Genomic DNA, 452,141 nt, shown 5'->3' with positions numbered 1-452,141 from the left:
GCCCGCTCCTCGGGCGAGAGGAAGAAGTGCCACAGCTCCTCGCGGATGGGGGCCACGGGCTCCACGTCCACGCCCACCCGGCCGTGCGCGGTGACGGCCGCCACCGACAGGGCGCGGGCATGGCTGAGCGACACGTCCAGGGGCCCGAAGCCCTCGGGCAGATGCAGTTGGGGCACGCCCTGGGGGCCCGGCAGCACCTCCGCCCGGCGCGCCAGACACTCCGGGCCGAGCACCTCCCGGACCACCTGCTTGCACACGTGACGCCCGCGCAACCACTGGGGGTGGCGTTGCGGCAGCACCGTCTCGTCCAACAGCGTCCGCTCCCTGGGAGACAGGAAGTACTTCAAGGCGGGGCCGTCCAGCCGGTCCTCCAGCACGCCCACACCTACCCCACTCCACGACAGGAACGTGAACCCCTCCGGATGAGCGACTTCCGCGCGCTGCATCACCCCAGAGTCCATGCTGATGTGTGTAAAGTAGACTTGCGCGGTAATCAAGGGAGCGCCGACTTTTCAATCAAGACGGAGAGTGCAGAGTGGCTGAGAACAACATCTTCGCGCGCATCGTTCGCGGTGAAATCCCCTGTCACAAGGTCTGGGAGGACGAGCGGCATCTGGCCTTCCTGGACATCCGGCCGGTGAAGCCCGGACACACGCTGGTGATTCCGAAGGCGGATGGGGACTACCTGTTCGACCTGGAGCCGCAGCGGTACGTGGAGCTGATGCAGGCGGTGCGCACGGTGGCGCGGTTGCTCAAGGAGAAGACCGGGTGCAAGCGCGTGGTGGAGGTGGTGCTGGGCTATGAGGTGCCGCACGCGCACGTGCACCTGATTCCCACCGACTCCATGGCGGACCTGCCGGCCATCGTGGGGACGCCGGCGGAGCAGTCCGATTTGTCGGCCATGGCGGCGCGCCTGCGCCAGGGCGCGGGCCAGTGAGCCCGAGGACCGCGGAGGAAATCCAGCGCTGGCTGGTGGAGCGGGTGGCCGGCTTCCTGGAGGTGACGCCCGCGGACATCGACGTGCGGGCGCCCTTCCAGCACTACGGCCTGGACTCGATGGAGCAGCTCCGCATCATCGGCGAGCTGGAGACGTGGCTGAAGGGCGAGTACGAGGAGACCCTTCTGCGTCAGTACCCCACCATCGAGTCGTTGGCGGCCTTCCTGGCCAAGGCGGGCTGAGACCCGGGCGCCCGGCGGGCTCCGGCACGTGCTGTCGTGCCAGAGCCCCCGTGCGGCGCCCGGAGTGGGCTCAGGCCGCGCGCTCGTTCTTCTCGGCGTCGCGGTACAGCTCCTCCACGGCCTCGCCGAACTTCGCGAGCACGTTGCGCCGCTTGAGCTTGAGCGAGGGCGTCAGCATGTCGTTGGCGGTGGAGAAGTCCTCGCTGATGAGCAGGAAGCGCTGGGGCTTCTCGTAGCCCTTGGCCTGCTTGCAGAACTCGTTGATCTGCTCGCGGTAGAGCTGCTGCACCTCCTCGCGCTTGAGCAGCTCGGGGATGGAGGTGGTGTCGAAGCCCTTCTCCGTGGCCCACTTCTTCAGCGAGTCCATGTCGGGAACGATGATGGCCACGTTGAAGGGCTTGTTCTGCCCGTGCAGCATCACGTTGGTGATGAAGGGCGAGAGCTGCAGCCCCTGCTCGATGGGCACCGGCACCACGTACTTGCCGTTCTCCAGCTTGTACTGCTCCTTGATGCGGCCCGTAATCCACACGTAGCCGTCCTCGTCGAGCACGCCCATGTCACCGGTCTTGAAGCCGCCATTGGCGGTGAAGACCTTGTCGTTCTCCTCGGGCAGGTTGTAGTAGCCCATCATCACGTTGTGGCCGAAGACGACGATCTCCCCCTGCTTGGGGTCGCCCGTCTCCGAGCGGTCGATCTCCACGCGCGTGCCGGGGAGCGCCCTGCCCACCGAGCCGATCTTCCGGTGGCCGGGGTAGTTGGCGGTGGCGATGGGGGACGTCTCGGTGAGGCCGTAGCCCTCGTAGACGGTGATGCCGAGGTTGTCGATGAACTCCGCCACCTCGCGCGAGATGGCCGCCGCGCCGCTGAAGGCGTACTTGAGCCGGCCGCCGAAGCGGGCGCGCACCTTGGAGAAGACGACCTTGTCGAAGAAGGCATGCTGCACGTCCAGCAGCACGCTGCTCTGATTCTTCTCGGCCAGGGCCTTGCGCTGCCTGGCCACCTCGAGGCCGCGGGTGAAGAGCATGCGCTTGACGGGGGACTCGGCGGCCATGCGCTTCTGCAGCCCGTCGTAGATGCGGTTGAAGATGCGCGGCACCGAGAAGAGCAGCGTGGGCTGCACCTCGGCGAGGTTGTCGACGATCTTGTCCACGCCCTCGGCGATGCCCATGGAGGCGCCCATGGAGATGAGGGCGTTGAGCTCCACGTTCTGCCCGAAGGAGTGCGCCCACGGCAGGAAGGCCAGCGAACGGTCATCCTGGTTCATGGGGAAGACCTCGTGCATGGCGGCCACGTTGCGCGCGAGGTTGGCGTGGCTGAGCATCACGCCCTTGGGGTTGCCGGTGGTGCCCGAGGTGTAGATGAGGCCGGCCAGGTCCGAGGGCTTGGGCGTGGTGACGGGGCTCGGCGTGTCGGCGCCGCGGCGCAGCAGGCACGCGAAGGTGTCCGACTCGGTCGCCGTGCCGGTGAAGCGGATGACGTGCTCGAGCTTGGGCAGATCCTTCTGGAGCACCTTGAGCTTGGCGGCGATGGCGTCGGTGGCGGCGAACACCACCTTGGCGCCACAGTCATTGAGGATGTAGTGCCACTCCTTGTCGAGCTGCGCCTCGTACATGGGGACGTACGCGGCCCCCAGCGTGTAGCAGGCGTAGGCGCCCACGGCCCACTCGTGCCGGTTGTTGGCGATGACCGCCACCCGGTCTCCATGCGTCACGCCGAGCTGCGCCAGACCACCACGTAGGTCATCCACCATCTGGCCGAACTGGATGTACGTCATCCACGTCCACTGGCCGTTCTTCTTCTCGCCGAAGAGCGGGCGAGGGCCAAAGGAAGCAACGCTCTGCAGAAAGATGTCGACCAACGTCTCGAACTTGGGGCTCGTCATCGGGGTTCGGGCTCCTTGCGTTCTGGGAAGTGGGTGGTGGTCCTGGGACCCCCCCTGTGACTCAGAACCCGGGAAGCTACTCCATCTCCGGGCACTACTGGATGGGTCCAGAAGCGCTTTCTCCCACACCCGGGGTGGAAAACTCTGCCAGTCCTCCGAGGTAGACCCGCCGCCAGTGTTTGGCCTGCTGCGTCATCGTCCGGGGTGCTTCGTGTTCCCGGGGTTGTTCAACGTGCGGGCCGCTCCGGGATAGAGGTGGGAACCATGGTCGAGTCCGGCACACGCATCGGGGATTATGAAATCTGGGGCCGCATTGGCGGCGGCGGGATGAGTGATGTGTGGCTCGCGAGGCATGTGCTGCTCGCCTCGCCGCTGGTGGTCAAGACGCTCAAGCCGCACTTCCAGGCGGACCCCGAGGAGCGCTACCGGCGCATGCTCAACGAGGCGCGGCTGATGGCGCGCGTGCCCAGCCACCGCGTGGTGCGCGCCACCGACGTGCGCATCCACCAGGGAACGCCGCTGCTCGTGCAGGAGTACGTGGACGGCATCGACCTGGACGAGGTGGACGTGCGCCGGCGCCGGGCCCTGGGCCACGGGTTGCCGCTGTGGTTCGTCTGCGAGGTGCTCGCCCAGGTGGCCGAGGGGCTCGCCGCCGCGCACCTCACCGGCATCCTGCACCGGGACCTCAAGCCGTCGAACATCCTCGACTCACCGGAGCTGGGCACCAAGCTGGGCGACTTCGGCATCGCGGTGGCCAAGAGCGTGGGCGGAGCGCTCGGGGGGGACATCTCCGGCACCGGGCCGTACATGGCTCCCGAGGTGCTGCGCGGAGAAGCGTTCGACCGGCGCGCGGACGTGTTCGGCCTGGGCACCACCGCCTACCACCTGCGCTATGGCCGGCCCCCTTTCGAGGGGCTCGAGCCCCGGCTGCGTGGCGAGGCCCACCCCGTCTTTCCCACGCCCAGCGGACCCGAGGAGGCGTACTTCCAGCACGTGCTGGCGCGCATGCTCGCACCGCACCCCGAGGCCCGCTTCCCCGACGTGGCCCACGTGCGTCACCTGTTCGCCCGGCTGGCCAGCACCACGCGCCCGCCGGGTGCCGCCACGCGCCTGGACGATGGCAGCCTGGCGCTCGGCCCCACGCGCATCGTCTGTGAGACCGGGGACCTGGCCCTGGCGCAGGTGGACGGCATCGTGAGCCCGGCCGTGCCCCAGCTCCACATGACGGGAGGGGCCGCGGCGGCCCTGCGTGCCCACGGCGGGGAGAGCATCCAGCAGGAGGCGTGGCACTGGGGAGAGCAGCCGCTGGGAGCGTGCATCTCCACGGGGGCGGGGCGGCTCGCGTGCCAGCGGGTGCTGCACGCGGTGAGCGCGTGGGAGGAGGTCAGTTGCATCGGCCGGGCGATGCAGCGGGCACTGCTCACCGCGGAGGAAGAGGGCCTGAGCTCGCTCGCGGTGCCGGCGCTGGGCACGGGCGCGGGACGGGTCACCGTCGAGGCGAGCGCTCGCGCGGAGGCGTCGGCGCTGCGCTGGCACCTGCTGCTGGGCGGCAGCCGGCTGCGGGAGGTGCGCTTCGTGCTGTACGAGGAGTCGCTGCGCGAGCGCTTCCAGGACGTGCTCGAGAGCGTGCTGCTCGACGCGGAGGCGCCCACGCCCGAGGTGGGCAGGCCCGCGCAGCAGGTGGCGGCGGCACCCGATGACAGGACGTACGTGCCCGCCGTCGCGCGGCGCCTGGCCTGAGCTCCCTCTCCCGGAGGGCGAGGGGAAATGGCCACGTTGTCACTCGCGGACCCCTTTGGGTGAGGACTGGAACACCCGCAGCAGGAAGAGCAGCGAGGGGATGATGAGGACGGCGCCCACCACGAGCGCCACCAGCAGGGCCCGCTGAGCCGACGCGGATGCCGCCGCTCCCTGAAGCGTGAGATCCGGCACCACGAGGTAGGGGTACTGCGAGGCCGCCCACCCCGCGACGATGAGGCCCACCTGTGCCGCCGCCGCCACGCGCGCCGGCCAGAAGCGCCGCGCGAGCAGCAGCCCGAAAGCCAGCACCGCCGCCACCGCCGTCGCCGCGTGCAGCGCCAGCGCGAAGGGCGAGCCCGTCAACCCCGCCCACACCCGGGGCGCCCCCTCGCGCGCGAGCACCAGCACGCCGAAGGCCGCCAGGAACACCGCCACCCCCGCGCCCAGCGCCCGCTTCCGGAAGTCCTCCTGGAGTCCGGGCTCGCGCGTCTCGGCCGTGAGGTACACCGCCGCCAGGAAGGCGAAGAGGCACAGGGCCAGCGCGCCCACCGCCAGCGCGAAGGGCGACAGCCACGCGGAGAAGAAACCGCTCACCACCGTGAGCCCCCGCACGCGGATGTCCCCGCTCACCACCGCGCCCACGCACATGCCCAGCAGCGCCGGGGACAGCACGCTCGCCATGCTGAAGACGAGCCCCCAGCGTCGCTGCACCGCGTCCCCGCGCGCGTCATAGGTGCGGAAGGTGAAGGCCGTGCCGCGGAAGACGATGCCCAGCAGCAGCAGCGTCAGCGGCACGTGCAGCGCCACCGACAGCGCCGCGAAGGCCTTCGGGAAGGCCGAGAAGAGGATGACGACGCCGATGATGAGCCAGACGTGGTTCACCTCCCACACCGGCCCGAGTGCGTGGGCGATGAGGGCCCGCTGCTCCGCCTTGCGCGGCCCCGAGGCCAGCAAATCCCAGACGCCGCCGCCGAAGTCCGCGCCTCCGAAGAGCGCGTAGAGGACGAAGGCGGCCACCAGCGCGCCGCCCAACCACAGCTCAGTGCTCATGGGCCACCTCCCCCGCCGGCGGCTCCCGGCCCGGCAGCGTGCCCGCCACCTGCCTCACCAGGAGGAAGACGACCATCGCCCCCAGGAAGAGGTAGACGAGCGTGAACGTCCAGAAAGGCGCCGCCAGGTGCTGCACCGGCGTCACCGCCTCCCCCGTGCGCATCACCCCGCGGATGATCCACGGCTGGCGCCCCCACTCGGTGACGAGCCACCCCGCCTCCATCGCCACCACCCCGAGCGGCCCGCACAGGAGCCATCCCCACAGCACCCGCCGGTCCTCGGGCCACGCCTTGCGCCGCCAGCGCAGGAAGAGCGTCACCGCCGCCAGCAGCGCCATCGCACTCCCCGTGCCCACCATGAGCTGGAAGGCCAGGTGCACCTTGGCCACCGGCGGCCACTCGTCGCGCGGGAAGGCGTCGAGCCCCTTCACCTCCGCGTCCGGATCCGCGAACGCCAGGAGGGACAGCGCCTTGGGAATCTCCAGCGCGTAGGGCGTGGTGCCCGTCTCCACGTCCGGCAGTCCGCCGATGCTCAGCCCCGCGCCCCGCTGCGTCTGGAACAGGCCCTCCGCCGCGGCCAGCTTCACCGGCTGCGCGCGCGCGATGTGCTCCGCGGACTGGTGCCCCACCAGCGGCTGCAGCAGCGCGGAGAGACACGCCAGGGGCAACGCCACCGAGAGCGCCTTGCGGTGGAAGGCCGCCCCCGGGTGCCGCAGCAGCACGAAGGCGTGGATGCCCGCCATGGCGAAGGCACTCGCCTGGTAGCACGCGAGCAGCGTGTGCGCCGTCTGGTGCCGCCAGCCCGGGCTGAACATCGCCGCCACCGGGTCCACGTTCACTGGACCGCCCGCCGTGAGGGTGAAGCCCGAGGGGTCGTTCATGAAGACGTTCACCAGCGTGACGAAGAAGGCGCTCGCCGCGCCGCTCAACGCCACCATCACCCCCGAGAAGAGGTGCAGCCCCGCCGGTATCCGCTCCCGCCCGTACAGGTAGATGCCGAGGAACACCGCCTCGGTGAAGAAGGCCGTCCCCTCCAGCGCGAAGGGCAGTCCGATGACTTCCCCGTAGGTCCCCATGAAGGCGGGCCATAGCAGCCCCAGCTCGAAGGACAGCATCGTGCCGCTCACCGCGCCTACCGCGAAGAGGATGGCCGTCCCCTTCGCCAGCTTCCGGCTGAGCAGCGCGTAGTCCGCGTCTCCCGTCCGCCGGGCCTTCAGGTCGCTGATCACCATCAACAGCGGCAACGCGATTCCCGCCGCCGCGAAGACGATGTGGAAGGCGAGGGACATCCCCATCTGGGCACGCGCGTAGAGCAGATCCATGGCGTGGATGAATCTGCTTTATGCGATGATTATACGCAATCAACAATTCTTATGCGTGGGCCGGCGTCTGCATGAAGCGCAGCCCGAGGCGCTTCTTGCCTTCCGGGCCCTGCTGCTGCTCGGAGGGAGGCACCAGCGACTGCACCGCGCGCTTCGCCATGGCCGAGGCCAGCGTGCTGGCGAAGATGAAGACGAGCTTGCGGCCGAGCTCGATGCCCACCGGCCGCTCCTCGGCGCGGGAGGCCACCCGGTCCGGGTGCTCCCAGGCGCGCCGCACCGCCCGCGCGCGGTGCTTCCACAGCAGCTCCTCGCGGTGCCGCGCCCGCCACCACGACACGCCCATGCCCACGACGGCCAGCGCCAGCGCGACGCCGCCCGCCTGGATGAGCACGTCGCGGTTCTTCTCGACGGCCTGGCGCACCTGGTACTTCACGTCCAGGGCCCGCTCGCGGCGCCGGTCCAGCTCCTCGAGCGTGAGCAGCAGCTCGTCACGCAGCCGGTCCGCCGTCTTCTCCACCTGCTCGCGATCGCCCATGCCCGCGGTGATGTGCCCGCCGCCCTTGTTGTCCTGCTCGCTCATTGCAGTGTCTCCCGGGTGCGGGCGAGGTCCGTCTTCAGCCGCTCCTGCGTGTGCGGCAGGGGCTTCTTCGGCAGCCGCTTGACGCCCGCGAACGCCAGGCCGCCCGACACCAGCACCAGGAAGACGCCCACCAGCAGCACGCCGAGCCACTCGGCCAGGGGCAGCACCAGCCCCACCGCCACCAGGAGGGCCGCCAGGGCCATCAGCCCCAGCACGCCTCCGGCGCCCAGGAGGATGCCCGCGGTGCGCGCCGCCTTCAGCTCCTGCTGCAGCTCCTTCTTGGCGTGCAGCACCTCGGCCCGCGCCAGCAGCCGGGCCTCTTCAATGGCATGGCGGATGAGCTCCGCCGTGGACAGTGACTCCAGTTGCCTTCGCTCCAGACGCTCCGACTCGAGTTCCACGGTCTCCGCCTCCCGGGGCATCCGGCGGGCCCACCCAGGAGTCCCAGGTGTGTCCCGCTCTCCCGCGGAAGGTGGGAGCGGGAACATTCCGCGGGAAGTCTGACCGGCGGGACACGGGGGATGCCCGGCCGCCCCCTCTCCAGCGAGCGAGCGGCCAGGGGCCCGGCTTCATGCCCGCCCGGCTCCGGGCGCACGGATCAGCGGCGGCGCTTGGGGTGCTGCTGCTGGGCCAGGGCGGTGGCCACCGTCTCGCGCACCTGCCGGGCCTGGAAGAGGCGGTCCGCGGTGTCCAGCAGCGTGTCCGCGTACAGCACGTTCTTGCGCAGCCGCGCGGGGATCGCCGCCGTGCCCAGGTGCACCCCCAGCAGCGCGCCCGTGCAGGCCGCGGCCACGTCCGCCTCGCCGCCGCAGCGCAGCGACAGCTCCACCGCCTGGCGGAAGTCGTGCGGCACCTTCAGCGTGGCGTACAACGAGGTGAGCAGCACCGGCACCACGTGCGACGGCAGCCCGTCCACGCCCTTGAGCTGGCTGGGCGGCACGCCCACCTTGCGCAACTGCGCCAGCGCCCGCACGGGGTCCCACGTCAGCAGCCGGGGCAGGTGCCGCAGCTCCTCGGCCAGCTCCTTGTCGTGCGCCGCCGCCGAGAGCGCCAGCTCCTCGCAGAACTCCGCGGGCGTGAGCGGCTCGCTCGTCGTCAGCCCCAGCGCGATCGCCTGGGCGAAGGCCGCCGCCGCTCCCGCGCACGTGGGGTCCTTGTGCGTGAGCACCGTCATCACACCCGCGTCATGGCGGATGCGCACCCGGCTCCTGCTCTCGAAGAGGCCCACCACCACCGCGCGGCTGAGCACCGAGGGGCACTTCACGCCCAGCGGCGCCCCCGCGCTCATCCACGGCGTGCCCTGCGCCAGCTTCTGCAGCGCCTCGGCGAGCTGCTTGGGCGGCTGCAGGATGATGCCCTCCTGCCACAGCCACGCCAGGTGCGCCGCCGCGCTGCGCCCATCCACCTTGTTCTCGCGGATGACGCTCTCGGCCGCCGCCAGCATGAGCTGCGTGTCATCGGAGAACTGGCCCTTGGCGAACTTCCCCCGCGGCCGAGGCGCGAAGTCCTCCGCCAGTCCAGGCAGGCGTGTGAGGCTCGCGGGCGGAACGCCCCGCAGGGGAAACCCCAGGGCATCTCCGATGGCGAGTCCCAGGAACGCCGCTTGAAACCTGTCCTGGCGTTCGGCGGGGGTCAGCGACATGGGGAGCGGCAAGATAACCGAGCCGCGTTCGATGACTAGCCCCGACTTTCATCTCTTCGTGAGTTCCCCGCATGCCGGCGCACAGCTTGGGTGAAGGGTGCTCTCCCACCACAAGCTTCTCACCGACTCAGGCGTCGCGGCCGAGGTTGACAACGGCCTGCAGTCTCGCCAGGACGGCCTCGGCTCCCTGGTGCAGGTGCTCCCCATCCCAGAGTGCCGGAGTGCTGTGTCCACCCAGCTCCCGCCAGGCGGCCTCCGCCTCGGGAAAGGCGACATTGCGCAGGCGCACCCGGTCCTCCAGCGCATAGTCCACCACGTACCGGCGCGCCGCCGCCGAGGAGGACTCCGCGATGCGGTGGAAGAGCCTCCAGCACGCGCCCCACCATGCTCACCCCACCTCGACGCCGGCCGTGGGCTTGAGGAAGTAGTTGGACAGCTTGCGCGGGCTGCGCCGCAGCAGATCTTCCAGCGTGTACTTGTCCAGCGTGGCGAGGAAGGCGCGCGTCGCCTCGTTGAGCACGCCGATGAGTCCGCAGGCCGGGGTGATGGGGCACCGGTTCGTCTGCGGATCGAAACACTCCACGATGTGGAAGTCCGGCTCCATGTGGCGCACCACCTGCCCCACGGAGATCTCCGCGGGTGGCCGCGCCAGCACCACACCGCCGGAGCGCCCCGGCCGGACCTCCACGAAGCCATGGCGGCCCAGGCCCTGCACCACGCGGACCAGGTGGTGCTTGGAGATACCGTACGCACTGCTCACCTCGCCCGTGGAGACCACCCGATCCGGGTTGGCCGCGAGGTACAGCAGCACGCGCAGCGCGTAGTCAGCGTGAAGCGTCAGATGCACGGCTCGTCACTCCCGCTCCCTCCTGCGGCGGAGGAGTGCTCGGGAGGAACGCATCCGCATGGAGGTCCTTGAGCGACAGCCCGGCGAGGAAGAGCTTCTTCCTCAGGGATAGCACCAGCGCCGGGTCGCCGCACAGGAAGGCTCTCCAGCCAGCCGGCCGGGGGCATGCTTCCTTGATGACCGCGTCCAGCGCCCCCACCGTCACCCCCACTCTTTCTTGTCCCCTGAGAACACAGGGGCGGTACTGGAGCTGCGGGTAACGGGACTGCAACGCGCGCAGCTCGTCCACGAGGTAGAGCCCGGAGGCCTCGAGCGCGCCGTGGAAGAACCAGATGGGCCCGGTGTGCCCCCGCGCCAGCGCGTCCTGGAGGATGCCGTACAGCGGAGCCAGGCCCGTGCCCGTACCGGCCAGCAGCAGCGGCTGCTCCGGCCGCCCCGGCACGTAGAAGCACTCGCCCGCGGGGCCCTGCAGCTCCAACGTGTCTCCCGGCCGGGCCTCGTCGAAGAGCCACCCGCTCATGCGGCCTCCGGCGATGCGGCGCACGTGCAGCGCCAGGGTGTCCTCGTGCGGCTGGCTCGCGAGCGAATAGCTGCGCGCCAGGCCGTCCCGGAGCAGGGACACGTACTGGCCGGCCCGGTACTCGAGGGCCCCTTCCGGGCGCAGCCGTATACACAGCACGCTGTCACTCAGCCGCTCCAGGGCGGTGATGCTCGCGGGGACCCGCAGCTCCGCGCCCGCCTCCGCCACCTCGAGCTCACCCTCGGGGTGGCACGCACACGAGAGGAAGTAGCCCCGGGCCTTGAGCGTGTCCTTCAGCCCGCCCTGGGCCTTCGCCGGCACCTCGCCGCGCTCGGCCCGCATCAGGCAGGACTGGCACGCCCCCGCCCGGCACGAGTGCGGTACCCGAACACCCCCCCGCAGCAGTCCGTCGAGCACCGACTCGCCTTCGTCCAGCCCGTACCACTGGCCCTCGTGCTTCACCCTCACCATGTGCGTGCCTCCCCTCGGAATCAGCGGTTGAGCACGTCCGCCCGCGCGCTCTCGGCGATCGCGAGCACCTGATCCACCAGCGGCTTCGCCACGCCCAGCTCCTGCAGCGTCGCCGCGAGGTTCTCCGCCACCGCGTTGAAGTGCGTGTCGTTGAGCCCGTTCTTCACCAGGTGCGCGTGCCCCTTGCGCATGTCCTTGCCCGAGTACGCACTCGGGCCTCCGCACACCATCGTCAGGAACGCCTTCTGCTTCGCCGACTGGCGCTCCATGTCCACGTCCTCGAAGAAGTGGCTGATGCGCTCGTCCGACAGCACCTTCCGGTAGAAGAGATCCACCGCCGCCTCCATCGCCGGCTCCCCACCGATCTGCTCGTACAGGCTGTTCTTCTTGTCCGCGACGTTGGTGCTCATGTGCGCTCACTCTCCGGGCCGCGTGCGGCCCCCTGTTTCGATGCATTGAAACGCATCTTTAAATGTGCATTCTGAATGCTCCTTTTTGGACGTGACGTCAAGAGGCACGCTCGCACGGCCGGTGAACAGGGGGGAAGCGGGGCGTGGAAATGACGAAGCCCCCGCTGCCTGACGCCCGGTCCGGGGCATCGTGCATGGGGGCTCGATCAGCGCTTCATGGGGGGGAACCCGGGGTCCGGGCACCCTCACCCCGTCCCTCTCTCGGGGGGAGAGGGGTACTGCTCGCGGGTGTTTCTCTCGCGATTCTGCGTGGGACGGCTCAGCGCATCGTCGCGGCGCTCATGCGCGCCGTCTCGCGGCGCACCGTCGCCTGCTCGATGTCGAAGCGCACGTCGTCCGACGACATGCCGCGCAGCCGCTCCTGCGCCTCCTGCATCCGCCGCTTCGCCGCTTCCACGTCGATGCCCGTCACCGGCTCCGCCACGTCCGCCAGCACCAGCACCTTGTCGTTGCTCACCTCGACGAAGCCGCCCGCCACGAAGTAGTACTCGCGCCGCCCACCGTCGATCAGCGTCATCGGGCCCGGCTCCATCAGCGACAGGAACGGCGTGTGGCCCGGCCGCACGCCGAACAGACCCTTGCCACCCGGGACGATCGCCTCGTCCGCCTGCACCGACAGGATGCGCTTCTCGGGGGTCACAATCTCGACCGTCAGCTTGGCCATGGGCTTCCGTGCTCCCTGGGGTACCGCTTTTCAGAAGGTCAGCTGGTGGGACTTGCCGCCCACCGTCTCGAACTCGATGCGCCCTGCGTCCGTCAGGCGCGGGCCCTTGCCCGGAACCCCGAGCACGCCCTCCAACCACTTCAGGTGCTGTCCCAACTCCCGCACCTCGGAGACCTCGCGCAGCCCCACGAAGCTCAGCAGGCGCCGCTCCTGCACCCGCCCCTGGCGGTCATACTCCTCCGCCACCACCGTGTTGGCCCACGCGGGCACCTTCTTGTACTTCTTCCCGGGCAGCTTCTTCGTGCCCTTGGGCGCCAGCGGGAAGAGGATCCACACCCGCTCCCCGTCATTGGAGACGAAGTACAGGTCGTCCACTCCGCCCACGCACTGCTTGAGCGTCCACACCGGGCCGCTCTCCTTCGAGACCTCCAGCGTGCACTTCCCGGTCTGCTCCACCAGGCGCACGCTGTAGGTCCCGTTGGCGCTCACCCGCGCACGGCTGGAGCGCTCCTGCCCGAAGGCCGGGAGCGCCACCAGCAACAGCATCAGAACGAGGGTGGAACGCAGCACGTGGGCTCCCTGCCGGCGGGCAACGGCCGACTACGCCGCCGCCATCTTGCGGGCCTTCTCCAGCGCCTCGTCGATGCCGCCCACCATGTAGAAGGCGGACTCGGGGATGTCGTCGTGCTTGCCGTCGGCGATCTCCTTGAAGCCCTGGATGGTGTCCTGGAGCTTCACGTACTTGCCCGGCGAGCCGGTGAAGATCTGCGCCACGAAGAACGGCTGCGACAGGAAGCGCTGGATCTTCCGGGCGCGCGCCACCACCTGCTTGTCATCCTCGGAGAAGCTCGTCCATGCCGAGGATGGCGATGATGTCCTGCAGCTCCTTGTAGCGCTGGAGGATGCCCTGGACCTTGCGGGCCACCGCGTAGTGCTCCGCGCCCACGACGTCCGGCGAGAGGATGCGGCTGGTGGAGTCGAGCGGATCCACGGCCGGGTAGATGCCCAGCTCGGAGATGGCGCGGTTGAGCACCGTGGTCGCGTCCAGGTGGGCGAACGTGGTGGCCGGCGCCGGGTCCGTCAGGTCGTCGGCGGGCACGTAGATGGCCTGCACCGAGGTGACCGAGCCCTTCGTCGTGGAGGTGATGCGCTCCTGGAGGCTGCCCATCTCCGTGGCCAGCGTGGGCTGGTAACCCACGGCGCTCGGGATGCGGCCCAGGAGGGCGGACACCTCGGAACCGGCCTGGGTGAACCGGAAGATGTTGTCGATGAAGAGGAGCACGTCGCGCCCCTCGATGTCGCGGAAGTACTCGGCGATCGTCAGGGCCGTGAGGGCCACGCGGGCACGGGCGCCGGGCGGCTCGTTCATCTGCCCGTACACCAGCACCACCTGGCTCTCCTCCAGGTTGTCGATCTTGATGACCTTGGACTCCTGCATCTCGTGATACAGGTCGTTGCCTTCACGGGTGCGCTCGCCCACGCCGGCGAACACCGAGAAGCCACCGCGCTCCACGGCCACGTTGCGGATGAGCTCCTGCAGGAGCACCGTCTTGCCCACGCCGGCGCCGCCGAACAGGCCGATCTTGCCACCGCGGGTGTAGGGGGCCAGCAGGTCGATGACCTTGATGCCGGTCTCGAACATCTGCACGCGCACGTCCTGCTCCGTGAACGGAGGAGGCTGGCGGTGGATGGGCCAGGACTCCTTGGCCTTCACGGGGCCCTTCTCGTCCACCGGGTCGCCGGTGACGTTGAGGATGCGGCCCAGGGTGGCCTTGCCCACCGGCGCCTGGATCGGGGCGCCCGTGTTCTTCACCGCCACGCCGCGGGCCAGACCCTCGGTGGAGTCCATGGAGATGCAGCGCACGGTGTTCTCACCCAGGTGCTGCGCCACCTCGAGGGTGAGGTTGTCCGCCTCGTTGCTGATGTTGGCGTTGGTCACCTTGAGGGCGGTGTACACCTCCGGGAGACCGCCGGGCGGGAACTCCACGTCGACCACAGGTCCGAGAACCTGCGTCACCTTGCCTACCGTCGGAACTTGAGCGCTCATGGAATGTCTTCCGTCCCTCGTCGAAATTGTGGCCCGGGGGATGGGCGGGCCCCCTCTACAGGTGGCCTCCCCCAGGGGTCAAGCTTCGCGGCCGCGAGGCCAGAAGCGGAACTTCTACTTCAGAGACTCCGCGCCGGACACGATCTCCATCAGCTCCTTCGTGATGACCGCCTGGCGGGTGCGGTTGTACGTGAGCGACAGGCTGGCGATCATGTCCGAGGCGTTGCTCGTGGCGTTTTCCATGGCGCTCATGCGGGCGCCATGCTCGCTGGCGACGCTCTCCAGCAGGGAGCGGTACAGCTTGATGGCCACCGCCTGGGGCACCAGCCGATCGAGCACGTCCTGGCGGCCCGGCTCGTACTTGAAGTCCACCAGGGCCGGGGTGGGCGCGGCCACCGGAGCCACCGTGCCGGCCTCGGCCGCCGTGGGGGCGCCCACCGAGAGCGTCTGCAGCGGCAGGAGCTGCGCCACGGAGACCTTCTGGCTGATGGCGGAGAGGAACTCGTTGTAGACGACGTAGACGGCGTCCACCTCGCCCTTGAGGAAACGCGCGCTCATCTCCTCGGCGACCTGCGAGGCGTGGGGGTAGTCCAGCCGCTGGAAGAGGAAGCCGAAGTCCTTGCGCATCTTCTGGCCGCGATTGCGGAAGAAGTCGTTGCCCTTGCGGCCCACGGAGGAGACCTCGATCTCCACGCCGCTGTTCTCGTAGATGAAGCGGCTGGCGCGCCGGATGACGTTGGAGTTGAAGCCGCCGGCGAGGCCGCGGTCCGAGGTGAGCAGCAGCAGCTCCACCTTGCGCACCGGACGCGAGGTGAGCAACGGGTGCGCCAGCTCCTCGCCCCCGGAACGGGTGGCCAGGTCGGCGATGATCTGGTCCAGCATCTGCGCGAAGGGACGCGCGGCGATGATGGCATCCTGCGCCTTGCGCAGCTTGGCGGCGGAGACCATCTTCATGGCCTTGGTGATCTGCCGCGTGTTCTTCACCGAGCGGATGCGCTTGCGGATATCGCGAAGGGACGCCATGGGGCCACCGACTCCTCTGGAAACGCGGACCCGGCCACCCCTCCAGCAAGAGAGGGCAGGGTCTGGACGGGGCCCCCTATATAGGCGGTATGGCGGCCGGTCAACCGTGGCCTTGCAACCGGGTGGCCCCGGCGGCCCGGGCCGGGCATCCAGGCGATTCCACCGGGGGTGCCGCCCTGGGTCTCCGGACTTAGCCTTCGGGGGCAGGTTCCTCTCGTTGGCGGAGCGCTGAACCATGGCTTCCCTGCGTGGCCCGGTATTGATCGTGGAGGACGACCCGGACATCCGGGAGTCGCTCCAACACTTCCTGGAGGCCCATGGCTACCCCGTGGTCGCGGCCAGCCATGGCAAGGAGGCCCTGGAGTACCTGGGGCGAGCCCCCCGGCCCTCGATGATGGTGCTGGACATGAACCTGCCCGTCATGGACGGCAACCGGCTCCTCACCACCCGCAGGGGGGATGACACCCTGCGCTCCATCCCCGTGGTCATCCTCTCGGCCTCCCTGGTGGGGATGAGCCCGAGGGACCGGGCCCTGTACGCCTCCTCCTTCGGGGTAGCCGCCTTCCTGGGCAAGCCGGCGGACCCCCGGCAGGTCCTGGAAGCCGTGGAACGGCATGCTTTGAGGACCGAGGACACGAGCGCCGGTGTCCCCGTGTGAGCACCAGGCAAGAGAGCACCTTCCTTCCGGGAATGAAGGGAGGAGAATGAGCCTCCCGGCGGTTTGGCCGGGGACCATGGGGAGAGGCGGCAAAAAGGCGCGAGCCTTGCGCAAGTGGGTGCAAGGGCTGCTGGCCATGGGGCTGGCGGCGGTCCTGGGCGTGTGGGTCGTTTCCTTCTATGTGGAGAAGCGCTACGCGGACCGGATCATCCCGCGTGCGGAGGCCCCCCAGGCCCCGGTGGCGCTGGTGTACGGGGCGGGACTGGCCCCCGGAGGCGTGCCCTCGCCCGTGCTGGCCCAACGGCTGGACGCCGCCATCGCCCTGTACCGGGCGGGCACGGTGGACTCGCTGCTGCTCAGCGGGGACAACTCGGACCCCTTCCACGACGAGACGCGGGCCATGCTGCGGTATGTCCTGGACCGGGGCGTGCCGCCCCACGCCGTCGAGGAGGACGACGCGGGCCTGTCCACCTACGACAGCTCCGTCCGGGCCCACACCGTCTTCGGGGTGCGCGAGGCGGTGCTCGTCACCCAGCGCTTCCACCTGACGCGGGCGCTCTACATCGCCAACTCGGTGGGCATCGACGCCTGGGGCGTGGCCGCCGACGAGGGCCGCCCCCGCACCCGCCGCTACGCCCTGCGCGAGACGTTCTCCCGGGTGCTCGCCCTGGGCATGGTGCTGGCCGAGGCGGAGCCCCGCTACCCCTCCGGCCGGACGCTGGCCGCGCCGCGCTGAGCCACCTGACAGGCGGGCGGCCCCGCTCTGTTGCGTGGAATCCAATGGGTTCGCACCGTTGGCTCGGAGCAGCCAACCCGGCGTGCTCGGAGGAGACACCATGCGATTCAAGAAACTCGGGTCCGAGGACGTGGGTGAGTCCGAGTCCCTGCGCAACCGGGACCCCGTCACCGGCCAGGAGCACATCAACTTCACGGACCAGGAGCTGACGGCCACCCCGCCCCTGGAAGACGACCCGGACTACCGGGACATCCTCCCGGATCAGATTCACGAGTTCCGGCGGGGTGACGAGGAGGAGCAGGACAAGGAGATCACCGCCCGGCCCCGCGAGCCGCTGCGGCCCATGCCTCCCAATGATCTGCCGGAAGGCTAGGCGAGGCCCGGGCGCGTGGAGACGCCGGCACGGCCCCGCTCGCAGGTGACGCCCCGCACGGTGTGGACGGTGGCGTTGAACGTGCTGGCGCTGGTGGCCGTGCTGTGGCTGCTGGCCCGGGCGTGGACGGTGCTGTCGTGGGTGATGGTGGCCCTCTTCCTGGCGCTGGCGGCGCATCCGCTGGTGCGCTGGATGGAGGGACGAGGCGTGCGCCGCGGCGCCGCGGTGCTGGCCGTGGGCCTGCTGGGGATGGGCCTGCTCTCGGCGCTGTTGATGACCCTGGTGCCGATGCTGCTCGAGCAGGCTCGCGCGCTGGTGCAGGCGGTGCCCGACTACGTCTACCAGCTCCAGCACCGCCCGTGGGTGCAGAAGCTGGACGAGCGCTATGACGTCATCGACCGGATCGCCACGGAGCTGCGCCAGCGCATCCCCATGACGCCCGGACCGGTGTGGGGGGTGGTGACGGACCTGCTGCGCAAGCTGGCGGCCGTGGTGACCATCTCCGTGCTGACCATCTTCTTCCTGCTCTTCGGCCCGGACCTGTTCGACAAGGCCCTGCAGTGGGTGGAGCCGTCACGCCGCGAGCACTGGCGCGGCCTGGGACATGAGATGCACCGCACGGTGGGCGGCTACGTGGCGGGCGCCTTCCTCATCTCCCTCATCGGCGGCGGGGTGACGGCCGTGTCCACGCTGCTGCTGGGAGTGCCCTACTTCATGGCCCTGGGCCTGGCCATGGCGGTGCTGGGGCTCATCCCCTTCGTGGGCGCCTTCCTGGGCATGCTCCTGGTGACGGGCACGACGTTCGCCTCGGTGGGGACGAAGGAGGGCCTCATCGCGCTGGTCGTGTTCGTGGTCTATCAGCAGGTGGAGGGCAACCTGCTTCAGCCCCTCATCCAACGCCGAACCCTCAAGATGAACCCGCTGCTCATCGCCCTGGTGATGCTGGTGGGCACCAGCCTCGCGGGCCTCATCGGCGCGCTGCTGGCACTGCCCATCGCCGGCGCGGTGCAGGTGCTCCTCCAGGACCGGCTGGCCCGGCTGCACGAGCAGTGGCGCACCGGCAAGAATGGCGTGACGCGCGTCATCCTCGCCCCCGAGGACCAGGGACGCCGGCAACAGCCGCCCTCCGAGCCACCGTTGATTCAGCACTGAGCCCGATCCCCTCTCACCTCGAGAGGGGATGGGCGTGAGCGCGAACGGCGACCGTGGCTCAGCGACGGCCGCGCCCAGCCGCCTTCTTGGCTGGAGCCTTCTTCGCCGCGGCCTTCTTGGCTGGAGCCTTCTTCGCGGCTGCCTTCTTGGCCGGGGCCTTCTTCGCCGCGGCCTTCTTGGCTGGAGCCTTCTTCGCGGCCGCCTTCTTGGCCGGGGCCTTCTTCGCCGGAGCCTTCGCGGCTGCCTTCTTGGCCGGAGCCTTCTTCGCGGCTGCCTTCTTCGCAGGAGCCTTCGCCGCGGCCTTCTTGGCTGGAGCCTTCTTCGCCGCAGCCTTCTTGGCCGGAGCCTTCGCGGCCGCCTTCTTCGCCGCAGGAGCCTTCGCGGCGGGAGTCTTCTCGGCCGCCTTCTTCGCCGGGGTCTTCGCCGCAGGAGCCTTCTCGGCCGCCTTCTTCGCCGGGGCCTTCGCGCCCGGAGTGGACGCGGCGCCACCCGTCATCGCAATCGCGGCGACGTTCGCCACGGCGGTCGCCGTCTTCGCGGCGCCCTGCGCTACGTCGGCAGCCGTCTTCACGGCTTCCTGCGCCACGGCAGCGGCCTTCTTCACCGCACCCCGAGCACGCGCAATGGGCTCGGCCACGAGCGTGGACTGCACCTCCGAAGCCGTCTGCCTCAGTTGCACCACCCGGCGCTCGGCCGCCGCAACCACGGGCTTCCGCAACTCCTCATCGGACTCTTCTTCGGACTCGGCCTGATCCTCCTCGTCCTCGTCCTCGTCGGCCTCTTCCTCGGCCGCTTCTTCTTCGCCGGCCTCTTCCTCTTCGGCCTCATCCTCGGCCTCTTCCTCCTCGCCCTCTTCCTCCTCGCCCTCTTCGGCCGCTTCTTCTTCGTCGCCCTCTTCGGCCGCTTCTTCTTCGTCGGCCTCTTCCTCCTCGGCCTCCTCATCAGACTCGGCCGCGGCCTCCGCCTTCGGCCGCTCGTCCTCGTCGTATTCCACGGACAGGTCGCTCAGCGCTCCCTGCACCGCCGAGAGGGCACGGGCGTAGGTCCGGTCGCCGAACTCCTCCACCTCGGCCGGCGGCACGAGCACCTCGAGCATCGTCTGCAGCGTCCGGTACAGCCGCAGCTCGCGCTTCTCGGTCTCCCAGGTGCCGTAGATCCAATCATCCCCCGAGAGCGATTCCGCCCAGCCCGGCAGCGGGCTATCGGCCTGCTCCACCATCGCCGACTTGCGCGCCGCGAAGAGCTGCCGGTGCGGCCCCTTCACCCCGATGCGCCAGACTCCCGCGGCCGGCAGGCTCTCCAGCTTCAGCCGCGTCTTCTCCAGCACGCTGGGCGCGCCCTCGGAAGCATGCAGCGGGAACAGCGTCACCTCTCCCTGGAGCTCACCGCCGTTGAACGTCCGGTACAGCGCGCCGAGCTCCTCGGGGAAGGGCACCCCACTCTCGGTCTCCGCCCGCTGGACATCCTCGTGTCCCACTCCAGCCGCCGTCCGCTTCGCCGCCTTCTGAAGTCCCTCCAGCCACTCGTACATGTCCCCTCCGCGTCGAGGGCCCCAACTTATGGCGCCCGGGGCCTGCTGCGCAGTGCGCCTCGTCGGATATTGTGCACCGCCCCGGCCTGCCCGGGCAGCCTTTCCGCATCCCGGAGTATCTGATCCCGTATGGACTCAACCCACGGGAGCACCCCTCCACATCCCTTCTGGAGCCCCATGTCCCGCCTCCTCTTCCTGCTGCCCGTCGCCCTCTCCCTGATCGCCTGCGGCCCCAGCCACGAGGGCACCGTGACCTATCAAGTGCGTCTCAAGCCCGGCAGCGTGATCGGCGGCACCATCGCCGACAGCGTGCGCGTGGACGCCACCGACCCCCAATGGACCGCCTTCCTGTCCCAGGCCCGCGACACCCTGGACGAGGCCCCCTCCCGCTTCGACCTCACCCAGGCGCGCATGCAACTGGATGTCACCCAGTCGAAGAACGTGGGCACCCTCCAGGACGTGTTCTCCGGTGAGGTGACGGCCTTCCTGCGCGCCAGCGAGACCGGAACCCAGGTGGACATCGCCACCCTCGAGGCCCCCCGGGGCAGCGCCCAGCTCGGCATGGAGACGACCGGCAACTCGCTGGAGCCCCTGGAGGCGAACCTCGCCCGAGGCGACTTCCTCCTCGGGCTGCGCGGCGGCACTCCCCGCTCGTCCACCGGCGACTTCGAGGCCGTCATCACCCTCACCCTGGACGTCACGGCCCGCTGAGTCCCGCTCCGGACCCCGGCGCCCGCCCCGGCGCCCGCTTCCCTGGTTGAAGCGGGCCCCGGGTGCCGTTACTCACGGGGGCATGTCCCATCCCGTGAGCTACGACGCGACGACGGAGACCTTCGACGCGCTGGTGCTGCAACCCCAGGGCGAGCTGGTGGTCGTGGACTTCTGGGGGCCCGGCTGCCCCAACTGCGACATCTACGCCGCCGCCGAGCCCTCCCTCCTCTCGGAGCTCGAGGGCGCCCGCATGCGCGTGGTGAAGGTGAACGCCTACGAGCACGAGGAGCTGGCCCGGCGCTTCGGCCTCTACGGCATCCCCACCTTCCTGCTGTTCCGCGACGGCAAGCTGCTCGGGAAGATGAGCCAGTACTACGGGCGCGAGTACTGGCTCGGCGTCATCCGCGACCACCTGCCCACGGCCTGACTAGCGGCGCAGCTCGGGGAACGGCGAGGTCGGCGAGCTGTAGCGCCCCGTCACCATCGACCAGCGCACGTTGCCGTAAATCCACGCCTTCATCCCCTCCACGTACGAGAGGACCCGCGGGTCCACCGGCCCCTGCTCCAGCAGCGCCTCCTCGCACGCGAGGAACGCGTCCGTGTCCGCGTTGATGACGCCGATGGCCTCGTGGATGGCCTGCTCCAGCCCCAGCTCCTGGTTGACCCGCAGCACGTGCACGAAGTTGTTCGGGTTGCGGTGCCAGAGGACCTCCTTCTCGAAGGAGAACAAGTCGTTGGTCAGCGCCACCACCCGCGTGCACAGGTGCCGCATCCGCTGCACGAGCGGCTGCTGGAAGAGCGCCTCGGGCAACTCCTGCCCCTCCCGGGCGAACTCCACCAGGTCCAACGCCGTGTACATCGCCGAGTCCATGGCCCGCTGCTCGATGTAGGGCTCGAGCTCGGGCACCGTACCCGCCGCCCAGTGGCGCGCCGCCGGGAGCGTGCCCCGGTAGAGGTAGTCCTCCACGTTCCCCGTGAAGCGCTCCAGCCACGCCCCGCTCGCCAGCCGGCTCATCCGCTCGCGCAGGTGGTGGGTGAAGCGCTCCAGCGGCGTCGCCCGCGTGCGCAGCGCTCCCCCGCGCAGCACCTGGAGACAGGACTCCACGTACTCCTGGAGGTACTCCGGACGCTGGCCCACCTCCTCCTGCTCGTCGGCCTGGTCATCGAAGAGGAACAGCCACACGTGCCAGTCGTTGCAGACCTCCAGCCGCTCCCGCGTCCCCCGCGGATAGGCGTAGGCCGTGAGCAGGCCGAACTGGCTCGCGTCGAAGCGCCTCACCACCGGCTGCACCTTCGGCAACAGCTTCACCGCCAATACCCGCGCCCGCGTCGCCCGGTCGATGGCCCTCGCATGCAGGCTCGGCTCCAACTGCCAGGACGCGGGCATCCGCAGCGTCGAGAGGCTGGGTCCCCGGAGGAGTGGCACCTCTTCAGTGGCGAACGCGGCGGAACCAGACGGGAGGACGGCAAGCATCGGAACCTCGAGGCGGACGGTAACCCTGGGAGAGCCCCTCGCCCTCAGCCAGCAAGAACATAATAATGAATTTTGACTGTAAAACAATCTTCCTGGTTCGTCGTGGAAATCCCGTATTCGGGACCTGAAGAAGAACGCCAGGAAGCCCCTCTTCGCATGGAGCACCCGGGTGCCGCACTCTGAAGCCATTCGGGGCTCTCATCCACTCAATCACCAAGAAACCAGACACGTGGTGTCCGGAGAGTGGCGCGGCAACCCGAAGTGAGGGCGCGAGTCCCCCGCTGTCGGGCACCGGAAGGATGGGCCCGCGTTCAGTCCAGCAGGACGCGGCGGCCGCCGTCCTCGGACGCCATCGCCGCCGAGAGGATGCGCTGCACCGTGGCCGCCTCCTCCACCGTGGCCAGCTCCGCGTCCACCTCCGGCGGCTGCGCGAGCATCCCGAGGAACCGGCGCGCCGTCTCCACGTGGGCCTGCGCCCAGGGCTCACGCTCGCCGGGCCTGGGCTCGAGTCCCGGCGCGAGGTCCCTCCAGGCCCCGGCCTCGAAGCAGCGCACCGGCGAGACACACCACCCCTCTCGTGCGGGGATGAAGCCGCCGGAGAAGCCCGCCTCCCAGTCCTCGCCCAACAGCGACCAGCCGCCGTGCAACCCCGGCTCCGGACTGGCCGCGTGTGTCAGCACCAGCACCGCCCCGCTGGAGAGCCCCACCTGCAGCGCCGCCGTGTGCACCGGCCGGCCCGACAGCGACGCCTGCACCCACGTGGGCGCGGCCCCCGTCAGCCACAGCGCCGCGTCCAGCAGGTGCGAGACGCCCCCGAAGTCCGCCGAGCGCCCCACGTACGCCCCCGGCTCCAGCGGCTCCGTGGGGACGAAGCTGTTGCGCACCGTGACGACCAGGTGGCGGGCCCGGTGCTCCGTCAGCCACACCCTCAGCGCCCGCAGCGGCGGCAACATCCGGTAGGGGAAGTTCACCGCGAAGGGACGCTTCGCGCTCCGAGCCTTCCCGGCCAGCGCCACGGCGTCTTCGTGGGTGAGCGTCAGCGGCTTCTCGCAGAGCACCGCGCACCCCGCCGCCAGCGCCGCCTCCACGTGCGCACGGTGCAGCGCGTCCGGGCTCGCCACCACCACCGCGTCCACCGCCTCGCACAGCTCCCGGACATGCACCGTCGCCAACGGGATGCCTTCCCTCGCCGCCACCTCGCGCGTGGAGGCCTCGTGCTGGCCGCACAGCCCCACCACCTCGGCTCCCGCCGCGCGGAAGGCTCCGACGTGCATCAGCCCCCACTTCGTTCCGATGACGCCGATTCGCATGCCCTACCCGCCGCAGCCGATCCGCTGCGTCCCGATGATGATGTCGTCGTACCAGAGCTCGTCCTGCTCGCTGTGGTACGTCTCGAAGCCGAACCACGCCCGCCCGTACTGCGGCGACCAGGTGCTCAGGTTCTTGTTCCAGTTCGTCGTGTGCAGACCCGCCACCTCGCTCCCGTCAAACCACACGCGCAGCTCGTGCTGCGCTCCGTTGAAGAACGCCTCCACGCAGTGCCACTTCCCCGCCTGGAGCTGCACGCCCTGCGAAGGCTGGCCCCACGGGCCCGAGAGCACCTCGTACTCCGTCCCCGGATGGATGAGGTTCGCCTCCAGCACGTACTGGTGGAAGCCGATGCGCACCATGCGCTGGTTGTCCGCCGAGCCCCCTCCGAAATACGTGCTGTGCCCCTCGCCCATCCCGTTCTTCGAACGCATGAAGACCCGCGCGTAGAAGCTGTTGTGCTGCGGCGGGAACGGCGCCGTCGTCGTGAAGAGCACCGAGCGGTAGCTGCCCGTTCCGTTGCCGTTCACGTACACCGACTTCGTGCCGGAGTGCGCCTGCGTGCCGTCGATGGCGATGCTGCCCTTCTGATCGAAGATCTGCACCGACCACTTCGCCGGGTCGGGTGCTCCGCCCACCGTGGCCTGCTCGAAGTCGTCACAGAGCAGCACGCCGTTCGCTCCACAGGCGCTCACTCCCGGCCCCGTGCCGGGTGAGGAGGTGTCCGGCGCGTTCGGGTCGCAACTCCAGGACACTCCGAGCACACAGACGAGCCACAGCCACTGTCCACGTCGTTGATTCACGGTCACCATGCCTTGGGGTCAGGGGCCTCCAGCGTAGCGCCTCGTGGGTCCCAGAGGAGCGGAGACCTCCTCCGGTGGGAACCCGGGGTGTCCGATACCCTCACCCTGTCCCTCTCCCGGAGGGCGAGGGGACGTGCGCGCGGTGTGGCTACGTTTCCCCGGGGGCCTTCTTCCCACTGCGGCGTCCTCCTGCCAGGGGTAGATTCCGCCCTCTGTTTCTCCCCGTCGAAGGAGCCCTCTTGAGAATCGCCGCTCTCACCCTCGCCGCCGCCCTCACCGCGGCCGGTTGCACCCACTCCACCATGCCGAATCCCGAGCCCTCCTCCTCCCTCCAGGCCCAGGCCCGCGAGCCCCTCCCCGCCCCCGAGGGTTCCAAGCTCATGTCCGGCACGCTCGAGGCCTTCAATGCCGCCTGCGCCGCCGACCTCGATCGCGCCCGCGCTCAAATCGCCTCCCTGAAGGCGCTCAAGGCCTCTTCCGATGGCCGCGCCGTCCTCGAGGCCTATGACGAGGCCACCGCCGCCCTCAGCGCCTCCTTCAATCGCTCCAGCCTCGCCCGCGAGGTCCACCCCCAGGCCGCCTTCCGCGACGCCGCCCGCTCCTGCGAGCAGAAGGCCGATGCCCTCAACGTGGAGATCTCCCAGGACCGCGGCGTCTATGACGCCCTGTCCGCCGTGGACCTCTCCAAGTCCGACGCCGCCACCCGCTACTGGATGGAGCGAACCCTGCTCGAGTTCCGCCGCGCCGGCGTGGACCGCGATGACGCCACCCGCGCGAAGGTGAAGGCTCTCAACGAGGAGATCCTCAAGCTCGGCCAGACCTTCACCCAGAACATCTCCGAGGACGTGCGCAAGGTGGAGCTGGATCCCAAGGAGCTCGCCGGCCTCCCCGAGGACTTCATCAAGGCCCACGCGCCGGGCGCCCATGGCAAGGTGGTCATCACCTCCAACTACCCCGACTACTTCCCCTTCATGACGTACGCGAAGGATGGCAAGGCGCGCGAGAAGGTGTGGCGCGCCTACCACCAGCGTGCCCACCCGAAGAACCTGCCGGTGCTCGAGCAGCTCATCGCCAAGCGCCACGAGCTGGCCACGCTCCTGGGCTATCCCTCGTGGGCCGCGTTCGTCACCGAGACCAAGATGACGCGCACCCAGCAGGTGGCCGCGGAGTTCATCGACAAGGTCGCCGCCACCGCCGAGCAGCGCGCGAAGCGGGAGTACGCGGACCTGCTCGCCCGCAAGCAGAAGGACGACCCCAAGGCCACCACCGTCGAGCCCTGGGACCAGGACTACTACGAGGACCGGCTCAAGGCGGAGAAGCTCGGCTTCGACTCGCAGGCGCTGCGCTCCTATTTCGAGTACGGGCGCGTGAAGCAGGGCGTGATGGACATCACCTCGCGCATGTGGGGCATCACCTATGTGCCGGTGAAGGACGCCGCCGTGTGGCACCCCGAGGTCGAGGCCTACGACGTCACCGAGAACGGCACGCTGCTGGGCCGCATCTTCCTGGACATGCACCCGCGGGAGGACAAGTACAAGCACGCGGCCCAGTTCGATCTCGTCGCGGGCCAGGCCGGCAAGCGCTACCCGGAGGGCTCGCTGGTGTGCAACTTCCCGCGTCCCGGTGAGCTGATGACGCAGGACGAGGTGGAGACGTTCTTCCACGAGTTCGGCCACCTGCTGCACCACGTCTTCGCCGGCCGCCAGCAGTGGAAGGGGATTACGGGCATCTCCACCGAGTGGGACTTCGTGGAGACGCCGTCCATGCTCTTGCAGCAGTGGGCCTCCAACCCCGCCATCCTCCAGGAGTTCGCCCGCCACCAGCAGACGGGCGAGGTCATCCCCGCCGCCCTGGTGGAGAAGCTCCGCGCCTCGAAGGAGTTCGGCAAGGGCCTGTGGACGCGCCGGCAGATGTTCCTCGCCGGGGTGTCGCTCGACTACTACTCGCGCGCGCCGGGCTTCGACACCACCGCGGCCCTCGCGAAGCTGCAGGAGAAGTACAGCCCGTTCCGCCACGAGTACCGTGAGGGCACGGCCTTCCAGCTCTCCTTCGGCCACCTCGAGGGGTACTCGGCCGCGTACTACACGTATGTCTGGTCGCTCGTCATCGCCAAGGATCTGGAGACCGAGTTCCAGAAGAATGGCTATCTGGATACGGCCACCACCATGAAGTACCGCAAGACGGTGCTCGAGCCCGGTGGCTCCAAGCCCGCCGCCGAGCTGGTGCAGGACTTCCTCGGCCGGCCCTACGGCTTCGACGCCTACCGCGCCTACCTCGACGTGAAGTAGCCATTCGCTCCGGGCCCGCGCTCGCTCATGGCGGGCGTGGGCCCCCTTCGCGGCACTCGCGGTGCAATCCGCCTCCTCCGCCTTCTGCTTAGAGGCTCCCCATTCGTCCCGGACGCCCAGGTGGGGCATGCTCGCGGCCCATGAGGACTGTCCCCGCCTCGCTACACCTCCCCCTCGCATTGAGCGTTCTCCTGCTGGAAGCCGCCTGCGCCACCTCGCGAGGGCACGCGCCGCACGGTGACACCCGGGCGCCCCACCTTCCCGCCAGCGCCTCGCCGCACGCTGCCGACTCCGAGAGCGCGTCATGGCCAACGCTGGACTCCTCCACCCATTCAGGGGCACGGCTTGTCGATCAGGAGCCCTCGCCCCAAGCGGCCCCCGCCCTCCGTCCCCACGCCTTGCCGGACGGGCGCTGGAGGCTCTTCATTCCTCCCCTTTCGCCCAACCCCGAACTGGAGGTACTGAGCCTCGCGGAGGTGCGCCCCTTCCTCGCGGCCTTCCACTCCCTCGGGCCCAAGCCTCGCGCCCGGTTGCACCTGTTGGAATCACCCGAGGCGGACCGCGCCGGCCAGGGGCCCGCATCCTCCTGGGAGCAGCGCATGCGCGAGGAATTCATCTCCCAATTCGGCCCGCCTCTGCTGCCCCTGCCTGAGTCTCTGGCGACAAGCCGCCTCTTCCTCGCCCTCCAGCTCTCCACCCGCTACATGGCCGAGGGCATCCGCGAGGCCGCCCTCGAGCTCTTCACCTCCCCGGCCTTCGTCCTCAGCGTCTGCTTCTCCATCATCGTCTACTTCTCCACCTGGCTGGCGCCCGAGCCCTTGTTCTCCAAGGCCTTCGCCGCGGCACTCACCGTGCGACTCTCCCTCGCCGTAGGCGTGGTGGAGGTGGGCCAGTTGGCCCTGGCCTGCCTGCGGCTGTACGAGGAGAGCGAAGCCGCCTCCACGCCCCAGCAGTTGGAGGCTGCCGCCGCGCGCTTCGGCAAGTCCATGGGCGGCACCTGGCTGCGAGTGTTGGTGACGGTGGGCACCTTGGGCGTGGCCCGCTTCATTCCCCAGGTGCCCGAGGGTGGCATCTGGCGGCTGTTGCCCTCGCTGACGCCCGAGGGGCTCACCCTGGTGCGGTCCATCTCCACCGCCCAGGTGGTGGCGGATGGCTCCCTCCTCGTCTCCGGCGTGGCCACGGGCATCGCCGCCTGCTCCGGCCTCGCCCTGTGCGCGACGAATTCCTCGGGCAGTGCCTCCAGCGGGACCCAGCAGCTCTCCACACGCTACGGCAAGCCGCACACCCGGCAGAATCCGCCCCACAACGAGGCCATTGAGAAGGAGCTCGCCGCCCGAGAGGCGGCGGGACATGGCGGCTTGCGGAAGAACCAGCCCCAGGTGAATGAGCGAGACAGACGCGTCTTCGACACGAAGCCGGCCAAGGGCGTGCGCTTCCGGAAGCCAGACGTTTCCTCACTGCGGCCGGATGGCGTGCGGCACAATATCAACTATGTCTCCAACCCTCGAGACATGAAGCGAGAAGCTCGACGCCTTCGATTCGATGATACGGGCGGATTCGGCAGCCATCCACGAGCTGTACCTGCTCAACGGAAAGCTGCTCAAACGATATGTCCCGCCCCATGTGAAGTACCCATAGGTTCGAGGCCAGGAGAAACCATGGCGCGAGGGATGGATATAGAGCGGTGGCGGGACGAGCTGGTGACGGCCTGCAAGTTCGGGGAGGAGTCCCGAGCCCAGGCCCTGGTACGACAGCCCGGCCCTCGCAAGGCCCGAGCATTGTTGGAAGCCATGCTGGAGGAGCCGGCTCCCCTCGTCCGTCAGGCCGCGGTCTTCGGCCTGGGTGAGCTGGGCGGCAACGCCAGCGCCAGACGGCTGGAGCAGCAGCTCGCCCTCGAGGAGGCGCGGCGGGATCATGACGGTGAGTCCGTCGTGGAAGCCATCACCCAAGCGCTCGGACACATCGAGGCGACGCGCGCACGGGACGTCCTCGTCCGCCGGCTGGAGCGATTGACCGCCAGCGAAGCAGGGCGCTCGGACATGAATACCCTGGCCTGTGCGCTCTGGCGCCGACGTCACCCTCACCTGCTTCCGGCCGTCCGAGAGGCCATCGCGCGGCTCGACCCTCCCCATCCGACTCCCTTGCATGGATTGCTCGTGCTTCTGGAGAAGCCGCCAGGAGAACTCGGCGCGTGGGCCCGAGACCTATCGGTGCCCGTGGAGCAGAAGGCAGAAGTGCTCGCGGTCCTCACGGAAGAAGTACCCGAAACGCTGTGGGCCCCCCTTCCCGCCTTCATTGCCACGGCCCAAGCCCTGGCCGATACGGCCGCGCGCCAGAAAGGGGCCGCTACGTACTACTGTGAGGACCTCTTCGCTCTGTTGCTGTTGCATCCGGAGAAGCTCCTCCCCAACCTCCCGGAAGAGGCCCGCTCCCAGTTGCGCGAAGTGGCCCGCAGGTGCGTGGCGGCCAGTTCCTCACCCAACTGTTCCCTCCGAGCCGCCGTCCTGCTCGGGCACGTGGGGCGTCCCGAGGACGCGCCACTCATCGAGGCCCACCGGCCAGCGGAGCCCGTGCTTGCCAAGGTCTTCGATGACGCCGCACAGGCGCTGCACCGCCTCCAGGAGTCATAAGCACGCCGCCGTGTGGCCGCCCGAGGTCGAAGCCTACGACGTCACCGAGAACGGCACGGCGTGAGGACAAGCGCGCGCCGGACTCCGACACCACCGAGGCACTCCTCTCCGTCCAGTTCAAGCCAGTTGAAGGAAGGGGTGTTCCTTCTCCTGCTCCCCCTGGGGCACCATCCTCGACCAGGCGCTCGCGTGGGCGGGCTCGAACGCAGGGGGGACCTCGTGGCAACAGTGCAAATCATCGTCTTTCTTCTCTTCATCGGTGCGGAGAAGCTCGTGAATCGCATCGCAAAGCGGCCCGTGCTGAATGGCGCCGCCTGGTATCTGCCCGTGGCCGCCATCATGTTTGGGATTGAGCTGGTGCGCCTCAATTCGGCGATACCCGAGGGGCATGCGTCTCTGCAGGCGCAGATGTTGGGGCGCCTCGTTGGCACCTTCCTCATTCCCGTATGCGCCGCCATCTACTACGCACGGAGGTTCTCGAGTGCCAGGGCGGTCGCCGCCAGCGAGACCGCCTGAGACGGCTTCCACGCCTTGAAGTGCCCCCCCCGTGGCCGAGCAACGCCTGGACGCTTCCCGGGGGTCCATTGAGCTCAAAGGGCCCTCCTGGAATCCAGAATTTCATGCTAACCTGGGGAGCATGATCTTCTTCGCCATCAAGAGCGCGGCGCTCACGAGCGGGAACTTCGGGTCGATCACGACGCCCGTGCGCTCGTCGATGGACTGGGACGCGACGGGGGTGAGCCTCATCGCCTGGAACGAGGTCCCGGCCTACGACACGCCCGAGAAGTTCCGCGCGGCCATCCTCGCCGAGGCGGGGGCGGATCCCGTCTGCCAGGCGATGTGCGTGGTGGCGAAGTCCTCGTATGGGATGAATCCCCTGGAGGACACGGACACCGAGACCCGGGCCGTGCTCGACAAGGTGCTCAAGCAGTGGCTCAGCCCGCTCACCGGCAACCTCATCAACTGGCCCGAGGTCCGCCCGGTGACGCACCTCACCCAGAACCAGGCCAACTGGGCCCCCATCCAGCAGCTCGGCGCGGACACGGGCGGCAAGCTGGACGAGCTGGTCGACCACCCCTTCCTGGACCTGGAGGTGTCGGGGCGGAAGGACCAGGCCAAGGTGCTCTACAACATCACCGAGGCGGCCCGCTCCGTCATCGGCGAGGTGACCTCGGAGCCCTCGCGCAAGCTGGAGAAGCTCTTCTGTCTGCGCCTGGTGCTCAGCCCCAAGCTGGAGGCGGCCCAGAAGGCGCTGCTGAGCCGCTTCTGGGAGCGGCAGCACGTGCAGTTCTGCGAGAAGGCCGCGCAGAAGCCGGGTTACGAGTACCTCGCCTACTACATCAAGAGCTTCAACACGCTGTCCGGGGACAGGCTGGTGGAGACGTTGAAGGCCCTCTATGCCCACTCCACGGGCGTGGCGACGGGCTTCGATGACTCGCTGGTGGACAAGGCCTCGGTGGATGAGTGGACGAAGCTGCCGCCCATCATCGCCTGCGCCATCCTGCTCAGCGACATCCCCCGCATCATGCAGGATCGCGTCAACTCGGACCGGCCGCGCCTGTGCTTCGCGCTCGGCGAGTGGAAGCCGGGCTATGCCTACAACCCCGCGGCGGCGCCGGCGAGCCTCCCCACGGACCCCGCCAACAGCAAGAGCAACTGGCTGCTGACCTGGAAGTTCACCTACCACGTCCTGCGGGACCAGGACTTCAACAAGCACGCCACCGACTTCATCACGGCGCCCGGCGTGTCGAGGCAGATCAAACCGCGGCTCTTCGGTTGGAACCGGAACGAGTACGCGCCCGAAGTCATCACGTACCGGGTGCACCTGTGCCCCATCTGGGGTGGCTCGTCGGGCCATGCGACGGGACGCATCGCCTCGTGGCTGGGCTACAAGGCCAGCCTGGGCGGCCTGGATACCGTCCCGGTCCGCCTGACGATCGCCGCCAGCTACGCGGCGCTCTGGCGGCTGTACTACGACAAGCGCGTGTCACCCGTGCACACGCTCATCGAGACGCTCGAGTCCACCTTCACGTATTCGAGCAGGCTCCCCGGGGCGAAGGTGGAGACGCTGCCGTCCATCGGCGACAGCCGCTCCCGGTACACCTACCACGAGGATGCGTTCGAGCTGCTGCTCGACTGCGCCAGGTCCGGAGGGACGGCCACGGCGAATGCGGGAGGCAGCGACGTCGAGCGCGCGGTCAATCCGCTGTCCGTGTGGTCCTCCATCAAGGTCGAGCACACAAATGGCGTGCGCAAGCACAGCGCGCTGACCAGCTCGCTCAAGGCCCAGCTCAAGACGCTCCGGGAGCAGGTCATCCGGGGGCCCGCGCGCTGGCTGCCGCGCTGGGCCAAGGAGAAGAGCGCCAACAAGGCCACCTCGGTGGTCAGCTTCACGGCGGAGTGAGGGCCGGCTCACTCGAGGGCGTCCCGCCTCCGCCGCGAACCACGTCCCCTCGCGCCGGTAAGGCTCCATCGGAATGGGCTCCTCGAAGACGGGCCAGAGGCCCAGCAGCGGCGGAGAGGCCCCTTCGCGCAGGGCCGCGTGCAGCGAGTGCTGACGGTCCCCCGGAGCACCGCTGCTCACGCGCAACGACGCGCCCACGGGCGGAAAACCGACACCGGGGTCGATTTGGAAGCCGAGCGTGTCCAGGGCGTGGCTATGCTCGCCGGGCCGCACAACCCCTTCTCAAGAGGAAATCATGCAGCTCAAGGCACTCATCGGAGGCGTGCTGTTGGTGGCAGGGATTCTCGCCGGCTGTGGCGGTACCGGGACGGAGGAGGAGCCGCAGTCCCATCTCTCCACGCGGGAGGATGCGGTCTACGAGTGCTCTGCCCCTCATGGAGAGCCGTGCATGGGCGGGGTCTGCGTCGCCTACAATTACGCCGTCTATTGCCGGCCCGGCTGTGGTCCAGATCGTACTCCGTGTCACAGCACCCAGAAGTGCTGCCCGGGCTTCGTGAATTCATCCGGAGCCATGACCACCCCCTACTGCCTGCCGCGCACGCTGGGATGCGAACTCGTGCCCATCGAGGAACTGTAACACCCGGACGGGCCGGGCTCACCTCCGCGCCCTCGCACTCCGAGGGGCTCTACTCCGCCGCGAAGCAGTAGAACAGGCCCGCTCCGCCCGTCCCGCGGAGTGCGTCCTGGCTGCAGCCGCCGCGCGACAGATGCGACGAGTTCCAGGATCTCGCGGCCTCGGTGTCGCTCAGGCCGAGCCGATCCGAGTGGCCGAGCATGGCCGCTCCTTCGGTGCCGCTCCTCGTCCAGTTGCCACACGTCCAGTCCTCGGCGCCCGCGAACGCGGTTCCGTCCGGCTGCGAGCCGGTCAGGATGTCATGCCGGTTCGGCGTATCGCCCCGGCCCTCGACGATCTCGCCCTTCTCGGTCAGCGCCGTCTCCTTGGTCAGGTTGTTCTGGCCATGCAGCTCCTCGACATTCCTGGCAATGAGGACCCCTCGAGCGTTCTGCCACGGGCCGCTCCCGATGCGGTCCCGGGCATGGACGGTCTGCTCGCCGCCGGAGGCCTGCGTGCTGAGATAGGCGCGCCACGTGTGGTGACCGGTGCCCACGGCTTGCGCGAGGGATTGGCAGTGGCGGTCCGCTCCTTCCAGGCCCCCGAGATTGGCGCCTTGGCCAAGGCCCACGCTGGTCACGAAGAACGTCGTGGGGCCGCGCTCGTCCTGCTGCTCCCCTGACTCGCACCCCACCATGCCGAGCACCAGCAGCACCGCCGGCGCGAGCCTCGACCACCGCATCGTGTGATTCATCGTCGTCCTTTCGGTTCCGGTCCGAGGACGGCACCACAGCATTGGCTTTGCCGGTACGTCCTCCGTGACCCGGCAGCACTGTTGTTTTGTCGGCTCACGCGCCTTCGCGGCTTCGGCGCCGAAGAGGGGGTCGAAGAGGGGGTCAAAGAATTCGAGCGACGCGACCCGGCACAACTCGTGGAGGAAAGGAGAAAAGTGGAAAGGGCGCTGAGAAGTCCCCCCGCCCCCACCGAGCCGCCGCTTCTCGAAACGCCGCGACGAAGGCTCGGTACTGCTCACGCAATTCCCGCAGCGCCTGGCGCGTGGAGGCATGTCCCAATGGCCGCGGGCTGCGCTTGAGGTACTCGGGCCGGGTATGTGGGTGCAGTGCCCTCACGACACGTGCCCCCAGGACTGGCTTGTCCAGTGAGCGAGCCTCGGCTTCCACCTCCTCCACGAGTCTCCGCACCGCACGCTGCCGCTCCTCCTCCCCCAGTCCCTTCCAACACGGCAGGGGAGCCACCTCCAACTCCACTGGCTCGGCCCATTGCTGCGCGAAGCGTCCCCGCGCTTCCGCCATGTCTTCGCTCCCCCTCTTGCTCCAGCGCTTCGTCCAGTTGAACCACTGGAACAGTCGGCGTGCCGGTCCCAGCAATTGCGGCAGACACGTGAGGCCCGGCCACTCGGCGCACCTTCCCACCAGCCCCTCTTTGACCCCATGGGCGAGCACGTAGCGCAGTCGGCCCACCAGTGCCGTGTCGTCCAGCACCAGCTCCGCCGAGTAACGCCTCTCCCAGAAGCCACCGCTCCAGTCCACCAGCCGGCCCACCTTCTTGGACAGATTGGAGCGCAGGTACTGCATGAAGGAAGCGAGCGAGGCACCGCGCGCCCACACCAGCAAGTGGAAGTGGTTGGAAGCGAAGGTGAAGGCGTGCAGCCGTATGCTGCCGGCGCTCTGCTGGACGGCGCGCGCCAGCACGCCTCCCACCACCTCGTTCACCTCCGTGCTTGGACGCAGCAGCAGCCGTCCCTGGAAGCACCTGGACGTGACGAAATAGAACCCCTCCTCCTGGAACATCCTCAATGGCCAGCCCATCCCCATCCCCTGCGTGCGTTCCGCCAGGCCGGATGCACCCTGTGGGCCAACTCCAAGTCCTCAGAAAGACATGAAGAGTGGTCGGTGACCCGTCTACGCCGAGCCTCGTTCTCGCTCAAGCCACTCGTTTCGAGTCCTTTGACACTGTCTGCTGGAGTCCTTTGACACTGGAGTCCTTTGACACTGTCTGCGGCGGTCGGCGGTTTCGAGTCCTTTGACACTGTCTGCGGCGGCGGTTTCGAGTCCTTTGACACTGTCTGCGGGCGTGGGCCCCGCTTCACCCGTGGGATGGGCCTCGGAAGGGAAGTGCTACAGTCACGGGAGATGTCCCGCTCCAAGTCCCGCGACTCGCAGTCCCCCCCGCTGGTCGCCGAGGTCTCCACGGCCTTCAGCCATAAGCAGCGCACCGTGGCGTCCGATGACGAGGCGGTGCCGGTGCTGACCCTCATCTCCCACCCCACGGCCACCCGGGCCGGAGAGCGGCTCCTGCTGGAGGGAGTCGCGGCCGGCCGGGAGGTGTCCCTGTCTCGCAACGGCCCGAACTTCACCCGGCCTGGAGAGACCTTCGGACAACCCCTGTCCGACCCCTTCGTGAGCCGCAACCCCCTCGTGTTCTCACCGGGCGAAGGGGGGCGACTCCGGCTGCGCGTGGGCGAGGGTGGAACCCGGGTCGTGGTGGACGGGCAGCCCGTGACGAGCCGTGAGTTCACCCCGGAGGAGCTGGCGGCGGGCGTGCTGTTGGAGCTCTCGGGCCGGGTGGTGTTGCTCCTGGAGCAGACCCCCAACAGGGCGTCAGCGCCCGGGGACACGCTGGGCATGGTGGGCGAGAGCCCGGGCCTCCGGCGCGTGCGCGAGCACATCCAGCGCATCGCCGACCTGCATGTCCCGGTGCTCGTCCGGGGAGAGACCGGGACGGGCAAGGAGCTGGTGGCCCGGGCCATCCACCAGCACGGCCCGCGCAAGGGGCGCCCCTTCCTCAGCGTGAACCTGGGCGCCATCCCCAAGGAGCTGGCGGCCGCCGAGCTCTTCGGCGCGAAGAAGGGCGCCTATTCGGGCGCCACGCAGGACCGGGAAGGCTTCTTCCGGGCCGCCCAGGGGGGCACCCTCTTCCTCGACGAGGTGGGCGAGGCACCCCCGGAGGTGCAGGTGATGCTGCTCCGGGTGCTGGAGACCGGCGAGCTGTACCCGGTGGGCGCGCAGACCCCCCTCCAGACGGATGTCCGGCTGATCGCCGCCACCGATGCCAACCTGGAGGAGCACATCCGCGAGGGGCGCTTCAAGGCGCCGCTGCTGCATCGCCTGGCCGGTTATGAAATCCGGCTGCCGCCCCTGCGCGAGCGCCGCGAGGACATCGGGATGCTGTTCCTGCACTTCGCCCGGGAGGAGCTGGAAGCCATTGGCGAGGCCCACCGCCTCACCCCCCGGGACCCGTATGCCGAGCCGTGGCTGCCGGCGCCGCTCGCGGTGCGCCTGCTGCGCTACGCCTGGCCCGGCAACATCCGGCAGTTGCGCAACATCACCCGGCAGCTCGTGATTGGCTGCCGGGGACAGCCCACCCTGCAACTGGACTCGCGGCTCGCCGAGGAGCTGGACGCCGCGGGGCCCGCCCCCAGGCCCGCCCCCGCGCCCACGGCGGCGGCCCGCCGCAAGTCCACCGAGGTCACCGGCGAGGAGCTCCTCGCCGCGCTCCGGCAGCACGCCTGGGATCTCAAGACGGCGGCGGACGCGCTCGGGATTCCGCGCTCCTCCATCTACGATCTCATCGACAAGCACCCGAACATCCGCCGGGCGGGGACCCTGAGCGCGGAGGAGATCACCGCCTGCCATCAGGCGTGTGGCGGCGACCTGGATGCGATGGTCCAGCGCCTGGAGGTCTCCAAGAAGGCGCTCAACCGGCGTCTCAAGGAACTGGGCCTGAGCGCCAGGAACGCTTGAATCGCCGCAGGCCGGTCTCGAGGAATGGGCTCATGGAGCCGAAAGGAGCAGCACCGTGGCGAAGCATCAATTGATCATCTCCAGAGACATCAACAGGAAGCACCCGGTCCGTTCCGAGGCAGGGCAGTCCAAGGTCATCAGCAGGGTGGTGGTCAACTGGAAGGGAACGTGGGAGCCAGACGCTCAACCCGAGATGTACTTGCTGGTGGCGCCACAGGATGAAATCGAGATCGTGCTCCAGCCCGACGAGTACGGGAGCGCCAGCTTGTGGTTCATGAAGCCGATGGAGCAGGGGGCCCCCTTGTTCCAGCCACCGGGCAACCCCTTCAAACGGCTGGCCAGCTTGTTCCGGAAAGACGACGAGGAGCGCGTGGATCTCAAGCGCGGGAGCAAGGTCCTCCAGGTGAACGACGCGCTCGCGGGTGAGCCGGGAGAGTTGCGTTATGTCCTGCGCATCAGTGGACTGGGGGAGCGGCCCGTACCCATCGGCGGGCAGGGAAATCCCGGCACCCTGACGGCATCCAAGCCCTGAGGCATGTCGAAATGAAGCACCCGCGGACCGCACGAGGCGAGCCGCGGGTGCGAGGTACCGCACGGGGGGACTACTGGATGGTGAAGGCCACCGTGCCGCCGCAGCCGCCGCTGGAGTAGCAGCCGGCCTGGATCCGGTAGGTGCCGGTCTGGGTGGCCGTGTGGCCCACGAGCGAGAGGTAACCGCAGGCATCGTCATTCGCGGCCACGTGCGAGCCATCCGGGGCATACAGCCGCAGGAAGGTGTCACCCGAGCCGGACGCGCCGGCCACCGAGCACGTGCCGAAGGAGAGCGTCTGGCCGGCGGTGAGGCTCACGTCGTAGGGGGTGGTGTTCTGCGTGGCGTTGTTGGTGCCGGAAGCGCTGTAGTTGAAGCTGCCCGAGGTGGGCTGCGCGGGAGGAGGCGCGTACTGGAGCTGGAGCTGGGCGCCGCGGCCGTTGAAGGGATGGTCGGCGCCCTGCACCGACATCCAGCTGCAATCCCCCCGGCTCCACAGGTCCACCATCTGGTTGTTCGAGCTGTAGGTGGCCGCGCCGGAGGGGTAGGAGCCGACCAGCAGGAACTGGTGGGGAGCCGCCGCGAAGGGAGTGCCCCGCAGGTCCACGTTGCCCACTCCAGGGGTGCCGAAGTCGCAGTTCATCGCCGAGGCATAGGGCATCGAGGTGACGGGAGTATTGGCCGGGTGTGTGAGGTAGCCGGAGGAGGTGGAGAAGGTCTGGTCGCCGGTGCTCACGCGCAGCGTGGCCGGGTCGATGCGAACCTTGGTGAAGAGCGTCCGCACGTTGGTGCCGCCGCTGCTGTTCGCGCCCGCGGTGTACTGGGAGTAGTTGAGCGAGGGGCCCGTCGAGGGCAGCGACAGGTACTCCGCGGGAGTGCTCGCCATGTCCTTGCACCAGGCCACCCACGGGCTGGCTGCGTCGCCGTTGACGTACAGCACGTACTCACCATCCGTTGCGGCGGGAAGATCGGTCTTGAGCTCCTGGCAGCTCGCCGGGGTGCTCGGCCTGTACTGGAGCTGGAGCTGGGCGCTGCGGTCGTTGAAGGGATGGTCGGCGCCCTGCACCGACATCCAGCTGCAATCCCCCCGGCTCCACAGGTCCACCACCTGGTTGTTCGAGCTGTAGGTGGCCGCGCCGGAGGGGTAGGAGCCGACCAGCAGGAACTGGTGGGGAGCCGCCGCGAAGGGAGTGCCCCGCAGGTCCACGTTGCCCACTCCAGGGGTGCCGAAGTCGCAGTTCATCGCCGAGGCATAGGGCATCGAGGTGACGGGAGTATTGGCCGGGTGTGTGAGGTAGCCGGAGGAGGTGGAGAAGGTCTGGTCGCCGGTGCTCACGCGCAGGGTGGCGGGGTCGATGCGAACCTTGGTGAAGAGCGTCCGCACGTTGGTGCCGCCGCTGCTGTTCGCGCCCGCGGTGTACTGGGAGAAGTTGAGCGAGGGGCCTGTCGAGGACAGCGACAGGTACTCCGCGGGAGTGCTCGCCATGTTGCGGCACCACGCCGACCAGGGCTTGCTCCTATCGCCGCCGTGGAACAGCACATACGGGCCATCCGCCGCGGCGGGGTTGGCGGTTTTGATGTCCTGGCAGCTCGCCGGGCCGCTCGTGAGCGCGGCCCGCATCTGTCCTGACTCCGTGGGAGCTGACGGGTCGGACTCCTTGGCCTGGGGGCTGTTCGCCTCCTCCATCCCGCAGGCGGGGAGGACGGCGAGGCTGGCGGCGAACATCAGCTTCTTCCAACGGGGGGCATGCATCATGGGGGATTCTCCAGGGTTCGAGGAGGCTTCCGCGAACACGGGGAATCCTTGAGCACGCCTCGTGCCAACACGCCCATGAGGGGCTCCTCAGAGGAGAACCCCCGTGGGGAAGGGCCTGGGAGGGGGCGGGCGGCTGCCGGCGACATGTCGCCGACATTCGCCAGACGTCGCGGCCCCCGGGGGGCTCGCACACCGGGTCCAAACCCAATCCAGCGGTGGAACGAGAACACCCGCGGATCGCAGGAGGCGATCCGCGGGTGGGAGGTGCCGCACGAGGGACCGGTCACATCGGTCCACGAGTTGCCCGCAGTGGGGCTCTACGACCCGGTCAGGTTGGTGAGGAAGCCGGTCCTGTACTGGAGCTGGAGCTGGGCGCTGCGGCCGTTGAAGGGATGGTCGGCGCCCTGCACCGACATCCAGCCGCAATCACCCCGGCCCCACAGCTCCACCACCTGGTTGTCCGAGCTGTAGGTGGCCCCGCCGGAGACGTAGGAGCCGATCGCCACGAACTGGCCGGTCGCCACCGCGAAGGGAGTGCCCCGCAGGTCCACGTTGCCCACTCCGGGGGTGCCGAAGTCGCAGTTCATCGCCGCGGCATAGGACATCGAGGTGACGGCATCCCCGTGCCACAGCAGTCCGGAGGAGGTGGAGAAGCTCTGGTCGCCCGTGGTCACCTGCAGGGTGGCCGGGTCGATGCGAACCTTGGTGAAGAGCGTCCGCACGTTGGTGCCCCCGCCGTTGTGAACGCCCGCGGTGTACTGGGAGTAGTTGAGCGAGGGGCCCGTCGAAGGCAGCGACAGGTACTCCTTGGGAGCGCCCGCCATGTCCTTGCACCACGCCGTCCAGGGCCTGGCCGCGTCGCCATTGACGTACAGCACGTACTCACCATCCGCCGCGGCGGGATTGGCGGTCTTGATGTCCTGGCAGCTCGCCGGGGTGCTCGGCCTGTACTGGAGCTGGAGCTGGGCGCTGCGGCCGTTGAAGGGATGGTCGGCGCCCTGCACCGACATCCAGCCGCAATTGCCCCGGCCCCACAGCTCCACCACCTGGTTGTCCGAGCTGTAGGTGGCCCCGCCGGAGACGTAGGAGCCGATCGCCACGAACTGGCCGGTCGCCACCGCGAAGGGAGTGCCCCGCAGGTCGACGTTGCCCACTCCGGGGGTGCCGAAGTCGCAGTTCATCGCCGCGGCATAGGACATCGAGGTGACGGCATCCCCGTGCCACAGCAGCCCGGAGGAGGTGGAGAAGCTCTGGTCGCCCGTGGTCACGCGCAGGGTGGCCGGGTCGATGCGAACCTTGGTGAAGAGCGTCCGCACGTTGGTGCCGCCGCCGTTGTGAACGCCCGCCGTGTACTGGGAGTAGTTGAGCGAGGGGCCCGTCGAGGGCAGCGACAGGTACTCCGCGGGAGTGCCCGCCATGTCCTTGCACCACGCCGTCCAGGGCTTGCTCCTATCGCCGCCGTGGAACAGCACGTACGGGCCATCGGCCGTGGCGGGGTTGGCGGTCTTGATGTCCTGGCAGCTCGCCGGGCCGCTCGTGAGCGCGGCCCGCATCTGGCCTGGCTCCGTGGGAGCTGACGGGTCGGACCCACAGGCGGGGAGGACGGCGAGGCTGGCGGCGAACATCAGCTTCTTCCAACGAGGTGTGTGCATCATGGGGGTTCTCCGGGGTTCGGGAAGTCTTCCGCGAACACGGGGAAACCTTGAGCACGCCTCGTGCCAACACGCCCATGAGGGGCTCCTCAGAGGAGAACCCCCGTGGGGAAGGGCCTGGGATGCAGTGGGGCGTCCGCCGGCGACATGTCGCCGACAATCGCGAAACGTCGCGGCCCCGGGGCTAGGGTCCGCTGGCCTCGAGGCGCTGGAGGGCGCTGCCCCACTCCCGTTGAAAGGCCGGGTTGGCGGAGAGCGCGCTGGAGAGATCCTCCCGGGCCTGTCCGCGCGACTCCTGCTCGAGCGCCAACAGACTGCCACGCAAGAGCCGGGCGTCTGGCCATCCGGGACGGACCGCGAGGAGCTGCTGGGCCAGCTCCAGCCCGCGTTGCAGCGAGGGGCCCGGGTCCTGCTTGCCCTGCATCGAGCGGGTGGCCTGGCGGTGGAGGAAGTGCCCGAAGCCGATGCGGAACTCCTGCCGCTCCGGAGCCAGCTCCAGCCCCTTCTGGAACGCCTGGGCCGCCTCCTCGGAGTCCTGGGGGCGTCCCCCTGGGGAGAGCGCCCGGGCCCCCAGCGCCTCACCCAGGGAGTACCAGGCCTCGGCGTGGGTCGGCTTGCGCGCGAGGGCTTGCCGCAGTGAAGCCTCGGCCCGCGCGCTGCTGGGGCGGGGATCCCGCCCGTGATCCAGCTCGAACGTGGCCAGGATCGCATGGACCATGCCGCGGTTGGCCAGGGCGTCCGCTTCCTCCGGAAGCCATTGGAGTGCCTGCCGCAGGGCCTCGTCGGCCGCGCGCACGCTCGGACCGGGCTCCTCTCCCCGGGCGCGCTGGTACAGGGCACGCTGGGCGAGCACCTCGCCGAGGTTGATGTGCCCATAGCCACTCTTCGGCGCGATGGCCACGGACTGCTCACAGGCCTTCTGGGCCTGGTCCAGCGAGGGGAAGGGATCTCCGCCACGGTCCCAGCCCGCCCGGGCCCGCTGGATGAGCGTCAGGCACAGGCCGTTGTGGAGCTGGGGAATGCCGGGGCCCAGCTCGAGCCCCTTGCGGTACATCTCCGCGGAGCGCTCCAGCGAGGGGCCGGGCTCACCTCCCGAGACGCGCAGCCGCTGGGCCACGAGCGCATGCGCCAGCCCCGCGTAGAAATAGGGCACCACGTGACCGGGGTTGAGGCTCCGCGCCTTGTCCAGTGCCGCCAGCGCCTGGGTGAGGTCCGCGTCCGGCGCCGGGGCCCGGGGATGGGTGGCGCGGGTGTAGTACGCGGTGCCCAGGTTGATCCACCCCTCCGGCACCTGGCCGTCGCGCTGGATGGCGGAGAGATAGGACTCGATCGACTTGCCGTACCGGGGCAGCGGATCCGCGCCCACCTGCTCCTCGTGGTCGGCCCACGTCTTGTAGACCAGGCCCAGGTTGAGCAGGAAGTCGTAGTCCCGCTCCTCCGGGGCGATGCCCTCGAAGCTCTCGACCGCCTCGCGCAGTTGCTCGCGCGGCTCCAACGAGTGGCTCTGGCGGGTGTAGCCCCAGATCCACCAGGCCTGCCCCAACTCCAGCCGGGCCTTCGAGCTCGAGGGGTCGAGCTCCAGCGCCCTGCGCGCGGCCGTCACGGCCTTCCGCGGCAACGTTTCGGAGTAATCGCCCAGGTTGCGTTGGTGCTCGGCGAGCCGCCGGTGGAGGCGGGACTCCAGCACGAGCGCGCCGGAGTGCTCCGGCATGGCCGTGAGCGCGCGGGAGACGGCCTGGAGGGCCTGCGTGTAGCGGGGAGTGACCTCGCCCTTGCCGTAGAGCTCCAGGACGAGCGCACCGTACTCCAGCTCTCCCTGGGCCAGGTGGATGGAGGCCACGCTCTCGCCAATCCGGGCCGCCTCGGCGTAGGCGTTGCGGCCCGCCTCGAAGTCCGCGCGCGCGCCCGCGTGCCCGCCCTGGTTCCACTGCCGCATGGCGCGGGCCAGGAGGATGTCTCCACGCAGCTTGGGCGCCTCGTGGAACCAGGAGAGCCCGGTGCCGATGGCGTCCAGGTGGGAGAGGGCCTCGTCCCACCGGTTCTCGGAGAAGGCGAGCAGCGCCGCCACATACGCGGCGGAGGGGACCTCGGCGCCTTCACTCTGGCGGAGCCAGGCCAGCGCCGGCGCGCGGTAGCGGCGCTCCACCTCGCGCTTGCGAGCCTCCCGCCGCTCGGGGTCGCGCAGGCGCTCGGCTTCCAGCAACTGCTCCTGGTACTGGTGCCCCGTCACCAGGGCCAGCGCGTAGGCCACCCGGGGCTCGCGGAAACCATGCGTCCAGGCGGACTCGAGCAACTCGCGGGCCCGGGCCTCGTCTCCGAGCGCGAGGTGGCCGCGCCCCAGCGCGTAATGGCCGGGCCCCACGGCCTGCTCGCCCGCGTCTTGAATCTCCGCCTCGAGTGCCGCCATGCGCGCGCGGATGACGCTCCGGTCCGCGCGCGTGTCGTGCAGGTGAGCGAGGTCCGAGTAGCGCGCCAGCGCTTCCATCCGTTCCACGGACTCGGTGAAGCGCCGGGCCAGGCGCTCGCGCACGGCGGCCTCGCGGCGGGCCAGCGCCGCCTGTCCCAGGGCCAGGAGCACGAGCACGGCCGCCACCGCGGCCACGGACGCCACGAGCCGGTGCTTGCGGAGCTTCTTGCGCAGGCGGTACCAGGCTCCGTTGGAGCGGGCCTGTACCGGCTCGCCCGAGAGGAAGCGGTCGAGCTCCTCGGCCAGGGCGCGCGCCGAGTCGTACCGGGCCGGGCGCTCCTTCTCCAGACACTTGAGCACGATGGCCTCGAGGTCCGCGGGGATGTTCGCATCCACCGCGCGCGGCGGGCGAGGCTCCACCTCGAGGACGTTCTTGAGCACCTCCAGCCCGTTGCCGCCGGGAATGGGCGGCTGGCCCGTCAACACACTGTAGAGGGTGGCGCCAAGACTGTAGACGTCCGCCCGGCGATCCAGGCTGGAGACCTCGCCGCGGGCCTGCTCGGGGGACATGTACTGGGGCGTGCCCATCACCGCGCCGGTGACGGTGGCCCCGTCGTTCCAGTCTCGCGCCAGCCCGAAGTCCATCACGTAGGGGCGCAACGTCCCGTCCTCCGCGCGCTCCACCATGATGTTGGAGGGCTTGAGGTCCCGGTGGATGAGGCCCACGCGGTGTGCCTCGTGCACGCCCTCGGCGGCCTCCCGGAGCACCAGCACCTTCTGCTCGACGGAGAAGCTCGCGGGCGAGCGCGCTCAGCGTCCGCCCCTCGATGAACTGCATGGCGATGTAGACGCGCCCCTGGACCTCCCCCACCTCGTACACCTTGCACACCCGCTCGTGGTTCACCCGCGCCTGGGCCCTGGCTTCGGACAGGAAGCGCTGGGTGAGCCCGGGCTCGTCACCCCGGACGAACTTCAAGGCCACGTGGCGGTTGAGCCGCGGATCATGCGCGAGGAAGACGCGCCCCATTCCGCCCTCGCCCAGGAAGCGCACGCACTGGTAGCGCTCCCAGCCGCTGACGGGAAAGGCCGGGACCTCGGGGGCGTCCGCGTCCCGGGCCTCGGCCACCGGGGGCGTGGCGCCCCGGACCTGCGCCATCATCGAGATGAGCGTCCCCTCGGACAGGCGGCCCCGCTCCCGGAGCAGTGCCAGAGGACTGCGTTCCAGGCGCCGGGCCTCCTCGCGCAGCGCGTCCGCCTCCTGCTCGGAGACAAGGCCCTCGGCCAGCGCCGCGCGCAGCTCGACGTCGAAATCCGGATGCATGGGGAAACGCTCCTCGGAGCGCCCATCCTACTGACGGCGGTTGCAGCCAGATAGAGCGCCCCCTGAGCCTGGCTGCCATGGAGGGCCTGCGAGGGCGGGGATGAAGACGGTTGCACGCCCTCCGCGCGTTCCAGGTCTCGAGTTCCAGAACAGACATTCACGTCCGCCCCTGTCTTCCGGCCGTTTGACCCTGCTCGCCCGGCGGGTTCATCCTGGCTGGGCATTCCGAGGCACGGGGGGTTCCCATGAGACGCGGCAAGAAGGCGCTTCTGCGTTGGATGATGGCGGCTGGCACCGCGGGCGCCCTCATGGGTGGGATGGCTTCCGCCGCGGCACCGGAGTGCATCCGGGTGTATGCCTGCGGCTGCGCTTCGGATGGCGGCTACATCTACTGCTCCGTGTATTGCTGAACCGGACGGGGTGGAAGGGTGCCCATGCCGCGTGACAGGTTCCACCCGAGATGCGCCCTGGCCGCCGTCGCCGCGGGCCTCGGGCTCCTGCTCTGGGCCACCGTGTCCTCCTCGGATTCCGCCGGAGGGGCCGCTCCTCCACCGCTCACGAGCCCCCTCGCCATCTCCGGCACCTCCACCCGGGAGCCTCCCACGGATGAAGCCGGTGCCCGCCCGGCCCCACCGCCTCCACCCACGCCACGCGCGGACACACGCTTCGCCAGCTTCACCCCGGACTCCTCCACCCCCACGGCTCCCCTGCCACTCGCCTCCGAGGAGCTTTCTTCCGACGGGCTTCCCGCCGCCGCCACGCACTGCACCTGGGACGGCGGCATCCTGAAGTGCGGAAGCTGTCAGACGAGCGGTGATTGCCCACCGGGCCAGGGATGTCTGATCAACCGGGAGACACGCCGCCTCGAGTGCATGGCCTCCGAATGCGAGGAGGACGTGCACTGCTTCCCCGGCTTCACCTGCCGCACACTCAAGACGGGAACCTCCAACGGCCCCATCCGCCGCTGCGTCCCCGTGGGCGAGCGGCGCGAGGGTGAGAGCTGCGACGCGGATTACATCTCCCGCATCGGCGCCTGCCGCGACGGGCTGCGGTGCATCCAGCAGGTGTGTACGGTGCCCTGCCAGCTCGACGCTCCCGCGAGCTGCCCCTCCGGCCATACCTGCATGGACGACGCGGACGGTCCGGGCTGCGTGCCGGATTGCGAGAAGCTCGGATGTCCCCAGGGACAGCAGTGCAAGCGCCTTCCCCGAGGCGGCAACCAGTGCCTGTCACGCGTCTCGGGAACCTGCCCGGAAACACCCTGCGCCGAGGGCGAGCGCTGCATGATGGACACCCGCCGCGGCCGCGGAACCTTCTGGTGTGCCCGCGTCTGCAATCCGATCTACCCCGACAGCTGCCCCTCCGGCGACGTCTGCGGATGGGCCGGAGGCACCCGGAGCGTGTGCTTCCGCCGGTGTGACCACCGGGACCTCGACTCCTGTGGCCCGGGCTGGATGTGCGCCACGGTCGCGGAAGATCTCTCCCTGTGGGGATGCACGCCGTCCGCGCTCGCTCCGTGAAGCATCGTGGCCCTCGGGCCCGCGTGCCTCGTTGCCTGGGCTAAGGTGCGGGCGTGCGCGTCTTCCTCCTCGCCTCACTCCTCCTGCTGCTCGCGGCCTGCTCGCGGCCTGGCCCGTCCACGGCCAAGGCCCCCGAGCCCTCCCAGCCCGAGCCCGCCCAGCCCAAGCCCGCCCAGCCCGAGCCCTCCCGGCCCGAGCCGCTCCCCTCCGGTGAGCCCCTGGGGACGGCACACCCGTTGGGGTATCTCCACTCCCCACCCGGCGCGCACTGGTTGGCCGTGAGCCAGGTCCGGGAGGACCGCAACGGCGATGGGCGGGCGGACGGCTCGCCCTACCTGCTCTTCGGTCCCGGTCCGGGCGAGCGCATCGACGCGTTCTGCGCCTCGGACCCGATCGGGCGCTACCTTGTCGTCGTCCGCGGGGACTCCACCTGGCTCATCGACTCGTACACTCGCGCCGAGACCCGCCTGGGTCCACGCCCCAACCCCCTGGACCCCGTCTTCATCGGTGGTGGCAGCCTCTTCTTCCCGCCCCCCTGCGCGCAATTCTCCGCGGACGGCCGGCGGCTTCTCTTCGTGCGCCCCAGGCCGGGAGACGGACGCCTCATGCTCGTGGTGCGTGAGGTACAGGGGGGCTCCGAGTCCATCTTGAATCCAGGCCCGGGGCTGTTGGACACCGCCCAGCTCGATCCCACCGGCCAGTGGGTCTTCTATGAGGCCGTCGAGCGGGACACGAATGGTGACGGCACCCTGAGCCGCATCAATCGCCATGACTTCGGGGGCTCCGCCGTTCCGGAGGGAGACGCGCCAGAGAGCCGGGTGCAGCGGGTCGATGGGCGTGCCCTGCGCGAGCCAGACTCGCTGCTCGTGCCCCTGGGCCAGTCCATCCTGCGCCGGGGCTCGCGTGGCGAGCTCCTCGTGGAGGATGCGTCGGGCCAGCGCACCGAGTGGGTCCCCGCGGAGTGTGGTGCGTACCTCCTTCACGTGGACCCCGTGCGCGAGCTGCTGCTCGTGGCCTGCCGGAATCGCGGAAGCCCCTCCCCCGTCGAGCTCCATGGCCGGGCGGTGCACCAGGCGCTCGGGGTGACGACGTACGCGGGCCAGTTCCTCGAGGAGCGCTTCTCCTCGTCCACCCGCCTCGTCACCATTGCTCCCGTCTCCCCCCCTGTCGTCAATCGCCTCGAGCCCGAGTTCTCCGACACCCTTCTCGACCTCGAACGGCGCACGGTGCACCCGATGCACGGGCAGGTGCTCCACACCCACGGCACCCGGGCCCTGGTGCTCGATGCGCGGCAGCAGGTCTGGCTCGTGGACGTGGAGCGCGGCGAGCGGACCGCGCTCGGCAAGGGCGGCGGAGAGTCGCTCTGGTTTCAGTCCACTCCGGGTGTCGTCCTCGTCGAAGGGCTCCTGGTCGACCTCGAGGCGGGACGATTGCTCGGAAGGCCCGCGCCGGGAGTGCTCGCGGTGGACGCGCGGGGACGCGTGCTCCGCCATGACGTGACGCCTGTCTCCGGAAGCGGCCTGGGACCCATCCGCTGGCACCTGGCCCCACCGCACAAGTAGCAGGCTGCGCGGGACGCGGGGTAACCTGAGAGGACATGCCGCCAGCCAGCAGACCCCTCGTCCTCCAGAAAACGGATTCCCGGGCTCCCCACCTTGATGGTAGGCACCCGCCCTGTTTCCGCAGGGGGCTTCATGGACACCAGTGACGCGCTGCAACTCCGCATCCGTGCGGCCACCGAGAAGGATGTGCTGCTCGGCCTGTTCTTCGACAGCTCGATGGAGAACCTCCAGCGCCAGCTCGGTCCCACCGAAGCCGAGGCCCTGCGCAAGGAGGTCTTCGGCTCCCGCAGCGTCGTGAGCTTCTTCCGCTACCCCGTGGTCGACCTCCTCAAGCTCGTCGACCTCGGCATAAAGCGCAACAAGACCAACCCGCGCGTCTACCACGACTCCATCCAGGATTTCGGCCGCGCCGCGGTGAACTACTTCTTCGACTCCCAGGCCGGCAAGATGATGTCCTTCCTGTCCGGCGACGAGCCCCACCGCCTCATGGCCAGCTCCCCCGCCGCCTACAAGGCCGTCGCCGCCTTCGGCGAGCGCTCCTATGAGCGCGTCGGCCCCCGCTCCGGCCGGCTCATCTGCCACAACGAGTTTCTCGGCCCGGCGTGGACGCAGGGGGTCGTGGAGCAGGCCCTCCTCAAGGCCGCCAAGGTGAACGCGCGCGTCCGCGTGGAGGTGAAGAACCCCTCCGGCTCCGACTTCATCGTCCACGTGGAGTGGTGAGCGCCATGGAAGCCAGCAGCACCCCGCGCATCAAGATCTGCTGCATCTCCAGCGTCGAGGAGGCCCACGCCGCCATCCGCGCCGGTGCCTCCGCCCTGGGGCTCGTCTCGTCCATGCCCAGCGGGCCCGGCGTCATCTCCGAGTCCCTCATCGCGGAGATCGCCGCCACCGTCCCGCCCCCCATCGGCACCTTCCTGCTCACGTGCCACCAGGATGTGCGCGACGTCATCGCCCAGCAGCGCCGCTGCCGCACCAACACCGTGCAGCTCTGCGACCGCCTCACCACCGGCAGCTACGCGGACCTGCGCGGCGCCATGCCCGGCGTGTCGCTCGTCCAGGTCATCCACGTCACCGGCGAGGCCTCCCTCGAGGAGGCCCTGAGCGTCGCGCCCCATGTGGATGCGCTGCTGCTCGACTCGGGCAATCAGTCCCTCGCCGTGAAGGAGCTCGGCGGCACCGGGCGCGTCCATGACTGGGCCATCAGCCGCCGCATCCGCGAGCAGGTCCGCGTCCCCGTGTTCCTCGCCGGCGGCCTCCGCCCCGAGAATGTCGGCGAGGCCATCCGCCAGGTCGGGCCCTTCGGGCTCGACCTGTGCAGCGGCGTGCGGACCGGTGGCACGTTGGATACCGGGAAGCTCGCGCGGTTCTTCACGCAGATGCACGCTTGAGACAGCGGGGGTCTCGGGGTTCAACCCGGGGCCCTGGCACCCTCACCCCGCCCCTCTCCCGGTGGGCGAGGGAATGTTGGGGAGGTTGGGACCTCGTGGACCCGAGCGCGCCCTCTTCCTCCACACCGCCGCCGTGTAGTCCACCACCGCCGCCAGCGCCGTGACTCCCACCGCGATCACCAACGGCCTCACCAGCACCGGCGCCACCAGCACCGCCAGCAGCGCTCCCAACTGCAGCGTCGTCACCACCTTGCCCAGCATCCGCGCCTGGAACTTCACCCGCCGGAAGCTCGGCACGATGCGCGCCACCACGAACCCCAGCCCCGTTGCCACGTCGCGCACCACCAGCGTGCCGAACTCCCACGGCGTCAGCTTCCCCTCCACCAGGAAGGCCGCCAACGCCACCATCACGAAGGCCCGGTCCGCCAGGGGATCGATCAGCGCTCCCCAGTACGACTCCAGGTGCCGGTGACGGGCGATCCACCCATCCAGGAAGTCCGTCAGCGCCGCCGCCAGCACCAGCCCCACCCGGACCAGCGGGTCTTCCATGAACACGAAGACCACTGCCAGGGGCAGGCGGCACAGCGACAGCGCGTTGAGCAGCACCAGGCTCGTTCGGCGGCGCATACCTTTTGAAGGTAGGAATGGCTCCCGCCCCGTGCATTCCGCGCAGCGGAGGTCTGCTCGCTCCCCCGCCCCCTCACGGCTCCGAGGGCGGCACCTCATACAGGAAGGAACCAGCCAAGCGCTCCCTGGCAGGGCCGCACATGCCCCCGCTCCACTGCGCCGCATGGGCGGTGTCAGTCCGGTGGGGTCTCCGGCGGCCCCTCGCCGGGCGGCGGGCTGTACAGGGACCTCGCTCCGGCCAGGCGCAGCACCGCCATTGCCAGGGGCAGCAGGAAGAACAGCGCCAGAAAGGACCCGTTCATGCCGGCAATCCCCAGCACGAGCACCGTGGTCAACAACCACAGCAGGCCCGGCACCGCCACCGCCCCCAGCAGGAGGTAGTGCAACCAGCGCCTGCTCACCACCGGCTCGGTGTCCGCCAGCAAGGCCGGTACGAAGGAGGTGAGGGACACCAACAGAATCCAGAACAGGGCCACGGGCATGTCCCCGGACCTGCCGTCGAACCCGAAGAGGAGCGCGGGCAGCACTTCCAGCCCTCCCGCGAGGGTGCTCAACACCACGCCCAGCCGGGGGCTCGAGCCGTCACCCGAGGAGGACGTCCCGCCGCCTCCGGCCGCACGCGCCTCGGCGAACAGCTCCGGGGGCACCTCCAGCGCGTACGGAAAGCCGAGCTCCACCAACTGCAGCACCGCCGCGTGGCCCACCTTGCGCCCACCGCTGCCCGAGTACTCGCGGACCTCCTTGTCCTCCAGAATCTCGTGCAGCAGGTCCGCCCGCTCGCGAGCGCTCTCCCCGGGCCCCAGCGGCCTCGCGAGTCCGCTCAGCAACGCCTCCACCTCGGCGCGGGCCGCGCCCGGAGTGCGCACCTCCTCCAGCAGCGAGCGCGGGGATGGCAGCTCCGCCGGGCTCACCGGCTCGGGGATGTCAGCCAGGAGCTCGCCGGTGGCTTCAGGGGCACGAACGGTGGAGCGCGAACGTTGCACGGTGGCCCTCATCATACCGGGAACCCGCCGCCCGCGCCGTTGTCCAAGGGCTCCGAGAGACGAACCCACCCATTCTGGAGGCAGTCCATGACGCGGAGCCCCTTCGCCGTCACGGGAGTCGTGTGCGCGCTGGCCGTTGGAAGCTGGACGCTCGGAGGATGCCAGCGCGCCGAGGAGGAACGGACGTACACGCCGCAGCAGTTCGAGACGCGCAAGGAGAAGCTCGCGGCGCCCTCCGGGACGCAGGAGAAGGCCATGGACCGGAAGGAGGCACCGGCCGCGCCCGTCCCCACCTCAGCGCCCCCCGCCTCCCCGTCGGCACAGCTCTTCGGCGCGGGCAGCGGGGGCACCGCCCAGGGCCTCGGAGGACTCGGTCTCAAGGGCAGCGGGGGCGGGGGCGGGGGCGGCGACACCATCGGCATCGGCTCCATCGGCACCAAGGGCCGGGGCGGAGGCGTCTCGGCCTACGGCGGAGCGGTGGGCTACGGCAGGGGCGCCGGGCCCACCCTCAACGGCAAGGCCAGCGTGCGCGTCCCCACCGCCCACTTCTCCGAGCCGGCCACCGGCAACACCGAGCAGTACCGCGACCACGGTGTGAATCCCTTCGTCACCGCCGCCGAGGACCGGCTGTCCACCTTCTCCATCGACGTGGACACCGCCTCCTATACCCTCGCGCGCCGCAAGCTCCTCGAGGGCACGCCGCCGCCCCGCGAGGCCGTGCGCGTGGAGGAGTTCCTCAACTACTTCCGCTACACCTATCCCGAGCCCCAGGGCGCCCCGCTCGCCGTGCACCTGGATGCCGCGCCCTCGCCCTTCACCCCCGGCCGCCACCTGCTGCGCGTGGGCGTCCAGGGCAAGCGCCTCAGCGTCTCCGAGCGCAAGCCCGCCCACCTCACCTTCCTCGTGGACGTCTCCGGCTCCATGCAGTCCCCCGACAAGCTGCCGCTCGCCAAACGCTCCCTGCGCATGCTCGTGGACAACCTGCGCGATGGCGACACCGTGGCGCTCGTCACCTACGCGGGCGGCGTGAGGCTCGCGCTGCCTCCCACCGGCCTGGAGCACAAGGCCCTCATCCACGCCGCCATCGAGGACCTCACCGCCGGCGGCTCCACCGCCATGTCCTCCGGCATCCAGCTCGCCTACCAGCAGGCCATGAAGCAGCTCGATGGGCGCTCCCTCTCGCGCGTCCTCATCCTCTCCGATGGCGATGCCAACGTGGGCCCCTCCTCCCATGAGGAAATCCTGAAGCTCATCCGCGGCCACGTGAAGGAGGGCATCACCGTCACCACCGTGGGCTTCGGCATGGGCAACTACAAGGACACGCTCATGGAGCAGTTCGCCGACCAGGGCAATGGCAACCACTACTACGTGGACTCGCTCCTCCAGGCGCGCCGCATCTTCCAGGAGCAGCTCGGCGGCACCCTCGAGGTCATCGCCCAGGACGTGAAGCTCCAGGTGGAGTTCGACCCCGCCCAGGTGGCGCGCTACCGGCTCGTGGGCTACGAGAACCGCGACATCGCCGACCGCGACTTCCGCGACGACAAGGTGGACGCGGGAGAGCTTGGCTCCGGCCACACCGTCACCGCCCTCTACGAGCTGGAGCTCAAGCCCGGCGCGGGCGAGGGCCTCGCCACCGTGCGCCTGCGCGCCAAGCGGCCCCGGGGCGAGACGGCCTCGGAGCGCACGTACCGCTTCCCCGCCCGCGCGCTCGCGGCCTCCTTCCCCGAGGCCTCCGGGGACCTGCGCTTCGCCACCGCCGTCATGGGCGCCGCCGAGCTGCTGCGCCGCAGCCCCCACGCCGAGCGCTGGAGCTTCGACCGGGTGCTCGGCATCGCCCGCGGGGCCACGCCCGCCGGCAACGCCGAGCGCGAGGAATTCGTCTCGCTGCTGGAGCGCGCCCGCACGCTGATGGGCAGCGTGGCCGAGGGACGTCCCACTCCGGCCCGCGAGCGCTGAGCCCGTCGGGTGCCGCACACGGCCCTGCCCCGAGGGGCGGGGACGGGCGCCGCCAGGCCCCACGGTGCCCCCACGTCCCCACTCCGAGGGCAATGTGCCTTCCCGAAGTGAGCGCGGCACCGCCCCACGGGCGCGGGGTTTCACGGATGAGCCGGGTTTGTCCGGCACCTTCCTCCTGGCATCCCCGGTGCAGCACCCAGCACGCGGAAAAGCGGGGGGGGATGCATGAAGCAAGGTGTGCGTTGGGGTGTCAGGGGTGTCGCCGGGTGGGCGGCGCTGGTGCTGCTCGCCCGGTGTGGCGGAGACACGGCGAGCGAGGCGGGCAACACGCGCTGCCAGGAGTCCTCGGGCCTGGAGCGGCGGGAGGTGGCCGTCCCGCCCGCGGCCGACTCCTATGTGGAAGAGGGACAGGAGCAGGCCGTCTTCGGCGGCGATCGCAAGCTGGTGGCGGACAACCTCTCGCGGCGCTCGGCCTTCCTGCGCTTCGACGTGTCCGGACTGCCGGGCCCCGTGCGGCAGGCCACGCTGCGCCTCTACGCGATGGATGGCAGCACGGACGGCCCGAAGCTGTACCCGGCCACCACGGACTGGAGCGAGGACGGCCTCACGTGGACGCAGCGGCCCTCGGTGACGGGCGGCCCGCTCGGCGACGTGGGCGAGGTGCCCCATGGAAGCTGGGTGGAGTACGACGTCACGTCCGTGGTGACGGGCGAGGGGCCCTACGGCTTCGCGCTCATCAACGAGTCACGCAACGGCGTGGACTTCGCCTCGAAGGAGCACGTGCGCATCAAATGGGCGCCCCGGCTCGTGCTGTCCGTGGACGCGCCCGCGTCGGCGGGTTGTGGCGCCGCGCCATGAGAGGGTTTACAGCCCGGCCCGGGTTGAAGTAGGGGGCGCGCATATGCCCATCCTCGCTCTCGTCCGTCACGGACAGTCCCTGTGGAACCATGAGAACCGCTTCACCGGCTTCGTGGACGTGCCCCTGACGGAGAAGGGCCGCGCCGAGGCCCGCCAGGCCGCCGAGTCCCTCAAGAGCCTCACGTTCGACGTGGCCTATACCTCCGCTCTCACCCGCGCCCAGGAGACGCTCGCCCTCATCCTCGAGTCGCTCGGCCAGCGCATCCCCGTCATCCGCGACGCCTCCCTCAACGAGCGCCACTACGGCGACCTCCAGGGCCTCAACAAGGAGGACGCCGCCAGGCGCTGGGGCGATGACCAGGTGAAGAAGTGGCGCCGCTCCTATGACATCCCGCCCCCCAATGGCGAGTCGCTGGAGATGACCGCGAAGCGCGTGCTGCCCTTCTACGAGCGCGCCATCAGCGGCGACCTGCGCCAGGGCAAGAACGTCCTCGTCGTCGCCCACGGCAACTCCAACCGCTCCCTGGTGATGAAGCTCGACAAGCTCACCGGCGAGCAGGTGGTGGGCCTGGAGCTCGCCACCGGCGTGCCGCTCGTCTACGAGCTGTCCGCCGAGGGCGACGTCCTCGGCAAGCGCACCCACGGGTAGGAAGAACGGGGAGCCGCGAAACCTTCTCGTCACGGCCTGTGTCCAGTGGGAGACAGAAACCCGGCTGCTCCGGCTGGACCTCTCCTGGGCTATGTAGGGTGCGGAGCGCCACGGTTCGAGGGGTGCACTCAGGGGGGGCACGCGGCGTAGGTGTCATGAGTGGACTCGAGGGGATGGGCCCAGGAGGTGATGAACCGGGGCTTCGTCCACTCGGAGAATGGCCCATGACACTTCGCCGCCGGCATTCGCATCTTCCGCTGCTCCTTCTCGCCTGGCTCGCGCTCCCAGCCCGGGCGGCTCCACCGCTCCCCACTCCCGCGTTGCTCCGCGACATCCGCCCGGAGGCGACAGAGGCGCTCGGCCATGTCGGAAGCGAGATGGGCGCCGCGGGGGGCCTCCTGTACTTCCGGCATGCACCCGCCTTCGATACCTCCTACTTCGACCTGGTCGACGACGAGCCCTGGAGGAGCGACGGAACCCCCGAGGGCACCTTCCGGCTGGCGGACATCTTCCCGGGACGTATCGGCTCCGGCCCCCAACACTTCGTCGCCCTCGGCGCCCAGATGCTCTTCGTGGCCAGGGACGACTGGGGCGAGGGACTCTGGAAGTCGGACGGCACTCCGGCTGGCACGGTCCTCGTCCGGCACGGTCCTCCCCGGCAACACCTGGACGCCTCCGGGGACTTCCCCTCGGCGGAGCTGGGCGGTGTCCTCTACTTCAGCGCGCGCCTGGACGAGACGGGCGCGGAGGCTCTGGAGGAGCGACGGAACCCCCGAGGGCACCCGGCGCGTGAAGGACCTGACCCCGGGACCCGCCGACACCCGGTATTCCATGCTGACGCCCGTGGGCAACACGCTCTTCTTCATCACAGGGGAGTGGGCGGGCCCCCACACGCTGTGGAAGAGCGACGGGACGGAAGCGGGCACCCTCAAGGTGTGGGAGGGCGCGCCAGCGGGCCCGGAGGCCGAAATCCGGCAGTTGATCGCCGTGGGCTCCACCCTCTTCATGGTGACCCGGGCCGAGGGGAAGGAACAACTCTGGCGGAGTGATGGCACGGCCGCGGGGACCCTCCAGCTCCTGGAGTCGTCCTGGACGATGAGTGAGGGCATCGCCCTGGGGGACCGGCTGCTCATCTCCGCCGAGGGCGGCCTGTGGCGCAGTGATGGCACGGCCGGAGGCACGGTGCGGCTCTCGTCGACGGTGTACAGTGTCCGGAAGCTGCGGGCTGTCGGGGGGGCGGTGCTCATCCTGTCGGACTCCGACGTCTACAGGACCGATGGCACTCCGGAGGGGACCTCGCGGGTGGCGTCCGGCACCTGTTTTCCCGATCGCCTGGCGGAGGTGAACGGGCGGCTCTTCTTCACCGGCAGGGGGAGCGGCGGCGCGCGCGAGCAGGAGCTGTGGACGAGCGATGGCACGGCTTCGGGCACCCTCCGGCTCTCGGGGCTGGGGGTTCGCTCCTTTCGCCCTCCCGAGCGCTCGCCCCTGGTTGCCCTGGGCGGTCAGCTCTTCTTCCTCCACGAGCGCCAGGACGGGGGGCTCGAGTTGTGGGGGAGCAATGGAACGCTCGAGGGGACCCGGCGGGTGTACACGCTCAGCGAGCCCGGCATGTCCCTGCGTCACCTCGGCCTGTTCTCCGTCCGGGACAGGCTCGTCTTCGATGTCCGGGCCTCCGACGAGTCGGTCACCCGGTCCCAGCTCTGGGTGAGCGATGGCACCGCCGAGGGGACCGCGCCGCTGCGGCGCCGCGCCACGCCGCTCGGCTCCGGCGCCGCGCCGATGGAGCAGGTGGGCAACACCCTGCTGTTCTCCGTGGAGGATGCGCACGGCTTCGAGCTGTGGAGGAGCGAGGGCACCGAGGCCAGCACCACACGTGCCCGCGTCATCCGGCCCACGGCGCCGACGGAGAGCGCGAGAGGCTATGCCGCCGCGCCCCATGCCCGCCTGGGGGAGCAGGCCTTCTTCTTCGCGGATGACGGGGTGCACGGCCACGAGCTGTGGAAGAGCGACGGCACCGAGGCCGGCACCGTGCTCGTCAAGGACCTCCACGCGGGCCCGGATTCGGGCCTCCATGAGCATGTCTGGCTCGCGGCGACGAACGGAGCGGTCTTCTTCGTCGTGGATGACGGGGTGCACGGCTCCGAGCTGTGGAAGAGCGACGGCACCGGGGCCGGCACCGTGCTCGTCAAGGACATCCTCCCCGGCCCGGATTCGAGCTCCGGTTTCGAGTACCAGGCCGCGATCGTGGGCGAGGCCGTCTTCTTCTTCGCGGACGACGGCACTCATGGCCTGGAGTTGTGGAAGAGCGATGGAACCGAGGCCGGCACCGTGCTCGTCAAGGACATCCACGCCGGTCCGCAGCCGGGGATGGGAGTGCCCTCCGTCACGGCCGTGGGCGGGGCGGTCTTCTTCTTCGCGGACGATGGCGTTCACGGCGTGGAGCTGTGGAAGAGTGACGGCACCGAGGCGGGCACCGTCCTCGTCGCGGACCTCACGCCCGGAGCACCCGGCTCGATGGTCGAGTACCTGCCCGCCGCGGCGAATGGCGCCCTCTACTTCACGACGCGGGACGACACCGGCGGCTCCGTGGTGTGGAAGAGCGATGGGACCGGAGCCGGTACCCGCGCCCTGCGGACCCTCCAGGCCGGCGCCCCCGGGGATGGCCTCCCCAACGCCTTCTCCTTCACGGCCCTGGGCAACCAGGTGTTCTTCCTGGGCCATGAGGCCGGGCACGGCTACGAGCTGTGGAAGACGGACGGCACCCCCGAGGGCACGGTGCGCGTCGGAGAGCTACGCCCCGGGCCCGCCAGCGGGGTGCCCTCCACCGTGGGGCCCGGCCAGCTGCTCGCGCTGGAGGACGTGGGCCTGCTGCTCTTCTTCGGGACGGATGGGGTGCACGGACTCGAGCCGTGGGTGACCGATGGCACGGCCGAGGGCACCTCGCTCCTCGGCGACCTGGCTCCCGGCCCGGACTCCTCCGTGTTCGGCTTCCCGCGGCGCTTCGGGGATCGCGTCGTCTTCCTGGCCGATGACGGGGTGCACGGTCTCGAGCCCTGGAGCTTCGTGGTCCCGGATGTCCTCGCGCCCACGCTCACCTGCCCGCAGGCGCTCCAGGCGCAGGCCACGGGGGACTCGGGCATCGAGGTGACGTACCCGCCCGCCCAGGCCAGCGACAACCGGGGCGAGGTCTCGCTCACCTATAGCCAGGCCTCCGGCACCCGCTTCCCCGTGGGCACCACGGCCGTTTCCGTCACCGCCACGGATGCGGCCGGCAACAGCACGCAGTGCGCTTTCGAGGTGCAGGTACAGCCACCTGCCGTGCAGCCGCCCCCGGAGGCAGCGGAAGGTTGTGCCTGCCGGACGGCGGGCTCGCCCGGGACGCTGGCCTTCTGGGGCCTGGTGATGGTGCTGGCCCGGCTGGGAGGGCGCCGCCGCATCCTCCGCTGAGCGTCTACACCGAGGGGTCCACGGCCTGGCCCCCAGGACGCTGAGAGGGCTTTGCCACCGTAGAAAAAAAACGGGGAGGAGCCGCCCCCAAGCAGCTCCTCCCCGCGACTTCCCCAGTACAGCCCCAGGCACTACCCCCGAAGAGTCCCCACCCTTCAGCCTTCAGTACCGCTCCCCCCAACACCCCCCCAACCCCTACCCGCCGCCCTCGACCGACCCGCCCGTCCTGCCCCACCCGCCCGTCCTACCCGCCCCACCCGTCCTACCCACCCACCTTACGCAGAGGAGATAGAGCATCTCGCGTGCCAGCGGGGTTTCGGGGATTCGGGCCTGTGATTTCAGGGGGTTGGCGCGACCTGCCCTCGGGGGCGAGACCGGAATCGGTAGGAAGTACAGCGGTAGGAGTTACCGGGACGGGGGTGCAACCCGGGGAACCCGATACCCTCACCCCGTCCCTCTCCCGGAGGGCGAGGGGGTGGGGCGGAGTGGGGGCCGCTTCACCACAGCAGGGCGAGCAGTCCGGCCAGGCCCACGAAGAGGAAGTAGAGCGACTCGCCCGCGATGAGCCCGCCGCCCACCAGGGAGGTGGTGCTCATGTCCTCGGGCAACGCCTCGCCCTCGCCCGGTGAGCCCGCCGCGTGCGGCGCCGCCTTCTTCGTCAGCGTGTTCCACAGCGAGGACACGATGCCGCCCGCGCCGAACCAGAGCGCCGCCGGCAGGTTCACGAAGCCACCGAAGGACGAGGCATACGGGCTCGACAGCAGCACCGCGTCCATCGTCCAGCCCACCGCGTAGCCCGCCCGCGAGCCCTTCAGGAAGGCCTGGTAGCGCGCGTGGCGCTTGAGCAGCTTGCGCGCCACCTCGATGATGAAGCCCAGCACCAGGCCGAACAGCAGCGCCCTCACCGTGTGCTCCGACAGCGAGCCCAGGCTGCGGATGGCGCCCACGAGCTTGTACGTCATCGCCGAGCTCCACTGCCCCACCGGCATGTCCGGGTTGTCGAGCTGGTTGATGGCCAGCAGCGGGTAGGCGCTCATGAAGACGCGCGCCAGCCCCACGCACAGCACCGCGCCCATCACGATGCCAATCACCTGGTAGCGGAACTGGATGGTGCGGTCCGTGCCCAGGCGCCAGCCCGTGGAGCGGTCCTGCTGCATGTCGACGCCCACCGAGGTGGAGATGAGCAGGATGCTCGCGGCCATCACCCCCACCACCGGGTTCTTCAGCCCCAGCAGCGACATCAACAGCACCGAGATGACGAAGGCACTCGAGATGGGATTCTGGTCCGTGATGCCATAGGCGATGCCGTTGATGAGCACGAAGAGCAGCGACAGCCCGAGGCCGAAGAGGATGAAGCCCAGGGGCTGCTCCAGCATCCGCGTGGCCACCACCACCACCGCCACGCCCCAGAAGCCCACCCAGCCGAACAGCTTCGGCAGGCTCACCTGCTTCCACGCGGGCACCTCATCGGCCGCCACCTTCGAGCGGTTGCGCACCCGGTCCACCGCCTGCACCGCCAGCAACGACAGGTCCACCGCCGCCGCGCCGCAGATCATCGCCAGCCCGATGAGGAAGCCAATCTTGCGGAACGGCTCGTTCTCCCCCAGCCAGCCGATGCTCCGCAGGTACGGCGTGAACGCATAGCCGATGAGCCCGCCCATCACGGCCGGCACGGTGATGCGGCTGCCCACCACCATGCCCGCGCCAATGGTGGACGCGCTCAGGCCCGAGGCGCCCAGCCACGCCACACGCTCGGTGAGCGCCGCCACCCCCGCGCCCAGGCCCGTGCCACCGCCCAGCTTGGCGATGGAGACCTTCAACAGCCGCTTGTCGGTGAGCGCCCGGAGGATGTTGGCCACCGCGTAGCCCGAGGGGTAGTCGAGCTGCAGCCGATCCACCAGCAGCGGCGTGTACAGCATGCCCACGCCCACGCCGAACATGCCCACGCAGCCGACGAAGAGCATCAGTTGCCACGCCGGAGGCTGCGGCATGCCCAGCCACACCATCGCCTGGATGAGCACGGACATGGCGCACATCGAGGCCACCGAGGCGGCCATCGTCTGCATGTAGTTGGCGCCGTGCTTGCCCTCGGGGCCGTAGCCGTAGGTGACGGCGCTGCCGAGGATGCCCGCCAGCACCTGCCCGCCCACGAAGAAGCCCAGGCTGAAGTTCATGTACGAGGCGGCGATGCCTCCCAGCGGCCCGAGGATGAAGATGGCCACCGCGCTCAGCAGCAGGTGGAACTTCCACGAGCCCGGCGTGGGCAGCCAGTCGAAGCGCGGGGCACCGCTCTCGGGAGAACCCTCCGGGTGGGGCGAGCCCGAAGGCAGCGAAGACGACGAATGCGAGGAGAGGGGCTGAGCCATGGATGCCGTAGGGTACCGGCCCCCGAGGGCCCCTCCAACCCCGGCCCTTCCGAGGAGAGAGACACATGAAGACCGAGACCCGCCGCAACCTTCTGCTCGCACTCGTATTCCTGGCTGGCTGCGCCGTCTCGCGCGTGCAGTGGGTTCCTCCCGCGCTCGCGCAGACGGACACGGGCATCCCGCGCTGGGACTACTACTGCACATGGGTTGAAGGCGGGCCGGGCCAATCCACGCCGGAAGTCACCACCGCGCAGCTCAAGGCCGCGGGCCTGCAGGGCTGGGAGCTCGCCCATGCCGAGGGGATGCTCCACTGCTTCAAGCGCCCCCTGCGCTGAGCACCTGCATGGCCCAGCCCGCGGCCGACGAGGCCGCGCCTTCCACCTGAAGCGCCAGCCCGCCCGCCTGCCCTCCCCTCGCCCGGGCGCTCCTGCCCCCCGGTCCCTGGGGGTGTCGCGCTGCCTAACTTGGAGCGGGAAGGGAGCTCGACAGGAGGGGGCACGGAATGAAGTGGCAAGGGGGCCGTCGCAGCTCGAACATCGAGGATCGGCGTGGCATGGGCGTGGGGCGCCCGCTGGTAGCTGGAGGCGGCGCGGTGGGCCTCGTCGTCGCGCTCCTGGTGATGCTCTTCGGAGGTGACCCCTCCGTCGTCCTGTCCGGAGACCCCCAGGGCCCCTCGAGCGGCGTGGGCACCGGCGGCTCGGGCCAGCCCGTGGACCCCGCCCAGGCCCAGCTCACGGACTTCGTCTCCGTCATCCTCGCCGACACCGAGGACACCTGGCCCCGGCTGCTCGAGCCCCTCGGCGTGCGCTACGCCGAGCCCCGCCTCGTCCTCTTCTCCGATGCCGTGCAGTCCGCCTGCGGCGTCCAGGAGAGCGCCGTCGGGCCCTTCTACTGCCCCCTGGATCAGCGCGTGTACCTGGACCTCGGCTTCTTCCGCGAGCTCGACCGCCGCTTCGGCGCTCCCGGTGACTTCGCCCAGGCGTATGTCGTCGCCCATGAAGTGGGGCACCACGTGCAGAACCTGCTCGGCATCTCCGAGCGCGTTCATTCCATGCGCGGCCGCATGTCGCGCGCCCAGGGCAATGCCCTCTCCGTCCGCCAGGAGCTGCAGGCCGATTGCTTCGCCGGCATCTGGGCCCACCACGCCCAGCGTCAGCGCCAGGTCCTCGAGCAGGGCGATGTCGAGGAGGGACTGAGGGCCGCCACGGCCATCGGCGACGACACGCTCCAGCGGCGCGCCGGCGGCCATGTCGTCCCCGAGTCCTTTACCCACGGTTCGTCCGCTCAGCGCGTCGAGTGGTTCCGCAGGGGGCTCGAGCAGGGCACCATCGAGGCGTGTGACACCTTCCGCGGCACGGAGTGAGCACGGGCTCTGTCCGCGGCGCTCAGATGCGTGTGAAGGACCAGCTCACGGCCTTGCCCTCCGCGTAGGGCATGACGCCGTGGAAGGCCCTCGGGTCCGCGTCGAACACCAGCGGCAGGAAGTGCCGGTCCCCGTCCCACAGCGGCAGGCTCATGATGTCCTTCACCGGCACCCACGAGAGCGTCCCCTCCACGTTGCGCTCGTGCGGCGTTCCCTCGAACCGGTCGATGCGGAACACGAAGCCCAGCCAGTCCTCGCCCTTCGGACCGAAGCCCGGCCAGTTGATGGTGCCTCGCAGCGTCAGCTCCGTGCACTCGATGCCCGCTTCCTCGCGGATTTCGCGGCGCATGCACGAGACCACGTCCTCTCCCGGCTCCATCTTCCCGCCGAGCCCGTTGTACTTGCCGAGGTGCGCATCGTTCTGCCGCGCGTTGCGGTGGATGAGCAGCACCTTCGTCCCGTCCGGAGACATGACGTAGCCAAGCGTGCCGATGATGGGCGTATAGGGCATGGACGCGCTCTTACCGCTCACGCGCCGCGCCGCAAGAAGTCGGCCAGGACAGCACCCCGTGGCATCCTGTTTGCTGCTGCTCACCGCATGCGTCCCCTGGGCCACACCCGGTTCCTCCGCCTCGCGCGGTGGGCCCTCGCGCTCCTGCTCCTCCCGCCCCTGCTGCTGCTCGGGAGCCTCGAGGCCCTGTACCGCTGCGGCCTGTCCCGTGTGGGCGAGCTGCCACGGACTCCCCGGCCCCGGACGGACTTCGCCTCCCAGGTGCTCTGGGCCTCCGTGGCGCCATGGCCTCCCCAGGTCCAGCCACTCTGGCCCTGGTCGCTCGTGGGCCAACGGCCGGGCGCCGATGTCTCCTGGCTCGTGGCGCGCCCGTGGCTCGCCTCACGGCCACCGCATGAGCGCACGCCCATGCTGAACTGGCATTTTCATGGGCTCGCCCTCTCCGTCTGGGTTTCGCGCCACTGGACGGCCGAGGAGGTGATGGCCGGCTACGCGGAGAACGCCTCCTTTGGCGGAGGGCTCATCGGCATCGACGCCGCGGCACGGTGGTACTTCGGCGAGGAGCCCGCTCGGCTCGCGCTCCACGAGGCCGCGCTCCTCGCCGCACTGGCCCAGGCCCCGGCACGCAATGACCCGCTCTGCCGGCCCGAGGCCGCGCTCGCGCGCAGGGATGTCGTGCTCTCGCGTCTCCAGGCCCTGGGGTGGATCTCCGAGGCCCAGCGTGAAGAGGCCCGGCGCCAGCCGCTCCTTCCTCCCTCGAGCGCCGCCGTGCGGTCCTCCGGATGTGAGTGAGGGGCCTCCCGGTGGGGAACCCGGGAGGCGTGGCACCCTCACCCGTTCCCTCTCCCGGAGGGCGAGGGGACAGTGGGCACGGTGGGGCCCTGGGCCCGGTTCAGGGGGCTCCGGGGACTCCGGGGGCGGGCCCCTGATTCTTGCGCGCCAGGTAGTCGCGCGTCTCGGAGGCGATGACGCCGCTGAGCAACAGCAGCCCCACGAGGTTCGGCAGCGCCATCAGCCCGTTCATCACGTCCGAGAGCGTCCAGACGAAGTCCAGGCTGTAGATCGCTCCGAAGAACGAGGCCACCACGAAGAGCACGCGGTACGGCCCCACCGCGCGCACCCCGAGGATGTACTCGACGCTCTTCTCGCCGTAGTAGCTCCAGCCAAGGATGGTCGAGAAGGCGAACATCGCCAGGCTGATGGCGACGATCCACCCGCCCCAGTTGCCCGGCAGCCCGTCCCGGAAGGCCATCTGCGTCAGCGCCGCTCCATTGGCTCCCGACGTCCACACCCCCGTCGAGAGGATGGCCACGGCCGTGAAGGAACAGACGACCAGCGTATCGATGAACGTCTGCGTCATCGACACGAGCGCCTGGACTGCGGGCTCGCGCGTCTGGGCCGCCGCCGCCGCGATACCCGCCGAGCCGAGTCCCGACTCGTTGGAGAAGATGCCCCGGGCCACGCCATAGCGGATTCCCGCCGCGAGCGTCGCTCCCGTGAAACCGCCCACCGCGGCCGTTCCGCTGAAGGCCTCGGAGAAGATGAGGCCGATGGCCGCGGGCACCTGCTCCAGGTGCAGCGCGATGACCACGCCCGAGCCCAGCATGTACGCGCCAATCATCACCGGCACGAAGAGCGCGGTGAAACGGCCGATGGACTTGATGCCTCCCAGGATGACGGCGCCCGCCAGCACCGCGATGACCAGGCCACTCACCCACAGGGGAATGCCGAACGAGGTGTTCAGCGCGGACGCCACCGAGTTGGACTGCACCATGTTGCCGATGCCGAACGCGGCGATGGACGCGAAGAAGGCGAAGAGCCAGCCGAGCACCCGCCCCAGCCGGGACGGAATCCCCCGGCTGAGGTAGTACATGGGGCCGCCGGCCTGCTCGCCCCGCGCATCCGTGATGCGGTAGCGCACCGAGAGCAGCGCCTCGGCGTACTTCGTCGCCATGCCGACGAGGCCCGTCATCCACATCCAGAAGACCGCCCCCGGCCCGCCGAGCGCGATGGCGGTGGCCACCCCGACGATGTTGCCCGTGCCCACCGTCGCCGCCAGCGCCGTCATCAGCGCCTGGAAGTGCGAGATGTCTCCCTCGGCCCCCTGCTCGCGGCGCACCACGAAGGCCAGCCACAGCGAGTGGCCCAGCTCGCGGAACTGCACGCCGCGCAGCCGGATGGTGAGAAAGAGCCCCGTGGCGAGCAGCAACGGGATGAGGAGGTACGGCCCCCAGATGAAGTCCGAAGCCGCTTTGAAGAATGCGAGGACCTGCTCCGACACGATGCCTCCGGTGCGATGGCGGCCGAGGATGGCACGGGCCGCCGCCGGAGCAACCCTTCTTCAGTCCCGGTAGCCCCGGGCCTGCAGGTTGAACAGGTGCGCGTAGCGCCCGTTGCGCGCCATCAGCTCCGCGTGGCTCCCCAGCTCCTCCACCTCGCCGTTGTGCAGCACGGCGATCCGGTCCGCCATGCGCACCGTGGAGAACCGGTGCGAGATGACGAGGGCGATCCGGTCCGCCGCCAGCTCCTGGAAGCGCTCGAACAGCGCATGCTCCGACTCCGCGTCGATGCTCGCCGTCGGCTCGTCCAGGATGAGCACCTCCGCGTCCTCCCGCATGAACGCCCGGGCCACGCCCAGCTTCTGCCACTGTCCTCCGCTCAGCTCCTGCCCCTTCTCGAACCAGCCGCCCAGCATCGTGTCGTACTGGTTGGGCAGAGCTGAAATCACCGTGCTCGCCCCGCCCTGCTCCGCCGCCCGGACGATCCGGTTGCGGTCCTCCAGCGCCGGCACGTGCCCCAGCCCGATGTTCTCCGCCACGCTGAACTGGTAGCGCACGAAGTCCTGGAACACCGCGCCGAACCTCGAGCGCAGATCCTCCGGGTCCATGTCCTTCAGGTTCACCCCGCCGTACAGAATCTCCCCCTCCGTGGGCTCGTAGAGGCGCAGCAGCAGCTTCACCAGCGTGCTCTTCCCCGCCCCGTTCTCCCCCACCAGCGCCAGCTTCTCCCCCGGCTCCAGCTTCAACGACAGGTTGCGCAGCGCCCAGTCCTTCTTCCCCGGGTAGCGGAATGACACGTTGCGCAGCTCGATGGCGTTGCCCCGGCCCCTCGGCGCCGTGCGCGCCGGCAGCACCCGCGGCGTCTCCTGGCCCGTCGGTATCTCCAGGTACGCGAAGAGGTTGCTCATGAAGAGCGCGCCCTCGTACATGCTCCCCACGCTCGAGAGAATCCCCTGGAACGCCGCCTGCCCCTGCCGGAAGACGCCCAGGTACAACACCATGTCGCCCACGGAGATGGTGCCCTGCGCCGCCCGGTTCGCCACGAACGCGTAGCACCCGTAGAACGCCGCCAGCGACAGCAGCCCCAGCCCCAGCCCCCACCCCAACCGCTTCAGCGCCAACGCCCGGTCCTCCTGGAAGAACTTCTGGAACAGCGTCCGGTAGCGCCCCAGCACCAGCGGGCCCAGCGCGAACACCTTCACCTCCTTCACGTGGTTGTCCCGCGTGAGGATCCACTCCAGGTAGTTCAGCTTGCGGCCCTCGGGCGCCCGCCACGAGTACAGCCGGAAGCCCTCGGCCGCCAGCCGCGCCTCCGCGATGAACGCCGGGATGCTCGCCGCCACCAGCACCACCACGCTCCACGGCGACAGCGCCACCAGCAGCACCGCGTACGTCGACAGCGTCACCATGTTGCGCACGATGGAGAACGCATCCATCACCAGCGCCAGCGGCCGGCTGTTGGCCTCGCGCCGCGCGTTCTGCATCTTGTCGTACGTGTCCGAGTCCTCGAAGTGCCGCAGCTCCAACTGCAGCGCCTTCTGGAGAATCCGCTCGTTGAGCAGGTTGCCCAGGCTGGCGCGCAGCAACTCCCGCGTCAGCGCCAGCGCCCGGTCCAGCGTCACCGAGCCCACCATCAGCCCGAACTCCAGCACCACCAGCCGCAGCACCCGCTCGCGCGCAGCCTCGCCCCCGCCCGACGCCGCCGCCACCACCCCGTCCACGATGAGCTTGCCCACCCAGGCGATGGCCGCCGGGACCAGCGCCGCCACCAGCGTCAGCACCCCGAGCACCACCGCGCCCCGGGGACTCGCCGCCCAGAAGAGCCGGAAGGTGCCCGGGAGCTGCCGGAAGAGGGTGCCCATGCCCTTCAGCCGGGCCTTGAGGGATTGAGGGGGACGCGGGGTGGAAAGCGGTGGAGACACGCCCTCTCTCTAACCCGGTACTCCCACGTGTGCCGCATTCCCGCGCCCGAAGGTCCGCCAGCGCACCGCGGCACCCGCTCCGTGTTCCCTTCGAAGATTCCGCCCGCCAGGATGCTCTCCGGCCAGCCTCCCCGGGGTTATGATGGCCGCATCCTTCTCCTGGAGAGCCCCTTGAAGCGCTTCGTCATCGTCTTCGACAACGAGCCGGCCGAACCCTCGCCCTGGATGGCTCGCGCCTGCACCACGTCCCAGCTCACCTTCGTGGACAACGAGGCCATCACCGACGTGGTCTCCGACAACAAGGAGGCCCAGAAGCTGCTCCTCCAGGGCGGCCTCCCGCCGGGTGAGAACCCCCGGCTCGCGCCCTACTACAAGGAAGCGCTCGAGAAGCTCGCCGCCGGCAAGCAGCGCGTGGGCCTCTACAGCGTGAGCTGGCTGCTCTACCTCGGCCAGGCCGACGGGTGCGTGCTCGACTTCGCGGGCCTCGAGGAGCAGCGCAAGAAGGGGCTGGCCTCCGGCGTCGCCCAGAAGACCGCCGACGAGTACGTGGCCAAATACTCCGCCCACCTGCAGGAGCGGGCGCGCAAGGTACTGCCCCCCGAGCGCATCCTCATCGTGCCCGCGGGCGAGAGCGACGCGAAGAAGGCCGAGCTCGCCGCCGCGTTCATCAAGAAGCTCGGGTAGGTGGTTCCGAGGGGGAAGGGCAGGCCCTTCCCCCAACGCTCTCACGGGTTCGAAGCTCAGGCGCCACGTGTCTTGAGCCGCTTCAGCTCGGTTCGCAGCTTCGCCAGACGTTGCTCCGCCGCCTCCCGGCGCCGCACCTCTTCGTCCACGCGCCGCCGCAACTGCTTCGCTTCCTTCTTCAGCCAGGCAATGCGCTCGTCGGACTCCAGCAGGGGCGTACGCCCCGCCCAGAAGCGCAGCCGCCCCTCCTCGATCTGCAAGTCCAACCCCAACTGCTCCGAGCGGTAGCGCCCCCGTATCAGGGGAATGGCCACGTACTTCCTCGCCTCGGACTCCGGCAGCCGGTACGCCACCAGCCGCTCCTTCTTCCGATCGTAGATGAAGTACTCGGGAATGCCGAGCCGGGCGTAGCGCCGCACGTTGTACTCGGCGTCCTTCTTGCGGTCGCCGCCCACGTGCACCTCCATCACCCAGTCGAGTCCCTTGCCCTCGGCACTCACCACCCACTTCTCCCGCTCGTGCCGCTCCACGTCCCGTACCGCCAGCAGGTCCGGTGCGAAGCGCCGCTCGCCCGGGTGGTACACGGGCAGTTCCGCCCCCAGGTACAGCTTGTGCCGCCGGTGGCGGCCGAAGTGACCCCTCAGCACATCCAGCGCGCCCAGCTTCGCCAGGAAGTGCCGGTCGCCTTCTGGCAGCGCCATCTCTTCCCATGTCACCTCACCGGGCAGTGAGGCCACCACCTGCGCCCGCTCCTCCACGCTCATCGCCTCCCACTCCTGCTGGGAGGGTGCTTGGGGGATGGCATCCGCGTTGCCCCGCCGGTCGCGCTCCATATGCTGAAGCGTGAGGCGGGTGACTTCCAAGGTCAACCTGTTGCCACCATCCCCGTCACCCTCGCGACGAGGCACAGCAAGTCGCGGACCTGGTGCACATCGAGGAGGCTGGCCCGCAGCGGACGTCCGCTCCACGGGATGCCGCCTCTGGAGCGAGACCGGAGTGGGGGCGATGAGACAGGCGCTGAAAACGGAGAAGCCGCCAGGGCCCAGGCAACTCCTGGACCTGGCGGCTTCCTTGTGCGGCAACGCAGGGGTTACCGGCCCGCGATCTTCCAGCCCAGCTCGAGCCACGCCATCGGCGCCGCGTAGTCCAGCCGGTAGTGGCTGCGCCACTCGTAGGAGCCGCCCAGCGACACGCGCACCTTGGACAGGTCCAGTGCCACGCCGAGTCCCGCCCGGCCTCCGGCCGCCATGGGGTTGGGGCCGTACATCAGCGGGCCGCCCGACGCGAACACCTGCAGCCCGAAGCTCCCCGGCGACGCAATCACCGGATAGGCCAGCCGCACGTCCGCCAGCAACAGGCCAATGCCCGAGGAGAACCTCGGCGAGGCCAGCGCCGTGAGGCCCAGTCCCGCCCTCAGCCCGCCTGGCAACTGCACCGAGCCGTGCACGTTCACACCCGCCAGCGGCAGCGGTCCACTGCTTCCCACGTCCGCCTCACCATGCAGGCCGGCGTGCAGCTCGAACGAGTCCATCAGCGAGAGCGCCGGGGCCGCCTCGACGACGGGCGGCGGCGGCTCGGCGGGCGGCGGCGCGGCTTCCGCCACCACCGGCGTCTCCGCGACAGGAGCCTCGGCCTGCTCGGGCTGGGGCTTGACGCGATCCGGGCACTCCACCCGCATCTTCTCGAAGAGCCCGTCCAGCTCCGCCGAGGGCTTCTCCAGCGGCAGGCTCGCCAGCTCCTCCTGCTTGAATGCACGGCAGAAGGCGTCCTCCGCCTGCGTCGTCTGCGCGAGCGCCTGGTACAGCACGCCCTCCATCAGCGACACCCAGAGCTGCTCCTCCGTCTTCAGATCCTGTGTACACCCGGGCTCGGCGAGCTCGGCGAGCGCGGCCTCGTACTTCAGCGTGGAGGAGAGCCGCGCCACCTTGCGGATGCAGGTGTTCTTCGTCTTCTCCGGGAGGATGACCTTCACGCGAGGCGCGGCCTCAGCCTGCACCGCGAGGAGCGTCATCAGGGGCAGAACCGCCAGCTTCAGACTCTTCATGAGTGTTGTGCTCGTAGCAATGCGCTCCCCCCTTCACGCGAGGAGCCCACGCGCACCTTACACCCAGCCGCCTCTCCCTCCTCATGGAGGGCTGCTTCCTGGATGGTTTCAGCTCCAAGTATCCGGGGAGGAGCGCGTCACGCGGGCAGACCCTCACCCCTACCCCTCTCCCAGGGGGCAGGGCGAGCGCATCTAAAGCGCGAGTCAAATCAGCAGGTTGACGGTGGGCCCACCGCGGGAGTCAGACGACTTCCGTAGGGTGGGCCCACTTATGGAGTCACAGGGGCGGGGCGGGCGGGGTGGGCAGGTTGTCGTTCAACTCATTCTCGAGCACTTCGGAGAGCTGAAGGACCCGCGAGTGGCGCGCACCAGGCGCCACTCGCTGAGCAACATCCTTGTGATGGCGCTGTGCGCGGTGATTGCAGGGGCCGATGGGTGGGAGGGGCTGGCGGAATTCGCCAAGGCGAGAGCGCAGTGGTTGGCCAGCGTGCTGGACATGCCCAATGGGGTGCCGTGTGCGGACACGTTCCGCCGGGTGTTGAGCGCGCTGCGGCCCGAGGCCTTCGAGGCGTGCATGCGCCGCTGGGTGCAGGCGCTGGCCAGGGAGGTGAGTGGCGAGGTGGTGGCGGTGGATGGCAAGAGCGTGCGAGGGGCACTGAGCAAGGCGCTGGCGGGCTCTCCCCTGCATCTGGTGCACGTGTGGGCCACGGAGCAGCGGCTACTGTTGGCACAGAAGGCCGTGGCGGGAGCGCCCGGCGAGGTGGGCGCCATCCCCGAGTTGCTCGAGCAGCTGCAACTGCGAGGGGCGGTGGTGACGGTGGACGCCAACGGGTGCACGGCCAAGGTAGCCCAGGCCGTAGTGAAGGCGGGAGCCGAGTACGTGCTGCACCTCAAGGGCAACCGCGGGCCGTTGTACGCTCACGTCAAGGACGTGTTTGCCCAGGTGCAGGCCAACCCCGAGGAGACCCACCCGGGCGTGGACACCCACAGCCGCAGCGTGAGCAAGGGACATGGCCGGCGCGAGGTGCGTACGGCATGGGCCCTGGCGCTGCGGCCAGAGGACCTACCAGCCAGCGCACGCAAGTGGCCCCGGCTGCGCACGGCGGTGCTGCTGCGGCGCGAGCGCACACTCAAGGGCAAGACGACCCAGGAGTGGCACTACTACCTCAGCAGCCTGCCGCCCCAGGCTCGCAAGCTCACACGCCTCATCCGCAGCCACTGGGGCGTGGAAAATGGGCTGCACTGGTGCCTGGACGTGTGCATGGGGGAGGACTCGCGCACCATCCGCCACTTCAACGGCGCGCAGAACTTCGCCGTGCTCAGCCGCATTGCCCTCACCTTGCTGCGGCGTGAGCCCACGCACAAGGCGGGTGTCCCGACCCGGCGCAAACGGGCCGGGTGGGACGGCGACTACCTGCTGCGTGTCCTGCTGGCTGGTTTTCCCGAGAATTAGATGCGCTCGCCCTGCCCAGGGGGAGAGGGGAGTGACGCGGGTTCAACCCGGGGACCGTGGCACCCTCACCCCGTCCCTCTCCCGGAGGGAGAGGGGTTGTTGGGCGAGGGTTTGATTGAAGAAGCGGGGAGGCTCAGGCTCCGACGAGGCTCTGCTGGAACTGGCTCAGGTCGCCGATCAGGTCCGACGCTCCCTTGATGACCTTCGCCGTGCCCAGCACGATCTGCAGCGGGCCCGTGATGCTGTTCAGACCCGGAATCGCTCCGGCCACGTCCAGGCCGAGCTGACCGGCCGCCAGGGCGATGTCCAGCCCGTCCTTCGGGTCCTTCTGCAGCTCGTCCCACAGGTCCTTCGCGCTGCCGATCGCGCTGCCCGCGCTGATGACGTTGCCCAGGAACGGCACCGACTTGAGGCCCGCCTTCGCCGCGAACTTCGCCGACTCCTTGGCGATCTTCTCCTTGAGCTCGTCCGGCAGCGCGTCCACGAACCGCCCGAACAGCCGGGTCATGTTCTCGATGCCCTGCTCGCCGAACGGCAGCTCCTGGCCCGCCACCTCGAAGTGGTCGCCCTGCGTCAGCAGCGCCCCACCCGCCTCGGCGATCTCCTTCAGCGCCCCGCCGATGTCACCGGTGGACAGCTTCTCCGCGGCCTCGAACAGGTTCGTCACCGCGCCCGAGTCCACCATTGCCTCGTTCAGCTCGCGGTCCGCGAACAGCTCGCCGAGGCTGCCCGGGATGTGCGACAGCGAGTTGAGGAACGCCTTGGCCGCGTCGGGAGCCGTCTCGGCGATCTTCTTGCCCGTGGTGGCCAGGCCCCTCACGAAGCCGCTGATGTCCCCGTTCTTGAGCGCGTCGAACGCGGTCCCCAGCGCACCGCCCACCTCGTCGTTGCCCAGCAGGCTCGCCGCCGCGACGATGGTGTCCTTGGCCCAGTCCGGCGCGCCCAGCTTCTCGGCCAGCTTGCCCGCCATGCGCCCGCGCAGCTCCGGCGGCACCTGCTCCAGCGCCTCACCCAGCGACTTCAGCGCCTCGCCCGGCTTGCCCTCGGCGATCTGCTTGCCCGCCTCCATCACGTCGAACACCGCGCCGCCCAGCGCCGCGATGTCCTCGCCCGTCTCGATGCCGAAGGGCTTGAGCTTGTCCATCAACTGCGTGTTCTTCGCGAGCGCGTTGCCCGCCGCGGCCGCCAGGTCCGGGTTGGTGAGCAGGTCCTTGGTGCCCTGCACCAGGTCCCCGTTCATCATCTTCTCGAACGCCGCGTGCACGTCCGGGTTCGCCACGAGCTGGTGGACGAAGTCCTTGTCCGTCAGCATCGACTTCACCACCCCACCGAAGCCGTCGTCCGGGAGCTTCCCGGCCGTGGTGGTGATGGCCTTCTCGATGATGGCCGGCGGCATCTTGCCCGCCGCGGACTGCAGGCTCGAGAGCGCCTGCTGGAAGTCGCCCTGGCCCAGCGCCTGGCCCGCCTTGAGCAGGTCCGGCAGCGCACGGCCCGCCTGGATGAGCTCGGACGGCGTAATCCCCAGGTCGGTGATGTTCTTGCGCAGGCCCTCGGGCAGCTTGTTGATCAGCTTCTCGCCGATCTTGTTGAGCAGCTCCGGAGCGGCCTCGGCCGCCTCGCCCAGCGCGGTGATGCCCTCGTCGATCTTCCCCTCGGAGAAGGCCTTCACCGAGTCGAACAGGTGCGGCGCCGCCTTGCCGGCCTGCAGCAGATCCTGCTGCGTCAGGCCCGCCTTGGTCAGCATCTCCTGGACCTTGGGGTCGTTGCTGAGCGCCGTGAGCGCCGTGTCGCGCGCCGCGTCGTTGCCCAGCAGCCCGCGCAGGCCCTCCAGGCGCGTCGACTCGTTGAAGAGCTTGCCCACCTGGCTGTGCAGGTCGCGGTTGGTGACGAGCTCCTTGAGGAACTTCTCGTCCGTCAGCAGCGTCTTCACCGGGCCCATCTCGGCCGGGAGCTGCTGCGCCAGGCCCTTCATGGCCTGCGTGGTGAGGTCCGGGGCGGCGATGGCCGCTTCCTTCAGCGCGTTGAAGGCCTTGCCCCACTCCTGCTTGGAGGCCGCGTCCGCCGCCTCGAACAGGTGCGGCAGCGCCGGGCCCGCCGTGCGGATCTGCTCCGGCGTGATGCCCAGCTTGGCGAACTGGTCCTTCACCGTCTGCGGCAGCGCGCTGACCAGCTTGTTGCCAATCTTCGCGGCCAGACCGGGCGCGGCTTCCACGGCCTTCTGGAGATCCTCCAGACCGGCCTTCACGTCGCCCTTCTGGATCTTGTCGAAGGCGTCGAAGAGCTTCGGCGCGGCGGCGCCGGCCTCCACGAGGTCCTTCGGCTCCAGGCCGATCTTCGCCAGGTGCTCCTTGACCTTCGGGTCGTTGCCCAGCGCGGTGAGCGCCGTGTCACGAACCTTGTCGTTGTTGAGCAGCCCGCGCAGGCCCTCCATCCGGGTGGACTCGTCGAAGAGCTTGCCCACCTGGCTGTGCAGGTCGCGGTTGGAGACGACCTCCTTGAGGAACTTCTCGTCCGTCAGCAGCGTCTTCACCGCGCCGAGCTGGGGCGGAAGCTGCTTCGCCAGGCCCTTCATGGCCTGAGTGGTGAGGTCCGGGGCCGCGATGGCCGCTTCCTTCAGCGCGTTGAACGCCTTGCCCCACTCCTGCTTGGAGGCCGCATCCGCCGCCTCGTACAGGTGCGGGAGCGCCGGGCCCGCCGTGCGGATCTGCTCCGGCGTGATGCCCAGCTTCGCGAACTGATCCTTCACGTTCTGCGGAAGGATCTTCAGCAGCTTGTCGCCAATCTTGGCGGCCAGACCGGGCGCGGCCTCCACGGCCTTCTGGATGTCCTCCAGACCGGCCTTCACATCACCCTTCTGGATCTTCTCGGCGGCGTCCAGGAGCTTCGGCGCGGCGGCGCCGGCCTCGACGAGGTCCTTCGGCTCCAGGCCGATCTTGGAGAGCTGCTCCTTGATCTTCGGGTCGTTGCCCAGCGCGGTGAGCGCCGAGTCACGCACCTTGTCGTTGTTGAGCAGCCCGCGCAGGCCCTCCATGCGGGTGGACTCGTCGAAGAGCTTGCCCACCTGGCCGTGCAGGTCGCGGTTGGTGACGACTTCCTCGAGGAACTTGTCGTCCGTCAGCAGCGTCTTCACCGCGCCGAGCTCGGCCGGGAGCTGCTTCGCCAGGCCCTTCATCGCCTGGGTGGTGAGGTCCGGGGCGGCGATGGCCGCTTCCTTCAGCGCGTTGAACGCCTTGCCCCAGTCCTGCTTGGAGGCCGCGTCCGCCGCCTCATAGAGGTGCGGCAGCGCCGGGCCCGCCGTGCGGATCTGCTCCGGCGTGATGCCCAGCTTCGCGAACTGGTCCTTCACGCCCTGCGGCAGGAGCTTCTCGAGCTTCTCGCCAATCTTGGCGGCCAGCCCCGGCGCGGCTTCCACCGCCGCCTGGATGTCCTCCAGACCGGCCTTCACCTCGCCCGCCTTGATCTTCTCGGCGGCGTCCCAGAGCTTCGGCGCGGCGGCACCGGCATCGACGAGGTCCTGCGGCTCCAGGCCGACCTTCGCCAGCTCCGCCTTGATCTGCGGATCGTTGCCCAGCGCGCCCAGCACCGCGTCACGCGCGGGGGCATTGTTGAGCAGCTCGCGCACGGCGCCCGTGTCACCCGGGTTCTGGATGAGCTTGCCGATGGAGGCCTGAAGCTCGTTGTTGGTGACCAGCTCCTTGGCCACCTTCTCGTCCGTCAGCAGCGTCTTGGCCGGGCCCTCGGGCAGGTTCTGCGCCAGGCCGCGGATGGCCTTCTGCGCCACCTCGGGTGAGGCCAGCGCCGCGTTGCGCAGGTGCTCCAGCGCCTGCTCCGGGTGGCCACCACCCACCGACTGCGCCGCCTTCTCCAGGTGCGGACGCGCCGCCTCTCCCGCCTTCTTGAGGTCCTCCGGCGTCAGGCCAATCTTGGCCAGCGCGCCCTGGTCCGTCGCGCCGGGCTTCTGGGCCGTCGTGGGCGCCGTGGTGGAGCCCAGCTTCTGCGCCTGCTGGCCCCGCTGCGTCGAGGTGGGCGCCTTGCCACTGTCGAACCCGTCCCGCGTCTGCTGCGGACGCGCCGTGTTCGTGTTGCGCGCCGCCCGCGTCGTCTGGTTGCCCTGGCCCGTCTGCGTCGTCGTGTTCGGCTTCGCCTTGGTCTCGACCGGCTTCGGCTCGGGCGGCTTCGGCTTCGGCTTCGGGATGTAGGTGGAGCCGTCCGTCTTCTTGATCGACATGGAGCAACCTCGCGAAGGAACAACGCGCCCCTGGAGTGGGATCAGGGCGGGAGATGTACGTGGGCCTGCTTATTAACGATTATCGACCTTGTAGGTTTCCAGTTGCGTAAGTCGCATTTTCTCGATCAGAAAGAGCACCCGGGCGCACCCTCCGAGCCTGACGCGGGGCGTCAAACCCCGGGCCCCTCCTTTATAGGGAGGGAGGGACGTTCCAGCCCCTCCCCTCCCCCGGGAGTCCTTCCCCGCTACTGGATGCTGTAGGCCACCGTGCCGCTGCAGCTCCCGCTGGAGTAGCAGCCGGCGCGGATCTGATACGTGCCGCTCTGGCTCGCCGTGAAGCTCATGTAGGTGAGCAGCCCACAGCTATCGTCGGCGGCGGCCACCTGGGTGCCCCCGGGGCCGAACAGCCGCAGGTAGGTGTCACCCGAGCCGGAGGAGCCTCCCACGGTGCAGGTGCCGAGCTGAAGGGTCTGCCCGGCGTTGAGCAGCACGTTGTGGGTGGGCGTGTTCTGCTGCGCGCTGTTGGTGTTGGTGGCGCTGTAGCTGAACGAGCCGCTCGACGGGCAGAGGAAGCGCACCCGGTAGTCCTGGCAGTAGCCATCGGACTGGTTCGCGTTGTTGCAGATGCCACCCACGGTCGGGGCGCAGGTGTAGACCTCGCCCGTCTGGTTCCAGTTCACACCGGAGGTGTTCTGGCACTCGATGCCGACGGGGCTGGAGCACACCTGGCCGGCGCTGACGAAGTCGCTCAGCCCCTCCCAGTCACCCGAGCCGCTCGGGCCATCGCGGTTGAGCCAGCCGGTCCAGTTGCCCGTCTGCACCGTGGCCATGCTCGCGCTGCGCTCCCACATCTGCAGGAAGTTCTCCGCGGAGCGGTTCAGGTGGTCCAGGTAATGGGAGGGCGTTCCCACCGCCTGGAGGTCCGACATGAGCTGCGGCAGCAGGCCCACGTGGGCCAGGCCCTTCTTGTGCAAATCGTTGGGCCCGCCGGCGTTGTTGATCTGCGTGAAGTCCGAGGGGCAGCCGAAGAAGCTGTAGCGGGGCTTGAGCTGCGGCGTGAAGCCGTTCAGGTCCGCGCCGAACCCGACCTTCAAGCCGTTGTCGACGGCGTACATGAGCGACTGGGCGAAGGACCTCGCGGAGCCCTGGCAGCTATTGCTGACGGCGGAGCCATACGGGACCGTGGACTCCGGGCCCGTGCGCAGGCCCACCATGCCGCCCGTGCTGGTGATCATCTGGATCTCCTCCGACTTGATGTACTTCTCGTGCCGGTCCACGGAGGAGTCGATCGTGTTCCACATGTGCGCGTGCGAGTAGAGCAGCGGGTAGTTCCCGCGCTGCTGCGCGATTTGGTAGGCATTGACGAACGACTTGCGCGACAGGTGGGCCACGTCCACCAGCATTCCGCGGTCCATCATCGCGCGGAGGAGGGCGTTGCCCTCGGCGGAGAGGCCCCGCTCGTTGAGGTAGCCGTTGCCATCGCACTTGCCGGAGCTGCCCGAGCTGTTGCGGCAGACGATGTCGTTGATGCGCGTGAGCTCGCTGAAGGTGATGGTTTCGATCTTGTTGGCGGCACCGATCAACTCCGGAATCGGAGCCGCGCCGCCGAAGCGGTTGTCCGCATGGTGCACCACCTGCACCGAGCGCACGCCCATGCCCCTCAGCTCATCCAACTGCGGGAGGAAGTCCCCCGAGGGGAAGAGCTGGGTGACCTCGACGGACAGCACGAGCGCGAGCTTGCCCTGCTGGATGAGGGCCCGCGCCTGGGCCGGCGTGGTGGCGATGCCCACCCAGGAGCTGTTGCGGGAGACGAAGCCATGCGCCGCGTTGATCTGCCGCTTGATGGAGGCCATCTCGTCGCAGTCGTAGCGGCGCGTCGAGGAGGCCGTGTTGGTGCAGAGGAAGTTCGACTCCGCGACGGACACGACCATGATGCGCAGCCCGTTCTGATAGGACTGCTGCAGCCAGCCCTGCCACATCTGCTGGTGGGCGATGGCGTTCCACATCGGCCAGTGCTCGAAGTGCGTCTGCGGGCAGGTGCCGGGAATCTTGATGCCCAGGAAGTACTGGCACTGCCGCCGGTCGTACCCGCGCTTCTTCCCCTCGTGCCAGCCGGTATCCGCGCCGAGGAGGCTCCGACACCACCGGGAAGCGCGTCGCCGCGTGGGACTTGTTCGGGAAGTTGCCGTCGCAGCGCTGCACCGCCACGTCCATGGGCCCCTCGAGCCTCCCCGCGAACCAGCCGCCGCCGAAGCTGTGCTCGGCCATCAGGTGCGAGTGCAGGTCCACGTAGCCGTAGACGGCCTGCGCGCCGGCCGGGGTGCTACCGCCCACGATGGCGAGGAGCGCGAACAGGAAAAGAGGCTGACGGGCGCTCATCACTTCTTCTCCTTGGACGCGGGGGCGGGGGCGGGGGCGGGCTCCGCGGGCTTGGACGACATCACGCAGATCGAGCAGGGCTCGGCGTTGTCGTAGACGAGCGGCTGCACCTGGAGCGTCGTGAGGTTCAGCTTCCGCGTCATCCGGCCCTGCAGGTCTCCCAGGTAGAGGGAGTTGTTGTCCGGCGAGAGCGCCAGGCCGTGCACGTCGTTGGACGAGGGGAGCGTGTACAGCACGTCACGCCGCTCGGTGCCGGTGTCACGGTTCTCGGTGACCTTGATGATCTGCCCGTTCACCACCCCGTAGGCCACGTTGCTGACCGCGCCCTTGACGGAGACGGCGAAGAACTCCTCGAACGAGCTGTTGAGGGTGATGGTGCCGCTGGCGCCGCTGGCGGGAGCCATCTGCACCAGCTCGTCCTGCGAGCTCGTCCAGAGGATGTGCGCCGTCTCCGGATCATAGGAGGTGCCGTAGGGGGTGCTGGCATCCGCGGCCACGGTCTCGACGTTCGAGCCGTCGAGGTTGCTGCGCCGGATGGCATTGCCGGCGTAGTCCGCCCAGTAGCGTTTGGCGACCTTGGGCGAGCCCTTCACACCGGGCGAGGGTTTGACGATGACCGCGCGCGGATCCTGCTGGGCCAGCGCCGGCGAGCCGAGCAGCAGGCCACCGAGACTCCACAGTGAGACGTGCAGACGCAACCGCGACTTCATGGGGACCTCCAGGGAAGGGTTCTCCAGAATAGCAGAGATGACCTGTCTTCCCTGGATGGCCCTCCTGGCGGCGTGACGCGGAACGTCAGTGCTTCTTGTCGTAGGCGATGCCCTTGTTCACCTCTTCCAGGGCCTTCTCGGTGAGCTCGACGGCCTTGGCGCGGTGGCCGCCCTTGTCGTGGGAGGCCGTCTTGAGGGCGGCCAGGGCGTAGCGCAGGTGGACGAGCGCCTCCTCCATCTTGGGCTGCTTCTCGGCGAAGGCGCGCTGGGAGAAACCACCGAGGACGAAGGCCACGGTGACGGCGAGGACGGTGCGACGCATGGGGGGCTCCTACGTGGACAGGGGTTGGACGGCGCAGCCATCATCACATGCGCCCCCGTCAACCTTTCCACAGGCCCTCTGTAGGAACTTCAGGCTTGCGCCCAGGTCGTCACACCTGGGCACAGGTGGGCGTAAATCTCCCAACGGAAGACGGGGGGCTTGGCGCGTCCAACGGCCGACAAACCCTGTAAATGCGACAGGAAAGGCTCGGCAAAGCCTTTGCAGTGAGCCCCTCGCGAAGCTCATCAGGGGGTGCGGCATGCGGGGAGTCATCACGGGACGCGAGGTGCTCGAGAATCTCGGACTCATCTACCGGGAGTTCGGAGCCGCCTGTCTGTTCCGCTGCCTCTGGGTGCTCGTCTGCGGGCGCAGCACCACCTTCCTCGAGGTGGCCTGCCAGCCCGAGCCGCAGGACCGGTACCGCTAGGAGTCGTCTTCCGGCTTCGACGGCGAAGCGGAAGGGCCCGGGTTCTTCTGGACGTAGGAGACCGCCGGACCGCCGCCACCGCCTCGAGGCTGACGTGGGCCCCGATCGGGCCGCTCGTTCCTCCGCTCCGGAGGACGCCCCCGCGGGCCCTGCGGCCCCGGCTGCTGCTCCGAGGGCCTCGCGCCCTGCTCTCCCCACTGACGCTGGCCTTCACCGTTGCCCCGAGGGAAACGCTCCCCCCGTGCACGGTCTCCCTGCTGGAAACGCTCGCCCTGGGGGCGGTCGTTGCGCGGCGGCCGGTCTCCCTGCGGACGGTCGCTCCGAGGCGGCCGGTCTCCCTGCGGACGGTCGCTCCGAGGCGGCCGGTCTCCCTGCGGACGCATCTCCCGAGGGCCCTGAGGGAAGCGCTCCCCCTGAGGGCGGTCGCTCCGAGGCGGCCGGTCTCCCTGCGGACGGTCGTTGCGCGGCGGCCGGTCTCCCTGCGGACGGTCGTTCCGGGGAGGACGGTCTCCCTGGGGACGCATCTCCCGGGGGCCCTGCGGGAAGCGCTCGCCCTGGGGACGGTCGTTGCGCGGCGGCCGGTCTCCCTGCGGACGGTCTCCGCGCGGGGGGCGGTCGCCAAAGCGGTTGTCCCCGGTGCGAGGCCCACCGGAGAAGCGGCGTGGCCCCTCGGCCTGGAAGCGCCCCGAGGGCACGAAGTCCGGCGTCAGCTCGCGCCGGGTGTAGGCCCGCCAGATTTCGCTCGCGTCCCCCGCCCGCGCCCGCAGGCTGGGGTCCGCCAGCTCGAAGTAGCGGCGCAGGTTCTCCACGTCGCGCTTGAAGTAGGCCTCGGCCTGGCTGTTGGCCGCCGCGTCCACCACCTGCGGGAAGTCGATGATGGTGGCCCCGCGGTTGCCCAGCAGGATGTTGAAGGCCGACAGGTCCCCGTGGATGAGGTCGCAGCACAGCATCCGGATGGCCTGGTTGCGCAGGTCGGCGTACAGCGCCGAGGCCTCCTCGGCCGTCAGCGACGCCTCTTCCAGCCGCGGCGCCGGGTGGCCCTCGAGGTCCAGCACCAGCTCCATCAGCAGCACGCCCTCGTAGAACATCACCGGCTTGGGCACGCACACCCCGGCCCCATGCAGCTTGCCCAGGGCGTCCGCCTCCGCCGTCTTCCAGGCGTCCTCGGCGGCCTGCACTCCGAAGCGGCTCCCCTTGGCGATGGCGCGCGCCGTGCGGCTGTTGCGCACCTGCCGGCCCTCGCGGTAGCCCGAGTTGTTGCGGAAGTTGCGGTGCTCGCGCTCCTTGTAAATCTTGGCGGCAACCACCTCTCCGTGGTGGCGGACCAGATACACGTCCGCCTCCTTGCCACTCTTGAGGCGGCCCACCACCTCGTCAATGACACCATCGGCCAACAGGACTTGGAGCGCTTCGTTCATCGTTCGCGTGTCGAAAGGCTCCGAGTCCTACCACGTATTCCGGATGACCTCAGCCCACACGTGCAGGGGGCTCGGTCGAAAGCCCGTCGACCGGCGGCACATGCGGCCAGCCGGCCAGGGGCCCCTTCCCCGCCTCCCGGGAGAGGTAGTCGGCCGCGATGTTGGCGCTCTCCATGATGGTGAGCAGCCCGCTGCCGGGGTGCGTCCCGCCCCCCACCCAGTAGAGGCCCTCGACGCTGGGGCTCTTCACGTGGGGCCGCAGGGGGCCCAACTGTGTCCAGGTGTGGGATAGGTTGAAGACGGCGCCCCGGAAGACGTTGAAGTCGTCCCGCCACGTCTCGGCGGTGAAGTAGCGCTCGGCGCGGAGGTGCTGGCGCACCCCCTTGAGGCCCACCTTCTCCAGCATGGCCGGAATCCGCTCGCGCAGGGTGCGCTCCGTGGCCGCCCAGTCCACCTCCCGCGAGGTGTTGGGCGTGGGCACCAGCACGTAGAGCGTGGAGTGGCCCGCGGGGGCCCCGCTCTTGTCCGTCACGGTGGGGTTGCAGACGTAGAAGGGCGGGTCGTCCACGTCCACCCGCTGGTCCTCCAGGGCCTCCCTGTCCGTGCGCCGCGCGCTGTTGGACAGATAGATGAGGTGGTGGGGCAGCTCGTCGTAGACGCGGTCCAGCCCGTAGTAGGCCATGAAGGTGCTGCACGAGTACTTCGCCTTCTCCAGGGCGGCGTCCGTCAGCCGGGTGCCGGCGCGCGCCTCGGAGGGGACGAGCTTCCGGGCCGCGTAGGGCAGGTCCGCGTTCACCACCACCGCGTCCGCCTCCAGCCGCTCGCCATTGGCCAGCCGCACCCCCGCCGCCCGGCCGTACTCCACCAGCACCTGCTCCACCGGCGAGCCCATGCGGAAGGTGGCGCCCAGGTCCTCGGCGCACTTCATCATCCCCCGCGACAGGGAGCGGAAGCCGCCCTCCACGTGCCACACCCCGAAGGCCAGCTCCAGGTAGGGGATGACGCTGAACACCGAGGAGCACGTGGTGGGGTGCAGCCCCAGGTACTTGGAGGGGTAGGAGAGCGCGTAGGTGATGCGGTCGTCGTGGAAGAAGCCGTCCAGGTGCTTGTAGAGCGTCTGCCAGGGCTTGAAGCGCAGCGTGGAGAGCAGCCGCCAGGGGGCGTAGTAGCCCAGGCTGTCGGCGTGGGTGGCCATGAACTTCTCGTAGGCCAGCGGGTACTTCGCGTGGCTCTCCTCCAGCCAGCGGCGCAGGGCGGGCCCCTTGTCGGCGCCGAACTTGGACACCTCGCGCTCCATGCGCGCCACGTCCCGCGTGGTGTCCAGGTAGGTGCCGTCCCAGAAGTGCACCCGGGTGTTGGTGTCCAGCGGCACCAGCTTCACGTAGTCGGAGATGCGCTTGCCCGCGCGCTCGAAGATGCTCTCCAGCACCCCGGGGAGCTGCAGGATGGAGGGCCCGGTGTCCACGGCGTACTCTCCCTGCTCGCCCAGGGTGAGGCCCTTCATGCGCCCGCCGGGCACCGCGTCCTTCTCCACCACCGTGACCTTCAGGCCCAACCCCGCGAGGTTGATGGCCGCTGACAAGCCCCCGGGTCCCGCTCCCACGACGATGACGTGACGTACCATGGCGCCCCTACGATGCCTGGAAGCGTTCCGCGTTGCAGCTCTCCGGGCGAGCAGGCGCCCCCAGGCGCTCCTCGGACCCCCCACGGCACGATTCCCGCCGCCCGGACGTTCTTCCGGCCGATGCGAAAGGCCGTCGCCGGTTTCCTCTTCGTCGCCTTGCTGGCCGTCCTGTTGGGCGCCAGCTCGCTCGCCGTCCTGAACTCGGCCCTGCGCTACCAGGACCAGCTCCTCACCGGTTACATGGAGGACGTGGTCCTCACCCAGGAGCTGGTGACGGCCCACACCCACTTCATGCACCGCACGAGTGACTTCCTCCTGGAGGAGGACGCGCACCACGGGGACGGGCTGAGGGAGGCACGCGAGCACTTCGCCAGCGTCATCGGGCAGCTCACCCGCCAGGCCCCCCGGACGCCCGAGGAACGCCTGCTGGTGGAGCACTTCCTGGAGACCCGGGCCCGGGCCCGTCCCGTGATGGACCGCGTCCTCGCCACGCGGCTGGAGGAGGGCCCCGCGTCCGGCCCCCGGCTGCTGGCGGAGCTGCAACCCATCCGCATGGAGATGGAGAAGACGCTGAACGCGCTGGCCGACCACGAGCGCGAGCGCTACTGGAAGACGCGCCACCAGACGCGGGCGGACTCGGGCCGGGCGCTGGGGATGCTCGCGCTGGGGTTCCTCGGGACGGTGGTGGTGGCCGTGGCCCTGGGCGTCTTCCTGGTGCGCGCCCTGCGCCAGCGCGTGCGGGCCGAGTCGGAACGGGCCGCCATGCTGGAGCGCGAGCACGCCGCCCACCGCGCGGTGGAGGAGCGGCAGGCGCTGTTGGACCTCGTCATCGAGCAGAGCGGCGATGCCGTGGTGGTGACGGACGCGAAGGGTGTCATCCAGCTCTTCAACGCCGAGGCCGAGCGCCAGCACGGCGTCACCCGCCAGCAGGTGTCCGCGCCCGAGTGGGCCGCCACCTTCGGCCTGCTCAACCTGGAGGAGCGGCCCCTGCCGCTGGAGGAGACGCCCCTGTACCGCGCCCTCCAGGGCACGCCGGTGAGCAACGGCCGCTGGCTGGTGCGGCGCCCGGACGGCTCGGTGCGCACGCTGTGCGGCACGGCCTCGCCCCTGCGCCGCCCGGATGGCTCGCCCGTGGGCGCCGTGCTCACCGCCCGCGACGAGACGGAGCGCCTGGCCCTGGAACACCAGCGCGACGAGTCGCTGGAGCGGCTGCGCAGCACCGCGGAGTTCCGCGAGCGCTTCCTCGGCATTGTCGGGCATGACCTGCGCAACCCGCTCAACGCCATCACGCTGTCCGCCCGCGTGCTGCTGGTGTCCGAGGCCCTGCCCGAGCGCGAGCTGAAGGCGGTGCGGCGCATCGCCTCGAGCGCGGACCGCATGGCGCGGATGATCTCGGAGCTGCTGGACTTCACCCGCAGCCGGCTGGGCGGCGGCATGCCCGTGGACCCGTGTCTGGCGGACCTCTCCGTCATCTGCCGCGAGGCGCTGGAGGAGTTGGAGACGTCCCACCCCGGCGCGCGCGTGTCGCTGCGGGTGCTCGGGCAGGGGCTGGGCGAGTGGGACGCGGGACGGCTCTCGCAGGTCGTCTCCAACCTGGTGGGCAATGCCTTGCAGTACAGCCCCGAGGGCGCGCCCATCCGCGTCACGGTGGACGGACAGACCGACCACGAGGTGGTGCTCTCGGTGCACAACGAAGGCGCGCCCATCCCCGAGGAGGTGCTGCCGAAACTCTTCGAGCCCTTCCGCCGCGGCACCCGCGAGCACGCCCACCACGGCGGCGGGCTGGGCCTCGGGCTCTACATCGTGCAGCAGATCATCCTCGCCCACGGCGGAACGCTGGGCGCCGAGTCGCTCCCGGGCGAGGGCACCACCTTCACCGCGAGACTGCCGCGCGAGAACCCGGGTATGCCCGCTCCGCTCGCGAATTGACGCAATGGGGACATGGTGCCACGCGGTGGGAGGGGGTAGGGTCCCTCCCATGTCCGCGGCGAAGCACCTCACCACGTGTCTCCTGGGTTCACTCGTCCTCGGGCTGGGGTGCGCCCCTCCCAGGCCCGTCGAAGGTGTCTGGCGCCCGGGCCCTGGGGAAGCTCCGGACCACATCCCGGGCCCCATGAAGAACTTCGGGCCGTTCGACTCCTACGCGGACGCGCTGAAGGCCGCCTGCCCGCTCATCCTCTCCAAGCCCAACGCCACCGTGGGCCACCTCCAGGACTCGAACCCTGAGCTGGCCACACGCGTCGCCACCGAGTACTGCGCCTGGCTCTATTACACGCCGGAGCACACGTACGAGATGAGCATGCTGACGGATCTGTCGAAGCCAGACGATCTCGTGACCCACAGGAAGAGCTGTATCCTTCCTACGTTCGTGAGCGACTCACGCTACGAACGAGGGGAGCTCAAATACATCTTCGCTCTTCACAATCATCCGTTCGGGTCGGTGCTATCCCCGCTGGATCTTCATTTCATTGAAGAGAAAGCAAGCACCCACGACTGGGAGATAAAGCTCCAGAAGGGCAAGGTCCGGCTCGCCACCATCGCCTTCTTCTCGAAATCGAAAAACCCCACGCTCCCCACCTGCGACGGCTTTTATCAGTACGTTCCAGCCACTCGTGAGATCATGACGTGGACCCAGACACAGGGCCAATGGGACAGAACGGAGTATGGGGTCGTCAGGTGGTTGGATGACGGGACATACCGGATCGACAAGCGTTGAGCAGGCTCCCGCCGGAATCCACACCGAAGGTATTTCATGATGCCAAGAAAGCTGCTCTTCGTCATTGCCCTCGCGCTCTCGAGCTGCGTGCGGAAACCGGAACAATTCTGGACACCGGCGGGGCACGACCGGTCGATCATCTTTCCCGTGTCGGCCGGAAGTGGGCTCGTCAGGGTGGAGGCGCAGAAGGCGGCCTATGACCTGGATGGTGAAGTGCTGCGGGCCCTGATGATCGCCGGCAATGACTACATCCCTCCTGGTATCCCCAACCCTCCTTGTTGGGCCCGGCTCGAGTCACTCGAGTATCGGTTCACCCGGCGGGACGACATCATCTTCGTCTACGTCACCGAGGATTTCGAGCGTTGCGGCCGCGAGCTCGAACCAATGCATTACGGCGCGAAATACGCGATCAGCAAGGACGGGCGCATCCTCCGTCGCGTCATTGACGGCGTGGATGAGGATGATCACCTCTGGAGCCTGAAGACTCCCGACGGCGGAACGGTGATCGTCGTCACGGAGTCGCGAGACAGCCCCACCCTGGAGGAGCTGGACAGGCCCGACAGTGGAGTCCTGAAGATCATCACCGAACCAGTGACCATGCCCGGCGTGATTGTCATCGAGCCGGTTCCGGGTTTTGTACCAATCCCAGAGAGTCCCGACTTCCCGCTCGGCAACACGATGTCTCCCTTTGATGACGCGGGGACGTGGCAGTGGCGGGCCGGCAAGCGCGTTCCAGTGACCCAGCAGTCCCCATCCTCGCCTTCCCCCGAACTGGATGGAGGCACTCCCGACGCGGGCCTGGACGGGGGCTCGTTCGATGGGGGAACACCCGGAGACGCCGGGCCCGGGCCCCTCAGCGCCCCCCCGTTCCCACCGGATGCCGGGGCAGCCGCACCGTGAACGTGGTGCCCTCCTCCTGCGTGGAGCTCACGGACACGCTGCCCCCATGCGCCTGGACGATCTGCGCCACGATGTAGAGGCCCAGCCCCAGCCCCGAGGTCGACGTCGGTGACTGCGCCTCTCCCGTGAACCGCCGGAAGGGCTCGAAGATGGACCCGAGCCGCTCGGGTGGAATCGGCGGCCCCTCGTTGTGCACCTCCAGGCGGACGAAGCCGTCCTCCCCGTGCAGCGAGAAGCGCACCCGCGACTCCTCCGGGCTGTAGTCGAGCGCGTTCTTCCCCAGGTTGATGAGCAACTGCGACAGCCGGTCCGCGTCCCACTCGCCCCGCAGGTCCCCCTCCACCTCCAGCTCCACCTCCCGCCCGGGCCGGCCCGCCTCCAGCTCCTCCGCCACCTCCTGGCACAGCGCCGTCAGCTCCACCTCTCGCGGACTGAGGGGAATGCCTCCTCCCAGCCTCCCCCGCGCGAAGTCCAGCAGGTCGGAAATCATCCGCTTCATCCGCTCGGCGCTGGCGATGATGCGGCGCGCCCCCTTCACGTGCCGCTCCCCCAAATCCTCCGAGCGCAGCAGCGCGGTGGTCGACAGGAGGATGGCGTTGAGCGGGTTGCGCAGGTCATGCGAGACGATGCTCATGAAGCGCTCGCGGAACTCCGCCGTCCGGCGCAGGTGCTCCTCCGCGCGCTTCTGCTCCGAGATGTCCATCACCACCACGCCCAGCCCGGAGATGGAGCCGTCCACGTCCCGCACCGGGTAGTAGCTGGCCAGCCAGTGGCGCCTCACCCCGGGCCGGGCGGGCGTCTCCCCCGCTACCTCCACGTCCATCACCGGCTGGCCCGTCTCCATCACCTGGTGCAGCGCGGGCTCCACCTGGGAGGCGACGTCCGGCAACACCTCGCGCACACACTTCCCCAGGTGCTCCTGGCGCGAGAGCCCGTTCATCCGCGCCAGGTGCTCGTTGAGCCGCACGTAGCGCAGCTCCGTGTCCCAGAAGCCCAGGCCCACCGGCACCGTCTCCATGATGCCATCCAACCGGGAGAGGGCCTCCTGCGCCGCGGTGCGCGCCCGCCGCTCGGCATCGTAGAGGCGCCCGCGCTCCAGCGCCTGGGCACACTGGCCGGCCATCACGCTCATCCACGCCCGCTCGTCCGCGGGAAACGGGTGGCGCCGGCGGAAGGACAGCCCGATGGCGCCGATGACCCGGCCCTCCACCGTCAGCGGCAGGCACACGAAGGCCCCGTACTCCTCCACCTCGGGGTGGCCCCTGAAGTGCGGGTAGTCGGCCAGCACGGCCTCCAGCGACTCGTAGAAGACGGGCTCGCCCGTGCGCACCACGTCGCGGTACATGACGGGGGCGTTGGCCGGGAAGTGCTTCCAATCCCGCGTCTCCGCGACCGCGTAGCCCGCGGCTTCCAGCATGTCGAACCACTGGCCATCCTCCGACAGCAGGCCGAGCGAGCCCCCCGCCGCCCCCAGCGCCCGCACCGCCTTCTCCACCACCACGTGGGCCACCTGCGAGGTGGAGACCGCCTGCGACAGCGCCGCCGTCACCTCCTGGAGACGGGTGGTGCGCGACTCCTGCTCCCGCAGCCGCTCCAGCATGCGCTCGGCCTGCTCCCGCGCCTGACGCTCGCGGGCCGCCAGTTGCGCCTGGAGGATGAGCGCCGTGGCCCGGCTCACCATCGCCCCGAAGAGGAGCTTGTCCTCGTTGGAGAAGTCGAAGGCCGTGCGGCTGCCCATCAGCGCCACCCCCAGGGCCTCCTCCCCCTGTATCAAGGGAATCCCATAGAGGGCCCGCGTCCCCTGGCGCCGGAATACCCCCGACTTCACCTGCGGAGACGTGGCCGCCGAGCGCAGCGCCATCGGCCGCCGCCCGGCGGCGATGCGTCCAGCGAAACCCTCCCCCACCCGGACGAAGAAGCCGGAGGCCACCAGCTCCTCCAGCCCCACCGAGGCCCGCGCCCGGAACACGTCCCCCTCGCGCAGCAGCAGCGTGACGGAGTCCACCGACGTGGTGGCCTCCAGCATCACGCGCAGCAGCTTCGGTAGGAAGGTGTCCAGGTCCTCCGTCCCGCCCGCCGATTGGGAGATGCGCTCGAGGACCTGGAAGGTGCGCTCGCGCGCCCGGGCCTGGCGGGCCACGGCCATCGCCATCAGCTCGTCGAAGGCCCGGTTGAAGCGCTCCAGCTCCCACAGCACCGCGGCCAGCTCGTGCGCCTGGCGGTGCTCCAGCTGCCCGGTGTACAGCCGTAGGATGCTGGCGCGCAGCGCCGAATACTCGCCGGACACCTCCTCCAGGTCGTAGTCCAGGTCCAGCCTGTCCAACACGCCGATCTCCGGCGTCTCCGCCCACGCGCCCGGCGCCCCCTGGAGGAGCGCCTCCATCATCCCCGCCATGCGATCGAGCAGCACCGGCAGGTGGGTGCCGAGCCGGGGATAGGGCAGGCCCCGCGTACAGGGCAACTGACGCACCGCCCGCTCCCAGTCCTCCAGGATGGGAGCGCGGTGGCTCCGGATGAAGTCGTGGAGGTGGAAGGACCCGGAGGATTCCAGCGGTGTTGGATGCTCCGCCATGCCCTGAAGATGGAGCCGCCTCCATTCGTGAGGCGCCATCCCGCCCTCCGGGGCGGGAAGCTCCCTCCCAGGGCGGCCAGCATTCCCGGCCGTGCCTCTCCTCCGCGCCGTGCGAGCACCCGGCCGCGCATGTCACATTCCGCCGTGACCTCCCACGGCGGGCCGCGTCACAGCGCAGAGATGGGGCCGGACCCCCGGGACGTCCACCAGACGTCAAGTCTCCCCGCTGCCCCCCACGCGGGCGGCCATGGCGAGCGCTTCCGTCCTACACTGAGCACCATTGGGAGACGCATGGTGACGCCGCCGCTTCGCGAGGTCCTCCTCTTCCTGTTGGAAGGGCACCGCTACGCCCTGCCCATGGAGGATGTGCGCGAGCTGGTACGCGCCGTGCGCCTCACCCCGCTGCCCCGCGCCCCCGCCGTGGTGGAAGGGCTGCTCAACCTGCGAGGGGAGCTGCTCCCCGTGCTGGACATGCGCCGCCGCTTCCGCCTGCCCGCCCGCCCGCTCTCCTCCTCGGACCACCTCGTGGTGGCCCGGGCCGGCCACCGCTCCGTGGCCCTGCGGGTGGACCGGGCCGAGGGCCTGCTCTGCCTGGAGGAGGGCCAGCTCGATGCCTCGCCCAGGGAGCTGCCGGGCGTGGGGTACGTGGCGGGTGCGCTGAAGCTGACAGATGGGCTCGTCCTCCTGCACGACCTGCGCACCTTCCTCTCGGAGGCCGAGTCCCTCGAATTGGAGGAGGCGCTCGCCCAGGAGGGAGCCCCCCGGTGAGCAGTGACAGTTCCCAGCCCTGGCGCCACCCCGGCTACGTCGCCGTCGTCGATCTCGTCGCCGCGCGCGCCGGACTGCTGCCCCCCAGCTGTCCCGCGGCCGCCATGGAGGGCATCGACCGGGCCATGGCCCGCGCCGGCCTGTCCGACTTCCCCACCTACCTGGCCCGGCTCGAGGCGGACGCCGCCATGCTGGACGACCTGCTGGTGGAGCTCACCATCGGGGAGACGTACTTCTTCCGCAACCCGGAGCATTTCCACTTCGTGCGCCACGAGGTGCTGCCCGACGTGCGGCGCCGCGTGGGCCCGGCGCATACGGTGCGCGCGTGGAGCGCCGGCTGCGCCTCGGGTGAGGAGCCCTACTCGCTGGCGGTGCTCCTCATGGAGGAGGGCTACGGGGGGCGGATGGAGGTGCGGGCCACGGACGTGTCGCGCGCGGCGCTCGCCCGGGCCCAGGTGGCCAGCTACGGCGAGTGGTCCCTGCGCGGCCCCGAGGCCACCCACATGCGGCCCTTCCTGCACCCGGAGGGCAGGCGCTACACGCTCGATGCCCGGGTGCGCGACCGCGTCCACTTCGGCTACCTCAACCTCGCCGACGACACCTGGCCCTCCCACGCCCACGGCATCTGGGGCATGGACATCATCTTCTGCCGCAACGTCCTCATCTACTTCAACCGCGCCACCATCGAGGCCGTGGCCCGGCGGCTGTATGCCTCGCTCGCCGACGGCGGCTTCCTCATCGCCGGCCCGTCGGACCCGTCCCTCGGCGCCTACGCGCCCTTCGAGACGGTCCTCACCGACTGGGGCATCGTCTACCACCGGCCCGCGCCGGGCGAGGTCTCCCGGGCCCACGCCGTCCCCGCCGCCCCCCCGCCCGCGCCGCCTCCGCCCGTCCCGCCGCGGGTGCCGCCTCCCGCGCCTCCTCCGCCCGCCGCAGCGGCGCCGCTGCCCACCCCTCCCCTGGAGTTGGATGGAGCGAGGCGGGCCTTCGCGGCCGGGGACTGGCGCGAGGCGGCACGGCTGGCCGGAGCCCACCCGGAGGACGCGGAAGCCGAGGCGGTGGCCATCCGCGCCCTGGCCAACGTGGAGCCCCTGGCGGCCGTGCACGCCTGTGCCGAGGCCATCGCGCGCCACCCGCTCGCCGTGGAGCTGCGCTACCTGGAGGCGCTGTTGCTGCTGGGACTCGGCCGCCTTCCGGAGTCCGAGCGCGCCGCGCGCCAGGCGCTCTACCTCGAGCCCTCCCTGGCCGTCGTCCACCTCATGCTGGGCCACATCCTCCGGCGCCGGGGCGACAGCGCGGGGGCCCGGCGCGCCTTCCGCACCGCCGAGTCGCTGTGCGCCAGGCTCCCGCCGGACGCGCCGGTGCTCCTGGCCGATGGCGAGCGCGCCGGACACCTGGCGGAGGTGGCCCGCGCGGAGCGCACCCGGATGGACTCGGCCCTCGAGGAGACACGTGAATGAGTGGTCTGGATTGGGACGCGGCCTACAGGCGGTTGAAACGGCTCGCCTCCGCCACCGAGGCCACCGCCACGGCCGACCCCGCCCGGGAAGCGGCGCTGCTGGACGAGCGCGCGCGGGCCCTGGCCCGGCCCCTGGAGCGCCACACCCAGGCCGGCCCCCTGCTGGAGCTGGTGCACTTCCGCTCCGGCGAGCAGGACTACGCGCTGGAGACACGCTTCGTGCTGGAGGTGCTGCGCTCCCCGGAGCAGCTCGTCCCCCTGCCCGGCGCGCCGGAGCTGCTGCGCGGCCTCACCCTGCTGCACGGTGAGGTGCTCGCGGTGGTGGAGCTCGCGCCCCTCTTCGGCCGGACGGCTCCCGCCACCCATGGGCCCGTGCTCGTGGTGGGCCAGGGCCGGCCGGAGCTGGGCCTGCGCGCCGACGTGGTGGAGGAGGTGCGGCTGCTCGCCCGCGACACGCTGCTGCCTCCCCCGCCCGCGCTCGGCGCACAGGAGCGGACACTCATGTCCGGCATCAGCCGCGACGGCATCATCGTTCTGGAGGGAGAGGCCCTGCTGGGGGATGGTCGCCTCTTCTTCGATTTCTCCGAGGAAAGGACCGCATGAGCATCGGGAAGAAGATCGCCCTCGGCTTCGGCCTGTCCCTGCTGGTGCTGATCGCCGTGGCGCTGGTGGCCTTCCAGGGCGCCCAGCAGCTCGTGCAGACCACCGAGGGGCTGATGGAGAGCCGGGACCAGGCCCGCAGCATCCGCGAGGTCCGCATGATGCTGCTGGACGCCGAGACGGGCCAGCGCGGCTACCTCCTCACCGGCGAGGAGCGCTACCTGGAGCCCTACCACCGGGCCACCGGGGCGCTGGACACGCAGCTCGACAAGCTGCGCAAGGACCTCACCGACGAGCCCGACCAGCTCGCCCGGCTGAGCCAGCTCGAGCCCCTCATCCGCGACAAGCTCGCCGAGCTGGCGGAGACCATCCGCGTGCGCCAGCAGAAAGGCGCCAATGCCGCCCTGGAGATCGTCCAGACGGACCGGGGCAAGGTGCTCATGGAGAAGCTCCGCCCGGGGCTCAACGACATGGTGGGCGCCGAGGATGCGCGCTGGACGGCGTTCGAGAAGGAAGCGCGGGACAGCGCCCAGCGCAGCATGGTGGTGCTGGGGCTGGGCACGCTGCTGGGCCTGCTCGTCGTCAGCCTGGGCAGCTACCTCGTCACCCGCTCCATCACCGGCCCGCTGGACAAGCTGGTGGCGGGCAGCGAGCAGATTGGCCGGGGCAACTTCGCCCACCGCATCGACGTGCACAACGAGGACGAGACGGGGAAGCTCGCCCGCGCCTTCAACACCATGTCCGAGCGCCGCCAGCAGGCCGAGGCGCAGTTGGCGAAGCAGGCCGAGGAGCGGGAGCACACGCTGCGGACGGTGGCCGAGTTCGTCAACCAACTGACGGCCGCCACCGCTCAAATCCTCGCCAGCACCACCGAGCAGGTGGCCGGTGCCCAGGAGCAGGGCAGCGCGGTGGCGGAGACGGTGAGCACCGTGGAGGAGATCGCCCAGATGTCCGAGGAGGCCGCGGGCCGGGCGCGCGCGGTGAGCGAGTCGGCGCGCCACTCGGAGGAGGTGGGCCGCAACGGCCGGCGCGCGGTGGAGGAGGCCGTGGGCGCCATGAGCAGCGTGCGCGAGCAGGTGGAGTCCATCGCCTCGCGGATTCTCGCCCTGGCCGAGCAGGCGCAGGCCATCGGCGACATCATCACCACCGTCAACGACATCTCCGAGCAGACGCACATGCTGGCGCTCAACGCCTCCATCGAGGCCAGCCGCGCCGGAGAGCACGGCCGGGGCTTCGCCGTGGTGGCCGCCGAGGTGAAGGCGCTGGCGGACCAGTCCAAGAAGGCCACCTCCCAGGTGCGGCAGATTCTCGGTCAAATCCAGAAGGCCACCCAGGGCGCGGTGATGACGACGGAGGAGGGCACCAAGAGCGTGGCCACGGCCACCCGGGTGGTGACGCAGGCGGGCACCCACATCCAGACGCTCAGCGAGCTGCTCGGGCAGGCCTCGCTCACCGCGGCGCAGATTTCGGCCTCCGCCAGCCAGCAGGCCACGGGCACCGGGCAGATACGCCAGGCCATGCGGGACGTGAGCCAGGCCACCCAGCAGACGCTCACCAGCATCCGGCAGACGGAGCGCGCGGTGCAGGACCTCAACACCATGGGCCAGAAGCTCAAGGGCCTGTTGAGCGGGTACGGGCGCGCCGCATGACGATGGACCGGGACAGGCTCGCCCAGGCGCTGATGGCCACCTTCCTCGAGGAGCTCGAGGGGCACGTGGCGGCGCTCAACCGGGACCTGCTCGCGCTGGAGAAGGCGCCCTCGCGCGCGCGCTTCGGCGAGCTGATGACGTCGCTGTTGCGCACGGTGCACAGTGTGAAGGGCGCCTCGCGGGCGGTGAGCGAGGCCCTCATCGAGACGGCCTGCCACCGGCTGGAGGAGGTGCTGCTGGTGGTGGAGCGCCAGGGCCGCGCCAGCCCGGAGCTGATGGAGGTGTGCTTCACCGCCGCGGACGCGCTGGACGACGCGGGGCGGCGGCTGGCGCTCAAACAGGAGCTGAGGGGCTCGCCGCTGGAGGCCCTGCTGCCCCGGCTGGAGGAGGCGGCCCTCGCGCCCGAGTCCCTCCGTCCCGCGCCCCCCGAGCCACCGCGCGAGCCCCAGGCGCCACCGCCCGCGCCTCCCGTGGAAGCCCCCGCCCCCGGCCCCGAGGGCCTGCCGGTGCGCGTGTCCGCCCAGAAGCTGGACGCGCTGCTGGCCCGCAGTGGCGAGCTGCGCGTGGCGGGCCTGCGGATGGAGGGCCGGGTGGAGCTGGTGGACGCGCTGCACGAGGAGCTGCACCACCTGCGCCTGCGCCTGCGCCTGCGGGGCGCGGACGAGGCGGCGGCGCGGCGGCTGGAGACGCGGCTGGCGCAGCTCGGCCAGGCGCTCGCGGTGGACCGGCGCACCCTCTTGCAGGCCACGGGCGGCCTGGACGAGGAGGTGCGGCGCGCGCGCACCCTGCCCTTCGCCGAGGCGTGCGCGGGGCTGGAGCGCAACGTGAGGGATTTAGCGCTCACCACGGGCAAGCAGGTGCGGCTGGAGGTGCGGGGCGGCGCGCTGGAGTTGGACCGCTCGCTGTTGCAGGGCCTGCGCGAGCCGATGCTGCACCTGGTGCGCAACGCGGTGGCGCACGGACTGGAGACCCCGGAGGCGCGGCGCGAGGCGGGCAAGCCCGAGGAGGGCCGGGTGACGCTGTCCGCGCAACTGCGCGGCGGCCGGGTGCAGGTGGTGGTGGAGGACGATGGGCGGGGGCTGGACGTGGCCTCCGTCCGCAGGCGGGCGCGGGCCCGCGGGCTGCCCGTGATGGAGGACGCCGGAGACGCGCGGCTCATCTTCATCGCGGGCCTGTCCACGGCCGAGTCGGTGACGGAGGTGTCCGGGCGCGGGGTGGGGCTGGACGTGGTGCGCGCGCAGGCGGAGGCGATGCGGGGCAGCGTGGACGTGGCCTTCGAGCCGGGCCGGGGCACGCGCTTCACCCTGGACGTGCCCCTCACGCTGAGCACGCTGCGGGTGCTGCTGGTGGCGGCGGGCGGGCACACCTTCGCGGTGGCGGGCGAGAGCGTGGAGCGCCTGCTGCGGCTGGGCCCCGGGGACGTGCGCGTGGTGGAGGGCCGGCAGATGTGGGCCGCGCCCCGGGCGCTGGTGCCGCTGGCCACGCTGACGGCGGTGCTCGGCCTGGAGGCGGGGGCGCCCCGGCCGCGTCCGGGCGCCATGGTGCTGACGGCGGGCGAGGTGCGCGCCGTGCTGGTGGTGGACGAGGTGGTGGCCGAGCAGGAGGTGCTCATCCGCGGCCTGGGCCCGCGCATCCGCCGCGCGCGCCATGTCTCGGGAGTGGCGGTGCTGCCGGATGGGCGCATGGCCCCGCTGCTCAACTCCGCCTCCCTGGTGCGCGCCGCCGAGGGCCGCACCGCTCCCGCCGGCCTCTTCCCCGCCCCTGTGGAGAAGAAGGCCCGCAGGCGCGTGCTGCTCGCCGACGACTCGATGACGACGCGCGCGCTGGAGCAGAGCATCCTCGAGGCGGCCGGCTATGACGTGCTGGCGTGCGTGGACGGGCAGGAGGCCTGGGAGCGGCTGCTCGCGGAAGGGGCCGACGCCGTCGTCTCGGACGTGGAGATGCCGCGCATGGACGGCTTCGCCCTCACCGAGGCGGTGCGGGGCTCGCCGCGCTTCGGCCGGCTGCCCGTCGTCCTCGTCACCGCGCGCTCCAAACCCGAGGACAAGGCGCGCGGCCTCCAGGTGGGTGCCAGCGCCTACCTCGTGAAGAGCGCGTTCGACCAGACCCACCTGCTGGAGACCCTGAGGCAGCTCCTATGAAGCCCGACAAGCTCCGCGTCCTCGTCGCCGAAGACTCCCCCACCGCCCGGCGCCTGCTGGTGGAAATCCTACGGGCCGATCCCGCCTTCGAGGTGGTGGGCGAGGCGAAGGATGGGGTGGAGGCGCTGGAGATGACGCGCCGCCTGCGCCCGCACCTGGTCACCATGGACATCCAGATGCCGAACATGGATGGGCTGGAGGCCACCCGGCGCATCATGACGGAGGTGCCCACGCCGGTGGTGGTGGTGTCCACGCTGGTGGAGCGCGACATCCAGACGTCCATGGCCGCGCTGCGCGCCGGGGCGCTGGCGGTGCTGCAGAAGCTGGTGGGCCCGCAGGCGCCGGACTTCGAGACCGAGGCCCGCCGGCTGCGCGACACGGTGAAGGCCATGGCCGAGGTGAAGGTCATCCGGCACTGGCCCTCGCGCGAGGAGGGGCCCACCCCGCGCGCGCCCGTGGTGCCCAAGCGCCGCGGCAAACCCTCCCTGCTGGCCATCGCCGCCTCCACCGGAGGCCCCGCGGCCCTGCACCGCATCCTCTCGGAGTTGCCCGCGGGCTTTCCGCTCCCCATCCTGGTGGTGCAGCACATCGCCCTGGGCTTCGCCAAGGGCCTGGCCACCTGGCTGGACAGCGTGTGCCCATTGGAGGTGAAGGTGGCCGAGGACGGCGAGGCCCTGAGGCCGGGGGTCGTCTACATCGCCCCGGATGACCGGCACCTCGGGGTGCGGGCGGACGGGCGGGTGGAGGTCTCCAACGCGGCCCCGGTGGGAGGCTTCAGGCCCTCGGGCACCTGGCTGTTCCGCTCGGCGAGCCAGGTCTTCGGCTCCTCCCTCGCCGCCGCCGTCCTCACGGGGATGGGGCAGGACGGCCTGGAGGGTTTGCGGGAGGTATATGAAGCCGGCGGCTGGGTGATGGCCCAGGACGAGGCCACCAGCGTCGTCTACGGAATGCCCGGGGTGGCCGTGTCCGCGGGAGTCACCCACGAGGTCCTGGCCCTCGGTGATTTCTCCCGCCGCTTCCGGGAGCTGTCCGGTGTAGAGACTGGGGGAGCATGAACGTCACTTTTCCGACGCCGCTCGCCGGCTCGCCCTCCGATCGGGTGGGCGGAAGGCGGGAGGGCATGAAATGAAGAGGAGTCCTCCGCCACCGGTTGTGGCGTTGCCATGAGCGTCCCCCCCTCCGGATTCGAGATGGCCTTCAAGGCCCTGCCGGAACCGGCCTACCTCCTGGACGAGGCGGGCCGGGTGCTGTCGTGCAGCACGGTGGGCGCGCGGGTGCTGGGCCTGCCGCCGGAGCTGCTCCTGGGCCAGCACTGGGCCGGGCTGGCGCTCGGCGCCGAGGAAGGGGCCCTGCTGGAGTCCGGACGCGGGGTGGCGCTGGCCACCGGAGCGTCGCACGCGGTGGAGGCCACCTGGCCGGGCGAGCGAGGCCCCCGGCCCCATACCTTCTGCTTCACGCCCATGCGCGAGGGCGAGGGCCCGGTGCGGGTGCTGGTGACGGTGCGTCCGCTCACCGAGGCCGAGGCCGTGCACTCCCGGGCGCTGGCACTGGAGCAGGCGGCGCGGGCCGAGGTGGAGGCCGCCGAGCGCCGGCAGTCCTTCCTCTACCAGGCGATGACGACGCTCTTCGCGCACCCGCCTGACCCGCAGGGCATGTACACGCTGCTGGCGCACCTGGCGGTGCCGGACCTGGCGGACTGGTGCCTGGTGGACGCGGTGGAGCAGGGCCCGTGGGTGTCGCGCGTGGCGGTGGCGTACCTGGACCCGACGCAGTCCGAGCAGGCGCGCGCGCTGCCGAAGCGCTTCGAGCGGCGCGAGGCCCCGGTGGGCGTGCTGCGGGTGCTGCACACGGGCGAGCCGGAGCTGGTGCCGGCGGTGACGGACTCGCTGTTGCGCGCCGCGGCCTCCGAGCCCGAGCACCCGGCGCTGCTCAGCCGGCTGCAGGCGCGCTCGTACATGATCATCCCGCTGAAGGCGCGGGGGCACACGCTGGGAGCGGTGACGTTCGTGTCCGGGGCCTCGGGGCGGCGTTACGGCCCGAGCGACCTGGCGCTGGCGGAGGACCTGTGCGTGCGGGCGAGCCTGGCGATCGACAACGCGCGGCTCTTCGGTGAGTCGAGGCGGGCGACGCGGGCGCGGGAAGACCTGTTGGCGGTGGTGTCGCACGATTTGAAGAACCCGCTGGGGGTGGTGCAACTGGCCTCGGCGCTGCTGCTGCGAGGCGCGCAGGGCAAACCGGGCAGCGAGCCGGTGCAGAAGCAGGCGGGCCGCATCCAGGCGGCGGCGGACCGGATGGGGCGGCTGATCTCGGACCTGCTGGACTGGGGGCGCATCGAAGCGGGCGGGCTGCCGCTGGAGCCCTCGGAGCAGGACGTGACGTCGGTGGTGACGGAGGCGCTGGAGAGCGTGCGACCGCTGGCGGAGGCGCGGGGGCTGAGGGTGATGGCGGAGGTGCCGGACGAGAACATCCGGGTGAAGTGTGACCGGACGCGGGTGTTGCAGGTGTTGGGAAACCTGCTGGGCAACGCGTTGAAGTTCACCCCGGAGAGCGGGCAGCTCACGGTGGGGGCGCGGGTGCACCAGGGCGAGGTGGAGCTGTGGGTGCGGGACACGGGGGCGGGAATCCGTCCGGACGCGCTGCCGCACGTCTTCGAGCGCTACTGGCAGGCGAAGGACGCGGAGAGCCGGGGCACGGGGCTGGGGCTGTACATCGCGAAGGGAATCGTCGAGGCGCACGGCGGCCGCATCTGGGCGGAGAGCCAGTTGGGCAAGGGCAGCACGTTCACCTTCACGCTGCCGGCGGCGAGCACGAGTCCCCTGAAGTCCACCCACCCGGCCCGCTAGCTCCATCTCCGCCGGGCGTGTGCGCATAACGGATTTCCTGCATGATGCTCCGTGCTACCAGGAGCGCATATGCAGTGGGTTCGCGGGATGATGCTGGTGGTGGTGGTGTGCTGTGTGGCGAGCGCGGCGTTCGCGGAGGAGACACGGGACACGCGGCTCCAGGAGGCACGAACCGCCTTCGATGAGGCGAACACGCTCTGGGACGCGGGGAAGTACGACGAGGCCATCGCCAGGGGTGAGCGGGCCCTCTCGCTACGCGAGCCCGTGCTCGGGGGCTCCCATCCAGACGTCGCCAGGAGTCTGGAGCAGCTCGGCTTCCATCTCCTGCGCCGGGGGAACCCCGTCCGGGCCGAGCCGCTCCTCCGGCGCGCGCTGGCTCTTCAAGAGGCGGCGCTCGAGCAGAACCCCCCGGACCTCGCTCGAACGCTCTGCCACCTCGCCCAGCTCTACAAGGACCAGGGGATTTACGACCGGGCCGAGCCGCTTCATGCGCGTGCGCTGGCCCTTCGGGAAGCGGCCCTCGGCCCGGACCATCCCCTCGTCGCCGAGTCGCTCAACCACCTCGCCACTCTCTACTGGCTCCAAGGGTTTTACGGCCGGGCCCGGCCGCTCTACGAGCGCGCGCTCGCCATCCGGGAAGCCACTCTCGACAAGAACCACCCCGAGGTCGCGCAAACACTCAACGGCCTCGCCCAGGTCTACGCGGGTCAGCGATTGTACGCGCCATCCGAGTCGCTCTTCCTCCGCGCCCTGGCCATCTGGGAAAGGGACCTGGGCAAGCACCAGCCCGAAATCGGGAGCTTGCTCTTCTGGGGCCTCGGCGATCTCTACCGGGCCCAGGGGTTGTCCACCCGTGCGGAGCCGCTCGCCGCGCGTGCGCAGGCCAGTCTGGAAGCGGCCCTCGGCCAGAACCCTCCCAACGTCGCGCACTCGCTCCTGGAACTCGCTGGCCTCTACATGCGCCAGGGAATGCTCGCTCGGGCCGAGCCGCTCTACGAGCGCGCGCTGGCCCTTCAAGAAGCGGCCCTCGGCAACAGCCATCCCCTGGTCGCCGAGACGCTCCTCCGGCTCGCCGTGACGTGCGCGCACCAGGGCTTGTACGGCCGGGCCGAGCCGCTCTTCCTCCGCGTGCTGGCCATCAGGGAAGAGACCCTCGACAACAGCCATCCCCTCATCGCCGGTCCGAGCCTCAGACTCGGCAACCTCTACCTGGCCCAGGGGTTGTACGGCCGGGCCGAGCCGCTCCTCCAGCGCGCGCTGTCCATCTCCGAAGCGGCCTTCGGCGAGAAGAGCTACCCCGTCGCCGATTCGCTCGACAGCCTGGGCGGCCTCTACCTGGCCCAGGGGTTGTACGGCCGGGCCGAGCCGCGCCTCCAGCGCGCGCTATCCATCATGGAAGCGCTCTCCGGCAAGAGCGCGCCCCAGGTCGCCCGTCCGCTCCTCAAGCTCGGCAACCTCTACCTGGCCCAGGGGTTGTACGGCCGGGCCGAGCCGCTCCTCCAGCGCGCGCTGGCCATCACGGAAGCGGCCTTTGGCAAGACCGATCTCGACGTCGCCGACCCGCTGAACGATCTCGCCGACCTCTACTCGGCTCAGGGAGGGTACGGCCGAGCCCGGCCGCTCTACGAGCGCGCGCTCGCCATTCGGAGAGCGACTTTCGGCGAGCACTCTCCCCGCGACGCGGAAACGCTCAACCACCTCGCCCTGGTCCATCTGGCCCAGGGACGCCTCGCCAAGGCCCTGCCGCTGCTCACGCACGCCTTCGCCATCTCCGAGCAGCGCCTGCGCCAGGAGGCCCTCGGCCTCTCCGAGGCGAACCTGGCCCGCTTCCTCCAGTTCCTGCGCACCGACGAGGAGCGGCTCTATGCGTTGCTGCGCGCCCATCCCGACAACGTCCAGGTCAGACGCCTGGCCCTCGGCGCCGCCCTGCTCCTCAAGGGCCGCTCCGTCGGGGAGAGCGCCGACATCTCGCGCACCATCTACCGGAGCCTGAGCGCGCGGGACCGGGACACCTTCGAGCGGCTGCGGGGTTTGCGCGCCCAGCTCGCCCAGTTGTCACTCCAGGGCCCCCGCTCGCGCTCCCCGGCATCCCATCAACAGCGGCTCGCGGAGCTCTCCGAGCAGGGCGCCGCCCTCGAAGCCGACCTGGCCCGGCGCTCGGCCCCCCTGCGTGCACTGGCCGCCCTGCCCTCTCCCGCGGAGATTGTCGGCCGGGTCGCCGCGGCCCTGCCCAAGGACGCCGCCCTCGTCGAGTTCATCACCTACGTGGACCGCCCGCTGGTGCCCAGGCCGGGCACGTCCGCGTCCCAGCGCCCCCACGCGCTGCGCTACCTGGCGCTGGTGCTCTTCCCCGACGCCACCATCCGCTTCCAGGACCTGGGGCCGGCCGGGCCCATCGACTCGGCCGCCTCGCGTCTGCGCGACGCCCTGGCCAACCGCGACGCCTCCTTCCTGGCCTCCGCCCAGGCGCTCCACGGGCTCGCCTTCCACCCCCTGCGCCCGCTGCTGGGCTCTACCCGCCGCCTCTTCCTCGCGCCCGATGGGCAGCTGGCCCTCGTGCCCTTCGCGGCCCTGCACGATGGCCAGCGCTTCCTCGTGGACGCCTTCGACTTCACCTACCTGCCCTCCGGCAAGTACCTGCTGCCGCGCTCCGAGGAGAGCCCCCCGCCGGATTCCGTCGTCGTCCTCGCCGACCCGGACTTCGGCACGCCCCTCCCAGCCCCCGCTGCCTCCAGCGCCGAGCGCTTCCCCTCCCTCGAGCGCTTCTTCTCCACCCTGAGCGCGGACGTGGGGCAACGCGCCTGGGCCACACTCCCCCTCCCGGGCACCCGTCAGGAGGCCGAGGCCATCCAACGGTTGCTGCCCCAGAGCCAGCTCTTCCTGGGCGCCCAGGCCACCAAGGAGCGGCTGTTGCAGCTGCCCCCTCCGGGCATTCTCCACCTGGCCACCCATGGCTTCTTCTTCGAGGACGCGCCCACCCCGGCGGGCGCCCGCGCCGTGGGCCACGTCGAGGCGCTGGGCGAGGACCCCCGGGCCCCCAGCCCTCCAGACCCCTTGTTGCGCTCCGGTCTCGTCCTGGCGGGGGCGAGCGCCCCGGTGCCCTCCGGCGCCAGCCCCGCTCCGGCCTCGGCCGAGCACTCCCTGGTGACGGCGCTGGAGCTGGCGGGTCTCAACCTCTGGGGTACCCAGCTCGTCGTCCTCTCGGCGTGCGACACCGGGCGAGGCGACGTCAAATTGGGCCAGGGCGTGTACGGGCTGCGCCGCGCCTTCCTCGTAGCCGGAGCGGAGACCGTCGTGATGAGCCTGTGGAAGGTGAACGACGAGACGACCCGGCAGCTGATGGAGACCTATTACCGCCACCTGCTCGAGGGGCAGGGCAGAGCCACGGCGCTGCGCGAGGCGATGCGCGAGCTGCGTCAGACCCAACCCCACCCGCACTACTGGGCGCCCTTCCTCGCCATGGGCCGCGAGTCTCCCCTGCGCTTGCCGTGAGGGGCTCCCGGTTTCCCCACCGGGCCTACACGCCCACGGGCTCGTGGTGTGTCACCGTGCGCACGAGCACGAAGGAGCCGGTGGGCCCGAGGGCAATGACATACGTCTCGTGCTCCACCTCGACGAGGGAGCCATGGGCGGCGTCGGGCTGGTGCTCGAGCCACCCGAGGGCCTCGTTCATGGAGGGGAAGGTCCGCACGGGGCCCGACGGGTTGACTCCGGCGGTCTCACGCGACTCGAGCCAGCCGTAGAAGTCCTCGAGCTCGTCGCGGGAGTGGAGGAAGAGGAGGGCCCGGGCGGCGAGTGCGATGACGGCATACTCCTCGGACTCGGCCGCATGAGGGCGGGCCGCGGAGGCGAGCGCTCGCAGCGTGCGCTCCAGGCCGGGCCGCGAAGAGGACTGTTCCATCGTGCACCCCCTGCCACGCTGACGGTGGCGACCGCTATCAATGTGTCGGGGTGCGGCGCGGAGGCAACCCCTCGGGAGGCGGGAGCGCACGGTTCTCGAAAGAAAACCCGAGGAGTGGAGGGCCACGGCGAGGCGCTCTCCCGGCGCGTCCCATACCGTGCGGGAAACCGGACACTCGGGCGAGACCGCGGCGGCACGCTTGTCCCGGGGAGCAGCACCGCCCAGGTTTGAACGAGCCCCGTCCCGTGCCATTCGCGAGCCCCTTCCCGTTCACACGGAGGAAGAGCCATGGCCTCGGGTACAGACGTCCTCACCCCTCCCGCCCCCTCTCCGGCCGCGCCCCCCGAGCGCCCCCAGGGCCGGAAGATGGTGCGCTGGTTCGATCCGCTGGTGCTCTTGAGGGCGGGCATCCGCTCGGCCATCTCGACGACCATCGGGGAGCAGGCGGATCGCCGGCTGCTCGATGCACTGGCGACGCCGAAGGTGGAGCCGAGTGACTTCTCGGTGGACGAGGCGGGCCGGCCGCGCGAGGAGCTGTGGTTCGACTTCGTGGCGGACCTGGGAGACGGCTGGGATTCCACGTACGCGGTGGCACAGACGGTGTCGCGGCCCACGCTGACGCTGAAGGACGAGACGGGGACGGCCTACGAGACGCGGCGGGGCGAGGTGCTCGTCTTCGGGGGGGACGAGGTGTACCCGGAGGCGAGCGTGCAGGAGTACGAGGAGCGCACGGTGCGCCCGTGGGCGGCGGCGATGAAGGGACAGGGGCCGGAGCCGCACCTGTTCGCGATTCCCGGCAACCACGATTGGTATGACGGGCTGGTCTCCTTCATGAGGCTGTTCTGTCAGGGCCGCCGGTCCGCGGGCTGGCGGATGCACCAGCGGCGCAGCTACTTCGCGGTGAAGCTACCGCACGGCTGGTGGCTGCTGGGCACGGACATGCAGCTCGACTCGGACCTGGACGAGCCCCAGGTGCGCTACTTCCAGGAGCTGGCGAAGCAGATGAAGGAGGAGGATCGGATCATCCTCTGCCTGGCGGAGCCCGCGTGGCTGCTGGCGCAGGTGCGTCCGCCGGGAGATCGCACGTACCTGGACAACAACCTCGTCTTCCTGGAGCAGCAGGTGCTGGGCAAGAAGGTGAGCGTCTTCCTCACGGGGGACATCCACCATTACCGGCGGCACGCCAACGACGAGGGGCGGCAGAAGATCATCGCGGGAGGAGGAGGCGCCTTCCTGCACCCGACGCACGTGCCGCGGAAGGAGACCGCGCTGCCGGAGGGCTTCACCGCGCGCAAGACGTTCCCGGAGCCCGCGGTGTCCAGGCGGCTGTGCTGGCGCAACCTGGGATTCGTCGGGCACAACCCCTCGCTCGGCCTCTTCACCGGCTTCCTCTATCTGCTGCTGGCGTGGATGCAGGTGGCGGACCTGGGCGCGGGTGGCACGGTGGAGTGGAAGTTGTCGCGGGTGCTGAGCGCGGCGCTCGTCAACCCGGGAGTGATTCTCCTCTCGGTGGTGCTGGTGCTGGGGATGATCGGACTGGCGGATGCGCGCTTCGGCCGGGCGCGGCAGGTAGCGGGGCTGCTGCACGGAGTGGCGCATCTGGCCGCGTCGCTCTTCGTCTTCCGGGGAGCCTTCGCCCTCACCGGGGCGTTGCTGCCACTCGGGAGCGTCCCGCAGGAGCTGCTCGGGGCGGTGCTCGTCTTCGCCGGAGGCTTCCTGCTGGGACCGACACTGCTGGGGCTCTACCTGCTCATCTCGCTCAACGGCTTCGGGGCCCACGCCAACGAGGCGTTCTCCTCGTTGACCATTCCGGACTGGAAGAACTTCCTGCGGCTGCGCATCGACCGGGACGGGCGCCTGTGGCTCTACCCCATTGGCCTGAGACGGGTGCCTCGCGCCTGGAAGCGGGGACAGACGGCGCGTGAGCCGGAGTGGGTGGCGGATGACAAGAACGCCACGCCCCCGGAGCTCATCGAGCCCCCCATCGTCATCGGCGCGGCGCGGACCGCGGCCCCCCGCGTGGCGGAGCGGAGCTTCCCCGAATACGCAGGGCCCGCGGCGCCGTAGTCAGCCCTCGCGCCGGGGGAGGAGGCCCGTGCGGATGGCTCCCAGCCTCGCGTCCTCGACGGCATTGAAGATGCTGGGGGACTCCGGGAAGACGCGCTCCGCCAGCTCGGCGAGCTTCAACGCCTTCTCCAGCGCCTCCTTCGTGCGCTCCATGGCCCAGAATTCGATGAGCCCCGCCCAGGAATGCTCCAGGGCATGCAGGGCGCTCGCCACGCTCTCCTCGAAGAGCGCCTCCGCCCGCGAGGGTGAGCTGCGGAAGACATCGACGAAGTGGGCAAGCTCCAGCAGCGCCGGAGCACCCCGGGCAGAGGCCTGGACGGCCTGCTCCAGCAGTTGCTCGATCTCCTCGAGCGCCTGGTCCATCTCGACCCCGGGCTCATCGGTCAGCCGCAACAGCCGAGAGAGCTCCAACAGGTTGGGCGTGAACGCGGGACAATCCCGGGCCAGCTCCCGGAGCCGCTGGAGTTGCTCCGCGCTCGCCTCGTTGGCCGAGCCGGCCTCCCGGGCCGCCCGCATCCGGGCCATCATCTCATCGAGAGTGGGGTGTGCCATGGGAGCCTCAGAATTTCCCCATGAGGCGCGGCTGCTGCTTGATGAGCTTGGCGGCCTCCTGCAGTTGGGCCTTCGTCGCGAGACTGAAATCGCCGTCGTCCATCATCTTCTCGATCTGATACAGCGTGTACTCCTTGAGCTGCGAGGGGAAGTCCTTTGCCCGCTGGAGGCGTGCGGGAATTTCCCCCAGCTTCGTGTTGAACTGGGCAATACGCCTCAGAAGCTCGGTGGCTTGCGGTTTGGCGAGCAGACCCGCGGCGCTGGTCTCAGCGATGAGCACCTCGGCTTCGGCGAACTGCCCCTGTGCGATCAGCGCCTGGATACGGGCGGCGGCGCTGTTGCAATCGGCACGCGCCTCGGAGTCCTCGCGAAGGCCAGGGGAGCCAGGAGCACATGCGCCAACCGCCAGGGCCAGCACACCAAGCACCAGCCAGTCGCGCATGAGCACCTTCCTGGAGCAGGGAACTCCTCGAGGATAGCTCCTCCCCTCCCGCTCCTAGAGCAGCGAAGACGCACCCGGAGAGAAACCGCACACTCCGGGTTCCGGCGCCCCGGGCCGCCCGGTTATCGTGCGGACAGTGATGCCTTGCCGTCCCGCCCGTCTCCTACAAGCACGTACCCGAGCACGACAGGCCCAGCGGGGACTTTCAGGGACGCCTGATCGCCGCCGTCACCTGGACTGGGGGGCGAGCCGCGCACCTGGACGAGGCCACGCACAACCTGGGGCGGAAGCCCACTCCCTGATGGCGGGAGCGCGAAATTCCCAGTAAGAATCAGGAGACAGGAGCGACACCATGGGCGTGATCCAGTTCATCGACGAGTTCCGCGCGCTCCACACGAGGGCGCGGCAGGGGAAGCTGGGGGAGTCCGAGCGCCAGGACTACCTGGCCAAGCGCGAGCAATTCGCGCGGGCCCTGCTCAACGCCCAGGGCCTGATGCTCGACGGGGCCGAGGCCCGGCGCCACTACCGCGTGGCCCACCAGCTCCCGGTGGAGCTGCAGATGGCCTACGGCAACGTGTGGACGAACACGTTGGACATCTCGGCCGGTGGCTTCTCGGTGACGCTGCCGCACGCGGTGGACGTGAAGGAGCGGCCCAGCGCCCTGCTGTACCTGCCGGACGGCTCGACGCTGGCGGGCCGGGTGCGCGTGGTGTCCCAGTTCCAGCGCGCCGACAAGCACCGCGCCTCCTTCGCCTTCATGGATTTGACCGAGCGCGAGATGGAGCTGCTGGAGGGCTTCCTCATCGACTTCGCCCTGGAGCGGGTGGGCATCACCCCTCCGTAGCGGGCCCCCTGAAGCAGACACCTCGGAGAGCCGTGATGAGCGCCAATCTGTGGGTGGAGCAGTTCCGGGCGCTCCATGCGCGTGCGCGCAAGGGACAGCTCCCCGAAGACGAGAAGCGGCGCTACGCCATGGCCCGGGAGCAGTTCGCGCGGGCCCTGACGGCGGCGCAGGGCATGAGCCTGCCTCCAGGCCAGTCCGCGCGCCGCAGCTTCCGCATCGCCCAGGGGCTGCAGGTGGACATCGCCTTCGCCTCCGGACCCGTCCGGGCCATCACGATGGACGTGTCGGTGGGCGGCTTCTCGGTGATGATGCACAAGCCGCCCGTCGAGTCGGAGGAGCCGGACTTCACGCTGCGGCTGCCGGGCAACCAGGAGCCGGTGAAGGGCAAGGCCCGGGCGGTGTCGGTGCAGCGCAAGATTGGAACCCACCGCGTCTCGTTCTCCATGAAGGGCCTGGCCGAGAAGGACACGGAGCGGCTGGAGACGGCGCTGTTCGACCTGGCGCTGGAGCGCATCAAATAGGGCCGCCGCCCGCGGACGGCGAGGACCTGGCGCAATAGACGTTGGGAGCCACGCAGCGGGCGGTCTCGGCGGTGCCGGTGAGGCTCTCGGCGTGCCCGAGGAAGAGGTAGCCCGAGGGCAGCAGCCGCCGCATCAGGGCGCTCAGCGCCTGCGCGCGGGCCTGGGCTCCGAAATAGATGAGGACATTGCGGCAGAAGACGAGCTCGAAGGGCCCCTGGGGCCAGCCGCGCTCGTCGCTCAGGTTGACGCGGGCGAAGCGCAGCACCTCGCGCAGCTCCGGCCCCGCCTGCATCCACCCCTCCTGGCTGCGCACGCCCTTGAGCATGAAGGCGCGCAGCAGGGGCCGGGGGATGCCCGCCGCCTTCTCCATGGGCCACAGCCCCTGCCGGGCGCGCTCCAGCGCCCAGGTGGACAGGTCCGTCGCCAGCACCTCCACCTCCCAGCCCGAGCCCGGCGGGAAATGAGAGAGCAGCGCCATGGCCAGCGAGTAGGGCTCCTCGCCCGTCGAGCACCCCGCGCTCCACACCCGCACGCGCCGGGCCATCAACCCCTGGGCCGCCCGCCGCGTCCACTCCGGGAAGACGCGCTGGCGCAGAAAGTCGAAGTGCTGCGGCTCGCGGAAGAAGTGCGTCTCGTTGGTGCAGAGGCAGTCCATCATCCGCACCCGCTCGGCCTCGTTGCCGCGCGAGGTGACGAAGCGGTAGTAGGCGCCGAAGGACGTCAGCCCCAGCGCGCGCACCCGCCGGGACAGCCGCCCCACCAGCAGCGCCTGCTTCGAGGGGCCCAGGTGGATGCCCGCCTCCCGCTCCACCAGCGTCTGGAAGAGGGAGAACTCCCGCTCCGTCAACGGGAGGGGGCCCACGCCGGGCAACGCGGTGTCCGCCGGGGCCACGGCCCTCATGTGCCTCCGCCGGCGGCGGGAGCGCCCACCAGGCCCAGCAACTCCTCCGCGCTCAGCACCCGGTCCAGATCCAGCAGGAGGATGAAGCGCTGCTCCTGACGGCCCATGCCCCGCAGGTAGTCCACCGGCGTGCGCGTGCCGAAGGCGGGCGGCGGCTCGATGTCGTCCGGCCCCAGGTCGAGCACCTCGCTGACCGAGTCCGCCAGCAGCCCGAGCGTGGTGCGCTCCCCGTCCAGCAGCGCCTCGACGATGACGAAGCACGTCCACCGGGTGATGGGGCGCGCGCCGAGCCCCATCTTCACCGCCAGGTCCACCACCGGCACCACCCGGCCCCGCAGGTTGATGACGCCCAGCACCGCCGGAGGCATGCCCGGCACCCGGGTGATGGGCACGTGCTCGATGATTTCCCGGATGCGCAGCAGCTCGATGGCGTACGCCTCGCCCGCCAGCGAGAAGCCCAGGTATTGCGCCGGACGGGCGGCTTCGGATGCGGTGTTCGTGTTCGTGCTCATGGAGAGGCTCTCCGTGTGGGAGTCACCTGGGCGGGCAGCGGCTGCGCCACCGCCTTCAGCCCGTGTGCGGGCGAGTGCACCGGAGGCAGGTGGATCAGCGCCGGCCTCGGCGAATGCACCGGCTGCACCATGCCGTGCATCGGCCGCACCTCCTCCGCCACCCGGAAGAACGTCATCATCTGCTGCAGCGACTCGGCCTGCGCCGCCAGCTCCTCCGCCGTCGACGACAGCTCCTCCGCCGCCGACGCGTTGCGCTGCGTCACCTGGTCCACCTGCACCATCGCCCGGTTCATCTGCACCACCCCGCTGGCCTGCTCCCCCGACACCGCCGCCACCTGCTGCACCAGCTCCGCCGTCTTGCGGATGGACGGCACCAGCTCCTTCAGCAGCTTCCCCGAGCGCTCCGCCACCTTCACGCTGCTTCCCGCCAGGCTCCCTATCTCCTTGGCCGCCTTCTGGCTCCTCTCCGCCAGCTTCCTCACCTCCGCCGCCACCACCGCGAAGCCTCGCCCGTGCTCTCCCGCCCTCGCCGCCTCCACCGCCGCGTTCAGCGCCAGCAGGTTCGTCTGGTACGCAATCTCCTCCACGATGGAGATGCGCTCGGCGATGGCCGCCATCGCCTCCACCGTCTCGTTCACCGCCAGCCCGCTCTCCTCCGCCTCCTCGGCCCCTCTCAGCGCCATCGCCTCCAGCTGCTTGCTCGTCTGCGCGTTCTGGCTGATGGACGCACTCAACTGCTCCAGGCTCGTCGTCGTCTCCTCCACCGACGCCGCCTGGGTGCTCGTCCCCTGGGACAGCGCCTGCGCCGCTGACGCCACCTGCCCGGAGGCGCCCGACAGCGAGCCCACCGCGCCTCGCACCTCGCCCAGCACGGCGCCAAGGCGCTGCACCATCTCCCGCATCCCGGCCATCATCCGCGCCGTCTCGTCCTGGCCCTTCACCTCGATGGTGCCCGTCAAGTCTCCCGAGGCCAGCCTGCTGGTGAAGCCCACCGCCTCGTTCAGCGGCCGGGTGATGCCGCGCGCCAGCACCCACGCCAGCAGCACCGCCAGCAACGGCCCCACCAGGCCCCCCAGCACCAGCATCTGCTTCAACCGCTCCACGCCCGCGCCAGCCACCTCGTTGCGCTCATCGAGCGCGGCCTCCTCGGCCTTCCGGAGGGCCTCCGCCGTGACGTGCAGGTCCGCCAGGATCTTCCGCCCCTTGCCGCTCTTCTCGTACTCGGTGAGCGTCTCCATGGGGATACGCCCGGCATCCACGTCCCGGCGCAGCGCCGTCTGATGCGCGAGGTGCGGCAGGAACCGCTGCTGGTACTGGTCCAGCAATTGTTGGAGCAGCCCCTGCTCCTGGAGGCCCATCGCGCTCTTCTCCTTCAACTGCGCATGGGCCTGGAGGAACCGCGCCTGCAACTGGGGCTGCGGCTCGAGGTAGGAGACATCACCGGTGAGCGAATAACCTCGCACCCGGTCATTCATTTCCATCAGGAAGACCCTCAGGGTCTGGACGTCGCCGATGACCTCATAGGAGCGGTAGTTCGCCCCGGCGGCGTCCACCAGACCGAGGAAGAGGGCGTAGGACCCCCAGATGATGGTGACGAGCAAGGCGACGGGCGCGCCGAAGCCGAGCTGGAGCTTCCTGGCGATGCTGAGGTTGTCGATCATGAAGGTGGTGCCCCTGAATGCCTCGAGAAGAGCCTAGAAGCGCTTGAAGTCGTGGTCCGAGCCGGCCGCCGCGCGCTCGGGCACCGCCGGGAAGGACGTGGGAGTCACCTGGGCGGGCAGCGGCTGCGCCACCGCCTTCAGTCCGTGTGCCGGCGAGTGCACCGCAGGCAGGTGGACCGGCACCGGCCTCAACGAATGCACCGGCTGCACCATGCCGTGCATCGGCCGCACCTCCTCCGCCACCCGGAAGAACGTCATCATCTGCTGCAGCGACTCGGCCTGCGCCGCCAGCTCCTCCGCCGTCGACGACAGCTCCTCCGCCGCCGACGCGTTGCGCTGCGTCACCTGGTCCACCTGCACCATCGCCCGGTTCATCTGCACCACCCCGCTGGCCTGCTCCCCCGACACCGCCGCCACCTGCTGCACCAGCTCCGCCGTCTTGCGGATGGACGGCACCAGCTCCTTCAGCAGCTTCCCCGAGCGCTCCGCCACCTTCACGCTGCTTCCCGCCAGGCTCCCTATCTCCTTGGCCGCCTTCTGGCTCCTCTCCGCCAGCTTCCTCACCTCCGCCGCCACCACCGCGAAGCCTCGCCCATGCTCTCCCGCCCGCGCCGCCTCCACCGCCGCGTTCAGCGCCAGCAGGTTCGTCTGGTACGCAATCTCCTCCACGATGGAGATGCGCTCGGCGATGGCCGCCATCGCCTCCACCGTCTCATTCACCGCCAGCCCGCTCTCCTCCGCCTCCTCGGCTCCCCGCAGCGCCATCGCCTCCAACTGCTTGCTCGTCTGCGCGTTCTGGCTGATGGACGCGCTCAGCTGCTCCAGGCTCGTCGTCGTCTCCTCCACCGACGCCGCCTGGGTGCTCGTCCCCTGGGACAGCGCCTGCGCCGCCGCCGCCACCAGCCCCGAGGCCCCCGATAGCGAACCCACCGCACCCCGCACCTCGCCCATCACCCCGCCGAGGCGCTGCACCATCTCGCGCATCCCGGCCATCATCCGCGCCGTCTCGTCCCGGCCCTTCACCTCGATGGTGCCCGTCAAGTCTCCCGAGGCCAGCCTGCTGGTGAAGCCCACCGCCTCGTTCAGCGGCCGGGTGATGCTGCGTGCCAGTACCCACGCCAGCAGCACCGCCAGCAACGGCCCCACGATGCCGCCGCTCACCAACATCCGCTCCACCAACGCCGCCTGCGCGGCGGAATCCTTCATGAGCGACTCGCGCCGCACCAGCTCCTCCTGGATGATGGCCTTCGAGGTGCCGTGCATGAGCTCCACGAGCTTCCGTCCCTTGCCGCCCCTCACGTAGTCAACGACGTGCTCCATGGGCGCGCGTCCGGCCTTCACGTCCCGGCCCAACGCCACCTGGTGCTCGAGGTGGGCGAGGTACTGCTGGTACTGCTCCATGAGCTGTTGCTGCAGCCCCTCCACACGGGGGTTCTTGTCCGTCAGCTCCTTCCCCCGGTTGTAGTTCTCGAGAACCACGGCCTGCATGGCCGGGAGGGACTCGAGGGCGGACTCGTTGCCCGTGAAGGCGAACTCCAGCGTCCGGTTCTCCATCTCCACGATGTGGAGGCCCGTGCTGAACATCGCGATTCGCAAATCGTGGAAGCGGTAGTACCCGTCGTTGCTCACCACCATCATGAAGAAGGCGTAGGCCGCCCAGATGGTGGTGGCGAGCAGTGCGACGAGCACGCCGAAGCCGAGCTGCAGCTTCCGGGAGATGGTGAGGTTCTGGAGCATGGTTCTCTTTCGGGAAAGCGGAAGAAGGACGGGGCAGGCGGAGCGTCAGCTCACGGCGGCCCGTGGGCGGCCGGCGGTGCGCAGGAGCGTGGGCACATCCAGGACGAGCCCCACGCGGCCGCTCCCGAGAATGGTGGAGCCGGACACGCCGGGCAGGTGGCGGAAGAGCCGGCCCAGGGGCTTGAGGACGCACTGGCCCTCGCCGAAGAGCGCGTCCACCACCAGGCCCGCCCGGCTCCCTCCGTGGCCCAGCACGACGACGCTCTCCCGGCCCGCCGCGGGGCCCTGCACGCCCAGCATCTCCCGCAGCCGCAGGTAGGGCAGCGCCCGGCCGCGCAGGTTCAACACGCCGCCCCCGGGCTGCCCGGTGCGCTCCGCCGGCAGCTCCAGGCACTCGCGCACCGCCTCCAGCGGCAGCACGTACGTCTCCTCGCCCACCCCCACCGAGAAACCCTGGATGGTGGCCAGCGTCAGCGGCACCCGCAGCGTCACCGTGGTGCCCTGCCCCTCCTGGCTGCGCAGCGTCACCAGGCCCCGCAGCGCCTCCACGCTCCGGCGCACCACGTCCATGCCCACCCCGCGCCCGGACACCTCCGTCACCGCCTCCGCCGTGCTCAACCCCGGCAGGAAGACGAGCTCCTCCAGCTCCTCCGCCGTCATCCGCTCGGGCTCCATCCCCAGCCCGCGCGCCTTCTCCCGCAGCCTGTCGTAGCGCAGGCCCCGGCCGTCATCGCTCAGCTCCACCACCAGCGAGCCCGGCTCGTGGAAGGCCCTCAGCACCAGCGTGCCGCACGGCTCCTTCCCCGCCGCCTCGCGCTCCTCCGGCGTCTCCAGCCCGTGGTCCACCGCGTTGCGTACCAGGTGCAGCAACGGCTCGCGCAGGCCCTCCACCAGCGCCGTGTCCACCTCCACCTCCTCGCCCTCCAGCACCAGCCGCGCCCACTTGCGCTCCCCCCGCGTCAAGTCGCGCACCGTGCGCAGGTGCTGCCGGAAGAGCGGGCCCACCGGCACCATCCGCACCCGCATCACCTCTTCCTGCAGCTCCTCGTGCAGCCGGTCCGCCTCGAGGTGCACCTCCAGCGCCTCCTCGGCCGTGCCCGTGGCCAGCACCTGCGCCAGCCGCGTGCGCGCAATCGCCAGCTCGCCCGTGAGGATGGCGATGCGGTCCAGCTTCTCCACGTCCACCCGCAGCGTGCGCGCGCGCCGCCCCGCCGCGTCCTCCGCCGCCGGCTCCTCCACCCGCGCGGCATACACGCCCCGCGGCGCCTTCTGCTGACGCAACGCCTCGGCGCAGGCCGCCAGCCGCTCCACCAGCGCCGCCTCCTCCTCCGCCGGCCGCTCCTGCCCCGCGAGCACCGCCGCCAGCAACTCCCGCAGCCGGTCCACCGCCGCCAGCAGCAGCGTCACCTGCTCGTCCTTCACCGGCAGCCGCCGCTCCACCAGCGTCTCCAGCACGTCCTCCAGCACGTGGGCCACGTCCGTCATGCCGGAGTAGCCCATCGCCGCCGCCGCGCCCTTCACCGTGTGCGCGCCCCGGAAGATGGACCGCAGCCGCTCCTCGTCCGGGTGCTCGTCCATCGAGACGAGCGTCTGCTCCATCTCCGTGAGGAGCTCGCCCGATTCCTCGGCGAAAGTGGCGAGCAGCCGCTCGCGGTCCAGTTCCAAGTGCCTCCCCCTCCCTCGAACCCGTCCGCTCAGGACGGCTTGCCGGCGGCCAGGCCGCGGGCGCAATACAAGGCCCTGCCCCCTTCGGTCGCGAGCAGCTCCAGCAGCTCGCGGTCCCCGGGCTCGAGGCGTGGTTTGTGGGGAAGCAATCCGAAGAGCACCATCATCCCCAGGACGTGCCCGCCCAGTCTCAGGGGGACACACGCGCGCGGCCCTTCTGTCCGGTGGTGAGCGCTGTCCGCCTCCATCAACTCCTCCAGCCACGAGGCCCCGGTGCGCGCCGAGCGGCCAATGGGGCCGTCCTCTCCCAGCGGCAGGCGGCGGAAGCGCTCGGGGTCGATGCCCAGCGACACCCGCAGCACCAGCTCCGCGCCCTCGCGCTCGAAGATGCCCAGCATCTCCGAGCCCACCAGGTTGATGAGCATGTCCTGGAGGATGTCCAGCAGCTCGAGCGGATGGAGCGTCTCGTGCAGCCGCTGGGTGGCCACGCGCAGGCGCACCAGGTGGGCGAAGCTCCGCCTCCACCAGGCCCTGGCGCTGGAGCCGCCATTGCGCATCCTCCTCGCGCTGGGCGAGCGAGGCCCGCAGCCGTCCGTTCTCCGCGCGCAGGGAGGCCACCTCGGCGCGCAGGGCCTCGTTCTCGTGGCGTCGCTCCTCCCTCATGCGCTCCGCGCCTCCTCCAGGTGGCCACGCACCTTGGCCAGCAGCTCCTCGCCGTCGAAGGGCTTGGTGATGTAGTCGGTGCACCCGCTCTCGAAGCCCTGGCGCACGTAGTGCGGCTCGCCCCGGGTGGTGACGAGGATGATGGGGACGTTCTTCGTCTCCGCGCGCGAGCGCAGCGCCCGGCACGTCTGGAAGCCGTCCATGCGGGGCATGAGGACATCCAGGAAGATGAGGTCCGGCCGCTCGGCGGAGGCCTTCTCGAGCGCCTCCTGGCCGTCCTTGGCGGTGAGCAGCTCATAGCCGCAGTGGGACAGCATCATCCGGTGCAGCAACAGCACGGTGCTCGAGTCGTCGACGAGGAGGATCTTCTTCCTGGCCATGACGTTCCTCTCGGGAAGCGGGTGGAAGGTGGAACGGGGCTCACATGAGGCTGCTGGCGCGGATGAGCTCGCGGAGCTGCATCAGCCGCCGGGGGCTCATCCCCAGGAACTGGATGCCCATGCCGAGCGGGTAGGTGGCGGTGCGGCGCGCGGTGTAGGGATTGGACCAGGCGACGAGACCGGGGCCCTCGAGCACCTCGCGGGTGGTGGGCAGGTGGATGCGCAGCTCCAGGGCGGCGCCGGTGCGGGCGGGCACCAGGGTGCGCACGAAGAGGGCCCCCGGGCTGAGCGCGCTGGAGTAGCAGGAGGACCAGGAGAAGGTGCCCACCTCGCGGTACTCCACCGGGCAGACGAAGGGCACGCGCTCGTCCACCAGCAGCGCGGCGTGGTTGCGCTGGAGCTGGCCGTTGATGCGGGCCAGCAAGTGGCGCGGCGCCAGGGTGCGCGCGCTCAACCACACCTGTCCGAGCACCGGCAGCTCGGTGACGTCCCCGTCCGCCACCACCACGCAGGGCACCCGCATCAGGCGCGCTCCGGTGCGCAGGCGCTCCACGCGCATCATCTCCTCGGCCGAGGTGACGGAGCTGCGCATGAGCAGCAGGTGGATGGGCTCGCCGTACTCGGCCACCCGGACCAGGGCCTGCTCCTCGGTGGACGCGTACAGCAGGTGGTGGCCGCACGCCTCCAGGTCCGCGCCCAGGCCGCCGGTCGCGCCCGGCGCCTCGCCCACCAGCAGCACGGTGCGCGGGGTGCGCCGCTCCATCATCCGTACCGGGGACGCGGGCGTCCGCTCGCGCAGCACGTCGAGGCGCGCCTGCAGCTCGGTGATGCGCACGGGGCCCAGCAGGCAGTCCTCGGCGCCGCCCTGCACGCACGCCTCCAGCAGCTCCGCCGGCGTGTGGTCTCCCGCCACGACGAGGATGGGCACGTCTCCGTTCTGCGCGTGGCCTCGCAGCGCCGCGCATCCGGGCGAGCCGTCCGCCGGCAGCACCCGCCAGTCCACCACCACCATCAACGGCCGCAAGCGGCCCAGCTCCACCCGGGCCGCCAGCAGGTTGTCCACCGACACCACCTCGCAGCCCACCGCGCGCAGCAGCGGCGTGAGGTAGAGCCGCAGCTCCTTGGCCTGGTCGACGAGCAACACCTTGCGCGATGGCTCCGCGGACACTCCGGACTGCTGGGACAGTGCGTGCGTTGCGAATGACATGACGCTTTCCCCCCGTGGGCCCGTGCTCCTCCCATTCCTTGACGCTTCCAAGGAATCCAGGAGCACTGCGAGTAACATACATGAAAGGGAATACGGGAAGCCATGCCTGCTTGCCTACTATCCGGGGGAGACGGGTCCGGCGCGTGGACGCTAGCGGACACTCCCCTCTCACCGCGGGGTCAGTTCCCCGGGTTCCCCCGCGAAAACAGGGGTTTGCTCCATCTGCTACCGGACAAAGCCCGGGCTTGGGGTCCGGGGTTCAACAGCATGCGGAGTGCTGATTCAAGACAGGCAAAACATTCCAGGCCGCACCCTGGGAATGATTCATCCAGGTAAAAACTCTCATGTTCTGGAAGGAGGGCCATGTAAGGAATTGGCAGCCCCTTCCGTGCTCGCGAATGGGCGGGTAGGTGTGGACCCATGACCGCGCCCACCTGGGCGCCGACCGGGCGCATGACCTGCTACGTTGAGGTCTCACGAGGTAGGCCCCGCATGTCCACACAGACGCATTCTCCCCGCCCCGAGCACCCCGCTCCCCCTGGTGGCGAGGGCCCCCTGAGTCCACCCGGCACGTCTCCGCTGCCCCTGGGCACCCGCCTGGGTGGAGACGTGGTGGAGGGAGTGCTGGGCAGCGGGGGCTTCGCCACCGTGTACCGGGTGCGCGGCCCCGAGGGCCATGTGTCCGCCCTCAAGCTGCTGCCGCTGGAGGAGGGAGACGAGCGGGCCGCACGCGCCTGGCGGGAGATGGCTCTGGGCACACGGCTGCGCCACCCCAACCTCGTGCGCCAGTTGGGCGCGGGCCAGTGGCCGTTGGACAAGCCGCGCTTCGTGTGGCTGAAGCTGGAGTTGATTGAAGGCCCCACGCTGGACGAGTGGGCGCCGGGGCGCACCGTGGGCGAGGTGGTGGAGCGGGTGCTGGAGGTGGCGCGCGCGCTGGCGGTGTCGCACGAGGCCGGCGTCCTCCACCGGGACGTGAAGGAAGCCAACATCCTGGTGCGCGAGAGCACCGGGCAGGCGGTGCTGGTGGACTTCGGGGTGGGCTACCACCCGGCCTACCCCACGCTGACGAAAGGCATGTTTCCCCCCGGCACGCTGCCCTACCGCGCCCCCGAGGCGTGGGCCTATGGCCGTGCGCACGCGGGCGAGCCGGGCGCGCACTACAGGGCCGGGCCCGGGGATGACCTGTACGCGCTGGGCGTCGTCCTGTACCGGCTGCTCACGGGCCGCTTCCCCTTCCGGCCCGCCGAGCACGGGGGCGAGGACGTGGAGGCGGTGCTGCACCGCGAGCCGCTGCCGCCCCACCTCGTCAACCCGCGCGTGCCCCTGGAGGTGGAGGCGGTGTGCCTGCGGCTATTGGCCAAGACACCCGAGGCGCGCTACCCGGGCGCGGTGGCGCTGTGCAGGGCGCTGGAGGAGCTGCGGGCCCGGACGGACGTGGACTGGACGGTGGTGCCGCACCCGGAGCGGCGGCTGCCGGAGAAGCCGCGGACGCGCGGGTGGCGGGAGCTGGCGGCGGTGGGCCTGGGGTTGGCCGTGGCACTGGCGGCCTGGTGGCTCACCCCTGGCCAGGAAGTGGCGCCAGCGGGGCCCGCGCCGGAACCTGTGCGGGCCGTGGCCGCGCCTCCCGCCGAGGCGCCCCGAAAGGACAATGCCCCCGTGAAGCCAAAGCAGCCACAGACGTCTGGCCCTCAGCCCGAAGCCGCCCCCAAGCGCCGGGGAGCCGCCGTGCGCACCGCGTGCCTGGGCCTCACCGGCGCCGCCCTCCAGGCGTGCATGAGCGCCCCGCAGCAGGTGCCGCCCGAGCGCCCCGCCCCGCCGCCCCAGGCGTGCCCCGCCGGAGCCGTGGAGACCATGACGGGCACGCTCGGCCTGCGCATCGGGGAACTATCGGCCGTCGATTGGAGCGACGTGCGGGGCAGGCCCGTGCACGTCCACGAGGACTCGCCCCTCTATGTGCCTGGCGACTGGGAGGCGGGAGCGGATCTCGATCCCGCGCACAGGGGCGAGAAGGTCGCGCTGCCCAACAACACCCGCCTCTCCGGGCGGCTCTACGTCAAGGAGGGGCGGGTGTACGGCCGCTACACCGAGGCACGTACGCCCCTCGGGGTGACGTACCCGGTGTGCCTGGAACTGTGGGACACGGATGGCCACTTCGGCCTGGAACTCCGGCCCGGCAGCGCGCCGGGGAAGATGATGGTGGACCCTGTCGTGCGGGTGCGGGTGGTGGACCGCTTCAAGTAGGGGGCGTCCCGGAGGCGGGACGGACACGACCGGGCAGGAGGTGTGGTAGAGCCCCACTTCCGTGGTCCTGCCCACGTGAGGTGCCTGCCCCATGCCCGTGCTCTCCTCCGCCGTCCTGTTGCGGCTCGTGCTGCTCACCGCCGCCCCCGTGGAAGCCTCCGCGCCGCCCGCCTGCGAGGCGGGCACGCACCACCTGGAGCTGACGCAGGACACACCTGGCGAGGCGCTCGCGGTGTGCATCCACCCGGGGCGCTCCACCCACTTCTTCTTCGACGCGAAGCTGGCGGACGTGGAACTGCCCGGGCGGGAGCGCTTCCTGGTGACCCAGGACGGCACGGGGCTCGCCCTCGTCCCCACCCAGGCCCTGAAGAAGGGGGAGCGCGTGCGGGTGACGGTCTCCTTCCAGGAGGGCACGGTGCCGGCGAGAGTCCGCTTCACCCTGGTGGTGCACCCCTCCGAGGCGGCGGGGCTGGTGGAGGTGACGCATCGGCCACGCTCGCCGGACTCCTACCGGGAAGGGGAGCAGCAGGCGCGGGCGGACGCCCGGCGGTGCAGGGCGGACAAGGCGCGCCTGGAGGCGGAGTGCAGCGGGCAACGGGGGCTGCTGGGCCTGCGCGCCCAGGGGCTGCTGGGGGAGGACGGTATCCCCAGCAAGAACCTCACCCCGAGCGTCACCTCACGCCCGGGCAACACGCTCCAATCCACGGAGGCCCGCAGCTACCGCGCGGACACCGCGCGCACGGAGGGCGGGCGCGAGGTGGTGCGGCTGACCGTGAAGCAGTTATTGGAAAACCATGGAAGCACGCCCTGGACGCCCGCGGGCGCGGTGCTGGTGGGGCCGAAGGGCGAGGAGTTGAAAGTGCTGGGCGTGTGGCTCCGGGAGCCCATTCCCGCCGGGAAGCGGAGCGAGGCCTGGGTGGAGGTGGAGACGACGGAGGAGATGGCGCGCGGCACCTTCACCCTGAAGTGGTGGGGCCAGGAGGGAGGCGGCGGGGCCGAGCTCTTCGATGGCGTGACGTTCCCGTAGTCAGGCCAAAGCCCACACCCTCCGTTCCACCCACCCCATCGGCTGCGTTTCGTCATGGCGCCTGCTTCGGCTTTTCATCAGGAGCCTCCCTGAAGAAGTAGTGCTCGTGAGGCAGTTTGCCCGAAGCCGCCAGCATCCAGTATTCCTCCACGCTGCGCACGGTCGCGATCACCTCGGGAACTCCATTCCTCTTCACCACGACCGCGCCGATCGTCCCGGGCTCCGCCGCCAGGAGCGCCCAGAACGCTGCCCGCTCCTCGGGCGTCGGCTCCGCCCGGATGCGTTGCACGATCATCATCACCAATCCCGCCGGGCCGGCCGCCATCAACGCCAGTCCTGTCGAGCGCGAGCGCGGTCATCGTGAAGACGGGGGCGGCCAGCGCGCCTCCCGCGAAGCCACCGACTGCACGACCCGTTCCCGTCGCCAACCGGGTATTCGCTCCCTGGCTCATCAGGTTGCGCGACAAGCCACTGCCCGCGTTGGCCGTGACGAGATTCTGGGTGGCACCCCCCACCAGACCTGACGTACCTCCTGCGGCGCCTGCTCGCATGACCCGCTGCAACGGCTCTGAATACTGTCCATCTGGCTGAGCGCTGATTTCATAGGCTACGAAAACGCTTTCACAAATCACGGAAACCACCGCCCCACCCACCACACCGCGCCCACCCGCGACACTGGAGGCCACTGCGTTTCCACGCACCCCTCCCCCATGCCGCGCCACCAGCAGCAACTCCGGGAAGACCCAGCGGTTGATCTCCGCGGGCGTCATGTGAGGGTTGGCGGAGGCCACCTGTTGCCGGAACCGCTCCAGTTGGACGAGATGGGGAGTGGTGATGCTGTTGCTCCCGACGTAGCTGGCGATCTTCTCCCTCAAGGACGTGAGCGCGGCCTCCGCCTGCTGGCGCACCTCGGCCGGAGCCCCCGTGCCCCGGCGGGTGTTCTCCAGGTTCTGCCAGGCGCGGTACACCCTCCCGTCAATGCGCACCGGCTCCATCTCCAGCAGCTTGTCCGCGATCTCCCGGTAGGACTGCTTGCGGTAGTTGTCGGGGTCCCGCAGCGCGGCCCGGAATGATATCCCGCAGCCCCCGCAGGTACGTCTCGAACGGGTCTCCCCGGCTGTCCGCCGAGCGCACGCTCGTCTTCACGGAATTCAGACGGCCCCGATTGTCACGCAGATCGAAGATGGGATGGTTGGGGCGCACGGCATTGAGGTCCTGCTGGGGAAGCATCCCCCCCATACCGGGCCGAGAGTTCGCCGAGGTTGCCACGCCAGTCGCTCCGGGAGAGCGCGGTGGTGCCCAGGTCCCGGGAGAAGGGGCCCGGTGCATTCCGCTCGAAGGCGGGCAGTGAGTGCAGGCTGGAGAGGTACCCCGAGAGGACGGAGCCCGGCACCGTCGGGATGGAGTTGTGCCACAGCAGCTGCTCGAGCTGGGCCCGGGTGAGGACGTCACCGGAGGAGTCCCCGCGCCCCCCGGGCGAGACCTTGGCGATGACCAGGGCCGCACCGTGGGGAACGAGCTGGAAGGATTCGCCGGAGATGGGCAGGGGCGGGCCCTTGGGCCGCCCCGGGGACTTCGGACCCGTGCCCTTCTTCGATGGAGTCGTCACGTGCGCTCCTTCCCTGTCCTCTTCATCCCCACCCACATGTCACCCGGAGCATAGCCGAGCAGCACGGGCCCTGCCCCGCTCGCCTCCCTGTCCGACCCCTTCCCACCTCAATGACTCAACACCCGCTCCTGCGCCGGAGGCGGGTCCCGCCAGGAATTGGCAGCCCCTTCCGTGCTGGCGCATGGGCGGGTATGGGTGGGCCCATGACCGATGCCATTCTCGTCATGGTGACCGCGCCCACGGCCGACAAGGCCGCGGAGCTTGCCCGCACACTGGTGGAGGAGGGGCTGGCGGCGTGCGGCAACGTGGTGCCCGGCCTGCGTTCCATCTACCGCTGGGAGGGCAAGGTGCACGACGAGCCCGAGGCCCTGCTCATCCTCAAGACGCGCGCCCCGCTCTTCGAGGCGCTGCGGGCACGCGTGGTGGAGGTGCACCCCTACCAGTGCCCGGAGGTGCTGCGGCTGGACGTGGCGGAGGGCCACGCGCCGTACCTGAAGTGGATTGGCGACAACGTGCGTCCGGGGCCCTGAGCGGCGGAAACCCGGCTTCGCACCTGTGCCAGAAATGTCACACTCCGCGGGGGCCCGGGGGCGGCTCCCGCTGCCCGGCCCCGAGCGGGCGCGGCGGCGGTCCGGGTGTTGCAGCATGCCGGAGCCATGACGAATCCCCTGGCCTCCCCCTCCCGGCTTCCCCTGCTGCTGCTCCTCCTGCTCGCCCCCGGCGTGGGCCTCGCCGCCCAGGAGCCCACCCTCCGCCTCGAGCCGCGCCTGGCCTCCTCCGGGCTGCCCGGCACGGACGAGCGCGCCCCGCTGCGGCTGGGTGAAGAAGACTGGGCCCAGGGCGAGAAGGAGGAGTTCCGCCCTCCCCGCGGCCTGCGCATCCTCGCGGAGACAGGCGCCGGCGTGCTGACGGGCGTGGGAGGCGGATTCCTCGGCTTCATGGCCGGTGGCGGCCTGTGCGGGGCGGGAATCGTCGGCAACAGCAGCGGCTTCTTCGGCTGCCTGGATTCGGCCGCCATCGGGCTCATCCTGGGCGCGGGCGCCGGCGTCACCCTGGGCGTCTGGTGGGGCGGCGAAGCAGCCGGTGGAGACGGAAAGCTGCTCGCCGCACTGGCGGGAATGGGCTCGGGCGTCGTGGTGGGCTTCCTCGCGGGGGTGGTGGCCGGAAGGCCGGACCTCGGGCTCTACTTCACCCTTCCTGGCGCGTTGATCGGCGCCATCGTGGGCTACGAGCTCTCGCAGCGGACCCTGGTGCCCGGCCCTCGGTCCCCCGCCGTGGCCTCCGCGCGCCCCCGCCTCCAGCCCCTGCTGGCCTTCTCGCCCCACGGTGGCCTGGTGGGCCTGGGCGGAAGTTTCTGACCGGAGCGGCCGGGCGCCGGGGGGCGTGATCGACGCCGGGTGCGCGAAATGCGACACTTCCCCACGGAACCGGCCCCCCGCCCCTGATCCGGCACGTCGTGCCGGGGTGGTAGAAACAGGCCCGTTCTCCTCACGCGTTCACAAGGAAAGGCCTGCTCATGACGCTCGCAAGTCGGGAGGCTGCCTACGGCTCATGGAAGTCCCCCATCACCGCCGACATGATCGCCACCCGGACGTTGTCGCTGGGTGAGGTGGCCGTGGATGGCGATGACGTGTACTGGCTGGAGGTGCGCCCCGGCGAGCGGGGACGGCACGCCATCGTCCGGCGCTCGGTGGACGGGACGCTCACGGACATCCTCCCGCCCGCGGGAGAGGGCCGGGCGGCCTACAGCTCGCACAGCCTGGTGTACGGCCATGGCGGCGGCTCCTTCACGGTGTCCGAGGGGCTGGTGGTCTTCGTCAACCACGCGAGCACCGGGCTGCACGTGGATCAGCGGCTGTACCGGGTGAATCCGGGCCGCACGCCGGTGCCCCTCACGCCGGACACGGGCGGCAAGCACCGCTTCGGGGACCTGGTGATGGACCGGACGCGCAACCGCGTGGTGTGCGTGCGCGAGGACTGGCGCAACCTGAAGGAGGGACAGCCGCGCGCCTCGCTGGTGGCGGTGGACATCGACGGGCAGCGGCAGACGGTGCTCACCGAGGGGCGGGACTTCTACTCCTCGCCCACGCTGAGCCCCAACGGGCGGCGCATGGCGTGGCTGGCCTGGGACTACCCCTGCATGCCGTGGGACGGGTGCGAGCTGTGGGTGGCGGACGTGGACGAGCTGGGCGTGCTGCACCACCCGAGGCTGGTGGCCGGCGGCACCACCGAGTCCGTCTTCCAGCCCGAGTGGAGCCCGCAGGGCGAGCTGTACTTCGTGAGCGACCGCAACGACTGGTGGAACCTCTACCGGTTGCAGGGGCGCAGCGTGGTGCCGGTGCTGGAGCGCGAGGCGGAGTTCGGTGCGGCGCAGTGGCAGCTCGGCATGTCCACGTATGCCTTCATCTCGCCGCGGCACGTGGTGTGCGCCTTCAATGAGCAGGGCCAGTGGAAGCTGGGGCGGCTGGACGTGGTGCTGGGCCAGTTCGCGGAGCTGGCCACGCCCTTCACGGATGTGTCGCAGGTGCGAGGGGGCTTCGCCACGGCGTACTTCGTGGGCGGAGGGCCGGAGCAGCCGGCGTCGGTGGTGCGGCTGGACATGGAGTCCGGCAAGCCGCAGGTGCTCAAGGCGTCCACGCGGATGCCCGAGGAGCTGGTGCCCTACCTGTCGCGCTGCGAGCCGCTGCACTTCCCCACCACGGAGCTGGGCGAGGCCCACGCCTGGTACTACCCGCCCAACAATCCGGACTACCGCGCGCCCTCGGGCGAGAAGCCGCCCCTGCTCATCATGAACCATGGGGGCCCCACGGCCAGCGCCTCGACGAAGCTGGACTGGACCATCCAGTACTTCACCAGCCGGGGCTTCGCGGTGGTGGACGTGAACTACCGGGGGAGCACCGGGTACGGGCGCGAGTACCGCCTGTCGCTGTATGGCAACTGGGGAGTGATGGACGTGGATGACTGCGCCAACGCCGCGCTGCGGCTGGTGCAGGAGGGCAAGGCGGACGCCCGGCGGCTGGTGGCGCGAGGCAGTGGCTCGGGCGGGTACACCACGCTGTCGCTGCTGGCCTTCCGGGACATCCTGCGCTGCGGCACCAGCTCCTGCGCCATCTCCAACCTGGAGACGCTGGTGGAGCACGCGGAGAAGTTCGAGGCCCACTACATGGACCAGGTGCTCGGGCCGCAGCCCGAGTCCAAGCAGTTGTTGCAGGACCGCTCGCCCTGCTTCCACCTGGACAACATCAAGAGCAGCCCGGTGCTCTTCATCCAGGCGAGGCTGGACGGCCAGACGTCGCAGCGGGAGACGGAGGAGATGATGCGCAAGCTGAGGGCCAACGGCGTGCCCACGGCGATGCTGCCCGTGGACGGCGAGCCGTACGGCCCGCGCATCACCACCGACACCCGGAAGGCGCTGGAGGCCGAGCTGTCCTTCTACTCGGGGGTGATGGGCCTGGCGCTGGCGGAGCCGCTGGAGCCGGTGGCGCTCGAGCCGGTGCTGCCCGAGAGCCCGCGCCGCTAGCGGCTGTTCACGGGACGCCGGGCGGCAGCGCGGTCACGGCGGCCATGAGGTTGCGCGTCATCTCGGCGGTGAGCTCGCCCTCGTGCAGGAAGGCGAGGCCCACCACGGCGCGCACCTCACCGGCCGCGTCGAGCACGGGCAGCGCCACCGAGGCGCGCACCGGCACGCTCCGGGCCCCGGGCTGGATGCGGCCGCTCTCGTCCGTCTGGAGGTTGCACGTCTGCACCGGCTCGCGGGTGGTCATGGCGATGCCCGCCATGCCCTTGCCGCGGGGCACGACGCGCACGGCCTCCACCACCGGAGGCGGGATGTTGAGCGAGGCCACCAACTCCAGGGCCTCGCCCCGCCGCATGTGGACGGTGCCGGCCATGCCCCCCTGCGCGGCGGCGAAGGACTCCAACCAGGACTGGTACGGCGGCGTTGCGGCTGCATCCATGCGGTGGCTCCGTGTCAGTTCCCCGTCCGGGGAGTGGTGTGGACTCAGAACCCGACGCCGAGCGTGAAGGAGGCGGTGGGTTGGAACGCGCTCTGGGGCCGCAGCAGCCGGGGCGCGTGGTGGAAGTACGCGGCCCCCAGGCCGAGCTGCCCGACGAGCTCGAAGCCCGTGCTCACGGGAAACAGGGCGCGCAGCGAAGCGCCCACCTCGGGCCCGGCCGTCTCCACCCCCGTGGGCCCGGTGCCCTCGAAGTGGAAGCCGCTCCCGTCCTCCCCCACCTGCAGCTCGGCGAAGCCCGCACTGAGGCGGGGCTGGAGCCAGCCCAGGGGCGTCTTCCAGGAGGTGAGCGTGAAGTGCGCGCGGAAGTGGGCGAAGCTCCGGCGCCTCCTCATGGTGGAGGAAACCCGAGCCGTTGCCACAGGCCTCCACGCTGAGCCGCTCGAGCGGGGACAGCTCCAGGCAGAGGGTGGGGCGCTGGCTGGAGGTGGACGCGCCGATGCGCAGGTTGCCGTAGTTGCGGGGCGCCACCTCACGCGCCGAGCCGAGGGTGGTGGCGGCTTCCTCCGCCCGGGCGAGCCAGGCCCCCAGCAGGGCCACCGCGAACGAAAGCCGGACACAAGGCGAGGCCAACGGCATGGGGCGCTCCTGGGGAGGGGAGGAGGAGCCGAACTGTAGAGAGGGCGGACGGACAGGCGCCACGCCCGTCGCACGGAGTGCGGCACCCGAGCGGAGGAAGCGCCCACGAGAAGACGAAACGGGAGGAACCCAGGTTGTTGACGGGGTCCTGCATTGTCAGCTTCCCCACACGGCCCCCTGTTGGTGGCTGGGAGGTGTGCATGGCTCATCCGCTCATCCGCTCGGTGGACGCCTGTCCCTGGCGGCGCCGCGTCCCGAGCGTGCTGCCTCCTGGACGGTCCGGGCGGGCGAGCATCCGGGGAGCAGGCCAATGAATTCGCAACACATCGCGCCGTGGGAGTGGGGCGTCTTCGGGGTGATCGTGGTGGCGATGATCTTCGTCGACCTGCTCGCCCACCGGAGCAAGCGCGGGGAGACGAAGAAGGCGGCGTATATCTGGAGTGGCGTGTGGATCGCCGTGGGCCTGGCCTTCGGGTTCTTCGTCTGGGCGAGGCACGGAGGCAACACCGCGCAGGAATACCTGGGTGCCTACCTCATCGAGAAGAGCCTCAGCCTGGACAACCTGTTCGTCTTCCTCGTCATCTTCGCCAGCCTGAGCGTGCCCGAGAACAAACAGCGGCGGGTGCTCTTCTGGGGCATCTTCGGGGCGCTCGTGTTCCGGGCCCTGTTCATCTTCCTGGGCCTGGAGGCCATCCAGCGCTGGCACTGGGTGGTCTACGTCTTCGGCGCCATCCTGCTCTTCGCCGCCTGGCGTATCGCGCGCCGCCATCCCTCGGAGGAGGTGTCGGGCAACAACAAGGTGGTGGGCTGGCTGGAGAAGCGCCTGCCGGTGACGACGGAGTACGAGGGCAAGCAGTTCTTCAAACGCGTGGAGGGCCGGTGGCAGGCGACCCCGCTGCTCATCGCGCTCATCGCCATCGAGCTGTCGGACGTGGCCTTCGCCATCGACTCGGTGCCGGCGGCGCTGTCGGTGAGCCACAACCTCTTCGTCGTCTACACGTCGAACGTCTTCGCCATCCTCGGGCTGCGCGCGCTCTACATCGCCCTGGCCAAGACGGTGCACGAGCTGCGCTACCTGCACTGGGGACTGGCGGCGGTGCTGGCGTTCGCCGGGTTGAAGATGATCCTGTCCGAGTGGGTCCACGTGGCCCCGCTGGTCTCGGTGGCCATCATCGTGACGTGCATCGGTATCTCGGTGGGGTTGAGCGTGCGCGCGCGCAAGCGGGAAGCCAGGAGGGCCTTGGCTCGGGACTCCCGGGACGAGCGGCCCCGCGGCGGGCACCAGGAAGAGGTCCACGCCTGACCTCACCTGCCACAATCCCGCTCACGTTTCCCTCTCCGTCCCCCTTCCCTCTCCCTCCGGGAGAGGGTCAGGGTGAGGGTGTCGGGGACCCCAGGTTGAACCCCAGTGGATGCGAACCCGAGTCCACGAGATACCCTCACCCCGTCCCTCTCCCGAGGGGAGAGGGGAAATTGGGCGAGGGAAATTGGGCGAAGGGAGCTTGGGGAATCAGTGCAGCGGTGCCTCATGCCTGGTGGCCCGTCCCTCGACGCCGAAGGTGAACCGCCCGTCCGCGAAGTCCACGAGCACCCGGTCTCCTTCTCGCAACTCCCCTCGCAACAGCATCCGGCTGAGCTCCGTCTCCAGCTCGCGCTGGATGACCCGCCGCAGCGGCCGGGCGCCGTATTTCGGATCGAACCCGCGCCGCGCCAGCTCGTCCTTCGCCGCTTCCCGCACCTCCAACAGGATGTTCTGCCCGTGCAGCTTGCGCCGGGTGGACGCCAGCATCGAGTCCACGATGCGGTTGAGCTGCTCGCGGTCGAGCGGGTGGAAGACGATGATTTCATCGATGCGGTTGAGGAACTCCGGCCGGAAGTGGTGCCGCAGCGCCTCCATCACCGTCGAGGCCACGCGCTCGTCCTCCAGGCTCACCCCGCCCTCCGAGGGCCGCTGGAAGCCCAGGGCGCCCTTGTTGAGGCCCAACTGCTCGGCGCCCAGGTTGGACGTCATGATGATGACGGTGTTCTTGAAGTCCACCGTGCGCCCGCGCGAGTCGGTGAGCCGCCCGTCGTCCAATATCTGCAAGAGCAGGTTGAAGACGTCCGGATGCGCCTTCTCGATTTCATCGAAGAGGAGCACCGAGTAGGGCCGCCGCCGCACGGCCTCGGTGAGACGGCCGGCCTCCTCGTAGCCCACGTAGCCCGGGGGCGCGCCGATGAGCCGGCTCACCGTGTGCCGCTCCAGGTACTCGGACATGTCGAAGCGGAGCATCGCGTTCTCGTCGTTGAACAGGTAGTCGGCGAGCGCGCGGGCCGTCTCCGTCTTCCCCACCCCCGTGGGCCCCAGGAAGATGAACGAGCCGATGGGCCGGCCCGGATCCTTCAGCCCCGCGCGGGCGCGGCGCACCGCCTCGGAGATGGCGCGCAGGGCCTCCTCCTGGCCCACCACGCGCTGGCGCAACGACTGCTCCATCTCCAGCAACCGCTGCGATTCCTCCTGCTGCAGCTTCTTCGCCGGAATCCCCGTCCACTCGCTCACCACCGTGGCGATGGCCTCCGGGGTGACGATGGGCTCGGCCACGCCGCGGGCCTGCTGCCACTGCGTGCGCAGCCCCTCCAGCTCCGCGCGCAGCGCCACGAGCTCCCCCTTCAGCCGCGAGGCTTCCTGGTAGCGCTCGCCGGCCACCGCGGCCTCCTTGTCCTTCTCCTTCTGCGCCAGCCGCTCCTCCATCTCCTTCATCCGGCCCGGCTCGGTGTGCGCCCCCAGCCGCACCATCGCCGCCGCCTCGTCGAACAGATCAATCGCCTTGTCCGGCAGGAAGCGGTCGCTGATGTACTTGTCGGAGAGCTCCACCGCGGCGGTGAGCGCGGCGTCGGAGATCTTCACCCGGTGGTGCGCCTCGTACGAGTCGCGCAGGCCCCGGAGGATTTCGATGGCCTGCTCGGGAGTGGGCTCGGCCACCATCACCGGCTGGAAGCGGCGCTCCAGGGCCGCGTCCTTCTCGATGTGCTTGCGGTGCTCGTCGAGCGTGGTGGCGCCCAGGCACTGGAGCTCGCCGCGCGCCAGGGCCGGCTTGAGCATGTTGGCCGCATCCATCGAGCCCTCGCCCGCGCCGGCCCCGACGATGGTGTGCACCTCGTCGATGAAGAGGATGACCTTGCCCTTGAGGGCGCGGATCTCCTCCATCAGCCCCTTGAAGCGCTCCTCGAACTCGCCCCGGAACTTCGAGCCGCCGATGACGGCCGCCAGGTCCAGCGAGAGCACCTTCTTGTCCCGGAGCACCTCCGGCACCTCGCCCGAGACAATCCGCTGGGCCAGACCCTCGGCGATGGCCGTCTTGCCCACGCCCGGCTCGCCGATGAGCACCGGGTTGTTCTTCGTCTTGCGGCTGAGGATGCGGATGACGCGGTGGATTTCCTTGTCGCGGCCGATGATGGGGTCCAACTCGCCCGCGTCCGCCAGCGCGGTGAGATCTCTCGTGAAGCGGGTGAGGTTGGGCGGGAGCCGTTCCGCCGCCCGCCCACTCGCGAAGCCGGCCGCCGGGCCTTGCGGCTTCAGCAGTTGCCGCAGCTCGTCCGGATCGATGTCGGAGAGGAACTGGGCGGCGAAGCTCTCGCCCTCGGCCATGATGGCCAGCAGCAGGTGCTCGGGGCCGATGAAGGTGTGCCCCATCTGCACCGCCTGGAGCTTGGCCAGTTGCAGCACGCGCTTCATCCCCGAGGACAACCCCACGCCCTCGGCGTGCAACGGCTCGCGCCGCTCCATCACCTGCTCCAGCCGGAGCACGTACTCGTCCATGTCCGTGCCCTCGAAGCTCGAGCGCCAGACGGATTTCGGAGACCTTCTCGCTCAGCGCCAGCAACAGGTGCTCGATGCGGATGCGCTCATACCCCCACTCCAGCGTCAGCCGCCCCGCATGCTCCAGCACCTGCTGCGCCATCTCCGAGAGCTGCGAGAGGATGTTCTCCCGCCTCGACCGGGAACCCGGCATCTGGGCGAACAGGCTTTCCAACGAGCCGGAGGACCCTGGCCCCGCGTCCATGCCCATGGCGCTCGCACAGTGGTTGCACAGCCCCAGGGTGCGCCCCTCGGCCCTCTCCTGCTTGAGGAACACCACCGCGGGCCTCGCCCGGCAGTTCTCACACACCATCGTGCGACACCTCCGCCCCCTCTCATGCAAGCTAGGGACGTAGCCAGGAGGCCACCATCGTTCAGGGGAACACGCGCAGGCGGGCAGCCGAGCCCCACCCAGCCCGTCCCCGGGTTTCCCCACTCTCTGTCCCGGGACCGTTTTCACTTTCCCGGGACGGCCGGGCAGAGCAGTCTGGAGGACGGCATCCCTCCCTGAACATGAGCGCGCACGACGACAAGGGTGGCGGTCCTCGGAGGCACTGGCGCCTCGCGGGCGGCGGGCTACTCCTGCTGCTGGCGGCGCTCGGCCTCCTCTACTTCCGCAAGGCGCCCCGCCCCACCCCCCAGGAAACACCGGACGAGAACCCGGCGACCGGGGGCGTGGCCTCGCTCCGGGGATGGGTGGAGGACGAGGCCGGTTTCCGGGTGGCGGGCGCCCGGGTACTGGCCTTCGACAGCCTCACCGCCCGGGGCCCCGCGTCTCCCTGTCCCTCGGCGGGCGCGGACAGCCACCTCTTCTCCCAGAGCTGTCCCGAAGCCGGGGCGATGTTGGAGCACCTGGTGGACGCCGGTGGACTGGTGCCGCGCCCGCTCGCCACCGCCACCTCGGACGCGAGGGGAGACTTCACCCTGCGGATGCCCGGGGGCAGCTACCACCTGCTCGCCGAGGTGCGCGGCCGTCCGGTGGCCGTCGCGCGGGAGCTGGGGCCCGGGCTGTCGCGGGTGCGGATGGCGGTGACGGCCACCGTGAACCTGTCCGGCCGGGTGGTGGACGCGGCGGGAGGCGGAGTGCCGCGGGCCCGCGTCACCGTGGTGGCCCTCGAGCCCCTGCGCCTGTTGCATGAGCTGGAGACGGACGAGACGGGCACCTTCCTGGTGGCGGGCCTGCTGCCCCAGCCCCGCTTCGGCCTGTGGGCCCGCGCGAAGAAGGGTCCCTCGGGACACGCCGTGGCCGAGGTGGACGCGGCCACCCAGAAGGTGGAGTTGGTGCTCGGCCAGCCCGAGTAGCGCCTCCCGAAAACAGGAGACCTGCCGGCCGCGCGGCGTGCCGACTGGTCCAACAATCGGACCAGTTGCTCCCCCTCGCGGCCGGAACCTCCCCCTGAACGGAATCACTTCGCCTGGACTGGTGGCTTGCCCCGGAACGAGGCGAGCCGCTCCCGCAGCAGTTCCTCACGCGGGTACCAGCGCAACAGCGACTCGTAGGTGTGGACGGCCTCGCCGGTCCGGCCCAGCCGCTCCAGCGCGAGGCCCAGGTTGTAACCCGCCTCGAGATAGTCCGGCTTGCGGAGTACCGCGTGCCGCCACGCCTCCACCGCGGCCGCGTCATGGCCGAGCCGGGCATGGCGGCCGCCCACCGCGTAGTGCAGCTCGGCCTCGAAATCGACGGCGTCCACCGCCAGCCGCACCGGCCACACGGACAGCGCGAGCACCGCCAGGGCCACGCCCACGGGCACGGCGCGCGAGGAGGCCCGCGACAGCAGCGCGTGAAGCCCCAGCGCAGCGAGCACGCACAGCGCCGGTGCGAGGGGCGCGCGGTAGCGGCCGGTGACGAAGAAGAGCACGGACGGAGCGGCGAGCATCAGGGCGGCGCCCGCCACGGTGAGCGCCGCGCGTGTTTCCTCCTTCGCCCGCCACCCGCGCCAGAGGACCACCAGGCCCGCCGCCGCGAGGGGCCACAGCAGCGCGTAGGGCAGCGCGAAACCGCCGGGCCGCGCGGTGAGGGCCCATAGCACGGGGGACTGCGAGCGGACGGCGTAGAGGTCCTCGTTGCGAGGCAACTCCCGCGCCACCAGCAGCAACCGGGCCTTCCACAGCAGGTTGCCCGCGCAGTCGAGCGGCCGCGAGCGGCACCACTCCAGCGTCTTCCGGTGGAAGTACGCATCCTGGGCGGCCGGCGTGTGGAAGCCGCGGCGGACGGGCTCGTTGGCGAGCATCTCCCAGGCCGCACCGGGGCGGATGGCCATGGCGCCGTCCACGTCCGCGTTGTTGCCCAGCCACAGGTTGATGCCCCCGTTGGCGGAGATGAGCACCCACTCGCCCGAGCGCACGCGGTTGGTGGCGGTGGCGCACAGCACCACGGCGGCACAGGCCGTCACGCAGAGCACGGCGCGCAGCGGACGTCCCCGCCCGAGGGCCCAGGCCAGCGGGAGCACGAGCAGCAGCAGCGGCACCACCGCGAGCGCCCCCAGGCCGAGGCACACCCCGCACAGCAGCGCGGTGCCCATGCGGGGAGCCTCACGGACGGCCAGCCAGAGCGCCGCGGTCCCGAGGAAGGTGCCCAGCGAGGTGGCCAGCAGCTCCCCGTCGTAGAAGACGAGCGGACCGTGCAGCGCCACCAGCAGTCCCGCGCCCAGCCCCACCGTGTCGCGGCCGGAGCTCTGCCGGGCCACGCCACAGGCGAGCGCGGCGGTGAGGGCGCCGAGCAACACCTGGAGGAGGCGTGGCCACCACAGGCTGTGCCCGCCCAGCCAGTAGAGGCCCCCCAGCACCAACGGGTAGAGCGGAGGCTGCCAGAAGGGGCCCGCGTCGAAGCCCTCGCCCCGCGCCAGCCGCGCGCCCAGGTAGTCGTAGTAGTCCGCGTCGATCAGCGGCGCGTCGAAGGCGGGGCCCCGCGCGGTGAGCAGGTACGCCAGCCGGACCGCGAGCGCCACGGCGAAGACGAGCCCCCAGGCCGGCACCCGGGCCCTCGGCGGCTCCAGGCGAGAGCCCGGCGCGGGAGACACGGGTGGCGTGGGAGGCGTCTTGCGTCGCGGAGGGCGGGCCATGGAGGCGGGAAGCCCTCACGAAAGCAGAACCGGCGCTCCAGGGAAAGGAGCGGCCCGCGGCCCTCGCCGCGGAAGCGGCTACTTCTTCGTGCGCGAGGAGGAACGGCCCTTGCGCGAAGCCGTCTTCGAGGCCGTCTTCTTCGCGGCCGTCTTCGCACGGCCGGTGCGGCCCGCGGCGGCGGTGCGGCCCCCCGTCTTGGCGCCACGGGCGGTGGTGCGCTTGCGCGTGGCGGTGCTCTTGCGCGCGGTGGTGCTCTTGCGCGCGGTGGTGCGCTTGCTCGCGGTCTTGTTCCCGCTCAGCTCCCCCTCCTCCTGTCCGAGGCGGTACGCGCTCCGGGCGCTCTGGCGCGTCTTGCGCCTGGCCTGGCCGGGGGCGGGGGGCTTCAGGTCCACACCGGCCCGGCGCGCCTTGGAGAGGCCGATGGCGATGGCCTGCTGGCGGGACTCGGTCCCGTGCTTGCCCTCCTTCATGTGGTGCATTTCCTCGCGCACGAACTCACTGGCCTGCGTCGTGGGCTTCTTGCCCGTGCGCTTCGCTTGACGCGCGCGCTGGAGGGTCTGTTTCTCCGGCATCCCATGTCCTTTCGTGGAGGTAGCAAGCTGCAAAGTGGGGATGGGGCGCGGGGTTGACAAGAGGCTCATTGGCGCCGCCGCTCGAGCTTCCCGCGCGAGATCCTCCTCCAGGTGGCGGAGCATGGCCTCGGCGTCGAAGGACTCGTCGCCCTCGCGCCACACCAGCAACGGGTCCACGCTGCCCAGCCGATGGGCGAGGGCACGCAACCGCGCCAGGGCCCGCTCCATGGTGGCCACGGTGGGCTCGTTCTCGGGGCTGCGTTGACGCAGCACGGCGATGCACAGCTCCAGCGTCTGCAAGGGGGTGTTGGTGGCGTCGCGGACCGCGATGAAGAGCCGGGCCAGCCGCTCCAGGGCCTCGGCCTCCGCGCGCGCCTCGCGCAGCTTCACCTCGATGGCGTGGCTGCGCACCCGGTAGGCCAGCATGGCCAGCGCCACACCGCCATAGATGAGGGTGACCCAGGGCTCCCAGGGGGAGCGCACCCCCGGATGGGCCCCGAGCCCCAGCGTGAACCAGAGCACCACCGCCTCCAGCGCGAAGGCGGCGATCAACCCCCCACCCAGCCACAGGCCCGTGGGGGCGAGCACCCCGATGGACAGCATCACCAGCCGGTGGCCCGTCATGGGCACCCAGATGAGCCCCGCGCCGGTCATGGCGTACTCGGCCACGGCGAAGATGGGCAGGAAGGGCAGCACCCCGCCCGCGAAGCAGGCGTTGATCATCTTCGAGGTGAGGCCGCGCCGGCGCGCGAGCAGCACCCCCAACCCCCCCAGCACCCAGAGCACGTGCAGCACGCGCAGGGCCGGCAGCAGGGGCCGGTGGAACACCTGGTAGTCGATGACGGCGTAGGCCACCTCCGTCAGGACGACCAGGAGGTTGCCGAAGAAGGCGCCACGCCAGCCGCGGCCCAGCAGCTCCTCCTCCACCACCCCGAGCGTCAGCGGCCTAGGCCGTTCCGGTCCCATGGGAAGCGTCCCTCACCAACGCCAGGAGGACCTTCGACTCGATGGGCTTGGAGAGCACCTGAACGTGGGTCAGCTCCATGGCCTCGCGCACCAACGGATGGGAGCGGGCGTGGCCCGTGAGGAAGACGGTCCGCCCGGAAAACCCATTCTCCTTCAACCAGCGGTACGCATCCAGCCCGCTGGGCACTCCCGCCCCGAGGTTGATGTCCAACAGGGCCAGCCCGCACCCGAGCGCCTCGACGCGCTGGCGCTGCAGCTCCGCCACGGAACCGGCGCCCACACACGCCTCCGCGCCCGACAGCGACAGCAGCTCGCAGAGGATGGCTCTCAAGTCCGCATCGTCCTCGAGTACGAGCACCCGTAGCACGTCCCGCCCTCCAGGCTGGCCAGTCCCTGGAGCGTCCGACGCCCCAGGCCCTTCCCGCAAGCCGGACGCTAGGCCATGCGGCACTTTTAGGACAGGTCCCCTGAGACTCCCGGTCCAATGCAACCGTTCTGCATGTACAATCAGGTTTCAGGGAGGGCCTCCGCGGGGCGCCAGCGACCGGCCATCCGTGCCCTCACCCGCCGGAAGCACCGGGCCGCCTCCAAAAATGCACGGAGTCCCACCGGATGGGTAGCAAGTGAGATGCAACTTTCCAGGAGTTGAGTTATGCGGAAGGAGATGGCTGCCAGGAAGAACGCACCCCAGCCCAAGCTCACCGAGTACCAGGACCGCTTGCGCGCCGCGGGGTTGCGCAGCACGTCACCCCGGGTGGCCGTGTTGCGCGAATTGGAGTCCGCCACCTCTCCCCTGAGCCACGCCGACCTGGTGGAGGCGCTGGGGGAAGAGGGCTACGACCGCGTCACCATCTACCGCAACCTCACCGACCTCACCGAGGCCGGACTGGTGGTGCGGGCGGACCTCGGAGACCACGTCTGGCGCTTCGAGCTCAAGCGCGAGGAGAAGTCCCACCAGGGGACCCACCCGCACTTCACGTGCACCGACTGCGGCTCCGTCGCCTGCCTGCCCTCGGAGTCCGTCCGGCTCACGTCGACCAAGGGAGCGCCCAGGTCGGTGGCCGCTCGCTCGGTGGACATCCAGCTTCGCGGCATCTGTGACCGCTGCGGCTAGGGCCACCCGCCCCGCCTCGCCAGCCACCGCCTCCTCGCCCGCCTGCCCTCCGGACGGCATCTCGCGTCCGGAATAGCGCCCGGTTGGCGCGAGCCCCTCGGGACCCCACCGTTTCGCGGCAGGTATCCCACAGGTACACGACACGGAGGGGTCATCATGAAGAAGCTTCTCGCCGCAATGGTCCTCACGCTGAGCACGGCTGCCCTGGCGCAGGCGGACACCACCCAGCAGAACACCCAGGCGCAGGAGGAGCAGAAGCGCAACGATCCGGCCCGCGTCAAGACGGGCATGGACGCCACCGAGGTCGCTCCGGCCATCAAGGACAAGGTGGACGACGCGCGCGCCGCGGTGGGTCTCGACACGGCGAAGGACGGTACCTTCAAGACGGACAAGGCCTTCTCCATCGATGGAACCCTCAAGGGCGAGGCGATGGGCGGCATCACCCTCGCGCGCCAGGGCCTGCCCGACGCGGACCTGGACGTGCGTGACCAGACGAAGGTGATGCTGGATGGCAAGAAGGTGGAGCTGAAGGCCATCCCCGAGGGCGCCCAGGTGCGCGCCAAGTTCCAGCTCGAGGGCGAGCAGCCCGTCGCGGTGGAGATCAACGCCAAGAGCCCCAAGGGCACCAAGAAGACCACCAAGTAGAGGCACGCTGGATACCCAGTCTGGGCCCCGGTGGTAACACCCGGGCATCCACCCTGAACACAGCCGGGCCCGTTTCCCTCTCCGGGAAACGGGCCCGGTGCTTTTCGGCCCCTCCCCGTCCCGTCTCCAGCACCGCGGGGGAGCACGCGGTGCAATCCGCTTCCCTCCGTGGCACCGCCCGCGGCCCACGTGTTCCCCTCCGCCGCCCCACCCTCGCGGGTACGGCGCTTGCTCTACACGGAGTGTTTCGAGACTCGTCTGGAGACGAGGCCCGGGGAGGCGGGAAAGGTCATGCGCAGACTGTTGGGAGCGTGGGCAGTGGGAGCGATGGTGGCGTGGGGCTGCGGCAGCACGACGGAGGAGCCGCGCAGCCCTGGAGTGGACGAGAACCCGGCGCGCACCGAGGAGCCGCCTCCGCCGGTCTCGGGGCCGCCTCCGGTCACTCCACCTCCTCCGGTGACCGAGCCCCCCGTGGACCCGGACCCGGGCCCCGTCACCCCGACGGACCCGGGCCCCACCGACCCGTTCCCCACGGAGCCCGAGCTGACGGCGGGCCCCTGGCCGGACGAGCCCGTGGTGAACTACTCGAGCCGCTACCGGCTCGGTGACGTGCGGGCGGTGGCGGTGGACGAGGCGTACAACATCTGGCTGCTCAACGGGGACCGCATCGGCGTGCTGCGGGCCGGGGACACCTCGCCGCGGTGGACGAGCGGCGTGGGCCAGGCGGCGCCGGGCTTCGGGCCCGACAAGCTGGCCATGGGCTCCACCGTCATCTGCGGCGGCAGCGCGGGCCGCGCCTACGTGGGCTACTACACCTACGAGCTGGACAGCGCCTTCATCTACAGCCCGGATGGGCGCAACTTCCCCCGCTACGACGACCCGGACCCGACGCGCTTCGATCCGGTGCGCTACCAGGAGTACCAGAAGGGTGACCTGGACGTGGTGCGGCTGCAGCCGGATGGCAGCGTGGCGCTGGAGACGCACCTGAGCCGCTCGGCGCGCAGCAACGGGCCGCAGGACATCGGCATCCGCAACACCAACGACCACCACTTCGACGAGGATCGCTCGGTGCTGAGCTGCACGAAGGTGATGCGCGGCAAGCACCGCGGTCAGGTGTACATCGGCACCAACCACGGCGTGACGCGCATCCAGGGCACCGTCTACAACAGCCACCGTCACCCGGTGTGGTTCAAGCCCAAGCCGGAGGGCGGCGTGTCGCAGATGGCCGGCTACACGTACGCGCTGGGCATCGCGCCCAACGGGGACGTGCTCATCGGCAACGACTGGAGCATCGGCGTGGTGACGCCCTCGGAGAACCTGGCGGATTGGGACAGCACCAGCCAGGCGCTCAACCCGGAGAAGCTCAACTCCTACCTCCCCGAGCTCAACGCCGAGCCGGAGAAGGACTACTGGCGCGGCATCCAGCAGACCCCCGACGGGCGCTACTTCCTGGCGAGCAAGGACTACGGGCTGTGGGAGATGACCATCGCGCGCCGCTCCGAGGCCCATGGCACCAAGGTGGCGGGACTGCCCACCGACCGGCTGACCTCGCTGGCGGCCACGGATGACGGCTCGCTCTTCATCGGCACCGAGGGCTTCGGGCTCTGGCGGCTGGAGGGGCAGCGGCTGACGCACGTGAAGGGCGTGGACGGCGTGGTGGTGCGCCAGCTCATGTACGACCCCACGGTGAAGCCGGCGATGCTCTACGTGCTCACCAACGAGGGCCTCACGGTCATCCGAGGCCACTGAGGCTTCCTCCGACACCGGGCCGCCGGGCATGGTTCCGGCGGCCCGGAATTTTTGGAGTCTCCTTCGGCCTTTACCTTCCGCCCGCTGACACCGGCTGGAGACCGGGCAGGCGAATCCGAGGCCCGGCCTCGTCGTCCGTGGCCGGTGTCCTCTACAATTCGAGCCGTCCCCCGCCGACGGAAGGAAACTCATGGCCTTGAGACTCGCCCGCCGCCGTTCCGCCCCCCAGACCGCCGAGGCCCTCTCCGCCCCCGCTCCCGGGTCGCACCGGAACCACATGAAGCGGAACGAGCTGAAGGCCATCGGGCCGGACCCGTTGCGGCCGGAGGCGCGGCTGCGCTGGAGGGATCACTTCACGCTGTCGGAGAACGTGCTGCACGTGCCGGGCATGCACCGGGAGCACGACGGGCTGCGCATTGCGCACCTGTCGGACATCCACGTGGGCCAGGCGACGTCCGCGGTGCGCATCCGCCGGGCGGTGGCCGAGGTGAACGCGCGCAACCCGGACCTGGTCTTCCTCACGGGCGACTACGTCACGCACAGCCCCAAGCCGCTGCCGCGCGTCATCGAGCTGCTGTCCGGCTTCTCCAGCCCCGTCTTCGTGGTGCTCGGCAACCATGACCACTGGGTGGACGCGCACTACCTGCGCTCGGGCTTCGAGCGCCTGGGCTACACGGTGCTGCAGAACGAGCACCGGGTGATGCACCTGCGCGGGGCGCCGGTGACGGTGCTGGGCATCGACGATGGGCGCACGCACCGCGACGACGTGGAGACGACGTTCCGCGGCGCGCCCGAGGCGGGCACGCGCCTGGTGCTCACGCACGCGCCGCCCACCATCGACAAGCTGCCGCCCAACGGCAACCTGGTGCAGTTCTCCGGGCACACGCACGGCGGCCAGTTCGTGGTGCGCGGCCTCACCGAGGCCATCTTCCGCCGCGCCGGCCAGCCCTACATCCAGGGCCACTACCACGTGCGCGGCAACCAGCTCTACGTGAACATGGGCCTGGGCTTCGGCTTCGGCGGGCCCTACCTGCGCCGGGGCACCTACCCCGAGGTGGCCTTCTTCACCCTGCGCCACACCGAGACGGCCGGCGCCCACCTCTGAGTCTCAGCCGGTGTGCGCCTCCTCCGGGAGCGCGCCGCCCCGGGCCGCCACCCGCGCGTCCCGGGGCAGGAGCACCGTGAACGTCGTTCCCTCGTTCTCCGTGGAGCGCACCGTCACCCGGCCCCCGTGGGCCTCGACGAGCTCGCGCACGATGAACAGCCCCAGCCCCAGTCCGCTGCCCCGCCCGCTCCGCCCGGCCCCCACCTGACGGAAGGGGTCGAACAGCGTGGCCAGCTGATGGCTCGGAATGGGCTCGCCGGTGTTGGAGATCTCCAGCACCTGCCGCTCGGCCTCGTCCCGGCAGTGCACGATGACGGGTCCCTCGCGCTCACCGTGCTCCAGCGCGTTGCCCACCAGATTGCTCACCACCTGGGCCAGCCGCTCCGGGTCCCAGATGCCCTCGCCCCCGCCCTCGGCCCGCACGAGAATCTCGCGCCCCGGGTGCGCCACCGTCAGCTCCTCCACCACCTGCCGGCACACCGCGGGCAGGCTCGTGGGGGACAGGTGCAAGGGAATGCCTCCCGACAGCCGCGCCCGCGTCAGGTCCAGGATGTCGGAGATCATGTTCCCCATGCGCGCCGCGCTCGTTTCAATCCGCTGGGCGAGCTGCTGCTGCATCGGCGCCATCGCGCCGCGCCGCCGCAACTGCCGCGCCGACAGCATGATGGCGTTGAGCGGGTTGCGCAGGTCATGCCCCAGGATGCCGATGAAGCGCTCGCGGAACTGCGCCTCCTCCTGCATCCGCTCCACCGCGCGCTTGCGCTCGGTGATGTCCATCAGCGAGCCGATCATCCGCAGCGTGCGCCCCTGGGCGTCCCGGGTCACCAGCCCCCGGTCCAGCACGTGCACGTACATGCCGTCCTTGCGCCGGAAGCGGTACTCGGCCAGCCACGACTCCCCGCCCGAGCCCAGCACGTGCTCCAGGCTGCGCAGCACCAGCTCCCGGTCGTCCGGGTGGAGCTGCCGCTCCCACCAGGAGATGCCGCCCATCTCCTCGGGCGTGTAGCCGAACACCGTGCGGCAGGACTCGCCCCAGTGGATGGACTCGCCGGAGGGGTTCCAGTCCCAGACGACGTCATTGGTGGCCCAGGAGACCAGCCGGTAGCGCTCCTCGGCCGCGCGCAGCGCGGCTTGCGCCCGCTCGCGCTCGGTGCAGTCCATCACCACGCCCAGCATCCGCGTGGGCCGGCCCTCCTCGCGGACCGTCTGCCCCACCACCTCGTAGCAGCGCCAGGTGCCGTCCTCCCACTGCGCGCGGAACTGGAAGGTGTAGGGGCCCTCCGCGCACAGCCCCTGCAGGAAGGCCTCGGCCACCCGTGTCCGCTCGCCGGGAAGCACCTGCTCCAGGAAGCTCTCCATGGTGTCGCCCAGGCCTCCCGGCGGATGGCCGAAGAAGGCCTCCGCGTTGGGGGACCAGACGAGGGTGAGCCGCGCCTCCGACCACTCCCACGTCACCATCCGCGCCGTCTCCAGCGCCAGCCTCAGGTGCTCCTCCCGGGCCCGCGCCGCCCGCTCCTTCTCCAGCTCCTCGCGCAGCGAGCGCCGCTCCGCGGAGACGTCGGTGATGTCGGAGAGCCACAGCGAGAACCCATCGCCGCGCTTCAGCGCCCGGGCCCGGTACCAGCGCTCCGTGCCCTCCAGGCGGCCCCGCATCTCGAAGGACAGCGGCGCCCCCGTGTCCACCAGCCCGACCAGGGCCCCGCGCTCCGGCAGGCCCTTCAGCCCATCGCCCCACGTGGACAGGGAGGGGCCCAGGCCCAGGCCCCGCACCAGCGCCTCGGCGGCCGGATTGAGGGCCGTCCACTGGAAGTCGAGCAGCACGCCGGCCGCATCCCGCACGGCCTGGAAGAGGACGCACGGATCCGGACACTCCGCATGGAGCTGCCACGCGAGCTCTGGCCCTGGAACCCAGGATGAAGCCATGACATCCCCCCCGCCTCACCTCCACCCGGAAGGGCCTGGGAGGCCCGGGAGGACGGTGCGGTGGAGCAGTATGCCATGACCCTCCCGGTGTCGGCCATGACCTGGCGCTGCCGAGGCTACGATGCTCCCATGACCGCCTTTCCGGGTACCGCCGTGACACCCGCCACCACGCCCATTCCGAGAGGCTCGCTGAACCCGCGCGGGCCGGAGCGGTGGGTTCCACGCGCCACGCCCGCCTCCCGTCAGGTGGGCCGGGCGGTGGCCCTGCTTTGCCTGGCCCTCGCGCCCATCGCCTGCAAGAAGCCCTCCCCGGAGGCCGCCCCTCCCCCCGCCCCGCGCGAGGGCTCCACGCCGCCCGGTGACGCTCCGCGCATGGGAGGCGAGGAGCTGCGCGCCAAGACGCTGTATCTCGCTCGGGAGATGGGCCTGCTCGTGCTGCGCCGGCAGGGCTCCGTGTCCCCCTTCGGCCTGACGCTCGATCCGGCTGGCGACAACCCCCGGACGTTCTTTCCCAGGGATCAGCGGCCCCAGGCCTCCTCGGACGAGCTGCTCGAAGCCACCGTGGCGCACCTCGCGCAGGGCCGCGCCTCGGCCGGCGTGGGGGCGCTCGCCGTCGTCACCACGCTCGAGACCGAGGGCGGCCAATCCGGCCTCGGCATCCAGGTCGAGACCCGCGCCTCCGCGGTGTTTCTCGTCTACCCCTACAGCCGATCCGCTCAGGACTGGAGCCTCGGCGAGCCCCAGCCCACCCAGGGGCTGCTCGTCGGGCCGCTGCTCCATACCGCGAGGCAGTGAGCTGTCTAGCGATGCCGCGAATCTACAAACCGGGCTCGTTCTTGAGAATCCCCCTTGCCGACGGCTCTTTCGGTTACGGCAGGGTGCTCAAACTGCCGCATGAGGCCTATTACGAGTACAGGACCGACACTCCAGATTCCGATCTGGATCGGATTGCCTTCAAGCCTATCCTTTTCAAGATCATGGTTCGCCATCTGGAGGAGAGGGCATGGGAGCACATCGGGTGGAGAGAGCTGGAGGAGCAGCTTTCTCAACCGATCGTCCAGTTCATGCAGGACATTGGGAACTTCCGCGACTGCACGATCTTCGACACCGTTGGCAATGAGAGAAGCGCGGAGCCCCAGGAGTGTATCGGACTTGAGCGCTCGGCTGTCTGGGAAGAGGTGGGAGTCGAGCAACGCCTGCTCGACACCTTCATGGGGCGGCCGAATGCCGCGGTGGAGCGTTTGAAGGTGCGCCTGAAATAGGCAAGCTCATAGGAGCGGACGCGGCTCAAAGCGGCGGGTTGTTCTGCGTGGAAGCGGCGGGAATCGAACCCGCCGCCTGGCACTCCCAACGCATCTCATCGCCCCAGCTCTTTCAGGAGCCTTGCCCCCTGCACCTTGAGGCATGGGCTTGCCCCGGTTTTGTGGCTCAGAGAGCCACGTAACCGGGGCACGCCCAGCTCCGCCATCGGATGACCAGGCGCGCAATTCTGGTCTGACGTTTGTTGGGCGCTCTAAAGAACGTGCAGATCGTCCACTTCAACAGTGTAGGTTTCGCCCTGTTTGATCGCCATCACCGAAAGTGTCAGGTCGCTACGGCCTTCCTCCCGGGTCCACAGAGGTACATCAAGGGTGACCGCATCCGGCTGAGACGTCTGCTCATAAATATCTACAAGCCTCTCACCGTCAGCTGGCAAGGGAACAAGAGTCCGCCCATACTGCTCGACAGCAGTTCTCAACTCCGCTTCGGTCAGGCGCCCTGCTCGGCCATCCGCTGCGATCGCCGCATACCGTCCTGCCGCCAGATCCTCTATCAGGCGCCGAACCTGAACCATCAATTTCACGTCCACAGTGCGGCCTCCTACCGATTGCCGGGGATTCTGGTGGGTGTTGATGGCGTGACGCCGATCGATTTGAAGTAGTCATCGGCGCGGCCAATGAGCGTTTGTGCTTCCTCAGGAGACAACCCTGCGCGTCGCAGGGCCTCATAGGCGATCCTGCGCTCGTCAGCATAGGTTCCTCCCCCGGCCTGACGCTGAGCCTGAGTCGCCTCATAGTGTGCAGTGCCAACGCGCGTCGATGGACCCTTCAGCTCAACGGCTGGAGCTGCACGACTGTCATATCCGGGCAGCTCTCGAACGGCGGCATCTTGAATCACATGGTGAGAGTCCTTGATGCCAGCGTTCTTGAGTTCACCGTAGGTTCCTGCTCTGAATCTTCCTACAGAGCTGCTGCTCGAACTGTCGCGAGCCGCCATGGCGACTGCGTTGGGGGCCAGGGCGATGGTGACGCCCTCGGCAGTGATGGCGACCGACTTGACCTGAGCAAGCGCTGGGGCCGTGAAGCGGATGTTCATCTGCGTCTCGGCCAGCACCGCGGCCTGCCCGGCCCCAGTCAACTTCGGCAGGGCCGCCGCCATCCCCGAAGCCGTGTTCCCCAGGGCCACCGTGCCCAGCATGACGAAGGCTCGTGCCGCCTTCTCCCCCATCGTGTTCCCAAACTTCGCTCCGGACGCGTAGATGCCCTCGAAAGTGGTGGCCTCATCCACTTCCTTCATAAGCACCAGCCACCCATCAATGAGGCGCCACACCGTGTCCCAGCCCAGGTAGGCCATGGCTCCCAGCGTCATCAGCGCGGTGATGCCCTTGCTCACCGGCTCGGGCAGTGCGAGCAAGATGGCGTACATCGTCAGGCCACCCACGACTGTGGCCACCACCGCCTGGGGGCTCACCAGATTGGCCAGTTCCTCCTTCATCGCCCCCAGTACCTTGCGGTGAGCAATCGCCATGGCCAGCGCGTACCTGGCATCCCCATCCAGGAAGGGCTTGTCCACCAGCAGGCGCAGGCAATCTCCACCCCCCCACGTGTGCTCACACCACAGCAGGTAGTAGCGCTTGAGCTCCTCGTCCTCGGGTAACAGGCGCAGGTCCCTGGTGTTCCCCGGCGCCGAGGCAATGAGGCGTTGGCTCCCGCCTTCGTACCGGTACCAGCCGCCGCGCTCGGGAATTCCGAACACCCGCCGAGCATGCTCCAGGGGCCGCTCGACTGAAGGCACAGCGGGGGCATGTTGCGCGACGGCCTTCTTGAACTCCTTTTCGCTCACCGCCACCGGCTCCACGTTGCGGCGAGGCGTGTGGACAATGGGTTCGCCCAGGCCCGTGTCCAAGCGGACGACGGCCCTCGTTGAGGCGCTGCACCCTGAGAGCAACACGAACAGCAGCACCACCCCAGAGCGCGGCATATGGAGCCTCCTGACCAGGGCTCATTACAGGGGAGCCATGATATGCCCGTCAATCACGGGAGCTCGCGGACACTTGGAGCGGAGGGATGTCAGCCCTTCGAGCGTCGCTATGCGCGTGCCCCCTCCAGGGCGCTTTGCTCCAGCGTGCGACATACGTGCAACAAGGATGGAGCCAGCTTCGAGCCCTCTGTGACTACCGAATGGACAGTGGAGGCGGCGGAAATCGAAGCCGCCGCTGGAAGCTTCCGGTGCGCCGGAACTGTCTTGGGCCGGGCCGCTCCGCCACACCTGATGCCACCTCCCACGCCTCCACCCGCCACGAGCCCAGGCCTCTTGCGCCTGGAACTGCTCGGGGAGCCACGCCCTGCCCGGCCCCGCAGGGGTGGTACGCATGGGAGCGCAAGAGGGCCGCGCGTCGGGTGCTAGTAGCGGCCCTTGAGGCCGAGGATGGGCAGCACGATGGGCACGCCGGAGGGGCGCTTCTGCAGCGGCAGGCCCTCGCCCCCGGCGTAGTCGAAGGCCACCACTTCCTGGCTGATGGTGACGTTGAGCATGTCCAGGTAGGCCTCGAGCGTGAAGGTGTCGTAGGCCCAGGCCTTGGACAGGCGCAGGTCGAAGCGGAAGAAGGGGGGCAGCCGGTCCACCTTGTCCCGGTCCACCGGAACCCAGCGCGGCTGGCCGAACTCGTCCCGGCCCTCCGTCATCGTGCGGCTGGTGAGGTTGCCGGACTCGGGGCGGCCGGTGTTGAAGTGCAGCACCCCGCCCAGCGTGACGTTGTTGGCGAACTTGTAGCTGAGCACCAGGTTGGCCACGTGCGTCTGGTCGAAGACGTAGGGGAGGTCCGCCTCGTCCTGGCCTACCGGCACGTTCTGGCCGTTGTAGCGGGTGAAGCGCACCCGGCGCGTGCTGCGCTGCAACGAGTAGGACAGCCAGCCGAACCAGTTGCCTCCCAGCGGGCGGCGGATGAGCAGCTCCAACCCGTACGACAGGCCCCGGCTGCTCACGTCCGGCAGCTCGATGCCGGGCAGGGAGGGCACCTGCTCCTGCGCCATGCCCCGCACCACACGCCGGCCACCGGGCCCGGGCGAAGGCGGCCTGGGGTCCCTCGGGTCCCCCACCCCATCGGGCACGTCCGGCGTCTGGATGGGGGGCACCTCGTCGCCGAAGGGCGTCAGCTCCACCGTGCGCAGCATCGGGTTGACGTACCCATCCAGGCTCACGTCGAAGCCCCACAGGCCCTTGTACTCCACGCCCGCCGACACCTGCAGCGCCTGCTGCAGCCCCTGATCCAGCGCCGCGATGTCGATGATGGGCAGGCTGATGAGCGTGGTGGGCGGCTGGTGGTAGAGGCCCACGCCGCCCTTGAGGGTGAGCTGGTCGCCGAACCTTCGGCGCGCGGTGAGGCGCGGCTCCACGGCGACATGGTTGATGCCGCCGGCCAGGTGGTAGTTGTCCACGCGCAGGCCGGGCACCACCGTCCACGGAGAGCCCTTCTCCTCCCACTGCAGCTCCGCCCACAGGCCGCTGAATGTGGCGATCGCCGCCGGCAGCTCCACGTCCGTCTCCTGGAGGGGGCCGCCCGTGGGCAGGCGGGTGCGCTGGTGGATGGCGACGGACGCGCGCTTGTTGTCCACGTCCAGGCCGCTGCGCAGGGAGAAGGCCTCGCCGAACTTGCGCTGGTAGCCCAGGCGCGCGGTGAGGTTGCGCTGGTCGACGTCGAGCGTGGTGCCGCCGTACGTCTGGTTGTCACTGCCGATGCCGAAGCGGTCCAGGCCCCAGGTGAAGCCCGCCTCCAGCTCGCCGCCGCCCACCGGGTGGCGGTAGCGCAGGTCCACCCGGTGGAAGAGGATGGACTGCAGCGCGGTGGTGCCCTCGACGCTCGTCGCCTGGGTGCCGAAGGTGTCCGAGGAGCCGAAGGCGAACAGGCGCAAGCGGCCCTGCCCCAGCGACTGCTCGACGCGCGCCTGGTAGTCGTAGAAGTCCAGCACCAGCTTCGAGTCGTTGGAGCCGGGCGGCTTCATGGCGTTGGCCGCGAGGGCAATCAACCACGGCGTGTACGAGACGCGGCCCGCCACCGACACGTTGGTGCCGGTGGACTGGAAGGGGTACTCGAGGAAGAGGCCCGCGTTGATGAGGTCCGCGTAGGCGCTGCCGTGGAGCCGGTCATCGCGCGGGCGCGTCAGCCTGCCCTCCACCGCGCCTCCGGTGAGCCGTCCGTACTGGGGGGACGGGTTGCCCGGGAAGAAGTCGATGGAGTCGATGAAGTCCGGGTGGATGACGGCCGGCCCGAGGAAGAGGTGGAAGAGGATGGGGACTCGGATGCCGTCGAGGAAGTAGCCGGTGGCGGCCGGCTGGCTGCCGCGCACCACCGGGTAGGAGATGCCCGAGAGCATGCTGCCCACGCCGGGCATCAGCATCATCACCCGGAAGGGGTCTCCCATGGTGCCGGGGATTTCGCGCAGCTCGGCGTCGTGCAGCGTGACGCGGGACACCTCGGTGCGCTCGCGGTCTCCGCGCACCACCGTCTCGTAGGGGTTCACCACCAGCGGCTCCAGGCCGTACACCACCTCGAGCGCCTCGCCCTGGCGCACCTCCTCGCGGAAGACGCCGGGCTTGTGGCCGGGGGCGTTGACGCGCACCGTCTGGGTGCCCGGGGGCAGCCGCGCCTCGAAGCGGCCGTCCGGCCCCGTCTCCACGGGCACGTCCCCCGCCGCGTCCGACACCAGCACCGCGCCCGCCAGCGGCTTGCGGTTGCCCTTGGCGCGAATCAACCCGCGCAGCGTGACGGGCGGCAGGGGCTTTTCGGCCCCGGCCACCGCCTGGGGGGCCTCGAAGCGGTATTCGAAGTGGAGGCGGACCGGCACCGGCGCGCCGTCCACCTTCGCGGGGGAGAAACGCAGGCCGGGCGCGGCGTGCAGGGCGGCCTCGTCCAGCAGCGGGTGCAGGCCCTGGAGGAGCCGCACCTCGGCCACCGCGCCCTCCTCGTCCACCAGCAGCTCCAGCCGCACGGTGCCCGCCACCGGTTGGGCGGCGAGGGCCTCGGGGTAGCGCGCGGGCGCGTCCGCCACCAGCGCGGGGGCCTCGAAGCCCGGCGGCGTGCCCCCATCCCCCTCCGCGCCCTGGAGGGCGTAGCCGCCGTCGGCGCGCTGCAGGTCCACCTCGGTGGGCACCAGCACCACGCCCGCGTCGGGGCTGGCCCGGGGCGCATCCGGGAGGTTCCGCAGGCTGGGCGTCGTGGTGGGCGGCTGCGCCCGGGCCGCGGCGAGGGGAAGCAGCGCCGCCAGCAGCAGCGCCAGGGCCGCACGGGGACTCCACGCCACGTTCAGACGCCGCTGCTCGTTCGCCATGTGCACCCGCCCGTGCAGGGGAAGGAGCCCATGACGCCAGCCTCTCCAGGAGGAAGACAAGCCCTGACGGCCACGAAGGGGCTCGCCTGCCCGCCAGGGTTAACGTTTCTGCAGGGCCGCGGCAACGAGGCCGATCAGCTTGAGCTGGGAGGCGTCCAGCTTGCGCAGCGTGCGCATGAGGCGGCGCAGCTCGGGCACCTCCTCGTACTCGGGCGGAGAGGACTCGGCCACCCAGGTGGCCACCTCGCCGGTGTTGAGGCCCAGGAAGGTGTCCGAGGGCGTCCGCAGCGCGATGCACAACCGCCGCAACGAGGGCACGCTGGGCAACATCCGCCCGCGCTCCAACCGCCCGTACACCTCCGTCGCCAGCCCCACCCGCTCCGCCACATCGGCCTGCGTCAGCCCCGAGCGCACCCGCGCCTCGCGGGCGATCTCGCCCACGTTTGCTGCCAGCTTGCCGGTCGACGGTTGTCCCATGGTGGTTCTCTGACTCTCGCGGAGGCGACCCATCAGGCCGTCTGCTTAGAGCCGGAGAGGCAGCCCGCGACAGGACAGGATGGGTAGTCGCGAAAACCTGGGACCCTAATAGTGCTCGCTGGACCGAGAGAAAGGCACCGCGCGCTTCATGGGTCTCCCGGCGGGTGGTTCCAGAGGTGAACCGAACGCGACAGGTCGTCCCTCGCGCTGGAGTCGAAAGGTGACGAGATGACCATTCACATCCTGTTCCGGACATGGGACCTGGTTCTCGTCACATTCGAATACCCGGGATGTCCCACGTCGAACGATTGGGGCCCAACCCACCACGCCGGGCGGTTTTTCGGGCCCCGGGGGCCCGCCATCGGTCCAGGAGCCAACCCTTGGCGCGGCACGGTGCAAGCGTCTTTCCGGCCTCTGTGGTGGGCTCATGCTAAGGCCCGCGCTCGAGAAGGAAGGCCAGGAGGACAATGAGCGAAGTGCGGAACCGCGTCCTCGTCGTGGAGGACCATGCGGACAGCCGGGAGTTGCTCGCCGAGTTCCTCGAAGCGCTCGGCTACGAGGTGGACGTCGCGGGCCACGGGCTGGAAGCGCTCGAGCGGCTGCGGGGTGCGCCACTGCCCGCGGTGATGGTGCTGGATTTGATGATGCCGGTGATGAGCGGCTGGGAGCTGATGCGCCACGTGCGCGAGGATCCGGCGCTGCGCTCGCTCCCGGTGGTGGTGGTGTCCGGCGCGGGGGATGCGCACCCGCTGCCCGAGGGCATCCTCGGTGCCGTGCCCAAGCCGGTGGACCTGAACGCGCTCCGGGCCTTCCTGAAGGAGGCGACGCGGCGTTCCTAGCCGGGAGCGCCGGCCAGGTCGAGCATCTCCACCTGCTGCCGCTCCCGGTCCAGCCGGTAGCTGACCTGGAAGCCGGAGGACAGGCGCAGCACGCCCACCTCCAGCCCGTTGCGGGGTGGCGGCCGGGTGGCCGTGAGGCGCTGGGACAGCTCGCGCATGACGCGCCCCCTCACCGCCGAGGGACAGCCCGACAGAAGGCGCGCCACCTGCTGCGACAGCGTGAACTGGAGGGCCATGGCCTCAAAGTGGCCCCAGGACTCTCGGTCCGCAAGAAACGGCCCCCGGAGAAGTGCCCCGTGGACAGGGAATCTGTCACCTGGTCGGCACGAGGGTGGGAGGAGCGGCGTGCTCCCCCCTCAGCGCAGCACCACCCGCCGCACCTCGCCCCGCGTCGGGTCCACCCGGACCAGCCGGCCCGCCGCGTCGAAGAGGAGCACGTCCCCGCTCAGGAAGCGCACGGAGATCGGAAGCGTCCCCTGGAAGAAGAACTGCGCGCGCAACGTGCCCAGCTTGCGGTCGAGCAGCCGCACCTCCCTTCCCGACGGCGTGTCCTTCAGAGCCGCGAACCAGGCCCCGCCGAGCACCAGCCCGCGCAGCTCCGTATCGGGCATCCTCGGCAGCAGCTCCGAGCGCACCTGCGGGCCGAACCAGCGCATTCCATCCTGAGCGAGCAGCACCAGCTCCCCGTCCATCCGCAACGAGAGCTGCCTCAACTTCTCCACCTTCCCGCCGGGCAGTATCTGGCGCGAGCGCAACGTGGGGTCCGGCAACGCGTAGGTCCACCGCTCGATCTCCGCCTCCGCGTTGAGGGTGGCGAAGCTCAGCTCGGTGGGCCCCACCGCCACCGCCAGCACCTGCCCGCCCACCTGAGGCACCCGCCACAGCGCCCGCGGCTCCGCGGCGAGCGCATCCACCGCCATCACCGTGTCCTCCACCGCGAGGAACCACAGGTTGCCGTCGTACACCTCGGCGAAGGCGTCCACGCGCGTGTCGCACCAGGGCTCGGCCCGGCGCCAGGTCAGGTCCAATCGCGACAGGCGCTTCACCATCCCGCGCGGCGCGAGCGCCAACGCCCGGTCCTCGTGCATCGAGAGCACCAGCGAGAAGGCGGGCACGTCGAAGTGCGCCACGCACCGCCCGTCCCCCGTCACGAGCCGGGCCCCCGCCTCACCGAGCGCCACCAGCATCCGCCCTCCGGACAGGGGCACCGCGTCGTGAATCCTCCAGGGCCCGCCCTCCCCCGCATGGAGGATATGGACGGACGGGGAGACCTCTGGCTCGGGTAGCTGCGGCACGGGGGGCAGGTCCGCCCTCAGCACCGTGTCTCCCGTGAGCTGCACTAGGCGCTCCAGCTCGCGGGACGTCACGGACAGGTGGCCGGCCGCCCTGTCCCTCAGCACCGCGCGCACCGCGGGACGGAGGAGCGCGAGGCCCGGCTCCATTCCCTTCTTCTCGCGCTCCACCTCACGCGCCAGCGCCTCGGTGAAGGCCTGGCGCGCCGGAGCGCCCTCGGCGTCGTCCGCATCGAGCAGCGCGAGTGCCCGCGTCCGGACCGTGTCGAAGCGCTCGGGAAAGGCCGACAGCATTCGCGCCAGCAGCCGCGCCCCACTGACGCCGCCCCCCGCCACGCCTCGCTCGAGCCAGGCCCCGGTGAGCCGCCGCGCATCCGGCACGGGCCACACCACCTCCACCGCGCGCGCATAGTCTCCCGACTGCGCGAGCACCTCGCCCCAGAGCATCCGCAGGACCCGGGCCTCGGCCGGGTGCGAGCGCTCCAGCCGGAGCACCGCGTCCGCGAAAGCCCCCGTGCTCCGGGCGAGGTCCACCGCCCGGGCCATGTTCCTGGCCAGCACCCACTGCCGCACCACCAGCCCCGGTGCCAGCTTGCGCCCCTCGGCCAGCTCCGCCGCGAGCTGGAGCCGCCCGTGCCGCTCCAGGAAGGAGACGGCCTCCTCGTTCTCGTTCAGCAGCTCGGCGAGGACGAAGGCCGCCTCCTCGATGCGGCCCTCGCGCTCCAGCTTCCGGAAGGCCTCGCGGTAGCGCTCGCGCAGCGCCGCGTACACCTCCGCGCCGCCGCCGAAGAGGGTGGCCGATCCGCCGTGGCGCGGTTGGATGGTGAGCCGCTCCCGGGGGCCGGGCAGCCCGAGCGATATCCGCGCCTGCTCCGACGGCGCGCCCTTGTCCAGCGGGATGGCGTAGCGCAGCGCCTCCTGCAGGTTGCCCTCCTCGAAGAGGTCGAAGAGCCGCCGCACGTAATCCGCCTTGCGCTGGCCCAGCAGCGAGCCCAGCGGCGTGGAGGCGGCGAGCCACACGAGAAGCTGGGAGAGCAGTCCCGGCCCCCGGGGGGGAGGCGGTGGAGCGGGAAGTGCCTTCCCGGAGCCCCCACTCTCGCGCCACCAGTTCAGGAGCCGGTCGAGCAGCCCCGGCGTGCGCGCGGCGGTCCTCGCGTTCACGGTCCTCTCGCCGGGCCGCTGAGGCACTGCGCGCCACCAGGCCCGGAGCCTGTCGAGCAGCCCCGGAGCGCGGGGGAGCCGGGGCACGGGCCGGCCCTCCAGGCGGGCCCGCATCACCTCGGCCTCGGGGGCGGGAGGTCCTACGCCGAAACGGGCGCGCGGAGGGGCCTCGATGGGCGCGAGCGTGGCCACGGGCGGCGGAGGCGCCCCCAGGCTCTCCACGGGCACCACCTCCCAGCCGGACACGTCGAGCCACGCCGACACGTCCACCCGCCGCGAGGGCTCGAGCGGATGCACCCGCGCCGTCCCCGCGCGCACCAGCACGGCGCTCCCCGGGGTGGGGGCGAGCCGCTCGCGCTCGGAGGGCGAGAGGGGCGCGGAGAGCAGGACGCCGTCCTCCAGGGTGAAGGGCAGGCCCGGCGCCGCGGCGCACTCCATCCGGCACGGGGCCGGCAACCGCAGCAGGAAACCTCCCGCGAGCGCGTACACCCCCGCTCCCGGTGTCCACGCGGCCAGCACGCGCCGGCGCGTCTCGGCCTCGTCCGGCAGCGTAGGATCGAACCAGAGCGCCACCACCTCCACGGAGCCCCGGTGGACATGGGCGCGAGGCCTCGGCGAGTGCGCGGGGCTCATGACCGTCCTCCCGGCACGGAGCGATAGACGAGGGCCCGGTGCTGGAAGCTCCAGCCGCCGACCTCGCCCGTCTCCGTCAGCCAGGCCATCAGGGGCATGGCGGGGCTGACCATGCTGGAGACCACGCGGGACGAAGCCGTCACGAGGAACTCGGAGGCTCCATCCGCGGTCACCCGGTAGAAGGTGCGCTGGTCCTCCCCGAGCACCACCAGTCCCGGCAGCGGCGTGTCCACCGGCCAGCAGCACAACCCCACCACGCGCAGGCCCTCGGCGACGGACACCCACTCCCCCTTCTGCTCATCGTGACTGTCCCGCGTCACCCACCACTGGCCCGGCCGGTGGCGGATCGCGAGCGGTGGCCCAGGGTTCGTCAGGGACGAGTCCCTCGCATGGCCGAAGTACGCCTCCCCGGAGCCCTCGACGGGCAGCGTCTGCTTCCATCCCTTGAACGGATTGGGCGGGAGACACCCGGTCCGAGGCATCGACGTGTCCCAGTCCTCCTCCCGGTCCCGATCCACGAAGAAGAGGCCGCCACGGCGCTCGAAGAGCGCGGTCACCCCCTGGAGCAGCGGCGCGCCGGGGCGCTCTTCCGAGGCGAACTGATGGAGCGAGCGCGCGCTGTCCAGCACGAGAGGAACCTCCCGGCCCTCGTACACCTGGGACAGGGCCAGCACCGGGGGCCCGCCGGCCAGCGGAAGCTGAAGCGATTTGGGCCAGGCCGCATGGGGGATGATCAACGTGCGGCCCGAGGAATGCCCGCGCAGGGTGCCATGCACGCACAGGGAGGCCATGGCCTTGTGGAACGACACCACGAGCAGCCCGCCGGAGCGGCGCCAGCCCATGGCCACCACCCTCCCGCCGTCCGGGGGAAGGCGTTTGGGCCTGGGCACCGTGTCGCGCGGAGAGTGGGGCAGCACCTGCGCCGCGACGCCGCCGTCCTCGTACGCCATCAGCAGCCGCAGGCCGTCCGCGGAGAAGCGGATGGACCGCACGGGGCCGCTGCTCGTGTCCAGCACGGGAGCGGCGACGGCGGTGGCGAAGGGATCGCGCAGCAGCCGCACGCACTGGGGCGAGGGCGGCAACTCCAGCACCACCTGGCGCGGCGGCCGGGACGCGGGCCGCACCTCCACCGAGAGCTGCCGCGCGCCGGGCGCCACCACTTCGTCCACGGCCACATGGGACAGGCCCTCGGCCCCCGGCAACCGCGCCAGCCGCGCACCGCCCACCAGCCACACGTCCTCGGGGGCGCGCCCCAGCTCGAGCGCCTCGCGCCACGCGGCGAGCTGGGCCTGCTGGGGCGCCGCGAGACTGCCCGCCTTCAGCCACTGGCCGATGGCGGCGGCGTCGACGGTGGAGAAGGGCCGCTTCTCAGGAGGAGACTGGAGCACGCCCCAGGAGAAGGCGGCGCCCGCGGCTTCGGCGCGCCGGGCGAGCACCACCAGCAGCGCCAGGTGCGCGATGCGGGGCGAGCCGAGCTGATCCGGCCCGGCGTCCAGCAGGGCCACGGTGCGGCGTCCGCCCTGGGGCTGACGGAAGGCGGGCCGGAGGAAGGCCTGCTCACCGAAGGCGGCGCGGCGAACGAATTCGTCCGGGGCCTCCAGGGCCATCAGCCACTCGCTCATGAGCAGCCGCTCGGGCGAGCCGCGGCGGGTGAGGCCGTCGTAGCCGTGGGACTCACCGCCCTCCACCTCATTGCGCGCGCGCATCGGGCCGAGCGCCGCGGCCAACCGCGCCACGTGGGCCCCCAGGCTGAGCGCCAGGTCCTCCGGGAAGAGGGAGAGCTGCGCCGCCCAGGGACGCAGCGCCTCGGGCAGGGCGCTCATGGGCCCTCCTGTTTCGCCAGCCACGCACGCACGGTGTCGCGGGAGACGGGACGCGCGGCGCCCACGGGCACGAGGCGCGCCGGACGGGGCAGCACGGCGAGCGGCGTGCCCACCTGGGCCCGGGCAACGAGCGCGCGCTCGAGCAGCGCGGGGGCCACGTCCGGGGCGAGCGTGCACGGCAGCAGCAGCGAGGGGGCCGCCGCGTCACGCCCGAGGTAGACGACGCCCTCCACCCACGGCAGGGACTCCGTGTCGCCGAGCAGCACCAGCACACCGGGCCCGGCCACGCCGCTCCACCGGGCGAGCACCGCGTCATCGGCCTCCAGCACCCGCCGCGCGAGCGCGAGCGACACCGGCCCCACGCCCGCCACCGCGAGCGCGGTCAGCGGCGAGCTCCGAGGGCTCCAGGAGGGAGAGAAAGACGGGGCAGGGCTCGACGGGCTCACCACGAGGGCCAGCCTACCTCATGGCGCCCGGGCAGAGGACCGTCACTCCAGGAAGCGGCGGTCCCAGCGCAGCAGCGCCTCGGGGACCGGGCGGCCGAACATGGATTTTCTCTGATAGAGGCAGGGCTCGAGAATCCGGGCGAGCGCGCGGTGCGGGGCGAGCCGCTGGTCCGCCTCCACCTCCCCCACCTCCGGCCGCTCTCCCAGGGTGATGAGCACCCGCTCTCCGCTCATCTCCGCGAGGGAGAGGCCCGGGAGCGCCAGGCGCTCGCGCAGACCGGACACCCCGCCGAGCTCACCGAGCACCGGCTGCCCGAGGAAGTTCATCCAGTGCACGCCCTCGACGCGGGTGCCCACGTGCATGGTGGCCCCGCTCGAAGCGAGGTGCACACCCGGGTAGCGCGGGCGGATGAGCTCGAGGGCCTCGACCTCACGAAGAAGGGACGAGCAGAGGACGAAATCCACGTACCCCGAGGAGAAGGGAAGCTCGGCCGCCAACTCGAGGGCGAGCGCATGGACATGCTCTGGCCCCCGCTCCTCCAGGTACTCCGTGGGCAGGCGCAGATACAGGACGCACACGTCATCCTTCCGCTCGGGCCAGGGCAGGGGCACATGAGACAGCCCCCGGTAGTCCACGAGGAGCCCGCTTACGCCATCGACTTCGCCGTACAATCCCAGAAACCCACCACCGCCAAATCCTGACCCCAGGGTGTTGCGGCGGGTTCTTTCCCAGGATGCATCATCGAGTGGCTCGGCCTGACCGTCACCCGTATCGTTCCAGACGAACTGATAGGGTTTGATCCGGTCCCGGAAGAGTTCCACGGCACGAATGACAGCGGGGGCAATCCGCTCATTAGGATGCGGCAGGTAGAAGCACATGAGCAGGGCATCGCTTGCGCGCAGCCCATCGCGGTCATCGTGGTAACTCAATCTGGGGTAGCGCATGGCGAACCTCTCGTTCTACCTCATCTCCTGGACGACGCCCCTCTGTGGAGACACCAGCCTGGGTGTTACCTGGAGGGCTGTTTTATAGAGGTCGCCTTGCGACCAGTATTTCCAACGCCCATCCCTGTAGAAATCCCATTGAGTACCGTTGTTCTCCGGGCACGGGAACTTGAGATCGTACACGTGGATGACGACGCCGTTCGCGTCCAGGAGGACGATGTCCGGCTCGATGGTTCCGCGCAGACCCGACCAGCCCTGGTGCGTCACGATCTGGCTCATCATGTCCCGGGTCATGTGCTTCCACTGTCCCGTCTTCGGGTCGACGTAGAAACGGGCGTGGAGCAGGTACCCTTTGTCCGTCACCAGCTTGTCCAGCGCCTCGCGCAGGCAGGGCCAGGCCATCTCGTGCTTGAAGAGTCCCAGGTAGGCGGCCCACGTTGTGCGATCCCCCACCTTCACCTCCTGGCACTGCCTCAACGTCGGGCTCTTCCCATCGAAGTGGTAGTCGTTGACCTCCTGCTCCGCCCGGCGCACGCACCGCACGATCTCCTCTTCGACCTTCTTGAGCAGATCCGTCGCCAGTTCCACGCCCCGGCGCTCGGTGGAGCCGATGTGCACGGCCTGCGCCGCCATGGTCCCGGCCATGCCAACGGCGGTGGTCTTCACCAGGACAGAGGCCTCCCCCACGGCCCGCGCCATCTCGGACGAGCCGGTGCAGCGCTCCCACTGCCCGGGGTTCTTCTTGAGACAACACTCCGGGGTCAGGTCCCGTGGACCACACTCCCCGCCGAGCGCGGCCTCTTCCAGCTCCGACAGACACCCCGCCAGGAGCACGGCCAGGAGCACGAGCAGCCGCACGGGCCCACTTCTTGCGGTATGACGCATGAAAGCTACCCTGAAGGTCACCATGAAGAAGACCGAGGACGGCGGGACGGCGCCCGGAGACGAGCAGCCCCCCATGGTAGCTGGAGGGGCGGACAAGCGCTGGCCTCGCCGCCGACTGTTGCGGTGGGCCCTGGGGCTGTTGCCCGTGGCGGCGGGCGGTGGCTGGGCCGCGCTGGATTGGCTCGGCGAACGCGAGGCAAGTACCGGTGAGGAGCGCCCATCGCCGCGGACCACCTGGATTTGCTTCGCCGGCCACCGGGGGGCGTACCTCGAGTTGGACAACTCGCTCCAACCCCCCATCCTCAAACCCAATGCACCCGCCCGGCTGATGCGTGCCTGCCTCTACCTGGAGCACGGCTCGCTGGACGCGATGCGGCGCGACCTGATTTGGCCCGAGGTGGAGCACACGCTGGAGGCGCGCCTGCTGCTGGAGCTTCTCCGCGCGGCGCTCCCAGTCCATGGACTGGCGGCATGCCTTCTTCGAGTCCTGGGACGCCCTCGGGCGCCCGGATTTCAGCCAGAGCCCGCTGCTGCCCGAGCCGCTGGAGGACACCCATGTGCTCGCATTCATCCATGACGAGCAGCCGCCGCTCCAGGGGCTGCCGCTGCTGACCGTCATCCCGGAGCAGGAGGGCTTCCTGGAGTGGGGGCCCGGCCAGGTGCGCGCCAGCGACTCCGTGCCCTTGCTCATGGCGCTGCGCGAGCGGCTGTTGCCGCTCGGCGAGGAGACGCCAGCGCGCCAGCAACTGTTGCCCGTGGCGGAGGAGCGGCTCGGACAGCTCACCGGCTCCGCGCCCCCTACCCTCCAACTCGCCCTGCGCGCCTTCCTGGCGGAGCGTCCTCCCGAGGCCCTCTTCCAGCGCCGCGACCTGGAGTCGCTCGAGCCGCTCGTCACCCTCGCGTGGAAGCAACCCGCCAGCGAGCACTTCTTCCAGCAGATGCGCGAGTCCCTGAAGGACCTGTTGCTGCTGCCCGGCCACCACGCCTTCCTGCTGGCCAGTTGGGCCCATGGAGTATCGCTGGGCCAGGAGCTGCAGCGGCGCGCCCGGGCCAGCGCGGCCCACCTCCCCGAGGACGACCGGCGCTGGCTGGGTCGGCTGCTGTGGGAGGTGGGCGCCCGCCTGCGCGAGCAGCGCTCGCGCGTGGAGCTGGAGCGGGGGCTGCTGCTGCAGGTGTACGGCTCCGAGCTGACGGGGCACAGCCCGACGCGGATGGAGAGCATCGACCTGTGGGTGGAGCTGGGCAGGTGGGAGGAAGCACTGAAGCGCTCGGGGTTCAAGCGCTGGCCCCTGGCCTCGCTGCACGAGGAGTGCTGCGAACTCCGGGCCCGCGATGAGCACACCTGGCTCCAGGCCTTCGCGGGCAGGGCCGCACTGCCCTGAGCCAGCGGGCCGGAGCCGTCAGGCCGCTTCGGACCTGGGCGCCACGGCCAGGGCCGCGCGCAGCTCCTCGCGCACGGCACGCAGCTCCTCGGGGAGGGCCTCGGGAGCGAAGCCCGCGTCCAGCTCGCGCGCCACGCCCTCGAGCTTCAGCCGCCAGGAGGCGAGGGCCTCGTCCTCACCCTCCACGGGCCTCGCGGCGAGCACGGTGCGCCCGGCCTGGGCGATGCGCTGGGCCCGCGCCCGGGGGCCCGCGCTGGCCTCGAGGGCGGCGGCGGCCAGGGCGGGGTTCTCCGAGTGGGCGAGCAGCTCCCGCAGCACGTCGCGCGCGAGCGCCTGGGCCTCCTGGGTGGGCACGGTATAGATGAGGGGCCACAGGTCGGCCACGCCCGGGGTGGCGCGCCCGGCGAGCGCGGCGGCGGCGGCCACCAGGCGCTGGGCCTTCACCATGCGCCGGTCACTCAGGACGATACCGGCACCGCGCAGGGTGCGCAGCGCCTGGGCCAGGTGGGGACGCACCGGCCCGAGGTCCGCCTCACGCGCCGCCCCGGCGAGCAGGTCCAGGGCCTCCAGGGACGCGGTGCGTGCCTCCCCGGCCTTCCAGAGCGAGGCGCCACCGGCGAGCAGCTCCTCCAGCCGCGGGTCGGGCACGGGCCCCACGAAGGTGCGGACGAGGAAGCGGTCGGCGAAGGCGGCGAGGGACTCGTCCTCGGGCAGGGCATTGGAGGCGCCCACGCACACGCGCAGGGGGCAGCGCATGCGGGTGTGGCCGCGGCGGAAGACGCGCTCGTTGAGCAGCCCCAGCAAGGTATTGAGGATGGCGGTGGAGCCGAGGAACACCTCGTCGAGGAAGGCCACCTCGGCCTCGGGCAGCATGCCGGCCGTCTCCGTCTCCACGAGGCCCTCGCGCAGCTTGCGCAGGTCCACGGGGCCGAAGATTTCGGAGGGCTCGGTGAAGCGGCCCAGGAGGTACTCGAAGTAGCCGCCGCCGAGCGCCCGCGCGGTGCGGCGCACGGCCTCGCTCTTGGCGGTGCCGGGCGGGCCGATGACGAGCAGGTGCTCGCCGGCCACGGCGCACAGGGCCACCAGTTCCACCATGGCCTCGCGCTCCACCAGGCCCTGGCCGGCGTCGGAGAGGGCGTCGCGCACGGAGCGGGCGGCCGCGTCGAAGGAGAGGGACATGGAGCGGGACTCTATCCGGCCCGCGTCCGCGGCCGAACGCCCACCGGGAAACGTACACACCGTGCGGGTAGACCTGATGGGGCGGGTCTGGGCTAGACTCCGCTCCGCATGCGACACGTTGCGAGTCTCGGAAGCCTGGTTCTGGCGCTGTGGGCGGGGACCTCTGCAGCGGCGGGGTGGCGGGGGTACGCCGCGGCCAGCACCGGCTTCGTCCTGGATCATACCTCGGGGATCCGGGCCAAGGGTGGTGCGTTGCAGCTCTATGTGGGGGTGGAGACCCCCTTCGGGCTGTCACTGGGAGTGGTGGGTGAAGGCGCCGAAACGTGGGGCGCGAGCATCCAAGGCCAGCAGTTGCAACTGGACTACCAGTCGCTGGGCCTGGAGATGCGGCTGCGCTTCCTGCGGGACGGAGGGGTGAATCCGTGGGTGGGGCTGAGGGTGGCGCAGAGCCGCTCGACGCCGCTGACGCTGGACGACCTGGGCTCTCCGCGGCGGATGCTGCATGCCGGGTTGAGCACGGCGTTGCGCCTGGGGTTGGACACGTGGCTGGGCGAGCACCTGGGCATCTCGGCCTCCACGGCGTGGCAGTGGTGCGACGTGCGGGTGGACAGCTCGGCGAGCCCCACGTCCGACGCGTGTGCCAAGCCGCTGCACAGCATCCTGCTCGGCCCCACGCTGCGCTTCTAGGGACGCTCGCCCGCGGGCAGGTGTTCACTGTCGCGCGGCCCGCCGGGGCCGGGCCGAGACGGTATGCCCATGCCCCGAGAGCGGTGGTTAAGGTGGGCGCATGAATCGCGAATACCACCGCTGGTACAGCTCCCGGCTGGGCCGGGACATGGAGGTCCTGCTCTTCGGGCACTCGGGCGAGCCGGTGCTGCTGCTGCCCACCAGCAGGGGGCGTTTCTATCAAGCGGAGGACTTCGGGCTCATCGGGGCGATCGCGGACCGCATCCAGGCGGGACGCTACGTCGTGGTGTGCGCGGACTCGGTGGACGAGGAGAGCTGGTTCAACAAGTCCATCTCTCCGCACGAGCGGGTGGCGAGGCACGCGGCGTACGAGCAGTACCTGTTGCACGAGGTGGTGCCGCTGCTGATGTCACGCAGCACGGGGGGCCGGCTGACGCTGGGCGGGTGCAGCTTCGGAGGCTTCCACACGTACAACATCGGGCTGCGCAACCCGAACACCTTCCGGCGGCTGGTGTCGATGGGGGGCAAGTTCGAGACGGAGGACTTCCTCGACGGCTACCAGGACGACAGCGTGTACTACCACTCGAGCATGCAGTGGCTGCCGGGGGTCGCGGACGCGGCGCAACTGGCGGCCCTGCGGCGGGTGGAGATGGTGCTGGCGGTGGGCGAGCACGACTTCTGCCGGCCCTCGAGCGAGAAGCTCTCGAAGCTGCTGTGGTCGAAGGACATCAGCAACCACCTGGCCATCTGGTGGGGCGGCTCGCACGACTGGCCGGTGTGGCGGGAGATGATCCAGCACTACCTGCCGTGGTGAAGGCGTTGACTCAGGAGCCCTGCCGCTCCCGCTCGCGCAGGGCGACGAACTCGGCGGCGAAGTCGAGGAACTTGCGGATGGCGCGCTCGTGGTCGCCATCGCAGTCGCGCAGGTACTTCACGTCCCAGCCCTCGCCGGGGAACTCGTGCTTCACGTCGCGGAGCCAGTCCCGGAAGAGACCGTACTCCTCGTCCTCGATACCGTTGGCGTACTGACAGGCCCGGTAACCATCGGTAAATGCCACCATCCGGGTGACGTTGACCTCCCCCATATCCAGCAACAGGCCCCTCGTCTTTTCCTGCCGCAAACGCATGAGGTAGTCGAGCAGATATACATAGCGTCGAGGAACCTGAGCCTCTGGAGTTTGCCCTTCATTCATGGCGTGAGCACCGCTTCCCAGGTGACTCCTTCGCGAGCATGAAGCCGGGAGAGATAATCGGAAAGCTTCATCCCGAGAGGGCCCGTATACGCATCATGAATCATGTCTCCGACCCTGACGGCCACATGGTAGCCGGTACGTGAGACCGGAGCGCTCTTTCCATTCGCAAGTTCGAAAACCATATAGTCCCTGCCCGTATTGGTCCTGAACGCGATGTATTGCGGCGTCTGGCCCAGCTTGATGAACGCGGTGTGGATGAAGCGTGCCACCTGCTGGCAGTTCCCGGCGGCCTGATTCGCGACGCCGTAGGCCACCTGCAGGTCCATCAACCAGGCCGGTGCCACTCTTCCCGTATGGACCTCGTACATCGCGATGGCGCCAGCGATGTCTCCACGCGCCAGGTACGCCAGCACTTTGACGTGGATGGAGTCCGCGGACAGCACACTGGCCTGGACCACCGTGGCCGCCAACCCGGGCGTGGCCGCCTGACCCGGACCGGACGCCGCTCCCGCCACCAGCAGGAGCCCGACCAGCGCCCGAAGCCTTCTCATGCTCACGCCTCCAGCGGCTGGAAGGTGCCGGCGCTCTGGCGCTCGAAGCGCCAGAAGAGCGCGAGCGCCACGGCGGTGAGCCCCGCGCACAGGCCCCACCAGATGCCCAGCACCCCGAGCTTCAACCCGAAGCCCAGCAGCAGCGCCACGGGCAGGCCCACCACGTAGTGCCCCACCATGTTGGCGATGAAGGTGAAGCGCGTCTCCCCCGCTCCGCGCAACACGCCCGCGCCCACGCCCTGGATGCCGTCGGAAATCTGGAAGACGGCGCACACCATCAGCAACGGCACCACCAGGGGCATGACCTCGGGCGGAGTGCCCATGAGGTGCGCCAGCTGCTCGGGGAACAAGGCGAACATCAGCGCGCACAACGACATGAAGCCCGCGCCCGAGGCGAAGGCCATCAGCCCGCTCATCCGTGCCAGCGGCGTGTTGCGCGCTCCCACCGCCCAGCCCACCCGCACGCTGCCCGCGTTGCCGATGCCCAGCGCCACCGTGAAGGAGAGGCTGCCATAGGAGATGGCGATCTGATGCGCGCTCATGCTCTCCGGGCCCAGCCGCCGCGCCAGCAGGCCCGCCAGCGAGAAGACTCCCACCTCGGCCGCGATGTGCAGGCCAATGGGCACGCCCACCCGCAGGGCCTGGAGGAGATCCGCCCGGACCGGCCGCAGCGAGGGCCGGCCCCCGGACACCGGAATCTCACGCACCGCCCACGCGACGATGACCCACTGCAGCACGCAACACAGCAGCGTCGCGATGGCCGAGCCCTTCACCCCCAGGGCGGGAATCAGGCGCAGCGGCCCGCACCACTCCGGCAGCACCCCGCCGCCGAAGACGAGGAGGATGTCCGCGCCCACGTTGAAGACGTTGGCCACCACGGTGGCCACCACCAGCGGCCGGGTGAGCGCCGCGGCCTGCAGGTAGGAGCGCGTGTTGATGAAGAGCAGCATCAACGGCAGGCTGGGCGCTCGCCAGTTGAGGTAGTCCATCACCAGGGGCAGCTCCCCGGCCCCCACGCCGAAGTGGGGCAGCACCCACGGCACCGCCACCACCATCGGCACCGCCAGCACGCAGCCCGCGAGCACGGCCAGGTAGCTGCCCTGCCACAGGAGCGCCCGGGCACGCGGCCCATTGAGCGCCCCGAAGGCCTGGGACATCAGCGGGTCCATCCCCATCATCAGCCCCACCGCGAGGCTGCTGATGGCGAAATAGACGGCGGAGGCCACGCCCATCGCCGCCAGGGACTCGGTGCCCGCCCGGCTCACCACCGCCGTGTCCACGAAGCCCATCAGGGACTGGCCCGACTGGGCGATGGCGACAGGCAGGGCGAGCTTCCAGAGGGCCCGGAATTCTTCGCGGCGGTTGGGCAGTGGGGCGGACGACATGGGAGCGAGGCCCTATAACGGGTTTCCACCGGGGATGCGCGGCTGCCTTCGTGGACGTCCCAACCCCTGCTCGCCTGACCCATCAGCCGGCCGCCTGCCTCGCAAGCGGCCGGCCAGCCCCCCTCAGTCGCAGGTCCACGCCCGGGGCGGGCACTCCATACAGAGCCCCCGGTCGGGATCCGGCCCGGCCATGCACGCTCCGCCGCACGTCTCGACGACGCGGCCGGTGCTCGTCTCCACGTAGTAATACGGCCCATCCACCGCCGAGCGGCAGTCCACCCCGGTGAGGTTCCCGCACGTCTTGTCCGGCGAGCACCCATCGGGCAGCGACAACATGTTGAGGCTCACCCGCCCCTCCCCCTCCTGCTTCGCGCCCCCACCGCAGGCCAGCAGCAGGCACAGCGAGGCGGTGAGGACAACGGCCTTCCTCGACGTGAATCGCATCATGGTGCGGAGACTCCTCATGGCTAGGGCGAGTAGGGGCTGAAACGCGTGGTGGCCAGCGGCTGGGAGAGGTTGCTCACGTGGGCCACGCGCACGCCGGCATCGGTGACGGCGTACACGTAGTCATCCGCCATCACGCTGCGGCGCACGTTGGGCGTGTACACCCAGCTCCACTGGTTGCGGTTGATGACCTGGTACGCATCCTTCATGGAGATGGCCCCCACCGGAGTGAAACCCGCGGCCGGGTCCACTCGGAAGACGCGCAGCTCACTCACGAAGCCGTTCCAGTAATCGGCGGAATCCCACGACCAGTCCGTGAAGGGAATGGCCACCAGCCCCTTGGCCGGGAAGTAGTTGAAGGCCTTGTGGTCATAGAGCGACTCGCTCCAGCTAGAGGAGGTCCCCACGAGCTGCGTGAAGGTCTCACGCGGGTGGGCCAGGTCCGACACATCGAAGAGGCTCAGCTTGAGGGCACGCGCGCGCCCGTCGCCGTTCTCCGGCACGTGCATGCCCACCGTCAGCAGGTGCGTGTCCCCCACCGGGTGGATGTACGAGGAGAAGCCCGGCACCTTCAGCTCGCCCACCTTGCGCGGGTTCGCGGGGTCGGACAGGTCGAAGGTGAAGAGCGGATCCACCTGCCGGAACGTCACCACGTAGCCCTTGTTGCCCATGAAGCGCGCGCTGTAGATGCGCTCGCCCCTGGCCAGCTCCTCGCTCCGCCCCAGCAGCTTCAGCTCGCCGCCCTCCGGCGCGTAGGTGAAGAGGCGGTTGGTCGTCTCGGTGCGGCCCCACAGGTTGCCGGACTCGGCCACCCGCGAGCTGATGGTGGTGGCCACGCGCAGCACGCCCTGGTGCTCGTCCATGCTGAACTGGTTCAGCAGGTGGCCCGGCACCGTGGCGCTGGCCACGTACGAGGCGCTGTGCGGCTGGGTCAGGTCGAGCTTGTGCACGTAGGTGTGGTCCGTCTGCCCCGCCTCCGGCCACCACCACCAGTGGGGCGTGGCCAGGTAGAGCGCGCTGGCGGTGGCGTACACCTCGCCCGGCTGGGTCACCAGCGAGACGCGGCCCGGCGGCTGGAACGTCTGCGCGTCCAGGTCCAGCGAGGCCACGGTGACGAGGCCCAGCCGGGTGGGCGCGTTCGTCTTGTGGAAGTCGCGGCAGTCGTAGCCAAACGTCTCCACGGTGCCATCCGGCCGCTTGCGCCGGCCCTCGGGCAGCCACTGCGTCAGGGAGCTCGCGCGGATGAGCCGCTCGTTCTCCTCCATCAGCCGGTCGATCTCCTTCTCCAGCCGCGACTGGTCATCCCAGAGCTTCCCGGGAGTAGTCGGGCCACCAGCGAATGCCGGCGGGCCAGCGGAACGAGTCCCGCATCACCAGCCGCGCCGCGCTGCCCGCCAGGCGCGCGTCGTGGTAGCCGCCCGGCAGGTACAGCTCGCCCGTCACCCGGGGCGCGGCGAGGTCGGACACGTCCACCGTCGTCATCTTGGTGAACGCGGCGCCGGAACCGCAGGGGCCCATGGCCGCGCAGTCCGCCATGCCGCCGCTGCCTCCGCTCGAGCCGCCGGACGGATCGGCCACCCCGGAGAAGACGACCACCTTGTCGCCGTGGAGGAACATCTGCCGGGGCCAGCCCTCGAGCGTCAGCGAGGACTCCACGCGCAGCGACTCGGCCGGCCAGGAGCGGTGCGCGTACAGCTTCTGCCCGGAGAGGACGAAGATGCGCGTGCCGTCGTTCTTCACGAAGTCCGCCTCGTCCACCCCGCTCACCTGGTTGTTGGTGCCGGTATGGTCGCCAGGACCGGAGCCCGGGCTGCCCGGCGGGGCGCCCCCACTGGTGGTGGGCATTGGAGCGCCAGCGCCGTCCGCCATCTCGAACCAACCGCCCCGCCCCTTCCAATAGGAGGGCTTGGAGCGCTCCATGTTCGAGCGCATGTCGAGCACCGCGGAGTCCTCGATATAGGACTCGAGCGCCGAGCAGCTCTCGAAGGACTCCAGCCGCGCCTTCAGCTGCACGGGCTGGTTCTTGGGAATGCTGCTGCTCTGCTCGCTACACGCCGCCAGTCCCAGCAGCGCGAGCGCCCATCCACCGTGTTTCGTCATGTCCGTGACTCCTCGAATCCGTCTACCGGCCCGGGGCCCTCTGCCACCCGTGTGCCAGGAGCCGGGCGCCTCATGGGAGGCCTGGGATTTCGCGGAGTTGGAGCCGGATGGCCGGTGCGAGGGGCCTCGGAAAGTCGAGACCCCTCGGAACCCGCAGCCGGAAAACCGAGAGCCGCTACGGACCGCGGAAGGGCGGGAGGCTCACCCGAAGTGGTACGCGGACAGCCGGATGCCGAGCATCGTCCCGTTGTACGCGAGGCTGCCGCGGTCTTCTCCGGCCGCACCGGCGATGACCATCAGGGGCAGCAGGTGCTCCTCGCGCGGGTGGGCCTGACGCGCCGCCGGGGCGGTGGACCACTGCGTGAGCCGCTGGTCGCGCTCCTTCGGCTCGAGCGTGGCGGCCTCGCGCAACCACGCGTCGAACGTCTCCGACACCCCGCGGGCGCTCGGGCCGAAGAAGTTGCGCAGGTCGTGGTACGTCATGCCACTGCCGATGATGAAGACGCCCTCGTCTCGCAGCGGGGCGAGCGCGCGGCCCATCGCGAGGTGCTCGCGCGGATCCAACCCCCGCTTGAGGGAGAGCTGCACCGTGGGCACCTCGGCGTCCGGGTAGGTGAGCTTGAGCGGGACGAACGTGCCGTGGTCATAGCCGCGGCTCGCATCGGTGGCCGTCTGGAAGCCCGCGGCCCCGAGCAACTCCCGCACCCGCTCGGCGAGCCGAGGGTCTCCCGGCGCGGGCCACGTGAGCTGGTACGACTCGGGAGGGAAGCCGTAGTAGTCGTAGAGCATGGGCGGACGCGGGCTCGTCATGACCGTGGGCACCGGCTCCTCCCAGTGCGCCGAGACGACGAGCAGCGCCCGGGGCGGCGTCTTCGGCAGCGCGCGGACGGAGCGCAGGTAGCCGGCGAGCGCATCCAGGCCCGCCTGGTCGCCGAAGCCGAGATCGACGAACGGCCACGGCCCGCCACCGTGGGGCATGAAGACGACGGGCATCCGCTGCCCACCGGAGCTCTTGCGCTGCTCTCCCGGGCTGGCCTGCGTCGTACCGCCGCTCATGCTCGAAGCCGCGGCGAGCGTCGCGGCGCCCACGAGCCCCGCGGCCAGTGCCTGCCGCCGCGTGACCCCTTCACCCTGCTCGTCACTCATGTTCCGTCTCCTCCATGGGAGGAGGATGCAGGCATTGCGCTGACGGACTCAAGCGCCGCTCGGCCGCTCACCGGGCGTCGTCGTCACACTGGTGGGCGGGCCGGAAAGGCAGGGCCCAGAGCCGCCGGCCGTGGGCCTCGTCCCCAGCGAGGAAGAAGACGTCCCAGCCGGAGCGAATGAAGCCGCTCGGACTCGAGGACTCCGCGCCAGGGGCCAGCTCGTCCAGAGGCACCATGCTCCCGGCCGCACCGCTGCTCACCCAGGGCTCCCGGCCGCGTCCCGGCGTCTCCGCGCTGAAGAAGAGCTGGCCCTGGAGGGCGGTCAGCCCCTCGGGAGAGGAGCCCTCCGCGCCCGGAACGAGCTCCGCGAAGAGGAGCGTGCCGGAGGCCGAGCCATCGCTCACCCACAGCTCGCGCCCGTGCGCCCCGTCGTCCGCGGAGAAGAAGAGCCTGCGCCCCATCACGGTGAGTCCGCTGGGGGACGAGCCTCCGGCGCCGGACCAGACGTCCTTCACGCGCAGCGTCCCCTTCCGGGAACCATCGCTGCGCCACAGCTCCTCGCCGGAGGAGTCGCCCTCCCCGCTCGCGCTGAAGTACAGCCGCCCGCCCATGGCCACCAGGTCATGCAGCGTGTGGAACGAGGCCACGAGCACGGAAGCCCCACCGCTCGTCACCCGCAGCTCGGCCATGGCGTCATCGTGGACGGTGCTCGAGACGAAGAACAACTTGTTGCCCACGGCCAGCAGCGACTCCAGGCCACCGCCCTCGCTCGACCTGCGGAACAGCTCGGCGGCCGGGGACTTCCCGTCGGTGCGCATCAGCCGCATGAAGAAGCCCTGGAAGTTGCTGACGAAGTAGAGCGCGCCATCGCCCCCGCGCGTGAGCAGGTAGGGACTGGAGCCCTCGGGACCGGGCTCCAGATCCTCGACGAGGAAGGTGCCCTCGGGTGTCCCGTCGCTGCGCCACAGCTCGCGCCCGTGCTCGGCGTCTCCCGCAGTGAAGTAGAGCAGGCCACCGGCCGCGACCAGGGAGCGCGGAAATGAACCAACCTCGCCGGGCCAGAGGTCCTTCACCAGACGCGTGCCCCCGGAGGAACCGTCGCTCACCCACAGCTCGCGCCCGTGCACCCCGTCGTTGGCGACGAAGAAGACCCGGTCCCCCACGGGAGTGAGGAACGTGGGCTCCGAGCCCTCGGGACCGGGGCGGAGATCCTTCACGAGCGAGGTGCCACGGCCTCCCGTCCCGGTGCTCACCCACGGCTCGAGGCCGTGCACCCCATCATCGGAAGTGAACAGGAGGATGCGGTCGCCGCGGACCAGCCGCCCCGGCTCCGGCTCCCCCATGCTGGGAGGCACGCCCGCCAGAGGGGACGCAGCGCTTCCACAGGGTTTCCAGCCGTCCTGCGAGGCCTCACCCGTTTGGGCGAGGACGGAGCCGGAGAGCAGGGCCAGCACCACGGAGAACGGACGCCAGCACCTCATGGGAACCTCCCGGGAATGAAGGGACGGCCCGCAATGTGGGGGCACGGAGCCACGTGACTACCGGCGCGGAGGTCCGGGGTGAGCAACCCACACACGACAGTCCCGGGCAGCCCACCACCCACCACTCACTGGGACCGTGGGACCGGCTTGGCGTGGGGGCGCGGCCACTTAGGTTCTGCCCTTGAACCAACGGGGACCCCGTGGAGGCGGCGATGTCCATGAGACCGATTCTTTCCCGGCCGCGAGTGCTCACGCTCTGGCTCGTGGGATGCACGGCGGTGGCGGGCCCGGCGAGGGCGCAGACTCCCGCGGAGGCGGGACAGTGGTCGAGCGTCATGGCCTGGCCGCTCTCCGCCACGCACACGAGCCTGCTGCCCACCGGCAGGGTGATGTTCTTCGGCGAGTTCGGGCAGGGGGATGATCCGCCGGGGCTCTGGGATCCGGCCACGGGGGGGCTCAGCCGGTTGCCCATTCCGGGCTACAACATCTTCTGCGCGGGCCACTCCTTCCTCGCGGATGGCCGGTTGCTCATCACCGGCGGGCACATCGAGAGCCACGTGGGCCTCGAGGACGCGAGCCTGTGGGATCCCTTCACCTCGCGGTGGACGCGCCTGCCGGACATGAACGCGGGGCGCTGGTACCCCACCAACGTGACGCTCGCCAACGGAGACGTGATGGTCATCTCCGGCGAGACGGTGGGCACCGGCATCATGAACGAGCTGCCCCAGCGCTACCTGGCGGCCACCGGGACGTGGCGGGACATGACGACGGCGCGGCTCAAGCTGCCGTACTACCCGCGGATGTTCCTCGCGCCCAACGGCAGGCTCTTCCTGGCGGGGCCGCAGCGGCTGAGCCGCTTCATGGACCCGGGCGGGACGGGGGCCTGGCTCTCGGGGCCCTGGAGCAACTACGGCACCCGGAGCTACGGGCCCGCGGTGTACCTGGATGGCCGGGTGCTGCTCATCGGAGGAGGAGATCCGCCGACGGCCACCACCGAGATGATCGACCTGAACGTGGCCTCGCCGGTCTGGAGGTACGTGGCGCCCATGAGCATGGCGCGGCGGCAGCACAACGCGACACTGCTGCCGGATGGAACGGTGCTGGTGACGGGCGGCAGCCGGGGCAGCGGCTTCGACAACAGGAGCGCGCCGGTCTTCCATGCCGAGGTGTATGACCCCGTCACCAACCGCTGGACGCGGCTCGCCAGCAACACGATCTACCGCGGCTATCACGCCACCGCGGTGCTGTTGCCGGACGGGCGCGTGCTGAGCGCGGGAGGCCGCAACGCGAACTCCGCGGAGATCTTCTCCCCGCCCTACCTCTTCAAGGGGGCGCGTCCCGTGGTGAGCTCGGTGCCGGACGTGGTGTCGCCGGGGACGACGTTCACCGTCTCGACGCCGGACGCGGGCCGGGTGACGAAGGTGACGTTGATCGCCCTGGGCTCGGTGACGCACGCCTTCGACCAGAACCAGCGGCTGCTCACCCTGCCCGTCACGCGCGGCAGCGGCGTGGTCACCGTCACCGCGCCGGCGAACAACAACCTGGCGCCGCCGGGCTACTACCAGCTCTTCCTGGTGAACGACGCGGGCGTCCCCTCCGTGGGCCGGATGGTGCGGATCGCCCCCGTGCCGTGACGGCGGCCCTCAGCGGCCGGAGAGCAACTGGGTGAGCTGGCGCGCCACCTGGGCGCACTGCTCGGCGTCACGGCCCTCCAGGGCCGAGTAGCCGGTGGCCAGCAACGAGCGCACGTTGATCATCGCCGCGTCCGCCTCGTCGCTGGGGTTCTCCTCGGCGGTGCGCTGCAACAGCTTCGCCAGCTTCTCGCCGCGCTCCAGCAGCTTGCGGAACGTCTCCTCCGTCTTCTTCGCGTCCGCCTGCGCCTGCTTCTGCGCGTACGCGGCCTGCTCCTTCACGAGCCGCTCGGCCTCCTGGCCCGGCAGGTGGGGGCGAGCCTCCAACTTCACCACCTCGCTCAGCCCCGACTTCAGGTCCGTGGCGCGCACCGAGAGCGTGCCCTCGTTGGACAGCTCGAACGTCACCTCCAGCGGCGTGTCTCCGCGCGCCGAGCCCTGGAGGTTGCGCAGCACCACCTCGCCCAGCTTGCGGTTCTCGTCCTGCATCTCGCTCTCGCCCTGGTAGATGGGGATGCGAGCCTCCGTCTGTCCGTGGCGGCCCGGGTGGAAGACGTCCTTGGCCACCACCGGCACCGAGCTGTTCCGGGGAATGAGGTGCTTCACCCGTCCCCCCATCACCCCCACGCCCAGCGAGTTGCCCACCACGTCCAGCAGCAGCGCGGCGCCGGACTGGCGCGCCAGCTCGTCCGCGTGGATGGCCGCGCCCAGCGCCACCGCCTCGTCCGGGTTGACGTCCGTGGAGGGCGCCTTGCCGAAGAAGTCCGTCACCAGCCGGCGAATCAGCGGCACCCGCGTCATGCCGCCCACCAGCAGCACCGTGTCCACCGCGTGCGGGTCCATCCCCGCTTCCTTCATCACCGACTCGCACACCGCGAGGCAGCGCTTGGACAGCGGCTCGCACAACTGCTCGAAGAACTGCCGCGTCAGCGCCGTCTCCAGCCCCGTCAGCTTGCGCGCCGGCTGGGTATGGTCGCCCAGCTCCGACAGGGAGATGAGCGTCTCCTCGTACTCCGTCAGCTCGCGCTTGGCCTGCTCGGCGGCCACCTTCAGCTTGTGCATGGACACCAGGTCGCGGTGCACCAGCTCGCGGTGGTTGTCGTCCACCTGCGCCAGCAGCCATTCGACGATCCGCAGATCGAAGTCCTCGCCGCCCAGCGCGGGGTCTCCTCCGGTGGCCTTCACCTCATAGACGCCGTCGGTAATCTCCAGGACGGTGACATCGAAGGTGCCGCCGCCCAGGTCGAACACGAGCGCATGGCCCTGGAAGCCGCGCGACAGCCCGTAGGCGAGCGCCGCGGCGGTGGGCTCGTTGATGAGGCGGATGGCGTCCAGCCCGGCGATGGTGGCCGCCTCGCGCGTGGCCTGGCGCTGGCTGTCATCGAAGTTGGCGGGGACGGTGATGACGCATTTGCTCACCCCGCGGCCAAAAAAGGCCTCGGCGTCCAGCTTGAGCTCCCCCAGAATCATCGCCGACACCTGGGTGACGGGCACGGTGCGCCCGCCCATCTTCACGCGCACGTCCCCGGTGTTGCCGCCCGCCAACTGGTAGGGCACCACCGCCTTGGCCTGCTGCACCAGCTCCGGGGTGAAGCGCCGCCCGATGAAGCGCTTGGTGGCCCACACCACGCAGTCCGGGTGCTCCTGGGCCAGCGCCTGGGCCTTGGTGCCCACCACGCGCTCGGCCAGCTTCGGCGTGAGGCCCACGACGGAGGGCGTCAGCCGGCCTCCCGTGCGCGAGGGGATGATACGGGGCCGGCCCTCCTCCACGGAGGCCACGGCGCTGTTGGTGGTGCCCAGATCGATGCCGATGACGGGGTCGCGCATTGAAGGAAGAGCATGATACGCCGGAGATGCACGGTTCCGGAGTCCTCCCGTGCACCCCCCCTGACAGGTACAGCCTCAGGGGAACTTATTGGAGACTGCGTACGGGCCGCACGTCCCGGCGTTGCCCCCGGCCGGGGGGCGTGCTAAGGGCCGCCGCGCCATGGTGAACGTGTCAATCGCCCGCCGTTACGCCCGCGCGCTCCTCGACGTCGCCACTGAAGCTGGCCGCGCCGATGCCGTGTCGGAGCAGCTCTCCTCCTTCTCCAGCGCCATCGGCCAGAGCCGTGAGCTGGCGGACGTGCTCTTCAACCCGGCCTTCAGCCGCGAGCAGCGCGCCCGCGTGGTGGAGTCGCTCCTCAAGGCCATCGGCCCGGTGGAGACCGTGCTGGCCAACAGCATGCGTCTGCTGGTGGACCGCAACCGGCTGGGCTACCTGCCGGACATCGCCCGCCTCTACCGCGACATGGTGGACAACCAGGCCGGCCGCGTGCGCGGCCACGTCACCAGCGCCATTCCCCTCTCCGCGGACACCCTCCAGTCGCTGGCGGGCACCCTCAAGCAGCTCACCCAGCGCAACGTCGTGCTGGAGGCCCGCGTGGACCCCGCCGTCCTCGGGGGCGTCGCCGCCCAGGTGGGCAGCACCCTCTATGACGGCACCCTGCGCACCCAGCTCGAGCAGCTTCGCCGCGAGCTGAAGCAGCGCTAGCCGTCCCGCTTGCTGGACTCCCGGGGAAGCAGAGCTGTCGGTTCCTCCCCACTTCCCGGCAAGCCCGGTATTCCCAGCGGGGTGGGGAAAGGCTATGGTGTGACCACACGGGTCCCAGCCCGTGCCCCGTCCCCATGGCGCAGCCTCTCCTCCACCGCTCTCACGCAGCCCCTATGGCCCCTTCTTTTTCCGAGGAGGCCCAGAACTGTTTCGGGGCGCTACTCCACGCGTCGGGTCTCGGTCTCGCCTTCCTGGACAGGGAGCTGCGCTTCCGCTTCGTCAACACCGGTCTGATGACCCTCAGCGGGCTGCCCGGCAGCGCGTACGAGGGCCGCTCCACGGGCGAGGTCTGGCCCGGCCTGGTGAAGGAGCTGATGCCCCTGCTCAACCGCGCCCTCCTGGGCGAGCAGGTGGTGGGCGCGCGGGTGTCGGGCCCCCTGGGTCCCCCGGGCGGTGGCGTGCGGCACCTGCGGCTCTCGGTGCTCCCGGCCTCCTCGGGCGGGCTGCGCTCGGGCGTGGGCCTGATGGTGGAGGACGAGACGGAGCGCGTGGAGCGGGAGCAGGCCCTGCGCGAGAGCGAGGAGCGGCTGCGTGGCCTCGTCGCCGTCTCGTGTGACGGCTACTTCCTGCACGACGCGGGGCTCGTCCTCGAGGTGAGTCCCTCGCTGGCCAACCTCATCGGCATCCCGCCGGAGGAGATGGTGGGCCAGCCGCTGGCGCGCTGGGTGGCGCCCGAGTCCCGGGATGCCGTGCAGCGGGCGATGTCCCGGCAGGTGGAGTCCCCCTACGAGATGACGGGGCTGCGCGCCGACGGCAAACGCATCTTCCTGGAGGTGCTGGGACGGCAGGTGGAGTACGCCGGACGCACCGTGCGGATGACGGCCGTGTGGGACATTGGCGCGCGCAAGGCCTCCGAGGAGGCCGCGGCCCGGGCCGACGCCTTCCGCGAGCAGCTCCTGGGCGTGGTGGGCCATGACCTGCGCACCCCGCTCTACGCCATCCAGCTCAGCACCGGGGCGCTCCAGCGCGGGGGGGGGTTGAACGAGACCCAGGCCCGGCAGGTGACGCACGTGGCCACGGCCACCCGGCGCATGGAGCGGATGATCCACGAGCTGCTGGACTTCACGCGTGCGCGGCTGGCGGGAGGGATTCCGGTGCGCCCGGAGCCGCTGTCGCTCGACAAGCCGTTGGAGCGCGTGGTGGAGGAGTTCCAGGCCTCCCACCCCGCCCGGCTGATCGTCTCCAAGGTGGAGGGGGACGTGCGGGGGAGCTGGGACGAGTCGCGGCTCGGCCAGTTGCTGGACAACCTGGTGGGCAACGCGGTCCAGCACAGCCCCGAGGACACGCCGGTGGAGGTGAAGGTGGTGGGGGCCCCCGACGGCATCACCCTGACGGTGCGCAACGAGGGGCCGCCCGTGCCGCTGGAGGAGCGGGCGACCCTGTTCGAGCCCTTCAAGCGCGGCAAGCGGGCCAGTGGCGATGGGCTGGGGCTGGGCCTATATATCGCCCGGCAGATCGTCGTGGCCCATGGGGGCCGCATCTCGGTCGAGTCCGGAGTCGGGCTGGGCACGCGTTTCATCGTCTGGCTCCCCCGGCACGCCCCTGGCGCCTGAGAGGGAAACCCCCTCCCTCCAGTGGCTCTTACAGCGCCGATGACAACCGGTGCCCGGGTGGACCCTTGCGCGTTGCGGTGGGGGGGTGCGCGTGGTAAGGGGGCCCCGACATAGAGGTTTCTCTGGCGGCATTCCCACCGGCCGCCCCTGTGCAAGGACGCAAGATGGAAATCCGCGCCGACGAGATCAGCAGAATCATCCGCGAGCAGATCAAGGACTACGGCAAGAAGGTCACCGTCGCCGAGACCGGAACCGTGCTCTCCGTGGGCGACGGTATCGCCCGTGTCTACGGCCTCGAGGGCGTGCTGTCCGGCGAGCTGGTGGAGTTCTCCAACGGGGTGAAGGGCCTGGTGCTCAACCTCGAGGAGGACAACGTCGGTGTCGCCATCATGGGTGACTTCAAGGACATCCGCGAGGGTGACATCGTCAAGCGCACCTCGACGATCGCCTCGGTGCCCGTGGGCAAGGGACTGCTGGGCCGCGTGGTCAGCCCCCTGGGCGAGCCGCTGGACGGCAAGGGTCCCATCACGTCCACCGAGGTGCGCCGCCTGGAGGTGAAGGCCCCCGGTATCGTGAAGCGCAAGAGCGTGCACGAGCCCCTGCAGACGGGCATCAAGGCCCTGGACGCCCTGGTTCCGATCGGCCGCGGCCAGCGCGAGCTCATCATCGGTGACCGCCAGACGGGCAAGACGGCCGTCGCCATCGACGCGATCATCAACCAGAAGGGCCTGAACGTTTACTGCGTGTACGTGGCCATCGGCCAGAAGCAGTCCACGGTGGCCCAGGTGGTGGAGAAGCTGACCCGCGCGGGCGCCATGGAGTACACGGTGGTGGTGACGGCGAACGCCTCGGACCCCGCGCCGATGCAGTTCTTCGCCCCGTACGCCGGCGTGGCCATCGGCGAGTACTTCCGCGACAACAAGATGCACTCGCTCATCGTGTACGACGACCTGTCCAAGCAGGCCGTGGCGTACCGCCAGCTCTCGCTGCTCCTGCGCCGTCCGCCGGGACGCGAGGCCTACCCGGGCGACGTGTTCTTCATCCACAGCCGCCTGCTGGAGCGCGCCGCCAAGCTGTCCGACGAGGAGGGCGCCGGCTCGCTGACCGCGCTCCCCATCATCGAGACGCAGGCCGGTGACGTGTCGGCCTACATCCCGACGAACGTCATCTCCATCACCGACGGGCAGATCTTCCTCGAGACGGACCTGTTCTTCGCCGGTGTGCGTCCCGCCATCAACGTGGGTCTCTCGGTGTCGCGCGTGGGAAGCGCGGCGCAGATCAAGGCCATGAAGCAGGTGGCCGGTACGCTGAAGCTGGACCTGGCGCAGTACCGCGAGCTGGCGGCCTTCGCGCAGTTCGGCTCGGACCTCGACAAGGCGACCCAGGAGACGCTGGCGCGCGGCGCCCGCCTCGTGGAGGTGCTGAAGCAGGGCCAGTACGAGCCCATGCCCGTCGAGAAGCAGGTCATGCAGCTCTACGCGGCGACCAACCGCGAGGACGCGAACAAGCGCGGGTGGATCCGCCACGTGCCCGTCTCCGACGTGGTGCGCTGGATGCGCGAGTTCATCGAGTTCTCGGACGGCCGCTACCCGCAGCTCGCCAAGGACATCTCGGCCAAGCGCGAGCTGACGGCCGACATCAAGGTGGTGCTGAACAAGTGCCTGGCCGAGTTCAACGAGGTGTTCCAGCCGACGGCTGGCGCCAAGGTCTGATCCGCGTCACGAGCTGAAGCCTCACGGGCCCCGCGCTCCCCACCAGGGACGCGGGGCTTCGTGTTTCCGTGGATGCCCCCTCTCCCCTTGGGAGAGGGCTGGGGTGAGGGTCATCCCGCCTTACGAGAGAACCCGTCCCGCCACGCCCAGGGCCTTGTCCAGGTAACCGGCGAGCTCGGTCAACCGGCCCACGGCCTGGGTAATCTTCTCGAGGTCCTCGGCGGCCTCGGCGAGAGCGTGGTTGGTGTTGTGCATGGCATCGGTGGCCTGTTTGAACTCGGCCGAGTTGGCGTCGAAGCGGGCGCCGAGCAGGTGCAGGAGCAGCTCGCGCAGGCGCTTGGCCTGCGTGTGGTACTGGGCGCGGGTCTCGGCGGGCAGGGCGCCGCTCATCGACAGATCGAAACAGCGCTCGACGAGGCGGGTCAGCGTCTGGGTGTCGAAGAGCATGGGCTACTCCTGGGGGGGCTCGCGGAGGCGCTGGACGGCGGCGGAGGCGGTCTGCACGCGGCCCTGGAAGGCCTGCATGGCGGAGGAGAGCTCCTCGAAGGACTCCAGCTTGCGCTCGGAGCGGGCGAAGCGGAGCAGGGCCTCGTGGGCGGAGCGCAGGGCGCGGGCCATCTCCACGGGCTGGGCCACCATGAGGGCCTCGTAGGTATCGGAGGCGCGGCGGATGTCGTCGAGCACGGCGCGGCGCTCGGCCAGGGAGAGCTTCTCGCGGTGGAGGTTGTAGAACATCACCCGGGAGGCGAGGGCCTGCTTCACCCCGGTGAGGCGCTGGGGCCCGAGCACCTCCACCATGTCCGCCTCCAGCAAATCCAGGATGCGGTTCACCTGGGGCGCGCCCTGCTCGATGCCCTTCTGGAGGGCGGCGCCCTGCCTGGCCTCGAGGAAGAGCGAGGTGGCGACGCCCAGCAGCGTGGTCACCGGCTCCACGTACTTGCTGGCCGAGGTATCCCCCTTGCCGGCCAGCGTCTGCATCTGCGTGCCGAGGGCGCCGAGCTGCGTGCCCAGGGCCTGGGAGGCCGCGGGGAGCTGGCCCGGGTTCTCCGCGCCGGCGAGGGTGGCCAGCCGCTCGGCGTAGACGCCCAGCAGGGCGATGGCGTCCATGCGGGCCTGGATGGACTCGGGCGAGAAGATCTTCCCCAGGAGGGGCGTGGGCCGGCCCGCGGCGTCGCTGGCGAGCACCTCCAGGGAGGTGTCGTACAGGCGCTCGTCCAGGTAGAGGTCCCGCTCGAAGCGGTTCATCTCCGAGTAGTACACGCCGAGCGCGGCGCTGGCCTCGGTGTTGCCCTGTTGGAACCGGGCCACGGGCTCGCGGAAGCTGCCCGGCGTCTTGCAGCCCGGCAGCAGCGCCAGCGCGAGCGCCAGCGATGCACCCGCCATGGACCGCGCCCCTCCTCGCATCCCTCTCATGGGCTCCTCCTGCGTCGGTGTGGAGACGTCGCCCCCCAGCCTACTCCTTCCGGATGACAGGGGTGCCCTCCACGTGCGGCGAGCCCGCTACGTGACGCTTCAGCCGCGCAGGCGCGGGAGGATGGCGCGCAGGCTCGGGTCCATGCCGCCGCGCGAGCCGAGCACGGCGATGCCCCGGCGCTCGTACTCGAGCGTGTTGGCGCGGGCCACGAGCTGCACGCTCGCCCCGAGCGCCGCCGGCATCGCCAGGTCCAGCTCGTAGATGTCGCCGGCCACCAGCGTCGTCTCCGGCGAGGTGTCCGTCTCGTTCCAGATGCGGCGCAGCGCATCGTAATAGTGGCCCCGGCGCAGGTGGATGGGGCGCACCAGCGGCTCGGCCCGCACCGTCTCCGGCAGGGCCGCGAAGACGGCATCCGGCGCGGTGGGCGGCTCGATGAGGAACTTGCGCGCGTCGCCCGAGACCCGCAGGCGCTCGCGGCCGCGCGGGGCCAGCTTCGTCAGCTTGGCCTCCACCGTGGCCGTGTGCGCGTTGGTGACGACGTGCACCGGCAGCCCCGTCTCCAGCAGCGCCTCCAGCACCTCCTTCGCCTCCGGCTTGAAGGCCATGCCCACCTGCGCGTACGCCTCGCGGTAGAGCGTGTCCAACAGCGCGGCCCGCGCCGTCTTGTCCGTCATCACCCCGAGCCGGTCACACAGCCGCCGCGCCACGAAGTTGGCCAGCAGATACGGATCCGCCGTGGCCGGCGCCACCACCCGGCCTCCCACCTCCCAGCCGTGCTCCTCGTTGCTGGCCAGCACCCCGGCCTCCACCTCGGCCCACCCCGCCTCCATCACGTCCCGGCCCAGCTCCTCGGACAAGCGCCGGCGGAAGTGCTGGACGAAGGGCGCGCCTTCCGCCGCCGCGTCGGTGAACGTCCCGTCGAAATCCAGCACCACGCATCGAATCGCCATCGTCCGCAGCCCCTCTCTGTCGCAGGAGGTAGGAAATAGGCCCCCTCCCGCCCTGGAATCAAGCCGGGGCGCGTCAGCCCGGGCAGGGAACCACTGGTGGCGCGGGCGTGTCAGACCCTCCGTGTAGAAGGGAGTCGCGGTTGGCGGAGGAACCGTGGGCCCCGGTGTCGGGGAGACGCTGGGGCCCACGGGGATGTCAGACCCTCCGAGTAGAACCGAAAGTGTCGGCGCGACGTGGCGCCGCATGCGCGGGTGGTTCCCTGGGAAGGCCACCGGTGCATTCATGCAGTAGGGCTGCACTTCCGCGAGGCACCTCTTTGGGTGCGAGGCGGCGGGGCGGCGCGTCCGGTTCCCCTCCCCGGGCGCGCCGCTCTATCTTTTTGGGAGCACCCCTCCCCGCTCACGAGGCGGGTGTCTGCAGGGAGTGCTCGGCGTACACCCCCGGCAACGTCACGATGAAGGTGGAGCCCGCTCCGGGGGTGCTGCGCGCCTCGATGGAGCCGCCGAGCGCCTGGACGATGGTGCGGGTGATGTAGAGCCCCAGGCCCAGTCCACCGTAGTGGCGCTCGGACACGGCGCGCTCGAAGCGCTCGAAGATGCGCGAGAGGTTGCCCGGGTCGATGCCGATGCCCTGGTCATGCACGAGCAGCAGGGCCTGGCCCGCCTGCGTGGACACGGAGAGCTCCACGGGCTTGCCGGCCCCGTACTTGAGCGCGTTGGTGAGCAGGTTGGTGACCACCTGGTCCAACCGCAGCCGGTCCCACCGGCCGATGACGGGCCCCGGGGCATGCACCGTGACGGAGGAGCCGGCCTTGGTGGACTGGGGCTCGAAGCGGCCCACCACCTCGCGCACCACCTCGGCCAGGTCCACGTCCTCCCAGTCGAGACTCCAGCTTGCCGGCGCCGATGCGCGAGACATCCAGCAGGCTGTCGATGAGGCGCGAGAGCCGGGCCACCTGCCGCTCGGCGACTTCCAGGTGCGAGAGCAACGTCTCGCCGTCCATGCCTTCGGTCCGGCTCCGGGCGGCCTTGCGCAGCGAGTGCAGCTTGAGGCGCAGCGGCGTCAGGGGCGTCTTCAGCTCGTGCGAGGCGATGGAGAGGAACTCGTCGCGCACCTGCACCGCCTCCTTCGTCTCGCGGTAGAGCCGGGCATTGTCCACGGAGATGGCGGCGCGGCGCGCCAGGTCCTCCGCCAGCCGCAGCTCCCACTCGTCATACTCCCGCTCCCCCTGGGCGTAGACGAGCGTGAGGGCCCCGAAGATGCGCCCGCGGCTGAGCAGCGGCACACACAGGTACGAGGAGAGGCCGAGCGCATGCAGCAGCCGCGTCTGATCCTCGTCCCGCGCGCCCAGGTCGAAGAAGGACTCGGGGACGGTGGGCAGCCACTCCGGCTCACCGGTGCGCAGCACCTTGGGCAGGCCGCGCGAGGCATTCCAGTCCGGCTCGAAGTGGCGCAGCACCTCGTGCACCAGCCCCACCTTCTCCGGCTCCCGGTGGGCCGCCGCGACGCGCTCGAGGCCTCCCTCCGCCGTCAGCAGATCCACCGCGCACCAGTCCGCCAGCGTGGGCACCACCAGCCGGGCGAGGTTTTCCAGCGTGGCCTCGTAGTCCAGGGACGTCGAGAGCAGCGCGCTGGCGCGGGCGAGGAAGGAGGCGGACGCCTCGGAGCGCCGCTGCCCGGTGATGTCGATGTGCAGGCCCACCCACTCGCGCACCTGCCCGTCCGCCATCACCACCGGCACGCCCCGCGCGGACATGTGCCGGTACTTCCCGTCATGCCGGCGCACCCGGTGCTCGATTTCGAAGACGGTCCGGCCGCGCAGCGCCTCCACCCACCGCCGCACCGTCCGCCCCCGGTCCTCCGGGTGGATGCACTCCAGCCAGCCGTACCGCCCGTCGAGGAACTTCTCCGGCGTCTGGCCGGTGAAGGCCCTCCAGTTGGGCGAATCCGTGACGACGCGGCCCTCGGCGTCCGTCGTCCACACAATCTGGGAGATGACATGCGTGAGGGAGCGGAAACGCTCCTCGCTCTTTTGAAGGGCCTCGTGCTGGCGCTGCAACCTCGCCGACAGCTCCTCTGCCCGCAGGCGGGCGAGCATCTGCCCGGTGACCTCGGAAGCGCACACGAGCAGGCCCTCCATGTGCCCCTCGGGCGTCCGCAACGGCTGGTACACGAAGTCGAAGAAGGCCGTCTCCCGCCGCTCCGGGCCGTCCAGTTGGATGGGAATGGCCTTGCCCGCCACCGGCTCGCCCGTGCGGAAGACATGGTCCAACAGCTCGAAGACGTGCTGCCCGTCGATCTCCGGATGGGCCTCGCGCGCGGGCCGCCCCAGGATGTCCCGCTGCCCGACGAGCCGCAGGTAGAGCGGGTTGGCGTACGCGTAGACGTGCGTGGGCCCCTGCAACAGGGCGATGGCGACGGGCGCCTGCGTGAAAACGCTGTGCAGCCGGGCGCGCTGGACGGCGGCCTCCAGGAGCGCGGCATGCTCGCGCGCCAGCAGCTCGGCCTGCGCCTCGCGCAACCGGGCCGCCCGCTCCTTGAGCTGACGGTCCTTCTCGAACAGGTCCACGAAGAGCCCCACCTTGGCGCGCAGCACCTCCGGCTCGAAGGGCTTGGTGAGGTAGTCCACCGCCCCCTCCACGTAGCCCTGGATGATGGAGGACTCGTCCTGGTGGTAGGCCGAGATGAGGATGATGGGCGTGTCCCGGTGCCGTGCCCGCTGGCGGATGAGCCGGGCCGTCTCGAAACCATCCATCCCCGGCATCCGCGCATCCAGGATGATGACGGCGAAGTCCTCCCGGAGCAGACACTTCAGCGCCTGCTCGCCGGAGGTGGCCTGCGTGGTGCGCACCCGGAGCGGCTCCAGCACCCCCTCGAGCGCGAAGAGGTTGCTGGGATGATCGTCCACCAGCAGGACGGCGGGCCTGGCAGTCACCCTCATCACGATGGAGCTTCTCCCTCGTCAATCCAGCGGCCTGCCGGTCAGGCACGTCCCATGCCTGACCGCCCCTCACCGGACCCGGGCTCGCGCGGAGGCCCTCCCGTCACAACCTAGGAGCCCCCCGGGGCCATGCCCATCCCCCCGCGGCTCGTCCACGGCGCGCCCTGCTCGGAGGGGGGTGGGCCCCGTGCAACGCACGCGAGGCTGGAGGCACGGACTTTTTCTTGGCCCCTGGGAATCACGGCGTGACACGCCGCCGGGCTGACGAATGAAACGCGCAGTGGACGACGTCCCCCCGGTCCGCCGGTCCGTCTCTCGCGATGCGACGTTATTGTGGGCACGGGGGGAGTCCACGCAGGCATGTCCGATCTCGAACGAGCCGGTTCTCCGGAGGCCACGGCGCTCCTCGCCGAGCGCGAGCACCTGCGGGCGTTGCTGCGGTTGATGCCGGTGGGTGTCTACCTCGTCGATGCCCAGGGAAGGCTGCTGGAGTCCAACCCCACCGCGGAGAGCATCTGGGGAGGCCCGCTGCCCCGGGTGGGGCTGGAGGGCTACGGCCTCTACGAGGGGTACTGGCCCGGGAGCGGCCGTCGGCTGGAGCCTCACGAGTGGGCACTGGCGCGCACGCTGCGCGACGGGCAGCCGGTGGTGAACGAGGAGGTGGAGCTCGTCGCCTTCGACGGCGCGCGGCGCACGGTGCTGCACTCGACCACGGCGTTGAAGGACGCCCAGGGCAGCATCGTCGGAGCGGTGGCGGTGAAGGTGGACATCACCACGCGCCGGCAGGCGGAGCACGCCGAGGCCTTCCTCACCGAGGCCACGCGCCTGCTGGTGGAGTCGCTGGACTGGGAGAGCACACTGCAGGCGGTGGCGCGGCTGGCCACCCGCCAGCTCGCCGACTTCTGCATCATCGACGTGGTGGGCGACGACAGCGAGCTGCACCGGCTGGTGGCCGCCGCGCGGGAGCCGGCCTACCAGCCGCTGATGGCCGAGCTGCTGCGCCATCCCCCGAAGGTGGGCAGCCCGAGCCCGCTGGCCCGGGTGTTCCAGGAAGGCCGCCCACTCCTCCTCCCCGACATCTCCCGCGAGCAGCTCGGGACGATCGCGCGCACGCCCGAGCACCTGCGGGCCATGGAGCAGATGGGGCCGCGCGCGTGCATGGCGGTGCCGCTGTCGGTGGGCGCGCGCCGGGTGGGGCTGCTCAACTTCATCCTCGCCACCCCGGGCCGGAGCTACACGGAGCGGGAGCTGAAGTACGCCGAGGAGCTGGCCCGGCGCGTGGCCTTCGTGGTGGAGCACGCCCGGCTCTTCCGGGAGGCGCAAGGGGCGCTGAGGGCGCGCGACACCTCGCTGGCGTTGCTGGAGGCCTTCCTCGCCGCCTCGCCGGTGGGCATGGGCTTCGTGGACCGGGAGCTGCGCTACGTGCTCGTCAACCCGGTGCTGGCCACCATCAACGGCAAGCCCCGCGAGGAGCACCTGGGCCACACCGTGCGCGAGGTGCTGTGGGAGCAGGTGGAAGTCACGCACGTGGAGCGGTTGCTGCGCGGCGTGATGGAGCGGGGCGAGCCGCTGATGAACCGGGAGGGCGTGGTGCCCGCGCGGCCCGGCCTCCCACCGCGCCCGGTACACAGCTCCTACTTCCCGGTGAAGGTGGACGGGGAGACGCTGGGCGTGGGCGCCACGGTGATGGACATCACCGAGCAGAAGCAGGTGGAGGAGGGCCTGCGCTTCCTCGCCGAGGCCACCACGCGGCTGTCCTCCTCGTTGGACCCCCGCACCACCATGGAGAGCACCGTGCGGGTGGTGGCCGAGCACATGGCGGACTACTGCATGCTGGACGTGCGCTCCGAGGACGGCCAGAGCCTGGAGCGGGTGGCGGCGGCGGCGCGCGGGGCCGACACCCAGCGGGTACTGGAGGAGTCGCGGAGCCTGTCTCCCGCGCCCCACCCGGACTCCCCCACCTGGAGGGTGCTGGAGTCGGGCCGGGCCATGCTGGTGACCGAGGTGTCCGAGACCCTCCCGGAGGACGACACCCTGGACGTCCGCTTCCGGGCGACGCTGGCGCGGCTGAGGCCGCGCTCGGTGATGTTCGTGCCGCTCATCGCCCGGGAGCGCACGCTGGGCGTGCTGACGGTGGTGAGCCAGGACGAGGCGCGCCGCTACACCGAGCGGGACCTGGCCTTCGCGGAGGACGTGGCCTGGCGCGCGGCGCTGGCGATCGACAACGCCCGGCTCTTCCACCAGGCGGAGCGGGCGGTGGAGGCGCGCGACGAGTTCGTGGCCATCGCCACGCATGAGTTGCGCACGCCCCTGTCCGCGCTGAGCCTGCAACTGACGGCGCTGCAGCGGTCGGTGGACGCGGGCCGCCTGCCCACCGAGGAGAAGCTGCGGAAGTCGCTGGTGACGGCCAGGCGCCAGACGGAGCGGCTGGAGCAGCTCGTCAAACACCTGCTGGACGTGTCGCGCATCTCCACCGGCGGGATGGCGCTGGAGCCGGAGGAGGTGGACCTCTCGGAGCTGGTGCGCTGGGTGGTGGTCCGCTTCGAGGAGAAGCTGGCGGAGGCCGGGTGCACGGCGGTGGTGCGCGCGGACACGCCCGTGGTGGCGAAGGTGGACCGGCTGCGGGTGGAGCAGGTGGTGATGAATCTGCTGTCCAACGCGATGAAGTACGCCCCCGGCCAGCCGGTGGAGCTGCAGGTGGAGCGCCGGGGGAACCTGGCGGTGCTCGGCGTGCGCGACTTCGGCCCGGGCATCTCCCCGGAGGCCCAGGCGCGCATCTTCGAGCGCTACCAGCGGGCCACGGGCCAGCACGCCCGAGAAAGCCTGGGCCTGGGCCTCTACGTGGCACGGCAGATAGCACGCGCCCATGGCGGCGAGCTGAACGTGGAGAGCACCCCCGGCCAGGGCGCCCACTTCCGCCTCCACCTTCCGCTCGGCTGAGCGCCCCTCCCCCGGGTCTCCCCTCCCGGGTGATTGCCTTGCGCCGCGCCTTAAAATTGAGCATACTCATTTTTGAGCATGGTCACTTCTCGAAAAGGAAGCGCCCGCCCGGAGGCCGCCGAGGCCCCTGGACTGAGGGAGCGCAACAAGCAGGAGAAGCTGGAGCGCATCCGGCAGGCGGCGCGGGAGCTCTTCACGAGCAAGGGGTACGCGGAGACGACGACGCGGGAGATCGCCGGGCGGGCGGGCGTGGGCACGGGGACGCTGTTCCTCTACGCGCGCACCAAGGAGGAGCTGCTGATGCTCGTCTTCGCCGAGCGGGTGGAGGCGGTGCAGGAGGAGCGCTTCCGCACGCTGCCCCCGCGGGCCCCGCTGCTCGAGCAGTTGCTGCACGTCTTCGAGGGCTTCTTCCGCCTGTACGCGAAGGACCCGGCGCTGGCGCGCATGTTCATCCGGGAGCTGCTCTTCCTGGAGCCGGGGCCGGCCGGGGAGCGGATGCACCTGGAGCGGGCCTTCGCGGCGCGGCTGGCGGGCCTGGTGGCGGCGGCGCGCGAGCGCGGCGAGGTGGCGGGGGACGTGGACCTGGAGATGGCGGGCTTCAACCTCTTCTCGCTGTACATCACGACGTTGATGGGCTGGCTGTCCGGGGCCTTGGGCCCTGGAGAGACATGGCGCCCGGTGCTCGAGCGTGCGCTCGCGCTGCAGTTGCGGGGCTTCGGGCCGGGCGCCGGGACTTCTGGCGGAAGCAAACGGAGGCGGTCATGAGCAACGAGGCAACCCTGACGCTGCGGCAGGCGCGCGAGCGTTACTTCGACGAGAACGGCTTCGGACAGGGCGGCAACTACGACGAGCGCTGGGTGCGGGTGGACGTGGGCCCGGTGCCTTTCTGGTTCCCCAACTCGGCGGAGCGGGTGCGGGCGCTGCGCTTCCATGACCTGCACCACGTGCTGACGGGCTACCCCACGGACTTTCCGGGCGAGTGTGAGATTTCGGCGTGGGAAGTGGGCGGGGGGTGCACGGACCACTGGGTGGCGTGGCTGTTGAACCTCGGGGGGATGGGGGCGGGGCTGTTCTTCATGCCGCGCCGGGTGGCGAGGGCCTTCCTGCGGGGCCGGCACACCGGCAACCTCTACCGCGCCGAGTACGGCGAGACGCTGCTGGGCAAGACGGTGGAGGAGATGCGGAGCGCGATGCGGATGAACGAGCCGGTGCCCGCGCCGACGTGGAAGGAGCGGCGGACGTTCGCGGGCTGGTCGGCGGCGGCGCTGCTCACCTCGGCGATGGGCGCGGCGGCCTTCGTGGCCCCGGTGGCGCTGGCGGCCTGGGCGCTGGTGGGCTGGCTGCGCTGAACGGTGCGAGCCCTTGCCCCTTGAGACCTACCCGAGCGGCCTGAATATCCTTGGAGTTCAAACCACGAGCACCCAGGAGGGCCCCGGATGGAACGAGCAGCGAGCGACGCGGAGAAGCGCCGGCGCATGCGGCTGCCCTGGTGGCTGCTGGCGGGCTCGCTGGGAGTGACGGTGCTGGGCGGCTGGGGTGCCTCGCGCTCCATCTCGTCGCTGGTGGAGCGGGTGGAGCAGTTGGAGCGGGAAGCCAGCGAGTCCGAGGCACAGGTGGCGGAGTTGCAGGTGCTGCGGGACAGCATGGCGCGGCGGCTGCGCCAGTTGGAGCAACAGCAGCAGGGGTTGAGCACGCAGAACGCGGCGCTCCACAAGCGGGCCGGAGAGCAGAGCGTGCTGCTCGCGCGGCGCGACGCGGTGCGGGCGGAGCTGGAGCAACTGCTGAAGGCGGAGCTGGAGCGGGGCGAGGTCTTCCTGGCGGAGACGGACGGGCGGCTGCGGGTGGAGGTGGCGGACCGGCTGCTCTTCGAGCCGCGCAAGGCGGCGCTGACACCGGCGGGAGCGGAGCTGCTGACGCGGGTGGGAGCGAAGCTGGCGGTGGAGGGACACCTGGTGCAGGTGGCGGCGCACACGGACGCGGTGCCGGAGACGGCGGACACGGCGCCCGGGCCGACGAGCTGGGAGCTGTCCTCGGCACGCGCGGTGACGGTGGTGCGGCTGCTCGGAGAGAAGACGAAACTGGGCCCGGAGAAGCTGGTGGCGGCGGGCTATGGGCCGTACCACCCGGTGGTGGTGGATGACGGGCCCCTCGCGCGGGAGCGCAACCGGAGGCTGGAGCTGCAGCTCATGCCCGCGCCGCCGAAGCCCGCGCCGCCAAAACCCACGCCGCCCGCGGATCTCCGGCTGGCCAAGAAGCGCCCGGGACAGACTCGGTAGCACGAGGCACACCGCGAGGCGCTTCACGGCGGTGAGCGCCCGGTGCATTCTCGCCCCCGGCTCATTCCGCTGGGGGACACGTGGCACGGCTCGGTTGGCTTCACCTCTCGGATCTCCAGATGGGGGTCCGTAGCTCGCTGTTGCCCCGAGCCGACTACAGGGAAGCGTTCGAGCAGGATCTCCGGAGGATGCACGCGATCTCGGGTCCCTGGGACCTGGTGCTCATCTCGGGGGACCTCACCATGTCGGGCAACGCGCGGGAGTTCAGTTTGCTGGACTCTACCCTGAGATCCCTATGGAATTATCTGCGCGGCCTGGGTTCGGACCCCTGCCTGCTCGTCGTGCCGGGCACTCACGATTCCTGGCGGGGCGAGTCCAACTGGAGGGGAGAGCCCTGGGACTTGAGCCAGGATCTCAGGTACCAGGTTTCGGAGATCCGGAAGGCCTTCCTCAGTGACACGCCCGGTGAGCTCACGCAGCGCGTCCGCGGGGCGTTCGCTCCCTTCCATTCATGGTTCGATGATTGGCGGCAAGCGCATTCCTCGCCTGTGAATCAGACCTTCCGCCATGGCCTGCTCCCGGGAGACTTCGCCTCGACTGTCGAGAAGGAAGGATTGAGGGTTGGAGTCATTGGGCTCAACTCGATCTTCCGGAACATTGGATCCGAATACCTCTATGAGATCGAGCTGGAGCAGGTCGAGACGGCTACGGGCACGAGCGCTCGGAGCTGGGCACTTCATCACGACGCGGTGCTGCTGCTGACGCACCAGCCCCCCTCCTTGCTGGGCTCCAAGCACCTGGAGCAGATCCAAGCAGTGCTGACTCCCTCGAGTGGTCTGCTGTTGCATATGTGTAGCGCCCAGTCCGGCAACGCTCATGTCCTCTCACCTCACGTCAGCCAGGCGCCCTCCCTCTTCGGTTCGGCGGCAATCGATTTCGGGGTGTCACGGGCGCGCTGGGGATACACCGTGGGGGAGCTCGATGTCCCTGAGACGGGGGGGAGGCTCAGGCTTTTTCCTCGCAGTGCGTCGATCACGAAGCGCACGCTTTCGGTGGGCCCTGATGAACGGTGGGTCTCCGAGGCCAACGAGGCGGTTGAGTGGAACATCGCTGGCCTTCGCGGGAAACCGGACTCCGGTGCATCCGTGGGCCCTGGTGCCCCCGGCCCGGAGCGTTCGCCTCTGATCGCCACGCTGGGGCCGGACTCCCCCTCGGATCGCCAGGAGAAGCTCTGGGTCCTGCGAGACACGCTGGAGACCTCCTCGCTTCCGCCCGGTGTCAGGCTGAAGGAGACGTTGGACGCTGGCCGCGGGAAGGTCGGTTGGCTGGCGTGGGCCCCCTCTGGAGACGCACTCGGAATCGGGCTGTCGGATGGCCATCTCACCTATTGGAAGCCAGGGGAGCAAAAGCCGGACTGGTCGGTGAGAGCCCACATGGAAGGGCTCGCGGACCTCTGTTTTTCGCCAGATGGGGGGACGTTGGCATCCCGCTCCATTTATGAGGTCCGCCTGTGGAGAGCGGATGGGACCCGTATCGAGACATCCCAACGCCTGTCGGTCCATGGAAACGTGACGGCATGGTCCGCCACGGGGCTGATCGCGGCCGACGGCACCATCACTGGGACGCTCCAGTTCTGGGACACGCGGACGTGGGAGACGAGGGGCCTCGCAATGACCTCGACCCCCACCCTGTACTGCCTCGCCTGGTCACCCGATGGGCAGTTTCTGGCATGTGGCGGCACAGGAGACCAGGCGCTCTTTGTCATGAGGGTGTGGTCGAATGGGCCCACCACCAGACTGGTCGTGGAGTCGAGCCCTCCCCTAGGCCATGACGTGGATGTCCTCAGCATCGCGTGGATGCCCGGGACCACCCGGATTGCCGCCGCTTGCCGGGACAGAAACATCTATGTCGTGGACACGCAGGGCACCTCGTCAACGACTGTTCTGGAAGGACATACGGACGCGGTCGTGAGTGTCTCGTTCTCCTCCGACGGACGGCTGCTCGCCTCCATCTCTCGCGACGGGCTCGTCCGCTTGTTCCGCACGGATACCTGGGAGCCCGTGGCCCAATTCGGGGAGCCCGCCCCAGGCCAGTCCTTCGCGAGATTGGCCTTCTCTCCGACAGAGCCCGTCCTCGTCTGCTCGGGGCCTGGAGGCCGTGGAGTGCGGCTCTGGGAAATCGATATCGACACGCTGCTTCGTTCCCAGAACGCCGTCGTCCACCACGGTCCACCAGGTCAGCGCCAAGGTCGTGCTGGTGGGCGAGGGGCGCGCGGGCAAGAGCTGCCTGGCCCTGCTCATGGGCCAGGACCGTTACGAGGAGATGGAGTCCACCCACGGGATGCGCTTCTGGCCGATGCCCGTGGAGCAGCCCGCTTCGGAGGCCACCGGAAACAGGACGGAGCGCGAGCTCATCCTGTGGGACATGGGAGGGCAGAGCGAATACCAGCTCGTGCACCAGCTCTTCCTGAGGGACTCGACCCTGGCCCTGATGGTGATGGAACCCGGACGCGGCGAGCGGGCCCTGGAGGAGATAGAGGGTTGGAACCAGCGCCTGCTGGCCCAGGCCGGCGGACGCAACATCCGCAAGCTCCTGGTGGGCGCCAAGGTGGACAGCAGCGCCTCCGCGGAGAACCTCCCGGCCATCGAGCATCTGGTGCGCAAGCTCCAGTTCGCGTCCTACGTGTCGACGAGCGCGAAGACCGGCCAGGGCATCACCGAGCTGAAGACGGCCCTGAACCAGACCATCGACTGGAGCACCATCGAGAAGGTCAGCCGTCCCGAGCTGTTCCAGCGCCTCCGGCAGCACATCCAGCGGCTGCGCGAGACGAAGCGCGTGGTCCTCACCTTCTCCGAGCTGGAGAACGAGCTGCGCGCGGAGACCGGGAGCGATTTCGACCCGGAAGCACTCCGGGCCGTCGTGGGCCACCTCACCCGGCAGGGGCTCGTCGCCGATACGCGGATGGCCGACGGGACGCGGATGCTCATCCTCGAAATCGAGCAGGTGGAGCGCTACGCGGGCTCGCTCATCGTCGCCGCCCGGGACAATCCCCATGGAGTCCCCGCCATCGACATGGCGAAGGTCATGTCCCCCACGATGCGCTTCCCCCGCATCAAGCCCGAGGAGCGGCTGCGCAGGGATCAGGAGCTGGCGGTGCTCGACTGCGTCATCGAGCTGCTGCTCGAGCACGGGCTGTGCTTGCGGCACGAGGGGCTGCTCATCTTCCCGTCGCTCTTCCAGCCCACCCCGGCAGCCTCCGGTGCGGACTTCTCGCACTCCATCTCGCTGCACTACGACTTCTCCGGACCCATCGACAACATCTACGCCTCGCTCATCACGTCCCTCGCCATCAGCCAGCGCTTCGGCACGATGCGGCTGTGGGAGGACCGGGCCGAGTTCGGTCACGCGGGCGGGGACACGTCTGGCGTGCGCCGCGTGCAGAGCAGGGGCCAAGGCGCTCGCGGCTACGCGCAGTTGGATGTCTACTTCGACTCCGGGACCCCCACGGCCACGCGCGACCTGTTCGTGAACTTCGTCGAGGAGCACCTGCGGGAGCGGGGAGTGGAGCTGCTGGAGCGGCTAACCATCACCTGCGCATGTGGGGTGGTCTTCGCGGAGGAGGTCGTCCGGAAGCGGCTCGCCGCGGGGCTGCCGGACATCATCTGTCCGGCGTGCGAGGTCCGGACGCCGCTCACGCTGGGAGCGCAGCAGTCGCGCGAGCGCAACCCGGAGCTGGTGAAACAGGTGCAGGGGTTGCGCACCATCATCCAGGAGCAGCGGCTCCAGAGCGTCACCGAGACGAAGGTGAGCATGACGGAGGCGAAACAGGCGGAACCGGGCCACGGGGAGCCCATCCGCATCCTCCACCTGAGTGACCTGCACGTCGGTGCCGGGGATGATCCGATCAGCCTGCTCCAGCCGCTCGTGGCGGACCTGAAGGACAAGCGGGACGGGCTGGGCGTGGAGCGCCTGGACTATCTGGTCATCTCCGGAGACATCACCCACCGGGCCACACCGGCCGAGTTCGAGAAGGCACGCGAATTCGTCTCGCGGCTCATCGAGCAGTTCGGGCTGACGGCCGAGCGCTGCATCCTCGTCCCCGGCAATCACGACCTGGACTGGGAGACCGAGGTCTACACCTGGAAGAAGAAGCGGCAGGTGGACGAGCGCGCGCTCGAGCCCGGCACGTTCCACAAGGAAGGCGAGGTGTACGCCATCCGCAACGAGAAGTACCCGGAGCGCTTCAAGAACTTCTCCACGCACTTCTACCACCCGCTCACCCAGAAGGCGTATCCGCTCGCGCCCGAGGAGCAGTGCATTCCGTTCCTCTTCAGCGACACGCGGCTTCAGTTCCTGGCCATGAACTCGGCCTGGGAGATCGACGAGTATTTCAAGGAGCGCTCCAGCATCTTCGAGCAGGCGCTCGCCCGGGGTCTGAGCACCGCGGACCAGGAGATCCTCGCGGCCAGGAAGCGGGGCGAAGCTCGCGGAGGATGCCAAGGTCTTGCGGCTCTCCGTCTGGCACCACCCCATCACGGGCAACGAGAAGATCCAGCAGGACGCCTTCGTAGACCAGCTATTGAAGGCGGACCTCCGCGTCTGCCTCCATGGCCACGTCCATGAGGACCGGGCCGACCTGGTCAACTACCTCCATGCGGAGCGGAGGCTCCATGTCGTAGGCGCCGGAAGCTTCGGGGCTCCGACATACGAGCGGCCAGAGGCGGTGCCGCGCCTGTTCAACCTGATGGAAGTGCAGAGGGATCTCCGGGGCATCCGGGTCCATACGCGGTGCCTGCGCAAACAGGGGGGAGCCTGGGAGGGCTGGGCGGTGTGGCCAGGACAGAAGCCGGGGGAGCGGCGCACGTACTACGACGTGCCGCTGACCTGAGCACGGCGGTAGAGTCCCCCCGCATGGCAACACGGGCCTGGATCCCCGCGCGCGTCCTCCTCGCTATCTCAGCCGCCGCGCTCCTCGGCATCTCCTGCCAGCCAGCGCTCCTCCAGCCCCAGCCCTCCCAGGGCGGGCGGCTCACCGGTTCGCGGTCACAATTCAACCAGTCTTGTGGCGCCGCCTGTGCCGCCCCGGTCAATGCGAGCACCGGGGAACTCGTCGCGCCAGCGGCGACTCGGGCTGGTCAGGTCGTCGAAAAGCTCATCCAGGCCACCGAGGCCGTACAGGGTCTCAACACCCTCGAGCGGGCCCTGACCGGTACGGAGTTGGATCTCGTCGAAGCCACCCTCAAGGCGTGCGTGGCGCAAGTTCACGCGGACATCAACGAGGCCTACCAGCAGAGCGACGGCGGCTTCAGGTTCGAGAACGGGAAGTTCCCGAACGACGCCGAGTGCAAGAAGATCGTCAGCTTCACTGAGTCGGGGGAAAAAGTGACCCTCGCCCGGGAGCTCGGGCGCCTCAAACACGCCGCGGCATTCGCCTGCCTCAAGGCTCGCCTGCCTCCGGACCTCCGCGAAAACTTCACCATCGAGCCTCGCTACAAGCCCGACCCCGAGGAGAGTGGAGCCGTGCTGACGAACGGGGGCATTGGCACCCTCAATCCCGATTTCGTGGTGCACGGGACGAGGAATGCCACCGACGTGCAGTGCGTCTACGACCTCAAATTCCCCTGCTTCTCCGCCCACAAACTGGCCCCGCACAAGTCTGCCCGGGCAGAGGCGCAATTGAAGGCCTACCAGGATCTCACCAGGCGCTGCCCCGCGGCCATCATCTCTCCCACGGGACTCTTCCAACTCGGCATCCCCTGATGACTCCCTCCTCCCCTCGCATCCGTCACCGTGGACGTTGCCCCGTCCAGGTCAGGCTCTGGAGTGGTAAGACCCCCCCCCGCTTCCGGCTGCGGGAGTTACTCGCGCGAGACGTTGTCCGCTTCGCCTTCTACCTGCCATACGACCACCCCGAGATCGCCTCCGGGGTGAGTCACGCGGTCGAGAGCTACCTGCGTGCTGTGGGGCAGGGTCCCAGAACAATCAATCACGTCTACACCAATGAAGACGAAGGCGACGCACTGACCGAGGAGACCTGGAGCTATCTCCGCCACCTCCTCAGCCCCAAGCGCCCGTTCCGCTTCGTCGAAGAGCTCAGCGAACCCTCTGTCTACGAAATGACAAAGCGGGGCTTCGCCACCCAACTCATCTTCGATGGAGGCTTCGGCAGTACCAACGGCTACCAACTCTGGTACCAGGCCCGCATTCCCTCGCGCACGCCTCCCCCGAAGCTGGTGAGCTACCTCACCGCGACCCTGCCCACCGAATACCTGGAGCAGCACGGCCCCACGAAGGTGCGCGCGCTCGCCCTGGAGATGGCCTCCCAGCTTCGTTTCGCCACCGGCCACGTGGGCCTCGCCCTGCACCTCTACTGGCCCCTGCGTTCCAGGGACAATGCCCTCCGCGCCGAGCTCCTCCGCTACCCGGGCATCGACCTGCGCCCGGCCTGGTCCTACGCGCACCGGATGGGCACGCGGGTCGATGGCGTCCATTGGCTCAACTTCCTCGGGCAGCCCGTGCTCGGCGAGTTCGGTGGAGCCGCGAGTCTTCGCGCGCGCCTCCAGTCCCCCGAGACCACCGTGCACGCGCTCGACGAAGAGCGCGTCGTTGTCGCCCTCGGCGAGAGTCCCGAAGCCGGAGACCTCTCCGCCGGGCAGACCCTTCCCGCGTACCAGGAGCTCGCACGGGTGCTGGGGCCCTGTCTCGAGCCGCTGAACCCTTCGGACACATACTCGCTCGACCAGCCGCCGACCTACTCCAGCCTGCGCTTCACCGAGGACGAGGCGAAGCGCTGGTGGAGGCGCTTTCTCGACTGAGCACCTACATGCCTCTCCCCGCCTCGGAAAACGCGCGGGAAATCGCCGTGAATAAACCGGGCGGGCGGCCGTCCGAGCCTCTGGTCAGCCACTGGCTCCCTCCTTTTTCCCGCTCCGGAGAATCCCCGTGCCCACCCTCAGGCAATTGCTGTGCACGTCCCTGGCGACGAGCCTGCTCTTCACCGCTGGCACCGCCGAGGCGCGCTTCGGTAAGCGCTCCGGCTCCTCTTCCAGCTCCAGCTCCAGCAGCGGCAAGGTCCACGACGCCAGCCCGGTGAGATCGAGCAACAGCGGCTCCGGCTCCAGCTCCGGTGGCGGCTCCAGCTCCGGTGGCGGCTCCAGCTCCGGCGGCGGCTCCAGCTACAGTGGTGGCTCCAGCTACAGCGGCTCGAACTCCGTGAGCGACACCGTGAACACCGTGGGGGCCATCCTGGACGTCATCCACTTCGTGGCGGACACGGCGGCGGCGGTCCAGCGCTACGAGACGACGACCTACTACGAGACGACCTCCTTCGACTCCTACAGAGCGTCCGTGGAGCTGGAGCCCGGCCACAAGCCGATGTACCCCTACGGACGCGAGCCGGTGGTCCAGCAGCAGCGGCAGGCGCCGGAGACGCGCAACCGCAACCCGCTGATGTTCCGGCTGGGCGTCGAGGGACAGTCGCTGGGAGAGGGCTCGTCGCTGGGGCTCAACGTGGGCATCGAGGGCCAGCGCTGGGGCGTGGCCGCGGCGGTGACGGGGCTGCGGCTGCCGGCCGGCGACGGGACGGCGGGCGTGGACAAGATCGACCTGTTCTCGGCGCACCTGACGTTCGCGCTGTACACCAGCGACCACGCGCGGCTGCGGCTGGAAGGCGGCATGGCGTCGGCCAAGGCGCCGGACGTCACCTTCGCGGGCCCGAGCTTCGCGCTGTCCTTCGAGCGGTGTCTCTTCGAGGCGCTGGACCTGGAAGGCCGCGCCCAGATCGTCCCGGTGCCGTACGTCCAGTTGGACACGCAGGCGGGCCTCGCGCTGCACCTCAACGCGATCACACTGCGCACCGGCTGGCGCTTCCAGATGCTGGATGACCGGGGCCACGTCGATGGCGTGGTGCACCGCGACTACTTCAGCGGCCCCTACGCCGGCATCGGCCTGAACTTCTGACCCCCGGGCCCCTCCCCTCTCCGTCCAGGAGAGGGAAAGGGTGAGAGTGCCACGGACGCGGACTCCATCCGTGTGAGCCGCCCGGGCTCAAGAGCCGGACATCCCCTCGGAGGAGGCCTCCATGGGAGCCGACGCCCCGGTGGACGCCGAGGAGCCGGTGGTGGACTCGCCCTTCTTGCCCCGGCGCTTGGGCGGAGGGGCGAGCTTCGGCGCGGAGCCGAACAGCCGCTCGTAGGTCTCCGGGGTGTTGATGTTGACGACGACGCCCGGGTCCTTCACCGGAATCCGGCGCACCTGCAGGCCGCGCACCGCGCCCTCCAGCTGCGTCTCGCCCGAGTCCCTGTCCCGCAGCCGCTCGGCGGCGCCGCGCGAGAGGATGATGGGGAAGCCCGAGGCGCTCTCGAACTCGGGGCGGATGGCCTCCACCGAGTCCCCCATCGCCTTGATGAGCGTCTTGAGGGTGGAAGCGCGCAGGGCGGGCATGTCCACCGGGTGGATGAGCACCAGGTCCGCACCGTCCTCGAAGGCCGCCTCCAGCCCGGCCTTCACCGAGCCGAGCTGCCCGTCCTGCCACCGCTCGTTCTCCACCAGGTGGATGGCCGGGTGCTGGTCCCGCACGGCATCGGCGTCCTTGCCGATGACGCCGATGACCGAGCAGCCGGCCTTGCCAAACGTCGAAGTGAGCGACTGGAGGAAGCTCTTGCCCCCCTCGTGCTCGATGAGTGCCTTGGAGTAGCCCATCTTCCTGGCCTCCCCCGCAGCGAGGATGATCGCCACAGCCTTCATGCCACGCCTCCTCGGCCCCCACCGGTTGGCGTGGGGGCGACCCCCTACACCCTGGCAAGCGTGGAGCGATCTGGCCGCGCCCCCGGGGGCAGCCCGTTGGGAAGTCGGCATTGGACAGGGGGCTGATGTTGACCATGCACGCAAGTGCTACGCCTTTCCGCCCATGATCGAACTTCCCACCTTCATCACCCGGCTCTACCCGTACCGGCCGCACTTCGCCGCCACTGTCTTCGGACGGATGCACTACGTGGACCAGGGGGAGGGGCGCCCGGTGCTGCTGGTGCACGGCAACCCCACCTGGTCCTTCCTTTATAGGAAGGTGATGGCGGGCCTGGCGGGCGGGCCGTACCGGGTGGTGGCGCCGGACCTCATCGGCCTGGGGCTGAGCGACAAGCCGCGGGAGGTGTCCGCGCACTCGCTGCGGCGGCATGGCGAGTCGCTGCTGGAGCTGGTGCGGGGACTGGACTTGAAGGACGTGGTGCTGGTGGTGCAGGACTGGGGAGGCCCCATGGGCGCGTGGATGGCGGCGCGCGCGGAGGGCCGGGTGACGGGGCTGGTGGTGATGAACACCGCGCTGCTCAAACCCGAGCGCTTCCGCACCACGGCCTTCCACCGCTTCTCCCAGATGCCGCTGGTGAGCGACGTGGCCTTCCGGCTGCTCAACTTCCCCGTGCCGGTGCTGGGGCGCACGCAGGGAGACCCGGCCTCCATCTCGGGAGACGTGGCGAGGGCCTATGCGTGGCCGTTGCGCAGGGTGGTGGACCGGGCGGCGCCGCTGGCGCTGGCGCGCATGGTGCCCAACGGCCCGGAGCACCCCACGATGGCGGAGCTCACCGAGGGAGACGCCTGGGCGCGCTCCTTCCAGGGACCCGTGGAGCTGGTGTGGGGAGTGAAGGACCCCATCCTGGGCCGGGCGCTGCGGCGTCACCGCGAGGTGTTTCCGCGAGCCCGAGTCACCGAGACACCCGCGGGCCACTTCCTCCAGGAAGAGGTGCCCGGGGAGATTGTCGCCGCCATCCGTCGGGTGGCGGACGCGCGTTAGTGCAACCAGGTGGAGCGGACGCCCTGCCCACCCGGCACGAGGACGACGCGCGGACGCTCGGCTGCACTTCCTTCCGAAGCGAGGGTGGCGCGGGCGGTCAGAATTTCAGTCATGCGGGCCAGCGGGAGCGTGGACCAGATGCGGTGCAGCTCCTCCTCGGAGACGTGGCCGAGGATCTCCCCGTGTCGTTCATCCACCACTGGCAACAGGTGCACGCCGTAACGGTGCATCACTTCGAGCGCGCGCATCACCGTGTCGCGGGGATAGAGGATGATGTCAGGCATTGCAACGACTTGGGGCTCGACTGCGCGGCGCGTCACGACTACCTCCAGTGAAGAAGCCCCTGCGGGCTGTCTCTGGCCTTAGCAATCGCCTTGCCGTGCGCCCTGGCCCCCTGCCCCCCTCGCAACTTTCCAGGCGGATGAGGGGATAATGGCGCATGTCCGTGAAGCCCACCCGCACGTCCAGCCCGGCTCCCCTGCTCCGTCCGTCCGAGTCCGCCCCGTCCAACCCATTGGAGAAGATGGGCCAGGCGCTGCAGCACGCGGCGAAGAGCGTCAACACCCACGTCAATCGGGTTGTGGACACCTTCGAGGCGCGGCTGCCCACGGGCGTGAAGCCCGCGGGAGCGAAGGGCTGGGAGGGCATCACCCTCACCGGCAAGCCGCTGCGCATTCCCCTGGAAGCCCTGAAGAAGGTGGACCTGGGGGACGTGCGCAAGGCGCTCGAGCGCATCTTCCCGCCCAAGATTCGCGACGAGCAGGGCAAGCAGCTCGTCGATCAGACGAAGGACTTCCGTGAGACGCTGGGCAAGGTGCGCCAACTGTCCCTGGAGCTGGAGATGACGCCGGCCCAGCACCCGCGCCGGGCCGAGCTGCGGAAGGCGCTGGACGCGGCCGAGGGCAAGCTGAAGGCGGACTACGGTTACACGCGCGCCACGGCCCCCCGGCCAGGGGCGATGTGGGTGGACCCGCAGTTCTTCGAGAAGGAGCTGGCGGGCGGGAAGCTGAACGCGAGCCACTTCCCCACGGGCACGCCGGTGACGAAGCCGCCGGCGCCCATGGACTTCCTCTTCGGCAACGGGCCTCGGGAGCTGAAGCTGGGCGAGGGCGCCGCGGCGCGCACGGTGCGGACGCCGGAGGAGTACCGCTCGGCGGTGGCGGCGCGGCGGGCGGAGCTGGGAATGCCGGTGAAGGACGGGGAGCCGCAGGGTGTGCACCTGAGCCTCCAGGGAGGAGGAGGCAAGGGCAAGCGGTACGGGGCGATGCTGGCGGAGATGTATGAGCTGGGGGTGGTGCCCACGAGCCTGAGCGGCACGTCGGCGGGCTCCATCGCGGCGGCGTTCGCGGCGACGGGAGCGGGCCCCGAGCAGATTCAGGCGCTGGCGAAGGATCCCCGGCTGAGCAACCTCTACGACTGGGACCTGGACATGAAGGACGGAGGCCTCCTCAACGGGGAGCAGGCCTTCGAGCTCTTCGACCAGGAGCTGCGCCGGATGACGGGGATTCACGACCGGCCGGTGACGTTCGCGGACCTGAAGGTGCCGCTGCAATTGATTGCCGCGAAGGCCTACGACAGCGCGGCGGGGGCGGACGGGATGACGGCGGCGAAGGACCGCATCTTCGTCTTCAGCCAGGAGACGACGCCGGACACGCCGGTGGCGCTGGCGGTGCGGGCCTCGATGGCGATTCCGGGCGTCTTCGAGCCGGTGCAGGTGGTGGACCCGGCGACGGGCCGGCGGGTGCACCTGGTGGACGGAGGGGCGCTGGACAACCTGCCCATGGGCTACAACAAGAATGGCCTGCCTGCGATTGGGGCGTCGCTCTACACGCGGGCGACGGGCCACCCGGCGGACCACCACAACACGACGAAGCCGCTGCCCGCGGGCAACCTGGACTCGACGAACGTGCTGTGGAACGCGCTCAACGGCTACACGCTGATGAAGGACTCGGCGTCGGACTACAACGACTACATGGACCGGACGAAGCCCCAGGCGAACCAGTTCATGCTGACGCTGCCGACGTGGGACCTGACGGACCCGAGCAAGGGGAACAGCACGCTGGCCTTCGGGTACGACAACAAGGTGGACCCGGCGCTGGACGGACAGTCGCGCCAGGTGACGCGAAACTTCCTGCGCGACTTCCTCGACGACCTGCGCGTGCCGGGCTCTCGGGGGACCAACTACAAGGCCGAGGTACCGAAGAACCTGAGCTTCGACGTCCCGGTGGAGGTGAAGGGCAAGCAGTACCAGGTGAGCTACGCGGGTGGGGACACGCTGGTGGCGACGCCCGCGGGGGGAGGCAAGCGCATCGAGCTGGCGGTGGGCAAGCAGCGCATCGAGGCGATGTACCTGGACAACGTGGCGTTCGGGGACCTGCAAAACCAGCTCGCCTACACGCTGACGAACCCGAAAAGCGTGAAGCCGAGCTGGCTGCCCTTCTGAGCCACTCCCCCTCTCCCAGAGGGCAGGGCGAGCGCATACGTGAACAGCGCTCAGCCCCCCCGCGCCGCCACCCGTCCGCGCATGTAGGCGAGAGGGCTGCAACCCATTCCGGTCCGGAACGCGTACACGAAGGCGGAGGTCGAGCCGTACCCGAGTTCCATCGCTGTCTGCGTCACATCCAGACCGCCACCCAGCAGCTCGATCGCCTTGAACAGCCTCAGGCGGCGGCGCCAGGAGCGCAGGCTCATGCCCACCTCCGCTTCGAAGCGGCGGGCCAGGGTCCGTCCCGACATCCCGAGCTTCCCGGCCCCACGCCTCCGGCCCGCGCGGGTCGGCCGGGTCCGCGTAGAGGGCCTCGCACAGCGCCGCCAGGGATTCCCCGCGCGGCCAGGGGAGCGCGCCCGAGAGGGTCCGCGCGCGCCGGAGCTGGTCGAGGATCAGACCGGTGACGCGGCCGGCGTAGCCGTCGCGGTCTTCTTGCCCCTCGAGCTCAGCGGCCTCGACGATGAGAGCCCGCAGCAGCGGCGAGACGCCGAACACGGTGGGGCTCTCAGGGAGGCCACCGCCGGCCTCGTCGGCGATCCAGAGGCTGCGGAACTCCGCTCCGAGCAGCGATCCCACCCGGTGCCGCAGGCCAGTCGGCAGCCAGACTGCCTGCTCCGGCGAGATCACGAAGGAGCGCCCCTCCACTGCCACCGTCAGCACCCCGGAGATCGCGTAGACCACCTGGTTCCAGCGATGCGCATGCTCAGGGAAGGAGTGACGCGCCGGGATGGACTGCACGCGCACGGTCATCGGCCCGGGGGGGGCCAGGCCGGGCGGTGCCTCGATCGTCACCCATGTCATGGCTGACCTCCGGTTTGGCTGTTCTTCTACATAATCTGGCGGATGGTCAAAAGACGGACAGGAGGCGCCCCGCTATATACGGCTCGAGGCGGCGTCCTGCGTTCCGGGTCTGCCGCACCTGACAGACGGCGGAACGGGCTGCTCCCGCGACGAAGCCCGCCCGCTCCCAGGAGAAGGAACCCGCCATGCGCCGCCTTGACCGCCACGGCCTGCCACTCTCGACGACGTCCGACCTCGCGGCCGGGTGTTACCGGGAGGGTGTGGACCTCCTTCTCTCGGCCTGGCCCGGCGCCGCCGAGGCCCTGGAGGAGGCGATTGCAGCCGACCCGGACTTCGCCCTCGCCCATGCGGCGCGCGCCCGCCTGCATGCGATCCGCGCCGAACCCGCGAAGGCCCGGGAGCGGATCGCAACGGCGGCCGAGCTTGTCGCCCGGCATGGAACAGAACGGGAGCAGAGCCATGTCGAGGTCCTTTCGCTCGCGATCAACGGTCAGCCGGCAAGGGCGCTGGAGCGGGCGCTCGCGCACGCCGACACCTGGCCGCGAGATGTCTTGATCCTCTCGCTCCCCCTTGGCGCCTTCGGGCTCTTCGCCTTCTCGGGGATGGCGGACCACGACCAGGCGCGTGTGGACCTCTGCGAGCGCCACGCCCGGCACTACGACGCCAACGACTGGTGGTTCCTCACCTACCGGGGCTGGGCTCACGCCGAGAACGGCGAGGTGAGCCGCGGCCGCGCCCTGCTGCAGCGCGCCTACGAACTGCGGAAGAACAACGCGAACGCGGTCCACGCGCTCACGCACGCCATGTTCGAGGGCGGCGCTGGTGAGGACGCGGAGACGCTGATCGCAGGCTGGCTGCCGGGCTACGACCGCGCCGGCATCCTTCATGGTCACATCGCCTGGCACGCGGCGCTCGTCGCCCTGGAGCGCGGCGACCCGGAGCGGGCACTCGCGCTCTACGCGGAGCATGTCCAGCCGTCGGTTTCGGCCGGGATGCCGATCAATGTGGTCAGTGACGCAGCCTCCCTCCTGTGGCGGCTGCGGGCCTACGGCCACACGGTACCGGCGGGGCTGTGGGAGCCAGTCGCGGCCTATGCCGGGCGGGCCTTCCCCAAGGCTGGCTTCGCCTTCATGGACGCACACCTGGCCCTCCTCGAGGCGGCGACCGGCGACAGGAGCGCGGTCGAGCGCCGCGCCGAGGCGCTGACGAGCCTGGTCGAGGCGGGCACCCTGGCCGCGGGGCCGGTGGTGCCGGCGATCTGCCGCGCGGCCCTCGCCTTCGCGGAGGAGGACTACGCGGGCTGCGTGCGCATCCTGGCGCCAGTCGCGGCCGAGGTCGTACGCATCGGCGGCAGTGGCGCCCAGCGCGAGGTGGTGGAGGACACGCTCCTGGTCGCCCTGATGCGAAGCGGCGAGGCCGCGAAGGCCCGTGCGCTCCTCGACCGCCGCCTGCACCACCGCCCATCGCCGCGCGATACGCGCTGGCTCGGTCTCCTCACACCATGAAGAGCCACATGTCTCGAACCGAAGCCGACACGACGACCGGACTCGAGCCCGCGCACCCTTCTGGGGACGAGCTGGGCAATGTGTTGAGGCTGGCCGTCGCGCAGGCACTTGCCGGCGCGAACTCGGTGGTCGTGTATGCAACGGGCGCCATTGTCGGCAACGTGCTCGCGCCCAGCAAGGCGCTGGCAACGCTCCCCATCTCCGTCTTCGTGGTGGGGATGGCGGCTTGCACCTTGCCGGCGGGCGCCATCGCCCGGCGCCATGGTCGCCGCGCCGCGTTTCTGACAGGAACCGGATGCGGCGTGCTCGTCGGCCTGCTGGCCGCCCTGGCGGTTGTCATGAGTTCGTTCTGGCTGTTCTGCGCGGCGACGTTCTTCGGGGGGGCCTACGCCGCCGTGGTCCTCTCGTTCCGTTTCGCCGCGGCGGACTGCGTCCCACCGGAGCGGCGTCCACGAGCCTTGTCCACCGTCATGGTGGGCGGGGTGTTCGCCGGGGTCCTCGGTCCGCAGCTCGTCACCCACACCATGCACCTGTGGCCCGCCCACCTGTTCGCGGCCACCTTCCTGGCCCAAGCCGCCGTGGCCGCTGTGTCTGCCCTCGTCCTCCTCGGCGTACGGCTTCCGATGCCGGCGGCCGCGGAGGTGGCCGGCAGCCGCCCGCTCGGTGCCATCGCGCGCGAGCCCCGCTTCATCACCGCCGTGATCTGTGGGGCCGTCTCCTATATGCTCATGAACTTCCTCATGACGGCCGCCCCGCTGGCGATGCGACTGTGTGGCCTGTCTCAGGAGGTGTCCAACCTCGGCCTGCAGTGGCACGTCATCGCGATGTACGCCCCGAGCTTCTTCACCGGGCGGCTGATTGCGCGCTTCGGCGCCCCTCGCGTGGTGACCGCTGGATTGGCATTGACCGGGGCATCCACCGCGGTCGGGCTGGCGGGGGTGGATGTGGCGCATTTCTGGCTGACCCTGATCCTGCTCGGCGTCGGCTGGAACTTCGGCTTCGTGGGCGCTTCAGCCCTCGTGTTGGAGTGCCACCGTCCCGAGGAACGGACGCGGGCGCAGTCGCTCAATGACTTCATCGTGTTCGGGACGATGGCCTTGGGCTCCTTCTCGTCCGGTGGCCTGCTGACGACCTACGGATGGGACACGGTGCTCTGGGTGTCGTTCGTTCCCCTCGCGGTAGCGGTTGCGGCTCTCGCCTCCACGGCCTCATCTCGCATCAGTCGCTCACGGACTCCGCCCCACGCGGGCGGCGTCTCGTGACGACAAGCCGCCATGAGTCCCATCAGCGCCCCCGTCATCGTCAGCACCATCCGGAACTTCGCCTCGCCGGACTTCATTCGTGCGAAGGCCTCGCCCGCCGCCCGGCCGGAGCTGGACGTGCGGCTCGACGCGTCCACCGGGCTGCTCGACTTCGCCGTGCGCGGCGTCGATATCGGCGTGCGCTACGGCGCTGGGGTCTGGCCCGGGCTGAGCGCCGAGAAGCTCTTGGACGAGGAGGTCTATCCCGTTTGCTCGCCTGCCCTCCCGCGGCAGAGCCGCCGTCTGCGCCGGCCGTCGGACCTGGCCGGCCTACGGCTCATCCACGACCGGTCCGTGGATGCCCGCTCGGGATTCGCCACGTGGGATGAATGGCTCGTCCGCGAAGCGTCCACGGGTTGAGCGCCGGGGTCAGGTGAGCCTGCCCAGAGGGAGAGGGAGCATGCGCAACACGAAGGGCCGCCCGGGAAACCCCGGACGGCCCTCGGTGCATCAATCCCTCACCCCCACCTGACTACCGGCGGGCGCTCTTGCTCCGGGCCTGGTCCAGGCGGAAGTCCTGGTGCCAGGCGCTGTTGAGGCGGGAGAGCACCTCGCGCGAGTCCTGGGTGCGCTGCTTCTCCAGGGTGGTCTGCATGTGGCTGTCCCCGACGAGGTACCCGTTGGCGTACAGCGTATTGGCCTCGGGAGCGGCGGCGGCGAGCTCCTCCGGAGTACCGAGGGCGAAGTTGAACACCTCACCGGAGAAGGGCACGCGCTCCACGCCCACGAGCTTCGCCGCGCCGGTGCGGGTCCGCAGGGAGTCACCGACCTTCAGCTCGCCGGCCTGCACCACGCCGCGGGTCGCGGTCACCATCGGGTGCGTCTCGGTCACCATCACCTCGCCCCCCATCGCGTCCCGCAGCTTCACGACGGGCTTGCGCTCGCCACCGCGCGACACCGTGGTCACCGTCAGGGCCTGGCCCTGGCCATTGGCCAGCAGCTTGTCGCCCACCTTCACCTGCTCCACGGGCACCTGGGAGCCATCGGCCTTCGTCACGCGGGTGCCCTCGGCGAGGCAGGCGTTGCGCCAGTCGAGGTTGATGATGTCCATGAAGCGCGAGCGGGTATAGGGCCGGGTGCCACCGTTGTAGTCCACGCAGGTGGCCTTCATGGTGGAGCGCAGCATCAGGCGCACGTTCTGGAACTGGTCCAGGCAGTCCCTGCCGAAGTCCGCCAGCCCGTTGAAGGGGGCGTTGAGCTTCGTGCGGTCGTACTCGTCGAGGAACGGCGTCGTGAAGGGCAGGCTCCCCCGGAGCACGCTGGTGCCGGGGGCGGTGCCCGCGGTGCACCGGCCGCCGCGCTCCATGAGGATGAGGGTCGCGTCGCTCGTCAGCGCATCCAGGGTGCAGTCGGAAGGCAGGGTGACCTGATAGCCGCCGCGCAGGGGCAGGTAGAGGCGGTTGATGTCATAGGCGCCGCTGGAGGGCTCCCAGTAGGCGCCCGCGGCGGGAACCCACGTGGTGCGGCTGGCCTCGGGATCCGCCGCGCCGATGCCCGTGTAGGGCTTGGCGAAGGGCTTGAAGTAGCCCGTGACGGGATCCTTGCTGCCCGAGGCGAAATCACAATCCAGGTAGCCGGCGACCGCGCCGCGCTCCAGGCAGGTGCGGATGGGATTGTCCCGGAAGTGGCTGCCCACCAGCTCCTTGGGGTAGTGCACGGTGAGGACGTTGACGTCCTGCAGGCCCAGGGCCACCAGGGACGACTCGGCCACGGTATAGGACACGTGCGACTCGCCGGTCTCCTCGTCGAAGGCCATGGCCACCGAGTCGACGAAGAGCTCCTCGTCCGGGTTCACCTTGAGGGAGAGCGGGAGCGGCGGCGTCTCGAGGACGGCGCTGGCGTACTCCTCGAGGGCCTCGGTGCCGAGCACGCGGAACTGGGTGCGCTCGCGGTTGGCGGCGAAGGCGGTGACGTCGGCGTAGGCGTAGTCGGAGCCCTCGAAGCAGGTGACGAGGCCGGAGGCCTGGAACTTCGCCACCGTGGTGTCGGTGCTGGCCACGTCGGCGAGCGGCAGCAGGTGGCCGCAGCGCGAGTTGGCCGCATCCCCCTCGGCGGTGGCCGAGGTGAGCTGATCCTTGCGAGCCTTCGGGCCGGGCGTGCCGGTCTTCTTCTCCTTGCGGAGCTTCTCCAGCTTGCGGAAGAGCTGCGGCGAGTTCTCCGGCGTGCTGCCCGCGGCCTGGAGGCGGTTCTTCACGAAGCGGTACTGGGTGTCATCGCCGAGGTCGATCTCCATCTGCGAGTTCCGGCCGCCCCGCCCGTGGCCTTGCGCCGCCACCTGCTTCTCCCAACCGGAGTAGAGCCGGGCCATGTAGAGCGAGTCGGCCACCAGGGCCTGCTTGTCGACCTCCTGCGCGGGCATCTTCTGCTGGCTGCAACCGCTGCCGAGCAGCACCAGACCCAGCAGGGAGGGAACGGCGCGCACGAGCATCCGGGACGAGGCTTTCGACGACAGTTTCATGGGGTTTGACCTCAGGGGATGAAAACGACAGCCGGAAACTGGGGATGCCTCGCGGAATGGGAAGACGGCAGGAGAAACGCTTTTCCCTCCTTGTCCAAACACAGACACCTTTCAGGAAAACCCCGTGAACAGCGAACAATGACTTGCTTCCTCCGGGAAGGGCGCGCTGCCAGCCGAGCGGATGCCCTGGCCCGCCTCCCCCACTCCTGAGAGGGAAAAGCGGAAAGCCTTTCATGATGTCTTTGTAGAAAGCTGTAGAAAGGATTGGGTAAAGCCTTTCCCCTGTAGAAATGATTGGGAAAAGGTTTTCCTTACCTTCGGGCCTGTAGAAAGGTGGGGGGAGGTGTGATTCCACCCAGGACCGCGGGGCCGGGGGGAAAAGCAGAAGGGCCGCCCCGGTGTTATCCGGGACGGCCCCTCGGGGACGTCGAGACCCTGGCGGCGGGGCTACCGGCGCGCGCGCGGGTGCTGCCGGGCCTGGGCGAGCTGGAAGTCCTGGTGCCAGGCGCCGTTCAGCCGGGCCAGCACGGCCCGCGAGTCCACGCGCCGGGCCTTCTCCAGCGCCTCCTGCATCTGGCTGTCACCCACGAGGAAGCCATCGGCGTACAGCGTGCGCGCCTCGGGGCCCAGCCCGGCCAGCTCCTCCGGAGTGCCCAGCGCGAAGTTGTAGACGAGCCCGCCGTAGGGGACGCGCTCCACCGCCACCAGCTTCCGGGCCCCGGTGCGCGTCAGCACGGCGTCGCCCACCTTCAGCTCGCCGGCCTGCACCACGCCGCGCGCCAGCGTCACCATGGGGTGCGTCTCCGTCACCCGCACCTCGCGGCCCTGCTCGTCACGCAGCTTCACCAGCGGGTTGCTCTCCCCGCCGCGCGTCACGGACGTCACCGTCAGCCCCTGGCCCTGGCCCTGCGTCAGCAGCTTCTCGCCCACCTTCACCTGCTCCACCGGCACGCTCTGGCCGTCCGCCCTCGTCACCCGCGTGCCCTCCGCGAGGCAGCCCCGCTTGAAGTCCACGGGCTTCACCACCTTGCGCGAGGGGCAACGGAAGGGCTCGGGCTCGCCGCCGTACGGGTCCGGGCACGTGCCCTCGGTGTAGACCCAGATTTCCAACCGGACGTTCTGCGCGTGCGTCAGGCAGTTGCCCGTGCCGAAATCCAGGAGGCCGTCGAAGGGGTACTCGCCGGGCACCGTGGGCGTCGTCCAGGGCAACTGGCCCTTGCCCACCACGGTGTCGGGCGCCGCGCCCGCCTCACACCACCCGCCCGCGTCCATCAGGATGGCCGCCACCTTGCTCGTCACCTTCGTCACCGTGCACTCCTCGAGGACATGGGGCACGACCCGGCCGCGAATGGGAACCTGGAAGCGCGTCGAATCCACCGGCTTCACCGCGGGCTCCCAGTACGCGCCCGGGTCCGGCGTCCACACCGGCGTGCCGCTGGAGGTGGAGGCCCTCAGGGCGGCCACGTCCACCGCGGCGATCCCCGTGGCGCCCGAGGCCGGGAAGGGCGTCCACGTCCCATCCGGCTCGGCGCGCACCAGGCCGTAATCGCAATCCAGGTAGCCGCCGGTGGCCCCGCGCTCCAGGCACAGGCGGATGGCCCTGTCGTGCGAGTCCTCGAGCAGGTCCTTCGGGTGCTCGAGCGTCAGGTCCCACTCCCCCGCCCCCAGGGCCGGGTTCAGCGTGGTGGACACCGACGTATAGGTGAGCTGCTCCTCGCCCGTCGTCTCGTTGAAGGCCATGGCCAGGGAGTCCACCATCAGCTCCCGGTCATACTCCCGCGCCACGGAGACGGAGATGGGCGCCGTCTCCAGCACCTTGCCGGCGTACTCCTCGTAGGACTCGTTGGCGAGGAGCTCGAAGGACGACTGCTCGTCGTCCGTGATGAAGGCACTGACGTCCACGTAGCCGTAGTCCGAGCCGCCGAAGCAGGAGGTGACGGCCGTGCCACTGAAGCGGACGCGGGTGGCATCACTGCCGATGAGGCCGAGCGGAATCATGTGCCCGCACCACGAGCCATCCGTGGAGGCCGTGGCCCCCGCGGCGCGGAGCACCCCGGTGGGAGCCTCCAGGGGCCGCTGGGGCAGCGGCAGCCGGCGGTGGAGCTCGTCCAGGCGCAGGAAGAGCCGGGGGGCGTTCAGGGCGGTGAGCCCCGAGGCCTTGAGCCGGTTCATCACGAAGCGGTAGTGCACCTCGTCGCTCAAATCGAGCGGCATCTTCTCGTTGTCGCCCGTCTTGAGCGCCTGCCCGCGCAGGGACGCCTGCCATTGCGTGTAGCGCCGCGCCATCTCGCGCGAGTCCTCGGCGAGGAGCTGCTTGTCCACCTCTTCGGTGGCGGGGGTCTGCCGTTGCTGGCTGCACGCGGCCGCGAGCGTGGCCAGCATCATCAGGGTCAGGACACGACTTCTCATGATTCCATCCGAAGCAAGGGGGATGAGGGTGCACCTCCCCTATCCAGGGAGGAGGAGCCCTGGTGACGTGCTCACTCGTGGGGTGCGAGGTGATGGGTCGGAGTGCACACGTCCCGGCTCACGACAAACGTGTGTCCGCCGTCCCCGCCGTGCAGAGAGAACCCTTTTACCTGTTGAATCCCGGAACACCCGAGTCAGGCGTGCGTCGCACTGCCGACGTTCAAGGGCGTCACCGGATGGACGCGGCCCTCCGGTTGTGGGGGAGGGCCGCAATGCCTCTCATTCCTTCAGAGGCCGGGTGGGAAAACTTTTTCCTACTTCTTCTTCACCGACTCGAGCAGCTTGCGGAAGTTCTTCTCGGCGCTGGCGACGGTGCGCTCGGGGCCGGTGAGCTTGAAGAAGAGGGGGCCCTCGGGGCCCTCGACGATGGCGCCCAGCAGGCGGTAGCCGGGCTTGGGCGTGGAGGGGCCCATCATGGGGCCGCCGCCGGTGTAGGTGCCCTTGACGTCCACCGTGTTGACGGCGAGGCCGTTGAGCGTCTCCTTCTTGGAGCGCGCGTCCTTGTCGGTGATGGGGGTGCCATCGGCCTTCTGGAACTGGCCCAGCCAGCGCTTCACGTTGGCGTCCACCGCGCCGCCCTGGCCGGGGCCGAAGTAGAAGATGGCCAGCTCGGTGGAGTCGGTGTCGCCCTTGGCGGGAGCGATGCGGTAGGTGGCCACGCGCATGGGCCGCGCCCCCTGCGTCTCCCAGCCGGAGGGGGACGACCAGGTGAGCCCGCCTGCTTCCGGAGCACCTGAAGGGGCCTGCTGCGCCTGCGGGGCCGCGGGAGCCTGCGGAGCCTGGGCCTGGGCCACACCCACGGCCGCCATGAGGGTCATCGCACTGAGCAGTCGTTTCATGGGTCCAACCTATATCCGGGAAGCGCCCCCCCGGCATCGTCCGTCTTCCACCCGACGCGAAGACGCGAGCAGGCGCCCCACTCTGTCCGGCACCGCACGCGCACCGGCCCGCGGGTCGGGGATGTCACACTCGGAGTACGACTCAACCTTACCCCACCAAAGCCAAACGCAGTCGGTCGTCGCGAAGAAGGACTGGCGTATGAAGAAGACACTGACGGTCGTGACACTGCTCGCCGCGGGGGCCAGCCAGGCAGCCGGCATCGCCATCGATACGCAGGGCAGCCGGGCCACCGGCATGGGCTCGACGGGCGTGGCGAGCAGCAAGGATGCCTCGTCCATCTACTACAACCCGGCGGGCATCCTGGGGGTGAAGACGCTGGACATCCAGCTCGGCGACTCGCTCATCCTCGGCCACCTGGGCTTCACCGCCGATGCGACGGGCACCGAGCAGACGCAGAATCCGACGTCACCTCCGCCGCACGGCTATGTCGTCTACAAGCTCACCGACCAGCTCGCGGCGGGCGTGGGTGTCTTCACGCCCTATGGCGCCAACAGCCTGTGGCCCGAGGACTTCGTGGGGCGGCAGATCGCCCGCGAGTCACAGGTGGCCACCTTCGACATCAACCCCACGGTGGCGTTCGCGCCCATGCCGTGGCTGCGGCTCGGCGTGGGCTTCCAGGCGGTGTACGGCACGCTCGATGCGCGTCGGCAGCTCGTCGTGCCCGCGGGTCCCGCCGCCGGGGCCACCGGCGAGCTGGCGCTGACCACCAGCACCTGGGGACTGGGCTACAACGCGGGCATCCAGGCGGACGTGTTGCCGGGGATGCTGACGCTCGGCGCGCACTTCCGCAGCCGGGTGCTGATGTTCCTCGAGGGCGACGCGGACTTCTCGGACTTCCCGGCTCCGGTGGCCCCGGCGTTCCCGGACCAGGACGTCCGGCTGGATGTCGAGCTGCCGGCCACGGTGGGGCTGGGCGTGTCCTTCACCCCGCTGCAGAAGCTGACGCTGGCCGCCGACGTGAACTGGGTGCAATGGTCCAGCGTCCAACAGCTCCTCTTCGAGTTCCAGACCAATCCCGAGTTCAACCAGCCCTCCATCAAGCGGTGGGAGGACCGGTGGAACGTCCACGTGGGCGGTGAGTACATGGTGACGGACGCGCTGGCGGTGCGCGCGGGCTTCGTCTACGACCCGACGCCCTCCCCCGCCGAGACGCTCGCGCCGGACCTGCCGGACGCGGACCGCATCCGCGTCTCCCTGGGCGCGGGCTATGCCTTCTCGGCCTTCCGGGTGGACGCGGGCTACCAGTTCGTCTCCCTCATGGAGAACCGGAGCACCTTCACGCCGCTGCCGGGCACCTACCGGGGCTCGGCCCACGTGATTGGCCTCACGCTTGGTTACTCGCCCTGACGCGTCCGCCCTGCTAGGGAGGACACCTGGGTGAAGACGGGGCCCGGCACTACTGTGTGCCGGGCCCCGTCGTTTCTATTTCGAGAGGGTTGAGGACATGAGCCGCGAGAAGCCCGGACGCAACGACCCCTGTCCCTGCGGGAGTGGCAAGAAATACAAGGTCTGCCATGCCGCCGAGGACCGGGCCCAGGAAGCGGCCGCCGCGCCCAAGCCCGCCGCGCACCCGCTCGCCGGAGACCTGCAGGCGGCGCTGGACATGCTGGGGGGCGGGGACATGTCGCGCGTGTCCACGACGTTGGATCATCTGGGCGAGCTGCTGACGCAATGGGGCCCCGGCCCGGGCCTGCGCTTCGACGCCGAGGCCTTCAACACGCACGTGTCCCACGAGCTGGAGCGTCTGGAGGAGGCCGTGGCGAGGGACCCGGCCCAGGCGCGCAACTCGTTGCGGCTGGGCACGGTGCGCGAGCTGGGGACGAAGGCGTTCCTGGAGAAGCTGAGGACCACGCTGCTGATGCGGGCCACGACGGCGGGACTGAGCTCGGAGGACCGGCAGGCGCTGTGCCTGGGGGCGCTGCTGGCCACCACGCCGAAGAGTGGCAGCTTCCAGCCCGAGGACCGGCCCGTGCTGGACGTGGTGTTCGGCGTGCAGTTCCGCGAGTGGGGCGCGCGGCACGGCCAGGAGCTGGCCTCGAAGCTGGAGACGCTCGCCGAGCACGCGGACCTCTCGGACGAGGCGCGCGAGGTGCTGCGCAAGGCGGGCGAGGGCGAGATGGATCCCCTGGTGAAGTACGTGGAGTCGGATCCGCAGCTCGCCGCGCGCATCACCCAGGAGGCGAAGGACCGCTCGTCGCGGGTGGAGACGGCGATGCGCCAGAGCATGACGCCGTCTGTCTTCACGCCCGAGGAGCAGGTGTGGCTCACCAGCGTGCTGTGGGAGCCGCTCAACGCGCTGAAGGTGCCGGGCATGGACGCGAAGGCCCGGAGCGCGGCGGTGACCGGGTTCCTGGGCGCGGTGAGGGCGGCGCTGGACTCGGACCGGGAGATGCTGCCGGGGATGCTGGAGCGGATGAGGGCGCAGGCGAAGGACACGGCGTTGAACGAGACGACGCGCGCCTTCTTCTCGGATGCGGCGGTGGCCTTCGAGGCGGAGCCGGTGCGGATGATTCTGGCGGCGATCCTCACCTCGTACAGCGAGCCGCAGGCGCGCTCGGCGGAGGAGCAGGTGGTGAGGGCGGACCTGGAGGCGAAGACGCGGTGGACGGCGGAGGACCTGGAGCCCTACCGCAAACTGCTCGAGGACACGAACCTGCCCGCGGCGGCCGAGCGGATCCGCCGGGCCCAGGAGTGGCTGCGCGCCCATCCCATCTCGATGTAAGGCAACGGAGGATGCAACGAAGGCCCCGCGACCTCGCCGGGGCTTCGGGCGTATGATGAGGGAGCCCCCCCTATCCGTCGAGCACCATGACCGCGGAAAGCAAAGCAACACCGGAAGCCGTGGCGCGGCATTACGACTACATCACGCCGTTCTACGAGATCATCGCCAGCAGGAGTCTGCATTTCGGCTACTGGCCCCCGGGTGAAACCGGCGGCTCCTTCGCGGAGGCCCAGCAGCGCTTCACCGGGCTGATGATCAAACTGCTCGGGAGCCAGAAGGGCCACCACGTGCTCGACGTCGGGTGTGGACTGGGAGAGCCGGCGACGCGGCTGGCCCAGAGCACCGGATGCAGGGTGGAGGGAATCACCATCAGTCCGCGGCAGGCGGCGCAGGCCGAGCGGTGGGCGAGCCTCCATGAGATGAGCGGGCAGACGACGTTCCGCTGCGGAGACGCCATGGCGCTGCCCTTCGCCGCGGGGTCCTTCGATGCGGCGTGGGCGCTCGAGTCGATCTTCCACATGCCCGATCGCGCCACGGTGCTGCGGGAGCTGGCCCGCGTCCTCCACCCGGGCGGACGGCTGCTCGTGGCGGACATCGTCCTCTCGGACAAGACGACGCCGGAGGACCGGGCCTTCCTCCAGAACGCGTTCGTGGCCCGGAGCTTCATCAGCGCCGAGGACTACCCGTACCTCATCCGCGACACGGGCTTCGAGGTCGAGCAGGTCCTGGACGTGACCGGGAACGTGATGACGACGTTCGATGCGTTGGCCTCCGCCGTCCAGGGGAAGGAGGCGGAGGTGCGGCGGGCGTACAGCGACGAGTTCCTCGCCGCCATCCAGGAGCAATGGGCCCGCATCGCGGAGACCGCGAAGCGCTGCATGGGCTACGTCGTCATCACCGCGAAACGCCGGTAGGCGCGGCGCCTTCGGGCGCCTTCACCGAGTCCACCCAGTACTGGTACGAGACGGCCACCTGGGTCGTCTCGCTCGCGGGGCGGCAGGCGCCGAAGAAGGAGAGCGTGCGCGCGCTGCCGTCGAAGTCGAAGCCGTTGACGGTGCCGCGCGGGATGTTGCCACTCGCCGTGCAAACCGCCGGGTCGCGCACGTTCTCCATGGCCACCTTGATGGATGCACCGATGGGCGCCTTGAAGGTCTTGTAGCCCGCGTTGCCGATGGTGTCGTCGATGATGGCCTCCATCGACGCGTTGACGGAGGCGGTATCGAGGATGGAGCCGAGCACGCCGCCCGTGGCCTTCACCACCGCCGCGTGGCGCAACTGCGACACTCCGTCCACCGGCTGCGGGTTGAACTCGCGGGAGCCCTCGGACAGGGAGCAGGGCCCTCCCGGGGTGCAGCCGCAAGCCATGCCGTCCGGGCACACGATGCCGTGCACGGCGATCCGCTTGCCCGTCTTGTTGATAGGCGCCACCCCCGAGCCGTCTCCGAAGAACCTCACGAAGTTGGTGACGCTCTCGCAGCTGTTCCCCGCCTTATCCTGGCTTCCCCCCGTCCCGCAGTTGATGACCGTCGTGGTGTCGCCCGACGTCTGATCGTCCGCGTCTCCGAGCAGCACGACCACGAGCGTGGCGTCCCCCCGCGCCTGGGTGTCGGACTCCGCGGCCCCCGGCGCGGTGCCCGGCGTCATGTTGTCGATGGCCTTGCGGGCCGCGCCGAGCACTCCCTCGGTACCGCTGCCGCCGATGCCCACCCAGCAGCCACCGTTGACGCCCTGGGAGGCATCCCCGGGGCAGGCCGCGGACTCGGACGGGTCGAGCTGGGTGCACGTCCCTGCCGTGCACGTGCTGTTCTGCGTGAGCCAGGACTTCACCTTGCTCACGTTGCGGGTGAAGCGCCGCAGCTTGCCCGTGTTGCCCGTGCTGGCCAGGTGGTAGGACGAGGTGACCATCGCCATGCGCCAGTCCGTCGACGAGGCATTGAGCGACTCCGCGACGGAACGGGCGGTGGCGGCCAGCGCCGCCTGCGAGTTCATCATCGAGCCGCTGTCGTCCACGACGAAGAGGAAGTCCACCTTCGCCTGCGGGAGTTGGAAGCGCTCGCACTGCACCGCCGTGGGCTCGCCGAACTGCGCGAGCGCGGAGCCATCCGAGAGGTTCCTCACGGAGAAGGCCGCCGGAGTGCCGCGGTTGCCGCCCGTCACGCCCACCAGGGGCGCCACGGCGATGACCACCACGACGCTCTGATTCGAGCGGTGCACGAAGAGCGTCTGGAGCCGGAAGTCGCCCGTGACTCCCGCCGCCGCGCTGCTGAGCCGGCCCGTGCTGCCCGGCACCAGCGCGTCCACCAGCGCGTCCGTGCGGCGCTTGAGGTCCGTGGACGAGCCGGCCTGGTCATAGAAGGCCTGCACGGCCTCGAAGCCCTCCCACGTCTTGAACACCTGGGCGGTGCGGTTGCGCAGGGCGCCCGTGGAACCGATCGCGGGCCGCAGCGCCTCCTCGTCTCCGAGCGGATCCGTGGCATCCAGCGGCGCGGGCCGGCGGAAGGCGAGGAACGCCGTCTTCGTGGTGCTGTCGTAGCCGACCAGGCCCTTCACCTCGGTGCCCGACTTGAGCTGCGTGACTTCCGTGAATGAGGGCGGCAGCGCCAGCTCGAGGTCCGCCCCACTCTCGGACTGGAAGGTCACCGGGCGCAGCTTGTCGTCGGTGCAGACCTGTCCGGCCGGCCCCGTCGCATCAGGCATCCGGGGGTCCAGCTCACCGGGGTCCACCCTGCCGTTCTGGTTGGCGTCCTCGGCACCGTCCCGCACCCCGTCATTATCGGTGTCCGCCTGGAAGCTCATCCGTGCGCGTGCTGGGATCCATGTCCGGAAGGAAGTGGGGGCAGGCCTCCGGGTCCAGGTTCGTGGTCATGCCCCGCTCCATGCCGTCCGAGAGGCCATCACCGTCGGTGTCCGCCCGGAGCGGATCGGTCTCGCTGCTCCCCCGGCTTCCGTTGGTGTTCCGATCCTCGCCCTCTCCGCTCTCGGGGGAGAAACCATCGACCAGCCCGTCGCAGTCCGTGTCCTTGCGCAGCGGGTGGGTCTCGTTGCCATCCACACCGCCATTCTTGTTCGCGTCCTCCACGCCATCCCACAAGCCATCACCATCCGTGTCCCGTTTGACCGGGCTCGTCTTCAGCTCCGCGCTCGCGTCGTGCGGCAGCGAGCAGAGGGTGCCCGTCACCGGCTCGTCCACGCCCAGCTCGAGCCCGTCCTGGAGCTCGTCTCCATCCGTATCCGCCAGGCCCGGATCCGTCCGCAGCCCGTCCTCGTAGACGGCCGTGAACTCGACCGCGTCGCTCAGGCCATCACAGTCGGTGTCCTTGGTCGCGTTGTTCGGATCGTTCGGATCCGGCTCCGTGCCCGCGTCCGGCTCCGTGCCCGCGTCCGGCTCCGTGCCCGCGTCCGACTCCGTGCCCGCGTCTGGCTCAACTCCGCCATCCGGCTCCACCGTGCCCGCGTCACCCGTGCCCGCGTCACCATTGCCGGTCCCCGCGTCTCCCGTGCCCGCGTCTCCCGTGTTGCCGGGCCGGATGCACCGGAACTCCCGGCAGACGTAGTCCTCGACGCAGTCCACCGTCCGCAGGCACTCGGGGCGACATACGCCCTGCAGGCACAGGTTCGGCTCGGCACATTCCGAGTTGTAGACGCAGCTCTGCACTCCCGCGTCGTTCCCACCGCCCGTGTCCTCTCGGACGCAGCGCTGGTCGGTGCACGCGTAGCCCTCCTCGCAGTCCACGTCCTTGATGCACTCGGGGACGCACGTGCCGAGCTTGCAGACGTTCCCGTCCTCGCAATCCGAGTTGTAGAGACACTCCGGCCTCGGCTGCGGGCAACCCACCACCGTTGTCAGCAGGGCCACGAGCAGTGCGAGCAGCGTTCCCCGGGAAGCGTGCGAGACACGAACGGAAGACACGGAATGAAGACCTCAGCCAGCACCGGCATCCCTGAGGTCCCTCCTCGGCCGCGGGCTGGCGGGCTCAGCCTGAAGCAACCGCGTCCCGGATTCCAGCCCGGAGCTGTCGACGGACTGGCCGCTCGCTCACCCGCGCTGGAACACCAGGAAGTATTGGTCCGGGAGGAAATCGTGCGTCTGCGTCAGCCGGTAGCCCGCCGCTTCCAGTTCCCCTCGCACCTGCTCGGGCGACAGCTTGTGCTCCCGGGGCGGCCCCTTCGGCGACTCCACCCGGAAGTCGATGATCACCACCCGCCCCCCGGGCCTCAGCTTCTCCCCGAGCCGCCTCATGTAGGCCACCCGGTCTCCAATGTGGTGGTACGTGTCCACGATGAGCCCCACGTCCACCGGCTCCGGCAGCTTCGCGTCCCCCGGCTCGCCCAGCACCGCTTCCAGGTTGCTCAGGCCCTCGCGCTTCGCTCGCTCGCCCAGGTAGCGCGCCATGTCCGGCTCGATGTCCACCCCGTACACCCGCCCCTGTGGCACCGCCCTCGCCAGCCTCGCCGCGAAGTAGCCCGTCCCCGCTCCGATGTCCGCCACCTTCGCGTCCGGCGCCAGGGTCAGCGCCTTGACGACCTCGTCCGGCTTCTGCCACGCGTCCCGCTCCGGATCCTCGAAGCGCTTCGCCCACTCCTCCGCGTTCTCGAAACGGTGCGGCATCGCCCCGTGGTGCTCTCCGTGGGCGTGTTTCGTGTGGGCCGGTGCTTCGTTCGCTTCCGGGGATGGCCGGTGCGCGCACGATGCGGCCGACAACAGCACCGCGGCGAAGAGGGTGCGCACGGCTCGGTGGGTGGGGATGTCTCTCGGGGTCATCTCGCTGCCTCCGTTTTCAGGGGCGCCGAGCGTATGTCCCACGGTGCGCCTGTCCACGGTCGTGAACGTGGAATGCTCGATACCCTCACCCCGTCCCTCTCCCGAAGGGAGAGGGGTGATTGGGGGTGAGGGGTGATTGGGGGTGAGGGGTGATTGGGGTGAGGGGGATTGGGTGATTACGGCTCGGGGAAGATGAGCAGGCCCCTCGAGGTGTCGATGACGTACACGTACCCGTCTCCCGGCACCCTCATGCCGATCGCTCCCTCATAGAAGCCCTGTCCCCGGCCCGGATCCATCTCGCGGAAGGTGTTGTAGTACGCCACTTCCTTCGGGCTCTCCGGCACCGAGACGTCCAGCACCCTCACCCCGTGATGGTAGTACGCGATGTAGAGCCGCTCGCCCTTCAGCACCATGTTGTGGATGGACGCGTTCGCCTCCAGCTTGTACTCGCCCAGCCGCTTCGGCTGCGCCGGGTCCGTCACGTCCAGCACCCGCAGGTGCGCTCCCCAGCTCTCCCCTCCCTCGAAGGCGATGCGCCGGTCTCCGAACTTCCCCACCGCGTTCGCGTGGCTCGTCGCGTACGGGTACGTGTACGTGCCCACCTTCTTCGGGCTCTCCGGATTGCTCACGTCCACCATCAGGTACCCGCTCGACCAGTGGTTGATGTACAGCACCCCCTCGAACGCCAGCGCGTCATGCGGGAAGCCCACCCTGGCATCCGTCGCCGCTCCCGGCTCCGCGTACTCGCCCAGCAGCCTCGGCTCCAGCGGCTGCTGGATGTCGAAGATGAGCGTCCGCGGCGAGGGGCTCGGTGACATCGCGTACAGCCGCTCTCCCTCCACGAACACCGTGTGCACGTCGATCTGCCCACGTCCCGAGGGCACGCTCTTGAGGAGCTGCGGGCTCGCCGGGCTGGTGATGTCGAACACCATCACCCCCGAGTTCGCGCTCGCCACGTAGAGCGCGTTCCCCTTCGCCCACACCCCGTTCCAATAGTTGTCGTTGGGCAGGCTCGTCCGCGCCTTCAACACCGGGGCCGCCGGGTTGCTCACGTCGAACACCGTGAGGCCTCCGGCCTCGACTCCGTCGGGAGTGGACACCACGTACGCGTGGCCCTGGGTGACGTAGATGTCCACCGGAAAGCCCTGCTCCACGAACGACTCGGAGAGGAGCGCCAGCCCCGAGGCCTCCGCCTCCCCCGCGCGCCGCGTCCAGCGCTCCGCCAGGAACGTGCCCGCACCATTGGCCCTGCCGTTGCGGCAGCTCACGTAACAGCCATACAGCCGGTTGCCCTCGGCGCGGCACCCCACCACCGAGTTGCGCAGGGTGACCGTCGACGACTGCCTGCGCGTGCTCGACAGGAAGAAGGTGCTCGCGTCCACCTTCCGCTCCGTCGGCGCCGCTCCCCGGTACGAGTCCAGGCTCCCGTCCGCCGACACCCGGAAGGAGCCCACGCCGATGGAGGGCGTCGCCGTCCCATCGTTCCGGTACACCATCGTGTAGATGCCATCCGCCGGCACGCTGGCCAGTGAGCCCGCATCACACCCGGTGAGGTTGAAGCTCTCCCGGTCTCCGCAGGCCATCGCCGTGGTGGTGAGCAACTCACACGCCGCGTAGCGGCCCGTATCCTCCCAGTCACCCAGCGAGTCGTTGGTGACCGGCGGCGGCTCCGGCTCCTCGCGCTCGTTGGTGCAAGCGGACAACGGCAGGACTCCAGCAACCAGGATCGCACAGGCGCGACGCGTCCATCTCATGTCAGCGTTCCCCTTTTCGTGGCTCGGAGCGTTCACGATATCCCGCCCCTGGCGGGCCATGCCCCGCACTCGCGCACGCCCGGTGAACGAGCGGGCCGCCGGACACATATCGATCCCCTTCCCCCATGCCTCGATATACCGTTCCGCGCCGGACGTTTATCGTGCGGGTTCCGCCCACGGAGGGCTTCCCATGAAACTCCTGTCTTCGCTCCGCCACGCACTGCCGCTGGCCTCGCTCGCGCTGCTCCCCACTCCCGCGCTCGCGCACCTGGGTTATCCCGACACCACCAGTGTCACCGTGCGCCGCGGCCACCCCGAGGACATGTTCGTCGGCGCCACCTTCGGCGCGGTCATCTCCCGCGACAGTGGGAAGACCTGGAGTTGGATCTGCCCCGAGGCCATGAGCTACGGCGGCTGGCGTCCGGAGACCTTCCTCTGGCAGCCCGATGGCACCCTGCTCGCGGCCACCGGCGCCGCGCTCATCCGCTCGCACGACAGCGGCTGCACCTGGACGGTGCACGACTACTTCAAGTCCCAGGGGCTGTGGCCCATGGGGCTCGCCTCTCCTTCGTCCAATCCCTCGCGGTTGTGGGTGACGACGGGACGCAGCGCCTCGCCCAACGGCGTCTTCCGCAGCGATGACGGCGGCGAGACGTTCACCCCCAGTCTGCGCAGCGACACCGCCGTCTTCACCGCCGTGAAGGTGGCGCCCTCGGATCCGCGGCGCCTCTACGTCTCCGGCGGCACCGCCACCGGCCAGCGCATCTACCGCAGCGATGACGAGGGCGAGCACTGGGAAGAGATTCCCCACCCCTTCCCCGAGTATTCGGAGGGCTCGCGCCCGTACGACCTCTTCGTCCTGCGGGTGGCCGATACCGATCCGGACCGGCTCTGGGCGCGCGTCTCCTGGCAGGGCTGGACGTACATCCTGGAGAGCACGGACGGAGGCCGCACCTTCCGCTCCGTGCTGCACCCCGAGGGCCAGGACCGCGACGCCATCGACGAATACCTCATGGGCATGGAGGTCTCCCCCGACGGCAACACCCTCTGGGCCGCCACGCCCACGCGCCTCTTCCGAGTCCGCGCCGGGGAGAGCCGGGCCACCCTCCTGCCCCTGCCCGACGGCAATGCCTGTGCGCAGCGCGAGGGCGACGTCCTCTACGTCTGCGGCGCCTCCCGCGTGCACGACTGGGCCCTGGCCACCACCGCCGACGAGGGCCAGACGTACACGCCCATCCTCAACCTGCCCGATACCCGCCCTCCCGTGTGCCCCGCGGGAACGCCGACGCACGACGTGTGCCGTCCGCGCTGGCCCCAGTTCGCGCCCACCATCGAGGCCGACCCCACCCTGCCGGATGAGACGGGAGATGGCGGCACGGTGGACGGAGGTACCGACGCGGGCACCTCGGATGGCGGCCCCACCCAGCCGGAGCCCCCGGCTCCCCCCAAGAAGGGGTGCTCGTCCGCCGGCGGCCTGCTGCCCGCGGCCGCGTTCCTCCTGCTCTCGACCCTCCGCCGCTCGCGGCGGCGCAACCCCCCGGAGAACTGAGCCCATGAACGTCAGACACCTGAGCACCGCCTGCGTGGCCGCCCTCGCCCTGGCCACGTCCGCCTGTGACCCGGACACCACCACGGATTGCGGAGAGCCCCTCTACGCCGGCAGGTCCACCGACGAGGCCTGGCGCGCCCTGGTGGACGTGAAGCAGCGGCCCATCGACTCCTCCCGCGCCGTCACCCTCCTCTCCCCCACCCAGGGCGAGGCGTACCCGGCCAGCGCCACCCCGCCCACCTGGGAGTGGACCTCGCCCCTGCGCGCCTCGCTGCAGCGGCCCGGCCAGGGCATGCTCGCGCTGGAGGCGGCGCCCCGTCCCTCCCGCTCCTTCACCGCCTGGCTGGGAGATCTGCTCCTCCCCACCGCCCACGCGCACCTGCCTCCGTACACGGGCGACCTCTACTGGCTGGAGATCTCCGCTGGCGGCGCGTGCCCCGTGGCCCAGGTGCTCACCTCGGAGCTGTCCTGGCAGATGGACCCCACCACGTGGGCCGAGCTGGGCAAGCACGCGGGCAAGGACCTCACCGTGCAGGTGATGAGCGCCTACCTCGTGCAGAACCGCGTCACCGAGGGCCCCTTCCGCCTCGCCGAGCCGCGCACCTTCCGCCGGAGCGCGCAGTGAGAGGGCACCTGCTCGCGCTGCTCGCCCCGCTCGCGCTCGGGGCGTGCACCGGCACGGAGGAGCTCGACTACGCGCACGACACGGCCTGGCCCTCGGGGCCGGAGCTGCCCGCGTTGGGCGGTGGGCGCATCGTCGTCACCAACAGCCTCGACGACACCGTGAGCCTGCTGGACCTGGACTCGATGCTCTCGCCGGACTGGGGCGAGCTGGCACGCGTGCCGGTGGGCCTCAACCCCGTGGAGCTGGAGGGTCCACACCACGCCGCCTTCTCCCCGCGCGGGGACTACTACTACGTGGGCCTCTCCTACTACGTGCCCGGCGGCGGCTCGGGTCCGCACGGCAACCATGGCACCGGCACCGCGGATGGCTACGCCCTGAAGCTGGATGCGAAGACCAACCGGCTGGTGGGCTCGGTGCGCGTGGACCGCAACCCCGGAGACCTCATCCTCAGCGCGGACGGCCGCACGCTGTACCAGACGCACTTCGACCTGATGAAGATCGAGGATGCGGCGAAGAGCGGCATCACCGATGAGCGCAAGATGGACGCGCGCCTGGCCATCCTCGACGCGGACACGATGACGCGCAAGGCGATGGTGTCCCTCTGCCCGGCGCCGCACGCGGTGCGCCTGTCCCCGGACGAGACGCGGGCCTATGCCGCGTGCTTCTCGGACGAGGTGGCCGTGGTGCAGCTCGACACGCCGGAGCGCACCGTCACCCGTGTGAAGATGCCCAACCCGGGCACCGCCCTGGTGCCGAAGCACGAGCCGTATGCGCTCACCCTCTCGCCCACGGATGGCGCCCTGTGGGTGAGCTCGCGCGGGAGCCGCACGGTGCACTACCTGGACCCCGAGTCACTCACGGTGCGGCCCGAGCGCTCCATCTACACCCTGCGCGGCGCGGCCATGTTCGGCGTCGTCACCCCGGACGGCAAGACGCTCTACCTGCCCTACCAGGCGGTGGACGCCGTGGCCGTCATCGACACGGCCACGTCCGCGATAAAGGGGGAGATCCACCTGTCGGAAGCGGGCTGTCTCAACGTGCACCAGGTGGAGCTGACACCGGATGGCCGGCACGCGCTGGCGGTGTGCGAGGGCGACCACCAGGGCCCGGGCACGCTGCACGTGTTGGATCTCCAGGCCGGGGCGGTGGGCGAGGTGGTGAAGACGGTGAAGGTGGGCATCTACCCGGACTCGGTGGGCATCCTGCGGAGCACGCCATGAAGTGGTTGGGATTGGGAGCAGTGCTGCTGGCGGCCGGCTGTGGCCCCACGCCCGCGGCGGAGTACGGTGAGAAGCTGTTCCGCGACCCGGCGCTGTCGGAGAGCCAGTACAACAGCTTCTCGTGCGCCACGTGCCACGCCACCACGGCCACGCCGCCCGCGGACAAGGTGTACGTGGGCCTCTCGCTGCACAACGTGGCCGCCCGTCCCCACTGGTGGGGCGGCTACGAGACGCGCCTGCTGGACGCGGTGAACTTCTGCTACACGGCCTTCATGCGCGGCGTCACCCCGCTCGCGCCCGAGGACCCCAAGAGCCGCGCCCTCTACGAGTACCTGGTGAGCCTCAGCCCGGACGCCCAGGCACCGGCGCAGCCCTTCACCCTCGTCAAGGACATCACCGACGTGCCGCGCGGCGGCGCCGAGCGCGGCGCGGCCGTGTACAAGGCCGCCTGTCAGGACTGCCACGGCGAGCCGCACACCGGAAAGGGCCGCAACACGGAGCTCGCCTCCATCCTCCCCGAGGTGTCCCAGGACTACGGCGAGCTCTTCCCCGGGGTGCCCGCCGGGCTCGTCTTCATCGAGAAGGTGCGCCACGGCCGTTTCTTCGGCGTGGGTGGAAATATGCCACCCTACAGCCAGGAAGCCTTGTCCGACCAGGACCTGGGAGCGCTGCTCACCTATCTCGGACTCTAGGGACAGGCCCCCGCGAACCGTCGTAGAGTGGGTGTCATTCGCGGGGGTCGTACACATGAGCAGCACACCGACGGCACAGTCGTCGCAGGGGTCCACGGTGCAACGAGAGCTGGAGCAGCGCCTGGGCGCGGTGGGGCCCAAGGACACCACACGGGGATTCCTCTTCGGCTCCGCGCTGGACCTGGTGCGAACGGAGGTGGGCCCGGACGCGTTCAAGCGCTGCGTGGACGCGGCCGGCGGCGGCAACTTCACCGCCTTCTTCTCCTACCCCGTCAGCACCTTCCTCAAGCTGACGTACGCCTCCGCGCAGGAGCTGAGCACCAAGCACGGCAGCTTCGACGCGGCCATGCAGCACCTGGGCTTCCGCGTCGCGCCGCGCTTCCTCGAGTCCACCACGGGCAAGATGTTGTTGTCGCTGGTGGGCAAGGAGCCCAAGCGGCTCATCGACAGCATGCCCTCGGCCTACAAGACGGCGTGGGACCACGGCTCCTGCGCGCTCACGTGGAGCGGCCCCAAGAGCGGGCGCATCGACTACGTCAACGCCGTCCCCGCTCCCTACTTCGCCGGCTCGGTGCTGCAGATCCTCAACGCCGCCCAGCTCAAGGGCATCCGGGCCACTCCCAAGCAGACGAGCCTCACCGAGTTCTCGGTGGACTTCTCCTGGGAGTAGGCCCGAGGGCCGCTCGCGCCCGGGGCCAACCTCAGGCCACGCGCGCCCGCGGGAGGGCGGCCTCGCTCGCGCCCTCCTGGTAGCGGCCCGTCTGGATGGACCAGTCCACGTTGGCGCGCACCCAGCGGCGGATGCCCGTGACGTAGCGCGCCACGTGCGCGTCGTGCTCGCCGAACGAGGGCAGGCTCTTCTCCTGCTCGAGGAAGCGCCGCATGGCCGTGTCGTGCATCTCCACCGCCACGGCAATGGCCTCCTGCAGCCCCAGTCCCCGCTCCTTCTGGATGGAGAACACCAGGTTGGGGTGGAACTCGTCCTGGAGATCCTGCGCCAGCGAGAACAAGTCGTTGGCCCAGGCAATCACGTCCGTGGCCGACTCCACGAGCTGCTGGAGGGCCGGGTGCTCCAGGACCTCGGCGGGCAGCAGGAAGCCCTCGATGGCCTCCACCTGGGTGAAGCCCATGTACGTGCCCACCGACAGGCGGCGCAACTGGATGTACGTGTCCACGTCCAGGCAGACGCGGTTGCCGCGCACCTCCGCCTCCCAGATGGTGCCCTCGAAGTAGCACTGGCAGGCGTGGATGAAGCGCTCCATCCACTCCTCCGGCATCCTCGCGGCGATGCGCTCGCGGATGCTCGCCAGCAGCCAGAGCAGCGGCGGCGCGTCGTGGTAGGGAATGGCGCCCTTGAGCACCGCCAGCGCCATCTCGCTCTGCTGGCGCACCCACTCGGCGGGCACCTCGCCCACGTCCACCTGGTCATCCCACGAGAAGTTCCAGATGAGGAAGTCGAGCGCCGCGCGCAGGTTCTCCTGCGGCACGTCCGGGTGGCAGCGGCCCAGCAGGAAGGGGAAGTGGCTGCGCTGCAGCTTGCGGAAGACCGAGTGCCTCGCATGCACGCCCAGGTACTTCGCCCAGCGATCCAACGCCTCGCCCTCGATCTGCCTCATGTGAGGGTGCAACTCCGGTGCGATCGGGCAGAACAGCTTCGGCAGGTGAAAGTTGCTCATGATGGTCTCGCTCTCCCCCCAACGGCTGGCGACGCCGCTGCGATGACGGGTTGTGCAAGGCATGGGCCCACGTGAAGAGTCGCTCTCGCGCACACGACCCGACTCCGCCCCGATGCGCGTCCTACGAGACGGCGAAGCGTAGAATTCCAGCGAGGCCTTTTCTCCCTTTCCGTCTTCTCGGGTTTTACCTGGAGGTCCATCCGACCCTCCAGGTCATCCGGCACCCGCCCCCCACGGGAAGCCGCCGCAAGAACGTGCGCGGGTGCGCGCAAAAGCCTCGCCCTCGTCGTGCGGTGCACGGCTCTGCCAGGAAGACAGGCGCGGAGAAACCCTCACGTCCGGGGTCTCGACAGGTCCCTCCGGACCCGCCGCTCGCCCGCTCACCCTGTCCCGCGAGCCATTCCGTCCGCAGGGGACACGCCCTACCTTTGGGGCAGCCGAGGTACGCCAGCAGGAGACATCTATGGGCAGAACCTACAGTTTCGAACCCTTCAAGTCGCAGCAGCCGGCCCAGACCTACCAGGGCTCGGGCCCCCGGCTCGGCAATGACGAGCACGAGCTCGCCCTGAGCCAGGACAAGGCGGAGCACGCCACGCTGCCCAAGGCGGCCGCCACCTACGGGCAGGCCCATGCCGAGACCGTGAAGCGCTACCGCTCGAAGGCGCAGGCGAGAAAGCGCGCGGGGGCGGCGAAGACGGCCACGGCCAGACCGGCGGCGAAGAAGGCCACGGCCCAGGCGAAGCCCGCGGCCAAGAAGACACCCGCTCGCAAGCAGACGGCCGCGGCGGCGAAGAAGGCCACCACCACCCGCAGGCCGATGGTGGAGAAGACCCCCACCCTGAAGAGCGCGGACGAGCCCGTGTCGCTGCGCAACGTCGGGCGCAAGGTGCTGACGCGGGCCGCGGCCGCGGCGAAGAAGACCATGGCGCGCGCCGTGAAGACCGCCGCCAAGCGCGTGCCGAAGAAGAAGCGCTGAGGGACGCGGCTCTCCGCCCCTCTTCACCGGCCCCGGGCGATAAGCTCGGGGCCGCCATGCGCTACTTCGGAGTGGAAGAAGCCAACCGCCTCATCCCGCTGCTCACCCGCACCTTCACCGTGGTGCGGCCGTGGGTGGAGCGGGTGCACGCGCTCGTCCGCGAGCTGGAAGACCTCCAGGACGCCGGGGCGAGCCCGGAGCGCACCGCGCCCCCGCGGGAGGAGCGCGATGCGCTCATCGAGCGCATCCACGCCGAGCTGGAGCAGTTCCAGGACCTGGGCGTGGAGCTCAAGGCCGCGGACGGCCTGGTGGACTTCCGCGCGCTCAAGGCCGGACGTCCGGTGTACCTCTGCTGGCGCTTTGGCGAGCCGGAGGTGTCGCACTGGCACGAGCTGGAGGGCGGCTTCGCCGGGCGGCAGCCCATCGTCCAGGCCCGCGACTTCACCCCGTCCTACCTGAGCTGATCCGCACCCGAGGGGCCTGGCATTCCAGGCCTCGCTTCCCTGCCTGCCCCGGACCGTGGTTCCTGTCCCGGAGGTGACTCCCTACCTTGCGGACCAGTGCCGGAAACCACTGGCGGGTAAGGAGAGAGGGATGCGCACGTACAGCTTCGATCATTTCAAGGCGGACAAGCCGGAACCCAGCACGACCAATCCGGGCGGAGCCGAGCAGACGCCTCCCGCGGAGCAGGCCAAGCCCCGCTCCGACGACGGGCAGGTGCACTACGGACGCCAGCACGCGCAGACGGCGGAGCTGTACCGCAAGCACCGCGAGGAGCGCGAGCGCGCGGAGCAGATGCGCGTCTCCGAGGCGCGGGCGGAGCCCACGGCCGCCGCGCCCGAGGTGAGGGAGCGGCAAGCCGCCGGGCGCGAGGAGCCGCTCGCCCAGGAGCAGGCGCCGGAGGAGGCCGGGCCCGCAGGCATCAAGGGGCTGGCCCAGCAGGCGGTCTCCCGCGTGCTGGCGGCGGCGAAGGAGGCCGCCCAGGGCCACCCGCTCACCGGAGCGAGGAAGCTGGCCGGTGACGCGGTCTCCGGCGCGCGGCGGGTCGCCCGGGAGGTGTCCGCCCGGACAGGCAAGAAGCGCTGAGCCCGGAGCCTCACCCTCGACCCACGCGCCGCCCATCCCCACCTTGAGTGGAAGGTACTGTCCGGAGGAATCGCATGTTCCGACCCTTGACCGTGTTGGTGACTGGTGCCACCGGAAAGCAAGGCGGCGCGTTGGCTCGCCTGCTCCTCAAGCGCGGCCACCGCGTGCTCGCCTTCGTCCGCTCCCCGGACTCACCCGCGGCCCGGGAGCTGGCGGAGCGCCACGCGGAGCTCGTCACCGGGGACTTCGATGACCCGGAGAGCCTCGAGCGCGCCATGCGGGGCGTGGACTCGGTGTTCGCCATGGCCACGCCCTTCCAGGGCGGAGGCCTCGAGGGCGAGGTGCGCTACGGCCGCCACCTCATCGACGCGGCGAAGATCGCCCGCGTGCGCCACTTCGTCTACTCCTCGGTGGCGGGGGCGGACCAGAACACCGGCATCCCCCATTTCGAGACGAAGCTCGTGGTGGAGGAGCACCTGCGCCGCAGCGGCCTGCCCTACACCATCGTGGCTCCCGTCTTCTTCATGGAGAACTTCCTCGGCGAGTCCTACGTCCAGGGGCTGCGCCAGGGGGTGCTGTCGCTGCCGCTGGCCCCCCACCAGGGCCTGCAGCTCGTGCCCATGGCGGACCTCGCCGCCTTCTGCACCCGCATCATGGAGTGGCCCGAGGAGCTCTACGGCAAGCGCTTCGAGGTCGCCTCGGACGAGGTGACGGGGGAGCAGGCCGCCGCCCTCCTCTCCTACGTGAGCGGCCACAAGCTGCACTACGAGGAGACGCCGCTGGAGGCCGTGCGCTCGGCCAACGAGGACCTGGGGCACATGTTCGAATGGCTGCAGCGGGTGGGCTACCACGCCAACATCGCCCTGCTGCGCCGGGACTTCCCCGAGGTGGGCTGGCACACCTTCGAGGACTGGGCGCGCGTGCAGGACTGGGACGCGATGCTGGGCACCGCCTGGCGCGGCTCCACCGCCGCGGGGCCCTAAGCCTCCACACCAGGCGGCCACCGCCGCGCCTCGCGCATGTCCCCGGGTCCACTCCTAATGTTGAGGGAGGAGAACCCCCATGCGGACGCGCACTGCCTGGCTCGCGCTCGCGGCGCTGTTGCTCGCCGCGGGTTGCGTTTCCACCACCACCCTGCAGCCCCTGCCGAGCACCCCCACCACCCAGGCCGGCGCGGCCATCGCCGAAGCCGAAGGCGTGCGCCTGGTCGCCGATGGCGACGCGTGGAAGGGCGTCCCCTCGGACCTCGAGCGCATCGTCACCCCGGTGCGGGTGCGCCTCGAGAACCGGAGCGGCCGGCCCCTGCGCATCGAGTACGAGTCCTTCACGCTCAAGGGCAACTCCCACTTCGAGTACGCCGCCCTCTCCCCCTTCCAGCTCGGCGACGAAGGCACCGCCGCCGTGGGCGGCTCGGGCCAGGAGGGCGATGTCGCCCTGTCGGTGGGCGTGGGCGTGCGCTCCCACTGGGGCTGGGGTCCGGGCGCGTTCGCCTGGGGCCCTTCGTGGGGACGGGGCTGGTACGGCCCGGGCTTCTATGATCCCTGGTACGGGCCGGGCTTCTATGATCCGTTCTGGGGGCCCTACTCGTCCTGGTACCGCCCGGCGCCGGAGCCGCTGCCCACCCGGGACATGCTGCGCAACGCCCTGCCCGAGGGCACGCTGGACACGGGCGGCACCGTCACCGGCTTCCTCTATTTCCAGAACGTGAGCGAGCGCGAGGGCACCGTCACCCTCCAGGCGCGGTTGGTGGACGCGCGCACCGGCGAGCAGTTCGCCACCCTCTCCATCCCCTTCGGCGTGCGCTCCTAGTGGAGCAGCGTGGGGCGCTCCGTCAGGGGCATCGGCGGGTGGGGCAGCAGCGAGTCCTCGCCGATGAGCCCCACCTTGCGGCGGATGGCCTCCCCCTTCAGCGGCAGGCCGAAGAGCGGACCGAAGAGACACACATCGAAGGCACCCGCGAGCAGGGGAACGAGCCCCCCCAGCGCCATCAGCTTACCCTTGACGGAGCCCGTGGACAGGCCGCCCACCACCAGGGACGCGCCGGCCAGCATGCGCGTCCAACGTCCGGTCCTCGAAGCCATGAAGCCCACCATCATTATTCACCTCCAGACCCGGGGAAGATGGGCATGGGAGGGCAGACGACACAGCGCCCCGGGCCGCTCGCCGCCTCCGTGCACCGGCCAACCTTCCGCGCGAGCCCGGTTGCCCGCCCGGTGACGGGCAGACGCTACGACCCTAGCTTGAGTGTCCGGGGCCGCCGCCCGGCGGTCCCTCCAGAGCGAGGAGGAGCGGGCACATGGTGGAGCGTTCGGAGCTGCACGAGGGCATGGTGGTCTGGACTCACCGGGGCGAGAAACTCGGACATGTCGTCGAGGTCACGGACGAAGGCCTCATCGTCGAGAAGGGCCTGCTCGTCTGGCGCAAGGACTACGCCGTGCCGCTCGATGACGTGCGGGAGGTCATCGCGGACGAGGTGTACCTGAACCACGGCCCCGACAGCCTCCTGTCCGGACCCCGGGAGATCTCCCGCCCGGCGCGCCGCACCACGCACTGAGGTCCGGCTCCGGGCGCGCGGCTCAGGCGCCGAAGTCCACGCGCTGTACCGAGTCGTCATGGCGCGCGCCCTGGTAGATGTGCCAGGCCGCGACCAGGTCCTGGAAGGGCAGGCCCACCGCGCCGAAGAGGGTGACCTGTCCGGCATCGGTGCGCCCCGGCTTCTTGCCGGCCAGCACCTCGCCCAGCTCCGCGTGGATGATGTCCTCGCCGAGGCCCACGCCGGCGGGGGCGCCCATGGCGGCGTTCAACGCCCGGTTGTCACAGAAGAAGGTGGACTGGCGCAGCAGCCCGGCGGAGAAGCTCGGCCTTGCCCGGCTCGTCCGCGCCCAGGGCGGTGACGTGCGAGCCGCCGCGCAGCATGCCCGGGAAGAGGAAGGGCTCGCGCGAGGGCGTGGCGGTGATGACGATGTCCGCGTCCTCCACCGCCTCCTCCACCGACATGGCCGGGCGCATCGGCAGGTTGAGCGCGTGGTACATGCGGGCGGAGAACTCCACGGCCCGCGCCACGTCCACGTCGAAGACACGCACGTGGTTGAGGCTGCGCACCAGCCGCAGGCTCTTGAGCTGCATGGAGGCCTGGGCGCCCGCGCCGATGAGGGCCACCCGGGCGGCGTCCTCCCGCGCGAGCACATCCGCGGCCAGCGCCCCCACCACCCCGGTGCGCAGCGCCGTGAGGTGCCCCGAGTCCATCACCGCCAGCAGCGCCCCCGTCTCCAGGTCATGCAACTGGACCACTCCCTGGATGGCGGGGGTACGGCCGGGGAACTTCGCGTGCACCTTCACGGTGTAGGCGGGAATACCGGCCAGGGTGCCGGGAAACACCACCAGGGCACTGCCCTGGCCGTGCAGGGTGGCCCGGGCGCGCTGGGGCTCGGCCGGCCGTGTTTCCGCGTCCGCGCGGAAGGCCTCGCGCATCTCCGAGAGGAGGGTGAGGGCCTCCATGTGGCGGACGACATCACTGCGGTTGAGGAGGAGCGTGCTCATCTTGCCTCCAACCTAACCCTTCCCCTCCCCCGGGTGGGGCTTCGTCTGAGGGGAGCGGCGCCTGCCCTCCGAGGAGGGGCAGCCGGGGCGCGCAGGGCCGGCAGGCCTCGCCGCCGGGTGAGGGGAACGCCCTACGACTCCCGGGCTCCTCCTCCTGGTTCGCTGGTACGAGGCCGTGACATTCCACCATGAGCAGTCTCAAGGCGGTCCGCGGGGGGTCGCCTTGGGGGAGCGCGCATGAGGGATCAGGAGCCACCTCAACCGCCCGGGCCCGAGCCCGGTGGACAGTACCGGCTGGCGGACTTCCTGCGCCGGCACCGCGAGGACATCCTCTCGGACTGGGAGCGCGCCATGAGGGCCCGCCACCCGGCGCAGGGGCCGGACACCTTCGCGCTGCGCAACCAGATGCCCGAGTTCCTCGACCGGCTGGCGGACGCGGCGGAGCACGCGCAGGGGGAAGGGTCGCCCGTGCTCCCCCAGGGCATCGCCGGCGAGCACGGCCTGCAGCGGTTGGAAGCTCGGTTTCGAGCCGGGGGAGATCGCCCTGGAGTACGGGCTGCTGCGCCACTGCATCCTGCGGCTCATGGAGCGCTCGGGCCACTGGCCGGACTTCACCGAGCTGGAGCTGCTCGACGAGGGCATCGACCAGGGCATCATCAGCGCCATCACCACGTACGCGCACGTGCGCGAGCGGATGCTCCGGGCGCTGGAGCGGGTATCGCGGGTGGCGCTCGAGAGCGAGGACCTGGACACCTTCCTGCCGCGGCTGCTCAAGGTGCTGATGGAGACGGCGGTGGCGGTGGACGGGGCGTCCATCCTCCTGCGCGAGGGGGACCGGCTGCGGCTGCGCGCGGCGGCGGGGCTCGGGGCGCAACGGGCGCTGGCGGAGGGCTTCAGCATGCCGCTGGAGCAGGGCCTCACGGGCCAGGTGGCCACCGGGCGGCAGCCGCGCTCGGTGCGCTCGGTCGCCACCCACCCGCTGCTGAGCTACGAGCCCATCCGCGCGCTGGGCCTGCGCGCGGTCTACAGCGTTCCGCTGATGCAGGGGCAGACGCTCATCGGCGTGGCGCACATGGCCTCGCGGACCGTCTTCGACTTCAGCGAGTCGGACAAGCTGCTCTTCCGCGCCCTGGTGACCCGCGCCACCGGCTTCATCGTGCAGGCGGAGCTGGCCGAGCGCGAGCGGCTCAGCCGGGCCGAGGCCCAGCGCTCGCTGGCGCAATTGGACACGCTGCTGAAGGCCTCGCCGGTGGGCATCGCCTTCCTGGACCGGGAGCTGCGCTACCTGCGCATCAACGAGACGCTGGCCAACATCCACGGCCACCCGGTGGAGTTCCACCAGGGCAAGCGGGTGCGCGACGTGGTGCCCGGCTGGGTCGCGGACCTCTACGAGCCCATCTTCCGCCGCATCCTGGAGACGGGCCAGCCGATGTCCAACCACGAGTTCGTCAGCCACGGCGCGGACTGCAATGGCCCCACGCGCTACTGGCTGGGCAGCTACTACCCGGTGCGCACCGAGAGCGGCGAGGTGCTGGGACTGGGCTGCGTGGTGGTGGACATCACCCCGCAGAAGGAGGTGGAAGCCGAGCTGCGCCGCTCCGGCGAGCTGCGCGAGCAGCTCATCGGCGTGCTGGGGCATGACCTGCGCAACCCGCTCAACGCCATCAGCGCCTCGGCCTACCTGCTGCAGCGGACGGAGGAGATGAGCGATGGGGCGCAGCGCGCGGTGGAGCGCATCCGCAACAGCGCGGCGAGGATGGCGCGGATGCTCAGCGACATCCTCGACTTCGCGCGCAGCAGCGTGGGAGGTGGCCTGCCGGTGCTGCGCGAGCGGGTGAATCTGCACGACATCGCCCGGGGAGCGATGGAGGAGTTGCAGGTGGCGCATCCGGGCCGGCGGCTGGAGCTGGCCGTGAGCGGAGAGGGATGGGGGTGGTGGGACGCGGACCGGCTGGCGCAGGTGGTGGGAAACCTGCTGACCAATGCCTTGCACCATGGGAGGCCGGACACGCCGGTGCGCATGGAGGTGCGCGAGAACGGGGACGAGGTGCTGCTCTCGGTGCACAACGATGGGGAGCCCATTCCCGGCGAGCTGAGGGAGGCGATCTTCCAGCCCTTCCGGCGAGGCACCACGGGCAAGGCGGCCACCCGCAGCGTGGGGCTGGGGCTCTACATCGTCCAGCAGGTGGCACGCGCGCACGGAGGCGAGGTGGAGGTGCGGTCCACGAGGAGCGAGGGCACCACCTTCACGGTCCATCTGCCGCGAGGCACTCCCCCCACGCCGCCCCTCTGACGAGCTCAGCGCTCGGGCGCGCGGGGCAGGCGGCTCATGCGCCGGGCGAGGCGGAAGCTCATCTCCAGGGCCTGGCGGTAGTTGAGCCGCGGATCGCACAGCGTGGCGTAGTTGCGCTCCAGGTCCTTCTCGGTGATGCCGACGGCACCGCCCATGCACTCGGTGACGTCCTCTCCGGTGAGCTCGAAGTGCACTCCCCCCAGGTAGGAGCCGAGCTGCTCGTGCACGTCGAAGCTCCGCTCCACCTCGTGCAGCACGTCATCGAAGTTGCGCGTCTTGATGCCGGAGGAGGTGCTCACGGTGTTGCCGTGCATCGGGTCGCACACCCACAGCACGAGCCGGCCCGCCCGCCGCATGGCCTCCACCACCGGGGGCAGCGCATCCGCCACCTTCTGGGCGCCCATGCGGGTGATGAGGACGAGCTTGCCCGGCTCGTTCTCCGGGTTGAGCTGCTCGGCCAGCCGGACGGCGTCCGCGGGGGACACGCTGGGGCCCAGCTTCACGCCCACCGGGTTGCGGATGCCGCGGAAGAACTCCACGTGCGCCCCGTCCAGCGCCCGCGTGCGCTCGCCAATCCACGGCAGGTGCGTCGTCAGGTCGTACCAGCCCTTGCGCCACGGCACCTGGCGCGTCTGCGCCGACTCGTAATGGAGGTTGAGGCCCTCGTGGCTGGTGTAGAAGTCCACGCGGGTGAGGTCCGCCACGGTGCGCTCGCCCAGGGCCTCCATGAAACGCAGGGCCTCGCTGAGCTTGCGCGTGGTCTGCTCGTACTCCTCGCGCAGCTCGCCCGGCACGGCGGCCTGCCGGAAGAAGCTCAGGTCCCAGTACTCGGGGTGGTGCACGTCGGCGAAGCCACCGTCGCTCAGCGAGCGCACGAAGTTGAGCGTCATCGCCGCGTGGTGGTAGCAGGCCAGCATCAGCCGGGGATCCGCCCGCCGCGCCTCGGGGGTGAACTCCGGCCGGTTGACCAGGTCCCCGAAGTAGCTGGGCAGCTCCACGCCCCCGCGCGCCTCGGTGGGCTTGGAGCGCGGCTTGGCGTACTGGCCGGCGATGCGCCCCACCCGGATGACGGGCCGGTGCCCCCCGTGGATGAGCACCAACGACATCTGCAGGATGATCTTCTGCCGGTTGGTGATGATGTCCGGACGGCAGTCGGAGAGCGACTCGGCGCAGTCTCCGCCCTGGAGCAGGAAGCGGCGGCCCTGCTGGGCATCCGCCAACAGCTCGCGCAGCCGCTCCACTTCCCAGGAGGTGACCAGCGGAGGCAGCCGGCCGAGCGCCGTGACGACGTCCTCCACCTCCTTCGGGTCCTCGTAGCGGACGTCTTGGGTGATGGTCTTCGTCTTCCAGGAAGTGGGGGACCAGGTGCTCATGCGAAGGTCAGGAATATCACACCGGGTGCATCACCCGCTTGCCGCACCGCCTCTTCCAGCCTGTCCCGGGCGCGGGATGGCGGGAGCCCGGGGCGGACGAGGGTGGGTCGCAGGTTCCCTCTGGGAAGCCCGTGGCCCACGGCGTGCTTGGGGCGCCACCGGCATGTCCGGACCTCATGACCTCTTCGTCCGCTACACCTTCGGCCACCCCGAGCGGGCCGCGGCCGAGCTGCGCGCCGTGCTGCCCGCGCATGTCGTCTCCGAGGTGGACTGGGACACGCTGCGGCAGGAGCCAGGCAGTGTGGTGGACCCGGAGCTGCGAAAGACCGAGAGCGACCTGCTCTTCTCGGCGCGGCTGCACACGGGCCACCCGCTGCTGCTGTACATGCTGCTCGAACACCAGTCCTCGGTGGACCGGTGGATGGCGTGGCGCATGCTGCGCTACGTGGTGCGCTCGGTGGACCTGTGGCGGCAGGAGCACCCGGAGAGCACCCGGTTGCCCGTCATCATCCCGCTCGTCATGTACCACGGGGCGGAAGAGACCTGGACGGCGCCGCGCCGGGTGGAGGAGCTCTTCGACCTGCCGGAAAAGGGAGAGGAGTGGGAGCGCTGGCGCGCCCTGGTGCCACGCTTCGAGTACCTGCTGGATGACCTGACGGCCGAGCGGGAGGAGGCCCTGAGGGCGCGTCCTGGCCCGCCCCTGGTCCGGCTGGCATGGCTGGCTCTGCGCTACGGGCGCACCGAGGAGCTGGCCGAGCGGATACCGGAGTGGATGGCGCTCTTCGCTCAGGTGCAGGCCGCCCCCGACGGCGCCGACAACCTCCGGATGGCCGTCCGTTACCTGCTCTATATCGGGGACGACACGGCCCGCAGGGTGACGGGACGGGTGCTACATTCGGTGGTGGATGCGCAACGCGCGGAGGAGCTGATGCGGAGCTGGGGCGAGAAGCTCATCGACCGGGGGATGCGGCGGGGGTTGGCACGGGGCCGTGCGGAAGGACGCGCCGAGGATGTGCTGCGAATTCTCGCCGCACGCGGTGTGCACGTGACCGACGAGGCCCGGCAACGCATCCTCTCCTGCATGGACCTGGCCACCCTGGACCGCTGGTTCGATCGCGCCCTGAAGGCCAGCACGCTCTCGGACGTGCTGGACGACCTGGCTCAGTAACTCCCAGCTCACTTCGCGGGCGGCGTGAGGGCCAGGGTGTGGAGGGCCTCGGCGACCATGCGGGTGGTGGCGTCGAGGTTGTCGAGCGAGATGGACTCGTCCGGCGCGTGGCCCGTGTAGAGGTCCCCCGGGAAGGCGGGCCCGAAGTCGACGGCACGCGGGAAGAGGCGCGCATAGGTGCCGCCGCGCACGGACTGGGGCTTCGCGTCCGGGGCCTCGCGGTGCCGCTTGTAGATGTCGAGCAGCGTGGTGACGAGCGGCCCCGAGGTGTCCGCCACATGCGGGTCCCCCACGTAGCGGCCGCCCTCGCCGCCCTTCACTTCCTTCAGCTCCTTCACCCGGCCACCGGTGTCGCGCTCGAGCCGGGCCGCGGCCTCGTCCAGCGAGGCGTGGAAGGCCGCGGAGTCCTTGCCCTGGGGCCGGCGCATGTTGACCCCCAGGCCCACCTTGCCGTCCTTCACCCGCAACACGGTGGGCGCGACGAGCAGCCGGCCCATCAGCGCGTCCTCGTAGGCCACGCCCAGCTTCTCGCCCCAGTGGTCCCCGTCGAAGCGCTCGGCCACCACGCGCAGCATGGCCTCGATGCCATTGGGCTCCAGCGGCAGCTTCGCGGCGACGGCGGCCAGGTCCCACAGGGCGTTGGCGCCCTCCTCCGCCACCGAGGCGTGCACGGCCCTTCCGTGGGTGGTGAGGACGAGCCGGGGGCCCTCCTGCTTCACCTCGGCCCGGAGCGAGGGGCGCACAGTGCGCACCGCGGCCACGGCCTCCCGCACGGCGGCGAGCGCCTTGTCCGGCTCCAGGCCCGCGGGCTCCAGCTTCAGCGTGGCGGCGCCGGGCACCTGGGTGAGGAACTCGCCGGCGGTGACGTCCACGGCGCGCAGCTGGCCCGGCGTGGGTTGCGCGGGCGGCGCACCCAGCGCGGCCTCGAGTGCCCAGGCGACGAAGCCTCCCTGCGCCGCCACCACCGGGAAGTTCGAGTCCACCGAGATGACGTGCGTGGGGTGCGGCTTCTGCGTCTCGGCGTACCGCGCCATGCCGCTCCAGTCGCTCTCCTCCCCGTTGCCGATGATGACGAGCACCTTGCCCTGGGCGGGGCTCAGCCCCAGCTCCTTCGCCATCGCGAGCGCCACGAGGGTGGAGGCCAGCGGGCCCTTGTCGTCCTCGACGCCGCGGCCATACAGGCGGCCCTTGGCGACGTACGGCTCGAAGGGAGGCTTCTTCCACTCGTGCGCGGGCGCGGGGACGACGTCGCCGTGGAAGACGAGTCCCAGCCGCGGCTCGCCCTCGCCCCAGGACAGCTCGAAGACGTCGTTGTCGCCCACGGTGCGGAAGCCCAGGCCGTGCGCCCGGGCCCACTGCTCCAGGAAGCGGCCCATGGCGGCGATCTCCGGGCTCTTCGCCGCGGGCAGCTCGCTGCTGACGGTCTTGAAGCGGACGAGCGACTTCGTGAGCTCCACCACCGCGTCCAGCGAGCAGGCACGGACGTACTCGGCGTAGCGCTCGGCTGGCTGCCTGCCCTTCAGGAGCTTCTCGGAGAAGCGGGCGGCGCGAGCCCGGGGCGAGCCCTTGCAGCGGGCATCACCGGCGAGGGCGAGAGAGGGAAGCAGGAAGCACAGGGCGGCGAGCAGTGAGGTACGCATCGCGCCCCGGTGTACCTCAGCGCCCAGGACGTGTCCCGGGCGCCTGTTCCCCGGAGGGAGTGCCGCGTGTCAGCGGCCGTTGCGGCGGGTACGGACCGGAACCGGAACCGGCACCCGCCGCAAATGACCTCCGGACTGGTCGTCCTCGTCCCGGACGCCCGCGCGCGCGAGGTGCTTGGACAGGCGGCCCACCAGCATCAGGCCCGCCATGCGGAAGTCGGAGAAGAGCGACCACAGCGGGTACTTGAAGGTCGCCGGGCGGTTGCGCTCGAGGGTGAAGTGGCTCACCCAGGCGAAGCCGTAGCCGGACACGAGCGCGAAGGGCACCAGGTACGCCTTGCCCGTCAGCGCGGCGGTGACGCCCAGCGACACCGCCACCGAGGTGCCCAGGAAGTGCAACCAGCGCGTGATGGGCAGCGAGTGCTCACGCAGATAGTACGGCCAGAACTCGGCGTAGGTCGGGATGCGCTCGGTCATAGATGAATTGTGCGTCCGGAGCCTCCCCATTCGTCAACCCTCCGCCACGTCTCTTTGGCGATATGCTGTCATTCGGCCTAGGGTTGAGGCACTCGGGGAAGACGGATCGTGAACGACTGGACGCCCAAGCCCATTCCCTCGGCCGCCCTGGCGAAGCTCCCCCTCACGCCGGAGGAGGGCTTCGTCCTGTCGCGGCTGGACGGTTTCACGCCCGTGCGGCACCTGACCGCCCTCACCGGCTTCCCCCCCGAGCGCATCCAGGCCATCCTGGCCCGCCTGGTCGAGCACGGCGCGGTGCTACCTGCGCCCACTCCCGCTCCTTCGCCACCACCCGCCCCGCCTTCGCCCCGGACCGGGCCGACGTCCGAGGGGCCACAGGCCGGAGGTGAGGAGCCCCTGCCCGGCGGGGAGGAGGAGCCCCCGAAGGAGGAGGAGGAGCCCGAGGACGCCACGGCCGAGGCCGCCGCGGGCAACTGGAGGCAACTGTTCGAGCGGCGATTGCACCCGCTGCCCGAGGACGAGCGGGCCAGCCAGGCCCGGGGGGCCGAGGATCCGGAGTTGTCCGCCTTCTGCTTCGACCCGGTACCGGCGGTCATCAAGTCCGTGTTGGAGAACATGCGGGTGGGACTGGGGCACGCGCGGCTCATCGCGCGGCACCACCACAACCCGGTGGGACTGGAGGCGCTGTGTGGCCGCGCCGCCTTCGCGTCGGACGCCGGGGTGCGCCGCTGGCTGGTGCGCAACCCGCAGCTTCCCTCGAGCCTCTTCCGCCGCCTGTGGAGTGGGCGCCGGTTGATGGAGCAGTACAAGGTGGCGATGGACCGGGACGTGCCCGAGGGCACGCGCCGCACCGCGCGCGAGGTGATGCGCACGCGCTTCAACACCGCGCCGGCCGAGGAGCGCGTGGAGCTCATCCTCAACACGGAGGGCCGGGTGCTGGCCTCTCTGGTGGGGCTGGCGGTGGACGGCAAGACGGCGGCGCTGCTGTGCGGACGCACCTACCGCTCGCCCATGCTCATCCAGAACATCGCGCGCTGGAGCGCGGCGCCACCGGCCCTCATCGTCCACCTGCTCAAACAGGAGGCCGTGCGTCGGCAGCCGCAGCTGCGCCAACTGCTGCAGCGCCACCCCAACGCTCCGGCGGACGCACGCCGCGGGGGGTAGTGTCCGAGACGCTCAAACACCCATGCGATGGCATTCGCTCCTGGCGGCCCTGTCCGGCCTCCTCTTGACGCTGCCTCTGGCGTGGCTGCTCCATGCCGCCATGTTCGAGCAGGGCACGAACCTGCCGCACGCGCAGGGCAAGACGCCCATCCCCATGCTCTCCGACGAGCAACGCCGAAGCCTGCTCACCTATGGGCAATCGTGCGTTTCGGATAGGGACTGCGAGTCGCCCCTCCGGTGCTTTTTCAGCACCCACACGATGAGCCGCTATTGCGCAGACAGCCGATGCATGACGGATCTGCAATGCCGAGAGGGATTCGTCTGCCGCACCCAGACCACTACCTCAAATGAGGACCCCATCCGTGTCTGCTCGCTGACAGGCATGCGCAAAGAAGGCGAGGTGTGTTTGGCGCATGCGTCCAGCAGCAATTATGCCTGCGAAAAGGATCTGCTCTGCCAGTCCCGCTGTGGCCGCCGCTGCGAACCGGAGGACTCCTCCTCCTGTCCCGAGGGCTTCTTCTGTCAGGAGGGGCCAGCGGACGGCCCCTCCTGCCTACCCACCTGCGAGGACCGGGCCTGTCCTGACGGGCAGCGGTGCGTTGCCCTGGACCAACCCGTGCTCGAAGGCAGGCATGCCTCCATCTGCGCCACGGTGTATGGCCGGAATTGTCAGCAGAGCCCCTGTCCCCAGGACCAGCGCTGCCTGCTCCAGGACTATCCGCAGCCGGTGGATGCGGTGTGGATGCAGTGCCTCTCGGGCTGCGGCCAGGGCGCCCCTCCCTGCCCCGAGGGCACCGTCTGCCACCAGTACCGGTGCCACCCCTCCTGCACTCCCCAGGACGCCTCATCCTGCGAGCCCGGCTTCACCTGCCACCGCAAGACGGACAAGGAGCCGTGGAGGTGCGTACCAACTCCCCGCGCCTCCGCCACCCCCTCGCCGTAGGCCCTCACTCGAAGACGCGGCCCTCGAGCGCCTCGATGGCGGCGCGAATCTCCGGGGGCACGGGCACCTTGTCGTACGTGGGGTAGCGCAACGTGACGAGCACCGCTCCGCCGCGCGCATAGCGCACCCCGGTGGAGGCATCCTCCACCGCGTACTCCATGGTGAGGCTGGTATTGCCCAGTCGCGTCACCCGCGCGCCCACCACCAGGTCCGCCGGGAAGACGGCCGGGCGCAGGAACTCCGCGTTCGTCGCCGCGACGATGGGGCCCACGCCTCCATCCGGCTTCTGCATCTCGGTGCTCACCAGCCCCACCCGGGCCATGTAGGCGATCCGGGCCGCCTCGAACCAGGTGAAGTAGCGCGCGTTGTTCACGTGGCCGTACGCGTCCATCTCGCCCCACTGCACGGGGAAGCGCACGGTGATGGGAAATTCATTCATGGCCTCGTCATGCATCACGTCGGGCGCCCCCCGGGCAACCGGAATCGTCAGCCCGCTCGCCTGCTCCCCCGCCACCTCACCCTCGGGCCGGGGAGTTGACCGGAGCGCGGGCCTGGGGGACCGTCGCTTCCAGTGACACCCCACGAGCCCGCCACCGCGAAGAAGCCCCAGCCCGCGGAGACGCACGAAGCGCCCTCCAGCGACTTCTCCCTCCACGAGGCCGGCACGCCCGATGACTCCGGCACCGCGACGAAGCCCGAGCAGCACGCGGACATGGTGCGCTGGCTCCACCCGTCCATGCTCATCCGCACCGGCCTGGATGCGCTCGTGGCCGCCGTCTTCGGCGCTCGCGCGGACCACCGGCTCGTCGAGGCCGTGGTGCGCCCCCAGCCGTCCTACTTCGACTACTCGCAGGAGTCCCCCGGCGAGGACTTCTGGCTCGACTACGTGGCGGACACCGGCGACGGCTGGAACTCCACCTACGCCGTGGCCCGGCTCCTCGCGCTGCCCTCGCTCGAGGTGAAGGACCCTCAGGGCCAGTCCCACGCCCTCGAGCGCGGCCGCATCCTCGTGTTCGGCGGGGACCAGGTGTACCCGGGCGCCAGCCGCGACATGTACGAGGAGCGGCTGGTTCAGCCCTACGAGGAGGCCCTGAGCCGCACCCCCGAGCCCAGCCCGGACCTGTTCGCCATTCCCGGCAACCACGACTGGTACGACGGGCTGTCCGCCTTCATGCGGCTGTTCTGCGCCAACCGCTGGCTCGCCGGCCGTCGCACCCGCCAGAGCCGCAGCTACTTCGCCCTCAAGCTGCCCCAGGGCTGGTGGCTCGTCGGCACCGACGTGCAGCTCGACAGCGACATCGACGTGCCCCAGGTGGAGTACTTCCGCCAGGTGGCCGAGCACATGGGCCCCGAGGATCGCATCATCCTCTGCAACGCCGAGCCCGCATGGGTCATGGCCGCCACCTCCCGGCGCCGCGGCTACCTGGAGAACAACCTCGACTACCTCCAGGAGAAGGTGTTCGGCCGGCGCATCAGCCTCTTCCTCGCCGGGGACCTGCACCACTACCGGCGCCACGAGGGCCCCGAGGGCCGGCAGAAAATCATCGCGGGCGGCGGCGGCGCCTTCCTCCACCCCACCCACGCTCCGGCGGCCCGGCGGCTGCGCGACGGGTACGTGCACAAGACGAGCTTCCCGGACGAGCAGACCTCCCGGAAGCTGGCGTGGGAGAACCTCCTGCTCATCCGCCACAGCCCCCTCTTCGGGCTGATGACGGGTGCGCTCTACCTGCTGCTCGCGCTGGCGACGTACACGGAGATCGGCGGCTACGGACTGACGCGCATCGACGAGGTGCTCTCCGCGGTGGCCTCCTCGGTGGTGACGCGCCCCTGGTCCTTCACCCTGGGACTGGCCACCCTCGGCGGCCTCGTGGGCTTCGCGGACAAGGCCTTCGGACGCTGGCGCTTCCTGGCCGGCGGACTGCACGGCCTGGCGCACGTCCTCGCCGCGTTCTTCGTGGCCTGGGGCGGCATGTACTTCACCGCCAGCGTGCTGGGCATCTGCCAGGAAATCCTCCCCGGCAACACCATCCTCGTCCCCGGGGCCACCCTGTGCGCCGCCGGGTGGATGCACGTGTGGGCCAAGTTCTTCCTGGGCGCCTTCTTCACCTTCCTGGGCGGCTTCCTCGTCGGGCCCTTCATCATGGGCCTGTACCTCATGGTGAGCGTCAACGGCTTCAAGGCCCACTCCAACGAGGCCTTCATCTCGCTGGCCATCGCCGACTGGAAGAACTTCCTGCGGCTGCGCATCGACAAGGACGGCCAGCTCACCGTCTTCCCCGTGGGCCTCCAGCACGTGCCCCGCAAGTGGAAGGCGACGCACGCCGGCCCCTACGCGCCCGCCTACGAGCCGGATGACCCCCGGGCCACCCCGCCCGAGCTCATCGAGCCCCCCGTGCGCGTGACGCCCCGGAGCCCGCGCCCTTGAGGCCCTCCATCAGGGCTCACTCCCAGAGCGGCGCGGAGCACTCGCCGCACTGGCGCTGCGCCAGGTCCAGCCACTCCAGCGCCTCGCCGAGCACCCGCGCCGTCGGCTGGCCGTGCACGTCCACCACCCCGTAGAGCTCGCCGAAGCGGTTGGCCACCGCCACCACCGCCGTCCCGGGCACGCGCCCGAAACACTCCGCGAGCTTCCACGTCACCGTGCCCTGCTCGTCCTTCAGCGCCCCCGGCAACACCGGCTCCCCGGGCTGGCCGGGCATCATCACCGTGAAGCCCTCCACCTCCTCCTGTTGCCACCCGGGGGCCAGCGCCTCCAGCTCCGCGTGCAATCGCTGGCAGGCCTCACAATTGGCGTGCAGCAACGCCACCACCATCTCCCGCCGCTGCCAGGCCTTGCGCGTACCGCGCTCGTGCCCATCCTCGGTCGCGAGTTGGAACAAGGGGATGTCTCGTCGCAGTGGCATGGGCCACCTCCTCTCTTCCCATAACACCCACCTGGACCCTGAATCCCATACAGCGGCTCCTCCGGATTTCCGGGAGGATCAGGTTGTTCTCGCAGCATCCCGGCCCGTTTTGGTGTAAAATTACTGCATGACTGGCCCGCTCCTCTCCGTGCAGCCTCGCCCTGCCCTCTTCTGCCTGCTGGCCGTGAGCCTCGCCCTGGGTGGTACCGGGTGCGCCACGGCCTCCCGGGCGACCACCTCGGCATTGCCCGCGTCCGAGCCCATCGCCCAGCCGATGCCGGACTCCGCGCCCGAGCCCACTCCAGCGCCCGTGGCCAAGGCCGAGCGCCCCAAGGCCGTGAGGCGCGCCGCGCCCCGGCCCGCCCCCACCACCGAGGTGAAGACGGAGGCGAAGGCGCCCGTGGCCGCCCGGGCGCCCGAGCTTCCGCAGGCCCCAGCGGGAAGCACTCGGGACGGGCGAGCCCGTGGCCTTCGAGCCGTCGGCGATGACGCGCCCCCAGCGGGTGAGCGGGAGGGAGCCGCAGCTCACCGCGGAGGCCCGGGCCGAGCGCGTGCGCGGTACCGCCCTGGTGCGCTGCGTGGTGACGCGTGAAGGCCGGGTGACCAACTGCCGCCTGCTCAACGGCCTGCCCTATATGGAGCAGGAGCTGCTCGAGGCCCTGTCCACCTGGCGGGTCACGCCCGTCACCGCTCGGGGCAAACCGCTCGACGTGGACTACACCTTCGTCGTGCGCATCCCCACGGGGTGAGCCGCGCCAGCGGCACCTGAACCCGGCAATCGGTTCACGACACGTCCAACGCGGCTCCTGACGCGCCAGTGACGCGTCATCGGCACGTCTCGCACGAGCCGGAGCAGGCCCTTCAGAGGGGCGGCTCCAGCCAGGGAGCGTGGCCCGGGGCTTGCTCAAGGGAGACACGGGCCGCGCCGCTCCAACCCTGGAGCGGCGTGGCTTCGGTTCCCCCAAACAGGAGACATGTCATGAACAAGAACAAGACCCTCGTTGCCGCCGCGCTGCTGGCCTCCATCATCCCCGCCATGGCGGTGGCTCTGCCCCCGAATCCCGCGTTCAAGGGCAAGGTGGTGGATATCTTCATGAACGACGGGCAGGTGCTGGTGCAGGTGGAGGGCGGGGTGAAGGGCACGTGCACGGGCGCCTTCGCGAACTACAACCTCACCTTCGACTTCGCCGATGCGCAGTCCGAGACCAAGCTGGCGCTGATCCGTGACGCCTTCGTGAACGGGAAGATCATCGCGGGCAGCGTCCAGGGATGCGGCTCGAGCAACATCAACAAGCTCCACCAGTTCGCGATCGCCAACAAGTAGCAGGCCCGGAAGTGGGCCCGTCCGCCCGCGTCAACAGAGGCACTCGTAGATGGGCATCGTGACGCGGCGGATGACCTTGTCCTCACCGGAGCGAAGCTCCCGGCTGAAGCCGAAATCATCCTGGATGAGCAGCTCGAACTGCCCATCCCCGTCGACATCGAGCAAGGCGTCGAGGGTCTGCTGCGGGGCGAGAAGGCGGAGCCGCGTCCGCTCGACGCCCCGCGCGGTGACGCGGTAGAGGCCCCACACGTTGGCCTGGGGGTCGCCGCACCCCGCCTCCCCGAGGCGCAGGTGGAGCGAAATCCAGGTCTCGCCGGTGGTGGGGTGCCGGACCGTCACCACGTGCGGCGCATACACCTGCTCGAGCGCCCCCGTGACGCCGCCCTCGGCCTGCTCCTTCCTGGCCTGGACGATGACCTCGGACGCGAGGAAATCGGCGCGAGCCGCGGCCACGGCCTCCTCGTTCACGGCCGGCCGCGCCACCCGGATCGGTGCGGCGCTGGCCGCGCGGGCGAAGGTGCCCTTGCAGCGGTCGAGGCGAGCCGCCAGCACCTTCTGGCCGGCGGAGAAGACCGTGTCGGCGGTCCACTCGGAATCGTTGATGCCAGCGTAGTCCGGGCGGCCCACCAGACGCACCACGAGGGCAAACCCAGACACGGTCGCATGACAGCGCTCGTCGACGACCACCTTGCGCTTGCTCCAGGCGCGCAGGTCCGCCGGGAGGTGGGCCTCGGAGACCTCCGCGATGACACTCGGGAGCGACTCCTCGCCCGTCAGGCGCAACGGCCCGTGGGGCGGCAGGTCCGCGCCCTTCTCGACATCGGCCAGCACCAGATAGGAGGTGTCATCGGCCGAAACCACGAAGTGGAACGTGGAGGGCGATGCGGACCGGCGCGTCACCGGCTCGCCGTGGGCGCTTCCGGCAAAGAGCGCCAGCAGCAGGAGGCCGCGGGCCACGGCAGCACCGGCCCACGCGCGCATCAACTCGGAACGAAGCGGGTTGGACATGCCCGCTCGCAGTGCAACCGGCGAGCCCGGGCACAATGCCTTTGAATTTCAAGGCCTTGGGCAGACGCCGCCTCCGGCCGGACACGAGGGACGTGGCTCCACGGACACGCCCTGGCACGCGAGAGGGCCCCGCGTTAAACCCGCGACATGCCCAAGGGTTCCGTCTTCGGTGGGAAGGCCCACGGCCTCCGTCTCGAGCGCATGCGCTCCTCGCCCCGCTTCCTGGACGGGTTCTTCAAGAACACCGCGGGGGTGGGCCCCGGACTCAAGCCGGGCACCGCGTTCTCGACGATGGGCGAGTTCTTCCTCGGCGGAAAGGAGCGGACGCCGCCCGGGCCCCTGCCCTTCGAGAGCCCGCTGGCGACGTGGGCGCGGCCGGTGGACACGGGGCTGCGCGCGACGTGGCTCGGACACTCGACGGTGCTGCTCGAGGTGGATGGGCTGCGCGTGCTCACGGACCCCGTCTGGGGCGAGCGCGTGTCCCCGTGGTCCTTCGCGGGGCCCAAACGCTTTCATCCCGTGCCGGTGCCGCTCTCACAGCTTCCCCCGCTGGACGCGGTCATCGTCTCGCATGACCACTACGACCACCTCGACCACCCCACCATCCTCGAGCTGGCGCGCACGGACGTGCCCTTCTTCACGTCCCTGGGCGTGGGCGCGCACCTGGAGGCGTGGGGCGTGCCGCACGGGCGCATCACGGAGCTGGACTGGTGGGAGTCCGCCACGCTTCCCCGCGGCGAGCTGCGCCTCACCGCCGCGCCCTCGCAGCACTTCTCCGGCCGGGGCCTGGGAGACCGCAACCGCACGCTCTGGTCGTCCTTCGTCATCGAGAGCCCGAAGCACAAGGTCTTCTTCAGCGGCGACACGGGGCTCACGCCGGAGTACGCGGAGATCCGTCAGCGGCTCGGGCCCTTCGACCTGGTGATGCTGGAGGTGGGCGCGTTCCACCCGGCGTGGGGCGACATCCACCTCGGGCCGGAGAACGCGCTCGAGGCGCTGGAGCTGCTCGGCGGCGGCGCCTTCCTGCCGGTGCACTGGGGCACGTTCAACCTCGCCATCCACGCGTGGGATGACCCGGCGGAGACGCTCGTGCGGCTGGGGCAGGAGCAGCGGGTGCGCCTGGTGATGCCCAAGCTGGGCGTCCCGGTGGAGCCCTCGCGCGTGGAGGCCGTGGAGCCGTGGTGGCGGTCCGTCCGCGGCGCCAGCGTGGCAGTCCCTCTTGGCGCGCACTCAGAACCGGGCCTGAAATAGCGCGGAGAAGCCCACGGTGGAGGAGGGCCGCAGCACGATCTCGGGGATGCCGGTGTCGCTGTCCTCGGTCACGGTGTGGTTGGGGTCCCGCGTGTAGAACACCTCGCCAATAGCGGAGAAGGCACTCCCGAGCTTCCCAGCGCAGCGTGGCCTTCGCCAACAGGATGGGCTGGCGCTCGCGCCCGAGCGGCAGGAAGGAGAGCCTCCGAGGGTCCGCGCAGGATGGCGATCCTGCGCATCAAGCCCGGTTCCCCGAGGACGTTGGCGTTGTTGAACGCGGCGGGCCACACCGCCCGCACCACGAGACCCGGGGTGAGGCGCGGCCCGGGGAAGTGGTAGTCCGCTCCCGCCGACAGGAGCAGCTCGGACTGCAACCCGGAGCCCTCGGGGAAGGACTTGAAGGGAGGGAGCCCTGGCACCTCCGAGGTGATGAACGTGGCCGAGCGATGGAGCGCCAGGGCGTGCACGCGCAGGAAGTCCACCTTGAGCCTCGCCTGCAACGCGGCCGCCTCCGCGCCCTGCCCGGCCATGGTGCCTTCGGACGAGCGTGGATCCAACAGCGTCTGCTCCAGGAAGGTGGCCTCCAGGGACACCGCCGCCGAGACACCGCCCGGGTACACCTCCGGCGCGAAGAGCTTCTCGAAGACCTCGGGCTGCTGCCGGTAGAGCGAGAAGTCCACGCTGGGACCGATGGGCGCCCCCTGGTGGAAGAGGACGCGGCCCGAGACGGCCCGGGTGGACGCACGCTCCTCCCGGCCCAGATTGGCGAGCGCCTCGACGACGCCATGCTGGACGAACGCCCCGGCCGCCTCCAGGCGCAACAGGGGCAACACATCCACCCCGGCGCCGGCCATCACCATCGCGAGCCGCTCGGCCTCGAGGGCCAGGTGGTTGATGCCCACCACGCTCTTCGCGGCGGCGAAGGCGTACCAGTGCTCGCGCGTGAGCCTCGCCTCCAGTCCCGGGACGCCCCCCAACCCGTTCCTGCCGCCGACGTAGATGGCGCGTCCCCACGTGGCGGGCTGCTCGTAACCCAGGTGCAGCCGGGTGGACGACAGCGGAAGCACGGAGAACGACAGGCCCTCGGCCTCGCCCCAGGACTCCGGACGCCAGACGAGCCGGAGGAAGCTGGCGTTGTCCCGGAAGCCCACGTTCCCCCCGCTGGAGGCGGACAGGAACAGGGACACCTCCGCCTCGGCCCGCAGCCCCGAGCCCAGCTCGGGCGAGCGCACGCTCAGCCCCAGGTGGGAGAGGTGCCCGAAGTCGGAGGTCTTCAGGTCGTCATCGTTGGCCAGCAGGGATACGCGCAGCGACGCGAGCCTCGGAGGCGTGGGCCTCCGGGGTGGACAGGATGGGTCCGCAGGCGAGCGCCGCTCCAATGAGCCACTTCTTCAATGTTCCTCCAGGGGGAGAGTCCTGGAGGAACGGCACCTCTACCATGCACGGCGCCGCAACGTCCGCGAGGAGCGGACTACGCCTGCGTGAGGATCTCCACGCCCTGGTCCGTCACCAGCAGGGTGTGCTCGAACTGCGCCGTGCGGCTGCCGTCCGCCGTCACCGCCGTCCAACCATCGTCCCACACCCGGTGGTGCCAGTGGCCGAGGGTGATCATCGGCTCGATGGTGAACGTCATCCCGGGCTCCATGATGGTTTTCGCCTCGGGATCGAAGTGGTGCGGAATCTGGAGCGCGGTGTGGAAGCGCTCGCCGATGCCGTGGCCGCAGTAGGCGCGCACCACGCCCATGCCGTTCTTCGTCGCGTGCGCTTCAATGGCCTTGCCGATGACGTTGATGGGCAGGCCGGGCTTCACCGCCTCGATGCCCTGCATGAGGCACTCGCGCGTGACGCGGATGAGGCGCTCGCTCTCCGGGTCGATCCTGCCCACGGGGAAGGTGGCATTGGTGTCGCCGTGCACGCCGTCCAGGTAGATGGTGATGTCGAGGTTGACGATGTCGCCGTCCTCGAGCGCCCGGTTGTCGGGGATGCCGTGGCAGATGACCTCGTTGACCGAGGTGCAGATGGACTTGGGGAAGCCGTGGTAGTTGAGCGGGCTGGGGTAGCCGCCGCGGCGCACGTACTCCTCGTGCGCGATGGCATCGAGCTCATCCGTGGTGATGCCGGGGCGGATGTGGGCGGCCGTGGCGGCCATCACCTCGGCGGCGGCCTTGCAGGCGAGGCGCATGCGGGCGATGACGTCCGGGCTCTTCACCTCGGAGGGAGGGAAGATGCGGGCGGGGCGCCCCGACACGGCGTAGTCCGGACGCGGGATGCTGACGGGCACGGTGCGCATGGGGCTGATGACGCCCGGCCGGATGCCCCGCGAGGAAGACTCGGGCCCCCGCTTGCGAGCATCCACGGCATCCGCGCCCCGGTGGCACTTCTTGTACTTCGTGCCACTGCCGCACCAGCACGGGTCGTTCGGCTTTGGCAACACCGCGGGTGCGACCCGCACAGTGGAAACGTCGTTCATACCCTCGACCTATAGCCGCTGGGACCGGACCGCGCACGCCTTCTCGGCTGCCTGCCCCGTGGGTTCGACCGACAGGACACACCGTGGCGGGTGGGTTGCTCTGTTGCCCACCATGCGAGGCTCGGCCCACGACACGTTGCTCGTGGCATTCGGCGTCCAAGGCCGAGCGCTCCTTCAAGATCGGAATCTTCGGCGACCCGGTCTTCCCCCCGCGGCCTGACGGGTGCGCTCAGAGCAGCGGTGAGGGCAGGGAACGGCGCTCGAAGGGCACGGGGACGTTGGCCTTCAGCCAGTGCTCGTCACGGTAGAGGCGGTAGTCCGCGTTGAAGACGAACCGCCCCTCCATCCGCTGCAGGACGATGATCTCCCCGTTGAAGAGGAGGACGCCGTCGCGGCCCTGCTCCAACAACGGCAAGGCCCCCCGCAGCATCGTCCTGGCGAAGTTCTCGTAATCCCGGTTGGAGGGGTAGCGGAATCCCACGGACAGGCTGGGCCTGAAGCCAAAGCTCTCCTCGATGATGGAGTCCCCCTCGCTGCCCAGCTCCAGCACCGTGATGATGATGTCTGGCGCATAGAGGGATTTGTTCTCCTCGCTCCACTGGAGCTCCGGAATGCGCTCGGCGAGCAGGCCGAGCGCCTGCGCCCGCTTCATGTCCGTCGACACATCAAGGACGTAGTCGAGACCCATGTGCATGCCTCCCGGAATGGTGCTGTCCAGGCCCGTCAAGGGAACAGGAGGATGACCCTACCATCCTTGATGGCGATGACCTGTTGGAGGCCAGGAATGGGCCAATCCAACAGTTGCTGCTTCATCGCCTCGATCGTCACGCTGCTGTCATCGAGGTTCAGAATGATTCTGTCGGCTTGTCCCCTATCGACCTTTTCCTTCTTGATGCGCCCGGCGATGTTGCGTGCGCTCGGCGTGGAAGGCGCCATGCAGTCCGCGTACTCTCCGTCGATCTTGTAATCAGGTTCCTTGCCATTGCTCCTGCGTGGGGGGTTCTGCTCCACGTGGTAGCCATTCTCCGCGAGGACCCGTGCGGATTCATTTTCACGCGCGATTCCCCTCTTGGTTTCAGCGTCGGCATCCGGGCCGGGCCGGGAGGGCCGCCCGGTGAGGCTGCCCTTCCTGGGGGGCGCGCCGCCGCCAGGCCCCATGGCACTGGAAGCCACCGCCGTGGGCGCCAGGCCCACCACCAGCGCCCGTCCCCCCAGTACGACTGTCCTCACCTGCCCCGCCGCCTCCAGGCTCACCCGGGTGCGAGCCGGAGAGGCCAGCGCCGCCTGACGGAATCCGGGCAACCCGGGTCCTCTGCCCACGAAGCTCGTCTGCCCCCCGATGGCCGCTGTCGCCAGCAGGAGGAACACCCGCATGCCGTTGTCCCCCAGCACCCGGCCGAACCGGCGGCCCGCTCGCTTCAACTCCTCCAGCGTCGTGGCCCGCTCGGACTCCTCCAGCAATCTCCACCCGGCCTCCACCATGGACCACACCGGCCCCAGCCCCAGGTACGCCACCAGGTACACCGTGAGCACCGCCGCCAAGCCCTTCGTCACCGGGTCGGGCATCATCAGCGTGAGCAGATAGGTGCTCATCGCCGTGTAGACCATGACCTTGAAGGCCACCGGATCGACGAGCTCGCCAAGGGGAACCCTCGCCCCTTCCCACACGCTGTCCATGGCGAACGAGAGGGCCAGCCTCATGCGCTCCAGCGTCTCCAGCGCCGGCGCGTTCCCCGGGAGTGCGAGGCATCCTTCCGGCGGCTCCAAGGGCGAGCACTGCCTGTGCAACATCCGCTGGAGCGCATCCCGCTCCCCTCCCCATGAGGCGAGCACCACCCGGCGGTCCCTCGGCGGCGGAGAGAGCGTCAACCGCGTGTGCAACACGAGTCGCGTCAGGGCTTGGACGAACTCCTCCTGGCGGACTTCCACCGGCGGGGGCTCGGCGGCCGGAGACGTATGGACGATGGGTAGACCCTGGCCCGTGTCCAGACGAATCTCGGGCCGGGTCACACAGCCCGTCAGCCAGGGCACCACCAGCAGCAACGCGAGCCCACTCCACCTGCCGCGCATGTGCGCCTCCTCACTCCCCACGGGTTGGGTGCATGAGGGGCAACGCTATGGGAAGCCTCTGACGGTACATTCCCCTCCCGACATCACCGTCCAGGAGATGGATGCAGACCGGGCCGTCGTCACGCTCGGCGCCTGGCCCGAGGCGGGTGATACCGAGCAGGGCCAGCACCTCCCCCTCCACCGCGAGCTGGCGCGCGTGCTCGAGCCCTGGCGCCATCACGAGCGCTATCGCTGGCACGAGTTCTCCGCCGAGGACATGCGCCGCTGGGAGCGCCGCTTCCTCGACTGACGCCCACCGTGCGAGAGTCCACCGCGCCGGTGCTCGCCAGGAGAACCCCATGCCAGTTCCTCTGAAGGTCCGGCCAGGACAAGCGCTGCTCGCCGTGAGCGCCCTGCTCATGGGCTGCGGCTCGGCGGGCTACGCCGTCGACTCGGCCACGAGCGCCTGCCGGCAGAACCCCCTGTACTGCGCCACCGTCGCGGGCGAGGAGGCCGTGGTTCCCACCGCCATCCGGGGCGGGGCCGAGGCGGCGACACTCTGGGTGCTCACCCGCCAGACCCGGTCCGACATCGAGCAAGCCCTGGTGGAGTGCGTCGAGTGGGCCAACGCCGAGGTCAACCTCCAACGCTTCGGTGGCAAGAGTCCCTCACGCGAGCAATGCCAGGAGGAGCTTCCAGGAACCGACCCGTGTGGGAAGAAGGTGACACGGGCCATGCAGCTGGGCACCGAGAAGCACGCCCTGGCCCTCCAGTGCACGGAAACGAAGCTGGGCGCTTTGATTCCAGGGCGCTTCAGCCTGGAACAACGCTACCGGTACGATCCACAGACCGGGCAGAAACAATTGGTCAGCTCCGAGGAGGCTCGATCCCTTCGTCAACAGGGATGCGGCGATGAGCTCAAGGGTACGATCGTCCCTGACGTGGTCATCCATTCGGGCAATCCACTCGAGGTCCAGGCCGTCTACGACTTCAAGTTTCCCTGCCCGTTCAGCAACTATCCCAGGTGGATGGAGTACGGCGGCCGCTCCTCCAGGGGCACCCCCAATCAGGGTGATGCGTACTTCAACATTCTGCGAGTAGGTCCCGACCTCGTAGCCCCCTTATGGAAGATCATCCGATGGACCGAATCCCAGAGATAAGACGCTACGCGGAGCATGGCGCACTCGTGCTGCGCGAAGGATTGAGCATCTGTTTCTACATGCGCCGCTCCCATCAGCAAGTGGCACAAGACGTCAGGCAGGCCTTGGAGACCTATCTACGCGCGGTGGGGCCGCGGGCGCTCGAGTGGTATGTGGACCCCGAAGGCGACTGGCAGGAGTTGGACGGCCAGGGATGGCAGGTCATCCAGAACAAGCTGAGCGAATCGGGTGGAGGCATCGTCGAGTTATACGAAAGGCCCGATGCCGTCAGCAGGTACCTGTTTGAATACCGGGGCAGAAGCTTCGACAGCAACGACCTGGACTCCGTTTGTGGAGTGGCTTTCTGGCTCCCCACGGAGTACCTCGACGAGCATGGCCCGGGACGGGTCCGCGAGCTTGCGTTGGAGCTGGGGAGCGCGCTGCCCTTCAACTCCGGCCACGCGGGTCTCGCCTTCAACTTCCTGTACCTTCCCCCGGACTTCCAGTCGTTGGCCTTGCGCTACCCAGGGCTGGATGCCTTTGGCCTGGGCTCCATCTCGGCAGATCTGGGCACGCGCGTGCGCGGCGCCCACTGGCTGACCTTCCTGGGCCAGCCGGTGCTCGGCGAGCTGGGCGGCGCGGCCGGCCTGCGCTCGCGCCTCTCCTCTCCCGACATCACCGTCCAGGAGATGGATGCAGACCGGGCCGTCGTCACGCTCGGCGCCTGGCCCGAGGCGGGTGATACCGAGCAGGGCCAGCACCTCCCCCTCCACCGCGAGCTGGCGCGCGTGCTCGAGCCCTGGCGCCATCACGAGCGCTATCGCTGGCACGAGTTCTCCGCCGAGGACATGCGCCGCTGGGAGCGCCGCTTCCTCGACTGACGCCCACCGTGCGAGAGTCCACCGCGCCGGTGCTCGCCAGGAGAACCCCATGCCAGTTCCTCTGAAGGTCCGGCCAGGACAAGCGCTGCTCGCCGTGAGCGCCCTGCTCATGGGCTGCGGCTCGGCGGGCTACGCCGTCGACTCGGCCACGAGCGCCTGCCGGCAGAACCCCCTGTACTGCGCCACCGTCGCGGGCGAGGAGGCCGTGGTTCCCACCGCCATCCGGGGCGGGGCCGAGGCGGCGACACTCTGGGTGCTCACCCGCCAGACCCGGTCCGACATCGAGCAAGCCCTGGTGGAGTGCGTCGAGTGGGCCAACGCCGAGGTCAACCTCCAACGCTTCGGCGGCAAGAGCCCCTCCCGCGCGCAATGCCAGGAGGAGCTTCCAGGAACCGACCCGTGTGGGAAGAAGGTGACACGGGCCATGCAACTGGGCAGGGAGAAGCACTCCCTGGCGCGCCAGTGCACGGAAACGAAGCTGGGCGGACTGATTCCAGGGCGCTTCAGCCTGGAGCAACGCTACCGCCATGACTCCCAGACTGGACAAAAGCAACTGGTCAGCCGCGAGGAGGCACGTGTTCTCCGTCAACAGGGTTGCGGCGACGAGTTGGAGGGTACGCTCGTCCCCGATGTGGTCATCCATTCGGGCAATCCACTCGAGGTACTGGCCATCTACGACTTCAAGTTCCCCTGTCCGTTCAGCAACGATCCCACGTGGAACAAGTATCCAGAAGGGCACCCCTATTACGGTTCGACTCAAGGGAGGATGTACCGCGAGGTTTTCCAGGTGGGGCCCCACCTCGTGGCACCGATATGGAGAGTCATCCGATGGGTCGAGTCCCTTTGATCAGAGTCCATGCGGAGCATGGCGCGCTCGTGGCCCGCGAGGGCCTGAGTATCTGCTTCTACATGCGCCGCTCCCACGTGGACATCGCGCAGGCAGTCATCCGCTCACTGGAAACGTACGTGCGCGCGGTGGGCCCACAAGCACTCGGGTGGTACGTGGACCAGGAGGGCGACTGGCAGGAACTGGATACCACCGGCTGGGCCCATATCTGGAGCGAACTGCACGAGCGCAGCGGTCCCATTGTCGAGCTGAGTGATACGCCGAGTGGCGCCAGTCAGTACGAATTCGAGTACTATGGTAAGCCACTCGAGGCGCCCCTGTTCGTCAAGAATCCGGACGAGGTGAGCGCGGTCTCCTTCTGGCTGCCTTCCGAGTACCTGGAGAAACACGGACCCACCCACGTGCGAGAGCTCGCGCTGGAGCTGGCCGCTCCGCTGCCCTTCAACTCCGGCCACGCCGGTCTCGCCATCAATGCGCTGATGCAACTGCTGGGCGTCTCGGAGCAGCTCCGCCCCTGGTGCTTCCGCTACCCGGGAATGGACGTGCAAATCCTGGCAAACGCCTCAGGGGACGTCGGCACGCGCGTGCGCGGTGCCCACTGGCTCACCTTCCTCGGCCAGCCGGTGCTCGGCGAGCTGGGCGGCGCGGCCGGAATGCGCTCCCGCCTCTCCTCCCCCGACATCACCGTCCAGGAGATGGATGGAGACCGGGCCGTCGTCACGCTCGGCACCTGGCCCGAAGCGGGTGACACCGAGCAGGGCCAGCACCTCCCCCTCCACCGCGAGCTGGCGCGCGTGCTGGAGCCCTGGCGCCATCACGAGCGCTACCGCTGGCACGAGTTCTCCGCCGAGGACATGCGCCGCTGGGAGCGCCGCTTCCTCGACTGAGCCTCAGCGCCAGTCCGGCGGGGCCAGGTTGATGCGCGGCACGTCGTAGCCCTCGGGCCCCTGCAACACCGTCTCGAAGCGCGGATCATTGAGCACCACGCTGCCCGGGCTCTTGTCCACCATCGCCGGATCCACCTTCGCCCCCTCGATGGGCAGCTTCGCGTAGGTCGGAATGCCGTACTGGTGCAAGTCATCCACCGCCACGCCACAGATGGGCAGCGGCGTGCCGCCCGGCGCAACGATGCGGTCGAACTGGATGTAGACACGGTTGGGCGTCGTCACCGCCTCGCCGAAGATCTTGAACTCCGCCTCCTTGCCCTCCACGAAGGTATACATGGTGGCCTGGACGGGGCCCGGCTTGAGGTTGAGCGAGCCGCCATCCTCCTCGATGGAGTCTTCCGAGGCCGGAGTGCCCGTATCCAGGAAGGAGGCATGCTCGGCGGGCTTGATGCCCAACCGCACGGGGGTGGCACGGGCCTCGGGAGGACACCGCGCCAGGTAGCCGATGGGATCCGGCCGCATGGGCACGGTGGCGCACCCGGCGAGCTGCGCGGCGGTGGACAGGCCCAGCACCCCGGTGAGCACGTGGCACAGGCGCGAGGCCACCCACGCCGGGGAGGAGTCACGGGAGGTCTCGGGAGAGGGAGAGGAGGGCACGGACTGCGTTCCTTTCTCGGAAGGCGCCGGAGCGGCCGGCGCGATGGGCCCCGAGCGCGGGCCGTCCTCCCCAGGAGGATGCACCACACACAGGAGCATCCACCCTATCCCGAGCAACCCCAGGAGCAGGACCGCCACGGCGAGCCACCGCCTCCTCCCCGCCCACCGTCCGTCCACGGGCGCCCTCCCCGGCGGCGGCTCGGGAGGAGCGGGCGGTGGCTCCGGCTCCGGCTCCAGGGGTGCCGCCCTCTCGTCCAACAGCTCCATCCCCGCGGGCACCTCGCGCGCCCACGCGCATTCGGAAGGCAGGGCCGCCGGGGCCTGCCACGCGGCGGTGTGTCCCTCCTCGCGCCGCATCCGCTCCAGCGCCTCGCGCACGGCCCGGGCGCTCTCGGGGCGCTCTCCGGGCTCCTTCGCCAGCAGGCGCATGACGAGCCAGCACAGGCCGGCGGGAAGCCCGGGGTCGAACGTCCGGGGCTCCGGCGGCGGCGTGGTGGCGATGGCGATCAACAACTGCTCCAACGGCAGCCGGGTGCTGAAGGGTCGGCAGTTGGTGAGCGTCTCGTACAGCAGCACGCCCACCGCATACAGGTCCGCCTCGGGCCGGGCCTCCAGGCGCGAGCCGGGACGGAAGGCCTCGGACAGCAGGAAGGACACGGCCTCGGGAGGCTGGCAGTAGAGCGTGCCCGGTGCGAGCCCCTCCGTCAGCACACTCGCCCAGGGCAGGTGCACCGAGCCGAAGTCGATGAGGAAGGGCTTGTCGTCTCCCTGACGCACCAGCAGGTTGTCCGCCTTGATGTCCCGGTGGCACACGCCGCGCTCGTGAAGCGTCTCCAGGGCCGTCAGGTACTCGCACAGCACGCCCACCGACCGGTGCAGCGACGCACGCTGGCGCCAACGCCAGACATGGAAGGTGCTCCCCTGGATGTAGGGCGTGACGAAGTAGCCATAGCCCGTCTCCACCTCCGGCCAGCGGCCCCATTCGAGCACCGGCAGCAGGTTGGAGTGCGCCAGGAGCTCCAGCGAGGACACCTCGCGGCGCATCCAGTCATCCACCCGGTCCTCGTCCCTCTCCGACAAGGGCCGGGCCGCCACCTTCATGAAGTAGCGCTGGCCCCCGCGCTCCACCAGGAAGACGAAGGAGAACCCCCCGGCGCCCAGCCAGCGCACCACGCGGAAGTCCCGCACCATCTCGCCCTCGCGCAACTGGTTGGGGTGCAGAGGCGTGCTCATGGGGACGGCGGCTCCTCTCGCCCGAGCAGCGGACGGAAGGGTCCGGGCGCGTCCTCGCCATCCAGCGCCAGCTCCACCTCCGAGACGCCCTCCGGAAGCTGGCCGGTCACGATGTGACGTTGGTGCCACGGGTCCGCCGCGCCCGAGAGCATCCGCGCGGGCCACTCCCACAGCACTCCGTCCGGGAGCGTCACCCTCAGCCGCGCTTGCACCAGCCGCCACGGTGGCGCCCCCTTCTTGCGGTCACGCAGGGACAGGGTGACGAAGAAGCGCCGTCCCATCCACAACACGGAATCGACCCGGCCCCGAGAACCCGGTGCGTCGTACTTCACCACCGCCTGGGGAATGGCGAGCGTGGCGCGTGCATCCGGCGCGTCGAGCAGGCTCCGGGCCACGAGCTCCGCGCCGTCCTCATCAGCGGGGGCGTGGTCGCGCATCACGCGCACCCTCACATCCACCACGTCCCGCCGCGTGACGAGCACGAAGCGCAGCGGCTCGGCGCCAGCTTCCAGGGACACGGTGAGAGGCACCCGTTCTCCCGGAGCCAGGTCCTCGGTGGGGAGCAGCAGCACCGAGCCATCCTCCAAGCGGCGCAGCGGGAGGCGCTCCTGCTCCGGCACGAGCACCGGGGACTCCGTCAGTGGGGGCGCATCGAACAGCACGAGCGTGGGCACTCCGGCCGCTACGCGCAGCTCCAAAGGAGGCACCAGCCCGGGCCGCGAAGGCAGAACAAGCGTGCGCCGCTGGAGCACTGGCCCTCCTGCCCGCGTGGAGGCCGTGGCCGGCAGGGAGAGCAGGACGGGCAGGAGGAACCAGGCTCCAGGGCGCACTCGAACAACCTACGTGCGACGTCCTCTCGAAGGCAAGCAAAAAACCACTTCCCCGGTCATCTCGTCCGGGATGACTCCGGAGATGATGTCCCCTGTCTTTCCAACGAAGGAGGCGGCCCGCGTTTGACGGGACGCCCGGGGCCCTTGGATGCTCAGCGCATACGCCGGACTTCCAGGGGGTGTTCCATGCGCGTCGATTCCACGAGCTCTCCACGCAGGGTCATCTGGAGGCGCTCCGGCCCACGCGTCCTCGGCATCGCGCTCCTGCTGCTGCTCGGAGGTTGTGCCACGCGCGCCCCGCTCGCGGGACTCCTGCCCGGTGTCCACAAGCCCCACCGGCGTGCCCCGCCCCCTCCCGCCTCCGCGCAGGCCAGCACGGCGGCCGGCGGTGCGTACGCCGCTCCGAGGCCCGCCAGTCCCTGAGCCGGGAACCGGCTCACCCATGCACGGAGCTTCCCCCCCGGGTTCGGGTGTTCGCGGGCGCCTCATGCTGAGCACTCCTCCTCCCGTGGGAGGGTGCGATCAGCGGCGCCCGTGCGCGCTGCACGACATGCAGTGACGCGCCTCGGGGACGGCTCGCAGCCGGTGTCGGCCGATCGCCCCGCCGCAGCGCGCGCAGTGCCCGAACCGACCCTGCTCGATGCGCACCAGCGCGTCGTCGATGTCCCGCAGCTCGCGCTCCTCCAGCTCCGACAGCCGCGCCCGCACCGCCTCCGCGCTCTCCTCCACCGCCTCGTCCACCGGGTCCGGCTCCCGCCCGCTCCGCTGCCCACCGGCCTCCGGCAGGTTGATCCGCAGCAGGCCTCGCAGGCTGCTCCGCCGCTGCATCAACGCCGTCCGAGCCTCGTCCATCCACGTGTTCATGGCGCTTCCCCACTTCTCCGGCGCCCCCCAAGGGTCCACCGGCCAGTGGTTTCAGCCCATTTCAGGAAACGTGCCTCCCGCTTCCGTCCCCAGGAAACCCGCCGGCCGCGCGCAAGCTTTGCGGGGCCCCCCGGGTCCCTGTGCACCCCTTGCGCACGCGAGCCCCGCCGCCCCCTCGTACCCGCGCTGGAACATCCCTTGCTCAGGATGTCAGCGGGCATCACTCGAGGACACGCGATGACTTCTCTCTCTTCCCACCCCACTCCCGGCTCGCTCCTCCAGGGGCTCCTCCCCCGCGAGCACGGCGTCTGGTTCCAGCTCGGCCTCCCCCTGGCCAGCGCCCTCTTCGTCTCCGGTGCGCCCGCCAGTGCGCTCTGGCTCACCGGGGCGGCGCTCGCCTGCCTGCTCGCCCACGAGCCGTTGCTGTTGCTGCTCGGCCACCGGGGCGCGCGCCGCGGCGAGCGGGATGGAGGCCGCGCGAAGGTATGGGGCCTCGGGGTGGGAGCGCTGGGCGCACTGTCCTTCGTGCTCGGCGCCGTCTCCCTGCCCCAAGAGGCGCGGCCCTTCCTCGCGCTGCCCCTCATCCTGGGCGGCGAGGTGCTGCTGCTCGCGTGGAACCGGCAGGAGCGCACGCTCTCGGGAGAGGTGCTCGCCGCGCTCGCGCTCGGAGCCTGGGCGGTGCCCATCGCCATGGCCGGAGGCCTTCCCGCCTCCACCGCGCTGACGCTCTGGGGCACCTACGGGCTGTCCTTCGGGCTGGCCACGCTGGCCGTGCGCACCGTCATCGCCAGCCACCGGCCCCACGCCCACCGCGAGCGGCTGCGGTGCACCGGCGCCGCCCTGGTGGCCGCCGTCCTCCTCACCGCCGTCCTCTGGGCGCTCGCCTCCGGGCTCCATCCGCTGCGCGTGCTGGCGCTGCTGCCCGTGGGCCTCGTGGCGCTCGGCCTGTGCGTGGCCCTGCCCTCGCCGCGCAAGCTGCACTCCATCGGCTGGACGCTGGGCGTGGCCGGCACCCTCACCCTGGTGCTGCTCGGGGTGGGGCTGGGCTGAGCACGCCCGGCGCCACCGCGGCTACAGCGGCCGGGGCGTGGAGCCCGTGCCCGCCTGGCTCGACGCGGTCCGCTCCGTGGCCGTCTTGCGCGCCCGCTTCTCCACCGCGCGCACCGTGTCCAGCACCGCGTCCTTCTGGCCGAACCCCGCCAGGAAGCCGGGGATGGAGCCGCCGGGCTCCACCGTGAAGCGGTAGACGAAGTGCGCCTTGCCCTCGCCGCGCGGGGTGAAGACCCAGCTCCCCTGGTTGTGGCGCAGCCGCACCACGCCCTTCTGCTCCGGCAGGGCCCCGTTCTCCGAGGTCCACGTCTGACGGAACTGCCCCGTCCCGTCCGCCCCCAGGAGCTGCTCGTCCACCACGCGCACCACGTAGTCCCGGTTGGAGATGACGGGCAGGTTCAGCCGCGTGTACGTCACGCGCGTCCCCTCCGGCCCCGTCGACAGCACCCGCGACTCCGTCACGTAGGGCATCCACTGCCGGAAGCTCTCGTGGTCCCTCAGCACCGACTGGATGTCCTGGATGCCCACCTCCAGCACACCTTCCGCCCACACTTCCCGGCCCCCGGGAATGTCCGCCCGCTTGCGCACCCGGATGGTCACGTCTCCCTTGGAGAGCTGCTCCCACCCGTCCTCGGCGCTCGCCCCACCCGCCACCAACGCCACCACCAGAACCGCGAGGCCCGGCACGTACCTCATGTTGGACTCCCCTCACTTGAGGCGGGCCCTGGCCAGCTCCCCGCCCTCCACCAACACCCTCACCGCCAGAAGTATCGACTTTTGGCACCGGCCAGGGCACGAACGTAGGCATATGACCGGGAACCTGACAGCCCCCCCACCCGAGCGCGGGCTCTTCTGTAATCGCACCCTCAACATGAGGGCCATCAAGGCCGTCGGCTATGACATGGATTACACGCTCATCCATTACAAAGTGGAGGCGTGGGAACAGAGGGCCTACGAGCACATGCGCGACAGGCTCGTGGCGCAGGGCTGGCCCGTGGGCCACCTCACGTTCGATCCGATGCTGGCCATGCGCGGCCTCATCATCGACACCGAGAAGGGCAACCTCCTCAAAGCCAACCGCTTCGGCTTCGTGAAGAAGGCGCTGCACGGCACGCGGCCCATGGACTTCGAGGCCCAGCGCAACGAGTACGCGCGCACCATCGTCGACCTGTCCGAGCGCCGCTGGGTTTTTCTCAATACCTTGTTCTCACTTTCCGAGGCGTGTCTGTATTGCCAGGTGGTGGACCTGCTGGATGACGGCAAGCTGTCGGGCCTGATGAGCAAGCTCGCCGGCCCCATGGGCTACACGGACGTCTACGAGCACGTGCGCCGCAGCCTGGATGCCACCCACATGGAGGGCGCGCTCAAGGCCGAAATCATCGCCGACCCGGGGCGCTACGTGCTGGCCGAGCCGGACACGGCCCTGGCGCTGTTGGATCAGAAGAACGCGGGCAAGAAGCTGCTGCTCATCACCAACAGTGAGTGGGCCTACACGCTGCCCATGATGCACGCGGCGTTCGACCCGTACCTCAAGGGGATGACGTGGCGCGAGCTGTTCGACGTGGTCATCGTCAGCGCACGCAAGCCCGAGTTCTTCACCACGCGCTCCTCGCTCTTCGAGGTGGTGACGGTGCAGGGCCAGGAGGGCCTGTTGCGTCCGCACTCGGGGCCGCTCAAGCCGGGGGTGCCCTACTTCGGCGGCAGTGCCTTGGAGGTGGAGCGCTCGCTGGGCATGAGCGGGGATGAAATCCTGTACGTGGGCGACCACATGTTCGGCGACGTGCACGTCACCAAGAGCGTGCTGCGCTGGCGCACCGCGCTCGTCATCCGCGAGCTGGAGGATGAGATTCGCGCCATCAGCGCCTTCCGGGCCACCGAGGCGCGTCTGGAGGAGCGGATGGTGCAGAAGGAGCGGCTGGAGGCCGAGGCCTGCCAGGTGCGGCTGGAGCTGCAGCGGCGGCGGATGGGCTACGGCCCGCGCGAGCCCTCGCCCCCGGACGAGCAGCTCCACGCCCGCGCCGCCGAGCTGCGGCTGCAATTGGAGGCGCTCGATGCGGAGCTGGGGCCCCTGGCGCGCGCCGCCAGCGAGCTGTCCAATCCCATCTGGGGCCTGCTGACGCGGGCGGGCAATGACAAGAGCCACCTCGCGCGCCAGGTGGAGCGCTACGCGGACATCTATACGTCGCGGGTGAGCAACTTCCTCTTCGCCACGCCCTTCGTCTACCTGCGCAGCCCGCGCGGCAGCCTCCCGCACGACCCGACCACGCCGGGCGGCACGCCCGTGTTCCCCCCCGCCACCACCGGAGGAGGCGACACGGGCGCTGCTTGAGAAAGGGTGTCCCGAGGCCTACTGCGTGCGCCGCCACAGGTCCTGCAGGTCCGGGGGCAGGTTGCTCTCCACGTCGTGGGCCTCGCCCTCGGAGATGTGCTCGCGCAGGCCCAGGAAGACGGCGCGCACGATGCCCTCCACCTCCGAGACGTCCTTGCGCAGGTCCTCCGCCACCACCCGCAGGAAGTCCTCCCGCGTCCGGCCGTACTCGCGCGCCGGCTTCTGCCCCTCCTCCTTGGGCAGGAACTCCAGCAGCTTGCGCGGCAACTGCGCCTCCAGGTCCTTCGCCTCCTCGGGCTGGATGCGGTGCAGCAACGCGTTGATGACCGACACCGCCGCACATTCGACCACCCCCGCCTCCAGCCTTCCGACCTCGGACAGGTGCTTGATGAAGGCGGCGTAGCTGCGGCCGAGGTGGGATTGGTGGCGCTTCTCACTGCGGCTCATGGGTCCGCCGGTGGGCGTATCGGCCATGTGGCTCTCCTCTGAAGTGTCCTTTCGTGGAAGGTGGGCATGGGTGGGGGACTGGCGGGAGCGGGCGATCAGGAAGGAGCTTCCGGGGACCCGGGGAGAGCGGGTGGGCTGGCTCGGGGAGGGTGGACCGGCAGGGGAGCGACCGGGCGACCTGACCGATCAGCAGGGCGTGTCAGACCCCCCTAGTATGAGTAGTGCCGTGAGCCACTCGACCACCAACGGCGCGTTGCGAGTCCTTGAGCAGGGCAACCTTCTCGACGGGGCGGACCTGATGCCTGTCCGGAATGAAAGCGGGCGAAAGAAGCGTGCTCGCAAGTCGGCTCCGGCTGCCAGGCCGGGCTTCGCCGCGGCTTTGAAGCTGGTGGTGCAGCACGGGCGGCAGCTCGCGAAGGAGATCGGCAAGACGGCGCTGTCGCGCTGCCCGCGCTGCGGCCACGTGGGCCCCACGGAGCAGGACTTCGGCACGCGCATCATCCGGGGCGAGCGCCGGCCGCAGTCCTGGTGCCGCAACTGCCGCAAGGTGAACCTGCCGCCCCTCAAGTCCCTGCCCAACCTCTCGGGCCGGGCCGTGAAGGCCACCCTGGTGGAGACGGCCAACGAGAAGCCCCCCAAGGCGCGGCGCCGTCCGGCCGCTGCCCCGGCGGCGTCCCCGTCCGCTCCTCGAGACGGCCTGCTCTTCTCCGTGGATGAGCTCTCGCGCGGCAAGCGCCGCTCCTCCTGAAGGGCCTCCCCCGCCCCGCTCCTGCGCGAGCGGCCGATCAACGGCCCCGTCCGCCCCCCGCTGAGATGACGGCACCGCCCCACGCGCCCATTCCTCATCTGGCAGAGGAGGAAGAGCACCATGGCGGTTCGATCGGACACGGTTGGCATCAAGAACCGGCGCGACGCGGCGACGTACGCCGTGAAGCATGGCCCCCAGTCCAGCAAGGGCAAACCCACCCCCTTCCGGGATGAGCTCCCGCTGCTGCGGCGCGAGCGGCTGCTGGCCCGGGCCCGGTTGGGCCCGGCCTCACAGCCCCGCCTGCCGAAGATTCCCCACGGCGAGGTCCCCGTGCGCGGGCGCAAGAAGCCCCCCAGCCAGATGCACATCAAGCGCAGCGGCGGTTGAGCGGCGCCGCGCAACAAAACGGAGACGGGCGCGATTCGCGGACTATGCTGGGTGCGAATGAGCGACGCGCTGTTCTCCTCGGAGTTCGAACCGGCCGACACCCGTTACCTGTGGCGGCTGTGGTTCGCGGACCTTCTGGACCTGGCCACCTCGGCGTTGCTGGGTTGGGGAGCGCTGCGGGCGCTGGACGTGGACCGGACACCGCAGGCGCTCGTCGTGGCCGGCGGGGTGACGTGGCTCCTCATGTCCCTGGCCGGTGGACTCAGCGGGTGGACGCTGTGGCGCGGCGTGGTGGGCCTGCGGCTGGTGACGGACGGCAGCGCGCCGGGGCCCGGGCGCGGCCTGCTCCGGGCCCTGCTCGTCCCGGTGGACCTGGCCATCTCGCCCTTCCTGCAGCGGCGCTACGGCGATCGCCTCCAGAAGGTGCAGCCGGAGGCCGTGCCCCCCTTCACCAAGAAGTGGCAGCGCGGCCTGGGCTGGCAGGGCGTCTGGCTGGTGCTGGTGTTCGCCTCGGTGTGGTTCGTGGTGATGCCCACCCGGCGCGAGGCGCTCGGCTACCTGAAGAAGCTGGACGGGTGGCGCTGCTGCCACGCGAAGACGCCGCCCTCGCCCTTCAAGTGCTCCACGTCCGTGTCGCGCGCGGTGAGCGAGGCCGAGGACGGGGACGCGCAGGCCCAGGCCATCGTGAAGGACTGCCCGAGGGCCGCGGCCGAGATGGGGCGCTGAGCCAGCAGGCGCCCGGCGTCAGGGGAAGCCGGCGGGGGATGGAAAACCGGCCCGGGTGTCCTTACCTCCGATGAAGGAGGCCACTCTATGGCGGTCAGGACCCGGGTAGCAGGTATCAAGAACAAGAAGCGGATGGCGGACGTCGACGAGGCGCAGACGAACCGGCAGGCGCCAGGCCTCAGCACGGGGAAGAAGACCGTGCCCCGTGACCAGGCCGCGGCCCTGCGGCGCCAGAAGCTCATGCGCAAGGCCACTCCAGGCCCGGCCATGACGGAGCCGGTGGGACTTGGGCCCGCCACCACCGAGGTGCGGCCCGGCAAGAGGACCGTCACCCGGCGCAAGACGAAGCGCGGCAACGGCCTGTAGCGCGTCCGCGGCATCCAACAACCCATACCCGACAGAGGGACCGGCCCCCCCTGGTCATTCCGGCCGGTCATCCCTACCTACATGTGGGGGAGAATCCATGCCAGAGAAGACCCAGCAGTCACGCGCCAAACGCGCCAAGGCCAAGGGCACGACGGTGACGGTGAAGGCGTCGGACGTTGGTGACGTCCCCGCCGGCAAGAGCGCCCACGCACTCAAGAAGAGCCGCGGCATCGTCGGCCGGGCCAGCACCACCGAGCGCTCCGTGAGCCGGCGCCGCGCGCCCGGCGAGGGCAAGACGGCCCAGAGCCTCAAGCTGCCCCTGCCCGGGACGGGCAGCTCCACCTCGCGCCGCAAGACGATTCCTGACGAGGCCGCCGCCCAGTACCGCCACGGGCCGCACCGCAAGACGGTGCCCACCGAGGCCGCCGCCGCCTACCGCCGCGAGGAGCGTCCGAAGGTTCCCCGCAACGAGGCCAAACAGCGCCAGGAGACGCGCGCCAAGCGCGGCTCGCCCGTGCAGGGCCGCAAGAAGGCCCCGAGCGAGATGGACATCACCCACGCCGGGGGCCCGCGCAAGCGCACGCGCCTCCACGGTGGCTGAGCGCCCCGGCCCCTCCTGACGGGCCTCCCCGGCGCGAGCGCGTGGCGAGCCGCAATGTCCACGCGCCCACGCCCCACACCCAGGGGCTCGCACCCGGTGCTCCCGCGCAACCGCTCGCCTCCTCGGGGAGTGGTGCCGGCGGTGTCTGGCCACAGGGAGTGAAGCAGCGGCACGCGTCCTCGCCCTCGGGCTCCAGGCGCGCGCACACGCCGCCCGCTCCGCATTGTGCGTCCCCGGCACAGACGGCGCCGTAGTCTCCCTCCTGCAACGCGGGCTGGAGGCAGCGCGCCGCGCCTCCCCCCGCCACGGACTCACACGCGAGCCCCGCGGGGCACTGCGCATCACTCGTGCACGCGGCGGTGCAGAGGGAGTCGAGTGCCAGCACCGGGCCCCGCGGCTCCAGGCGCCCGGCGAGGAAGGGGTGGATGAAGTCCTCGAGCAGCGCGTCCACCCGGACGTTGAAGGCCTCCGTGCGGCAGGCCACGTCGCCGCTCGCGGTGACACCCACGAGCACCTCGCGCCCTTCCGAGTCCCGCACCAGCACCGGCCCTCCGCTGTCGCCCACGCAGCTCATCGCCGGCGAGGGCCCCGCCCGGAAGGCACCCGCTTCCACCTCCGTCAGCACCATCCCGCCCTGGCGCCGCTGGCCCGCGGGTGCACTCGCGTCCTTCGTGTCGCCAAAGCCCACCACGCGCGCGGACTGGCCCGGCGCCAGGGAGGCCTTCCCGGGCCCGGGGAGTGGGAGCGGGGACACGTCCACCGGCTTCGACAGGCGCAACAGGGCCGCGTCCCGGGCGTGGCTCGCCCGGTCATAGCCCGGGTGCCGCACCGCTCGAGCCACCCGCACGAAACGGCCCTCGGGCCCGGGCTCCGGCAACAGCCGTGTGCCGAGGAAGACTTCGTAGGCCCCGTCCGTGCCGAAGATCTCCAGGCAGTGCGCCGCCGTCAGCACCACGTCCGGTGCGATCAGCGCCCCCGTGCACAGCAGCGTCAGGGATTCGCCCGTGCAGCGCGCCCGGCGGGCCACCAGCGCCACCACGGCGGGGTCATCCGGGGCGTCCGTGCCGGAGACCACCGCGTCCGTGCGGGCCGCGGCGGTCAGTGCATCGGGCGGAGCCGGGGCACAGGCACCCAGTGTCCACAGCAGGAGGGACAGGAGGACAGAAGGGGGGCGCAAACCCTCACCCCCACCCTCTCCCAGAGGGAGAGGGTGCTCGCGACCCGGGTTCATCCGAGGGGACGTGACGCGGCGGAGCTCACTGCGCCGCCCGCTCCTGGCTCACCTCTCCCGCCAGGCCCGCCCTCTGCTCGTGCAGCTTCATCAGGCTCGTCCGGTAACGGGAGATCCGCACCTGCAGCTTCTTCGCCTCCTCCGTGTTCCCGTTCGCCTCCGCGACCAGCCGCTCCTCCTCGAGCCGCTCCACGTCGCGCTCCATCAGCTCCGTCATGCGCACCAGCTTCCCGTGCTTCCACTCCGGCGTCTGAGGCAACTCCGGCTCGATGGGATCGTTCTGCTGCGGCGGCGCGTTCTCCACCTCCGGCTCCGGCACCACGTCTCCCGGACCGATCGGCACCTCCGTCGCTCCGCGCCCTTCCGAGGACGCCACCGCCTGCGACCCGGACCGCACCGGCGACGGCGGCTGCGCCCGCGGGGCGGCCGGAGCGGACACCGAGGCGGACGGGGAGACCGGGGACACCGTCGTGGACGGCGGCGACCCGGCCGGGACCGTGGCCTCGGGCCCGGTCAGGAACAGGCGCAACACCAGCGCGGCCCCCAACAGCAGGGCCGCACCGAGAGGGAGAAGGAAACGGGACCGGTTGTTCATCGCTCCTCCATTATAGGCGCAGCTTCCAGCCCTCCGGATGCCGCTCCACGCGCAGTAACATCAGTTGCTCGCGGACCTTCCCGTCCCGAGCCACCCGCGCGCGCACCATCACCGCGTTCGGGTCCCGTCCGTCCACCTTCGCGTCCAGCACCTCCACGAGGGAGACACTGTGCTCGTTCAGCTCCTGCACGGTCGCCTGGCAGGTGTCGCCCTCCTTGCTGGAAAGCAAGGGAGCGAGCACCGCGCAGTCGCCCGAGGGCAGCGCCTCGAAGAAGCGCTGCACGGTGGCCTGGGCGGCCTCGGTCTTCCGGGACTCCGAGTGACAGCCGAGGGCGGCCACCAGGCCCAGCCACAGCGCGGCGCGAGGCACCGCCCTCCTGTTCAGCCCGCGCATCATCAGTAGCAGTTGGGCGCGAACATCTCGTCGTCGCTCGCGGACATGAACTGGTCGTCGCAGTAGGCGCTCGCCAGCGCGTGGCCGTTGCGCACGCAGCCGTTGTGGTTGGTGGCGTCCAGCGTGTACTGGGTGTCACCGCCGCAGCCACCGCCGCAGCGGCCGAAGCAGATGCCCATCACCTTGGGGCGGCTCCAGTGGTCCGGCTCGCCGCACTTCCACACGCCGCCGCTCATGTAGAACTCGTCGCCGCTGCACGAGCCGTGGTCTCCGAGCTGGGCGATCTGCTGGTTGCCCGTGTAGGAGAAGCCGCCGTGCTGGCAGTCGTGCTTGGCGTAGGAGTACCAGTTGTACACGCCGCCGCAGCTCCCCGTCCAAGCGCCGTTGCACTTCGCGTAGCTGCACAGCATGGTGTAGCCACGGCCCTGCTCGCCCATCACCGTGCGCTGCAGCTCCACGGACGAGGGGTGCTGAGACCAGAGGCTCACCGCGCGCCGCAGGTACTTGGCCTCGGGCGCCGCCGCGTCACCCGCGGGAAGCTGCGCGTTGAGCGCCGCGTACAGGCCCGCCAGCACCTCGCGGTCCCCGTCCAGCATCTGCGTGTCCTGGCCGCTCTCCGCCGCGAAGCCGTCCAGCGACGACACGCCGTTGGCCACGTCCACCAGGCCCGTCAGGGACATGCCGTTCTGACTCACTTCAATCCGGTAGACGCCCTCCTCCACCTGCTTCGAGGAGAACCGGGCCTCGGAGCCCGCCTGAGCGAAGCGGCCGGACACCACGCCGGTCTCCTGCTTCAGCTCCAGGCCGTCCACCGCCTGCGCCGCATCCTCCGGGCGCGTGCCGGTACCACAGCCCACCAGCATCACCGCCGCGACTGCTCCCAAAACCTTACGCATGAACTCGCATCCTTCCTGCACCGGGCATTTCCGGTTCCGCAGAAAATGAGAGACTCTCGCGTTTAACGGATTTACAACATTCCATCAAGTCGATGCGCGTCAAAGGCGCGGGCCGGCGGGGTGGAAGAGGGGCAGCGCCCCCGCGGCGCGGACGAGGCCCTGGGTGTCCTCGGGGAGGGACTCGTGGGCGCCGATGGCGAGCAGCCCCCCGGGCACCAGCCGCGCCAACAGCCGCGCCAGCACCTCGCGCTGCACGGGCCGGGCGAAATAGGTGAAGGCCACGTTGCGGCAGAGCACCAGGTGGAAGGGGCCCTCGGGCATGTCCTGGCGCAAATCCTGGCAGCGGAAGTCGAGCCCCTCGCGGTACTCGGGCCGCAGGCACAACGCATCGCCTTGGGAGGAGAAGGCCTGGTCCACCCAGGCGGAGGGCAGCTCGCGCAGCGTGGCGCGCCGGTAGCAGCCACGGCGGGCCCGCTCCAGCAACGAGGCGTCCGCGTCGGTGGCCACCAGCTCCAGTCGGAAGTCCGGGAAGCGCGGCCGCAGGCCCAGTTGGAAGAGGACGGCCACGGTGTAGGGCTCCTCCCCCGAGGCACACCCCGCGCTCCACACGCGCAAGGTGGACTCGCCCCGGGCGCGCGCGGCCTCCAATACCTGGGGCAGCAACGGTTCACGGAGCGCGTCGAAGACACCCTGGTCCCGGTAGAAGCGCGAGATGGTGACGCGGCAGAGCGCATCCAGCACGGCGCGCTCGGCGGGGTCCGCCTCCAGCCGCTCGAGGTAGGCGGCCAGCCCGGGCACCCCGAGCTCCTTCATCCTCCGGCCCACGCGCTTGCACACCTGCCCGCGCACGCGGCGGAAGCCCTCGTAGCGCAGCTCCAAGCGCGACGCGGCCCACCGCAGCAACTCCAGACACTCGGCATCCGTCACGCACCACCTCCGCTCCGCGGCTCCCGCCATTTCACCACTGGCGCTCCTGCCCCCATACATGGAGCAAGCACTCGAAAAGGACAGGCGCGCAGCTTCTCAAAAACTGGAAGCCATACAGCCCCCCTGGTTGTTGAAGGCCCGACGGGCGCGATGTCCTCCCGGACGGGCGGCTCGAACCGGCGACCGTCTTCACCGTTGAGACCTTGGCGGGCAACCCCCACCTTGGCCCTACGAGCGCCGGCATTGCCGGCAGGAGGCAGTCATGGCCGGAGAGATGAAGCGAGCCTACCCCCAGTCCGTCCTCTTGCTCGTGATGGCGGCCGTGCTCGCGGGCTGCGGACCCGGCGAGGAGTGGATGGCCGACGAGCTCTCGAACCAGGAGCTCGCGGCCCGGGCAGCCCCCCGGCGCGCGGACGCCGGAGGCGCGACGCAGTGGGTGCACACGATGCGCAGCGCGGTGGAGACCGATGCGCCCGTGGCCGTCGTGCACGACTCGCGGGGCCACATCCTCACGCTGGGCAACCACCGCACGCCCATCGACCTCGGAGAGGGCCCCATCGGCGCGCCCGGCGCCTCCGTCCTGGTCCTCTCCAAGTATTCGCTCCAGGGCAGGCTGCTGTGGACCCGGCCGCTCGCGGCGCCTCCGGGGACGGGCACCGCGTACGTGCGGGGACTGGCCCTCGCGGTCGAGCCCTACGACACCGTGCTCCTCACGGGTGTGCAGAGCGGTGGGTTGGAGCTCGGCGGACACGTGCTGCCGCCCGGGGCCTTCCTGGCGCGGCTGGATGGGAACGGGGAGCCGCTCTGGGCACGTCCCCTGCCCACGCTGGCCACGGAGCTGGCCGTCAATACGCGGGGCCACATCACCCTCGGGGGCACCCTGACGGGCCAGGTGGACTTCGGCAACGGCCCCGTCACCGGCGCCACCCAGCCCTACCTCGTCCAGTACGACGCGCAGGGCACGCTGCGCTGGGTGTTCGTCGATTCCGCGCGCGGCGTGTCGATGGACCTCGCCCAGGATGACGCGGGAGACCTGTACCTGGCCGGTGGCCGCTTCGTCCCGCCCTCCCCGCTTCTCGTGCCCTCGCTCTCGCGGGTGTCCTCCGAGGGCACGCTCCAGTGGACGCGGCTGCTCGAGGGCGCCACGGGTGTGGCCATGAGCGTGGCGGCACACGGGGGCCAGGTGGTGGTGTCTGGCTATTACACGGGGACGATCGTCTTCGGTGGGCAGGTGCTCGCCGCGCCCTCGAGCCGCGGCTTCGCGCTCGCCTACGGGCGGGACGGAAACGCGCGCTGGGGCTCGCTGCTCGGCAGCACCTGGGGCCTGGTGGAGATGGACCAGGGCTCGGGAGTGGTGGTGGCCGGCCGCTATACGGGAGGCGAGGACTTCGGCCTCGGCCTCGGCAAGCTGGAGGGCTACCCGGGCGCGACCAACGTGTACGTGCTGCGGCTCCAGCGCCCCACGGGGAATCTCCAGTGGAGCCGGACGTACCCGTCCGCCCAGACGCTGCCGGTGGACCTGTCCGTGTCGCGTTACGGAGAGAGCGCCCTCACCGGCACCTTCCGGGCTCCGGTGGATTTCGGCACCGGCCCGCTGAGCCCGGCGCCGGGCGCCAACACCTTCCTGCTCCAGTTGGCGCGCTGAGGGCGGAGCGAGGTCAGTCGAGGAACCGGCGCTCCCAGCGGCGCCGCTCTTCGGGAGAGAAGTCCTTGTCGTACTGGGGCCCTTCGTAACGCCAGGGCTCCAGCACGCGAGCGAGCTGCACGGTAGGCGGGAAGCGTGCGGCCCTGCTCGATGTCGCCCGCCTCCGGCCATTCACCGAGCGTCACCACCGCCCGGCCCCCATCCAGGTCCTGCACCGTGGTTCCCGGCGAGTGCAACCGCGCACGCAAGGCGTCCACACCGCCCAGCTCTCCCAACACCGGCTGGCCCAGGAACGTAAGCCACGAGGGGCCTCGCACCCGCGTGCCGATGTTGTACGCGAAGGACACGACATCCGGGATGTCCATGCCCGGGTAGCGGAAACACCGCTCGCGAATCTCCTCCGTCACACCCACCACGTCGTTCGGACCCAGGAAGGCCAGGCCCACGTTCCCGGAACAGAAGGGCAGAGGGGCCGCCAGTTCCAACGCCAATGCGCGGACCCGCTCCGGGCCGTGCTCCTCCAGGTACTCCGAGGGCAGCCAGAACGACGCCACACACGCGTGCTTGGCCGAGACCGGCAACTCCGGGTCGTCGATCCGCCTGCCGTAATACTCGAACTGGTAACGCTCCGGAGCACCTGTGCTGGCCTCCTCCAGGATGACGCGGGGCCAGGGATCCTCCAGCAGATGGCGCCGCGTGAACGCCCAGCCCTCTGCATCGAGTTCCTGGAAGTCGCCCTCGTCGTCCACGTACAAGGCGAAATTCTCCGCTCCCACCGCGTCCAGATAGGTGTCCATCGAGCGCATCACCGCCCGAGCCATCTGCGTGTGCGGCCGGCGCATGTAGAAGTCCAGCCGCAAGCCCTCATGTATCCAGTAGCCCCCGAACCTCGTGCGGAGGCGGATTCTCGGGTAACGCTCGCTCACCAGAAGACTCCTTCCCCAGGGCCGATGCGATGGACTTCCCATCCCCAACGGCGCACGAAACGGTACGGCATGTCTTCTCCTTTCGAAGCGCCCATGATGTCGCAGCACCGGCAACCTGGAACCACATCCTGCTGGCGAGGGCCGTGAACGCGTGCACCCCACGGTGGCGCGTGCGGCGGCCCACGTGAGGCACTCCGCTTCCTTCGTCTGCCATTCGCCTGCCCATGCGTCCGATGGGTACCCGACACGACTCCATCCCTCCGGCAGGGACGGCCGTGCGGCGCCCGACGCGCAGCGGGGTTGGTGGCGAAATTGCTCAGGACCTCCCGCGAGAGAGGAGGTCCGACGTGTACGAGGTCGTCCCACGTGGCTGGCGGAAGGTGCTGACGGGCACGGCCTGTGCGCTGCTGCTCGCCGGCTGTACGCGCAACGAGCTGCCGAAAGCCAAGGTGTTGCCCCCGGACCCCGCGCAATCCCAGACGGAGACCGGCGACCCGGCCTGTCTGGGCCCGAGAGACCCTGGCCGCGTCACCCTGCACCGGCTCAACCGCGCCGAGTACGACAACACAGTGCGAGACCTGTTGGGAGACACCACCCGTCCGGCGCGCGACTTCCCCACCGACGACCACGGCTACGGCTTCGACAACAACGCGGACGTGCTCAGCCTCGGGCCGCTGCTGATGGAGAAGTACGCGGCGGCGGCGGAGAAGCTCGTGGAGGCCTCCTGGACGCGGATGCGCACCTGCACGCCGGACCCGGCGGACCCGCTGCCCTGCGGACGCCTCATCCTGGAGCGCTTCGCCCGCCGCGCCTGGCGCCGGCCCGTCACCCCGGCCGAGGTGGACCGGCTCCTGGCCTTCCTTCCGCTCGCCCGAACGCACGGCGAGAGCTTCGACACGGGCATGAAGCTGGCCATGCGGGCGGTGCTCCTCTCGCCGCACTTCCTCTACCGCGTCGAGCTGGACCCGGACCCGGCCTCGACAACACCGCACCCGCTGAATGACCACGAGCTCGCCGCGCGCCTCTCCTATTTCCTGTGGAGCAGCATGCCGGACGAGGCCCTCATGGCCGCGGCGGACGCGGGGACGCTGCACACGCCCGAGGAGCTGGAGCGGCAGGTGCGCCGGATGCTCGCGGACCCGAAGGCCGAGGCGCTGGTGGACAACTTCGCCGGGCAATGGCTGTACACCCGCGCGCTCGACTCCCTCCACCCGGACCCGCTCCTCTACCCCTTCGACGACTCGCTGCGCGAGGCCATGCGCCAGGAGACGCGGCTCGTCTTCCGCGAGTTCCTCCTCGGAGACCACCCGGCGAGAGATCTGCTGGACGCGAACTTCACCTACGTGAACGACCGGCTCGCCCGGCACTACGGCCTGCCCTCGCCGGGCACGAGCCAGATGACGCGGGTGGACCTCTCCGCGCACCCGGAGCGCGCGGGCCTGCTGGGACAGGGCTCCATCCTCGCCGTCACCTCGCACCCGGACCGGACCTCTCCGGTGAAGCGGGGCCTCTGGGTGCTCGAGCAACTCCTGTGCAAGGCCCCGCCGCCCCCCCCGCCCAACGTGGAGGGCCTGCCGCCGCCGGTGGACCCGAGCATGGGCATCAAGCAGCGCATGGCCCGGCACAGCAGCGACCCGGCGTGCGCGGGGTGCCACGTGCTGATGGACCCCATCGGCTACGGGCTGGAGAACTTCAACCCGGTGGGTGCGTGGCGGCGGAAGGAAGAAGTGAGCGGCGCCCCGGTGGACCCGAGCGGCGAGCTGCCCGGAGGCCTGCGCTTCAAGGACGGGGTGGAGTTGCGCACCCTCCTCGAGGCGGACCCGGCGCTGGAGCGCTGCATCACCCAGCACCTGCTCGCCTACGGGCTGGGGCGAGGGCCGACGAGCGCGGATGCCTGCACGCTGGAGGACGTCGCGAGCCAGGCCAAGACACGCGGAGGGCGGCTGTCGGATCTCATCCTCTCCCTCACCCGGAGCGAGGCCTTCACCCACCGCCGCGGGGAGCCGGGGAGCGCGGACGTGGAGGGCGCTCGATGAAGAACCCCAAGCTGTCACGGCGGACGGTGCTCCGGGGCCTGGGGGCGCTGATGGCACTCCCGGTGCTGGAGCAGATGGAGCCGCCAGTGGCCCGGGCGGCGGAACCCGGAGCCACGCCACGCCGCCTGGCCGTCTTCTACGTGCCCTGCGGCCTCTACATGCCGAACTTCACGCCCCAGGGCACCGGGCGATCCTGGACGCTCTCTCCCACGCTGCAACCCCTGGCACCGGTGAAGGACGACGTGCTGGTGCTCTCCGGGCTGTCGCACGAGCCCGGAAGGCCAGACGAGTTCGGCCACCACGCGGCGGGCACCGGCGCCTTCCTCTCGTGCGTGAAGGTGGTGAAGACGAACACGCAAGACAACATTCGCGCGGGCGTCTCCATGGACCAGCTCGCCGCCAGGGCGCTGCGGCCGCACACGCGCCTGCCCTCGCTGGAGCTGGGCAACGACGGAGGGGATGGAACGGGCTCGTGTGACGCCAACTTCAGTTGCGCCTACGCACGCAACATCTCCTGGGCGGGACCCACCAGCCCCCGCGCCAAGGAGACGAACCCGCAGGCGGTGTTCGACCGGCTCTTCTCGGGCTTCGACCCGGACGCGACGCGGGCGCAGATAGAGAAGCGCAAGGCCTACGAGCAGAGCATCCTGGACTTCGTGAGCGAGGACGCGCGGGCGCTGAAGCATCGGCTGGGGACGAGGGACCAGCGCAAGCTGGACGAATACTTCACCAGCGTGCGCGAGCTGGAGCTGCGCGTGGCGGCGCTCGACCAGCAGGCGCCCACGTGCTCGAAGGGACCGAGGCCCGAGCGGACACACGACGTGCGCGAGAAGACGAAGGTGATGTGTGACCTGATGGTGCTCGCCTTCCAGTGCGACCTGACGCGGGTGGCGACCTTCATGCTCGGCAACGCGCGCAGCGACCGGGTGTACGACTTCCTCGGACTGACGAGCGGGCACCACACGTACTCGCACCACCAGCACCACGCGGAGAACCACGCGGCGCTCGCGAAGATAGACCGCTGGGAGCTGGAGCAGTTCAGCTACCTGCTGCAGCGGATGAAGTCGGTGCAGGAGGGAGACGCGACGCTGCTGGACAACTCCCTGGTGTACTTCGGCAGCGAGGTGGCGGACGGAAACTCGCACGGACACTCGGACATGCCGGTGGTGCTCGCGGGGCGAGGAGGGGGCGCGGTGACGCCCGGACGGCACGTGCGCTACGGCGGGCTGCCCATCGCCAACCTGTTCATCTCCATGCTGGGCTCGGTGGGCGTGGACGTGAGCCGCTTCGGAGACGACGGCACGGGACCGCTCCCCCAGTTGAAGGAGTGAGCGCTGAACATCCCGGCCCCGGTCTGTCAGATGATGGCCGTTGCGGGCGCACGGCGTTAGGCCCCCGGCACGTGTCTGGTGTTGGCTTCCCCTCGCAGCGAAGGGGGATGCCAGATGCCACGCCGCCAGATGGTGGTCCCAGGGACGGGGGGAGTGCTCTACGAGAGCGCCGGAGGAGCGCGGGCCGCGACCATCTTCGAGCTCCTCACCCAGGCCGGTGCCGCGCGGAGTCTGAGCTGTAGACACGGGCCGGACCCGGAGTCGCTCGAGCCGCTCGACAACCCGCTCGTGGCCCGCGGGTACATGACGCTCGCCTACGCGCCCTTCGACCACGCGCTCCCCAAGTGGACGTTCTTCGATTACGACTGGCGTCTGGACATCCGCTACAGCGGCAGGCGCCTCGCCGAGCACCTCCAGGCCGAGGCCTCGCGCGGGGAACGCTGGCGACTGGTGGCGCACTCCCAGGGAGGGCTCGTGGTGCTGGCGGCGGCCCGGCTCCTCGGCGCCGAGGAGCTGGCGCGGCTCGTCGAAGGCGTGTGTTTCGTGGGCGTGCCCTTCTACGGAACGGTGAACGCACTGCTCGCCCTGCTGGAGGGAACCTTCATCAAGGGCTCCATCCCCAAGGAGGTGGCGCGCACCTGGCCCTCCCTCTACCAGATGCTGCCGCGCTGGAGCATCACCCAGGGCAACCCCCACCGCCCCGACCTCTTCCTCGACGCCACCTGGACGAACGCCGGGCTCCTGCCCGCGCCCGGCGAGCCCATGGACCTCTCGCGGCACATCGACACGGGCCTGCTCGAGCGGGGGCGGGCACTGCTTGGCGCCACCCGGCGGGGATACTTCGAGCCCCTGCGCAAGCTCGACTTCGTCCGCCTCATCCAGGGCAACAACCTGCCGACGCCGTTCCGGCTCCCCCACTTCCCGGAGACGAAGGGGACCCTCTCCGTGGACGGCGACACCCTCGTCCCGGACCAGTTCACTCGCGACAGACTCCCCACGTGGGTGCGGCCCACCCTCCTCCGACTTCCCGCGGCGGATCACTCGCTGCTCTGCAGTGACCCCAACGTCTTCGAGCTCTGCCTCTGATGCGCTCCACTCCCCTCCTCCTGGCCAGCCTCCTCCTGCTCGCGTCGGCCCCGGCCCTCGCCCAGACTCCCCCGGTCGCCGAGCCGGTGCGCATCGATGACAGCGACAAGGATGGTGTGCCGGACGTGCCTCCCGGCCAGAAGGAGGCGCCCCCCTGCAATCCCAACCAGATGGAGGCGTGCGCCGACAACTGCCCGCACGATCCGAATCCCAGCCAGGACGACAGCGACGGGGATGGCAGGGGGAACGCCTGTGACTTCTGCCCGGAGCACGCCGCGAAGGATGGCGAGCACGCCGACTCGGACGGGGATGAGGTGGGCGACGAGTGCGACAACTGCCCCGACTACAATCCCCGGGACGAGAGCGGCGAGCAGTCCCCATGTCCCGAGCCGGAGACCCGCCCGGGAAAGACCCGGCCCGATCCCAAGCTCCGCGTCCAGCGGTTGCAGTTCTTCATCCGCCCGCTCGCCCTCGGGTATCGCTACCAGGGGAGTTGGGCCGGCTCGACGGGGCTCGGGCTGCACCTGGGGGGCTCGCTCGGTGAGTGGCGCTTCGACGAGCAGGGCACTGCGTTGAGGATGCCAGAGTGGTACTGGTCCGCCGGGGTGTATGGCGACTCGGTGAACATCTTCGCGGCCGAGCACCTCGGCCCCTACGCGGCGCTCGACTGGCGGCCCATGGGGTGGGCGCCCTACGCGCGCTCGGGGTGGAGGCATTTCAAGTTCGGCATGGGGACCCACCTCCTCTGGTCCCAGCGCGTGGAGGGCGTCGAGAACCGGCCCCTGCATCTCGGCGTGGGGCCCCGGGTGGGCTTCCTCGACATCCTCTCGGTGATGCCCTTCGCCCAGTTCGACCTCGCCAATGGCCGCGCCTTCTCCTGGGGAGGAATGCTGGTGTTCGACTTCAAGATCCTCCAGGACCTGGGCGTGCCCCTGGCGAAGTGAGGTCCGTGGCGGGGAGCTCCGCGCCAGCCCATGTCCCCGGTTTTACTGGGGATTCTCCGGGTGGGCCCGGTTGGATTCCAAGACCCTGGGAAATCCGGACGCAACTCCGCGACGGACGCCGCGACAATGGCTCCAGGAGATTGCTCATGTCCAACTACCGCATTCGCAAGGGCGACACCCTCTCGGCCCTCGCCTCCCGTTTCAAGACCAGCGTTTCGGAGTTGGCTCGCATCAACAAGATCGCCAACCCGAACCTGATCTACGCGGGCAAGACCCTGCGCATCCCCGGCCACGCCCGGAACGACAGCTTCGAGCCCGCCAGGGGCGGTACCCGCGGCGGCGGCACGAGGGCTTCGGGCGGCTCGCACGGCAGCGGCGGCACGCGGGGCGGCGGACAGGTCGAGGGGAGCCGTGGCGCCGGGAAGCCGGGCCAGGCGACTCCCGCGATGCACAAGCTCGCGAGCGCGGGCCGTGCGGCGGCGATGAGCATCGGCGGGTACAACAGCCAGGGCCTGTGCGCCACCGGCGTGAGCAAGGCCATCCAGAACGCCTTCGGCTTCAAGGTCTGGGGCAACGGCAACCAGATCGACAACAACCTGCCGCGCGACAAGTTCAAGCAGGTCAACATGTCGCTGGAAGAGGCGCTGAAGACTCCGGGCCTCGTCCTCACCTGGGAGAAGACCTCGTCGCGCCTGGGCAGCATCTACGGCCACACCGCCATCACCACCGGTGACGGCCGCTCGTCGGTGAGCGACTTCATCGAGCGCAACACGCTCGGCGCCGGTGGCCGCTCCGGGCTGAAGGTCTTCATGCCGACGATCTGACGCCCGCCGCCTGGCTGGGCACCGTCGCAACCGTCGCCTCCGGGGCCACCGACCGGAGGCGTTGTCATGTGTGCGAGACGACAGTGCAACTGTCCTGGAGCCGCATGGAAGGACCCCCCTGCCATCCCCACCCTGGGCTGCCCTGAAGGGCATCTTCAACGGATTGGCGGACGTGCAGCAGGAGGGAACGGACATGAACGGGAAATGGTCGCGGGCGGCCCTCATCACGCTTCTCACTGTGGCCGGAGCTGGCGGCTGTGGCGGCGCGCAGGACGAGGAGGTGGACCTCCAGGCCGCCCCCCTCGCGCTAAGCGTTGAGTGAGGAGCGGATTGGACGCCGCTTCCGCCGACGTGAGCTTCGCAGCACACATCAATACTCAGTGGAGGCGTCGGGAATCGAACCCGCCGCCTGGCACTCCCAGAGCGGGCTTGGCGGAGTTTCGTGGGAGCCTGGCGGTAGCTTGTGCCCTGGCGAGGTGTGACCAGGGAGGGGCAGGTGGAGAGCGCGGGTGGGAGTACCGGCGGAGGCGGCCGGTGCTCCCACTCGCTGTCCTCGACATTGCCCCCATTCCTTTTATGCGCCGCGACATGTGCCATCTGCCCTTGATGCGGTTGGGCATGGGCGGCGGCGAGCGGGATACGCAGCGGCTCCAGGCGCTCGATCACGGGGGCTCCTCGACACACGGCACGCGGGAAGCTAGCGTCCCTGGCCTCGAATCGAGGGTCTGATGGATCTCGCCGTCACTGGTTTGGGCATGGTCTCATCGGTCGGTCTCGGAGTCGTGCCCGCTTGCGCGGCCATCCGGGCAGGCATCGTACGCCCGCAGCCGCTACGGTCCTTCCAGGTCCTCGAGAGCGAGCCTGTCGAGTCCCTGCCGCTCGTCGCGCATCCCATCGAGGGCTACACGGAGGGTTTTCTCGCCGTGGGCCGCTGGCTGCGGCTGGCCGCGGGCGCATTCGACGACCTGCTCACGTACGGCACGCCGCCAGACCGGAATAGCGCGGCCTTCTGGAGACAGACGGGGCTCATCGCCGCCCTTCCATTTCCGGATGAGGAAAGCCTGAGCGGGCACCTCCAGCGGGACCTTGAACTCCTCAGGAAGGCCTACGTCCTGCCGCTCCTGCGCATCGTCGGCGTTCCCATCCCGCCCGAGCACACACATTTGCTCTGGAGCGGGCATGCCGGCGCCCTGGATGCCGTGTGTCATGCACAGCGCATGTTGGAGGAAGGACGAGTCGAGCGGGTGGTCGTCATCGCCGCCGACTCATACCTGGATGAGCGCACGCTCGAGGAACTGCTGGATCAGCGTCGGCTGAAGTCTCCTTCCGTGCCTTGTGGGCTGATGCCGGGCGAGGCCGCGGCCTGCTTCCTGCTCGAGACGCGGCGGAGTCTAAGAGCCCGCCAGGTACGGCCAGAAGCCATCATTCGTGGAGCCGTCACGGCAAGGAACGAGCGGTTCTCGATGACGGACCCACCCACGGGTGAGCTGCTCGCCCAGGTCACCCAGCAGGCGCTCGACATGGCGGGGCGCGCCTCGTCCTTCTCCGGGGATCTCCACACCGACTTGAATGGAGAGAACTGGCGCGCTTCCCACGTGGCATACGCCCGGGTCCGTCTGTCGGAGCGGCTGTCCCCGGACGTCCGCCTCCGCACCACGGCGCTCTCCCTGGGCGACGTGGGCGCCGCGAGCGGAGCCGTCTCTCTCTGCGTCGCATGCCGTGCCTGGCGGCGTGGTTATTCCCTCACGGATACCTCGCTCATCCTCATGCTCTCCGAGCGAGGTCACGGAGGAGCATTGCTCCTGGAAAAGGTACGGAGCTGACATGTCCCACGACACGAATAGCCCGCGGAAGAAGTCTCCCAAGGAACAACACCTCGATGCGGTCCAGGGGCGCACCCACCACTCCACCAAGGGGTTCGACGGTGGCAAGTGCCTGTGGCGCGGCATCTACAAATATAACGTGCACTCCTGCAGCCACCGGTACCAGGCGCGTGGCAGGGCGGAAGAAGACCCGTCCGTCTACAACTGGCCGGCCTACCAGAAGGCAGCCACCGGGCAGAAGACCCGGACGGACTACAACGCGGAGACGGCCTACCCCAAGTGGTACCGCACCGAGCTCGATGCCCCCACCGAGACCGGCAGGGAATGGGACATCAAGGGCAAGAACTTCAAGGGCGGTCTCAAGCCCTACTGGAACGACGCCCACCACCTCATCCCCGTTGCCGCCCTCGAGAAGGGCCTCGAGGCGGTGGCCGAGGACCTTGCCACGACGCGCCGCAAGGAAGGCAAGGAAAGGATGACCTCCGGGTCGGACATCCGCCTCTACTTCGAGGAGTCCCTGCTTCGCGCCGGATACAACATCAATCACAAGACGAACATGCTCCTCCTGCCCATGGACCACGTCATCTCGGACCTCCTGCGGCTGCCCAAGCATGGCGGGCCCAGTTCCAACAACCATACCCAGTACAACCGTCTCGTCCAGGACGAGATGGATAACATCATGGATGTCTTCCGCGACAACTTCAGCGACCTGCCGGACAAGGAACACCTGTCCGACAAGGACCGGCGGCTCCAGAAGGCGCGGCTCGAATCCCTATCCAACCGTCTCTACAAACTGCTCACCCAGGACAGTCTTCGGGGCGCGCCTCCACCGGCCCAGCCCTACGCGGGTGGCGGGTCCGTGGAAGAGCGAGTGCCGGGGTTGAAGGTCGCGCTCGGGTCAAGCTAGTGAGCGGCAGCGCGCTTCGAACCTGGTTCCAACCCGAGGAGGGTATACGTGAGATTCTACCGCTGGATGACCCTGGGGCAGCCGGACGTGGAGCAGTGCTTCCTGGATGCCGCCCCTCAGGGCCTCGGCGCCCGAAGCTCCTTCCTGGCGCGAGGCAAGTCCGTCAAGGGGCACTACCCGGAGTCTCCTCGCATCGACCTGAGTGAGGAGAACCCTGGACTCCGACTGGAGTCCTTCATTGGCAACAGCAAGCGGATGCTGGTGGTGTCCCGCCCCCTGCGCGCGCTCCTCGAGCAGTGGTGCAAGGGGCAGGAGGTCGAATACCTGCCGGTGCACATCTACAACCATCGCGGCAGGCTCCACGCCGATGACTACAGCATCGTCAACCCGCTCAGCACACTCGACTGCATCGACCTGGAACGGAGCGAGGTGGAAATGATGGAGGGAGAGGTCGTAGGCGTGGGCCGCATCGTGCTCTCGCCCGCGAAGCTGGAGCGGCCTTCCCACCTCTTCCGGGTGCGAGAGGCCCCCCACTTCTACGTCATCAGCGAGCCCCTGGCAGAGGCTCTGAAGGCGGGTGGTTTCACCAATGTGGTCCTCGAACACCTGGAGGTCGCGAATACATGACCCTGGCCTCCACCTTCCTGCCTGTCTTCCGCAAGAACGCACTGTACGAGAACGCACAAAAGATTCCCGCCGTGCGCGCGGGGAGGGCCAGCGCCGCGGAAGTGTTTGAACTCTGCCGGAACTACCGCGTCGCCGGCATCTGCTCGCTCCTGATGTCGGCATCGGCCCGGGAGTTCCATCACTTCCTGCGCAAGAGTGCCTCGGCGTTGGCGTTCTGCACGTCACGGGGCACACCCGCCTTCACTCAGGTCCGGGCCTTGCCCCTCCTGCTGGATGCCCTCTGCTGTGGGGAGGTCCAGGTGGCCGAGGCCTTCGCACGGAAGACTGGGGCGACCTGGGACTCCCGCTCCGAATACGAGGAGGACTTCCTCTATGCGAGCTTCCTCTGCTCACACTTCCTCCTGCCTCCGGATGTGGCCCGAGACGCCGAGCTCGTGGACCGGTATGTCGGGCTCGTGGGCTCGGGAGAGGAGCCGCGGTTGGTCATCGTGCAGGCGTTTCTCGGGAACGACGGAGCGCTGTTCGAGCAGGGCCTGGAGTCGCTGCTGGCGGCGCGGGCCGCACGTTACCAGCGCCTCGCGGCAAGGGAGGCCATTCCCCGTTGGGAAGCCGCGACCGAAGGATGTGTATGCATCGAAGGCCTGGCGCTGGTTGCACTCGCGGAGAGCAAAGGATTCCGTACCCGCAGGGACTACCTGCACGTGCCCTCGCTCGTCAGACTGCCCGCTCCGCCCTCTGCTGCTCCCAGTTCCTGGGAGGACGTGCTCGCGTAAGGCGCATGGCGCGCGTGATGCAGCGAGCAGGAAGGAACCGAAGAAGGAGAGGACGCCGCGAGTGCAGTGGGCAGAGTTGCTCAGGAGGACGTTCGACTTCGACGTGTTCAGGACGCAAACGGCAAAAACCCCATCCGCTTCTCGCTCCATCGCCGGGTCTTCAGGCTGTCCAGGCGCCCGGCGGCTTCGCGCGTTTTCCTCTGCCTCTCTGCTCCCCCCCGTTGTCCTCGACACTGCCCCCATTCCTCTTATGCGCTCGCCTCCAGATTTGGTCCCCCAAGGCGAGCCGCGCATCTTCGTTGGGAGTAGGCTCTGCCCAGAGCGGCGGGCAACCTCTATTGGAAGCGGTGGGAATCGAACCCGCCGCTGGAGGTCTCCGGAAATCGGCGGGAGGACCGATGATTTCGAGCCGGTCCCGCCGTCTATCGGTGCGAGGCTCCCCAGGGGAGCCGTTTTCTCCACCGAAAGGAGCCGTCCATGACGATCAAGGCAGCGACCCCCTACCTCATCCTCAACGGAAAGGCCGAGCAGGCCATCGCCTTCTACCAGCGTGCCCTCGGCGCGAAGGTCGAGGCACTCCAGCGGTTTGGAGACGTCGACCAGAGCTGTCCCGTGGCGATGAAGAACCAGGTGATGCACGCGGCCCTGCGCGTGGGCGACGCGCTCCTGATGATGAGCGACGGCGCCCCCACCGGCGAGGCGCCGCCCCAGAACGGGAACGTGAACATCGCCCTCCAGTTCGACGATCCGGATCAGGCCAGGGGCTGCTTCGACGCGCTGGCGGCGAACGGCAAGGTCGTCCAGCCGCTCATCGACGCTCCCTGGGGTGAAATGTTCGGCGCGCTGGGCGACCAGTTCGGCATCAACTGGATGTTCAACAGCGCCAAGGCCAAGAAGGCCTGACGCCACGCCACCCGCGCGGCTTCACCCCCGCGCGGAGAGCACTTCCAGGAGCAGCCGCGCGGCCAGTTTGGCCGTGCGGGCGTTCTCGTCGTGGGGCGGAGAGAGCTCCATCAGGTCGGCGCCGATCATCCACGGCTCGGCGGCGACGGTGCGCACCACGTCGATCATCTCCCGCGAGGAGAGCCCGCCCACGCCCACCGCGCTGACGCCCGGGGCCACGGCGGCATCGGCCGCGTCGATGTCCACGCTGAGGTAGAGCGCATCCGCGTCCTTCATGATGCGGGAGAGGGCCTCGCGGGCAACCGCCACGGCGCCGCGCTCGGCGACGTCCTCCACGGTGTAGACATGGATGCCCTGCTCGCGCGCCCACGACAGGTAGTAGCGCGAGTTGGCGAAAGAGCGGATGCCAATCATCGCGGTGCGCGCGCCCGTGAGAATCGGGGTCTCCAGCGCGCGGCGGAAGGGCGTGCCGCTGGAGAGCGAGGACTCGTTGTCGTACTCGCGCACGTCCAGGTGGGCATCGAGCGTCACGAGCGCCAGGCGCAGTCCGGGACGCGCGGCGGCGAGCCCGCGAATCAGCGAGCCGGTGAGGCCATGGTCTCCGCCGATGAAGATGGGGCGCGCGCCCGTGGCGAAGAGGCCGCGGGAGGCCGCCTCGACGCGGGAGTGGGTCACCGAGCCATTCATGGGGGCGAGCGTGAGGTCTCCCATGTCCACCACCTCACCGAGCTCGCGCTGTCCATCGAAGGAGCCATAGGCGGAGAGGGCCTCGCGCAGGGCCTTGGGGCCGAAGCGGGCGCCGGGGCGCGAGGGGATGCCCCCGTCATAGGGCAAGCCGAGCAGGACGGGCTGGTCCTGGAGCAGCGTGCCGGGCGAGAAGGGACGCAGGAGCGCGGAAGCGCGGGGGTCGCGGGGATCGGCGGCCGGGCGCAGGCCGGCGAGCGGGTCGTGCGGAGTATCCAAGGTCGGCTCCGTGTAGGGTGAGGGTGTCTCGGTCCTCGGGCCGCATCCTTGCCACGAATCGAGCCCGCGTCGAAGTGTTGCAACGGAGAGGAGCCCCCATGAAGACCTCGAAGTTCAGCCTGCTCGCCCTCTCGCTGGCCTGCCTGACGGCGGGCGCGGCCACGAAACCCAATGCCGGCGCCCACTCGTCCCTCGCGACGGAGATGGTGGCCGCGCACAACCAGGCCCGGGCGAAGGCGAAGCCCGCGCCGAAGCCGGCACTGCCCCCGCTCACCTGGTCCCCGGAGGCGGCGAAGGTGGCGCAGGCCTATGCCAACCAGTGCAGGTTCGAGCACAACAAGAACCGGGGCAAGTTCGGGGAGAACCTCGCCGCCGCGGCGCCCCCGGGCTCGAAGACGAACGCCCAGGTGGTGGAGGACTGGGTGTCCGAGGTGGCCGACTACTCGTACGCGACGAACAAGTGCGCGCCGGGCAAGGTGTGCGGCCACTACACGCAGGTGGTGTGGCGCAACACCACGCAGGTGGGGTGCGCGACGGCCATCTGCACGAAGAACTCCCCCTTCGGCGCGCAGTTCCCCAAGTGGCAGCTCTGGGTGTGCAACTACACGCCTCCGGGCAACTTCGTGGGCCAGAAGCCTTACTGAGCCCTACTGTCTCAGCTTCTCGTCCAGGAAGCCCTTCACCTCGTCCCACGCGGCGGCCGCGGCCTCGGCGTCGTAGCGCCCCGGGGCCGACGGGTTCGCGAAGGCGTGCGGCGCGTCGTACTTCAGGATGCGGTGCGCCACCCCCGCGTCCGACAGCGCCTCGTCGAACTCCTCCACCACGTCGTTGGGAATCGACTCGTCCTTCGAGCCGAAGATGGCCAGCACCGGCGTCTTGATGGTCTTCAGCTCGTCCACGTTCAGCACCGGCCGCCCGTAGTACATCACCACCGCGTTCAGCTCCGGGATGGCCATGCCCGCGCGCAGCGACCACGCGCCTCCGAAACACCAGCCGATGACGCCCGTGCGCGTCGACTGCACCCGCGACGACGTCATCAGGTACTGGTGCGCCGCCTTGAGGATCTCCTGCGAGCGCTTCGGGTCCACCGTCTTCATGGCGGCCATCGCCTCCTCGGGTGTGGCCGCCACCTTGCCGCCGTACAGGTCCACCGCCAGCGCCGCGTAGCCCTGGGCCGCCAGCCGGTCCGCCCAGTGCATGATGTGCTCGTTGAGCCCCCACCACTCGTGGATGACGAGCACCCCTGGAATCGGCTTGCGCGCGTTCTCCGGCAGGCTCAGGTAGGCCCGCGCTCCGGCGATCTCCAGCATCTGCCCCTTGCGAGGCGGCGCCTCCTCCGCCTTCAGCTCGTGCAGCCCCTCGAACTCCTTCTCCGTCAGGCCGCCCAGCTCCTCGCGCCGCTCCTCCGAGCCGCCCTTCTCCGCGCCCTGCTTCGCCGCACAGCCACTCAACGCGCCACCCAATGACAGCCACACCAGTGCCGCACATCCCCACATCGTCCGCAGACTCATCCGCATCCTCTCCTCCGGGCCGCTCTCGCACCTGGGCCCTGGAGCGCGCCCCGGCGTAACGCGCCCCCACCGTCCACGCCAGGGCTGCGTGGGGCCCGCGCGGCCGGGTGCAAGAAAGACGACGGGCCATCGGGCACCGCCCCGGCGAGGGGAGGAACCCGATGGCCCGCGAGGACCACCCGGGACGGGGAGTTACTTCTTGGCCGGCTGGTTGCCCGGAGCCGCGGGCTGGCCGCCCGGCTGGCCCGGCATGGTGGGCATCGGCTGCTGCTCGTTCTTCTGCACGTCGAGCAGCTCCACCTCGAACACGAGCGCCGAGCCACCGGGGATGCCCGGCGTGCCACGGTCGCCGTAGGCCAGCTCGGAGGGGCACACCAGCTTGGACTTGCCGCCCACCTTCATCTTCTGCACACCCTCGGTCCAGCACTTGATGACGCCGTTGAGCGGGAACTGGGCCGGCTCACCGCGCTTGTGCGAGCTGTCGAACTCCTTGCCGTCCGGCAGCGTGCCCCGGTAGTGCACCTTCACGGTGTCGGTGGCGCTCGGCTGCGCGCCGGTGCCCTCGGTCAGCGACGTGTAGATGAGGCCGGACTCGGTGCGCACGGCGCCCTTCTCCTTGGCCGCCTCCTCCAGGAAGCTCTTGGACTTCTCCTTCTCCTTCTCCGCGCGGGCCGTGGAGCGGGTACGCGCCAGCTCCGGCAGCTTCGGGCCGAAGGCCTGGATGTCCACCGCGGGCTCCTTGCCCGTCACCGACGCCGTCATGCCCGCCTTCACGAACTCCAGCTCCTCGGGCGTCATGTCGAAGACCTGGATCTGCCGGCCCAGCGTGAGGCCGAGCGCGTAGAACGTCTTCTGGTCATCCGTCTGCGGGGCCGCCGCGGCACCACCGCCGCCGCCGCCGCCGCCACCCTGCTGCTGACAGCCCGCCACCGCGAGCATCAACGCCACCACCAGAAACTTCCTCATGTGTCCTTCCTTTCCAACCAGGGCAGCGACCGCTGCCCATGCCGGCGCCCTTATACAAGAAGAAAGCGGCGGTCCGGCGGGGGAGCGGACCGTTCTTATCTTTTTCCGGTGAACCGGGAACACGGGAGACGGAATCCTCCGTCTCCCGGCCCGGCTCGAGCAGGCACCGGGAGGCACTCGGGCATGGACATCGACGTGCGGAGCGTCCTGGATTCCCTCATGGAACCCCTGCTGGCCCTGGACCGTTCGGCCCGCATCCTCCATGCCAACGCGGGGCTGAAGGAATTGCTGGGCTGGTCCCGCCTGGAGCTGCTGGGCCGGCCCGTCTCCCTGGTGATTCCGGGGGGGCTGCCGGGGTGGCCCCGCGAGGACCTGGCGCCCCCTTCCATGCTCCGTCAGCCCCACCGGGTGGGGGCCCTGCGCAGCAATGGTCATCCGCGGGAAGTGGAGGCCTGGCTGTCGCCCTGGCCCGGAGGAGGGAGCGAGGGGCTGCTCATCGTCTCCCTGCGCCCGCTGGACGCGCAGGTGGAAGCTCGAGCGGCAGTTGCGGCTGAGCCACCGGGTGCTGGTGTTGGACGCCACGCTGAAGCAGGTGTTCTCGACGGTCGCGGACGAGGAGGAGGCCGCCTACGCCGCCCTCCGGGCCAGTGGGGAGTTGGAAGGCTGGACGCTGGGCACGTACTGGAGGGTGGAGCGGGGGAACGGGGCCCTGGTGCCCGTCACCCTCTGGACGGCGGACGGCGGCCTGCGCGACTTCGTGACCGTCACCCTGCAACGCGCCTTCGCGCCTCCCGATGGACTGCCGGGCGTGGCCTGGACGGGCCGGGAGCCCATCTGGTGCCAGGACGTGACCCAGGACGTGCGCTTCCTGCGCGCGGACCTGGCGGCGCGGCACGGGCTGCACGGGGGCCTCTTCGTGCCGGTGCCCGGCGGCGGCCAGGTGCACGGCGTGCTGGAGCTGCTCAGCCGCGAGCCCCGGAAGGACCGCGAGGCGGACGAGGCCATGGCCAACGCGCTCGGCAACCACCTCGGGCGCTTCCTGGACCGGCTCCATTACGTGGAGGCGGAGCACACCCGCGTCGAGGCCCTGCTCTCCCTGTGGGACGCGGACCTGCTGGGGCTGTTCATCAGCGACGTCCACGGCCGCGTCCTGGAGGCCAACCCCACCCTGCTGCGGATGCTGGGCTACTCGCGGCAGGACGTGCGCGAGGAGCGCCTCTCGTGGCCGGTGCTCACCCCCCTGCGCGAGCGCGTCGTGACGGAGAGCACCCTGCGGCGGCTGCGCACCGATGGCCTCTTCCACTCCCACGAGGGCACGCTGCTGCGCAAGAACGACAGCGGCGTGCCGGTGCTGCTGGGCTCGACGGGTCTGGGCGAGGGGCGGGTGGTGACGTTCGCGCTGGATTTGTCGGACTGGAAGCCGGCGGAGACCACCCCGGCCCGGGAGGCGGATGCCCGGCTCCATTCGCTCATCACCCACGCCCCCGTGGTGCTCTTCTCGCTGGACCGGGACGGCATCGTCACCCTCTCCGAGGGCCATGGGCTGGAGACGCTGGGCTTCAGGCCCGGCCAGGTGGTGGGCATCTCCATCTTCGACCTCTACCGCGCCGAGCCGGCCCTGCTCGCCCATGTGCGGCGGGCGCTCTCCGGAGAGGAGTTCTTCTCGATGGTCCCGCTGAGCAGCGGGCTGATGTACGAGACGCACTGGGTGCCGCTGCGCGACCCCGAGGGGCGGCTGGTGGGCACGCTCGGGCTGGCGGTGGACGTCACCCAGCGCGAGCGCGAGGCGCGCTGGAGGGCCCAGCTCTTCGCCGAGGCGGAGGAGGCCCGGGCGGCGGCGGAGCAGATGGTGCGGGTGCGCGACGAGTTCCTGAGCGTCGCCTCGCACGAGCTGAAGACGCCGCTCACCTCGTTGAGCCTGCAACTGCACACGCTGCTGAAGCGGGCGCGCCAGGGCACCCGGCCCGAGGACGCCGAGTCGGTCCAGCGGCTGGAGAAGGCGCAACGGCAACTGCACAAGCTGGCGCGGATGATGGACGAGCTGCTGGACGTGTCGCGCCTGGCGGAGGGGCGGCTGCGGCTGGAGCTGAGCGACGTGGACCTGGTGCAACTGGTGCGCGAGGTGCTGGAGCGCTTCCAGGAGGAGGCCCAGCGCACGCGCTCGCGCCTGGAGTTGAAGGCTCAGGGGCCGGTGGTGGGCCGGTGGGACCGCACGAAGCTGGAGCAGGTGGTGACCAACCTCGTGTCCAACGCGCTGAAGTACGGGGCGGGAGCGCCCGTGGAGGTACAGGTGCAGTCCAGCGGGGCCATGGCGCTGCTGGAGGTGACGGACCATGGCATCGGCATCGCGCCGGAGGACCTGGAGCGCATCTTCGGCAAGTTCGAGCGCGCGGTGCCCGTCCGCCAGTACGGCGGATTTGGACTGGGGCTGTACATCGTGCGCCAGCTCGTGGAGGCGCTGGGCGGGGGGGTGGACGCGGAGAGCACACCGGGCGCGGGCGCCACCTTCCACCTCGTGCTGCCGCTGGCGGGCCCCGAGAGCCGGTTGGGACCTCCGCCCCCCCAGGCGGGACTCCACTGAGTGACACTCGCCTGCCCGGTCCCCCGATGACCGTAGATTTTCCAGGACACCCACCCGGGCGCGGCGCGTTACATGTCTCGATGCTGTCTCGCGTCTCTTTCGTGATACGGCGGAATACCCGGGTTCGTGGGAGGTGCCGTGCAAGCAGGGGAAGCGCCGCGCACCAGCGTTCTGCTGGTGGATGATCAGCCCGCTGACCTGGTGGCATTGGAGCGCCACCTGGAGCCTTTCGCGCTGCATCTGGTGAAGGCCGGCTCGGGAGAGGAAGCGCTGCACCGCATCGAGGACGAGGAGTTCGCGCTCGTGCTCATGGACGTGCGGATGCCGGGCCTGGACGGCTTCGAGACGGCGCGGCTGCTGCGCGAGCACGCGGTGCAGGGCCACGTGCCGCTCATCTTCCTCACGGGCGCGCCCCCCGAGGAGCACACGCTGGCGTACGCGATTGGCGCGGTGGACTGGCTGCGCAAGCCGGTGGAGCCGGAGATTCTGCGCGCCAAGGTGCGCGTCTTCGTGGAGCTGCACCGGGAGCGCGAGGCGCTGCGGCGCCAGCAGACCGAGCTGCGGGAGCGGGAGCGCGAGGTGTTGGAGGACCGGCGCCTGCGGGTGGAAGCGGAGCGCGAGCGGCTGGTGGTGGAGCTGCGCGAGGCGGTGCGCCTGCGCGACGAGTTCCTCTCGGTGGCCAGCCATGAGCTGAAGACGCCGCTGACGCCGCTGGCCCTGCGCCTGCAGTTGATGAGGCAGGGGCTGGAGACGGAGACGCCGGACGTGGCGCGGCTGCGCGGGCACGTGGAGGTGGCGCGCGGACAGGTGCGGCGGATGACGTCGCTGGTGGACAGCCTGCTGGACGCCACGCGCATCACCCGCGGCCGGCTCCCCCTGCGCCTCGAGCAGGACGTCGACCTGGCGGCCATCCTGCGCGACGTGGCGGCCGGCTTCGAGATCCAGGCGGTGCGCGCGGGGTGCGCGGTGGAGATAGAAGCCCCCGCCCGGGTGCTGGGCCAGTGGGACGTGCTGCGGCTGGAGCAGGTGGTGGCCAACCTGCTGTCCAACGCCCTCAAGTTCGGCGCCGGCGGGCCGGTGCTGTTGCGGCTGGAGGAGCGCGAGGGGTGGGCCCGGCTGACGGTGCGCGACGAGGGCATCGGCATGAACGAGGAGGTGCGCGGGCGCATCTTCGGGCGCTTCGAGCGGGGCGTGTCCGAGCGGCACTACGGCGGCCTGGGCCTGGGCCTCTTCATCACCCATGAGGTGCTGGAGGCCCTGGGCGGCCGCATCGAGGTGGAGAGCGCTCCGGGACGGGGCTCCACCTTCACCGTCGAGCTTCCCGTGCTCGGCTCCAGGGGAGGACGGCGGAGGTCCCCGCCATGATGCGTGAGCCGCCGGAGACCCGCTGGCCCCAGCGGGTGCCGTTCACGTGACGACTGCCGCGCCACGCACGGGTCCCGAGAGTCCCCGGCGGGTGAGCACCGGCTCCGGGGAGGGTGGTAGACGGCGGAATCAGGAGGAGGACACATGACGCAGGCCTCGATCGGAGTGGGACTGGCACGGGTGGAGGTGGAGGTGACGATCTCCGCGCCGCGGGAGCGGGTGTGGAAGGCGCTGGTGGAGGAGACGGGCCAGTGGTGGCCGAAGGACTTCTACGTGGGCCGGGAGCCGAAGGGCTTCATCATCGAGGCGCGTCCCGGGGGCCGGATGTACGAGGACTGGGGCAACGAGGCGGGGGCGCTCTGGTACACGGTGTTGGTGGTGGAGCCGCCGGCGGTGCTGGAGCTGGCGGGACACCTGACGCCCGCGTTTGGAGGACCCGCGACGACGACGGCGCGCCTGACGTTGAAGGAAGAGGGAGGCGCGACGGTGGTGCGGGTGGAGGACGCGATCTTCGGGCGGGTGGACGAGAACACGAGTCCCCGGCTGCGCGAGGGCTGGCGCGCGCTGATGGGAAGCGGCGGCCTGAAGACGTACGTGGAGAAACAGACACCGTAGAGCCGACACCCCCCGTGAGCCTGCCCGGCCGCTGTGCCGCCGTGCCAGCCAGCGTGCCCTCTGGCCGCATGGCGAAGCCCGCGGCACATGCCCACCGTGCCCCGAGCGAGGCGAGGGGGGTGACCGATGAAGGCACGAAGCGGAATGAGCGCGCTGCTGGTGCTCGCGGGGCTGGTGACGGGAGCGCAGGCCCGGGCCGAGGAGAAGCAGGGCCGCCACGGCTGGGACATCACGGTGGAGGCGACCACGGACTTCCCGCTGTCGGTGGGCGGGAGGCTGGGAGTGGAGTCCCCGTGGAGGCTGCGCTTGTCGACCTCACTGGGCTACCTGCCGGCGGCGTACGTGGGACTGGTGAACGACGTGGCGGTGGAGCTGGACGCGTACAGCCGCAACGAGGCGGACCTCATCGAGAACGCGCTGAAGAACTCGCTGGTGTGGCGGACGCACGTGGGGTGGAGACCCTTCGCGGGAGCGGGCCTGTACGTGGAGGGCGGTTACGGACTGGTGGCGCTCGGCGGTGAGGTGAGTGCCGAGGACGTCCTGGCGTCACTCATCGGCATCGAGCCGCCCGAGGGCGAGGAGTCGCTGCTGCGCGAGTACCGGGTGCGCTCGGTGTTGCACATGGTGGACGTGGAGGTGGGCTGGCGCTGGGGGCTGGGCTCGGGGTGGACGGCGCGCACGGCGCTGGGAGCGGCCTTCACGTTGGACTCCAACACGCGGGTGGAGCCGCAGTTCGAGCCGAGCCAGCCGCTGCTCGTCAATGTCTTCTCGCGCCTGGCGGAGGGCGAGCTGGACAGGACGTTCGAGCGGTACGTGCACCTGCCGGTGCTCTCCTTCTCCATCGGCTACGCCTTCTGAGGTGACGGCGGAGGGCGGGTGGCACGGAATCACCCCTGGAGTCAGCCGACGTGTCAGGTTACAACTTGACACCCGACATCCATCCGTGGCTAAATTCCGGAATAAGCCTGTTTAGCTCCAATGGGGGTGGACCGTGCCTACCTGGAAGGCCCTGCCAGGCGTCTGGATGCTGCTGTGCGCCACCGGGTGTGGGCATGGAGAGGCCGTGGGGAGGGCGGAGCCCGCGAGCGGGATTCGGGTGGAGTGTGCCCGGGGCGACGAGGGGGCGTGCGGAGCGGACGCGTCCACGGAGGAGACGCGGAGCAAGGGCGGGACGGTCTCGGCGCGCATCTGGGCGATGATCGCGCAGGGGCAGTTCGTGGAGGCGCAGGCGCTGATCGCCGAGTCGGCGGCGGCGGGACTCATCACCCAGCAGGTCGCGGCGAGGATGCTCGAGCGCATCACGCTGCTCAACACGCGGCTGGGGCAGGTACCGGCGACGCTGCAGCGGGTGGCGGACTTTCCCTCGCAGCTTCGCGACTTCACCCTCTTCCGGATCAAACAGTTGCTGGAGCGCAGGGACTTCACCCTGGCGACGCAGTCCCAGTTGAAGCTGGCCGAGAAGCTCATCGAGCAGCAGGAGCGGTTGATGGAGAAGGTGCAATGACGAAGACGCCCTTGCCCCCCACTGTCGAGGAACTGCTCGGAAGGCTTCGCGAGGCGCGGCAGGGCGGAAGCGCGGAATCCTCCCGGCCGGAGCGGGTGAGGCGCTATCGCGAGCTGCTGGCGGAGTGCCCCACGTTGACCCCGGCGCTGCTGGAGCTGGGCCGGCTGCTCCAACTGACGGACGAGCCGGGGGTGGATGCCGAAAAAGCGTTCGTGGAAATCCAGAGGCTGCTGGAGCAGGCCGTCGAGGTCTCGGGGCGGGAGGCGGCCGCCGTGGTGGAGCTGGGCTACTTCCTGGACACCATCCGCAATGCCTCCGAGAAGGCCACGCCGCTGTATGAGGAAGGCGCGGCCCGGGCCCTGAAGACGCTGGAAGACGCGTGGGCGGGACTGATGCGCTCCTGGGTGCACGAGCGGACGAAGGAGTCGCTGAAGAAGGCGCTGGAGCTGAGCGAGCTGGCGGAGAAGCTCTTCCCGGACTCGGGCCGCATCCAGGGAGTCGTGCACGATGCACGCAATACGGCCATCCACGATGGCCTGCTGAAACCCTGACTCCCCTCCCCTGGCCGCTCCCCATACGACCAGGGCCCACCATGCGCCCCGCCACCGCGGGCCCGGCTCGCATACGCTGGGCGCCGCATGAGCCTCCTCCGCCGCGCGAAGCGTGAAGACAATCCCCAACTGTTGGAGCTGTTCGGCGCGGTGCCGATGCAGGGTGAGCTGGTGCTGGCCACGCAGCGCTCGCCGGACTTCTTCCGGCTCTACGAGATGCAGCGAGGGGAGACGGAGCTTCTGGGTGAACGAGGTGGAGGACGGCCTGGACGGAATGGGAGCCATCCTCGTGAGGGACGGCTGGCTGGAAGGGCGGCCGTGCCGGGTGGGCTACCTCGGAGACCTGCGCACGCGCTTCTCGGCGAGGCGGAGCCGGGGCCTGGCGCGCTTCTACGGCCCGGTGCTGGAGGAAACGGCCCAGCGGTTGGGCGTGGAGGCGTTCCTCACCGCGGTGATGGCCAGCAACTCGGCGGCGCTGCAGGCGCTGGTGAAGCGCAAGAAGCGGCGCGAGGCCCAGCCGCACTACGCCCTGCTGCGCCGCTTCTCCGCGGTGTCGGTGCACTTCACCCGCCGCCGCCAACCCGGCTCCAGCCGCTTCCACGTGCGGCGCGCCACGCCCGGGGACATCCCGGCCATGGAGGCGATGCTGGACGCGGACCACCGCACCCGGCCCTTCGGCTACCGGTACGACCTGGGGGAGCTGCGGCACCGGCTGGAGCGCTGGCCGGGGATGAGCGTGGAGGGCAGCTACGTGGCCTTCGACAAGGGCGGGAAGCTGGTGGGGTGCACCACGGCGTGGGATCCGGAGGCGGTGAAGCGCTACCGGGTGATGGCGTACCGGGGCTCGATGCGGTGGGTGAAGTGGGGCTACGACGCGATGGCCACGGTGCTGCGCGCGCCGAGGCTGCCGGAGCCGGGCAACGACTTCCGCTACTTCTACCTGTGCAACACGAGCGTGGCGGGAGAGGACCCGGCCATCCTGCGCGCGCTGGTGGAGCAGGTGTACGCGGACCACCACGGCAGGGGCTACCACTTCTTCTCCCTCTACCTGGGCGAGGAGGATCCGCTCGCGCCGGCGCTGGAGGGCTTCTTCCAGCGCAAGCTGGACTTCCACCTGTACGCGGTGACGCCGGCCAGCGTGGCGCGCGATCACTTCCCGGCGGGGCGGACGGGCTTCGAGATGGCCCTGGCCTGAGGTCCGCGCCCCTCAGTACGACGCGAGGGTCGGCCGCACCATGACGAGCTTCGGGTAGGCACAGCGGAAGCCCGCCTTCTCATAGCTGCGCTGCGAGGCCGTCGCCGGCTCGGTGGAGGCGGTCACCACATCGGCGCCCCGCTCGGCGGCCCAGGCCATCCGCGCGTGGATGAGCGCGAGCTGGAGCCCCTGCCCGCGGTACAGCGGAACGACCCCATCCGCGGACAGCAGGGCCACGCCGTCCGTCACCGAGACCACGCCCACGCCCCGGGGCTCGCCATTCTGGAGCACCAGGAAGCAGGTATTGCCCGGCGTGCGGACGATGCCCAGGCCACCGGACAGCTCCAGCTCGGACGAGGCGGGCCGCCCCAGGTAGGCGAGGAAGAAGCTCGGACCAGCGCCGCTCCTCGCCCGGACGCAGCGGCCGCACCTCCACCCCCGGAGCGGCCGGCGGCGGCACGGGCGCGGGGGCCCGGAACCAGACCTGGAGGAAGCGCTCCACCCGGTAGCCCCGGGCGCCCAGCTTCGCGGCGAGCGAGGGCTCACAGAAGGGATTGAGCTCGATGCGGACGGCGCCGCCCCCCTGCCCCAGCAGTTCCTCGATGCGATCGAGGTCCGCCAGGCCCACCATGCCGTCGAGCCCCACGCCGATCGCCGCCGAGAAGGGCGAGCGCGGCCCGAGGTACAAGGCCCGTCCCCCGGCGACGCGGAGCGCGGGGACTCCCTGCCGGGAGGAGATGGGCGTCCGGTCGATCTGCTCCGCCTGGGCATTCTCGATGCGCCGCGCGAGCACGCGAGGGTCCTGAACCGGAAGAGACGTGGCTGACATGAGGCGAGTCTGCTACCGGGCCCCGCGAGGGTCGAGCGCGCTTGCGAGAGATGCGTCCGGCATCTCATGCTTCGGGGATGCCAAGACTCCACCTCCTGGGGGGCGTGCTCGCCCTGCTCCTCGCCGTCGCCGGCTGCACGGCGGGCCGGGCCCATTCCACCGCCTCCGGGAGCATGGCGGAGGCCACCGAGGCGCGCCTGGAGCGGGCCCGGCAGGGCCTCCGGGGGCCGGAGCGCGAGTCCACCCTCACGGACCTGGAGGAGCTCTCACGCGAGCTGCAGGCGAGGCTGAAGGAGAGCCCCGAGGATGCCCGGCTCCACGGCTGGCTGGCGCGCACGGCCTTCTACCTGCAACGGGAGGAGAAGGCCCTCGCGGAGGCGGAGCAGGCGCTCACGCTCGCGCCGGATCAGGCCGAGTCCCACTACATCAAGGCCTTCCTCCTCGGAGGCCGGAACCAGGCCGAGGCCGCCCTGGCCCACGCCACGCGCGCCACCGAGCTGGAGCCCGGACAGGGCCGCTACTGGCAGTTGCTGGGGACGCTCTACCTGCAGCTCGACAAACCGGCGGAGGCGCGCGCGGCGCTCGACAAGACGCTCGCGCTGGAGCCGAGGAACGCGCAGGCGCTCTTCGTCGTGGGGCTGCTGGCCATGGACCAGGGCAGGCCGGACGAGGCGCTGGAGGCCTACGAGAAGGCGCGCGAGTACGAGCCGGAGTTCGCGATGGCGCACTACAACGCCGGGCAACTGCTGCAACTGCGGGGCGACGCGGCGGCGGCGCTGGAGCGCTTCCAGAAGGCGGCGGACCTGGAGCCGGACGACTGGAGGACGCGGGCCAAGCTGGTGCAGCTTCACCAGGCGCTGGGGAACGAGGAGAAGCGGGACGCCGAGCGTGAGGCGCTGCTGCTGCTGCACCAGGCGGGCAAGGTGGACAGGGACTACTTCGTGAGGGATCAGTTCCAGGAGGGGGGCCGCAACGTGATGGTGGTGGAGAACTTCGCGCTGGAGGGGGACTGGGCCAAGCGCTACGAGTTCCAGATGTACGCGCCGGACCAGGAGAGGCCCACGTACGTCATCTCGCTGGGCTCCTACGCCTACACCAACGCGTTCGCGCGGGAGAAGGACCCGGAGGGCCCGCGCCTGTTCCACCTGGACGGCTACCACCCGGACGGCGCGCACGACACCTATGGCTTCTTCAACGGCGAGCCGTCCTACGACGAGACGCGGGAGATGGTCGTCTCCATCCTGAAGGGCGAGCTCAAGCCCATGTCCTCGACCAAACCGAGCCAGAAGTAACCCGAAGAAGGCCCCCGCCAAACGAGTCCCACCGCGCCCCCCTCCCCTCGCCCTCCGGGAGAGGGACGGGGTGAGGGTGCCACGCCCCCCGGGTTCCCTACCGTGCCGCCGCGCCCTCCTCGCGGGCCTCTTCCTTGCGAATGGGAAGCTCGAGGGTGAAGGTGGCGCCCTGGCCGCGGCCGGTGCTCACACAGGAGAGCGAGCCGCCCAGCTCCTCGGCGGCGAGCGCGCTGGTGTGCAGCCCGAAGCCGTGCCCGTCCTTCTTCGTGGTGAAGCCGTGGGTGAAGAGGAGCGGGACGTGCTCGGGCGCGATGCCCACGCCGTTGTCGGTGACGATGATGCACAGCCGCCCCGCCTCACCGGACACCACGCGGATCGTCAGACATCCATCCAGGCGGCCGCTCTCCTTCACCGCGTAGCGCGCGTTGCTCAGCAGGTTGAGCAGGATTTGAAGCAGCTTGTGCCGGTCCACCCAGATGTGCGGCACGGCGGCGTACTCGCGCCGCACCTCGATGCCCGCGCGCCCGAAGGAGGCGGCCTGCAGGCGCAGCGCGCCGTCGATGATGTCGGGCAGCGACACCTGCTCCACCACCCCGGAGAAGCGCGCGTACTGCTGCTGCATGCCGACGACGATGCGGATGTGCTCCACGCCGTCGCACAGCGCCTGCAGCTCCGCGAGGATGGCCTCCTTGTCCTGGATGAGCTGGGTGGTGAGCGCCTCGAGGTAGGCCGGGAACTGCCGGCCCCGGGGGTCCTCGGTGAGGAAGGTGCTCAGCTCCGCCTCGTGCTCGCGCAGCAACTGCACGGCCTTCTCCAGGCTGGACACCCGGAGGGTGCGGATCCGCTCGGCCACGAGGCTGGCCGACACATTCACGCTGTTGAGCGTGTTGCCCACGTTGTGCAGCACGCCCGTGGCCACCTCCGCCATGCCCGCCTGGCGTGAGGCGTCCACCAGCCCGCGGTGCAGCTCGCTCAGCCGCGCCTCGGCCGCCTTGCGATCCGTGACGTCCCGCCCGAAGACGGTGAGCTTCGCCACCTCGCCCTGCTCGCCCCACACGGGGCTGACGGTCAGCTCCAGGTCCACCATCTTGTCGCGCTCGCCATGAGCCGGGAGGCTCACCTCCTCCTTCAGGCGGTGGCCTTCCTGGGCCCGCGCGAGCCGCTCCTTCCAGCGCTCCTGCTGCTCGGCGGGCAGCGTGCTGAAGATGAAGCCGCCGGGGGGAATCTCTCCGCCGAAGATGCGCTGGAAGTAGTGCCTGGCGGACTGGTTGGCGGTGAGCAGCCGCCCCTTCACGTCCAGGGAGCACACGACGTCATCGGTGCTCTCGATGAGGGAGGACAGCTCGCCCTCGTTCTGGTGCAGCGTCCTGCGGGCCTGCTCGAGCGTCGCGTGCGCCTCGGTGCGGAAGGCCAGGAACAAGGACGTCACCGCCCAGCCGAGCACGATGAAGATGGCCGTGAAGATGCCCGTCGACCACTCCATGGCACTCAAGCCCGGGCGGGAGGTGCCCAGCGGGTAGAAGACGAGCGGCGTCAGGATGCAGAGCACGGAGAAGCCCAGCCCGAGCCGCCACCCCAGCAGGTAGACGGACATGACCGGGACCAGCACGCTCGCGGCATGCGTGGCCATGGCCAGCATGTCCAGGGAGAGGGAGGTGGCGAGGATCGCCGCCCACAGGAAGCCGCACAGCAACAGCGCCGGAATGCGGGGCGAGGCGCGCCAGCGCAGCAGCGCCAGCAACCCCAGGAAGAACACACCGGACAGCGCGCTCGGCCCCCCCAGGCGCCAGACGTACGGGGTGAATTGCAGGAGCCCGGTGAACACCACGGAGCCCCCGGACATGCACAAGCTCAACGCGACCACCATCCGGGCCCGGCTCAACTCCAGCGCGGGGCCCCGAAGGAGGGGCTCCGGGATGAACGCATCCAGCCGGTGCACGAGCCGCGCTCGGAACCCGACGAGCCGAGCCATCCACCCGCGCCGCTCCACTCCCCTGCTGTCTCCGCCCCCCCCGGTGTCCTCGCTCGGCATCATCTTCTCCCGGGTTGCCTGGCCGCGAACTATGCCGCAACCCGGTGCTGGAAGGAGAACGGACAGGCCACTCCCCTGCTCAAGAGGCGAGCACCGTCCTCGGCTCGGCGGCGTGCTCGCCCAGGGGGAGCAGCAGGGAGAAGGTCGTGCCCATGCCCTGCTCGCTGCGCACGCGCAGCTCCCCGCCCATCTTCTGCACCAGCGAGTGGCTGATGGACAACCCGAGCCCGGTGCCCACACCGGCCGGCTTGGTGGTGAAGAAGGGATCGAAGATGCGCGGCAGCACCTCGGGAGGAATGCCGTGGCCGGAGTCCGACACGTCCACGCGCACGAAGCCTCCCTCGCGCGTGGTGCGCACGCGCAGGGTGTGGCGCTGCGGCGAGCCGGGCTGCATGGCCTGGAGGGCGTTGATGACCAGGTTGAGGAACACCTGGCTGAGCCGGCTCTCGCAGGCGAACACCGGCGGCAGCCCGCCGTCGTAGTCCTTCTCCAGCGTCGCGGTGCGCTTGAGCTCGGAGTGGGCCATGCGCAGCACGAAGTCGAGGCTCGCGTTGACGTTCACCGGCGCCAGCGCGTTGTCCGGCGCGTGCGAGAAGAAGCTCATGTCGCGCACGATGTCCCGGACGCGCTTGCACCCATCCAGTGACTCGGAGAGCACCTCCTTGGCCTCCACGAGCAGATCCGCCAGATGCGAGGGGCAGCCGGGCATCCCCGCCAACTGCCGCTCCAGGTCCTCCCGCCAGCCTTGCAGGTAGCCCAGGTTGGAGAGCACGTAGGCCATGGGGTTGTTGATTTCGTGGGCGATGCCCGCCGCGAGCGCCCCCACCGAGGCCAGCCGGTCATTCTGGATGCTCTGCTGCTCCAACCGCCGCTTCTCGGTGAGATCATGCCCCACGAGCAGCAGGCGCCGCTTGGAGCCCACCTCCTGGAGCGAGGCGGCGAAATCCAGGGAGATCCGCTCGCCCCGCGCGGTGCACAGCCCCTGGTTCGCCAGGCGCACGGTGCCTCGCGAGAGCAGGGCCTGGAGTGACTGGCGCAACGGCTCGCGCTCGTTCTCCGGAGCGAGCGACTCGAAGGAGGCGCCGGGCAACTCCGAGGCGCCGCGCCCCAGCAGCCGCTCGGCCACCGGGTTGAGCTCGAGGACCCGTCCCGCCTCGTCGAGCAGGAAGACGGCATCACCCGAGGACTCCAGCAACTGGCGGTTGCGCGCCTCGGTCTGCTTCACCTGCAGGCGCAGCTTCAGCAGCAGTTCCACCTGCCGCTTGAGCGCGAGCAGGTTGCGGCGCTGCTCCTCGCCCAGGACGCGGGGCTCGCGATCGATGACGCACAGGGTGCCCAGGGTGAAACCATCCTCGGACTGGATGGGAGCCCCGGCGTAGAAGCGGATGAAGGGCGCCCCCGTCACCAGCGGGTTGGCGGAGAAGCGCGCGTCCTGGGAGGCGTCCTCGATGACGAGCACGTGCTCGCGCTCGATGGCGACGGTGCAGAAGGAGACACAGCGCTCCGTCTCGCTCACGCCCGGCAGGCCCGCCTTCGCCTTGAACCACTGCCGGTCCCGATCCACCAGGCTGATGAGCGCGATGGGCACCCCGCAGAGCTGTGCCGCGAGCTGGACGATGTCGTCGTACTCGGACTCGGGAAGCGTATCGAGGATGTCGTAGCGCTGAAGGGCCTGCAGGCGCTTCTCTTCGTACAAGAGACCGGGGGGCAACATGTCCGTCTTGATTTGCATCACCTCCCGGAATGCGGCAGTGGCCCAGGCACCCACTGTGGACAGGCCGACACTCGGCCGGTGTGTCCATCAACACAAACGGAGTAGCGCGGCTGAAGCTCGCCCACTCCGCCGCACACACCCACCACGATTCAGTCGAAGCGGTGGTGTTGCCGCGTGTCGCGCATGAAGACGTACACGAGCAGCGAGCAGAAGATGCAGCCCGTCACGTACCAGAAGAACCACGTCTCACGGCCGTACCGCCGAAGAGGGAGACGTTGCCCACCGAGCCGCCGAAGATGGAGAGCAGGCGCCGGCGCACGCTCGAATCAACGGCGGACGGGGCCGCCGGGGACGAGGCGGTGAGGCTGGAGGAATCCACGGCCATCGCCTCCGTCACTTCTGGGTGATGAACCGCACCGCGTCGGCGACCGCGGCCACGAAACCCATCTCTTGAATGGCGCGCAGCTCGCCCCCATCGAGCCACACGCCGTGGCAGCGCTCGCACACGTCGAGCAGCACGTGCTGGTCGCGCTCGCTGCGCACCTTCTTCATGACGGCGCGGGGACGGCACCGGGGGCAGGGCAGCTCGCGCACCTGCACCTCCTGCGAGGGCAGCTTGCGCCACTCGAAGAGCCGCACGTTCACGGTCGACTCCACCCGCCGCAAGTCGTCCCCCTCGAGCCAGTGCCCCTCGCATTGGGGGCACTGCTGGGCCTCGGCCCCCTCGGGGTGCACCTGGGTCATCACCTTGTCGCAACGTGGGCAGTTCATGGTGGCTCCTACAGTATCAAGGCTCGGCACCCAGCCCATCGCGGAGCGCGCGAAGCCATCCTGGAGCGGATGGAGAAGGGCGTACTTCAGCTTCGCGACCTCTTCGGTGTAGACAATGCACGAGCCGGTGGGCAAGGCCGCATCACTGGCGAATCCCGCGAGGGAAACGAGAATCGGAGGACACGCATCATGTTGGCGGAATCGCTCAAGGGAAAATCGGTCATCGTCACCGGCGCCAGCAAGGGCATCGGCAAGGGGATCGCCCGGGTCTTCGCGCGGCACGGCGCCAAGGTGCTGGTGGTCGGGCGCGATCTCGAGGCGGCCGAGACGGCGGCGCGGGAACTCGTCGCGGCCGGTGGCACGGCCAGCGGCTTTTCCGCCGATGTGAGCAGACTCGATGACATGGAGAAGATGGCCAGGGCGGCGGCCGAGCTCCATGGAGGAATCGACGTGCTGTGCGCCAACGCCGGCGTCTTCCCGCAGGTGAAGATGGAGGACATGTCGCCGGAGACCTGGGACGAGGTGATGGCGACCAACCTCAAGGGCACCTTCCTCTCGGTCAAGGCCTGCACCCCCTATCTGAGGAAGTCGGGCCAGGGGCGCATCGTCATCACCTCTTCGATCACAGGCCCGGTGACCGGCTTTCCCGGCTGGACTCATTACGGCGCGACCAAGGCCGGGCAACTGGGCTTCATGCGCACCGCCAGCATGGAGGCTCGCGAAATACGGCATCACGGTCAATGCCGTGCTGCCCGGGAACATCGTGACCGAAGGCCTCGAGAAACTAGGGCCGGAATACATGAAGGGCATGGCGGCGGCGGTGCCGCTCGGCAAGCTGGGGGAGGTCGAGGATATCGGCCATGCCGCCCTGTTCTTCGCCAGCCGCGAGGCCGGCTACATCACCGGGCAGACGCTCATCGTGGATGGTGGGCAGGTCCTCCCCGAATCGCCGGACGCGCTGGCGCAGATGTAGGCTCAAATCCAGAAGACGATGCCGCGCTCCTCGTCACCGGGGCCGGCGCCGTGTCCGCCCTCGAGCAGCCAGCGGCGGTAGGACTCGATGTCCGCGTGGAGCAGGTCCGCCTCGGTGCCGGAGAAGACGCCGCCTCCGGGTCCGTTGATCAGGCCCTCGCGCTGCACCCCCATGATGTCCACGTCCTGCCGGATGACCTGCGTGGTGTACCAACGCACCAGCGGCATGAGGGCCCGGGCCACCAGCGCACGCGGTAGATCAAACGGGAGCCGGTAGCTGATGGCCGTGTAGACGAGGCTGTCCGTGGGGCCGATGGGCGTCACCTGCGAGTTGATGGCGAAGCCGCTGCGCTCGCCCCACATGTAATCCACGCGGGTGATGTTGGGGATGAAGTAATGGTCCGTGTGGACCATGGGCAGGCCCCCCGGATTGAAGATGCGGCCCAGCCCCGTGACGGTGTCGTTCTCCTGCTGGTACGTGACGAGCACGCTGCCATCCGAGCGCTTCACGGTGGCCGGCACCCGCTTGCGCGCCGGGTTGCGGAACCACCCCTTGTGCACGAAGACGGTGTGCGGCACGTCCATGAAGTTCTCCACGAGGTTCGTCACCCCGTTGGGGAAGCGCGTGACCATGAAGTACACGGTCCATCCGGGCTGGCCCCAGTACGGCACGCGGAAGGCGGGGCGCCGGGCGCGCCTGGCGTCTCCGCCCATGAAGACGTAGACGAGCCCGTCCTGCTCCAGCGTGTCGAAGCGTTGCAGCTTCCCGAGATCGCACGGGCGCACCTGGAGGCCCGCGCGCGAGTGGCCCTGGGCATCGAGCGCCTCGCCACACTGGTTGGGCCCGAGTGACGGCACCTCCACCACCGCGCCCGAGGCGTCATACGTCCAGCCGTGGTACGGGCAGCCGATGCGGCCGTGGAAGACGTCTCCGGCGGACAGGCGCGCGTTGCGGTGCAGACAGCGGTCACGCAGGGCGGCGGGCCGTCCGTGCTCGTCGCGGAAGAGCACGAGGTGGGTGCCGAAAATGGTGCGCGCCAGCGGCTTGCCCTGGGGGAGCGGCGGAGAGACAGGCGACGTACCAGAAGTCCTTGAGGGCGCCGCACCGGGTGAGATCGGCCTCGGCCTCGAGGTCCACGGCGGGCGTCGTGACGAGCGCGAGGCTCTGGGCGTCGAGCGGGTTCCTCATGGCTGCTTCGGTCCTTGCTGGGAGAACCAGGCGGACCAGCCGGCCTGGCGATGAAGATCGGTGGGTTTGATGTCCCCGGCACGTTGGCCGAGCGCGATGCAGCGGGCCTCGTAGCGGCGGGAGCCCTCGGTGACGCGGAGGGCGCTCACGGGCCCGAGCTGGCCGAGCTCGCGGGCATAGCGGTAGTGGTAGCCCTCGCACAGGGCACGCTCGAGCGCCTGGGCGGCCTCGTGGAGGCGTGAATCGGGCACCCCGGTCTCGAGGAAGAGCCGGTAGGACGGTGGGCCGTGGGGCTCCCACTCGGGGGCCACCATGGCGAAGGGCGGGCGCTCCCCGCCGAGCACCGTGGGCAGCAGGGCCTCGAGCACGGTGGAGACGCGGGTGGCGGCGAGCTTCTCTCCGACGAGGTCACTCACGGCATCGGCCCGGCCCAGGAAGCGCAGGCAGGGCGTGGCGTGGTGGAAGCCCTCGACACGGACGAGGTCGCCGATGCGGTAGCGCAGCAGGCCGCCGGAGGTGGAGAGGAGCACGGAGTAGGTGCGCCCGGCTTCGAGCTCGTGCGCGAGCCGGGGACGCGCCTCGGGGTGCTCGGGGTCGAGGAACTCGAAGAAGTGGCTGCGGACGGCGAGCACGGGGGCCGGAGCGCCGAAGAGGGGCAGCGTGACGACGCCCTCGGTGGCCAGCAGTCCCTTGCCCTGGACCTCGACACCGTGGAAGCGGCGGCGCGCGGGAGCGACGGAGTGCGCGGCCTGGGCATCGGTCCACATGCTGAGCAGCGCGAGCCTGGGCCAGAGCATGCGCCCCTGGAGCCCGGAGCGGAGTGCCTCGCGAAGCACGCGGGCCCGCTCGGGCCGGGGAGAAAACCGCATCCCGGAGAGTACCGCGTCCACGCATCCCCCACCCACTCCGCCCACTCCTCCCTCTCCCCCCGGGAGAGGGTCGGGGTGAGGGTGCCCGTCCCTGTCCTCTCCACTGTGCGCCCCACCGAGTCCCCGAGGAGGCCTGCACACCCCGCGCTCCAGATCATCAGCCAGGCGCTCTCCATGCCGCTCCAGTGCGTCCATGAGCAGCGTGAGGAAGCTCGGGTTCCACACGCTCAGCAGCGCCAGTTCCTCACAGGCCACGAGGAACCACAGCGTCACATACCGGCACGACTCGACATCGGGCAGCCGCGCCACCGTCCCCGGCACGGCGAACACACGCGAGAGCACCGGCTGCAAGAAGCGCGGGAAATACGCCGAGTCCTCCATGCTCCCCACCGGAATCCCCCCGGCGGTGCGCCCCTGCTTGCGCCCGATCGGCGAGATGGACCAGTAGCTCGGGCCCTCGCGCACCGCGGGGCGCGCGTGCAGCAGGTCGAACAGCATGGGCGCCAGTGCGCGGTGGAACTCGTCGAGCAGTCCCCGCGTGACGGGCACGTACTTGGACGCTCCCGAGGAGCCTCCGGACGGTTCGAAGCGGCTCACCGGCTCGCGGGTGAGGACGCGCGGCGTTCCCGATTTGAGCGCCTCGATGTCTGGCAACACCGAGTCCGGCGTCGAGATGGGTACCGCGTCCTGGAACTCGCGCGCGGTGCGGAGCCGGGCGAAGCCCGGGACTCTCGTGGACTGGGTGGTGTCCCTCGTGGCCTGGAGGATGCGGGACAGGTTTTCCGACTGGGCCTGCTCGGGACGCTCGAGCGCTCGGTGGAACAGCAGCGCCGAGGGCGCCTGGGCCGCCATCAGCCCCGACAACATCCTCCGCGAGGTCAACAGCATGGACATCGATTGACCCTCACCCTGACCCTCTCCCAGAGGGAGAGGGGATTCACACGGGTTCAACCTGGGGGGCGAGACACCCTCACCCCGTCCCTCTCCCGGAGGGAGAGGGGATATGGGCTCATGCCCTCACACCGATCAGTTTCAGACCCCGGCGCGTCCACAGGCGCACCTGCTTCATCGTCAGCTCCGTCAGCGCCCACAGCAGGTCCCTCGCGCGGATCTCTGCCAGGCACACCAGTTCTTCTCCGTCTACGTGCGCGGGGTTGTTTCTCGCGAAGAAGGCGATGTGCGGGTGTGCCGCCGCCTCCCGGTCGATCGGCGATACTCCGTCCCGCACCCGGTAGTGCGTGCCCGCGAAGCGCACCGTCCCCTTCGTCCCGTCGTACTGCTCGCCGAACCAGCGTCCGGCCAGCGCGCGCAGGAACGACACCCGCTCCGGCGGTGCCTCCCAGTCGTGGCGCGGCACGGTGCGCGGGAAGTGGTTCACCGCCAGCAGGTACGTCTTGTACCCCGCGCTCAGCAGCAACCAGAGCAACGGGCGCGTCGGGCGGCGCAGCTTGCGCGCCATCATGAAGTGCCCGAAACGTACCTGCAGCTCCTTCTGTCCCCAGTAGTCCGGGTGGATGACGGTGTCGCCCGAGAAGACGACCTCCACCGCCTGCCCCCCCACCTGCTCCTCGGAGACGCGCAGGGTGCTGAAGCCCACCAGCTCCCCCGAGCGCCTCGCGGTCAGGAGAATCACATACTGCTTGTCGGACAGGTCCCGCGTGAAACGCTCGGCGCTGACGCCCGCGTAGCACACCTGCATCAGCGCGAGCATCTGCGCGCGCTGGTGCTCGGTGAGCGACTCGCGCGAAACGGTGGCGCCCTTCAATGCGGAGAACATCGGACTCCCTATCTATCCGCTGCCGCGGTGACGGCGGGCTGCGAGAGGACATGGTAACGGTCGGCGTCGAGCTGCACGGTCTGCACCTCGCCGCCGTACCAATGAATCGAGGCCGTCACCGGGCCCGCATGCTTGCCGAGCCCGAAGTGCAGGCGCGGATCCGCCGAGGCGCTGAGGCCTCCCATCAGCCCCACCTCGCGCACCTGCTCCACGCGCCGGCCGCCCTCCTCGTAGGACACGACGACACGCGTGCCCACCGCGCTCCGCGCCGTGCGCTCCCCATCTCCCACCAGGGAGAGGCCCACGAAGTGCGCCGCGTCCTTGCCCGCGCCATCTCGCAGGGTGTTGCGGTAGACGGACGCGGGTCCGTGCTGGTTGGAGATGACGGCATCCAGGTCCCCGTCGTTGTCCAGGTCCGCGAGCAGCACGCCGCGCGAGTTGTCCGGGTCATCCAGGCCCAGCTCCTTCGCCACGTCCATGAAGTGGCCGGGCTTCTCGTCGCCGAGGTTCAGGTACGCGCGGCGCGGCTCGTTCGGGTAGATGGTGCGTCCACGGATGTCGCCCCACTTGTCCGCGTACGTGTGCATCTCGGGGCCGGACTGCATCAGCTTGTGGTTGACGTACCAGTAGTCCTTGCGGCCCGAGTCGTAGAGGTGATCCAACCGGTCGTCGATGTGCCCGTTGGCCTGCACGATGTCGGGCCACCCGTCGTTGTCGAGGTCCCCCGCCGCCGCGCCCCAGCCGAAGCGCCGCTCGTTGAGCGCACCGCGGAACGTCGCCTCGTCCTTGAGCTCGGGGACGAACGTGTCCTTCCCCGGGTACGTCATCCACAGCAGGCTGCCCTCGGCCTGCAGCGAGTGGTGCACGTTGGACACGTAGACATCCAGCCACCCGTTGCGGTCGAAGTCCGCCACGGTGGAGTTCATCCCCTTGTACGTGTCCTTGCCGATCTCCCCGAACAGCTTCCCCACCACCCGGCGGAAGCGTTTGCCCTGCTCGTTGAGGTAGAGCTCGTCCGGGCCGAAGTCGTTGGCGAGGTAGAGGTCCGTCCACCCGTCCTGGTTCAGGTCCACCGTGCTCACGGCGAGCGACCAGCGCGTCTCGTTCAGCCCCAGCGCCACCGAGTCCAGCTTCTCGAAGGTGCCATCGCCCCGCGCGCGGTAGAGCACGTTGAGGCCGCCGTTGTCGGCGTTGTGCCAGCCGTTGTGGAAGAAGCGCAGCATGCGCCGGTCCCCGGGGTACTCGGGCGGCGGCAGCTTGAAGAAGTTGAACGGGGTGGGCGTGGCGTAGTCCGGCAGGTGCGTGGTGAGCGCGTTCGCCACGAAGAGGTCCAGGTGCCCGTCCCGATCGAAGTCGAGCAGCGTGACGGCCATGCTCACCGAGTGGTCTCCCACTCCGGCCCGCGTGGTGACGTCCTCGAACGAGGCGGTGCCCGTCTCGCGCAGCAGGTTGCGCAGCAGCTTCGACGGTCCGAAGGCCACCGCCACCGCCAGGTCCTGGTCCCCGTCACCGTCGTAGTCCACGAAGGTGCCACCGGCGGCCGCACCCTCGGTGGTGTAGCTCGCGGCGATGTGCTCCAGGGCGGGCACCTTCACGCGCTCGAAGCGCAGGTCCCCCAGGTTGCGGTAGAGCGCGGCACGGTGCGCGTCCGACTTGAGCGGATTCGTGAGGAAGAGGTCCACCTTCCCATCGCCGTCGAAGTCCCCGGCGGCCACCGCGTCGCCCACGCTCAGCACCCACTTGGCCACGTGCAGCACGCGCGGGTCCACGTTCAACAGCACGTCCCCCATCGTCGAGCCGAGCCCCGTGTGCGAGGCCTCCAGTTGCTCCATGTGGAAGGGCAGCGGGCGCGACTGCACCGAGGGCGCCACGACGAGGAAGTACCCCGCGGCCAGTGCGGCCCCGAGCCCTCCCACCGCTCCGAGGCGCTTCAAGGGCTCCGGCGAGAAGACAGCGCCCAGGTACGCGCGAGGCCCGCGCTTCCACAGCGCACGCGCGTGCAGGAAAACGAAGCGCGCCGTGGCACAGGTGAGGGCCGCGTAGAAGAAGGTGAAGACGCTCTCCTTGAGGTGGAGCACCAGGTCCACCAGCGTGAGGGCGAGCGCCAGGAGCACCTGGGCCCGGGGCGTCTTCGGCGACGTGCCCGGGTCGGTGATCATATAGAAGGTGAAGATGAAGAAGGCCGGTGCGCCCAGCGTGCCGAGGAAGAGCACCTCGGGCGGCAGGTGGTGGCGCAGGATGTACGCGCGCAGGGCCGTCTGCAGCGCGTAGAAGAAGAGGAAGCTCAGCACCAGCCAGGTGCGGCCCACGCGGAAGAAGAAGAGCACCAGCGCGGCCATGACGATGAAGGCCGAGAGCGCCACCTCTCCGTTGGCCCACTGGTAGGCCGGGGCCGCGGTGATGAGCTCGCGCGTGAAGAGCAGCGAGGTGGCCACGCCGAACATCGACGGGTTGAAGACGTGGCGGCCCTCGTACGTGAGGACGTACTTGGAGCCGATGGTGAGCCACACCGGCAGTAGCAGCAGCCAGCTCGAGTGCGAGTAGTTGAGCAGCAGCGCCAGCGAGCAGCACGAGATGTAGCCGCTCAGCGGCACCACCTTCTCGCGGCGCAGCAGCCAGCCCAGGCCCGCGTCCAGCGCGCTGCCGCTCGCGACGATGGCCAGCATCTGCCACGGGTTGCGGTTGAAGCCGAAGAAGGAGAAGCCCAGCACGCCGTAGAGCGTGAGGATGGCCGCGAAGGGGATGCGCGCGTCATTCCACCGGGGCCACACCCAGCCCCAGCGCTCGACGCGCGGCGCCGTGTGCACCTCGGTGCCCACCGGCACCGGGTGTGCCACTGCCTGCTCAGCTCTCATGGAATGCGCCTCCACGCGCGCACCGAGAGTGCCCCGCCCTCCGCCTCCCTGTCCAGGACGGGCGGGGGGCTTGCATGTCCCCCCGGGTGCCTGCCCACCATCTCGACGATTCTCATGCGTCCCTCCTCGTGCGCTCCCCTCACTGCAAACTCCGGGCACCTCTCAGGGGCGCACCCCGCGGGACGTGCTCGCGTGCACCTCGGCTGGCTCGGCCGCCTGCTCACCGCTCCGCTCCACGTGGGCTGCCACGTGGTGCACCACCTGCCCCGGCTTCGCGACGGGTACCTCCTGCGCTACCCTGACCTCTCCCCCCGCCCGCGCCGTCCCTGATGCTCTCCCCGCACACCCGCTTCCTCATCCTCGCCCTGCTGGGCCTGTCCGTCCTGCTCGGCTTCACCTTCTGGCGCAGGCAGAACGTCCAGGCCGCTCGCGGCGGCCGCATCTCGCCGCCCAAGCTCGCCTGGCTCTTCTACGCCATCTTCCTCTGGTTCCTCCTCTGTCCCCTGGTGGCCCTCGAGTCCACCCTGCACCCCGGCCTGCGGCTGGTGCTCGGCAGCTTCGGCGCGTGCATGTGGGTCCGCGGCGTGGCCGAGATGTACATGCTCTACGTCTCCCACAACTGGAAGCCGCCCTACGGCATCGGCCATGACGTGCTGTGCATCTTCCTCGTCCTCGGCGGCCTCTCCTGGTACCAGCTCCACCGCGACGGCCCTCCCTCGCGCCTGGACCTGTGGGCCCTGTCGCTGATCGCCCTGGTGCTGGTGACCCTCGTCGTCGAGGTCATGTACGCCACGCTCTTCTTCCAGGCGGTGGAGGGGCACACCACCGGTGAAGACGGCATCTGGTTCGCCGACGAGGAGCAGGCCCGCTTCCGCCGCATCAACCGCATCACCCTCGCCTGCAACATTCCGCTGTACGCGGGACTCGGCGGACTGCTCGCCGTGGCCCTCGGTTTCGCGGTATAGGCAGCCCCCCGCTTCCTCCCAGGCCGGTGCGAGGAAGCGTGACGCACCCACTTGGGGGGAACACACTCATGACGCTCAAGACGCTCGCTTCCGCCGCCACCGTTCTGCTCGCGCTCTCGCCGCTCTCCATCGCCTCCGCGCAGTCCACCGAGAATGTCCTCCTCTTCGAGACCGTGGACAGCTACGAGCTCAAGACCGCGTACTGGCTCAAGATCACCGGCATCGTGAGCGGCGAGGCGGCGCCCCGCACCCTGGAGATCCGGGCCAACCTCTCCGAGACCTACAACCAGTACCTGCGCGCGTGCGAGCGCATGGCGTTCATGGCCATGAGCAAGCCGGGCCAGTACTACTTCGAGCTGCGGCACTCCAACCTCTCGCCCCCCCACGTCACGGGCTGCAAGCTCACGCGCCGCTAGCCCTTCCCACCGACACGGACCCAACGGAGGGGAAGACCATGATGCGATGGATGTGGCTGGCACTCGCGCTGGCGCTCGGGGGCGTGCAGCTCGGCTGCGACGAGCCCGGTGTGGAGTCGACGAACAAGGACAGTGACAGGGACGGCGTGCCGGACAGCGAGGACTGCGATGACACCTCGCGCCTGGCCTGGCGGCGGGTGGAGGCCTTCCGCGACGAGGACAAGGACGGGCACGGCAGTGGCACCTTGCAGTGGTTCTGCGCCGGGGACAACCCGCCCTCGGGCACCTCGGCCACGGCGGATGACTGCGCGCCCCAGGACGCCACGCGCTGGCGCCGGGTGGAAGGCAACCACTACACCGACGCGGACCGGGATGGCGTGGTCTCCGCGGTCCCGGCCGGCACCTGCCTCGGCCCGGACGTGTCGGCCTACACGCAGACCCCGGGCACCGACTGCGATGACGCGAACCCGCAGCTCTGGCGGCTCCTCTCGCTGTACAAGGACGGAGACAAGGACGGGTACGAGGGCGGCGAGCCCGTGCAGCTCTGCGTCGGCAACACGATCCCCGCGGGCCACTCCGGGGCCTCGCGGGACTGCGCGCCCACGGACCCCGCGCGCTACCAGTTGATGACCTACAGCTACCGGGACGCGGATGGAGACGGGGCCACCGTCCCCGCGAACGGCCAGGTGTGCACCGGCTCGCTGCTCCCCCCGGGTTACTCCACCTCGTCCGGCTCCCGCGTGGACTGCGACGACACCCGCGCCGACCGGTGGGAGACGGCCTACCTGTACCGCGATACCGATGGGGATGGCATCGGCCGTGGGCCGCTGGAGGCGCGCTGCGCCACCACCCCCATGGAGTCCGGCTACTCCTCTTCCGGCACCGACTGCGCCCCGGAGGACCGGACGCTCTGGGCGATGAGGGACTACTCCTCGCGAGACGAGGACAAGGACGGTTTCTGGAAGGCCACGCCGTGGGGGCAGGTGTGCAGCGGCACCGCCCTGCCGGCCGGCTACTCCACCTCGTGGGCCTCCCCCGTCGACTGCGATGACACCAACGCCGCGGCGCACACCTCCTGGAGCCTCTACCCGGACACGGACAACGACGGGGTGGGCGCCGGCTCCAGCGTGACGCTGTGCGCGGGCACCACCCGGCCGGCGGGCTACGCGGCCACGGGCAACGACTGCGATCCCGAGGACGACACGCGCTGGGTGAACTTCACCTACCAGTACCGCGATGCCGACGCGGACACCTATACCGTGGCCTCCAGCGGCTCCCTCTGCATCGGCGCCACCCCGCCCCCGGGCTACACCAACACGGGCAAGGGCAACGACTGCGACGACACCCGCGCGGACGTGTACCAGGGCCTCCAGGGCTACGTGGACGAGGACGGCGACGGGGTGGGCACCGGCACCGCCTCCACCTTCTGCACCGCCGGCGCCCTCCCCGCGGGCCAGTCCGCCAAGGGCACCGACTGCGCCCCCACCGATGCGTCGAGCTGGCAGAGCCTCACCTTCCAGTACGTGGACGCCGACGGCGATGGCCGCACCGTCCCCGCCTCCGGCCAGGTGTGCACGGGCAGCACCCTCCCCGCTCCCTACGCCACCAAGGCCAACGGCAACGACTGCGACGAGACCAACCCCGCCCTCTTCCTCTGGCGCGTCCTCTATCCCGACAAGGATGGGGACGGCGTGGGCGTCCCTCCTCGCGTCGTGATGTGCCTCGACGACGGCCCCCCTCCCCCCGGCTACTCCATCTACGGGTTTGATCCGGACGACTCCAAGCCCGGCGTGGCGTTCCCTCCCGAGGAGCCGGAGCTAGAAGCCCTGCTTCTGAACGACTGAGGAGCGGCTTTTCTCACCAGAAAAGAAAACCACGACCTCTCCGTCCTGTTCCCGTTCCAGAGAATATCTGCTAATACTGCACTCAACGCAAAATTCTAGGAACCCGGTAGCCAGCCCATGTCGGACAGAGCGACATGGCAGGCTCCCCACATGACGGTGATGGGGAGGCTGCGGGCACCCCCACCCGTAGCCCACCGTCATGGCCGTAGCTCCCCTTTCACCCCCTGGAAGGACGGACGATGAAGGCCTCGTTTCTCACGAACCGCGTGACCCGCACGTTGATGATGGGCTTGTGCTTGATGGCGGCTCCGGCCGCGCAGGCCAGCGGCGTCAAGGTGCTGGATCCGCGGCTCTCCACCGTGAAGCCCACCAGCCCGGAAGCTCGAGCCGGAGACGCCGGTGCAGCGGCTGGTGGTGAAGTTCCATGAGGGCACCCGGGTGCGTGTGCGCGGCGGCACGCTGAGGGTGATGTCCACCGAGCGCAACCGGGCCGAGCACGGACGCATGGCACGGCGCGGGCTCTCGGAGAACAAGGTGAGGGTGGACCTCACGGCCGCCCTGAAGGTGATGGAGCTCACGCCTCGCATGGGCCCGCCGGGACGCCTCTTCCGCCAGGACGAGCTCACGCTGTCCGAGCGCAAGCGCCTGGCCGAGGAGCGCAGTGGCAAGGAGATGGCGGACCTGGACCTGTACTTCGAGGTGCCGCTGCGGCCCGGCACCCGCGCCGGGGACGTGAACGAGCTGGTGATGCAGCTCAACGCGCTCGACAGCGTGGAGATCGCCTACGCCGAGGCGGCCATCGAGCCGGCCTGGTTCGGCGTCAGCACGGCGGACGGCGTGCCGGCCACCACCGCGACGTATGAGGCACAGCAGGGCTACCTGAACGCGGCTCCCGCCGGCATCGACGCGCGCTACGCCTGGACGGTGCCGGGGGGCACGGGCACGGGCGTGAGGATCGTCGACGTGGAGGGCGCCTGGAATGGCGCTCACGAGGATCTGCCGCGCTTCTTCTACACGGGCGGCGTGCAGTTCAACGACGCGGGCTGGCGCAACCACGGCACCGCGGTGATGGGAGTGATGGCGGGCCAGGCCAACGGCTACGGCGTCACGGGCATCGCGCACGGGGCGCAGGTGGGCCACGAGGGTGTCGCCGGCCAGAGCATCGCGAGCGCCATCACCCGCGCGGCGCTGGTCGCGGGCAAGGGCGGCATCGTGCTGCTGCAGCTCCAGGCCAAGGGGCCTCGCAGCACCCGCGACTGCACCTGCAACACCAGCCAGTGCGATGAGGTGCCGCTGGAGTACTGGCGGGCCAACTTCGACGCCATCGCCCAGGCCACCGCCAGCGGCGTGCACGTGGTGGAGGCCGCCGGCAACGGCAGCGTGGACCTGGACTCCCCCGTGTACCGCGGAGCCTTCGACCGCTCGGTGCGCGACTCGGGCGCCATCTTCGTGGGCGCCGCCACCGCGGATACCCGCGCCCCCATGTGCTGGACCAACCACGGCAGCCGCGTGGACCTGCACGCCTGGGGCGAGAAGGTGGTGACGCTGGGCTACGGAGACCTCTCCGGCTCCGGCGAGGACCGGTGGTACACGGGCACCTTCAGCGGGACGTCCAGCGCGGCCCCCATCGTGGTGGGCGCGGTGGCCAACCTGCAGGGCATCGCCAACGCCAACGGCATGGGCCCCCTGGAGCCGCGCGCCCTGCGCGAGCTGCTGCGCGCCACCGGCACGCCCCAGGCCTCCGGCTCCAAGCAGATCGGCCCGATGCCCGACCTGCGCGGCGCCATCCCCCAGTTGCTCGCCCGCTGAGCACGTCCCGGCCCGCGGCTCTCCCTCGAGCCGCGGCGCCCGGGCCTACGCGGAGAGCGCTTCCTCGTCTCCGTAGATGAGCCAACGCTTCGCCGATTGGTCGTCGGCGAAGCGGCGGAGGATCTTGTCCGTCCCGCTCTCGCGCGCCACCCGGTTGAGCTGCAGCGCGGACAGCGGACTCTCCACCATCTCGGCCACCCGCTTCACGCCGTTCTGGATGCCGAACCCCTGCACGTCCCGCAGCATCTCCGCCACCTGCGGCGCCGAGGGCCGGAAGGTGCGCATGTCCGCCTTGATGAAGATGTCCCGCCCGGCCAGGGCCAGCGTGGCGGCTTTCAGCTCCTCGACGAACCTCGTCATCTCGTCGGGGCGGATGAGCCCGTCCAGGACGAGCTCGATGATGGTGTGCTGCCGGTCGACGTCGATCCTGTACACGGCGACGCTCCTTCCGTGAGGGGGGAACAGAGGGAGAATGGGGGGGATTGAAGCGAGGCGGAGCCTACCATTCCTCGCCCTGGGAGCGGTGACTCCCTACCCGCCCTGTCGGGTAATCAGCGTCTCTCCACGAGGGAGAGCAACAGCTCCAACCCTCGCGCCGCCGCCGCCCGGCGGATCTCCGCCCGGTTCCCCGTGAAGACGTGACGCTCACACAGGGACTCACCTCCGCGCCGGGCCACCGCGAGGTAGACGAGTCCCACGGGCTTGCTCTCCGTGCCCCCCGTGGGGCCCGCGATGCCCGTCTCCCCGAGCGCCAGGCCGGCATGGGAGCGTTCCAGCGCGCCACGTGCCAGCGCGAGCGCCACCGGCTCGCTCACCGCCCCGTGGGCCACCATCAGCTCCACCGGCACGCCGAGCTGCTCCGTCTTGGCCTCGTTCGAGTAGGGGATGAAGCCGCGCTCCACCACGGCCGACGCCCCGGGGATGTCCGTGAGGCACGCGGACACGAGGCCCCCGGTGGACGCTTCGGCCAACGCCAGCCGCACGCCCGCGCTCCGGCAGGCCTCCAACACGCGGCGCGCCCGCTCCTCCAGCGGAGGCCCCATGGCTCAGCGGCCCGCTTCCGTGGTGGCACACAGGACCGTCACCAGCGTCTCCTTCTTGTAGCCCACGCCCACGTAGCCCGGCCCCGGGCGGATGTGCACCTCGGGGTGTGGGAAGGACCAGCCGCCCGCGAGCCTCCCGGCCGGCGCCGGCGTGAAGCCCGCCGTCCACAGCCGGTGGCCCCACGTCTCCACCCGCTCGTGCCGCTCATAGCGCTGCGAGTCGTCCACCGCGCCGAGGATGTCCTCGAACTCGCGGCCGAAGAAGAGCTTGATGCCGTTGCGCTCGCGCTCGGGCAGGCCCAGCTCGTCCACCAGCTCGAAGTTGTGGGAGAAGTGGTGCCACGCATTGTGGAAGCGCTCGAGCAGCGAGTCGGTGGCATGGTCCGAATTCGGCTCCACCAGCACCACGGCGGCGGGCTCCACCGCACGCAGCCGGTGGAAGATGTCCTGCCGGTCCACCCCCGCGGCCATGTGGTGCAGGGCGAAGGCCGAGTGCACCAGCCGCAGCCCGGGCGTGTCGCGCAGCAGGCCCCAGTCGTCCTCGTCGAGCGCCTCGATGACCTTGGGGATGCCCCGGAAGCGCAGGGTGATGCCGAGCTCCCCGGCGGTGGCCGTGAGCGCCGCCCGCGCCTGACGCAGGCTCTCGGGATCCGGCTCCACGCCCACCACGGTGAGCCGCCGGAGCGGGGCGCCGGACTCGGCCAGCCCTCGCAGCAGCGCCACCTCCTGCCGCCCCGTGCCCAGGCCCACGTCGATGAGCGTGGCCTCCTCGTGGCCCTCGAGCAGCCCCCGCAGCAAATCGTTGGCGATTCGTCCCGCCAGCCCCACCATGGGGAGCCGCTCGGCCACCAGGTTGAAGAGGGAGATCTGCGGCAGCTCGAAGCGGCGCAGGTAGAGGTTCATCTGCTGCGCGTCGCCCACACCCACCCGCCGGGCGAGCGCCGTGGCGAAGAGGAAGTACTGCATGTCCTCCGCTACCGCGTCCACGTCCAGCATCCGCGTGAGCGCCGCGAGCGAACGCCGCGCCGCGGCCGCCTGTCCCGTCTGGAGCTCCTCCAGGGCACGGGTGAGCAACGAGTATTTCTCCGAACCCACGTCTGCTCCCTCCCCCCCTCCCAGTCCGATCCACTGAATCTTCCTGGTTTCAGGGGTTTCCGTCCATACCGGGTATTTACCGACCCGGTCCGACGTCGCTCCTGCGCGAAGGGGACTTGAGGTGAAGGGGTCCGATTGGATCGGACAAACGCGCTAGCGGCGGCGGCGGCCTCCACCCCCGAAGGCGATGAGCAGCACGCCACCCACCACCCCCGCGGCGCCGAGGGCCAGGTCGCGCTGGGTGCGCTCGGAATAGCGGCCGGTGAAGGTCTCCATGGCGCGCTCCGGGAGCGAGCCGGTGGCGCGGTAGGCACTCGCCAGGAAGAAGGCACCGGCGACGATGAGCATGAATCCGATGATGCGGGCGATCCCCACGGCGTTTCCCCTCGATGGTGTTGAACGGGCCGGGGACTCCCGGCGCCGCGGTGCAGGTTAGTGCGGAACGGGCCCCCCGGGGGTAGCTTCCGCGCCCATGGCGACCTCCCTCCTCGAGACCTTCCTCACCCGCGCCCGCCAGACGCCCGGGCGGCCCGTCCTGGACTTCGAGCAGCAGCGCTTCACCGCCGGACAGCTCGCCGGCCGCGTCGCCGCCTTCGCCAGCGCCCTCCAGCGCCGGGGCGTGAAACCCGGGGAGCGCGTGGCCCTCTTCCTGGAGAACAGCCCCGCCTTCGTCATCGCCTACCTGGGCACCCAATACGCCGGGGGCGTCGTCGTCCTCGTCAACACCCAGTACCGCCAGGTGGAGCTCGGCCACATCCTCTCCGACGCCGGGGCGCGCACCTGCGTCACCGGGGCCGCGGGCGCCGCCGAGCTTCGCCCCGCTGAAGGCCCAGCTCCCCACGCTGGAGTGGCTCGTCACCGTGGAGCCGCTCAGTGCCCCCGTGCCGTGGCCCGCCGTGGACTTCGACGCGCTCCTCGCCGAGGGGGACGCCAGCGCCGGACTGCCCCTGCCCCGGGGCGAGCAGCTCGCCGTGCTCGGCTACACCTCGGGCACCACCGGCCGCTCCAAGGGCGCCATGCTGCTGCACCGCAACCTGCTCGCCAACGTGCGCGCCGTCACCGAGGCCTGGCGCTGGACGGAGCAGGACAGGCTCCTGCTCACCCTCCCGCTCTTCCACACCCACGGCCTCATGGTGGGCCTGCACGGCACGCTCTACTCCGGCGGCAGCGTGGACCTGCGCCGCCGCTTCGCCGCCTCCGAGGTGCTCTCCGCCCTCCAGGAGGACACCTCACTGACGATGTTCTTCGGCGTGCCCACCATGTACGGCCGGCTCGTCGAGGAGACCCGCCGCACCGGCGTGCGCCCGCGCCCCCTGCGCCTGCTCGTCTCCGGCTCCGCCCCGCTCAGTCCCCAGCTCTTCCACGACGTGGAGGAGACGTTCGGCCAGCGCATCCTCGAGCGCTACGGCATGACGGAAACCCTCATGAACACCACCAACCCCTACGAGGGCGAGCGGCGCCCCGGCACCGTGGGCATGCCCTACCCCGGCCAGGAAGCCCGCGTGGTGGACGTGCGCACCCGCCAGCCCCTGCCGGAGGGGGAGACGGGTGAAATCGAGGTGCGCGGCCCCCACGTCTTCGCCGGCTACTGGCAGCGCCCGGACGCCACCGCCGAGTCCTTCGACGCCGAGGGCTGGTTCCGCACCGGCGACCTCGGCCTGAGGGACAGCGGCGGCTACTTCCGGATTACGGGCCGCGCGCGCGAGCTCATCATCAGCGGCGGCTTCAACGTGTACCCGCGCGAGGTGGAGGAGGTGCTCGCCACGCACCCGGGCGTCGCCGAGGTGGCGGTGCTCGGCCTGCCGGACCCGGACTTCGGCGAGCAGGTGGTGGCCGTCGTCGTCCCGCGCGCTCCCGCTCCCACGGCGCAGGCCCTCGCCGACTTCTGCAAGGATCGGCTCGCCAGCTTCAAGAAGCCCCGCCGCGTCGAGTTCGCCGACGCCCTGCCCCGCAACGCGCTCGGCAAGGTGCAGAAACACCTGCTGCGCGAGCGCCTCCAGCCCCACACCTCCCCCTCGAGCGTCCAGAAGCCAACAGAGCCGTGAGCGTTCGGGCACAGGCAGACACTCGCAACGGAATTCTTCTCGGGACGTAAGCAGGACCAGTAGTGTCCGACGGGCGGAGAGGAGAATGGGGAGCGTGAACGAAGCCGAGCAGTCCAAGGAGTCCGCTCGCCGGGTGCCGACCGGGTCCACCGGCCTGGACGCCCTGCTCAAGGGCGGGTGGCTCCATGGTGGCACCTATATGGTCAGCGGCGCACCGGGGACGGGGAAGACCATCCTGGGCAACCAGCTCTGCTTCTCGCACGTGGCCGGCGGCGGGAGGGCCGTCTTCGTCACCATGCTGTCCGAGTCCCACGGGACGATGATGATGCACCTGCGCCGCATGAAGTTCTTCCGGCGCGACGTCATCGGCCAGGCGCTGCACTACGTGAGCGGCTACGCCCCCCTCAAGGCCGAGGGGCTCGACGGGCTGGCGCGGCTGCTCTACCGCTCGGTGCGCGAGCACCAGGCCACGGTGATGGTGGTGGATGGGCTGATGGCGGCGCAGGAGAGCGCCGGCTCGGTGCTGGCCTTCCGCGAGTTCCTCCACTCCCTGGCGGTGCACAACGCACTGGCCGGCTGCACCACGCTGGTGGTCACCAACCGGCAGGAGAACGTGGCCGACCCCCAGTACGCCATGGTGGATGGAGTGCTGGTGCTGGAGATGCAGCAGCGCGGGCTCCGGGTGGTGCGCACCGTGGAGGTGACGAAGCTGCGCGGCGAGGCCCAGCTCCTCGGCCGGCACAGCTTCGACATCAACGAGAACGGGCTCGCCATCTACCCGCGCCTGGAGAGCCTCTACCCCCACCCGCCCCAGGAGGAGCTGGAGCCGGAGCGGCGGCTGGGCTTCGGCGTGGCGCGGATGGACGAGATGATGCAGGGCGGGGTGTTGCCCCACTCGTCCACGCTGCTGATGGGCTCGCCGGGCATCGGCAAGACGCTGCTGGGGCTGCACTTCCTGGAGAGCGGCGCGCGCCAGGGCGAGCCCGGTCTCTACTACGGCTTCATGGAGACGCTCCCGAGGCTGCTGGCGAAGGCCTCCCACGTGGGCCTGGAGCTGAGGCCCTGGGTGGACACGGGCCGGCTGGTGGTGGAGACGCGGGCGGCGGTGGAGTCCCTGCCGGATGCGCTGGCGCAGGAGTTGCTGGGCCTGGCGGAGCGCCACCGGGCGCGGCGGCTCGTCCTCGACGGCCTGGAGCACTTCCTCCAGGAGCCGCTGGACCCCACACGGACCCCGGGCTTCCTCACCGCGTTCGTCAACACGCTGCGCTCGCGCGGGGTCACCCTCCTGATGACCCAGCAGACCCCGGTGCTCTTCGGTCCCCAGCTGGAGACGAAGCTGGAAGGCGTGGAGGGCATCGTCGACAACATCCTGTTCCTCCGGTATGTGGAGCTCCGCTCCCAGCTTTACCGGATGCTGTCCATCCTCAAGATGCGCGAGAGCGACTACCAACCCGCGCTGCGCGAGTTCTCCATCTCGACTCGGGGCATCGACGTGGCCGAGACCTTCGAGAGCGCCGAGGCCATCCTCACCGGACTGGCCCGGCCGCTGAATGTGAAATCCAAGCGCTCGCGCCTCAAGAAGGCGGTGCGGCGCCTGCCCTCCCGGAAGCGGAGCCGCGCATGAGCAAGCTCCTCATCGTGGACGACGAGGTGGCCATCCTCGAGGCCCTCACCGACATCCTCTCGGTGGAGGGGTACGAGGTGTCCACCGCCGCCAACGGGGCCGAGGGCCTGGACCATGTGCGCAAGGACCGGCCGGACCTCATCCTGCTCGACTTGATGATGCCGGTGATGGACGGCCAGGAGATGCTGCGCCGGCTCAAGGAGGACCCGGAGCTGCGCGCCACCCCCGTGGTGGTGATGAGCGCCGGCCGCGTGTCCAAATCGGAGCTGCAGGGCAGTCGCTTCCTGGCCAAGCCCTTCGAGCTCGATGACCTGCTGGACACCGTGGCCGCCGAGCTGAGCAAGGGCCACTGAGGTGCGCTCCCTCTCCCCCTGGGAGAGGGCGGGGGTGAGGGTCTAGCTACCGCCCTGGCCGCCCGTGGCCGCGCGGAACAGGTGCGTGCGGTAGTGCGTCAGCTCGGCGATGCTCGCGCGCAGGTCCGCCAGCGCCGTGTGCCCCGACTGCGTCTTCTTGAGCGGCACCATGTCCGGGAACCACGCGTTGCCCAGCACCTTGATGCTCGTCACGTCCACCTGCCGGTAGTGCAGGTAGCGCTCCAGCATCGGCATGTACTTCACCAGGAAGCGCCGGTCCGTGTGGATGGAGTTGCCGCAGAGGATGCCCTCGTTCATCCCGCAGTGCTGCGCCACCAGCCCGGTGATGTCCCGCTCGGCCACCCGCAGCGACGTCTGCGAGTCGCGCACCTTCTTGAGCAGCCCGTTGCGCGTGTGCATCTCGCGCACCACCGGCTCCATCCGCCCCAGCACCTCGTCCGGCTGCCAGATGACCCGCTCCATCTCCGCCTTCGGCACCAGGTCCGGTCCCGTGATGATGACGCCAATCTCGATGATGGCCGATTCGTCGGGGTCCAGTCCGGTCATCTCCAGATCGAGCCAGACGAGACACAGGGGCGGGGTCGGTGCGGGCATGGGCGCTCAGTGTAACCCGGGTTTTCAGAACGGGGACGGATACCCTCACCCCGTCCCTCTCTCAGCCGGAGAGAATGTCTTGCGTGTCAGGGTCTCGACTCGGCCTCCAGCGTCGAGCCGAGGAAGCGCGTGAACCAGCCCGCCGCCAGCCCCGCCACCCGCTCCAGGGCGCCTCGCTCCTCGAACAGGTGCGTCGCTCCCGGAATCACCTCCAGCGCTTTCGGCGCGGTCATCTGATCCAGCGCCCGGTGGTTCAACTCCAGGACGATGTCGTCCGCCCCTCCCACGATGAGCAGGGTCGGCGCCAGCACCCGCCGCAGCGCGCCCCCCGCCAGGTCCGCCCGTCCTCCCCTCGACACCACCGCGCCGATCGCCTCCGGCTTCTCCGCCGCCGCCACCAGCGCCGCCGCCGCCCCCGTGCTCGAACCGAAGTAGCCCACCCGCAGCCGGCTCAACTCCGGATGCGCGAACACCCAGTCCGTCACCTCCCCCAAGCGCCTCGCCAGGAAGCCGATGTCGAAGCGCAGCGCCGCCGTCTCGTCGTCCTCGGCTTCCTCGTCCTCCGTCAGCAAGTCGAACAGCAGCGTCCCCAACCCCGCCGTCCGCAACGTGTACGCCACGTACCGGTTGCGCGGGCTGTACCGGCTGCTCCCACTGCCGTGCGCGAAGATGACCAGCCCCTGCGCCCCGTCCGGTACCGCGAGCGTCCCGCCGAGCCTCACCCCTCCCGCAAGCACCTCGACTTCCCGTTCCACCGTCATGTCGCTCCTCCTCCGCCGCTCAGACCCACCATCCGTCCCCGGCGTTCATCGCCGCCTCGGGCCCCTGCTGCCTCCGCACCCGCGCCAGCACCGCCTGCACCTCCTCGTCGGAGGTCTGCCGGAAGTCGTCGTAGAACTCGCCCACCGAGCTGCATGAACTCGGCCGGGTGTACGCAGACCACGTCGTCCACCTCGGGCCGCAGCGAGTCCAGGGACTCCACCGCCCCCACCGGCACCGCGAGCACGATGCTTCGCGGGCGCAGCGTCCTCAGCGCCCGGATGGCCGCCCGCACCGTGCCGCCCGTGGCCACGCCGTCGTCCACCAGGATGACCGTGCGGCCTGAAATCTCCGGCGCGGGATGCGCGCCCCGGAACCGGCCGATGCGGACCATCACCTCCTGCGCCTCGCGCTCGGCCGTCTGCATCACCTCCGTCTCGGAGAAGCCCAGCGAGCGCATCATCTCCCGGTCCAGGAAGAGCGCCCCGCCCTCGGCCACCGCCCCCAGTCCCAGCTCCGGCTGCCCCGGCGCGCCCACCTTGCGCACCACCCACACGTCCAACGGCGCCCCGAGCTTCCGGGCCACCTCGTACGCCACCGGAATCCCGCCTCGCGGCAGGCCGAGCACCAGGGGGGATTCGGCCCCATACTCCGTCAGCAGGTCCGCCAACTGCCGGCCCGCATCCGTCCTGTTCCGAAAGCGCATCGGTCCTCCCGGGGCGAAGGTCTCCCCTCTAGGAGAAGCACGGCGCACGCCATTGGCTCCCGGCGCTCCACCGAGGGCCGGGCCGCCCTCTCGGCTCGGGTGCGCGAATCCCCCATCCATGTCCGGCCGGAATGAGCAATGATGTCTGGCAGCCGCCCCGGCCAGTCCGGCCCGGCGCACTGCGGAGGGGATCATGGAGCTGACCGTCTTCAGCGGCACCGCGAACCGCCCCCTGGGCGAAGCACTCGCCTGGGCGCTCGGAAGTCCCCTCGGTGACTGCAAGCTCGAGCGCTTCCCGGATGGAGAGCTGCATGTGGAGCTCGGCGAGGACGTGCGCGGGCGCAACGTGTGCATCATCCAGCCCACCGTGCCTCCCGTGGGCGAGAACCTGCTGGAGCTGCTGCTGATGGCGGACGCGTGCTGGCGCGGGGGCGCTGGGCGGATCATGGCGGTGCTGCCCTACTTCGGCTACGCGCGGCAGGACCGGCGCGCGAGTCCCAGCGAGGCGCTCGGCGGCAAGCTGGTGGCGGACCTGCTGGTGCGCGGGCACTTCGACCGGCTGATGGCGGTGAACCTCCACACGGCCTCGCTGGAGGGGTGCTTCACCGTGCCGCTGGAGCACCTCAACGCGGGCACGATGCTGGCCGAGGCCGTGCGCCCCTACGCGGGCCCGGGCGCGGTGGTGGTGTCCCCGGACCTCGGCGCGGTGAAGCTGGCCGAGCGGTATGCGCGCCAGCTCGAGTTGCCGCTGGCCATCGTGCACAAGAGCCGGACGAGTGGCTCCGAGGTGAACGTCCGCGGGCTGGTGGGCGAGGTGCGCGGGCTGCGGCCCATCATCGTGGATGATCTCATCTCCACCGCGGGCACCATCGCGGCGACGGCGGAAGCGGTGCTCGAGGCGGGCAGCGCCGACGACATCACCGTGGTGGCCACGCACGCGCTGCTGGTGGGCCCCGCGGTGGAGCGGTTGAGCAAGGCGCCCATCCGCCGCCTCATCTCCACCGACAGCGTGGTGCCCCCCAAGGGGCTGCCCTTCCAGCACGAGGTGGTGAGCCTCGCCCCACTGCTCGCCGACGCCATCTGCCGCGTCACGTCCCACGTGCGCCCGCGCTGACGGAGGGAGACCTCCCGGGCGCGCGGTTCATCAACTGGTCCGATTGTTGGACCAGTTGGCGCCGCTCGCGGCCGGAAGACTCCCGAGGAGCCTCACGTCCACCGACGCATGGAATCATTCGCCGGAGGCCTCCTCGTTCGCCTTCCGGATATCGGACAGGGCCAGGAGCATCCGGCGGGGCCAGTTCCCTTCCGTAGCAAGCTCGAGTTGTTGGTACCCGAACCGCGCATAGAACATGGCCGCGGCCTCGTCTTTCGCATCCACGACGACGGCCACTCCACCGGCGTGCTCGCTGATCTCCAAGGCACGCTCATGCGCATCGAGCAAGAGGCGCTCTCCGTAGCCCTGACCGCGCACACCCACATGCCGGGCCAGCCGTCCAAGGATGATGAGCGGGACGGGATACCTCGGCGGGAGTCCCTTGGAGAGCATCGCGGGGAGGGACGCCCGCTCCAGACTCCCCAGGGTCAGCGTGTAGAAGCCGAGGACACGCGGCAGTTCCGGCCTGTCATCGGGACGCCGCAGGACCCACGTGCGGCTGGAGCCCCGGCGCTGGTTCTGCCCCGCCTGGGTCCGGAAGAAGACGTCCAGTTCCGTCGAACCGGATTCGAAACCGCTGGCACCGTCCTCGCGCGTGAACGCCTGGGTCTCGAATTCAGCGATGGCCTCACCCCTCTTTCCCGCGCTTCCGCTTGTTTCGTCTCGCGACGGCCTCCTTCAATGCAGGAGTCGGTCCAGGCGGGTTCTCCAGCAGCTTCTGTACGCGGTCGAAGTCCGCATCCGCCAGGACGATGCGCTCACGACGGGTGGCCCACTCCACCTGGGTCAACGCGGGGCTGGTGAACTCGCGCACACGCTGGGAGTTGGCGTCGAGAAACGCGATCCGCCACCCCTGCTTCAACTCCATCACCGTCTTGAAGAACAGGCTCAGGGCCTCATCGATGATCTGGCTCTTGCTCATCCCGAGCTCTTCCTCCAGGTGGTTCACCTGCTCCAGACGTGCTTCCGGAACGGTTGCTTCCAGTCGGCTCATGGGTGCTCTCTCCCCGAGAAGCAGGCGTGCTCCACGGAATTCTCCCTCACATTCGAGGGTAATCTCCGGGAAGTTCCAGATCAATCCGGCCCGGGCGCTCTGTCGCCTGCCCACCCGCCCGACGTTGTCGTCTCCTCACGCCCGGGCCCGCTCCGTCCGGCGCCGCTGCACCAGCGTCTCGAAGACGAGATACGAGAGCAGCACCAGTCCCGCGAACACCACCGTCGTCCACACCAGCCACCGGTACGCCGTCGGCTCGCGCAGATGGTCCACCACCGCCGCGAAGAGCGACCCGGGCCGGTTCAGCACGTTCCAGCTATTCCACCGCTCGAAGCGTCCCAGGTAGATGCCGTAGCCGCACAGCACCGACACCGCCAGCACCCCGGCCCACGCCGCCACCCGTCCCCACCGCTCCTCCAACAGCCGCTTCCACACCTCCAGCGACAACAACCCCAGCAGCCACCCCGTCGCCGCGAAGCTCGCCAGCATCGCCGCGTCGAACCACATCGGCACGCCCGGCCTCGGCTTCAGGTGGATGAAGTCCGTGAGCAGGTACGGCGCGTTCGGAAACGCCAGCAGCCACGCCCCTCCCAGCGGCAGCAGGTTCCACCACCGCCCCCGCCCTCGCGCATGCAGCAGCCCCGCCAGCAGGGCAATCCCATACGGCACCCACGCCAGGAACAGGTTCCACACGAGGAAGATGAAGCTCTTCTTCCCGCTCCACTCCAGCCGGAAGTGGAGCATCACCACCGCCACCGTGCTGCTGAGCAGCACCGGCAACAGTCCGTGGTGACGCAGGAGGGGCAGCACTCTGGAGCGCGAGGTCGTCATGGTGTTCACCGGGTGTGGCCCCAAGGCCACGGGTGTGTCCGGCCCTCCCCACGTCCCCGCCTCCCCGGTTGACACAACGGCACGCCAACCGTGGTCACTCGGAGACAGCGAGACACATCGGCAGGGCCGGATGGCATCCGCCCGGGGGACAGAGCAAGCCCCGGGCCATTCCCCCTCCCTCCGGTTAATCTCCCCGCCATGTCCGACACGCTGCTCACGAGCCTCGAAGCCGGAGTCCTCTCCCTCACCTTCAACCGCCCCCAGAAGAAGAACGCCTTCACCGGCGAGATGTACGACTCGGCCGCCCGCGCCCTCGTCGAGGCCGATACCAACGACGCCGTGCGCGTCGTCGTCCTCACCGGCGCGGCCGGGGCCTTCACCGCGGGCAACGATTTGAAGGACTTCCTCGAGCACCCGCCCACCGGCGAGAGCAGCCCCGTCTTCCGCTTCCTGGCCGCCCTCGCCCACCACTCGCGCCCCGTCGTGGCCGGCGTGGACGGCGTGGCCGTGGGCATCGGCACCACCCTGCTGCTGCACTGTGACTACGTCGCCGCCTCCGAGCGCGCCGTCTTCAGCATGCCCTTCGTCAACCTCGGCCTCAGCCCCGAGGGCGCCTCCAGCGTGCTGCTGCCCCGCGTCGCCGGCCTGGCGCTCGCCTCCGAGCTGCTCATGTTCGGCGAGCCCTTCGACGCCGCCACCGCCCTGCGCGCCGGTATCGTCAATCAGGTGGTGCCCGAGGCCCGTCTCGCCGAGGTGGTCCAGCAGCGCGCCGCCGCGCTCGCCGCCAAGCCCGTCGAGTCCCTGCGCCTCACCAAACGGCTGCTGCGCGAGCCCCTGCGCGCCACCGTGGACGACGCCCTCTCGCGCGAGGGCGCTCTCTTCATCCAACGGCTCGGCTCCGCCGAGGCCCGCGAGGCCTTCAACGCCTTCCTGTCCAAGAAGAAGTAGGGCGCCGCGCCCCTACGCCGCGCCTTCCAGCAGCGGCTGCGCGTCCCGCAGGCGCTCGGCCGTCAGCTTCAGCCGCCTCACCACCCGCCCCATGTCCGCCGGTGACACCGGCGGCCATACCCGCGGTGGAGTCCGTGGCAGGCTGGGTCGCTGCGGACCCTCCCCCGACGTCGTCTCCTCCGAGGGAGACGACTGGGGAACCACCAGGGGAGACAGGCCGTCGTCCGTCGCGTACGCCATCGTCGCCTCCGAGGGGGACCTCTACTCCGGAAACCGCTACTCCGGGTGAAGAGGCTAGGCACCCCCCACCTGGACCGTCAAGGCAGCCGGGCTCTGGCTGGAGAATCTGTTTTCCACCCAAAACCCGGAAAGCCCTGTCTGTCCTCGGGGCAACAGCGCTCAGCGGCCGGTGCGGGCCGGCACCTTCCTCGGCGAGGCGAGGAAGGACTCGAGGCTGGAGCCCTGCGCCGCCTTGAAGGCGATGCACAGGTCCATCCCCTCCAACACCTGCGCCAGCGTGCGGGTTCCCCCGGGCGCGCGCTCCATGCGCTCGGTGAAGAAGGCCGCGGCCTCCTGGCGGTGCACCGGATCGCAGTAGGAGGCGGCCGTCCACGCCAGCCCATCCACCCGCTCCTCCGGCAGCCGCGCCGCCAGCACGTCGTAGTGCTCCTTCACGAAGGCGTAGGCCTCGTCCCGCGAGCGCACGTCCCAGGCCGCGCCGAAGAGCAGATCCCCCGCCTCGCGCAGGTCCACCGACGGCTCCAGCAGCAGCTTCAGGTTCTCCCGCACCAGCGCCGAATCCCGGAAGCCTCCCAGCGCGTCGATGAGCTGCTCGCGCTTGTGGCGCTCCTTCTCCGAGCGCATGGCCGTCATCAGCTTGCCGTGCAGCGCGGCGTCCCCATGCGCGGAGGCGATGCCCAGCGTGGCGCGCACCAGCTCCGGCGCGATCGCCTTGCTGTCCGCCAGCCACTGCTGCGTCAGCCGCTTCGCCTCGGCCACCAGCTTCGCGTCCCCGCCCTGCTCGCCCGCGATGCCCAGCAACAGGGGCCGCAGCAGCCGGGTGTCCTCGTCCTCGTTGGCCCGCGGGGTGAAGCCGAGCGCCCGCGCCCGCGCCCCATACGTGTCCCGCAGGAAGCGCTGCCGGTCCGCCTGGCGCGCATCCGAGAGCAGCGCGGGCCGGAGCATGCCCAGCAGCTCCAGCGACGCCTGGAACACCTGCCGGTCCTTCTCCCCGGCCAGGCCCGGCAGCAGGCCGAGCGCGTCCGCGGCCGGCATCGCCCCGGCGTTCACCAGCGCCTGCACGTCGCCGATGAGGGCCACGCGCTCGGCGCGCGAGAGCTGGCGGCTCCCGGTGGAGAGCAACCGGCCCAGCATCTGCGTGTCCAGCGAGGTGCGGAAGTAGCCGGCGCCGTCCGCGTTGGGCAGCACCCAGGTGGGGCACGCCTTCGCCTCGGGCAGGGCCAGCTCGGCCGACTCGCCCTCCAGCACCGTGCAGGCGCGGCCGGTGCCCTTGGCCGAGCCGTAGCGCACGCACAGGGGCACCTTCCACTCCTGCTTCGCGTCACCCGAGGAGCCCAGCGGCAGGAAACGGCTCTGCGAGAGCCGTACCACCGGCACCTTGCCCGAGCAGTCCAGCCGCGTGGTGACGAGCGGCGCGCCGCCCTGGTCCAGGAAGGAGCCCAGCACGCCGGACACGTCCTGGCCCGCCTCGGCGGACAGGGCGTCGAGGAAGTCCTTCGCGGTGGCGTTGCCGTGGGCGTGGGCCCGCAGGTGGCGCTGCACGCCGCGCTGGAAGACGTCCCGGCCCAGCCAGCCCTCCACCATGGCCAGCACCGCGGCGCCCTTGCCGTAGGTGATGCCGTCGAAGGCGTTGCGGATGTCATCCTCGCTCCGGATGGGCTGGCGGATGCGGCGCGCCGTCACCAGGCTGTCGGCGCCCAGCGCGTACGAGCGGCCCCGCACCCGCTCGATGGGGGCGTCCCACGAGGGCTGGGCCGACTCGACGGTGCGCGGCGTCGCCCAGGTGGCGAAGGCCTCGTTGAGCCACAGGTCGTCCCACCACGCCAGGGTGACGAGGTTGCCGAACCACTGGTGCGCCAGCTCGTGCGTCTGCACGTTGTAGAAGCGGCGCTGCCGGCCCAGCGAGTCCTCGCCGGACCTGGACAGGATGAGCTGCGAGTTGAACGTCACCAGGCCCGGGTGCTCCATGGCGCCGCCGAGCAGCGGCACCGAGAGCACGTCCAGCTTCTCGTACGGGTAGGACGTGCCGAAGTAGCGCTCCAGGTGGCCGAGAATCTCCGGCGTCACCTTCGCGGCGTAGGCACCCTCGCCGGCACGGCCCTTCGGGGTGACGATGCGGGTGCGCACCGCCTTCTCTCCCGAGGGCTTCGCCTCGAGGAAGTCGAAGGGGCCCACGCCGAAGGCGATGAGGTAGCTGGGCAGCGGCTGCGTGCGGGCGAAGCGGAAGGTGGTGCCGCCCGAGGCGCGCGGCTCCTCGTTCACCAGCGGGGTGTTGGTGACGGCCACGTTGCCCGCGGGCACGTGGAAGGTGAGCTGCCAGGGCACCTTGAAGCCCGGCTCGTCGAAGCACGGGAAGACGCGCCGCGCGCCGAGCGGCTCGAACTGGGTGTAGGCGTACCACGCGCCCTCGTCCTGGGCGCGGAAGGCGCCCGTCGTCTCCCGCTCGGAGAGCTGCCCCTCGTAGACGATGCGCAGGTGCGCGGCGCCGGGCTTCAGCGGGCGCGCCGGGACGAAGCCGAGGAAGTCCCCCTTGCCCTTCACCGGGGTGAGGGCCTCGGAGCGGCCCTCCGCCGTGAGGGTCGCCTCGCGCACGGTGAGGTGGCGGCCGTGGAGCCAGAGGGCCTCGGCGGCCTCCTTCACCTCCAGGTCCATGTCCACCACGCCCTGGAAGGCGGGGGCCGAAGGGTCCAGCGTGAGCTCCACGGTGTAGCCCGTGGGGCGCACCTGCGTGGGCAGGCGCAGGGAGGGCGAGACAGGCGCGGGCCGGGACACGGCCACCGTCCGCACCACGGGGCTCGACGAGGCGGCGGGGACGGCATCCGGGGTGGGAACGGGCTGGCGGGCCCCGCAAGCCGTCAGGGCGGCCAGGAGGGCGAACGAAGCGCGTCGGGTCGTTCTGGACATGGGCCCAGGGTCTAGCCCAGGACGGGCAGGCAGGGTAGCGACGGTCAGTGGGAGCCCCCCTTGCCTGCCACCTCACTTCCGGGTGGAGTGCGCCGCCGTGTCCGTCCCCGCTCCGTCCCCCGAGTCCCAGCGCCTTCCCCTCCCGCTCCCGCCCGCCCGGCTCGTCCAGGTGCTCGGAGAGCGCCCGTCTCCCGTGGTGGGGTGGCTCGCCAACCGGGTGATGGACGCGGTGTGCGCGCTGCCCGCCTCCCTGAAGGACTCGCTCGCCCGCTTCGTGGGCTGGCTGGCGTTCACCCTGGGCATCCGCCTCCGGGTGGCCCTGGAGAACCTGACGCACGCCTGGCCGGACATGAGCGACGCCGAGCGCCGCAAGATTGCGCTCGGGGCCTACATCACCATGGCGCGCGTGGTGCTCGAGTCCATCGACGAGAAGGACCACGTGAACACCCACTGGGAGGAGCCCGAGGTGAAGGGCGAGGCGTGGGCGGCGCTCCAGGCCAACATCGCCAAGGGGCAGGGCGCGCTGCTGGTGACGGCGCACTTCGGCAACTGGGAGCGCGCGGGGAAGATGCTGCTGCGCCGGGGCATTCCGCTCAACGCGCTGGTGCGCCCGCTGAAGGGCGCGCTCAACATGCGGATTGTCGACAACCGGCTCGCCGCGGGCGCGGGGCTCATCTACCCCAAGGGCGCCATCGCCGAGGCCCAGGAGGCCGTGCGGCTGGGCGAGACGGTGCTGATGCTGCTCGACCAGTCACTGCCGGCGAAGGCGGCGGTGTTCGTGCCCTTCTTCGGCCGGCCCGCGTCCACCACGCCGGCGATGGCGGTGGTGGCCCAGCGCACGGGAGCGCCCGTGTTCGTGGTGATGGGGATTCGCGACGAGAGCGGGCAGAAGCTGCGGCTGGAGGTGGAGGGGCCGATTCTTCCGCCCGAGGGCCTGGGCGAGCAGGACGCCATCACGGCGCACACGGCGGCGGTGACGTCGGTGCTGGAGAAGTACGTGCGGCGCTACCCGGATCAGTGGCTGTGGCTGCACCGGCGCTGGAAGGTGCAGCCGCCGCCGGAAGCGTGACGATGCGGACCCTCTTCATCGGAGACGTGCACGGCTGCGCGGAGGAGTTGGACGCGCTGCTGCACGCGTGCGGCCACCGCCGGGGAGACCGGGTGGTGCTGGTGGGCGACCTGGTGGCGAAGGGCCCGGACTCGGCGGGCGTGGTGCGCCGGGCGAGGGAGCGCGGGATGCTCGCGGTGCGCGGCAACCACGACGAGCACGTGCTGCGCTGGCGCGCGGGGAAGATGCCCGAGGGCAAGAAGCTCAAGCCCGAGCACAAGCAGGTGCTCGACACGCTGGAGGACGAGGACTGGGCGTACCTCGAGTCGCTGCCCCTGCACCGCCACTTCCCCGAGCTGAACGTGCGCGTGGTGCACGGAGGCCTGGTGCCCGGCGTGCCCCTGGAGGAGCAGAAGCCGGAGCTGATGCTCAACCTGCGCAGCATCACGCCGGACGGAGCGCCGTCGAAGAAGATGGAAGCGGGCGCCCCGTGGGCGAGCCTGTGGAAGGGGCCGGAGCTCATCATCTTCGGCCACGACGCGCTGCGAGGCGTGCAGCGCTACCCGTATGCGATTGGACTGGACTCGGGCTGCGTCTACGGCAGGGAGCTCACCGCGTACGTGCTGCCCGAGGGCCGCTTCTACGCGGTGAAGGCCAGGCGCGTGTACATGGAGCTCGACGGGCCTCCGTGAGCCGAGGGGCGGCCGTCACCCCTCGGGCGGACGGATCACCAGCACGGGCCGGTCGGCGCGCGACGTGACCTCCTTGGCCACCGAGCCCATCACCGCCTTCTTCAACCCCGAGCGCCCGTGGGTGCCCAGACAGATGACGTCCACGGAGAACCGCTCCGCGGCCTTGAGCAGCACCGTCGCCACGTCCTGGCCCGCCAGCACCTCCACCTGCACCTTGCGTCCCTGGGCATCCGCGTCCCGGGGCAGCAACTGATGCAGCCGCTGCCGCCAGTCCCGCTCCTGCTCAATCGCCTGCTGCGGATTCTCCCCCACCGTCACCACGTACACCGTGCCCCCGTTGGGCAGCAGCGAGAAGGCATACGGAATGGCCCGGTTGGCCGCGTCCGAGAAGTCCGTGGCCACCAGCACCGAGCGCAGCGGGGGAATCGGCGCCGCCGAGCCCCGGGCCGCCATCGACACCGGCACGCTCACCACCGACATCTTCGCCAGCCGCAGCGCGTGGTGCGACACGCTCCACAGCTTGCCCAACGCGCGCCGCTGGTGCGTGCCCACCACCAGCAGGTCCACCTGCTCCTCCGCCGCCAGCGCCACCAGGTGGTCCGCGATGCGCCCCACCCCCGGCTCCACCCGCAGCCGCGCCGGCTGCTGCCCCATCGTCTCCAGCGGCGACACCAGCGAGCGCACCTCCTTCTCCAGCGCGTGCCGCAGCTCGGGCGACACGTCCTGGTAAGACGGCGGCTGCGCCAGCCCCATCCGCTGGTATTCCTCGTGCGGCCAGAAGATGCGCCCGGCCACCACCTCCACCGGGCCGTACCGACGCAGGCCCTGCAGCCAGTCACGCGCCGCCTCGAAGGGCAGCGAGCGGTCCACCCCCACCATCACCTTCAGCGGCCTCGTCCCCTTCACCCACGCCTCGAAGGGCTCCGCCTCGCGCACCACCAGCAGCGGCACCGGCAACGCCGTGGCCAGCCGGTCCACCGTGCCTCCCACCCCCAGGAAGGGCGAGGCACTCGTCGGCCCCGCCGTCACCACCAGCCCCGCCCCCTTCTCGTGCGCGAAACGCCCCAGCTCCTCGGCCGGCTCGCCCGTCAGCACCTGGTGGCTCACCCTCGCCCCCAGCTTCTCCAGCCGCCGCACCTCGTCCATCAGCGCCGACGTCGCCGTGTCCCGCAGCGTCTGCCCGAAGGCCCTCGCCAGGTCGCCCGGCAGCACGTGCACCAGGAAGAGAGGCTCATCCAGCTTCCGCGCGAGCTCCGCCGCGGCCGTGGCCGCTCGCTGCGCGGCGTCCGAGAAGTGCGTGGCACAAAGGATGGTCATGGCTGCTCCCGCTCGGGCCCTCGGGCCCTGGCTCGATGAGTCGGTTCACGTCCCGTGCCGGGCACTCTAGCCACCCGTCTCTCCTGGGGTGGGACAATTCGCACCCTCGTGGCCCGGGTAAAAGCTGCGCACCCCGCGGAGCGCACCGCAAAGCCTGCGTGCCCGCCCTCGGAGCGCACGGGCGGACGGCCCTGGCACCCGGCTCGGACTTCCCGCATCGCTACCTTCACCCTAGAGGCCCTGGAGGTGGGGCCCTGGAGGTCCCCCATGTTCCGCTGCGCGTCCTGTGGCGCCTTCAACCGTGTCCGCGAGCCCCGTCCCCCCGGCCAGCCCACCTGCGGCCGTTGCCAGCAGGCGCTCGACCTGTCGGGCAAGCCCCAGGAAGTGGACGGGGAGGCGCTGTGGCGGGCGGTACGTGCCTCGCCCGTGCCCGTGCTGCTGGATTTGTGGGCCCCCTGGTGCGGGCCGTGCCGCGCCGCCGCCCCCATCCTCGAGGCCGTGGGCCGCGCCCAGGCGGGCCGCCTGCTCGTCCTCAAGCTGAACACGGAAGACCACCCCCAGGCGGCCGGCCAGCTCGGCGTGCGCGGCATTCCCACCTTCGTCGTCTTCTCGGGCGGCCGCGAGGTGGCGCGCCGCAGTGGCCTCATGCCTCAACCCGAGTTGGAGCGCTGGGCCCTCGGCTCGGCCCAGGGTGGAGGACCGTGGGCCTCGGCGTGAGGGCACGGTGACGGGCACCCTCACCCTGTCCCTCTCCCGGAGGGCGAGGGGCCAGATGGCCAGGAGGGAAACCCTTCCACGAGCCCACCGGGAGGGGGCCCGAGGAGGAAGGACGATGCGGATGCGATTCCGGGACCGGGAAGAGGCCGGACGGATGCTGGCAGAGCGGTTGAGGGACACCCGCGGCGAGTCCCCGGTGGTGCTGGCGCTGCCGCGAGGCGGGGTGCCGGTCGGGGACGAGGTCGCGCGGGCGCTCGGGGCCCCGCTGGAGGTGCTGGTGGCGCGCAAGCTGGGCGTGCCCTGGCGGCCGGAGCTGGGAATGGGCGCCATCGCCGAGGGCGGCGCGCTGTACGTGAACGCCGAGGTGCTGGCCTACGCGGACCTGACGAACGAGGACGCGCTCGCGGTGGCACGGCAGGAGTCGCGCGAGCTGGCGCGGCGGGTGCGGTTGTACCGGGGCGAGCGGCCCCTGCCGGACGTGCGGGGGCGCACGGTGCTCCTGGTGGACGACGGACTGGCGACGGGAGGCACGGCGCGGGCGGCGGCGCGAGCGGTGCTCGCACGGGGGCCCCGGCGCCTGGTGCTGGCGGTGCCCGTGGCGGCGGCGGAGACAGCGGAGGCCCTGCGCCGCGAGGAAGTGGACGAGGTGGTGACGGTCCAGGAGCCGGAGCGGCTGGGAGCGGTGGGCCTCTGGTACGAGGACTTCCACCAGGTGGACGACGAGGAGGTGCTCGCCCTGCTCACGCACGCACACCCCACCGGAGCCTCACCGTGAACCTCCCCTCTCCAACCTCCCCTCTCCCGTCGGGAGAGGATCGGGGTGAGGGTGCCACGGGCCCCAGGCTGAACCCGTGTCACCCTCCGCGCATCACGGACCCCGTCAGCCGCGCCCGGCGAAGGTGCCGCCGTCCACGTTGAGCGCGTGGCCGGTGACGAAGGAGGCGGCGTCGGAGCACAGCCACACCACGGCCTCGGCGACCTCTTGCGGCTGGCCCACGCGGCCGATGGGGTGGGTGGCCTCGAGTGCCTTGGCCACCGCGGGATGGTCTCGGAAGAGGTTCTCCACCAGCAGGGTGTTGCGGATGACGGCCGGACACACGGCGTTCACGCGGATGCCCTGCTGCGCGTACTCGAGCGCCGCGGTCTTCGTGAGGCCGAGCACCCCGTGCTTGCTGGCGCTATAGGCCCCGAGTCCCTTGGTGCCGATGAGCCCGGCCATGGAGGACATGTTGACGATGGCGCCGCCGCCCTGCGCGAGCATCTGCCGCACCTGGTACTTCATGCACAACCAGACGGAGCGGAGGTTGGTGTCCAGGACGGAGTCCCACTCCTCCTCGTCATACTCGTGGAGGGCCTTGGGCACCTCGGTGGTGCCCGCGTTGTTGAAGGCGACATCCAACCGGCCGTAGTGCTCGACGGTGCCGCGCACGAGCGCCTCGACGTCCGAGGCCTTCGTCACGTCCGTGCGCAGGGCGATGGCCTCGCCGCCGGCCTGGCGGATGAGCTCCACCGTCTCCGTGTTGCCCCCCTGACCGCGGCTGGCGACGACGAGCTTCGCGCCGGCCCGGGCCATGGCGATGGCCGTGGCCCGGCCGATTCCCGAACTCGCGCCCGTCACCAGCGCGACCTTTCCTTCGAGCTGCTTCATCCGCTACTCCTTGAAGATGGCGACCGCGGCGACACCGTCCTGCCCCATGTAGCCGCGGTACATGCCCGACGAGTTGAAGGGCATGGCCACGTTACCCTGGGCGTCCATGGCGATCACCCCGCCCTCCCCCCCGGCCTTCACGAGGATGTCCATGACGACCTGGTGGGCGGACTCGAGCAGCGGTAGGTCCAGGTACTCCATGCGCGAGCAGATGTCGCGAGCGACGGTGTAGCGGATGAAGTACTCGCCATGGCCGGTGGCGGAGACGGCGCAGCGCTCGTTGGCATAGGTGCCGGCGCCGATGACGGGCACATCCCCCACGCGCCCGAAGCGCTTGTTCGTCATACCGCCCGTGGAGGTCCCCGCCGCGAGGTTGCCCGCCTGGTCGAGCGCCACCGCGCCCACGGTGCCGAACTTGTGCTCCTTGCCCGCGGGGTGCTCCCAGAAGGTCTGGGGGCCCTGGGGCTGGCCCTGCTCGGGCGGCGTCTGCTGCTGCTGCTTCTCGGCCTCGAGCGCGCGCTGCAGGGACTGCCAGCGCTCCTCGGTGTGGAAGTAGCTCTCGGGGACGAGCTCCACGCCCTGCTGCCTGGCGAACTCCTCGGCGCCCGCGCCAATCATCATCACGTGCGGGGACTTCTCCATCACGGCCCGCGCGAGCGAGATGGGGTTCTTCACGTGGTGCAGGCCCGCCACGGAGCCGGCCTCGCGGGTGCGCCCGTTCATGATGGCGGCGTCGAGCTCGTTCTTGCCGTCATGGGTGAAGACGGCGCCCTTGCCCGCGTTGAAGAGGGGCGAGTCCTCCATGACGCGCACGGCGGCGGTGACGGCATCCAGGCTGGAGCCGCCCTGGGCGAGGATGGCATGGCCGGCCTGGAGGGACTCGGTGAGGACGGCGCGGACGGCGGCCTCGCGCTCGGGGGAGAGGGACTCGCGCTTGATGACGCCCGCGCCGCCGTGGATGACGATGCCCCAACGGGGGGCGGGCCTGGAGACGTCGTCGGAGGAGCTCATGCGCTTGTCTTCCTCGCGTTTGGTGGTGAGGGCGGTGGAACACCCGAGCGGCAGCAGCAGGGCCGCCAGCGTGGCGGCGGAGAGGGCACGACGGAGCGGAGCGGGCATGCGAGGAGTCCCTGGGGAGTGACGGTGGATGCCCCCTCTCCCTCTGGGAGAGGGCTGGGGTGAGGGTCTACTCCAACTCGATCCGAGGCTCACGGAAGTAAGGCCGGTTCCAGCGTGAACAATGCTCTGAACAACGTAGCCCCGCCGGGCGGGTCACAGTCCGCTTTGACTGGTCTTCGGCATGCTGCCATTGAGACCACTGTCGCCTCACGTCACTCCTCAGGGGGAGAGGGATTGAGGCGGTCGTGGAGCCTTCATGATCGGGATGTAGCACTTGCCCTGGTACTCGGCGTGCTCCTCATCGCACGGCGGACGGCGCTCGATCGCTATCCAGCAGCCGCCGTTGATCGCGACATGGTCCGCCTTGGTGCGGCAGGGCGGCCTGACCTGGTTCGAGAAGGGCTTGCCGGGAAGCGGGTAGGCGATAGCCGCCGGGTCCTGCACCTCACCGTCGATCAGGAACGAGGACGAAACTCCGGCGTCCGCCAACTCACCGAGACCGGGAGCCGGAGAAGGTGGGGCGGGAGGCACCATGGGACGGGTTCCCATGCCCAACCAGAAGCCTCCACCCAGTACGAGCACGGCGAGCCCCGCGGCCGCCAGAGCCTTCAACGGAGGGCGCCGCATCCACGGGCCCCTGGGCGAGCCGGTCAGGTGGGTACGCATCCGGGCATTGTCCCTCGAGGCCTCGAGCGCCGCGAGCAGCAGGGTGAGCAGGTCGGCCAGCTCCGCCAACCTGCCCGAGGCCGGTGCCTCCTCCACTTCCAGCGCGATGAAGGGAGGTGTGACCTGGAAGGAGGCGCGCACCTGCCAGTTCTTCTTGGGCCCCCAGGTAGGCCGTGGCCCAGGCAGCATCACCAGGGCCGGGGCTCCTGTCTGGACGTTGCGCGCCTCGTGGAGGTGGCCCAGTTCCGCCGCCGCGTGCTTGTGCCGTTTGCCGAGTTGGAACGGGCCCAACCGCCTGCCCTTCTTCTTCGTGGCCGTCATGCGCTGTCCTCCATGCACTTCCCTACCACGCCCGAGTGGCGTCAGCGGAAGCCCGGTGCGCTCGATTCATACCACGGCAGAAGTCCCCACCGGGTAGAGAACTCACGAGGTCATGCCCTCGACGCACATCCCGAGGCGTCTGACACCTTCGTCCGGCCCCGAGCCCCCATCACGTACCACTGGCTGGCGTACCGGCAACTGCCTAGGCTGCGCCCATGTCCACCACCACATCTCATACGGGCGGCTGCCACTGCGGTGCCGTCCGCTACCGCGTCGAGCTCGATCTCACCCAGCCCGTCATCCAGTGCAACTGCTCCATCTGCGCGCGCACCGGCTCGCTGCTCGCGTTCGTCCCCGAGAGCAGCTTCACGCTCGAGAAGGGCGAGCAGAACCTGACCGACTACCAGTTCAACAAACAGGTCATCCACCACCTGTTCTGCAAGACCTGTGGCATCCGCTCCTTCGCGCGGGGCACCAGCCCGAAGGGTCCGATGGTGGCGATCAACACCCGCTGCCTCGACGACGTGGATGCGGCCACGCTGAACATCCAGCACGTCGACGGGAAGAGCTACTAAGCCAGGAGGGGTAAGTCCTGTCAGGGGGGAAGGTTCCGGCCGCGATGGGGAGTAACTGGTCCGATTGTTGGACCAGTCGGCACGCCGCGCGGCCGGAAGGCGCCCCGCGCGGTTCCGCAGGAGCACCCCTGACAGGACTTACTTCCACTGGCTTAGCCCCGTTCCAGCCCTGGCATCCAACCGGGCGGCCTCCTGGGGTGGCATTCCGTGTCCAGGGCTCCTCCCGGTATGCTGCTCCCCGTGAGTTCCACAGGGGTGAAGCAGGAGTCGTACGAGGAGGAGTTGCTCCTCGCGCTGGATGAAGGACTGATCTCCCACGAGGAGACAGAAGCCATTCGCGAGGAGGCGCTCCGGCGGGAGCGCGGCCCCCTGGAGCTGCTGAGGGAGCAGGGCCGGCTCTCCGAGGACACCCTGCTCATGCTGCGCGAGGAGCTTCTCCCGCGAGGACTCGGGCCGGCACGCGGGCTCGGCCCCGGCCGGCTCCCAGCCCGAGGAAGCCGCCACCCTGGCTCCCGTCTCTCCCGGCACCGGCAACCCCTCCCCCTCCGGCACGCCGTCTCCCTCCGGCAGCGGCCCCGCCTCCAGCGAGCCCCGCGAGCCCGCCTTCCCCGTCCCCGGGTGGGACCGCTACCAGCCCGTGCGCTTCCTCGGCCAGGGCGGCATGGGCCTCGTCTTCCTCGCGTATGACCCCCTGCTGCGCCGCAACGTGGCGCTCAAGTTCGTGCGTGGCGAGGACCCCGAGCTCGCACGCCGCTTCCTCGCCGAGGCCCGTGCCCAGGCCCGCGTCCGCCACGAGCGCGTGTGCGAGGTGTACGAGGTCGGCGAGGTGCACGGCCGCGGCTTCATCGCCATGCGCTACGTGGACGGGCAGCCGCTGGGCCAGCTCGCGGGCTCGCTCACGCTGGAGCAGAAGGTGCTGCTGCTGCGCCAGGCCGCCGAGGGCGTGCACGCCGCCCACCGCGCCGGGCTCGTCCACCGCGACATCAAGCCCGCCAACATCGTCGTGGAGCGCACGCAGGATGGGAGCCTCTCCCCCTTCGTCATGGACTTCGGTCTGGCGCGCGACTGGAAGGAAGAGGGCACCGCCTCGGGCGAGGTGCTCGGCACGCCGCACTACATGGCCCCCGAGCAGGCCCGCGGAGAGGTGTCCCAGCTCGACCGGCGCGTGGACGTCTACGCCCTGGGCGCCTCGCTCTACGCGCTGCTCACCGGCCAGCCCCCCTTCTCCGGCGCCAACGCCCTCGAGGTCATCACCCGCCTCCAGTCCGAGGAGCCCCGGCCCCCGCGCGCGCTGGACCCGGACATCCCCTCGGACCTCGAGGCCATCGTCCTCAAGTGTCTGGAGAAGGAGCGCCCGGCCCGCTACGACTCGGCGCGCGCCCTCGCCGAGGACCTGGAGCGCTTCCTCGCCGGAGAGCCGGTGCTGGCGCGTCAGGGCCTGGGCTACCGGCTGCGCAAGAAGGCCCGCAAGCACCGGGTGGCGCTGTCGCTGGGCTCGGCCGCGCTGTTGCTGGTGACGCTGGCCCTCGGGCAGGCCGTGCTCGCCCGCCGCCACGTGGCCGAGCGCGAGCGCCTCTCCCGCCGCTTCACCGAGCGCGTGGAGCGCATGGAGGCCTCGGCGCGCTACTCCGCCCTCTCCCGGCTGCATGACACGCGGGAGGACCGGAAGGCCCTGCGCGCGGAGATGGAGGCGCTGGAGGCCGAGGTGCGTCAGGCGGGCGCGCACGCCGTGGGCCCGGGACAGTACGCCCTGGGCCGCGCGCTGCTCGCCCTGGAGGACAAGGAGGGCGCGCGCGAGCGGCTCGAGTCCGCCTGGGCGCACGGCTACCGCGAGCCGCGCGTGGCCTGGGCGCTCGCGCTGGTGCTCGGCCACCTCTACCAGGAGCAGCTCCTGCTGGACGTGGAGCGCCGCGGCCCCGAGCAGCGCGAGGCCCGCCGCCGCGACATTCAACGGCGCTACCGGGACCCGGCCCTCGCCTGGCTCCGCCAGGCCGAGGGCCCCGACGTCCCCGCCCCTCCTTTATATGTGAAGGCGCTCCTCGCCTTCTTCGAGGAGCACCACGAGGAGGCACTGGCCCACCTGGACGCCATGGGCGGCACGCAGCCCTGGTTCCACGAGGGGCCGCTGCTCCGGGGCGACATCCTCCTGGCCCGGGCCACGCAGCGCTGGAACCTGGGGGACCGGGAAGGGGCCCAGGCGGACCTCGAGGCCGGCCGCCGGGCCCATGCCGCCGCCATCGCCACCGCCGAGAGCGCTCCCGCCGGGCACTACTCCCTGGCACGCCTGGAGACCGCCGCGCTCATCATGGAGCTGTATGGCCAGGGCAACGTCCTGCCCCACTACGAGCGCGGCCTGGAGGCCCTCTCCCGCGCGCTCACCGCCGCGCCGGACCACGCCCTCTCCCACCTGGCCGTGGCGCGCCTGCACCGCCGGCTCGCCGAGCATCGCCTCCAGAAGGGGGGCGAGGGCGTGGAGCCGCTGCTGGAGAAGTCCCTCGCCGCCTCCCGCGCCGCCCAGGCGCTCGCGCCCTCGGACCGCGTCACCCTGGAGCTGGCCGTCACCTACCGGCTGGCGGCCCGCTCCCGGCAACAGCAGGGGATGGAGCCGCGCGAGCAGCTCCGCCTGGCCCTCGACTCCTTCGAGCGCATCCGCCCCGAGTCCCGCGACTACCCCTACTTCATCAACCTCGGGATGACCTGGCGGGTGTGGGCCGATTACGAGAGCGAGCACGGGGGCGAGCCGCTCGGCCATCTGGGCAAGGCCATCGACGCGTACCTCGCGGCCAGCCACCTGGACGAACGTCAACTGGAGACGTGGATCAACCTGGGCAGCGTGTACCGCAAGCGGGCCTCGGTCCCCAACGCTCCGGATGTGGCGGGAGACCTGGAGCGGGCCCGCGACGCGCTCGACCGGGCCCTGGCCCTCAACCCCTCCCATGCCGCGGCCTGCTTCCAGGGGGCCTATGTCTCCGAGCTGCTCGCCCGCCATCACCGGGACCGGGGCGAGGAGTACGTGCCCCACCTGGAGAAGGCGGTGACGCTCTACCGCCAGGGCCTGGCCGTCAGCCCCAAGCTGCAACAGCTCCACAACGGCCTGGGCGCGGCGCTCCTGTGGCAGGCCGAGCAGGTCTGGGAGGATGGTGGCGATCCCGAGCCCCTGCTCGCCGGGGCCTGGAAGGCCTTCGAGCAGGCCCGGGACGTGGCGCCCCAGCAGGCCTTCTCCCACAACAACCTCGGCGAGGTGCGGGTGACGCGGGCCCTCTTCCAGCTCGCGCGCCGGGAGGATCCGGGCCCGGGCCTGCGCGCGGCCGTGGAGTCCTATCGCCAGGCGCTCGCGCTGCTGCCCGGCGATGCCGACCTCTGGGCCAACCAGGCCCGGGCGCACGTGCTGATGGCCACCTGGATGCTGGAGCAGGGGGGAGATCCGCGGCCGGAGCTCGGAGAGGTCGAGAAGGCGCTGACGAAGGCGCGCGCGCTCAACCCCCGGCTGGGCAACGCGTGGCGCTTCCAGGCGGAGGCGCTCGGCCTCCGGGCCCGCTGGCTGGCGCGCCGGGAGCAGGCCCGGGACGAGGACTTCGAGCGGGCGGCGAAGGCCTGGCACCAGGCGCTGGAGCTGGAGCCCCGGCGGTTGGAGTACCGGCTCGCCGCCGGCCACTTCCTGCTCGAGCAGGCCGGGTGGAAGACGCTCCAGGGCGGCGACGGTACCCCGGAGCTGAAGCGGGCGCTGGAGCTGGCCGGGCAGACCCTCGCCGCCCGGCCCCAGTGGGCCCGAGCCCGCGTGCTGCACGCCAGCGTGCTCCGGGCGATGGCCGGGACCGCGGCGAGCCCGCCCTAACGCCGCTGCCTGTCCTCCTCCGGGGGATCCACCGGCACTTCCAGCTCGCCGCGCTTCGCCTCCCAGTTGGGGAACTTCTTGCGCTCCTTGTCCGGGATGGTCGCGGTGAAACCGTACTTGCTCCCGGGGGTGACGCTGCTGGAGACCGTCTCCGGGGCCGTCGCCTGGGTGCTCGAATTGAGCGTGAGGGGAGCCGACGAGGTGAAGCAGCAGGGGATGTCGAAGTCCACCGTGACGTTGGCGGGGATGCCATCCACCTGGAAGGTCACCGTGTAGTTCGCGTGAATCTTGTTGCTGGGCGAGTAGCGGATGGTGCCATCCGCGAGGATTTCGACGAGGACTTGGGACATGGTCTGGGCTCCTGGTGTCCCGCGCGGGGACGTGGGATGCACGTTGCCAGCGGGAGGTTGCAGGCACCGTACCAGTGCCTCTGACATGCCCGCTCCCTCGGGAGCACGTTCCACCCGGCCACACGGGAGCCCCGGCGGACGCGTCACGGACACGTCACGTCCGGGGCTGACGTGTCAGTCCGCGCCGAGGCCCAGCTCGCGCACGCGGCGCTGGAGGGCGCGCTTGGAGACCTCGAGCCGCCGCACCATCGCATCCAAGTCGCCCTGGCACTCCTGGAAGCAGCGGGTGATCTCCTCCGGGCTGAGGTCCCGGGCGGTGCGGATGAGGGAGCTCTTGTCGATGAGCACGTAGACGGAGGAGCGGGGAATGCCCAGCCGGTCCGCGGCGGCCTTGAGGTCCCACGAGCTGGCGCGCAGGGCCTCCAGCAGCTCCTGCTCGCCCACGTCCGAGGGCTTGCGCCGGGCGGCCTTGTCGTCGGCGGAGTCCGGCTCCTCGGCGGCGGCGGCGGCCGGGGCCCCCGTGGACACGGACTGTCCGGGGACGGGGGCGGCGGCGGAGTCGAGGCTCCTGCTCGAGCCGCGCATCGACGCGCAGGCGGGGCTGGCCCCGGCTGCCGATGACGAGCTGCCGGGCGACGTTGCGGAGCTGGCGGATGTTGCCGGGCCACGCGTAGCGCACCAGGCGCACGGCCAGGGACGCGGGCAGCCACGGCTCGGCGCGCGGGTCCGAGGACGACAGCCGCTGGGCCTCGCCCGTGGTCTCCAGCTCCTGGCGGGCGAAGTACATGAAGAGGGTGCCGATGTCCTCGCGGCGCTCGCGCAGGGGCGGCACCTGAATCTCGAAGCCGGCCAGCCGGTGCAGCAGCGGCGCCTTGAAGAGCCCCTGGCGGATGCGCTCCTCCAGGTTGGCGTCCGTGGCGGTGATGAGCCGCACGTCCACGCGCACCGGGGTACTCCCGCCCACGGGGAACACCTCGCCCGTCTCCAGCACGCGCAGCAGCGCCACCTGCACCTCGGGCGGCGCCTCGCCCACCTCGTCGAGGAAGAGCGTGCCGCCATGCGCGGCGCGGAAGAAGCCCTCGCGGTCTCCGGTGGCGCCCGTGTACGCGCCCTTGCGCGCGCCGAAGAGCTCGGCGGACACCAGCTCCTTGGAGAGGGCGCCCAGGTTGACGCTGATGAAGGGCGCGTTGCGGCGCTTGCTGTGCTGGTGGATGGCGCGGGCCACCAGCTCCTTGCCGGAGCCCGTCTCCCCGCGGATGAGCACCGGCACGTCCAGGTCCGCCACGCGGGAGACATCCTCGCGCACCCGGCGCACGCCCTCGCCCTGGCCCACCATGCCCAGGTCCCCCGTGACAGCCTCCGGCGAGGACGCCTGGTGCAGCAGCACCACCACGCGCTCGGCGAGCTCCAGCGGCACGCCCGCGGCCAGCTCCTGGGGAGAGAACTCCCGCCAGCCCACGACGGACTGCCCGGCCACCCGCACCCCCGTCCCATCCTCCGGCACGAGCATCCGCACGCCGCCGCGCGCCCCGGGCTCGAACTGCACGGGCTTGCGGCTGATGAAGGGATCTCCCAGGGGCAGGGCCAGCAGGCTGCCGGGACGGGCGAAGTCCGGGGCATTGCGCGACAGGGAGGCCGTCCTGCCCGGCGCGGCGCTCATCTCGCTCAGCAGCCGCCGCTCTCCGATACGCTGGGGCTGCGGGTGGGAAATGATGGTCAGCGCCGGCACGATGCGCGGGGTGTTGGCTTCCCTGCCACGCGAGTGCACGGCCGTCGTCGAGAGGTCGTCGGAGATCTTCTTCTGCATGGGGCCTGGGCGGGGCGTCACCGTCAGCGGAAGTCTACACCGGCCCCGCCCCGGGATGTGCAGGCCTGGCAACAGACCGGGTAGGCGGCTCCCAGCTTCTCAGAACACAGGAGCTGGAGCGGACGCTCACTTGGACGGGTGCCAGAGCATCTCGAGAGCCAACTCCACCGCCTCGAAAGGCTCCGCGCGGATGCGCTCGTCCCCGGCGTAGTTGCCCGCGAGCACCCACCGGTCCCCTTCGCGCCGGAAGACCTCGAGCGTCCGGGTCACCGGCTCGATGAGCCAGACGTGCCCCACCTGCTCGCGCATGTAGATGGGCATCTTCTTCATCCGGTCGAAGCTGGCGGTGGAAGGCGAGAGCGCCTCGCAGACCCAGTCCGGAGGAAGGGTGAAGAAGGACTCGTCCGGGTACACCGGCATCCGCGTACGCCGCCACCCCGCGAGATCAGGAACGAGGACGTCGCGGCCCAGGTGCAACTCCGGCTCGTGGAAGATCCACCACCCGCCGGGCCCGCCTCGGCCCCACTGGAAAGGTCCCGTGAGCTCCCCAACGAGTGCCGTGGTGGCCGCGGCATGCCGATTGGCGGGCCGGGGCGAGGCGAGGAGCTCACCAGCGACGAGCTCTCCCACCACCGTCTCCGGCAGGGCACAGAGGTCCTGGTACGTCGCGTGTTTCTTGACCGTGACCGTCATGGGTTCCGGCAGGAGAAGACCACGCCCCCACCAGCCTGGGGAAGCATCCTCATGGGCAATGAAGGGCTCCATTGCTCAACAGGTAGCATGGCCCCTGCCCTACTTCTACAGTAATCAACACAAGGGTGACCCGTGCGGTCACCCCGCACGGACATGCCAGCCCACCGCGCCGGCATGTCCGTGGAGCCCGAGCTACTGCGCGCAGTAGGTGTCGCGGTCGATGATGCCCACCACGCTGACGACGGAGCCGGGCCGCACGACGAACTCGCTGGCGCCCACGGGCTTCGAGTCCTGGCTGCACCAGTCATAGGTGTAGCCCAGGCCCGTCCACGGGTACTGCGTGGTCTGCCAGAAGCCGTAGCTGGAGGCATAGTTGTTGTTGATCCACGTCCTGTGCTCGCTGGACACGCCGGTGGGGAAGCGCAGGCCGCACGTGGTGTCGTCGATCTCCGGGTCCGGGCAGGGGCGGAACATGTCGCCCGGCTTCACCCACATCTCGACGAACTTCCGCCCGTTGTCCGACTCGGTGGCCGGGGGCAGGCCGAGGTACTGGTTGACGCGCGCGATACGGGCCGCGTCATCCGTCACCGTCTTGCACAGCTCCTGCACCTGCGGCACCGCGGTGACCCAGATCTCCCGGCTCAGCGTGTTGTCACCCTGCGCGTAGCCCGTGAACGTGGTCCACGCCACCATCCGCACCGCGCTCTGATCCTCGTTCCACGACAGGCGCGTGTTGGACGGGGTGATCGCCCAGAGCCCGTCGACCACCTCCTCCTGGGTGGCCTCGATGGCGTCGCGGACGGCCTCGGCGTAGGTCTCCTGCGTACACGCCGCGGCCTGCGGCGGCGGCGGCGGCTGCTCCTCCTCGGGACCACAGGCCACCAGCGACATCACGGCAACGGCGGACGAAAGCCAACGCAGACGCGGCATACCTTGGTGCTTCATTTCTCTCTCTGCTCCTGTGAGGGGGGGATGGGGCCGGGCACTCTCTCAGAGGAGGGACCCCGGCGGAAACGGGTCCCCGGACACCCCGCAATTCCCAGAATTCGAGAGGGGCCTCCGCGCCGGGAAGCCGCGGGCGCCGCGCAACGCTTGCGCCGGGCCCACGCAGCCCTTGCGCCCCGCCCGGACTCGCACCGGGGCCGCCCCTCTGAAGAGGGCTGGCACGGTACATGGAATGGAGAGGAGGCATGGCTCGCATCCTCATCCCCGTCGATGGCTCACCTGCGTCCCTGCGCGCCCTGGAGTTCGGCGCGTCCCTGGCCGCGAAGCTGGAAGCCGGTGTCGTGCTGCTGCACGCGATGCCGCGGGTGGTGCTCCCGGTGGGGGGAGATGGCCCCGACGTGCTCTCCGAGCTGCAGAGCTCCCTCCAGAGAGAGAGCAGCCATCTGCTCGCCGCCATGGCGGACAAGGCCCGCTCGCACGGCGTGGCGGTGGAGACGGAGGTGGGGGTGGGGAGCGCGGCGCTCGTCATCCGCGAGCGGGCGGAGGCGGCGGACATCCAGATGGTGGTGATGGGGAGCCGGGGACAGGGAACGGTGGCGCGGCTGCTGCTGGGCAGCGTGGCGGCCGAGGTGGTGCACACGGCCACGAAGCCGGTGGTGGTGGTGCGATGAGCGAGCCGGGAGGAAGTGCGATGCGTCGGATACTGGTGGCGGTGGACAGCACCGAGGTGGCGCGCGAGGCGACGCGCGTGGCCCTGGAACTGGGCGGACGCGTGGGGGCCCACGTGACGCTGGTGCACGTGCTGCCAGCCTCGGTCGCCGAGGGCGAGACGGCGGACTTCGCCGCCTTCGAGCGTGCCTGCGAGGACTACGCACGCGGGCTGCTGGAGGAGTTGCGCCAGCACACCGGCCGCAGCGGTCCGCCCACCAGCATCGCGGTGCTGCACGGAGAGCCGGCGGCGGCCATCTCGAAGGCGGCCGAGGCGGAGGACGTGAACCTGGTCATCGTGGGCACGCGGACGCGTGGGGCGCTCGCGCGCACGCTGCTGGGGAGCGTGGCGGACACGCTGCTGCGCGCCTGTCCCAAGCCGGTGATGGTGGTGCCCGAGTCGGGCCGCAAGGTGCGCACCCGCCAGGAGGACGCGGAGCGGGACCTCGTCGACGCCCTCGCCTTCACCAAACAAGGCGGAGCCCCGGGATGAACGGCCCACCCCGGCCCGCCGCCCGGGAGACAAACGTCCCCGTTTCCCCTCCCCCGCCCCGCCCCGCGAACACCGTCCTGGGACTGAGCGGGGCCGAGGCCGCGCGGCGCCTGGCCGAGCATGGGCGGAATGAAATCCAGCGTGAGCGGACGCGCGCGCCGTGGGGCGTGCTGGGGGAGCAGTTCCGCTCGCCGATGATCGCCCTGCTGCTGGGGGCGTGTGGGGTGTCGGCGCTGCTGGGGGAGCACGCGGACGCCATCGCCATTGGCGCCATCGTGGTGCTCAACGCGCTCATCGGCTTCCTGCAGGAGTTCAAGGCCGAGCAGGCGCTGCTGGCCCTGCGCTCGATGACGGCGCCGCGGGCGCGGGTGATGCGGGATGGCTACGCGGTGCAGCTCCCCTCGGCGGAGGTGGTGCCCGGGGACGTGCTGCTGCTCGAGGCCGGAGACGTGGTGGCCGCGGACGCGCACCTGCTGGAGGCGCACGCCCTGGCCACCAACGAGGCGGCGCTGACGGGCGAGAGCGCGCCGGTGGACAAGGCGGCGCGGGCGGTGGCCGCGGACGCACCGCTGGCACAGCGCACGGACACGGTGTTCCTGGGCACGGCGGTGACGCGGGGCACGGGGCTGGCCGAGGTGAAGGCCACCGGCATGGGCACGGAGCTGGGGAAGATCGCCCACCTGCTGGCCTCGACGGGAGACACGCAGACACCGCTGGAGCAGCGGCTGGCGCGGGTGACGCGGACGTTGCTGCTGGCGTGCCTGGGCATCGTGGTGCTGGTGGCGGCGCTGGGCCTGTGGCGGGGTACCGGGTGGATGACGGTGCTGCTCTCCTCCATCTCGCTGGCGGTGGCGGCGGTGCCCGAGGGCCTGCCCGCGGTGGTGACGATCGCCCTGGCGCTGGGGGTGCGGCGCATGGCGGCGAGACACGCGCTGGTGCGTCGGCTGCAGGCGGTGGAGACGCTGGGCTCGGCGACGGTGGTGTGCACGGACAAGACGGGCACGCTCACCACGGGCACCATGGAGGTGCGCGAGGTGTGGGGCGACGACTCCCACGCCATCCTCCTCGCCTCGGCGGCGTGCTGTGACGCCTCGCTGGGGCCGGACGGGAAGGAGGGCACGGGAGACCCGACGGAGCTGGCGCTGTTGCGCGCGGCGCTGACGCGGGGCATCCGCCGCGAGGACCTCGAGCAGGACAAGCCGCGCGTGGCGGTGCGGCCCTTCGACTCGGAGACGAAGCGCATGTCCATCCTCCGGGCGGACGGGGTGCTCTACGTGAAGGGCGCGCTGGAGGTGCTGATGCCCCGGTGCCGCACGGCCACGCTGAGTGCCGCCCGGGCGGCCCATGAGCTGGCGAGCCGGGGCCTGCGGGTGCTGGCGATCGCCCGGGGCGAGGGGCCCGAGGAGGAGAACCTGGAGCTGCTGGGGCTGGTGGGCATGGCGGACCCGCCGAGGCCCGAGGCGGTGGCGGCGGTGGCGGCGGCGCGCGCCGCGGGGGTGCGCACGGTGATGATCACCGGCGACAGCCAGGAGACGGCCCAGGCCATCGGCCGCGAGCTGGGAATCCTGCTGCCGGGGGAGGACCCGGCGGAGCGCATCCACGCGCGGGCGACGGCGGAGGACAAGCTGCGCATCGTCCGGCGCTGGAAGGAGCGGGGCGAGGTGGTGGCGATGACGGGGGACGGGGTGAACGACGCGCCGGCGCTGCGCGAGGCGCACATCGGCATCGCCATGGGGCGCACGGGCACGGAGGTGACGCGCGAGGCGGCGGACCTGGTGCTCACCGACGACAACTTCGCCACCATCATCACGGCCATCCGCGAGGGCCGTGCCATCTACGAGAACATCCGCAAGACACTGGTGTACCTGCTGGTGGGCAACGTGGGCGAGCTGACGCTGATGCTGGCGGCCTCGCTGGTGGGCCTGCCGCTGCCGCTGGTGCCGCTGCAGCTCTTGTGGATCAACCTCGTGACGGACAGCCTGCCCGCGCTCGCGCTGGTGATGGATCCGGCTCGCTCGGAGCTGCTGGCGCGCCCGCCCCGGCGTCCGGACGAGCCGCTGCTGGGCGCGGCACAGTGGCGCTACATCCTGCTGGTGGGGGCGCTGGAGGCGCTGATGGTGCTGGGGGTGTTCATCTGGGCGGACCCGGCCCACGACGAGGAGCGGGCGAGGGCGCTGGCCTTCTCCACGCTGGTGTTCGCCGAGCTGCTGAGGGCCTTCGCCGCGCGCAGCACCACGCGCCTCTTCTGGGAGGTGGGGCCGTTCACCAACCGGCTGCTGCTGGGCATCGTGCTCTTCTCGGTGGGGCTGCAGTGGGTGCTCTACGAGGTGCCGGCGGCGCGGGAGCTGTTCGGACTGGGAGCGCTGCGCCCGTGGGAGCTGGGGCTGGCGTTCGCGCTGGGCTTCATTCCGGTGACGGTGCTGGAGGTGGCGAAGCTGGTGCGCTGAGCCCGCGGCCTTCCAGCGGCGGCCGGAGTCAGTGCACGATGTCTGCCGGGCTCGGGGTGACGTCCCCGGGCAGGACCGGCTGGACGGCGGCGCGGGCGCGGGGCAGCCGGACGCGGAAGGTGGAGCCCACGCCGGGACGGCTCTCCACCTCGACGCGGCCGCCGTGGGCCTCGACGATGCGCCGGGCCACCGACAGGCCGAGCCCCACGCCCGGGGCCTTGTCGCGGGCCCGCCCCGTGCGCCGGAAGGGCGCGAAGAGGGTGCGCAGCTCCTCGTTGGAGATGCCGATGCCCCGGTCCACCACGCTCAGCACCGCTTCCTCGCCCTCGCGCTCCACGAGGACGTCCACGCGGCTGCCGCCCTGCGAGTACTTCAGCGCGTTGCTCACCAGGTTGTGCAGCACCTGCTCCACGCGCATGGCGTCGCAGCTCAGGAGCACGGGCTCCTCGGGGAGGTGGAGCCTCAAGTCATGCGAGGAGCCCCCGGCCAGGTACAGCTCCACCACGGAGGCGGCCAGCTCGCGGACATCGCGCTCCTCGAGGCTCAGCTCGAAACGGCCGGCCTCGATGCGGGTGGCGTCGAGCAGGTCTCCCACCATCCGGTCCAACCGGGCCACCTGACGGCGCACGAGGGCCATCGTCTTCTGCATGCGCTCCTCGGGGATGGGCCGGCCGGAGGTGACGAGGGCGGCGGACATCTTCAGCGCGGAGAGGGGATTGCGCAGATCATGCGCCACCCCGGCGAGGAAGGTGAGCTGCTCGTCCTGCTGGCGCGCCAGGGAGTTGGCCATCTCGTTGAAGGTGCGGGCCATGTCGCGCAGCTCGGCGGGGCCCACCTCGGGGGCGCGGGTGCGCTTGCGGCCGGCACCGAAGCGGCGCATGGCGCGGCTCATGTCGAGCAGGGGCCGGAAGACGGAGCGGCGCAGCCACCACAGGAGCGCGCCCCCGCCCAGCACCAGCAAGGCGGCCGCGCAGATGCCGACGACGTTGGAGATCTGATCCCACCCGTCCGCCTGGGCCTGGATGGTCCGGGCCTCGTTGACATTGAAGCTGACGAGTTGATCCAACGCGGTGAGCGCGGCCTCCAGCCGGGGGCCGAGTTCCCGGGCCGCCTGCTCGGGGGGCAGGTGGGCGACGCGCTCCCGGGCGAGGAGGTAGCCGGAGATGGTGCGCTCGGCCTCGTCGAGGAGCTCCTGCTCCTGGGGCGACCCGGCGTTGCGCCGGGCCTCGGTGAGGTGGAGCCGGAGGCCGGCCTCGACGGTCTCGAAGGCCCGGGGAGAGCCGGCGGGGATGAGCAGGAGCGAATCCGAGAGCCGGTAGAGGGTGAGCAGATCCACCTGGAGGGCCTCGGCCAGGCGGACCCCCTCCACGGCGCCGCCCATGCTCTCGGTGGTGCGATGGAGGTAGGTCGTCAGGAGGATGAGCGAGGCGGCGCCAGCCAGGGCGAGCCCCGCGAGCATGGCGACGAACGCGGTCATGACCCGCCGGAGGCTCATGGCGCCTCCGGGCGCAGGGAGCGGCCGCGAGACAGGACGTGGCAGGTGCAACGAGGGTCCACGCGATTCCTCCGGAAGAGACGGAGGACGCCGGTACGCCGGTGCCCTCCCCTCTCAGCAACACGAAGATGTGTCCGGAAGAAGCCGGTCCCCCATGCCCGGTTGGAGGGGGAGCGGGGCGTCAGGCGCCGAAACCGCCGAGGGCGGTGCGGCTGAAGCTGGCGGCGCCCTGGCTGACGCGGACGGCGGACTGGCTGAAGACCTGGAAGGCCTTGCGGATGTCCTGGGCGCTCTGGCCGGGGGTGAGGATCCACTTGTCCTCGATGCCCATCTCGCGGAAGACCTTGCGGAAGTTGGTGCTGCCGTCGTCGATGCCCATGGCGGCGACGATGTGGTTCTCGGCGCGGCGCAGGTCGTTCACGAGCGCGGCGACCTCGCGGGCGCGGGAGGTCTGCGAGTGGCAGTCGGCCCCATCGGTGATGAGGAGGGTGACGGTGCGGGCGGAGACGCCGTTGCGGGTGAACTCCTGGGCCTTGGCGAGCACGGTGCCGAGCAGGACGACGGCCTGGTCATAGAGGGGCGTGCCCTTGTCGGCGTCGTAGTTCTTGGAGTGCATGCGGACGACGTCCTCGAGGGGCCGGAAGGGATTGAGGACGAAGCCATTGAGGTAGCGGGTGTGGAAGAGGATGCCGTCCTTCTGTTGCGAGGAGAGGAGGGCATCGAGGACGAGGTTGTGACCATCGCAGACGGTGCGGGCATGGCCCGAGTGCTGGATGGAGCCGGAGTCATCGGGCATGACGGTGACGAGGACGACCTCGGAGGCCTGGACGTCATCGACGCTGATGCCGAGGCCGGCCTGGATTTGGGCGCCGAGGTCCACGACGGTGAGGGCCTGAAGGGCCTGGGGGCTGAGAACCCCCTCGGCGTGAGCGGCCTGAAAGAGCTGAGAGACATTGGCGCTGGAGCTGTTGCCATTGCTGGACTGAGAACTCATCTGAGCCTCCACTCCCTCTCCCATCGGGAGAGGGTCGGGGTGAGGGTGTCGAGGAACCGTGCTGACTACGAGATCCGGAGATCCGGCCACGAAGCGAGCGGATCCGTGGACTTCACGAGGTGCATCCCAGCATCGGCGAAGCGCTTGAGGGCCGACTCGGCCTGGGGAGTGAAGTCCGCGGCGAAGCCGCCCTTGCCATCGGGGACGGTGACAGCGGACATGCAGTCGGTGAGCAGGTACACCTTGCGAGCGAGCGCGGCGTCCTGGGCGAGGATCTCCCCGAGCAGGTCATCAATGGAACTCTTCACGCAGTGGCTGGCGGCCTGGCCGGCGATGACGACGGCATCGGCGGTGAGGAGGGTCTTCAAGAACTGGGTATTGCGCTGGGCGAGCGGCTGGCCGTCGTGGCGCGAGAGGACCTCGGGCCGGAGGACGGAGTAGTTCTCGGTGAGGGGATTGCCGCCCTTCACCTCGGCCCAGGACTGGGCGCCGCGGGCGAACGAGTGGAAGAGCCGAGCCTCCTGGACGACCCCGGCGATCGCATGCCCATCGCCGCCGAGGAGGCAGTGAGGGGGCCAGAGGTAGAGGGTGTACTTCCCGGCGCGCTCGAGCTCCTCGCAGTAGTACTTCACCTGCTTGAGGAGCCAGGGGTAGTTGCCGCCGCAGAGCCATTTGGCCATGGCGGGATTGGGGCGGACCTGGCCGCGCTCGATCTGCTCGCGGGTGATTTCGCGGTAGGGGGTGAGGGGCTGGTCATCCTGGTCGACCCAGAAGGACGGGAAGAAGATCTGGTAGGCGAAGTGGGTATCGAGCGTGGTGGTGACGTTCGTGAGGGCGCCGAGGTTCTTGTAGATGAACTCGGAGATGCGGCGGCTGTCGTCGATGGCGCCGCGGCCGCTGCGCCCGGCGACGTAGAGGGAGCCCTCGGGGAAGCAGAAGTCCTTCTGGACGTCGATGAGGAGCAGGTGGAGGTTGAAGGAATCCGTGGCGGAAGCCGAGAGGCCATGGGCGCCGCGCCAGGTCTGGGCCTCGGCCTGGAGGGCCATGGCGTTGGGTCCGTAGCCGTAAGCGGCGGCGTTGGCGGACTTGTAGAACGACGGAAGCGGCAACTCCTTCAGCTTCGACTGCGTCTTCATGTGCATCCCCCTTCGTGTTCCGACAACACCAACATAGTGTCCTAGTGACACCATGTCAAGGCAAGGTGGTCCGGTTCAGGAGTGGCGCCCGGGTACGGCGAGGTGTCAGGTGCTGCGCGAACCCGGGCCGGCACGAGGACACGGAGGCCCCTGCCGGAACGGAGCGCGAGCAACTGGTCCGACCATCGGACCAGTCGGAGGCCCACGCGGCCGGGAGGCAGACCGGCTTCAGGAAGCAGGAGAAGCCCGCCGGGCACGCACTTCACAAAGTTGTCCAACAGTTGGACAAGTTCGTGAAGCGCGTGCCCGGGACTCGGCCTCCAGGCATCCTGCCCTCCACACGCGAGGGGACCGCCCCGTCTCCCTCGCCGCCCTGGGGGGTTCATGCCGGAGCTGCGTGACGCAGGCCGTTCGACTCTCTCGCTCCTCTTCCGATCGCCGCTCGGCATCTCCGTTCTGTGCCCCCTGAGCCTGGCGGCGACGGGCCTTTTCCTGGGCGTCCTCTGGGAGCCGAACCGGGTGCGGCTCTGGCACCTGCTCATGGGAGTCCAGACCGCGCTTTGGGTGGTCTCCGTGTTCGTCGTCCTCGATGACTACAGGAGCCACCGCCTGGACCGGCCGGGCAGCAGGAGCGAGTGGACGGCGGTGGTGCTCTGTACGCTCCTCGCCGGGGGAATGAGCGCATTCCCCTTCCTGGGCCAGATCATCACCCAGCAATGGGAGACCCTGCCGGTGGAGCTGGAGGCGATGCTCCAGTTGCCGCACTTGCGCGCGAGGTTCTCCATCCTGGGCCTGCTCTCGGCGGCTTTCGCGACGTTGCACACCGCCGGCATGTTGAACGAGCACGTCCAACTGCTCGCCTCCCCGCGGGAGCCGGCCGCGCGGAGAGGAGGGCCCAAGGCGGCGGGCGTCGATGACGAGGTGCTGCGCTATCAACGGCTCCGGTCGCGCCTGGAACGCTTCCTCGTCTTCTCCGCCGCCACCATCGGGACGGCGACCCTGAGCTTCGGCGCGTTCCGCGACCTGCTCACCGAGTTCGCCCCCTCGCTGGGCGAGGTCATGGATCCGTAGCGCATCATGAGCTACGGCGTCTACTACACGGGGATTCTCGCCAGCGTGTACCTGCCCACGCGCAAGACGCTGACAGCGGTGGGCGAGGCGCTCGCGGCCCGGCTCGTGCCGTCGTCCCCCGCCGAGGGCACGAGTTGGAAGGACTGGTCCCTGGAGCAAGAGGCCGTCCGCACCTGGCTCGGCCTGCGGAGCACCGCGCTCCAGGACTTCCAGCAGGCACTCTCCGTGCTGGCTCCCCTGCTCGCGAGCCTCTCCGCCCTGGCGCTCGGCGCTGGAGGGTGAGCGAGGCGGTGACTCAGGTCATGCGCAGGGCGGTGATGTCCTGGCGGCGGACGACGGTGAGCCCGGGCGGGATGGTTGAACGGCTGGCGACCAGCCGCGAACAAGCTCCCACCCAAGGGTGGCTGGTGGTAGCTTGCCCACATGTCCCGTCGTGAGTTGTGGCAGGAGCTGTACCAACGATTCGATCCAGAGCGCCCAGCGGACAGCCGGTGGCGTGCCGACCGGCCGCACAGCCCGGCCAAACGAATCATTGAGTCGCTGGACATGCCTTTTGGAGACCCGCGCATCCTCCTCACGGGAACCGTAGGGACGGGCAAGACAACGGAGCTGCTGCGGGTCGCGGAGATGCGCAAGGACAGGGAGTTGGTGGTCTTCCTCGACCTGGCCCGCCACTTCACGGAAGTCGTCCGAGACCCCGCTGCGCTCGACCGCATCAGTTCCTGGGAGGTCTGCTTCCTCGCGGGCGTGGCGCTGATCGCCACCGCCCAGCAGAGGCTTGGCTACGAATTTCCCCCTCAATACATCGAGGAACTCAAGGGAGCTTGGAACGCGCTCGCCCGAGAGACGGAGACTCCACCAGCCCAGCTCGATATTGGAGCATTGGCGAAGGCGACCATGGGCGTCATGGCCACGACGGTTCCCGCCCTTGTCGAAGGAGCAACTGGCACAGGGGTCGCCACGGGATTCGCGCTCAGCGGAGCCGTCGCGGGAGCCGTCAGCAAGTGGATGGCCCCCTTGGGCCTCAGCAAGCAATTCCTGCCCGATCAGAACAGTCACGTGCAGACGCTGCTCGCCTCCGTCAACGTGCTCGTCGGTCAGATCCAGCACGAGCACCGCAGGGTACTCTTCGTCATCGACGGTCTCGACCGGATCCGAGACATCGACCGGGCGAAGGCGCTCTTCGTCGACTCGCAGCTCATCGCGCAGCTCGCATGTCCGGTCGTCGTCTGCGCCCCGTTTGCCCTCCGGCACCATCCCTCGACAGCGACCGTGCGCGGCTTCGAGCCGCTCGCCTTGGTGAATGAACCCGTGCTTATGCACGCGGATCCCACCCGGCACGGCGAGGGAGTGCACTTCTTCTGCGAACTGTTTGAACGAAGAACGGCCGATTTGAACGCCCAGATGCTCATCGCCCGTCCCCTCCTCGAGGAGCTGGCCTATCGCTCGGGTGGCCGTGCTCGTGACTTCGTGAAGTTCATCCGGGAACTCTCCAAGGATGCCTGGCTGGCCGATGCGTCGGTGGCTACAGAAGAATCCATCCGGAAGGTTCTGGATGATCAGCGTCGGCTCCGAGAGACCGGACTGAACAAGGGGCACATCGAGCTGCTAGAGGAGATCGCGAACGACCCGGAGCACCGCCTGCCGGCGAATCCGCTCGCACAGGAGCTGCTCAGCTACCAGACACTGCTGCCCTACCCCAACGAGTCCGAATGGTATTACCCCCATCCACTGCTCACGATGCACCTCGTCCGGGTGAAGCCGCCTGGCTCGAGCCCCTGAAGCTCGCGCTCGGGCTGTCGCGCTCGGGGCTGTTGCTGCTGGTGGACCATGCGCGCCCCGAGCTGCTCGGGGAGCTCGTCCGAGCACTGCTACCGGAGCACCCGGAACTGGAGGTGCACACCGAGGTGCAGCGAATGCTCGAGGTGCCTCACGGGTCCACGCTGGTCCTCGTGCCACGAGCGGAGGATGCCGACTGGCTCAACATCAACCGCCCAGTCTTCGCCCAGCGCGAGCTGCGCGTGGTGCTCTTCTGCGACACGGAGACGACGGTCGCGCTCGCTCGGCGGGCGGTTGATTTCTTCGACTGGATCTCCCACCGGGTGGAGTGCCCGAGCGGCACGCCCCGGTTCGCGATCGCTGGCATCCGCTGTGCGCTCGCGGCCCGGGCTCCGGGCATCGTGTGGCAGGGCGGTGACCTGGAAGCAACCTTCGCCGCCGCTCGCCCGCGTGGCAAACTGCACAAGGTCAGCGCCGCTCGCCCCTATGCGGAGATGCTCGCGGAAGTGACGGAGCACCGGCGAGCCTGGATTGCGTGGACCGACATCGACAGCCATTTCCGGCTCCGGCGTGTCCGATGGGCACTCGCGGAGACTGGGCACCGGACACGCACCTTCCTGGTCGAACCGGCTGTCAGCTCACCAGGATGGTGGCCGGTCCATGCCCGCCCCCAGGACGTGCGGGAAGCACGAGCACTCCTGGAGAAGGCAGGAGCCTCCTCTCCCGGGTGCGTCGCCGCCCTCAACGAGCTCGAGCCAGAAGCACTCACGTACCTGCAGTCATTGCTGGAGCACGGCCTCGACGCGCCCACCCTCGAAGCTGGGCTCATGGCCGTGAACTCGCCTGAAGGAGAACCTGATCCGTCTCTCCAGGGACTTGGCCGACAGTTCGCCCGAAGCATCCTGCGGGGCGAGGCACCGCCTCCTATCATGCGGGCATTCAAGCCGGAGCACCTCCGCCAGCTTTGCCGCACTGAGCTCGCAGCCATTACCGAGCGCCTGCAAGAAGATGAACAGGTGGAGTTCAAAGACCTCTCTAGCTGGACAGCATGGACAACAAAACCTGGTCCAGACCTGTCCCCCTGGAGCTTGGAGCTCGCCATCGAGATGCTTCTCCGGGACCACACATCCACGCCCGTTCGATGGACTGCATTGGCACTATGGGCCATCAGGGCAGGCGCGCTGGACGCAGCCGATGTCTGGGCCCAACGTGCCGAGGCAGAGGGGACTCCCAATGCGCACCTTGTTTTGGCCAGTGTGAAATATGCGCAGGGGCGCCTTGATGAAGCCGAGTCGCTCATCCACGCTCACCTCCCGGACAAAGAGACGTCACTTGCTGCAGAGCATCCGCTCTACCACTCGGCTTCACTCATCCAGGCGGGCGTGCTCCTGAAACGAGGTAAGCCCAAGGAGGCAGAGGCGCTACTGAGGCAGGCGCGCTCCATCACCTCGCGCACACCGGAAGGCCACAATCCATTTCATGGGGCCATGGTCTACAAACTCGCTCAAACTCTTTCCGCCCAAGGTAAGCACAGCGAAGCAGAGACCCTCCTGCGACAGGCGCTTTCCTCCGCGGAGATCGAACAGGGAGCCGTTCCCAGCCTCCACGGGGGCTCTCTCCATGAGTTGGCCAGAGCCCTGGCAGCCCAGAGGAAGTACAGCGAGGCGGAGACCGTGCTGCGGCAAGCGCTCTCAGTCATGGAGCGTACAATGGGGGCAACGCATCCCTTGTACGTGAATTCACTCCACGATCTGGCCACGCACCTCCTCCACCAGGGAAGGCATGCGGAAGCCGAGGCTCTGTTTCAACAAGCACTCCCGCTCATAGCTCGCACGCTGGGCACCGAACACCCCGCCTATGAGGCATCGCTGTCTGGACTGTCTACCTCGCTTCAGAACCTGGGACGGTACGAAGAGGCAGAAGCCAGACGTCGACAGGCGCTCGCCATCGCGGAGCGCACTGTGGGCACCGAGCACCCGACCTACGCATCATCGCTTCACGAGCTGGCATCCCTCCTCCAGACTCAAGGCAGATATGCCGAGGCAGAGGCTTTATTCCGGCAGGCCCTCTCCATCAAAGAACGAGTCCTGGGCTCCGGACATCCCAACCTCTGCCCGACGCTCGCAAATCTTGGTTTGGTCCTCGCCCAACAAAACCGGCATGCCGAGGGCGAGCCGCTCTTCTCACGGGCGCTGGAGCTTTCACGAGAGGCCTACGGTTCGAGTCATCCCGGCACGGCAACAATCTTGACCATGCTGGCGAAAAGCCAGGATGACTCTGGCAACCGCAAAGCTCCGGAAACAGCACGCAAAGCATTGGAGGCACTCGCGCAGGCCTTTGGACCGGAGCATCCCCTGCAGAGAGCCAAACCCACACTGGAGGCCATCCTCGCCAAGGCACCTCAGTCGCTAAAGGCCGATGAGCAGTAGCGCCCCAAGCCTTCGAGACTCACGTCATCCGCAGAGCGGTGATGTCCTGGCGGCGGACGACGGTGAGCCCGTGCCGCGTGAGGAAGAGGCGGCTGTCGGCGTCGACGAAGGGCTCGGTATCGGGGAACTCGCGAACCACTTCGAGCCGCCCCTGGCGCAGCTCCACGCGGACGAGCCCCGCGTCGGTGGCAGCGAACAGGACTTCCCCCGAGGCGCACTTGCCCCTCAGCGAGCCGAGCCACGAGCCATCCCCCGCCTCGCCCTTCGCACTGGCCTTCACGGCACCATCCGCACCCAGCACGACGCAGTGATTCACCGTCCGGCCGCCGGTCTCCTCGGCCAGGAAGAGCCAGCAGTGGGAGCCCTCGAACACGGCCTCCGCGTCCACCAGCCTGCCCGAGGGCCACGGCAGCGCCAGGCCATCCCGGAGGCCCGGCCGCTCGGCGTCGAAGACGAAGGCGCCGCGCAGCGAGCCCGCGCGGTGGAAGCCGAGCCCGAAGCGCGGCCCCATGAAGAGGCGCGTCTGTCCGTCGAGCACCTCGCCCAGCCGCTCGGGACCGAACGCCCCATCGCGCCACAGGGCACCGGCATGGGCCCAGTAACGGTGGCGCGCATTGGCCGCGAAGGCCGGGCGCTGCTCGGGCGCATCCACCCCCAGCCGCTCGGGACGCTGGCCCGGGGCGAGCACGGCGAATTCCCCGCCCTTCCCCACCAGCGTGACGGCCCCCTGCATCGCCCAGTGCAGCGAGGGATCCAACCCGCCCTGGAGCACGGACGCGCCCTCCTCGCGCCGGTAGGCCCCGTCCGCGTGGAAGAGCCAGCGCAGCGTCCCATCCTCGACGCAGGCGTGGAGGATGACGCCTTCCGTGGTGAAGCGCCGGGTGGCGACCACCTGGCCGCGCACGGTGGTGAGGGGCGTGGTCGCCAACGGCGCGCTCGGGCGGCACGTGGGACACGAGGCTCGCGCGTGCTCCACGCCACACGAGGCGCAGACGGTGAAGCGCAGCGAGTCCAGGAGCGGCAGCGGAAACGGCCCGCGAGCGTCCTCGACGAACACCCGGTGGAGACAGTGCAGCAAGTCATCCGGGAGCACGCCGAAGGGCGTCGCGGGCTTGGGATACTGGACGTCCGGGTGGAAGACGGTGAGGCGCTGGAGGACCCGGGCAGTCGGCGTGGCCTTGGGCGTGGGAGGCTTGGGGCGGTGGATGCCGCCATGGGGCCCCACGCACAACAGGCTCTGCATCAACGCGACGGCGAAGGCATACCAGTCGCTGTCCGGGGACGCCGGGCGCGTGGGCATCAGCCCCTGCGCCGAGCCTCCCAGCCGCAACGGATCCAGGAACTTCTCGGTGAAGACGGTGGAGAGGTAGGACCCGAACTGGAAGCTGTCCGCGTCGATGAGCCAGGCGTCGTTGCCGGTGACGAGGATGTTGAGGTCGTTGAAGTCGCCCACCACCACGCCGCTGCCGTGGAGCGCGGAGAGCGTGCGGTGCAGGCCGCGGAAGAGTTCGGCGACGCGGGAGGACGGCACTCCGGCGCGGCGGAAGGACGGATCTCCGAAGCGGCGCAGGGGCTCGGCGCCGTCGAGCTTGCGCATCGCGTAGCCGAGCAGCGTCTTGCCCTTCTTGTCCGTGGCGAGCGTCTCGGGCGACACCACCCGCACGGGGAGGGGCTTCGGAAAGGCCGGCAGCTTGTGCTGGTGCTCGGCGATGCGCGTCCGGGCGGCAGCCTGCTCGTGCGGGAGGTTGTCGTAGTCGGGGTGCTCGGGAGGCTTGAAGAGCTTGAGGACGCGTCCATCTCCGAGGTCGAAGACATCCGCCTCGCCGCCCTTCCCGATTGCCTTCGTCGGATCCAACCGGAGCTTCTTGCCCTCGAGGTAGACGTCCATGGCTCAGGCCCTCTCCTGCCGGCGGCGCAGGACGACGAGGGTGGTGTCATCGGAGAGCAGCCCGGGCACGCGCTCGAGGCGGCGGGCGGGGAAGTCGGCGCGGACGGACTCGCGGTTGAGGAGCGACAGGCGGCGGCGCAGCGCGTCCGGGTTGGAAAAATAGCGCTCCTCGCGCCAGAACTGGGAGAGCGGGCCCACTTCGGCGAGCCCCGCCAGGTCCGACACGCCATCCGTGCCGAGCAGCAGCGAGTCCACCTCGGCGGTGGGGCGGAGGCAGTTCGCCTTGAGGGAGACGGCGCCCGGCTTCAGCAGCCCATAGGCGAGGTACGGCGGTGCGTTGTTGGGAAAGGGCCCGAGCCGGTGCACATCGCCATTGAGGGCCCAGAGCCCATCGCCCGCCGAGAAGACGAGCGTGTGCTCCGGCGTGACGACGGCGCCCACCACGGTGAAGAGGAGCGCCTCGCCGATGGCCCGCTCGCCCAGCTCCCCGGAGAGGGCCTGGAGGAAGCACAGCACGTCCGCGCCCAGTTGCTGGAGGAACCCGGGCGACTCGACGGGCACCTGCCGGCCCAGCAGCGAGAGCGCCCCCTCCACCACCCGCCGGGCCCCGAGCTGCGCGCCCAGCTCGCTCTGCGCGCCACTGCCGCACCCGTCCGTGACGACCGCGGCCAGGCCGTGCTCGCTCGCCCGGGCCCAGAAGGCGTCCTGGTTGTTGCGTCCGGCTCGGGCGTGCTCCCGGCCCAACACGGTGGCGGCAGCGAGCTCGAAGGGCAGCGAGGACATGGCTCTCCTCTCCAGGTGGCCTGGCGGACGTCGTGTTCTACGGACACCAAGTTAGTGTCCATGCAACACGAAGTCAAGCCAACGCGCCGGGGAGCGGGGCCTACAGCTCGAAGTTGAAGCCGGCCTTCTCCAGTTGCTTGTACTTCTTGTGATCGAAGCGGTAGAGGCGCGCGGCCCGGTGGGAGACGTCCTGCTCCACCTCGTCGAGCTCCTCGAGCAGGTCCATGGAGAGCAGCTTCTTGCGGAAGTTGCGCTTGTCGAGCTCGCGCTCGAGGATCTTCTCGTACATGCGCTGAAGCTGGGTGAGGGTGAACTTGGGCGGCAGCAGCTCGAAGCCGATGGGCTGGTAGCGCACCTTGCCCTTCAGCCGCTGGTGGGCCGTGGCTAGGATGTCCGCGTGGTCGAACGCCAGCTTGGGCACGTCATAGACGGAGAACCAGGCGGCCTCCTTGGCGTCGGTGGCGGCATGCACCCGGTGGTCCGACAGCTTCACCAGGGCGAAGTAGGCCACGCTCACCACCCGGCCTCGAGGGTCCCGGTCCGGCGCGCCGAAGGTGTAGAGCTGCTCCATCAGGTTGGGGCGGATGCCCGCCTCCTCCTGCAGCTCGCGGCGCGCGGCGTCCTCGAGCGACTCCTCCATGCGGACGAAGCCTCCGGGCAGCGCCCACCGGCCCTGGAAGGGCTCCACGCCCCGCTTGATGAGCAACACCTTCAGGTCCTCATCGTCCAGGCCGAACACCACGCAGTCCACCGTCAACGAGGCCCGCGGATAGTCGTAGGTGTAGCTCACCGGTGACTCCTTTCGTTCCGTTCCAGGACGCGCCTAGTGTCTGAACGACACGAAGTCAAGTCACTCAGCGATGAGCTCGATTTGGATTCCCAGGCCCAGGCGGCTCGGCCTCCGTGCCGAAGCCGGGGTGCCCGGCGAACTCCCTGCAACTGGGGCCCTCGGCCACCACCGAGACGCGCTCGAACCGGCGGATGCCGCTCGCCTTCTTCTCCATGTCCCTCTTCGTCAGGCCACGAGCCGCTGGAGCTGCCGCCAGTCCACGAGCTGCACGGACTCCTCGGCCAGGTCGAACTCCATCGAGCGGCGCAGGCCGATGATGTCGCCCCCCATCTGGAAGGGGACCTCGCGATCGAAGTCCATGCGCACGCGCTCGACGAAGAAGTCGTGCATCCGGGGCATGGGGTGCTGGCCGCGCCAGAGCTTGCGCATGTTGAGCGTGGCCTCCACCACCCCGGCGCCATAGACGCGCACGGACAGCCGGTGCGGCACCGCCTGGGCGAAGGGGAAGGCCTTGAAGCCGAAGCCCCACTCCGTCGTGGTGGCCGCTCCGGCGACTCCGGCGGGGCCCTCGTAGAGCAGCGCGCCCGTCTCTCCGTTGGGCAGGGGCACCACATTGCCGCGCGCGTCCACGGTGAGCGCCGGAGCTTCCCAGGTTGTACACCTTCACCCGCAGATCACCCTTGCCGAACAGTTGCCGCGGGATGGTGCGGGTGAACAAGGCCGTCATGTACCCGCGCAGGCCGGCGTTCGCCTCGCGCAGGGGCCCGGCCGGGAACGTGGACAGATGGTCCTTGAAGTCCTGCAGCGTCGCCGAGTCCCAGCCCGTCCCGGCGAAGGGGGCCACCCGGTTCTCCAGCCGCACCAGCGAGAAGGGGCGCAGGGGCGGCAGGCGCTCGCCACACGCGGCCAGCTGGCGCAGGGCCACCGAGGGCTTGGGCGCTCCGGTGACGCGCGCCCACGCATTGCCCGTGCCCAGCGGCAGCACGCCGATGGCCGGCAGCGCCAGCCCCTGCTCGCGCAGCTCGTTGAGCAGCCCGGTGATGGTGCCGTCACCGCCTCCGGCCAGCAGCAGCGTGGGCGGGTTGGGCCGGAGCTGCTCGGTAATCCACGTCCGCGCCTCCTCCAGCGAGCGGGTGAGGGCCAGGCGGGCCCGGGGGAAGAAGCGCTGCACGAGACCGCCGATTCTCTCGGAGCCTCGGCGTGCGCGCAGATTGACCATTACGGCGATGTTCATGGCGGCGTCACTCTCCCCAAGCCATGTCATGGTTCTGTCATGGCGGCTCTGCCCGGCTGTCATCTTCGGGTGGCGGACACATGAGGGCTTCCCCTCACCCGCCGAGGGCGAGCGCCATGTACCCCCAGGCTGTGGCATGCCCGGGAGCGGTGCAAGGTCCATTGTTCGAAGCCTGAATGGATGGCGCGCCGCATCACTCCCTCCGCGCTTGTCCCGGCCGTCACATCCCCGTGGCCAAGATGGAGATGACACAGGGCGGCGCACGGCTGGCACGGGTGGGTCCCCCGGTGGGCAGGCAAGGGGGCGCGCCCCCTTCGCGTCTCCGGGAAGCTCCCGAGGCGGGGATGGGCCGTCCATGATCGAGACGGCACGGGGGGGAAGCCGGGGCCGGAGCCGGGGGGGCGGAACCCGGGGACACCGTGCTGGGTAGGGAGCCGGAGGCCCGCCCAAAGCCGCGAAATGATTGCGTTCCGGCGCGCGGCGGGTGGGTTGTGGACGTGGCGTGACGGCTGGTATCTCCGAGCCCGGATGCACGGCGGCCGGCGGAACGGGCCCTGCAATCCCGCCTGGATCATGACCTTCCTCAAAGACTCGTACTCGATGGTGGTGGTGCTCGCGCTCGCACTCGGTGGCGTGGCGGGAGCGGCCCCGCGCCGTGTGGTGGTGGCCAGCGGCGACTGCAAGGACGCGGAGCTCAGCGGTCAGAGCAAGGCCCTCTACGACAAGCTGGTGTCCCGCCCGGGGGAGAACGTCCTGAGCGCGGCGGACTTCGCCGAGCGGCTCTTCCCGCGGCCGTCCGGCAGTTTCGACGACATCCAGCGGCAGCTCGAGGCCGCGCAGGGCCAGTTCTACGAGGCGCGCCACGCCAAGGCGGCCCAGGCCATCGACGAGGTGCTGCGGCAGGTGCCGCGCCTGCCGCCGGGCGAGGCCCGGTGGAAGCTGTACGTGGACGCGCAGTTGCTGCTGGCCATGAACCAGCGCGCGCTGGGCAAGGTGAAGGAGAGCGACGACGCCTTCCGCAACGTGCTGCGGCTGGAGCCGGCGTACACGTTGGATCCGGACTACTACACGCCCTCCACGCGCCAGGCCTTCGACAAGCTGCGCGGCGAGCTGGCGCGGGGCAAGAAGGTGAAGCTCTCGGTGAAGTCCAACCTGTCCCCCTCCGAGGTCTTCCTCGATGGCCGCGGCGTGGGGCAGACGCCGCTGGTGCTGCAGGTGCCCGCGGGGACCTATGATCTCCGCGTGAAGAAGGGCGAGGCCCTCAGCTTCCCGCGCCAGTTGCCGGTGCAGGGAGTGGAGACGCCGGTGCTGGTGGACCTGGCCTACGAGGGCGCCATCTCGGCCACTCCCTTCCCGTGCCTCGCGTCCGAGGGGGAGGGCGGGACGGAGCTGGCCCACGCCGTGCGCCTGGGGGGAACCCTGGGCGTGGAAGAGGTCATCGTGGTGAGGCTCGAGGGGATGAACAGCGGGCCGAAGTGGCTCGCGGCCACCGTGCTCAACGTGGAGGGAGGCCAGAAGCTGCGCGAGGGAGGCGTCAAGACGCAGGGGCTCGACGCTCCGTCCGAGTCCCTCTCCGCGCTGGTGGACTTCGTCACCACGGGCAACAAGGACCAGCCGAGCCTCGTGGTCGCGACGCCCAACCACCAGCCGCCCTGGGAGCAGCCCTCGGTGGCGGTGCTCACCCCGGAGGTGACGGCGACGTCCGGCGCCGTGCGGCCGCTGCGCGTGGTGTCCTACGTGACGCTGGGCGCGGGCGTGGCGGCGCTGGCGGGCGCGGGCCTCGTGCGGCTCTCCGTGCAGCCCGAGTGGGAGGAGCTGACGGATCCGAAGAACGGGCACCTGACGGGCGGGAAGATTCAAGCCAGCGACACCCGGGGCGTGCAGTTGCTGCGCAGCGTGGCGAAGAAGCAGAACACCATGGTGGGGCTGCTCGTGGGCTCGGGCGCGGCACTCGCCACGGGCGCCGTGCTCTTCCTCCTCTCTCCCAACGAGGCGCCGCCGGTGTCGGTGGGCGTCATGGCGGGCCCGGACGGCGCGGGCGCCACGCTCTCGGGGACGTTCTGACGTTCTGACACGGTCTCGGGTACGTTCCCGCGCATGAACGTCCTCCTGGCCCTGCTGCTGGCCGCGAGCGCCTCCAACGCTCCGGCCCCCCGCACCTTCCGCGTCGACTACTTCCACACCGGCAACGCCACCGAGGAGCGCTTCAGCCTCGACCGGCTCGTGGTGGAGCCGCTGCCCTGGCCCGGCAGCCCCTCGCGCGGCGTCGACGAGACCAACCTCGGCAAGTACCTCTTCGAGGTGCGCGACCGCGACACCAACCGCCTGCTGTACTCGCGCGGCTTCGCCTCCATCTACGGCGAGTGGGAGACGACTCCCGAGGCCCGCGAGATGAACCGCACCTTCCACGAGTCCCTGCGCTTCCCCTCCCCGGAGAAGCCCGTGCAGGTGATGCTCAAGAAGCGCGCCAAGGACAACTCCCTGCGCGAGGTGTGGAGCTTCACCGTCGACCCCCAGGACATGTTCGTCGACCCGTCCACGCCCGCCTCGCCCGGCCCGCTGCTCAAGCTGCTCGACAACGGCCCGTCCGCGGACAAGGTGGACTTCCTCATCCTCGGGGACGGCTACACCGAGAAGGAGCGCGCCAAGTTCGAGAAGGACGCGCGCCGCCTCGTGGACATCCTCTTCAGCTTCTCGCCCTTCAAGGAGCGCAAGCGGGACTTCAACGTGTGGGGCCTCATGCCCGCCGCCCGCGAGTCCGGCATCTCCCGCCCCTCCACCGGCATCCACCGCGACTCGCCCGTGGGCGCCACCTATGACGCCTTCGGCAGCGAGCGCTACGTCCTCACCTTCGAGAACCGCCGCTTCCGCGACATCGCCGCCTTCGCGCCCTACGAGTTCGTGGAAATCCTCGTCAACGGCAACACCTACGGCGGCGGAGGCATCTTCGGCCTCTACGGCACCGTGGCCGCCGACAGCCTCTGGGCCCCCTATGTCTTCGTCCACGAGTTCGGCCACCACTTCGCCGGGCTCGCGGACGAGTACTACACCTCCGAGTCCGCCTACGCCCCCGCCGAGGAGCGCGTGGAGCCGTGGGAGAAGAACGTCACCGCGCTCAACGACCCCGCGCGGCTCAAGTGGAAGCACCTGCTCACGCCCGGCACGCCGCTGCCCACGCCGTGGCAGAAGGACGAGTACGAGAAGCACGCGCGCGAGGTGCAGCAACAGCGCCGCCGCATCCGCGCCGAGCGCCGCCCCGAGTCGGAGATGGACGCGCTCTTCACCGCCCAGCGCGACTGGGAGGAGAAGTTCCTCGGCCAGCAGCAGCACGCCGGCAAGGTGGGCGCCTTCGAGGGCGCCATGTACGAGGCCCGCGGCTACTACCGGCCCCAGGTGGACTGCGTGATGTTCACCCGCGACCGCGTCCCCTTCTGCGCCGTGTGCCAGCACGCCCTCACCGAGGTCATCGACCTGTACGCGGGCCCTCGCCCCACCCAGGCGCCCAAGAAGGCCCCCAAGCCGTCCCCCTGAGGCGTCACCCTCGCATCCGGGAGCCGAGACCCCGGCGGGCAGGGCCTCCGTCCCCTGCCTGCTGCCGTCCGGGCCGTACGTCTCCAACCTGACAGGGAAAGGAGGCGGACACACCCATGGCCATGATGCACAACATGGATACGACGGAGTCCTGGTCTGGTGAGGGCGTAGGAACGAGCGTGGAATCGTTCCTCGCGCATATCAACCGCGAGGTCCCCGAGTACTCCCCGACAGAGGTGGCGGACGCGGTGATGAGCGCGCTCTGCGAGCGGCTCCCCGGTGGGCTGGTGCAGGAGATGCGGGAGCAGTTCCCCGAGGGCCTGCGCAGGCTCTTCGAGCGCAGTTGGAAGGAGCGGAGCGCCAACGCGCAGAAGTTCGACAAGGACGACTTCTACCTGGACATCGCCGAGCGGCTGCAGATCGAGCCCGAGAACGTCCGCCTCCTGCTCCATGTCGTCTTCGGCTCCATCCACTCGCAAATCACCGAGAAGCTGGCGGTGAAGATCGCGGCCGAGATGCCTCCCAACATCGCCGGCACCTTCGACGCCGCCCGCCGCGACGCGGACCTGCCGCGCTAGCGCTTCACGTGGAGACCCCGGTGGGCTCATCGCTCCCCGGGGTCCTCCCCGTCTTGCCTACCGGCCCGGCCCCGGCTCGATGGCGAAGATGAGCGTCACCCTCGCCTTCACCGTCTGCTCCTGCGGTTGGATGGGCGTCGTCACGTCCGCCATGTTGCCCGCCCGCGCCATCTCGAAGCGCGCCGCCACCGGGAAGGGCGGCTGCGGCTCCGTCACCGTGCTCGCGTCCAGCACCGGGCCCAGCTTCACCCCCAACGCCGATGCCAGCACCTGCGCCGATTGCCTCGCCCGCTCCACCGCGTTGCGCAGCGCATCCCCCTGCACCGCCTCCGGCTTGCTCAACCCGAAGCGCACCGAGTCCACCCGGTTGGCCCCCGCCCCCAACGCCGTGTCCAGCAGCGTCCCCACCCGCGCCAGCTCGCGCACGTGCACCTCCACCTGGTTGCTCACCCGGTAGCCCCTCAGCTTCGGCGCCTCCTCCGGCCTCGGCTGCGGCTGGTACTCCGGGAACACCGAGAAGTTGCGCGTCTCGATTTCCTTGCGCGGAATCCCCGCCTGCACCAGCGCGGCGATCACCTTCTCCATCTTCCGCGCGTTCTCCTCCGCCGCCGCCTTCGCCGTGGGCGCCAGCGTCTCCACCGCCACGTCGATGAAGGCCTCGTCCGGTGCCACCTTCACCTCGCCCAGCCCCTCCACCCGGATGGTCCGCTGCGAGGGATGCACCAGCGGCGCGGGCGTGGGGACCGGCGGCGGGGGAACGACCCGGGACTGGGCCCCCGCCTCGAGGGCCAGGGTGCCGCTCATCAGCAGGACGAGCAGCGGAACGGTGCGCGCAACGGACATGGTGGCTTCCTCATACGGTGGGCTCTGCCTCAAGGTGCGTGCGTGGCAAGGGACTGGCATCGCCCGGAGGGAGGAGCGGGTTGGCTGGCTGCCTGGGGGAGGGAGGGGCCCGCGGTGCGACCCCGGGTGAAATCCCCCTCCCTCTCTTAGAACCTCCCTCCCCGCGTGGGGAACGGTATTCTCGCGCCCACTTGCCCTGGCGCGTGTGGACGCGGCCTCGGCGGAGGGGGTCTCCATGCGGATTCTGCTGTTCCTGATCGCACTGCTCTCGGGTGGCTTCGCCGGTTATCTCGGCACCGTCGCCAAGACGTCCTATTCGTCGTACTCGCCCGCCCAGCTCGATCAACTCGAGGCCGAGCTGACCCGGCAGATCGACAGGACCTCGGGCGACACGCGCGATGAGCATCTCGTCTCCCTCTCCATCCTGCGCGAGGAGCGCGAGCGCCCCTTCAAGATGCAGGTGGCCGGTGGCGTGGCCGGCGTCTCCCTCCTCGCCGCGCTCGTCCTCACGCTCGTGAGCGGGCTCCGCAAGGGCTCGCGGGAGGAGGAGGACCCCTATGGCGCTCCGGCCGAGGGCGGCGGCTCCCGCCAGATGGATCGCAACCGCGCCGCGGCGCTCCTCGGCGTGCGCCCCGATGCGCCTCGCGCCGTCGTCGAGGCCGCCCTCCAGGCCCAGCTCGCCGAGAAGGACCCGTCGCAGCTCGGCGGGCACGATCCCAGCCTCCGCCAGAAGATCCACCAGCAGCGCGAGGAGCTCCAGGCGGCCGCCAATGTGTTGTTGGGCCGACGGGAGATCGCCTTCACGCCCGATGGCACCGAGGGCTGAGCCCACACGGCGAGCCCCGCTGTCCAGCTTCCATCGAACGGTGTGCCCCCCGGTCCATTGTCCCCGGGGGGGTGCACTGCCCATCCTCCCGACGGCCGGACCGGGTCTTCAGTACCCACCCGGCGCGGCCCTGAAGTCCTGGGAGGGAACAACACGTGGCCGAAGACAGTCTGAGCCTGCGCGTCCAGCGCATCACGCTCGAAGCCGAAGGCATCCGCTCCTACGAGCTCGTCCCCGCCGACGGCGGCTCGCTGCCTCCCTTCGAGCCCGGCTCGCATCTGGAGGTCCACGTCCCGGGCGGATTCCTTCGCCAGTACTCGCTGTGCAATGACTCCGGCGAGACGCACCGCTACCTCATCGCCGTGCAGCGCGATGCCAACGGCCGCGGCGGCTCCCAGGCCATGCACGACCGGGTCCGCGAGGGCGACGTCCTCACCACCGGCCTGCCCCGCTGTGACTTTCCCCTGCTCTACGCGCGGAGCTACGTGCTCGTGGCCGGTGGCATCGGCATCACCCCGATGCTCTCCATGGCCTGGCAGCTCCAGCGCCAGGGCAGCCCGTGGCACCTGCACGTCTGCACCCGCTCGCCCGAGCGCACCGCCTTCCGCGAGCTGCTCGCCTCACCCGCCTTCGCCGGCCACGTCACCTTCCACCATGACGGGGGAGACCCGGCCCGAGGGCTCGACGTGAAGGCCCTGCTCGCCACGCGCACCGGTGGCACCCGCGTCTACTGCTGCGGCCCCGCGCCCCTCATGCGCGCCGTGCGCGACGCCACCGTCCAGCACCAATGGCCCCGCGAGAAGGTCCACTTCGAGGCCTTCTCCGCCGAGGCCACCGGCGCCATCAGCGACCTCGCCGACACCGAGTTCCAGGTGGTCATCCGCAGCACCGGCGCCACCTACCCCGTACCTCCCGGGCAGACGGTGCTCAACGTGCTGCGCAAGAATGGCCTGCGCGTCCAGAGCGACTGCGAGGCCGGCACCTGCGGCACCTGCCTCACCCGCGTCCTCGACGGCGATCCGGATCACCGCGACACCTATCTGCCCGAGGCCCAGCGCACCGCGCGCTGCAACATGCTCGTCTGCGTGTCGCGCGCCCGGTCCCGCCAGCTCGTCCTGGACCTGTAGGCCCGGCGCCTCACGCCGCCTGGCCAGGGCCTCCGCTGCGCGCCTTGGCCACCCAGTCCCGCACCTGCTCCCGCAGGAGCTGCGGATCAAAGGGCTTGTCCACCCGCGCGTTCTTCACCGTGTCCATGAAGGTACGCGCCGCGGGCGTGAAGGCCCCTCCGGTGACGAACACCATCCGGCCCGCCACCGCGGGCGCGGACGTCACCAGGTCCGCGTGCAGCTCCATGCCCGTCAGGTCCGGCATCATCAGGTCACAGAGGACGACGTCCACCTCCGTGCCCTTCGGCCCCTTGAGCAGCTCCAGCGCCTGACGCGAGCTCGTCACGACTTCCACGTCGTGCTCGCGCGCCAGGGTCCGCCTGAGCGCCGAGCTCACCATCACATCGTCATCGACAATCATTACCCGGCCACGCACTCGCGAACCCTCCTGCTCTTGTTGCATCGGACGCACTCCCTGGATCTCGCTCACGGGGGCAGCCGCGGCTCGTAGTGTCACACGAACCCCTGTCCCCTTGCCCGGCTCGCTCTCCACGGCGATCTCCCCACCCATGGCCGTGATGAATCGGTGACACAGGGCCAGGCCCAGTCCCGTGCCCACACCCACCGGCTTTGTGGTGAAGAAGGGGTCGAAGATGCGACCTATCACGTCCGGGGGAATCCCACACCCCGAGTCGCGCACCTCGGCCACCACCCACTCGCCCTCCAGCCGCGTCACCAGCCGCACCTCGTGGCTCGCCGCCTGGCCCTCGGGCAGCGCCTGGGCCGAGTTGATGATGAGGTTGAGGAAGACCTGGGCCAGGCGCGACTCGTTGCCGTCCACCCAGCCGGACTCCCCGTACTCCTTCACCAGCCGGGCCCGGGGTGTCAGCTCGTTGCTGGCCAGCTTGGCCGCCGAGTCCAACACCGCGTGCAGGTCCACCGGCCCGCGCAGGTCCTCGTCGCCCCGGGAGAACGTCTTCAAGTCCTGGACGATGCGCCGCACCCGGTCCGCGCCGTGGCGGGCCTCGCTCAGCGCCCGCTCCATGTCCTCCAGGCGCTTGCGGCCCGGGGCGCTCACCGGCACCTCGCGCTTGAGCGCCGCCGTCTCCGCGCTCACGTGGTCCAGGTTGGAGACGATATAGGCCAGCGGGTTGTTGATTTCGTGGCCCACGCCCGCGGCCAGCGTGCCCACCGCCACCATCTTCCCCGCCTGCACCAGTTGGGACTGGGCCTGGCGCAGGGCGCGCAGGTTCTCGTCCAGCTCGCGGTTGGCCCGGGCCAGCTCGCGCGTGCGCTCGTCCACGCGCGCCTCCAGCCAGCGCTCGCGCCGCTTGAGCCGGCCCACCCGCCACGCGTAGGCGGCCATGGCCAGCAGCCCCACGCCCAGCGCGCACAGCGTGTAGAACCCCAGCGTCTCGCGGAAGCGCGGAACGACGGTCAGCTCCACCACCGGGCCCGGGTCCGTCCACACCGCGTCGCGGTTGGCGGCCGTCACCATGAAGCGGTAGTCGCCCGGGGGCAGGTGCGTGTACGAGACGGAGCGCCGGTCCTCGCCATCCACCCAGTCCTCGTCGTGGCCCACCAGCCGGTAGCGCAGCGGCGGGCGCGTGGAGTCGCCCAGCGACAGCGCGGTGAAGCGAAACTCCACGTCCCGCTGCCCCGGCGCCAGCATCAGCTTGCCGGAGAAGGGCACCGGCCGGCCCTGCACCCGCACCTCCTCCAGGCGCGGCTGGGCCAGGGGCCGGTGCACCACCACCTTCGCCGGGTCCACCGACACCAGGCCCCGCAGCGTGGGGAACCACAGCCGCCCGTCCCGCGTGCGCCAGCCCGAGGGGAACATGCCCCCGTTGCACTCGGCGCTGCGCATGCCGTCGCGCCGGTCGAAGAGCAGCGGCCGCACCGTGGTGCGCTGGCCCGCGGCCACTTCCTCCAGCTCGCGCCGCGACACCCGGGAGATGCCCCGGTTGCAGCTCATCCACAGGTAGCCCTCGGAGTCCTCGAGGATGCGGAAGACGGCGTCGTCCACGAGGCCCTGCGCGGTGGTGAAGCGGGTGAAGCGCCCGCCGCGCACCATGGTGAGGCCCGTGCTCGAGCCCACCCACACGCCGCCGCGGGGGTCCGCGTACACGTCCACCACCCGGTTGCCCGCGAGCCCGTCCGCCGCCGTGTAGCGCGTGAAGGTGCCGTCCGCCGTCCGCCGGTACAGCCCCCCGAAGGAGCCGAACCAGAGCGTCCCCTCCGAGTCCTCGGCGATGGAGACGACGGGCTCCTCCGGGCCGCCCTGCTCCGGGCCGAAGTGCGTGAAGGTGCCCTCGCGCAGCCGGCCCAATCCGCCGAGCGTGCCGAACCACATGTCCCCGCGCGAGTCGGCGAAGAGGGAGAAGAGCAGCTCGTCCGGCAGCCCCTGCTCGCGGCCCACGCGGGTGAAGCTCCGCCCGTCGTAGCGGAAGGCGCCTCCGCTGGTGCCCACCCACAGGTGGCCCTCCCCGTCCTCGGCGAGCGCGCGCAGGTTGCCCGGAGGCAGCCCCTCCTGCTGGCCGAAGTGGGTGAGCACGCCGTCCTTCATGCGCGTCAGCCCCCCCGAGTAGGAGCCCGCCCACAGCGCGCCCTGCTTGTCCTCGAGCACCACGGAGACGAGCTCGTCGCGCAGACCCTCGGGCTGGCCGAAGGCGACGAAGGGCGCGTCCCGCAGCCGGTGCAGCCCTCCCGACGCCGTGCCCACCCACAGCGAGCCCTCCCGGTCCTCCAGCAGCGAGATGACTCCCGCTCCGGACAGCGCCTGCCCGGTCCCGAGCACCGTGAAGGTGCCCTCCGTCAGGCGCGCCAGTCCGCCCTCCTCCACCCCCACCCACAGGTTGCCGTCCCGGTCCTCCGCCAGGGCCCGCACCTTGTCCCCCGGCAGTCCGTCGCGCGGGGTGAGGAGCCGGACGCGGCCCTCGTGGAGGCGCACCAGGCCCGCCTCCGTCCCCACCCACAGGGAGCCATCCTGGCCCTCCAGCAGCGCCCGCACCGCGCTCCGGCCCGAGCTCCCCGGCAGCCGCACCGGCTCCACCTGCCCCTCGGACAGGCGGACCAGTCCGCGCGCCGTCCCCACCCACAGCACCCCGCGCTGGTCCCTCAGCAGCGCCGCCACCCTCGCGGCGGGCAGTCCCTCCGAGGTGCCGTAGCGCCGCGCCCGCCCGTCCCGCACGTGGAAGAGGCCATTCGCCGTGCCCACCCACACGCCGCCGTCCCCGCCGGGCGCGAGCGCGAGCACCTCCACCTCACCCGGCCCCGGCTCCAGCTCCACCTCCTGGAAGCGGCCCTCGCGGTAGGAGAGCAGCCCGCGCGCCGTGCCCACCCACAACGTGCCGGCCAGGTCCTCGGCGAGCGCCTGGATGAACTCCTCGCGCAGCTCGGGCGTGTTGCGCTTGTCGTAGACGGTGAAGTGCAGGCCGTCGAAGCGGACCAGGCCCTCCCAGGTGGCCACCCACAGGTAGCCATCCCGCGTCTGCGCGAGCGCGTAGACGGAGTTCTGCGGCAGCCCGTCCACGTCCTTCCAGGTGTCGTGGCTGTATTGCGTGACGAGGCGCGAGGGCTCCAGCGCGAGCGCGGAGGCGCTCAGGCCCATCACCATCGCCAGGGCCAGCACCCGCGGGCCGTGCATGCCGTATCGCCACAACATTCCCGGTAACTTGTGCCATGTCCGACAGCCCCGGAGCAAACCCCCTCCCGGGAACTGGCGAAGGCCGGGCCGCCCGCTCGCCCCCCGCCCCTATATAAGGAGGAGCGAGGAGCCGGGCGAGGGGTTGCCCCAGGGGTTGCCCTGGGAGGTCCTCGGCCCGGGAGGAGGTGCTATAGCGACGGCCCTCCGCCAGCGATGAACACCCCGAGCCTCCGGGCGCCGCCCGCCCCCCTGCCCGAGCCCCCTCCTCCGCTCCCCCCCGTTCCCGAGGAGCCGCGCCGCCGTCCCCGGCACCGCAAGGACTGGCCGCGCCGGCTGAGCCTCGTCTCGGTGGTGGCGCTGGTCGTCTTCGAGTTCACCGTGAGGACGGACGCCCCCTGGCGCGAGGCGGTGGCCGCGGTGCTGGCCGGGGCGGTGGTGGCCACCTTCGCGGGAGAGCTGCTGCGAGACGCCTGGGCCTTCCGGCTGCGCCTGTGGCGCCACCGGTGGCCGGACCTGCTCTTCGCCCTGCCGGCGGTGCTGTCGCTGGGCGCGAGCGGCCCCCGGGGAGCGGCGACGCTGCTGTCCCTGCGCCTGTTGGCCCGGGAGCTGATCGACCTGGTGGCGTGGCGTCCCGCGAGGCCCGTGCTGCAGGCGCTGCTGCGCCGGCCGCTGCCGCTGCTGTGCCTGTCCTTCCTGCTCACCATCGCCCTGGGCACGCTGGCGCTGATGTTCCCCGCGGCCACGCGCGACGGCCTGGGCGCGCCCTTCCTGGTGGCCCTCTTCACCTCCACCAGCGCCTCGTGCGTGTCGGGGCTGTCCGTGGTGGACCCGGGCAGCTACTTCAGCTCCTTCGGCCACTGGGTGATTCTGGGCCTCATCCAGGTGGGCGGCCTGGGCATCATGACGCTCACCACCACGCTGGCCCTGGCCTTCCGCAGCCAGTTGTCGGCGCGCACCCGCGGCGCCATGCAGGAGATTCTCGAGGAGGAGACGGTCCAGGGCTTCCAGGGGCTGCTCTACTCCATGTCGCTCATCACCGTGACGCTGGAGGTGCTGGGCGCGCTGGCCCTCTACCCGTCCCTGGGGCTGGCGCCGGACGGGCGGGTGCTGTCCACCTCGGAGCGGGCCTTCTCGGCGCTGTTCCACTCGGTGAGCGCCTTCTGCAACGCGGGCTTCAGCCTGTACCCGGACAACTTCCTGCGCTTCACCGGCAACCCCGGCGTCAACCTCACCGTCATGGCGCTCATCACCCTGGGCGGCCTGGGCTTCCCCGTCGTCACCTCGCTGCTGGACTGGAAGCTATGGCGGGAGCGGGGAGCGCGCCGCGGCTGGCACTTCCTCCCGGTGCACTCGCGCGTGGTGCTGCTCACCAGCGCCGCGCTCGTGGTGGGCGGGGCGCTGGCCTGGCTCGTGCTGGAGTGGAAGCACTCGCTCGCGGGGCTCCCCCTGGGCGAGCGGCTGTGGGCCAGCGTCTTCCAGAGCGTCTCGCTGCGCACCGCGGGCTTCAACTCGGTGGACCTGGTGAAGATGGGCACGCCCATGCTGCTGCTGAGCCTGGTGCTGATGTTCATCGGCGGCTCGCCGGGCGGCACCGCGGGGGGCGTGAAGACGACGACGGTGGCGGTGCTCGCCTTCACCTTCCGCGCCCTGCTGCGCAACCGCTCCGAGGTGGACATCCTGGGACGCAGTGTGCCGCCGGCCACGGTGTACCGGGCGTGCGCCGTGGCGCTCATCTCGTTCGGGCTGCTCTTCACGCTGGCCTTCCTGCTCTTCACCGCCGAGCCCCACCTGCCCTTCCGCGACGTGCTCTTCGAGGCGGTGAGCGCCTTCAGCTCCGCGGGGGTGACGACCGGGGTGACGCCGCAATTGTCCACGGCGGGCCGTCTGGTGGTGTGCGCGCTGATGTTCGTGGGGCGGCTGGGCCCCTTCACCCTGGCGCTCGCGGTGGGCCTGTCCAAGGCGCGGGCGAGCTACAGCTACCCCTCGACGAAGATTGTCGTGGGCTGAGGAGCGACGATGCGCAGGACGTACGTGGTGGTGGGGCTCGGACAGTTCGGCGAGCACGTGGCCCGGCGCCTGAGCGAGGCCGGTGGCGAGGTGCTGGCGGTGGACCTCTCGCTGGAGCGGGTGGAGGCCATCAAGGACGACGTGGTGCAGGCGGTGAGGGCGGACTGCACCTCGGAGGAGGCCATGAAGGCGCTCGGGGTGGGCAAGGCGGAGACGGCCGTGGTGGCCCTGGGCGAGGAGGACTTCGAGGCGGCGGTGCTGGGCACCTCGGTGCTCAAGGGGCTGGGGGTGAAGACGGTGGTGGCGCGCTCCTCCAACCGGCAGCGGGGGAAGATCCTGGCGCTCGCGGGGGCCACGCGCGTGGTGTACCCGGAGGCGGAGATGGGGGACCAGTTGGCGCGCCTGCTGCTGCACTCGAGCATGCAGTCGAGCACGGAGCTGCCCAACGGCTACGCGCTGGCCGAGCTGCGCGTGCCCGAGCACACCGCGGGCAAGAGCCTGCAGGAGCTGCGGCTGAGGCAGACGCACGGGCTCAACGTCATCGCCATCCAGCACCGGGGCGTGGTGAACGAGCCCATCCCCGAGGCCATGCTCCACGCGGGTGATGTGCTCCTGGTGGCGGGCCGGGGCGAGCGCGTGGCTTCGCTCGCGCGCCTGTGGGACCCGGGGCGGTAGGGCGGAGGCTCCTCGGACTCCAGCTCACGTACCCTGTTTGCGCAGGGCCGCCGTCGCGTCGTCGAAGACCTTGGCGAGGATGGGCTCCGCCGGACGGTGAGCCAGGAGGAGGTCGGCGTCCTCGACCTGCCCCACGTATTGCAGCAGGACGGCGGCGCGCAGGGAGCCCCCATGAAGGGCGAAGGCTTCCACCCGCCTCCGGGCGGCTTCACGCAGCTCCGCGCGGCTTTCCGGTGGAAGCAGGGGAAGCAGTCGCTCCCGGTGCCGGAGGAGCAGGATGAACAGGCGCTCGCAATAGTAGGAGACCTCTCGATTCACCGCCCCACGGAGTAGCGCGTGAGCCGTGGAGATGAAGGCGAGGACAGCCGGAACGAGCGTCTCTGGAACGTCCTCCTCGAGCACCGTGAGCACCTCCGTCTTGAGCTCGACGGGCACGGAGCTGTCCGCGGCCCAGGTCTGGAGCTCCCCTGGAGACTTCTCGAGAAGCACGAGCAGACCCCCCAGGGAGCTCAGCTCCGAGAGAGCCAGCGTCTCCAGGCTCCGCCGGACCACGGGGAGCAGCTCCGGGTGGCGTTTGTGCCAGAGGGCCCGAGCGATCGTATTCACATCCCCCAGGTCCGGCTTGCCAGCGGCCAGCCTCTCGAGCCTGCGAACCAGGCTCGCCCGCGCGCCTGTTTCCGCGAGCGCGCCCAGCGCCTGGGTGATGGCCTCCGCGACGGAGTCACCGTCACGGTCTCCGCGAGCTTCTTCGCGCACGAGCTGCTGCTCCAGACGCCTGGCGCTGGCGGCACCACCCAGCTCGGCCAGACCGAAGACCGCGGCCTGTCGCACGAGCCCCTCGTCTTCTTCCAACATGGACTCCAACAGGGCGCGAGCCTTCCGCGGACCAGGTTGCCGAACCAGGGCGCGGACCCGCGCCTCCTCGCCGAACCTGCACGCCGAGACCAACTCTTCCCGCCACTGCTTCACGTCCATCTCTCGCGCCATGGCCCGTCCGGCCTGCGGAACTTGATGCCGCTCACCGGCTTTGGGTCATCGGCTGTTGGTGGGTATCCACTTGTTGCTGCGTACTCCCCCCCGGGCAACCCGGTAGCACCTCCGGGACTCCTCAGCCCCCTCTAGGCCCCAGAAGGCCCGGAGAGTCGAGCCGCTCAAACCTCCCAGGGGCCCCGAAAGAGGCCCAGTGGGGCTCCTGGAGGCCCTGGAGGGGCTCCTAGACCGTAGATATTGGCAGGCGAGCAGGCAAGGGCCAACCGGGAGTGGGGGGCTAGCAAGCTGTAGATGCAAGTTGCATCATCGTGTTAGTTGAGGGTGCAGATCATGGCGACTAACTTGCGCATCATCTGGGATGGCAACGTGCCGGGGCTTCCCGAGCACCGTTTGAGCCTCAATGCGTTCGGAGGTCCGCTCGACAAGCTCCGCAAGGCGATCAAGTTCATAGCGGCTTCCACAGTGGCGAATGCTGTGGGGGGGAGCATCAAGGACGAGCTCCGCGGAAAGAAGCCCTTGGTGGACATCCAACTGAGCAGCATCGACAAAGGCTCGGTGGATCTTCAGTTCGAGTGTGAGCTTGCTCCCGGCAATAATGAGGCACTTTTCGTCGAGGACTTGGCGCACCGAGTGGTTCACGAATTCCTGGCGAGTGTGCGCGCTGAAAGTCGAGGCCAACTGCGCAACCGTTTTGTTCGTGAGTACCTGGACTCACTCCCCCCGCAGCTTCGCAGGCAGCGATACAGCGTAGTTCGCAACGGCCGCGAAGAGGACGCCTACGAGTTCAGCGAAATGAATCTTGCCCACTTGCCGGGGAGCTTCCCGAGCCTTGTGCATGTGACGGGGCAGATCGTCGGCCTTGGGTTCGAGCCCGCGAAGAGTGAGGTACGCATTCAGCCAGCCGGGGACACTACGGTTGCTATGAGCGCCACTCCTGCCCAGGTAGAGCGGGCAGTCACGCTACGTCAGGGGTACGTCCAAGCACTTGGCGTTACTGGCGAGCGCATACGCCTGCTGTGGATTCGTCCGTCCGATGCTGAGCTTCCGATTGCCTCGCCTGAGGAGCGTACCGAGCAGTTCGCCCAACGTTGGCATGAGGTGCTTAGGAGGCTCGCGCAGTGAACACCCAGCCATGGGGCCACTTGGTCACCTTTGACCGGGTGCTAGAACTGCACGCTGATGGTATCCGCCGATTCGGCGGTGCCCCAGGCTTGAAGAGTACTGACTGCGTCGAGTCGAGTCTTGGCTCGGCGTGGTCCGCGCAGCTCTACATGGATGAGGAGCAGGTTGGTTTCCCGCTCACCTTCGCAACCTACCTCTTCGTGTACATCACGAAAAATCACTGCTTCGAGGATGGTAACAAGCGGCTGGGTTGGTACGTCTTGGGCGAGGCCTTGGCCCTCATGGGGCTTACTATTTCGGCCAGTGACGATGAGGCCACCGACTTCGTGATGGGTGTGGCAGCGCAACAGCCTCCCGACTATGCCACAGTCCAGAACTGGATCGCCCAGCGCATTATCGCCGCTCCTAACGCTGAGGGCTAAGCGCCAAGCATGAGGGCTAAGCAGGTCGCCAGAAGTTCTCGACACCAAGGGAGCCCGCTCCCCTCTGGGGGCGAGCCCTTGATGTGAAGGAACTTTTGGTCACCTACTTAGAGGAGTTGACTCACTAAGAGCTGTTTCGGTAGGTGGCCCTGCGACCCCGCCGCCCGAGGGGCAACCGGGCTGGCTTCAGTCCTACCGAAACAGGCTCTAAACCGGCAGCATGTACGCGCTCGCCGGGGGCCCCGACGGGACCTTCTCGGCCCGCGCCCTGAACAGCGCCGGGACTCAGCTCTACTTCGCGGCGTGCAGGGCCTCGTTCAGCCGGTCCGCGAGGCGTGAGGCCAGCGCCTTGGCCTCGCCATCCGTAGGTATCGACACACCGGCGGTGGCACGCCGGCCTCCACCGCCGAACTCCTGGCACAGTTGTCCGAGATGGACTGGGCCGGGCTCGTTCCAAGGGTTCTCCCCGACGCTCACGATGAGGGTGTCGTCACTGCGGTACAGGCCGATTCCGTACCGGATGTCGGGGTAGCATTCGTAGGCCAGATACCGACGATAGGGAGTCCGCAGATCGCCTTGGTCGAGGATGGCCACCTTTCCCCGCAGTTGGAGTCGGTGGGATAGGTGCTCGCGAATCTGCGAGTCGTCCTGCAGCACCCGCGCCCGGGCCGTCTGAATATGCTCCAGTTCGAGCACATGGCTGACGGGCTCGCGGGCAATCGCATGAACTACCGCCGCCAGCGAGTCGGGCTCCGTGAGCTCGGCGATAATGTTCGACAGCAGCAGATGGGGATTGGAGAGGTCGTTGGCCTGGGCCGGTGACGCGTAGTTCGCTCCGTCAATCACGTCTGCCCAGTGGACGTAGTCGCCCCAGTGCGCTCCACCGCTGAACCAGGGTAGCTTCACGATGATTCCGGGACATGATGCCGCTTCAGGTACGAAGACGTGGAAGGCGTCCGGGCGGAAGGCCTGTCGGAGGGACTCTGTAGAGAATGTGGTCGCGTGATGGTCGACCCAGAGCGCGGCCTCGGGGTGGTACAGGAAATCGACTATGCCCGTGCCGGGCCCCAGGCGTTGCTCCACCCAGTTCAGGTTCGGTCTGTACTGGACCGGGTGCAGTTCCAGCTCGCTCGCAGCGCTGGCCTGGACCATGGCCGCCGCAACGACTCCATCGTAGTCGCGGTGATAGTAGAGCTGTCGCAGCGCGAGCGGTTTCATTCGGCGGAGCTCAGGGCCTCTTGGTAGACCTCTTCTGTGACAGGCGTAGCTCCGTCGCGCAATGCATTCAGGTCGGGCTCCAAGAATCGCTTCACGACGCTGCTCCGTGCATCGAATAGCAGGGCGGGGATGTTCGAGGTGTTCTTCCCAGGGGACATCCCGTAGGGAACGAAGAGCACGTCGCCATCAATGCGGTAGGCGCTGTATTTGAAGCCATAGCGCGAAAAACCCACGGAGAGTCGGGATGGCTCGTCCAGCTGCGAGCGCAGCTGCATAATCTGCTTGAGTGCCCCCACCACCTTTTTTGTGCGGTGGCCCAGGGGCGCGCAGAAGTCCTCATCATACCGTGCCATGGCCGTCTTGTTGCGAGGGTCGGCCAGGACCACATGGACCTTGCCTCCTCGGTCCAGGAGGGCTTTGACCTCCGTGCTGTTCGGCTGCTCGAAAAGATCACGAGCGGCGATCCCGAAGATTTCAAGGCTGTGCTTGCCGTGGAGGAGCTCACCCCAACGTATCGACGGGGAGCCCCAGAAGTGCGCGCCGGCGATGTGGATCTTGTCCGGCCCATCCAGCACCAAGCCGGAGCCCACCCGCCCGGAACCCAGGGCCTTGTCGTCGTGGAAGCGGCGGTCGGGGACGCCCAGGTGGTCGACGCGGAAGCCGTCCCAATGGGGAAACCAGCGACGCGGCCAGGTCCTGAGCTGGAGGTTGCCCCTTGCATCAATCATCAGCGACGCGAAGTTGTAGCCGTGGCTGTCCTTGCTCGAGCCTGCCTCCTTGGGGTCACGGTGGGCGGCGGCCGCCACCACGCGGACGTGGTTCTGTCCGCCGGCCTGAGATACCAAGTCGACGCGTGGGTCATGCATATGCCCACAGAGATGCACCGTAGTGCCCTTCTGCGCCATTGCCCGGAGCCTCTCGTCGTCCCGGAGCCACCCGGCCTCGAACGGGTGGTGCGTCAGCAGCAGCCGCACACTCCCCTTGACCGTGGACAGCAGATGGCGCTGCTCTCCGGATAGTACGAGGTTCCCCTGGTCCTGGTTGTCGTTGCTGACCATCGCGGTGTTCAGGCCCACCAATTCGATGGTCCCGAAGCCGGGGATCTCCACATGGCTGCTCCAGGCGTCCAGGTTGCGCTTCGCGAAGCCATCCGCGAACTGCTGGTAGTTTGCTTGTCGCGTGTACAGCGCCTTGCGCTGCTCCTCGGACCTGAGGATCGTGTTCAGCGCGCCCGGGTCCTTGCGCACCTGTTCGACCAACTCCTTCGCTACGTCACGCTGCACATCGTGGTTTCCGGGGACGAGGTAGACATCCTCCGGCTTCAGTCCCAGCAGCGTCGTGAGTTCGCGGAGGAACACATCGGCGTCATGATACTCTGCCGGATCGCACTTCCCTCCAGAGAAGGCGATGTCTCCCGTTACCAGGATGGCCTGTGGAGGCGGAAGCTCGGGCCACTCCGCACGCGCTTTCTCCACGTCGCTCTTGAGGAGCGACAGCACGGTCTTCTGGTCCCAGCCGTAGGTTATGTCGCCGTGGCCGAAGTGGAGATCGGACAGGTGCAGCCAGGAAAACAGATGGCGCTCGCCAATCGACATGGTCGGGTCTCCCTTCCTTTCTCTGGCAATCTACCTGCCCCGGGCAGGTAGGCGCAGGGCCTCGCACTGGCCCAAGGAGGAACCTGCCAAGCGTGCACCCTACCGGAACAGGCTCTAAGCAACACCCCCACCGCACCCCGCTCCGCTTCCGCGTGTTCCACCCGGCAGCCAGGTAGCGCATCCGGGCCCATCAGACCTATCAAGTCCCCGCTGGGCTTCCCGTAGTGCCACCTCTGCCCGCTGGAGCCTCGCCGCTAGTTGCTGCATGTTCCCGCCCATCGACCCACCCTCCGACGTTTTGGACTGAGATTTTTCCGGGGATATGCGTGCCCCCTCGGAGCCGAGGATTCCCCCCCCGTGTCCCTAGGGTCTCCCTGAACACGAGTCAGGCCCTCCACCCCATCAACGGGGCGGCCCCTGGGAGGCACCAGGAACGACGGGAGGCGCGGGGCGGAGGACCTCCGCGTGGAGACCCAGCGGGGCACCTGGAGGGGCATCCATAGGGCTGGGCAGGGGTGGCCCGTGCTGGGTGGGTGGAGCGGGTCGGGCGGGGGGAAGAATTTGTTCCAAAGAAAATACGTGCTCACCGCCGCATCCACCGGTCCCGCGCGGCCCACAGGGCCTCGCACGCGGTCACCGCGCCCGTCTGCACATGGACGTCCACCACGCGCGAGAGCTGCGTCTGCCCCGGGTTGATTTCCACCGTGGGCCGCTGGCGCGCCACCGCCTCCACCACCGGCGCGGTGATGTATGGGAACAGGCTCGACGTCCCGATGGAGAACACCAGGTCGAAGCCCCGGGCGAACTCCCGCTCCATCACCGCCACCTTCTCCGGCGGCAGCAACTCCTCGAAGAGCACCACCTCGGGGCGCACCACCGAGCCACACTGCGGACAGGACGGACAGGGCGCGAGGTGCGCGTAGTCCACGACGCGCTCCGTGAACTCGCACCGCGTGCAGCTCAGGTCGTGGATGTCCCCGTGGATGTCGATGACGTTCTTCGACCCCGCCGCCTTGTGGAAGCCATCCACGTTCTGCGTGAGCACCCAGCAGCGCTCGAAGCAGCCCTCGATGAGCGCGAGCACCTCGTGGGCCCGGTTGAACTTCGCGCCCCGGCTGGCCTGCTCGATTTCGTGCAGGTGCTTCCACGTCAGCGCGGGCCGGCTCCGGAACATGCTCCCCGAGAGCGCCACCTCGATGGGCACGCCTCCCTCCGTCGTCTTCCCGTTGTAGAGCCCCCCGATGCCCCGGTACGTGGGGATGCCCGACTCCGCCGAGATCCCCGCCCCCGTGACGAACAGCACACTCCGGGCCCGGGACAGGTGCTCGATGACTCGCTCGAGGGCTTTTTCCATATCCGGAAGCGTCGCAGCCCCGGGGGAAACCTCGCAACCACGGGTACGACCCGGGGCCCGAGATACCCTCACCCCGACCCTCTCCCGGGGGGAGAGGGAGGAGAGATTGTAGGGAAACGGGTTACTGCTCGCCCTTGGAGAAGATGCGCCGCAGCAGCGCCTCCCCCTCCGAGCGCGGGGGGGCCGCCGACACGAACGTCGGCAACCCACGGCTCTCGAACCGGACCGGCTGCCCCTCGCTCCCCGCTCGCGGGAAGCCCAGGCACACCGTGTCCTGCTCGGTCATCGAATGCTGTCCGGTCTGGCTGAACATGGTGAACCCCCCTCGAAGGATGATCGCCGCACCTGACGCAGTATCCCCTTCGGGTCTGACATGTCCGGTCAGCTCACTCCTCACGTGGGTCAGTCCCGGTTGACCTCGCAGTAGGCGAAGCCGATGGCGTGGGTGTCGCGCGGCACCACCAGATGCTGCACCTTCGACACGAAGCAGGCGCTGGAGTCCGCGTCCACCGTGTAGTTGGGTCGGCGGCAGTCCAGGGTGCTCCCGTTCTTCGTCGCCGGGTCCACCAGGAAGTACCCGCCGCACCAGGGCGGCACCACCGTGTCCCCGTCGCTCACCACCGAGGCGTAGTGCACCGGGCCCAGGTAGGTGGCCCCGGGCGTCTCGTCGTTGGAGCCATCGCCCTGGGGCGCCACGCCGTTGAGCTTGCGCAGGAAGGCGCTGTTGGCGCAGTCCTCCGGGTTCACCCCCGCGCACCCCGGGACGAGCCCGCAGTTGGTGATGCCGTTGTGCGGCGAGGACATCACCACCAGGTCATCCACCGTCCGGTTCGCCAGGAAGCGCGCGTAGTAGCGCGCCGTCACCGTGCCCTGCGAGTGGGCCACCAGGTCCACCGCCGGGCAGCTCCCGTTCACGCACGGCACCTTCTTGTCGATGAAGGCCGCCAGGCACTTCGCGTAGCTCTCGTTGACGTAGGTGGCCGCGTACCCGGGCAGCACCGCGCAGAAGTCCTTCGCGCCGCAGTCGCGCGCCGCGTCGAAGCGGAAGAGGTTGACGCCCTCCGTGTAGCCCCGCGCGCTCCAGGCGGACACCAGCGTGTCCCAACGCGTCGCGTCGTCGTTGCGGCCGTGCACGAGGATGACCGGGTGCTTCGGGGTGACGGTGGCGCACGCGGTGGCGCACTGCGCCCGCGCCTCCCCGGCCACCAGCCACGTCAGGCCCGCCACGAGCACCAGACCGCTCTTCACGAAATTCATGGAAAATCTCCCTAAGTGGAGGGAGAGACCCCGCGAGGGCTCAAAAGAGCACGACCATCGTTCCCGGCGGCACGCGGCCGTACAGCGCGGTGATGTCCGGGTTGTGCAGCACGACGCACCCCCAGGAGAGCCGGCCCCCACTCTCCGCGAGGGACCACTCGCCCGCCCACCCGTGCAGGCCGATGCCGCTGCCCAGCTTCGTGGAGGCCGGCGTCAGCTTGCGCTCCCGCCACGCCCGGGTGATGGCCTCGCGCACCTCGCGGGAGATGACGCCTTGCGCCACGCCCCACTCCGCGTCCCACGGGTTCGGGTAGTTCAGCTTCATCCAATGGCCGCCGTAGAAGGCGCCGTACTCCCCCGGGAAGTCTCCCCGGTGCTTGCCCACCACGAAGTACATCCCCAGGGGCGTGCGGTTGTCCCCGCGCAGCCGCTTGCGGCCCTCGCCCTGGCCGAAGCCCACCTCCACGCGCTTCACCTCCCGGCCCCGCTCGTACAGCCGCAGCTCGTTCGCCGCGTGCGAGATGAGCAGCAGCACCGGCTCCTCCGCGGGCAGGGGCAGCCGGGCGCGCTCCTCGGTGAAGCGCTTCGCCTCGGCGGCGGACAGCACCCGGCCGCCCTCGAGCAGCCGCACCTCCCCCTTCCCTCCGGTGCCCACCCGGCCCACCGCCTGTCCCCGCGCCACGCCCTGCCCCGGGCGCCACGTCACGGCCTCCAGTCCCGTGTACTCGGAGCGCACGCGCCGCAGCTCGTGGTTCTCATGGAAGAGGTGCTCGAGCGTCACCGAGCGGCCCCCCGGCCCCACCGCCACCACCTGCCCCCGCGCCAGCGCGCGCACCTCGCGCCCCGGCGCCACGGAGGCAGAGCGGGGCAGCGGCTCGAAACCCTCCGCGGGAGGTTGGGCGGGATGCAGCCAGGACTCGAACGCATCCGCGGCGGCGGCCCGGCCCGGAGACACCGCGAGCAGACAGAGCCCCAGCAGGAGACGGCACGGCACGAGGCGACTCAGGGAGGAGGAAGGGTGCACGCGGGCTGAACACCCCTGCCCCGCCTGACGTTCCACCAACCAGGGGAGCGAGCCGATTCTTCACACACCGTTGCAGTCCCTTTGCTCCCGACCGCAGCTTGCCAGCGGACACTTGAAAGGAGTCCACACATGAAGTCCGTCATCCGTTTGGGGTTGTGCGTGGCGGCGCTGTGGGGCGGCGCGGCGCTGGCAGGAGATGAGTGGAAGGAGCCGGGCTACGGCGGCTCGGGCATCGACGACGACAGCCGGTCGATGATGCGGTCCGAGGACTGGGGCGCCGACAAGGGCCTCTACGTGCTGCTGGGTGGCGGCACCGAGGGCTACACCGGAGATCTCGCTTCCGACGTGAACGCGGGCTTCGCCTACGGCGCCACCGTCGGCTTCAAGCCCACCCGCGGCCTGGGCCTCGAGCTGGCCTACAGCGGCGGTCTCTCGGACATCGACACCTTCGGGCCGGGCGGCGCGGCGGACGGCGCGGACATCATCCGCAACGGTGGCCAGGCGGCCGTCACCGTCGGTCTCACCCCGACGAAGCTCCAGCCCTACATCCTGGGCGGCATCGGCATCGAGAACTTCAACGTGCGCGGTCTCGGCCCGGTCGCCGGCTTCCAGGACGACACCAACGGGTACGTGCCAGCCGGAGTGGGCCTTCGCTACAACATTGGCCCCCTCATCACCGCTGACGCCCGCGTGAGCTACAACCTCCCGTTCGAGTCGGACTTCGCTCCGGTCGACAACGGCGTGGGCAACGGGCGCTACCAGGCCCTGCTGCAGCTCGGCGGCACCTACTAGGCCGGCACCTCGAGACCCAGCACCCACCGGGAAGACCCGGGGCCCTCGCGCCCTCGGGCTTTCCCGTTCGTGTTTCCGGGCTCAGGGGAAGCGCGCCAGGAAGGCGCCCAGCTTCGCCCCCGCCGCCCGCGTGGCCGGATCCAACGGCTTCGCCCCCGCCGCGGGCAGTTGCACCACCAGCTCCCACAGCGCCGGCTTCATCTCGTCCCACGCCGCGTGGGCCGCGGCCTCGTTGTCGAAGAAGCGGCTGTGCACCAGCCACCCCGCCACCCCACACGTCACCGCGTAGAACGAGCGCGCCGGCTCTTCCTCCAGCGTGAGGCGCAACCCCGCCGGGTGCTCCTCGTCCCGGACGATGATGCCCCCTTCCGTCCCGCCCAGCCCCAGCGTGCGCCCCTCCTCCACCGGCCTCCAGCTCTGCTCGTCGCTCATCGCCTCACGTGCCTCCCGCTCGGGCTCCACCCTCCTCCACCCGGGGCCTCCCCGGCAACCGCTCCACCGCCCGCCCGTGCGGTACCCGGCAGGCGGACGCCCCGCGCCCGGGTGACCCGGCATTTTCCTTCCATTAACCGAGGCTGATGGCCCGCACCGGGCGTGCGGAATCCCGCGTTTTTTACCCGGAATAGCCAGGAAGACTTCGCGGAATCCACACACGCGGGTGTCTGGAATGAAGGCCCGGTGCATTTGTCCGAGTCGCGCCTCCCAGGCCGCCTGCACGCCAGGCGTTCACCCCATCAACGAGGAGTTCGAGATTCATGAATCGCATCGCTATCGCCGTCCTGCTGCTCTCCACCGCCGCCGGGTGCGGCACGAGCCGTAACGCGACCGGGGGGGCGCGTGAGGGCAGCGGCACCGTGACGGGCATCATCACCCTGGCCGAGGAGGTGGGCCCGAAGACGGGGGACTTCTGCGCGGGCCTGGCCGTGAAGGTGACGCCCGCGGGCGCGCCCGAGGACGTGCTGGGCAACCGCACGGTGCGGGTCAGCCGTGGGCGCTGCAGCTACCAGATTGGCAACCTGCCCAGCGGGGGCGAGCAGTTGGCGCTCACCGTGACGCCGTCGCCGGCCTGGCAGTGCGCCAACGGCGCCACGCCCAGCATCACCCCGGAGGCGCAGCCGCTCCAGCTCAAGGACTACCAGACGGCGACGCGCGACTTCAGCGTGAGCTGCACGACGCCGACGACCGAGGCCGCCGCCACGCCGTGAGGTAGCCCCACCGTCTCACCGGGTCCCGGTCCGCGCGGCGAGCCGGGGCCCGTGGGCTACCGGGGGTCCTCCCCCAGGTGGCACTTCTTGTACTTCACCCCAGAGCCGCACCAGCACGGCTCGTTGCGCCCGGGGCGCGGGGCACGCCGCGCGGGGGGTGGAGGCAGCGTGTCGAGCACGCGCTGGAACAGCGAGCTCAACCGGTGACGCGAGCCCCGGGCCCGGGCGGCCTTCTCGAGTTGCGCCGCGTCCAGCGTCCCCCCGAGCTGCTCGATGGCGTGCTGCAACTCGATGATGGTCTGGTTGGCGAACAGGTCCTCCGCGTTCTCGTCCACCTCATGGGCGTCGAGGGCCCGCGTGAGGGGCTCGATGGCGCGCGGGTCGCCGTAGGTCGACAGGTTCATCGCCGCCGCGACGGAGTCCTCCTCGAGCTGCGCGAGGAGCGCCGCGTAGATGCGCTCGTCCCTGGCGCCACAATGGGAGAGCGCGGAGAGCAGCCCGAAGCGCTCATCCACGGTGCGCGCGTCGGCCAGGGCCTCCAGGGCCGCGGGCGCCACCGCGGGCCCGAACTCCTCCAGGGCGTACAGGAGCGCGTCGTAGAGCAGCTCGCCCGGCTCGGTGTGCATGAGCCGGCGCACCATGGGCTCGATGGCCTCGGAGGCCTTCAGTCGCGCCAGCAGCCGCACCGCGTGAATGGGCGCATGGCCCTCTCCCGGTGCCGTGTTGAGGGACAGCGGCTCATCGCGCACCACCTCCACCAGGGGCTCCACCGCCTCGGCGCCGCGCGCGAGGATGTCCGCTTCCAGGGACGCGGGGAGCGTCTCCGTGTGCTCCAGCATCCGGCGCACCAGGGCCCGGGTGTCCGCGTCAGTCATGGGGCCACCTTCCCCGGAGGAAGCGGTGGGCCTCCTCCACGAGCAGCGGATCATTCGCCGCCGCGAGTTGCTCGGGCAGGGCCGAGAGCAGCTCCCACGCCCCCTCCCACCACTCGGCCAGCTCCGAGCCGTCCACCAGCCCGAGCCGGTGCAGGTACTCGCCCCACGGGCGCAGCGCGAGCGCCGTGGCGGCGTGCACATGCGGGTGCAGGACACGCTCCTCGCCCAGGCCGCGCACCCAGTGCTCCAGGTCGGTGAACCCGGGCAGCAGCAGGTGCATGGGCCGATGCACCACCCCGCCATGCCCCATGGGCCCGGGCAGCAGGTGGAAGAGCTTCCGGGAAGAGGAGCTGCGTGCGCCCCCACGGCCACCCCTGGCGTATCCGCAGCTCCGTCTCGAAGGTCATCACCAGCGCGCGCTGCTCGTCGAAGAAGGCCTCCGGGGACAGGTCGAGCAACGACGCCCCCTCGCGGCGCACCCACGGCCGCCGGCCGGTGCGCAGCTCCAGCCCCTGGGCCACCCAGTGCGGCACCGCGCGGTCGAAGAGGGACAACTGCTCGTTGAGCCGCTCCAGCGACAGGCCGGGCTCCTCGCGCAGCCCCGCGTCCATGCAGGTGAGCACCGCGCGCGTCACGTAGTCCACGAGCGTCCACTCGGCGAGCGTCTCGTCCTCGCGCACCCGGGGCCAGGCCTCCAGCAGGCCCGCGCGCGCCTCGTGGAGCCGGCCCCGGTAGAGACACCACTCGGCCAGACGCGACACCAGGGCGGCATCCCCCGTGCGCATCGCCAGCGACACGAGCGCCCCCTGCACGTCCCGCCCCGGCAACCGCAGCGCCAGCTCCACGCGCCAGGTGCGCACGGCCGGTTCGGCCTCGTGGACGCGCGGGGCCCGCTCCTTCCAGGCGTCCAGCAGGCCCTCGAACTCCCGGTACCGGCCCGCCTGATTCAGGGCCTCCTCGACGTGGCTGCCCACCTCGAAGGCATCCTCCTCGTCGAAGCCCGGGTGGCCGGCCGCCTCGCGCGCCAGCACCAGCTTCTCGTCCACGGAGGCCGCATGCAGGCGCTCGTAGAAGGTCAGCGGCAGCCCCGCCTCCTCCTGTCCGGTGTCCACCTCCGTCGCTCCCGGGAGCGGGTGCTCACGCGGAGCCTCCTTGTCTGGCCGTTGGTTCCCCATGCCCGGCCAGTGTAGACATGACCGGAGAAGTTGGCACGGAAATCCGACCTGGAATGTCGGATGGCGGAGAAACCGCCCGGGCGGGTGGTAGGCTGCCCGGCGGTCCCTGGAGCCGTCATGAGAATCCTCTCCCCTCGCGCGAGGGCGCTGCTGCGGGCACTCAACGACACGCCGGACGTCCTCGAACGGCTTCGCGGGGCACAGGGGAACCATCAGGACGCCCTGCTGCGAGCCCTCGCGGACCAGCAGGAGCCCGCCCTGGTGCTGCCCCTCTTCCGCAAGGTGCTGTACGCCCAGGACGGAGAGGCGCGCGCACTGGCCCTGGCGCTACACCCCCTCGTCTCCGGACTCGGCCCGGACGACGTGCGCGCCCTGGACCAGGCGCTGCGCCAGGCCAGCTTCTACGAGACGGGCTACCTCGACCTCGGCGCCCAGCACCTCGACGCCTACGCGGCGCTGTCGCCCTCGGTGGTGGCGCTGCTCACGTGCCACCCGAGCGGCTACCTGCGGCAGCCCGCGCTCCTGCGCCTGGGAGGGAGTGGAAGCGGAGCCGCGTGGCCCTTCCTGCTCGTGCGCCTCAATGACTGGGTGCACCCCGTGCGCGAGGCCGCGCTCCAGGCCGCGATGGCGGCGCTCCCCGCGGTGCCCCTGAAGCTGCTCGTGCGGCACTTCCCGCTGGTGGAGGCCCTGCGCCAGTACAGGCGCGCGGACCACGCGCCCTTCGTGGAACAGGTGATGGCACGGCTGCGTCAGCCGGATGCGCTGGCCTGGCTGGCGGCGAACCTCGGCACGCTGGTGGGGCGCTCGCGGCGCATGGCCTTCCGGCTGGTGGTGGAGCGCTCGGAGGAACTGGCCCGGCCCCTCGTCGAGTCGGCCCTGGACGACCCGGACCCGGTGGTGAAGGGGCTCGCGGCGGGACGGGTGGAGCAACTCTTCTCCGGCGAGGAGCTCTTGCGAATGCTGGCGCGCATGGAACGCTCCCGCTCCATGGGGGTGCGGCGCGAGGCCTACGTCACCTACGCGCGGCGGTTCCCCGGGCTCGGCGAGGCGAAGGTGCGCGAGGCCCTGCTGGACTCGAGCCGGTCCATCCGGGATTACGCCCAGCGTCGGCTCTCCGGCACCGTGGACGTAGCCGGGCTGTACCGGGAGGCGCTGCGCGAGAGTTCCCCCAGGACCGGAGCGCTCACGGGGATGGGCGAGACGGGCCATGCCTCGGACGCGCGGCTGCTGGCGCCCTTCCTCGCCCACCCGCGCGCGTCGGTGCGGCGCGAGGCGGTCACGGCGATGGGCCGGTTGGACGGTGAAGGCTGCGCGGAGGCACTGCGCGAGCTCTTGGGAGATCCGGTCCCGAGCGTCTCACGGGCCGCGGCCCATGCGCTGGCCCAGGGCCCGAGGCGCATCACCTCCGGCTGGCTGCGCCGGTGTCTCTTCCAGCCGGGACTGCCTCCCCACGCCGTCGGGTTGGCCTTCCAGCTCACCGAGGCCCTGCCTTCCTCGGAGGCCCTGCTGCTGCTGATCGAGGCCACGGACCTGCCGGAAGCGGCGCATCGGGAGCTGGCCCATCACCACCTCCGGAGGTGGATGTACGTTCACACCCGGCGCTTCAGCTCCGGCTCCACGCCCATACCACTTGGCACGCTCAGGCAGGCGGTGCGCACGGCCCGGAACCTCGAGCCCAGGATGGCTCTGGAGTTGGACCACCTGCTGCGAGGACTCGAGTAGGGACCGCTATCCTCTTCCGGAGGGCGAGGGAGTGGTTCTTCCGAGCGACACCAGCAGCGTGGCCATCTCTCCCGGCGTGAGCGTCTGGCTCGCCGCCCCCATCGCCCTCGCCGCTCCCGGCATCCCGTCCACCACGCAGCTCGCCCCGTCCTGCGCCACCGTCAGCGCTCCCGTCTGGCGCATCGCCAACAGCCCCCTCGCCCCGTCCTCCCCCATCCCCGTCAGCAACAGCCCCACCGCCCTCGCTCCGTAGAACCCCGCCACGCTCTCGAAGAGCGCGTCCACCGACGGCACCGCCACGCCCCTCGACGGCCGCGTTTGCAGCTTGCCCCCCCGCACCACCAGGTCGCTGTCCGCCGGCGACACGTACACCACTCCCGGCTCCAGCCACTCCCCTCCCCGCGCCACCACCATCCGGTGCCCCGTTCCCGCCAGCCACCGCGCGAAGCCCGGCTCGAAGCCCCGGACGATGTGCTGCGCCACCACCACCGGAAAGGGCGCCGGTGCCGTCAGCGCCCGCAGCAGCTCGTACACCAGCGGCGGCGCTCCCGTGGAGCCTCCAATCGCCAGCAGCGAGCACGCCCTCGGCTCGAGCCCCGGAGCCGCCGGCAACGGCGCCGGCAGGCCAGGCACCACCGCCGGCGTGCGCAGCGACATCCTCCTCCGGCCCACCACCCGCGCATGCGCCATCACCCGCACCGTGCGCAGCAGCCGCTCCCGGAACTCCTTCACCGCCTCCAGGCCCCCCGCCATGGGCTTCGCCAACACGTCCACCGCCCCCGCCCTCAAGGACTCGAACGTCCTGTCCCTCCCCGGCGTCTCCAACTGCCCGCTGAGCACCACGATGGGACACGGCGCCGTGGCCATGATCTCCGTGATGGCCTCCACCCCGTCCATGCCTCCGGGCAGCACCAGGTCCATCAGCACGAGCTGGGGGCTCCACCGTTGCACCGCCACCACCGCGTCCCGGCCATTGGCCACGGGCGGCAGCAGCTCGATGTCCGGCTCCCGGCGCAGGAGCTGCTCGAGGAAGGCGACGACGGACCGCGAGTCCTCCACCAGCAACAGCTTCAACAGAGAGGCCTCCCGCGCCCGTCAGCTCCCGGGCCAGCGCACCCACGTCCGCCATCGGAGCCCGGGCGCGGCGTGTGAGGTTATCAGGACCACCCGGCGGTGGGGCTTCACTTCTTGCCGGAAGCCTTCCCGGAGCCCTTGCGCAGCCGCGCCGTCACCTTCACCAGCGCGTCGTGCGGGCAGACGGTGCGGTGCCTCGCCTTCTCGTAGCCGCGCAGGGAGAAGTCGACGATGACGGGCGTGCCCGGCAGGCACTCGAGCCCCACCGACACGGGCGTCTGGCCCTGATCCTTCCCGTCCACCAGGATGGTGGCACCGGCGGGCTCCGACTCGACCATCAGGATGGCCCCGTCGAAGTCGGCGCGCTCCTCGCGCGTCACCGTCTCCGGCGGGCGCTCCGCCGGAGCGGGGGTGCCCGGCTTGCTCTCGACGGGAGGGCTCGCCTCGGGCACCACGGAGAAGGTGGGCTGGAGGGTAATCATGCGCGGCTGCAGGGACAGCTCGCCCGTCAGCAGCGGGCGGACGAACAGCCCCACCGCCACCAGCGCGCACAGGGCCGAGGCCAGCTTCAGCCCCGCGGCCAGCCGCTCGTCCCGGGAAGCGGTGCCCGCCGGGGGAGCCGCGGGCGCCACCGGACGCGCGGGCGCCACCGGACGCGCGGGCGCCGCCGGGGGCGCGGCGTTGGCGGGGCCTCCGCTCCCGGTCGGGTCCGGCTTCGGCTGGGATGCATTGCCACTCACGACGCCACCTCCCGCGAATCACCGCGCTCAACCGACCACACGGAAGACCTCCTTGAGCGTCGTGGTTCCGGCATTCACCTTCGCCAGGCCGGCGGAGAGCAGCGGCACCATGCCCTCGGACACCGCGATGTCGTGCGCGCGCGACGTGGGCGACTTGGTGTTGACGCACTCGCGGATGGCCGGGGTGACCTTCAGCACCTCGTAGAGGGCGGCGCGCCCCAGGTAGCCGGAGCCACCGCAGCGCTCGCAGCCCACCGGAATGAAGAAGGGGCCGGTGGTGGGCAGGCCCGCCGCCTCCAGCCGCGCCAGCTCGTCGATCTCCGCGGGAGCGGCCATGCGGCAGTGCGGGCACAGCGCGCGCACCAGCCGCTGCGAGATGGCGGCCACCGAGGCGGACGCGAGCAGGAAGGGCTCCACCCCCATCTCGATGAGCCGGTTGAAGACGCCCGCCGAGGAGCTCGCGTGCACCGTCGTCAGCAGCAGGTGGCCGCTGAGGCCGGCCTGGATGGCGGTGCGCGCCGTCTCCGCGTCGCGAATCTCGCCCACCATGATGACGTTGGGATCCTGGCGCAGCACGGACCGCAGGCCCTGGGCGAAGGTGAAGCCCTGCTCGGCGTTCACCTGCGTCTGGGAGAAGAGCGGCACGTCGTACTCCACCGGATCCTCGATGGTGGCGATGCGCGTCAGGTCTCCACGCGTCTGCTTGATGTAGCCGAGCGAGGCATACAGCGTCGTCGTCTTGCCCGCACCGGTGGCGCCCGCCACGAAGATGATGCCCTGGGGGGCGTCCAGCAGGCGCTGGTAGGAGGAGAGCGTCTCCTGCGCGAAGCCCAGCCGGGGCAGCTCCGGCAGCCGGATGGTGCTGCGGGCGATGCGCAGCGCCACGGCCTCGCCGTGGTTGGTGGGCAGCAGCGACAGGCGGATGTCCGCGGGGCCCTCGGGCGTCCCGAAGGCGAAGTGGCCGTCCTGCGGCCGGTCCGAGCGGAACAGCACCACCTTGGCCAGCACCTTGAGGCGGTTGATGAGGCGCGGGTGGTGCTCGCGCGGCATCATCATCACCTCCTCGAGCACACCGTGGACGCGGAAGGCCAGGCGCGTGCCCGTCTCCAGCGGGTGCATGTGCACGTCGCTGGCGCCCACGCGCACGGCCCCATCCAGCAGGGTGTCCACGAAGGCGATCATGTCCGGCTCGGGGCGGGAGATGTAGCCGCGCAGCAGCCCCTGCAGCTCGACGAGCATCTCGCGCACGGCGAACGCCACGTCCGCGTCCACCACCGCCAGCGGCGAGAACGACACCCGGTGCCCGAGGCCCTGGCGCGAGCGGCGGGCCCGGGCATCCAGGGCGGAGCCCGCCGCGCCCAGCGCGAGGCACAGCCCCACGAAGCCCAGGAGGGCCGGCGTGACGGCGAGGCCCACGAAGCGGCCCCCGAGCCGTTGCGCGGTCTCCGCGTCCCGGATGGGATTCTGGTACAGCCAGGCACCAATGCTCCCCAGGAGCACCAGCACGGCCAACACCCAGGTGGCCTGGGCGGCTCTTCGGACAGGCGAACTCATTCGGAGCCCCGCACGCTAACAGGCACTTCCTTTCACCTCAATCAACCGGCACCCGGCGTGCGGGGGGCGTTCTCACACCGCAAGAGAGCCGCCCCTCACCCGAGGCGGATGGCTCCCCGGAGTAGTCGAGGGTTACAGTGTTGTCCCGAGTGGACCCGTGGAGGGTCCCGGACACACCGGACCCGAGAAAGAAGACACATCGATGAGCCGTCACTCTCCGTGCCGATGGATGCTGGCAGGCGCCCTCCTGGGCTCCCTGGGCCTGTCCTGTACGCCCCCGGAGGAGCCGTTCCCCAACCAGGACGAGCTCGAGGTGCTCCAGAGCCTGCACACCCCCTCGGCCCTGCCTCCGAAGGATCCCACCAACAAGTACGGGGACAACCCGGCGGCGGCGGCGCTGGGCCTGCGGCTCTTCAACGACCCGGGCCTGTCGAGCTGCGGCACCGTGTCGTGCAAGAGCTGCCATGACGGCGAGGGCCGCTCGGTGGACACGGCGGTGGCCCAGGGCTGTGACGGCAAGTTCACCGGGCGCAATCCCCCCACGGTGTTGAACGCGGGCTACAGCACCTGGTTCATGTGGGACGGGCGCGCGGACCGGCTGTGGAACCAGGCGCTGCTGCCGCTGCTCAGCCCCTTGGAGATGAACTCCAACGCCGGCCTGCTGCGCACCCGGCTGTCCGAGGGATACGCGGAGGAGTACCGCGCCCTCTTCGGCAAGCGGCCCTCGGAGGAGACGGACGACAACCAGTTGCTGGCCCACTTCGGCAAGGCCATCGCCGCGTACGAGCGCACCCTCAACCGCCATGACGCGCCCTTCGACCAGGACGTCCGCCGCTTCCTGGCGGCGGCGGAGGCCGGCAAGGCGGAGCAGGATCCCGCGTACCTGGGGCTGAAGACGTTCGTGCGCAAGGGCCAGTGCAGCGCGTGCCACAAGGGCCCCATGCTCAGCGACGACCAGTTCCACAACATCGGCGTGAAGGACCTGGGCGAGGGCCAGCGCGGCGTAGCGGTGGCGGCCACCCCGATGCTCGACTGGCCCTTCAACTCGGCGGGGCCGTACAGCGACGCGCCCGGCGGCCTCGAGTCGGCGCGGCTGCAGCGGCTGCGCAGCGACCTGAACGAGAAGGCCTCCGAGCTGGAGGGCGCCTACAAGACGCCCACGCTGCGCAACGTGCAGCTCACGGCGCCGTACATGCACACCGGCGAGGTGAAGACGCTCGAGGACGTCATCGAGCTGTATGACAAGGGCGGCGAGCCGGTGGGCAACTACGCGGGCGTCGTCTCCGTCTCCATCAAGCCGCTGGAGCTCACCGCCGAGGAGAAGAAGGCGCTGCTCGAGCTGCTCGAGTCCATGACGGGCGCGGGGAAGTAGCCCCCCGCCGGGCGCGGCCGCGAGCAACTGGTCCGATTGTTGGACCAGTGGGTGAACGGCGCGCCCGGAAGGTGGGCGGGAGTCGCCGCGGAGGGTTCAGCGGCCGGTGGGCGCGGGGGCCGGCTGCGCGGGCGGGGCCGGCTTCACGTCCGTGTTCTGGCCCGCGACGATCGACCACTTGCCGCCCATCTGCTTCAGCACGTAGCGCATGCGGGTGCGCAGCACGCCCGGCTCGGTGGCCTGCACTCCCGGGGGCAGCCCCGCGTAGCCCGTCACCACGTGCTCGGTGTCCACCACCGCCACGCTGGGGGCGACGAGGACGATCTTCCGCACCGTCACCTCCGAGCGGCTGCCCTTGAAGAGACTGGCGAAGATGGCGGCGTGCCGCGTCCGGATTTCCTCGCGGCCGCTGAAGACAGTCCCCACGATGTTGATGAACTCGGCGTCCGGAGCGAAGTCCTTGCTCCACGCCGCCGCGTCGCCACGGTTCCAGGCCTCGGTCTGCTCGGCCACGAGCTTGCGCAGGCTCACCTCGTCGCGGGACTGGCCCCGGGCCGCTTGAGCCTGGACGGGTGAGGCAACACAGAACGACAGGACCACGGCCAGGACGGCCGAGCTTCGCGCGATGGTGTTCATGAAGGGTTCCCCTGACATGGAATGAGCGTGCCCCTGCGGCGCGGGCACCATAGCAGCGCCCTTCCCGCGAGCGGGGCGTGATGTCACGCGGGCGCCGCTCACGCCGCTGGCGGGGGCGGCGAAGCAGGTGCGGCGGAGCGGGGCGGCTGGATGAGCGGCCAGGCGCGCTTGAGGGTGACGGCGGCGGAGGCGGCGATGGCGGCCTTCACGCAGTCCCCCGGCACGAAGGTGAGCGAGCCCAGCGCGGCCTTCGCCAGCGGCAGCTTCGCGGCCACGGCGAGCCAGGGGATGCCCACGGCATAGAGGACGCAGATGCCGCCGAGCACGTTGATGGCGAAGGCGAGCGGCACGGACAGCCGCGTCCAGGCGCGCTCGGTGAGCCAGCCGATGAGGAAGGCCGCGGGCAGGAAGCCCACGAAGAAGCCCCCGGTGGGCCCCACGTACACGGCGAGCCCGCCCTTGCCTCCGGCGAGCAGGGGCAGCCCCGCGGCCACGAGCACGTGGAAGAGCAGCAGGGAGAGGAAGGCCTTGCGCGCCCCGAGGATGGAGCCGGCGAGCATCACCCCGAGCGTCTGCGCGGTGATGGGCACGGGGATGAAGGGCAGCGTGAGGGGCGGCAGCAGCCCGAGCGCGGCCACGAGGGCGGCGAACAGGGCGACGTGGACGAGATCTCGGGTCTTCACGAGGGTTCCTCGGGGTCGAAGCAGCGCGCGTCGATGGCGTCGGCGAGCGAGTCGGCGGTGCGGAGGGTCTTCACCAGCAGCGGGACGAGCACGGCGAGCGGATTCCGCTCGAGGCCGCGCACGCGTTGGGCCTCCTGGATTTCGCGCAGCCACGTGGCCAGCAGGGGGATGAAGCGCAGGGTGAGGGAGAGCAGCAGGCCCAGCCGCGCGGGGTTGAGCCCGAAGCGGGCGAGGGGCCGCAAGGCACGCTCCAGCGTGTCGAGCATGTCCGAGGCCCGCGTCGTCAGGGAGACGAGCGTGGCGAGCAGCAGCAGGACGGCGAGCCGCAGCACGGCCTCCAGCGCGGGCACCCAGCCGGACAGCAGCGCGTGGAGGACGAGGAGCGGGACGAGCACGAAGGCGGCGAGGCGGAGGACGGGCGCCACCTCGCGCGGGCGCAGGCGCGCGAGCGCGTAGAGGCCGAGCGTGGCCACGAGGGCACCGGAGAGGACGGGCAGCGAGGAGAAGAGCAGCAGCCCGGTGCCGGCGGCGAGCAGCCCCAGCATCTTGGCGCCCGCGGGCACGGCGTGGACGGGTGAGTCGCGGTGGAGGTAGAGGCCGAGGCTCACGCCATCATCCGGACGTAGGCGTCGAGGGCGACGGAGGGGGCGTCATCGACGACGACGCGGCCCGCCTCGAAGACGAGCACCCGGTCGAAGTCGCGCAGCAGCTCCAGGTCGTGGGAGACGACGATGGCCGTCTGGGGCAGCTCGTGGATGGCCTGGGCGAACCGGCGCTTGTTGCGCAGGTCCAACAACGTGGTGGGCTCGTCGAAGACGATGTAGCGCGGCTCCATGACGAGCACGGAGGAGAGCGCGAGCAGCTGCTTCTGGCCGCCGCTGAGCAGGTGGGCCGGGTGGTGGCGGAAGTCCTCCAGGCCGTAGCGGCGCAGCATGGCGGTGACGCGCGCGGAGATGTCGGCCTGGGGGAACTTGAGGTTCTTCAGCCCGAAGGCGAGGTCCTCCTCCACGGTGGGCAGGACGATTTGATTGTCGGGGTTCTGGAAGACGAAGCCCACCTTGCGGCGGATGGCGCGGGCGTCCTTGCGGGTGTCGAGCCCCTCCACCAGCACCTGGCCCTGCTCGGGCACGAGCAGCCCATTGAGCAGCCGCGCGAAGGTGCTCTTCCCGGAACCATTGCCGCCCACCACGGCGATCCGGCGCTCGGAGAGGGTGAGCTCGAGCCCCTCGAGGACGGGGCGCTCACCGAAGTGATGGGTGACGGCGTGGAGTCGAATCATTCGCGACCGCTACGGGCGGGCGAATGTAGCGCCTTTCTGGCTCCGTGCATGTCCCTCTCCCCCTGGGAGAGGGTCGGGGTGAGGGTGTTCCGTCCTCTGCGTGCGGCTACGTCACACGCGGAGAGACCTGGGGCCACCCTGTAATTCCCTCACCCCGGGGGCTTGCCCCCCTTTGAACGAGGGGGGGATCCTCTCCCGGAGGGAGAGGGAGCGCGCTCCACGCTCAATCAATGCACGTGGGCCGGCTCGGGCTCGTGCCGCCGCGGACCGGTGCCGGACTCGGAGTGGATGGGCGGAAGCTTGTTGGCGTGCAGGCCCGTGATGAGGCGCACGTCCCGCCGCTTGGTGAGGTACGTGTAGGCCCAGTCCACCATCACCGCCAGCTTGTTGCGGAAGCCCACGAGGAAGGTGATGTGGATGCCGAGCCACATCATCCAGGCGATCCTGCCGCTCACACGCACCTTGTCGTAGAGCACGCCGATGGCCGAGCCGCGGCCGATGACGGCGAAGGAGCCCTTGTCGCGGTAGCGGAACGGCTCCAGCGGACGGCCCATGAGCCGGTGGCGGATGTTCTTCGCCACGTGCCGGCCCATCTGCATGGCCGCCGGGGCGATGCCCGGCACCGGCTTGCCGTCCTGCACCAGCGAGGCGAGGTCTCCGATGACGAAGACGTCCTCGTGGCCGGGGACGTTCAACGTGGGCTCCACCTTCACCCGGCCCGCCCTGTCGAGCGGCACCCCGAGCGTCCGGGCCACGGGGGAGGCGGCCACGCCAGCGCCCCAGAGCACCGTGCGCGACTGGATGCGGGTGTCGCCCACCATGACACCCTCGTCGTCCACGCCGGTGACCAGGGTGCCGGTGCGCACCTCCACGCCGAGCTTCTCCAAATCCCCGCGCGCCTTCGCCGAGAGCTCCTCGGGATAGGTATTGAGCACCCGGGGGAGGCCCTCGAGCAGGAGGACGCGGGCCTGGGAGGTGTCGACGCGGCGGTAGTCGCGGGGCAACGAGTGCCGGGTCATGTACGCGAGCGCCCCCGCCAGCTCCACGCCGGTGGGCCCGGCACCGATGATGACGAAGGTGAGCCATTCGCGCTGGCGCTCGGGATCGGTCTCGCGCTCGGCGGCCTCGAGGGCCAGCAGCACCCGCTCGCGGATCTCCCGCGCGTCGTCGATCGTCTTGAGGCCGGGGGCGAACTCGGCCCACTCCGGGTGGCCGAAGTACGAGTGCGTGGCGCCCATGGCGAGCACCAGCGTGTCATAGGGAATCTCCCCGCCGTCGGAAACGACCACCTTGCGCGCGAGGTCCACGGATTGGACGTCGGCGAGCAGCACGGTGGTGTTCCGGCCGCGCAACACCTGGCGGATGGGCGCGGAGATGTCACCCGGGCTGAGCACGGCGGTGGCCACCTGGTACAGCAGCGGCTGGAAGAGGTGGTGGTTGTAGCGGTCGAGCACCGTCACCTCCACGGGAGCACGCCCGAGCCCGAGCGCGGCCTGGAGCCCGCCAAAGCCGCCTCCCACGATGACCACGTGATGCCTTCCCGGGTTGTGTTCCATGGCGGAAAAGGTGAGGAGCCCTGGGGAAGGTGACCACCGTCCCCGGGGACCAGTCCGCCCGCTGGAGGCAGCCGCCTGCTCGCTCGCCAACAGGGCCAGGAGCCAGCGGCGTGCATGGCGGCCTGCCCTCGCGGCAGCCTGCCGGTGACAGCCCGCGAAGGACTACCGCACCAGGTGGAACGCGGTCTGCCGCTGGAAGGCCCAGCGCACCTGGCCGCTCGCGTCGATGACGACGTCCTCCTCCTGTGCCGAGCGCACCTTCTGCCCACCCCACTCCGCCACCGGGCTCGTCGCCTGCAGCTCGATGGAGAACCACTGGTTGGGGATGACCTTGTGGTCGCCGTTGCCCGGCACGCCCTCCTGCCGGTCCCACAGGCCGATCATCGGCCCCGCCCCGTGCCCGTTCAGGCCGATGGGGTGCGAGTACACCGTCCCATCGATTCCCTCGGCCTTCATCCGCTCCCGCGAGGCCTTGAGAATCTCGTTGCCCGAGCGCCCCGGACGCAGCTCCTCGAAGACGATGTCCTGCAAGCGGTTGGAGCGCGCCAGTGCCGCCTTCAGCCCCGCGGGCGCGTCCGTCTCACCCTCGCGCAGCACGTAGCCCATGTGCTGCGTGTCCGTGTTCAGCCGCAGCGCCGTCACCCCGAAATCGCAGTGCAGCACGTCGCCCCGCTCGATGATGGGGTCCTCGCCCACGTCCGCTTCCGTCTTCCCCTGCCGCTGCACGCTCACCGACGGCTGGAACCACGTCCCCAGCCCCAGGTCGTTCACCCGCTGGCGCATCCACCACACCACGTCACTGGTGCGCGTCTTGCCGGGGGTAATCACCTGGCTGGAGAAGCCCGTCTCGATGATGTTCCACGCCAGCTTCGTCAGGTCCTCGTAGAAGCGCTCCTCGTCCGCGCCGCGCCAGGCGATGAGGTCCACCGGCAGGCCCCCGGACGGCTTCAGCCGCGCCGTCCACTCGGGCCCGAGCGCCTCCGTCATCCCCTCGTACTCGCCATGCGTCAGCCCGTCCGCGAAGGCGAACGTGCGCGACACGTTGATGCCGATGACCTTCGGCTGCCGCTCCTCCAGCACCGCCTTCAGCACCTTCCACTGGTCCGGGCCCCACAGCTCGGCCTGCCGGGTGACGCCGCCTCCGTCCACCTGCATCTGCGCCCGCCGCGCCTCGTACACGCCGCCCTGCGTGCCTCCGCCCAGCGCGAGCCGCTCCACGCCCTTCTCCGGGCCCCGGTCGTGGAAGACGTAGATGGTGCGCCGCCGCGCCGCGAACGTGGTGGGCGCCACCAGCGCCGGAAACACAGGGTCCTCGTTGTACTCGCGCATCGGTATCACCCACATCTCGATGCCGTACTGGCGCATCAGCGCGGGCAGTGCCTTGTCCATGCGCTCGCGCAGCCAGCCCTGCTGCCGCGTGGCCTGCTCGCGCAACGTGCCGAAGGGGCGCTCGGGCGCGGAGGAGGCCTCCGGCGCACGGGAGGCCGGAGCGGTGGTGGCACAGGCGGACGTGAAGAGGAACAGGGGGACGAGGAGACGATTCCAGGTGTTCTTCATGGCCGCGCAGCATCGCACGGACGGGCCCGGCCGGCGCCCAGGATGCGGCCTCGAGGGAGACCCCCGCCGGGACGCCCGGTTCTCGGCCACCAGGGTGCCCCCCGGGGGAGCCCTCGCACCCGCCGGCCCCGGCCCTGCTTCGCGCCTCACCGCGTGGTGAAGACGAGGTCATCCTCTCCGTCGAACACGCCGCGGCCGTCCACCACGCACGGCGGCTCCGCCGCGCACGGGCCGCACTCCAGCGTCCCGCCGCACCCGTCCGGCACCACCCCGCACGCCGCCTCGCACGTCAGCGGCATGCACACGCCCGGCTCGTACCGCTCGCTCGTGGCCAGCGTGCCCTCCAGGTCGTTGGAGCCTCCCACCACCAGCAGCGCGCCGTCCTCCAGCCGCACCAGTCCCGCCCCCCGCCGCGCCGACCCCAGCGCCGGCTCCACGCTCCACGTGTTCGCCGCCGGATCGTAGCTCTCCACCGACGCCAGCGCTCCCGACATCACGTGGAAGCCGCCCACCACCAGCACCCGCCCCTCGTGCGTCACCAGCGCCCCGTGCGCCTCGCGCGGCGTGCCCGGCGCCACCGCTTCCTTCCACGCGGCACACACCGGCTCGTCCGGCGCGTCACACGCGGGGTCGTACAGCTCCGCCGTCTCCGACGCGCGCGACGTCGTGCCCCCCACCACCAGCACCCGCCCGTCCGCCAGCAACGTCACCGTGTGGCCCGAGCGGTGCGTGCCCACCACGCCTCCCACCTTGCCCGTCTTCCTCCACTGGCCACTCGCGGGATCGTACAGCTCCGCCTGCAGCCCGCTCACGAAGAGCACCTGGCCGTTGCCCAGCACCACGCCCGTCTGGGCCCCGGAGCGCGCCGCCACCGGCGCTCCCGTGCGCGTCCACCGGCCCGTCGCCGGCTCGAACAGCTCCGCCGAGCGCACCGGGTGCCGGTCCACGTCGAAGCCTCCCGCCACCAGCACGCGCCCGTCCGGCAGCAGCACCGCCGCGGGATCGTTGCGCGCCTCGCTCATGTCCTGCACCACCGTCCACTGGCCCGTCGCCGGGTCGTACACCTCCGCGCTCGCCAGCGCGCCAAAGGACGCCGAGGACGTGCCGCCCGCCACCAGCACGCGCCCGTCCGCCAGGCGCACCGCCGCGTGGTTGCGCCGCGCCGTGCGCATCGCCCCCGTGACGCGCCACTCGCCCGTCTCCGGCTCGAACACCTCGCTGCTCATCAACGTGCGGCTGCCATCGTGCCCACCGGCCGCCAGCACCCGCCCGTCCGTCAGCACCACCAGCGGCAACAGCTTGCGCGGCGTGCTCAGCTCCCGGTCCACCAGCCCCTGCGCCTGCGCGTCCAGCGGCGCCGCCGAGCTGCAGGAGAACACCATCGTGAAGAGCGCCAGCATGGCGCAGGACGTCGAAACCCTTTTCATGACCCTTCCCACTCCGTTCCGAAGAGGGACGGATCTACACGCCCGGTCTGACATCCCCCGGTTCGAATTCCCCCGTGATTCCCGGGGGTTATCGTCCGTTGTATGACAGACCTGTCAGGTGGTGCGCGGCGCGTGCCGCACTCCGTCATGGGCGCGTCATGGGCCCGTCAGGGGCCGGGGGAGGCCTGCCCTTCCACGTCCTCCGCGTTGACCGGCTCGGCGTCCATGCCCTCGTGGTGCCGCGGTGGGAGGGCCCCGCCATCGTCGTCCTCCAGCTTCAACAGGTGCGGGGTGCGCTCCAGGTACAGCTCGCCGTCGCGCGCGTAGCGCACGTCCGAGAACTCCACGAGGAACTCGTCGCGCGACAGCAGGCGCGGCTCCAGCTCGAAGTGCGTCTCCCCCACCGCGCGCACCCGGCCCACCTTGCGCCCCTCCATGTCTCGCACCACCATGCCCTCGCGTACGTCGTCCTGCACCACCATGGCATCCTCCTCGGCGAGCACCCGGGCCTTCCCGCCCCGAAGCGCATGCCTTCTGAGTGGGGAACACCCGGCGCCACGGCAACCGCTGACGGCTGGAAGGAAGGGCGGCCCTGGAGACGGGGGGCGGCTCCTCGTCCTGGCATCCGTGCGGAAGCCTGGGGCCGCGGGGCTGGCGGTGCGCGCGGTGCCTAACGTTCCTCCGAGAAGAGAGGAGGAGGCCGCCATGCTCCTGGAAATGACCGCCGTCGAGGCCCGTGAGCTCAAGGAAGTCCTCGACTCGACCCTGCGCAAGCTGCTCGATGAGATCGCCCACGCGGACCACCGCGCCTACCGCGAAATGTTGCAGGCCCGGTACAGCCGGCTCGAACAGCTCAATCACCGGCTCGGTGCGTCAACCGAGAGCGACCAGGTCTACGCCTGAGCGCCCGGCCGTGAGACGGGTCCCCTGGGCCTTCAATCGCCCCGTCCGAAACGTGCGCACGTCCGGGACGTCCGGCATGCTTGAGAGCCCGTGACGCCCCCGGCTGCTCCCATCCGCTTCCTGCTCTCCCCGTCCCTGGGGGAGGTGAAGGAGCACGTGCGCGCCGAGCTCTTCAGCCGGGCCCTCACCCAACGGCTGGGCCGCCCGGTGGTGGTGGAGCTCGCCCCCTCGTACGAAGCGCTGGAGCGGGAGCTGGCCGAGGGGCGGGTGGACCTGGCGTGGGCCACGTCCGAGCAGTGCACCGCCTTCGAGCCGCGGGCCCGCGCGGTGCTGCGCGCCGTGCGGGCGGGGCTCTGGTACTACCATGCGGCCCTGGTGTGCCGGGCGGACGCGCCGCTCACGTTGGAGACGTTGAAGGACACGCGCGCCGCGTGGGTGGCCCCGCGCTCCACCGGCGGGCACCTGATGGCGGTGCGCCACCTGACGGCGCGGGGGCTGTCCCCGGCGGACACCTTCTCCGAGCAGCGCTTCCACGGCACCTACCGCAAGGCCCTGCTGGCGGTGCTGGCGGGCGAGGCGGACGTGGCCGCCATCTACTCGAGCCACCCGGAAGAGAACACGGTGCGCGCCTACCTGGCCGAGCACGTGGGAGCCGACGAGCGCAAGCTCACCCCTTTCGACTTCACCGAGCCCACGCTCGCCGACGGGCTCATCTTCACCCACCGGATGGCGGAAGCGGACGTGGCCGCGCTGGTCTCCGTGCTCACCACGCTGGCGGGCGGCGGGGCGGGCCTGGAGCCGCTGCTGGGACTTTTCGACAGCGAGGGCTTCGTCCTCTCGTCCACGCCCCGGCCGGCGATCCCCCGGACGGCCCGGCGATCGGAATACCTGGCGGTGGACCTGGACGCGCAGGAGCGGTGCATGCGGCTGTGGACGCCCACGGGCACGGCCTTCGGGCGGGACGTGCGCCAGGCGGAGGGGCGGCCGCTGGAGGCGGTGTTGGGGCCGGAGGCGGGGGCGGCGCTGGTGGCGCTCGCGCGGGCGGCGCGGCACAGCGGCGTGGGGGGCCGGGTGGAGTACCGCATGGAGGTGGAGAACGAGACGCGCTGGTACGCGGCCGAGGCCACGGTGCGCGTGCCGGCCACGGAAGCGGGGAGCCCCACCACGGCGCTGCTGGTGCGGGACGTGACGGAGCTGCGCGCGCTGGAGGACGAGCTGTACCGGCTGGCGTCCTTTCCGCTGCTGCACCCGGAGCCGATGATGGAGCTGGGCCCGGGTGGCGAGCTGCACTACGCCAACCCGGCGGCGCACACGGCGTTTCCGGACCTGCTGGTGCGCGGGGCGAAACACCCGCTGGTGGAGGCGGCCCAGGCCTGGGCGCGGCGAGGCGCGGCGGTGGGCGAGTCCCCTCCCATCGTGCAACTGGGAAGCCGGCACTGGGAGCTGACGGTGTCGCCGCTGGTGGACCCGGAGGGCCTGCGCGTCTTCGCCAAGAACGTGACGGCGCGCAAGCAGATGGAGGCGCAGCTCTTCAAGGCGGACCGGATGGCGGCGCTGGGCTCTCTGGCGGCGGCGGTGGGCCACGAGATGAACAACCCGCTGGCGTACATGGTGGCCAACCTGGGCTTCGCGCGCGAGGAGCTGGCGCGGCTGAAGGCGGCGCTGAGCGCGGAGGGCCACGCGCTGTCCGGAGAGGTGGACGATCTGCTGGAGGCGCTGGCGGAGGCGACGGACGGCGCGGACCGGCTCAAGGACACCGTGCAGGACTTGAGGCTGCTGTCGCGCGCACCGCCGGAGCACCGGGAGCGGGTGGAGGTGGTGCCGGTGCTGGAGCACGCGCTGAGCCTGGTGCGGGGCGAGCTGCGCCACCGGGCGAAGTTGGAGAAGGACTTCCGGCCGGTGCCGCTGGTGGAGGGCGACGAGGCGCGGCTGGGGCAGGTGTTCGTGAAGCTGCTGCTCAACGCGGTGCAGGCGATGAGCGAGCTGGACGCGCCGCGCAACGTGCTGCGGGTGGCGACGTACACGGGGCCCGGGGGCGAGGTGGTGGTGGAGGTGCAGGACACGGGCATGGGCATGGCGCCGGAGGTGCTGGCGCGCCTCTTCGAGCCCTTCTTCACCACGCGGCCGGCGAGCCCCGGGCTGGGGCTGTCGGTGAGCCACGCCATCGTGACGAGCCTGGGGGGCACGCTGCGCGCGGAGAGCCGCGAGGGCGTGGGCACGACGCTCACCGTCGTCCTCCCGGCCGCCCTGCCCACTTCCCCCTCGCCCTCCGGGAGAGGGACGGGGTGAGGGTGCCGCAGGCCCCGGGTTGAACCCACGTCAATCGCGAGGAACTGATGGCTTGACGTGGAGGCGGCGGGAATCGAACCTGCCGCCTCCACTCCCAGAGCGGGCCTGGCGGAGTCTCGTGGGAGCCTGGCGGTAGCGTGTGCCCTGGCGAGGTGTGGCTGGGGCGCGGCCTGCCCCGGTACGTGGAGCGGGACTTCGCCCGGTACCTGGAGTGTGGAGTGTTGGCGCACGGCTTCGCGCGGGTGCGCTGTGAGAGTTGTAAGGACGAACTTCTCGTCGCCTTCTCGTGCAAGGGGCGAGGGGTGTGCCCGTCCTGCAATGCGAAGCGGGCGCATGTGACGGCGGCGCACCTGGTGGAGCGGGTGCTGCCGCACGTGCCTTATCGACATTGGACGCTGTCCTTTCCGCACCGGGTGCGGTGGGTACTACTCAAGGACGCGGGACTGCTCTCGGATGTCCTCACCCTCTTCCTGCGCGCGGTGTTCGCCCTGCTGCGCCGGAGGGCACGGCGGCAGGGCCCGCGGGGTGGGCAGCCAGGGGCCGTGTCTTTCATCCAGTTCTTCGGTTCGGCCTTGCAGGTGACTCCGCACTTCCACTCGCTGGTGCCGGATGGCGTCTTCGTGCCGAGGGAGGGCGGCGTGCACTTCGAGGGGTTGGCGCCACCCACACATGGCGAGGTGGAGCAGCTACTGAGGGTGGTGCGCCACCGGGTGCTGCGGTTGTTGGGAAGAAGAGGGACTCTGGCCCGAGGACGCGCTGCAGGCATATCAGGCGCACTCGCTGCAGCAGCGGCTGAGCTGGACGGAGGTGGACGTGCGGCCCCCTCCCCGAAAGCAACCCCGGTGCGCCGTCCTGGAGGGCTTCTCCCTGCATGCCAACACGCACCTTCACGCCAACGACAGGCAGGGGCTGGAGCGGCTGTGCCGCTACGGGCGCGCGGTGCGCTGGCGCTGGAGCGTTTGTCACGAGCGGAGGACGGCCGCATCGCCTACCGAATGAAGCGCCCGCTGCCGGACGGCACCACGCACCTGCTCTTCACCGGGCTGGAAGCGCGAGGGCCACCCCAGGCCGCATGGTGTTGAGGCTCGAGCAGCCACAGCCATCAGGCCCACACCCCCTGTCGCCCCCTCCAGGGAGGGCGGACCAGGCAGGCGTGTACCCCAAGGGGGCTCCACCCAGCACCGGCATGGCTCACAGCTCGTGGGCTCCCCTCAGCGGCCTTCCTCTGCCTCTCTGCTCCCCCCGCTGCCCTCGACATTGCCCCCATTCCTCTTATGCGCCTCGGAGGTGCAGCCGGGGGTGGTGGCTAAGGCGGACCGGGACTAGCTCACGCAGGTGTTGATGAACCTGGTGAAGAACGCCGAGGAGTCGATGGCCAAGGGAGGCGGGGCGCTGCACGTGCGCGTGCGAGGCAGCGAGCAGGAGGCGGTGGTGGAGGTGCAGGACAGCGGCCCGGGGATTCCGCCCGAGCACCGCGCGCGCATCTTCGAGCCCTACTTCACGACGAAGGACGGCGGCACGGGCCTGGGACTGGCGATTGCGGCGCGAATCCTCCAGGAGCACGGCGGCAAGCTGGACGTGGGTGGCGAGCCCGGCCAGGGCGCCTGCTTCACCCTGTCCCTGCCCCGCGAACAGAGCTAAAAGAGCCAGCCCAATCAGCCTCAAGTGTCCAAGACACCTCTCTCACATCAAAACACCTAGAACATCCGCCACAAGAAAAAGCGCCATGAAAATCACAACCCTAGACAAGACGGCCGCAGACCTGCTCAAACACTTCTATTTCATTCCACGCTTTCAGCGTCCTTATTCTTGGGAGCGCGAACCTGAGGCATCCCCTCATATAAGGCCGAAAGCTTCACGGAAAACGAGCTGTTCACAGACGAGTTGGGCGAAGCGATCAATGAGAGGCCGCAACTGGGCTTCGGGCATATTGGGCAGAGCCTGGTAGTACATGCAGCCCTGGCGGAAGAGGGAGTAGGTGCGCTTCTTGGAGGTGTTGGCTTTGAGGTGGCGCTCCATACCCAGGCTCTCGCCAGCAGCCCCCAGCAGCGTCAGCAGGGCACATGCGAAGGCACTCAGTAGCAGCAGCCTGTCACGCCTGTCCGTCTCCGCGATTCGGAAGGAGGACAGGCCCATGCCAAAGCGCAAATCCTTCACGTCCCTGAAACTCTCCTCGATGGTGAATCTCCCGCTGTAGAGAGTCACCACCTGGGCTCCGGAGCTCTCCCCCAGGCTGGTTGCCAGACACCAGGGCTCCTTCATGCCCTTCTTCTTCACGCATACCACCGCGGCGACTTCCACCTCATCGGCCGTGACGCGTGCGCCCTTGAGCTTGCGCAGGTGGCCTGAGGTGGGCACCCACTCCGCTGCCGTCCGGCGCTCTCCCTGCGCGCTGGTGACGATGATTCGCTGGCGGAAGCGCACCACGTACTCGAAGCGCAACTGCTCGAGCAGGGCATAGAGTTTCTGGTCCGCGAAGCCCCGGTCGGCCAGAATCGTCACCTTCACCTCGGGCGCAATCAACTCCCGCAGCCGCAGCAGGACGCTGTCTTCGGCGTCATTGCGCATTCCCTTGAGCGCGGACTTGTGGACCGTCAGCCACACCAGGGGCGTGGAGCGCCCGTGTCCTGTGCGCAGCGAGGCCACCAGCGTGGTGTGGTCGTCATCGTCGAAGTCCGTCCAGTCCAAGGCCACCACAGCCTCAGTTCGCTGTCCCATGACGTAGGGCACCCAGAGAGAAAGCAGGTGCCACACGTCCACTCCCGTGTTGGACAGCAACCTGTCCACCTGCTTCACCCCGTGCTTGCCCTTCTTCCCCCTCGCCACTGCCAGCGCCTGCCCTATGGCGTACACCGAGAGGCTCGCGGCGTGGATGACGCCCAGCGTCGCCAGGGAGAGCGACAGGACCCTCTTGGCGTGGAGGTCTTCTCCGAAGAGTCCGGCGAGGAATTCATGCACCTGCTGTTCGTTGATGGCTTGAGTACCCACTTCTCCGGTAACATCCATGACCCTACTGCTCAAACCATATGGCCAGATACACGCTTCCTCGCCTGCTTGCTAGATGAGGGGATGCCTCAGAGCGCGAACAGGTCGAGCAATTCTGGAATGACACCATTCTGGAAAACACGTCCGACTATTTCATCGGCTCGCTCGTACTATACAAGCAGGGAAACGCCTTTGGCCTCGTCGACGGGCAGCAACGGGTCACGACAATCATTCTCATGCTTTGTGCGCTAAGGAACGCCTTCGAACGAGAAAAACTGGACTCACAAGCCCAAGGCATCCAGGCGATCATCGAAAAGACCGACATCGATAACAAGAAGCAATTCGCGCTCCAGACAGAAACATCCTATCCCTACCTTCAAGACAAAATCCTTAAGCACGGGAAGGCTGAACTCAACGACGAACTCTCACCAGAAGAACAACTCATTCAAGAGACCTTCAAGTACATCGAACTTCTACATCGAACTTCGCATAAAGGATGCAGTTGAAAACTGGCCAACCAAAAAATCAGACAAGACTCCGAAGACCGCCTCAGTACTCAAAGGCATTCGCGACAAAATTCTCGGCCTCAAGCTAATCACAATCGACTTGGACAACGAAGATGACGCATACATTATCTTCGAAACATTGAACACCCGAGGCAAGGACCTTCAGGTATCCCACCTCGTCAAAAACCACTTCTCAAGACTGCTCAAGGCGAACAACAAGAGCATTGATATTGTTAAGCACTCTTGGGAGCAACTACACGAAACCTTCGAAACCTCACAAGTCGATCTCGATGTCGACTCATTTCTGCATCACTTCTGGTTATCCCGGGAGGACTATGTCACAGAGAAAAGACTCTTCACCCTGATGAAGAAGTCCATCACCAAAGACAACGCCAAGAGCAATCTGGACGACATGCTCTCCGACGCAAAACTGTATCGAACAATCGGTGAGCCAGGATACAGAAAATGGAGGAACGATGAAACCCATCTAAAATCGACACTTGAGGCACTATCGATTTTCCGAGTCAGGCAGCCATTCCCCCTCGTGCTGTCAATCCTGCGCGCCTATCAGAAAAGGCAAATCAGCAAAAAAAACGCTGAGGCGGTACTCTGGGCCATCGAGTGCTTCCACTTCACGTTTACTGCCATCGCATCCAAATCATCCTCGGGCGGACTCTCGATGATGTACGCATCGTTGGCCCAGAAAATATTCAAAGCATCAACAGAAAGCGAGTGGCAAAAGGTACTCAGAGAAGCCAGGGACAAACTAAAATCCCGGCTCCCGAAAAGAGACGACTTCATTGTCGAATTCAAAAAGCTGCGGTACTCAGACGAATTCACAAAGCAAAAGCGGCTAGTGAAATATGTATTGGCCAGAATCGACAGGCATCTATCAAAATCAGGCGTTGCAGTTGATTATGACAAAATGACCATCGAACATGTGGCTCCGCAGAATCCATCTTCACCAGGCGCCATACCCGAAGATCATGTCGGCATGCTGGGAAATCTCTTACTCTGCGATGAAAAGCTTCAGGACAAACTGAAAAACAAGCCCTTCCCCGACAAGAAGGCCGTGCTAACTGCCTCAGGTGTTGCAGCAAAGGAAATCATTGTATCAAAGAGCGTATGGGACGCCGCTGCGGTCGAGGAACGTACTCAGAAGCTAGCTGAGCTAGCATACGACCAGATTTGGAAGATTTGATCTTTCAAGCATCGCTTCAAAGGTCATCCATCCTCTTCTCCTGGCAAGGTGGAGGTACACCGTCAGGAGAAGGGCTGTGCGCGCCCAGCCATCTTTCACAGCCCATGCCTACTCGCCAACCGCCGGTCAGATTGAATTAACGAGGGCACAATCCCTCTTTTCGACAGAGAACACCAGACATCAACAGAAAATTACCGGCATGCCTGAAGAACCTGAGCTATTCGCCGCACAATTACTTTCACATCCCCCTAACATCAGTCTCTCAAAATCTCATAACCTCCCATCCAGCCAACTCCAAAGCCCGAGTGTTTATTTGATCGCGCTCGACGTTGGTCTTTATTTTTGCCACCCAATACGGGGAATTGTGGCCCTCACCCAGCTTGGCGATACGTTGGTCAAGGTTCCGCCCATGCCAGAAATCCCCGTCGACAAAGATTGCGACCCTCAATCGAGGGACCATTATGCGTATTCCGGCGAAGTGGAACACTCGTTCCGGGCGAAGTGGAACACCCGTTCCGGCCATGTGGAACAGTCGGAGCGTCAGCGACGCTGGCCGGGGTTCACTTCGCCCCCTTCTTGGACCGGGTCAAATTCCTTTCCGGGTCGCGCACCGAGTCGCCCGTGAGCTTGAGCCGATGGGCGTTGTGCACCAGCCGGTCGAGGATGGCGTCGGCGAGGGTGGCCTCGCCAATCACCGCGTGCCAGTCCTTGGGGTCGAGTTGAGACGTCACCACGGTGGCGCCGGAGCCATACCTGTCCTCCAACACCTCGAGCAGTTCCTTGCGCTCGCTGGTGCCCAGGGGCTCCAGGCCGAAGTCGTCCAGAATCAGCACCTGGGCCTTGGCGAGCCTGCGCAGCAGGTGCGGGTAGGTGCCGTCGGCGCGAGCCTGCGCCAGCTCGTCGAAGAGACGCGAGGCACGGCGGTACACCACGCCGTAGCCGTCGCGGCACGCCTTCTGTCCGAGCGCGCACGCCAGGAAGCTCTTGCCCACGCCGGTGGGGCCCGTCACCAGCACGTTCTGCGCCTGCGCCACCCAGCGCGAGGTGGACAGCTCCAGCACCTGGGCCTTCGTCAGCCCGCGCGCCAGGCTGTAGTCGATGTCCTCCAAACACGCCGTCTGGCGCAGCCGCGCGTTGCGCAGGCGCGAGGTGAGCTTCTTGTTCTCCCGGTGCACCCACTCGGCGTCCGCCAGCAGGCCCACCAGCTCCGTCGGGCCCAGCTGCGTGTCCGCTGGCCGCTCCATCCAGGTGCGCAGATAGTTGGCCATGCCGTACAGCTTCATCGCGTTGAGCTTCTCCAGCGTCTGCTCCGTCAGCATTCTCTCGTCTCTTCGTTGGGGGTTGTTGGGTGTTGCGCCGCCTGCGCGCGCCCGAAGGGCGCGCGCAGGCGTCCTGCGTGGTAGCGGGCCGCGAGGGCCAGCACCGCGGAGAGTTGTCCGCGCACCGTGGCCGGGCGCGGGAGGCTTCAGTGGTAGTAGCTGGCGCCGCGTACATTCTCGTGCTGTGGCAGCGGGCCCTTGTCCTCGTGCGCCGCCTGCGCGTCCTCGAGGTGGTGCTGGAGGATGGCGGCCACGGACTTGTAGCTGTAGGCGCGGTGGCGCACTGCCCGCGCGCACGCCTTCTCCACGCGCTGCTGCCCGTGGCGCTGCGCCAGGCGGATGACGCCCAGGGCCGAGCGGAAGCCCTGCTCGGGGTGGGGGCGGCGCTTCATCAGCTCCTCCACCAGCGTCGCCGTGCTGGGGCCCACCGTGGCGGCCCAGGAGAGAATCCGGCTCGGCGTCCACTCCGCATGCGCGCGGTGGCTCTTGGGCATGTGCTCGGCCTGGGTGGTGAAGCGTCCGCGCTCCTCACTGCGCACGTGGCTGGCCACGCGCCGGCCCGCCTGCAACACCTCCACGCACGAGGCCGTGTAACGCACCTCCACCTGCTGCCCCACCAGCCCGTAGGGCACGCTGTAACAGTGCCCCTCCACCTCCACGTGGTAATCCACGTTGACGCGCGCCTTCTTCCATTGCGCCAGCTCGTAGGGCTTGTCCGGCAGCGGCTTGAGGGCCGCCTTCTCCACCTCCTCGAAGAGTTGCCGGCGGCTCTTGCCCAGCTTGCGCATGGGCCGCGTGTTCAACTTCTCCAGCAGCACCGCCACCGCCTCGCGCACCTCGCAGAGCGACGTGAAGCGCCGGTTGCGCAGCGCCGCCAGAATCCACCTCTCGGCCAGCAGCACCCCGTTCTCCGCCTTCGCCTTGTCCCGCGGCTTGCGCGGCCGCGCAGGCACCACCGCGAAGCCGTAGTGCCTCGCCATGTCCGCGTAGCTGGGATTGATGTCCGGCTCGTACCGGTTGGTGCGCGTCACCGCTGCCTTCAGGTTGTCGGGCACCGCCATCTCCGACACGCCTCCGAAGTACGCGAACGCCCTCTGGTTGCACCCCACCCACGTGGCCACGTCCTCGCTGAAGACGGGCTCCACGTACGTGTAGTTGCTGGCCCCCAGTACCGCCACGTACAGCTTCGCCACACGCACCTCGCCGCTCACCGCGTCGTGGACTTGCAGCCCATCGCCGCTGAAGTCCATGAAGCACTTCTCCCCGGCACGGTGCTCCTGGCGCATGGTGACGCTCACGCTCTTGGCCCACCGCGCGTAGCGCTCGCAGAACTGGCTGTACTGGTAGCCCTCCGGGTGCGTCTCCCGGTACTCCTGCCACAGCAGCGACTTGGTGACGCCCTTCTTCCTGAGCTTCCGCGTGCACGTGCGCCCAGTCCGGCTCGGGCCGGCTCGCTACCACCTTCCCCTCGTCCGCGAACAGCAGCGCCGTGAGCGCCGCGTCGTCGTCCAGCTCCGGCGCCAGCGGCCAACTCGTCAGCTTCGCCGCCTGCGCCCGGTACAGGTAGCGGTTGACCGTGCCCACGCCGATTCCCAGGCTCCGGGCTATCTCCCGCACCGACAGCTTCAGCTCCAACCTCTGCCTCAACAACTCTCTCAGCTTGCGCATGGACAGCCTCTCTGCCGCCATCAAGACCTCCTTCTTCGGGGAGATCAGAGGCGGCGGCTCGTCCAGCACCGTCAACGCTCCACTGTGTCGCCCATCCCTCGGCCTACCTGCCGGGTGCGTTCCACTTGCCCGGAATCGGTGTTCCACATGGTCGGAATGGGCGTTCCACTTGCTCCGGAATCAGTGTTCCACTTGCCCCGGAATCGGTGTTCCACATGGTCCGGTGCACGCAACCATTATGTCCGGGCGGCCAGGAAGATTCCGATCATCGACGCGGTAGCGCAAACCCCGTCGCCACAGTGCTTTCCTCAACAGCAGCTCGCAGCACGTACCAGACTTTCTGCTCGCCCACGTGCTGCCGCACTCGCCCGTTCGGATGCCGGGCGTAATCCTTCATACCGCGGCGTCTTGGGCTTTCTTTTACAGTCACAGCTACGCAATGGACTGGAGGCGAGCCTTGGCTCCATACCCCTTACCGGTACCAGGATGAGCCTCATGCGACCCCTCCAGCGCGCGGAACACAGGAGGAACCGGCAGTACCGGTTCAGGTGCTGGAACGGGAGTACGCGCTGGGGGCAATAGCTTCAGCGGCACCTTCAGGGGTTTGAGCCCCAGAAGCTGAGTGCGGATCGCGCGGCCCAGCACCTCGGCGAGGAGCGACGGCACGGCATTTCCAAGCTGACGCTGGGCCGACGTGCGGCCACCTTGCACCAGCACGTCATCAGGGAAGGTCTGCAGGCGGGCAAGCTCCCGAATGCTGAGCCGACGACTTTCCCAATGGAACGGCCCCACCGCCGGGCCCGGCTGCGCTTGAAGGGTCCAGGATGGCCGGTTCTTGGCCAGCTTGAGGAGGAACGTCCAGTACCGGCGTCGCCATCCAAAAAGAGGCAGGCCCTCGCCCCGCTCGGTGTGAAACAAGTAGTTCTGCCCTTCAGGGATGGATGGCAGGAGCGCGCCCCACTTCCCCCGGACAGACAGGTCCTCATCAGAGCTGGGCCGCAGGTCACCAATGGCGTCCCAAGCTGTTCTGTACTGCGGCAGGCCAACATCCAACAGGTCCGGCTTCTCGGACGGATCGGTATGTGTGGGAGCTGGAAACGAGAAGGGCTGCCCATCGCGCGAGGCCACGAGCACGAAGCGCTCGCGAAGTTGCGGCACGCCGTACGCGGCCGCATTGAGCACCTGGAAATACGGTTTGTAGTTGCTCTTCGTCGCCCGGTTGATGCGCTTGATGCGCTCCAACAGCAGGAGCAGGCCCTCGTCCTTCCCCGAAAAGGCAAGGCCCGCCACGTTCTCCAGGAGGAACACCCTGGGCAGGGCCTCTTGGACCACATGCATGTACGCCGCGAGCGTATCTGCTCGTGGATCATCCAGGCGCAGCGAATCCCCACGGGCCCAATATCCGGACTTGGAGAATGGCTGGCAGGGAGGTCCGCCAATGAGCAGGTCGGGCTCACCACTCTTGAGCCTTGCTACCTCGAGCAGTTCCTCAGCAGGAACATCGTAGATGCTTCTCTCGATGACCGGCCACGACCTGCTCTTGCGCAGGGTCTCGCAGCAGTCGTGGTCGAACTCCAGAGCGACTGCTGTATCGAAGCCAGCCGCCTCGAACCCGTAGTCCATCCCGCCCGCGCCCGTGTAGAGGCTGATGACCTTCGCCTTGCCCATGATCCGATTCAGTAACACGCCGGGGTGACAGCGCCAGTATGACACGGCGATCAGACCCGGGACTGGCAGTCCAGCCCGCTGGCCCGAGCCCTGCATCCTCAAGCTCAACGCTTCTTTCTCTGGCCTGTAGCACCCTGTGGCACCTCCCCTGGTGGGCGGAGCACCAAGCACCCCAGCCTATGCAACCTCCCGGAGAACGGTCCGGATGTCCTCCTTCCAACCGTCTCCCACCCGGACGTTGTTGGCCAGCTTGCCCGGGCACCTAGCGTGCGGCGCCAACTGCCCCGGCAGCACGTACCGGAACTCCCACTTTTCGGTGACAGCGTGCAGACACGCCGCCACGACATCGAAATCATCGGGGCTGTAATAGCGCGAGCAGGGGTCTCCCTTGGAAGCACGCGTGCGTTGGAAGTCCAGGCGAGGCACGTTCCCGGCAGCGGTCTGGCGCAGCACGTTCTTGCACTCGACGTGAATCAAGCGGCTACCCTCGAAGCGCAGGCGCACATCAGGGCTTCCCTCTTCGTCAACACGCTCGCAGTCGGTAATACCCGGCACTTGTCGCAACTTGCCCACCAGGTGCTCCTCCGCGACCCAGCCACGCACTGCCATTTTGAGGCGACGAGCGCTGGCAATGAGGTCAAGCACCTGCGACTCGCCCAACTCGAACTCTCGAGCCAGGGCGTGCAGGCGTTGTGGCGATGGAGACAGGTCCGCAGTGCCAGTCACCGTCTGAATCAGGCGCGGAGAAGTGCGTTCAGCGAGTTTCTCGGCCAGGAGCTGTCGGTGCCCCTGCTCCTCTCCCATCGCCTCACGCTCGAAGCGGATGTACCGCAGAAAGTTTTTCGCCGTCCCACCCACGAGAACTTCCACGGGTTTGTCGTCATCAGCCCGGTGCTCGCGCTCCCATGAATGCCAGCCGGTTTCTTGGATGGCCTCAACGTGGTGACGCTTGAATTCGATGCTGATGAAGAACCGGGTCGGGCTGTGAAGCACCGGGTCGGCACCGACGAAGATGCCACGCTCGGGGTCGATGCCGCAGAACAGCGTGGTGTACAACAAATACGGGTCCTGCCAGAGATGGTGCAGCTTCTTTTCGTCGGGACCGTACTTCACCTGAAAGCGGTGCTCGTCCTCAGGGCGGTTCTTGGTCAGCTTCGAATTAGCGAGAAAGGCGTAGACGACAACACCCAGGCGTTCACCCGCCGAGGTTTCAAAGGTGATGCGAAAAGGAGCTTTATTTGAGGGCGACGCATGCAGAATGCGACAGCCCTCACCCTCCAGAGCATCGACAATGAATTTTAGCAGCGGCTCTTTGCCACGCTGACTGACTGAATAGGTGCGAAATTCCATCGCGCGGCAGTGTACGGCCTTTCAGGACGTATTGGGTCCATAGTTCTTCGAACGACGTGCCACACCGTCCATGCCGTATCCCGCACTCTCGTTCCCCCAAGCAGCAGGAGTGGGGGAGGCGAGCGTGGCGCTCGAGGCAGCGGCCAGGAAGGAGCCGCAGAAGGAGAGGACGCCGCGAGTGTACTGGGCGGAACTCCTGAGGAAGACGTTCGACTTCGACGTGTTCGCCCTGCGTGAGATGTGGAGGCAGGCGGCGAGTCTTGGCGTACCTGAAGGAAGGGGGCGGGGTAGGAGCGCTTTTGGAGCACCTGGGATTGCCCATGGCAGGTGCGCGCCTGGCCCCAGCGCGAGGGCCACCCCAGGCCGCATGATGTTGAGGCTCGAGCAGCCACAGCCATCAGGCCCACACCCCCTGTCGCCCCCTCCAGGGAGGGCAGACCAGGCAGGCGTGTACCCCAAGGGGGCTCCACCCAGCGTGCACCGGCCTGGCTCACGGCTCGTGGGCTCCCCTCAGCGGCCTTCCTCTGCCCTCGACAGTGCCCCCATTCCTCTTATGCGCCACCTGATGAACCTGGAGGCCGATCCCTCCGGCCGCATCTACGTGGTTCGCGAGGCCGCGCCGGGCGAGCCGCCGCTCGACGAGGGCGTGCAGGTGCTCTGCCTGTCACCCGAAGGTGAGGTGCGGGGCAGCGTGTGATGCTGCCGCCCAACCGGCTGGCCGACGAGACCTTCCGGGAGCTCTCGGTGATGGCGGACGGGACGATTCTCTACCAGGTGCGCACCGGGACAGGGGCCGAGCTGCGGCGCTATCGCTGCTCGTGAAGTGGGTCCAGCTTTCTGGGGTTCGATACGCCCTGATATCGGCAACTATCGCGCACTGGAGGTCTGAGCGTGGACGCCCTGGATGTCACCCGGGACGCATCAAGGTGAAGCGCTCGAGGTCCTCGGCCTGTCCCAGATGCTGGAGCGCTTTCTCTTCATGCCCGATGTGACGGAAACCCGCCTTCTCCAGCACGCGCCGGGAACCGGGGTTGCGTGAGAAGCAGTTGGCGTGAATGGACTCCAGGCCAAGCGTCTCGAAGCCGTAACGGACCAGCGCCTGGGCCGCCTCCGTGCCGAAACCCCGCCCCCAGTACGGACGACCCATCCAATAGGAGAGTTCGGCCGTACGGGAGTGCTCCTTCGCGGCCTCCACCAACCCGGCCGCGCCAATCATCTCGCCGGACCCGGTCAGGCAGATCGCGAAGACATGCGAGCGCTCATCCAGCGAGGAGATCCATGCCTCCGCCATGCCATCTTCGAAAGGGTATGGGATTCCCGCCGCGTTCGCCGCTACTTCGCGATCGCCAGCCAGTCGCTGGACGGACCGGGCATCTTCCAGGCGGATGGGGCGGAGAATCAAGCGGGCACTCTTCATTCAGGGTTGACCGGTCCAGCGGCGGAGTGTGCTGGCCTCCGCGACGAAGTCCGCGAGGCCAGCCTGCAACAGCTCGCTGATCTCCGGACGCGCCGTTTCAAGCGTGCCGCCGTTCAGAGGCGGCTCGGGCGCGTACTCGGCCATCAGCACCCCCGCCTCGGCCATCATCTGCCCCCGGAGCTCCATCACCAGCGAGATGCCGAAATCGATGCCGGCCGAGACACCTGCTCCCGTGATCACATTGCCGTCCCGGACGATCCGGCTCCTTTCCGGCGTCGCCCCGAACTGCGACAGGAGCGGAACGACGGACCAATGCGACGTGGCACGCCTGCCGCGCAAGGCGCCCGCCACCCCGAGGATCAGCGAGCCGGTGCACACGCTGGTCACATAGGTGGCCCGGGACGCGCGGTGGCGCATGAAGTCGATTGTCGCTCCGTCACGCGCCGCCGCCAGCGTTCCGCTCGTGCCGCCGGGGGTGAAGAGAACGGTCAGGTCCGCCGGGCAGTCGGCCATCGTGACGGTCGGCTGTACCGCCATGCCGAGATCGCTCGGAACCGGCCGAAGGTCGGGCTGGTTGGTGACCAGGTGCACCGTCGCGCCCCACATGCCCGCCAGGAAGTGATACGGGCCGACGAAGTCCAGGGCCGTGAAGCCGGGATAGAGCAACATGGCGATCTGCTCCTGGCCCTCCTGCTGCTTCTGGCCAGGGCCTCGCGAGGTCAGCTCGCGCGCGGCCGCCGGCGGAGCCCGGAACAGGGCCGGGGGCAGCGCGGCGGCGGCGGCGAGATGGGTCAACAGCGTTCGTCGATTGAGCATGGGGACAGCTCCTGGTTCAGCGCGACACCCGACGTCGCGGCATTGCCCTTGACTAATCCTTCCCCGCCGTGGCCTGAAGGACGTACTTCCGTCATTTTGGGACATGCTCGATGTCGCGCGTTACCATCCTCGTGTACGACGGGTTCCAGATCCTCGATGCCACCGGACCGGCTGCTGCGTTCGAGATCGCCGGTCACTTCGGTGCCCCGTATTCCGTCAGGCTTGCTGCCCTCCAGGGGGGGCGGGTCACCAGTTCGGGCGGGATTGTCGTGGAGACAGTGCCGCTCGCCGAGGCGCTGCAGTGCGAGCTCCTGCTCATCCCCGGGGCGGACAAGCCGCTGAAAGCGGCCCGGCAACCTGAGTTGCTCGCGGCGATCGTGGACGCGGCGCGGTCCGGCCGCCGCGTGGCCAGCGTGTGCTCGGGGGCGTTCATCCTGGGCGCCGCGGGCCTGCTGGAGGGGCGGCGCGCCGCGACCCACTGGGCGGCCGTCGCGGAGCTCAAGCGGCGTCACCCGGGGACGGCCGTCGATGCCGAAAGCATCTTCGTCGAGGATCGGGGGGTGTGGACCTCGGCGGGAGTGGCGGCTGGGATTGATCTCGCGCTGGCCCTCATCGGGCGGGATCATGGCGATGAGATCGCGCGCAAGGTGGCCCAGAAGATGGTTGTCTACCATCGGCGGCCAGGCACTCAATCCCAGCACTCCGCCCTGCTGGACATGGTGACGCCGGACAACAGGTTCGCGCCACTGTTGGCCTGGGCGCGCGGACGGCTGTCAGAACCCCTCTCCGTCGAAAGGCTGGCGGAGAAGGCGGCGCTCAGCGTGCGGCAATTCACGCGCGCGTTCACGGAGGCGACGGGCGTTTCTCCCGCCAAGGCCATCGAGCGCCTGCGTGTCGAGGCCGCGCGCGCGTCAATCGAGGCGGGCGCCGACTCGCTGGAGGAGGTGGCGAGGCGCACCGGGTTTGGAAACGGCGATCGGATGAGACGCGCGTTCGTCAGGATCACCGGGCAGCCGCCGATGGTTGCGCGGACCAGGAGGGCAGGGGGGTGACGTGCCGGAAGCGTCCGGCGGCGGGTTCGAGTCCCGCCGCCGCCGCGTGGAGGCGGCGGGAATCGAAGCCGCCACCTCCACGCCTCAATCCTTGTTGTCCGTGGGGGCCTTCACCGCGACCGGCCGGATGCTGAACGGCACGTCGACATAGGAATCGAGGGTGTTCAGTACGCAGGCCATGACCGTCGGCCGCTCTCCTCGAGCCAGGGCCAGCCGCATCTGCGCATGATGCCAGGCCCACTCCTACCGTGAGGGCGGCGCGTACTTCGCGAAGGGCGCCATGTGATCGGCCAGGGCCTTGCGGAACGCCGGCCGCGCTTCACAGCGCAGGCGGTAGGCCTCGAGCACCGGTACCTCCGCGACCAGCTCCGTGTGACGCAGGATGCGCAGCACCGTCGTCATGAGCAGGTCCCCCGCGGTGAAGCGCTCCTCGAGGTACTCCCGGCCTTCCAGCCAGCCCGCCAGGTCCGCGAGCCGGGCCTTCACCGCCTCGACCGCTCCGGGCCGGCGCAGCTTCGCCCACTCCTCCTGGGCGTTGAACAGGTCGATCTCGGCGAGATTCTGGATCGCCGGCTCCACCGAATTCAGCGCCGCGAACATCCACGTCTTCGTGCGCGCCCGGCCCGCGGGCTCCGCCGGCATCAGCGCCTCGGACCGCTCGGCGATGTGCAGCACGATGGCTCCGGACTCGAACAGCACCAGCCCATCTTCCTCATAGACGGGCACCTGCCCGAAAGGCTGAAGGCGGCGGCTGCGCTCGGACAGCTGCTCCTCGGGCCCGATCAGCCGCGCCTCATAGGCAAGGCCCGCCTCTTCGAGCGCCCAGCGCACGCGCAACTCGCGCACCAGCCCCTGGGCAAGTGGCGGTACCCAGCGGAATGCGCTCACCCGGATATTTCTCATCGTGCCGTCCTCTCGCATGAGCCTCCGCGGACAGGAGGCCCCGGGTGGATATCATGCTGGAAAGCGGAGGTGACCGATGACGGACCTGGCGGCCCTGGCCCGCCTCGATGGCATGGCGCTGGCGGAACTGTGTGCACGGGGAGAGGTCTCTCCGGAGGAGCTGTTCGACGCGTGCATGGCACGCATCGACGCGTTGAATCCGCTGTTGCGCGCGGTCGTCACGGTGGCTCGCGAGCCCTCCGGTCCGGCGAAGTCCGGGCCGTTCTCCGGCGTGCCCTTCCTGGTGAAGGACTCCACGCCGTGGCCCGGTCTGCGTTGGTCCATGGGCTCGCGGCTGTTCGCGGCCAACCTCGCCCAGCGGCAGACGCCGTACGGCAGGCGGCTCGAGGAGTCGGGCCTCGTGTGCGCCGGAAAGAGCGCGATGGCGGAGCTCGGTCTGCTCTTCAGCACCGAGACGTTGCTCGAGGGCGTGACGCACAACCCGTGGAACCTCGCCTGCTCGGCCACGGGTTCATCCGGCGGCAGCGCGGTGGCCGTGGCCGCGGGGCTCGTCCCGCTCGCGCACGCCAATGACGGCGGCGGCTCGCTCCGCGTCCCCGCGTCCGCGTGCGGTCTCTTCGGCTTCAAGCCGAGCCGGGGCCGCACCGTGCCCGCGAGCTTCGGCAGCTCGGACTTCGGCGACATGACGAGCGACCACTGCATCAGCCGCTCGGTGCGGGACAGCGCGCTGTTCCTCTCCATCACCGAGGATCGCTCGGGTGGTGCACCCGTCGGCTTCGTGCGCGAGCCGTTCACGCGCAAGCTGCGCATCGCGGCGTGGACGCGCACTTCCATGGGGATGGAGCCGGAGCCCGCTGTGCGCCGCGCCTACGATGAGGCCCTGGCACTGCTCACCGGGCTCGGCCACATCGTGGAGCCCATCGCGTCCCCCAGCTTCGACAGTCCCGCGCTCGGTGACGCGTTCTTGCTCGTCGCGGGAGCGGCCGTCGCGGGCATCGTCGATACGGTGGATCAAACGCGTGACCTGCCCGTGCAACGCGATGAGCTCGAGCCATACACCTGGGCCCTGGCGGATGCCTTCCTCGCACGCGGTGCCGACGCGCTGCCTCGCGCACGCGCCACCTTCGCGCAAGCCGTGCACGCCTACCAGGAGGCGACCCGAGGGTACGACGTGGTGCTCACGCCGGTGCTCGCCACCGAGCCGTGGCGCCTCGGGCACCTCTCACCGGTTCTCGGGCGCGAGGAGCTGGCCCGCCGCACGGCGCGGGCCATCGGTTACACGCCCCTCCACAACATCGCGGGGTGCCCGGCCATGTCCGTCCCCCTCCACTTCCCGGAGGACGGTCCACCCATCGGCACCCACTTCGCCGCGGCTCCCGGCGCGGACGCGCTGCTGCTCGGCCTCGCCTACCAGCTCGAAGAGGCGCGCCCGTGGAAGGACCGCTGGGCGCCCTACTCGATTCCCGCGCTCTTCTGAGGGCTACCAGCGGCCCTGGAGGCGCCTCATCTCCCGTCGAGGACGATCGTCCCCACGTCCGAGTCCACTTCTTCCCGGACGGTCACGGAGTGCCGCACGCTGCGCGGGCCGGACCCCGGGCCGTCGTCCGCGGCGGTCAACTCCAACTGGAGCGGGCCCGTACACCGGATGGGCACGGAGAAGTGGCCCTGTGGGTCATGCCACGGCTCGTCATTCACGACGAAGGCCGTGACGGGGGTGCCATCCTTCTCGACGAAACGCCCGTGGGCCGAGGCCGTGCGCACGAGGACGACCCGCAGCTCCCGATCCTCCGGCTTCACCGTGAGCGAGATGCGTCCGTCCTCCCGCTGCGCACAGGGGAGCACGTAATCCATCTTCCACACGAACAGCTCCAACTGCTCCCCCGCGACACTCTGGAAGGAGAAGCGGCCGTCGGGCCCCGTCTGCAGGCCAGGGCCCACCGACACGATGCGCCGCCCATGGTGGTAGCGCTCCCTGCGCAAGGCGGTCCGGAGCGCGACCATGGCCCCCTCGAGGGGCTGGCCCCGTGAATCCACCACCACGCCCGAGAGCACGTGCCCCGGCTCGAAGCGCAGTCGCACGTGCACAGCCTCCTTGCCCAGCGCCACCATCCGCGAGGCGGTATGCACCACATCCTCCTGCGCGAATTCAGCGACCACCCGGTAGCGCCTCCCGGGGGTGGTCTCGAACGAGAAGTGCCCCTTCGCGTCCGTCGTCGCGGATTGGAACGCAGACCACTTGCCCTTGGCGTCTTCGGACCAGAGGTTCACCTCGGCGTGCGGCACGGGCGCGCCCAGCTCATCCACCACCTCGCCCAACACGGAGGACAGGGGGCGGTGGGGCGGAAGCTCGGCCTCGGCCTCGGCCTCGGCGTCCTCCTCCTCTCCCTCCAGGGGCTCGAGGACGAAGTCCACGGTGTGCGTCCCCGCTTCGAAGGACGCCTCGTGGCTCGCGTCCGCGAAGTCACCCTGGTCGGCCGAGACCTCGACCCGCAGCGGTCCAGGCCTCGCGGGCCCCACGCGATACCGCCCCTCCTCGTCCGTCCACCCCGACGACACGCCGTTGAGCTCTTCCCCGTCCCGCTCCGACAACTCGACCATCGCCCCCTCGACGGGCCGCCCCGCCTCGTCCCGGATGACGCCCGTCACCTCGACGATGGGTTCCAGCTCCAGGGTGAGGTCCGTGCGTTCCGCCAGGAGCCGGGACGGCTCATCCCCCCCCTTGTCGAAGCCGACGCGGGTGGAGGCCCACAGCGTGCCATGCGTGGCGATGAGCTCGTAGTTCCGAAACGGGTCCAGCTCCCCCAGGGAGAACCGCCCCGCCGCATCCGAGAGGACCTCGAGCTCGCCGCCGTGCGCGGCTGACACGGCGCTCACGCGAGCCCCCGCCACCGGCGCCCCCGCGGCCAGCACCAACCCCGAGGCCCGGCGCGGGCGGAACAGGAGGAACTTCCGCTCCACCTCCCGGGCATAGCCCGTGAACTCCGCCTTCCGGGGCAACAGGCCCTGCTTGGAGACGAGCAGCACGTACTCGCCCCGGGGCAGCGGTCCCAGGCGGAAGTGGCCCGTGGCGTCGGTGACCGTCTCGAAGAAGCGGCTGTGGGCCGTGAAGATGGCGGTGACGAGCGCCCCCGCCACCGGGGCCTTGTCCTCATCACCGACGTGTCCCGACACCCGCACGCCCGCTCCGAGCAACAGCTCCACGCCCTCGTCTCCGGCCGCCACGTCCTGCCGCACCGCCGCGCCCTCGGGGCTCTCCACCCAGAGCCAGTAGCGGCCCGCTTTCAGTCCCTCCAGCGAGAAGGAGCCATCCTCCCCGGAGAGGGCCCGGGCCACCACGGGCACCTCGCCCGAGCGCTGCGTCACGAGCCCGGCCAGCTTGCCCACCCCGTCACAGGCGAGCGCGGACACCGCGGAGTCTTTCTCCTCACAGGGCAGCGCCGAGAGCGACTCCCCCGCCACCACCGCCGAGGCGAGCACCCGCGCGCCCGCCACCGGTCCGTCCGCGTCTCGCACGTGGCCGCGGATGCGCGAGGCCGGGTCCCCGGCGTCGGGCGCCGCGGACTGGAAGAAGGCCCGGAGCATCGTGCCCGCGCTCGCGCTGGACTCACGGGAGGCCCCCTGGCCACCAGCGGAAGACGCCTCCGGTGCACCCCGCGAGGCGAACCACAGCACCAGGGCCAACACCCCCAGTACGACGCCCCACTTCCACCCGTGTCGCTTCATGACGGTCCTCTCACGCGCCTCCCGGGGAGCGGTGCACCCGTGGGGGAAGCATAGCCCGCCGCCCGCCGAGGCCCGAGAGGGTTGCGGTAGACTCCCGCCCGCCTCATGTCCTCGCCCGCCGCTCCCCGCCCCGCTCCCCCTCCCTCGCCGGAGGACCTGCGAGTCCAGCTCGAGGGCTCGTGGGAGGTGCTCGAACAGGCCCATGCCCACAAGGCGGCCCTGCTGAAGGGGCTCGACTCCGTCCGGTGGAGACACCACCTCCAGCGAGACCCCGAGCTGCCGCGGCGGGTGCGGGAGCTGGAGACGCCGCTCGCACGGGCCCTCGAGCGTGTCGAGCACCGGCTGCGCCAGGAGTCCTGGCCCGAGAGTCATCCCCTGCACCGCCTCACCCGCCAGCTCCGCGCCCTGGACACCCGGCTGGAGAAGCGCGTGCGCCAGCGGCTGGCCTTCTGGGAGCCGGCCGGGGAGTGGAGCTTCGCGGAGGGCCTCACGCGCATGGAGGCCCGGGCGCGCGATTCGCACCTCCAGGTTCCCGGTGAGGCCGAGCCCGTGCTCATGACGGGGGGAGCCGACTACAGATCGGGCAGCCTGATCACGTTCCTCACGATCATGTGCTGGGGCAATCCCGCGGCCAAGATGGGCCTGGACCGCACCGGGATCTTCGTCTCGGGCGCCGTCATCCTCGTGGGCATCCCCCTGCTCGTGGGCGTCCTGCGGCGGCGAGCACGGTTCTGGCTCACGCCTCGGAGGCTGGTGTGGCGCACGAGCCGTGGCCGAGTGAATGAGCTGGCCCTGGACTCGCTCCGCTACGCCTCCACCTTCCCCCTCGTCGCCAAGAATGGCCTGGTCGTGCGTCAGGGGGACGACGGGCCGAGAGCGCTCCTGGTGGGGCTGGAGAACCTTCAGAACCTGAGGGTGGTGCTCGCGCTGCGCGAGCTGCCCCTGTTGCGCGAACGGGCCCTGAGCGCTCCCACGTATGCCCTGGCCATGTTCCCCGCGCTGCGCAGGGAGAAGGGCAGCCGGTTCAAGACAGCCTCCTCCGGAGTGCTCGTGATGCGCCCCGGCCAGCTCGTCTTCCTCGAGGACCAGCACCTCTGGAACATCGTGCGGGTGCTGTTCGGCCGGGTGCCCGACGACCTCTACGGGTTGACCCTGAACATGATGATGCAGCAGCTCCGGCTGCTCCCCCAAGCGGAGTTCGATCGGTGCCTGGAGCAGCTCACCCCCGCCACCGATTCGGGCTATCGCTGGTCCTCCTCCGAGGTGACCCACGGCCTCACCGCCGACGACAAATACCAGGTCGTCCTGCCGGATGGCGCGGTGCTCACCGGGACTCCCGATGCCACGCAGCAAGCGGCCATCAGCCGCGTCCTTCAACTGGGCAGGGCGCGGACTTGACCCTCACGTGACGCTCGCCACCGTGAACGAAGAGTACCGCTGAGCCGGGCTTCACGGGCCCCAGCGCAGCGCCTCCGCCGTGGCGGGGCCGACGCGGACCTCCTCCAGCGACGCGGGAAGACGTCCCCGGTCCTCACCCAGCGGCACCTCGCCCACCATGACCTCGGCGGCGGGCTGGGGGTAGAGGGGTTGGCGCCCGGGCTCCACCAGCCCCTCCGGCACGCGCGCATGGCCCCGCTCGTCATAGGCATCCACGGCGCCCAGACAGTGGAAGAGCTCGTGCGCCACCGCCGTCAGCTCCAGGGTGAGCGCGGTCTCCTCCAGCAACCCGCGCACCAGGCCCACCGAGCCGCCCGCCTCGGCCATGCCCTCCACGAAGCGCGCACCGTCCTCGGCCGGCGGCTCCAGCATCACGTAGATGCGGGCATCCAACGGTTGGGCGGACAACCCGGCCGCCTCATCCACGGCGGACAGGGCACGGGACAGCGTCCACGCATGGCGGGCCCGCGCCACCAGCGAGTCCTCGGGCGGCGACAAATCCAACCCGGCCGCGCGCTGGGGGCCGGCCAGGACGAAACGCACCGGGCGCCCCAGGTCCGAGCGGTAGCGGCCCGCCTCGCGCTCGAGCCAGTCCTCCAACCGCCCCACGCCCTCGCGCCAGGCCTCGCGCACCTCGGGCTTCACCTCACCGCGGGCGAGCAGCACCACCGCCACGTTCAACGGCCGCGCCCACGTCAGACGCCGCTCCCGGGTGCGCTGGCGCGAGGTGCCCCAGTGCACGATGAGCACCAGGACGGCGAGCAGCACGGAGACGCGCATCCACTTCGCACGGGTGCGGCGGGCCCGTTGGGCGCGGCACCGGGCACAGAGCGGCTGGCCCTCCGGCCCCCTGCACAGCACGCACACCAGCGCGCGGCAGTCCTCGCAGGGCACATCCGCGGCCAGGGAGGGATGGGTGCCGCACAAGGCACTGCCGAGCCCCACCACCGGCACCGGCTCGCTGGCCACGCCGTGCTGCTGGAGGGACGCCACCAGCCGCCGCACTTCGGACTCCTCCAGGTCCCTGGGCAGGACGCGAGACTCGGCGAGGAGCTGGCGAGCCGCCTCCAGGGGAAGCTGGAGCGCCCGCGCCAACACCAGCGCGGCCCCTCGGGAGCTGGAGGCCTCCACCCGGACTCGAAAGACATTCGCCACGAGCACCACTCTACCCCGCGCACCAGCCGGTGGCGTGAGCGCTCGGGATGAAGTCCTGTCAGGGGGGAGGTTCCGGTCGCGACGGGGAGCAACTGGTCCGATTGTTGGACCAGTTGCGGCGCATCAGGGAGCGGACGGCCCTTCCCACCAGTGCGAGCAGTGCGGCGAATGCCATCCCCGATTCACCGCTGCCCTTCGTGATCATGCAGCCGCCCCCGTCCACCTCGGGCTCAGGCTCGGGCTCGTCACAGGGCAGCCACAACCGGCACGCCCCGCCCGCCTTCACGCACAGCCGCTCCCCCTCGGGCCCGGTGCAGTCCGCGCCGAAGCGGCCCGCCTCGAGGCCCGCCACCGCGCAGCTCTTCTCCCCACCGGGCCGGGTGACGCAGGCCATCCCGAGCGGGCAATCGGCGTGGCCCTCGCAGCGCACGGTGCACGCATCCACCGAGGCGTCGAACGGCGGCCGCGTGGGCGGTGCCCGTGCCACGTCATCGAGGCTCGCCTGGAGGAAGGCTGCATGCACGTCGACGCGCATGTTGATGCCCCTCGTGCAGGAGGGATCGCCATACGAGGTGACGCCCACCAGGTGCTCGGTACCGTCGGCCTCCAGGAACAGGGGCCCCCCGCTGTCGCCGCCGCAGGACATCCCAGGCGAGGCCTCGATGGAGAAGGTCCCCGGCGCGACCCCCGTCACCCGGGCCGTGCCGCTGCGCCGGGAGCCCGTCCTTCCCTCGTCATCGAGGCCGAAGCCCACCACCCGCGTGGTCCGCCCCACCACGTCCGCCGGCAGCGCCAGCCCGGACAGCGGCACCGGCGCGACGGGCGCGTCCCCGGCGAGGATCAGCACACCGAGGTCGTTCTCCACGGCGTTGAAGGCGGGGTGCAGCCGGCCCTCGAGGACGCGGACACGCTCGGCGGGGAGGGCCCGCGCGGGCTCGGGAGCGAACACCACCGAGAGCACCTGCGAGACGTCGGGGCTCTCCACGCAATGCGCCGCGGTCAGGACGACCCGGGGGGCGATCAGCGTGCCCGTGCACATGACGGGAGAGGACTCGTCCGGCTCGCCACAGAGCGGCGACACCGGGACGAGCGCCCCCACGGCCGGAGAGCCGGTTTCGAGCACACCGCCCCGCACCGCCTGCCGCTCCGCCGCGGGCACGGACGTGGGAGCGGGAGGCACGCCGCACGCGCCCGCTCCCAGGAGGAGCATCACGGCGGCGGGCTCCCACGCCTTCCGGCGCTCAGTCGCGCGAGAAGTCACCCTGTGCCTCGACCGACGGCTTGCCGTCGAGGTCCCAGTACTTCCACGCACCGGCCATCTGGCCATTGGCGTAGGTGCCCTGAGCGGCCAGCACTCCGTTCGGGTGCCATTCCGAGTAGGGGCCCTGGGACTGTTGGGCGAACAGCGTCCCCTTGGCCCACTTCTTCCCGTCGGAGCGCCATGCGGTCCACTTCACTTCCTGCGAGCCGGCGGAGTGGACCTCCTCGCGGTTCTTCTGCCCCTCTTCGTAATAGAGGGTCCACACGCCCTGCTTGAGGCCGCCGCGGTACTCGCCCTCGAGCTGCTTCACGCCGGTGTCGAAGTAGCTCACCCAGCGGCCCTCCATCTTGCCGTCGGCGTAGGGCCCCTCGGTCTTCACCTTGCCGTTGGGGTGCCACTCCACCCAACGGCCGTGCTTCTTGCCGTCGGGCTTCGCGCACCACTGCAACGTCCCCTCCGGCGGCGCACGGCCATGAAGCCGCGCACCATCCGGACAGGGATTGGAGGCCTTGCTACACCCGAGGGCCGTGCCGGCGGCGAAGGCCAGCACGACGAGGGTCTTGCGAGAGGAAGCTAGTAGCAGGTGCCCACTCCGCTGCAGCTGCAGTTGTTGCCCGCGAACGAGTAGTCATCGGAAGCGGACGCGAAGCTCCCGAGGCCGTAATCGTGCTTGGCGCAGTCCTGGGTGTACGCCGTGGTGCCCACGCACTTGGGGGTGCTGGTGACGCCGCAGCCCTGGCCACAGCGGCCCTTGCAGCCCTGGCCCGAGCCACCGGTGCAGCCGCAGCCCCGGCCGGCCTGACGGGTGTAGCCGCCGATGTTCTGGCTGCCGCAGGTGCAGGAGATGTGCGTCCAACCGCGCGCCGAGACGTACTCGTAGGACGAGAGCAGCTCACCCACCGGGACGATCTGCATGAAGCTCGTCTGGCGCATCGCCGCGTCCTCGGAGCGCGTGCGCTGGCCCTCCTCGGGAATGGCCTCCGAGATGCCCTCCAGCAGGGGGGTGATGAGCTGGGCCTGCGCCGCGTCGAGCGCGTTGCCCTCGGGCATGAACTTGCCGACGCCCTGGGTGTAGTCGATGTGGAAGCCGATGACCGGATCTCCGAAGTCGTAGGTCACCTCGACGACGTTGGCGGAGGTCTCGACCACGAGCATGCGAACGGACGCGCCGCCCGAGCGGTACGTGGCCTCGAGCGTGGTCGCGTCGCGCTGGAGCAGCGCGAAGCCTTCCGCCTCGTCCACCACCTGCGCCGGCCCGTTCGAACAGCCGATCGCCATCACCATCGTCATGACAGCCAGGAAGAGCTTCTTCATCTCAATCTCGATTCCGCGCGTGGGCGCCCAGGGAGCGGATGGGAGGGTAGAGGGGGTTGCTCACGCATGTCCATGAAAAGTGCGGAATACGCACCAAACCGGTATGAGGCCCAGGCGTGAAGCACTGCGTCAGAGCTGGAGTGAGCAAGAGGAGCCCTGGGCACGGAGCCGTGGGCACTCGGGCGGCCGTGGTACAAGGCCGCGCTCGCACGTATGGAACGGATCTCGATTCTTCAACGACTGATGGCCGCGAGCCTCTGCCTCCTGCTCGTCTCCTGTGGTGCGGCCCGATACCCGGCTCCGCACGGCCCCGCGGACGCAAAGGACCTCTCCCGCTACGTGCTCGTCATCGAAGAGGCGCACGGGGGGCAGGTGACGCACTCGTGGAAGCCCATCAGCGGCTTCGACCTGTCGAGATACTCCCCCTACCGAGCGGGAAACGGCCTCACGGGAGGGCACATCGTCCAGGCCGCCTGGACGCGCGACTGTGACGAGGAGTTCGAACAGTGCCAGCAGATGTGCTTGGGCTCACTCAAGGGCAAGAACTGGAAGCACGCGACCGATTACTCAAAACAACAAATGTGCCGCACCAGATGCTATCCCGCCTACCGGGACTGCTGCGATCTTCGAGACCGGGTCGCAGCCGAAGCCGTCGAATTCACGGCGATTGGCGGGCTGTGGATTGGTTGAAGCAACATCGTGAGAGACTCCTGCTGGGAGCCGTCGTCGTCATCGCCGGAGTGACGTTCGTCGTCGTTGCCACGGGCAGCGGGGGCCTGCTCCTCGCACCGGCCCTGCTCTTCGTGTTGAACGATGTTCCCTCCACTTCCCATCTCGCGGTCTCACAACCATGAAGGTTCGAACCATTCTCCAGCACCCTCAAGAGGTGATTGGGAAGCGATGGAGGGAGGATCAGCCGCCCGAGCAGGCTCGCATTCTCAGCCTCGCGCGAGATGCCCTCATCTTCGTTCTAGCCACCGGCCAGCACTACCCCTTCGAGGACTTCCGCAAGGGCCTTCACTCCGGCCCTCTCGTACAGCCTCGAGATGAATTCCCGGAAGCTCGAGGAGCGCCTGAGCAAGACGGAGGAGTTCTTCACGAAACTCCTCGACGACCCCGATGCCGTTGGAGAGGAAGAGCTGATCCAGTTCATCCTCGATACGCTTCGGTTCATCTCGGTGACTGGCCAGTATGCGGCCTTCAGCAAGTACCTGGAGCATCTCGAGGCTTGCGCACCACCGTATGTCGTGGCCGCCTTCAACACGAAGCAGGAGGCACAAGCATGGCTCGACAAACACCCCGCTCCACCATGTTTCGCCGACATCTTGATCGGTAATGACTATCACGCCGTGATGTATCATCGCGAAACGAACTTCCGTCGGCTCCCGATAGCCAGAAGCATCAACTGCTACCTCGTCGACCTCGAGAAAGAGGTGCCCCCCGTGGCCACGGCCTCCTTCGCCACTCACGAGGAGGCGGAGGCCTGGCTGCGGGCACAACCCAACCCCGCGAGACGAGCGTGGGTGAAGATTGGCTCCGAGCTCTACCTGGCGGCGTACCACCCCGACTTCAACCACCGCGCCCTCTACCCGCTCTCCATGGCCGACGGGTATCGGGATGACACGTAGGCGCGCAAAGGTCGGCGTTCCGCTCAGCCCCTCCCCGCTCCCCTTCGGGCTCCACACAGCACCAGCGCGAGCACGGCGAGCCCGAGCCCCCACACTCCGCTTCCCGAAGCCACGCCACACCCGAAGCCCACCTGCAGCACGAGGCTGCCCACGGTGAAGCCGAGCGGCGCCGACGGGGCGCTCCTGTAGCCATACTGCTCGGCCCAGGCGGACGCCTCGTGGGGCCCCTCCGCGAGCTCCGTGGAAGGCACGACGAAGAAGACGCCCGCGTCGTCCGCCACCACGGGCTCACCGAGCGGCGCGCCATCGAGCAACACCTGCACGGTCGCCCCAGGCGCCGTCCTGCCCTCGAGACGCGGCTTCGCCGCGACGCCCCCCTCCCCCGCGCCGGGAGACACCCAGCGGGGCACCGCGGGCGCGGCGAAGGCCTGGTCGAGCACGTCCGCACGGCCCGCGTAGAGCGGGTCCGCCGCGGCAACGGGCTCCGCGCCCCGGGCGCCCATCGGCGTGTAACCCGAGAGTCCCGCGCGCACGGTGGCGGTACAGTCCGCGGGCACACCTCCCTCGGCCTGGATGAACAGCAGCCCGCCTCCGCCGCCCCCGCCCGGAGAGGCATTGCTGTCCGCGCCCACCCCGCCGTTGGCCGAGAGCACGGTGCAGCCGAGCTGCTCCGCGACACGCACGTGCACCGTGCCACCCGCGCCTCCACCCCCGCCGCCTCCGTGCAGAGCACTGGCCGAGGGCGCGGCCAGCCCATTGGCGGTGATGAAGCCACGCGGCTTCGGGCCCTGTACCTCCCGGGCGCGCATGAAGACGATGCCGCCACCCACGCCTCCCGCGGAGCCCTCGATGCCCGCGCCACCGCCGCCACCGAGCAGCAACCGCTCCACGGTCCGCGCATAGCGCAGCGCCGAGCCGCCCCGGCCTCCCACGTCGCGCTCCGAGGTCTCCTGCGAGGAACGGCCGCCCTGGCCGCCCTGGCCGACATGGCCTCCGCCTCCACCGCCCGCGTCATGGCAGTTGCCGCCCCCGCCCGCGTTGGCGAGCCGGCCATACCCGCTCCGGGGGATTCCTTCGCCCAGGCCCGCGAGCCCCTCGCCCTTGCGCGCGCCCCCTCCGCTCGACGCCGTCCCATCCTGCGCCGCACAGTCGTAGAGCGCCCCGGCCACGTCCGTCTCGGCCGAGCCGCCCCGGAAGCCCAGCCCGTCCACGTCCAGCGCTCCCTGGTTGAAGACGGTGCCGGTGCTCAGGAACGCCAGCACGCCGCCGCTGCGCCCGTCCCAGGGCCGCGCCCGCAGCGAGCCCAAGTTCGAGATGCGCACGTCCGTGTACTCGGGCACGCGCACCACCTGGGAGACCGCGGCGAAGCGCCGCACCAGCGGCGCGCTCAGGCGCAGCACCCCGGCCGCCACCTCCGACAGGCGCGCCAGCTCCCACCGGCCCGCGCCCGAGCCCCGCGCATCGAGCTCGTCCACCGCCGCGCGGAGCGCATCGAACGACAGCTCCTCCCTCATCTGCAGCACCAGCACCAGCTCGCCCGCCTTGAAGGCCGTGGCGTCCTCCACGCGCAGCTCGGTGGCTCCCGCGGAGGCCTCGGCGGTGAGCGCCGTGGCGTCATTGATGACGAACCCCGCGCTCCCCACCCGCAGGCTGCCATGCTGGCCATTGCCCAGGCCGAAGACGTCCGGCTCGGCGCGAACCGCCGCTGGCAGCAGCCCGAACACCAGGGCCAGCAGCCCAAGCGGGAACCCCGGCACCAGGCCCGGGATGAAGCGACGCGAGACAGAGGGCGACACGGTACACCTCCGGTGTCCTCCTCTCGTCATACGAGAAAACAAGGGAGAGCGGCAACTCCCGAAGGCCGTGTGCCCTCCATCCAAGCGAGCCACCGCCCGCTTCAGAAGCGGCCCTGCGCGAGCGAGAACACGGACACCACGCGGCCGGGCCGGGACACGTCCGGGGCGATCACCGGAAGCGGAGCGCCCAGGGAGACGCGCGAGCCATCGACGTTGAGCAGCGCGCCCGCGGGAGCCCTGGCCGCGAAGGAGGAGGAGCGCTCCTTGGTGAGGTTGATGACGGCGGTCTGCACCAGGGCCACGAGGAACCAACTGGCCACGTGGGTGGGCCAGAGGACGAGCTCGAGGCCGCCGTAGCGCGAGGGCTGGCTGTACTGGAAGGACCAGAAGGCGGCGTAGGTGGCGATGCCGGAGAGCCACGTCCAGATGAAGCTGTGGGAGTAGCCGAGGTCGGTGCTGGCGATGAGCCAGATGGGCAGGGTGCTCAGCAGCGGGAGGATGGCGCCGTTGAGGACGATCATCGCGTGCGTGCCCGCGCCGAGGACGAAATCGGTGCCCTCGCCGCCGGTGAAGGCGGAGGAGAGGACGGTGGCCCCGAAGAGGGTGAGCACCTCCATGGCCCACAGGCCGGTGCCCACGACGAGCTGCGAGCCGAAGCCGGTGAAGAGCTCGCCGAAGGCACGCAGGAAGGAGAAGCGCGAGGAGCGCGCGGGCCTGCCGGGCGCGTGCTCGTGCGAGAGGAGCCCATAGCTCGGGGGCGCGGCGAGCGACGGGGAGAGCAGGCTCAACGCACGAGGCGGCTCCACGTCGAGCCGGGGTGCGTCCGCCGGGGAAATCTGGAGAACGGAGAGGACGAGCAGGGTCGCGAGCATGGGCTCGAGTCTAAAGCCACAAACCCGACACCGCCCATCGGGCGGATGGCATCCCGGAGGAGCGGGGTCTACGTTTACCGCCACCCTACTTCCGCGGAGCACCACCTACGGGTCGGGTGGACGGCCTTCGAGCCGGTGCGGTCGCTGGGCCGAACGGCGGCGAGACCCGGACAGAAGCCGCCCTCATGATTGGGGGCATCCCATGCGCATCCTGCAGGTCATCCACGGCTATCCCATGCGGTTCAACGCCGGCTCGGAGGTGTACACGCAGGCCCTCTCCCAGGGCCTCGCCGAGCGGCACGAGGTCCACGTCTTCACGCGCTACGAGGACCCCTTCGCACCGGACTACACGGTGCTCCACGAGCGCGACCCGGACGACCCGCGCGTCGAGCTGCACCTCGTCAACATGCCCAACAGCCGTGACCGCTACCGGCATGAGGGCGTCGACCAGCGCTTCGCCGGGCTGCTCGACACGCTCCGGCCCCACGTCGTCCACGTGGGACACCTCAACCACCTGTCGACTTCACTCCTCGAACAGGCGGCATCACGTCGCATCCCCATCGTCTTCACCCTGCACGACTACTGGCTGATGTGTCCCCGCGGCCAGTTCATGCAGATGCACCCGGAGGACCCGGGCAACCTCTGGGCCGCGTGCGAGGGCCAGGAGAACCGCAAGTGCGCCGAGCGCTGCTACGCCCGCTACTTCTCGGGCGCTCCCGAGGAGCGCGAGCGGGACGTGACCCAATGGTCGGACTGGGTGCACCGGAGGATGGAGCACGTGCGGCGCATGGCCGGACTGGTGGACGTGTTCCTCGCGCCCTCGCGCTACCTGCTGGAGCGGTTCCGGGATGACTTCGGCCTGCCCGCCTCCAAGCTGCGCTACCTGGACTACGGCTTCGACCTCGGGCGGCTCGCCGGCCGGGAGCGGCAACCGGAGCAGGACTTCGTCTTCGGGTACATCGGCACGCACATCCCGGCCAAGGGCATCCACCACCTCCTCGAGGCCTTCGGCCGGGTGAGAGGGCCGGCACGGCTGCGCATCTACGGCCGGCCCCGGGGAGCGAACACGGACGCACTCAAGGCCCTGGCCCGCGCGCTGCCGGGTGATGCGGCCCGGCGCGTCGAGTGGCTGCCCGAGTACCGCAACCCGGACATCGTCCGGGACGTGTTCAACCACGTGGACGCCATCGTGGTGCCCTCCATCTGGGCGGAGAACTCGCCGCTCGTCATCCACGAGGCCCTGCAGGCGCGCGTCCCCGTCATCACCGCGGACGCGGGCGGGATGCGCGAGTACGTCCAGGACGGGGTGAATGGACTGCTCTTCGAGCACCGCAATCCCGTGGCGCTCACGCACGCCCTGCAGAAGCTGGTGGACGAGCCCGCGCTGGCCGCACGGCTCGGCGCACGCGGCTACGTCCAGTCGGATCGTGGCGATGTGATGGACATGAAGGACCATGTCCACGACGTGGAGGCGCTCTACGCCCAGGTCATCCGGGACCAACGCGCCGCGCGGACGCCCTCGAAGCCGGGCCCCTGGCGCATCACGTTCGACACCAACCCGGATGACTGCAACCTGAAGTGCATCATGTGCGAGGAGCACTCGCCGCACAGCGACAAGCAGAGCGCGCGCAAGGCCGCCGGGAAGCCGAAACGCCGCATGCCCATCGAGCTGCTGCGCCAGGTGATGGAGGACTCGCGGGACACGCCCCTGCGGGAGATCATCCCCTCCACGATGGGCGAGCCGCTCATCTACGACCACTTCGACGACATCATCGACCTGTGCATGTCGCATGGGCTGCTGATGAACCTGACCACGAACGGCACCTTCCCCCGGAGGGGAGCGCGCGAGTGGGCCCGGCGGCTGGTACCCATCCTGTCGGACGTGAAGATCTCCTGGAACGGGGCGACGAAGCAGACGCAGGAAGCCATCATGCTCGGCACGCGCTGGGAGCGGGTGCTGGAGAACCTGCGCACCTTCATCGCCGAGCGGGACGCGCATGCCCGGGCTGGCGGGCATCGATGCCGGGTGACGCTGCAGCTCACCTTCCTGGAGACCAACGTGGGCGAGCTGGCGGACATCGTGCGGCTCGCCGCGAGCCTCGGGGTGGACCGGGTGAAGGGGCACCACCTGTGGGCGCACTTCGCGCAGATCAAACCGCTGTCGATGCGGCGCGACCCGGAGGCCATCGCTCGTTGGAACGCGGCGGTGCGCGAGGCGCGCCGGGCGGTGGAGGAGCACCCGCTGCCGGAGGGCCGCCGGGTGTTGCTGGAGAACATCCACGAGCTGGACGCGGGCGCGGTGGAGGACCTGGCGCCGGGAGCGAGGTGCCCGTTCCTGGGCAAGGAGGCTTGGGTGAGCGCCGAGGGCCGCTTCGACCCGTGCTGCGCGCCGGACGAGCAGCGGCGCACCCTGGGTGAGCTCGGCAACCTGCACCAGGTGGGCATCCAGGAGGTGTGGAACGGCGAGGCCTACCAGCGGCTGCGCGAGACGTACCAGGAGCACCCGCTGTGCCGGAGCTGCAACATGCGCCAGCCGGTGGAGGCTGGACGATGAGCCCGTGGGAGAGGACACGCGTGGCGGCGGACCGGACCCATCACACGCTCGAAGGAGCACCGCTCTACCCGGTCCGGTTCCTCGAGGTGCTGTCCTTTCATGCCCCGGGGCTGGCCGCGGCGAAGGACGGCACGGGCGCCTTCCACATCGACGTCCTGGGCCGGGCCGCGTACGCACGGCGCTTCACGCGGACCTTCGGGTTCTACGAGGAGCTGGCCACGGTGGTGGATGGGAGCGGCGCCTTCCACATCCGCCCCGACGGCTCGGAGCTGTCACCCGAGCGGTATGCGTGGTGCGGGAACTTCCAGGACGGCCGCTGCACGGTGAGAGAGAGGGACGGCCACTACTTCCATGTCGGCCGGGAGGGCCACCCGGCGTACCCGGAACGGTACGCGTATGCCGGAGACTTCCGGGACGGCCTCGCGGTGGTGCAGGACGCCTCGGGGCTGCACCTGCACATCCACAAGGACGGCCAGCCGCTGAACGGACGGCGCTTCCTGGACCTGGACGTATTCCACAAGGGCCATGCCCGAGCCCGGGACGAGCGCGGCTGGCACCACGTGGACAGCACGGGCGAGCCTCTCTACGCGCGGCGCTTCGTCACGGTGGAGCCCTTCTACAATGGACAGGCGAGGGTGGAGAGCGAGGACGGCTCGCTGCTCGTCATTGATGAGTCGGGAGAGACCGTGCGTGAGCTGCGGCCACCCAGGCGCAGCGAGCTACAGGCACTGTCGGGAGACATGGTGGGCTTCTGGAGGACACAGGCCCTGTGTGCCGCCGCGGAGCTGCGCATCATCGAGGCCCTGCCCGCCACCACGGCCCGGGTCGCGGAGCTGCGGGCCCTGGCACCAGACCGATGCGAGCGGCTGCTGCGCGCACTCGGCGAGCTGGGGCTCGTGACACACGAAGGAGACATCTGGCGTGCAACACCCAGGGGCGCCCTCCTCCACCGCGAGCACCCGTTGCAGATGGCCGATGCGGCGCTCCACTGGGGGCGGGACTGTTACCCCTTGTGGGAGGCGCTCCCCGAGGCCTTGCGCGCCCACGGCACGTGGGAACCTCCGCGTTTCTTCGAGGCGCTCTCGAAAGATTCGCAGCATGTGGCGAGCTATCACCGCGCCATGGCGAGCTATGCCCGCCACGATTACGCCCGCATCGCCAAGGCGCTGCACGACGTGACGCACGGGACGGTGTTGGACGCGGGCGGAGGCTCGGGCGTGCTCCTGGGAAACCTCCTCCGGGAACGGCCTGGACTCCATGGCCTGCTGCTGGAAAGGCCCGAGGTGGCCCGAAGCCTGGAGGTCCCCGCGGAGCTGGCCGGCAGGATGAAGGTCATCGCGGGAGACTTCTTCGAGCCTTGGGGCACCCAGGCCGACACCATCATCCTGGCTCGCATCCTCCACGACTGGAGCGATGCGGAGGCTGTGCGCATCCTCCAACGCGCGCGGGAGTCATTGGATCCAGATGGACGGCTGCATGTCATCGAGCTGGTGCGTGACCAAGAGGATCTGGGTGGCTCCCTCCTGGATTTGCACATGCTCGTCACGACCGGGGGCACGGAACGCACCGAGGCGGACTTCCGACCCCTGATCGAGAAGGCAGGCTTGAGACTCGTCGAACGGCGCTCCCTCTCCGCCGTGAGCCAGATACTCGTGGCGGGGATTCCATGAACACAATGAGCCTCCCGACGCCCCACCAGCTCTTACACCACATGGAGGTCCCCTCCCTGCCAGGAGTCTTCATCCTGGGATGCCTTGAGCGGCGCGTGACGTTGTACTCCCAGCAGGTACGGGCACTGAACCTGGCCTTCTCGCTATTCGAGGAGCGACGACTCTCGCGTGGAGCCGAGGTCCTCGTCATCGGAGCAGGCGCGGCGGGCCTGACCTTCGCCGCGGGAGCAGCACAACTGGGCGCCAGGGTCACCGTGCTCGAACGGCTGGGCCAGGTGCTGTCCACGTTCCGAGGCAACCATACACGCTGGCTACATCCACACATCTATGAATGGCCTCGGCCTGGCGCGAAGCGGGACCGCGCCGAGCTTCCCTTGATGGACTGGTCGGCTGGCACGGCTGGAGACGTCGCGCGGAAGTTGCTCACGCAGTGGCATGAGATTCAGGAGGAGCTCAACATCCGAGTCCTCTTGCATGCGGAGTACATCACGCATGTGCCAGGCGGGAACCCGCCCCACGTGTTCACCTGGAATGCACCAAAGTTCGAGAGCGGCAGGTTTTCCGCCGTGGTTTTCGCCGTGGGCTTCGGCGATGAGATGGGCATTCCAGGTGCGAAGACTCCTCGCTATTGGACGGATGACGGCCTACACCAGCACTTCCCCGATCCCGGTAGCCGGTTCCTCGTCTCGGGAATTGGCGATGGGGGCCTCGTGGACCTCCTGAGGCTCCGACTGCAGGACTTCCGGCATGAGCACATCGTCCAAGAGCTGCTATCAGACTCGGAATTAGAGCCCGTAGAACAGGCACTGCTCGATATCGAGGAGAAGCTCCACCAACAAGAACCGTCCTCCCACGAGCTTCTCCAGCAATATCAGACCCTGCCAGTCCCCGGCCTCATCGACCAGCGCATCCGTGAGCGGCTACGCAACGACAACCAGACAGTGCTCAACAGCCCGGAGCCATTCCCGCTGAGCGCCAAGGCCAGCATCCTCAACCGGTTCCTGCTCTCCCGCCTTCTTATGGGGGGGCACCTCCAATACCTTCCAGGCTCCATCACGAAAGTGGAGCCCCAAAGGGACGACCTTTTCGAGGTGCACTTCAATCCGGATAGGAAGGACTCCTTCCATCGCGTCATCATCCGGCATGGCACTGCCCCTGCCCTGGAGCGCGACTTCTCCTGGCTCTGGAGCAGAGCCTCCGGGCATCTGCGCAGCATCAACGAGCTCGACCAGACCCGCGACCCCATCTGGCGCGACCAGACCTTCTCCCGGAAGCAGACCTGTGCCACGGAAGCTCCGCATGCCACGCCCAGTCCACGGCTTCCCAAGGCACCTCCCCTCATCGGCCGCAAGCAGGCTATGAAGCAACTCCTCGAGGAGATACTCACCCCCAATCCCCGCCCGGTGGTGGTGCTCGGCGCACCTGGCATCGGAAAGAGTACCCTCGCCATCGCGGCGCTCGAGCATGCCGACGCCGAGAAACGCTATGCGGGGCACCGGTACTTCGCCCGTCTGGAGGAGGCGGACACGCGGGAGACCGTGGCCGCGAGAATCGCCCAGTCCATGCGACTCACCAGTGTCTCGGACTCGTCGGCACGAGTGCTGACCGAGCTGGACAAGGATCCTGCGTTGCTCGTCCTCGACAACGCCGACACGCCATGGATGAAAGACCGTCCGGGAACGGAAGACCTGCTCCAAAGTCTGGCCAGCATCCCGAAGCTGGCCCTCATCATCACCCTCCGTGGCCATGAGCAGCCGGACTTCGGAATCCCCAGCCACCCGATCTCGGTACCTCGAATGTCGATGGAGGAGTCGCTCCAGCTATTCCGCTCCATCGCCTACAACGTGGAGCCGGACGACCCGGACCTTCAGGAGTTGCTCAAGGACATGGAGGGGGTGCCGCTCGCGGTCAAGCTCATGGCGAAGCAGGCCCAGGGCGTGAAACTGAAAGTCACCCTCCGGCGATGGCGGAAACGCCGCACGGCGATGCTCCAGTCGGGCTCCGGCCAAGGCTCGAGCCTCGCTGCGTCCATCGAGTTCTCGCTCACCAACCCAATACTGTCCCAGTCCCTCCGGCTACTCTCGGCACTGTCCCTGCTCCCAGCAGGACTGGCGGAAGAGGCGCTCGACTCCATCTTTCCCGAAAGCGATGACGCCATTGCACGCCTGCAGAAAGCCGCGCTGGTCGAGTCCGAGGGCGAGCGTTGGCGATTGCTCGTTGTCATCCGCGAGCATGTTCGCAGCACCCGGCCTGCCCGGCCGGACGACACGAAGAAGCTCATCGGCTTCTACTTCTCCCTGGCCCGGCGATTGGGCCCACGAATCGGGAAAGCCAACGGACACGAGGCGCTCAACCAGCTCGCCGAGGAGATCGACAATCTCGAGGAACTGCTCGCCAGGGAGCTGGAAGGGGAAGACCCGGATGCGGCCATCGATACAGCCCTGGACCTGAGCGATTTCATCCGCTTCTCGGGCCGGGGCTCCACTCGACCGCTGGAAAAAGCGCGTGAGGTAGCGAAGCAACAGGAAAACAACGTGAAGGAGGCCCAGTGCCTGTTGGCCCTGAGTCGATTCCACCTGCTCCGCCGCCCCCAGTACGGGATAGCCCGGCAACACCTACAGGAGGCACTACGGCTCTTCGAGCTAGAGGGTGATGCACGGGGTGTGGCGGCCAGCATCCGGGAGCTGGGCCACACCGCCGCCAACGAGTACGAGCAAGAACAGGCAGAGGGCAAGTTGGGAGAGGCGGAGGCGTATTTCCATCGGGCGCGCGCCATGCAGAAGCAGTTCGACGATCCCGTGGGTGAGGCCTATTGCATCCATGGTCTCGCCCGAATCGCGCTCCTCCAGGACAAGCGTGAAGACGCCCACCGCCTCTTCAGTGAAACCCTTCAGAGCTTCCGTGAGCAGGAGGATCTGCTTGGGCAAGCCTATAGCCTGCGGCACCTCGGTGAACTGGACGAGGACGACGCCCTTCTCCGTGACGCATGCAAGCTCTTCGACAAGGTAGGAGAGCTGCACAACCTGGGACATAGCCTGCGCAGCAGGGGCGACCTCGCCCAGAAGTCAGGTCGCCACGAAGAGGCCGGGCGGCTCTACCGGAAGGCCTTGGATCAGTTCCTGAAGCTCCAGGCCCTCCGCGAGGCCAACTCGTGCCGCATCAGACTGGCGCGGGTGCTCCACGCCGACTCCAATCCAGAGGAGGCGCGCGAGCTGCTTGAGCAGGCACTCGAAAGTGCTCGCAAGCTGGGTGACAAACGCTGCGAAGAAGCGTGCTACCAGCTACTCAAGGAGTGGGGAGCAGCTCCTGTATGAACCCATCCGGCCCCCGGATTCCCCCCGTGAGCCATCGCCTCCAATCCCCCGGAACCTCCCCATGATGCTTCACATCCCCAACGTCCTCACCGCCGAGCAGGTGGTCCGCTGCCGCGAAATCTTCGACCAAGCGGCCTGGGAAGATGGCCGCAGCACCGCCGGCCACCAGTCCGCCCAGGCGAAGAAGAACCTCCAGCTCCCGGAGAACAGCCCCCAGGCCCGCGAGCTCGGCGACCTCGTCCTGCGCGGGCTCGAGCGCAGCCCCCTGTTCGTCTCGGCCGTGCTGCCCCAGCGCGTCTTCCCGCCCCTCTTCAACCGCTACGACACGGGCATGACGTTCGGCTCGCACGTCGACAACGCCATCCGTCCCATCACCGGCACGCCGATGCGCCTGCGCACCGACGTCTCCGCCACCCTCTTCCTCTCCGACCCGGACACCTATGACGGCGGCGAGCTCGTCGTCGAGGACACCTATGGCAGCCACTCGGTGAAGCTGCCCGCGGGGGACCTCATCATCTACCCCGCCTCCAGCCTGCACCACGTCACCGCTGTCACCCGCGGCGTCCGGCTCGCTTCCTTCTTCTGGGTGCAGAGCATGATCCGCGACGTCTCGCAGCGCTCGCTGCTCTTCGACCTCGACATGGCCATCATGCAGCTCAACAAGGAGGTGCCCAAAAGCCCCACCCTCATCATGCTGACGGGCGTCTACCACAACCTCCTCCGGCAGTGGGCCGAGCCCTGAGGGCTTCCCTCCCACCTCCGTGCCTCCCACCTCACATTCCGGCAGGCCGCTCGCGTCCGCCCCTGGCCACTTTCCCGGACGCCCGGCCCCCTTCCGCACCCCCTCGCGTTGACGGACCGCCTGACGTGGGGTATTTCTGCCTGGGGTGCAACTGAGAATGATTCTCAATTTCCACATCGAGATGCAGGACGCAGCCCCCACCGCCAGGCAGGAGCAGGGCGTGCGGCCCGCCGTGAGCCTCTTCCGCATGGGCGAAGCCACCTCGGGTGGAGAGCGGGAGCGCTGGGGCTGGGCGCTGCTGATCGCCACGCTCGTGCACGCCGGGACGCTGCTCGCCTGGCTGGCGCTGCCCCAGAGTGCCCCCGCCGCCGAGCTCCCCGAGGAGCCGGAGGTGGTGTTCTTCTCCTTCCCGCCACCGCCCGCCGCGGCTTCCCCCGCCACGGCCTCCCACGCGGTGGCGCCCGAGCGGGTGCAGCGTCAGGCGAGGACCCGTCCCCCGCGCACCCTGCCGGAGCTCTCGGTGAAGACGCCGGTTCCCGAGCCGCGCGAGGAGGCGCCGGCCGAGACGGCCAACCCCGAGACGCAGCAGGACACGCCGCCCGCCTCCGAGGCGGTGGCCTCGACGGGCACCCCGGGCGTGGAAGGCGTCGTCGCGGGAATCGTGGGCGGCGTGCTCGACGGCCGTGAGGGCGGGCTGCTGGGTGCCACGGGTGGCGCGGCGCTCGAGCTGAAGCAGGTGGCGCGCGCTCCGGAAGTGCTCCAGCAGGTGAAGCCGCGCTATCCCCGGCGGGCCAAGGCCGATGGCATCGAGGGGCTCGTGCTGGTGCGCATCATCATCGGCACGGATGGGCGCGTGGAGCCCGAGCACACGCGCGTCATCCGCTCGGTCCCCGAGCTCGACGCCGCGGCCATCTCCGCCGTCAGCCAGTGGCGCTTCTCGCCGGCCCTCGGGCGCCAGGGGCGTCCGGTGCGCGTCATCGTCGAGATTCCCGTCCAGTTTTCCCTGAAGTGAAGCGCGGAGGGGGGCTCCGCACCCGAGGCACCTGAATGAGCATCACCTTTCGCAAGATCATCTTCTGGCCCCACCTGGTCTCCGGCGTCATCGCCGGAATCGTCATCGCGATCATGTCGCTCACCGGAGCGGCGATCGCCTTCGAGCCGCAGATTCTCGCCTGGGCCGACAGCGATGCCCGGCGGGTGCAGGTGCCCGCTCCGGACGCGCCGCGCCTGTCCGTCGACGAGCTGGTGGCCCGCGTGAAGGCCGAGCGGCCGAAGGCGCAGCCCTCGGGCGTGACGGTCTATCCCGAGCCGGACTCCGCCGTGCTGGTGCTCACCGGCCGCGCCGAGGGCGTCTATGTGAATCCCTACACAGGCGAGGTGCGCGAGCAGGGTGCCCAGGGCTGGCGCTCGTTCTTCCATGTCATGGAGGAGTGGCACCGGTGGCTCGGCGCGCACGGGGACAACCGCCCCGTGGGCAAGGCCATCACCGGCGTGTCCAACGCCGCCTTCCTCTTCCTGGCGATCTCCGGCCTGTACCTGTGGTGGCCTCGCAAGTGGACGCTGCGGGCCATGCGCCCCACGCTGTGGTTCCGGCGCGGGCTGAAGGGCAAGGCGCGCGACTTCAACTGGCACAACACCATCGGCTTCTGGTCCCTGCCCGTGCTCATCGTCCTGACGACGACGGGCATGGTCATCTCCTACAAGTGGGCCTCGGATCTCGTCTTCAAGGTCACGGGCAACGCGCCTCCCGCCGCCCAGGGCCCGGCCGCCGCGCCCGCGGTGAAGGTCCCCACCCCGCCGGAAGGCGCGAAGCCGATCGGCCTCGAGCCGCTCTTCGCCGAGGCCCGCAAGCAGGTGCCGGCCTGGGAGACGATCACGGTGCGCCTGGGCGGTGGACAGCGCCCCAATGCGCCCCAGCAGGCGCAGGGCCCGCAGGCGCTCACCTTCGCCATCCGGGAGCAGGGCGCGTGGCCGCTCTTCGCCGCCGCCCAGGTCTCGATGGACCCCTTCACCGGCCAGGTGCTGCGCCGCGAGACCTTCGCGGACTACAACCTCGGCCGCAAGGCCCGCTCGTGGATGCGCTTCCTGCACACGGGTGAAGCCCTCGGGTGGTTCGGCCAGCTCCTCGCCGCCATCGCCTCGCTGGGCGGAGTCCTGCTCGTGTGGACGGGCTTCGCGTTGTCCTGGAGGCGCTTCTTCCCGAGCCGCCGCCCCAGCGCCGCCGCCGTGGAACCCGAGACGGCTCCGGCCCGGTCCGAGACCGAAACGGCGGCCTGACGGCCCACTGCCATTGCTCGCAACGCGCGGAGCCCCACTCCGCGCGCGCCGTAAAGCCATACGAGAATCATTGACCTCCCCTCCAATCCTGAATATGAGAATGCTTCTCAAATTCAGGGTGAGGCCGAGTTGAACCCCCGCCGGCCGGGCCACCCCGACACGACAGAAGGACACAGGGCACACATGTCTTCCACCAAGAACAACAAGACGGGCATCCGCTCGACGAAGGGCACTGCCGGAGGCGTGCGTGGCGCGCTGTGGCCGCTGGGACACGCGGCGGTGGGCCTCGCGTCGGCGCTGGCGGCGGGCGGAGCGCTCGCCCAGGAGACGACGCCTCCCGCGGACGCGCCGCGCACGGAGCAGCCGGCCCCGGCTCCCGAGCAGAAGCCGGAGGGCGCCCAGGACACGTTCGTGCTGCCCACCGTCCAGGTGCAGGAGGCGGCGGAGCCGGAGAGCTACCACGCCCCGGAGAGCAGCCTCGCGCGGCTGCCGGCGCCGCTGGTGAACACGCCCCAGAGCGTCACCGTGGTCTCCCGCAATGTCATCCAGGAGCAGCAGGCGACGTCGGTGCGCGATGCCCTGCGCAACGTGTCCGGCATCACCGTCGCCGCGGGCGAGGGCGGCCGCCAGGGTGACTCCTTCAACCTGCGGGGCTTCTCGGCGCAGACGGACACGTTCCGCGACGGCGTGCGCGACCTGGGCTGGTTCACGCGCGACACCTTCAACCTCCAGGGGGTCGAGGTCTACTTCGGCCCGTCCTCCGTCCTCTTCGGCCGCGGCTCGACGGGCGGCGCGCTCAACCTCGTCACGAAGAAGCCGATGCGGCGCTCCTTCCGCAGCGTGAGCCTGTCGGGCGGCAGCGCGCCCATGGGCCGTGTCGAGGCCGACATCAACGAGGCCGTCAACGACCGCGTCCAGGTGCGCCTCAACGCGCTGGGCCAGCTCTCCGGCGTGGCGGGCCGTGACCACGTCACGGAGAACCGCGCGGGCATCGCCCCCTCGGTGCGCATCTCGCTGGGCCAGAGCACCGCGCTCGAGCTCGACTACCTCTACCAGCGCGAGGACAGCACCCCGGACTACGGCCACCCCTACTTCAACGGGTACCCCGTCTCGACGAGCCTCGACGTGCCGCGCACGGCCTTCTACGGGGTGAGGGGCCAGGACACCGAGCGGGTGAATGCCCATATCGGCACCGCACAGTTCCAGCACCGGTTCGGTGACAGCCTCCAGCTCACCAACTCGCTGCGCCTGGGCGGAGTGGACCGCTACGCGCTGCCCACCGCGCCCCGCGGCCTCACGCCCACCACCGGCAGCCCGACGACGATCGGCCGGCAGCGCTTCGAGATCAACACGGACAACACCTACCTCGCCAACCAGCTCAACCTGCGCGGCGAGCTGCAGACGGGCTTCCTGAAGCACCAGGCGAACGCCGGGCTCGAGCTGACGTGGGAGACGCGCGAGCAGAACCGCAACAACCTCAACGCGGTGGGGCTGCCCACCGGGCCCAACATCACCGCCGACCTGTTCAACCCCAACCCCGAGCCGGACCTCTCGGCGGTCAACCCCATCTTCAACAACTCCAACCAGAGCCGGCAGTGGACGGTGGGGGCGTACGCGGCGGAGCAGCTCTCCCTCGGCCGCTACGTGGAGGTGCTCGGCTCCGTGCGCTTCGACGTGTTCGACACGAAGTACGAGGTGGAGGACGCCACGCGCACGCGCACCGTGCTGAGGCGCCAGGACAACCTCTTCAACTGGCGCGTGGGCGTGCTCGTGCACCCGCTGGAGAAGACGAGCGTCTACGCGACGTACGGCACGTCCGCCAACCCGTCGGCCGAGGTCGGCACGCTCACCACCGGGACGGTGGACCTGGAGCCGGAGCGCAACGCCACCATCGAGATCGGCGCCAAGACGGACCTGTTCGAGGACCGGCTGGGGCTGAACGCGGCGGTCTTCCGCGTGGACAAGACGAACGCGCGCGTGCCGAACACCGACCCCTCGGGCCCCCCGACGATCCTCGAGGGTGCCCAGCGCGTGCAGGGCTTCAGCGTGGGCGTGACGGGCAGCCTCACGAGCAACTGGAGGGTGATCGCCAACTACACCCAGCTCGACTCGGAGATCCTCGAGCACACCAACGCGTATCTCGTGGGCCAGTCGCTGCCGAGCACGCCTCCGCGCAGCCTCTCGCTGTGGACGACCGTCACCCCGCTGGAGCACCTCTCGATTGGCGCCGGCGCCGTGTACCAGGACGTGACGGTGGCCAACAACCCGGCCGCGGAGAACGTGGCCTTCGTCAAGGTGCCCAACTTCTGGCGCTTCGATGCCTTCGCCAGCTACCAGCTCTTCAACCGGGTCGACCTGCAGCTCAACCTGAACAACATCAGCGACGTGCTGTACTACGAGCAGTACTACGCCGGGCAGGCGGTTCCCGGTGAGGGCCGCTCGGCCAACCTGACGGTCCGGGTGCGCTTCTAGCTAACGCGCGGCGGGCGCGGGCCTCACCGCCTGCGCCCGCTCGCCGTGTCGAAGCGGTGCAGCCGCTGCGCGTCGTAGCGCAGCCACACCGGCGAGCCCGTGGGGGCCGAGAAGTCCTCGGCGGCCCGTGCGATGAGGCGCTCGCCGCTCACGTCCACCGTCACCCAGCTCTCCGAGCCCATCGGCTCCACCAGGTACACCGTGCCGCTCAGCGAGCCCTGGGGCGCCGCGCCCGTGCCCACCTCGAGGTGCTCGGGCCGCAGCCCCAGCGTCACCCCGTCCTCGCGCAGCCCCAGCGTCTCCGGCTTCACCAGGTTGATGCGCGGCGAGCCGAAGAAGCCCGCCACGAACAGGTTGGCCGGAGCGTCGTAGAGCGCCCGCGGCGGGGCCACCTGCTGCACCTCGCCCTGGTTCATCACCACCACCCGGTCCGAGAGCGTCATCGCCTCGGCCTGGTCGTGCGTGACGTAGATGAACGTCGCCTTCAGCCGCTCGTGCAGCTTCTTGATTTCCCCGCGCATCTGCGTGCGCAGCGCCGCGTCGAGGTTCGACAGGGGCTCGTCGAACAGGAACACCTTGGGCCGCCGCACCAGTGCGCGCCCGAGCGCCACGCGCTGCCGCTGGCCGCCACTGAGTTCCTTGGGCCGCCGCGCCAGCAGCTTCTCCAGCCCGAGCAGCGCCGCCGTCTCGTTCACGCGCTGGTCGATGGTCGCCTTGTCCGCGCCCGACACCTTCAGCGGGAAGGCCAGGTTGCCCCGCACGTCCATGTGCGGGTAGAGCGCGTAGCTCTGGAACACCATGGCGATGTCGCGCTCGCGCGGAGACATGTCGTTGACGGCCACGCCGTCGATGCGCAGCACCCCGCCGGAGATCTCCTCCAGCCCGGCGATGAGGTTGAGCGTCGTGGACTTGCCGCACCCGGAGGGGCCCACCAGCGAGACGAACTCGCCATCGCCGATTTCCAGCGTCACGTCCTTCGCCCCCACCACCCCGCCCCGGTACTCCTTGCGTACGCCTTCCAGTGAGACCGTTGCCACGCCGCTTGCCTCCTGACCGAGATCCACCCGGCAGACTATCGGCACGGCGGTGTCTTGGGGGCTTCTATTCGCGGAAAGGTGTCCGGTACGAGACCGGCGAGCCCCACGTCTCTGGTAGCCTTCCGGCATGGCTCCCCCGCCGCCGGGCCCCATGCGAACAGCTCCGGTACAGTTCGTTCTCTCCGTCTCGCTGGCCGCCGTCCTCGGCCTCTCTTGCGCCACGGGCCCGCTCTACTCCCACCCGGCGGGCACTCCGTCCCAGTTCCAGCAGTCCTGTGGACCCGCCTGCGCCGCCCCCGTCGCTCCGAGCACCGGGGAGATTCTCGCGCCGGGGGCGATCCGGGCTGGACAGGTGCTCGGGAAGGCCGTCCAGGCCGCCGAGGTCATCCAGGGCTTTCTCAACGTCTCCAAGTTCCTCGACGAAGCGCAGAAGAAGCGCGCGGAGGAGATCATCGTCGCGTGCGTCAAGGAGTCCCACTTCAAGGTCGAAGAGGAACTCTTCGGGAAGGGAAAGTCCCTCCCCGCCTCCGATTGCGAAAAGCCCCCCACCGTCAAGAAGAAGCTCGCACCGGATTGGGCCCGGCACCTCGGCAAACTCAAACACGCAGTGGCCTTTGAATGCATCCAGCAGGGGCTCGCCAAGGAGTTCCCCAACAACTTCACCATTGAACCGCGTTACCGAAGGGAAGAGTTCACGAACGACCTCATGCTCACCGACAGGTGGGCAGGCTCGAAGCAGCCTGACCTCGTCCTCCACTTCACCCGGAACGCCACTCGGATCCAGTGCATCTACGAGCTGAAGTTCCCCTGCGGCAAGGAGCAGGGCGATCCCTGGGGGGATGAGCGCGTCCGATTCCAGATGGAGGAGTACAGAGCCCTCGGTGGTGAATGCGAGCCCGTCATCGTCACTCCACAACTCGAGATCAGCCGGCAGTAGGCCCTATGCCCCCCAGCTATCCACGCATCCGAATCCAAGGCACCCTTCGCAGTGAGTCGTACGGCTTCGAGCGGGTCGGAGAGGAGCTCGTCAAGCAGGTACGAGAGCACGTGTACGAGCGTGTCCTCGCGAGGGACGTGGTCCGCATCATCTTCTTCATTCCCCAGGATCACCACCACCTCACCGCTGGGGTGACTCACGCGCTCGACAGCTACCTTCGAGCCATCGAGGGGCACCCTGGCGCCCTCTCCGATTACACCTGCTGCTGGTGGCAGTCTTTCAAGCTGGAGGAGACGGGATGGGAGCGCATCCGAGAAACCCTGGAACCGAAAGAGCCCAGGTTCTTCGAGGACTATGAGCCCGACGATGCTCGCTTCGCCGAAAAGGACGGTGCCGATCCTTACTTCACCCTCTCCGGCGAACAGGGAAATGGCTACTCCTTCAGCTACCACGCCCGGCTTCCCTGGCGAGAGCCGCATCCCCGCAGCGTGAGCGTCCTCTCCGCCACCCTGCCGACCGAATACCTCGAGGAACACGGCGCCCACCACGTGCGGGAGTTGGCGATGGACATGGCTTCCCGCCTGCCCTTCGCCACCGGGCACGCCGGACTTGCCCTCCGCCTCTGGCATCGCATCTACGACCAGCTTGACCGTCTGCGCACCGAGCTGTTCCGCCACCCGGGCTTCGATGTCCGCGAGGCCTCCCACTTCGACGGCATGGGCACGCGGGTGGATGGCATCCACTGGATGAACTTCCTCGGGCCGCCCGTCCTCTCCCAGCTCGGAGGCGCCGCGGGCCTGCGCGCCCGTCTCCACTCGCCCACCACCGTGCAGGAGCTGGAGGGCGAGCGCGCCGTCGTGACGTTGGGCGAGGCACCCGAAGCCGGAGACCTGGACCAGGGCCAGACGCTTCCCGCCTACCGTGAGCTCGCCCGCGTGCTGGAGCCCTACCTGGAGCCCTTCCCCTGGGGATTCTTGGAGCGCAAGAGTCCCTCCGTGGAGGAGGAGCTCCGCCGCTGGTGGCGCCGCTTCCTCGATTGAGGCGGCCCCAGCGGTGGGGCTCCGCGTCTGATAACCTCCCGGCCCACCGCTGCCCAGCCCCATGCGAACACCTCCGGCGCAATTCGTCCTCTCCGTCTCGGTGGCAGCCGTCCTCGGTCTTTCTTGTGCCACCGCCCCGTCCGCGCTGTATGGCTCGCCGTCGATGGGGCTCCATCCTCCCCGCCGCACTTCGCTCCCCGCCTCTCCTGGTGCCGAGCGCAACGGCTTTGAGGATGTGCCCGCGGCCCCGCCGTATCGGACCCCCTCCAGCTTCGAACAATCATGTGGACCGGCTTGTGCTGCCCCCGTCTCCTCGAGCACCGGGGAGATTCTCGCGCCGGCGACAGCTCGGGCCGCACAGGTGCTCGAGAAAACCCTCCAGGTCACCCAGTCCATTCAGGGATTCCTGACGGTCACCAAATTCCTCGATGAGGCCCAGAAGAAGCACGCGGAGGACCTCATCGTCGCGTGCGTCAAGGAGGCCCACTTCAAGGTCGAAGAGGAGCTCTTCGGGAAGGGGAAGTCCCTCCCCGCCTCCGATTGCAACAAGCCTCCTGCTGTCGAGAAGAAGCTCGCCCCCACTTGGAGGAGGCATCTTGGACTCCTCAAACATGCCGCGGCCTTCGCCTGCATCCAGGAGCGCTTCTCCGAGGAATTCCCAAACAACTTCTCGGTGGAGCCTCGCTACCGCAAGGACGACCTCACAAAGGAGGTCATACTGACCGACAGGATGGCTGGCTCACTGCGCCCCGACCTCGTTCTCCACTTCACCCGGAATGCCACTCGGATTCAGTGCATTTATGAGCTCAAGTTTCCATGCGGCGATGAGAAGAAAGATCCATGGTCGATCGCCGAGGTGGACAAGCAGATGAGGAGCTACGCGGATCTCGGGGGCGCATGCAAACCTGCCCTTGTCACACCTCAGATGGGCCTCGATCGGCGTTAGCAGCCACCCCATGAGCCTCACCTATCCACGAGTCCGCATCCCAGACACCGTCACGCAGGATGGAGCCGGACGGCTTCTCGCACGAGACATCGTGCGCCTCGTCTTCTTCCTCCCCTACGACCACCATCTCCTGGCGCCGGGGGTGACCCATGCTCTCGACAGCTATCTTCGCGAACTCGCGGGCCACCCCAATGCCCTCGCCTATGGGAAATGTTGCTGGTGGGAATACTCCCGGCTCGATGAGGGAGAATGGCAACTCATTCGCGAGACGTTGGAGCCGAAGGCGCCCAGGTATTTCGACGACTACGAGCCCCACGAGGCTTTCTACCCCGAGAAGGACGGCGCCGATCCGTACTTCGCCCTTCGAGGGGAGCCAGGCAGTGGCTACGCCTTCAGCTACCACGCCCGGCTTCCCTGGCGAGAGCCGCCCCCCAACAGCGTGAGTGTCCTCACCGCCACCCTGCCAACGGAGTACCTCGAGGAGCGCGGGGCCGAGCACCTGCGAGAGCTCGCCAGGAACATGGCATCCCGCTTGCCCTTCGCCTCCGGACACGCCGGCCTCGCCCTGGAGCTCTGGCACTCCATTGATGAGCAGTTCGACCCCTGCCGCCCCGTGCTGTTCCGCCACCCAGGCTTCGACGTCCGCGAGGCCACCATCCACGACGGCATGGGCACACGGGTGGATGGCATCCACTGGATGAACTTCCTCGGGCCGCCTGTCCTCTCCCAACTCGGAGGCGCCGCGGGCCTGCGCGCCCGTCTCCACTCGCCCACCACCACCGTGCAGGAGCTGGAGGGCGAGCGCGCCGTCGTGACGTTGGGCGAGGCACCCGAAGCCGGAGATCTGGACCAGGGCCAGACGCTTCCCGCCTACCGTGAGCTCGCCCGCGTGCTGGAGCCCTACCTGGAGCCCTTCCCCTGGGGATTCTTGGAGCGCAAGAGTCCCTCCGTGAAGGAGGAGCTCCGCCGCTGGTGGCGCCGCTTCCTCGATTGAGGCGGCCCCAGCGGGGGGGCTCCGCGTCTGATAACCTCCCGGCACGGCGTCCCCCCCGCCGCCCCCGCCCATGCGTTGCCCGGTCTGCCACCGCCGCCTCGTCCCCGGCGCCGCCTGTCCCCTGCACGCGGAGCGGCCCCGGCCCTCGCCCGAGGCCGAGCCCCTGCCGCTGCCCCAGGTGCCCGGCTTCCAGCTCCAGGCCCTCATCGGCGCCGGGGGCTTCTCCCGTGTCTTCTCCACCCGGCGCGCGGACGATGGGCACGAGGTGGCCCTGAAGGTCGCGCTCGGCCCCCACTCCGAGCGCTTCGCCCGCGAGGCCGCCGCCCTGCGCCGCGTCGGCCCTCCCACCGTCCCCGCGTTGCTCCTCGAGGGCTCCACCGCGGGCTCCGCCGCGGGCCGTTCCGTCCTCGTCCTCGAGCGTCTGCGCGGCCAGACGCTCGCCGCCTGGATGGCCGCGCTCCCCGGCTCCGGCGCCGCGCCCCTCTCGCATGTGAGGGATCTGCTCGCCGGCCTGTGCGGTGCCCTGGAGCGCGTCCACGGCGCGGGGCTCGTCCACCGCGACCTCAAGCCGGAGAACGTCTTCCTCCGCGAGGGCGGCACGCTCAGCCTCCTGGACTTCGGCCTCGCGCGATTCCTCGACGCCTCGGACCCGGACGAGCCCGAGGAGTCCGTCAGCCTCACCCGCACCGGCCAGCGGCTCGGCACCGCCGTCTACATGGCCCCCGAGCAGTGCCTCGAGTCCCGCGACGTCGACGCACGCACCGACCTCTACGCGCTCGGCGTCCTCCTCTTCGAGCTGCTCACCGGGGCCCCTCCCTTCACCGGCGGGCCCGACGAGGTGCTGCACGGCCACGTCACCCTCCGCCCTCCTCGCGTCTCCGAGCGCGCCCCCGTGCCGCCGGCCCTCGACGACGTCCTCCTGCGCTGCCTCGCCAAGGACCGGGCCGCGCGCTTCGCCTCCGCCGCCGCGCTCCTCGCCGCCTTCGACGCCGCCTGCCGCACCAGCCCCTCCGCGCCCGCTCCCGCCGAGGAGTCCCTCGCCCCCGCGCGTCCCCACGGCGTGCGCCAGGTGGCCCTCCTCGGAGTACGCGGTGAGCTGGACGTGGCGCAGCTCGCCGCCTCCGTGGCGCCCGAGGGCGGACTGCTCGCGCGCATCCACCCGGGCCTCTGTCTCGTCGCCTTCCCCGAGCACCCCTCGGCCGAGGCGGGACTGCGCGCCGCCGCCCGCGCCGCCCGGCAACTGCCCGCCGAGCCCGGCACCACCACCGTCCTCCACCTCGCCGAGCTGCGCGTGCGCCCCGGTGCCACCCTCACGCGCATGGCGGGCATGGCCCTCGAGCAGCCCGGGGCCTGGTGGCCCGGCGGCACGCCCAGTGGAGACACCCCCCTGCTGGCCACCCCCGAGGCCGCGGCCCGTCTCGGTGAAGGCGCGACGTCGCCCGGCCCGTCCGGCGCCCTGCTGCTCACCGGCGACTCCTCCATCACCCGCGCCGCCTCCTCCGCCGAGCCTCCGCCCCTGCTGGGCCGCGACGCGCTGCTCGACACGCTCCTGGCCAGTGCCACCCGCTCCTTCTCGGGCCACGGCCCCGGCCTCTCCGTCCTCACCGGTGAGCCCGGCCACGGCAAGACGCGCCTGCTCGACGTGCTCGCCACGCGGTTGGAAGCCGAGGGCCGGGCCCGGGTGCTCCGCCTCACCGCGCCCCACCCGGACGCAGCCGGTGCCGACGCCCTCCTCCACGCCTTGTGGGCCTGGTGCGCCCCGGACGCGCCCCTTCCCTCCGCGACCTCCGGGGCCCGGCGCCACGCGCTCGCCCGCACCGTGGCCGAGGCCCTGCGCCGCCTCGCCTCCCGGCAACCCCTCGCGCTCCTCCTGGATGACGCGCACCAGGCGGACCCCACCACCCTCGACGCCCTCGAGGTGGCCACGCTCGCCGCGCCCGAGGTGCCCCTCTGGGTGTGCGCCGCGGGACGGCCCGAGCTGCTCGGCCTGCGTCCCCTCCTCGGCGAGCGCGCCGGCCTCCCCGCCCAGCAGGTGCTGCCGCCGCTCGCCCCCGAGGCCAGCCGCGCGCTGTTGCTGCACCTGCTGCGCCCCGCCGAGTTCATCCCCGAGCCGGTGCTCGCCCGCCTGGAGCAACTGACGCAGGGCGTGCCCCTGTCCCTCGTGGAAGTCGCCGGGGCGCTGCGCACCTCGGGAGCCCTGCGCGCCACCCCGGGCGGTGAAGGGTACGTGGCCGCGGACGAGCTGCTGCACGTCTCGGTGACGCCCCTCTTCGAGCGGCTCGCCACCCGCGCCCTCTCCGTGCTGCCCGCGGCGCACCAGGGCCTCGCGCAGCTGTGCGCGGTGCTCGGCCAGGAGCTGACGGTGGCCCAGGTGGACGCGGCGCAGCGGCACCTCGATATAAAGGAGGACACGGCGCGCGTGGCGGGCCTGGACGCGGGCACGGGGCTCGCCCGGTTGGAGCGCGCGGGACTGCTGCGGGCGGTGGGCCCCGAGCGCTACGCCTTCCGTCAGCCCCAACTGCGCGAGGCCCTCGAGCGCGCCCTGCCCGCTCCGTGGCGCCGGGCACTGCACGCGGCGGCCCTGCGGGGCCTCTCGGGACAGGGAGCGCCGGAGCAACGCCGCCGGGCCCGCCATGCCGCGGCCTGCGGTGCGCACGAGGAGTCCTTCACCGCCTGGTTCTCCCTGGGCGAGGCCGCGCGGCAGGCCCACCGCCACGTGGAGGCCGAGCAGGACTACACCCACGCCCTGGCGCAGCTCCCCGAGGGAGACCCGGCGCGGCGCGCGCGCGTGCTGGCGGGACGGGGCCGGGTGCGCTACCGCACGCACCGCTTCCGCGAGGCGCTGAGTGACTTGAGCGCGGCACGGGCGCTGGCCGGCTCGCAGAAGAACACCGCGCTGGAGGTGGACCTGCTGTTGGAGGAGGCCACCGTGCTGGACTGGCTGGAGGACGCGGAGGGCACGGCGGCGCGCACGCAGGAGGCGCTGGAGAAGGCCGAGTCCCTCGATGACCCGCGCCTGTCCGTGCGCTGCTCGCTGGCCCGGGCGAGGCAGGCGTGGCGCGAGGGGGACTGGGCGCGCGCGACGCGGCTGCTCACCGCGACGGTGGAGGCGGCCACGCTCGCGCGGGACACGGAGACGCGCGTCATCGCCCTGATGATGCAGGGCACGGGGCTGGCGCTGGCCGGGGAGGCGGACGCCTCGGCGCGGGCCTTCGACGAGGGGCTGGCGCTGTGCCGCAAGGAGGGCGACGCGCTGCACGAGGCCGCGACCCTCATCAACCGCCCCTTCCTCTGGCGCGCGAGGGGCGACGTGGAGGCGGCCCTGGAGGACCTGAGGCGCTCCACGGCGCTGGCGCGCGAGCTGGGCCACCCGCAGGTGGAGCGCTGGGCCTCGGGCAACCTCGCCGAGTTCCTCCATTGGATGGGGCACACCGGCGAGGCCTCGCGGCTGGCCCGGCGCGCGCACGAGCTGGGCGTGCGCTTCTTCGACGAGCACCCGGTGGCGGTGGACGCGGTGCTGCTGGCGCGCGTGTGCGCGGCGCGCGGGGAGCTGGACGAGGCCCGGAGGCTGCTCGCCTGGCTCTCCGCCCGCTGCCGGCCCGAGCAGACGCCGCCCAACACCCTGGCCCTGTGGCACCTGGTGGAGTTGCAGGCGCGCGAAGCGGAGACCGGCACCCGGGACGCCGGGGCCTGGAAGGCGCTCGCCGAGGAGGCCCAGCCGAACACCTCGGGCGATGAGCTGACGGAGGTGCTCTACCAGGCCACCGGGTCCGCGCTCCGGGCCGGGTGCCGCGACGAGGCCCACGCGTGGCTCACCCGGGCCGAGAGCACCGCGGCGGCCTCTCCCCTGTGGCGCTCGCGCCTGGACGCGCTCCGCGTTGCCTGGGCGGCCACACCCCCGGACCGCCCCCTGTAGCCCCCGGAGCAACAGGGCCCCTCCCCCCCTTCCGGCCACCGATGGAGGATGATCCACCCCCCAGATGGCCCACACCATGCACCCGAGGCCGAGCATGAATTCCCAGCGACTCGCGAACAACCCTGGTCCCCTGCACTTCCGGTTCCAAGCCCTCGCACTGGGGGTCATGCTGCTCGGTGTCCCGGGTTGCCAGCCGGAGAGGCCGGGCGAGGAGGGGGAGCTGGAGCCCGGCACGGTGGCGCGGGAGATGCGGGTGGCCAACTCGCTCACCACGCAGGCCCTGGTGCTCAACACCATCTCCACCAACCCCACGGCCAACCACCTGCTGACCACGGGAGGCCTGGCGCCGCTGTTCGAGCCCCTGACGGGCAACAGCTACCTCCGGCACCAGCTCCGGGACACGGACGCGCAGAGCTTCATGTCCTATCTGGTGAGCTGCGCGCTGCCCGCGGGCCACCACGTCCTCTGGAAGGATCCACTCACGCTGACGGTGCGACGCTGGGAGGGCAAGACGGGCCTGTGCCCCCAGTGGAAGACCGGGGCGCCCTCGCAGGAGTGCGAGAACCGGGTGTCGGCGTGCCTGCTGGCGCGCAACAACGCGCTGGGCCGCCGGGTGGAGCTGTCCATCCGCGGCGAGGACGCGCTGCGGCCCACGCTCTTCGCCCTGGAGAACGAGACGCGGCCGGTGGAGTACGACCCGGACCTCGGCAACGGCCGGGTGCCGAGCTACGAGACCTGCACCGCGGCGCAGACGGGGATGAACCGCGACTGCGGCTGGGAGGCGGACTTCATCGGCCGGTGCACGGCGGGACAACCGGTGCGGCTGGGCGCGGGGGGCAAGGCGCCGGACCAGTGCGCCACGGGCTCGGCGCTGGGCACGTGGAGCGGCGCGCGCATGATGCTGCGCGTGTGTGACGGCATCATCGGCTGCGACCAGGGCAGCACGCGCCAGCTCGGCCAGAGCGAGGGGACGTGCGCCACCCCGCAGGCCGCGGTGACGTTCACCTGCCCGGCCTCGGGCTACTTCAACGTGATGAGCGCGCCCTACGACAGCACGCTGACGGGGAACGTCAACGTGGAGGTGGAGCCGGGCACGCCCGCGGCCACCCACTACCGGCTCTCGGAGAAGGCGGTGTTCCGCATCCGCGAGGGCGCCTACTACGGCAACATCTTCGACGCCGGCGCGCTGGCGACGAAGGTGTTCGTCGACGAGAGCGGCCGCATCGTGGGCAAGGACCAGGTCATCCAGGGCTCGGTGTACCGGAAGATGTTCTCCTGCCAGGCGCCGGAGTGGACGGAAGCGGCGGCGTATGCCTCGCACCGCGTCTGCGCGTTGCCGGGCGCGGGGGCCAACTGCGCGGCCCAGCCGGTGGGGGACTGCATCGACTCCGCGAACCGCGCGTACCCGGCCTCCAAGTGCAGGAAGGAGGATGGCGCGGTGGTGTGGGGCGATGGGGATTTCGAGGAGTGCTACGATTCGACGGGAACGCTGTGGAAGGAGCCCATCACCGTATTCCTGCACGAGCCGTGTGGGCTGACGCCGGGCGCCTCGTCCAACACCTGCACCTGGCGCGGCGGCACGAAGTAGTGGGAGCACCCGCGGCATGACGGACAGCCACGACGACTCCCCGGGCACGCCCCGGGCTTCCGACGCACGGGCCTGGTCGCTGTATGGCGAGGAGCTCTCGCCGGGGGCGCAGGTGGGCGGCTACGTCGTCGAGGGCACCCGGTACCGGGGCAGCGTCTCGACACTCTACCGGGCGCGGGAGGCCCGGAACGGAACGCCCGCGGCGCTCAAGGTGATGCACCCGCAGTTCGCCGCCGCGCGCAGTGCGCTGCGCCGCTTCCAGCAGGAGGCGGAGACGCTGCGGCGGCTGAGGCACCGGCACATCGTCGACGTGCTGGAGCACGGGACGCTGGCGGATGGCCGGCCCTTCATCGCCATGGAGTGGCTGGAGGGGAGGGATCTCGCGGCGGAGCTGGCGGCACGAGGACCCTTCTCCGCGCGCGAGGCGCTGGAGCTGCTGGAGCAGGTGGGCTCGGCGCTGAAGGCGGCGCACGGTGCGGGGGTGGTGCACCGGGACTTGAAGGCGCAGAACGTGGTGGTGCTGGCGGGGGAGACGGGGCCACGGGTGAAGCTGGTGGACTTCGGGGTGGCGAAGCTGCTGGCGCCGGAGGAGCCGGGCTCGGCGATGACGAGCACGGGGCTGGTGCTGGGCACGCCGCTGTCCATGGCGCCGGAGCAGATTCGGGGGGAGACGCCGGACGCGCGGACGGACCTGTATGGGCTGGGGGTGCTCCTGTACCAGCTCGTCACGGGCCAGCCGCCCTTCCAGGGGACGACGCAGGTGGAGCTGGAGGAGCAGCACCTGCACGCACCCGTGCCGAGGGCGAGTGAACGGGCGCCGGTGCCGGCGGCGCTGGACGCGGTGGTGGGGCGCTGCCTGGAGAAGCGGCGGGGGGACCGCTACCCGGACGTGGACGCGGTGCTGGAGGACCTGCGGCGCGCGGTCCAGGGGGAGCGGCAGGCCCGCACGACGCAGGTGCGAGCGTTGGGCCTGTATGTGGAGGCGAGGATGGAGGTGCTGGTGGACGACGCCACGCTGGACGCGGTGGACGCGCTGATGGAGCACGCGCGAGCACGGGCGGACGCGGTGGGGCTGAAGGTGATGGTGGAGGGGAGCAGCTTCCTGCTGGGGGTGGCGGCGCTGCCGGACGAGGCGGACGCCGAGCGGGAGGCACGGCGGCGGGTGTTGGAGCTGGCACTCGCGCTGGCAGAGGAGCCCACGAGGGGGACGGCGCGAGTGCGGCTGACACCCACGCTGCACCTGGACACGGCGACGCTGCGCCCGGACGCGAGCGGCAGACCAGCCCTGGGAGGAGGCCGGCTGCTGAGACTGTCGGCCTGGACGGGGGGGCACCCGGGCCAGGGCGTGGTGGTGACGGAGAGCGCGCTCGCGGGGCTGGAGGACACCTTCCAGGTGAGGGTACTCCCGGGCCGCGACGGCCTGTGCCACGTCACCCGGCACGCCGCGTGACGCGTATTCCAGGAGCGTGCATCCAGAGGCCTGGCATGAAGACGCTGCGAGGAAAAGGACGTGTGCTGCGGTCATGGCTGGCGCTGTGCATGGTGCTGTCCTCCGGCTGCCTCACTCCGGCGGATGCTGTGAGGGACGAGGTCGAGCCGACAGTCGCCGAGCTGTCCTGCGGGGAGCCTGAGCAGGAACAGGCGCACGAGCCCGCCGCAGCGTCCGTGCAAATCGAGGTGCTGCCCCAGGCCCGTGTGCGGCTGCACTTTCCACCGATGAGCGCGGACGCCTCGTTCCAGCGCTTCACCCGGGAGGACGCACGGCGTGTCCTCCAACTCTTTCACGAGGAACTGGCTGCGCTCGAGGAGAGCAAGCGGAGAGTGGCTGCCGCGGGCAAGGTGCCGATCCTCGCGCAGAAGGCACGCTCACAGGAAGAGTTGCTGCTCACGCAGTACACCGAGCGCTACGGGGAGCCCGCCGTGCCCATGCCGGACACGCTCATCAAGAGTCCCATGGCCATGGCGCTGCGGCTGTCGCCGGGATACATGCCGGAGGGCATACGTGAGGGATGGGAGGAACTCGTACGTGACCCGGCATTCCTCGCGGGACTTCTCGTGTCTCTGGTCGCGTATGTCGTTGCGTGGGCTGCTCCCGAGCCCGTCTTCTCCAAGGCCTTCGCAGTCGGTGTGACGGTGGTGCTCGTGTCCGCCTTTACCCTGACGGAACTGGTGCACGCGGGAGGGGCTGCGCTGAGGCTGTACCAGGCTACGCGCCATGTGCAGACCCTGGAGGAAATAGAGGAGGCGGCAAGATACTTCGGCCAGTACGCAGGGGGAGCGGCGCTGAGGATCATGGTGGTGGTGGCGAGCTTTGGCGTGACGAAGGTGCTCCCCAAGCCAGTGCCAGGAGGACTGGGGAAGACCTGGGCGGGGATGAAGAACCT

Annotated in this window: 395 protein-coding genes, 1 tRNA gene and 13 pseudogenes (2 of these 409 cut by a window edge); 206 read left to right on the top strand and 203 right to left on the bottom strand. The window is 70.0% G+C overall.

Annotation, left to right across the window (positions count from 1 at the left end):
* On the bottom strand, nt 1-383 hold the 5' portion of the coding sequence (locus tag ACN28I_RS34315; protein WP_420946122.1) for a 4'-phosphopantetheinyl transferase family protein. Its footprint begins 214 nt before the window's first position; 383 of the gene's 597 nt are visible here — the first part of the coding sequence; the start codon lies at nt 381-383; the stop codon falls past the left edge of the window.
* A gap of 152 nt (nt 384-535) precedes the next feature.
* Between ACN28I_RS34315 and ACN28I_RS34310 the strand changes: the two genes are divergently transcribed.
* The gene (locus tag ACN28I_RS34310; protein WP_420946121.1) at nt 536-937 is read left to right on the top strand and encodes an HIT family protein; all 402 of its coding nucleotides are present in this window, start codon (nt 536-538) and stop codon (nt 935-937) included.
* Complete coding sequence (locus tag ACN28I_RS34305; protein WP_420946120.1) at nt 934-1,179, top strand: acyl carrier protein; 246 nt, start codon at nt 934-936, stop codon at nt 1,177-1,179. The genes ACN28I_RS34310 and ACN28I_RS34305 overlap by 4 nt, the downstream gene beginning before the upstream one ends.
* Before the next feature lie 70 nt (nt 1,180-1,249).
* Here the strand turns inward: ACN28I_RS34305 and ACN28I_RS34300 are convergent, their stop codons facing one another.
* Nucleotides 1,250-3,061 carry an AMP-dependent synthetase/ligase gene (locus tag ACN28I_RS34300; RefSeq protein WP_420946119.1) on the bottom strand — a complete coding sequence of 604 codons (1,812 nt, stop codon included), beginning with the start codon at nt 3,059-3,061 and terminating at the stop codon, nt 1,250-1,252.
* Between the two features lie 264 nt (nt 3,062-3,325).
* Here ACN28I_RS34300 and ACN28I_RS34295 point away from each other — a divergent pair, with 264 nt between their 5' ends.
* Nucleotides 3,326-4,801, top strand: a complete 1,476-nt coding sequence (locus ACN28I_RS34295) for a serine/threonine-protein kinase (RefSeq protein WP_420946118.1) — start codon at nt 3,326-3,328, stop codon at nt 4,799-4,801.
* 39 nt (nt 4,802-4,840) lie between these two features.
* On the opposite strand, the gene ACN28I_RS34290 is transcribed toward ACN28I_RS34295, so the two are convergent.
* From ACN28I_RS34290 to atpG, 13 genes and pseudogenes are all read right to left on the bottom strand, one after another.
* Complete coding sequence (locus ACN28I_RS34290; protein WP_420946117.1) at nt 4,841-5,851, bottom strand: cytochrome d ubiquinol oxidase subunit II; 1,011 nt, start codon at nt 5,849-5,851, stop codon at nt 4,841-4,843.
* On the bottom strand, nt 5,841-7,172 hold the full coding sequence (locus ACN28I_RS34285) for a cytochrome ubiquinol oxidase subunit I (RefSeq protein WP_420946116.1): 1,332 nt from the start codon (nt 7,170-7,172) through the stop codon (nt 5,841-5,843). Before ACN28I_RS34285 ends, ACN28I_RS34290 begins: the two co-directional genes overlap by 11 nt.
* A gap of 49 nt (nt 7,173-7,221) precedes the next feature.
* A complete protein-coding gene (locus ACN28I_RS34280; RefSeq protein ID WP_420946115.1) occupies nt 7,222-7,752 on the bottom strand; it encodes a hypothetical protein in 531 nt (176 codons plus the stop codon).
* Nucleotides 7,749-8,153, bottom strand: a complete 405-nt coding sequence (locus ACN28I_RS34275) for a phage holin family protein (protein ID WP_420946114.1) — start codon at nt 8,151-8,153, stop codon at nt 7,749-7,751. The genes ACN28I_RS34280 and ACN28I_RS34275 overlap by 4 nt, the downstream gene beginning before the upstream one ends.
* A 197-nt stretch (nt 8,154-8,350) precedes the next feature.
* On the bottom strand, nt 8,351-9,394 hold the full coding sequence (locus tag ACN28I_RS34270; RefSeq protein WP_420946113.1) for an ADP-ribosylglycohydrolase family protein: 1,044 nt from the start codon (nt 9,392-9,394) through the stop codon (nt 8,351-8,353).
* Between the two features lie 127 nt (nt 9,395-9,521).
* Nucleotides 9,522-9,710, bottom strand: a complete 189-nt coding sequence (locus ACN28I_RS34265; protein ID WP_420946112.1) for a hypothetical protein — start codon at nt 9,708-9,710, stop codon at nt 9,522-9,524.
* 72 nt (nt 9,711-9,782) lie between these two features.
* A complete protein-coding gene (locus ACN28I_RS34260; protein ID WP_420946111.1) occupies nt 9,783-10,241 on the bottom strand; it encodes an RrF2 family transcriptional regulator in 459 nt (152 codons plus the stop codon).
* Nucleotides 10,219-11,232: a 2Fe-2S iron-sulfur cluster-binding protein gene (locus ACN28I_RS34255; RefSeq protein ID WP_420946110.1), complete on the bottom strand. Its 1,014-nt coding sequence runs from the start codon at nt 11,230-11,232 to the stop codon at nt 10,219-10,221. The genes ACN28I_RS34260 and ACN28I_RS34255 overlap by 23 nt, the downstream gene beginning before the upstream one ends.
* A gap of 20 nt (nt 11,233-11,252) precedes the next feature.
* Nucleotides 11,253-11,642, bottom strand: coding sequence for a group I truncated hemoglobin (locus ACN28I_RS34250; protein ID WP_420946109.1), 390 nt, complete (start codon nt 11,640-11,642; stop codon nt 11,253-11,255).
* A gap of 319 nt (nt 11,643-11,961) precedes the next feature.
* Nucleotides 11,962-12,366, bottom strand: coding sequence for a F0F1 ATP synthase subunit epsilon (locus tag ACN28I_RS34245; RefSeq protein WP_047860918.1), 405 nt, complete (start codon nt 12,364-12,366; stop codon nt 11,962-11,964).
* 30 nt (nt 12,367-12,396) lie between these two features.
* Nucleotides 12,397-12,936: a hypothetical protein gene (locus ACN28I_RS34240; protein ID WP_420946108.1), complete on the bottom strand. Its 540-nt coding sequence runs from the start codon at nt 12,934-12,936 to the stop codon at nt 12,397-12,399.
* Nucleotides 12,937-12,966: 30 nt separating this feature from the next.
* A pseudogene (gene atpD / locus ACN28I_RS34235) lies at nt 12,967-14,413 on the bottom strand (F0F1 ATP synthase subunit beta).
* A 114-nt stretch (nt 14,414-14,527) separates the two neighbouring features.
* The gene (gene atpG / locus ACN28I_RS34230; RefSeq protein ID WP_420946107.1) at nt 14,528-15,436 is read right to left on the bottom strand and encodes an ATP synthase F1 subunit gamma; all 909 of its coding nucleotides are present in this window, start codon (nt 15,434-15,436) and stop codon (nt 14,528-14,530) included.
* Between the two features lie 235 nt (nt 15,437-15,671).
* Between atpG and ACN28I_RS34225 the strand changes: the two genes are divergently transcribed.
* The 4 genes from ACN28I_RS34225 (at nt 15,672) to ACN28I_RS34210 (ending at nt 18,355) form a co-directional block, all read left to right on the top strand.
* A complete protein-coding gene (locus ACN28I_RS34225; RefSeq protein ID WP_420946106.1) occupies nt 15,672-16,094 on the top strand; it encodes a response regulator in 423 nt (140 codons plus the stop codon).
* A gap of 106 nt (nt 16,095-16,200) precedes the next feature.
* A complete protein-coding gene (locus ACN28I_RS34220) occupies nt 16,201-16,830 on the top strand; it encodes a SanA/YdcF family protein (RefSeq protein WP_420946105.1) in 630 nt (209 codons plus the stop codon).
* 100 nt (nt 16,831-16,930) lie between these two features.
* A complete protein-coding gene (locus ACN28I_RS34215) occupies nt 16,931-17,203 on the top strand; it encodes a hypothetical protein (protein WP_420946104.1) in 273 nt (90 codons plus the stop codon).
* Nucleotides 17,204-17,218: 15 nt separating this feature from the next.
* Complete coding sequence (locus tag ACN28I_RS34210; protein WP_420946103.1) at nt 17,219-18,355, top strand: AI-2E family transporter; 1,137 nt, start codon at nt 17,219-17,221, stop codon at nt 18,353-18,355.
* Between the two features lie 58 nt (nt 18,356-18,413).
* On the opposite strand, the gene ACN28I_RS34205 is transcribed toward ACN28I_RS34210, so the two are convergent.
* Nucleotides 18,414-19,886: an SMI1/KNR4 family protein gene (locus ACN28I_RS34205; protein WP_420946102.1), complete on the bottom strand. Its 1,473-nt coding sequence runs from the start codon at nt 19,884-19,886 to the stop codon at nt 18,414-18,416.
* Between the two features lie 177 nt (nt 19,887-20,063).
* On the opposite strand from ACN28I_RS34205, the gene ACN28I_RS34200 reads away from it, so the two are divergent.
* On the top strand, nt 20,064-20,597 hold the full coding sequence (locus ACN28I_RS34200) for a hypothetical protein (protein ID WP_420946101.1): 534 nt from the start codon (nt 20,064-20,066) through the stop codon (nt 20,595-20,597).
* 82 nt (nt 20,598-20,679) lie between these two features.
* Entirely contained in the window at nt 20,680-21,024 is a 345-nt protein-coding gene (locus ACN28I_RS34195; RefSeq protein WP_420946100.1) for a thioredoxin family protein, read from the top strand.
* On the opposite strand, the gene ACN28I_RS34190 is transcribed toward ACN28I_RS34195, so the two are convergent.
* The 3 genes from ACN28I_RS34190 to ACN28I_RS34180 all read right to left on the bottom strand — a co-directional run bounded on the left by ACN28I_RS34190 (nt 21,025) and on the right by ACN28I_RS34180 (nt 24,182).
* Nucleotides 21,025-22,071: a terpene synthase family protein gene (locus tag ACN28I_RS34190; protein ID WP_420946099.1), complete on the bottom strand. Its 1,047-nt coding sequence runs from the start codon at nt 22,069-22,071 to the stop codon at nt 21,025-21,027.
* A 311-nt stretch (nt 22,072-22,382) separates the two neighbouring features.
* Nucleotides 22,383-23,381 (bottom strand): Gfo/Idh/MocA family protein, encoded by a 999-nt coding sequence (locus ACN28I_RS34185; protein ID WP_420946098.1) that lies wholly within the window; start codon nt 23,379-23,381, stop codon nt 22,383-22,385.
* 3 nt (nt 23,382-23,384) lie between these two features.
* On the bottom strand, nt 23,385-24,182 hold the full coding sequence (locus ACN28I_RS34180; RefSeq protein ID WP_420946097.1) for a hypothetical protein: 798 nt from the start codon (nt 24,180-24,182) through the stop codon (nt 23,385-23,387).
* 302 nt (nt 24,183-24,484) lie between these two features.
* Here ACN28I_RS34180 and ACN28I_RS34175 point away from each other — a divergent pair, with 302 nt between their 5' ends.
* The 4 genes from ACN28I_RS34175 (at nt 24,485) to ACN28I_RS34160 (ending at nt 31,504) form a co-directional block, all read left to right on the top strand.
* The gene (locus ACN28I_RS34175; RefSeq protein ID WP_420948770.1) at nt 24,485-26,470 is read left to right on the top strand and encodes a M3 family metallopeptidase; all 1,986 of its coding nucleotides are present in this window, start codon (nt 24,485-24,487) and stop codon (nt 26,468-26,470) included.
* 476 nt (nt 26,471-26,946) lie between these two features.
* A complete protein-coding gene (locus tag ACN28I_RS34170; RefSeq protein WP_420946096.1) occupies nt 26,947-29,100 on the top strand; it encodes a HEAT repeat domain-containing protein in 2,154 nt (717 codons plus the stop codon).
* A 228-nt stretch (nt 29,101-29,328) separates the two neighbouring features.
* Entirely contained in the window at nt 29,329-29,616 is a 288-nt protein-coding gene (locus ACN28I_RS34165) for a hypothetical protein (protein WP_420946095.1), read from the top strand.
* Nucleotides 29,617-29,737: 121 nt separating this feature from the next.
* A complete protein-coding gene (locus ACN28I_RS34160) occupies nt 29,738-31,504 on the top strand; it encodes a hypothetical protein (protein WP_420946094.1) in 1,767 nt (588 codons plus the stop codon).
* Between the two features lie 686 nt (nt 31,505-32,190).
* On the opposite strand, the gene ACN28I_RS34155 is transcribed toward ACN28I_RS34160, so the two are convergent.
* Together ACN28I_RS34155 and ACN28I_RS34150 are read right to left on the bottom strand one after the other, a co-directional pair.
* On the bottom strand, nt 32,191-32,871 hold the full coding sequence (locus tag ACN28I_RS34155; protein WP_420946093.1) for a hypothetical protein: 681 nt from the start codon (nt 32,869-32,871) through the stop codon (nt 32,191-32,193).
* Nucleotides 32,872-33,013: 142 nt separating this feature from the next.
* Complete coding sequence (locus ACN28I_RS34150) at nt 33,014-33,946, bottom strand: transposase (RefSeq protein WP_420946092.1); 933 nt, start codon at nt 33,944-33,946, stop codon at nt 33,014-33,016.
* A gap of 324 nt (nt 33,947-34,270) precedes the next feature.
* Here ACN28I_RS34150 and ACN28I_RS34145 point away from each other — a divergent pair, with 324 nt between their 5' ends.
* On the top strand, nt 34,271-35,881 hold the full coding sequence (locus ACN28I_RS34145) for a sigma 54-interacting transcriptional regulator (protein WP_420946091.1): 1,611 nt from the start codon (nt 34,271-34,273) through the stop codon (nt 35,879-35,881).
* Nucleotides 35,882-35,936: 55 nt separating this feature from the next.
* A complete protein-coding gene (locus ACN28I_RS34140; protein WP_420946090.1) occupies nt 35,937-36,413 on the top strand; it encodes a hypothetical protein in 477 nt (158 codons plus the stop codon).
* A 70-nt stretch (nt 36,414-36,483) separates the two neighbouring features.
* Here the strand turns inward: ACN28I_RS34140 and ACN28I_RS34135 are convergent, their stop codons facing one another.
* From ACN28I_RS34135 to ACN28I_RS34120, 4 genes and pseudogenes are all read right to left on the bottom strand, one after another.
* A complete protein-coding gene (locus ACN28I_RS34135) occupies nt 36,484-38,166 on the bottom strand; it encodes a GON domain-containing protein (RefSeq protein WP_420946089.1) in 1,683 nt (560 codons plus the stop codon).
* A gap of 317 nt (nt 38,167-38,483) precedes the next feature.
* Nucleotides 38,484-39,821: a GON domain-containing protein gene (locus tag ACN28I_RS34130; RefSeq protein WP_420946088.1), complete on the bottom strand. Its 1,338-nt coding sequence runs from the start codon at nt 39,819-39,821 to the stop codon at nt 38,484-38,486.
* Between the two features lie 181 nt (nt 39,822-40,002).
* Complete coding sequence (locus tag ACN28I_RS34125) at nt 40,003-42,999, bottom strand: protein kinase domain-containing protein (protein WP_420946087.1); 2,997 nt, start codon at nt 42,997-42,999, stop codon at nt 40,003-40,005.
* A gap of 82 nt (nt 43,000-43,081) precedes the next feature.
* Nucleotides 43,082-43,252, bottom strand: a pseudogene (locus ACN28I_RS34120) (hypothetical protein); the annotation flags it as partial.
* Between the two features lie 539 nt (nt 43,253-43,791).
* Here ACN28I_RS34120 and ACN28I_RS34115 point away from each other — a divergent pair.
* From ACN28I_RS34115 to ACN28I_RS34095, 5 genes are all read left to right on the top strand, one after another.
* Nucleotides 43,792-43,956, top strand: a complete 165-nt coding sequence (locus ACN28I_RS34115; RefSeq protein WP_420946086.1) for a hypothetical protein — start codon at nt 43,792-43,794, stop codon at nt 43,954-43,956.
* Nucleotides 43,957-43,980: 24 nt separating this feature from the next.
* Nucleotides 43,981-45,066 carry a hypothetical protein gene (locus ACN28I_RS34110; protein WP_420946085.1) on the top strand — a complete coding sequence of 362 codons (1,086 nt, stop codon included), beginning with the start codon at nt 43,981-43,983 and terminating at the stop codon, nt 45,064-45,066.
* Between the two features lie 53 nt (nt 45,067-45,119).
* Nucleotides 45,120-46,628: a hypothetical protein gene (locus tag ACN28I_RS34105; RefSeq protein ID WP_420946084.1), complete on the top strand. Its 1,509-nt coding sequence runs from the start codon at nt 45,120-45,122 to the stop codon at nt 46,626-46,628.
* 132 nt (nt 46,629-46,760) lie between these two features.
* A complete protein-coding gene (locus ACN28I_RS34100; RefSeq protein WP_420946083.1) occupies nt 46,761-47,348 on the top strand; it encodes a TIGR02265 family protein in 588 nt (195 codons plus the stop codon).
* A gap of 5 nt (nt 47,349-47,353) precedes the next feature.
* Complete coding sequence (locus ACN28I_RS34095) at nt 47,354-48,016, top strand: phosphoribosylanthranilate isomerase (protein ID WP_420946082.1); 663 nt, start codon at nt 47,354-47,356, stop codon at nt 48,014-48,016.
* Nucleotides 48,017-48,058: 42 nt separating this feature from the next.
* Here the strand turns inward: ACN28I_RS34095 and ACN28I_RS34090 are convergent, their stop codons facing one another.
* Both ACN28I_RS34090 and ACN28I_RS34085 read right to left on the bottom strand, forming a co-directional pair.
* Entirely contained in the window at nt 48,059-48,643 is a 585-nt protein-coding gene (locus tag ACN28I_RS34090) for a CDP-alcohol phosphatidyltransferase family protein (protein WP_420946081.1), read from the bottom strand.
* A 173-nt stretch (nt 48,644-48,816) separates the two neighbouring features.
* Nucleotides 48,817-49,626, bottom strand: a complete 810-nt coding sequence (locus ACN28I_RS34085) for a hypothetical protein (RefSeq protein WP_420946080.1) — start codon at nt 49,624-49,626, stop codon at nt 48,817-48,819.
* Nucleotides 49,627-49,713: 87 nt separating this feature from the next.
* On the opposite strand from ACN28I_RS34085, the gene ACN28I_RS34080 reads away from it, so the two are divergent.
* From ACN28I_RS34080 to ACN28I_RS34065, 4 genes are all read left to right on the top strand, one after another.
* Entirely contained in the window at nt 49,714-51,582 is a 1,869-nt protein-coding gene (locus ACN28I_RS34080; RefSeq protein ID WP_420946079.1) for a vWA domain-containing protein, read from the top strand.
* Nucleotides 51,583-51,807: 225 nt separating this feature from the next.
* Nucleotides 51,808-52,440: a DUF7594 domain-containing protein gene (locus tag ACN28I_RS34075; RefSeq protein WP_420946078.1), complete on the top strand. Its 633-nt coding sequence runs from the start codon at nt 51,808-51,810 to the stop codon at nt 52,438-52,440.
* A 43-nt stretch (nt 52,441-52,483) separates the two neighbouring features.
* Complete coding sequence (locus tag ACN28I_RS34070) at nt 52,484-53,089, top strand: 2,3-bisphosphoglycerate-dependent phosphoglycerate mutase (protein ID WP_420946077.1); 606 nt, start codon at nt 52,484-52,486, stop codon at nt 53,087-53,089.
* Between the two features lie 789 nt (nt 53,090-53,878).
* Complete coding sequence (locus ACN28I_RS34065; protein ID WP_420946076.1) at nt 53,879-56,536, top strand: ELWxxDGT repeat protein; 2,658 nt, start codon at nt 53,879-53,881, stop codon at nt 56,534-56,536.
* Nucleotides 56,537-57,033: 497 nt separating this feature from the next.
* Here the strand turns inward: ACN28I_RS34065 and ACN28I_RS34060 are convergent, their stop codons facing one another.
* Nucleotides 57,034-58,902: an OPT/YSL family transporter gene (locus ACN28I_RS34060; RefSeq protein ID WP_420946075.1), complete on the bottom strand. Its 1,869-nt coding sequence runs from the start codon at nt 58,900-58,902 to the stop codon at nt 57,034-57,036.
* A gap of 65 nt (nt 58,903-58,967) precedes the next feature.
* On the opposite strand from ACN28I_RS34060, the gene ACN28I_RS34055 reads away from it, so the two are divergent.
* Both ACN28I_RS34055 and ACN28I_RS34050 read left to right on the top strand, forming a co-directional pair.
* Nucleotides 58,968-59,237 carry a hypothetical protein gene (locus ACN28I_RS34055; RefSeq protein WP_420946074.1) on the top strand — a complete coding sequence of 90 codons (270 nt, stop codon included), beginning with the start codon at nt 58,968-58,970 and terminating at the stop codon, nt 59,235-59,237.
* Nucleotides 59,238-59,404: 167 nt separating this feature from the next.
* Nucleotides 59,405-60,265, top strand: coding sequence for a neutral zinc metallopeptidase (locus ACN28I_RS34050; protein WP_420946073.1), 861 nt, complete (start codon nt 59,405-59,407; stop codon nt 60,263-60,265).
* 22 nt (nt 60,266-60,287) lie between these two features.
* On the opposite strand, the gene ACN28I_RS34045 is transcribed toward ACN28I_RS34050, so the two are convergent.
* Complete coding sequence (locus tag ACN28I_RS34045) at nt 60,288-60,776, bottom strand: NUDIX hydrolase (RefSeq protein WP_375768531.1); 489 nt, start codon at nt 60,774-60,776, stop codon at nt 60,288-60,290.
* Between the two features lie 87 nt (nt 60,777-60,863).
* Between ACN28I_RS34045 and ACN28I_RS34040 the strand changes: the two genes are divergently transcribed.
* A complete protein-coding gene (locus tag ACN28I_RS34040) occupies nt 60,864-61,568 on the top strand; it encodes a transglycosylase domain-containing protein (RefSeq protein ID WP_420946072.1) in 705 nt (234 codons plus the stop codon).
* Between the two features lie 100 nt (nt 61,569-61,668).
* Here ACN28I_RS34040 and ACN28I_RS34035 read toward each other — a convergent pair whose 3' ends face one another.
* Both ACN28I_RS34035 and ACN28I_RS34030 read right to left on the bottom strand, forming a co-directional pair.
* Nucleotides 61,669-63,057 (bottom strand): alanine/glycine:cation symporter family protein, encoded by a 1,389-nt coding sequence (locus ACN28I_RS34035; protein ID WP_420946071.1) that lies wholly within the window; start codon nt 63,055-63,057, stop codon nt 61,669-61,671.
* Nucleotides 63,058-63,117: 60 nt separating this feature from the next.
* Complete coding sequence (locus ACN28I_RS34030) at nt 63,118-64,917, bottom strand: ABC transporter ATP-binding protein (RefSeq protein ID WP_420948769.1); 1,800 nt, start codon at nt 64,915-64,917, stop codon at nt 63,118-63,120.
* 231 nt (nt 64,918-65,148) lie between these two features.
* Here ACN28I_RS34030 and ACN28I_RS34025 point away from each other — a divergent pair, with 231 nt between their 5' ends.
* Entirely contained in the window at nt 65,149-65,661 is a 513-nt protein-coding gene (locus ACN28I_RS34025) for a hypothetical protein (protein WP_420946070.1), read from the top strand.
* 56 nt (nt 65,662-65,717) lie between these two features.
* Here the strand turns inward: ACN28I_RS34025 and ACN28I_RS34020 are convergent, their stop codons facing one another.
* Both ACN28I_RS34020 and ACN28I_RS34015 read right to left on the bottom strand, forming a co-directional pair.
* Nucleotides 65,718-66,494, bottom strand: coding sequence for a Uma2 family endonuclease (locus ACN28I_RS34020; protein WP_420948768.1), 777 nt, complete (start codon nt 66,492-66,494; stop codon nt 65,718-65,720).
* Nucleotides 66,495-66,751: 257 nt separating this feature from the next.
* Entirely contained in the window at nt 66,752-67,705 is a 954-nt protein-coding gene (locus ACN28I_RS34015; protein ID WP_420946069.1) for a hypothetical protein, read from the bottom strand.
* A gap of 271 nt (nt 67,706-67,976) precedes the next feature.
* Between ACN28I_RS34015 and ACN28I_RS34010 the strand changes: the two genes are divergently transcribed.
* Nucleotides 67,977-69,158, top strand: a complete 1,182-nt coding sequence (locus ACN28I_RS34010; RefSeq protein WP_420946068.1) for an ISAs1 family transposase — start codon at nt 67,977-67,979, stop codon at nt 69,156-69,158.
* 133 nt (nt 69,159-69,291) lie between these two features.
* Here the strand turns inward: ACN28I_RS34010 and ACN28I_RS34005 are convergent, their stop codons facing one another.
* The 4 genes from ACN28I_RS34005 to ACN28I_RS33990 form a co-directional block, all read right to left on the bottom strand.
* Entirely contained in the window at nt 69,292-73,386 is a 4,095-nt protein-coding gene (locus tag ACN28I_RS34005) for a hypothetical protein (RefSeq protein WP_420946067.1), read from the bottom strand.
* A 245-nt stretch (nt 73,387-73,631) separates the two neighbouring features.
* Nucleotides 73,632-75,392 (bottom strand): membrane dipeptidase, encoded by a 1,761-nt coding sequence (locus ACN28I_RS34000; RefSeq protein ID WP_420946066.1) that lies wholly within the window; start codon nt 75,390-75,392, stop codon nt 73,632-73,634.
* Nucleotides 75,393-75,764: 372 nt separating this feature from the next.
* Nucleotides 75,765-76,475 (bottom strand): hypothetical protein, encoded by a 711-nt coding sequence (locus ACN28I_RS33995; protein WP_420946065.1) that lies wholly within the window; start codon nt 76,473-76,475, stop codon nt 75,765-75,767.
* A gap of 85 nt (nt 76,476-76,560) precedes the next feature.
* Nucleotides 76,561-76,797, bottom strand: a complete 237-nt coding sequence (locus tag ACN28I_RS33990; RefSeq protein WP_420946064.1) for a hypothetical protein — start codon at nt 76,795-76,797, stop codon at nt 76,561-76,563.
* A 259-nt stretch (nt 76,798-77,056) separates the two neighbouring features.
* Between ACN28I_RS33990 and ACN28I_RS33985 the strand changes: the two genes are divergently transcribed.
* Nucleotides 77,057-77,224: a hypothetical protein gene (locus ACN28I_RS33985; RefSeq protein ID WP_420946063.1), complete on the top strand. Its 168-nt coding sequence runs from the start codon at nt 77,057-77,059 to the stop codon at nt 77,222-77,224.
* On the opposite strand, the gene ACN28I_RS33980 is transcribed toward ACN28I_RS33985, so the two are convergent.
* Both ACN28I_RS33980 and ACN28I_RS33975 read right to left on the bottom strand, forming a co-directional pair.
* Nucleotides 77,221-78,642 (bottom strand): RIO1 family regulatory kinase/ATPase, encoded by a 1,422-nt coding sequence (locus ACN28I_RS33980; protein WP_420946062.1) that lies wholly within the window; start codon nt 78,640-78,642, stop codon nt 77,221-77,223. The genes ACN28I_RS33985 and ACN28I_RS33980 overlap by 4 nt on opposite strands.
* Nucleotides 78,643-78,691: 49 nt before the next feature.
* Complete coding sequence (locus tag ACN28I_RS33975; protein WP_420946061.1) at nt 78,692-80,266, bottom strand: phytoene desaturase family protein; 1,575 nt, start codon at nt 80,264-80,266, stop codon at nt 78,692-78,694.
* A 120-nt stretch (nt 80,267-80,386) separates the two neighbouring features.
* Here ACN28I_RS33975 and ACN28I_RS33970 point away from each other — a divergent pair, with 120 nt between their 5' ends.
* The 3 genes from ACN28I_RS33970 to ACN28I_RS33960 all read left to right on the top strand — a co-directional run bounded on the left by ACN28I_RS33970 (nt 80,387) and on the right by ACN28I_RS33960 (nt 83,882).
* The gene (locus ACN28I_RS33970) at nt 80,387-82,195 is read left to right on the top strand and encodes a PAS domain-containing sensor histidine kinase (protein ID WP_420946060.1); all 1,809 of its coding nucleotides are present in this window, start codon (nt 80,387-80,389) and stop codon (nt 82,193-82,195) included.
* A gap of 184 nt (nt 82,196-82,379) precedes the next feature.
* Complete coding sequence (locus ACN28I_RS33965) at nt 82,380-82,982, top strand: hypothetical protein (RefSeq protein ID WP_420946059.1); 603 nt, start codon at nt 82,380-82,382, stop codon at nt 82,980-82,982.
* A 36-nt stretch (nt 82,983-83,018) separates the two neighbouring features.
* Nucleotides 83,019-83,882, top strand: a complete 864-nt coding sequence (locus ACN28I_RS33960; RefSeq protein ID WP_420946058.1) for a hypothetical protein — start codon at nt 83,019-83,021, stop codon at nt 83,880-83,882.
* Here ACN28I_RS33960 and ACN28I_RS33955 read toward each other — a convergent pair.
* Nucleotides 83,836-86,493 (bottom strand): GAF domain-containing protein, encoded by a 2,658-nt coding sequence (locus ACN28I_RS33955; protein WP_420946057.1) that lies wholly within the window; start codon nt 86,491-86,493, stop codon nt 83,836-83,838. The two genes, ACN28I_RS33960 and ACN28I_RS33955, sit on opposite strands and share 47 nt — an antisense overlap.
* A 252-nt stretch (nt 86,494-86,745) precedes the next feature.
* Between ACN28I_RS33955 and ACN28I_RS33950 the strand changes: the two genes are divergently transcribed.
* The 8 genes from ACN28I_RS33950 to ACN28I_RS33915 all read left to right on the top strand — a co-directional run bounded on the left by ACN28I_RS33950 (nt 86,746) and on the right by ACN28I_RS33915 (nt 99,406).
* Entirely contained in the window at nt 86,746-87,222 is a 477-nt protein-coding gene (locus ACN28I_RS33950; protein WP_420946056.1) for a chemotaxis protein CheW, read from the top strand.
* Nucleotides 87,219-88,682, top strand: a complete 1,464-nt coding sequence (locus ACN28I_RS33945) for a CheR family methyltransferase (protein WP_420946055.1) — start codon at nt 87,219-87,221, stop codon at nt 88,680-88,682. The genes ACN28I_RS33950 and ACN28I_RS33945 overlap by 4 nt, the downstream gene beginning before the upstream one ends.
* The gene (locus tag ACN28I_RS33940) at nt 88,679-89,284 is read left to right on the top strand and encodes a chemotaxis protein CheW (RefSeq protein ID WP_420946054.1); all 606 of its coding nucleotides are present in this window, start codon (nt 88,679-88,681) and stop codon (nt 89,282-89,284) included. The genes ACN28I_RS33945 and ACN28I_RS33940 overlap by 4 nt, the downstream gene beginning before the upstream one ends.
* Entirely contained in the window at nt 89,281-90,930 is a 1,650-nt protein-coding gene (locus ACN28I_RS33935; protein WP_420946053.1) for a methyl-accepting chemotaxis protein, read from the top strand. The genes ACN28I_RS33940 and ACN28I_RS33935 overlap by 4 nt, the downstream gene beginning before the upstream one ends.
* 2 nt (nt 90,931-90,932) lie before the next feature.
* Nucleotides 90,933-93,071, top strand: coding sequence for a hybrid sensor histidine kinase/response regulator (locus ACN28I_RS33930; protein ID WP_420948767.1), 2,139 nt, complete (start codon nt 90,933-90,935; stop codon nt 93,069-93,071).
* A complete protein-coding gene (cheB, locus tag ACN28I_RS33925) occupies nt 93,068-94,126 on the top strand; it encodes a chemotaxis-specific protein-glutamate methyltransferase CheB (protein ID WP_420946052.1) in 1,059 nt (352 codons plus the stop codon). The genes ACN28I_RS33930 and cheB overlap by 4 nt, the downstream gene beginning before the upstream one ends.
* Nucleotides 94,127-94,234: 108 nt before the next feature.
* Nucleotides 94,235-95,914: an ATP-binding protein gene (locus ACN28I_RS33920; protein ID WP_420946051.1), complete on the top strand. Its 1,680-nt coding sequence runs from the start codon at nt 94,235-94,237 to the stop codon at nt 95,912-95,914.
* Between the two features lie 69 nt (nt 95,915-95,983).
* Entirely contained in the window at nt 95,984-99,406 is a 3,423-nt protein-coding gene (locus ACN28I_RS33915; RefSeq protein WP_420946050.1) for a tetratricopeptide repeat protein, read from the top strand.
* 25 nt (nt 99,407-99,431) lie between these two features.
* Here the strand turns inward: ACN28I_RS33915 and ACN28I_RS33910 are convergent, their stop codons facing one another.
* The gene (locus ACN28I_RS33910) at nt 99,432-99,815 is read right to left on the bottom strand and encodes a hypothetical protein (RefSeq protein ID WP_420946049.1); all 384 of its coding nucleotides are present in this window, start codon (nt 99,813-99,815) and stop codon (nt 99,432-99,434) included.
* A gap of 288 nt (nt 99,816-100,103) precedes the next feature.
* Between ACN28I_RS33910 and ACN28I_RS33905 the strand changes: the two genes are divergently transcribed.
* Nucleotides 100,104-101,882, top strand: a complete 1,779-nt coding sequence (locus tag ACN28I_RS33905) for a metallophosphoesterase (protein ID WP_420946048.1) — start codon at nt 100,104-100,106, stop codon at nt 101,880-101,882.
* Here ACN28I_RS33905 and ACN28I_RS33900 read toward each other — a convergent pair whose 3' ends face one another.
* Nucleotides 101,883-102,434 (bottom strand): hypothetical protein, encoded by a 552-nt coding sequence (locus ACN28I_RS33900; protein ID WP_420946047.1) that lies wholly within the window; start codon nt 102,432-102,434, stop codon nt 101,883-101,885.
* Nucleotides 102,435-102,441: 7 nt separating this feature from the next.
* Nucleotides 102,442-102,876: a hypothetical protein gene (locus ACN28I_RS33895; RefSeq protein ID WP_420946046.1), complete on the bottom strand. Its 435-nt coding sequence runs from the start codon at nt 102,874-102,876 to the stop codon at nt 102,442-102,444.
* Between the two features lie 352 nt (nt 102,877-103,228).
* Between ACN28I_RS33895 and ACN28I_RS33890 the strand changes: the two genes are divergently transcribed.
* Entirely contained in the window at nt 103,229-103,720 is a 492-nt protein-coding gene (locus ACN28I_RS33890) for a PilZ domain-containing protein (RefSeq protein ID WP_375768555.1), read from the top strand.
* 35 nt (nt 103,721-103,755) lie between these two features.
* Nucleotides 103,756-104,241 (top strand): PilZ domain-containing protein, encoded by a 486-nt coding sequence (locus ACN28I_RS33885; RefSeq protein WP_420946045.1) that lies wholly within the window; start codon nt 103,756-103,758, stop codon nt 104,239-104,241.
* On the opposite strand, the gene ACN28I_RS33880 is transcribed toward ACN28I_RS33885, so the two are convergent.
* The 8 genes from ACN28I_RS33880 to ACN28I_RS33845 form a co-directional block, all read right to left on the bottom strand.
* The gene (locus tag ACN28I_RS33880) at nt 104,234-105,142 is read right to left on the bottom strand and encodes a CheR family methyltransferase (RefSeq protein WP_420946044.1); all 909 of its coding nucleotides are present in this window, start codon (nt 105,140-105,142) and stop codon (nt 104,234-104,236) included. The two genes, ACN28I_RS33885 and ACN28I_RS33880, sit on opposite strands and share 8 nt — an antisense overlap.
* On the bottom strand, nt 105,139-105,654 hold the full coding sequence (locus ACN28I_RS33875) for a chemotaxis protein CheW (RefSeq protein WP_420946043.1): 516 nt from the start codon (nt 105,652-105,654) through the stop codon (nt 105,139-105,141). Before ACN28I_RS33875 ends, ACN28I_RS33880 begins: the two co-directional genes overlap by 4 nt.
* A complete protein-coding gene (locus ACN28I_RS33870; protein WP_420946042.1) occupies nt 105,651-107,315 on the bottom strand; it encodes a methyl-accepting chemotaxis protein in 1,665 nt (554 codons plus the stop codon). Before ACN28I_RS33870 ends, ACN28I_RS33875 begins: the two co-directional genes overlap by 4 nt.
* A 33-nt stretch (nt 107,316-107,348) precedes the next feature.
* Nucleotides 107,349-109,052 carry a methyl-accepting chemotaxis protein gene (locus tag ACN28I_RS33865; protein WP_420946041.1) on the bottom strand — a complete coding sequence of 568 codons (1,704 nt, stop codon included), beginning with the start codon at nt 109,050-109,052 and terminating at the stop codon, nt 107,349-107,351.
* Nucleotides 109,053-109,097: 45 nt separating this feature from the next.
* Nucleotides 109,098-110,717 carry a chemotaxis protein CheA gene (locus tag ACN28I_RS33860; RefSeq protein WP_420946040.1) on the bottom strand — a complete coding sequence of 540 codons (1,620 nt, stop codon included), beginning with the start codon at nt 110,715-110,717 and terminating at the stop codon, nt 109,098-109,100.
* Between the two features lie 29 nt (nt 110,718-110,746).
* A complete protein-coding gene (locus ACN28I_RS33855; RefSeq protein ID WP_420946039.1) occupies nt 110,747-111,274 on the bottom strand; it encodes a GAF domain-containing protein in 528 nt (175 codons plus the stop codon).
* 102 nt (nt 111,275-111,376) lie between these two features.
* A complete protein-coding gene (locus ACN28I_RS33850) occupies nt 111,377-111,760 on the bottom strand; it encodes a response regulator (protein ID WP_420946038.1) in 384 nt (127 codons plus the stop codon).
* A 40-nt stretch (nt 111,761-111,800) separates the two neighbouring features.
* Nucleotides 111,801-112,967: a response regulator gene (locus tag ACN28I_RS33845; protein WP_420946037.1), complete on the bottom strand. Its 1,167-nt coding sequence runs from the start codon at nt 112,965-112,967 to the stop codon at nt 111,801-111,803.
* A gap of 492 nt (nt 112,968-113,459) precedes the next feature.
* Here ACN28I_RS33845 and ACN28I_RS33840 point away from each other — a divergent pair, with 492 nt between their 5' ends.
* Together ACN28I_RS33840 and ACN28I_RS33835 are read left to right on the top strand one after the other, a co-directional pair.
* Nucleotides 113,460-115,208 (top strand): serine/threonine protein kinase, encoded by a 1,749-nt coding sequence (locus ACN28I_RS33840; protein ID WP_420946036.1) that lies wholly within the window; start codon nt 113,460-113,462, stop codon nt 115,206-115,208.
* A 91-nt stretch (nt 115,209-115,299) separates the two neighbouring features.
* A complete protein-coding gene (locus ACN28I_RS33835; RefSeq protein WP_420946035.1) occupies nt 115,300-116,235 on the top strand; it encodes a DUF2381 family protein in 936 nt (311 codons plus the stop codon).
* A gap of 52 nt (nt 116,236-116,287) precedes the next feature.
* Here the strand turns inward: ACN28I_RS33835 and ACN28I_RS33830 are convergent, their stop codons facing one another.
* Together ACN28I_RS33830 and ACN28I_RS33825 are read right to left on the bottom strand one after the other, a co-directional pair.
* Nucleotides 116,288-116,560 (bottom strand): hypothetical protein, encoded by a 273-nt coding sequence (locus ACN28I_RS33830; RefSeq protein WP_420946034.1) that lies wholly within the window; start codon nt 116,558-116,560, stop codon nt 116,288-116,290.
* Nucleotides 116,561-117,403: 843 nt separating this feature from the next.
* The gene (locus ACN28I_RS33825; RefSeq protein ID WP_420946033.1) at nt 117,404-117,844 is read right to left on the bottom strand and encodes a hypothetical protein; all 441 of its coding nucleotides are present in this window, start codon (nt 117,842-117,844) and stop codon (nt 117,404-117,406) included.
* A gap of 203 nt (nt 117,845-118,047) precedes the next feature.
* Between ACN28I_RS33825 and cutA the strand changes: the two genes are divergently transcribed.
* From cutA to ACN28I_RS33810, 3 genes are all read left to right on the top strand, one after another.
* Nucleotides 118,048-118,374, top strand: a complete 327-nt coding sequence (gene cutA / locus ACN28I_RS33820) for a divalent-cation tolerance protein CutA (protein WP_420946032.1) — start codon at nt 118,048-118,050, stop codon at nt 118,372-118,374.
* A 126-nt stretch (nt 118,375-118,500) separates the two neighbouring features.
* Complete coding sequence (locus ACN28I_RS33815) at nt 118,501-119,202, top strand: hypothetical protein (protein ID WP_420946031.1); 702 nt, start codon at nt 118,501-118,503, stop codon at nt 119,200-119,202.
* A gap of 158 nt (nt 119,203-119,360) precedes the next feature.
* Nucleotides 119,361-121,364, top strand: coding sequence for a S9 family peptidase (locus ACN28I_RS33810; protein ID WP_420946030.1), 2,004 nt, complete (start codon nt 119,361-119,363; stop codon nt 121,362-121,364).
* Nucleotides 121,365-121,371: 7 nt separating this feature from the next.
* Here ACN28I_RS33810 and ACN28I_RS33805 read toward each other — a convergent pair whose 3' ends face one another.
* On the bottom strand, nt 121,372-121,800 hold the full coding sequence (locus ACN28I_RS33805; protein ID WP_420946029.1) for a GAF domain-containing protein: 429 nt from the start codon (nt 121,798-121,800) through the stop codon (nt 121,372-121,374).
* Between the two features lie 44 nt (nt 121,801-121,844).
* Entirely contained in the window at nt 121,845-122,192 is a 348-nt protein-coding gene (locus ACN28I_RS33800; protein WP_420946028.1) for a hypothetical protein, read from the bottom strand.
* 554 nt (nt 122,193-122,746) lie between these two features.
* Here ACN28I_RS33800 and ACN28I_RS33795 point away from each other — a divergent pair.
* Nucleotides 122,747-123,739, top strand: coding sequence for a TerC/Alx family metal homeostasis membrane protein (locus tag ACN28I_RS33795; RefSeq protein ID WP_420946027.1), 993 nt, complete (start codon nt 122,747-122,749; stop codon nt 123,737-123,739).
* A 207-nt stretch (nt 123,740-123,946) separates the two neighbouring features.
* On the opposite strand, the gene ACN28I_RS33790 is transcribed toward ACN28I_RS33795, so the two are convergent.
* A complete protein-coding gene (locus ACN28I_RS33790; protein ID WP_420946026.1) occupies nt 123,947-126,235 on the bottom strand; it encodes an ATP-dependent Clp protease ATP-binding subunit in 2,289 nt (762 codons plus the stop codon).
* Nucleotides 126,236-126,787: 552 nt separating this feature from the next.
* Between ACN28I_RS33790 and ACN28I_RS33785 the strand changes: the two genes are divergently transcribed.
* Nucleotides 126,788-127,576 carry a carboxypeptidase-like regulatory domain-containing protein gene (locus tag ACN28I_RS33785; protein WP_420946025.1) on the top strand — a complete coding sequence of 263 codons (789 nt, stop codon included), beginning with the start codon at nt 126,788-126,790 and terminating at the stop codon, nt 127,574-127,576.
* A 104-nt stretch (nt 127,577-127,680) separates the two neighbouring features.
* Here the strand turns inward: ACN28I_RS33785 and ACN28I_RS33780 are convergent, their stop codons facing one another.
* From ACN28I_RS33780 to ACN28I_RS33770, 3 genes are all read right to left on the bottom strand, one after another.
* Nucleotides 127,681-129,336: a GlcNAc transferase gene (locus tag ACN28I_RS33780; RefSeq protein ID WP_420946024.1), complete on the bottom strand. Its 1,656-nt coding sequence runs from the start codon at nt 129,334-129,336 to the stop codon at nt 127,681-127,683.
* Between the two features lie 78 nt (nt 129,337-129,414).
* The gene (locus tag ACN28I_RS33775) at nt 129,415-130,875 is read right to left on the bottom strand and encodes a DUF6496 domain-containing protein (protein ID WP_420946023.1); all 1,461 of its coding nucleotides are present in this window, start codon (nt 130,873-130,875) and stop codon (nt 129,415-129,417) included.
* The gene (locus tag ACN28I_RS33770) at nt 130,856-131,233 is read right to left on the bottom strand and encodes a response regulator (protein WP_420948766.1); all 378 of its coding nucleotides are present in this window, start codon (nt 131,231-131,233) and stop codon (nt 130,856-130,858) included. Before ACN28I_RS33770 ends, ACN28I_RS33775 begins: the two co-directional genes overlap by 20 nt.
* A 306-nt stretch (nt 131,234-131,539) precedes the next feature.
* Between ACN28I_RS33770 and ACN28I_RS33765 the strand changes: the two genes are divergently transcribed.
* The 4 genes from ACN28I_RS33765 to ACN28I_RS33750 all read left to right on the top strand — a co-directional run bounded on the left by ACN28I_RS33765 (nt 131,540) and on the right by ACN28I_RS33750 (nt 135,488).
* On the top strand, nt 131,540-131,989 hold the full coding sequence (locus ACN28I_RS33765; protein ID WP_420948765.1) for a Fur family transcriptional regulator: 450 nt from the start codon (nt 131,540-131,542) through the stop codon (nt 131,987-131,989).
* A 156-nt stretch (nt 131,990-132,145) separates the two neighbouring features.
* On the top strand, nt 132,146-132,634 hold the full coding sequence (locus ACN28I_RS33760; RefSeq protein WP_420946022.1) for a hypothetical protein: 489 nt from the start codon (nt 132,146-132,148) through the stop codon (nt 132,632-132,634).
* A 291-nt stretch (nt 132,635-132,925) separates the two neighbouring features.
* Nucleotides 132,926-134,383, top strand: coding sequence for a hypothetical protein (locus tag ACN28I_RS33755; protein ID WP_420946021.1), 1,458 nt, complete (start codon nt 132,926-132,928; stop codon nt 134,381-134,383).
* Nucleotides 134,384-134,573: 190 nt separating this feature from the next.
* Nucleotides 134,574-135,488 carry a metallophosphoesterase gene (locus ACN28I_RS33750; RefSeq protein ID WP_420946020.1) on the top strand — a complete coding sequence of 305 codons (915 nt, stop codon included), beginning with the start codon at nt 134,574-134,576 and terminating at the stop codon, nt 135,486-135,488.
* Between the two features lie 3 nt (nt 135,489-135,491).
* Here ACN28I_RS33750 and ACN28I_RS33745 read toward each other — a convergent pair whose 3' ends face one another.
* Nucleotides 135,492-137,411: a PAS domain-containing sensor histidine kinase gene (locus ACN28I_RS33745; RefSeq protein WP_420946019.1), complete on the bottom strand. Its 1,920-nt coding sequence runs from the start codon at nt 137,409-137,411 to the stop codon at nt 135,492-135,494.
* A 129-nt stretch (nt 137,412-137,540) separates the two neighbouring features.
* On the opposite strand from ACN28I_RS33745, the gene ACN28I_RS33740 reads away from it, so the two are divergent.
* A complete protein-coding gene (locus tag ACN28I_RS33740; protein WP_420946018.1) occupies nt 137,541-138,206 on the top strand; it encodes a hypothetical protein in 666 nt (221 codons plus the stop codon).
* An 11-nt stretch (nt 138,207-138,217) separates the two neighbouring features.
* Nucleotides 138,218-138,673 carry an Imm26 family immunity protein gene (locus ACN28I_RS33735; RefSeq protein ID WP_420946017.1) on the top strand — a complete coding sequence of 152 codons (456 nt, stop codon included), beginning with the start codon at nt 138,218-138,220 and terminating at the stop codon, nt 138,671-138,673.
* 251 nt (nt 138,674-138,924) lie between these two features.
* Here the strand turns inward: ACN28I_RS33735 and ACN28I_RS33730 are convergent, their stop codons facing one another.
* From ACN28I_RS33730 to ACN28I_RS33710, 5 genes are all read right to left on the bottom strand, one after another.
* Entirely contained in the window at nt 138,925-139,260 is a 336-nt protein-coding gene (locus tag ACN28I_RS33730) for a DUF7668 domain-containing protein (RefSeq protein WP_420946016.1), read from the bottom strand.
* 11 nt (nt 139,261-139,271) lie between these two features.
* Nucleotides 139,272-140,576 carry a hypothetical protein gene (locus ACN28I_RS33725; protein WP_420946015.1) on the bottom strand — a complete coding sequence of 435 codons (1,305 nt, stop codon included), beginning with the start codon at nt 140,574-140,576 and terminating at the stop codon, nt 139,272-139,274.
* Nucleotides 140,577-140,859: 283 nt separating this feature from the next.
* Nucleotides 140,860-140,962: transfer RNA gene (locus ACN28I_RS33720), tRNA-OTHER, on the bottom strand.
* Between the two features lie 111 nt (nt 140,963-141,073).
* Nucleotides 141,074-143,998 carry a TonB family protein gene (locus ACN28I_RS33715; protein ID WP_420946014.1) on the bottom strand — a complete coding sequence of 975 codons (2,925 nt, stop codon included), beginning with the start codon at nt 143,996-143,998 and terminating at the stop codon, nt 141,074-141,076.
* A gap of 99 nt (nt 143,999-144,097) precedes the next feature.
* Nucleotides 144,098-144,475 (bottom strand): helix-turn-helix domain-containing protein, encoded by a 378-nt coding sequence (locus ACN28I_RS33710; protein WP_047860989.1) that lies wholly within the window; start codon nt 144,473-144,475, stop codon nt 144,098-144,100.
* A gap of 467 nt (nt 144,476-144,942) precedes the next feature.
* On the opposite strand from ACN28I_RS33710, the gene ACN28I_RS33705 reads away from it, so the two are divergent.
* The gene (locus tag ACN28I_RS33705; protein WP_420946013.1) at nt 144,943-145,314 is read left to right on the top strand and encodes a response regulator; all 372 of its coding nucleotides are present in this window, start codon (nt 144,943-144,945) and stop codon (nt 145,312-145,314) included.
* On the opposite strand, the gene ACN28I_RS33700 is transcribed toward ACN28I_RS33705, so the two are convergent.
* The 6 genes from ACN28I_RS33700 to ACN28I_RS33675 all read right to left on the bottom strand — a co-directional run bounded on the left by ACN28I_RS33700 (nt 145,311) and on the right by ACN28I_RS33675 (nt 152,472).
* Complete coding sequence (locus ACN28I_RS33700; RefSeq protein WP_420946012.1) at nt 145,311-145,550, bottom strand: hypothetical protein; 240 nt, start codon at nt 145,548-145,550, stop codon at nt 145,311-145,313. The two genes, ACN28I_RS33705 and ACN28I_RS33700, sit on opposite strands and share 4 nt — an antisense overlap.
* A 120-nt stretch (nt 145,551-145,670) precedes the next feature.
* Nucleotides 145,671-148,400, bottom strand: coding sequence for a bpX6 domain-containing protein (locus tag ACN28I_RS33695; protein WP_420946011.1), 2,730 nt, complete (start codon nt 148,398-148,400; stop codon nt 145,671-145,673).
* Nucleotides 148,397-150,223: a hypothetical protein gene (locus ACN28I_RS33690; RefSeq protein ID WP_420946010.1), complete on the bottom strand. Its 1,827-nt coding sequence runs from the start codon at nt 150,221-150,223 to the stop codon at nt 148,397-148,399. Before ACN28I_RS33690 ends, ACN28I_RS33695 begins: the two co-directional genes overlap by 4 nt.
* Entirely contained in the window at nt 150,220-150,672 is a 453-nt protein-coding gene (locus ACN28I_RS33685; protein WP_420946009.1) for a hypothetical protein, read from the bottom strand. Before ACN28I_RS33685 ends, ACN28I_RS33690 begins: the two co-directional genes overlap by 4 nt.
* A 39-nt stretch (nt 150,673-150,711) precedes the next feature.
* A complete protein-coding gene (locus ACN28I_RS33680; protein ID WP_420946008.1) occupies nt 150,712-151,614 on the bottom strand; it encodes a type VI immunity family protein in 903 nt (300 codons plus the stop codon).
* Nucleotides 151,615-151,629: 15 nt separating this feature from the next.
* Entirely contained in the window at nt 151,630-152,472 is an 843-nt protein-coding gene (locus tag ACN28I_RS33675; RefSeq protein WP_420946007.1) for a hypothetical protein, read from the bottom strand.
* Between the two features lie 49 nt (nt 152,473-152,521).
* On the opposite strand from ACN28I_RS33675, the gene ACN28I_RS33670 reads away from it, so the two are divergent.
* Nucleotides 152,522-153,076 (top strand): hypothetical protein, encoded by a 555-nt coding sequence (locus ACN28I_RS33670; protein ID WP_420946006.1) that lies wholly within the window; start codon nt 152,522-152,524, stop codon nt 153,074-153,076.
* Entirely contained in the window at nt 153,057-153,881 is an 825-nt protein-coding gene (locus ACN28I_RS33665) for a hypothetical protein (RefSeq protein ID WP_420946005.1), read from the top strand. Before ACN28I_RS33670 ends, ACN28I_RS33665 begins: the two co-directional genes overlap by 20 nt.
* Nucleotides 153,882-153,899: 18 nt before the next feature.
* On the opposite strand, the gene ACN28I_RS33660 is transcribed toward ACN28I_RS33665, so the two are convergent.
* Nucleotides 153,900-155,060, bottom strand: a complete 1,161-nt coding sequence (locus tag ACN28I_RS33660) for an AAA family ATPase (protein WP_420946004.1) — start codon at nt 155,058-155,060, stop codon at nt 153,900-153,902.
* Nucleotides 155,061-155,168: 108 nt separating this feature from the next.
* Here ACN28I_RS33660 and ACN28I_RS33655 point away from each other — a divergent pair, with 108 nt between their 5' ends.
* Nucleotides 155,169-155,747, top strand: a complete 579-nt coding sequence (locus ACN28I_RS33655) for a hypothetical protein (RefSeq protein WP_420946003.1) — start codon at nt 155,169-155,171, stop codon at nt 155,745-155,747.
* A 100-nt stretch (nt 155,748-155,847) separates the two neighbouring features.
* Nucleotides 155,848-156,561, top strand: a complete 714-nt coding sequence (locus ACN28I_RS33650; protein WP_420946002.1) for an esterase family protein — start codon at nt 155,848-155,850, stop codon at nt 156,559-156,561.
* Between the two features lie 10 nt (nt 156,562-156,571).
* Here ACN28I_RS33650 and ACN28I_RS33645 read toward each other — a convergent pair whose 3' ends face one another.
* The 8 genes from ACN28I_RS33645 to ACN28I_RS33610 all read right to left on the bottom strand — a co-directional run bounded on the left by ACN28I_RS33645 (nt 156,572) and on the right by ACN28I_RS33610 (nt 164,046).
* A complete protein-coding gene (locus ACN28I_RS33645; RefSeq protein WP_420946001.1) occupies nt 156,572-156,874 on the bottom strand; it encodes a hypothetical protein in 303 nt (100 codons plus the stop codon).
* 62 nt (nt 156,875-156,936) lie between these two features.
* The gene (locus tag ACN28I_RS33640; protein WP_420946000.1) at nt 156,937-157,491 is read right to left on the bottom strand and encodes a papain fold toxin domain-containing protein; all 555 of its coding nucleotides are present in this window, start codon (nt 157,489-157,491) and stop codon (nt 156,937-156,939) included.
* Between the two features lie 2 nt (nt 157,492-157,493).
* Nucleotides 157,494-158,876 carry an MATE family efflux transporter gene (locus ACN28I_RS33635; protein ID WP_420945999.1) on the bottom strand — a complete coding sequence of 461 codons (1,383 nt, stop codon included), beginning with the start codon at nt 158,874-158,876 and terminating at the stop codon, nt 157,494-157,496.
* Between the two features lie 123 nt (nt 158,877-158,999).
* A complete protein-coding gene (locus ACN28I_RS33630; protein ID WP_420945998.1) occupies nt 159,000-159,323 on the bottom strand; it encodes a hypothetical protein in 324 nt (107 codons plus the stop codon).
* A 20-nt stretch (nt 159,324-159,343) separates the two neighbouring features.
* Nucleotides 159,344-160,585, bottom strand: a complete 1,242-nt coding sequence (locus ACN28I_RS33625; protein WP_420945997.1) for a beta-propeller domain-containing protein — start codon at nt 160,583-160,585, stop codon at nt 159,344-159,346.
* A 34-nt stretch (nt 160,586-160,619) separates the two neighbouring features.
* Entirely contained in the window at nt 160,620-161,420 is an 801-nt protein-coding gene (locus ACN28I_RS33620) for a beta-propeller domain-containing protein (RefSeq protein WP_420945996.1), read from the bottom strand.
* Between the two features lie 201 nt (nt 161,421-161,621).
* Nucleotides 161,622-162,566, bottom strand: coding sequence for a DODA-type extradiol aromatic ring-opening family dioxygenase (locus ACN28I_RS33615; protein ID WP_420945995.1), 945 nt, complete (start codon nt 162,564-162,566; stop codon nt 161,622-161,624).
* Between the two features lie 67 nt (nt 162,567-162,633).
* Nucleotides 162,634-164,046, bottom strand: a complete 1,413-nt coding sequence (locus tag ACN28I_RS33610) for an ELWxxDGT repeat protein (protein WP_420945994.1) — start codon at nt 164,044-164,046, stop codon at nt 162,634-162,636.
* Between the two features lie 218 nt (nt 164,047-164,264).
* On the opposite strand from ACN28I_RS33610, the gene ACN28I_RS33605 reads away from it, so the two are divergent.
* Entirely contained in the window at nt 164,265-165,680 is a 1,416-nt protein-coding gene (locus ACN28I_RS33605) for a galactose oxidase-like domain-containing protein (RefSeq protein WP_420945993.1), read from the top strand.
* A gap of 9 nt (nt 165,681-165,689) precedes the next feature.
* Here ACN28I_RS33605 and ACN28I_RS33600 read toward each other — a convergent pair whose 3' ends face one another.
* Entirely contained in the window at nt 165,690-167,504 is a 1,815-nt protein-coding gene (locus tag ACN28I_RS33600) for an Hsp70 family protein (RefSeq protein WP_420945992.1), read from the bottom strand.
* Between the two features lie 160 nt (nt 167,505-167,664).
* On the opposite strand from ACN28I_RS33600, the gene atpH reads away from it, so the two are divergent.
* From atpH to atpA, 3 genes are all read left to right on the top strand, one after another.
* Nucleotides 167,665-168,210 carry an ATP synthase F1 subunit delta gene (gene atpH, locus ACN28I_RS33595; RefSeq protein ID WP_420945991.1) on the top strand — a complete coding sequence of 182 codons (546 nt, stop codon included), beginning with the start codon at nt 167,665-167,667 and terminating at the stop codon, nt 168,208-168,210.
* Between the two features lie 173 nt (nt 168,211-168,383).
* Nucleotides 168,384-169,823, top strand: coding sequence for a PAS domain-containing sensor histidine kinase (locus tag ACN28I_RS33590; RefSeq protein WP_420945990.1), 1,440 nt, complete (start codon nt 168,384-168,386; stop codon nt 169,821-169,823).
* A gap of 164 nt (nt 169,824-169,987) precedes the next feature.
* Nucleotides 169,988-171,535 (top strand): F0F1 ATP synthase subunit alpha, encoded by a 1,548-nt coding sequence (gene atpA, locus ACN28I_RS33585; RefSeq protein WP_420945989.1) that lies wholly within the window; start codon nt 169,988-169,990, stop codon nt 171,533-171,535.
* A 120-nt stretch (nt 171,536-171,655) separates the two neighbouring features.
* On the opposite strand, the gene ACN28I_RS33580 is transcribed toward atpA, so the two are convergent.
* The 5 genes from ACN28I_RS33580 to ACN28I_RS33560 all read right to left on the bottom strand — a co-directional run bounded on the left by ACN28I_RS33580 (nt 171,656) and on the right by ACN28I_RS33560 (nt 176,841).
* Nucleotides 171,656-171,982 carry a hypothetical protein gene (locus ACN28I_RS33580; protein WP_420945988.1) on the bottom strand — a complete coding sequence of 109 codons (327 nt, stop codon included), beginning with the start codon at nt 171,980-171,982 and terminating at the stop codon, nt 171,656-171,658.
* A 3-nt stretch (nt 171,983-171,985) separates the two neighbouring features.
* Nucleotides 171,986-172,918 carry a hypothetical protein gene (locus tag ACN28I_RS33575; RefSeq protein ID WP_420945987.1) on the bottom strand — a complete coding sequence of 311 codons (933 nt, stop codon included), beginning with the start codon at nt 172,916-172,918 and terminating at the stop codon, nt 171,986-171,988.
* 129 nt (nt 172,919-173,047) lie between these two features.
* Complete coding sequence (locus ACN28I_RS33570; RefSeq protein ID WP_420945986.1) at nt 173,048-173,899, bottom strand: HAD family hydrolase; 852 nt, start codon at nt 173,897-173,899, stop codon at nt 173,048-173,050.
* A gap of 400 nt (nt 173,900-174,299) precedes the next feature.
* Entirely contained in the window at nt 174,300-174,638 is a 339-nt protein-coding gene (locus tag ACN28I_RS33565; RefSeq protein WP_420948764.1) for a sensor histidine kinase, read from the bottom strand.
* On the bottom strand, nt 174,535-176,841 hold the full coding sequence (locus ACN28I_RS33560) for a response regulator (RefSeq protein WP_420948763.1): 2,307 nt from the start codon (nt 176,839-176,841) through the stop codon (nt 174,535-174,537). The genes ACN28I_RS33565 and ACN28I_RS33560 overlap by 104 nt, the downstream gene beginning before the upstream one ends.
* Before the next feature lie 360 nt (nt 176,842-177,201).
* Between ACN28I_RS33560 and ACN28I_RS33555 the strand changes: the two genes are divergently transcribed.
* The 10 genes and pseudogenes from ACN28I_RS33555 (at nt 177,202) to ACN28I_RS33510 (ending at nt 190,016) form a co-directional block, all read left to right on the top strand.
* Complete coding sequence (locus tag ACN28I_RS33555; RefSeq protein ID WP_420945985.1) at nt 177,202-179,781, top strand: GAF domain-containing protein; 2,580 nt, start codon at nt 177,202-177,204, stop codon at nt 179,779-179,781.
* A gap of 78 nt (nt 179,782-179,859) precedes the next feature.
* A complete protein-coding gene (locus tag ACN28I_RS33550; RefSeq protein WP_420945984.1) occupies nt 179,860-180,546 on the top strand; it encodes a TetR/AcrR family transcriptional regulator in 687 nt (228 codons plus the stop codon).
* On the top strand, nt 180,543-181,130 hold the full coding sequence (locus tag ACN28I_RS33545) for a hypothetical protein (RefSeq protein WP_420945983.1): 588 nt from the start codon (nt 180,543-180,545) through the stop codon (nt 181,128-181,130). The genes ACN28I_RS33550 and ACN28I_RS33545 overlap by 4 nt, the downstream gene beginning before the upstream one ends.
* 87 nt (nt 181,131-181,217) lie before the next feature.
* Nucleotides 181,218-182,057, top strand: coding sequence for an OmpA/MotB family protein (locus ACN28I_RS33540; RefSeq protein WP_420945982.1), 840 nt, complete (start codon nt 181,218-181,220; stop codon nt 182,055-182,057).
* A gap of 119 nt (nt 182,058-182,176) precedes the next feature.
* Nucleotides 182,177-184,084: pseudogene (locus ACN28I_RS33535) on the top strand (hypothetical protein); the annotation flags it as partial.
* Between the two features lie 223 nt (nt 184,085-184,307).
* The gene (locus tag ACN28I_RS33530) at nt 184,308-186,680 is read left to right on the top strand and encodes a metallophosphoesterase (RefSeq protein WP_420945981.1); all 2,373 of its coding nucleotides are present in this window, start codon (nt 184,308-184,310) and stop codon (nt 186,678-186,680) included.
* A 100-nt stretch (nt 186,681-186,780) separates the two neighbouring features.
* Nucleotides 186,781-186,945 carry a hypothetical protein gene (locus ACN28I_RS33525; RefSeq protein WP_420945980.1) on the top strand — a complete coding sequence of 55 codons (165 nt, stop codon included), beginning with the start codon at nt 186,781-186,783 and terminating at the stop codon, nt 186,943-186,945.
* A 23-nt stretch (nt 186,946-186,968) separates the two neighbouring features.
* Nucleotides 186,969-187,817, top strand: coding sequence for a hypothetical protein (locus tag ACN28I_RS33520; protein ID WP_420945979.1), 849 nt, complete (start codon nt 186,969-186,971; stop codon nt 187,815-187,817).
* Between the two features lie 356 nt (nt 187,818-188,173).
* Complete coding sequence (locus ACN28I_RS33515) at nt 188,174-188,872, top strand: type VI immunity family protein (RefSeq protein WP_420945978.1); 699 nt, start codon at nt 188,174-188,176, stop codon at nt 188,870-188,872.
* Nucleotides 188,873-188,999: 127 nt separating this feature from the next.
* Nucleotides 189,000-190,016: a hypothetical protein gene (locus ACN28I_RS33510; protein ID WP_420945977.1), complete on the top strand. Its 1,017-nt coding sequence runs from the start codon at nt 189,000-189,002 to the stop codon at nt 190,014-190,016.
* Nucleotides 190,017-190,103: 87 nt separating this feature from the next.
* On the opposite strand, the gene ACN28I_RS33505 is transcribed toward ACN28I_RS33510, so the two are convergent.
* The gene (locus ACN28I_RS33505; RefSeq protein ID WP_420945976.1) at nt 190,104-190,802 is read right to left on the bottom strand and encodes a nucleotidyltransferase family protein; all 699 of its coding nucleotides are present in this window, start codon (nt 190,800-190,802) and stop codon (nt 190,104-190,106) included.
* Between the two features lie 163 nt (nt 190,803-190,965).
* On the opposite strand from ACN28I_RS33505, the gene ACN28I_RS33500 reads away from it, so the two are divergent.
* Nucleotides 190,966-191,844 carry an alpha/beta fold hydrolase gene (locus ACN28I_RS33500; RefSeq protein ID WP_420945975.1) on the top strand — a complete coding sequence of 293 codons (879 nt, stop codon included), beginning with the start codon at nt 190,966-190,968 and terminating at the stop codon, nt 191,842-191,844.
* Here the strand turns inward: ACN28I_RS33500 and ACN28I_RS33495 are convergent.
* Nucleotides 191,841-192,128, bottom strand: a complete 288-nt coding sequence (locus ACN28I_RS33495; protein ID WP_420945974.1) for a CBS domain-containing protein — start codon at nt 192,126-192,128, stop codon at nt 191,841-191,843. The genes ACN28I_RS33500 and ACN28I_RS33495 overlap by 4 nt on opposite strands.
* A gap of 155 nt (nt 192,129-192,283) precedes the next feature.
* Here ACN28I_RS33495 and ACN28I_RS33490 point away from each other — a divergent pair, with 155 nt between their 5' ends.
* On the top strand, nt 192,284-194,287 hold the full coding sequence (locus ACN28I_RS33490) for a patatin-like phospholipase family protein (protein WP_420945973.1): 2,004 nt from the start codon (nt 192,284-192,286) through the stop codon (nt 194,285-194,287).
* 50 nt (nt 194,288-194,337) lie between these two features.
* On the opposite strand, the pseudogene ACN28I_RS33485 reads toward ACN28I_RS33490, so the two are convergent.
* Both ACN28I_RS33485 and ACN28I_RS33480 read right to left on the bottom strand, forming a co-directional pair.
* Nucleotides 194,338-194,583 (bottom strand): annotated as a pseudogene (locus tag ACN28I_RS33485) (helix-turn-helix domain-containing protein); the annotation flags it as partial.
* A gap of 295 nt (nt 194,584-194,878) precedes the next feature.
* Nucleotides 194,879-195,082 (bottom strand): annotated as a pseudogene (locus ACN28I_RS33480) (AraC family ligand binding domain-containing protein); the annotation flags it as partial.
* 236 nt (nt 195,083-195,318) lie between these two features.
* Between ACN28I_RS33480 and ACN28I_RS33475 the strand changes: the two are divergent.
* Genes ACN28I_RS33475 through ACN28I_RS33465 form a run of 3 tightly spaced genes read left to right on the top strand, consistent with a single transcriptional unit; the run spans nt 195,319 to nt 198,299 of the window.
* Nucleotides 195,319-196,638: a tetratricopeptide repeat protein gene (locus ACN28I_RS33475; protein WP_420945972.1), complete on the top strand. Its 1,320-nt coding sequence runs from the start codon at nt 195,319-195,321 to the stop codon at nt 196,636-196,638.
* A gap of 8 nt (nt 196,639-196,646) precedes the next feature.
* A complete protein-coding gene (locus ACN28I_RS33470) occupies nt 196,647-197,900 on the top strand; it encodes an MFS transporter (RefSeq protein WP_420945971.1) in 1,254 nt (417 codons plus the stop codon).
* A gap of 12 nt (nt 197,901-197,912) precedes the next feature.
* On the top strand, nt 197,913-198,299 hold the full coding sequence (locus ACN28I_RS33465) for a LysR substrate-binding domain-containing protein (RefSeq protein WP_420945970.1): 387 nt from the start codon (nt 197,913-197,915) through the stop codon (nt 198,297-198,299).
* A gap of 112 nt (nt 198,300-198,411) precedes the next feature.
* On the opposite strand, the gene ACN28I_RS33460 is transcribed toward ACN28I_RS33465, so the two are convergent.
* From ACN28I_RS33460 to ACN28I_RS33450, 3 genes are all read right to left on the bottom strand, one after another.
* Nucleotides 198,412-200,397 (bottom strand): hypothetical protein, encoded by a 1,986-nt coding sequence (locus ACN28I_RS33460; protein WP_420945969.1) that lies wholly within the window; start codon nt 200,395-200,397, stop codon nt 198,412-198,414.
* Nucleotides 200,398-200,844: 447 nt separating this feature from the next.
* Nucleotides 200,845-202,806 (bottom strand): Hint domain-containing protein, encoded by a 1,962-nt coding sequence (locus ACN28I_RS33455; RefSeq protein ID WP_420945968.1) that lies wholly within the window; start codon nt 202,804-202,806, stop codon nt 200,845-200,847.
* Between the two features lie 314 nt (nt 202,807-203,120).
* Nucleotides 203,121-203,705, bottom strand: a complete 585-nt coding sequence (locus ACN28I_RS33450; RefSeq protein WP_420945967.1) for a hypothetical protein — start codon at nt 203,703-203,705, stop codon at nt 203,121-203,123.
* Nucleotides 203,706-203,904: 199 nt separating this feature from the next.
* Here ACN28I_RS33450 and ACN28I_RS33445 point away from each other — a divergent pair, with 199 nt between their 5' ends.
* The 3 genes from ACN28I_RS33445 to ACN28I_RS33435 all read left to right on the top strand — a co-directional run bounded on the left by ACN28I_RS33445 (nt 203,905) and on the right by ACN28I_RS33435 (nt 207,402).
* The gene (locus ACN28I_RS33445; protein ID WP_420945966.1) at nt 203,905-205,113 is read left to right on the top strand and encodes an OmpP1/FadL family transporter; all 1,209 of its coding nucleotides are present in this window, start codon (nt 203,905-203,907) and stop codon (nt 205,111-205,113) included.
* Between the two features lie 97 nt (nt 205,114-205,210).
* A complete protein-coding gene (locus ACN28I_RS33440) occupies nt 205,211-206,488 on the top strand; it encodes a YecA family protein (protein ID WP_420945965.1) in 1,278 nt (425 codons plus the stop codon).
* 86 nt (nt 206,489-206,574) lie between these two features.
* Entirely contained in the window at nt 206,575-207,402 is an 828-nt protein-coding gene (locus ACN28I_RS33435; RefSeq protein ID WP_420945964.1) for a methyltransferase domain-containing protein, read from the top strand.
* On the opposite strand, the gene cglD is transcribed toward ACN28I_RS33435, so the two are convergent.
* The 4 genes from cglD to ACN28I_RS33415 form a co-directional block, all read right to left on the bottom strand.
* Nucleotides 207,383-209,284 (bottom strand): adventurous gliding motility lipoprotein CglD, encoded by a 1,902-nt coding sequence (cglD, locus tag ACN28I_RS33430; protein ID WP_420945963.1) that lies wholly within the window; start codon nt 209,282-209,284, stop codon nt 207,383-207,385. The genes ACN28I_RS33435 and cglD overlap by 20 nt on opposite strands.
* On the bottom strand, nt 209,259-210,398 hold the full coding sequence (locus tag ACN28I_RS33425; protein ID WP_420945962.1) for a hypothetical protein: 1,140 nt from the start codon (nt 210,396-210,398) through the stop codon (nt 209,259-209,261). Before ACN28I_RS33425 ends, cglD begins: the two co-directional genes overlap by 26 nt.
* A gap of 126 nt (nt 210,399-210,524) precedes the next feature.
* On the bottom strand, nt 210,525-211,250 hold the full coding sequence (locus tag ACN28I_RS33420; protein WP_420945961.1) for a class I SAM-dependent methyltransferase: 726 nt from the start codon (nt 211,248-211,250) through the stop codon (nt 210,525-210,527).
* A 176-nt stretch (nt 211,251-211,426) separates the two neighbouring features.
* Entirely contained in the window at nt 211,427-212,953 is a 1,527-nt protein-coding gene (locus tag ACN28I_RS33415; protein WP_420945960.1) for an LVIVD repeat-containing protein, read from the bottom strand.
* A gap of 241 nt (nt 212,954-213,194) precedes the next feature.
* Here ACN28I_RS33415 and ACN28I_RS33410 point away from each other — a divergent pair, with 241 nt between their 5' ends.
* The 5 genes from ACN28I_RS33410 (at nt 213,195) to ACN28I_RS33390 (ending at nt 217,760) form a co-directional block, all read left to right on the top strand.
* On the top strand, nt 213,195-214,553 hold the full coding sequence (locus tag ACN28I_RS33410; protein ID WP_420945959.1) for a WD40/YVTN/BNR-like repeat-containing protein: 1,359 nt from the start codon (nt 213,195-213,197) through the stop codon (nt 214,551-214,553).
* A gap of 4 nt (nt 214,554-214,557) precedes the next feature.
* Nucleotides 214,558-215,178 carry a hypothetical protein gene (locus tag ACN28I_RS33405; protein WP_420945958.1) on the top strand — a complete coding sequence of 207 codons (621 nt, stop codon included), beginning with the start codon at nt 214,558-214,560 and terminating at the stop codon, nt 215,176-215,178.
* Nucleotides 215,175-216,398 carry a YncE family protein gene (locus tag ACN28I_RS33400; RefSeq protein ID WP_420945957.1) on the top strand — a complete coding sequence of 408 codons (1,224 nt, stop codon included), beginning with the start codon at nt 215,175-215,177 and terminating at the stop codon, nt 216,396-216,398. Before ACN28I_RS33405 ends, ACN28I_RS33400 begins: the two co-directional genes overlap by 4 nt.
* Nucleotides 216,395-217,090: a c-type cytochrome gene (locus tag ACN28I_RS33395; RefSeq protein ID WP_420945956.1), complete on the top strand. Its 696-nt coding sequence runs from the start codon at nt 216,395-216,397 to the stop codon at nt 217,088-217,090. The genes ACN28I_RS33400 and ACN28I_RS33395 overlap by 4 nt, the downstream gene beginning before the upstream one ends.
* Nucleotides 217,091-217,187: 97 nt before the next feature.
* Nucleotides 217,188-217,760, top strand: a complete 573-nt coding sequence (locus ACN28I_RS33390; RefSeq protein WP_420945955.1) for a TIGR02265 family protein — start codon at nt 217,188-217,190, stop codon at nt 217,758-217,760.
* A 31-nt stretch (nt 217,761-217,791) separates the two neighbouring features.
* Here ACN28I_RS33390 and ACN28I_RS33385 read toward each other — a convergent pair whose 3' ends face one another.
* On the bottom strand, nt 217,792-218,766 hold the full coding sequence (locus ACN28I_RS33385; protein ID WP_420945954.1) for a terpene synthase family protein: 975 nt from the start codon (nt 218,764-218,766) through the stop codon (nt 217,792-217,794).
* Nucleotides 218,767-219,229: 463 nt separating this feature from the next.
* On the opposite strand from ACN28I_RS33385, the gene ACN28I_RS33380 reads away from it, so the two are divergent.
* From ACN28I_RS33380 to ACN28I_RS33360, 5 genes are all read left to right on the top strand, one after another.
* The gene (locus ACN28I_RS33380; protein ID WP_420945953.1) at nt 219,230-219,742 is read left to right on the top strand and encodes a hypothetical protein; all 513 of its coding nucleotides are present in this window, start codon (nt 219,230-219,232) and stop codon (nt 219,740-219,742) included.
* Between the two features lie 56 nt (nt 219,743-219,798).
* Nucleotides 219,799-220,206, top strand: coding sequence for a DUF2203 domain-containing protein (locus tag ACN28I_RS33375; protein WP_420945952.1), 408 nt, complete (start codon nt 219,799-219,801; stop codon nt 220,204-220,206).
* A gap of 130 nt (nt 220,207-220,336) precedes the next feature.
* Entirely contained in the window at nt 220,337-220,828 is a 492-nt protein-coding gene (locus ACN28I_RS33370; protein ID WP_420945951.1) for a hypothetical protein, read from the top strand.
* A 74-nt stretch (nt 220,829-220,902) separates the two neighbouring features.
* Complete coding sequence (locus tag ACN28I_RS33365; RefSeq protein ID WP_420945950.1) at nt 220,903-221,811, top strand: NmrA/HSCARG family protein; 909 nt, start codon at nt 220,903-220,905, stop codon at nt 221,809-221,811.
* Between the two features lie 79 nt (nt 221,812-221,890).
* Nucleotides 221,891-222,637: a hypothetical protein gene (locus tag ACN28I_RS33360; RefSeq protein ID WP_420945949.1), complete on the top strand. Its 747-nt coding sequence runs from the start codon at nt 221,891-221,893 to the stop codon at nt 222,635-222,637.
* On the opposite strand, the gene ACN28I_RS33355 is transcribed toward ACN28I_RS33360, so the two are convergent.
* Nucleotides 222,634-222,909 (bottom strand): hypothetical protein, encoded by a 276-nt coding sequence (locus ACN28I_RS33355; RefSeq protein ID WP_420945948.1) that lies wholly within the window; start codon nt 222,907-222,909, stop codon nt 222,634-222,636. The genes ACN28I_RS33360 and ACN28I_RS33355 overlap by 4 nt on opposite strands.
* Nucleotides 222,910-223,124: 215 nt before the next feature.
* Here ACN28I_RS33355 and ACN28I_RS33350 point away from each other — a divergent pair, with 215 nt between their 5' ends.
* Nucleotides 223,125-223,382, top strand: coding sequence for a hypothetical protein (locus ACN28I_RS33350; RefSeq protein WP_420945947.1), 258 nt, complete (start codon nt 223,125-223,127; stop codon nt 223,380-223,382).
* Between the two features lie 22 nt (nt 223,383-223,404).
* Here the strand turns inward: ACN28I_RS33350 and ACN28I_RS33345 are convergent, their stop codons facing one another.
* Together ACN28I_RS33345 and ACN28I_RS33340 are read right to left on the bottom strand one after the other, a co-directional pair.
* On the bottom strand, nt 223,405-223,620 hold the full coding sequence (locus ACN28I_RS33345; protein ID WP_420945946.1) for a hypothetical protein: 216 nt from the start codon (nt 223,618-223,620) through the stop codon (nt 223,405-223,407).
* A gap of 22 nt (nt 223,621-223,642) precedes the next feature.
* Nucleotides 223,643-224,368, bottom strand: coding sequence for an ornithine cyclodeaminase family protein (locus ACN28I_RS33340; RefSeq protein ID WP_420945945.1), 726 nt, complete (start codon nt 224,366-224,368; stop codon nt 223,643-223,645).
* Between the two features lie 237 nt (nt 224,369-224,605).
* On the opposite strand from ACN28I_RS33340, the pseudogene ACN28I_RS33335 reads away from it, so the two are divergent.
* Both ACN28I_RS33335 and ACN28I_RS33330 read left to right on the top strand, forming a co-directional pair.
* Nucleotides 224,606-224,812, top strand: a pseudogene (locus tag ACN28I_RS33335) (RsbRD N-terminal domain-containing protein); the annotation flags it as partial.
* A 139-nt stretch (nt 224,813-224,951) separates the two neighbouring features.
* Nucleotides 224,952-226,661 carry an ATP-binding protein gene (locus ACN28I_RS33330; RefSeq protein WP_420945944.1) on the top strand — a complete coding sequence of 570 codons (1,710 nt, stop codon included), beginning with the start codon at nt 224,952-224,954 and terminating at the stop codon, nt 226,659-226,661.
* Between the two features lie 5 nt (nt 226,662-226,666).
* On the opposite strand, the gene ACN28I_RS33325 is transcribed toward ACN28I_RS33330, so the two are convergent.
* Nucleotides 226,667-228,034, bottom strand: a complete 1,368-nt coding sequence (locus ACN28I_RS33325) for a class II 3-deoxy-7-phosphoheptulonate synthase (protein ID WP_420945943.1) — start codon at nt 228,032-228,034, stop codon at nt 226,667-226,669.
* Nucleotides 228,035-228,197: 163 nt separating this feature from the next.
* On the opposite strand from ACN28I_RS33325, the gene ACN28I_RS33320 reads away from it, so the two are divergent.
* On the top strand, nt 228,198-229,202 hold the full coding sequence (locus ACN28I_RS33320; protein ID WP_420945942.1) for an Rpn family recombination-promoting nuclease/putative transposase: 1,005 nt from the start codon (nt 228,198-228,200) through the stop codon (nt 229,200-229,202).
* Between the two features lie 8 nt (nt 229,203-229,210).
* Here ACN28I_RS33320 and ACN28I_RS33315 read toward each other — a convergent pair whose 3' ends face one another.
* Complete coding sequence (locus ACN28I_RS33315) at nt 229,211-230,842, bottom strand: Sapep family Mn(2+)-dependent dipeptidase (protein WP_420945941.1); 1,632 nt, start codon at nt 230,840-230,842, stop codon at nt 229,211-229,213.
* A 69-nt stretch (nt 230,843-230,911) separates the two neighbouring features.
* Nucleotides 230,912-231,319: an Mpo1-like protein gene (locus tag ACN28I_RS33310; RefSeq protein WP_420945940.1), complete on the bottom strand. Its 408-nt coding sequence runs from the start codon at nt 231,317-231,319 to the stop codon at nt 230,912-230,914.
* A 108-nt stretch (nt 231,320-231,427) separates the two neighbouring features.
* Between ACN28I_RS33310 and ACN28I_RS33305 the strand changes: the two genes are divergently transcribed.
* Together ACN28I_RS33305 and ACN28I_RS33300 are read left to right on the top strand one after the other, a co-directional pair.
* Nucleotides 231,428-232,483 carry a hypothetical protein gene (locus ACN28I_RS33305; protein WP_420945939.1) on the top strand — a complete coding sequence of 352 codons (1,056 nt, stop codon included), beginning with the start codon at nt 231,428-231,430 and terminating at the stop codon, nt 232,481-232,483.
* A 616-nt stretch (nt 232,484-233,099) separates the two neighbouring features.
* Nucleotides 233,100-233,426 carry a hypothetical protein gene (locus ACN28I_RS33300; RefSeq protein ID WP_420945938.1) on the top strand — a complete coding sequence of 109 codons (327 nt, stop codon included), beginning with the start codon at nt 233,100-233,102 and terminating at the stop codon, nt 233,424-233,426.
* 4 nt (nt 233,427-233,430) lie between these two features.
* On the opposite strand, the gene ACN28I_RS33295 is transcribed toward ACN28I_RS33300, so the two are convergent.
* Nucleotides 233,431-233,865, bottom strand: a complete 435-nt coding sequence (locus tag ACN28I_RS33295) for an acyl-CoA thioesterase (protein WP_420945937.1) — start codon at nt 233,863-233,865, stop codon at nt 233,431-233,433.
* 273 nt (nt 233,866-234,138) lie between these two features.
* Here ACN28I_RS33295 and ACN28I_RS33290 point away from each other — a divergent pair, with 273 nt between their 5' ends.
* Nucleotides 234,139-235,851: a metallophosphoesterase gene (locus ACN28I_RS33290; protein ID WP_420948762.1), complete on the top strand. Its 1,713-nt coding sequence runs from the start codon at nt 234,139-234,141 to the stop codon at nt 235,849-235,851.
* Nucleotides 235,852-235,867: 16 nt separating this feature from the next.
* On the opposite strand, the gene ACN28I_RS33285 is transcribed toward ACN28I_RS33290, so the two are convergent.
* Together ACN28I_RS33285 and ACN28I_RS33280 are read right to left on the bottom strand one after the other, a co-directional pair.
* Entirely contained in the window at nt 235,868-236,329 is a 462-nt protein-coding gene (locus tag ACN28I_RS33285) for a hypothetical protein (protein ID WP_420945936.1), read from the bottom strand.
* A 120-nt stretch (nt 236,330-236,449) separates the two neighbouring features.
* Nucleotides 236,450-236,776 carry a hypothetical protein gene (locus tag ACN28I_RS33280; protein WP_420945935.1) on the bottom strand — a complete coding sequence of 109 codons (327 nt, stop codon included), beginning with the start codon at nt 236,774-236,776 and terminating at the stop codon, nt 236,450-236,452.
* 17 nt (nt 236,777-236,793) lie between these two features.
* Between ACN28I_RS33280 and ACN28I_RS33275 the strand changes: the two genes are divergently transcribed.
* Together ACN28I_RS33275 and ACN28I_RS33270 are read left to right on the top strand one after the other, a co-directional pair.
* The gene (locus ACN28I_RS33275; RefSeq protein ID WP_420945934.1) at nt 236,794-237,078 is read left to right on the top strand and encodes an energy transducer TonB; all 285 of its coding nucleotides are present in this window, start codon (nt 236,794-236,796) and stop codon (nt 237,076-237,078) included.
* Nucleotides 237,079-237,308: 230 nt separating this feature from the next.
* On the top strand, nt 237,309-237,653 hold the full coding sequence (locus ACN28I_RS33270; RefSeq protein ID WP_420945933.1) for a hypothetical protein: 345 nt from the start codon (nt 237,309-237,311) through the stop codon (nt 237,651-237,653).
* A gap of 30 nt (nt 237,654-237,683) precedes the next feature.
* On the opposite strand, the gene ACN28I_RS33265 is transcribed toward ACN28I_RS33270, so the two are convergent.
* Entirely contained in the window at nt 237,684-238,661 is a 978-nt protein-coding gene (locus tag ACN28I_RS33265) for a hypothetical protein (RefSeq protein ID WP_420945932.1), read from the bottom strand.
* A 147-nt stretch (nt 238,662-238,808) separates the two neighbouring features.
* Between ACN28I_RS33265 and ACN28I_RS33260 the strand changes: the two genes are divergently transcribed.
* Entirely contained in the window at nt 238,809-239,912 is a 1,104-nt protein-coding gene (locus ACN28I_RS33260) for an MBL fold metallo-hydrolase (protein ID WP_420945931.1), read from the top strand.
* Between the two features lie 68 nt (nt 239,913-239,980).
* Here ACN28I_RS33260 and ACN28I_RS33255 read toward each other — a convergent pair whose 3' ends face one another.
* The 4 genes from ACN28I_RS33255 to ACN28I_RS33240 all read right to left on the bottom strand — a co-directional run bounded on the left by ACN28I_RS33255 (nt 239,981) and on the right by ACN28I_RS33240 (nt 244,452).
* The gene (locus tag ACN28I_RS33255; RefSeq protein ID WP_420945930.1) at nt 239,981-241,291 is read right to left on the bottom strand and encodes a hypothetical protein; all 1,311 of its coding nucleotides are present in this window, start codon (nt 241,289-241,291) and stop codon (nt 239,981-239,983) included.
* Between the two features lie 92 nt (nt 241,292-241,383).
* Nucleotides 241,384-242,382: a type I methionyl aminopeptidase gene (gene map, locus ACN28I_RS33250; RefSeq protein WP_420945929.1), complete on the bottom strand. Its 999-nt coding sequence runs from the start codon at nt 242,380-242,382 to the stop codon at nt 241,384-241,386.
* A 229-nt stretch (nt 242,383-242,611) separates the two neighbouring features.
* Nucleotides 242,612-243,070, bottom strand: coding sequence for a SitI3 family protein (locus ACN28I_RS33245; RefSeq protein WP_420945928.1), 459 nt, complete (start codon nt 243,068-243,070; stop codon nt 242,612-242,614).
* 35 nt (nt 243,071-243,105) lie between these two features.
* On the bottom strand, nt 243,106-244,452 hold the full coding sequence (locus tag ACN28I_RS33240) for a hypothetical protein (protein WP_420945927.1): 1,347 nt from the start codon (nt 244,450-244,452) through the stop codon (nt 243,106-243,108).
* On the opposite strand from ACN28I_RS33240, the gene ACN28I_RS33235 reads away from it, so the two are divergent.
* From ACN28I_RS33235 to ACN28I_RS33215, 5 genes are read left to right on the top strand one after another with little or no spacing between them, the layout of a single operon-like run.
* A complete protein-coding gene (locus ACN28I_RS33235) occupies nt 244,346-244,741 on the top strand; it encodes a type VI immunity family protein (protein ID WP_420945926.1) in 396 nt (131 codons plus the stop codon). The genes ACN28I_RS33240 and ACN28I_RS33235 overlap by 107 nt on opposite strands.
* A 49-nt stretch (nt 244,742-244,790) precedes the next feature.
* Nucleotides 244,791-245,591: a hypothetical protein gene (locus ACN28I_RS33230; protein WP_420945925.1), complete on the top strand. Its 801-nt coding sequence runs from the start codon at nt 244,791-244,793 to the stop codon at nt 245,589-245,591.
* A complete protein-coding gene (locus tag ACN28I_RS33225) occupies nt 245,570-246,451 on the top strand; it encodes a DUF3396 domain-containing protein (protein WP_420945924.1) in 882 nt (293 codons plus the stop codon). The genes ACN28I_RS33230 and ACN28I_RS33225 overlap by 22 nt, the downstream gene beginning before the upstream one ends.
* 49 nt (nt 246,452-246,500) lie before the next feature.
* Nucleotides 246,501-247,298, top strand: a complete 798-nt coding sequence (locus ACN28I_RS33220; protein WP_420945923.1) for a hypothetical protein — start codon at nt 246,501-246,503, stop codon at nt 247,296-247,298.
* Complete coding sequence (locus tag ACN28I_RS33215; RefSeq protein ID WP_420945922.1) at nt 247,295-248,185, top strand: DUF3396 domain-containing protein; 891 nt, start codon at nt 247,295-247,297, stop codon at nt 248,183-248,185. The genes ACN28I_RS33220 and ACN28I_RS33215 overlap by 4 nt, the downstream gene beginning before the upstream one ends.
* 3 nt (nt 248,186-248,188) lie before the next feature.
* On the opposite strand, the gene ACN28I_RS33210 is transcribed toward ACN28I_RS33215, so the two are convergent.
* Complete coding sequence (locus tag ACN28I_RS33210) at nt 248,189-250,075, bottom strand: protein kinase domain-containing protein (protein ID WP_420945921.1); 1,887 nt, start codon at nt 250,073-250,075, stop codon at nt 248,189-248,191.
* Complete coding sequence (locus ACN28I_RS33205) at nt 250,072-250,905, bottom strand: DUF2381 family protein (RefSeq protein ID WP_420945920.1); 834 nt, start codon at nt 250,903-250,905, stop codon at nt 250,072-250,074. The genes ACN28I_RS33210 and ACN28I_RS33205 overlap by 4 nt, the downstream gene beginning before the upstream one ends.
* Before the next feature lie 186 nt (nt 250,906-251,091).
* On the opposite strand from ACN28I_RS33205, the gene ACN28I_RS33200 reads away from it, so the two are divergent.
* Complete coding sequence (locus ACN28I_RS33200; protein WP_420945919.1) at nt 251,092-251,328, top strand: hypothetical protein; 237 nt, start codon at nt 251,092-251,094, stop codon at nt 251,326-251,328.
* 99 nt (nt 251,329-251,427) lie between these two features.
* Here the strand turns inward: ACN28I_RS33200 and ACN28I_RS33195 are convergent, their stop codons facing one another.
* Nucleotides 251,428-251,769 (bottom strand): TraR/DksA family transcriptional regulator, encoded by a 342-nt coding sequence (locus ACN28I_RS33195; protein WP_420945918.1) that lies wholly within the window; start codon nt 251,767-251,769, stop codon nt 251,428-251,430.
* Between the two features lie 237 nt (nt 251,770-252,006).
* Here ACN28I_RS33195 and ACN28I_RS33190 point away from each other — a divergent pair, with 237 nt between their 5' ends.
* Nucleotides 252,007-252,819, top strand: coding sequence for a YwiC-like family protein (locus tag ACN28I_RS33190; RefSeq protein ID WP_420945917.1), 813 nt, complete (start codon nt 252,007-252,009; stop codon nt 252,817-252,819).
* Between the two features lie 21 nt (nt 252,820-252,840).
* Here ACN28I_RS33190 and ACN28I_RS33185 read toward each other — a convergent pair whose 3' ends face one another.
* Nucleotides 252,841-253,515 (bottom strand): START domain-containing protein, encoded by a 675-nt coding sequence (locus tag ACN28I_RS33185; protein ID WP_420945916.1) that lies wholly within the window; start codon nt 253,513-253,515, stop codon nt 252,841-252,843.
* Nucleotides 253,516-253,627: 112 nt separating this feature from the next.
* Between ACN28I_RS33185 and ACN28I_RS33180 the strand changes: the two genes are divergently transcribed.
* Nucleotides 253,628-255,148, top strand: a complete 1,521-nt coding sequence (locus ACN28I_RS33180; RefSeq protein WP_420945915.1) for an HAD-IG family 5'-nucleotidase — start codon at nt 253,628-253,630, stop codon at nt 255,146-255,148.
* A gap of 18 nt (nt 255,149-255,166) precedes the next feature.
* On the opposite strand, the gene ACN28I_RS33175 is transcribed toward ACN28I_RS33180, so the two are convergent.
* On the bottom strand, nt 255,167-255,622 hold the full coding sequence (locus tag ACN28I_RS33175; protein ID WP_420945914.1) for a DUF2267 domain-containing protein: 456 nt from the start codon (nt 255,620-255,622) through the stop codon (nt 255,167-255,169).
* A gap of 199 nt (nt 255,623-255,821) precedes the next feature.
* Here ACN28I_RS33175 and ACN28I_RS33170 point away from each other — a divergent pair, with 199 nt between their 5' ends.
* From ACN28I_RS33170 to ACN28I_RS33150, 5 genes are all read left to right on the top strand, one after another.
* Nucleotides 255,822-256,343, top strand: coding sequence for a hypothetical protein (locus ACN28I_RS33170; RefSeq protein ID WP_420945913.1), 522 nt, complete (start codon nt 255,822-255,824; stop codon nt 256,341-256,343).
* 120 nt (nt 256,344-256,463) lie between these two features.
* Nucleotides 256,464-256,730, top strand: coding sequence for a hypothetical protein (locus ACN28I_RS33165; protein WP_420945912.1), 267 nt, complete (start codon nt 256,464-256,466; stop codon nt 256,728-256,730).
* 57 nt (nt 256,731-256,787) lie between these two features.
* On the top strand, nt 256,788-257,456 hold the full coding sequence (locus tag ACN28I_RS33160; RefSeq protein WP_420945911.1) for a hypothetical protein: 669 nt from the start codon (nt 256,788-256,790) through the stop codon (nt 257,454-257,456).
* A gap of 87 nt (nt 257,457-257,543) precedes the next feature.
* On the top strand, nt 257,544-257,822 hold the full coding sequence (locus ACN28I_RS33155) for a hypothetical protein (protein WP_420945910.1): 279 nt from the start codon (nt 257,544-257,546) through the stop codon (nt 257,820-257,822).
* A gap of 97 nt (nt 257,823-257,919) precedes the next feature.
* Entirely contained in the window at nt 257,920-258,423 is a 504-nt protein-coding gene (locus ACN28I_RS33150) for a hypothetical protein (protein ID WP_420945909.1), read from the top strand.
* Here the strand turns inward: ACN28I_RS33150 and ACN28I_RS33145 are convergent.
* From ACN28I_RS33145 to ACN28I_RS33125, 5 genes are all read right to left on the bottom strand, one after another.
* Nucleotides 258,374-259,600, bottom strand: coding sequence for a S1 family peptidase (locus ACN28I_RS33145; protein WP_420945908.1), 1,227 nt, complete (start codon nt 259,598-259,600; stop codon nt 258,374-258,376). The two genes, ACN28I_RS33150 and ACN28I_RS33145, sit on opposite strands and share 50 nt — an antisense overlap.
* Before the next feature lie 79 nt (nt 259,601-259,679).
* Nucleotides 259,680-260,249, bottom strand: coding sequence for a hypothetical protein (locus ACN28I_RS33140; protein WP_420945907.1), 570 nt, complete (start codon nt 260,247-260,249; stop codon nt 259,680-259,682).
* 10 nt (nt 260,250-260,259) lie between these two features.
* Entirely contained in the window at nt 260,260-260,619 is a 360-nt protein-coding gene (locus ACN28I_RS33135; RefSeq protein ID WP_420945906.1) for a hypothetical protein, read from the bottom strand.
* 26 nt (nt 260,620-260,645) lie between these two features.
* Complete coding sequence (locus ACN28I_RS33130; RefSeq protein ID WP_420945905.1) at nt 260,646-261,539, bottom strand: hypothetical protein; 894 nt, start codon at nt 261,537-261,539, stop codon at nt 260,646-260,648.
* 99 nt (nt 261,540-261,638) lie between these two features.
* Entirely contained in the window at nt 261,639-262,496 is an 858-nt protein-coding gene (locus ACN28I_RS33125; protein WP_420945904.1) for a CheR family methyltransferase, read from the bottom strand.
* A 232-nt stretch (nt 262,497-262,728) separates the two neighbouring features.
* Between ACN28I_RS33125 and ACN28I_RS33120 the strand changes: the two genes are divergently transcribed.
* The gene (locus ACN28I_RS33120; RefSeq protein WP_420945903.1) at nt 262,729-264,111 is read left to right on the top strand and encodes a hypothetical protein; all 1,383 of its coding nucleotides are present in this window, start codon (nt 262,729-262,731) and stop codon (nt 264,109-264,111) included.
* Here the strand turns inward: ACN28I_RS33120 and ACN28I_RS33115 are convergent.
* Nucleotides 264,000-265,037: a type VI immunity family protein gene (locus ACN28I_RS33115; RefSeq protein ID WP_420945902.1), complete on the bottom strand. Its 1,038-nt coding sequence runs from the start codon at nt 265,035-265,037 to the stop codon at nt 264,000-264,002. The genes ACN28I_RS33120 and ACN28I_RS33115 overlap by 112 nt on opposite strands.
* Before the next feature lie 347 nt (nt 265,038-265,384).
* On the opposite strand from ACN28I_RS33115, the gene ACN28I_RS33110 reads away from it, so the two are divergent.
* The 11 genes from ACN28I_RS33110 to ACN28I_RS33060 all read left to right on the top strand — a co-directional run bounded on the left by ACN28I_RS33110 (nt 265,385) and on the right by ACN28I_RS33060 (nt 276,291).
* The gene (locus tag ACN28I_RS33110) at nt 265,385-267,073 is read left to right on the top strand and encodes a DUF1592 domain-containing protein (RefSeq protein WP_420945901.1); all 1,689 of its coding nucleotides are present in this window, start codon (nt 265,385-265,387) and stop codon (nt 267,071-267,073) included.
* Nucleotides 267,070-268,404 carry a DUF1552 domain-containing protein gene (locus ACN28I_RS33105; RefSeq protein ID WP_420945900.1) on the top strand — a complete coding sequence of 445 codons (1,335 nt, stop codon included), beginning with the start codon at nt 267,070-267,072 and terminating at the stop codon, nt 268,402-268,404. Before ACN28I_RS33110 ends, ACN28I_RS33105 begins: the two co-directional genes overlap by 4 nt.
* Nucleotides 268,405-268,518: 114 nt before the next feature.
* Nucleotides 268,519-269,490, top strand: coding sequence for an esterase/lipase family protein (locus tag ACN28I_RS33100; protein WP_420945899.1), 972 nt, complete (start codon nt 268,519-268,521; stop codon nt 269,488-269,490).
* Nucleotides 269,490-270,434, top strand: coding sequence for a thrombospondin type 3 repeat-containing protein (locus ACN28I_RS33095; protein ID WP_420945898.1), 945 nt, complete (start codon nt 269,490-269,492; stop codon nt 270,432-270,434). Before ACN28I_RS33100 ends, ACN28I_RS33095 begins: the two co-directional genes overlap by 1 nt.
* A gap of 146 nt (nt 270,435-270,580) precedes the next feature.
* Nucleotides 270,581-271,258 (top strand): LysM peptidoglycan-binding domain-containing protein, encoded by a 678-nt coding sequence (locus ACN28I_RS33090; RefSeq protein ID WP_420945897.1) that lies wholly within the window; start codon nt 270,581-270,583, stop codon nt 271,256-271,258.
* 193 nt (nt 271,259-271,451) lie between these two features.
* The gene (locus ACN28I_RS33085; RefSeq protein ID WP_420945896.1) at nt 271,452-271,580 is read left to right on the top strand and encodes a hypothetical protein; all 129 of its coding nucleotides are present in this window, start codon (nt 271,452-271,454) and stop codon (nt 271,578-271,580) included.
* 433 nt (nt 271,581-272,013) lie between these two features.
* Entirely contained in the window at nt 272,014-273,081 is a 1,068-nt protein-coding gene (locus ACN28I_RS33080; RefSeq protein WP_420945895.1) for a hypothetical protein, read from the top strand.
* A 1-nt stretch (nt 273,082) separates the two neighbouring features.
* On the top strand, nt 273,083-273,988 hold the full coding sequence (locus tag ACN28I_RS33075) for an AHH domain-containing protein (protein ID WP_420945894.1): 906 nt from the start codon (nt 273,083-273,085) through the stop codon (nt 273,986-273,988).
* Nucleotides 273,989-274,036: 48 nt separating this feature from the next.
* On the top strand, nt 274,037-274,615 hold the full coding sequence (locus ACN28I_RS33070) for an imm11 family protein (protein WP_420945893.1): 579 nt from the start codon (nt 274,037-274,039) through the stop codon (nt 274,613-274,615).
* A complete protein-coding gene (locus tag ACN28I_RS33065) occupies nt 274,612-275,388 on the top strand; it encodes an Imm49 family immunity protein (RefSeq protein WP_420945892.1) in 777 nt (258 codons plus the stop codon). Before ACN28I_RS33070 ends, ACN28I_RS33065 begins: the two co-directional genes overlap by 4 nt.
* A gap of 477 nt (nt 275,389-275,865) precedes the next feature.
* Complete coding sequence (locus tag ACN28I_RS33060; RefSeq protein ID WP_420945891.1) at nt 275,866-276,291, top strand: VOC family protein; 426 nt, start codon at nt 275,866-275,868, stop codon at nt 276,289-276,291.
* 21 nt (nt 276,292-276,312) lie between these two features.
* On the opposite strand, the gene ACN28I_RS33055 is transcribed toward ACN28I_RS33060, so the two are convergent.
* Nucleotides 276,313-277,254, bottom strand: a complete 942-nt coding sequence (locus tag ACN28I_RS33055) for an agmatinase family protein (RefSeq protein WP_420945890.1) — start codon at nt 277,252-277,254, stop codon at nt 276,313-276,315.
* Between the two features lie 98 nt (nt 277,255-277,352).
* On the opposite strand from ACN28I_RS33055, the gene ACN28I_RS33050 reads away from it, so the two are divergent.
* Nucleotides 277,353-277,898, top strand: a complete 546-nt coding sequence (locus tag ACN28I_RS33050) for a CAP domain-containing protein (RefSeq protein WP_420945889.1) — start codon at nt 277,353-277,355, stop codon at nt 277,896-277,898.
* 3 nt (nt 277,899-277,901) lie between these two features.
* Here ACN28I_RS33050 and ACN28I_RS33045 read toward each other — a convergent pair whose 3' ends face one another.
* Nucleotides 277,902-278,765 carry a dienelactone hydrolase family protein gene (locus ACN28I_RS33045; protein ID WP_420945888.1) on the bottom strand — a complete coding sequence of 288 codons (864 nt, stop codon included), beginning with the start codon at nt 278,763-278,765 and terminating at the stop codon, nt 277,902-277,904.
* Nucleotides 278,766-278,957: 192 nt separating this feature from the next.
* On the bottom strand, nt 278,958-279,731 hold the full coding sequence (locus ACN28I_RS33040) for an FKBP-type peptidyl-prolyl cis-trans isomerase (RefSeq protein WP_420945887.1): 774 nt from the start codon (nt 279,729-279,731) through the stop codon (nt 278,958-278,960).
* Nucleotides 279,732-279,914: 183 nt separating this feature from the next.
* Between ACN28I_RS33040 and ACN28I_RS33035 the strand changes: the two are divergent.
* From ACN28I_RS33035 to ACN28I_RS33000, 8 genes and pseudogenes are all read left to right on the top strand, one after another.
* Nucleotides 279,915-280,214 (top strand): annotated as a pseudogene (locus ACN28I_RS33035) (PAS domain-containing protein); the annotation flags it as partial.
* A 61-nt stretch (nt 280,215-280,275) separates the two neighbouring features.
* A complete protein-coding gene (locus ACN28I_RS33030; RefSeq protein WP_420945886.1) occupies nt 280,276-282,312 on the top strand; it encodes an ATP-binding protein in 2,037 nt (678 codons plus the stop codon).
* A gap of 138 nt (nt 282,313-282,450) precedes the next feature.
* Nucleotides 282,451-283,677, top strand: a complete 1,227-nt coding sequence (locus ACN28I_RS33025; protein WP_420945885.1) for a hybrid sensor histidine kinase/response regulator — start codon at nt 282,451-282,453, stop codon at nt 283,675-283,677.
* A gap of 144 nt (nt 283,678-283,821) precedes the next feature.
* Nucleotides 283,822-284,292 carry an SRPBCC family protein gene (locus ACN28I_RS33020; RefSeq protein ID WP_420945884.1) on the top strand — a complete coding sequence of 157 codons (471 nt, stop codon included), beginning with the start codon at nt 283,822-283,824 and terminating at the stop codon, nt 284,290-284,292.
* A gap of 126 nt (nt 284,293-284,418) precedes the next feature.
* The gene (locus tag ACN28I_RS33015) at nt 284,419-285,150 is read left to right on the top strand and encodes a hypothetical protein (protein WP_420945883.1); all 732 of its coding nucleotides are present in this window, start codon (nt 284,419-284,421) and stop codon (nt 285,148-285,150) included.
* Between the two features lie 133 nt (nt 285,151-285,283).
* The gene (locus ACN28I_RS33010; RefSeq protein ID WP_420945882.1) at nt 285,284-285,796 is read left to right on the top strand and encodes a hypothetical protein; all 513 of its coding nucleotides are present in this window, start codon (nt 285,284-285,286) and stop codon (nt 285,794-285,796) included.
* Nucleotides 285,793-286,347 (top strand): hypothetical protein, encoded by a 555-nt coding sequence (locus ACN28I_RS33005; protein ID WP_420945881.1) that lies wholly within the window; start codon nt 285,793-285,795, stop codon nt 286,345-286,347. The genes ACN28I_RS33010 and ACN28I_RS33005 overlap by 4 nt, the downstream gene beginning before the upstream one ends.
* A gap of 244 nt (nt 286,348-286,591) precedes the next feature.
* Nucleotides 286,592-287,542, top strand: a complete 951-nt coding sequence (locus ACN28I_RS33000) for a hypothetical protein (protein WP_420945880.1) — start codon at nt 286,592-286,594, stop codon at nt 287,540-287,542.
* A gap of 12 nt (nt 287,543-287,554) precedes the next feature.
* Here ACN28I_RS33000 and ACN28I_RS32995 read toward each other — a convergent pair whose 3' ends face one another.
* On the bottom strand, nt 287,555-288,088 hold the full coding sequence (locus tag ACN28I_RS32995; protein ID WP_420945879.1) for a GNAT family N-acetyltransferase: 534 nt from the start codon (nt 288,086-288,088) through the stop codon (nt 287,555-287,557).
* A 360-nt stretch (nt 288,089-288,448) separates the two neighbouring features.
* On the opposite strand from ACN28I_RS32995, the gene ACN28I_RS32990 reads away from it, so the two are divergent.
* Nucleotides 288,449-289,663 carry a tetratricopeptide repeat protein gene (locus ACN28I_RS32990; protein WP_420945878.1) on the top strand — a complete coding sequence of 405 codons (1,215 nt, stop codon included), beginning with the start codon at nt 288,449-288,451 and terminating at the stop codon, nt 289,661-289,663.
* A 97-nt stretch (nt 289,664-289,760) separates the two neighbouring features.
* On the opposite strand, the gene ACN28I_RS32985 is transcribed toward ACN28I_RS32990, so the two are convergent.
* From ACN28I_RS32985 to ACN28I_RS32970, 4 genes are all read right to left on the bottom strand, one after another.
* Nucleotides 289,761-291,635, bottom strand: a complete 1,875-nt coding sequence (locus ACN28I_RS32985) for an ATP-binding protein (protein ID WP_420945877.1) — start codon at nt 291,633-291,635, stop codon at nt 289,761-289,763.
* Between the two features lie 139 nt (nt 291,636-291,774).
* Nucleotides 291,775-293,427 (bottom strand): ATP-binding protein, encoded by a 1,653-nt coding sequence (locus tag ACN28I_RS32980; RefSeq protein ID WP_420945876.1) that lies wholly within the window; start codon nt 293,425-293,427, stop codon nt 291,775-291,777.
* A 205-nt stretch (nt 293,428-293,632) separates the two neighbouring features.
* Entirely contained in the window at nt 293,633-293,788 is a 156-nt protein-coding gene (locus ACN28I_RS32975; protein WP_420945875.1) for a hypothetical protein, read from the bottom strand.
* Between the two features lie 14 nt (nt 293,789-293,802).
* On the bottom strand, nt 293,803-294,180 hold the full coding sequence (locus ACN28I_RS32970) for a zf-TFIIB domain-containing protein (protein ID WP_420945874.1): 378 nt from the start codon (nt 294,178-294,180) through the stop codon (nt 293,803-293,805).
* A 69-nt stretch (nt 294,181-294,249) separates the two neighbouring features.
* Here ACN28I_RS32970 and ACN28I_RS32965 point away from each other — a divergent pair.
* A pseudogene (locus tag ACN28I_RS32965) lies at nt 294,250-294,891 on the top strand (SDR family oxidoreductase); the annotation flags it as partial.
* On the top strand, nt 294,839-295,153 hold the full coding sequence (locus ACN28I_RS32960) for an SDR family oxidoreductase (RefSeq protein WP_420948761.1): 315 nt from the start codon (nt 294,839-294,841) through the stop codon (nt 295,151-295,153). The pseudogene ACN28I_RS32965 and the gene ACN28I_RS32960, both read left to right, overlap by 53 nt.
* 2 nt (nt 295,154-295,155) lie before the next feature.
* Here ACN28I_RS32960 and ACN28I_RS32955 read toward each other — a convergent pair whose 3' ends face one another.
* The 4 genes from ACN28I_RS32955 to ACN28I_RS32940 all read right to left on the bottom strand — a co-directional run bounded on the left by ACN28I_RS32955 (nt 295,156) and on the right by ACN28I_RS32940 (nt 301,842).
* Nucleotides 295,156-296,163, bottom strand: a complete 1,008-nt coding sequence (locus tag ACN28I_RS32955; RefSeq protein WP_420945873.1) for a Rieske 2Fe-2S domain-containing protein — start codon at nt 296,161-296,163, stop codon at nt 295,156-295,158.
* A 174-nt stretch (nt 296,164-296,337) separates the two neighbouring features.
* Complete coding sequence (locus ACN28I_RS32950) at nt 296,338-298,104, bottom strand: GH3 auxin-responsive promoter family protein (RefSeq protein ID WP_420945872.1); 1,767 nt, start codon at nt 298,102-298,104, stop codon at nt 296,338-296,340.
* Nucleotides 298,105-298,219: 115 nt separating this feature from the next.
* The gene (locus ACN28I_RS32945) at nt 298,220-298,987 is read right to left on the bottom strand and encodes a hypothetical protein (protein WP_420945871.1); all 768 of its coding nucleotides are present in this window, start codon (nt 298,985-298,987) and stop codon (nt 298,220-298,222) included.
* 8 nt (nt 298,988-298,995) lie between these two features.
* Nucleotides 298,996-301,842 carry an FG-GAP-like repeat-containing protein gene (locus ACN28I_RS32940; protein WP_420945870.1) on the bottom strand — a complete coding sequence of 949 codons (2,847 nt, stop codon included), beginning with the start codon at nt 301,840-301,842 and terminating at the stop codon, nt 298,996-298,998.
* A 329-nt stretch (nt 301,843-302,171) separates the two neighbouring features.
* On the opposite strand from ACN28I_RS32940, the gene ACN28I_RS32935 reads away from it, so the two are divergent.
* From ACN28I_RS32935 to ACN28I_RS32915, 5 genes are all read left to right on the top strand, one after another.
* Complete coding sequence (locus ACN28I_RS32935; protein ID WP_420945869.1) at nt 302,172-302,807, top strand: hypothetical protein; 636 nt, start codon at nt 302,172-302,174, stop codon at nt 302,805-302,807.
* A 68-nt stretch (nt 302,808-302,875) separates the two neighbouring features.
* Nucleotides 302,876-303,223, top strand: coding sequence for a hypothetical protein (locus ACN28I_RS32930; protein ID WP_420945868.1), 348 nt, complete (start codon nt 302,876-302,878; stop codon nt 303,221-303,223).
* Nucleotides 303,224-303,261: 38 nt separating this feature from the next.
* A complete protein-coding gene (locus ACN28I_RS32925) occupies nt 303,262-305,067 on the top strand; it encodes a hypothetical protein (protein ID WP_420945867.1) in 1,806 nt (601 codons plus the stop codon).
* Nucleotides 305,068-305,306: 239 nt separating this feature from the next.
* Nucleotides 305,307-305,495: a hypothetical protein gene (locus ACN28I_RS32920; RefSeq protein WP_420945866.1), complete on the top strand. Its 189-nt coding sequence runs from the start codon at nt 305,307-305,309 to the stop codon at nt 305,493-305,495.
* Entirely contained in the window at nt 305,467-306,876 is a 1,410-nt protein-coding gene (locus ACN28I_RS32915; RefSeq protein WP_420945865.1) for a S8 family peptidase, read from the top strand. Before ACN28I_RS32920 ends, ACN28I_RS32915 begins: the two co-directional genes overlap by 29 nt.
* A gap of 45 nt (nt 306,877-306,921) precedes the next feature.
* Here ACN28I_RS32915 and ACN28I_RS32910 read toward each other — a convergent pair whose 3' ends face one another.
* From ACN28I_RS32910 to ACN28I_RS32895, 4 genes are all read right to left on the bottom strand, one after another.
* Complete coding sequence (locus tag ACN28I_RS32910) at nt 306,922-307,311, bottom strand: hypothetical protein (RefSeq protein ID WP_420945864.1); 390 nt, start codon at nt 307,309-307,311, stop codon at nt 306,922-306,924.
* Between the two features lie 116 nt (nt 307,312-307,427).
* Entirely contained in the window at nt 307,428-307,919 is a 492-nt protein-coding gene (locus tag ACN28I_RS32905) for a CinA family protein (RefSeq protein WP_420945863.1), read from the bottom strand.
* Between the two features lie 3 nt (nt 307,920-307,922).
* Entirely contained in the window at nt 307,923-309,014 is a 1,092-nt protein-coding gene (locus ACN28I_RS32900) for a GRAS family protein (protein ID WP_420945862.1), read from the bottom strand.
* 153 nt (nt 309,015-309,167) lie between these two features.
* Nucleotides 309,168-309,389 (bottom strand): DUF3185 family protein, encoded by a 222-nt coding sequence (locus tag ACN28I_RS32895; RefSeq protein WP_420945861.1) that lies wholly within the window; start codon nt 309,387-309,389, stop codon nt 309,168-309,170.
* Between the two features lie 97 nt (nt 309,390-309,486).
* Here ACN28I_RS32895 and ACN28I_RS32890 point away from each other — a divergent pair.
* The 3 genes and pseudogenes from ACN28I_RS32890 (at nt 309,487) to ACN28I_RS32880 (ending at nt 313,036) form a co-directional block, all read left to right on the top strand.
* Nucleotides 309,487-311,059: pseudogene (locus tag ACN28I_RS32890) on the top strand (class I adenylate-forming enzyme family protein).
* 94 nt (nt 311,060-311,153) lie between these two features.
* On the top strand, nt 311,154-312,683 hold the full coding sequence (locus ACN28I_RS32885) for an RAD55 family ATPase (protein WP_420945860.1): 1,530 nt from the start codon (nt 311,154-311,156) through the stop codon (nt 312,681-312,683).
* Nucleotides 312,680-313,036 (top strand): response regulator, encoded by a 357-nt coding sequence (locus ACN28I_RS32880; protein ID WP_420945859.1) that lies wholly within the window; start codon nt 312,680-312,682, stop codon nt 313,034-313,036. Before ACN28I_RS32885 ends, ACN28I_RS32880 begins: the two co-directional genes overlap by 4 nt.
* A gap of 42 nt (nt 313,037-313,078) precedes the next feature.
* Here ACN28I_RS32880 and orn read toward each other — a convergent pair whose 3' ends face one another.
* From orn to ACN28I_RS32865, 3 genes are all read right to left on the bottom strand, one after another.
* Entirely contained in the window at nt 313,079-313,651 is a 573-nt protein-coding gene (orn, locus tag ACN28I_RS32875; protein WP_420945858.1) for an oligoribonuclease, read from the bottom strand.
* A gap of 86 nt (nt 313,652-313,737) precedes the next feature.
* The gene (locus ACN28I_RS32870) at nt 313,738-314,412 is read right to left on the bottom strand and encodes a dienelactone hydrolase family protein (protein ID WP_420945857.1); all 675 of its coding nucleotides are present in this window, start codon (nt 314,410-314,412) and stop codon (nt 313,738-313,740) included.
* Nucleotides 314,409-315,116, bottom strand: coding sequence for a phosphoribosyltransferase (locus ACN28I_RS32865; RefSeq protein WP_420945856.1), 708 nt, complete (start codon nt 315,114-315,116; stop codon nt 314,409-314,411). Before ACN28I_RS32865 ends, ACN28I_RS32870 begins: the two co-directional genes overlap by 4 nt.
* Before the next feature lie 193 nt (nt 315,117-315,309).
* Here ACN28I_RS32865 and ACN28I_RS32860 point away from each other — a divergent pair, with 193 nt between their 5' ends.
* Nucleotides 315,310-316,230 carry a ribose-phosphate diphosphokinase gene (locus ACN28I_RS32860; RefSeq protein WP_420945855.1) on the top strand — a complete coding sequence of 307 codons (921 nt, stop codon included), beginning with the start codon at nt 315,310-315,312 and terminating at the stop codon, nt 316,228-316,230.
* Nucleotides 316,231-316,344: 114 nt separating this feature from the next.
* Here ACN28I_RS32860 and ACN28I_RS32855 read toward each other — a convergent pair whose 3' ends face one another.
* From ACN28I_RS32855 to ACN28I_RS32845, 3 genes are all read right to left on the bottom strand, one after another.
* Nucleotides 316,345-316,662 carry a GNAT family N-acetyltransferase gene (locus ACN28I_RS32855; RefSeq protein WP_420945854.1) on the bottom strand — a complete coding sequence of 106 codons (318 nt, stop codon included), beginning with the start codon at nt 316,660-316,662 and terminating at the stop codon, nt 316,345-316,347.
* A 235-nt stretch (nt 316,663-316,897) separates the two neighbouring features.
* Nucleotides 316,898-317,263 (bottom strand): DUF1778 domain-containing protein, encoded by a 366-nt coding sequence (locus tag ACN28I_RS32850; protein ID WP_420945853.1) that lies wholly within the window; start codon nt 317,261-317,263, stop codon nt 316,898-316,900.
* A 135-nt stretch (nt 317,264-317,398) separates the two neighbouring features.
* The gene (locus ACN28I_RS32845; protein ID WP_420945852.1) at nt 317,399-318,094 is read right to left on the bottom strand and encodes a DUF1361 domain-containing protein; all 696 of its coding nucleotides are present in this window, start codon (nt 318,092-318,094) and stop codon (nt 317,399-317,401) included.
* 198 nt (nt 318,095-318,292) lie between these two features.
* Here ACN28I_RS32845 and ACN28I_RS32840 point away from each other — a divergent pair, with 198 nt between their 5' ends.
* Entirely contained in the window at nt 318,293-319,042 is a 750-nt protein-coding gene (locus tag ACN28I_RS32840; RefSeq protein ID WP_420945851.1) for an enoyl-CoA hydratase, read from the top strand.
* Nucleotides 319,043-319,054: 12 nt separating this feature from the next.
* On the opposite strand, the gene ACN28I_RS32835 is transcribed toward ACN28I_RS32840, so the two are convergent.
* Both ACN28I_RS32835 and ACN28I_RS32830 read right to left on the bottom strand, forming a co-directional pair.
* Complete coding sequence (locus tag ACN28I_RS32835; protein WP_420945850.1) at nt 319,055-319,282, bottom strand: hypothetical protein; 228 nt, start codon at nt 319,280-319,282, stop codon at nt 319,055-319,057.
* A 159-nt stretch (nt 319,283-319,441) separates the two neighbouring features.
* Entirely contained in the window at nt 319,442-322,186 is a 2,745-nt protein-coding gene (locus ACN28I_RS32830) for a M1 family metallopeptidase (RefSeq protein ID WP_420945849.1), read from the bottom strand.
* A 97-nt stretch (nt 322,187-322,283) separates the two neighbouring features.
* Between ACN28I_RS32830 and ACN28I_RS32825 the strand changes: the two genes are divergently transcribed.
* Nucleotides 322,284-323,255 (top strand): lysophospholipid acyltransferase family protein, encoded by a 972-nt coding sequence (locus ACN28I_RS32825; RefSeq protein WP_420945848.1) that lies wholly within the window; start codon nt 322,284-322,286, stop codon nt 323,253-323,255.
* Between the two features lie 2 nt (nt 323,256-323,257).
* Nucleotides 323,258-323,926, top strand: coding sequence for a metallophosphoesterase (locus ACN28I_RS32820; protein WP_420945847.1), 669 nt, complete (start codon nt 323,258-323,260; stop codon nt 323,924-323,926).
* A gap of 15 nt (nt 323,927-323,941) precedes the next feature.
* On the opposite strand, the gene ACN28I_RS32815 is transcribed toward ACN28I_RS32820, so the two are convergent.
* Nucleotides 323,942-325,243, bottom strand: coding sequence for a universal stress protein (locus ACN28I_RS32815; protein ID WP_420945846.1), 1,302 nt, complete (start codon nt 325,241-325,243; stop codon nt 323,942-323,944).
* 267 nt (nt 325,244-325,510) lie between these two features.
* Here ACN28I_RS32815 and ACN28I_RS32810 point away from each other — a divergent pair, with 267 nt between their 5' ends.
* Entirely contained in the window at nt 325,511-325,960 is a 450-nt protein-coding gene (locus tag ACN28I_RS32810) for a thioredoxin family protein (RefSeq protein WP_420945845.1), read from the top strand.
* 115 nt (nt 325,961-326,075) lie between these two features.
* Nucleotides 326,076-326,735 carry a phosphoribosyltransferase gene (locus ACN28I_RS32805; protein WP_420945844.1) on the top strand — a complete coding sequence of 220 codons (660 nt, stop codon included), beginning with the start codon at nt 326,076-326,078 and terminating at the stop codon, nt 326,733-326,735.
* A gap of 105 nt (nt 326,736-326,840) precedes the next feature.
* Here the strand turns inward: ACN28I_RS32805 and ACN28I_RS32800 are convergent, their stop codons facing one another.
* From ACN28I_RS32800 to ACN28I_RS32790, 3 genes are all read right to left on the bottom strand, one after another.
* Nucleotides 326,841-327,608, bottom strand: a complete 768-nt coding sequence (locus ACN28I_RS32800) for an SDR family oxidoreductase (RefSeq protein WP_420945843.1) — start codon at nt 327,606-327,608, stop codon at nt 326,841-326,843.
* Nucleotides 327,609-327,611: 3 nt separating this feature from the next.
* Complete coding sequence (locus ACN28I_RS32795) at nt 327,612-328,727, bottom strand: isoaspartyl peptidase/L-asparaginase family protein (RefSeq protein ID WP_420945842.1); 1,116 nt, start codon at nt 328,725-328,727, stop codon at nt 327,612-327,614.
* A gap of 219 nt (nt 328,728-328,946) precedes the next feature.
* The gene (locus ACN28I_RS32790; protein WP_420945841.1) at nt 328,947-329,714 is read right to left on the bottom strand and encodes a hypothetical protein; all 768 of its coding nucleotides are present in this window, start codon (nt 329,712-329,714) and stop codon (nt 328,947-328,949) included.
* A gap of 215 nt (nt 329,715-329,929) precedes the next feature.
* Here ACN28I_RS32790 and ACN28I_RS32785 point away from each other — a divergent pair, with 215 nt between their 5' ends.
* Nucleotides 329,930-330,289, top strand: a complete 360-nt coding sequence (locus ACN28I_RS32785; RefSeq protein WP_420945840.1) for a GFA family protein — start codon at nt 329,930-329,932, stop codon at nt 330,287-330,289.
* Between the two features lie 637 nt (nt 330,290-330,926).
* Nucleotides 330,927-334,124 carry a protein kinase domain-containing protein gene (locus tag ACN28I_RS32780; protein WP_420945839.1) on the top strand — a complete coding sequence of 1,066 codons (3,198 nt, stop codon included), beginning with the start codon at nt 330,927-330,929 and terminating at the stop codon, nt 334,122-334,124.
* Here the strand turns inward: ACN28I_RS32780 and ACN28I_RS32775 are convergent.
* The 4 genes and pseudogenes from ACN28I_RS32775 to ACN28I_RS32760 form a co-directional block, all read right to left on the bottom strand.
* Nucleotides 334,121-334,474 carry a hypothetical protein gene (locus ACN28I_RS32775; protein WP_420945838.1) on the bottom strand — a complete coding sequence of 118 codons (354 nt, stop codon included), beginning with the start codon at nt 334,472-334,474 and terminating at the stop codon, nt 334,121-334,123. The genes ACN28I_RS32780 and ACN28I_RS32775 overlap by 4 nt on opposite strands.
* Before the next feature lie 174 nt (nt 334,475-334,648).
* Nucleotides 334,649-336,281: pseudogene (locus tag ACN28I_RS32770) on the bottom strand (sigma 54-interacting transcriptional regulator).
* Between the two features lie 126 nt (nt 336,282-336,407).
* The gene (locus ACN28I_RS32765; RefSeq protein ID WP_420945837.1) at nt 336,408-336,974 is read right to left on the bottom strand and encodes a Uma2 family endonuclease; all 567 of its coding nucleotides are present in this window, start codon (nt 336,972-336,974) and stop codon (nt 336,408-336,410) included.
* Between the two features lie 192 nt (nt 336,975-337,166).
* The gene (locus ACN28I_RS32760) at nt 337,167-337,919 is read right to left on the bottom strand and encodes a hypothetical protein (RefSeq protein WP_420945836.1); all 753 of its coding nucleotides are present in this window, start codon (nt 337,917-337,919) and stop codon (nt 337,167-337,169) included.
* Between the two features lie 245 nt (nt 337,920-338,164).
* Between ACN28I_RS32760 and ACN28I_RS32755 the strand changes: the two genes are divergently transcribed.
* From ACN28I_RS32755 to ACN28I_RS32745, 3 genes are read left to right on the top strand one after another with little or no spacing between them, the layout of a single operon-like run.
* On the top strand, nt 338,165-338,590 hold the full coding sequence (locus tag ACN28I_RS32755; RefSeq protein ID WP_420945835.1) for a universal stress protein: 426 nt from the start codon (nt 338,165-338,167) through the stop codon (nt 338,588-338,590).
* A gap of 20 nt (nt 338,591-338,610) precedes the next feature.
* Nucleotides 338,611-339,120 (top strand): universal stress protein, encoded by a 510-nt coding sequence (locus ACN28I_RS32750; RefSeq protein WP_420945834.1) that lies wholly within the window; start codon nt 338,611-338,613, stop codon nt 339,118-339,120.
* Complete coding sequence (locus ACN28I_RS32745) at nt 339,117-341,567, top strand: cation-translocating P-type ATPase (RefSeq protein ID WP_420945833.1); 2,451 nt, start codon at nt 339,117-339,119, stop codon at nt 341,565-341,567. The genes ACN28I_RS32750 and ACN28I_RS32745 overlap by 4 nt, the downstream gene beginning before the upstream one ends.
* Nucleotides 341,568-341,595: 28 nt before the next feature.
* Here ACN28I_RS32745 and ACN28I_RS32740 read toward each other — a convergent pair whose 3' ends face one another.
* The 3 genes from ACN28I_RS32740 to ACN28I_RS32730 form a co-directional block, all read right to left on the bottom strand.
* Nucleotides 341,596-343,062 carry a HAMP domain-containing sensor histidine kinase gene (locus tag ACN28I_RS32740; protein WP_420945832.1) on the bottom strand — a complete coding sequence of 489 codons (1,467 nt, stop codon included), beginning with the start codon at nt 343,060-343,062 and terminating at the stop codon, nt 341,596-341,598.
* Between the two features lie 181 nt (nt 343,063-343,243).
* Entirely contained in the window at nt 343,244-344,056 is an 813-nt protein-coding gene (locus ACN28I_RS32735; protein ID WP_420945831.1) for a hypothetical protein, read from the bottom strand.
* 65 nt (nt 344,057-344,121) lie between these two features.
* Nucleotides 344,122-345,192: a nicotinamidase gene (locus ACN28I_RS32730; RefSeq protein ID WP_420945830.1), complete on the bottom strand. Its 1,071-nt coding sequence runs from the start codon at nt 345,190-345,192 to the stop codon at nt 344,122-344,124.
* Nucleotides 345,193-345,576: 384 nt separating this feature from the next.
* On the opposite strand from ACN28I_RS32730, the gene ACN28I_RS32725 reads away from it, so the two are divergent.
* The 4 genes from ACN28I_RS32725 to ACN28I_RS32710 all read left to right on the top strand — a co-directional run bounded on the left by ACN28I_RS32725 (nt 345,577) and on the right by ACN28I_RS32710 (nt 350,471).
* Entirely contained in the window at nt 345,577-346,263 is a 687-nt protein-coding gene (locus tag ACN28I_RS32725; protein ID WP_420945829.1) for a hypothetical protein, read from the top strand.
* Between the two features lie 6 nt (nt 346,264-346,269).
* Nucleotides 346,270-346,545 (top strand): hypothetical protein, encoded by a 276-nt coding sequence (locus ACN28I_RS32720; RefSeq protein ID WP_420945828.1) that lies wholly within the window; start codon nt 346,270-346,272, stop codon nt 346,543-346,545.
* Nucleotides 346,546-346,686: 141 nt separating this feature from the next.
* Nucleotides 346,687-348,045: a hypothetical protein gene (locus tag ACN28I_RS32715; protein WP_420945827.1), complete on the top strand. Its 1,359-nt coding sequence runs from the start codon at nt 346,687-346,689 to the stop codon at nt 348,043-348,045.
* Complete coding sequence (locus ACN28I_RS32710; protein ID WP_420945826.1) at nt 347,976-350,471, top strand: tetratricopeptide repeat protein; 2,496 nt, start codon at nt 347,976-347,978, stop codon at nt 350,469-350,471. Before ACN28I_RS32715 ends, ACN28I_RS32710 begins: the two co-directional genes overlap by 70 nt.
* A gap of 19 nt (nt 350,472-350,490) precedes the next feature.
* On the opposite strand, the gene ACN28I_RS32705 is transcribed toward ACN28I_RS32710, so the two are convergent.
* The 5 genes and pseudogenes from ACN28I_RS32705 to ACN28I_RS32685 form a co-directional block, all read right to left on the bottom strand.
* Nucleotides 350,491-352,359: a hypothetical protein gene (locus tag ACN28I_RS32705; protein ID WP_420945825.1), complete on the bottom strand. Its 1,869-nt coding sequence runs from the start codon at nt 352,357-352,359 to the stop codon at nt 350,491-350,493.
* Between the two features lie 3 nt (nt 352,360-352,362).
* On the bottom strand, nt 352,363-353,142 hold the full coding sequence (locus ACN28I_RS32700; protein WP_420945824.1) for a protein phosphatase 2C domain-containing protein: 780 nt from the start codon (nt 353,140-353,142) through the stop codon (nt 352,363-352,365).
* A 100-nt stretch (nt 353,143-353,242) separates the two neighbouring features.
* Nucleotides 353,243-353,932: an NUDIX hydrolase gene (locus ACN28I_RS32695; protein WP_420945823.1), complete on the bottom strand. Its 690-nt coding sequence runs from the start codon at nt 353,930-353,932 to the stop codon at nt 353,243-353,245.
* Nucleotides 353,933-353,996: 64 nt separating this feature from the next.
* Complete coding sequence (locus ACN28I_RS32690) at nt 353,997-354,146, bottom strand: hypothetical protein (protein WP_420945822.1); 150 nt, start codon at nt 354,144-354,146, stop codon at nt 353,997-353,999.
* Between the two features lie 11 nt (nt 354,147-354,157).
* Nucleotides 354,158-355,166 (bottom strand): annotated as a pseudogene (locus ACN28I_RS32685) (diacylglycerol/lipid kinase family protein).
* Nucleotides 355,167-355,739: 573 nt separating this feature from the next.
* On the opposite strand from ACN28I_RS32685, the gene ACN28I_RS32680 reads away from it, so the two are divergent.
* The 3 genes from ACN28I_RS32680 to ACN28I_RS32670 all read left to right on the top strand — a co-directional run bounded on the left by ACN28I_RS32680 (nt 355,740) and on the right by ACN28I_RS32670 (nt 359,275).
* Complete coding sequence (locus ACN28I_RS32680; protein ID WP_420945821.1) at nt 355,740-357,230, top strand: PEGA domain-containing protein; 1,491 nt, start codon at nt 355,740-355,742, stop codon at nt 357,228-357,230.
* 33 nt (nt 357,231-357,263) lie between these two features.
* A complete protein-coding gene (locus ACN28I_RS32675; RefSeq protein ID WP_420945820.1) occupies nt 357,264-358,697 on the top strand; it encodes an IgA Peptidase M64 in 1,434 nt (477 codons plus the stop codon).
* A gap of 116 nt (nt 358,698-358,813) precedes the next feature.
* Complete coding sequence (locus ACN28I_RS32670; protein ID WP_420945819.1) at nt 358,814-359,275, top strand: DUF2267 domain-containing protein; 462 nt, start codon at nt 358,814-358,816, stop codon at nt 359,273-359,275.
* Between the two features lie 57 nt (nt 359,276-359,332).
* Here ACN28I_RS32670 and ACN28I_RS32665 read toward each other — a convergent pair whose 3' ends face one another.
* The gene (locus ACN28I_RS32665; protein ID WP_420945818.1) at nt 359,333-360,118 is read right to left on the bottom strand and encodes an SIMPL domain-containing protein; all 786 of its coding nucleotides are present in this window, start codon (nt 360,116-360,118) and stop codon (nt 359,333-359,335) included.
* A 235-nt stretch (nt 360,119-360,353) separates the two neighbouring features.
* On the opposite strand from ACN28I_RS32665, the gene ACN28I_RS32660 reads away from it, so the two are divergent.
* Both ACN28I_RS32660 and ACN28I_RS32655 read left to right on the top strand, forming a co-directional pair.
* Nucleotides 360,354-360,944 carry a hypothetical protein gene (locus ACN28I_RS32660; RefSeq protein WP_420945817.1) on the top strand — a complete coding sequence of 197 codons (591 nt, stop codon included), beginning with the start codon at nt 360,354-360,356 and terminating at the stop codon, nt 360,942-360,944.
* A 155-nt stretch (nt 360,945-361,099) separates the two neighbouring features.
* The gene (locus tag ACN28I_RS32655; RefSeq protein WP_420945816.1) at nt 361,100-362,071 is read left to right on the top strand and encodes a PDR/VanB family oxidoreductase; all 972 of its coding nucleotides are present in this window, start codon (nt 361,100-361,102) and stop codon (nt 362,069-362,071) included.
* A gap of 10 nt (nt 362,072-362,081) precedes the next feature.
* On the opposite strand, the gene ACN28I_RS32650 is transcribed toward ACN28I_RS32655, so the two are convergent.
* Nucleotides 362,082-365,714, bottom strand: a complete 3,633-nt coding sequence (locus ACN28I_RS32650) for a two-component regulator propeller domain-containing protein (RefSeq protein ID WP_420945815.1) — start codon at nt 365,712-365,714, stop codon at nt 362,082-362,084.
* Between the two features lie 195 nt (nt 365,715-365,909).
* On the opposite strand from ACN28I_RS32650, the gene ACN28I_RS32645 reads away from it, so the two are divergent.
* The gene (locus tag ACN28I_RS32645) at nt 365,910-367,703 is read left to right on the top strand and encodes a TrkH family potassium uptake protein (RefSeq protein WP_420945814.1); all 1,794 of its coding nucleotides are present in this window, start codon (nt 365,910-365,912) and stop codon (nt 367,701-367,703) included.
* Between the two features lie 9 nt (nt 367,704-367,712).
* On the top strand, nt 367,713-368,378 hold the full coding sequence (locus ACN28I_RS32640) for a potassium channel family protein (protein WP_420945813.1): 666 nt from the start codon (nt 367,713-367,715) through the stop codon (nt 368,376-368,378).
* A 24-nt stretch (nt 368,379-368,402) separates the two neighbouring features.
* On the opposite strand, the gene ACN28I_RS32635 is transcribed toward ACN28I_RS32640, so the two are convergent.
* Nucleotides 368,403-369,365 carry a hypothetical protein gene (locus tag ACN28I_RS32635; protein ID WP_420945812.1) on the bottom strand — a complete coding sequence of 321 codons (963 nt, stop codon included), beginning with the start codon at nt 369,363-369,365 and terminating at the stop codon, nt 368,403-368,405.
* Between the two features lie 333 nt (nt 369,366-369,698).
* Between ACN28I_RS32635 and ACN28I_RS32630 the strand changes: the two genes are divergently transcribed.
* On the top strand, nt 369,699-370,490 hold the full coding sequence (locus tag ACN28I_RS32630; protein WP_420945811.1) for a hypothetical protein: 792 nt from the start codon (nt 369,699-369,701) through the stop codon (nt 370,488-370,490).
* Nucleotides 370,487-370,912: a type II toxin-antitoxin system death-on-curing family toxin gene (locus ACN28I_RS32625; protein WP_420945810.1), complete on the top strand. Its 426-nt coding sequence runs from the start codon at nt 370,487-370,489 to the stop codon at nt 370,910-370,912. The genes ACN28I_RS32630 and ACN28I_RS32625 overlap by 4 nt, the downstream gene beginning before the upstream one ends.
* A gap of 291 nt (nt 370,913-371,203) precedes the next feature.
* Here ACN28I_RS32625 and ACN28I_RS32620 read toward each other — a convergent pair whose 3' ends face one another.
* The 6 genes from ACN28I_RS32620 to ACN28I_RS32595 form a co-directional block, all read right to left on the bottom strand.
* Entirely contained in the window at nt 371,204-372,130 is a 927-nt protein-coding gene (locus tag ACN28I_RS32620) for a hypothetical protein (RefSeq protein ID WP_420945809.1), read from the bottom strand.
* Nucleotides 372,127-373,725: a metallophosphoesterase family protein gene (locus tag ACN28I_RS32615; RefSeq protein WP_420945808.1), complete on the bottom strand. Its 1,599-nt coding sequence runs from the start codon at nt 373,723-373,725 to the stop codon at nt 372,127-372,129. The genes ACN28I_RS32620 and ACN28I_RS32615 overlap by 4 nt, the downstream gene beginning before the upstream one ends.
* Before the next feature lie 583 nt (nt 373,726-374,308).
* Nucleotides 374,309-375,079 carry an SIR2 family NAD-dependent protein deacylase gene (locus ACN28I_RS32610; RefSeq protein ID WP_420945807.1) on the bottom strand — a complete coding sequence of 257 codons (771 nt, stop codon included), beginning with the start codon at nt 375,077-375,079 and terminating at the stop codon, nt 374,309-374,311.
* A 121-nt stretch (nt 375,080-375,200) separates the two neighbouring features.
* On the bottom strand, nt 375,201-375,392 hold the full coding sequence (locus ACN28I_RS32605; protein WP_420945806.1) for a hypothetical protein: 192 nt from the start codon (nt 375,390-375,392) through the stop codon (nt 375,201-375,203).
* Nucleotides 375,393-375,481: 89 nt separating this feature from the next.
* Nucleotides 375,482-376,336: a hypothetical protein gene (locus tag ACN28I_RS32600; protein ID WP_420945805.1), complete on the bottom strand. Its 855-nt coding sequence runs from the start codon at nt 376,334-376,336 to the stop codon at nt 375,482-375,484.
* A gap of 40 nt (nt 376,337-376,376) precedes the next feature.
* A complete protein-coding gene (locus ACN28I_RS32595; RefSeq protein WP_420945804.1) occupies nt 376,377-377,330 on the bottom strand; it encodes a L,D-transpeptidase family protein in 954 nt (317 codons plus the stop codon).
* A gap of 159 nt (nt 377,331-377,489) precedes the next feature.
* Between ACN28I_RS32595 and ACN28I_RS32590 the strand changes: the two genes are divergently transcribed.
* Nucleotides 377,490-378,152: a hypothetical protein gene (locus ACN28I_RS32590; RefSeq protein WP_420945803.1), complete on the top strand. Its 663-nt coding sequence runs from the start codon at nt 377,490-377,492 to the stop codon at nt 378,150-378,152.
* An 81-nt stretch (nt 378,153-378,233) separates the two neighbouring features.
* Here the strand turns inward: ACN28I_RS32590 and ACN28I_RS32585 are convergent, their stop codons facing one another.
* Nucleotides 378,234-378,584 carry a hypothetical protein gene (locus tag ACN28I_RS32585; protein WP_420945802.1) on the bottom strand — a complete coding sequence of 117 codons (351 nt, stop codon included), beginning with the start codon at nt 378,582-378,584 and terminating at the stop codon, nt 378,234-378,236.
* Nucleotides 378,585-378,907: 323 nt separating this feature from the next.
* Between ACN28I_RS32585 and ACN28I_RS32580 the strand changes: the two genes are divergently transcribed.
* Nucleotides 378,908-379,357: a hypothetical protein gene (locus ACN28I_RS32580; RefSeq protein ID WP_420945801.1), complete on the top strand. Its 450-nt coding sequence runs from the start codon at nt 378,908-378,910 to the stop codon at nt 379,355-379,357.
* Nucleotides 379,358-379,413: 56 nt separating this feature from the next.
* Here the strand turns inward: ACN28I_RS32580 and ACN28I_RS32575 are convergent, their stop codons facing one another.
* Nucleotides 379,414-380,232 carry an SEC-C domain-containing protein gene (locus tag ACN28I_RS32575; protein ID WP_420945800.1) on the bottom strand — a complete coding sequence of 273 codons (819 nt, stop codon included), beginning with the start codon at nt 380,230-380,232 and terminating at the stop codon, nt 379,414-379,416.
* A gap of 50 nt (nt 380,233-380,282) precedes the next feature.
* On the bottom strand, nt 380,283-381,344 hold the full coding sequence (locus ACN28I_RS32570; RefSeq protein WP_420945799.1) for a hypothetical protein: 1,062 nt from the start codon (nt 381,342-381,344) through the stop codon (nt 380,283-380,285).
* A 180-nt stretch (nt 381,345-381,524) separates the two neighbouring features.
* On the opposite strand from ACN28I_RS32570, the gene ACN28I_RS32565 reads away from it, so the two are divergent.
* Nucleotides 381,525-383,129: a HEAT repeat domain-containing protein gene (locus ACN28I_RS32565; protein WP_420945798.1), complete on the top strand. Its 1,605-nt coding sequence runs from the start codon at nt 381,525-381,527 to the stop codon at nt 383,127-383,129.
* A gap of 6 nt (nt 383,130-383,135) precedes the next feature.
* Here the strand turns inward: ACN28I_RS32565 and ACN28I_RS32560 are convergent, their stop codons facing one another.
* From ACN28I_RS32560 to ACN28I_RS32550, 3 genes are all read right to left on the bottom strand, one after another.
* Nucleotides 383,136-384,203 (bottom strand): chemotaxis protein CheB, encoded by a 1,068-nt coding sequence (locus ACN28I_RS32560; RefSeq protein WP_420945797.1) that lies wholly within the window; start codon nt 384,201-384,203, stop codon nt 383,136-383,138.
* A gap of 107 nt (nt 384,204-384,310) precedes the next feature.
* Nucleotides 384,311-384,943 (bottom strand): PEGA domain-containing protein, encoded by a 633-nt coding sequence (locus ACN28I_RS32555; RefSeq protein WP_420945796.1) that lies wholly within the window; start codon nt 384,941-384,943, stop codon nt 384,311-384,313.
* Nucleotides 384,944-384,970: 27 nt separating this feature from the next.
* Nucleotides 384,971-386,497 (bottom strand): GspE/PulE family protein, encoded by a 1,527-nt coding sequence (locus ACN28I_RS32550; protein WP_420945795.1) that lies wholly within the window; start codon nt 386,495-386,497, stop codon nt 384,971-384,973.
* A 202-nt stretch (nt 386,498-386,699) separates the two neighbouring features.
* Between ACN28I_RS32550 and ACN28I_RS32545 the strand changes: the two genes are divergently transcribed.
* On the top strand, nt 386,700-387,869 hold the full coding sequence (locus ACN28I_RS32545; protein ID WP_420945794.1) for a cytochrome-c peroxidase: 1,170 nt from the start codon (nt 386,700-386,702) through the stop codon (nt 387,867-387,869).
* Nucleotides 387,870-387,965: 96 nt separating this feature from the next.
* Here the strand turns inward: ACN28I_RS32545 and ACN28I_RS32540 are convergent, their stop codons facing one another.
* From ACN28I_RS32540 to ACN28I_RS32505, 8 genes are all read right to left on the bottom strand, one after another.
* Nucleotides 387,966-388,505, bottom strand: a complete 540-nt coding sequence (locus tag ACN28I_RS32540; RefSeq protein ID WP_420945793.1) for an SgcJ/EcaC family oxidoreductase — start codon at nt 388,503-388,505, stop codon at nt 387,966-387,968.
* Nucleotides 388,506-388,603: 98 nt separating this feature from the next.
* Nucleotides 388,604-389,188, bottom strand: coding sequence for a biotin transporter BioY (locus tag ACN28I_RS32535; protein ID WP_420945792.1), 585 nt, complete (start codon nt 389,186-389,188; stop codon nt 388,604-388,606).
* Complete coding sequence (locus ACN28I_RS32530) at nt 389,185-389,796, bottom strand: energy-coupling factor transporter transmembrane component T family protein (RefSeq protein WP_420945791.1); 612 nt, start codon at nt 389,794-389,796, stop codon at nt 389,185-389,187. The genes ACN28I_RS32535 and ACN28I_RS32530 overlap by 4 nt, the downstream gene beginning before the upstream one ends.
* Complete coding sequence (locus ACN28I_RS32525; RefSeq protein WP_420945790.1) at nt 389,793-390,467, bottom strand: energy-coupling factor ABC transporter ATP-binding protein; 675 nt, start codon at nt 390,465-390,467, stop codon at nt 389,793-389,795. Before ACN28I_RS32525 ends, ACN28I_RS32530 begins: the two co-directional genes overlap by 4 nt.
* Nucleotides 390,468-390,694: 227 nt before the next feature.
* Entirely contained in the window at nt 390,695-392,023 is a 1,329-nt protein-coding gene (locus ACN28I_RS32520; protein WP_420945789.1) for an NAD(P)/FAD-dependent oxidoreductase, read from the bottom strand.
* Between the two features lie 162 nt (nt 392,024-392,185).
* Nucleotides 392,186-393,580 carry a M24 family metallopeptidase gene (locus ACN28I_RS32515; protein ID WP_420945788.1) on the bottom strand — a complete coding sequence of 465 codons (1,395 nt, stop codon included), beginning with the start codon at nt 393,578-393,580 and terminating at the stop codon, nt 392,186-392,188.
* Between the two features lie 146 nt (nt 393,581-393,726).
* Nucleotides 393,727-395,007 (bottom strand): Kelch repeat-containing protein, encoded by a 1,281-nt coding sequence (locus ACN28I_RS32510; protein ID WP_420945787.1) that lies wholly within the window; start codon nt 395,005-395,007, stop codon nt 393,727-393,729.
* Between the two features lie 167 nt (nt 395,008-395,174).
* Entirely contained in the window at nt 395,175-395,489 is a 315-nt protein-coding gene (locus ACN28I_RS32505; protein ID WP_420945786.1) for a DUF2171 domain-containing protein, read from the bottom strand.
* A gap of 223 nt (nt 395,490-395,712) precedes the next feature.
* Between ACN28I_RS32505 and ACN28I_RS32500 the strand changes: the two genes are divergently transcribed.
* From ACN28I_RS32500 to ACN28I_RS32485, 4 genes are all read left to right on the top strand, one after another.
* On the top strand, nt 395,713-395,910 hold the full coding sequence (locus tag ACN28I_RS32500; RefSeq protein WP_420945785.1) for a hypothetical protein: 198 nt from the start codon (nt 395,713-395,715) through the stop codon (nt 395,908-395,910).
* A gap of 90 nt (nt 395,911-396,000) precedes the next feature.
* Nucleotides 396,001-398,199, top strand: a complete 2,199-nt coding sequence (locus tag ACN28I_RS32495; RefSeq protein WP_420945784.1) for a sensor histidine kinase — start codon at nt 396,001-396,003, stop codon at nt 398,197-398,199.
* 137 nt (nt 398,200-398,336) lie between these two features.
* A complete protein-coding gene (locus ACN28I_RS32490) occupies nt 398,337-399,281 on the top strand; it encodes a transposase zinc-binding domain-containing protein (protein ID WP_420945783.1) in 945 nt (314 codons plus the stop codon).
* A 253-nt stretch (nt 399,282-399,534) separates the two neighbouring features.
* On the top strand, nt 399,535-399,840 hold the full coding sequence (locus tag ACN28I_RS32485; RefSeq protein ID WP_420945782.1) for a sensor histidine kinase: 306 nt from the start codon (nt 399,535-399,537) through the stop codon (nt 399,838-399,840).
* Between the two features lie 195 nt (nt 399,841-400,035).
* Here ACN28I_RS32485 and ACN28I_RS32480 read toward each other — a convergent pair whose 3' ends face one another.
* On the bottom strand, nt 400,036-401,187 hold the full coding sequence (locus ACN28I_RS32480; RefSeq protein ID WP_420948760.1) for an IS4 family transposase: 1,152 nt from the start codon (nt 401,185-401,187) through the stop codon (nt 400,036-400,038).
* 104 nt (nt 401,188-401,291) lie between these two features.
* Between ACN28I_RS32480 and ACN28I_RS32475 the strand changes: the two are divergent.
* A pseudogene (locus ACN28I_RS32475) lies at nt 401,292-401,690 on the top strand (GmrSD restriction endonuclease domain-containing protein); the annotation flags it as partial.
* Entirely contained in the window at nt 401,590-402,891 is a 1,302-nt protein-coding gene (locus tag ACN28I_RS32470) for a DUF262 domain-containing protein (RefSeq protein ID WP_420948759.1), read from the top strand. The pseudogene ACN28I_RS32475 and the gene ACN28I_RS32470, both read left to right, overlap by 101 nt.
* Before the next feature lie 560 nt (nt 402,892-403,451).
* Here ACN28I_RS32470 and istB read toward each other — a convergent pair.
* From istB to ACN28I_RS32445, 5 genes and pseudogenes are all read right to left on the bottom strand, one after another.
* On the bottom strand, nt 403,452-404,210 hold the full coding sequence (gene istB / locus ACN28I_RS32465) for an IS21-like element helper ATPase IstB (RefSeq protein ID WP_420943654.1): 759 nt from the start codon (nt 404,208-404,210) through the stop codon (nt 403,452-403,454).
* Nucleotides 404,211-404,356: 146 nt separating this feature from the next.
* Nucleotides 404,357-405,878: pseudogene (gene istA / locus ACN28I_RS32460) on the bottom strand (IS21 family transposase).
* A 180-nt stretch (nt 405,879-406,058) separates the two neighbouring features.
* Nucleotides 406,059-406,256 carry a hypothetical protein gene (locus ACN28I_RS32455; RefSeq protein WP_420948758.1) on the bottom strand — a complete coding sequence of 66 codons (198 nt, stop codon included), beginning with the start codon at nt 406,254-406,256 and terminating at the stop codon, nt 406,059-406,061.
* A gap of 54 nt (nt 406,257-406,310) precedes the next feature.
* Nucleotides 406,311-407,546, bottom strand: coding sequence for a DNA cytosine methyltransferase (locus ACN28I_RS32450; protein ID WP_420945781.1), 1,236 nt, complete (start codon nt 407,544-407,546; stop codon nt 406,311-406,313).
* 177 nt (nt 407,547-407,723) lie between these two features.
* A complete protein-coding gene (locus ACN28I_RS32445; protein WP_420945780.1) occupies nt 407,724-408,896 on the bottom strand; it encodes a hypothetical protein in 1,173 nt (390 codons plus the stop codon).
* A gap of 565 nt (nt 408,897-409,461) precedes the next feature.
* Between ACN28I_RS32445 and ACN28I_RS32440 the strand changes: the two genes are divergently transcribed.
* Nucleotides 409,462-409,593, top strand: coding sequence for a hypothetical protein (locus tag ACN28I_RS32440; RefSeq protein ID WP_420945779.1), 132 nt, complete (start codon nt 409,462-409,464; stop codon nt 409,591-409,593).
* The gene (locus tag ACN28I_RS32435; RefSeq protein WP_420945778.1) at nt 409,593-409,718 is read left to right on the top strand and encodes a hypothetical protein; all 126 of its coding nucleotides are present in this window, start codon (nt 409,593-409,595) and stop codon (nt 409,716-409,718) included. The genes ACN28I_RS32440 and ACN28I_RS32435 overlap by 1 nt, the downstream gene beginning before the upstream one ends.
* 85 nt (nt 409,719-409,803) lie before the next feature.
* Here ACN28I_RS32435 and ACN28I_RS32430 read toward each other — a convergent pair whose 3' ends face one another.
* Both ACN28I_RS32430 and ACN28I_RS32425 read right to left on the bottom strand, forming a co-directional pair.
* Entirely contained in the window at nt 409,804-410,313 is a 510-nt protein-coding gene (locus ACN28I_RS32430; protein ID WP_420945777.1) for a GNAT family N-acetyltransferase, read from the bottom strand.
* Nucleotides 410,314-411,129, bottom strand: coding sequence for a DJ-1/PfpI family protein (locus tag ACN28I_RS32425; RefSeq protein WP_420945776.1), 816 nt, complete (start codon nt 411,127-411,129; stop codon nt 410,314-410,316).
* A 110-nt stretch (nt 411,130-411,239) separates the two neighbouring features.
* Here ACN28I_RS32425 and ACN28I_RS32420 point away from each other — a divergent pair, with 110 nt between their 5' ends.
* Nucleotides 411,240-412,181, top strand: coding sequence for a GlxA family transcriptional regulator (locus ACN28I_RS32420; RefSeq protein ID WP_420945775.1), 942 nt, complete (start codon nt 411,240-411,242; stop codon nt 412,179-412,181).
* 243 nt (nt 412,182-412,424) lie between these two features.
* Here the strand turns inward: ACN28I_RS32420 and ACN28I_RS32415 are convergent, their stop codons facing one another.
* Nucleotides 412,425-413,084, bottom strand: coding sequence for a glutathione S-transferase family protein (locus tag ACN28I_RS32415; RefSeq protein WP_420945774.1), 660 nt, complete (start codon nt 413,082-413,084; stop codon nt 412,425-412,427).
* Between the two features lie 76 nt (nt 413,085-413,160).
* Between ACN28I_RS32415 and ACN28I_RS32410 the strand changes: the two genes are divergently transcribed.
* Nucleotides 413,161-414,561 (top strand): amidase, encoded by a 1,401-nt coding sequence (locus tag ACN28I_RS32410; RefSeq protein ID WP_420945773.1) that lies wholly within the window; start codon nt 413,161-413,163, stop codon nt 414,559-414,561.
* A 26-nt stretch (nt 414,562-414,587) separates the two neighbouring features.
* On the opposite strand, the gene ACN28I_RS32405 is transcribed toward ACN28I_RS32410, so the two are convergent.
* Nucleotides 414,588-416,807, bottom strand: a complete 2,220-nt coding sequence (locus tag ACN28I_RS32405) for an MSCRAMM family protein (protein ID WP_420945772.1) — start codon at nt 416,805-416,807, stop codon at nt 414,588-414,590.
* Between the two features lie 105 nt (nt 416,808-416,912).
* On the opposite strand from ACN28I_RS32405, the gene ACN28I_RS32400 reads away from it, so the two are divergent.
* On the top strand, nt 416,913-418,205 hold the full coding sequence (locus ACN28I_RS32400) for a hypothetical protein (protein WP_420945771.1): 1,293 nt from the start codon (nt 416,913-416,915) through the stop codon (nt 418,203-418,205).
* Nucleotides 418,206-418,256: 51 nt separating this feature from the next.
* Here ACN28I_RS32400 and ACN28I_RS32395 read toward each other — a convergent pair whose 3' ends face one another.
* From ACN28I_RS32395 to ACN28I_RS32380, 4 genes are read right to left on the bottom strand one after another with little or no spacing between them, the layout of a single operon-like run.
* Entirely contained in the window at nt 418,257-419,399 is a 1,143-nt protein-coding gene (locus tag ACN28I_RS32395) for a B-box zinc finger protein (protein WP_420945770.1), read from the bottom strand.
* Between the two features lie 58 nt (nt 419,400-419,457).
* Nucleotides 419,458-420,609 carry a S1 family peptidase gene (locus tag ACN28I_RS32390; protein WP_420948757.1) on the bottom strand — a complete coding sequence of 384 codons (1,152 nt, stop codon included), beginning with the start codon at nt 420,607-420,609 and terminating at the stop codon, nt 419,458-419,460.
* Between the two features lie 31 nt (nt 420,610-420,640).
* The gene (locus ACN28I_RS32385; RefSeq protein ID WP_420945769.1) at nt 420,641-421,210 is read right to left on the bottom strand and encodes a toxin-antitoxin system YwqK family antitoxin; all 570 of its coding nucleotides are present in this window, start codon (nt 421,208-421,210) and stop codon (nt 420,641-420,643) included.
* Between the two features lie 23 nt (nt 421,211-421,233).
* Complete coding sequence (locus ACN28I_RS32380; protein ID WP_420945768.1) at nt 421,234-421,974, bottom strand: hypothetical protein; 741 nt, start codon at nt 421,972-421,974, stop codon at nt 421,234-421,236.
* Nucleotides 421,975-422,187: 213 nt separating this feature from the next.
* Between ACN28I_RS32380 and ACN28I_RS32375 the strand changes: the two genes are divergently transcribed.
* The 3 genes from ACN28I_RS32375 (at nt 422,188) to ACN28I_RS32365 (ending at nt 423,602) form a co-directional block, all read left to right on the top strand.
* Nucleotides 422,188-422,664 carry a hypothetical protein gene (locus ACN28I_RS32375; RefSeq protein ID WP_420945767.1) on the top strand — a complete coding sequence of 159 codons (477 nt, stop codon included), beginning with the start codon at nt 422,188-422,190 and terminating at the stop codon, nt 422,662-422,664.
* Nucleotides 422,661-422,828, top strand: coding sequence for a hypothetical protein (locus ACN28I_RS32370; RefSeq protein WP_420948910.1), 168 nt, complete (start codon nt 422,661-422,663; stop codon nt 422,826-422,828). Before ACN28I_RS32375 ends, ACN28I_RS32370 begins: the two co-directional genes overlap by 4 nt.
* A gap of 192 nt (nt 422,829-423,020) precedes the next feature.
* On the top strand, nt 423,021-423,602 hold the full coding sequence (locus ACN28I_RS32365; protein WP_420945766.1) for a hypothetical protein: 582 nt from the start codon (nt 423,021-423,023) through the stop codon (nt 423,600-423,602).
* 23 nt (nt 423,603-423,625) lie between these two features.
* Here ACN28I_RS32365 and agmC read toward each other — a convergent pair whose 3' ends face one another.
* Together agmC and ACN28I_RS32355 are read right to left on the bottom strand one after the other, a co-directional pair.
* Complete coding sequence (gene agmC, locus ACN28I_RS32360; protein WP_420945765.1) at nt 423,626-425,398, bottom strand: adventurous gliding motility protein AgmC; 1,773 nt, start codon at nt 425,396-425,398, stop codon at nt 423,626-423,628.
* 101 nt (nt 425,399-425,499) lie between these two features.
* Complete coding sequence (locus ACN28I_RS32355) at nt 425,500-426,270, bottom strand: hypothetical protein (protein ID WP_420945764.1); 771 nt, start codon at nt 426,268-426,270, stop codon at nt 425,500-425,502.
* Nucleotides 426,271-426,472: 202 nt separating this feature from the next.
* On the opposite strand from ACN28I_RS32355, the gene ACN28I_RS32350 reads away from it, so the two are divergent.
* The 7 genes from ACN28I_RS32350 (at nt 426,473) to ACN28I_RS32320 (ending at nt 439,299) form a co-directional block, all read left to right on the top strand.
* Nucleotides 426,473-428,824 (top strand): glycosyltransferase, encoded by a 2,352-nt coding sequence (locus ACN28I_RS32350; RefSeq protein ID WP_420945763.1) that lies wholly within the window; start codon nt 426,473-426,475, stop codon nt 428,822-428,824.
* Entirely contained in the window at nt 428,821-430,494 is a 1,674-nt protein-coding gene (locus ACN28I_RS32345) for a methyltransferase (protein WP_420945762.1), read from the top strand. The genes ACN28I_RS32350 and ACN28I_RS32345 overlap by 4 nt, the downstream gene beginning before the upstream one ends.
* Nucleotides 430,495-430,589: 95 nt before the next feature.
* Nucleotides 430,590-433,808, top strand: coding sequence for an FAD-dependent oxidoreductase (locus ACN28I_RS32340; RefSeq protein WP_420945761.1), 3,219 nt, complete (start codon nt 430,590-430,592; stop codon nt 433,806-433,808).
* Between the two features lie 61 nt (nt 433,809-433,869).
* On the top strand, nt 433,870-434,550 hold the full coding sequence (locus tag ACN28I_RS32335) for a Fe2+-dependent dioxygenase (protein WP_420945760.1): 681 nt from the start codon (nt 433,870-433,872) through the stop codon (nt 434,548-434,550).
* Between the two features lie 157 nt (nt 434,551-434,707).
* Nucleotides 434,708-435,562, top strand: a complete 855-nt coding sequence (locus ACN28I_RS32330) for a TonB family protein (protein ID WP_420945759.1) — start codon at nt 434,708-434,710, stop codon at nt 435,560-435,562.
* Nucleotides 435,563-435,597: 35 nt separating this feature from the next.
* Entirely contained in the window at nt 435,598-436,827 is a 1,230-nt protein-coding gene (locus tag ACN28I_RS32325; protein ID WP_420945758.1) for a PepSY-associated TM helix domain-containing protein, read from the top strand.
* Between the two features lie 183 nt (nt 436,828-437,010).
* Complete coding sequence (locus ACN28I_RS32320; RefSeq protein ID WP_420945757.1) at nt 437,011-439,299, top strand: TonB-dependent receptor; 2,289 nt, start codon at nt 437,011-437,013, stop codon at nt 439,297-439,299.
* Nucleotides 439,300-439,322: 23 nt separating this feature from the next.
* On the opposite strand, the gene ACN28I_RS32315 is transcribed toward ACN28I_RS32320, so the two are convergent.
* A complete protein-coding gene (locus tag ACN28I_RS32315) occupies nt 439,323-440,336 on the bottom strand; it encodes an ABC transporter ATP-binding protein (protein ID WP_420945756.1) in 1,014 nt (337 codons plus the stop codon).
* Nucleotides 440,337-440,688: 352 nt separating this feature from the next.
* On the opposite strand from ACN28I_RS32315, the gene ACN28I_RS32310 reads away from it, so the two are divergent.
* The 8 genes from ACN28I_RS32310 to ACN28I_RS32275 all read left to right on the top strand — a co-directional run.
* Nucleotides 440,689-441,273 (top strand): hypothetical protein, encoded by a 585-nt coding sequence (locus ACN28I_RS32310; RefSeq protein WP_420945755.1) that lies wholly within the window; start codon nt 440,689-440,691, stop codon nt 441,271-441,273.
* Between the two features lie 5 nt (nt 441,274-441,278).
* On the top strand, nt 441,279-442,313 hold the full coding sequence (locus tag ACN28I_RS32305) for a type VI immunity family protein (RefSeq protein ID WP_420945754.1): 1,035 nt from the start codon (nt 441,279-441,281) through the stop codon (nt 442,311-442,313).
* A 361-nt stretch (nt 442,314-442,674) separates the two neighbouring features.
* Nucleotides 442,675-443,259 carry a hypothetical protein gene (locus tag ACN28I_RS32300; RefSeq protein WP_420945753.1) on the top strand — a complete coding sequence of 195 codons (585 nt, stop codon included), beginning with the start codon at nt 442,675-442,677 and terminating at the stop codon, nt 443,257-443,259.
* A 10-nt stretch (nt 443,260-443,269) separates the two neighbouring features.
* Complete coding sequence (locus tag ACN28I_RS32295) at nt 443,270-444,253, top strand: type VI immunity family protein (protein ID WP_420945752.1); 984 nt, start codon at nt 443,270-443,272, stop codon at nt 444,251-444,253.
* A gap of 70 nt (nt 444,254-444,323) precedes the next feature.
* Nucleotides 444,324-448,169 (top strand): serine/threonine-protein kinase PknK, encoded by a 3,846-nt coding sequence (locus tag ACN28I_RS32290; protein ID WP_420945751.1) that lies wholly within the window; start codon nt 444,324-444,326, stop codon nt 448,167-448,169.
* A gap of 94 nt (nt 448,170-448,263) precedes the next feature.
* Nucleotides 448,264-449,757 (top strand): hypothetical protein, encoded by a 1,494-nt coding sequence (locus tag ACN28I_RS32285; protein ID WP_420945750.1) that lies wholly within the window; start codon nt 448,264-448,266, stop codon nt 449,755-449,757.
* A gap of 16 nt (nt 449,758-449,773) precedes the next feature.
* On the top strand, nt 449,774-451,207 hold the full coding sequence (locus ACN28I_RS32280; RefSeq protein WP_420945749.1) for a serine/threonine-protein kinase: 1,434 nt from the start codon (nt 449,774-449,776) through the stop codon (nt 451,205-451,207).
* A gap of 35 nt (nt 451,208-451,242) precedes the next feature.
* Nucleotides 451,243-452,141, top strand: partial view of an AHH domain-containing protein gene (locus tag ACN28I_RS32275; protein ID WP_420945748.1) — the 5' portion only. It continues 502 nt past the right edge of the window; only the first 899 of its 1,401 coding nucleotides appear in the window; its start codon is at nt 451,243-451,245; its stop codon lies beyond the right edge, outside the window.

Source organism: Archangium gephyra, from assembly GCF_049060025.1.
Lineage (GTDB): Bacteria > Myxococcota > Myxococcia > Myxococcales > Myxococcaceae > Archangium > Archangium gephyra_A.
This window is presented reverse-complemented; position numbering and strand designations above follow the sequence as displayed.

What these genes read in the sequence shown, in the direction of transcription:
- ACN28I_RS33650 (WP_420946002.1), top strand. Translation starts at nt 155,848, where the DNA reads ATGAATCGCGAATACCACCGCTGGTACAGCTCCCGGCTGGGCCGGGAC.
- ACN28I_RS32880 (WP_420945859.1), top strand. Translation starts at nt 312,680, where the DNA reads ATGAGCAAGCTCCTCATCGTGGACGACGAGGTGGCCATCCTCGAGGCC.
- ACN28I_RS33560 (WP_420948763.1), bottom strand. Translation starts at nt 176,841, where the DNA reads ATGAGGGTGACTGCCAGGCCCGCCGTCCTGCTGGTGGACGATCATCCC.
- ACN28I_RS33850 (WP_420946038.1), bottom strand. Translation starts at nt 111,760, where the DNA reads ATGGCCAGGAAGAAGATCCTCCTCGTCGACGACTCGAGCACCGTGCTG.
- ACN28I_RS32800 (WP_420945843.1), bottom strand. Translation starts at nt 327,608, where the DNA reads ATGAAGCAGCTCGAAGGAAAGGTCGCGCTGGTGACGGGCGCGAGTTCG.
- ACN28I_RS34145 (WP_420946091.1), top strand. Translation starts at nt 34,271, where the DNA reads ATGTCCCGCTCCAAGTCCCGCGACTCGCAGTCCCCCCCGCTGGTCGCC.
- ACN28I_RS32845 (WP_420945852.1), bottom strand. Translation starts at nt 318,094, where the DNA reads ATGACGACCTCGCGCTCCAGAGTGCTGCCCCTCCTGCGTCACCACGGA.
- ACN28I_RS34040 (WP_420946072.1), top strand. Translation starts at nt 60,864, where the DNA reads ATGCGTCCCCTGGGCCACACCCGGTTCCTCCGCCTCGCGCGGTGGGCC.
- ACN28I_RS32795 (WP_420945842.1), bottom strand. Translation starts at nt 328,727, where the DNA reads ATGCCCGCTCCGCTCCGTCGTGCCCTCTCCGCCGCCACGCTGGCGGCC.
- ACN28I_RS33775 (WP_420946023.1), bottom strand. Translation starts at nt 130,875, where the DNA reads ATGGGACCGGAACGGCCTAGGCCGCTGACGCTCGGGGTGGTGGAGGAG.
- ACN28I_RS34030 (WP_420948769.1), bottom strand. Translation starts at nt 64,917, where the DNA reads ATGGGCACCCTCTTCCGGCAGCTCCCGGGCACCTTCCGGCTCTTCTGG.
- ACN28I_RS33220 (WP_420945923.1), top strand. Translation starts at nt 246,501, where the DNA reads ATGCCAGTTCCTCTGAAGGTCCGGCCAGGACAAGCGCTGCTCGCCGTG.
- ACN28I_RS33150 (WP_420945909.1), top strand. Translation starts at nt 257,920, where the DNA reads ATGCCAGAGAAGACCCAGCAGTCACGCGCCAAACGCGCCAAGGCCAAG.
- ACN28I_RS34185 (WP_420946098.1), bottom strand. Translation starts at nt 23,381, where the DNA reads ATGCGAATCGGCGTCATCGGAACGAAGTGGGGGCTGATGCACGTCGGA.
- ACN28I_RS33570 (WP_420945986.1), bottom strand. Translation starts at nt 173,899, where the DNA reads ATGGCGATTCGATGCGTGGTGCTGGATTTCGACGGGACGTTCACCGAC.
- ACN28I_RS33200 (WP_420945919.1), top strand. Translation starts at nt 251,092, where the DNA reads ATGCGCGTCGATTCCACGAGCTCTCCACGCAGGGTCATCTGGAGGCGC.
- ACN28I_RS32855 (WP_420945854.1), bottom strand. Translation starts at nt 316,662, where the DNA reads ATGCTCTCCAAGGGACTCCCGCCGAGGTATCCCGTCCCGCTCATCATC.
- ACN28I_RS32580 (WP_420945801.1), top strand. Translation starts at nt 378,908, where the DNA reads ATGAATCGCATCGCTATCGCCGTCCTGCTGCTCTCCACCGCCGCCGGG.
- ACN28I_RS32650 (WP_420945815.1), bottom strand. Translation starts at nt 365,714, where the DNA reads ATGTTGTGGCGATACGGCATGCACGGCCCGCGGGTGCTGGCCCTGGCG.
- ACN28I_RS33075 (WP_420945894.1), top strand. Translation starts at nt 273,083, where the DNA reads ATGTCCCACGACACGAATAGCCCGCGGAAGAAGTCTCCCAAGGAACAA.
- ACN28I_RS33355 (WP_420945948.1), bottom strand. Translation starts at nt 222,909, where the DNA reads ATGGCTTCGAGGACCGGACGTTGGACGCGCATGCTGGCCGGCGCGTCC.
- ACN28I_RS33105 (WP_420945900.1), top strand. Translation starts at nt 267,070, where the DNA reads ATGAAGAACCCCAAGCTGTCACGGCGGACGGTGCTCCGGGGCCTGGGG.
- ACN28I_RS33345 (WP_420945946.1), bottom strand. Translation starts at nt 223,620, where the DNA reads ATGGGCGCCCCCGCCGGCGTGGGCCTCGGCGAGGACATCATCCACGCG.
- ACN28I_RS32375 (WP_420945767.1), top strand. Translation starts at nt 422,188, where the DNA reads ATGGAACGGATCTCGATTCTTCAACGACTGATGGCCGCGAGCCTCTGC.
- ACN28I_RS32280 (WP_420945749.1), top strand. Translation starts at nt 449,774, where the DNA reads ATGACGGACAGCCACGACGACTCCCCGGGCACGCCCCGGGCTTCCGAC.
- ACN28I_RS32305 (WP_420945754.1), top strand. Translation starts at nt 441,279, where the DNA reads ATGCCCCCCAGCTATCCACGCATCCGAATCCAAGGCACCCTTCGCAGT.
- ACN28I_RS34150 (WP_420946092.1), bottom strand. Translation starts at nt 33,946, where the DNA reads ATGGGCTGGCCATTGAGGATGTTCCAGGAGGAGGGGTTCTATTTCGTC.
- ACN28I_RS33930 (WP_420948767.1), top strand. Translation starts at nt 90,933, where the DNA reads ATGGACCGGGACAGGCTCGCCCAGGCGCTGATGGCCACCTTCCTCGAG.
- ACN28I_RS34010 (WP_420946068.1), top strand. Translation starts at nt 67,977, where the DNA reads ATGGAGTCACAGGGGCGGGGCGGGCGGGGTGGGCAGGTTGTCGTTCAA.
- ACN28I_RS32980 (WP_420945876.1), bottom strand. Translation starts at nt 293,427, where the DNA reads ATGCAAATCAAGACGGACATGTTGCCCCCCGGTCTCTTGTACGAAGAG.
- ACN28I_RS33555 (WP_420945985.1), top strand. Translation starts at nt 177,202, where the DNA reads ATGTCCGATCTCGAACGAGCCGGTTCTCCGGAGGCCACGGCGCTCCTC.
- ACN28I_RS32440 (WP_420945779.1), top strand. Translation starts at nt 409,462, where the DNA reads ATGAACCTGGAGGCCGATCCCTCCGGCCGCATCTACGTGGTTCGCGAG.
- ACN28I_RS32705 (WP_420945825.1), bottom strand. Translation starts at nt 352,359, where the DNA reads ATGGACGTCTACCTCGAGGGCAAGAAGCTCCGGTTGGATCCGACGAAG.
- ACN28I_RS33635 (WP_420945999.1), bottom strand. Translation starts at nt 158,876, where the DNA reads ATGTCGTCCGCCCCACTGCCCAACCGCCGCGAAGAATTCCGGGCCCTC.
- ACN28I_RS33015 (WP_420945883.1), top strand. Translation starts at nt 284,419, where the DNA reads ATGAAGGCACGAAGCGGAATGAGCGCGCTGCTGGTGCTCGCGGGGCTG.
- ACN28I_RS33780 (WP_420946024.1), bottom strand. Translation starts at nt 129,336, where the DNA reads ATGGCCCGCCCTCCGCGACGCAAGACGCCTCCCACGCCACCCGTGTCT.
- ACN28I_RS34300 (WP_420946119.1), bottom strand. Translation starts at nt 3,061, where the DNA reads ATGACGAGCCCCAAGTTCGAGACGTTGGTCGACATCTTTCTGCAGAGC.
- ACN28I_RS33955 (WP_420946057.1), bottom strand. Translation starts at nt 86,493, where the DNA reads ATGGCGCCTCACGAATGGAGGCGGCTCCATCTTCAGGGCATGGCGGAG.
- ACN28I_RS32970 (WP_420945874.1), bottom strand. Translation starts at nt 294,180, where the DNA reads ATGAACTGCCCACGTTGCGACAAGGTGATGACCCAGGTGCACCCCGAG.
- ACN28I_RS32700 (WP_420945824.1), bottom strand. Translation starts at nt 353,142, where the DNA reads ATGTCCTCGCTGCCCTTCGAGCTCGCTGCCGCCACCGTGTTGGGCCGG.
- ACN28I_RS32320 (WP_420945757.1), top strand. Translation starts at nt 437,011, where the DNA reads ATGTCTTCCACCAAGAACAACAAGACGGGCATCCGCTCGACGAAGGGC.
- ACN28I_RS33370 (WP_420945951.1), top strand. Translation starts at nt 220,337, where the DNA reads ATGCGCACGTACAGCTTCGATCATTTCAAGGCGGACAAGCCGGAACCC.
- ACN28I_RS32345 (WP_420945762.1), top strand. Translation starts at nt 428,821, where the DNA reads ATGAGCCCGTGGGAGAGGACACGCGTGGCGGCGGACCGGACCCATCAC.
- ACN28I_RS32990 (WP_420945878.1), top strand. Translation starts at nt 288,449, where the DNA reads ATGCCAAGACTCCACCTCCTGGGGGGCGTGCTCGCCCTGCTCCTCGCC.
- ACN28I_RS33310 (WP_420945940.1), bottom strand. Translation starts at nt 231,319, where the DNA reads ATGACCGAGCGCATCCCGACCTACGCCGAGTTCTGGCCGTACTATCTG.
- ACN28I_RS33740 (WP_420946018.1), top strand. Translation starts at nt 137,541, where the DNA reads ATGACCGCCTTTCCGGGTACCGCCGTGACACCCGCCACCACGCCCATT.
- ACN28I_RS32930 (WP_420945868.1), top strand. Translation starts at nt 302,876, where the DNA reads ATGACGCTCAAGACGCTCGCTTCCGCCGCCACCGTTCTGCTCGCGCTC.
- ACN28I_RS33260 (WP_420945931.1), top strand. Translation starts at nt 238,809, where the DNA reads ATGCCCAAGGGTTCCGTCTTCGGTGGGAAGGCCCACGGCCTCCGTCTC.
- ACN28I_RS34135 (WP_420946089.1), bottom strand. Translation starts at nt 38,166, where the DNA reads ATGATGCATGCCCCCCGTTGGAAGAAGCTGATGTTCGCCGCCAGCCTC.
- ACN28I_RS32645 (WP_420945814.1), top strand. Translation starts at nt 365,910, where the DNA reads ATGAACACCCCGAGCCTCCGGGCGCCGCCCGCCCCCCTGCCCGAGCCC.
- ACN28I_RS33695 (WP_420946011.1), bottom strand. Translation starts at nt 148,400, where the DNA reads ATGAGCCCCGCGCACTCGCCGAGGCCTCGCGCCCATGTCCACCGGGGC.
- ACN28I_RS33155 (WP_420945910.1), top strand. Translation starts at nt 257,544, where the DNA reads ATGGCGGTCAGGACCCGGGTAGCAGGTATCAAGAACAAGAAGCGGATG.
- ACN28I_RS32520 (WP_420945789.1), bottom strand. Translation starts at nt 392,023, where the DNA reads ATGGAACACAACCCGGGAAGGCATCACGTGGTCATCGTGGGAGGCGGC.
- ACN28I_RS33125 (WP_420945904.1), bottom strand. Translation starts at nt 262,496, where the DNA reads ATGGCGGGAGCCGCGGAGCGGAGGTGGTGCGTGACGGATGCCGAGTGT.
- ACN28I_RS32830 (WP_420945849.1), bottom strand. Translation starts at nt 322,186, where the DNA reads ATGTCCAGAACGACCCGACGCGCTTCGTTCGCCCTCCTGGCCGCCCTG.
- ACN28I_RS34130 (WP_420946088.1), bottom strand. Translation starts at nt 39,821, where the DNA reads ATGATGCACACACCTCGTTGGAAGAAGCTGATGTTCGCCGCCAGCCTC.
- ACN28I_RS33515 (WP_420945978.1), top strand. Translation starts at nt 188,174, where the DNA reads ATGACAAAGCGGGGCTTCGCCACCCAACTCATCTTCGATGGAGGCTTC.
- ACN28I_RS32390 (WP_420948757.1), bottom strand. Translation starts at nt 420,609, where the DNA reads ATGCTCCTCCTGGGAGCGGGCGCGTGCGGCGTGCCTCCCGCTCCCACG.
- ACN28I_RS33160 (WP_420945911.1), top strand. Translation starts at nt 256,788, where the DNA reads ATGAGCGACGCGCTGTTCTCCTCGGAGTTCGAACCGGCCGACACCCGT.
- ACN28I_RS33915 (WP_420946050.1), top strand. Translation starts at nt 95,984, where the DNA reads ATGCAGTGGGTTCGCGGGATGATGCTGGTGGTGGTGGTGTGCTGTGTG.
- ACN28I_RS32590 (WP_420945803.1), top strand. Translation starts at nt 377,490, where the DNA reads ATGAAGTCCGTCATCCGTTTGGGGTTGTGCGTGGCGGCGCTGTGGGGC.
- ACN28I_RS33295 (WP_420945937.1), bottom strand. Translation starts at nt 233,865, where the DNA reads ATGAATGAATTTCCCATCACCGTGCGCTTCCCCGTGCAGTGGGGCGAG.
- ACN28I_RS32295 (WP_420945752.1), top strand. Translation starts at nt 443,270, where the DNA reads ATGAGCCTCACCTATCCACGAGTCCGCATCCCAGACACCGTCACGCAG.
- ACN28I_RS33785 (WP_420946025.1), top strand. Translation starts at nt 126,788, where the DNA reads ATGAGCGCGCACGACGACAAGGGTGGCGGTCCTCGGAGGCACTGGCGC.
- ACN28I_RS33180 (WP_420945915.1), top strand. Translation starts at nt 253,628, where the DNA reads ATGACCGGGAACCTGACAGCCCCCCCACCCGAGCGCGGGCTCTTCTGT.
- ACN28I_RS32715 (WP_420945827.1), top strand. Translation starts at nt 346,687, where the DNA reads ATGTCCCGTCGTGAGTTGTGGCAGGAGCTGTACCAACGATTCGATCCA.
- ACN28I_RS33645 (WP_420946001.1), bottom strand. Translation starts at nt 156,874, where the DNA reads ATGCGTTTGCGGCAGGAAAAGACGAGGGGCCTGTTGCTGGATATGGGG.
- ACN28I_RS33065 (WP_420945892.1), top strand. Translation starts at nt 274,612, where the DNA reads ATGACCCTGGCCTCCACCTTCCTGCCTGTCTTCCGCAAGAACGCACTG.
- ACN28I_RS33625 (WP_420945997.1), bottom strand. Translation starts at nt 160,585, where the DNA reads ATGGAGGAGAACGAGCGGCTCATCCGCGCGAGCTCCCTGACGCAGTGG.
- ACN28I_RS33375 (WP_420945952.1), top strand. Translation starts at nt 219,799, where the DNA reads ATGCGCTACTTCGGAGTGGAAGAAGCCAACCGCCTCATCCCGCTGCTC.
- ACN28I_RS33040 (WP_420945887.1), bottom strand. Translation starts at nt 279,731, where the DNA reads ATGAGGAAGTTTCTGGTGGTGGCGTTGATGCTCGCGGTGGCGGGCTGT.
- ACN28I_RS32745 (WP_420945833.1), top strand. Translation starts at nt 339,117, where the DNA reads ATGAACGGCCCACCCCGGCCCGCCGCCCGGGAGACAAACGTCCCCGTT.
- ACN28I_RS33360 (WP_420945949.1), top strand. Translation starts at nt 221,891, where the DNA reads ATGCGGACGCGCACTGCCTGGCTCGCGCTCGCGGCGCTGTTGCTCGCC.
- ACN28I_RS32350 (WP_420945763.1), top strand. Translation starts at nt 426,473, where the DNA reads ATGCGCATCCTGCAGGTCATCCACGGCTATCCCATGCGGTTCAACGCC.
- ACN28I_RS34225 (WP_420946106.1), top strand. Translation starts at nt 15,672, where the DNA reads ATGGCTTCCCTGCGTGGCCCGGTATTGATCGTGGAGGACGACCCGGAC.
- ACN28I_RS33495 (WP_420945974.1), bottom strand. Translation starts at nt 192,128, where the DNA reads ATGCCTGACATCATCCTCTATCCCCGCGACACGGTGATGCGCGCGCTC.
- ACN28I_RS33265 (WP_420945932.1), bottom strand. Translation starts at nt 238,661, where the DNA reads ATGTCCAACCCGCTTCGTTCCGAGTTGATGCGCGCGTGGGCCGGTGCT.
- ACN28I_RS32600 (WP_420945805.1), bottom strand. Translation starts at nt 376,336, where the DNA reads ATGAATTTCGTGAAGAGCGGTCTGGTGCTCGTGGCGGGCCTGACGTGG.
- ACN28I_RS32865 (WP_420945856.1), bottom strand. Translation starts at nt 315,116, where the DNA reads ATGCGCTTTCGGAACAGGACGGATGCGGGCCGGCAGTTGGCGGACCTG.
- ACN28I_RS32355 (WP_420945764.1), bottom strand. Translation starts at nt 426,270, where the DNA reads ATGCTCGCGACCCTGCTCGTCCTCTCCGTTCTCCAGATTTCCCCGGCG.
- ACN28I_RS33835 (WP_420946035.1), top strand. Translation starts at nt 115,300, where the DNA reads ATGCCCGTGCTCTCCTCCGCCGTCCTGTTGCGGCTCGTGCTGCTCACC.
- ACN28I_RS34155 (WP_420946093.1), bottom strand. Translation starts at nt 32,871, where the DNA reads ATGAATCACACGATGCGGTGGTCGAGGCTCGCGCCGGCGGTGCTGCTG.
- ACN28I_RS33710 (WP_047860989.1), bottom strand. Translation starts at nt 144,475, where the DNA reads ATGGGACAACCGTCGACCGGCAAGCTGGCAGCAAACGTGGGCGAGATC.
- ACN28I_RS32380 (WP_420945768.1), bottom strand. Translation starts at nt 421,974, where the DNA reads ATGAAGAAGCTCTTCCTGGCTGTCATGACGATGGTGATGGCGATCGGC.
- ACN28I_RS34290 (WP_420946117.1), bottom strand. Translation starts at nt 5,851, where the DNA reads ATGAGCACTGAGCTGTGGTTGGGCGGCGCGCTGGTGGCCGCCTTCGTC.
- ACN28I_RS32500 (WP_420945785.1), top strand. Translation starts at nt 395,713, where the DNA reads ATGCTCCTGGAAATGACCGCCGTCGAGGCCCGTGAGCTCAAGGAAGTC.
- ACN28I_RS34045 (WP_375768531.1), bottom strand. Translation starts at nt 60,776, where the DNA reads ATGCCCTATACGCCCATCATCGGCACGCTTGGCTACGTCATGTCTCCG.
- ACN28I_RS33240 (WP_420945927.1), bottom strand. Translation starts at nt 244,452, where the DNA reads ATGCGCGGCAGGTGGAGTGGGCTCGCGTTGCTGCTGGTGGTGCCCTGG.
- ACN28I_RS33940 (WP_420946054.1), top strand. Translation starts at nt 88,679, where the DNA reads ATGAGTGGTCTGGATTGGGACGCGGCCTACAGGCGGTTGAAACGGCTC.
- ACN28I_RS33670 (WP_420946006.1), top strand. Translation starts at nt 152,522, where the DNA reads ATGAAGAAGACCGAGGACGGCGGGACGGCGCCCGGAGACGAGCAGCCC.
- ACN28I_RS34245 (WP_047860918.1), bottom strand. Translation starts at nt 12,366, where the DNA reads ATGGCCAAGCTGACGGTCGAGATTGTGACCCCCGAGAAGCGCATCCTG.
- ACN28I_RS33540 (WP_420945982.1), top strand. Translation starts at nt 181,218, where the DNA reads ATGGAACGAGCAGCGAGCGACGCGGAGAAGCGCCGGCGCATGCGGCTG.
- ACN28I_RS33890 (WP_375768555.1), top strand. Translation starts at nt 103,229, where the DNA reads ATGGGCGTGATCCAGTTCATCGACGAGTTCCGCGCGCTCCACACGAGG.
- ACN28I_RS33700 (WP_420946012.1), bottom strand. Translation starts at nt 145,550, where the DNA reads ATGGCCCTCCAGTTCACGCTGTCGCAGCAGGTGGCGCGCCTTCTGTCG.
- ACN28I_RS32730 (WP_420945830.1), bottom strand. Translation starts at nt 345,192, where the DNA reads ATGAAGACGCAGTCGAAGCTGAAGGAGTTGCCGCTTCCGTCGTTCTAC.
- ACN28I_RS34080 (WP_420946079.1), top strand. Translation starts at nt 49,714, where the DNA reads ATGACGCGGAGCCCCTTCGCCGTCACGGGAGTCGTGTGCGCGCTGGCC.
- ACN28I_RS34115 (WP_420946086.1), top strand. Translation starts at nt 43,792, where the DNA reads ATGAGACGCGGCAAGAAGGCGCTTCTGCGTTGGATGATGGCGGCTGGC.
- ACN28I_RS34205 (WP_420946102.1), bottom strand. Translation starts at nt 19,886, where the DNA reads ATGTACGAGTGGCTGGAGGGACTTCAGAAGGCGGCGAAGCGGACGGCG.
- ACN28I_RS34055 (WP_420946074.1), top strand. Translation starts at nt 58,968, where the DNA reads ATGAAGACCGAGACCCGCCGCAACCTTCTGCTCGCACTCGTATTCCTG.
- ACN28I_RS33920 (WP_420946051.1), top strand. Translation starts at nt 94,235, where the DNA reads ATGAGCGTCCCCCCCTCCGGATTCGAGATGGCCTTCAAGGCCCTGCCG.
- ACN28I_RS33340 (WP_420945945.1), bottom strand. Translation starts at nt 224,368, where the DNA reads ATGAGCACGCTCCTCCTCAACCGCAGTGATGTCGTCCGCCACATGGAG.
- ACN28I_RS33500 (WP_420945975.1), top strand. Translation starts at nt 190,966, where the DNA reads ATGATCGAACTTCCCACCTTCATCACCCGGCTCTACCCGTACCGGCCG.
- ACN28I_RS32765 (WP_420945837.1), bottom strand. Translation starts at nt 336,974, where the DNA reads ATGACGGTCACGGTCAAGAAACACGCGACGTACCAGGACCTCTGTGCC.
- ACN28I_RS33385 (WP_420945954.1), bottom strand. Translation starts at nt 218,766, where the DNA reads ATGAGCAACTTTCACCTGCCGAAGCTGTTCTGCCCGATCGCACCGGAG.
- ACN28I_RS34050 (WP_420946073.1), top strand. Translation starts at nt 59,405, where the DNA reads ATGAAGTGGCAAGGGGGCCGTCGCAGCTCGAACATCGAGGATCGGCGT.
- ACN28I_RS33175 (WP_420945914.1), bottom strand. Translation starts at nt 255,622, where the DNA reads ATGGCCGATACGCCCACCGGCGGACCCATGAGCCGCAGTGAGAAGCGC.
- ACN28I_RS34160 (WP_420946094.1), top strand. Translation starts at nt 29,738, where the DNA reads ATGATCTTCTTCGCCATCAAGAGCGCGGCGCTCACGAGCGGGAACTTC.
- ACN28I_RS33440 (WP_420945965.1), top strand. Translation starts at nt 205,211, where the DNA reads ATGAGCCGCGAGAAGCCCGGACGCAACGACCCCTGTCCCTGCGGGAGT.
- ACN28I_RS33290 (WP_420948762.1), top strand. Translation starts at nt 234,139, where the DNA reads ATGGTGCGCTGGCTCCACCCGTCCATGCTCATCCGCACCGGCCTGGAT.
- ACN28I_RS32860 (WP_420945855.1), top strand. Translation starts at nt 315,310, where the DNA reads ATGGAGCTGACCGTCTTCAGCGGCACCGCGAACCGCCCCCTGGGCGAA.
- ACN28I_RS33225 (WP_420945924.1), top strand. Translation starts at nt 245,570, where the DNA reads ATGGACCGAATCCCAGAGATAAGACGCTACGCGGAGCATGGCGCACTC.
- ACN28I_RS34270 (WP_420946113.1), bottom strand. Translation starts at nt 9,394, where the DNA reads ATGTCGCTGACCCCCGCCGAACGCCAGGACAGGTTTCAAGCGGCGTTC.
- orn (WP_420945858.1), bottom strand. Translation starts at nt 313,651, where the DNA reads ATGCCCGCACCGACCCCGCCCCTGTGTCTCGTCTGGCTCGATCTGGAG.
- ACN28I_RS32750 (WP_420945834.1), top strand. Translation starts at nt 338,611, where the DNA reads ATGCGTCGGATACTGGTGGCGGTGGACAGCACCGAGGTGGCGCGCGAG.
- ACN28I_RS33965 (WP_420946059.1), top strand. Translation starts at nt 82,380, where the DNA reads ATGAAGAACTTCGGGCCGTTCGACTCCTACGCGGACGCGCTGAAGGCC.
- ACN28I_RS33350 (WP_420945947.1), top strand. Translation starts at nt 223,125, where the DNA reads ATGGTGGAGCGTTCGGAGCTGCACGAGGGCATGGTGGTCTGGACTCAC.
- ACN28I_RS34020 (WP_420948768.1), bottom strand. Translation starts at nt 66,494, where the DNA reads ATGGAGCGCGACCGGCGGGGCAACGCGGATGCCATCCCCCAAGCACCC.
- atpG (WP_420946107.1), bottom strand. Translation starts at nt 15,436, where the DNA reads ATGGCGTCCCTTCGCGATATCCGCAAGCGCATCCGCTCGGTGAAGAAC.
- ACN28I_RS33680 (WP_420946008.1), bottom strand. Translation starts at nt 151,614, where the DNA reads ATGCGCTACCCCAGATTGAGTTACCACGATGACCGCGATGGGCTGCGC.
- ACN28I_RS33840 (WP_420946036.1), top strand. Translation starts at nt 113,460, where the DNA reads ATGTCCACACAGACGCATTCTCCCCGCCCCGAGCACCCCGCTCCCCCT.
- ACN28I_RS32760 (WP_420945836.1), bottom strand. Translation starts at nt 337,919, where the DNA reads ATGAAGCACCAAGGTATGCCGCGTCTGCGTTGGCTTTCGTCCGCCGTT.
- ACN28I_RS33285 (WP_420945936.1), bottom strand. Translation starts at nt 236,329, where the DNA reads ATGCCACTGCGACGAGACATCCCCTTGTTCCAACTCGCGACCGAGGAT.
- ACN28I_RS34195 (WP_420946100.1), top strand. Translation starts at nt 20,680, where the DNA reads ATGTCCCATCCCGTGAGCTACGACGCGACGACGGAGACCTTCGACGCG.
- ACN28I_RS33970 (WP_420946060.1), top strand. Translation starts at nt 80,387, where the DNA reads ATGCGAAAGGCCGTCGCCGGTTTCCTCTTCGTCGCCTTGCTGGCCGTC.
- ACN28I_RS32415 (WP_420945774.1), bottom strand. Translation starts at nt 413,084, where the DNA reads ATGAGAAATATCCGGGTGAGCGCATTCCGCTGGGTACCGCCACTTGCC.
- ACN28I_RS32430 (WP_420945777.1), bottom strand. Translation starts at nt 410,313, where the DNA reads ATGAAGAGTGCCCGCTTGATTCTCCGCCCCATCCGCCTGGAAGATGCC.
- ACN28I_RS34075 (WP_420946078.1), top strand. Translation starts at nt 51,808, where the DNA reads ATGAAGCAAGGTGTGCGTTGGGGTGTCAGGGGTGTCGCCGGGTGGGCG.
- ACN28I_RS33445 (WP_420945966.1), top strand. Translation starts at nt 203,905, where the DNA reads ATGAAGAAGACACTGACGGTCGTGACACTGCTCGCCGCGGGGGCCAGC.
- ACN28I_RS32325 (WP_420945758.1), top strand. Translation starts at nt 435,598, where the DNA reads ATGAGCATCACCTTTCGCAAGATCATCTTCTGGCCCCACCTGGTCTCC.
- ACN28I_RS33855 (WP_420946039.1), bottom strand. Translation starts at nt 111,274, where the DNA reads ATGCGCAATGGCGGCTCCAGCGCCAGGGCCTGGTGGAGGCGGAGCTTC.
- ACN28I_RS34005 (WP_420946067.1), bottom strand. Translation starts at nt 73,386, where the DNA reads ATGTCGATCAAGAAGACGGACGGCTCCACCTACATCCCGAAGCCGAAG.
- map (WP_420945929.1), bottom strand. Translation starts at nt 242,382, where the DNA reads ATGAACGACGTTTCCACTGTGCGGGTCGCACCCGCGGTGTTGCCAAAG.
- ACN28I_RS33575 (WP_420945987.1), bottom strand. Translation starts at nt 172,918, where the DNA reads ATGGCGGGTGCATCGCTGGCGCTCGCGCTGGCGCTGCTGCCGGGCTGC.
- ACN28I_RS33935 (WP_420946053.1), top strand. Translation starts at nt 89,281, where the DNA reads ATGAGCATCGGGAAGAAGATCGCCCTCGGCTTCGGCCTGTCCCTGCTG.
- ACN28I_RS33960 (WP_420946058.1), top strand. Translation starts at nt 83,019, where the DNA reads ATGATGCCAAGAAAGCTGCTCTTCGTCATTGCCCTCGCGCTCTCGAGC.
- cheB (WP_420946052.1), top strand. Translation starts at nt 93,068, where the DNA reads ATGAAGCCCGACAAGCTCCGCGTCCTCGTCGCCGAAGACTCCCCCACC.
- ACN28I_RS33380 (WP_420945953.1), top strand. Translation starts at nt 219,230, where the DNA reads ATGGGCAGAACCTACAGTTTCGAACCCTTCAAGTCGCAGCAGCCGGCC.
- ACN28I_RS32840 (WP_420945851.1), top strand. Translation starts at nt 318,293, where the DNA reads ATGTCCGACACGCTGCTCACGAGCCTCGAAGCCGGAGTCCTCTCCCTC.
- ACN28I_RS33900 (WP_420946047.1), bottom strand. Translation starts at nt 102,434, where the DNA reads ATGGCACACCCCACTCTCGATGAGATGATGGCCCGGATGCGGGCGGCC.
- ACN28I_RS32790 (WP_420945841.1), bottom strand. Translation starts at nt 329,714, where the DNA reads ATGACGGCCACGAAGAAGAAGGGCAGGCGGTTGGGCCCGTTCCAACTC.
- ACN28I_RS33615 (WP_420945995.1), bottom strand. Translation starts at nt 162,566, where the DNA reads ATGAGTGACGAGCAGGGTGAAGGGGTCACGCGGCGGCAGGCACTGGCC.
- ACN28I_RS33270 (WP_420945933.1), top strand. Translation starts at nt 237,309, where the DNA reads ATGAACAAGAACAAGACCCTCGTTGCCGCCGCGCTGCTGGCCTCCATC.
- ACN28I_RS33060 (WP_420945891.1), top strand. Translation starts at nt 275,866, where the DNA reads ATGACGATCAAGGCAGCGACCCCCTACCTCATCCTCAACGGAAAGGCC.
- ACN28I_RS33735 (WP_420946017.1), top strand. Translation starts at nt 138,218, where the DNA reads ATGCCGCGAATCTACAAACCGGGCTCGTTCTTGAGAATCCCCCTTGCC.
- ACN28I_RS33690 (WP_420946010.1), bottom strand. Translation starts at nt 150,223, where the DNA reads ATGAGCGCCCTGCCCGAGGCGCTGCGTCCCTGGGCGGCGCAGCTCTCC.
- ACN28I_RS32905 (WP_420945863.1), bottom strand. Translation starts at nt 307,919, where the DNA reads ATGGGGCCTCCGCTGGAGGAGCGGGCGCGCCGCGTGTTGGAGGCCTGC.
- ACN28I_RS33245 (WP_420945928.1), bottom strand. Translation starts at nt 243,070, where the DNA reads ATGGGTCTCGACTACGTCCTTGATGTGTCGACGGACATGAAGCGGGCG.
- ACN28I_RS33600 (WP_420945992.1), bottom strand. Translation starts at nt 167,504, where the DNA reads ATGCGCGACCCCGTCATCGGCATCGATCTGGGCACCACCAACAGCGCC.
- ACN28I_RS32815 (WP_420945846.1), bottom strand. Translation starts at nt 325,243, where the DNA reads ATGACCATCCTTTGTGCCACGCACTTCTCGGACGCCGCGCAGCGAGCG.
- ACN28I_RS32525 (WP_420945790.1), bottom strand. Translation starts at nt 390,467, where the DNA reads ATGATTCGACTCCACGCCGTCACCCATCACTTCGGTGAGCGCCCCGTC.
- ACN28I_RS33330 (WP_420945944.1), top strand. Translation starts at nt 224,952, where the DNA reads ATGGAGCGCTCGGGCCACTGGCCGGACTTCACCGAGCTGGAGCTGCTC.
- ACN28I_RS34215 (WP_420946104.1), top strand. Translation starts at nt 16,931, where the DNA reads ATGCGATTCAAGAAACTCGGGTCCGAGGACGTGGGTGAGTCCGAGTCC.
- ACN28I_RS33870 (WP_420946042.1), bottom strand. Translation starts at nt 107,315, where the DNA reads ATGATCGACAACCTCAGCATCGCCAGGAAGCTCCAGCTCGGCTTCGGC.
- ACN28I_RS32785 (WP_420945840.1), top strand. Translation starts at nt 329,930, where the DNA reads ATGTCCACCACCACATCTCATACGGGCGGCTGCCACTGCGGTGCCGTC.
- ACN28I_RS34015 (WP_420946069.1), bottom strand. Translation starts at nt 67,705, where the DNA reads ATGAAGAGTCTGAAGCTGGCGGTTCTGCCCCTGATGACGCTCCTCGCG.
- ACN28I_RS33610 (WP_420945994.1), bottom strand. Translation starts at nt 164,046, where the DNA reads ATGAGGTGCTGGCGTCCGTTCTCCGTGGTGCTGGCCCTGCTCTCCGGC.
- ACN28I_RS32400 (WP_420945771.1), top strand. Translation starts at nt 416,913, where the DNA reads ATGTCCTCGCCCGCCGCTCCCCGCCCCGCTCCCCCTCCCTCGCCGGAG.
- ACN28I_RS33140 (WP_420945907.1), bottom strand. Translation starts at nt 260,249, where the DNA reads ATGAACAACCGGTCCCGTTTCCTTCTCCCTCTCGGTGCGGCCCTGCTG.
- ACN28I_RS32850 (WP_420945853.1), bottom strand. Translation starts at nt 317,263, where the DNA reads ATGAGCCGACTGGAAGCAACCGTTCCGGAAGCACGTCTGGAGCAGGTG.
- ACN28I_RS32775 (WP_420945838.1), bottom strand. Translation starts at nt 334,474, where the DNA reads ATGTCCCAAGTCCTCGTCGAAATCCTCGCGGATGGCACCATCCGCTAC.
- atpH (WP_420945991.1), top strand. Translation starts at nt 167,665, where the DNA reads ATGGTGAACGTGTCAATCGCCCGCCGTTACGCCCGCGCGCTCCTCGAC.
- ACN28I_RS33130 (WP_420945905.1), bottom strand. Translation starts at nt 261,539, where the DNA reads ATGCGTAAGGTTTTGGGAGCAGTCGCGGCGGTGATGCTGGTGGGCTGT.
- ACN28I_RS33320 (WP_420945942.1), top strand. Translation starts at nt 228,198, where the DNA reads ATGTCCGGACCTCATGACCTCTTCGTCCGCTACACCTTCGGCCACCCC.
- ACN28I_RS34175 (WP_420948770.1), top strand. Translation starts at nt 24,485, where the DNA reads ATGCCGAATCCCGAGCCCTCCTCCTCCCTCCAGGCCCAGGCCCGCGAG.
- ACN28I_RS33460 (WP_420945969.1), bottom strand. Translation starts at nt 200,397, where the DNA reads ATGAAACTGTCGTCGAAAGCCTCGTCCCGGATGCTCGTGCGCGCCGTT.
- ACN28I_RS32365 (WP_420945766.1), top strand. Translation starts at nt 423,021, where the DNA reads ATGAATTCCCGGAAGCTCGAGGAGCGCCTGAGCAAGACGGAGGAGTTC.
- cutA (WP_420946032.1), top strand. Translation starts at nt 118,048, where the DNA reads ATGACCGATGCCATTCTCGTCATGGTGACCGCGCCCACGGCCGACAAG.
- ACN28I_RS32575 (WP_420945800.1), bottom strand. Translation starts at nt 380,232, where the DNA reads ATGACTGACGCGGACACCCGGGCCCTGGTGCGCCGGATGCTGGAGCAC.
- ACN28I_RS32690 (WP_420945822.1), bottom strand. Translation starts at nt 354,146, where the DNA reads ATGGAGAAGAAGGCGAGCGGCATCCGCCGGTTCGAGCGCGTCTCGGTG.
- cglD (WP_420945963.1), bottom strand. Translation starts at nt 209,284, where the DNA reads ATGAGCTTCCAGGCGGACACCGATAATGACGGGGTGCGGGACGGTGCC.
- ACN28I_RS32755 (WP_420945835.1), top strand. Translation starts at nt 338,165, where the DNA reads ATGGCTCGCATCCTCATCCCCGTCGATGGCTCACCTGCGTCCCTGCGC.
- ACN28I_RS32335 (WP_420945760.1), top strand. Translation starts at nt 433,870, where the DNA reads ATGATGCTTCACATCCCCAACGTCCTCACCGCCGAGCAGGTGGTCCGC.
- ACN28I_RS33795 (WP_420946027.1), top strand. Translation starts at nt 122,747, where the DNA reads ATGAATTCGCAACACATCGCGCCGTGGGAGTGGGGCGTCTTCGGGGTG.
- ACN28I_RS33210 (WP_420945921.1), bottom strand. Translation starts at nt 250,075, where the DNA reads ATGAGCACGCCTCTGCACCCCAACCAGTTGCGCGAGGGCGAGATGGTG.
- ACN28I_RS34110 (WP_420946085.1), top strand. Translation starts at nt 43,981, where the DNA reads ATGCCGCGTGACAGGTTCCACCCGAGATGCGCCCTGGCCGCCGTCGCC.
- ACN28I_RS33640 (WP_420946000.1), bottom strand. Translation starts at nt 157,491, where the DNA reads ATGAGAAGGCTTCGGGCGCTGGTCGGGCTCCTGCTGGTGGCGGGAGCG.
- ACN28I_RS33885 (WP_420946045.1), top strand. Translation starts at nt 103,756, where the DNA reads ATGAGCGCCAATCTGTGGGTGGAGCAGTTCCGGGCGCTCCATGCGCGT.
- ACN28I_RS33790 (WP_420946026.1), bottom strand. Translation starts at nt 126,235, where the DNA reads ATGGACGAGTACGTGCTCCGGCTGGAGCAGGTGATGGAGCGGCGCGAG.
- ACN28I_RS33975 (WP_420946061.1), bottom strand. Translation starts at nt 80,266, where the DNA reads ATGGTACGTCACGTCATCGTCGTGGGAGCGGGACCCGGGGGCTTGTCA.
- ACN28I_RS33950 (WP_420946056.1), top strand. Translation starts at nt 86,746, where the DNA reads ATGGTGACGCCGCCGCTTCGCGAGGTCCTCCTCTTCCTGTTGGAAGGG.
- ACN28I_RS33545 (WP_420945983.1), top strand. Translation starts at nt 180,543, where the DNA reads ATGAGCAACGAGGCAACCCTGACGCTGCGGCAGGCGCGCGAGCGTTAC.
- ACN28I_RS33435 (WP_420945964.1), top strand. Translation starts at nt 206,575, where the DNA reads ATGACCGCGGAAAGCAAAGCAACACCGGAAGCCGTGGCGCGGCATTAC.
- ACN28I_RS32505 (WP_420945786.1), bottom strand. Translation starts at nt 395,489, where the DNA reads ATGGTGGTGCAGGACGACGTACGCGAGGGCATGGTGGTGCGAGACATG.
- ACN28I_RS32420 (WP_420945775.1), top strand. Translation starts at nt 411,240, where the DNA reads ATGTCGCGCGTTACCATCCTCGTGTACGACGGGTTCCAGATCCTCGAT.
- ACN28I_RS33100 (WP_420945899.1), top strand. Translation starts at nt 268,519, where the DNA reads ATGCCACGCCGCCAGATGGTGGTCCCAGGGACGGGGGGAGTGCTCTAC.
- ACN28I_RS33760 (WP_420946022.1), top strand. Translation starts at nt 132,146, where the DNA reads ATGAAGAAGCTTCTCGCCGCAATGGTCCTCACGCTGAGCACGGCTGCC.
- ACN28I_RS34280 (WP_420946115.1), bottom strand. Translation starts at nt 7,752, where the DNA reads ATGAGCGAGCAGGACAACAAGGGCGGCGGGCACATCACCGCGGGCATG.
- ACN28I_RS32945 (WP_420945871.1), bottom strand. Translation starts at nt 298,987, where the DNA reads ATGTTCTCCGCATTGAAGGGCGCCACCGTTTCGCGCGAGTCGCTCACC.
- ACN28I_RS33630 (WP_420945998.1), bottom strand. Translation starts at nt 159,323, where the DNA reads ATGATGCGATTCACGTCGAGGAAGGCCGTTGTCCTCACCGCCTCGCTG.
- ACN28I_RS32940 (WP_420945870.1), bottom strand. Translation starts at nt 301,842, where the DNA reads ATGAGAGCTGAGCAGGCAGTGGCACACCCGGTGCCGGTGGGCACCGAG.
- ACN28I_RS33805 (WP_420946029.1), bottom strand. Translation starts at nt 121,800, where the DNA reads ATGGATGCAGCCGCAACGCCGCCGTACCAGTCCTGGTTGGAGTCCTTC.
- ACN28I_RS34190 (WP_420946099.1), bottom strand. Translation starts at nt 22,071, where the DNA reads ATGCTTGCCGTCCTCCCGTCTGGTTCCGCCGCGTTCGCCACTGAAGAG.
- ACN28I_RS32605 (WP_420945806.1), bottom strand. Translation starts at nt 375,392, where the DNA reads ATGTTCAGCCAGACCGGACAGCATTCGATGACCGAGCAGGACACGGTG.
- ACN28I_RS33470 (WP_420945971.1), top strand. Translation starts at nt 196,647, where the DNA reads ATGTCTCGAACCGAAGCCGACACGACGACCGGACTCGAGCCCGCGCAC.
- ACN28I_RS33880 (WP_420946044.1), bottom strand. Translation starts at nt 105,142, where the DNA reads ATGAGGGCCGTGGCCCCGGCGGACACCGCGTTGCCCGGCGTGGGCCCC.
- ACN28I_RS32925 (WP_420945867.1), top strand. Translation starts at nt 303,262, where the DNA reads ATGATGCGATGGATGTGGCTGGCACTCGCGCTGGCGCTCGGGGGCGTG.
- ACN28I_RS34060 (WP_420946075.1), bottom strand. Translation starts at nt 58,902, where the DNA reads ATGGCTCAGCCCCTCTCCTCGCATTCGTCGTCTTCGCTGCCTTCGGGC.
- ACN28I_RS33235 (WP_420945926.1), top strand. Translation starts at nt 244,346, where the DNA reads ATGGGTAGACCCTGGCCCGTGTCCAGACGAATCTCGGGCCGGGTCACA.
- ACN28I_RS32410 (WP_420945773.1), top strand. Translation starts at nt 413,161, where the DNA reads ATGACGGACCTGGCGGCCCTGGCCCGCCTCGATGGCATGGCGCTGGCG.
- ACN28I_RS33050 (WP_420945889.1), top strand. Translation starts at nt 277,353, where the DNA reads ATGAAGACCTCGAAGTTCAGCCTGCTCGCCCTCTCGCTGGCCTGCCTG.
- ACN28I_RS33185 (WP_420945916.1), bottom strand. Translation starts at nt 253,515, where the DNA reads ATGAGGTACGTGCCGGGCCTCGCGGTTCTGGTGGTGGCGTTGGTGGCG.
- ACN28I_RS33590 (WP_420945990.1), top strand. Translation starts at nt 168,384, where the DNA reads ATGGCCCCTTCTTTTTCCGAGGAGGCCCAGAACTGTTTCGGGGCGCTA.
- ACN28I_RS32985 (WP_420945877.1), bottom strand. Translation starts at nt 291,635, where the DNA reads ATGGCTCGGCTCGTCGGGTTCCGAGCGCGGCTCGTGCACCGGCTGGAT.
- ACN28I_RS34070 (WP_420946077.1), top strand. Translation starts at nt 52,484, where the DNA reads ATGCCCATCCTCGCTCTCGTCCGTCACGGACAGTCCCTGTGGAACCAT.
- ACN28I_RS32285 (WP_420945750.1), top strand. Translation starts at nt 448,264, where the DNA reads ATGAATTCCCAGCGACTCGCGAACAACCCTGGTCCCCTGCACTTCCGG.
- ACN28I_RS33865 (WP_420946041.1), bottom strand. Translation starts at nt 109,052, where the DNA reads ATGCTCCAGAACCTCACCATCTCCCGGAAGCTGCAGCTCGGCTTCGGC.
- ACN28I_RS33465 (WP_420945970.1), top strand. Translation starts at nt 197,913, where the DNA reads ATGAGTCCCATCAGCGCCCCCGTCATCGTCAGCACCATCCGGAACTTC.
- ACN28I_RS32510 (WP_420945787.1), bottom strand. Translation starts at nt 395,007, where the DNA reads ATGAAAAGGGTTTCGACGTCCTGCGCCATGCTGGCGCTCTTCACGATG.
- ACN28I_RS33095 (WP_420945898.1), top strand. Translation starts at nt 269,490, where the DNA reads ATGCGCTCCACTCCCCTCCTCCTGGCCAGCCTCCTCCTGCTCGCGTCG.
- ACN28I_RS32870 (WP_420945857.1), bottom strand. Translation starts at nt 314,412, where the DNA reads ATGACGGTGGAACGGGAAGTCGAGGTGCTTGCGGGAGGGGTGAGGCTC.
- ACN28I_RS32405 (WP_420945772.1), bottom strand. Translation starts at nt 416,807, where the DNA reads ATGAAGCGACACGGGTGGAAGTGGGGCGTCGTACTGGGGGTGTTGGCC.
- ACN28I_RS32680 (WP_420945821.1), top strand. Translation starts at nt 355,740, where the DNA reads ATGACCTTCCTCAAAGACTCGTACTCGATGGTGGTGGTGCTCGCGCTC.
- ACN28I_RS34255 (WP_420946110.1), bottom strand. Translation starts at nt 11,232, where the DNA reads ATGGTGAGGGTGAAGCACGAGGGCCAGTGGTACGGGCTGGACGAAGGC.
- ACN28I_RS33905 (WP_420946048.1), top strand. Translation starts at nt 100,104, where the DNA reads ATGGCCTCGGGTACAGACGTCCTCACCCCTCCCGCCCCCTCTCCGGCC.
- ACN28I_RS33455 (WP_420945968.1), bottom strand. Translation starts at nt 202,806, where the DNA reads ATGAGAAGTCGTGTCCTGACCCTGATGATGCTGGCCACGCTCGCGGCC.
- ACN28I_RS32950 (WP_420945872.1), bottom strand. Translation starts at nt 298,104, where the DNA reads ATGTCCATGCTGTTGACCTCGCGGAGGATGTTGTCGGGGCTGATGGCG.
- ACN28I_RS33365 (WP_420945950.1), top strand. Translation starts at nt 220,903, where the DNA reads ATGTTCCGACCCTTGACCGTGTTGGTGACTGGTGCCACCGGAAAGCAA.
- ACN28I_RS32720 (WP_420945828.1), top strand. Translation starts at nt 346,270, where the DNA reads ATGAGCTACGGCGTCTACTACACGGGGATTCTCGCCAGCGTGTACCTG.
- ACN28I_RS32820 (WP_420945847.1), top strand. Translation starts at nt 323,258, where the DNA reads ATGCGGACCCTCTTCATCGGAGACGTGCACGGCTGCGCGGAGGAGTTG.
- ACN28I_RS33750 (WP_420946020.1), top strand. Translation starts at nt 134,574, where the DNA reads ATGGCCTTGAGACTCGCCCGCCGCCGTTCCGCCCCCCAGACCGCCGAG.
- ACN28I_RS32610 (WP_420945807.1), bottom strand. Translation starts at nt 375,079, where the DNA reads ATGGAAAAAGCCCTCGAGCGAGTCATCGAGCACCTGTCCCGGGCCCGG.
- ACN28I_RS32450 (WP_420945781.1), bottom strand. Translation starts at nt 407,546, where the DNA reads ATGGGCAAGGCGAAGGTCATCAGCCTCTACACGGGCGCGGGCGGGATG.
- ACN28I_RS33020 (WP_420945884.1), top strand. Translation starts at nt 283,822, where the DNA reads ATGACGCAGGCCTCGATCGGAGTGGGACTGGCACGGGTGGAGGTGGAG.
- ACN28I_RS33605 (WP_420945993.1), top strand. Translation starts at nt 164,265, where the DNA reads ATGAGACCGATTCTTTCCCGGCCGCGAGTGCTCACGCTCTGGCTCGTG.
- ACN28I_RS32920 (WP_420945866.1), top strand. Translation starts at nt 305,307, where the DNA reads ATGAAGGCCTCGTTTCTCACGAACCGCGTGACCCGCACGTTGATGATG.
- ACN28I_RS33990 (WP_420946064.1), bottom strand. Translation starts at nt 76,797, where the DNA reads ATGCGTCGCACCGTCCTCGCCGTCACCGTGGCCTTCGTCCTCGGTGGT.
- ACN28I_RS33655 (WP_420946003.1), top strand. Translation starts at nt 155,169, where the DNA reads ATGCGACACGTTGCGAGTCTCGGAAGCCTGGTTCTGGCGCTGTGGGCG.
- ACN28I_RS34285 (WP_420946116.1), bottom strand. Translation starts at nt 7,172, where the DNA reads ATGGATCTGCTCTACGCGCGTGCCCAGATGGGGATGTCCCTCGCCTTC.
- ACN28I_RS33830 (WP_420946034.1), bottom strand. Translation starts at nt 116,560, where the DNA reads ATGGCGGCCGGCCCGGCGGGATTGGTGATGATGATCGTGCAACGCATC.
- ACN28I_RS33165 (WP_420945912.1), top strand. Translation starts at nt 256,464, where the DNA reads ATGGCGGTTCGATCGGACACGGTTGGCATCAAGAACCGGCGCGACGCG.
- ACN28I_RS32545 (WP_420945794.1), top strand. Translation starts at nt 386,700, where the DNA reads ATGAGCCGTCACTCTCCGTGCCGATGGATGCTGGCAGGCGCCCTCCTG.
- ACN28I_RS32515 (WP_420945788.1), bottom strand. Translation starts at nt 393,580, where the DNA reads ATGAAGAACACCTGGAATCGTCTCCTCGTCCCCCTGTTCCTCTTCACG.
- ACN28I_RS33980 (WP_420946062.1), bottom strand. Translation starts at nt 78,642, where the DNA reads ATGAACGAAGCGCTCCAAGTCCTGTTGGCCGATGGTGTCATTGACGAG.
- ACN28I_RS33085 (WP_420945896.1), top strand. Translation starts at nt 271,452, where the DNA reads ATGAACGGGAAATGGTCGCGGGCGGCCCTCATCACGCTTCTCACTGTG.
- ACN28I_RS33405 (WP_420945958.1), top strand. Translation starts at nt 214,558, where the DNA reads ATGAACGTCAGACACCTGAGCACCGCCTGCGTGGCCGCCCTCGCCCTG.
- ACN28I_RS33080 (WP_420945895.1), top strand. Translation starts at nt 272,014, where the DNA reads ATGGTCTCATCGGTCGGTCTCGGAGTCGTGCCCGCTTGCGCGGCCATC.
- ACN28I_RS32805 (WP_420945844.1), top strand. Translation starts at nt 326,076, where the DNA reads ATGCGGATGCGATTCCGGGACCGGGAAGAGGCCGGACGGATGCTGGCA.
- ACN28I_RS33845 (WP_420946037.1), bottom strand. Translation starts at nt 112,967, where the DNA reads ATGTCATTCGCAACGCACGCACTGTCCCAGCAGTCCGGAGTGTCCGCG.
- ACN28I_RS32725 (WP_420945829.1), top strand. Translation starts at nt 345,577, where the DNA reads ATGCCGGAGCTGCGTGACGCAGGCCGTTCGACTCTCTCGCTCCTCTTC.
- ACN28I_RS33475 (WP_420945972.1), top strand. Translation starts at nt 195,319, where the DNA reads ATGCGCCGCCTTGACCGCCACGGCCTGCCACTCTCGACGACGTCCGAC.
- ACN28I_RS32810 (WP_420945845.1), top strand. Translation starts at nt 325,511, where the DNA reads ATGTTCCGCTGCGCGTCCTGTGGCGCCTTCAACCGTGTCCGCGAGCCC.
- ACN28I_RS33120 (WP_420945903.1), top strand. Translation starts at nt 262,729, where the DNA reads ATGGCCGGAGAGATGAAGCGAGCCTACCCCCAGTCCGTCCTCTTGCTC.
- ACN28I_RS33800 (WP_420946028.1), bottom strand. Translation starts at nt 122,192, where the DNA reads ATGAGGAGGCGCCGGAGCTTCGCCCACTTCCGCGCGCACTTCACGCTC.
- ACN28I_RS32330 (WP_420945759.1), top strand. Translation starts at nt 434,708, where the DNA reads ATGATTCTCAATTTCCACATCGAGATGCAGGACGCAGCCCCCACCGCC.
- ACN28I_RS32435 (WP_420945778.1), top strand. Translation starts at nt 409,593, where the DNA reads ATGCTGCCGCCCAACCGGCTGGCCGACGAGACCTTCCGGGAGCTCTCG.
- ACN28I_RS32615 (WP_420945808.1), bottom strand. Translation starts at nt 373,725, where the DNA reads ATGTCGATTGGCGAGCGCCATCTGTTTTCCTGGCTGCACCTGTCCGAT.
- ACN28I_RS32540 (WP_420945793.1), bottom strand. Translation starts at nt 388,505, where the DNA reads ATGAACACCATCGCGCGAAGCTCGGCCGTCCTGGCCGTGGTCCTGTCG.
- ACN28I_RS34095 (WP_420946082.1), top strand. Translation starts at nt 47,354, where the DNA reads ATGGAAGCCAGCAGCACCCCGCGCATCAAGATCTGCTGCATCTCCAGC.
- ACN28I_RS32675 (WP_420945820.1), top strand. Translation starts at nt 357,264, where the DNA reads ATGAACGTCCTCCTGGCCCTGCTGCTGGCCGCGAGCGCCTCCAACGCT.
- ACN28I_RS32585 (WP_420945802.1), bottom strand. Translation starts at nt 378,584, where the DNA reads ATGAGCGACGAGCAGAGCTGGAGGCCGGTGGAGGAGGGGCGCACGCTG.
- ACN28I_RS33520 (WP_420945979.1), top strand. Translation starts at nt 186,969, where the DNA reads ATGGCAACACGGGCCTGGATCCCCGCGCGCGTCCTCCTCGCTATCTCA.
- ACN28I_RS33325 (WP_420945943.1), bottom strand. Translation starts at nt 228,034, where the DNA reads ATGAGCACCTGGTCCCCCACTTCCTGGAAGACGAAGACCATCACCCAA.
- ACN28I_RS33580 (WP_420945988.1), bottom strand. Translation starts at nt 171,982, where the DNA reads ATGCTCTTCGACACCCAGACGCTGACCCGCCTCGTCGAGCGCTGTTTC.
- ACN28I_RS34200 (WP_420946101.1), top strand. Translation starts at nt 20,064, where the DNA reads ATGTCCCGCCTCCTCTTCCTGCTGCCCGTCGCCCTCTCCCTGATCGCC.
- ACN28I_RS33045 (WP_420945888.1), bottom strand. Translation starts at nt 278,765, where the DNA reads ATGAGTCTGCGGACGATGTGGGGATGTGCGGCACTGGTGTGGCTGTCA.
- ACN28I_RS32630 (WP_420945811.1), top strand. Translation starts at nt 369,699, where the DNA reads ATGGCGACTAACTTGCGCATCATCTGGGATGGCAACGTGCCGGGGCTT.
- ACN28I_RS33090 (WP_420945897.1), top strand. Translation starts at nt 270,581, where the DNA reads ATGTCCAACTACCGCATTCGCAAGGGCGACACCCTCTCGGCCCTCGCC.
- ACN28I_RS32935 (WP_420945869.1), top strand. Translation starts at nt 302,172, where the DNA reads ATGCTCTCCCCGCACACCCGCTTCCTCATCCTCGCCCTGCTGGGCCTG.
- ACN28I_RS33550 (WP_420945984.1), top strand. Translation starts at nt 179,860, where the DNA reads ATGGTCACTTCTCGAAAAGGAAGCGCCCGCCCGGAGGCCGCCGAGGCC.
- ACN28I_RS33660 (WP_420946004.1), bottom strand. Translation starts at nt 155,060, where the DNA reads ATGTCCCTCTCCTTCGACGCGGCCGCCCGCTCCGTGCGCGACGCCCTC.
- ACN28I_RS33505 (WP_420945976.1), bottom strand. Translation starts at nt 190,802, where the DNA reads ATGAAGGCTGTGGCGATCATCCTCGCTGCGGGGGAGGCCAGGAAGATG.
- ACN28I_RS33705 (WP_420946013.1), top strand. Translation starts at nt 144,943, where the DNA reads ATGAGCGAAGTGCGGAACCGCGTCCTCGTCGTGGAGGACCATGCGGAC.
- ACN28I_RS33315 (WP_420945941.1), bottom strand. Translation starts at nt 230,842, where the DNA reads ATGCGTACCTCACTGCTCGCCGCCCTGTGCTTCCTGCTTCCCTCTCTC.
- ACN28I_RS33895 (WP_420946046.1), bottom strand. Translation starts at nt 102,876, where the DNA reads ATGCGCGACTGGCTGGTGCTTGGTGTGCTGGCCCTGGCGGTTGGCGCA.
- ACN28I_RS32620 (WP_420945809.1), bottom strand. Translation starts at nt 372,130, where the DNA reads ATGAAACCGCTCGCGCTGCGACAGCTCTACTATCACCGCGACTACGAT.
- ACN28I_RS33810 (WP_420946030.1), top strand. Translation starts at nt 119,361, where the DNA reads ATGACGCTCGCAAGTCGGGAGGCTGCCTACGGCTCATGGAAGTCCCCC.
- ACN28I_RS33620 (WP_420945996.1), bottom strand. Translation starts at nt 161,420, where the DNA reads ATGACGAAACACGGTGGATGGGCGCTCGCGCTGCTGGGACTGGCGGCG.
- ACN28I_RS32565 (WP_420945798.1), top strand. Translation starts at nt 381,525, where the DNA reads ATGAGAATCCTCTCCCCTCGCGCGAGGGCGCTGCTGCGGGCACTCAAC.
- ACN28I_RS33420 (WP_420945961.1), bottom strand. Translation starts at nt 211,250, where the DNA reads ATGACCCCGAGAGACATCCCCACCCACCGAGCCGTGCGCACCCTCTTC.
- ACN28I_RS32735 (WP_420945831.1), bottom strand. Translation starts at nt 344,056, where the DNA reads ATGAGTTCTCAGTCCAGCAATGGCAACAGCTCCAGCGCCAATGTCTCT.
- ACN28I_RS32670 (WP_420945819.1), top strand. Translation starts at nt 358,814, where the DNA reads ATGGCCATGATGCACAACATGGATACGACGGAGTCCTGGTCTGGTGAG.
- ACN28I_RS33410 (WP_420945959.1), top strand. Translation starts at nt 213,195, where the DNA reads ATGAAACTCCTGTCTTCGCTCCGCCACGCACTGCCGCTGGCCTCGCTC.
- ACN28I_RS32445 (WP_420945780.1), bottom strand. Translation starts at nt 408,896, where the DNA reads ATGGAATTTCGCACCTATTCAGTCAGTCAGCGTGGCAAAGAGCCGCTG.
- ACN28I_RS33230 (WP_420945925.1), top strand. Translation starts at nt 244,791, where the DNA reads ATGCCAGTTCCTCTGAAGGTCCGGCCAGGACAAGCGCTGCTCGCCGTG.
- ACN28I_RS33450 (WP_420945967.1), bottom strand. Translation starts at nt 203,705, where the DNA reads ATGAAACGACTGCTCAGTGCGATGACCCTCATGGCGGCCGTGGGTGTG.
- ACN28I_RS33910 (WP_420946049.1), bottom strand. Translation starts at nt 99,815, where the DNA reads ATGGAACAGTCCTCTTCGCGGCCCGGCCTGGAGCGCACGCTGCGAGCG.
- ACN28I_RS32665 (WP_420945818.1), bottom strand. Translation starts at nt 360,118, where the DNA reads ATGTCCGTTGCGCGCACCGTTCCGCTGCTCGTCCTGCTGATGAGCGGC.
- ACN28I_RS33490 (WP_420945973.1), top strand. Translation starts at nt 192,284, where the DNA reads ATGTCCGTGAAGCCCACCCGCACGTCCAGCCCGGCTCCCCTGCTCCGT.
- ACN28I_RS33815 (WP_420946031.1), top strand. Translation starts at nt 118,501, where the DNA reads ATGACGAATCCCCTGGCCTCCCCCTCCCGGCTTCCCCTGCTGCTGCTC.
- ACN28I_RS33985 (WP_420946063.1), top strand. Translation starts at nt 77,057, where the DNA reads ATGCGGGGAGTCATCACGGGACGCGAGGTGCTCGAGAATCTCGGACTC.
- istB (WP_420943654.1), bottom strand. Translation starts at nt 404,210, where the DNA reads ATGCTGACGGAGCAGACGCTGGAGAAGCTCAACGCGATGAAGCTGTAC.
- ACN28I_RS32740 (WP_420945832.1), bottom strand. Translation starts at nt 343,062, where the DNA reads ATGAGCCTCCGGCGGGTCATGACCGCGTTCGTCGCCATGCTCGCGGGG.
- ACN28I_RS33995 (WP_420946065.1), bottom strand. Translation starts at nt 76,475, where the DNA reads ATGAAGTCGCGGTTGCGTCTGCACGTCTCACTGTGGAGTCTCGGTGGC.
- ACN28I_RS34090 (WP_420946081.1), bottom strand. Translation starts at nt 48,643, where the DNA reads ATGCGCCGCCGAACGAGCCTGGTGCTGCTCAACGCGCTGTCGCTGTGC.
- ACN28I_RS33005 (WP_420945881.1), top strand. Translation starts at nt 285,793, where the DNA reads ATGACGAAGACGCCCTTGCCCCCCACTGTCGAGGAACTGCTCGGAAGG.
- ACN28I_RS33190 (WP_420945917.1), top strand. Translation starts at nt 252,007, where the DNA reads ATGACTTCTCTCTCTTCCCACCCCACTCCCGGCTCGCTCCTCCAGGGG.
- ACN28I_RS34250 (WP_420946109.1), bottom strand. Translation starts at nt 11,642, where the DNA reads ATGAGCACCAACGTCGCGGACAAGAAGAACAGCCTGTACGAGCAGATC.
- ACN28I_RS33755 (WP_420946021.1), top strand. Translation starts at nt 132,926, where the DNA reads ATGCGCAGACTGTTGGGAGCGTGGGCAGTGGGAGCGATGGTGGCGTGG.
- ACN28I_RS32835 (WP_420945850.1), bottom strand. Translation starts at nt 319,282, where the DNA reads ATGGCGTACGCGACGGACGACGGCCTGTCTCCCCTGGTGGTTCCCCAG.
- ACN28I_RS33765 (WP_420948765.1), top strand. Translation starts at nt 131,540, where the DNA reads ATGGCTGCCAGGAAGAACGCACCCCAGCCCAAGCTCACCGAGTACCAG.
- ACN28I_RS32425 (WP_420945776.1), bottom strand. Translation starts at nt 411,129, where the DNA reads ATGCTCAATCGACGAACGCTGTTGACCCATCTCGCCGCCGCCGCCGCG.
- ACN28I_RS33395 (WP_420945956.1), top strand. Translation starts at nt 216,395, where the DNA reads ATGAAGTGGTTGGGATTGGGAGCAGTGCTGCTGGCGGCCGGCTGTGGC.
- ACN28I_RS33875 (WP_420946043.1), bottom strand. Translation starts at nt 105,654, where the DNA reads ATGAGCACGAACACGAACACCGCATCCGAAGCCGCCCGTCCGGCGCAA.
- ACN28I_RS32550 (WP_420945795.1), bottom strand. Translation starts at nt 386,497, where the DNA reads ATGAGTTCGCCTGTCCGAAGAGCCGCCCAGGCCACCTGGGTGTTGGCC.
- ACN28I_RS32635 (WP_420945812.1), bottom strand. Translation starts at nt 369,365, where the DNA reads ATGGCGCGAGAGATGGACGTGAAGCAGTGGCGGGAAGAGTTGGTCTCG.
- ACN28I_RS33745 (WP_420946019.1), bottom strand. Translation starts at nt 137,411, where the DNA reads ATGGCTTCATCCTGGGTTCCAGGGCCAGAGCTCGCGTGGCAGCTCCAT.
- ACN28I_RS34000 (WP_420946066.1), bottom strand. Translation starts at nt 75,392, where the DNA reads ATGTGGAACGCCATCGCCCACCAGCAGATGTGGCAGGGCTGGCTGCAG.
- ACN28I_RS32660 (WP_420945817.1), top strand. Translation starts at nt 360,354, where the DNA reads ATGCGGATTCTGCTGTTCCTGATCGCACTGCTCTCGGGTGGCTTCGCC.
- ACN28I_RS32710 (WP_420945826.1), top strand. Translation starts at nt 347,976, where the DNA reads ATGGTATTACCCCCATCCACTGCTCACGATGCACCTCGTCCGGGTGAA.
- ACN28I_RS33195 (WP_420945918.1), bottom strand. Translation starts at nt 251,769, where the DNA reads ATGAACACGTGGATGGACGAGGCTCGGACGGCGTTGATGCAGCGGCGG.
- ACN28I_RS33715 (WP_420946014.1), bottom strand. Translation starts at nt 143,998, where the DNA reads ATGGCGAACGAGCAGCGGCGTCTGAACGTGGCGTGGAGTCCCCGTGCG.
- ACN28I_RS32290 (WP_420945751.1), top strand. Translation starts at nt 444,324, where the DNA reads ATGCGTTGCCCGGTCTGCCACCGCCGCCTCGTCCCCGGCGCCGCCTGT.
- ACN28I_RS34295 (WP_420946118.1), top strand. Translation starts at nt 3,326, where the DNA reads ATGGTCGAGTCCGGCACACGCATCGGGGATTATGAAATCTGGGGCCGC.
- ACN28I_RS34100 (WP_420946083.1), top strand. Translation starts at nt 46,761, where the DNA reads ATGGACACCAGTGACGCGCTGCAACTCCGCATCCGTGCGGCCACCGAG.
- atpA (WP_420945989.1), top strand. Translation starts at nt 169,988, where the DNA reads ATGGAAATCCGCGCCGACGAGATCAGCAGAATCATCCGCGAGCAGATC.
- ACN28I_RS32640 (WP_420945813.1), top strand. Translation starts at nt 367,713, where the DNA reads ATGCGCAGGACGTACGTGGTGGTGGGGCTCGGACAGTTCGGCGAGCAC.